The sequence below is a fragment of the Hungatella sp. SB206 genome (assembly GCF_051132295.1).
Taxonomy (GTDB): domain Bacteria; phylum Bacillota; class Clostridia; order Lachnospirales; family Lachnospiraceae; genus Hungatella; species Hungatella effluvii.
In genome coordinates this window covers 6,860,729-7,322,101 of sequence record NZ_CP096603.1, presented here as the reverse complement: position 1 = coordinate 7,322,101, position 461,373 = coordinate 6,860,729, and the positions used below count along the sequence as shown (strand labels likewise).

The window sequence follows — 461,373 nt, the reverse complement described above, 5'->3', positions numbered from 1 at the left end:
AGTACACAAAAAACGCTGCGCCATAGCATCGGATAATAGTGCATAATGACATGAAATAAAGAACGCCTAAAAAAGTACAGTATGGTTACAAGAGTATATTTTCATAGTTTTCAGTTTAGAACCTCTTTTGTCAATTGTAATAAATTTTAAGAAATCGGGTGACTTTTAATTAAGAAAAAAATCACAGAAAGAACATTGACTTTAAACGTTTGGAGTGATAAACTGACTCTCGACTTGAGGGCATAGGACAACCGAAAGTCATGACACAATTCTAAGACATAACAAAAAGACACCTATGTAGTCGCAAGGAGGAGAACAATTATGAAACTGACAGCAAAGAAACTCGTACTTACAGGCATCGCGGTATTAACTATGGCATCAATCTCTGCATGTGGCAGCGGTACAACTGCTGAGACAACTGCAGCAACAGAAGCTGAAGTTACAACAGAAGCAACAACAGAAGCAGTTACAACAGAAGAAGCTGCAGATGAGACTACTGAAGGAGAATCTGCAGACGCAGAGTCTACAGAAGCAGTAGATTCTGAGGATGCTTCCGCAGAAGAGTCTTCTGAAGAAGTTGAAGCTGCATCTCTTGAAGACGCAGAAGCAGTAACAGAAGAAGCTACAACAGCAGCGAACTAATCAGAACTGACATAAGCTGTTACAGCAAAAAAGCAATTTATTTGGGCGGAGACGAGTGTCTCCGCCCTTTCTGATTATAAAAGAAGAAAAAAGTTGACAAACGCTTTCCGTTATAACAGAATAGGGATAACGGGAAAGGAGGCGTCACATGAAGATTACTTATATCCATCACAGCTCTTTTTTAGTGGAGCTGGAATCGGTTTATCTGCTGTTTGATTATACGGAGGGAACGATTCCCGGGATGAAGCGGGAAAAACCACTTCTGGTATTGGCAAGCCACAGGCATGGAGACCACTATTCGCCTGTGATTTTTGATTTGATAAAGGAACATGGAAACGTCAGGTTTGTCCTGTCCAACGATATCTGGAGGAAGCGCCTGCCGGAGGAGGTGCTGCCGCTTACGGATTCCCTAAAGCATGGGGAGACGGTGAAGTACAGGCTGGAGAACGGCATAATCCGGCAGCTCACGGGAGCTTCGGAGAATCAGATAGAAGATGGAGTTATATCTGACGCCTGTTTGACCATCCATACTTATAAATCGACGGATGAAGGTGTGGCGTTTCTGATTGAGGCGGAAGGCAAAACCATCTATCATGCGGGAGACTTAAATAACTGGAGATGGGAGGGCGAACCGGATAACTGGAACGACTCCATGGCTAAAAAATACAGTGCTCAGATTGATAAAATGGCCGGAATGCACCTGGATGTGGCTTTTTTGCCGCTGGATCCGAGGCAGGAGGACGATTTTTATCTGGGAATGGACGAATTCCTGCATAAAGTGGATGTGAAACATGTATTTCCCATGCATTGCTGGGGAGATTATTCTGTGATAGGGAAGATCCGGGCACTCAGCTGTTCGGCCGGTTACAGAGACAGGATTGAAGAGATTACTGGGGATGGGGAGGTCTTTACAGAGGAAGATGAACGTTTCGTGTGAGTTAAGCGGGGAGGAACAGCGGGAGATCCTGGACGCCGCCATGCAGGCGGGCCACATTCTGCTGGAAAATGGAGCCGAGATTTTTCGGGTGGAGGAGACGATCGACAGAATTTGCCACTATTACGGAATCGAGTCGGGGAACGCATTTGTGTTGAGCAATGGGATTTTTATTACCTCGGGAAATGAGAGGGAAGAGATCTTTGCAAAGGTCCAGCATATCCCGGTGAGCGGAGTCCATCTAAACCGGGTGGCCGCGGTGAACCAGCTGTCCAGGGAGATCGTGGAGGGGCGGTATACCATAGGCGAAGTGAGGGAACGGCTTGATGAGATCCGTGTCATGCCCGGAAAGACGAAGACCATGCAGATCCTGGCCTCCGGTGTGGGAAGCGCATGCTTCTGCATGCTGTTCGGGGGCAATTTCATGGACAGCGCGGCGGCTTTTGTGTCGGGCGTGCTCCTGTATTTTTACGTGCTGTATATCAGCGGCCCGCATTTATCGAAGATTGTGGGAAATATCGGAGGCGGTGCACTGGTGACCTTTCTCTGTTCCGTGATGTATCTGCTTTCCGTAGGGCAGCACTTGAATTTCATGATTATCGGTTCCATCATGCCTCTGGTGCCGGGAGTAGCGTTTACCAACGCCATACGGGATATCGCAGATGGGGACTACATCTCCGGATCCGTGCGGATGCTGGATGCTCTGCTGGTATTTTTCTGTATTGCCATGGGCGTTGGACTTGTGTTCAGCCTGTTCCGTGGGCTGACGGGAGGTGTGATGCTGTGACACTGCTTATTTCTGTGGCGGCTGCCGTCGGGGGGACGGTATCATTTTCCCTCCTGTTCGGGGTTCCCACAAAGTATTATCCATACTGTGGACTGATCGGCGGAGCCGGATGGGCCGTTTACTCCATTTTGATTCAGAGCAGCACCGCGCCGGGTGCTGCGCTCTTTGCCACGATCGTGGTGATTCTGCTGTCGCGGCTCTTTGCGGTCAGGGAACGGTGTCCGGTTACCATATTTCTGATTTCCGGCCTCTTTCCGCTGGTACCCGGCGCGGGGGTGTACTGGACCGCCTATTATATCGTGACAAATGAGCTGGACAAGGCGTCCCAGACCGGTTATATGGCCCTTAAGGTGGCGGTGGCTATCGTCCTGGGGATCGTGTTTGTGTTTGAACTGCCGCAGGGGATATTCAGGGTGTTTTCGAAGAAAGAAGAGAAACAGGGCAATCCGCGAAGCCGGTAACAGGCCCGGCGGAGTGCTCATCATAAGGAGGTACGGCATGAGGATGCTGATTAAAAATATCCGGATTGTGAGTCCGGGAAATGGACTCGACAGAACGGGTTCTATCGTAATTTCGGACGGAACTATTCTTCGCGTGGGAGACTGCGCGGAGACGGACGGTGAATTTGACACGGTCATCGACGGCAAAGGGCTCGTCGCGGCGCCGGGACTCGTGGATGTACACGTGCATTTCCGGGATCCGGGGCTTACGTATAAAGAAGATATTCATACCGGCGCTGCCGCTGCGGCAAAAGGCGGTTTCACGACGGTTGTCTGCATGGCGAATACGAAGCCGCCGGTGGATAATGTGGAGACGCTCCGGTACGTTCTCGAGGAGGGAAAGAAGACTGGGATTCATGTGCTTTCAGCCGCCGCGGTGACAGTGGGACTCGCCGGGAAGGAACTGACCGACATGGAGGCGCTGAAGGCCCATGGGGCGGCAGGCTTTACTGACGACGGGATACCGATCATGGATGAGAAGCTTTTAAAGACAGCCATGGAGGAGGCGGCGCGTCTGGATCTTCCTCTAAGCTTCCATGAGGAAGACCCGGCGTTTATTGTCAACAATGGAATTAACCACGGCGCTGTCTCGGACGAGCTGGGGATCTATGGCTCACCGGCACTGGCGGAGGATTCTCTGGTAGCCCGCGACTGCATGATCGCCCTGCACACAGGGGCCGCGGTGGACATTCAGCATATCAGTTCCGAGGGAGCTGTGCGGATGGTGAAGCTGGCGAAGGAGCTGGGAGCGCGGGTATACGCGGAGGTTACGCCGCACCATTTTACACTGACGGAAAACGCGGTTCTGGAGCATGGGACTCTGGCGAAGATGAATCCGCCTCTCCGGACGGAAAGGGACCGCCAGGCCATTATAGAGGGATTAAAGAACGGCAGCATCGATATGATTGCCACGGATCACGCCCCGCACAGTGCGGAAGAGAAGGCCAAACCGCTGACGCAGGCGCCCAGCGGGATCATCGGGCTTGAGACGGCGCTGGGGCTGGCAGTCACGAATCTGGTTCGCCCGGGCCATTTAAGCCTGCTTGAGCTGATGGAGAAGATGAGCCTGAATCCGGCGAAGCTCTACCATCTGGATTCCGGTTCCGTGGAAGAAGGAAAGGCGGCGGACCTGGTGCTGTTTGATCCGGAGGAAGAGTGGACCGTAGGGGAATTTGCGTCGAAATCCTCTAATTCCCCGTTTACCGGAAGCAGACTGTACGGAAAAGTAAAATTCACGATCTGCGGCGGGAAAATCGTATATCGGGACGGAGAATAAAGCCGGAGGGGGAAGATTTGATGAATAAATATACGACTATCCTTTTCGATGTGGACGGAACGCTTCTCGATTTCGATTCCGCGGAGGAAAATGGGCTTGCCAGTGTGTTCAAAGAGTACGAAGAAAGCGGAGCATACCGGACAGCGGATTTAATCGGGACGTACCGCAGGGTGAACCGCGATCTGTGGGACGCCTATGAGAAAGGTCTCATCACGAAGGACTATATTACGGATACCAGATTCGGCGCCGTATTTGAGGCCCACGGCATTACTGCCGACGGGATACAGACCGAGCACAATTATAGGGAAATCCTGAATCATACGGCGATTGTCATGCCGGAGGCCGTGGAGGTGCTGGAGTATTTGCAGGACCGGTATGACCTGTATGTGGTGACAAACGGTTTTACGGAGACTCAGAAGATGCGGATGGCGGATTCCGGTCTGGACCGGTACTTTAAGAAATCCTTTATTTCCGAGGAAGTCGGGTATCAGAAGCCGCAGAAAGAGTATTTTGACCGCTGCTTTGAGGCCATGCCGGGAGCGGAGAGAGAACGGACCCTGATCGTGGGAGACTCCTTAAACTCGGATATAAAAGGTGGAAATACAGCGGGAATTGACACCTGCTGGTTTAATCCGCAGGGGGCTGTTCTTACCGCCGGTGTCAAGGTTGACCGGGAGATCCGGTCGCTTAAGGAGCTGAAGGAATTTTTGTAGTCAGCAGGCGGAACTGCCTGATAGAATGTCTGATTTGTGTAAAGGGAGGGCGTGCATGGGGATAAATGGAGGTGAAAACGGAATGTTTGTGGATTATGACCACAGCATTGTGAGTCTGAGCTGTTCGATACTGAAGCATTATGGGGCAGAATACCTCAATAAGACGTTCGAACCGATGGATGAGCTTCTTCAGCACCCATACAAGCATGTGGTGATTATGCTGTTTGATGGCCTGGGGATGGACGCGCTCCGCCGCCATCTGCCTGAAAACAGTTTTTTAAGAAGCCACGCGCTTGGGGAACTGTCCTCGGTCTTTCCGCCGACCACCACGGCCGCGACGACTTCCATCGAGAGCGGATTAACGCCGGCGGAACACGGATGGCTCGGCTGGAATCTGTATTTTCCTGAACTGGACCATATCGTATCGCTCTTTCCCAACACCCGGAGAGGTACGCAGGAGCAGGCCGCAAAGTTCCATGCGGCGAGACAGTATCTGCGGTACCGAACGGTCTATGAGAAAATAGAGGAGACGGGGAATGCAAAAGCGTATGTCGTCTCTCTGTACGGCTCCGCCAGAATTACCAAATATGAGGAGCTGTTTGACACGGTAAAAGGTCTATGCCGGAAAGAAGAAAGAAATTATATTTATGCCTACTGGGGTGAACCGGATTATACGATGCATGACGTCGGATGCTGTCATGAGTCGATTACTGAAATCATCAGGGACATTGATCAGCGCGTTGAACGGCTCTGCCGTGACCTCGAGGATACGCTTCTCATCGTGACGGCCGATCACGGTCACGGTGATACCGGATATTTCCTGATCCGGGATTATCCCGAACTGGACCGGATGCTGGAGCGCCCGCCGGTGATAGAAGCCAGGGCGGCGTCCTTCTATGTGAAACAGGAATACCTGGCGCAGTTTCCGGATCTGTTTAAACGGCTCTTTGGGGATCAGTTTTTGCTGCTGTCCAAAGAAGCGGTTCTGGGGCAGAATATATTCGGAGGCGGTGTTCCCCATCCGAGATTGCCGGAGCTTATGGGCGACTATCTGGCGGTGGCGGTAAGCGGCATGGGGATCAATTACGAAGACAGCGACAGTAAATGGAAGTCCAATCACTCGGGATTTACGGAACGGGAGATGAAGGTTCCGTTTATTGTGGTGGAAAAAGGTAACGAGTGAAATGAATCAACTTTATGAGCAAATAAGGAGGTACAAAATATGCTGCAGGCAGGAACAAAAGCACCAGATTTTACATTGAACGATAAGGACGGCAATCCCGTTACACTCTCCTCTTTTCTGGGGAAGAAGGTGGTTCTCTATTTTTATCCGAGGGATAACACACCGGGCTGTACCCGTGAGGCGTGTGCCTTTGCCGGCGCATATGCGGGATATCAGCAGAGGGGCGTGGAAGTCATCGGAGTGAGCAAGGACAGTGTAAAGAGCCACAGCAGCTTTGCCCAGAAACATGAACTGCCCTTCATTCTGGTTTCCGATCCGGAGCTGGAGGCCATAAAGGCGTATGACGTCTGGCAGGAGAAAAAGCTTTATGGAAAAGTGTCCATGGGCGTTGTCAGAAGCACCTTTGTGATCGATGAGAACGGTGTGATCGAAAAGGTCTTTGAGAAAGTAAAACCGGATACGAATGCACAGGAGATCCTGGAGTATCTGGATGAAAGGGCAAATGCATAAAGATGGTACGCCGGAAAACCGGGGGCAGTGACAGCCTCCGGTTTTTCGCTGTTTACAGGCTGCGTTCCAAATCAAAGAAATTATAAAAAATCTTCTTTACAGAAATACTTTAGTATGCTACCATGGTAGCACATGAAAATACAGAGGAGGAAACAACAATTATGAAAAAGAGAGTTATGGTAATGGCGGCAGCCCTGGGGCTGATGGCAATGGTATCCGGGTGTTCCGGACAGGCGGCCGGTAATACGGCGGCGGAGACTGCAGAAACGACTGGGAAAGCGGCGAATACGACTGCAGCGGAGGCTGATGCGGATACCAGTGCGGATACGAAGGCACCCGAGACGGAGGCTTCTTTAGCAGGAACCGCAGGCGGTACATTTACAGTAGGATTTGATCAGGAATTTCCGCCTATGGGGTTTGTGGGAGATGATGGAGAGTACACCGGTTTTGACCTGGAGGTGGCAAAGGAGGTCGCCAAACGTCTCGGACTGGAGTTTGTTCCTCAGCCGGTTGACTGGGCGGCAAAGGATATGGAGCTGGAGTCCGGTAATATTGACTGTATCTGGAACGGATTTACCATGACAGGCCGTGAGGACGATTATACATGGACGGAAGCTTATATGGCGAATCAGCAGGTATTTGTGGTGACAGCGGAGTCTGGCATCAAGACTCTGGCGGAATTGGCCGGAAAGGTAGTGGAGGTTCAGGCGGAGTCCTCCGCGGAAGCGGCATTAAAAGATGATCCGGATCTGACGGGAACATTTGGAACGCTTCAGACGACACCGGACTATAATACGGCCTTTATGGATTTACAGATGGGAGCGGTCGATGCCATCGCCATGGACGAGGTAGTGGCTCGTTTCCAGATCGAGCAGAGACAGGTTGATTTTATCGTATTGGATGAGACGCTTGCCGCAGAAAACTATGCGGTTGGATTCAAGAAGGGAAATGACACCTTAAAGGATCAGGTTCAGGAACAGCTGGAAGCACTGGCGGCAGATGGCACCCTGGCGAAGATATCCGAGAAGTGGTTTGATAAAGATATCACAACGATTGGTAAATAGAGACAGAGAGTGGATAAGAGGGGAATACCATGACTTTATCAAAGATTTTTTCACAGCTGGCAGGAGGCATGTGGATCAGCATTCAGATATTTTTTGTGACGCTTATTTTTTCCCTGCCTCTGGGACTTTTCATATCCTTTGGCAGGATGTCGAAAAATCCTGTAATCAGAACCATTGTAAAATTTTATATTTCAGTCATGAGAGGAACCCCTCTGATGCTGCAGCTGATGGTGGTTTATTTTGGCCCATACTATCTGTTTAAGATCAAAGTGGGGAATAATTACCGCCTCTGGGCGGCTTTTATCGGCTTTGTTATCAATTACGCGGCATATTTTGCGGAGATATACCGGAGCGGGATCCAGTCCATGCCGGTTGGCCAGTATGAGGCGGCGAAGCTGCTGGGGTATTCGAAGACGCAGACGTTTTTTCGGATTATATTTCCACAGGTGATGAAACGGATTCTCCCCTCGGTAACGAACGAGGTCATCACGCTGGTTAAGGACACATCCCTGGCATTTACCATCAGCGTCCTGGAGATGTTTGCGGTGGCAAAGGCGCTGGCGTCCTCCCAGACAAGCCTGATTCCGTTTGTGGCGGCGGGCCTGTTCTACTACATATTTAATCTGCTGGTGGCTGTCATCATGGAAACCGTGGAAAAGCGGCTGAATTACTATCAATAAGGGGAGGAGAAACCATATGTATCTGCTGGAAATGAACCATATCAAGAAATCATTTGACGGCCAGGGCGTACTGAAAGACATCTCCTTAGCGGTAGCGGAAGGCGAGATTGTCTCCATCATCGGTCCGTCCGGATCGGGCAAGTCCACGCTGCTTCGCTGTGCGACGATGCTGGAGCGGATGGACAGCGGCGAGCTGCTGTACCTGGGTGAAAAGGCAGCCTGGAACGGCCCCGATGGAACCGCCGTCTATGCAGGAAAGGAAAAACAAAAGGAAATCCAGGGGAATTACGGCCTCGTTTTCCAGAATTTTAACTTATTTCCCCATTACAATGTGCTGAAAAATATCATCGACGCGCCGATCCATGTGCAGAAGCGAAAATCAGAGGAGGTAATCCGCGAGGCGTACGACCTGCTTCGCAAGATGGGACTGGAGGACAAGGCGGAGGCATACCCCTGCCAGCTCTCCGGCGGCCAGTGCCAGCGTGTTGCCATTGCAAGGGCTCTCGCCTTAAACCCCAAGATCCTGTTCTTTGACGAGCCCACCTCTGCGCTGGACCCGGAGCTTACGGGCGAGGTGCTGAAGGTGATCCGTTCTCTGGCCGATTTACAGATCACCATGGTAATAGTGACTCATGAGATGGCATTTGCCAGAGACATCTCGGACCGCGTCATCTTCATGGCAGATGGACTGATCGTGGAGGAGGGGACGCCGGAGGAGGTTTTTGCCTCCAATAATGAGCGCACGCAGAACTTTCTGGGCCGGTACGGGGATGGTTACGGTTCTCTCAAAAATTAAGAAAAAAGCAAAGCAATTTTCACAATCGGATGATATACTATGAGCACTTGATAAAGCTACTTATGGTATATAGCAGAAAGAAGAGGATGCGAATGAAACGAATACTGATTGTGATAATGGCGCTCTGCGCGGCCCTTGCTTTTACGGCCTGCGGAAAATCTTCCAGTAATACAGAGACGACACCGGCACCCACTACAGCGGAACCGGAGACGAAGGAACCGGCGACGACACCGGCCGCGACGCTGGAGGCGCCGGGCAACACCGCGGAGTTTAAGATTTTGACGTGCAACGTGGAATCGGTATCGGATACGCTGGAGGACATGACGGTCAAAAACGGCGATACGGAAGTGAAATTTAACTTAAACGGCGTGGTGATCGAGACCACCTATGAGCTGAAGGAGGGAACCCCTGTCTCTATCATTTACAAGGGAGAGATATCCGGAGACGACGCCGCCAATGCAAAGATTGTGCTGGTACTGGATGCCCAGGAGAACATGGAAGTGAAGACCATGACCGGAAGCGTAACGGATCAGGCCATGAGCAGCTTTACGATCCGGGACGATAAGGGGGAAGAAACAGGCTTCTTAAAAGATAACTGTGAGGGCCTTAATACCGGTGTTCTCGGCCAGGCCACAGATGACAGCAACGGCAGCGGCGCCATGGTAAAAGTAACGTATGTGACAGTGACCTACGATGCGGGCAGCGAGTCCAATTTCCCGCTTAAAGTAGAGTCCGCCAAATAGATTTTAATAGATACAGCTGAAAATCACCGGATTTACAGGCTTTTTTGATAAAAGGCTTGCAAATTCGGGATTTTCATGTAAAATAAGAGAGATGAGAGACGGGGCCTTATGAGCCCTGTTTTGTGTGAGCGGAAACTCCGCAGCGGGTGCCTGCTCACTGGAAATAATGACAGAGCGAGCGGCGGTTATAAGAAAGGAATTTATTGGGAATGATTAGTGCGAATAATGTAACCTTACGTATTGGCAAGAAGGCATTGTTTGAAGATGTAAATATTAAATTTACGGAAGGCAACTGCTACGGCATGATCGGTGCCAATGGTGCAGGAAAATCAACGTTTTTAAGAATTTTATCAGGACAGCTGGAGCCGACGAGCGGCGACATCGTGATGACACCTGGCCAGCGTCTTTCCTTCCTCCAGCAGGACCATTTTAAATATGACGAGTACCAGGTTCTGGACACTGTTATCATGGGAAATGCCAGACTGTATGAGATTATGAAAGAAAAAGATGCCATCTATATGAAGGAAGAATTTACAGATGAAGACGGCATCAAGGCGGCTGAGCTGGAAGGCGAGTTTGCCTCCATGGACGGCTGGGAAGCGGAGTCCGACGCGGCCAACTTATTAAACGGCCTTGGAATCGAGACAGAGTTTCACTACAAATACATGAAGGAATTAAACGGCGCCCAGAAGGTAAAGGTACTGCTTGCCCAGGCGTTATTCGGCAACCCGGATATCCTGCTTCTCGACGAGCCGACGAACCATTTGGACCTCGATGCCATCGCATGGCTGGAGGAGTTCCTGATTAACTTTGAAAATACGGTAATTGTGGTATCCCATGACCGTTATTTCTTAAATAAAGTCTGCACTCAGATCGCGGATATCGATTACGGCAAGATTCAGCTGTATGCCGGTAACTATGATTTCTGGTATGAGTCCAGCCAGCTGATGGTGAAGCAGATGAAAGAGGCGAACCGGAAGAAGGAAGAGAAGATCAAGGAGCTGCAGGAATTTATCCAGCGTTTCTCCGCCAATGCTTCCAAGTCCAAGCAGGCGACCTCCAGAAAACGTGCTCTTGAAAAGATCGAACTGGATGATATCAAGCCATCAAGCCGTAAATATCCGTATATTGATTTCCGCCCGGCCCGTGAGATCGGAAACGAAGTGCTGACCGTACAGAATTTATCTAAGACCATTGACGGCGTGAAGGTGCTCGACAATATCTCCTTTATCTTAAACAGAGAAGATAAGGTAGCCCTGGTTGGCCCCAACGAGCAGGCGAAGACGGTTCTGTTCAAGATTCTTTCCGGCGAGATGGAACCGGATGAAGGCGATTATAAGTGGGGACTGACCACAAGCCAGTGCTATTTCCCGAAGGACAACAGCGCGGAATTCAACAACGATGACACCATTGTGGATTGGCTGACACAGTACTCCCCTGAAAAGGAAGCGACCTATGTCCGCGGATTCCTGGGACGTATGTTGTTTGCGGGAGAGGATGGCGTGAAGAAGGTCCGTGTCTTATCCGGTGGTGAAAAGGTCCGCTGTATGCTTTCCAAGCTGATGATCTCCGGCGCCAACGTGCTGATGCTCGACGAGCCGACCGACCATCTGGACATGGAGTCCATCACGGCGTTAAACAACGGCCTGGTGAAGTTCCAGGGCGTGCTGCTCTTCTCCTCACGTGACCATCAGATCGTGGAGACGACCGCTAACCGTATCATGGAGATCGTGAACGGCCAGCTGATCGATAAGATCACCACGTACGACGAGTACCTGGCCAGCGATGAGATGGCGCGTAAGAGACAGGTATTTACACTGACCGATGAGCAGATGCAGGAGAATGAATAAAGTAAGACTTGCCATAAAGTAAAGAATCGCCTGGGGATTATCTCTCCGGGCGATTCGTCCGTTTGAATGCTATTCCTTGTTACTGCGGACAGCGGGCTGCAAGCAGTAACTATTCCCTGACAATGGCGTTCGGGTAGATCCACTCCATCCTCTTATCCGGAAAATGATCATCCAGGAAGTAGTCGATGGAGTTGGCGGCTTCCCGGCCCGTCTGCCGGTCCGAGTAGCGAGCCAGTGCCATGGCTGAAATCACGATGTTTACCGTCATGAAGACGATCATGCACCAGCTTAATAATTTCCCCGCCTTGACCGGAACCCGTTCAATGAGACCAGAGATGCGCGGATAAAGAATCTTGATCCAGATGACGGCCGCCAGGCCCCAGAAGAAGCAGTACAGCAGGTTGATTCTTCCTCCCAGGTTGAAGGGCAGTTTGCTGTAATCCCAGAATACGGTACCGAAGGCGATCTCCGTGAACACGCTGCAGATGTACTCATAGGCGCCGCCTACCACAGTACCGAACAGGAAAATATACCGGTCGTCACGGTCCTTATACTTGTGAAGCATCATGGTGAGGACCACAACGCCCAGCCCCCACACGACGCTGAAGGGTCCATAGACCACACTGCTTCGGCTCATCAGGATTCCGGAGGTGACGTAGCAGAAGATCGTCTCAGTGATATCTCCCAGGAAAGCTCCGATAAAGAACAGCCATACGAGCTTATGGAACGAACAGCCGTCGGCGAAGACGGCTGGAGCTGCCTCGCAGGAACGTGTTTTTGCGCGGGAGGCGGAGTCGGTCTCAGCCGCAGTGCTTTCCGGCGCCGCTCCGGGATGGGCCTTAGCCATACGTCGTTCGATCCGGGTAAAAATGGCGCGCGCCAGTCGGTTGGAAATCTGCTGCATTCCCTCAGCCAGCTCTTCCACGCGGGTGTTGTATTTCTGCACCTGGAAGACCACACCGAGTACGCTGATAAAATCCATGGCCAGGATGACGAGACCTGCGATGAGGATAATCTGTCCGGCCAGCGCTGGAACCCGGCTGATGACCATATGGATCAGTGGATGAATAAAACGGAGAGTAAGCGCCGCTCCCACGCCCCAAAGGGCTGAAAACGGGATACAGACGTAACCGCCCAGATTGTATTTATAATCAGAATAGTCCCACCACCGCTTCTTAAACAGCTTTTCCATCAGCGCCCCGGTGAAGAACTCCAGGATCGTGGCGATGACGGCGCTTCCGATGGCCAGGAAGACGAGACTTTCTCTCAGAGAACTGAAAAAGGTCAGAATCAGAATCATGCCGATGCCGTAAACCGGGCAGAGAGGGCCATTTAAGACGCCGCGGTTATAGAAATGCTTCTTTTTCAGAGCCGCATAGGCAATTTCCATGCACCAGCCCAGAAATGAATAGATGAAAAAATAAGAGAGCAGTTGAAAAAGTGCTTCATTCATATGTACAGATCCTTTCCGCAAACCAAAGTATGGGGCTTATGGCATATGATACCATAAGCCCCATACCGTTGCAAGGGAAATGAAACCTGTAACCTACTTCTGCATCAAGATTTCAATATAAGCAAGAATGAGCGGTGCGATGCCCTTCGCTTCGTTTTTTACAATAGGCTCCCGCATATAATATTCAAAGGTGCCTTCCCGGTTCTCGGTGTTGCCGAGGCCGGCTACGAGGCAGATGCCATCCAGCTGTAATTCGCCGTTTTCTTCGGAGAGATACTTGTCACAGATGCCCTGAAATGCCTTCTCGCCAAATGGAAGATACGTGTCCGGCAGATAGCCCAGGCGGACGCTCTTCATGATGGCGTATGCGAAGATGGCGGAACCGGAGGTCTCTAAGTAATTGGGGCTGATGCCGCCGCGGTTCACGACCTGATACCACATGCCGGTCGCTTCGTCCTGGTAAGGTAGCATGGCGTCAATCAGTTCCCGGTATATGGTGTTTAATTCGGTGCGCTGTTCCATTAAGGAATCCGGCATGATTTCCATGGTGTCGATGAGCGCCATGGAGAACCAGCCCAGCGCGCGGAGCCAGAAGTTATCGGAGAGTCCGGTTACCCTGTCGCACCAGAACATCTTCCGGGAATCGTCATAGGCGTGGTAGTAAAGACCATTCAGCGGTTCCCGCATCAGCTGCCGGACATTTTTAAACTGATTGATAATGTCCATGCAGTTTTTGCAGCCATTGTATTCCACTTCATACTGCATATAGAAGGGAAGCGCCATGTAGAGCCCGTCCAGCCAGATCTGGTTGGGGTAGATCAGCTTGTGCCAGAAGTTGCCGGTAGAGGTGCGGGGCTGGCCGAGGATCTGGCTGTGCACGGTGTCAATTCCCTTCCGGTATTTCTCTTTTCCGGTCAGCTTATATAAATCGAACAGGGTCTTGCCTGCATTTACATTGTCCAGATTATATTCTTCCGGGTCGTAGGAAACAATGGAGCCGTCCCCGCGGACGAAGTGATCGATGAAGTGATCGGCGAATTCTAAGTATCTGCTGTTTTCAGTAATGTGGTAGAGTTCGAGAATGGCCTTGATCATGCAGCCATCCATATAGTTCCATTTGGCCGGAGCCGATGCATCGCTCTCTTCCTTATACCAGATCGGTGATTCAGGGGTACTCTGATCTAATAATTGATGAATATAGCGGTCCAGTATTTCCATATTGAATACTCCTTTTCTGTATATGAGAAAAATAAAAGATTGAAAATTCAAACGTTTGCAGCTTCTATTATAATATCATATATTTTAAAAAATAAAATTAGTAAATATATATAAAAAGTTGATAAAATGATATGCATAATACACAATTGACATGGGAAAAGAATGGTGATAAGATAAAAACATCAACGAGACAATGTATATTTGCTGGCAAAAAGACACAAACGAGGGGCTGGAATGTAGCAGATATGCATATTTTTAAGAAACGGGTTGCAAACCTTTGCAAAATCAAAGCAATGAGAAAAGCGCCTAAGAAAGAAAGGGAGACTGTCTTATGAGAAAGAACTGGAAAAAAGCTTTAACACTGGTAATGGCGGCTGCGATGGCAGCAGGACTGGCAGGCTGCGGCAACGGAGCAAAGCAGGCAGAGGAGACAACCGCTGCTCAGACAGAGGCTGCAAAAACAGAAGCTGCAAAAACGGAGGCGGAGACTACGGCGGAACCGGCGGAGGCGGAAGGCCTGACAGTGAACACCACAGATCCCATTGAGATTTCCTTCAGCTGGTGGGGCGGCGATTCAAGGCACGAAGCCACTCTGGCTGCAGTCGATGCGTTTATGAAGAAGTATCCGAATATTACGGTAAAGACTTCTTATTCCGCATGGGATGGCTGGGAAGATAAGATGTCCTCACAGTTTGCCACAGGCACAGCACCCGATGTAAACCAGATTAACTGGAACTGGATTACTTCCTTCAGCTCAGACGGAAGTGCGTTCTATGATCTGAATAAGCTATCCGATATTCTCGATCTGTCCCAGTTCTCGGAAGATTACCTGGCACAGTGTACGGTAGCAGACAAACTGCAGGGCGTTCCGATCTCCATGACAGGCAGAATCTTCTACTGGAACAAGACTACATACGATCAGGCCGGAATTGAGACACCGAAGACCTTAGCCGACTTAAGAGCAGCAGGAAAGGTATTCCAGGAAAAGCTTGGCGGCGATTACTATCCGCTGGCTATGAACGAGTATGACAGAACAATCTTCATGGTTTACTACTTAGAGTCCAAGTACGGAAAAGCCTGGGTAGAGAATAATGAGCTTCAGTACTCTGAAGATGAGATCAAGGACGGTCTGGAATTTATCCAGTCTCTGGAAGCGGATCATGTAATTCCGTCCATCGCCACCATCGCAGGCGACGGCGCGGCTTCCTTCGACAAGAACCCGAAGTGGATGGAAGGTAAATACGCAGGCATCTTCGAATGGGATTCCGCAGCTACGAAGCAGCAGGGCGCGTTAAATGAAGGCCAGGAATTCGTAGTAGGCGAGGAATTTGCCGACATGGGCGACTATAAGGGCGGTTTTGCGAAGGTTTCCATGTGCTTTGGAATTTCTGAAAACACAAAGCATCCGGCTGAATGTGCGGCTTTAGTAAACTTCCTGTTAAATGAGGAAGAGGGCGTCAAGATACTCGGTTCCGAGAGAGGAATTCCGTGCTCCGCAGAAGGACTTAAGATCTGTGAAGACAACGGTCTGTTAAATGAATTAGTGGCAGAAGCAAACTCCAAGGTTTTAAGCTATGTCTCTTTCCCACTGGATCCAAAATTTGAGGCGAGTGCGTTAAAGGCAACAAATGAGGGCGTTTACTGGGATGTAATGGCAGGCTTAAGCTACGGCGATTACGATCTTGATGAAGCAACCGAAGTACTGATTGACGGTGTTAATAAAGTTTTAAGCAAATAGTGAGTGACAATCAGCGGCCGCCGGCAACGGGGGCCGCTGCGTAAGAAAGAGGAGGTAACGGTATGAAGCAACCAGCGGCTCAGAGTACAACCGCAGAAAGAAGGAGCTTTAAAAAGATCGTAAAAGAAAACAAAGGCTTTTTCTTCATACTGCCATGGCTGATTGGATTTCTTATCTTTAAGGTATATCCGTTTGGATCATCACTTGTATACAGTTTTACGGACTATCATTTGTTTGACGGAGTTTCCAAAGTTGGCCTGATGAACTATGACGAGATTATCCATACTAAGAAGATTGTAAAAGCCTTTGTGGTTACGATGAAATACGCTTTCATGACCGTACCGCTTAAACTGGTTTTTGCGCTATTTATTGCATATATTCTGAACTTTAAGCTAAAGGGAGTCAATCTCTTCCGTACGGCTTACTATATTCCGTCGATTCTGGGCGGCTCCATCGCGATCGCCGTGCTGTGGAAAGCAGTATTTAAGGATGACGGTATTATCAACATGCTGCTGAGTTACATGGGCATCGAGGGACCGAACTGGCTGGCCAGTCCGTCTCACGCGCTGTTTGTAATCTGCCTGCTGAGAGTCTGGCAGTTTGGTTCTGCCATGGTGATTTTCCTGGCGGCCTTAAAGGGTGTTTCGGAGGATTTATATGAGGCGGCAGCCATCGATGGCGCCGGGAAATGGAGACAGTTCTTCAGCATTACGGTTCCGCTTATTACCCCGGTTATTTTCTACAACCTGGTTACCCAGCTGTGTCAGGCGTTCCAGGAATTCAACGGACCGTTCATCATTACCCAGGGCGGACCGCGTAATTCGACTATGCTGATCTCCATGCTGATTTATAACAATGCGTTCAAGAGCTACGAGATGGGTCTGGCCAGCGCTCAGGCATGGCTGCTGTTCCTGATTGTTATGACGTTTACAGCCATTGCATTCTTCAGCCAGAAGCACTGGGTCTACTATTCAGATGAGGACGGGAGGTAAAAAAGATGACGAGAGAGACAAGAAAGACTGTCAATACGATCGTGCGCTACATAGTGCTGATCGTAGTGGGCTTCATCATGATTTATCCGCTGATCTGGATGGTTGGGGCTACCTTTAAAACGAATAATGAGATATTCAGCGGGATTGGTTTCATACCGAAGAATCCGACGCTGGACGGTTATAAGAACGCGCTGAAAAGCTATGGCGGTGATATTGATATCTTTAAAGCCATGATTAATACGTATTCCATCGTTTTGCCGAAGGTGGTATTCACGATTGTATCCGCCACCATAACGGCATACGGCTTTGCCAGGTTTGAATTCAGGGGAAAAAAGCTGCTCTTTGCAGTTCTGATGTCCACACTGTTCCTTCCCCAGGTCGTGTTAAATGTGCCGCAGTTCGTCCTGTTCAATAAGTTTGGCTGGATCGATTCCCCGATTTATCTGGCGCTGATCGTACCGACAATGTTTGCGACGGATACCTATTTCGTATTCATGCTGATTCAGTTCTTAAGAAATATTCCCAAGGAGCTGGAGGAAGCGGCTACCATCGACGGCTGCGGTTCTGTCAAGACCTTATGGTATGTGATCGTGCCGATGCTAAAGCCATCAATTGTATCGTGTGCATTATTTCAGTTTATGTGGTCTTCCAATGACTTTATGGGACCATTGCTTTATGTCAACACACCGGCCCGCTACCCGGCGTCCATCTTTGTTAAGATGTCCATGGACGCAGATACCGGCTTTGAGTGGAACCGTGTGCTGGCTATGTCCCTGATTTCCATTATACCGTCTCTGATCGTGTTCCTGCTGGCACAGGATCAGTTTATCGACGGTATCGCGGCAGGCGGCGTAAAGGGTTAAGTGAATGGGCGGAGGCTGCTGTACCTCCGTCCTTTTTTGTTTGGTGCAGTTCACAGCCTGGTCGGTCTCTGCTTCCCGGTCGCCCCGGCTGTAACCTCTGCCTCCCTTTAAAGTAAAACTCAGAGAATTAAGGTGTTGCAATCTTCGGACGTCAAAGGTATACTAAATCTATTACGTATTTGTGGCAGGGAGTGTGGGATATGGCAGTTACGATCAAGGATGTGGCAAAAAAAGCGGGAGTGTCTTACTCTACGGTATCCAGAGCCTTAAATGATCCGAATGCGGACAAGTCCGATAAAAAGAAACGTATTTTGAAAATCGCGGAAGAGATGGGATACGTGCCGAATCAGGCGGCGATTCAGCTGAAGATGTCACGGTCCTACGTGATTGGTCTTTACTTCTCCACCATCAGCAAGATGAGTTCCCCCTTCGTTCTGCACGATGTGCTGACCGGGGTCTACAGCGTGGTGGGGAGCAAATATAATGTCATTGTCAAGGGTATTGATATGCATGAGCCGGGAACGTTGAATCCCTCCTTTTTGGATGGAATTATTGTGCTTACGCAGAAGGACGACGATCTGGAATTCATGGATGAAGTCCTGAATAAGGGGATTCCCATGGTAGCCATCTGCCGGACGGTATTTCTGGATGTGCCTAACGTTACCACCGATGAGGCCGGAGCCATGGAAAAAGCCATGGATTGCCTTCTGGAAAACGGACATCGGAGAATCGGCATTATCGAAGGGAATTCGAATCTGGATTCCACCAGGCTGCGTCACCGCGGCTGGCGCGCCTCCATGACAAAACACGGTCTGGATCCCGACAGTCTGCCGGTGGAACACGGTACATACCGCTATGCCAGCGGATATCAGGCGGCCAAGCGGCTTCTGGAACAGGATCTGACGGCAATTTTAAGCTTTAACGATGAGATGGCATTCGGCGCCCGGGAGGCAGTCACCGAGGTCGGCCTAAAGGTGCCGGACGACGTGTCGCTGGTGGGCTTCGACAACTGGGATCTGTCGGGCTATGCGAATATGAAACTGACTACCGTGGAGCGGAACATGGGCGAGATCGCCCGGGAAGGGACGCGGATTCTGCTGCGCCGTCTGGAGGACGGAATTATCGATAACCGGCGGGTCTATCTGGAAAACAGACTGATAATACGGGAAACTGTGAAGAATTTAAATGCTTAGGTGCTTCGCATTGTGTGCGCCTCTCCGGCGCGGGCCTGACTCGCGGGAGAGGCGCTTTCTGTTTGGTAAAAAGGTGTATCTATTATACAAAAGTCCTCCGTACAGAAGCCTTGTAATTGGAAGGAAAAAAAGTTATACTTTTATCATCACTGGTTCGTTTGAATATTGAAAGGGGAGTAATAATGAAGAAGGCACTGCCAATTGGAAATGACGACTTCACAGAAATTCGGGAAAATTGCTTCTACTATGTGGATAAAACCCTCATGATCAGGGATTTTTTGCGAATGAAGGATAAAGTAGCGCTTATTGCAAGGCCGCGCAGATTTGGAAAAACCCTTAATATGACTATGATTCGTGACTTTTTTGATATAACGAAGGAGAGTGAATCTTTATTTTCCGGGCTTGCAATTATGGATACGGAATATGCAGAACAAATGAACTCCCGGCCAGTTATATTCCTGACATTTAAAGATTGTAAGGGCATTACAAGCCGGGAAATGTTTTCCCTGCTGAAAAAAGAGTTATATAATGAATATCTCCGCTATGAAGAAATCCTGCGAAATGACTGGGATACTCTGAATCCCTACAAGAAACAGGATTTTTACCAGATGATTGATATTCTAAGGGATGATACTTCAACATATATTCAGTTTGTTACTGCGTTAAAGGATCTGACGAGTGTGGTGAAATCCCATTACAAAGTTGCGCCCATTTTATTAATTGATGAGTACGATCAGCCCATCATGAGCAGTTATGAATATGGTTATCATGGTGAGACGGCAACGTTTTTCGCAAATTTTTACGGAACGGCGCTTAAAGGAAATCCCTTTTTGGAACAGGCACTTCTTACCGGGATTCAAAGAGTGGCAAAGGAAAGTATATTCTCCCAGCTGAATAATCCTCAGATTTATACTGTGATTGACCAGGACTATGCACCGTATTTCGGCCTTAATACAGAAGAAGTAAGCGAGCTGTTAGACTACTGTGGCCTGGAACTCACAGAAGAAGTAAAAAAAATGTATGATGGATACCACATTGGCGGTATAGAAATGTATAATCCCTGGTCGATATTAAATTATGCGAAACGCGGCCGGCTGGAGAATTACTGGATAAAAACATCGACAAATTTTTTAATCCGCAAGGCGATGTCCGATGCTGATAAAAATTTTTGGGATAGCTTTGATTTACTTGCAAACGGCAGTGAAGCCACAGTATGGCTGACTCTGGATACCTCATACATTGAAAGAGAGAGTAACTATAGTCTATGGGGGCTTCTGGTAAATGCCGGTTATATAACCGTGACAGCGTGGATTGATGGTAATTCAGCAGTTGTCAAAATACCAAATGACGAGGTGATGAGCGAATTCCAGGTGCTGATTACAGAAATTTCCGGAATTAACGGGCAGGATTTAATCCGCATGTTTTCCTGTTTGATGAACAAAGATATGGCTGATTTTTTTATGATATATCAAGATATAGTTATGTCCTGTACCAGTTATATGGATGGAAAAGAAAATGCTTACCATATGTTGTTCCTCGGCATGTGCATTACATTACGCGGTACCTATAAAGTAACAAGTAATATAGAAGCCGGGTACGGGCGAAGCGATATAACGCTGATTCCGCTTTCGGCCAATCACGTTAATGTTATCGTAGAATTTAAACAAGGTGAAAATCTGGAACAGTTAAAAAAGGAAGCCCTGGAGCAGATTCTGGAGCAAAAGTATTACAGTGGCTTAAAGGGAGAAGTCGTTTGTGTAGGACTTGCCCATAATAAGAAACGCTGTGATATGGCATTTAAGACCATATACATGTAACTGCTGATAAACACGCCGTTTGACTGTCGGGTATGAAATGGCAGAAAGCGTGTATGCAATGGAAGAAAACATATTTATACACAGAAATTGGAGCTGTCGCCCCCGGTGATTGAAAAATCATAGCTGCGACAGCTCTTTTTTTAGTTCTGACAGGTCTTTCATTAGCATCTTGATGAATCAATCTTGCACTTGACATTTACCGAAAATGTGTTATAACCTAATAGTTAGGAACCGAACTATATAGATTCCACATTCAGCCAAGCACAGGGGGAAGCACAATGGATACAGGAAAACTGATCAATAAAATTTCCATACGCCTAAGGCGCAGATCGGAAAAGATGGGGAAAAATCTCGGGATTACAGAGGTTCAGGGGCGGATTCTGGATTTTATCCTGGTTGACGGCAAAGACCGGCCGCTGTATCAGAAAGACATTGAGAAAGAGTTCGGGCTGCGGCCATCGACGGCTACGGAGCTGCTGAAGACGCTGGAGAGCAGAAAGATGATACAGCGGGTCAGTAGTGAAGAGGATGGGAGATATAAGAAAATTCAGTTTACGGAGGCGGCGGAGGACATCCGGATGGCGCTGCAGCAGGAGATCCAGAAGACGGAGGGAGTGCTCGTTGAGGGAATCTCCCGGGAAGATTTAAATACATTTATGAAGGTTGCAGAGAAAATGCTGGAGAACCTGGAACGTTAGGAAGGAGAGACGTATGTCAAAGCATAACACATTATCGGACGATTTTACTCAGGGAAGTATCGTGGGGAAGCTTGTCAAATTTATGGTACCGGTGCTGGGAGCGTTGATCCTGCAGGCGATGTACGGGGCGGTGGATTTACTCGTCGTGGGGCAGTTTGGAACTGATGCGGGTATCTCGGCGGTGGCGACGGGGAGCAACATCATCAATCTGGTTACATTTGTGATTACCGCTCTTGTGATGGGCGTGACGGTTTTAATCAGCCGTTACCTCGGAGAGAAGCGGAACGAACGGATCGGCGGCGTAATTGGAGGGACGGTCTGCTTTTTTGTGATTTTTACTGCGGTCATCATGGCCCTGCTTCTGTTTCTGGCTCCTGTCTTTGCATCGCTGCTCAATGCCCCGGAACAGGCCTACGACCTGACGGTGCAGTATGTGAGAATCTGCGGTGTGGGGATTGTATTCGTGGTAGCTTATAATGTGATAAGCGGCATTTTCCGCGGACTGGGAAATTCGAAGCTGCCGCTGATTTTTGTCCTGATTGCCTGTATTGTAAATGTTATTGGAGATCTGCTTTTCGTGGCAGTCTTTCACATGAATGTGGCGGGCGCTGCACTGGCTACGATTCTGGCCCAGGCGGTCAGCGTGGTCCTGTCTCTGCTTATCATCCGCAGGCAGAAGCTGCCTTTTACCATTAAGAAAAGTGATATCCGCTTTAACCGTGAGATTCTGGTGTTTTTAAAGCTGGGAATACCGCTGGCGCTTCAGGAAATGCTGACAAATATATCATTTTTAATTCTCTGCGCGATTGTAAATGGAATCGGTCTTGAGGCGTCCTCCGGGTATGGAATCGCCCAGAAGGTCATTTCCTTTGTCATGCTGATCCCTTCTGCGCTGATGCAGTCCATGTCGGCCTTTGTGGCTCAGAATGTGGGGGCCGGCAAAGAGGAACGGGCCAGGAAGGCGATGCTCACGGGAATGGGCCTCGGCGTCTGCGTCGGCGTGTTTATCTTTGCGGTTACGTTTTTCAGAGGGGATATCCCGGCGTCGCTGTTTACCTCCAATGAGGCTTATATTGTGCGGGGCGCGGAGTACTTAAAGGGATTCAGCCCGGAGGCCATACTTACCTGTATTGTATTCAGTTATATCGGCTACTTTAACGGCCACGGCATGTCGCTTCCCGTTATGCTGCAGGGAATAACGGCGTCGTTTCTCGTGAGGGTGCCGCTGTCGTATGTGTTCAGCCTGAAGGAAGGGGCCAGCCTGTTTGATATCGGACTGGCGGTGCCGCTGGCTTCAGTGTATGGGATTGTGTTCTTTACGGTGTGGTATGGATGGTATCGGAAGCGTAAAGGGAAGAAGGGATAATTTACCATTTTATTTGCCATACGCCTCCTCCCGTTATATAATGGGTCATATCGGCCAATGCCGGTAAATAGATCAAGGGAGGTGAAACCAATTCACAGAGGTCATAAACACGATGCGGCGCATTCGATTGATTTCTATGCCTTTGAGTCGCGGCTCAGAAGCTGGAATGCGGGGCTTAAGATGGCGGTTGGGATGGCGGCGCTCTGTCTGTGCATTGCGGCGGACAAGCTGTCGGTGTCGGTATTTGTAATCTTTACCATGGCCTGCATTACGGTTATGGCGGGAGGCTTATCGCCTGCACGGTATTTAAAGCTGCTTACGATTCCTCTCGCCTTTATTTTTATGGGGACCGTAGCGATTGCCGCAGGTATTTCGCGCAGGCCCTACGGCGACTGGTATATAAGCGTTCCATGGTTTTCGCTTTATGTGACGAAGGCCGGGCTTTTGCAGGCTGTGCTGCTGTTTGCCAGAGCGCTGGGGGCGGTCAGTGCCATGTACATGATGACGCTTGCCACGCCGGCCAGTGAGATGATCGGAGTCTTAAAGCGCATACACGTACCGAAAATGATTGTGGAACTGATGTATCTGATTTACCGCTTTATTTTCGTTTTGAGCGACACCCACAGTCAGATGAAACAGGCCGCTGTTTCCCGGCTGGGAACCTGCGATTTTAGGACATCCTGCCGTACCTTCGGAAGCACCGCCGGCAATCTGCTGGTGGCATCGTTAAAAAGGGCGGACACGTATTATGACTCTCTATTATCCCGGTGCTACGACGGGGATCTCTGTTTCCTGGAGGAAGAGAAGCGGATCAGGGGAAGCCAGGCGGCAGCGGCAGCAGGATACTTACTGCTGATTGCAGCTGTGTGGATTTTTCTGTAGTCCGACATCGGAGTAATACAGAGAAAATGAGAGAAAAGGTGGTGAGTATGTGGACGAGAACAAAGGAGATGTGATTCTGGAGACAGAGCATCTCTGCTATTCCTATGACAGCAGGAAAACGGCCCTGCAGGATGTGAACTTATCGGTCAGAAAGGGTGAGCGGATCGCGGTACTGGGTTCCAACGGAGCAGGAAAATCCACGTGTTTTCTGAATTTGAACGGTGTGCTGTCACCGGATTCCGGGAAAATCTTATACCGGGGTACCGAAATCACAAAAAAGAACCGGAATGAGTTGCGAAAGCACGTTGGAATTGTGTTTCAGGAAGCGGATAATCAGATTATCGCATCAACAGTGGCCGCGGAGGTTTCATTTGGGCCCATGAATTTAAAGCTTCCGGCCGCGGAGGTGAAACGGCGAGTGGATGAGGCCCTTGCTTGTATGAACTTAGTAGAGATGAAAGACAGGCCGCCTCACTATCTCAGCGGCGGTGAGAAGAAACGGGTCTGTATCGCAGATATTGTCGCAATGGAGTCGGAACTCTTCCTGTTTGATGAGCCGACGGCTTCGCTGGACCCTCTGAATACGGCAATATTCGAGGCGGTTCTGGATAAGCTGTGGAATATGGGGAAAACTCTTTTGATTTCAACCCATGATGTGGATTTTGTCTGGAGATGGGCGGACCGGGCGTTGGTATTTGCCGGAGGCCGTCTGATTGCGGATGACTCGCCGCGCCGCATTTTCCAGGATGAAAGCGTGGTATCGCAGGCGAACTTAAGAAAGCCGGTCCTGATGGATGTGTGCAGCCGGCTGGCGGCCCATGGGCTTGTGCCTGACGGTTCATATGCAAAAGATGCAGAGGAACTGGAACGGCTGCTGTGCCGGCAGCAGGAAGCAGGCAGTTTGAAAATGAGAGCCGACGGCGTTAAATGTATTTGACAGCCGGAGCCGTTTTCGTGTACAATACAATAGAATTACGCAAGAGGTGCCTGTGAAATTCTCCGCAGGATAATAGGGAAAAGGGTGAAAATCCCTTACGGTCCCGCCGCTGTAAAAGAGGAGCAGGGCTCGATAAATCACTGGGTAACCGGGAAGATGAGCTGCTGTGATGAACCTTGAGTCAGAAGACCTGCCTGTTGCGATACGATGCGTCCGGTTACGAGCGATGACCGGAGGCCGAAGCCTTTTTTTGCGTCCGGAAAACCGGAGATCTCTGTGAAGACAGGGGATAAGAGCGAAGAAGAGGCTGTCGTCAAAGTACCGGTCTGATGAGTGGGAATCATCGGATGAGGTGCTTATTTTTTTTGAAGGGAGAATAGAGATGACGAAGAAAGAAAAAAGAATCATGACACTTGCAGTCGCATTTGCATTTACGTTCGGCGTTTTGCCTGTCTCGTATGCGATGCACATTATGGAGGGGTATTTGCCTTTGGGCTACTGCCTGGTATGGGGAGCTGTCTGTGTGCCGTTCCTGGCCGCCGGATTTTTTTCCATCCGCCGTACACTGGGTGAAAACAGAAAGAACATCACCGTGCTTGCCATGGCCGGGGCGTTTATTTTTGTGATTTCGTCCCTGAAGATTCCATCTGTTACGGGCAGCTGCTCCCATATGACCGGAACCGGTCTCGGGGCGATCCTGTTTGGGCCGTCGGCAGTGAGCATCCTTGGAATTATCGTATTGATTTTCCAGGCGGTTTTACTGGCACACGGGGGACTCACCACGCTGGGTGCCAATACCTTCTCTATGGCGGTTGCTGGTCCGTTCGTGGCTTTTGGGATCTATAAATTATGCGGAAAGTTAAAGGTAAACCGCTACGTATCCGTATTTCTTGCGGCTGCCCTTGGCGATCTGTTTACATACTGCGTTACCAGCCTTCAGCTGGCGCTGGCCTATCCTGCAGAGCAGGGCGGTGTGGCTCTGTCTGCGGCGAAGTTTTTAGGCGTGTTTGCGCCGACACAGCTGCCGCTGGCCATCATTGAGGGACTTCTCACCACTGTTATCATCATAGCGCTGGAATCCTACGCCGGACCGGAGCTTTCCAGTATCGGATTTGCAAAGGAGGCAAAATAAGATGGATAAGAATAAAAAAATGATTGTAACCGTTTTACTGGCCATTGCCTGCCTGATCGCAATTATTCCGCTGTTCGCGTTAAAAGGCGCAGAATTTGGCGGATCCGACGATGCGGGAAGCCAGATGGTGGCGGAGATCCGTGGAGAAGAGTATGAGCCGTGGTTCACCCCGGTAATGGAAACCCTGATTCAGGGCGAACTCCCGGGCGAGGTGGAAAGCCTGCTGTTCTGCATTCAGACTGGAATCGGCGTCGGCATCATGGCCTTTGTCATGGGACGTTTCGTAGAGCGGAAGAAATGGATGACAAAAAAAGAAAATAAATAAAACAAGCAGTTTTATAGAGCCGGGAAATTCCTTCTGATAGAATTTCCCGGCTTATTTTTGGCCTCCGGCTGCAAGCCTGACAGCCAGAAGGCTTGAACGGGAGATAAAAGGAAGTAGAATGGAAAAAACTGGACTGTCGGAAAGTATGCAGGCAGCAAGAAATGTGACAAAAATGTTCTTGTTTTCTGGTATGATAGAGAAAAGACAGGAGGCGGGGATTATGGCGAGTGAATTGGAGGCTGCGAATTACGATAAGGCGGCCGACAGGAATGGTAAGATGGGGAGCAGAATGGGTGACAAATGGAGTGACAAGATGAATCACACATCAACTAATATAGAAGAAATAGCTGCAGTCATTGACTATATCGAAGAACATCTGATGGAGGAGCGGCTGGATTTAGAAAGTATTGCTGTGACTTTCAACTATTCCAGATACCATTTGCACCGCATGTTTGCATCTGTTACCGGTTTTCCCATGCATACCTATCTTATGAGGCGCAGGCTGACTGAGGCGGCCCGTATGCTGGTGTTTTCGGAACAGCCTGTTTTGGAAATTGCGCTGGCTTCCGGATACGAAACGCAGCGTTCATTTTCGAGGGCGTTTCAGAAGTATTTTAAACACAGTCCATCCCAATACCGGAAGAAGGGTGATTTCTTCCCGCTGCAGCTGAAATACGATGCCTCCCGCCGGGAAAAACTGCGGGGGGACAGGATACTTGAGGTGGCCATGACGGAGGCAAAGACGATATCCATCGTCGGCTGCTGCGGTTCCACAAAGGGCGGTTTCTCTGTAATCGGTAGGTGCTGGAGGCGGCTTCATGCGAAAAAGGACCGGATCTCCGGCCGCACGGACGAGGAATTTCTGATTGGGGTAAATGACTACTCTTATTATCCCTGCCAGGGAATGGATAAGGTGTTCCGGTATATTGCGGGAGCAGAGGTCGCCGAAGAACACACGGTTCCCAGGGGAATGCAGGAATTTACACTCCCGGCCGGCCGTTATGCTGTGTTTTCCTTCCGCGGAAGGAATGAGGACAGCCTTCAGCCGGTGGTGGAATACATCTATGGGGAGTGGTTTCCTGAATCCACCTGTCGGTTTGACGACGGCAGACGGTATGATTTTGCAAGGTATGGGGAACGGTTGGACGAAAAGGGGGAAAGTGATATTCAGTTATGGGTGCCGGTTATCTGAGCACCCATTTTTTCATCCATAGGAAAGTTTGTCCTATGAATGAAATAAACTCCGGGGGACAGCGTGCCCCCGCTCTGTTCCTCCTCAGATCAGTCAGACAAATTGATTCCCGTAATCATCATCGTTCCATTTACATCATTGAACACAACCGCCCCGTTTTCGCCCATCATTACGCCAGCGCCGTAGGAGTCAAGCTGCGATTCCTGTACTGCCGCGATGGTGTCCTTCATCTTCTGGGTAAACAGAGTATCTGAGCCGAGGGCGATCAGGTCATCCCGTGTCTCAAGCTCGCGGCCATCCCCTGATTCCAGGGATATGTAGACCGGATAGCCGCAGAGATCTGCAAAACCTTCCAGATCAGACGATGCAACGGCCTTTTTTATTTTTAAAGCAAATGCGGCCGCTCTCCCGGATTCTGTTTCTGAAGCGTTTTCTTCCTCCGTTTCAATGGACTGCTCCGAAGGCGAAAGGGAAGCTTCCTCGATATCATCAATTGAAGTTTCCTCGCTATCTGCTGATTCGGCGGAGAAGTTTTCTCCGTTATCCGTATCTTTTTCATATGTAGAAGAGACTGTCTCGGAAGAAGCGGATGACGCCGGTGCAAACGCGCAGCCGGAAATACCCATGGATACTGACAGTGCGAGTGCGGCCAGCCTGTTTAAATGCTTCATATAGATAAGCCCTCCTTTTCATGTATTCAGTGGCAGTATATCATTCCGACAGAGCAGAATCAACTTGAGAATGATTCTTATGGATCAGATCTAATGGATTTTTCATCTGAAAATTTCCACCAAGATTAATCTTTTCTATTGTCCTGGAAAATGCTATACTAACATTATCTATTGTCTAAGGAGAGACTGTTAAATGAAAAAATTGATATCATGGAATGTTAATGGCCTTCGCGCCTGCGTAGGTAAAGGTTTTTTAGATTATTTTCACGAAGTGAAGGCGGATATTTTCTGCATACAGGAGAGCAAGCTTTCAGAGGGACAGATTGAACTGGATCTGCCGGGCTACCATCAGTACTGGAATTACGCGGAGAAGAAAGGCTATTCGGGAACTGCCATGTTTACGAAGGAGGCGCCGCTATCTGTTGTGTACGGCATCGGAATAGAGGAACACGATCATGAGGGCCGTGTAATAACGGCGGAATTTCCCGATTATTACGTTGTCACCTGCTACACCCCCAATTCCAAGGACGGGCTGGCGCGCCTGCCATACCGTATGACGTGGGAGGATGCATTTCTTCAGTATCTAAAAGGGCTGGAAGAGAAGAAACCGGTTATTTTCTGCGGTGATTTAAATGTGGCACATAAGGAGATCGACTTGAAGAATCCGAAGACAAACCGGAAGAATGCGGGCTTCACAGACGAAGAGCGCGGCAAGTTTACAGATCTTCTGGAGGCCGGATTTATCGACACCTTCCGCTGGTTCTATCCGGACAGAGAGGAGATTTACTCCTGGTGGTCCTACCGGTTTAGCGCCAGATCCAAGAACGCAGGCTGGAGAATTGACTATTTCTGCGTATCAGAATCGTTAAAGGACAGGCTGGTCAGTGCGGATATCCATACGGAGATACTCGGCTCCGACCATTGCCCGGTGGAACTGGTGATTGAATAGAAGCGTGGATTCTATGGGGCGATGAATAAGGAACGGAGAGACGAATTACAAAGATGAATTTATTAACGATAGAACATTTGACAAAATCATACACCGAGCGGCTGCTCTTTGACGATACCAGCTTCAGCATCAATGAGGGAGAGAAGATCGGCCTTATCGGAATCAATGGAACGGGGAAATCGACGCTTTTGAAGATTGTGGCAGGGCTGGAGGAACCGGACGACGGAAGCGTGGTGCGCGGACGTAATCTGGATATCCGGTTTTTATCTCAAAATCCGAAGTTTCATGACGGCGATACGATCCTGGAAAGCATTGTCCGTGAAAATGAGGGACACGCTCATGTGTGGGACTTAGAGAGCCAGGCAAAGACGATGCTCACAAAGCTGGGATTCACGGATTTTGACGACCGCGTGGAGACCCTTTCGGGAGGCCAGAGAAAACGGGTGGCGCTGGTAAGCGTCCTTCTTTCCACGGCGGATTTACTGGTATTGGACGAGCCGACCAACCATCTGGACAGCGCCATGGCGGACTGGCTGGAGACGTATCTGCGCCGGTTTAACGGAGCGCTCTTAATGGTAACTCATGACCGGTATTTCCTGGACAGTGTGACGAACCGGATCGTGGAGCTGGACAAGGGAAAATTATACAGCTATCAGGCCAATTACGAGGGCTATCTGGAACTGAAGGCCCAGCGCCTCGATATGGAACAGGCCACGGAACGCAAACGCCAGTCCCTCTTAAGGGTGGAGCTGGAATGGATGCAGCGCGGCGCACGGGCCAGATCAACCAAGCAGAAGGCCCATATTGAACGGTTTGAAACACTGAGGGATCAGAAGGGGCCGGAGGCGGATCAGAACGTGGAGCTGGACTCCGTTTCCAGGCGGCTGGGCCGCACGACAGTGGAGCTGGAGGACATCAGCAAGGCCTATGGCGACAAGGTTCTGATGAAAGATTTCACCTATATTTTCCTGAAAAATGACCGCATCGGCATCATCGGTCCCAATGGAAGCGGAAAATCCACGCTGATGAAGATTATAGCCGGATGGCTGGAGCCGGACGCGGGTAATGTGATCGTCGGACAGACCGTCAAGATGGGATATTTCTCCCAGGAAAATGAAGCTATGGACGGAAGCGTCAAGGTAATCGACTATATTCGCGGTGCCGCAGAGTATGTGAAGACAAAGGACGGCAGCATCAGCGCGTCTCAGATGCTGGAGCGCTTTCTCTTCCCCTCCAGTGTGCAGTATACGGTGATCGACAAACTTTCGGGAGGAGAGAAACGGCGGTTATATCTGCTTCGCATCCTGATGGAAGCGCCCAACGTCCTGCTTCTGGACGAGCCGACCAATGACCTGGACATTCAGACGCTGACGATTCTCGAGGATTATTTGGACAGCTTTCAGGGAATTGTTATCACGGTCTCCCATGACCGGTATTTCCTGGACCGTGTGGTACGGCGGATATTTGCTTTTGAGGGCGAGGGCCGGGTGACTCAGTATGAGGGCGGTTACACGGATTATCAGGCGGCTTTTGCGGAGAAGTATCCGGAGGGGATGCAGTCAGCGGGAATGGGGACCGGCAAGAAGTCTTCCGATGGAAAAGAGGGGAAGAAGACCACCGAAAAGCCCAAGGGGGAGAAAAAACTCCGGTTCTCATTTAAAGAACAGAGAGAATGGGACACAATAGAGGATACCATAGCAGCTGTGGAAGAAAAGATCGCCGATCTGGACGCACAGATTGAAAAAAGTGTTAGCAATTATACGAAATTGAATGAATTGATGGAAGAAAAGAGAATACAGGAACAGCTTCTCGAAGAAAAGATGGAACGCTGGATGATTCTTAACGATCTGGCGGAACAGATCGAGAAGCAGTAACTCGTCTTATGGCGGACCGCCGGAACGAGAAATGAAACCACCGGCAGATAGAGGAGATAAGCGGTATGGAAGGATATAGAATTGCTAAGCAGGACAACAGAATTTATTCCATGGGACTTACCGGAGTTGATGGCGGGATTCATGTGTGTGTAGCCGCACAGGGAGAGGTGTGTGATCTTCTATTATACCACAGCGGGGAGGAGACAGAATATGCACGGCTGCATTTTCCGCAGGAGGCAAAGCGCGGGGATGTCTGGAACATGACCGTTTTCGGCGATTTTTCAGGGCTGGAGTACTGTTTTGAGCTTGACGGAAAGCTGTTTGCCGACCCTTACGGAAAACAGTTTACCGGAAGAGAGGTCTGGGGTGATTTATCTGCGGCAGAGCGTCCCATGAGATCGCCGGTCGTTGCGGAGGACTTCGACTGGGAGGGAGATAAGCCTTTAAAGATTCCATATGAAGAGATGATTCTTTACCGGGCGCATGTGAGGGGATTTACTAAAAATCCTGTATCCAGAGTGAAAGACAAGGGGACTTTCCGCGGGTTGATTGAAAAGATTCCGTATCTAAAAGAGCTGGGAGTTACGAGTCTGGAGCTTCTCCCTGTAAATGAATTTTCGGAGCTGATGATGCCGGAGCATGTGGATGGAAATCCTTACGCTGTGGATAAACCCACTGGAAAATTGAATTATTGGGGATATACCACCGGTTATTATTTCGCACCGAAGGCTTCCTATTGTTCAGGAAAGGAAAAACACCCGGTAACGGAGTTCAAAAACCTTGTGAAGACGTTTCATAAAGAGGGCCTGGAACTGATTATAGAGCTTTACTTTACCGGGAAGGAAAATCCTGCGTTTGTCCTCGATGCGGTCCGTTACTGGACGGAGGAATTTCATGTGGATGGGGTTCATCTGGTGGGATTTACTCCCAATGATCTGATCGGACGCGACCCGTATTTAAGCGGCACAAAGCTGTTTGCCACATCCTGGCTCGGTGTTCCGGGCGGGCATGAGAAGCATCTGGCAGAGTATAACGATGGTTTTCTGGTAGACATGCGCCGGGCCTTAAAGGGCGATGAGGATGAGATGAATCATCTGATCTTCCGAAGCAGGCGCAATCCTGCGGAGTTCGGTGTGGTCAATTATATGGCCAATACCAACGGATTTACGCTGATGGACATGGTGTCGTATGATACAAAGCATAATGAGGCTAACGGCGAGGGCAATCAGGACGGCAATCCCTATAATTACTCCTGGAACTGCGGTGTGGAAGGGCACACAAGGCGAAAGAAGATTGTGGAGCTGCGGAAGAAGCAGATCAGGAATGCACTCCTGATGCTGTTCTTAAGCCAGGGAACGCCGCTTCTGCTGGCCGGAGACGAGTTCGGCAATTCCAAGGACGGCAACAACAATTCCTACTGCCAGGATAATGAGGTCTCGTGGCTGAACTGGAATCTTCTGAAAACCAACCGGGATATCTATGAATTTACGAAGGCGGTGATCGCCTTCCGGAAAAGCCATCCGGTATTCCATATGGCCACAGAGCCGAAGGTTATGGATTACTTATCCTGCGGCAGGCCGGATGTCTCCTACCATGGCGTAAAGGCGTGGCGGCCGGAATTTGAGAACTTCCGGAGGCAGATCGGCATTATGTACTGCGGAGAATATGGAAAGAAACCGGATGGGACCGCGGATGACAGCTTCTTTGTCGCATATAATATGCACTGGGAGCCCCATGCGTTTGATTTGCCCAATCTGCCTAAGAAGCAGAAATGGCATATTGTGTTTAATACCGACGAAAAAGACAGCAATGGAATGTATTCGGAGGTTTCAGTGTCTGCGGATGGCGGTGAGCTGGACGGTGGAATGCCGGTGATGGAGACCAGGCAGTTTGAGGTTCCGCCCAGGACGATTGTGGTGTTTGTGGGTAGATGATAGCGGTAAACGCTTAACAAAGAAGAGCAGGCTTAAGTCTGGATAGATATCAATCTGTCAGGATCTCAGCCTGCTCTTCTTTCTGACTTTTTTAGTCTTCCGGATACACAAGATGCTTCTCATCAATGCCATATAAAACCTGATCCAGGTATTTACCCGCGATATACTTCGCCATCCCCAGATTCATATCGAGGTAGTTTCCGCAGTCTCTGGCAGCGGCCCCGGGGACCTCGCCTTCAAAATCGCGGATGAACTCGAAAAGCTCTGTCATGAGCGGGACGATGTCCTTTGACTCATAATCCCCGGACAGGAGCAGGTAGAAACCGGTGCGGCAGCCCATGGGGCCGAAATAGAGGACACGGGAGCTGTACTCCGCGTGATTCCTTAAAAATGTTGCGCCCAAATGTTCTATGGTATGAATTTCAGCGGTATTGATAACCGGCTCATAATTCGGCTGGGTCATACGTAAATCAAAGGTCGTGACGGTATGGCCGCCGACGGTATCTTTCCTCGAGACATAGATGCCCGGAAGAAGTTTTAAATGATTGATGGTAAAGCTCGTTATTTTATCCATAAAACGTCTCCTTTCAGCAGTTCATAAATACTTGCCTGTATCAGTATAACGGATGGAAACGGGAAATGGAAGGGCAGCTGTCCGCTTTTAACAAATTTCATGCATGAAAAGCAATTTTTAACTCATACCATAGTAGGAGAGATGGGGAAGGAGCGTCAGCATGGAAGAATGGTTTCATTTATCAGAAGAAGAAGCACTGGGGCGCTTAGAGGCGGCGAGATCCGGGCTTTCTTCCCGGGAAGCAGCAGTGCGGAAGGAGGAATTTGGGCCGAATGCCCTTCGGGCGGGGGAAAAACGGAGTGCCCTCCAGGTATTTCTGGACCAGTTTAAGGATCTTCTGGTCATCATTTTAATCATAGCGGCAGTCATCTCCATGATATCGGGAGATGTGGAGAGCACCGCAGTCATATTCGCGGTGCTCCTTTTAAATGCGGTTCTGGGCACCGTAGAACACCAGAAAGCAGAAAAGTCTTTAGACAGTTTAAAATCCCTCTCCGCGCCCATGGCGGGGATCCTTCGTGACGGCCGGAGGCAGGAGATTCTGTCCTCCGACGTGGTGCCGGGAGATATTCTCCTGTTGGAGGCCGGGGATATGGTGGCGGCAGACGGGCGTCTCCTGGAGACGTATTCCCTGTTAGTGAACGAGAGTTCCCTGACGGGAGAATCCATCAATGTGGAAAAGAAGACAGGAAAGATCAGGACTGAAAAGGTAGCGCTGGCAGAACAGCACAATATGGTATTTTCCGGCTCTCTGGTGGCAGCGGGGCGCGGCACCGTTCTGGTTACCGGCACCGGCATGAACACAGAGATCGGAAGAATCGCCGCGCTGATGAACAGCACAGGGGAGAAAAAGACGCCGCTTCAGATCAGTCTGGATCAGTTCGGCAGCCATCTGGCGGCGGGAATCCTGATCATCTGCGCTCTTGTATTCGGACTCAGCATTTACCGGAAGATGCCGGTGCTGGATTCGCTGATGTTTGCGGTGGCGCTGGCGGTGGCGGCCATACCGGAGGCGCTCAGCTCCATTGTCACCATCGTGCAGGCCATGGGAACGCAGAAAATGGCGAAGGAACACGCGATTATCAAGGACTTAAAGGCCGTGGAGAGCCTGGGATGCGTCTCGGTTATCTGCTCCGACAAGACGGGAACCCTGACACAGAACAGAATGACGGTGGAGGAAGTTTATGTAAACAACCGCCTCTATCCGCCAGAAAATCTCAGCCTGGAAAATCTGGTTCAGCGGTATCTGCTTTATGATGCGGTCCTGACGAATGATGCTTCCTGCGCGGACGGGAAAATGCTGGGTGATCCAACGGAAGCGGCCCTCGTCGTTATGGGGCGGAAACTCGGAATCCAGGAAACAGAGCTGAGGCATTCCATGCCGAGAATCGGAGAACTTCCGTTTGACTCTGACCGGAAGCTGATGACTACCGTGCACCGCATTGACGGCGTGCGGGTGATGTTTACCAAGGGAGCCCTGGATATTCTGCTTCCTCGCTGTGAATCGATCCTGACAGGAGAAGGCGTCCGCGTGATGCGGGAAAATGACCGCCAGCGGATCAACGCGCAAAATCTCGATTTTTCACGGCAGGGGCTGCGCGTTCTCACCTTTGTATACAAAAAAATGGAAGAAAAAGAGATTCTGACGGAGAAGTCGGAATCCGGATACATATTTTTAGGAATGACAGCGATGATGGACCCGCCTAGACCGGAATCGAAAAATGCAGTCTTAAATGCCAGACGTGCCGGAATCAGGCCGGTCATGATTACGGGGGATCATAAGATCACGGCGGCGGCCATTGCGGAGAAGATCGGAATATTAAACGAAGGCGGAATCGCCGTGAGCGGTCCTGAGCTGGACGACATGGCGGATGAGGAGCTGGACCGGAATCTGGAACGGATCAACGTGTACGCCCGGGTATCCCCGGAGCATAAGATCAGAATCGTCAGCGCATGGCAGCGAAAGGGCCATATTGTGGCCATGACGGGAGATGGCGTCAATGACGCGCCCGCTCTTAAGAAGGCCGACATCGGCGTGGCCATGGGAAAGATGGGAACGGAGGTCTCAAAAGACGCGGCTTCCATGATCCTGACGGATGATAATTTTGCTACTATTATCAAGGCCGTAGCCAACGGCCGAAATGTATACCGCAATATCCGAAATGCAATCAAATTCCTGCTGTCCGGCAACATGGCGGGGATTTTAAGCGTCTTGTATACATCCCTGATGGCGCTGCCGACACCATTTGCGCCGGTGCACCTCCTGTTTATCAATCTGGTGACGGATTCCCTTCCGGCCATTGCCATCGGTATGGAGAAAGCGGAACCGGGGCTTCTGACGAAAAAACCGAGAAATCCGAAGGAAGGAATTCTGACGAAACGGTTCATCCTTCAGATTCTCCTCCAGGGGGCGCTCATAGCAGTCTGCACGATGACCGCCTATCATACCGGCCTGGCCACGGGCAGCGAGGCAGCGGCCAGTACCATGGCGTTTTCCACCCTGACCCTGGCGAGACTGTTCCATGGCTTCAACTGCCGCAGCTCTCACTCCATCTTTAAGATTGGCCTGATGAGCAATTTATACAGTATCATGGCGTTTGAGGCGGGGGTGGTGCTTCTGGCCGCGGTTCTGTTTGTGCCTGGGCTTCAGACCCTGTTCTCCGTAGCTGATCTATCGGTGAGACAGCTGCTCACCATTGTTATATTTGCGGTGGTGCCGACACTGGTGATCCAGGCGTTTAAGACGGTGCGGGAGAGTATGCGGTAAAGTCGGGAATCTGATGTATACTTATTAAGCGGCTGTGCTTTAAAAAATAACAGGCGTTCCGGAAATTGGTTTCGGAACGCCTTTCTGCGGCAAAGTAGTACCAAAATCCGCTGGTTTCCAATGCCAGAAATGCTCATATCACCCTTTTTCGGGAGATAACTGTAAATATTAGAAACTACTTGAGAAAAAACACAAAATGCGATACGATAATACTATTATAGTTTTATTCTGTAACGTGGTTATTCAACCTTCAGGAACGGACAGTCCGGGGGAGGAGAAGGGGCCGTTATGCGCGGTGGTCCCGGTAAAATGAAGATTTCGTGACAGGATTACGAAAGGACAAGAGAAGATGAAGTGGAAATACATAGCAAAACGGCTTCTGATTGCCATACCTACTTTTTTAGGGATTACGGTGCTGGCCTATTTTATTCTGAATCTGGCCCCCGGATCACCTCTGGACGCACTTCTTGCGGATCCCAAGATATCTCCTGCGGAACTGGAACGAAAACGGATCGCCCTCGGGCTTGACAAGCCTGTGGTCATCCAGTATTTCAGCTGGCTGAATCTGCTGCTTCATGGGGACTTGGGCTTCTCCTACAGCACCCAGAGACCGGTGGCAGCCATGATCGGAGAGCGTCTTCCGGCTACGGCATGTCTGGCAGGAGCATCGATTCTGCTGTCTCTGATTGTAGCGATTCCCCTGGGAATTTACGCGGCATCCAAACCGAATTCAAAGAGAGATTACGTTTCGGGCGGTATTTCGCTCTTAATGATGGCGACTCCGAACTTCTTTGTGGGTCTGGTGTTTATCTATCTGTTTGCCATCGTATTCAAGATTCTTCCCTCAGGAGGAATGTACGATTCGGCGGGAGTGAAATCAGGAGCGGCACTGATGCGCCATATGATCATGCCCTGTCTTGTGTTGTCCTTCCAGCAGATCGGCGGGTGGGTCCGCCACATGCGCAGCAGTATGCTGGAGGTCATGCAGGAGGACTATATCAGGACCGCTCGATCTAAGGGTCTGAAAAAATGGGGCGTTATCTACAAACATGGATTGAAAAATGCATTGATTCCGGTAATCACGGTGGTGGGTATGTCCATCCCATCGCTGGTCGGCGGCGCCGTAATTACGGAGCAGGTATTCGGATGGCCAGGTGTCGGGTCTTTGATGGTTACCGCCATTAATGGCCGGGATTATCCGGTTATTATGGGAATCACCGTCATGATTGCGGCGGCGGTTCTGATCGCCAATATCTTAACCGATGTGGCCTACGGGCTTTTAGATCCGCGTATCAGCTATAAATAGGAGGGTAGACGAATGAAAAAAAGAGAGAATGAAAGCTACCTTTCCGAGGTACTTAGCAAACTGACGGAGCACAAGATGGCCATGGTTGGACTTTTTGTCATCACTCTGGAGATTATTCTTGTGGTGGTGCTTCCGTTTATCATGCATTTAAATCCTTACGATTCGGATTATACGGCATTTTCCGCGGCGCCGAGCGGTCTCCATATTCTCGGCACGGATGCCATCGGGCGCGATATCTTTGCCAGACTGGTTTACGGAGGCAGAACCTCCCTTCTGGTAGGCTTATTGTCCACCATTATCAGCTGCGCCATCGGCGTCCCGCTGGGACTGATCGCAGGTTACTTCAGGGGCAAGGCGGAGATCGCCATTATGCGTGTGGCAGATATCTTCATGTCCTTCCCATCAATTGTCTTGATCCTGGTGCTGGTGGCGGTGATCGGACCGTCCATCTGGTCGGTTACCATCGTAATCGGCGTGCTGGGCTGGACCCAGTTTGCCAGGCTGATCTATGCCAATGTGCTTTCCGTCTCGGAAAAGGAATATGTGGAGTCTGCGAGGGCGATCGGTACTTCCAATTATAAGATTATTACGAAGTACATTTTGCCGAACTCCTTTGCTCCGATTCTGATCGCCATCACCTTTCAGATGGCCAGCGCGATCTTAATGGAATCATCTTTAAGCTTCCTTGGAATGGGCGTACAGCCGCCGGGAGCCAGCTGGGGCAATATGCTTTATGACGCCCAGTCGATTACGGTTCTTTCCAAACGGCTCTGGATCTGGATGCCGCCGGGAATTGCGCTGCTTATTACGGTACTCAGCATCAATTTCCTGGGAGACGGAATCCGGGATGCTCTGGATCCGAAGATCAAAATTTAAAAAAGGTAATAATGTTATATCTACACATAAAAGGAGGACTCTATGAGAAAGAGTAAGAGTAAAATAACAAGATTGACAGCCATCGTCATGGCGGGGGCCATGGTATTGGGGCTGAGCGCCTGCGGCGGCAAGAGTGCTGACAACGGTACAACGGCAGCAGGAAATTCCGGAACCACTCAGGCGGCGGGAGAAACCACCGCAGCACAGGGGTCAACAGGTGCGGCAGCGGGTGAGAAGGTGATCACGGCTGCGGTTAGCACCGCATGGGATACCATGATGCCCATGAACACTACCAGCAATTATACCCGTATGATCTGTGACCAGATCTATGACCGTCTGACACAGTCCAGGGCAGATGGAACGTATGAGGGACGTCTGGCAAAATCCTGGACGGTGAATGATGATTCCAGCGCAGTAACCTTTGAATTATATGATAATGCCGTGTGGTCGGATGGAGAACCTGTTACAGCGGCGGATGTAGTCTTCAGCTATCAGATGTATTCCGATCCCAGCGTGGATGCCAAGAGCCGTTACCACCTGCAGTATATTGCCGGTGTTGACGATTCCGGTGCGGAGCTTTCCGAGGATTCCATTGAAGTAACCGCCAATGGTGATCATGAGGTGACCTTTAATTTAAAGAGTTCCATGTTCGTGGATACATTCCTTCAGGACATTGATACGGTATTCATTATTCCGAAGCATATTTTTGAAGGCAAGACCGCACAGGAGATTAACTCCCCTGATTTATGGGCAAAGCCTGTAGGCTCCGGTCCATTTATCTATGACAGCGAGATCAACGGGGAAAGAATGGAATTTGTAAAGAATCCAAACTACCATTTAGGTGCACCTAAGATTGACCGCCTCGTAATCCGTGTGACGGATTCTGCATCCATGCTGGCAGGTCTGATCAATGGAGACTTAGATTTAATTGGCTATGGCTCCATTTTGATCGATGACTGGGATCTGGCCAATGAACAGGAAAACCTGGTTGCGGAGTCCATACCGACGACCTCCTATACCACGTTGATCTTTAATACCCAGAAGCCGTATCTGACACAGGAAGTACGCCAGGCCCTGAGTATGGCGATTAACCGACAGGTTCTTGTGGACGCTCTGTTACAGGGCCAAGGCGAGCAGATTGTAACTCCGATTGCGCCGATGAGTCCGTATTACAACAAGGATGTGACTGTATGGTACGATCCTGACAAGGCAAAGACCATGCTGGAAGAAGCGAAGTTCCCCTTTGATCAGACGCTGACTTTCTATATTGCGGCAGGCAATAGTATTACCGAGCGTACAGCGGCCCTGATCGTACAGGATTTACAGAAGGTTGGAGTTAAGGTTCAGATTGAACAGGTGGACTTCCCGACCCTTATGAGCAACATGTTAGACGGCAAGCACGATATGGGAACCATTGGTTCCGGCGGTACCTTAGACCCGAGCGAGAGCCGTGAGATGATTCATCCGGAAAGTTCCGTCAACTTCTGCCAGTTAAGAGATACCGAGATGACTGACTTGATTGACAAGGGCAATGCAGAGCTGACCTTCGAAGCCAGAAAACCATATTTCGATGAGTATCAGGTGATGGTTAAAGAGCGTTCCGCTATGGCTTATCTGTATACAAAGAATACATTAACTGTTCATAACAAGAGAATCACAGGCATCAACGCAGAGAATTTCGATTCCCTGAACTGGTCGGCCTGGAACTGGGATATACAGTAAAAAATCGCAGAATAAAAGTTAAGAGGGAAAATTTATGGATTCATTGCTTACGGTGGACAATTTATCAGTCCAGTTTAATACAAAAAAAGGAATTAATACAGCGGTTGACGGCATCAGCTTTTCGGTTGGAAAAGGCGAGATACTGGGAATCGTGGGAGAATCGGGCTGCGGTAAGAGCGTAACCAGTTTGTCGATCCTGCGGCTTTTAGGAACGAACGCCCGGATATCCCAGGGAAGTGTTAAGCTGGAAGGCAGGGAACTGCTCTCCCTGTCTGAAGATGATATGTGTAAGATCCGGGGCAATGAAATTGCCATGATTTTCCAGGACCCGATGACGGCGCTCAATCCGACTCTGACCATCGGCGACCAGCTGATCGAGCCTCTGGTGATTCACCAGGGCTTCAACAAAAAGGACGCCAGAAAGGAGGCGGTCGAGGTTCTGAAAAAGGTAGGAATCTCGGCGCCGGAAAAGCGGCTGAAGGAGTATCCTCACCAGCTCTCCGGCGGTATGCGCCAGAGGGTCATGATCGCCATGGCCGTGTCCTGTGCGCCCAAGCTTCTGATCGCGGACGAGCCGACCACGGCGCTTGACGTGACGATTCAGGCTCAGATTCTGGAGCTTATGCTGGATTTAAGGCAGAAGATGGATACGGCGGTCATTCTCATCACCCATGACATGGGCGTAGTGGCCGAGACCGCGGATAACATCCTGGTTCTTTACGCGGGCAAGGTTGTGGAATACGGATCGGTGAAAGAGATATTCAATACCCCCAAGCATCCGTATACAAAGGGGCTTTTAAGCTCCATACCGCCTTTGGAAGAGGATGTGGAGGAACTGAACACCATAGAGGGAACGGTGCCCGGGCCAGGACAGATGCCGGTCGGCTGCCGTTTCAGCCCAAGATGCCCTTATGCGGATGAGCGGTGTGTGAAGGAACAGCCGGGAATCTATGAGGCAGGCGGTGCGAAGGTGAGCTGCTTTAGATATGAGGGTGATAACTATGAGAAGTGAGAATCAGGTTTTACTGGAAACGAAAGATTTGAGAAAATATTTTAGCGGGAAAAAGGGGCTGTTTAACTTAAATCCCCCGGTGGTAAAGGCGGTCGACGATATCAACCTGAAGATTCACAAGGGCGAGACGCTCGGTCTGGTCGGTGAATCCGGCTGCGGAAAATCCACTCTCGGCAGAACGATCTTAAAGCTGATTCCCATGACCTCCGGTCAGGTGATTTACAACGGGGAAGACATTGCCGCCTATGACAAGAAGCAGATGTGGGAGATGCGCAAGCGGATGCAGATCATCTTCCAGGATCCCTACAGCTCGCTGAATCCGCGAATGACGGTGTATGATCTGGTCAGCGCCCCTCTGGAGGTCTACGGGATCGGAAGCGCCGCAGAGCGGAAGGAGATGGTCATATCCATCTTAAACGATGTGGGACTGGACAAACAGTATTTGAACCGTTTTCCTCATGAATTCTCAGGAGGCCAGCGTCAGAGAATCGGCATAGCCAGGGCTCTGATCCTGAATCCGGAGTTCGTGGTCTGCGACGAGGCGGTATCGGCCCTCGACGTGTCTGTGCGGGCGCAGGTGCTGAACCTGATGAAAAAGATGCAGCAGAAGAGGAATCTCACCTATTTATTTATATCCCACGATTTGAGCGTGGTTCGCCACGTCAGCGACCGTGTGGCGGTTATGTATCTGGGAAGTGTGGTTGAGATCGCTGACAAGCAGGATTTATACGGAGCGCCGCTCCATCCCTATACCAGGGCGCTGCTCTCCGCCATACCCATTCCGGACGCCAACAGAAAGCGCAACCGCATTATATTGGAGGGAGACGTTCCCAGCGCCTATAATCCGCCTTCCGGTTGTAAGTTCCACACCCGCTGTCCCTATGCGACAAACCGGTGCCGGGAAGAGGTTCCGGCATTAAGAGATATGGGCGGCGGCCATAGTGTGGCGTGTCACTTTCCGCTGAAAGAAGGTTTTTCTTGACATAAGCCCTAACCCGGTGGTACTATAATCATAGTTTATATAGAAACCTTAGAGATGACAGAGCAGGTTAAACACACGGGGCTGTAAACCCCGTTGTTTTGCCGGCTCTTTCCTTGTTTATCAGGTGCTGCACGCTGTTTGGGTGCTGCATGCTGTTTGGGTGCTGCATGCTCCTTAAACGGGAAAAGCCGCGGGGATATGGCCGTCCGTTATACGGGGACCAGGCGGTCATCTCAGAAACGGCCGTGACGGCTGCCATTTATTATTACAGCAACCTGTGCGCAGAGTGTGCGGGGGCGCGTTACCAGAAGGGAGAAGAAACATGGGGAAGTATGTCATTGCATTGGACCAGGGGACGACAAGCTCCAGATGTATCCTGTTTGATGAGCAGGGAACGATCTGCAGCGTGGCGCAGAAGGAGTTTACACAGATCTTTCCGCAGCCGGGCTGGGTGGAGCATAATCCGATGGAGATCTGGTCATCCCAGTTGTCCGTAACCATGGAGGCGATGGGGAAAATAGGGGCGCATTACAGCGACATTGCAGCCATCGGCATCACGAATCAGCGTGAGACGACCATCGTATGGGATAAGGAGACCGGAGAACCGGTTTACAACGCCATCGTGTGGCAGTGCCGCAGGACGGCGGACCGCATTGAAGAATTGAAAAAAGATGAGCTTGCGAACCGGATTCGGGAGAAGACCGGCCTGATTCCGGATGCCTATTTTTCGGGAAGCAAGATCGAATGGATCTTAGATCACGTGGAAGGCGCCAGGGAACGGGCAGAGCGGGCAGAGCTGCTGTTTGGAACCGTGGATACGTGGCTGATCTGGAACCTGACCAAGGGCTGTATCCATGTGACCGATTATACGAACGCATCGAGAACCATGCTGTTTGACATTCACAGGAGATGCTGGGATGACGAGATTCTGGAGTATTTCGGAATTCCCAGGTGCATGCTTCCGGATGTGAAGCCTTCCAGCTGCGTTTATGGCTATACATCCTCCGATGTGATGGGCGGAAAGATTCCGATCGCCGGAGCGGCCGGAGATCAGCAGGCGGCGCTGTTCGGCCAGTGCTGTTTTGACGAGGGCGAAGTGAAGAATACATATGGAACCGGATGCTTCCTGCTTATGAATACAGGGGAAAAAGCAGTCCACTCACAGAATGGCCTTCTTACCACCATTGCGGCCAGCGACGGGAACGAGGTGCGTTACGCGCTGGAGGGCAGTGTCTTCGTGGCGGGAGCCGCGGTACAGTGGCTGAGAGACGAGATGCGTATGGTGAGAAGCGCGCCGCAGACGGAGGAATACTGTACTGCGGTAGCCGATACGGGCGGCGTCTATGTGGTGCCTGCTTTTGCCGGTCTGGGAGCGCCCTATTGGGACCAGTATGCCAGGGGGACCATCGTAGGGGTGACCCGCGGTACCAGCAAGGAGCAGTTTATCCGTGCCACCGTGGAATCCATGGCATACCAGGTGTACGACTTAATCGAGGCCATGCAGCAGGATTCCGGTATCTGCTTAAGACAGCTTCGGGTAGACGGCGGCGCCTGCGCCAATAACTTCCTGATGCAGTTCCAGGCAGACCTTTTAAATACCGCCATTATCCGTCCGGACTGTATCGAGACCACCGCGCTGGGAGCTGCCTGTCTGGCGGGTCTTGCCGTGGGTTACTGGAAGGACAAGGAAGAGATCAGAAAGAACTGGAAGGTGTCCAGGGCGTTTGAGAGCGGCATGGAGGAGGAACAGCGCCGCCGCCTCGTAAAGGGCTGGAAGCGGGCGATCAAGTGTGCGCTGTGCTGGGCAGAGGAAGAGTAAAGTAAGAAGCATTTGTACTTGACACCGGTCACCGGGTGTGATAGCATGAAACTAAATATGAAACCTTGAGACGACAGAGTAAGGTAGATAGACGGAGGTAATCCGTTTGTTTCCCTTACTCTTTTTGCGTAGAAGGAAAAGGTTCTTACTCCGCAAAACGCTTCGTTTCACAGGAACGAGAGGATCAAACAGGAGGAATGAAAATGGAAAGTTTGAATTACGATGCGGTCATCATTGGCGGCGGGGTAACCGGATGCGCGGTAGCCAGGGAACTGTCCCGCTACGAGCTGTCGGTCTGTGTACTGGAAAAGGAAGAGGATGTGTGCTCGGGAACGTCGAAAGCCAACAGCGCCATCGCTCACGCCGGGCATGATGCCACGCCAGGCTCCTTAAAGGCGAAATTCAATGTACAGGGAAGCCAGATGATGGAACCGCTCTCGAAGGAACTGGATTTTGACTACGTGAGAAATGGTTCTCTCGTTCTCTGCTTCTCAAACGACGATCTCCCGGCGCTTAAAGAGCTCCTGGAAAAGGGAAAACGCAATGGGGTCCAGGGACTGGAGATTATCTCCGGCGATGAAGTCAGAAAGATGGAACCTAACGTGACAGATACCGTGGTGGCGGCACTCTACGCACCGACCGGAGGAATTGTCTGCCCCTTTGGCCTTACCATCGCGCTGGCCGAAAACGCAGCGGACAACGGAGTGGAATTCAAATTTCTGACTGAAGTAAATGAGATTAAGAAAGACGGAGAAGGCTACATCCTGGAGACAGGAAAGGGAGCCATAACGACGAAATATATTATCAATGCCGCAGGCGTTTACGCGGACCGCTTCCACAACATGGTCAGCGGCAATAAGATACATATTACCCCGCGTAAGGGCGACTACTGCCTGCTGGACAAAGAAGCGGGCGGCCATGTGAGCCATACCATTTTCCAGCTTCCGGGTAAATTGGGAAAGGGAGTTCTGGTATCACCGACGGTTCATGGCAACCTGCTTACCGGACCGACCGCTGTGGATATCGAGGATAAGGAAGGCAGCGCCACAACGGCGGAAGAGCTGGCATTTGTCATAGAGAAGTCTTCCATCGGCGTAAAGAACGTTCCGTTCCGTCAGGTCATTACATCTTTCTCCGGTCTCCGGGCCCATGAGGATGGCGATGATTTTATTATCGGTGAAGCGGAGGATGCACCGGGGTTCTTCGACGCGGCAGGCATCGAATCTCCGGGTCTTACCAGTGCACCGGCCATCGGCGTCTATCTGGCAGAGCTTGTAGCCGGCAAGGCGGGAGCCGTTCAGAAGAAGGACTGGAAGCGGGAGCGCAGGGGCATTGTCCGTCCGGAGAAGATGAGCGTGGAAGAGAGGGCGGAGCTGATCCGTCAGAGACCGGAATACGGCACGATCATCTGCCGCTGTGAAGGGGTCAGTGAAGGTGAGATCATTGATTCCATAAGAAGAACGCTGGGAGCGGTGTCGCTGGACGGCGTGAAGCGCAGGGTCAGACAGGGCATGGGAAGATGCCAGGCCGGCTTTTGTACGCCGAGGACCATGGAGATCCTGTCCCGAGAGCTTGGAATTACAATGGAAGAAGTCTGCAAAAATGCGCCCGGATCCAATATGCTGACCGGTCAGAAATAAGGGGGAGAATGATATGACACAACATGATATCGTAATCATCGGAGGCGGCCCGGCCGGGCTGGCGGCAGCGGTTGCCGCAAAACGGGCAGGAGCGGAAGATATCCTGATTCTGGAGAGGGACAGCTGCCTGGGAGGTATCTTAAACCAGTGTATCCACAACGGATTCGGACTTCACACGTTTAAGGAAGAGCTGACCGGACCGGAGTATGCGGCACGCTATATTGACATGGTAAAAGAGGAGAAGATCCCCTACAAATTAAATACCATGGTCATTGATATCAATAAAGAGAAGGAAATCACTGTCATCAACCGGGAAGACGGATTGCATGTAATCAAGGCTAAGGCCATCATCCTGGCCATGGGCTGCCGGGAACGTCCGCGCGGCGCCTTAAACATCCCGGGTTACCGTCCGGCGGGAATCTATTCGGCGGGCACGGCGCAGCGCCTCATGAACATCGAGGGCTTCAGCGTGGGCCGTGAGGTCGTGATTCTGGGTTCCGGCGATATCGGACTCATTATGGCAAGAAGAATGACGCTGGAAGGTGCAAAGGTGAAGGTCGTTGCGGAGCTGATGCCTTATTCCGGCGGTTTAAAGAGAAATATCGTTCAGTGTCTCGACGACTACGGCATCCCGCTGAAGCTCAGCCACACCGTGATTGATATCCAGGGAAAAGAGCGGGTAACCGGAATTACCCTGGCAAAGGTAGACGAGAACCGGAAACCGATTCCGGGGACAGAGGAATACTATAGCTGCGATACCCTTCTTCTCTCCGTGGGACTGATCCCGGAAAATGAGCTTACCAAGGGCATCGGCGCATCCATGAACCGGGTGACTCAGGGGCCGAATGTCAATGATCAGCTGGAGACTGATACCAGCGGCGTGTTTGCCTGCGGCAACGTGCTTCATGTACATGATCTGGTTGATTACGTTTCCGAGGAGGCGACTCTGGCCGGCTCCAATGCCGCAGCGTATGTGGGAGCGGGAAGTGAAAAGCAGACGGGTCATATCGTTCACCTGAAAGCGGAAAACGGGGTTCGTTACACGGTTCCCCAGGCGATTGATATCGATCATATGAATGACAAGGTTACGGTGAGATTCCGTGTGGCCGATGTCTATAAGGACCGCTTTATCAGCGTCTATTACGACGGTGTGCGCGTGTCGAAAAAGAAGAAAAAAGTCCTCGCGCCAGGTGAGATGGAGCAGGTCGTGTTAAAGAAAGACAGCTTTTCCGGCTGCTCCGACTTAAAAAATATTGTGATTTGTACGGAGGTGGAGTAAAATGGAGGTTAGAGAGTTAATCTGTATCGGCTGCCCGCTTGGCTGTCCACTGACGGTTCGTCTGGAAGGAGGCGAGGTGGAGGTCTCCGGCAATACGTGTGTGAGAGGCGCCGATTACGCAAAGAAGGAAGTATTAAGCCCCACCAGGATCGTTACCTCTTCCGTTCACGTGGATGGCGGAACCATCGAGATGGTATCCGTTAAGACGGAACATGATATACCGAAGGGTAAGATCTTCGAATGCATGGATGAGATACGTAAGGTGACGATTCCGGCCCCTGTGAAGATCGGTGATGTGGTGATAGCGGACTGCGCCGGAACGGGAGTATCCATCGTGGCGACGAAGAACGTGGAGGCAGTAATTGCATAAAAGACCTTAAGCAGAAAGGAATCAGAAGACATATGAGATGGAATATCAACAGATTTTTTAATCCGGAGAACCGGTTCTGGGCATTTATGGAGAGGGTGACGGATATCTGTGTTCTCAGTTTCTTCTGGTTCCTTTTCAGCATCCCGGTGGTGACTGCGGGCGCGGCGACCACCGCCCTGTTTCAGTATACGCTTCGTCTGACGGCGGACGAGGAGGGATACGTCTGGAAGACCTTCCGGGAGGGCTTTAAGAAGAATTTTGGCCAGGCCACCATTCTCTGGATCGGCGCAGTCCTCGTGGGGGCATTTCTGGTGTTTGATTTATGGTGCTGCCAGTTTCTCGCCCCGCTGGGGCCGGTTCGCTTCTTTGCATTTTTCCTGTTGATCGGCGCTATTTTTGTCTATTTATTAACAATGATTTATCTGTTTCCCCTGCTCGCTTTCTTTCATGTCGATACCAGAAAGGTGATAAGGGATTCTTTCGTCATGTCCGTCGGAAATCTTCACGTTTCTGTAACAATCCTTGTGATATATGGAATTACAGCAGTTGTAACGTATTTCTTCCCCATGCTTTTTATGTTCTGGTTTGCCCTTGGCAGCTATGTGGCATCATTTTTTTATCGTTTTATTTTCTATAAATACATAAAAGATGACGAAGAGTAAGTGGTAAAAATTGTTAAAAAAAAGTCAATTTTTATGAAAAGAAAATAAAAAGTGAAAAGAAAAAATAAGAAAATTATGCAAAATAGATAAATAATTACTTGCATAATGGAATAATCTATGATACCATAGTTCTATCAGAAAAGAATATGGGTTGCTTGAGAGAGACTGAGATCGGAGCAAGTGTAGGATGCATATGAGCAATATGCTTTCGGCGCATGCACAATCTCTTTTTTATTGCTGTTTTTTCGCCGGGAGGAGTCGTAACCTTCGGGCGGAAGGGTCTCAGAGGGCAACGGAAGGGAGTCGTAAAAGACATGAAAAAAAGGGGTATCGCATTATTAATGGTGGCTGCAATGATGGCAGGAACACTGAGTGGATGCAGCGGCGGAGGTTCCACCGGCAAGGCTTTAGCAGGCGCGCAGACAGAGGCACAGACCGTGGCGGAGGTAGATCCGTCCCTGTATGAGGTGACGGAGCCGATCACCATCAAGTGGTGGCACGCGCTGGAGGAACAGTATTCCGAGACCGTGCAGAAGGTCGTGGACGACTTCAACAAATCACAGGATATGATCACAGTGGAAGCGGAGTACATCGGAAGCTACAAGAAATTAAATGAGGCTCTGGTAGCGGCCCATGCGGCGGGGACCGATCTTCCGGCAATTACGGTTGCCAATACTCCTTACGTGGCGGAATACGGTGCAGGCGGTCTGACTGAGGACTTAACACCCTATATCCAGGCCAGCGGCTATGATTTAAAGGACTTCGGCGAAGGCATGATCACGGCTTCCAGCTACAACGGCAAGCAGGTATCCCTTCCCTTCCTGATCTCCACGCAGATCGTTTACTACAACAAAGATATGGCGGACGAGATGGGTATTGAGATTCCGGAGAAGTGGGATGACATGGATGCGTTCCTTGAGAAGACCTCCAAGGTCAACGCGGACGGAACGACGGCGGTGTACGGAACCATTATGCCGGGTTGGGATCAGTGGTATTATGAGACCTTCTACTTAAATCAGGGTGTGAAGATCATCAATGATGACCAGGTATCCACGGACTTAGGCGATGAGAAGGCGGTGGAGATCGCGGCCAAGATTAAAGAATGGTGCGATAAGGGCTATACATACTGGACAGGAACCGCGGATGACGCGTCCTCCATCATGCGTCAGCACTTTATCGACGGCGAGGCATTTTCCGTTGTACATACAAGCTCCCTGTATACGAACTATTTGAGCCAGTGTAATTTCGAGATCGGTATGGCATGGCTTCCGGGAGGCGAGACGAAGAACCAGGAGATCGGCGGCTGCGTGCTGTTAATCCCATCCAAGAACGATCAGGCGACGAAGAACGCGGCATGGCAGTTTATGCAGTACTTATGCAGCAAGGAAGTAAACTTAACATGGGCAAGAGGAACCGGATATATCCCGACCAGGAAGTCCGTACTCACAACCGATGAAGGCAAGGCATTCTTAGAGGAGAAGCCGGCATTCCAGTGTATTTTCGATAATCTGGACCTGATTCAGCCGAGAATCCAGCACAAGGCATGGTCCCAGATGGCTAATATCTGGAAGAACGACATGGCACAGCTCATGCTGGAGGGCGGAGACGCGCAGGAATCCATGGAAAAGATGGCCGAGGAAATTGATGACGTATTAGGAGATTCCTGATGCAGTCAGGCGGGGGTATCATATGAAAGAGAAAAAACATATCAATCCAAGAAAAGTATCCGCAATGAAGGATTTTGCCTGTGTACTTCCGGTACTGATTTTCCTGGCGGTATTTACCTACTATCCGATCGCGGAGCTGTTCCGGATCAGCTTTACCGACTGGAACATGTTAAATGATACGTGGCATTATGTAGGCTTTAAGAACTGGAAATGGCTGTTCGGGGGTTCCGGAACCAAGTATCTCTGGAACTCCCTGAAGGTCACGATTCTCTATTCGGCCGGCGAGATCTTCATCACGCTGGTGGGGGGCATGATCTTCGCCCTGATCTTTAACCGTATGACGAAGGGGTTCTCCGCCATGAGAGCCATCGTCTTTATGCCGAAATACGTGGCGATGTCCTCCGCAGCCGTTGTGTTCTTATGGATTTTAAATACGGACGGCGGTATCTTAAACTACCTCTTATCCCTGGTTGGAATCAGTAAAGTGGACTGGCTGGGCAACCGCCACACCGCTCTGCTCTCGGTCCTGATGCTGACCGGATGGCGGTGCGTGGGATATGGAATGATGGTGTATTTGTCTGCCATGATGGGTATTTCCACGGACTATTACGAAGCGGCCTCCCTGGATGGGGCCAATGCGATACAGCGGTTCTTTAAGATTACGATTCCGATGCTGTCGCCGACCACGCTGTTTTTATTTGTCACCACCTTCCTTTCTTCCATGAAGGTGTTCCAGTCTGTAGATATCCTGACACAGGGCGGCCCGTACCGTTCGACTGAAGTGTTCGTGTATAACATTTACCGTTATGCGATGGAAGACTTCCGGATGGACCGCGCTTCCACAGTGGCGATCTTCTTCTTCCTGCTTCTGCTGGTGGTGACGGTGGCTACCATGAAGGTATCTAACGGCAACGTGACGTACGATTCATAGGGGGGGACAACATGGAGAAACATACAATGAAGGACGGACGGGATATTAACCGTACCGCCAGGAGAAAAAAGGCGACGATTACGGCAGTCCAGTGGGGTCTTGCCATCATCGTCCTGATTATCATCGTGTTCCCGATCTACTGGATGCTGGTATCCTCCGTGAAATCCCAGGAGGAGATTCTGCTTCCGGTACCGACCTTATGGCCGAAGGAATTCCACTTCGAGAACTATATCAATGTATTAAAAAAAGGCAATTTCGCCAGATACTATTTCAATACGGCTGTCATGACGGCCGGTATCCTGATCGGACAGGTCGTGACCGGTATCTTCGCGGGCTACGGATTTTCCAAGGGCAGATTTAAAGGCCAGAATTTCTGCTTTATCATCGTTCTGGGCGCCCTGATGATTCCGCTTCAGGTTACGTTTATTCCGATCTATATCATGATGGCAAACTGGGGAATGTCAGATACCTTCTTAGGTCTGATTCTTCCGGAAGCCGTGTCGCCGTATTACATCTTCATGCTGCGCCAGACCTTTATGGCAATTGACGACAGCTATATCGAGGCGGCCAGAATCGACGGGCTGGGCCGTGTGGGGATTATCACGAAGATTTTGGCTCCCATGTGCCGCTCCACGTTATTTACGGTTACACTGGTGACCTTCACCAATGGCTGGAACGCTTACTTCTGGCCGAAGATCATCGCCAAGGGTGAGAAGCGCCGTGTGCTTACAGTCGGACTTGCCTATTTAAAGAATACCTTTGCCGGTGCTGAATCCATGAACAACCATGAGATCATGGCCGGCGCGGTGATGGCGGTTGTACCTGTCATCATCCTGTTCTTCATTTTCCAGAAATACATGCTGACCGGATACTCCAAGGCAGCCATGAAATAAGAAACCGGGGGAATCAACATGAAAGTATACGCACACAGAGGTTACAGCGGAAGATATCCGGAGAACACCATGCTGTCGTTTCAGAAGGCGGCAGAGACCGGATGCGACGGAATCGAGCTGGATGTGCAGCTGACCAGGGACGGTACCGTGGTGGTGATCCATGACGAAGCCGTTGACCGGACGACAGATGGAACGGGCCTGGTGAAGGATTATACCTTTGAGGAGTTAAGAAAGCTGGACGCAGGAACAATTAAGGGAGGCCGATACGGCTTCTGCCCGGTTCCCTCCTTTGAGGAGTACTGTGAATGGGCCAGCCAGTACGGGTTTGTGACAAATGTGGAGATTAAGACCGGGGTGTACTATTATGAAGATATTGAGGAAAAGACCCTGGAGATTATTAAGAAGTACCATTTAGAGGACAGAGTCATGTTCTCGTCCTTCAACCACCTGTCTCTGGAGCGGATGAAGGAGCTGGCGCCGGATATTCCGCGCGGAGCCTTACTGGAGCATGCCGGTTTAGGAAATGCGGGGTATTACTGCAGCCGCTGCGGTTATGCCTGTTACCACCCGGGGATCAGGGGACTTACGGAGGAGACCGTCAGAAACTGCAGGGACCATGGAATCGGTGTAAATGTCTGGACCATCAACGACATGGAAAGCCTGGAGAACACTTACGAGTGGGGCTGCAGCGGAATCTTTACGAACTACCCGGAGATCTGCAAGAGCTGGCTGGATCATAAAGGCTGACTGCAGAGACCGGAAGCTGCCGGTTAAAAAATAAAAGAAATAAGGATTTAAGACGATTTAACCGTTTTAAATCCTTATTTGATATGAGAAAGGGACTTTATATGAAACGCGGTATGGAAGTACAGGGCTTTTTGTGCAGGCAATTTTCACAGAAATGACAAAAATTCGGATTCTTACTTGACTCTGTGGAAAAGGATTGCTAAAGTATAAGAAGTTGGGAAAAAATTTCCGGCCGTCTTCGGATGCGCCGCGGACGCGGTTTCGCCGTATACGGGAAAACCGTGGTTCATGTAAGGGAGGAAGTACGTTGAAGTTACTGACATATGAAGTTGACAGAAGAAAAGATATCGGGGTTATGAGCAAGGATGAGATGTGGGTATATCCGCTTCGGGCATTCGGCATGGAATATACGAGTATGATGGAAGTCGTAAAGGGGTTCAGCCAGTCGGAAAAGGATCTGCTGGAGCACGTATCCGGTTTGGAACCGTACGGCATCACAGGGGCGGCTATGCGCTCTGAGGTGAGGATTCTGGCTCCGATCGAGGCGCCGGAACAGGATATTATCTGTCTTGGGCTTAACTACATGGAGCATGCGGAAGAATCTGCCAGATTTAAGAAGGAAGCATTTGACGGAGTGCGGAAGGAAGCGGTCTATTTCTCCAAGAGGGTAAACCGGACGGTTGGCCCGGATGGGGAGATTTCCAGTCACAGCGATATCGTGGACAGTCTCGATTATGAGGCGGAGCTTGGCGTAATCATCGGAAAGGAGGCTTACCGGGTTCCGAAGGAGCAGGTCAGGGACCATATCTTTGGATACACAATTATTAACGATGTGAGCGCGCGCAATGTGCAGAACGCCCACAAGCAGTGGTATTTTGGAAAGAGTCTGGACGGTTTTACACCGATGGGACCGTGTATTCTGACCGCGGACAGCGTGGAATACCCGCCGAAGTTCCCGATCCGATCCCTCGTAAATGGTGAGGTGCGGCAGGAGAGCAATACAGAGCGGATGATTTTTGATATCGATCATATTGTAAGTGAGTTATCCATGGGAATGACGCTGAAGGCGGGTACCATCATTTCCACAGGAACGCCATCCGGAGTCGGAATGGGCTTTACGCCGCCGAAGTTTTTAAAGGCCGGCGATGTGGTGGAGTGTGTGATCGATGGGATCGGTTCTATCAAGAATACGGTTTCTGAGTAGATTAGAGCGTGTCTAAAAAAGAATAGAATAAAAACCTTTGAGAGAAAGAGTAAGGGATAGAAACGAATGAATTTCGTTTTATTTCCTTGCTCTTTTTGACGTTTCCGTGCAGCAATACGCGTGCTGGCGGTCACGGGGGAACAGTTACTATAAATGGGAACAGGGGGCAAAAAAATGCAGGGATATTTAGCAGGGGTAAGTGAAGGCACCAGGGTATTGCTGATTCTGTCAGTGATCCTGTTTGCCGGTTTTATTATGACGCGGCTGACCAATACGCTGAATTTGCCAAAGGTCAGCGGTTACATTATGGCAGGAATCTTAATCGGGCCATGCGGGTTAAATCTAATACCGGTAGAGATTATCGGCCACATGGGGTTTGTCAGCGATCTGGCGCTGGCGTTTATTGCATTCGGGGTCGGAAAGTTTTTTAAGAAGGAAGTGCTGTTAAAGACGGGAAGCCGGATTATCATCATTACGCTTTTCGAGGCCCTGCTGGCCGGCGTGCTGGTAACGCTGTTCTGTGTGGGCGTCTTCAAGATGGAGTGGAATTTTGCGTTGATTCTGGGCGCAATCGCGACGGCGACAGCACCGGCCAGCACGATGATGACAATTAACCAGTATAAGGCAAAGGGAGAATTTGTCAATACGCTGCTGCAGATCGTGGCCCTGGATGATGTGGTCTGCCTGCTGGCGTTCAGTATTGTGGCAGGCATTGCCGGACGAACGGGAAATGAAGAGCTGACCATGTCCACGGTCCTGATGCCGGTGGTCTATAATATCCTGGCTTTGGGACTGGGATTTTTCTGTGGTTACTTCTTGAGCAGGCTTCTGATACCGGCCAGAAGCAAGGACAACAGGCTGATTCTGGCTATTGCCATGCTTCTGGGGATATCTGGTATCTGCGCGTCACTCGATATTTCGCCGCTGCTGTCCTGCATGATCTTCGGCGCGTCGTATATCAATCTTACCAGCGATAAAAAGCTGTACCGGCAGATTAATAACTTTACGCCTCCGGTCATGTCCATATTCTTTATCATGTCGGGCATGAATCTGGATCTGTCTGCGCTGACCACCGTGGGCACGGTGGGTCTGGCATACTTTATCGTGAGGATTATCGGGAAGTATCTGGGAACGTATATCAGCTGCCTGATTACGGGAACCAGCAGGGAAATTCGAAATTATATGGGCCTGGCACTGATCCCTCAGGCCGGTGTCGCCATCGGTCTGGCGTTTCTGGGACAGAGGCTGCTTCCCGAGGAGATGGGGAAACTGCTTCTGACCATTATTCTCTCTTCTTCCGTCCTCTATGAGATGGTAGGGCCGGTCTGCGCCAAGATGTCCCTGTTCCTCTCCGGCAGCATTACCACGGAGAAAATGAAGGAAGTGGCAAAGGAGAGGGAGGATGAGATTCACGAGGAGAACTTGACCGCATCGGAGAATGAGGAACATGAGGAAGACGATGGGAGTTGGGAAGATGGGAGTGAAGATGAGAGTGAAGATGAGAGTGACGGAGAACGTGATACGGTTGGAAAACTCGAATCTGATGTAAATGAAAGCGGCGAAATGGAGGAGGAAGACGGGAACTGTAATGGAGATGGCAGATCCAGTAAAGACGGCATAGAATGCAGCTCAAAGAAATCGCCAAAAAGAAAAAAGGAGTATGGGGAAGAGGATAATTCCAAAGCAGACCTGCATAAAATGACTGACCAGCCGAGTGGTGACAGTAACGGAAAAAAGACTGGAAATGGAAAAGGCCGAAAAAATACGGAAACTCGCAAAAAAAAAGAAATGTCAGACGAGGAACTCCTGCAGCATGAGCTTTTAGAGCAGATTAAGGAACTGGAGGCGGGCGTCGAAGATCAGGAAGAAGACTACGATATTGAACGCGAGATCGAACCGGAAAAAGAGAAAGCACCGAGGAAGGGGAAGGCGAGAAAGAAAAAGAAATAAGAATAGAAGAGAGTAATAAGAATTCTATAAAGAAATTGCAGGAGGGAAACGCAGGCAAGACACATGTCTGCGTTTCCCTTTTCGCTGCCAATTAAGCTTCAGTCGTCGCCTTAATAAACCAGTATTTTACGCTCATCATTCGTCCCCCTCTGCTATTCCTTATAGAAATCTTTGAAAAATTCCTCATAAGTCTCAGGCTCGGGCGTTTCGCTGCGGGCTTCCTGCAGCAGGCTGAATAGTTCCTCCCACAGCTTTTGACTTACCTCCACGTCGGAATAGTCCATTGTAGATATATAGTAGGACTCACTGCTCCCAACATCATCATCCCAGTGGAAGACTGTCTTAAATCCCGCAAAAACCCGGTTGCCATTCCTGTCCTCTGACTCGTAGCTATACATATCCTTGCTGGCGAGACAGGGATTGTGCCAGAATATTTGTCCGGCCCCCATGAAGTAGCAATAACTGCTGTAGACCGACAGAAACAGATAGACCTGGTCCTGTTCCGGATCGTATTTTAACCCGTAGAGTCCCATATTCCGAACGATCAGTTCCGGCAGACCATCGCCGTCATAGTCCGTATAATAGTAGCTGGAGTCCTGTTTCAGCTCCTGTCTTAGAAACTCCTGATCACTTAGATGATCGCTTCGAAGAATATTCTGATACGTATCTTCTTCGTAATCCAGAGACCGGTACGCCCTGCAAAGCACCGGTTTCTGGTTGGTCACAGCCTTGTAAAAGGCCTCCCTGTAGATTTTATCTGTCTCTGTGTCGTACAGAGAATCGTTGATGGGGAACTGCCTGACGTGAAAATCTATCGCGCGGATCTGGTCGCTGGCTGCTTTGATAAGCGCCCTGGAATCGAGTAAATCGCCCGGTTCCGGCACGTCCTTACTATACCAGGTGTTTTCATATTCTTCCCATCGCCCGGAATAGTCCTGATCGTCCTCCTCGTGATCCTCATAGGGCCAGAAGCCGGCTTTCATGATATACATTTGATCCGTGCCGCTGTCCCATTTGAGAAGGGTATACGCGGCTCCCAGTCCATCGGAGCGTCCATAGAGATACGTGTACTGGGCAGTCATGATTTCATAGACACCGTCGCCGTCTGCGTCCACAGGTGTGAAGAGATAGAAATAAGGATCCGCACTCAGCCAGTCCGTTTCATTGTTCTCCCTGCCCTCGTCGGTGAGATTTCCGTCCGCGTCAAAGTAGGGATTTCCTTCCGGGCCTTTGCGTGTGAAAGTAGTGTAAAAACCTGTATAACCGTTTTGTACCGTATGGGTATATCCTTCCGACAGATGAAGGGTAAAATATGTATCGAAATAATTATCGCCATCCCACTCAGGGCTGCCGAATATTTTGGCCGGACTGCCGTCGGATATCCGATAGATGTCGCTCTCATAGGCGCCGGCCCCTCCGGTGATACTGATTAAATGATGCATCAGAAGCTCGTCCTGACCGTCTCCGTCAATATCCGCCAGATACCACTCATCTCCATAGGAGCCGTCACAGAGAACCGTACAGGAGGTGCCGCCATTTCCAATGATGACAAGGACAGGAATCCCATATAATGGGCTATTGCAAAACATGGCACGGTAACATATAAGTGTAAGCTCCGTTCCGTCTGCTGCGTACACCTTTTCGGTCATCGCAGTTCTTATGTAAGGCACGGCAGAATGATCGTATCCCAGAGCATCCGCAGCCAGCGTCTTGAACTGATCGTAACCGGGGAGCTCTTCGGGGAATTCCTTCCGGGATGCGGAATCTTCAAGCGAAAGGGGAAGAGACAGCGACGAAACTATTTTCAGGATCAGATGAAGGTCAGGGCAGATGACTATATAGCTTTCAGAGCCAGGCCGTTTGTAATACTCGGCGTCTGAGGGGATGTCCCATGTAAAACCGGAGGTCTTTAAGTCCTCCCACCAGCCCGGATCAACCTGCTCCGGCAGAATTTTCTTCATGTCCTTTGTCCAGAGGGAGAGATCGTCCGCCTCCACTGTGAAGGCCGCCCTGATATCGTAATCGGAAGGACCCGGGACTCTCCCATTGGAATTATCCTGATAAACAATGTGATAGGCTGCATCGATCATCTCAGAGGGCATTTCCAGATATCTGGAGAGGAAGGCCAGCTTCTTATCTCTGTCTTGAAAAACAGTGCTTCTCGTATCGGTGGTATAATCCTTTGGTAATTCCCCGGAATTCTCTGTATTCGGGGAAATGATCCTGACCTCTGGAGCACCTCTCGTAGTCAGCTCCATCGAGCTTTCGTGATCCACTGCCGTGATTCTTACGGACAGGGTGGTATTGCCCGGAATCTCCATTACGGTACCCGGAAGTTCGCGAAAAGTTCCCTCCTCATCTTCAACATACAGGTGCTCTATATCAAATGTGAAATGTTTTTCAGACAGGAGAAGCTCATAAGTAATCTGAAACGTTACGCTTTGGGACTTAGAAGAGGGGTTTTTAATGGAAAAGGCTGCCTGGGCAGTGTTTCGATTCCCATTGCCGCTGTCCGGCCAGATCATACCGACCGGATTGCTGTCAAGAACAACTGGACGGATGGGGGCTTTATGATTACCTGCTGTGTAATAAAGCAGCAGTAAAATGAGCAGAAACAGCGGGAGTAAAATCAGGATTATGCGTTTTCTTTTGTTACCCTGCTTATGCATTTGGCAGCTCCTCAGTCTTTCTCTTTAGAATATACGTTAAATGGTGAAGTCAGAATATATTCGATATACTGCTTTGGATACTTCTATTGTAGCATACTTTTACTTTTTTGTATCCTCCGAAGGACAGCATAAAGCCTGATGCGCGGAAATCGTGGCAAGCGTATCGCCCAGCTGTGAGAGGATAGACGCGAGAAGTGCTATTTCATCGGCACTTTTTCCTTCGGCAATGCAGCAGGCCAGACTCGATATGGAGATTACTAATTCACAGGATTGCATATGGATCACCTCCTGACAGATTATGCGGTTCAGATCAGGAATAGAATGCAGAATCAGACAGGACGGGCCTTATTGCAGGCAAAAAAATAACTCCCTGTGGAAATGGATCCGTCTATTGCGATCCTTTCCCACAGGGAGTTATTCTCCAAAGATACTGGCTATTCCGCTGCCTGCACAGCGGATTCCGCAGTCGCTTTTATGGATTAAGAATTAATAATTCTCAACTTTTCTTTCAAAATAAGCCTTCGGATGTGCACATGTCGGGCATACTTCAGGAGCTTCCGGTCCTTCATGTACGTATCCGCAGTTGCGGCACTTCCAGCCAAGAGGAGCGTCGCCCTTGAAGGTCTTATCGTTCTTTAAGCTGTCAAGAAGCTTTAAGTAACGTTTCTCATGAGCAGCTTCCACTTTTCCAACAAACTCAAATTTGATGGCTAACTCTTCGAAGCCTTCTTCTCTGGCTTCATCAGCCATTCTCTTGTACATATCGGTCCACTCGTAGTTTTCACCTTCGGCTGCGTCTGCAAGGTTCTCTTCAACGCTGCCGATGCCATGGAATTCTTTGAACCACATTTTAGCGTGCTCTTTTTCCTGATCTGCTGTCTCTAAGTATAAAGCAGCCATCTGCTCGTAGCCAGCTTTTTTCGCTACAGAAGCATAATATGTATATTTATTTCTTGCCTGAGACTCGCCTGCGAAAGCGTCCATTAAGTTCTTTTCTGTTTTTGTTCCTGCATATTTAGACATGTGATAAACCCTCCTGATTACTTTTTCTTTGGTATCCAATGAACCCGACTGTTCAATGAGTGAATTCGTTCCCAATCCGGATCTTCCGATGGAAAACCAGGGAACGGTATAATCAAGCTATGCCGTTCCCTGAAAATGGTGAAGTGAATATTTATGAATTAGCCAAAGTATCTGTCAAGCAGACCCTTGAATGCTTTGCCATGGCGAGCTTCGTCTCTTGCCATCTCATGTACGGTATCATGAATTGCATCAAGGTTTAACTCTTTAGCACGCTTTGCTAAGTCAACTTTACCAGCAGTAGCGCCGTTCTCAGCAGCAACTCTTAATTCAAGGTTTTTCTTTGTGCTTGCAGTTACACACTCGCCAAGTAATTCGGCGAATCTGGAAGCGTGATCAGCCTCTTCGTAAGCAGCCTGCTTGTAGTACATACCAACTTCCGGATAGCCTTCTCTGAAAGCGACTCTGGACATAGCTAAATACATACCAACTTCAGAACATTCACCCTCGAAGTTTGCTCTTAAATCTTTGATGATATCTTCACGAACGCCCTGAGCTACTCCTAATTCATGCTCAGCTGCCCATGACATATCCTCTTCCTGTAATTTGAACTTCTCTGCCGGTACCTTACATACTGGACAAAATTCCGGAGCAGTCTCTCCTTCGTGAACATAACCGCATACTGTACAAACCCATTTCTTCATAATTCATGTCTCCTTTTCATTTTTATATATTTGTTTTTATTGAACTTGTTTTGTTGTAATCAATAACAGTAATGATTACTGATATTAATTTAGCACATCTTTCTGCTTCTGTCAATACTTATTGTAAATTTTTTTTCAAACAATTTTTGCAGGTACCGTAGAAAAAGATTGTATGGCTGTCAACATGGCCGGCCGCATATTCCTGAGCCAGTTGATTGATGTTATCCAGGGTTTTTAAAGGCAGGTCGTAGACCTGGCCGCAGTCCCTGCATACGAAATGATAGTGCGGTGATGTGTCTGCATCAAAATGATCTGCCCCATCTCCACATGTCAGCTTCTGAATTTCCCCCAACTCCACCAGCAGGTTTAAATTGCGGTAGACAGTCCCAAGGCTGATGTTTGGATATTCTTCGCGGATTGATGTGTATAGGGCGTCGGCAGTCGGATGGTCATGCCTGGCCATCAAACAAGATTTGATGGATTCCCGCTGACGGCTATACTTCAATGTCTTCATAGCAGCTCCTTTGCATTAAAATAGTAATAATACTGATAATGGTTACTATTTAATAATACACCACCAAATGGTGATTGTCAATGCTGTGAAGGTCGAAAATACAGGTAAAAACGTAGTTTTTCCTATATTAAATCAGTTTTTATATGTTTTCCCTGGCGATACGGATAAATTCTTCCGTAGCCTGGGACAGATAGCGGCCTTTATGGTAGCCAAAGGCCAGAATTCCGTGTGTGCGCCCTTTGGGAAGGGAATAGAAATTGAGTCCCTTTTTATTCTTTGGCAGATCGGTCATAAGCCCGGTTCCTGACATGAACATCTTGGGATAAAATGTGATTCCCATCCCTTTGCCTGCCAAAGCCAGTACGGTTTCAATATTTTCCGTTTCAAGAACGATGGAGGGCGTGATCTGTGCATCCTCAAAAATTTCGTCGGCAATGGTCCGGACGCGGTTTCCTTTATTAATAAGAAGATATGGACAATCTTTTAACAAACGCACGTCCGCATTTTCTTCCAGCTGACTCTTAATTTCCTCCTGGCGGCCGGGGAAAAAGCTGTCCAGGATCTGATCGGGAACGATGAGAAGAATCTCTTCTTCACAGATCGTGACGGTCTCCACATTTTCCGCTTTAAATGGAAGCAGGTCGATAATCAGGTCGATGTCTCCCCGGATCAGGGAAGTACTTAACTCCGATGAATTGCCTTCTACCAGGTGAAGCTCGATGTTCGGAAACTTTTCACGGTAGACCGGCAGGATAGCGGGAAGGAGAAAACGTCCCCGCGTGTGAGAAACTCCGATGGATATCTGTCCGGTGGTAAAATCCTTAATATCGGCCAGCTGGCGGTAAGTCTCATCCTTTAGTTCCAGCAGCTGTTTGGCGCGCAGCTTCAGCGCTCTTCCGGCATAGGTGAGTGTCAGTGGCGTCGTCCGGTTGAAAAGCTGGACGTCAAACTCCTTTTCCAGATTGGAAATATGATTGCTTAATGACTGCTGGGATATATATAGGCGTTTAGCTGCCCGAGTGATGTTCAGTTCCTCGGCCGCTGCCAGAAAATATTCCAGATTCAGAAAGTTTATCATAAGCACTCCTTCAGCCTGGGGATATACGGAAGCAGACGGTCCAAAGAACCGTTTACAATCAGCTCTTCCGGGAAGCCGGTCTCTTTAATGAGCTCCCAGGCAAGTTTATGATTTCCCACATCAGCCTCGATGTGGGCGTCGCTGTCAATGATGACAGACGCTTTATAGTGTTTACATAAATCCAGCATGATCCGGTAGTTTTCTTTTGCGTGGAGCCGCATGCTTGTCGAATGCAGTGAGCTGCTGTTAAGCTCCAGCAGCGTGTGGTGTTCAGCGGCTGCGGCTACGACCGTGTCGTAATCAATAGGAAACCGTCCGTCATCCGGGTGGCCGATGATTTTAACATAAGGATTTTTGATGGCCCCTAAATAGGCATTTGTATTTTCCGCAACGGTACCGCATTTGTAGCAGGGTTCGTGGATGCTGGCGATAGTGTAATCGAGACGTTCCAGTATGCCTTCCCTTAAATCAATACGGCCGGTATAATCCAGAATGTTTAGTTCAGACCCCATCAGTATCTTTACGCCGAACAGGGTGCGCGGTATGACTTTAAAATTAATAAAATAAAATTCGTGACAGGTTCCCGGCATCTTCGGTGCATGATCTGTCGAACCGAAAAGCGTGAGACCTTTCTCTGAGGCAGAGCGTGCCATCTCATAAAGTGTGTTGTATGCATGACCGCTTGCGGTGGTATGGGTGTGTAAATCCATGATATCTTTCATAAATAACGTTTGGAGGCCTGGGCCTCGTCTCCTTTTTGTTATACAATTTATGTCTGCCTAAAATGTAATCTTTCTAATTACAAATATACCATATTCTGGATAAAAGTAAACAGAATTGTCACCAAAAAAGCAGAGAAATCAAGAGGCAGGTTACAGTTCACTCCCCACCAGGGGCACCGCAGTTCTGTTCGGTCGGGCAGGCTTCCTCAGCCTTTCCAGTTCCGGTTTCGGGCATAAGAAGTTCTAAACGTGCAGAATCTTTCTAAAAACCAGGTAAAATTCCCAAACTCGCTGCGCTCAGACAAGTGGGAATTTCACCTGAACGAAAAATTTTGCGCGTTAAGAACTTCTAATACCCTGCAAAGTCACTGGAAAGGCTGAGGAAGCCTGCCCGGCCGAACAGAACTGCGGTGCCCCTGGTGGGGAGTGAACTGTAACAGAGGCAGCGCGCTGTATACAAGATGTCTGCCTGCTCAGCGAGAGCTCTCACGGCTTATCTTTTCCCAATCATAATAGAAAAAATAATTCATTAAGACATTTGTCCTTTTATAAAATGATTTTTATGGAGTATAATACCAATATCAAACCAATATAAATAGTGTTGCAGACAGAAGGAGAATGATACAATATGGAAAAATATCGCAGAATTTTTACCATTGTGCTGGATTCCCTGGGAATCGGAGCGATGGATAATGCGGCGGACTATGGCGACGTGGGGACGGATACGCTGGGACATATCGATGAGCGGATGGAGAGCTTTCACATACCGAATCTTGCAAAAATGGGAATTGCAAACCTGCATCCCTTAATTCATGCAGAGCCGGCAGAGAAGCCGCTGGCCTATTACACAGAACTGAATGAAGCCAGTACCGGCAAGGACACGATGACCGGACACTGGGAGATGATGGGACTTCATATTACGAAGCCATTTCAGACATTTACCGAGCACGGATTTCCGAAGGAACTGATCGAGGAGTTGGAAAAACGCACGGGACATAAGATCGTGGGCAATAAATCGGCCAGCGGAACAGAGATTCTAGACGAGTATGGCGAGCATGAGATCGCGACCGGAGACATGATCGTCTACACCTCTGCCGATTCTGTACTTCAGATCTGCGGAAACGAGGAGACCTTCGGACTTGACGAGCTGTACCGCTGCTGTGAGATTGCCAGGGAGCTGACGATGAGAGACGAGTGGAAGGTGGGCCGCGTGATTGCCAGACCGTATGTGGGCAGGAAGAAGGGCGAGTTCAAACGGACTCCTAACCGCCATGACTATGCGTTAAAGCCCTACGGACCAACTGCGCTGGATGCCTTAAAGACAGCGGGATACGATGTGATAAGCATTGGCAAGATTAAGGATATCTTTGATGGAGAGGGAATTACGGAGGCTTATAAGTCACAGAGCAGCGTTCATGGAATGGAGCAGACCATTGAAGTCATGGATAAGGATTTTCACGGCCTGTGCTTCGTAAATCTGGTGGATTTTGACGCGCTGTGGGGACACCGCCGCGACCCGATCGGTTACGGAAAAGAGATTGAGCGGTTTGATGAGAAGCTGCAGATCGTTCTGAGCAAGTTAAAAGAAGATGATTTACTGATCTTAACGGCTGATCACGGCAATGATCCGACCTATACCGGTACGGATCATACGAAAGAGAAAGTTCCATTTCTGGCATATTCTCCTTCTATGAGTGGAAGTGGAAGAATCCCGTCAGAAGATACCTTTGCCGTAATCGGAGCTACCATCACAGACAATTTTGGGGTTACAATGCCGGAAGGAACGATTGGAAAATCAATACTTCAGGAATTGAAATAGAAGTGATGCGCCAGGGTTTGTAACCGTCCATGAGAACAAAACTGAATAAAAGCTTTCAAATGAGCGCCGGAAATACGTGAGGAGATGTAATCTCACAAAATTTTCAGCGCTTTTTTTGCGTGTTTAGACATCGATTTCATGCGGTTTTCAAGGTTACGGTTACGCATTACAAATAATTTTAATTTATTTTCAAAAAAACTTAAAATGTAACCAATTTGTAACCGATATGGTATATACTGGTTACAGACACTGGGTAAAACTATATTTAATTGAAGATAATGTAATGAAAATAGATAAACTAAAGCTCTGAACAGAGGGAGAAGGAAAAATTTATGACGATAGCAAAGATGAGTATGAACCGCAACTCTTCCCGCTACTTCAAAATATCGGTAAATGGATTTGAGAATGGCTGTATGAGCGGCATCATATATCACGCAGGCACGGCGCCGGGGATCCGGTTTGAGAATTACCTGGAGATGATGCTTCACATGAACCGGATATTCGACGAGTTGGCGAATCCGAAGAGAACGATGGATTACCGGAGATTTGGCGGAACGAAGCTTCCTGAACCTCCCGTACAGGAATATGATCAGCTGGAAGATGGTACGCTGGCCACATTTAAACTTAACGTAAAGTTCAGATACAACACGAGCTGGCAGGGAGAGATCTCCTGGCTGGAAGGGCAGGAAAAACAGGAATTTGAGAGTTTTCTGCAGATGACCTACTGGATAGAACGGGTGCTGAACGGACCGGGCGAGCGGAGGCAGTCACAAAAGACCTCAAATGTCTGCCAGATCGCCGTAGACTCCTTCGAGGGCGGTCTGCTGGCAGGAAGTGTTCAGAACGCCTTCCTCAATTATCTGGAAGATTTTACAGGAACCATAGCCCTGGCTGATGCCATGGGGCACTTTATCGGACTTGGCAACCTGAGGGAAGACGATTCCGGAGTACAGAACGAAGACATCAGGATTATACCGGATAAGATGTGGTCCGTTTACAGGGAAGGCGGGAAAGAAGCCACCTTTCTGATCAAGATCCTGTTCCGGGAACATTCGACCTGGCAGGGCGTTATACGCTGGAGGGAAACCGGTGAAAAACAGGCCTTCCGAAGTTTCATGGAGCTGGTACTCCTGATGACCTCCGCACTGGAGAGCAGTGACGGATGGATTTTATATGAAGACAGATATGTACATAAAAATAGAGAGAGTGCCCTAATGGAAGGGTAAGAGAGGGGAAGCTATGAAGGGATTAAAGAAAAAGTTAAAAAGAGGTTTGGCGGGATTCCTGTCATTTGTTCTTACCATGACTTCTTTTAACATGGTGTCATGGGCGGATGTGGCTGCTGCTTTTGAGAAAGAGAATGCTACATTTGTGATGAGCGGAGAGGATTTGAGAGACTCTGCACAGGCAGCCATTGATAATGGCGATGAATTTAATTTTGAGGACCTCGGCGTGGATACATCCGACCGAAGCCTTGCAAAGGAATATCAGAGGCTGTTTGAAACAGGTTCTGTATTTGAGTTTGCACCGGCTTACGATATGGACGAAGAGGAATATGCAGACGGAGCAGAGCTTCGTATGTTTATCCGTATTAACGGCGATCCCGAAGGATATCAGATTACAGGCGATGAGGATATCATTTTCCTGTATATCAACGATTCTGATGCGAGAGTGACATTCCGTTCCAGAATTGACGGATATACGACTCAGAAGGTAACGGTAAAGGGGAATTCTACTTTACTGGATGCGGAAGCACCGACTGCACCGGTTGGCGGTGAAGGTAACGGAAACGGAGGCGCTGGCGGTGCAGGTACGAACGGCGCGGCTGGCGGCGAAGTACAGAACCCGGATGAGAATGCAGGCGGGGAAAACGGAACGGTTGACGGAAGCGTGCAGAATCCGGACGGAAATGCGGCTGATGGAAGCGTAGAGAATCCGGACAGCAATGCGGCTGATGGAAATGGTACCACAAGCGGCGAAGTACAGAACCCGGATGCGAATGTGGACGGAGAAGGCGCGGCAAACGGTGAGGTTCAGAATCCGGATGCAGGCTTAGACGGAGAAAATGGAAATGCAGCAGATGGCGTTCAGAATCCAGATGCTAATGTAAGTGATGGAAACGGAATAAATGACGGAACGGTTCAGAACCCGGATGCAAACGCAGATGGGGAAAATACCGATCATTCCAATACGAATACAGGAAAAGAAGAACAAGTTCAGAAGCCGGAAGACCATACCGGAACGAACGGCGGCGCGCAGAATAGCGATACGAACAAGACCGAAGACGGCGGAAAGGCCGAAGCGGGGAATTCTGAGAGTGGAGCTTCCAATGGTGGGGCGGCATCTGATGGCGGAGCATCGAATAGTGGAGTGTCTGATGGTGGGGCTTCGAACGGTGGAGCATCTGATAGTGGATCTTCGAACAGCGGCTCTTCTGACAGCGGTTCCGATCATGGGGACTCTCTGGTATCGGCAGCGACTTTGAAACGTCATTATACTCATATTCTTACAACTGCAGTCAATGGTGATGCGGGAAGTAAGGAGAGCGACAAGGTATCTTCTGATGAAGGTAAGGAAGATGAAGTTGATGCCGCTGATAAAACCGATAAAGCTGATAACACAGATACCAGCGATAAGCATGATAGCGAAGATGTTAATAGCAATACAAATACAGAAGACGGCAGCAACGGCGGCAATGCTGATAAAGATGCAGTAGTGACTCCTGATGGAGAAGAAGGGAACAGCGCTGGTGAGGACAATAAGGCAGATGCTGTGACTCCTGACAATGGAGAAAACCAGGATTCTTCTGATGCTAAGGCAGATGACCAGGGCGAAGTATCCAAACCGGACGACGGCCAGGGCGATGCTGTAATTGATGATAATTCTGATAAGGATAATGCTGATAAAGATAATGCAGACAAAAATGCTGCGGAAGATAATAAGGCAGACGATACAACAGTTGATGGAAAGGATCATGCTGCTAACGGAGAAGACGGAAAGAAGAACGATTCTCTGGTAGTGGATCCTGAAGCTGACGAAAAAGAAGAAGTATCGAAAACAGGGACCACCAGCGGCAAGACCTATGGCCAGGTAGTATTGGATGAGTCCTATTATGCAAAGGCCTATGTTACTACTTTGGATAAGCTGCATATCGACGTGTCTAAAGAAGGCTATGCCGTTACTTATACGGTTACACCAGTTGGTACGGCTGCTGTAAAGGGCGCTAAGAATGTAGAAGAAGGAAAAGATTTAACATTTACCGTAAAACCACAGGTTGGCTATGTTATTGACCATGTAACTGCAAATGGAGAAAGCCTTGAAGCTGTAGAAGATGACGAAGCTACTGTTTCAAATGCAGATACAGGCGTAAAACGGTTTGTTGTTCCGGAGATTGAGGAAGAACAGGAAATCGTTGTGGCGATGGCGGAGATTGGGGAGCATCCGGAATTTAATTTCAGCAAGACTCTGGGCGATGTAGTCGTGAGCCTTCATGCAGAAGAAGGAATTCTGCCAGCAGGAACTGTAGCGAAGGTGACAGAAGTTACGGAGAAGGTTGAGGAGGCTGTTAAGGAAAAGACGGCAGAGGAGACTGGTGAAGATACTTCCGCGAATACGGTTCTGGCTTATGATATTAAGTTATTTGTGGAGAATGAAGCAGGCGAACTGGAGGCTCTGGATAATAGCTGGAGTGATAATGGATATGTAGAAGTTACATTTGCTGGTAAGGCGATTGAAGAGAAGAGTGCGGAAGCTGAAAAGGTAGAGATTACTCATATTGATACCGGTGATGTTGATGCAACATCTGAAAGTGTTGAAAAGGTTAGCGTTGAAGAAGTTGAAAAGGTCGAATCAGTATCTGACGCGGTAGACGTAGCCGATAATAATTCAATCGAGATGATTGCTTTTGATGCAGAACATTTTTCAATCTATGCAATATATTTTACCAACACAAGTATGGCTGCAAAAATTAGAACTATGAGTATTGACGGAAAATCGATTGGTACCAATAATTATGTTGGAGACTGGTGGAACCGTTTTACACTTACAACTTCAGGCTTGATGATTTCCAATATTGCACAAGATATTAAAAATAATGAAAGTGAGGCTTTTAAGTCCTATAAATTTGTGAAGGCAACTATTGGCAACCAATATGACGGTGAATCTGTACTTCGCATTCGTCAACAGGCTAAAAGAAAATATATATTAGAATATTCTCTTAAAGATAAAGGAGATAGTTGGCAGAGTTTCAATAGTAATGAAGATCTCTATTTTTGGTTTGAGCCAATAACAATAACGGTGACCTTTGATCCTAATGAGGATTATGGAGGCACTGGTGAACCATTTACCGTGACAGTAGGTGATGAGGGGAAAATTATAACACCCGATAATCCTTTTACAAATAAAAACGGATATGAGTTTGTTGGTTGGCATGGTGAAAAGTCTGGACATCATAGTGGTACAGAAATGCTTCAACAGACATTTATTGAAGGCGTACAGTATCCGCCGAATATTGATGAAAAAACTAATACTACTATTACCAGTGATATAACACTATATGCTACGTGGCTTAATAAGAAAGGAACAGATGGCCGGGAGGCTAAATTCTTTATTAGAACAGATGGAAAAGCTCCTTTTGAACCTAATGGATATGGACCAGGTGATTATTATCCGTCAACTTCACAGACACAGTTAACTGGTACCTTAAGGAATAAAATAGAAATAAATAATAACCCTGAAATGGTTGCAGCTAATATTTTAAGAGAACCATCTGGTACAGCTATAGCGGCAGCGGCCCAAAAAGCAGGAAAAAGTTTTAATCCAGCTACGCAGAAAGTTTTATGGTACGTAATTAAAGATCAGGGAGATTGGCATGTCGACGGTATTGTAGTGGATAAAAATACTTATTCTGTAAGATATTGGCCAAATGGTGGTAATGAAAATGTTCCGCCTACGCAGAATTATAGCGAGGGAACCACTGTGCGTGTAAATTATAATAATATACCTAGCCGCATAGGATATGAATTCTTAGGCTGGGATACAGATAAAGCATCAACATCACCTCGATATGTATCAAACGGCACAAACAATTCTTTTGTAATTAAAGATGCTAATGTTGATCTGTATGCAATATGGAAACCAAAAGATGGTATTCCATTCACTGTAGAACATTATACACAGCAGTTAGATAAAAGTTATCCACAAAAAGCGACTGAAGTAGCAACCAAATATTCTACTACAGGAACTATTGTAAAGGATGATGATTACAAGAAAACAATTCCAGGATTTACGTATGCTTCCGGGATTGAGGATAATATTACAGAGGCGGAAGTGCAAGGCGATGGTAGTACTGTATTGAAGTTATATTATACCAGGAATACAGATACTCCTTACACAATAGAACACCATCAGCAGTCCGTTGATAATCCTGAGGAATATGAACTGGTAGAGACTGACACAGAGACCGGTTCAGGAGTAACTGGAGAGAAGGCTACGTTTTCTCCTAAAGATTACACAAACGACGGTTTTGAGTATAATGCCGCTTTAACAACGCCTGCAGATAAAACAATTACAGGTGATGGAAAACTGGTTGTTAAATTGTATTATGACAGGAAAAGTTATAGTGTAAAGTATGAATATACAGGAAACGTACCAGATGGTGTTAGTTCTTTGCCTCAGGCAAAAAACATACAGAGTCGGGGAAGATGTAACAATTGCCGCCGATGCAGCTGCCAAAGGATATAGCTTTAGCGGTTGGAAAATTAATGGTAAAGATGCTGAAATGTTTAAGATGCCTGCTCACGATATAAAGATAACTGGAAGCTTTGGCGTTAATAGTTATACAGTAACCTATAAAGTAGACAATTCCACATACGGTGCAGTAGAAACGCATCAATATGGCGAAAATGTTTCTTTAAGAGAAAAACCAGTAAAGGAAGGATACTCTTTTAAAGGCTGGAGTCGTGACAGTGGATTTACAATGCCTGCAGAGAACGTGGTAATCGAAGGACACTTTGAGATCAACAAATATACGGTAAGATATGAAGTAGATGGATCTCTCTACGGGGAAGAAGAATCGTATGACTTTGGCGAAATGGTTGAGATTAGAGATGAACCGACAAAAGACGGGTATACGTTCAGCCATTGGAGTCAAAAAGAAGCATTTACGATGCCTGCAAATGATGTTGTAATTAAGGGAAATTTCAGTATTAACAGCTACAATGTGACATATAAGGTGGACGGAGTCCAGTACGGAGATACCGAGACTCATGAGTATGGAAGCGCAGTAACGCTGAGGGCTGAACCTGAGACGGAAGGTTACACATTTAGTGGCTGGAATCGTGAAAATAACTTTACGATGCCTGCAGAGGATGTTGTAATCGAAGGAAGCTTTAAGATCAACAGTTATACGGTGACGTATAAAGTTGATGGTGAGATAAGCGGTGAAGCAGAAACTTATGAGTATGGAGCAGTAGTAACACTGAGAGAGGAACCTGCAAAAGAAGGTTATACGTTCAGTCACTGGAGCCGAGAGTCAGGATTTACGATGCCTGCAGAAAATATAGTGGTTGAAGGACATTTCGAGATTAACAGCTATACAGTTACCTATAAGGTTGATGACCAGTTATATGGAAAGGTAGATACCTATAAATTTGGAGAAGATGTAACGCTGAGAGATGCGCCAACGAAGGAGGGATATACCTTTAGCGGCTGGAGCGAGACCAGCGGGTTTAAGATGCCTGCAAAAGATGTAGAGATCAAGGGAAACTTCAGCATCAACGATTATACGGTAACCTATAAGGTAGACGGAAAGGTTATTGATGAGAAAAAGCACCAGTATAATGAAGAGGTAACCGTAAGAGCAGACGAAACGAAGGAAGGCTATACCTTCAGCGGCTGGAGCAGTGAAGATGTCAGGCAATCATTTATCCAAAGATTACTGTCTTCTTCTATCGCGGGAAAGACGTTCCGCATGCCGGCGAAGGATGTGGTAATTGAAGGACATTTTGATATTAACAGCTACAAAGTAACCTATCAGGTAGACGGAGTACAGTCCGGAGAAACAGAAACCTATGAGTACGGAACGCTTGTAACAATCAGAGATGATCTGGAAAAAGAAGGACATAAGTTCAGTGGCTGGAATCTGAAGGAAGACTTCGCCATGCCGGCCGAAGATGTAGTGATTGTAGGAAGCTTTACTGCAAACGAGTATACGGTAACGTATCTGGTAGACGGTAAACCTTATGAAACAGCAGAGACGTATTTGTATGGAACTGCTGTGAAGCTGAAAGAGGCCCCGGAGAAGGAAGGCTATACCTTCAGCGGCTGGGACCATAAGGAAGACTTTACGATGCCTGCAGAAAATGTAGTCATTAATGGGTCATTCAGCATTAACAGCTACAAGGTAACGTATGAGGTAGACGGAAGTGCTTATGGTAAGGAAGAAACGTATGAATACGGAAGTGCAGTAACACTTCAGAAAGAGCCGGAGAAGGAAGGATATACCTTCAGCGAATGGGATCATGAAGACGGATTTGCAATGCCGGCACATGATGTAGTGATCAAGGGAAGCTTTAAAATCAACAGCTATAAAGTGACATACAGAGTTGATGGGGAACAGGTAGGAGAAGTGGAAACGTATGAGTTTAATGCACCTGTGACTCTTAGAGAAGCTCCGGAAAAAGAAGGTTATACATTTGGCGGCTGGAGTCGTGATACCGGGTTTGATATGCCCGCAAAGGATGTGGTAATTGAAGGAAGCTTTACGATTAACAATTATACCGTGACGTATCTGGTAGATGGAAAGCAGACCGGAGAAACAGAAACCTACCAGTATAATCAGGAAGTCACTGTAAAAGCGGACGCAGAAAGAGAAGGCTATACCTTTAGCGGCTGGAGCAGTGAAGATGTGAAAGAGAACTTTATTCAGAAGCTGCTTTCAAACTCTATAGCAGGCAGGACGTTTCATATGCCGGCAAAAAATGTTGAGATAGAAGGAAGCTTTGACATCAACAGCTACAAAGTAACGTATAAGGTAGATGGAAAGCCAGTTGGAGAGGTGGAAACGTATAATTACGGAACGTTGGTAACGGTAAGGCAGAGCCCGGAGAAAGAAGGTTATACATTTAGTGGCTGGAGCCGTACGGAAGCATTTGAGATGCCAGCGGAAGACGTAGTAATTGAAGGCTCTTATAAGATCAACAGCTATACTGTAACGTATAAGGTAGACGGAGAGCAGTATGGAGAGAAAGAGACCTACGAGTATGGAGCGGCGGTAACGCTGAGGGAAAAGCCATCCAGGGAAGGCTACACATTCAAGGGCTGGAGTTATGAGAACGGATTTAAGATGCCGGCGGAAGACGTCGTGATTGAAGGTTCTTATGAGATCAACAGCTATACAGTAACGTATAAGGTAGATGGACAGCAGTATGGAGAACCGGAAGTATATAAGTATAATGAATTAGTCCGGTTGAAATCCGAGCCGACAAAGGAAGGGTATACATTTAGCCATTGGAATTACGGTGAAGATTTCCGGATGCCTGCAAAAGATGTTGTGATCGAAGGAAACTTTGGAATTAACAGCTATACCGTAACGTATAAGGTAGATGGAGTCCAGTACGGAGATACCGAGACTCATAAGTATGGAAGCGCAGTAACGCTGAGGGCTGAACCTGAGACGAAAGGTTACACATTTAGTGGCTGGAATCGTGAAAATAACTTTACGATGCCTGCAGAGGATGTTGTAATCGAAGGAAGCTTTAAGATCAACAGCTATACGGTGACGTATAAAGTTGACGGTGAGATAAGCGGTGAAGCAGAAACTTATGAGTATGGAGCAGTAGTAACACTGAGAGAGGAACCTGCAAAAGAAGGTTATACGTTCAGTCACTGGAGCCGAGAGTCAGGATTTACGATGCCTGCAGAAAATATAGTGGTTGAAGGACATTTCGAGATTAACAGCTATACAGTTACCTATAAGGTTGATGACCAGTTATATGGAAAGGTAGATACCTATAAATTTGGAGAAGATGTAACGCTGAGAGATGCGCCAACGAAGGAGGGATATACCTTTAGCGGCTGGAGCGAGACCAGCGGGTTTAAGATGCCTGCAAAAGATGTAGAGATCAAGGGAAACTTCAGCATCAACGATTATACGGTAACCTATAAGGTAGACGGAAAGGTTATTGATGAGAAAAAGCACCAGTATAATGAAGAGGTAACCGTAAGAGCAGACGAAACGAAGGAAGGCTATACCTTCAGCGGCTGGAGCAGTGAAGATGTCAGGCAATCATTTATCCAAAGATTACTGTCTTCTTCTATCGCGGGAAAGACGTTCCGCATGCCGGCGAAGGATGTGGTAATTGAAGGACATTTTGATATTAACAGCTACAAAGTAACCTATCAGGTAGACGGAGTACAGTCCGGAGAAACAGAAACCTATGAGTACGGAACGCTTGTAACAATCAGAGATGATCTGGAAAAAGAAGGACATAAGTTCAGTGGCTGGAATCTGAAGGAAGACTTCGCCATGCCGGCCGAAGATGTAGTGATTGTAGGAAGCTTTACTGCAAACGAGTATACGGTAACGTATCTGGTAGACGGTAAACCTTATGAAACAGCAGAGACGTATTTGTATGGAACTGCTGTGAAGCTGAAAGAGGCCCCGGAGAAGGAAGGCTATACCTTCAGCGGCTGGGACCATAAGGAAGACTTTACGATGCCTGCAGAAAATGTAGTCATTAATGGGTCATTCAGCATTAACAGCTACAAGGTAACGTATGAGGTAGACGGAAGTGCTTATGGTAAGGAAGAAACGTATGAATACGGAAGTGCAGTAACACTTCAGAAAGAGCCGGAGAAGGAAGGATATACCTTCAGCGAATGGGATCATGAAGACGGATTTGCAATGCCGGCACATGATGTAGTGATCAAGGGAAGCTTTAAAATCAACAGCTATAAAGTGACATACAGAGTTGATGGGGAACAGGTAGGAGAAGTGGAAACGTATGAGTTTAATGCACCTGTGACTCTTAGAGAAGCTCCGGAAAAAGAAGGTTATACATTTGGCGGCTGGAGTCGTGATACCGGGTTTGATATGCCCGCAAAGGATGTGGTAATTGAAGGAAGCTTTACGATTAACAATTATACCGTGACGTATCTGGTAGATGGAAAGCAGACCGGAGAAACAGAAACCTACCAGTATAATCAGGAAGTCACTGTAAAAGCGGACGCAGAAAGAGAAGGCTATACCTTTAGCGGCTGGAGCAGTGAAGATGTGAAAGAGAACTTTATTCAGAAGCTGCTTTCAAACTCTATAGCAGGCAGGACGTTTCATATGCCGGCAAAAAATGTTGAGATAGAAGGAAGCTTTGACATCAACAGCTACAAAGTAACGTATAAGGTAGATGGAAAGCCAGTTGGAGAGGTGGAAACGTATAATTACGGAACGTTGGTAACGGTAAGGCAGAGCCCGGAGAAAGAAGGTTATACATTTAGTGGCTGGAGCCGTACGGAAGCATTTGAGATGCCAGCGGAAGACGTAGTAATTGAAGGCTCTTATAAGGTCAACAGCTATACTGTAACGTATAAGGTAGACGGAGAGCAGTATGGAGAGAAAGAGACCTACGAGTATGGAGCGGCGGTAACGCTGAGGGAAAAGCCATCCAGGGAAGGCTACACATTCAAGGGCTGGAGTTATGAGAACGGATTTAAGATGCCGGCGGAAGACGTCGTGATTGAAGGTTCTTATGAGATCAACAGCTATACAGTAACGTATAAGGTAGATGGACAGCAGTATGGAGAACCGGAAGTATATAAGTATAATGAATTAGTCCGGTTGAAATCCGAGCCGACAAAGGAAGGGTATACATTTAGCCATTGGAATTACGGTGAAGATTTCCGGATGCCTGCAAAAGATGTTGTGATCGAAGGAAACTTTGGAATTAACAGCTATACCGTAACGTATAAGGTAGATGGAGTTCAGTATGGCAGTACAGAAACCTATGAATATGGAAGTACAGTAACGCTGAGAGAAGAACCAGGGCGGGAAGGTTACACATTTAATGGCTGGAATCGCAAAGGGAGTTTCACAATGCCTGCAGGGGATATCGTAATCGAAGGAAGCTTTAAAATCAACAGCTATACGGTGACGTATAAAGTCGACGGAGAGATAAGCGGTGAAACAGAGTCCTATGAGTATGGTGCAGATGTATCATTGAGAGAAGAACCGGTAAAAGAAGGCTATACGTTCAGCCACTGGAGTCGGACGACAGGATTTACCATGCCTGCAGAAAATGTAGTGATTGAAGGAAGCTTCAAGATCAACAGTTATACTGTTACCTATATAGTTGATGGTGAAATAACTGGAGAAGTTGAGTCTTACGAGTATGGTACAGAGGTTAAATTGAGATCCGAACCATCAAAAGAGGGTCATGAGTTTGGCGGCTGGAACAGAACAGAAGATTTCACTATGCCGGCTGAAAATGTTGTAATTGAAGGAAACTTCGATGTTAACGAGTATACCGTAACGTATTTAGTAGACGGCAAGGATTATGGAGAAAAAGAAACATACAAATACGGAACTTCTGTAACCCTGAGAAAAGATCCTGAAAAAGAAGGCCATACATTTAGTGGCTGGAATCAAACTGATGGATTTGTAATGCCAGCTAAAAACGTAGTAATTGAAGGCAGCTTCAGCATCAATAGCTATACGGTTGTATATAAAGTTGACGGAGAGGTAGTTGGGGATACAGAAAGCTATGAATTTGGAGCGCCAGTGTCCTTGAGAACAGAACCTCAGAAAGAGGGCTATACATTTAGCGGCTGGGATCGTGAAAGCGGATTTAATATGCCGGCTGAAAATGTGGAAATTGAAGGCCATTACAGTATTAATAGTTATACGGTAACATATAAGGTCGATGGTGAACTTTATGGTGACATCGAGACCTATGAGTACAATGCACCTGTAGAGCTGAGGCAGGAACCTCAAAAAGAGGGCTATACATTTGGCGGTTGGAGTTCTGAAACTGGATTTAATATGCCAGCTGAAAATGTAGTGATTGAAGGAAGCTTTAAGGTGAATGAATATACTGTAACATACTTTGTTGATGATAAGTTTTATGATTCAATAGAAACGTACTCTTATGGATCACAAGTTAAGCTGAAAGAAGCACCTCAGAAGGAGGGCTATACATTTAGCGGTTGGGATCATGATGACAGATTTACAATGCCAGCAGAGGATGTAGTAGTTAAGGGATCATTTAACATTAACAGTTACAAGGTAACTTATGAGGTAGATGGAACGCCATATGGAATGGTAGAGATTTATAAATATGGCGAGTTAGTAACATTACAGAAGAATCCAACGAAGGAAGGATATACTTTCAGTGGTTGGGATCATAGTAATGAATTTGCAATGCCGGCCAGGGATGTTAAAATAAAAGGCAGCTTTATAGTAAACAGTTACACCGTAACGTATAAGGTAGACGGAGCTCAAATTGGTGAACCAGAGACCTATAAGTACGGTGAAGCAGTAACGCTGAGAGAGAAGCCGTCTAAAGAAGGTTATACATTTAATGGCTGGAGTTCTGAGGCTGGATTTAATATGCCGGCTGAAGATGTAGTGATAGAAGGCTCCTATCAGATCAACAGCTACACTGTGACATATAAAGTGGATGGAGAGCAGTTTGGAGAACAGGAGACATATGAGTTTAATGAATTAGTTCAGCTGAGATCCGAACCAACAAAAGAGGGTTATACATTTAGCCACTGGAATCGCAGCAGTGAATTTAATATGCCGGCGAATGATGTTGTAATCGAAGGAAACTTTAAGATTAACAGCTACACAGTAACATATAAGGTGGATGGAAGCCAGTATGGCAGTACAGAAACCTATGAGTATGGAAGTGCAGTAGTACTGAGAGAAGAGCCAAAGAAGGAAGGTTATACATTTAGTGGTTGGGATCATGAAGATAACTTTATGATGCCTGCAGATGATGTAGTTATCGAAGGTACCTATAAGATCAATAGCTATACAGTAACGTATAAAGTTGATGGAGAAGTGAGTGGTGAAGTAGAGACCTATGAATATGGTGCCGAGGTAACACTGAGAGGCGAGCCTGTAAAAGAAGGTTATACGTTCAGCCACTGGAGCCAGGACACTGGATTTACAATGCCTGCAAAGAATATGGTAATTGAAGGAAACTTCCTTATCAACAGTTATACAGTTACCTATAAGGTCGATGGTGAGATATTTGGTGAGGTAGAGACTTACAATTACGGTACAGTTGTTAATTTAAGATCCGAACCAACAAAAGAAGGTCACAAGTTTGGCGGCTGGAACAGAACAGAAGATTTCACTATGCCGGCTGAAAATGTGATAATCGAAGGAAACTTTGATGTTAACGAGTATACCGTAACATATTTAGTAGACGGCAAGGATTATGGAGAAAAAGAAACATATAAATACGGAACACCAGTAATCCTGAGAGACAATCCAGTAAAAGAAGGATACACATTTAGTGGTTGGAATCCCGCAACTGGATTTATAATGCCTGCTAGAAATGTCGTAATTGAAGGCTCTTATAAGATTAACAGCTATACAGTAACATATAAGGTGGATGGAGAACAGTATGGAGAACCAGAAACCCATGCGTATGGCGAATTAGTTCAGCTGAAATCTGAACCGATAAAAGAAGGTTATACGTTCAGCCACTGGAATCAGAATGCAGAGTTCACTATGCCGGCTAAGGATGTAGTAATTGAAGGAAACTTCAGTATTAACAGCTACACAGTAACATATAAGGTCGATGGAACTCAGTATGGAGAGAACGAAACCTATGAGTACGGCAGTACGGTAACTCTGAGAGAAGAGCCGAAAATGGAGGGTTATACATTTAGTGGCTGGAGTCAGACAGCCGAATTTAAGATGCCTGCGGAAGATGTTGTAATTGAAGGCTCTTACAAGATTAACAGCTATACAGTGACATATAAGGTAGATGGAGAACCGTATGGTGAGACAGAGAGCCATGAGTATGGTGAGTTAGTCCAGCTGAAATCCGAACCGACAAAAGAAGGTTATACATTTAGCCACTGGAATCAAAACGCTGAATTTAAGATGCCGGCTAAGGACGTAGTAATTGAAGGAAGCTTTAGCATTAACAGCTACACAGTAACGTATAAGGTAGATGGAAGTCAGTACGGAGAGATCGAAACCTACGAGTACGGAAGCCCGGTTACTATGAGAGAAGTACCAAAAGAGAAAGGCTATACATTCAGCGGTTGGGATCGTGAAGAAGACTTTGCAATGCCAGCAGAGAATGTGGTAATTGAAGGAACCTTTAGTGTTAACAGCTATACGGTGACGTATAAAGTTGACGGAGAAGTAAGCGGGGCAGTAGAGACTTATGAGTATGGCAGAGAAGTAACACTGAGAGAGGAGCCTTTAAAAGAAGGCTATACGTTCAGCCACTGGAATCAGGAAACGGGATTTACAATGCCAGCAGAGAATGTAGTAATTGAAGGAAGCTTCCATGTCAACAGTTATACGGTCACCTATAAAGTTGACGGTGAAATCACTGGAGAGGTTGAAACTTACGAATACGGTACAGCAGTTAAATTGAGATCTGAGCCAATAAAAGAAGGTCATAAGTTTGGTGGCTGGAACAGAACAGAGGATTTCATTATGCCGGCTGAAAACGTAGTAATTGAAGGAAACTTTGATGTTAATGAGTATATCGTGACCTATTTAGTAGATGGTAAGGATTACGGAGAAAAAGAGATGTACAAATATGGAACTCCTGTAACCCTGAGAAAAGAGCCTGAAAAGGATGGCCACACATTTAGTGGTTGGAATCAGACGAATGGATTTACGATGCCAGCTAGAAACGTAGTAATTGAAGGCAGTTTTAATGTCAATAACTATACGGTTGTATACAAAATTGACGGAGAGGTAGTTGGGGATACAGAAAGCTATGAATTTGGAGCGCCAGTATCCTTGAGATCAGAACCCCGAAAAGAAGGATATACATTTAGTGGCTGGAATCGTGAAAGCGGATTTAATATGCCGGCTGAAAATGTAGTGATTGAAGGGCGTTACAGTATTAACAGTTATACGGTAACCTATAAGGTTGATGGAGAACTTTACGGAAGCGTAGAGACCTATGAATACAATTCTCCAGTAACCGTAAAAGTTGATCCGACAAAATCTGGTTACACCTTTAGCGGTTGGGATAAAACAGGCACATTCAGGATGCCGGCTCAGGATATTGAAATAACCGGTACATTTAGTAGAAATTCTAATAATAATGGTGGAAACGGTGGTGGCAGCACCCCAGACAACAACAAACCATACGTCCCGAATGGTCCTGGTACTGATGATGGACCTATCGTTACAATCGATCCGGAAGCGGTACCATTAGCAAATGCACCGGTTGAAGGTAACCCGACAGACAACTTAATCCTGATTGATGATGGCAATGTGCCGTTAGCGGGTCTTCCAAAGACTGGCGATCGTGCAGGTGCGCAGGCAGGATTAGCAGCAATACTTTCCGGCTTCCTGTTAGCGGCGTTTACAATGCTGAACAACAAGAAGAAAGAAGAAAACAAGTAATTCAGGTATCATTTAACAAGTAACAAAGAAATAAATAACAAAGAAACAAACAACAAAGAAACAAGCAACAGACGAAGACCGCCCGGCAGAATGTACACTCTGTCGGGCGGTTTCTCTCTATTTTTGTTCATTCCCCCGTTTCTGAAGAAACCACTGGTAATCGTGGAAAAGTTGTGATAGATTATATACTTGATAAAATTGACTCGTGATCTGCGACAAAACAGGGAGCATGTAAAGATGACAAAGGATATGACACAGGGAAAGCCGCTGAAGCTGATTCTGGCGTTTTCCATTCCGCTGCTGATCGGAAATATTTTTCAGCAGTTTTACAATATGGTGGATTCCATTATTGTGGGACAGTTTATTGGAGAGGAGGCACTGGCGGCCGTGGGTTCCACCGGTTCCATGGTGTTCCTTGTAATCGGTTTCTGTAATGGAATCGCCAGCGGATTTGGGGTTATGATATCTCAGGCCTTTGGAGCGGGTGACAAGAAACGGCTGCGAAATTACGTCGCTGTGGCGCTGATGCTCAGCGCAGCGGTTATGGTGGTTTTAACTGCGGTAACCATGGTAACGACGGAACCGCTTTTAAGGCTTATGAGAACGCCTGACAATATTATGGAAGGCGCCTCCTCATATCTGATGATGATTTATGGTGGTCTGGGGGCAACGCTCTATTATAATGTGCTTTCCTGCATTCTCAGAGGTGTCGGGGATAGCCGTACGCCGCTCTATTTCCTGATTGTGTCATCTCTTTTAAATGTGATACTGGATCTTTTATTTGTCATCACATTCCATATGGGAGTGGCCGGCGCCGGACTGGCTACGGTAATCGCTCAGGGAGTTTCCGCGGTGCTGTGTCTTGTCTATATGTTTAAAAAGTTTCCGATGCTGCGGCTGGAAAAGTCGGATTTCCGGTGCCGGTGGTATACGGTGGTTCAGATGTTCAGTGTGGGACTTCCGATGGCGCTGCAATTTTCGATTACTGCGGTTGGCGTTATGATCCTTCAGAGCGCCATCAATGACTTTGGGTCCACTGTGGTGGCTTCCTATACGGCCGCGTCCAAAGTCGAGAATTTATCTACGCAGATTATGATTACACTGGGGGCAGCCATGGCGACGTATTGCGGACAGAATATGGGCGCTGGCCGGTTCGACCGGGTAAAGGAAGGCGTGCGCCAGTCTTACATGATTGTACTGGGGGCTGTGGCGGTCGCGGTATTCATATCGGCTGTGTGCGGTGAAAGCATTGTTCGGTGGTTCATATCCAATCCATCGGAAGAGGTGTTAGGATATGCGACTACTTATCTGCACACCATATCGTGGTATTTTGTATTTCTGGCATTTTTGTTTCTGTACCGCAACGTCCTTCAGGGCCTGGGAAATGGAATTCTTCCCATGCTGTGTGGTGTGGCGGAGATGGTTGTAAGAACCATTATCGCCTTTACGCTTACCGGCCAATGGGGATATATGGCGATCTGCATGGCGAGCCCGCTGGCATGGATCGCAGCGTGTATTCCGTTATGGCTGTGCTATCAGATTCAGATTCGTGATCCACAGAGATGGTTTTTGAGAAAACGTGTCTATCCCGGGAAGAATTGACTTCCCGGGTTTTTGTTTTAATTTTAATAGGATAAAATGCGTTTGCTGAAGCATCGGACAGAATAATTTAGTAATATTTAAGAAAATTGAAGGAATAGCGGGGCTTCCACGAACCCTTTGTTTATGGTATACTGTAAAGGAAAATTATTAAATTTTACATAAAATAATAACATAAATGGAGGAGAGAAACATGAGTGAAGAAAAAAATGTAACTCTGGAGCAGGACGTGCTCGTAGAGAAAGAGGTGGTAAACGCACCGGCTGAACCAGTAACAGAAGCGGAGTCAGCAGAATCAGCGCCAGCAGAATCAACGCCAACAGAAGCAGCACAACCACAACCGGAAGCCCGCGTAGAAACCATGGAAGACTATGCCAAAGAACTGGAAGCTTCCTTTAAGCGCGTAAAAGAAGGCGATGTCCTGACCGGAACTGTAGCAGGCGTGACGGAAGACCAGGTTTTGGTTGACTTGAAATATTACGCAGGCGGTGTGATCAACAAGGAGAACATCAACGGTGATCCTGATTTCCAGCTTCAGGCGGAGATTCATCCCGGCGATGAGATTACAGCCACGGTCATCAGCACTGACGACGGGGAAGGCAATATCGAGCTTTCCATGAAGGAAGCCAACGAGAACCGGTTATGGGATAAGTTTGCCGCGATGCTGGCCGACCGCACCATCGTAAACGTTAAGATTGCAGAGATCGTAAAGGGCGGAGCCGTTGCGTATCTGGAGGGCGTCAGAGCATTTATTCCGGCTTCCAAGCTGGCGGCGGAATATGTTGAGGACTTAGAGGAATATAATGGAAAGACAATAGAAGCCACCGTTATTACCGCTGATCCGGAAGCAAAGAAACTGGTGCTTTCCGGTAAGGAGCCTGCGCGTGCGAAGCTTCAGGAAGAAAAGAATAAGAAGATCGCCAAGTGTGAAGTGGGAGCCGTCATGGAAGGAACCGTGGATACACTAAAAGAGTATGGCGCCTTTGTAAACCTGGAGAACGGCTTATCCGGACTTCTTCATATTTCACAGATCAGCAACCAGAGAATCAAACATCCGGGCGCTGTCTTAAAGGAAGGCCAGACGGTAAAAGTAAAAATTATCTCCATTAAAGACAACAAGATCAGCTTAAGCATGAAGGCCCTCGAACCGGAAGAGGAAATCGATTTAGAAGGATTCGATTTCAAGGGCGACGGAGAAGTGACTACGGGCCTGGGCGCACTGTTAAAAGGATTAAAATTTTAGAAAGTCAGGAAAAAGAATATAAAATGCCGGGTTTCTATGGTATACTAATTCTAACGGGCAGAGGCGTTTTGTCGCGGTTCTGCCCGGACTGACTAGAATGCGGACACGTGGTGAGGAAGGGAGGAATGAAGATGAATATTCCCAATTCATTTAACCAGGTTGACCAGTGGAAATCTGTGATGTTTTTGTATGACTCGGCATTAAAGGAAATCAATACAAAGATTGAGATACTCAATAATGAGTTCGTGCACATCTACAATTACAATCCGATTGAGCACATCAAGTCCCGTCTTAAGACACCGGACAGTATCGTTAAGAAGCTGAAGCGCTACGGATTTGAAGTGACGATCGACAACATGGTGGAAAAGTTAAGCGATATCGCGGGAATAAGGATTATCTGTTCCTTTACATCAGATATCTATCAGATCGCTGAGATGATAACGAAACAGAGCGATGTTACGGTGCTCTACGTAAAAGATTACATTAAGAATCCAAAGCCCAATGGCTATAAGAGTTATCATATGGTTGTGACGATTCCGATTTATCTGACTGACGGACCTGTCGATACGAAGGTGGAGATTCAGATCAGAACCATTGCCATGGACTTCTGGGCAAGTTTGGAACATAAGATCTATTACAAATTTGAAGGAAATGCCCCGGCGTATTTACAGCAGGAATTGAAGGCCTGCGCGGATGTGGTGAATATGCTGGATGTAAAGATGTTTTCCTTAAATCAGGCTATTTTGGAACTTGCGGAGGCACAGCGGTCGCAGGATCAGGAGATGCCCGATGACGAGGAAGTGGCAGAGGAAGAATTACCGTAGAATGTGGGCAGCCAGAGCGGATTCCATCCGTTCGGGCTGCTTTTTAGCAGATCAGGCGGGGACGGAAACAACGGGATATGGATTGGAATGACAGGCTATGGATTGAAAATAATAACCCTGTAGAAGAAGGTTGTATATGAGGACATTGACGAAGGAAACATGCCAGATTCTTAAATTTAATCAGAAGAATGCATTGCTTTTTGAAGTCCTGTACCGCCTGCTTACCGGGCCGCTTTATCTCTTCCTGCTTAATAAGGGATTAAAGTGGTCTTTAAAGATGGCCGGATACAGCTATTTAACTGCGGGCAATATTGGTTATTTTTTTCTGAAGCCGGGGACGATCGTCATGATTCTTGTGATCGGTATCATTGGCATCCTCTTTCTTGCGCTTGAGACCGGATGTCTCCTGACCCTGTTTCAGGGGGCGGCGTATTTCCGGAAGCTCAGTGTGGGAGAGATCTTTTTAGGCGGATTATCGAAGCTGTCTGATGAGATTAAGAAGAAAAACTGGCGGTTAGGGCTTCTGATTCTGGCCGATTATGGGATTTCCAACCTCTATTTAATCTACCGGGTGTTGACCCATGTCAAGCCGCTGAATTTTGTTATGTCGGAGCTGATGAAGCAGAATGCCGGCCGCCTGGCGGTCTGCGCGGCGGTGGTGCTGGTCATCCTGGCGGTTGTACCGGGGCTGTACACGTTTTACACCTGTATGATCGAACAGAAGAACTTCCGGGACGGTTACAGGCGAAGCCGGAGGCTGTTAAAGGGCCATCTGGCGAATACCGTGTTTTTGCTGGGCGGATATTATGCGGGACTGATCGTTTTGCTTCATGTGATCTATATTTTCTGTATCCTGGTGGCGGCGATCGGTATGAGCCTGTTTACGGATAACCGCCTGGCGCTGGCGATTCTGCCGGCGGTCGGGGACCGGATCGAGCTGGTTCTTATCTTCCTGGCCAGCATGGCCCTGGCTCTGGGGAATTTTGCGGCGCTCAGCGTCCAGTATTATCAGTACAGCAACCGTCTGAGCCGGGAGCCCCGATGGGATTTCTCCTATCCCTCCAGAAAATCGTTCCGCGGACGGATACTGGGAGCGGGCGTGGCTGTGGCGGCGGCGCTCAGCCTCTTTTTTCTCTTCAATCTTGTGAGAAATGGTTCGGCCATAACCGATGATATCCTGACGGAGATCCAGATCACGGCTCACCGCGGAAGCTCTAAATCAGCACCGGAGAACACCATGGCCGCGATGGAACTGGCAGTGGAGAATCTGGCCGATTTTGTGGAGATCGATGTGCAGGAGACGGCCGACGGCGTGGTGGTTCTGGGGCATGATTCCACACTGAAACGGGTGGCGGGAGTGAACCGGACTATCGGCTCCTACACCCTGGAAGATCTCCAGGATCTGGATGTGGGGAAATGGTTTTCCAAGGAGTTCGAAGGAGAGCGGATTCCGACGCTCGCAGAAATTATGGAGTTCTGCAAGGGCCGGGTCAAGATGAATATTGAAATTAAGAACCTGGGAAAGGACAGTCCCCTGCCGGATAAGGTGGTGGAGCTGATCTCGGATTTTCAGATGAAGGAACAGTGTGTGGTAACGTCCACACGCCTCTCCTATCTGTCCAGGGTGAAGGAATTAGATCCGGATATACGAACCGGATATATTATTTCTGCCGCGTACGGCGATTATTACTCTGATGATGATGTGGATTTTATCAGCATACGGTCCAGCTTTGTCAGCGGTAAGCTGGTGGAAGCCGCCCATGAAAAAGGAAAAGCGATCCATGCGTGGACGGTGAACAACAAGAGCGAGATGGAGCGTATGAAAATGCTGGGAGTTGACAACATCATCACAGATTACCCGGTTCTGGCGAGAGAGATCGTCTATCGGGAGCGGGCGACGGAGACGCTGTTTGAATATCTCCGGCTTGTATTAAAGTAGACGTAACAGTCTGAACTGTTACTAATAGACAGGAGTTATTGGCATGAAGGTTGTACTGCAGAGAGTTTCCCGCGCGGCAGTGTCCGTGGACGGGAAAGTAATTGGAGCCATCGGCAAAGGTTTTCTGCTTCTTCTGGGTGTCTCAGACACGGACACGGAGCAGACAGCGGACCGGATGGTGGATAAGATATGCAAACTGCGTATCTTTGAAGATGAGAATGGAAAGACGAATCTTTCGCTGGCTGATGTCGGAGGAGCGCTTCTGGTGGTAAGCCAGTTTACGCTTTACGCGGACTGTAAAAAGGGCAACCGGCCCAGCTTTGTAAAGGCCGGGGGGCCGAAACTGGCGGAAGAACTGTACGAATATGTGATTGCCCGGTGCCGTGAACACATTCAGACGGTAGCGCATGGAAGCTTTGGCGCACATATGAAGATAGATCTGGAAAATGACGGACCGTTCACCCTGGTGCTTGACAGCGGCGAACTTTTCTGAAATAGGATACAGCTGCCCTTTGAGAGATTACCGGGCGCAAATTGAAACAATAAAATAAACAGACAAACATGGAGGTTATTTACACAATGGAAAAGACAAAGGGAGAAATTTTAGCAGAGGAATTAATATGGGAATTCCCGAATATTGCAAAGGAGGCGCCGGAACAGCGTGAAGCTGCGGAAGCCTTCTCGGCAGGATACAAGGCATTTCTGGATAAGGGTAAGACAGAGCGGGAGTGCGTAAAGGAAGCTGTAAAGATCCTGGAAGCCGCAGGCTATACGCCGTTTGAAGCCGGTAAGAAGTATTCTGCAGGCGACAAGGTATATCTGGTAAACCGGAAAAAGTCGGTGATAGCGACAACGTTCGGAAGTAAATCTGTAGAAGAAGGACTTCGCTTAAACGGAGCGCATATCGACTCCCCACGCCTTGATCTGAAACCGAATCCTGTCTATGAGAAAAGTGATCTGGCGTATTTTAAGACTCATTATTATGGTGGAATCCGCAAATATCAGTGGGGGGCCACCCCGTTATCCATGCACGGCGTCATCGTGAAGAAGAGCGGCGAGATTGTAGAGGTGAATATCGGGGAACAGGAAGGCGATCCGGTCTTCTGTGTGACGGATCTGCTTCCGCATCTGGCGGCTGAGCAGAATATGCGCCCCTTAAAGGATGGACTGAAGGGGGAAGAGCTGAATGTAATTATTGGCTCGATTCCATATGTGGACGAAGCAAAGATCAAGGAGCCGGTTAAGCTGCTGGCGCTTCAGCTGTTAAACGAACGTTATGGAATTACTGAGGCTGATTTTTTCCGTGCCGAGATAGAACTGGTTCCGGCTCATAAGGCCAGCGACGTAGGTTTGGACCGCAGTATGATCGGCGCTTACGGACAGGATGACCGAGTGTGTGCATACACAGCGCTGATGGCGGAGATTGAGACAGAGAATCCGGTCTACACCACTGTAACCATTCTTACCGATAAGGAAGAGATCGGCTCTGTGGGAAATACCGGACTAAACTCCGATTATGTACTCCATTATGTAGAAGAACTGGCGGAGACACAGGGCGCAGATGTGAAACGCGCACTGAGGAATTCCATCTGCTTATCATCCGATGTGAATGCGGCTTACGATCCTACATTTCCGAATGTCTATGAGGAGCGGAATTCCTGTTATTTAAATAAGGGATGCGTATTGACTAAATATACAGGAAGCCGTGGGAAGTCCTCATCCAACGATGCCAGCGCCGAAGTGATGGCAAAGGTCATCGCTATGATGGATCAGGAGGGCGTGTACTGGCAGATCGGTGAGCTCGGTGCTGTCGATGTGGGCGGCGGCGGAACAATCGCTCAGTATGTAGCGCATATGAACGTGGACGTAGTCGATCTGGGAGTGCCGATTCTTTCCATGCATTCTCCGTTTGAGCTGGCCTCCAAGCTGGATGTATATAATACATACAAAGCGTTTCTGGCTTTTTACAGGGCATCCTAAGGGGTTGCGGAGCCGTAAACGGCAGCTGCGTATTCTGAAATTTTTGTTAATTTCGGTAAAAAGCTTTTTTTACATGCTCCGATATGGTATAACTGTCAGGAAGCATTTTATATATTTATTATTTTGATTAAAGGAAAAGGAACGTATTATGAGAAAATTTTTAAAAGTTGCTGCCTGTGGTCTTATTATGGCGGCAGTTGTGACAGGCTGCTCCAAGAAGGCGGCAGAAGAGACGACACCTGCGGAAACCACTGCCGAGACTACTACGGAGGCCGGTTCAGAGGCGGGCGCGTCTGAACAGCTGCAGATGATGGATTTATCCGGAATCGATAACGGTACTGTGATACTCGGTGATTATAAGGGAATCGAAGTGACCAAGACACCGGTGGAAGTATCTGACGAAGAAGTGGACGCTGCGATCTTATCAGAGCGCGAGAGCAAAACCACCTATGATGATGTGGACCGTGCTGTTCAGGATACAGATAAGGTAAATATTGACTATGTAGGAACAAAGGATGGCGTGGCGTTTGACGGCGGTACCGCTCAGGGACAGGATCTTGTGATCGGTTCTCACCAGTTTATTGACGGGTTTGAGAGCGGACTGATCGGCGCAAAAAAGGGCGACGAGGTGACGCTCGACTTAACCTTCCCGGAATCCTACGGCAACGCGGATTTAGCCGGCCAGGCAGTTGTATTCAAGGTAACTGTCAACAACGTACAGGAAAAGAACATGCCGGAATTAGACGAGGCGTTCGTTCAGGAAGTATCTGATTTCAAGACGGTTGACGAGTATAAGGAAAGCAAAAAGCAGAGCCTTCTGGAGCAGAAGGAAGGCCAGGCGCAGGCGGCAGTTGAGAATGACATCCTGAAAGCAGTCGTTGAAAACTGTCAGATCGAGACGACGCAGGAAGCCGTTGATGCGAACTTCAATAATTATCTGCTCAACTATACCAATCAGGCAGCGATGTACGGCATTGATTTAAATACATTTACATCCGCGTTCTACGGTGTGGATGAGGAGACCTTTAAAGAGAACTACGTAAAGAATATTGCAAAGTCTGCGGTTGAGCAGAGACTGGTATTCCACGCGATCGCGGATCAGGAAGGTATAACCGTATCTGACGAAGATCGTGATAATCTTGCGACAGAGATGGGATACGAGAGTAAAGATCAGATGATTGAGTCAGCCGGAGCATATAATGTGGACGACTATCTGATTTCTACCAAGACCATGAAATTTTTAGTTGATAATGCAGTAATCAAATAAAAAAATTTTACGAGTAGGGGGAACCTTTATGCAGCTTTTAAAGGACAGGATACGGAAAGACGGAAAGATTAAATCCGGCGATGTATTGAAGGTAGACAGCTTTTTAAACCATCAGATGGATATTAAGCTGTTTGAAGAGATCGGAAAGGAGTTTAAGAGACGTTTTTCCGATGACAGTATCAATAAGATCCTTACAATTGAGGCTTCCGGAATTGGCATCGCGTGTATTGTTGCCCAGTATTTCGATGTTCCGGTAGTTTTTGCGAAGAAGTCCAAGACGAAGAATATCGCCGGGGATGTCTACACCACCAAGGTGGAATCTTTTACACATGGTAAAGTCTATGATATCATGGTTGCCAAAGAATTTTTAGGCGCTGGAGACAAGGTTCTGCTGATCGACGATTTCCTTGCTAACGGCAAGGCTTTAGAGGGCCTGGCAGCTGTTGTGAAGGATTCGGGAGCGGAGTTAGTCGGTGCAGGAATCGTGATTGAGAAGGGCTTTCAGCCTGGAGGAGACCGTCTGCGTGCGGATGGAATCCGTGTCGAATCCCTTGCAATCGTAGAAAGCATGGATGAAAAAACGGGCAGTATCCGTTTTCGGGGTGATGAATGACGAGTAACAGAAAAGCATTATTTTTTGATATAGATGGGACACTTCTTTCTGAAGTGAACCGGAATGTACCGGAGAGTGCCAAGCGTGCGGTTGCGAAAGCGCGGGCCAATGGGCATCTGGTATTTATCAATTCCGGCCGTACATACAGCCTGATCGGTCCGATCAAGGGCCTGGTTGAAGTGGACGGCTACTGCTGCGGATGCGGCACAAGGGTGATTGTGGATGACGAGGTGCTGTTTTCCTTTACCATTCCTCATGAGCGCGGCCTGCAAATTAAGAAGGACATTTTAAAGTATAATATGGAAGGAATTCTGGAAGGCACGGAGCACTGCTATTTCAGAAAAGCCAAAACCAGATTTACCCAGCTGGAACAGATCCGGGAAAATGTCGAGAAAGACGGCCATGGAGCGCCTTATACCTGGGAAGATGACTGCTATGATTTCGATAAGTTCTGCGTATTCGCAGACGAGCAGAGCGATCTGGCCGGATTTTCAAGGGCGCTGGGGCTGGAATATAACATCATAGACCGGGGAGACGGGTTCTATGAATGTGTTCCGGCGGATTATTCCAAGGCGACTGCCATCGATGTGGTTCTGGAGAAGTACGGAATGGCGCTTGAGGACGCTTACGTGTTCGGTGACAGCACCAACGACCTTCCGATGTTTGAACATGCGAAGAACTGTATTCTCATGGGACACCATGATGTGGAGCTGGAGCCATATGCCACGTTCTTTACAAAGAATGTGGAGGATGATGGAATTGAGTATGCCATGAAGAAGCTGAAGCTGATCTAAGCGGCATACAGAGCCAGTGCAGCATTGCACTTTCACTGCGATATTCATGCAATGCAGGAGACTGAAGTGATATGAGAGTAACAGGCGCCACGGCCGTTAATTCGGAGTGGCGCCTGTCTTTGTTTGAAAAGAGGTTGACATTCCCAGGAAAAACAACTAAAGTTAATCGTAGTTTAACAAAGGAATGGGTTAAAGTATGAAAGCAAAAGTGAATGTGATTGTGGCCATGCTGATGTTTGGAAGCATTGGCCTGTTTGTACGGGGGATCGCGCTCCCCTCCAGTGTGATTGCCCTGGTGCGGGGCGTGATTGGCTGCCTCTTTCTGGTCACGGCCGGATGTCTGATGAAACAGCCGGTCAACTGGAGAGCGATTAAGGGCAACTGGCTGGTGCTGGTGCTTTCAGGAGCGGCAATCGGTTTTAACTGGATTTTTCTGTTTGAGGCCTACCGATATACGACGGTGTCGTGTGCGACACTCAGCTACTATTTTGCCCCGGTGTTCGTGATCCTTGTGTCGCCCATTGTGCTGGGGGAGAAGCTGACAAAGAAAAAGCTGGGCTGTGCGGTAGGAGCGGTCATCGGAATGCTCCTGGTATCCAATGTACTCTTTCTGGAAAACGGTGAAAATGGCCTTCTAGGCATATTCTTCGGCCTGATGGCCGCGGTCCTTTATGCCAGTGTCATGATACTCAACAAATTTATGAGGGGCCTGACCGGGCTGGAGACAACTGCTGCACAGCTGGGCGTGGCGGCTGTTATCCTGCTTCCCTATACGGTGCTGACCGCTGCAGAACCGTTCTCTGCGGTCTGGGCGTCCGTTCCGGCGGTATCGTGGGTCCTGCTGGCATTTGTGGGGATTGTCCATACCGGAGTGGGATACCTTCTGTATTTTTCGGCCATGAAGAAGCTGCCGGCGCAGACGGTGGCGGTCCTAAGCTATATCGATCCGGTGACCGCGATTCTCTTATCCGCAGTGATACTCAGGGAGACCATGAGCGTACCGCAGATGGTCGGAGCCGCGCTGATTCTTGGGATGACGTGGATGGGCGGCAGGGGGCCGCAGGACAGATAAATCGTAAGAAAAAGCTATGGAAATATTGCCGGGCAATAATTCCATAGCTTTTTCTTATCCTTATAATTATTCTGCGCTGCTTACCGATTCTGCGGGTTTGCTGCTCTCGGCCTCCGCTGGACCGTTGCTGTCTGGAACGCCGCTGGCGCCTCCAGCCATGCCCCCATCCGGAACCTCACTGCCAGGTGAAGGCGATTTAAGAGGGACATCCGGTTCAGCCGGAGCCGTTGCTTCATCATCGGATATCTGCTTAAACTCCAGATTGTCGAACGCGGTGGCAATACAGATTCCGGTACCACTCGCCATATAGTTGATCTTTACGCGGTCACCCGGCTCTGTGAGGGCCAGTTCATTGCTCAGATCGTAGGAAATGGTAAAGATCTGATCCGGTTTCTCCTTCAGGATCAGCTTGTAGGTGATGCTCTCACCTAATGCCTCACTGGCGATCCGGTAGACCTTTCCTTCGGCTTCCTTTGCATTCTGCCCTGTGATGATGCCGTCATTGCTGCTTCCCATAACCTGCCGGAAATTACGGAGCGCGCTGTCGATAGTTTCCCCGGTTCCGACATTCGTATAGTTGGATACGGAGACGAAAGCGTACTGCTTGATCAGACCGGCTCTGTCCTTCAGTGTCATGAAGTACGTGGCCTTTCCGTCCAGATTGATGATCATCGGGAAGGATGCGGAATAGCCATACTGCTGAACCTTACCCTGGGCGGACTGCTGGGCCGCCATCTCGGTGGCGCCGCTCATCTGGTACATCTTTGGTTCCTTCGTTACCATGTCCACCATGATAAATCCGATGGCGGATTCATCGGAGCCCACGCTGGTGAGTCCTGTGAAGAGGTAGCAGTCTGAGCCGTTGTAGACGATGATGTTGCCCTGGCTGGTTCGGAACTTATCCTGGTTGGAGAAGTTGAAGATACCGTGAACATAGGCGCCCTGATTCTGAATCTGCTGCATGATAAACTCTTCCGGCTGAACGCGGTCTACCCATTCCGGCAGATCATCCACACCGTAGTAATTGGTTTCACCAGTGGAGGCGTTTACAATCGCCACGCCGCTTGCCTCCGGAAGACTGAACAGCCAGCGGTTCTTATAGGTAGTGATTACCCAGTAGGGAACGCCGTCGTCATCCAGCTCGAAGGAGTAATCCGTCATACCCCGGAAGAGGCCGCCCTCAAACAGGCGTACATGGCGGTTTAAGTCGTCCAGCAGGTAGGCATTCTCCTGATACTTGATCTTGTGATCCGTTACCAGATCCACATCGCTTACATCGGTCGCGGATACGACGATGTATCCGGCGGAACCGTCCAGGTTCTTTAACCATTTGAAGAAGCCGGAGTGCTCCAGCGGAACAACCCACACCAGTTTTCCATTGACCTTCTGGATCACGGGAGTTCCCAGCACGACCTGGCTGCCAAGTCCCGGATTCTCGCCGACCTTCTTATCGGCCAGTTCCCTGGCCAGTGCCTTGTCCACGACCGGAAGCTGGTTAAGGGCCAGCGGCTGTACCGTCTCGGTAAACTCCGAAATCTCGGGCTGCCCTAACTGGTCGCGGTAAGCCTTGTAATTAAACAGAGGCATGGAGAGGACCGTGACTGCAAAATACAGCAGCCAGAAAATGATCAGTAGCGTAATTCCAGTTTTAATTCCCTTGACGTTCTTGTCCACGCTGACGGACATGTGGGAGGATTGATCCGTAGTAACACGGATTCCGCCCAGACCAATCAGGAAATTTAAGATGACGTAGGAGCTGACTATAAAACACCAGGCGAATGCGCCATCCGAATACAGCGGATTTAAGTTGGGGCCCTTGACAATGATCATAATCAGGAAAAACAGAGTCAGAGCAAGGTTTAAGAGTAACTTAGTCTTTTTTTTCATGCGAAACTCCCTTTTGAGAAATATTGAATAGTAATAGTACTATTATATTGCAAAATAGAAAAAACACAAGGAAGGTTTCGCATTCTGAGTATAAAGATTTTATAAAGACCGGGAAAGCGGAATCCGGAAGGAAATGCAGGTCCCCATATTCTTTTTGCTCAGTATCCTCAGCCTGGATTCCTCGCCGTACTGCATGACCAGCCTGCTGTTCACATTGGCAAGCCCGATGCTTTCATTTCCAGGGTGGTTGATCTTCTCGTAAAGCGCCGCGGTTTCGGCCGGATTCATCCCCACGCCGGTATCGATGACGGTAACAGTCAGCCACTCTGCTTTTTCCGTGATCTTAAGCTTGATAAAGCCGGAGCCGTAAAGTGGTTTGATGCCGTGATACAGGCTGTTTTCAATGAGGGGCTGAAGGATAAGCCGGATGATCGGCGTGGTTTCCAGTTCCTCGTCATAATCGTAGTACAGAATGTATTTATCCTCGTAGCGGTACCGCTGGATGTGATCGTATTTCTTCAGGTATTCGATCTCGTCCTTCAGTGTGACCATGGAGGCCGTGTTTTGGAGAGAGTATTTGAGAATATCCGACAGTGCCTCGATGATTCTGTTGAGGGCCGTCGGTTTCTGCGTGTATTCCAGAGCCTTGAAATCCAGAGTCTGTAGCGTGTTAAAGAGAAAATGCGGGTTGATCTGCAGCTGCAGGGCCGTCATTTCCGCCAGCTTCTGCTCCTGTTCCTTCAGGGCCAGCTGGTTCTTTAGAAATGTCTGGCGGATGAAGAGCTGTACAATGTTATTCAGAATGAGATCGTACTCATCCTTGATAAACGCCGGCTTTTCATTCTTATAGGTTCCCCGTTCCGCGTCGGAAAATACCGTGACGAAGTAATCAATCTGCTGAAAGTTCTTCTTCGTGATGGTGTATGCGATCCAGACCACGGTGCAGATGATGACGGCCAGCACGATGAAAAGCTGAAAAAGGAGTGTGTAAAGAGCCTGATAATAGCTGGATCGGCTGGTACAGGCGGCGATATAGGTGCCGCAGTCCGCAGGAACGATCCGCACGAAGTATTTGGTGTGGTCAAAGGAGATCCAGTCCTGAAACGGTGTCCCCGAGGCGGCGCGTACCGCGGAAAGGAGGGCGTCCTTCGTTTCCTGGTCCGGCTCCGTGGTCCCTCTGCCCTGAAGAAGGAAGCTGCCATCCGCGTCAATGATAAAAAACTGATCCAGGCTGGAGCCGCCCCCCAGCATCTGCTTTAACTGGTCTTCGTAGATATTTACCATGACGACACCGCGGAACATGCTGAGTTTTTTATAGTAGGTCAGCACCGGAATCGGATTGGTGTAGGAATATAAATGCATATTCCGCTTTTCCACCCACTCGTTCCGCTCCGATTCCACATAGGAAGGAAGCCAGTTCAAATCAGAAAACTGGGACAGCTGGGTGATGCCTCCTGTGTTGGAGGTAAGGAGAGAGTCGTAGCCGTCGAGATAGTAATAGACGGAGGCGATGTAGGAGGCGTGGCTGGTGAGGGAGGCGAAGTTGGAAAGGATACTGTTGGTGAGTATCACATCCAGATAGCCGATCTGTTTATGGGAAATGTAATTGCGCAGGGAGATGGACATCCTGGGATTCCGGGCCAGAAGGTCGTATTGGGTCGCGGCGCTGTCCAGCACGAGAGAGTAGTTGTCCCTCACGGCCTGGGCCGATTTGACGGCCTCGGTCTCGATGTCCTGCTGTTTGCGGTACACGATGACGGCCATGAAGATAAAGAACAGCGTGATAATGGGAATGGTGATAATTCCCGTATAGTATAAAAAACGTTTGATAAAGTTGCGTTTTCTCATGATATCCCCCCGTAATCATGATCTGCACCGTTGCTTTTCCGATACTGCGAAGGCGTCATGTGGAAATACTGGTGAAAGGCCCTGGAAAAGTTTTTGGGATTGTCGTAGCCCACCCGGTCGGCGATCTCATACTGCTTGTAGCCGATGTCCTTCAGCATCCGCGCGGCATTTTCCATGCGGGTCTTTAAGAGGTAGTCGGAAAAATTGACGTCAGAGTGTTCCTTCATAATTCTCGATAAGTAGTTGGGGCTTAAGTTTACAAGCCGTGCTGCCTGTTCGAGAGTGGCGTTCTGATAGTCGGTATCCAGATAATTCTTAACCAGGCTGATTATCTTTTCGTAGTAGCTTAGATTCTCCTCCTCCCGGGCCGGAGCGGCGTGGGTCTCACGGTTTAAGCGGTCCCGGATGCGGGTCAGGCAGTCCACCAGATCATCGTATTTTACAGGCTTTAACAGATAGTCAACGACCCCGGTGCGCAGGGCCCGGCGGACATAGTCGAAGTCCTGGTAGCCGCTGAAGAAGATAATTTTAATGTCCTTTTTTTCCAGAAGCTTTTCGGAAAGCTCCAGGCCATCCATGATGGGCATGCGGATGTCGGACAGAATCAGGTCCACATGGTTGGCAAGCGTGTATTCGTAAGCGGCTTTGCCGTTGGAAAAACAGCCGGCGATCTCAAAGCCCAGCTGGCTCCACGGAAACAGCCCGGCAATGCCATTGCGGATCTTGGCTTCATCGTCGACGATGATTACCTGATACATAGGAAGTGCCCCCTTTCTCTGATTGTATGGTTTCTGATTGTTATTATATAGAAAAGAAAGAGAAAAAGCATCCGTATTTTTTCAACAAAACCATACTTCCATAAAAATGAAGAAATATCATAATAAATGATACTTTTTTCCACATTTTTGTAATAAATGATACGATTCCATATTTGAAGTTTCTTCCCTCTTCCTGAAAAATCCGATATACTATGAGCACTTGGTGAGGTACTTCACAAACCTATGGATAATCAGTCAACGGTACAGTTGACAACAAACGGAGGTAACAGATATGAGAAAAGGAAAGAAACTTGCCTGTCTGTTTATGACAGGACTAATGGCAGCGTCGGCACTGACGGCTTGTACCAATGAACCGGCACCGGCCGCATCGAATGCACCGGAGGGGGAGAAGACGACCGGGAAGGCAGAGGAGAAGACGACGGATAAGGCTTCCGGAGACCAGATCACCCTGCGTTTCATGTGGTGGGGCGGCGATGCCAGAAATGAGGCGACTCTGGCCGTCATCGACCAGTATGAGAAGCTGCATCCGGAGGTTAAGATCGAGGCGGAGATGAACTCCGATCAGGGATATATCGACAAGGTATCCACCATGCTGGCCAACGGCACGGCGCCTGATATCCTCCAGCAGAATGTGGACTCTCTCCCGGATTTCATCTCGAGAGGCGATTTCTTCGTGGATTTCAAGGATTATCCGGAATTATTCGATCCGTCCGGGTTTGATGAGACCTTTATCAGCCAGTTCGGCACATTTGACGGAAAGCTCTTAGCGCTTCCCACCGGTATGTCCTGTCTGGCCACCGTTGCCAATACCGCGGCGGCAGAAGCATGCGGCGTAGATTTAACAAAGCAGATTACCTGGGATTCCATGCTCGAGGAGGGAAAGGCCCTTCACGCTCAGAACCCGGATTATTATTTCATGAATGTGGATACCAAGATTCTGTGTGAGTACGTCTTAAGACCGTATCTGCGCCAGATAACGGGAGAATCCTTTATTATTGACAGTGAAAAGAAGATCAGCTTTACGAAAGAACAGCTGGTGGAAGTGCTTCAGTACATCAAGGACTGCTACGACGGCGGCGTCTTTGAAGCGGCCGAGGACAGTGCGACCTTTAAGGGACAGATTCACACCAATCCGAAGTGGATCGACGGCAAGTTTGTATTTGCCTATGGACCATCCTCCAGCATCAGCCTTTTAACAGATGCGATCCCTGAAATGAAATGCAGCGTGGTTCAGATGCCGATGGCCGAGGACCGGGTAAGCGATGGCTATTTCGCAGATACGCCTCAGTATATGACCGTAAACAAGAATTCCGAGCATGTGGAAGAGGCCGTGAAGTTCATGAATTACTTCTACAACGACGCACAGGCTCAGGAGACGCTGAAGGATGTGAGATCCGTACCTCCTACTAAGACGGCGCGGGCACTCTGCGCGGAGAAGGGCCTGTTAAATGCAACCGTAGTGGAAGCTGTCGATCTGGCCGCGGGATTAAACGGCAGGAGCGATAAGGGATACACCACAAGCGCTGAGGTCTACGCGATTCAGGAAGACATGATCGAGAGCGTCGCCTATGGCCAGAGTACGCCGGAGGAAGCGGCGGACAACGCCATCGATCTGATTAACGATTACTTAAGCGGTTTGAATTAAGACCAGAATAAATTTTCAAACACGCTCTAAACGAGAATGAGACATGCGGCCCGGATATGAAAGATTCCGGGCCGTTTTAAAAGGCAGGAGGAGCTTATTATGGCTAATGTGAGTGTGAAATCGAAACCGAGCCACGGCGGCTGGACCAAGAGGAACCGGATCGGTTTTCTTTATGTATGTATCTGGATTTTTGGTTTTCTGGTATTTCAGCTGTATCCGTTTGTGAGTTCGCTGTTTTACTCTTTTACGAGCTACGATATTTTTCATAAACCCGAGTTTGTAGGCCTGGACAATTACGTGCGGCTGTTTACGAAGGACAAGGAATTCTGGAATTCCTTAACCGTTACCTTAAAATATACGTTTATCACCGTTCCCGGCAAAGTGGTGCTGGCGCTGATCATCGCCATGATCTTAAACCGGGAACTGAAGGGGATTAACTTTATCAGAACCGTATACTATATTCCGTCGCTGTTAAGCGGCTCTGTGGCGGTCGCCATCCTCTGGAAGGTGCTGTTCATGAATGACGGCTTCATCAACAGCCTGCTGGGCGTGATTCATATCGCGCCGGTCAAATGGCTGGGAAAACCGGAAATGGCCCTGACGACCATTTGTATGCTGGAAATCTGGCAGTTCGGCTCTTCTATGGTTCTGTTCTTATCCGCACTTAAGCAGGTTCCGCAGTCGCTCTATGAGGCGGCCAGAATCGACGGCGCTTCCAGGGTAAGAATATTTTTCAAGATCACGCTGCCGATGATCACCTCCATTGCGTTCTTCAATATTATCATGCAGCTGATTACGGCGCTTCAGAACTTTACATCGGCATTTGTCGTGACCAACGGAGGTCCCAACAAGGCCACCTATGTGCTGGGGATGAAGCTGTACACGGATGCGTTTAAATACTTCAAGATGGGATACGCCTGCGCTACGTCGTGGATCCTGTTTGTCATCATCATGATTATGACCCTGATCTTGTTTGCTACTTCCAAGAAATGGGTTTACTATGATAACTAGGAGGAAATCAGGATGAAAAATAAAGAGTTAAAAAAGGTTCTTACCTATCTGTTTCTGGGCATCTTCGGTATTGTCATGCTGTTTCCTGTGATCTGGATGTTCTTCGCCTGTTTTAAGACGAACAATGAGATTTTCGGAAGTTTGCGCATTCTTCCCCAGGGCTGGAGCATGGAAGCTTTCGTCAAGGGCTGGAAGACCACAGGCACCTACACATATGCCAAATACTTTATCAACACCTTTGCGCTGGTGATTCCCACCACGCTGCTCACACTGGCCTCCTGCTCTCTGGTCGCCTATGGATTCGCCAGATTTGATTTTCCGGGAAATCAGTTTCTGTTCATGATCCTGATTGCAACGCTCATGCTTCCCAATGCGGTCATTATCATTCCGCGGTATGCCCTGTTTAACAAGCTGGGATGGCTGGACTCCTATATGACCTTTTTCGCACCGGCTGCGGTTGGCTGCTACCCGTTCTTCGTGTTCATGCTGGTACAGTTTTTAAGAGGGCTTCCGAGGGATTTGGACGAATCGGCCTATATCGACGGCTGCGGACCGTTTCAGTGCTTTATCCAGATTCTGCTTCCGCTCTTGAAGCCGGCTCTCTTCTCCGCCGGGCTGTTCCAGTTTTTGTGGACGTGGAATGACTTCTTCAACACCAACATTTACATCAATACTGTATCCAAATTTCCGCTGTCCCTGGCACTCCGGGTCAGCATCGATGTCACCTCCAACATTCAGTGGAATCAGGTGATGTCCATGGCGCTGGTTTCGATTCTTCCGCTGATTCTTCTGTTCTTTGCGGCGCAGAAATATTTCGTGGAAGGGATTGCCACGACTGGTATGAAGGGATAGGGAGCGGAGATGGAATTTGAACAGGGGCTTCTGTACCATGTGGACGGTCTCCTGCGGGACAAAGCGTGGGGAGATTTTATTATCAGCCGGATTCCGGAGTCTGTCAGGTGTCAGCTGAATGAGAAAGCGCAGAAAAACATGTTGTTTGCAAGCAACAGCGAGCTGCGCTTCGTGATGGAGGAGGAGACGGTGACAATCGTCCTGCGGAGACTGCCGGTGAGCGGGCAGATCCGGTCCGCAGGGGTTCTGGAGGTCTTTTCCGGCGATTATCAGGGCAGCTATGAGATCAGTCCTGGCGTGGTGGGAGTCGGGGAGACAGAGATTACCATTCACAGGCAGGACTGGAGCCATATCAGCCGCTTCCCGCGAAATCCCGGCGGGTTTGCGCCGCAGGTCACACGGGTCCTGTTTCCCTACGACTGGGGCTGCGCCATCCGGGAAATACACGGAAGCTTAAGGCCGCCCAGACCGGAAGAAATGCCGGAAAAGCGCCTGCTCTTTTATGGTTCCTCCATCACCCACGGCGGCAATGCTTCCGTTCCATCCAGAACGTATGCGTTTCAGACAGCCCGGGAACTGGGGTACGACTTAATCAATCTGGGAAGCGCCGGGAGCGCCTTCATGGACCAGGCAATGGCGGAGTATATCGCCGGACTGAAGGACTGGGACGCCGCCGTGTTTGAGCTGGGAGTCAATGTGCTGGAGGAATGGACGGACCGTCAGCTTTACGACCGGGCTTACCATTGGATTGATACGGTAAAACGCGCTCAGCCGGAAAAACCTGTGTTCGTGACAGATTTCTATTACAATCATTATGATTTTGAAGAAAATGGAAAGTCTGACGCATTCAGAAAAAAGATAAAAGAGTGCACGGCTGTACTGGAAAAAAAGTATGATTGGTTGTATTATAGGAATGGAACGCAGATCATGGGAACGTTTCGGGGGCTGTCCTCGGATGGACTGCACCCTTCAGACGCGGGTCACACCATGATCGCACAGAATTTATCAAACTTTATGAGAGCACATGGCCTGTAAGAAAGGGCGTGGCTGAAATGGAGGATTTTATGCAGACTTACAAAAATCCGGTATTGTACGCGGACTATTCGGATCCCGATGTGATTCGGGTCGGAGAAGACTACTATATGGTGGCGTCTTCCTTTACTTATTTTCCCGGGGTACCTCTCCTGCATTCGAAGGATCTGGTGCACTGGGAACTGATCAACTACTGTGTGAAGGAGCTGCCGTATGAAAAATACGCGGTGCCTTCCCATGGATCCGGAACCTGGGCACCGGCGATCCGTTACCACAACGGAACCTTCATCGTGTTTATCCCTCTGGTGGACGAAGGGATTCTGGTGGCCAGAAGCCGCGATCCCTATGGAGAATTCCAGCTGAACATGCTGTGCGAACGAAAGGGCTGGATCGATTCGTGTCCTTTCTGGGATGATGACGGGAAGGCATACATGATCTTTGCCTACGCGGGCAGCAGGGCTGGGGTTAAGCACCGCCTGATGGTGGTGGAGATCGACCCCGACTGCCGGGAACTCATCGGCGAACCGGTCCTGATCTTCGACGGCGAGCAGATCGCCCCGACCACAGAGGGGCCGAAGATGTATAAAAAAGATGGATACTATTACGTTTTAATGCCGTCCGGCGGAGTGGAGAACGGATGGCAGTCCTGCCTTAGATCCACGTCTGTGTACGGCCCTTATGAGTATAAGATCGTCATGCGTCAGGGCAATTCCCCCATCAATGGCCCTCACCAGGGCGGCTGGATAACGGCCCCGGACGGAAGGGACTGGTTCATCCATTTTCAGGATGTCCTGGAACTGGGGAGAATCATCCATCTTCAGCCCATGTGTTTTGTGGACGGATGGCCGTTTATGGGACAGGATACGGACGGAGACGGAATCGGCGAGCCTGTGGCGGAATGGAAAATGCCGGCGGAAGGCATGCCGGAGTATGAGATAGCGCGTGCGGATGATTTCTCTTCGGAGACCCTGGGTCTCCAGTGGCAGTGGCAGGCAAATCCCAATCCGGAAAACTATTCCCTGACCGCCGCACCGGGCCATCTAAGGCTGTACTGCCGCAGAAATCCGGACAGGGACAATCTCCTGTGGTACGCCCCCAATGTGCTGACCCAGATCCCCCAGCAAAAGGAGTTTTCCATGATAGCCAGGCTGGAACTCCACGGAGATAAGAACGGAGATTTCGGCGGCATCGGCATGGTGGGCCATTCCTACGCTTATGCCGGCTTATATCAGGGGCCGGACGGACCGGAGCTTCGCTGCTATGAGGGGACCGTTTCAGAGAAAATGTTCCTCGGTGAAGCGGAGGAGCGCTGTGTCCTTAAGGCACCCGCGGCCGGCAGCAGCCTGTGGCTGAAGCTTTCTGTCTCCGGGGACAAGACATACCAGTTTTCATGGTCCGCCGATGGCACCGTGTTCCAGAAGCTGGAGGCGGTATTTAAGCTGTGCCGGGCCACCTGGACAGGAGCGAAGCTCTGCCTGTGGTCCTGCTCGCGTGAAAATGAGGAATCGGCCGGATACTGCGATTATGAGTGCGTCCTGTTTGAATAAATAGGTGCCAGTGCGTGGGGGAGACCATTTATCTCTGCAACAAATAAAAAGCGTGAGAACACCGAGAAGAATCTGCTCGGCGTTTCCACGCTTTATTTGTTATCCATGATAGATTATATGATGATTCCTAACTCTCCATTTTTTTCAGGATACTTCTCGCCACGCTGATTCCGTTGGCAGATGCCTGCTGAAGCCCGCGTGTAACGGAGGCGCCGTCTCCGATGGCGCGAAGTCCCGTGACACTGGTCTCGAAGTCAGAATTGACTACAACCTTGTTGGAGTAGAATTTTACTTCCACACCGTAAAGCAGTGTCTCGTCGCTGGCGATACCCGGGGTGACCTTGTCTAAGGCCAGCAGCATTTCTTTAATATCGACCATGATGCGGTGCGGGAATACCAGAGATAAATCGCCGGGAACCGCGTCTTTTAAGGTCGGAATTAAGTTGTTGCGGCAGAGGCGCTCTTCCGTGGTACGTCTGCCGCGCTGGAAATCACCGAAGGTCTGAACCAGAATTTTGCCGTCGCAGAGCATATTGCTGAGCTGGGCGATGTGCTTGCCGTATTCGATCGGCGTCTTGAACGGCTTCGTGAAGTTCTTGGAGACAAGAATCGCGAAGTTCGTGTTGTTTGTCTTGTATTCCTTGGATTTATAGGCGTGCCCGTTGACAACGGCCAGTCCGTTTTCGTAGTATTCTGTGGCGACCTCACCGGAAGGATTCGTACAGAAGGTACGCACCTTGTCATCAAAGGTCGGGGTATAGTAGACCAGCTTCGCTTCATAGAGATTCTTGTTTAAGAACTCCATGATCTCGTCGCGGACCTCTACGCGGACTCCGATGTCCACAGTTCCGACGCGGGTCTCGATGCCGTGCGCGTCGCAGATATGGCTGAACCAGTCAGAGCCTTCGCGGCCGATGGCAGATACGATCTCCGGCGCGTAATACGTCTCGCCCTTATCGGTAACGATAGCCTTCGCCTCGTTATCTTCTATAATAATATCCTTTACCATGGTGTTGAATTCCATCTCAACGCCCTGAGCCAGTAAATGCTCCTGAAGGCGGGTATAGATCTTGTAGCCTTCCTCTGTGCCGAGATGGCGGATCGGACATTCGATCAGTTTTAAGTTGGCGTTAATCGCCTTTCTGCGGATCTCCTGAATCTCTTTCTGCTTGTCGATGCCGTATACATTCGTGTCGGCGCCGAACTTCAGATAGATGTTATCGGATTCCTTTAAGAGCTCCACTGTCTTATCATACCCCAGAATCTCCGGGAGATTCCCGCCCACGTCTGGAGAGAGTGACAGCTTGCCGTCGGAAAATGCACCCGCTCCGGCAAAACCGGTGGTAATGGAACATGGCTTGCATCCCACGCAAGTCTTGGTCGTCCTCTTCGGACACGTCCTGTTTTCGATTCTGCGCCCCTTCTCGACCATCAGGATCTTTAAATCCGGTTTCTGCTGAATCAGCTCATAGGCACAGAAAATACCGGAAGGCCCCGCCCCGATGATGATGACATCATAGTTACTTGAATTTGAACTCATGAACAACACTCCTTTTCCCATAAAAATACCAACCAGCCTTATAGTCAACTATTCCGGTAGTTGGTAGAAACGTTCAACCTATTTTGAACCTATATAAGGTGTGATTCAGTGACATTAGCATTTTACCATATTGGGAGGGGCACCGCAAGATGTGCGTTCGGGTAAATTTGGTAATTAAGAGTATAGGTTGAGCCTCCGCCATCTTCCGGGAGCGGGACAGAGGCTCAACTTATACAATTTAAACTGTGATTCAGCAAAGGATCTGATATAATACTTCTATATAATCATTTAATAGATTTCCAATTATCTCGTTAGATGTTCTTATATGCCGGTATAGCCCTTAACTTCGGGCTTTTCCGGCATTTTTCCTATCGGAAGAACCTCACAAACATTCTTATTACCCCTCATGTTTTCGTTCTCAAACGTAGTACAAACAGTAGTACATTCTGCGTATCTTATGCGGCCTTGGATTCCTGGGCGCTCTCTGACGCAGGCTGCGCGTTGACTGCGGCGGCGGTCTGTGACTTGGCTTGCAGCCGTTCCATTTCCTCCTGTGCGGAATGGAACGTGGCGTGGGCGTAATAGTTCAGCGTCATAACGATATTGGAATGCCCCATAATGTACTGCAATGCCTTGGGGTTCATGCCCGCATTTGCCATTCTGGTACAGAATGTATGCCGCATGGTGTGTGGCGTCATGACCTCCGGCAGCGGTTCCGCATGGAACTTGTTGAACTTCTTGGCAAGGCCCTGAAACATGGAATCATAGTTGACAGCCGCTTTCGGCAGTCCGTCCCGATTTAAGAACAGGAATCCCTTATACCCGTCCACCACAACGCCTTTGCCGTCCTTTCGCCTGTGCAACACACGCTGAAATGCTTTGTAGGCCGCTGCGCTCATAGGCACCTGGCGATAACCGCTGTCTGTCTTTGGCGCTTCGATGTAGTAGCCGTCCTCGGTGCTTCTCAAAAGCTGGTGGTCTACATTCACAAACCGCTTGTCAAAATTCAGGTCGGCAGGCGTCAGGCCGCAGAGTTCGGAAACGCGAAGTCCGGTTTCCAGCAGAATCAATACCTCGTCATAATACTTGGCATAAACGGGGTCACTCTGCATGAAGCCCAAAAGCTCCTTTTCCTGTGCAGGGGTAAGCGGCACCTTTGGTACGGTATCGTCGTTGATAACCTCATTGATCTGGAAGTCAAAGGGATTCTTGCGGAGGCAATCGTCCTGTACGGCCATGTGAAAAATGGCTTTCAGGGAACGCTTGCCGTTGCAGATGGTATGATAGGCCACGCCCTTTTCCTGCATACGCAAGGCCCATTCTTTGGCGTCAGACAGCTTCACGCTGTCGATGCTGGCCCCTCCGATTTTATCCTCGGACAGAAGTTTCATTAACTGCTGGCGGCTCTTATGGGTTCCCCGTTTCACATTGCCCCGCTGCCGGATATACTTTTCATATAGCTGGCACACGGTCATTTTCTTACCGATGGTGTCAATCCCATCGTCAAGGTCTTTTTGTATCTGCTTGATTTTCTCACGCAGAGAAATATCCGGGCGTTTTCCGGCAGGGATTTTGTCCGTAGGGACTAACTTCCATGAGTACACAAACTTCGGTTCTCCAAAGGTATCCGTATATTTGTAGGCGTATCTTCCGTCTGTTCGCTGGCTCTCTCCAGATTTCAAAAGGCGGCCTTTGCTGTCCCGCCTTTTTTCATCTCGTTCTTTTTTTGACATTTCGTCATGCTCCTTTCCATGACGGAAAGAGCCTTGACACGCTTTAAGAGTATTATAGCATAGTCAAGGCTCTTTTTCACTAGATTGTGTCAAGAGAATCAATGATTTTTTCAAATTTTTGCCGTTTGATCTGGATGCGGTTGCCGTTCAAAATCACCCAGCCAGCGGATGGGTTTTCCTCGGCAAGCCGACGCAGTTTGTTTTCTCCAATGCGAAAATATTTCGACGCTTCCTCAATGGTAAGCGTATACTTTTCCCAAATAGGCACATCGTTATTACTCATAATATGGCCTCCTTCTGTTCAAAGCAAAGGTTCCTTGTAAATGTGGGCAAAACACGGACGGCTGGCGGCCCAGCTCCACGGGCTTTTCACCCCCGTGTGGTTCTCACACGGCCCTACCCATTGCCTGTGACGCTTTTAACGCTCGGACTGTGGCTGTAAGGGAGTATCATTGTCCTGCCTGCACGTCATCGCCCATAAGCAGCTACGCTTATTTTGCGGCTGGGTGGTTGTCGCTCCGCTGTTTTCGTAGAAACCAGCATCATGGCGCACCCGCCGTCCGGCTCGGTGTAGACAGAATGTGTCCGTATGCCCTATGACGCGCCGCCATTGTCCTGCGGGCGTATTTGTCAAGGTACATACATCAGCCACCGAGCCGGCGGAAATGCGGAAAGAGAGTAATAAGACATTTCCGTTACCGTGGCCGGGTCGTTACTTCAAGGCAACGATGATGGAATGAATGAGCTTGATTTCCAAACGGTGCTTCATATACTCGTCCACGCACACATAGGGGATGCCGTTGCTGTCATACAAGGTGCGGATGCAGAGCTTGTTTATGTAGTCCTCATAGTACCGCAGCACTTGCTCCATAGCCATTGCATCCCCAGCGTGGGCAGCTTCCATCACCGAAAGGGGAAGAAGCTCTCTGCCGTTGAATGTAGGTTCCTTCATCCGCGTTTACCTCCCTCTGGCATGAACGCCATCAATTTCATACGCAACTGTTTCAGGGTCCTTGTCCTGTGACGCTGTACGGCGCTGCGGGACATTCCCATGAGGCTGCCGATTTCTCCGTCTGCCAAATCCAGAACACAGTGCAAAATCAAAATGCTTTGTTCCTGTTCCGGCAGGCTGGCGAACGCCTCGGCTACAAGCTCGTTGTCGATCAGCAGGTCATACCCATACGACGAAAAAACGTAGCTGTCGCTGGGGTAATCATCCACGACTGAGAGCTTGTCCATTTCCTCTTGTGTCAGAGCATCCAGCGACTTTTCACGTTCGTGGCGATGCGCCATCTCCGACCAGTAGCTTTTAGCCTCATTGCGGAGTACCGCTTTGCAGAAAGCATCATAGCGGTGCCGCAGGATAAAATCATTGCGGGGGATCGTTTCCATCTTTTCACCCCCTTTCTGTGGGGGATTTCGGTGGTTTTCTCCCTTTCCGCCAAAGTTACTGTTGAAAGGCCTCCAGCTACCCGCCAAACACCACTTTTTTAAAAAAATTTTGAAAAAGTGTTTGACCGATAGAGCGGGCCGAAGGAAATAACAAAATTCGCCCGGAAGGGCATAAACCCTCCGGGCGAACAAAAAAATAGTATGATATTTTATTGCATACGCAAATTCATGGTTCCGGCCACATTTCCCACGGGCCGGGGGATGTTTTTTTTAACGGTGTTACTCCCATTTCCGTTGGTCGATATCCCGTTCTACACATGACGGCTCCCTCCTGAAACCGCCAATGGGATCAGCGTTAGGGGGAATTGCTCCCATCCAATACCTTACGAACCGCGGTGTGGTTGCTCGGGGCGATCCGGCTGATGTAATGACGGCCTGATTGCGCAACGTTCCTTTGGTTTGATGTTCCATCTTTCACTTTCTCCATTTTTTTAGAAAATAACTTCGATACAAAATCCAAGGACAACAAACAGTAAAATGCTGATAATCGTTCCAACTCTCGTCATGATCTGATACTTTGTAAACTTCTTATTTCGCACAAATGTAATCCCTCGCATTCTCAATAAATGTATCTAATATCAATTCGCAATCTGTAAACTTGTATTGTCTTGCACTTTCTATATCTTGATTTAAGAAAATAAAACCGATGCATTTATCGTAGGTTCCAAGATAATCAAAAACAGATTGTATGTATTCATTGCGAACTTCATCACTGGTGCTATGCTCCGCGATCTCTCCAAAAATAATTGGCTTATTATATGCTTCCAAATAGTCTCTTTGACCTTCATTTTCATAGAATTGCTGAAAACTCTCACGGGAATCCAATGTGTTATTCAATGTCAATCCGACATAATCAACATACTCATCACCTGGATAATATTTCGTTGTGTATTCGTCTGCCCTGTTGGGAGACCATACCCACTTAACATTGGGAGCATATTCCCTACCCAAGTTCACAATGTGAACCCAAGCGTTTACATATGCGTGAGCATCATCTGTTTGCCAACTGTACCAACCAGATTTGTAAGAGGGCCTCATTTCCATTTCATGCGCTAATCGAACAAAAAGTTCTGTATTGGCTCTGTTATCCGAAGAGAGTTTCTTAAAATATTCAATAATTAAATCATCATAATACCCGTCAGAAACCAATTTTAAGTCCCAGTCGGTAGGCTGCAAAGTGATAAACGCTATATATTTATTGTCGTCTAAACATAAAGAAATCTTGTAATCACTTGTCTGATCAAAACGATCAAACCAAGCTAAAGTATTGATGCTGTCAGCTAAAACATCAGTCTCTTCGGGGCCTTGAACATAAACGCCCAAATATCTTTGTCCCTCTGTAATAGGATAATATTCAGACTCGACAACTGAGGATTCTGTTACAATAGATTCCGTAGTTGGTTCTTCCAGTGTAGCTTGACTATTACTCGGAGCCTCAATAGACGCAATGCTGTCAGAGCCATCGGCCTTCTCGGTATCGACAGGCTGTTCGTTGCAACCAACCCATAATATAAATATAGCAGCCGCGAATATACAAATGCAATTAAGGAACTTCCACTTTATCATTGTCCTCCTCCAATTTCCGGGTGCCCCATTCCATATCGTCAGAGCAGAGCATAAGGCCTAGCAATCGGATAGGAACCATGACAACAGTTAAAACAAGGATGAATACTGGAAGCAGTAATGTATAATACCACTTCACACTTCTCATAACCTTAATATTTCGTGAACCAAAACTAATGATACAACCAAGAAGAATAAAGAGAATGATCTGCCACCATGGAGCGGTATATGCCAATGTTGGAATCGCGCAGCCAAGTATATTTAACACCTTGCAAATTATAGTATTGGCATAAACGCTAACCAGCATCATCGGACTAATCATATCTGACCAGTAAATAAAGCACATCAGCTTGGCGTTTTTTAACATCCAAGGAGTCATTCTCAGATTGTTATACTGTGAACCTTCCGACCATCTTAACTGCTGCCTGATAAATTTTTTCCATTCGGTGGGCGCATCTGTATAAATTACTGAGGTGTCTTGCATAACTGTTTTGTACCCCTTTCGGAGCGTCAGGTTTGTGAGGCTTCTGTCATCGGATACTTCTTTGTGAAATCCCATGAATGTCTCATTCATAAAGTCATACATCACATCTTTCAAAATCTGAGTACGGAAAGCAATTGTCCTGCCGGGAAGGCAGCCCACTTTGCCTGTAACGCTCATTGCTTTCATCGTTCCTTCAGCTCTGATCTCTTCAAGCAAATTTGCAAACATGGTTACGAGTTTGCGGTCAGGATCAAGTATTTTCTGTCTGGTTGTAACACCGCCAATTTTTTGATCACAAGCAAAAGGCTTCAGCAACTCGGACAAAGTATCCTCTGTCCATACCGTATCACTATCCACAAGCACTGTTATATCGGAATTCGGATTAATGTGCTCCATTGCCACACGGATCCCATTTCTCTTACCGGCAACAGGTGTATAATAATGCTGAATAGGAGTAAAGCAAATTGGTAAATTCCTGTTGAAATCTACACACAGGTTTTCAAGCCCCTCGTTTTTTGGCCCATTAATGACAACTATAATCTCAGACGGATTCTGGCGTGCTATTTTCATCAGAACACTATAAAATAGATCTAATGGTTCGTCAACGACTGGGAGCAGCACCGATGTAAAATAATTTATTTCTTTATCTTCATAATCATATGGCTTATATCGAATAGCATGGAAAAATACTATTCCCCATCGAATGAAAATGAATGCGAAGAAAAACATAAAGAGGTGAAGGTTATGAGTTTTGATATAATCCTCGACCATCAAGAAAAATGTGTACATTACAATCACCGCCTCGCCGGGTCAATCTCTTCCAAAGATGTCTCTTGTATAAACCTTATACATAACTTCCGAGAGTTCACTGGAAACTCTATTAGCAACAATAACATCACATGAACGCTTAAACTCCGCAAAAGAATGTACAACCTTATAACCCATAAACTCTGCGGCATCGCCTAATAAGGGTTCATATATTACAATTTCTTGTTTTTCTTTGGAAAGCCCCTCCATAACACCCCAAACAGCACTTGAACGGAAATTGTCAGAATTAGACTTTGCCGTTAAGCGGTAAATACCAACTGTGCCAGGATGTTTATTCAGAATTCCCTTTATGACATGGCCTTTTTTGGTGTGGTTTGCCTGACACACAGCGGTAATCAAATTTTCAGGAATATCATGAAAACTTGATTTCAACTGCTTTGTATCTTTCGGGAGGCAATATCCGCCATAGCCAAAAGATGGATTGTTATAATGCTTACCAATTCGAGGATCATGACAAATTGCATCTATGATGTTCTTTGTACTTAACCCATTCATTTCTGCAAAGGTATCCAATTCGTTAAAGAACGCAACACGCATGGCTAAATAAGTATTAGCGAAAAGTTTAGCGGCTTCTGCTTCATCAAGCCCTATAATCAAGACGGGAATATCTTCTTTATTTGCGCACTCTTGCAAGATGGTTGAAAAAACCTGTGCATGGATAACCATAGCAGGGTCTGCAATATCTGTACCAACAACAATTCTGGAAGGGTACAAATTGTCGTATAGGGCTTTCGTTTCTCTTAAAAATTCAGGGGAAAATAGAATGTGGCTGGTGTTATATTTTTTTCGCACACTCCTTGTATACCCAACAGGAACCGTACTTTTGATGATCATAATGCAATGATCATTATTTGCCATACAAATTTCTATGGTGGAATCAACCGCATGAGTATCAAAGCTATTGGTTTCATCCTCATAATTAGTAGGTGTTGTAATAATTACATACTCGGCGTCTTTATATGCTATTGCCGTATCTACAGTGGCTGTCAAATTTAGTTTTCTTTCGGCAAAAAACTTTTCGAGATATACGTCCTGAACGGGAGAAATACGGGAATTAACTTTCGCAACCTTTTCTTCATCAATATCAAGCACTATTACTTCATGCTTTTGGCCTAACAGAGTGGCAAGAGATAACCCCACATAACCTGCGCCTACAACAGTAATTTGCATAGCATTCTAACCACCTTTCTATTCAAATTCATTCTCGGCTCGGATGACGTTGCAAACCGCTACAGTGTTCCGATAGATGCTTCATCAACGTTTCTTTCGCGGCGGATGCATCCGCTTGCTGGGAAAGACCCGTCAGATAAGCCAAGGCGTCATTCCACGTTTTTAGCGAAAAGGCTTCCGAAGGAACATGTAAAAGCTCCCTGGACAGATGGAATTGCTCCCATGGGCTGAGATACCGCAAATCCGACAGATACCCACATCCGGCCTTCTGGGCCAAGCACTCCAACAATTCTACCGACCATCTTTCTTCCACTTTATTCACCTCCTGCCATTTCAAAGGGAATATCCTAACCACAAACTTTCCTTTTCTGAACGATTCAATTACCGCAGAATAATGATTCTGGGGTAATCGTTACTGCTTCTAGGAAGAAAATTATTATTTTAATCAACTAAGGGCGTTCTGACAGGCATAAAAAGCAGACCTGCGCACATATTTCGCGGTGCAGGTCTATTTTTCGTATTTATTTTGCTGTTCTATATGTAATAAATGGTTGAAAATCTGCTCTGATACACTTATAATAGAGCTAATCAGTTCTACTTGTAACTGAGCAAGGGGGCCATGGAACCACAGAATCATTATTCCGTGGTGCTATGAGATCAGATGCATCCGCTGTAAGGTTCGCTCATGTTCCCGTGTGCCCATAGCTACATAGATACGCGTGGTGTCCACGGAGGCGTGTCCTAAAATATCCGCAAGATATGCCAGATTCTTTTTGATGGCATAATAGCATTTTGCAAACAAGTGCCGCAAATTGTGGGGAAAGACCTTTTCAGGATTTACCCGCGCCGCCCGGCACAGCTTTTTCATATCATGACAGATATTGCTTCGATCTAAGGGCTTTCCGGTACGGGTGCAGAACAGATACCCCGTTCGGATGCCTTTTTCTTTGGCATAGGCGTTCAATTTCCGGCACAGCTCTTTTGTCAAGAGAATGGTGCGGATTTTGCCTTTCATGCGGATTTCCGCTTTTCCTTTGTGCAATGCCTCCACAGTCAGAAAGGAAAGCTCACTGACCCGGATTCCGGTGGTGCAAATGGCAAGCATCACATGATACAGGCGGCTGTCCTTTTTCCTTTTGGCAGCGTCTAACAAGCGGTGGTATTCCGCTTCGGTCAAATCTCGGCTGTCATCCACAAATACCGTATGCTGGATTTTCAAAAACCTCACCTTGCAGGCCGCCAGCCCCAGGTAGTCCAGATAGGAATGAATGGCGGACAGCTTGGCATTTACGGTGCGGGCATGGTGGCTCTGTTGCAGTTGCTCTCGATATTCCAGCACCTTTGCTTTTGTAGGTTCTTCCCCCTGTAAAAATGAAAGAAACCAAACCAACTCACGAACATACTTTTGTATGGTTGCGTGAGATTTTTCATGTTCGGTCAAGTAGATGCGGTACTCCCGCAAGATTTCATTGTAATTTTGTTTCATCGTGTTTTACCTCTTCTAAATTGATAGTATGAAAGTAGTATGACAGAATCTTTTATACCGTATTCTCTGCAAAGGTAAAACAAAAGAACGGGTAAGTTTAACGATGTGCTGTAGACACGGACCGTCAAGCGAATGCGTCAAACGGATTCGGCATTTGTTTATCATTTGTTGTATGGAGGCCAAGGGCCTCTTATTTTTTTGCAAATTTTTCTTTCCAAAGCGCTATTTTGCGGGTAGTTTGATGGCTTCTCAGAGTATTAGGAGTGGAGGAAAAGAAAAACAGCAAGCATAGGGAGTGTAGCCACACTCCCGGCAAACGGCTTCCCGTTTGTACCTTGGGGAAGTCCCCAAACCCCTGAATGAAAGAAGGTGAGAAAATGGCAAACCGAACACGGAAGTTTGTGCTGCGCGTCCCCGTGACGCCGGAGGAAAGGGCGCTCATTCAAGAGAAGATGGCCCAGCTCGGCACAATGAATTTTTCTGCCTACGCCCGGAAAATGCTGATTGACGGCTATATTGTCCATGTGGACACCAGCGACATCCGGGCGCAGACTGCGGAGCTTCAAAAGATCGGCGTCAACGTCAACCAGATTGCAAGGCGTATCAACAGTACCGGGGCTGTGTACGCGCAGGACGTGGAGGACATCAAGGGGGCGCTGGCACAGATATGGCAGTTACAAAGATCCATCCTATCAAGGTAAATCTGAAAGCAGCCCTTGACTACATCGAAAACCCGGACAAGACGGACGATAAAATGCTGGTATCGTCCTTTGGCTGTTCCTACGAAACGGCGGACATTGAATTTCAAATGCTGTTAGATCAGGCGTTCAAGAAAGGCAACAATCTGGCTCACCACCTGATACAAGCCTTTGAGCCGGGCGAAAACACGCCGGAGCAGGCCCATGAGATCGGGCGGCAGCTTGCCGATGAAGTGCTGGGCGGGAAATATCCCTATGTAATCACCACCCACATAGATAAGGGGCATCTGCATAATCACATCATTTTTTGCGCCGTGGATATGGTGAACCAGCGCAAGTACATTTCCAATCGCCGCAGCTATGCCTATATCCGGCGAACCAGTGACCGGCTGTGCAGGGAACACGGTCTGTCCGTGGTGAAGCCGGGCAAGGACAAGGGCAAGTCCTACGCCGAATGGGACGCACAGCGCAAGGGAAAGAGCTGGAAAGCCAAACTGAAAATTGCCATCGACGCCGCTATCCCGCAGGCCAAAGACTTTGACGACTTCCTGCGGTTCATGCAGACGCAGGGCTATGAAATCAAACCGGGCAAATTCGTTTCTTTCCGCGCTCCCGGTCAAGACCGCTTCACCCGCTGCAAGACGCTGGGTGAGGACTACACGGAAGAAGCCATTACCCGGCGTATCAAGGGGCTGGCTGTAGACAGAGGGCAGAAGCGGAAAGCGGAACAGAGAATTTCCTTGCGGATTGAGATTGAAAACAATATCAAGGCCCAGCAATCGGCGGGCTATGCGCGGTGGGCGAAGCTCTACAACTTGAAGCAGGCCGCCAAAGCCTTAAACTTCCTGACGGAACACCAGATTGAAAGCTACGAGAGCTTGGAAAGCAGGCTGGACGAGATCAGCACAGCCAATGACGAAGCCGCCGCTGCCCTGAAAGCTGTGGAGCGCCGCCTTGGAGAAATGGCGCTGCTGATAAAAAACCTCTCCGCCTACAAGCAGCTCCGGCCTGTGGCGCTGGAACTGCGAAATGCCAAAGACAAGGCCGCATTCCGGCGGCAGCATGAAAGCCAACTGATCTTGTATGAGGCGGCGGCAAAGGCGCTCAAAGAGGCAGGGGTGAAGAAGTTCCACAATCTGTATGCGCTCAAAGCCGAGTATAAAAAGCTGGACGGAGAACGGGAACGGCTGTCAGAACAGTATAACGAGGTAAAGAAAGAGCTGAAAGAATACGGCATTATCAAGCAGAATGTGGATAGCATTTTGCGGGTGACGCCGGGAAAGGAGCGGATACAGGAGATATGAACATACCGAGAATGAATTACCGCCAGTACCGCAAGGCCCGGCGGCTCACGCATGAGTGTTGTAATTACTGTGACGGAAACTGCCTCCTGCTGGACGATGGCGAGGAATGTGTCTGTGTGCAGAGCATTTCCTATTCCGTGCTGTGCCGATGGTTTCAGGCAGCCGTCCTCCCGTTGGACGCGGCACTTTATGCCGAGCTGATGGAGCGGAGCCGGGCGTTGCGTTGCCGGGAATGCGGGACGCTGTTTTCTCCCAGACGGCCCAACTGTCTATACTGTCCAGACTGTGCCGAGAAACGCAAGCGCCAGAGCAAAAAACGGTGGGCGAGAAAACACAGGGAACATGCATAGAAAAGCGAAGGGACAAGGCCCTGAACATCGGGCCTTGTCCTTTTCACTTGATAATATGTTCCGATTTTATGTCATTTAATTAGCGAAAAGACCCAATGCAAGAAAAAAGAGCAGACCTACAACGCCTATCACACATAATACATTTACCACGATGCGAATGGAATATCGAGGTACTTTCCTTTGATTGGATAGGTGATCCAGTGTTAATACGTCTACTTCTTCAAACGATATTTACTTTTTATTTTAAGTGGCTAATCCTACGACTAACCTATGAAACAAGAAAAATTCATGTTATACTAATTCATGCAATATTGGGTGCGGTAATCATATATTGGCAAGATACGATGCCTTGGTTTTCTTAGAAAGCGGGTGAACACAATGACCTTACAACAGTTACGGTATATAGTAGCAGTGGCAGAAACCGGAACGATTACAGAAGCAGCGGACAAGCTCTTTATTTCACAACCAAGCCTTACCAATGCCATCCGTGAGTTGGAAAAAGAGATGAAGATTCTAATTTTCCACAGAACAAAGAAAGGAATCCGCCTTTCCAAAGAAGGAGAAGATTTCTTAGGTTATGCCCGGCAGGTATTGGAACAGGCGGCGATTCTGGAAGATAAGTATAAAGGACGCGATGGTGGGAAAAAGCAGTTTTGCGTTTCCACACAGCACTACTCCTTTGCGGTGAATGCCTTTGTGGATCTAATTAAGGAATACGGGCAGGATGAATATGATTTTTCTCTTCGGGAAACACAGACCTATGAGATTATTGAGGATGTGGCCCACATGAAGAGTGAAATCGGTATCCTGTTTCTGAATGATTTTAACGAAGCAGTGCTCAGTAAGATTTTGAAATCCCACGATTTGAAATTCCATCTTTTGTTTGTGGCAACCCCGCATGTGTTTATCAGCCGAAACCATCCGTTTGCCGACCGTTCCATCCTAACCAACGAGCAGCTTGCCCCATATCCCTATCTATCCTTCGAGCAGGGGGAGCATAATTCCTTCTATTTTTCCGAAGAAATTTTCTCGGTTTCAGAACGAAAAAAACAGATCCGGGTACGGGACAGGGCAACGTTATTTAATCTTTTAATTGGGTTAAACGGATATACGGTATGCAGCGGTGTGATTGATGAACAGTTGAATGGCAAGGATATTATCGCGGTTCCTCTCGCAGAAGAAAGCCACATGCGCATTGGTTATATTACTCACCAAAAAGGTAGCATCAGTAGGTTGGGAACGACCTACTTGGAGGCATTGAAACACTATGTAGATGCCGAACACAGGGCAGTCCGCAAGTCAAATTATCGTGAAAGCGTCTAATTCTTCCCTCCTCATGGATTGATCATCGGCTATCCATAGTTTAAAACTATGGATAGCCGATGTTTATATCTATTATACAAATCCAGTCCTGTGATTTATACTGATAACAACGATCATATCTGGCGTATAGCCGGTTTGATTTCACAGGTTCCCCATTCTCGTTTGAGTTGGAAGATTCTACTACGAGATAAGGGATAGGACAAAGGAGGAAATGATGCAGACATCAGTAATCGGATTTCCCAGAATCGGAACATTACGGGAATTAAAGTTCGCTTCTGAGAAATATTTCAAAAAGGAAATTTCCGAAGAGGAATTGCTCCAGACAGGAAAAGAGCTACGGGCCAAACACTGGAATACACAGAGACAGGCTGGCATTGACTATATCTCCTGTAATGACTTTTCATATTATGATATGGTGCTGGACACAGCGGTTTTATTCAACCTCATTCCCAAACGCTACAAGGAATTGAACCTGTCGGATTTGGATACCTATTTTGCAATGGCACGAGGATACCAGGGAACTTATGGAGATGTCAAGGCTCTTGCGATGAAAAAATGGTTTAATACCAATTACCATTACATTGTTCCTGAAATCGAGGATGATATGAAAATCACGCTTGCCGGGAACAAGCCGTTTGAAGAATACAAAGAAGCAAAAGCTCTGGGAATTGAAACAAAACCTGTTATAATCGGTGCCTATACCTTACTTAAATTATGCCGATATACAGGCAAAAAAAGCTTGCAGGATATTGCAGGTTCCGTTGCGAAAGCCTATCAGGCCTTTCTTCGCTCGTGTGAAGAAATTGGAATCCCATGGATTCAGTTTGACGAACCGGCTCTTGTGCAGGATATGGCTCAGGAAGATATTGCCCTATTCCGGCAACTGTATGATGCGATTCTTTCCGAAAAAAGAAAGTGCCATGTTCTGTTGCAAACGTATTTCGGAGATGTCAGGGATTTTTATCAGGAGCTGCTTGCCATGCCCTTTGACGGGATTGGCTTGGATTTGATTGAGGGAAAAAAGAACGTTTCCTTGATTGAGGAATATGGTTTTCCGCAGGATAAGCGGTTATTTGCCGGGGTAATTAACGGAAAAAATATTTGGAAGAACCATTATGAGCCAACCTTGCGGATGGTAAAGACATTGCAAGCCAAAAACATCCAATGCGTATTATCAACCTCCTGTTCACTCCTGCATGTTCCCTACACATTAAAGCATGAACATAGGTTATCCAAACACTATACATCGTATTTCGCATTTGCAGAAGAAAAACTGGACGAACTTGCGCAGCTGAAAGAACTTGCCCAATGTGAGGACTATCATGCAGCGTCATCTTATCAGGAAAACAAAAAGCTGTTTGAGCAAGCAAGAGATTGCGTGAATGAAGCGGTGCATAAAAGGCTTTCCCGGATAACCGAAGATGATTATATCAGAAAACCCAGTCGCGGCAAGCGGCAGGTATTGCAAAAACAGAAACTTGCCCTGCCGGAATTTCCAACTACAACCATTGGCTCTTTCCCCCAGACAAACGATGTAAAAGCAAAGCGATCCTCTTACCGCAAAGGCGAAGTATCGGAAACAGAATACAAGGAGTTTACCAAAAAGAAAATTGCGGAGTGCGTCAGATGGCAGGAAGGAATCGGACTGGACGTGCTGGTTCATGGAGAATATGAACGAAACGATATGGTAGAGTATTTTGGCGAAGCATTAGGCGGCTTTCTATTTACAGAAAAAGCATGGGTACAGTCTTATGGTACGAGATGCGTCAAGCCTCCTATTATATGGGGCGATGTCTATCGTGAAAAACCCATTACGATTGAGTGGTCTGTCTATGCGCAGTCCTTGACGAACAAAGCCATAAAGGGAATGCTCACCGGCCCGGTAACCATCCTCAACTGGTCATTTCCACGAGAGGATATTTCTATCAAGGAATCCATTTCCCAAATTGCCCTATCCATCCGGGATGAGGTATTGGATTTGGAGAAGAACGGAATTAAAATCATACAGATTGACGAGGCGGCCCTTCGGGAAAAGCTGCCACTTCGGAAATCAGACTGGAAAAAGGAATATTTGGATTTTGCCATTCCTGCGTTCCGCCTGACACACAGCGGTGTCCGCCCGGAAACACAAATCCATACACATATGTGTTACAGTGAGTTCACAGACATTATTCCAGCGATTGACGATATGGACGCCGATGTGATTACATTTGAAGCATCCCGTTCGGATTTACAAATACTGACTTCGTTGCAGGAACACAACTTTGAAACAGAAGTGGGGCCAGGAGTGTATGATATACATTCCCCAAGGGTTCCCTCGGTGGAGGAAATTGTTGTGGCCCTTCATACCATGCTCACCAAAATCGACCGAACCAAGCTATGGGTCAATCCTGACTGCGGATTAAAGACAAGGGGGATACCGGAAACAGAGGAAAGTCTTACACATATGGTAGAGGCTGCAAAAGTCATCCGGAAAGACGCATAACGAGATGAAGATTTCAGAACTATATCAAACAAAACAGAATCAGGAAACCCCTTCTAAAAAGACCTTGTCCTTTGAAATATTCCCCCCAAAAAAGGACAGTGAATTGAAGAACATTGACAAAACACTGTCTGTGTTATGCGAATTGAATCCCGATTATATCAGCGTAACATTTGGTGCGGGAGGCGGTGCCAACCGCAACCGCACCATAGAACTTGCAAAACGGATCAAGCAGGAATATCATGTGGAGCCGGTGGTTCACTTAACCTGTCTGCACTATGATAAAGCAGAAATCGATGAGTTTGCCAGAGTTCTTACCAACGCCGGTCTGCAAAACGTCCTTGCGCTTCGTGGGGATAAAAACCCGAATATGAGGGAAAAAGAATCGTTTCTCCATGCATCGGATTTGATTGCGTACATGAAAGACAAGTGGGATTTTTGTTTTTTAGGAGCTTGTTACCCGGAGTGTCATCCTGAATCGGAGGATAAGGTCTGTGAGATCAAGCACTTAAAAGCAAAAGTAAACGCAGGCGCGGAGGTGCTGCTGTCACAATTATGTTTTGACAATCATGCGTTCTTTCGCTTTCAGGAGGCTTGCAGGATTGCCGACATTCAGGCTCCGGTAATTCCAGGCATCATGCCCGTGATTAATGCCGCGCAAATAAAGCGAATGATTACCATGTGTGGTGCAACCTTTCCGGTACGATTTCAAAAAATCATTCAGGCATATGAATCAAATAAGGAGGCGCTTTTTGATGCGGGAATGTCCTATGCATTAAGTCAGATCATTGATCTGCTGGTCAGCGATGTTGAAGGGATTCATTTATATACGATGAACAATCCTCTGGTTGCAAGGCGGATATGTGAAGGTATCCGGAATATCATATAAGTTTCTGGGAACGGATACAAGTGGAAGGACTATGTGTATGCGGAAGGTCTCCAAGATATTTCAAACCTGGAAGTGATTTTAAAGCAACTTATTTTAAGATTATAACCTTTTATATGGTACAATTTACAAGTTCCGATACAATCGGTGTTCGTAAACATGACCCAACTGCCTATACTGTCCAGGCTGTGCGGAGAAACGCAAGCGCCAGAGCAAAAAGCGGTGGGCGAGGAAACACCGGGAGCATGCGTCGAAAAGTGAAGGGACAAGGCCCTGAATATCTGGCCTTGTCCCTTGCAATTTAATTGACGGAATTGACTGGAAGGATTCTAATTAACTGAATCGCTCTGCAATGATATTTCCAAACCACTGTACTTATGGTAGAATAAAAAACAATAAATTCAAGGAGCGGTAGAAATGCAAAAGAAAGAACGGAAGCTGTCTCGGAAAGAGCAGCAGAGGAAGAAAAACTTCGATGCGATCTGTGATACAATGATTGCAAACGGATATATCAAGTATGATTTAACCGTGGGGGTCTTGGCCGCGAATGTCCTGGCTATCCTGGTAATGGCTCCTTTTATGGCACTGGCTCTATGGTTGTTCCTCCTGACTGTCCCCAATAGTGCGGCAACATTTACAGCTTGGGATGGTGCTGTAATGCTGCTCATGATTATCGCTTTGATTGTGATTCATGAGTTGATTCACGGCCTGACCTGGGGTTGTTTTGCCAAAAAACGTTTGAAATCCATTGACTTTGGTGTAATTTGGTCAATGCTTACCCCCTACTGCACCTGTGCAGAATCTTTAAGCCGGTGGCAGTATATTTTTGGGGGCCTGATGCCGACACTGGTGTTAGGATTCGGTCTTATGGCGGTCGCCTGCATGTTACATAGTCTATTTTGGTTGGCCCTTGCGGAGCTGATGATTCTGTCCGGTGGTGGTGATTTTCTGATCGTCTATAAAATACTGCTTCACAAATCACGAGGAACAGAAGCATATTATTACGACCACCCCTATGAATGCGGTCTTGTGGTATTTGAGAAGTCAGGGCTTGAGTGATGGTATGGGCATATAACGGAATCTATATGAATCGGTTAAACACTTCCATGGCTTTTGTTAAAGCAAAAAATATTTAGATAAAGACTGCTAAGGAGGTAGGTTGCATGAAAGATTGTGAGCATAACAGGAATCAACCAAATAAAACGCCTATATGTTTAGGCATAGGCATCAGTTTAGGTTTTATTTGGGGCGCTGTTTTAAAGAATATCCCCATCGGTCTGTTAATAGGCGTCTGTGTCGGTGCCTATTATGCAGTGATTACAAAAAGGAAAATAAGCACACAGGAAGATGATGACCATAACGATGGTTGACGCAATCGTTTTCTTTATATAATGCAGGGTTGTATGCGATAAAAGGGCATACGGCCTTTTTTAATGTGAAGCAACCTTCATCTTTCTGGTTGACAAATGGAACCATCTATGATAACATGAAATCAACTTCATACGAAGTTAACTTCATATTTGGGAGGTGCATGAAACGAAAACAAGGGTAAAAGAATTGCGGACACGGGCCAAAATGACGCAACAACAATTAGCTGTGCAGGTGCATGTTTCTGTCCGCACGATTATTTCAATCGAAAAAGAACAGTACGCCCCGTCTCTTATGCTGGCCTATCGGATAGCTGAGACATTTGGTGTAACGATTGAGGACTTATGCTGCTTAAAAGAAAATAAAGCATTGGAGGATGAAAGACGTGAAGATTTATAATCGCAAAAGTTTTCTATCTGGATTATTTCTGGCCCTAATCGGCTTAAGTTTGTTGCTTATAGGGTTCCAATTTGGGAGAAAATGGACAGATTGGGTTTTAATCAGTGTGGATTTATTGATAGCTGGCGGCCTGATCATACGGAGCTTTTCTAAACAAATGTCCGCAGAGGATAAAACGAACGAAATGGACGAACGGAACCAGCTTGTACTTTTGAAAAATTCCAGCCGTGCTTTTCAGCTTGCGAAGTATGGAAACCTTATACTGGCCGGGGGATGTTTTATTGCTGCAAAAGTTGCAAATCTGGAAAGCCTTATTTTTGTCGGTTCTGGCCTTATGTTAGCGTTTGCCTTATCTCTGTTTTCTGATATTCTCACGTTCATTTATTACGACAGGAAAATATAAAGCGTATCACTGTTTTGGGAGAGTGCGTCCACAAGTTCGTGACATTATTCTATGAAGTGTAAGCGGGTATGCGTAGAAAAAGTAAAGGGAAAACACCCTGAAATATCGAGGTGTTTTCCCTTGGTTGGAAGGGTAGCCGAGTGTGAATACTTCTGCCCCTTGAAACGGAATTTACTTTTTCTACAAAGTGATACCGATGTCCCGATCTCATTTCTGCGTGTTCATGCTGTTTTTCCCTATGGATTTTCCAACAATCATATATCCTTGAAAAATCAATAGATTTTTTGGTAGAGTTCCTATATAATAAAATCAGTTAGTGAATGGAAACTCAGTAAGAGAGCAAGGAGGTTATTCCATGGGGATTCTCAAACAGTTTTTTAACAATACCCGAAAGCCGGATGGCTGGATGGGGAAAATGATGGTCAACAGTATGAATCAGGGCCATGCTGCTGTTTCCGATTGGGGACTTTCCTATTTTCCAGATATACCGGTGGCGGCGCATTCTATGGTCGCAGATTTCGGATGTGGTGGAGGACGCAATACCGCAGCGCTTTTAAAGCGGTTTCCGGCGGCAAGAGTGACAGCCCTGGATTATTCCAAGGTCGCTTGCGATAAAACAAAGCAATTCAATCGGAATGAGGTGCAGGCTGGGAGATGTAACGTTGTGCAGGGGGATGTGTCTCGTCTCCCCTTTGAAGCGGCGACATTTGATGTGATCACAGCCTTTGAAACGGTCTATTTCTGGCCGGGGCCGGTGGAGAGCTTTCAAGAAGTCTGGCGGGTACTTAAACCGGGCGGGACATTTATGATCGTGAATGAATCGGACGGGACAAAACAGGCAGACGAAAAATGGACTGACATTATCGATGGAATGCGTATCTTTACACAGGAGCAGTTGATGCAATACTTACAGGATGCAGGCTTTTCCCGGATAGCCGCACATGTAAATCGGAAACAACATTGGCTTTGTCTCCTGGCGGAGAAAGCACGGTGAACAGAAGTGCCGATTCAAAATACGGATTTATAGAGACTGTACTTACAACACATGATGGAGGGATAGGATGACACGCGGAGAGATTTGGAAAGATTTTTTGAAACATACAGTTTTGACCTTGGTAATCGCACTGTTTCTGTTTTTGATCTTCAAGTCTGTTTTTACCAAAAACGGCGAAACGGAATATTTTTATGTCTGGCTCTGTTGCGGGATTCCCTTTGGGATTCGCCGGATGTTTGTCTGGCTGGTTCCCCATGGATATGACTTAGGCGGCACGGTTGGTATTATTGCGGTGAACTTTATAATAGGCGGCCTGATTGGCGGGGTCATCCTGACCTGGCGTCTGGTGGTTGCTGTATGGTATATTCCTCTTACCATTTACCGATTGCTCACAAATTGAGTTGGATTTCTAGTTGAGTTCTAAAATGTCAGGGAATACGTAGAAAAAGCAACGGGGAAAAGCCCTGAAATATGGGGGATTTTTTTCTTAGTCGGGAGTATATCTGCGTGTTATTATCATTCCCCCCGGAATCAGAGGTTACTTTTTCTACAAATGGCAGCGTAGCTTCTTTCTCCTTGTTTGCCTGATTCCGCCGCAGCCTGTATATCGGGAAGGTTGAAACGAAAGAGCAGCCAAAGCGAATAATCCCTGCGCGGCTGCAAACGGTCACGTTTGATGTATCAAAACGGGATGGATTGGTATGACACACGAAAAAATCGCCGGACGCAAGGGCCATATAGCCCCCGCGCCCGGCGCTTTTGCCTGCTTGGGTTATTCGTCTGTGAAATGGAACTGCTGGGCCTCAAAGTCGGCGTCTCTTATAGCGTCCAGTTTATCAAGGGTCTGACGGGCCAGCGCCGCCATATCCTCACTCATATCCGGAAGGGCGGCCCGGATGGCTCCCGATGTCCTGCGCCGGTCACTCTTATGATACATACAAATCAGGTTTTCTTCCTCTACGGTGAAATACATTCCTCATACCTCCAATTCGTTCTTTTTGGTTCTTGCCGGGGTCTTTTTCGTAGCCTTGGCCTGTTTCGTTTCGGAAAGCTGCCTGCGGATGGAGGTACGGGGCCTCCGTACCTCTTTCTCCCGGTTTTCGTCCTTGTGTATCACTGCATACAGACCATGCCGGTCGTTCATGCCCGTAAAGCACAGGGATTTATAAGGCAGCATGGAAAAGAGGCGGTCAGTGTCCTTGCTGGACGCGATTTGCACAAAGTATGGGGACAGCTCCACCATGAAATGTGTCTTGTTTGGACTGTTGGGGGCGGACAGCTCTTTCATTCCTGCCACTATGCGCCGGGCCTCCCTCATAATCCGTCCATCCCGCAGGGCGGCGACGTGGCTTTTGAAGTCGTCGGGGGCAAGCGGCTCCCGGCTTCTCTGCTCCTGCCGCAGCACTTCACGCAGGTTTTCCGGCTCGTTGGGCTTGGCCTCATACCGCAGGAACGCCCCCAACTTGGGGTCAGGGCTGCCGTTAAAATACTGCGCGGCGGGCTGCTCCTTGTCGCCCTTTTCATAATGCAAAATGAGATTGTCCGCTTTTACCGCCTCGGCTATAACGTGCCGGAAATGCTGCTGGTAGTCCAGCTCATAGAGAGTTCCACGGATTTTCCCGCCCACTTTGCCGGTCAACTCCACGGCGTAGGCAAGAACATGGTCGCGGGTCTGCTCCCCATTAAATTTCCATGTGTTGTATTGCCAGGTGTCCTTCAAGAATACGTCACGTTCCCGGAAACAGTACGTCCCGGAGGGGCGCGACATCCACAGCAGGGTTTTATCTTCGGCCTTATCACTGGCGGCGGCCTTACGGAGCATGTCTTTGTCAATCTCAAAATCATCCTGATAAAAGGCGGTATTCTGGCGCATGATCTGTTCCAGCGCGGCCAGAACATCCACATTCTCAAACTTATTCACGGCCTCCCACCTCCATATCCTTTGACTTCTCCCGCGCCGGGGACTGTTTCTTCTGTTCCTTTTTAGCCGCCGCAAGCTGCGCCCGGATGGAGGGCTTTTTCGTGCTATGGTTGGCCTTAGCATTCTTGTGGGCCTGTTTTTCTGTTTGTCTCTCTGCTTTCACTGCCGCAGCGACATCCGAAAGGGAAACCTGTTCTCCGGCTTTTGCTCTGGCTTCCAGTTCTTCCATAGACGGGGCGTTGTTCAGTATACCGTCAATCATGTTGTAGTTCTGCTCGGTGGACATCTCCGCCGTCTTGATATGACTTTCCTGCTGGGCGGGGATAGCAAAGGCCCTTGTGCCGTTTGCCATAATGAGATACCTGCCGTCCTCCGACTGGTGGTGGAATCCATACCCGGCGGCCTCCATCTGTTCCCGGCTCATGGCGGTTACATAGAAAGTCCCCCTCGGCGTTTTAACGGTTTCGCCCGTTTCCAGTTTGTCGGGGGTAAGCGGCTGTCCCTGCTCCTTGAAAAATTCCGGCACCTCCCGATAACCGACGCTATCCACATAGTAGGCAGTCTGTTTCCCGTCCTGCCGGAATACCACAATATCCCCCAGAGAGAGAGAACGTCCCGTGTAATCAGTGGGATGTTCCATATTGAAGCGATGGTAAATCTCGTCCAGAGAGGTGTTCTTATCCAACGGGGCTGTGTAGACAAGCTGGTAATTTTTCCTGTCTACGGAAAGCCCGTCCTCCTGCAAGCCCTCATAGGAACGATATCGGAAGTCGCGCCCCTCCGGGCCGCGCGGCACCTGATAAATGGAAAAGTTGGGCTGCGCTGGGGCATCGGAACCAGAGGCAAGATATTCCTCCACCGTCAATCCGGCATTCTCGGCTTCCTGTGCGACCTCGGCTTGTACCTGTATCTTATAGTCCTGCAAGCTCTTATCAAAGTCGGAAAGCTGCGGCGGCTCCGGCAACTGATACTGGCCTTGATTGAGAAGTGGGCGGCACTCCGTTACATAGCCTACAAGGGCGGTCAAATAGGCGGTCTGCTCTGGCGGGAGGGAATCGCCGGATTGTAAAAGGCGCTGGGCTTCCTGTTCCATATGGGAAAGGGTACAGTGCTGCTTCATGTAAGGGACAAACTCATGGAGAAGCATTTCCCGCTGGGCCTTGTCCGCCTCCCATGCCTCCGGCCCCTCGTGGTGCAGCACATGGTTTTTCCAGCTTTCATCCTGCGCGTAGTATTCGTGATACCCTTGGATATGCTCGATCAGGGAACCGTCGCCGTCGCCAAAATCCTGCCGCCCCTCGTAATTGTCTGGCTGGCCCTGCATCGTAAAATCAATGCGAAACTTGGTTTTATCGTACCAGCTTCCCGCGTGGTCTGGGTGTTCCCGTTCCAAGCGTTTGGAACTGTCCAGCGCCCCGAAAACGGCCTCGGCCTCGTACAACGGCATTTGCTGGCCGTCTTTTAAATGGGGGCTTTCACTCCAAAGAATCGTGACAATCGGCTCCGCTGCCGGGTCATGGGCGATGGTCTGTTCTGCCCTTGCAACGGCAATCTCGCTTTCAATCTGGCTTTTCATAAAATCATCCATGTGGCCGTGCTGCATTTCATATCCCTGTTCACACAGTCGGTTGATAAGACCAATCACCTTTTCGGTATCGTCCACGGCCTCGGCATAGGCCATAATCAACTGCCGTTCTTCGCCGCCCAAACGCGGGGCGTTTTGCTCGGCCACCGCAATCAGGGCAGCGGCTCGGTCCGCCGGGGACGCCTCCGGCATGAACGGTTTTCCATTCAAAAGGCCGTCGATCCCGTTCCATGCCTGCGGCTGGGGAATGGCGTTGGCCTGTTCTGTTGCTTCCAGAAAACCGTCCAGCCTGTCGCCGGTCAGGGGTTCCATTGTCTCAGCCGGTCGCTCATGGATGGCAAGGATTTCTTTTCCAGCTTCCACAAGGGACAGGTCGGGATTGTCAAGCTGGCCTCCGTCCAGTTCTTTGTAGTCGGAGGCATATAGTGTGTAATCATAGCCGGTTTCCGATGTCTGGATATACAGGTAATCGCCGTTTTCCAGATGGTAGGCGGCCTCCTGCGGGACTTCTGCCTGTTCCAGCGTTCCATCCCCGGCAATGGTAAAGCCCTGTGCCTGGGCCGCCTCCTTGGTTCCCTGCGACACTTCGCCGGTGGATTTCAAATCCGCTTCAATGAGGGTTTGCAGCATGGCTTTTACGCTGTCGGTCATTTCCTGCTGTTGCTCCGGGGGCAGCTTGGAAAATACGCTGTCCGGTTCTGGCTGCTCGGCGGCCTGCGGCTGTTCCTGCTGGGCCAGCCGTTCTTTCTGAAGCTGGGCAAGGTGGCCGTCAATGGTGGTAATCAGTTCATGGGAGGTGGCCCGAATGGTTTCAAGGGAGGCTTTCAGCTCTTTCAGGTCTTTGCCGGAACTCCAACCGGCCACATAGCCAAAGGAATAGTCGGAGGTGTCCAGCCCGTAATGTTGGCAGACGGCATAGGCCACGCTTTCCGCCTGCACCTCGCGGGTGCGGCTGTCGGGGTGGTCGGCCTGCTCCATGGCCGGGGCTTCCGGGTCGATGGCGTGGAGCTTGGAATGGGCGATCTCGTGGATAGCCGTCTTTAGGGTCTGTAATTCGCTCATGCCCTCCTGAATGGCGATCCGCTTTTCCGTCAGGTGGTAGTAGCCGTGGGAACCGCCCGGAATGTCCTCAAAACCAATGGGAACCGGGGAGGTCTGTTCCAGCGCCTTGAAAAATTCCCCGTAGCGTTCCACACTGCCGGTCAGTTCTTCCACGCCGATAGAGGGCAGCGGTTCCCCCTCGGTTTGGCTCACATCAAAGACCGACACGATTTTAAATGCCGGAACTTGGATTTCCTGTACCTCAGTGACGGGCTTTCCGTCCTGTCCCATCACCGGCCTTCCCTGGGCGTCCAGCTTCGGCACTTCCTTTTTCGCCTTGAATGGGGCCGGGGCCAGGATTTTGATGGCTTTTTCGCCTTTTTTTACATTGCGGTGAAACTCGTCCCGCCACTTGTTATAGCCTGCGACAAGCTGGCCGCCCTGCATGGCAATCAATAGGGTGTTATTGAAGCTGTAACTATGGAACTTCGCCATGGAGGTGAGATAGGCTTTGTAGCGTTCACTCTCGAAAAGCTCCTGTATGCCGGTTTCCAGCCGGTCGGTGATTTCTTTCATGCGGTCGGCGCTGTTCTGGCTGTTCAGGATAATGGGGGTAACGGGATGCGGGGCTTCGCCCTCCTGGTTCTGGTCTGGCTGGGCTTTTGCTTCCTCCCGCAACACTTCCGGCGCTGGATAGGCAATCACCCGGTATTCCTCCGGCACGGGCTGGCCCTCATGGACGCGCTGCCATTCCTCCCCAGCTCGCAGAAGGTAGCCGTACTCGGTGAATGTGCCTTGTTCCTCCTTGGCGATAAACTGGCCCAACCGTTCGGTATCAATGGCCGGTTTCCATGCATCGGGAATCACCATCAGGCCCGAATGATTCAGGTAGTAATCCCCTAAGGTGCGGTAATCTTTGGCGTCAATGAGGGTAAAACAATCGGTATTTTCGGCATAGTCGATGACCTGTCCGATGGTCTGAAATATCTCTGGGGACTGCATGATGGCGTTTAACTGTGAACGTTCCACATCGTCCAGCTTTTGAATCTGCACGGCAAGGAAGTTCAGTTCGTCCAAACTGGCAGCCTGTATCAATTCCTCAGGCAGTTCCAGCGGTTGCCCATCCGGGGCGGAAAAGCCGCCAATAAACAAGTCCTGCTGGTTGTCGGCGGTAATATGGATTTCCTTTAGGGCTTCCTGTACCTGTTCGGCGGAAGTCGGCAGGGAAAGCCAGTACCCATGCGGCCCGCCGGTCTGCGCTTCGGCGCGGTTATCAAGAAAAATGGAAAATACTTCGTTCACGGGTTTTCTCCTTTCCGGGGTGGTTATGGTCTGCGGCGGTTGCGTGGTTTCCTCCTGTTTGGGAAGCTCTTCGGTTTTTGCCGGTTCCTCTCCCTCGATGGTGTAGCCGGGGAGCAAACAGCCGTTGACCTTGAAATAGTCGGCATACTCCTTGGGGATGGCCGGTGAGATTTCCGTAAAGTAATGGGCATGGGCCTTGATACGGCCATTCAGATATTTGTCCAGTGCTTCCTGGCTGGCAAAGACTTTCCGATCCTGTCCGGCGATCCGAGCCTGCCGATAGGTGCCCGGCGCGTTGGTGCGCAGGCTCCAACTTAATGTCCAGGAATAAGGGACGGAGGTTTGGGCGGCCCTGTCGTACCGGGTGTTCTCGGAAATGGAATAATACATCTGATAAACCATGTTGCTGCGGATATGCCGGTAATTATCCGGCTGCTCCCACTGGTTGGCAGTGTGGGTGACGGGAAGTGTCCGGGCATATTCCAGGGCTTTGTCCAGAAGCAGGGTCTTTCCGGCCTGTTCCTCCCATGCGGTGGCCTGCGTTTTCAAACGGTCAAACACTTCCTGTTCTGCGGCGGCGCTTTCCGCCCGCAGGGAAAGAAGCTCCGCAAGGGGGAGCTTCACAAGCTCGGACAGATCGGACTTGCCGCTTTCAAAGTAAATCCGGCGCTCAATTTTCATGGTGTCGGCCGTTTCTAAGTTGTCGTGATCGTAAGAGCTATAAGACATTTAGTTTCACTCCTTCCTAAAAAATGTCATAAGAAAAGCAGGAAACCTTTGAAAGATTTCCTGCTGGGTGGTGCCGCCCATGGGCGGCTGGTATTTAGTTGTGAATAAGAGTGCCTACACGCCCTTTGTTTTAAATGTGTGCCGATATTTCAAGTCTAAGGTCATACGGACTTTTAAGAATCTGGTAACTCCGTCAGCATGTTTATGGTGCGGTAAATTTCTCCGCAGGCAGGGCACTTCCAATCTATATTACTCTTTTTCGCTTTCTTATGAAGATGCACTAATTCCGCTTGGCGGCATTTGGGACACATGGTTGGAAGCCCTGCCCATAACTGTTTCAGTAATCGTACTTCGTTTTCTCTGCTGTTCGTATACATTATCTCACCTCATTCAGCCTAATCGATCCGGTTTATTTTGACAAGCTGAACGCTTCCAACAAGTAGGACATCCGCATAGAGCAGCCGGACTACCATTCATTGATGGCATATAATAATCCAAACCGGATTTGCTTCAATAGTTCCGCAGACAGTGTTTCATACTCCTGCTCCAATCCTTTTTCGTGCGCTGCCCACGGAGGCGAATCATTCCATGATCCCATCGCTCCAAATACATCCGCTCGGCTGGCTGCCTCAAACACACGCAAGTGATTGTCCGGTAGTGGCGGCAGTGAAAGGCCATATGCTTTATCGGGATATTCCTTGCCGCCGTCCAAAATCGTTCCTGCTTGATAAAAGATGTTTGCAAAGCCTTCAAATCCAAGCCGGTGCGCCAAGTCCTGAATATCGTGCAAGACACTTCGGAACGCTTGCGTATTGTTTTCAAAACGTGGCCATGCTTTCGGCGGGTCATTCCATGGATGTTCTGTATAGAGGACATTCCACTTTCGCTCTTTGGAATCAAACTTCCAATCAGCAATAAAATAGGTCATTCGATTTCCCTTAAAAAAACACACTATACTTGCCTGGGTCGTATTGGAAAAACCTAACAGGCTGCGATCTCTGACAGAAGTAGGGCAATAGAGTTGAATATCTGTCAAATGTTGCTCTTTGAGATGTTCATACCATTGTGATACATCGTGAGCGGTATATGGTGAGCCTCCACTCCCCGTCAAACACAGAAATTGTGAGGGGTTCTCATAGTCTGCGGGTATGTAACAAATCGAGCTGCGGTTTTTTAATGCCCTTCTGGCGGCTGCCACTATGGAGCATATCTGATACATCTGTCCGTTCATAATCATCCACCTACCTTTTCGTTGTCATATTTCCAAAGCCAGCCAATGACGCTCCCATCAAAAGTCCAAGCGGGAGGTTCTCCCATAAAATCCCGAACAGCAGGCCAAGCCCCATCCCAATCGCAGCCATACCATGAAAACGTTGTTTTTTATCTGGTTGTTTCATTGGTGCCTCCCTTGCATGATATGCTCTTTACGCATAGTATAGCAGGGCTATCCGATTTTGAAAAGTAAATCTGAATGAAATTAGTCCTACCAGAGCATCCGTCATACAGGGGATTGGGGCTTCCCCAAAGAGAAAATCCCCGACCCGGCAGAATGGCCGGGACAGGGATTTTTCCGGGTGTGTGGCTACACTCCCTATGCTTGCTGTTTTTTAGTTCTTCGCCCTCCGTTCTATGCGGTAGTTAACGTACTTCCCGCCTGTATCGGCCAAAAGCACCGTGCCGTCGTAGGTCTTTCCCGTTTTCACGGAATGGAGGCCCTTTATCTTGACTTTCCCGCTTTTAAGGAGCGCGGCGGCGATTTTTGGGGTGAACGCTTTCTTTCGTTCCTCAAAAAATCGGTCATTCTTCCACATGACAAACTGGCAGGCCCGGTTTCCGCAGTAGTAGTTCTTCTTGCCCTCGTAGACGGCTTCGCCGCAGCGCGGGCATTTGCCGATAACCACACGCTCGGTCTGAAACAATTTCTGTGCATCCTCGCTGATCTGCGAATAGCCCGCAATCAGCCCCCGCGTCATTTCCTCAATGTCAGCCATGAAGCTGTCCGGGTCAGCCTCGCCCTTGGCAATGGCCGTCAGTTTCGTTTCCCATTCAGCGGTAAGCTGGGGAGAGGTTAGGACATTCGGCAGGACGCAGGCAAGGTTATGGCCGTCCTTGGTGGGAAGTAGCTGCTTGCCTTTGCGTTCCACAAATCCCATCTGCACCAGCTTTTCCAGGATGGAAGCGCGGGTGGCCGGGGTTCCCAAACCTTGGCGCTCGGCGTCCTCCGGCATATCCTCGGCCCCTGCCCGTTCCATAGCCGACAGAAGCGTGTCCTCGGTGTAGGGTTTCGGCGGCGTGGTGAAATGCTCGGTAACGGAAGCCTCCACCTTGTCAAAGGTCTGGCCCTCGGTGATCTCTGGCAGTTCCCGCGCCAGCTCCGGCCCGTCCTCGTCGGCGTCGGCCTTAAAGCAAGCACGGAAACGGCGTTCAATCTCTTTCCAGCCGGGCGTCAGGATGGTTTTGCCCTTGGAGGTAAACTCGTTTCCGGCGCAGGTGAAAGTGGCGGTGACAGCCTCAAACACATGGGGCGCTGCCACGGCACAAAGCAGCTTACAGCACACAAGGGAGAGAAGTTTTTTCTCCCCCTCGGTCAGCCCGTCAAAGCCTTTCTGAACAAATTCCATCGTAGGGATGATAGCGTGGTGGTCGCTCACCTTTTTGCTGTTCAGCACCCGGCCAAACTGCGGGGAAATATCCAGTTCCGCCGCAAAGGGAAGCAGCGGCCAGAGGCCGGAAACGATGCTTTCCGCTGTGGGCTGCATATCATCGGTAAGGTACTGGCTATCTGTTCTCGGATAGGTCAGACACTTCTTTTCATAAAGCTGCTGGGCATAGTCAAGGGTCTGCTTGGCGGTAAAGCCAAAGAGCCGGTTGGCCTCCCGCTGCAAGGTGGTAAGGTCATAGAGGCGGGGCGGCTGCTCTGTCTTTTTCTCCCGTTTCACCGATACACAAACGGCCTGCGCTCGTGCACAGGCTGTCTTGGTGGCATCGGCGTCGTCAGCACTGGAAAAGCGCTCGCTGGCCGCCTCCATGCCGCCTGCCGCGATATGGACAACGTGATATTTCTCTTTCTTGAAATTGTCGATTTTGCTTTCCCGGTCAACCAGCATTTTAAGGGTCGGCGTCTGCACCCGGCCCACGGTCAGGGTCTTGTGGTAGAGGATGGAGAAAAGCCTTGTGGCGTTGATCCCCACCAGCCAATCCGCCCGCGCCCGGCACAGGGCCGATTGATAGAGGGCGTCATAGTCTGCGCCGGGGCGCAAATGCTGAAAGCCCTCCAGGATGGCCGCGTCCTCCATGCTGGAAATCCAAAGACGTTTGAACGGCTTTTTACAGCCCGCCATCTGATAGACGAAACGGAAAATAAGTTCCCCCTCGCGCCCGGCGTCGGTGGCGCATACAAGGCCGTCCACGTCGGGGAGCTCCATCAGGGAACGCAGGACTTCAAACTGCTTTTTCTTCTCGTCCGGGATGATGTACTGCCATTCCTGCGGCAAAATCGGCAGGTCGCCATAGCGCCACTTCTTGAAACGCTCGTCATAGGCCCCGGCGTCGGCAAGGGAAACCAGATGGCCGATACACCAGCTCACCAGATAGCCGTTTCCCTCGAAATAGCCGTCCTGTTTCTTATCCGCGCCGATCACACCCGCAATACTGCGGGCCACGCTCGGTTTCTCTGCAATCACTAACTGAATACTCATTCCTCGTCCTCCTTATCCGTTTCTTCCTCCATCAACAAATCTTCCTCCGGCTCCTGGGCGTCCCCATCGGTGGTGTCGTCCGGCTCCGGGGCTTCTTCCTCGTCGTCCTCGTCCTCGCCAAAGTCGTACTCGTCCAGATCGTCGCCGCCCTTGACATCCGCTTTCGGCTTACGGAACTTAAAGAAGTAAAGGGCCGCGCCGCCGCCTGCCAGCACTACCACAAGGAACACCACAAGGCCGCCCATGCCGCCGCTTTCTTTCTCCGGCGCTGCCGGTTCTTCCTCGTCTGCGGGTTCCGGCTCCGGCCCGGCGCAGGCGGTCAGGTTATTTTTACAAACCGGGCAGGCCGTGTTGACGGCCCCGGCCTCACACTTGGCCGTGCAGGTGCAGGCTTGCGGCTCCTGTTCGCCGTCCTCCAACAACGCTTGCAGGTCGGTGTCGTCCACTTGGTTGAGGAAATGGACGGATGTTTCCTTGTCCTCGTTGGCCCGGTCAATCAGGATATAGAAATAATTCCCGGCCTTGGTGGTGACGGTGATAAGCTGCTTATCCCCGAAAAAATCATCCACCAGCGCCGCATTGCCCTCCGGGGTGACGGGTACGCCCTCCGGCTCCATCTCTATGCCCCCGGTGGTGGGTTCCTCCGTTTCCTCCGGCAAAGGGGCTTCGGTGGTTTCCGGCAGCGGCTCCGGGTCAGGGTCAACGCCTCCGGCATAGGCGGTGACAGAAAAAGCCGCCATGCAAAGCACAGCGGCCAGTGTTGCGGTGAACATGCGAATGGCTTTATTCTTCATCGGCGGTTTCCTCCTGTTCGTCCTGCTCAAAATCCGGCTGCGGGGCCGGGGGTACCTGCAACGCACCATCCCGGACAAAGGCGGTAAATTCCTGGGGCGTCATGTGCAGGCCCCGCACAAGCTGGATGATCTGCAAGTTTTCCTGTTCGGTCTTTGCCGCTTCCAGCTCCCGAAGCTGCTTTTGCAGCGCCGCGATCTTGTCCTTGGTTTTCTCAATGTCTTTTTCAATGCGTTCCAATTTGTTCATTGCCATAGTCAAACACTCCTTTCTGGCGTTTAAGGTAAACGCCCGTAACAATAAAAATGCTGTTGCCAGTAGCTTGAATTTAGGTTCGTGTAACTGATCGGATTTCCGCAGTGCAGCATTACCGAATTGCCCACATACAGCCCCACATGGGACATCCCGGCAGTGTCGTATGTGCCGACGAAAAATACCAGGTCGCCGGGCCTTGCCTGTTCCGGTGAAACGGGGATGCAGAGACTGTAAAGCCCCTGCGCCGTCTGCCGCCCCACATTCCAGCCGGAATGATTGACCACCCAGCTAATAAAGCCGGAACAATCAAAGCTGGTGCTGGGGGAGCTGCCGCCCCAGACATAGGGAAATCCCACATACTTTTCCGCCTCCGCGATCATGGCCGCAAAGGCTTCATCCTTTAGCGCCTCCGGTGGGATTTCATAGTAGGTCGGCTCCTTGACGGTGGAGGCATTGGGGTAGCTGCCGCTTGGAAAGAGGTCTTGCCGGTTGCCCAGCGTCTGCATATAGGCTGCGTACAGGCTCAGTTGTTTCTCGCTCATGAGATAGACTGGCAGGTGGGACAAATCCGCATTTTTCAGTGTCACATAGCAGATGGAATAGCGATACGGCACTTCTTCCTCGTATTCGTTGCCGTCGCTGTCTGTGTGCGTAACCGTTCGATAGCGGATCTCCACCTCCACGCGCTCGGTCAGGGTGTATTGCTGCTCAAAGAGCATGGCAAGGTCGCCCTGTACTTCCTCCAAGGTGAACACGCCGTTATGCAGCGCGGAGAGGATGGAGGTCAGTACATAGGGGTCATGGCCGATCTCGTCCAGCTCGAAACGGTACTCGTCATGGCCGGGATGGAGGGTTTCGTAGTGGTCAAGTTCGTACTGTAAATCAGCTTCCATCCCGGCGTAGGCAGCCTCGGCCCCCAGCATATCGCTGTCCTCGGACAGATAGGAGGTGGCCGCAAGCCCCGTCCCGGCACTGCCGAACATGGCGGTGCAGGATTGCAGGCCGCCCATAATCAGCATGAGAAGCAGGCCCACGCCGCCGATCAGCAGCGCCCCTTTCCAGTGACGGGCCACAAGGGACGCGGCCTGTTTTCCTTTCTCTGCGGCTTTCCTGGCGGCTGATGCGGTGGTCTTTGCACTACCTGCCGCGCTCCGGCCCGCCGCCCGTGCGGCCTTGGCGTATTCCCGTTTGATGTGCTGTTTCTGCCAGAGACGGGAAATGGGATTACTCACCGCCTGCGCCAGTTCCGGGTTGTCCCGCAGGGATTTTTGATACACAAACTCGGCATTGGCGGCCATGGATTTTCGTTCCGCCTTGGCTGCGGCCCGGTAGGGTTTCAGCTTATGCCGCCGTCTGGCGTTTCGCAGCGCCTTGCCCGCTTGGCGCTCGGCCAGTTCTTCCGCCTTATGGCCGCTCTCCACACCCACATTTTCCTGCTCCACCTCATGGATTTTTCCGTGGAGGTATAGCCCCGCCTCCTGCACCGGGCGGCTGGCCGGATTGGGTTTGAGCTTTGGCGGATGTTTCTCCACTTTCTCAAAGTGAAGTTTGCTTCTGGTCTTTCCCTTGGCCTCGTCGTAGACGGTTGCCTTGGCAATCACGCGCTTTTTGGGGAGGGCGCTTTTTGCTGCATCCAGCCGGTCGCGGATGTCCACAGCTCGTTCCAGCGCCTTTTCCGCTGTGCCGCCCGGCTTGGCCGTGTATTCCGGTTCGGCCTCCCGGCTGGAAATGTTGACGCTCTCACCGGTGGTCTGGTTATCCAGTGTAAGCCCAGCGCGGGTCATGCGCTGTGTCACCTTATCACGGGGGTTTAAGGGCTTCATAGTGCGTCACCTCCTTTTGCGGCCCCGCACCTCATACCGTGGCTCCCTCACCTAAGCGGGTGGTCATGATCTGGTAAAGCTGAGTGTGCTTTGGGATAGGATTCTTAAAGGGCAGAACGACATTCTCATAAATCAAAAGCCCCTCGCCGGGTTCGGAATTTTCCACATACCGTAATTGCTGGGGGGATAGGTTCAATCGCTCCGCAAGGATGTGCCGGTCGCCGGACGCCTGGTTGAGCAGGCAGATGAAGTCCGAATTTTCCAAAATATTTTCAATCTCCGGCGACAACAGCAGATCCTTGACGTTTTGCGTGGCACCTGTCGGGATGCCGCCCCATTTCCTGAAACGCTTCCAAATCTCGCAGGAAAAGGCCGCTGTCTGTTCCTCCCGCAACAGCAGGTGAAATTCATCACAAAAGAACCACGTTGCCTTGCCCTGGCTGCGATTTTGCGTCACCCTGCCCCAAATTTGGTCTTGGACGATCAGCATCCCGATTTTCTTTAGCTGCTTGCCCAGCTCCTTGATGTCAAAGGCCACAATCCGGCTTTCAATGTCCACATTGGTACGGTGGTTGAACACGTTTAAGCTGCCGTTCACATACAGGTCAAGGGCCTGGGCCACCCGGTCGGCCTCCGGGATATTCTGGTCTAACAGGGCTTTGTGGAGGTCGGAAAGAATCGGCATATTCTCCGGCTTGGGGTCTGCCAGATAGGGCCGGTAGATCACCTGCACCGCCCGGTCAATGACCGTCTTTTCGATGGCGTCCAGCCCGTTCTTTCCGCCCATCACCAGTTCACAAAACGATAAAACAAAGTCCGATTTTAGGGCCAGCGGGCTTTCATCCTCGCTGTAATTTAAGTTGATGTCCAGTGGGTTCACATAGGATTTGCTGGTGGGTGACAGTTTCACCACCTGTCCATGCAGCCGTTTTACAAGGGGGTAATACTCGGCCTCCGGGTCACATACATACACGTCATCCGGCGTACAGAGGAACACACTCAAAATTTCGGATTTGCAGCTCATGGACTTGCCGCTTCCTGGCGTACCCAGCTTTAAACCGTTTGGGCAGCGCGCCCGCTTTCGGTCAAGCATAATCATGTTGCCGGTCTTGGCATTGACGCCGTAATACATGGCCTCTCCATCCTGAAACAGCTCCTGCGTTACAAAGGGGACGAACACGGCCACGCTGGAAGTGGTCAGAGAACGCTCAATCTGGATGTGGCTGGCCCCTAATGGGAGGCTGCTCATAAGGCCCTGCTCCTGCTGGTAGTCCAGCCGTACAAGGGAACAGTTGTATTTCTGTGCCACGCCTGCGGCCCAAAACACATCGTTTTCCAGCGCCTGCCGGGTGTCGGCGGTATTGAGGACAAGAAAGGTGAGCTGAAACATCCGTTCATTCCGGCTTTGCAGGGTCTTTAGCAGCTCCTTGGCGTCCTGCCCGTAGGTGGCAAGGTCGCTGGGAAGGATGTCCATATCGTAGCCGCTGCGGACAGCCCTCTTTTGCTCCTGAATCTTCATGGCGTCCAGGTCGGTAATCTTGCGCTTCACCGTCTTGATGGCCTCGCTCTGGTCGATGGCCTGCACATGGAGGTTCACCACAATGCCGTTTTCTGTATTGAGAAAGTCGGCCAGCATTTCATCTGACAGCTCCGGGGACAGGATGTTTAAGAAGCTGACAGCCCCGTACTTGCCTCCCAGCCCGAACATCCGGGCGTTCCCGAAACGGAACGACGATGGGGCGATAAAATCCTTGGTGGAGAGGCCGGAGGAAGCCAGCCACTTCCAATCGAAGGAAAACGGCTCCCCGTCCGGGTGGAACATGCGGTGCATGACTTCCAGCCGGGCCGTTGCGTCCAACCCCCACGCCACAGCCCCCATGCTCTTGAAATAGCCCAACAGGTCGGTTTCAATGCGGTGCAGTCTGGCACGGGCCAGTTTGAGGTTATCGGCCTCAATGGTGTAGGTGAGAAACTTCCGCTTGACCAGTCCGTTGTTCCCACTTACGAGCTGGTCTTTTAATATGGCGGAATACTCCGTGCGGATGTCGTCAAAATCATCCCCCTGCGCCCGGATTTCAAGGCTCTTGGCGTACTGCCTGGGGTCAATCTTGTGGTTGAGAAAGGAAAACTGGATGTGGATAGAGGCATCCAGATAGTTGTAAAGGTCGCACAGGTTTTCAAAGATGGCCGCCTTGGTGTCCGCCTGGGCAAGCTGATAGCTGATGTCTGAAAACTCGATGCACTTGGAAAAGGTGCGGGGCGTCAGGCGGCAAACCCCATCTGGATACATGGCCTCGTAGGGGATACTCTCCTGGGCGGAGTGGGGCTTTCCGTCGCCCTTATACCTGCGGATGATGGCCTGAATCTCTTTCTTTTCGGCGCGGGTGAGTTTGACCGGCGCTTTTGCGCTCGTTTCGTTTCTTTGCTTTTTGGACAATGGTGTTGACCTCCTTTTCCATTTGGAATTGCCGCACAAGGGCGGTATAAGCGTTGTTGGTCTGGTAGGGCCTTTCCTTGGGCTGGATAAAGCAGCACTCTACGATCTGGCGCACCACCACTTCAAGGGGCTGGCCGTGGCGTTCATACAGCGCCAGCAGAAAGCCCGGCAGCATGGCAAACACCATAAGGAGCGCCGCCGCACTGGTGGGGATGCGGCCCCGGATCAACAAGAAAAGCGGGACACCGACCAGCAGCGCACCGCCAAAACAAAGGAGCTGGCGTTTCGTCAGCCCGAATACCACCTTGGATTTCACCTTGGTAAAATCCTTGGGGACAGTGACATAAGCCAAATAAAATCACCTCGTTTCTCGTGCGGACAGGGAAAAATCGCTGTCCACTTCGTTGCCCCACACATCCCAGCCAGGGATTTTCTGTCTGGCAAACAGTTCTGCGCGGGGCAGGTCGCCCGCAAGCTCGATGATTTTCTCGCGGGTGATGTCGGGTTTCTTGCTGTGTTCCTCAATGGGGGAAATAATAAACTGATGGACGCTTCGGGAATAGCGTTTGGGGTGTCCCCGCTTGGCAAGCAGGCAGATTTCCGCATTTCCTCTTGTCCAGTGTCCCAGCCCGTAAAACCAGGTGGGGCTTTTCTTGTTTCGTTTGAGCCATACAAAGGCCACGGTCTTGAAGGTGAAGCCCCACGCCTTGATCAGCCGCAGGGCTTCCGGCAGCATGGGGAACGTAGCCCACAAAAACAGCAGGCAGTCCTTGGCGGCCAGGGTTTCCACCGGCAGGGCACACAGCGCGTCGATTCCCATGGTGGGATAGTGGTTTTCCGCTGCCCCCTGTACCGTTTTCTGGTCATATCTCCACGGCGGGTCAGCGTAAATAATGTGATAGGTTTTCTTCTGCGATTCCTTGATAAGTTTTTTCCTCCTGCGTAAAAATTGTAAGGTCAGTGGGCGGTAAATACTGCTTTACTGATACTTCCCGTCTTGAATAGGCAGAAGCACAGCAGCACCGTATATCCCATACAGCCCCAGATCGCGCCGGAAATATCCTCCATCGTGCCGATGTCCTGAATCAGCACCGCATAGATGCCGACAACAACCATAATCAGGAACGCTTGGAAGCCCAGCGCCAACAGGGATTTCAAGTAGTTTTGGCCGACACCGCGCCACTCCGAATTGCCCAGCGTGGCAAGGGGAATCGGCCCCAGCGCGGTCACAGCGTATATTTCAATCATTCTCCCGTAGGTGACAAGGAAAATGCAGATGGATAACGCGTGCATCGTCAGCCCCACAACCAGGGTCTGAAACCACAGGCCCAACAGAGGGCCGATGTCCATGGCTTCCAGCCGGGTTTCTAGAGCCGGAATCAGGGTATCAAAGTCAATGCTGGTTTCCCCGATGATGATACCGGCGCTTTGGTTCACGACGGCCTGGGTGGCGTCAAAGACGCCCATGACGATATTCCATGTGTTCGTCACAATGAGGATGGCAAAGGCGCTCTTAAACATCCAGCGGAAGAACAGGGACGTATCAAAGTCGTGCATGTTGTTCTTTTCCACAATCATTTCAATCAGCTCATAGCACATCACCAGGGCGAGAATCGCCGCCGCAATGGGGACAATGACCGTTTCGGACAGGGTTTGCAGCATGGAAAAAATGCCGCCGTTCCAGTCCTGCGGCGTGCTGCCAACATCCGATGCGATTTCCCCTACCTTGGTATTCACGGTGCTGAAAAGGCCGGACAGGTTTCCCTTGATCCCGTCAATCAGGATGCCTTTGATCCATTCCCCGATTAAATCATCAATCATGTGTGTATCCCTCCTTTCCCGCGCCCTCCAAACAGCAGGAGGGCGCGGCGTATTGCTTGCAGATAAATAAAAGGATTATCCCAGCAGCCCGGACAGCAGCGGGACGAGGGTCATGCCAATGAGGGCCACGCCTCCGCCCGCGACAAGCTGCTTGATTCCCTGGCTCTTGCTGGCGGGGTTGTCGGCCCCGTATCCCTCCAACAGATTGACGCCGCCCCATACACAGAGCGCTCCGCCCAGGCCCACAACGATGGTCTGTAACGTATCCACTGCACTATTGAAAAATTCCATATATGCCTCGCTTTCTGCCGGTTTCCGGCGAACAAATTTGATTGATTACAGAAAAAAAGCCGCTTCACTTTGCGGCCAAATCTTCGTCCGACAGGTCGATATCGTAAAGGTCAAAGGGTTCATCCTCCGACACCACGCGCCGTTTTTTCCGGCGCAGGGATGACAAGTACCTGTCCACATCAAAGGTGTTCTGTTTGTCGGCATCCGAGAGGTATTTGTAGCGGGGGTGGCGTGTAATATCGTACTTCTCACTGAAAAACGGCCTCACCCCGCGTACCTGCAAAATACACTTGCCTCCGTCCATGGTTGCAATTTCGTCCTGGCTCATCAGCTCCTTTCCGAGTTTTTGGTAGTTCAGTCCGTGGGAGGTCTGCGCGCCCCGGTTCTCGCTTTGGTTGTAGCTGTCAATGGTTTCCTTGCCCAGCACATCCGCGATTTCCTTGGCGTTCTTGCCTCTTCCACTCAGGAAAAGCGTACAGTCGCAGTTGTCGGAAATGATTTCCGCTGCATCCTTGTAGATGGCCTTTAACTGTGACTGGCTCTGCAAAATGATAGAAGCCGAGATTTCCCGGCTTCGGATGGTGGCGATCAGCTTGTCAAAGTTGGGAATCTGACCGATGTTGGCAAACTCGTCCAGAATCATCCGCACATGGACGGGCAGCCGCCCGCCGTATTTGTCATCGGCCCGATCGCATAAGAGGTTGATAAGCTGGCTCTGTACCATGGCAAGAATGAAGTTAAAGGTCGTGTCCGTGTCGCTCATAATGAGGAACAGGGCCGTTTTTTCATCCCCGATGGTGTCAAGCTCCAGCTCGTCGTCCTCCATCAGATCCCGCACTTCCCGGATGTCAAATGGCGCTAATCTGGCTCCGCAGCTAATCAAAATGGAACTGCGGGTTTTGCCTGCCGACAGAAGGAATTTTTTGTACTGGCGCACCGCAAAGTGTTCCGGGTCTTTTTCTTCCAGCCGTTCAAACATCTGGTCTACCGGGGATTGAAATTCCGGGTCGTCCTCGCGGGCTTCGCTGGCGTTAATCATTTCAAGTAGCGTTGTGAAATTCATTTCATCGTCCGGCGCTTCGTACCAGATGTAGCCAATGAGAGCCGAATACAACAGACGTTCCGACTTCACCCAAAAATCTTCGGTGCTTTTTTCGCCCTCTCCCTTGGTGTTGCAGATCAGGGTGTTGACCAGTTTTAAGATGTCTTTTTCCGAATGAATGTAGCGGAATGGGTTGTACCGCATACTCTTGGAAAAATTGATGGTATTCAGCACTTTGACCCGGTAGCCACACCGTACAAGGAGTTGCCCCACCTCACCGATCAGGCCCCCTTTCGGATCGGTGACAATGAACGAGGCCGGATAGTCCTTGGACACGCACTGCATCAGGTATGAGGTAGGCACCCTGCGCCTTGCTGACTTTCATCAGTAGGTTTCAGGGAGCCGCCTCCCAAACCGGACGTACACCTCTCAGCGTATCCGGCTTTCCATGAATCACCTTGATTCTTTGGTTTCGTGTAAGAGTTCAAAGCAGTCAGGGCAGAGAGCCAGAGATTTTCTTCTCATTTTCAGTATTTTCTGCTCAAATATATCCCTGCCTTTCAGCGATTTCAGCGTTCTTACGTGGTGCATACATAAATAGTCTGCATGTTCCCCGCAAATCTCGCATACTCCGGCTTTTATGCGGTTTACTATCGTGTGCCTGCTGTCATATTTCCTATAACTCGGCATAACGTCTGCCACATTGTCATAGCCGTCGCTGTGCTTTCTGAATCCATCATGGTAAAATTCGCAGTATTTACGTCCCTTAGTTGTATCGTATGGGATTCTCAGTACTCCGTTTACCATGTGCCGCTTCTTAATAACACTGACATTCGTTCTGTGCTTTCCTGCCAGAGTTTTTAACATGCTGTACCGCACCATGTAGTAATACTTGTGCAATGCGCCTACGTTTTCTGCTATCCGATAGAAGTTATATAACCCTCGAATTTCGGAATTGAAAGTAGACACAATCTCTGCATCGCTGCGGTTCATCAGGTCTTTCCTTGGCATAGGACGCCACATTTCTTTGCCTGTGTCATTGTTGCGTTTCACCTGTATCGCTCCCCGTTCCATCGCTTTTTTAATCCATTTTTCTTTCGGCATATACAGGAATACTTTTCCATACCACACCCGTTTCATGTCGCCGTTTTTACAACGCTTCATGTTCTTGGAATGGATTACTTTGAAATCGTACCCCAGATAGCGTACCGGCTTACTGGAATGGGTGACTTTCGTCTTTTCCTCGGACATTTCCAAATGCAGTTTTTCTTGGAGAAAGATTTTTACATCTTCCTTGATTTTTTCTGCGTCCTTTTTGGAGCCGATAACGCCAATTACAAAATCATCGGCGTAACGGTTGTACTGGATTTTCTTGAAGCCTTCCTCAAACGGATTGTAATAGTGCTGATTCATCTTCTTCCTTCTGGAATCCTTAAATTCTTTTACCAGTTCAGGAGTTGATTTTTCTGCGCCCATTAACGCTTTACGTGCCTTTCTGTATCTCCGGGACGCCCGCTCGTATTCTCTGGTCGTCCTTCTGCGTTCTGGCTCGCAATCATACTTTTCTTTGTATTCCTGCATATAGTTGTCCAGTTCGCTGAGGTAGATGTTTGCACATATCGGACTGATACCGCTGCCCTGCGGAACACCGGAGTAGGTGCAGTTGTACTGCCATTGTTCCATATATCCGGCTTTCAGGAACTTCCAGATTAGACCGATAAAAGCCTCGTCTGAAATCCTTTTCCGCAGTAATTCAACCAACACATGATGGTCGAAGTTATCAAAGCACGCCTTAATGTCTCCCTCGACAATCCATGTAACACCTGTGAAGTTTTTCTTCACTTGCGTAAGTGCCGTGTGACAGCTTCTTTTTGGTCTGAAACCGTGTGAATTGTTGCTGAATGTCGGCTCATAGATTGCTTCAAGAATCATTCTGACCACTTCCTGCACTAACTTATCATCAGTAGAAGTGATTCCCAACGGGCGAAGTTTCCCGTTCTTTTTAGGAATGTACTTTCTTTTTGCAGGCTTTGGCTGATATGTCCTGTTGCGTATGGATTCAATAATCCGGTTAATTCTCGGCAGGCTCATGTTGTCCAGCGTCTGCCCGTCTACCCCCTGCGTCATGCTCCCCTGCGATTTCGCAATGTTCGCATATGCAAGGAGATAGAACTCTGGATTGTATAGGTTGCGATATAATCTTTCATATTTGTTGTTACTTACACTTGCCTTTTCTTCAAGGCTTTTCAAGACATGAATCGGATTTCTCATAGTGTCTCACACACCATCCTTTCTGTTTTGAAAATGATTCACTGTTCCCCTTTGCCATGTAGACGGCTTTCCCGTCCGCAGACTACTATGGGAACTCTGTTGCCATGGTGAATATTCAGAACCCCGCATTTCAGCGTTTTCATAGCCTTTCGGCATTTCACTTTAGGCAATCCCCGTTTAGTACGGTATAAACAAGCGTTCCACGTTGTCGGTATGTGACGTTCGCCTTTTTCCACTTTCCCGTGGCTGAACCTGCTCCGAGTATCAGCAGCCGCATAGCCAAACAATGCGACTGTCAGGAACACTGACGAGTACAACCTCTCTACGTCAGGGGTACGCTCTTGGTCCCGATTTCAGGCTGTCATTCAAGCAGTCTAGCTTCCATCCTCATACGTGGATTTTCATTCCGTCACGCCGGCGCTTCTGAGGCTTCAGCGCCCCGTGTCCTCCGTCATGCTATGGTCGCCCTCCGGTTTCCCTTTTGGGGTAAGACGGGGAATGATAGGTTGCGGCACAATGCCGCTTGATACTTTTACCTACTACTTGCTCAAGGTAGGATTTATACCGCCCTTACGGGCGCACTCGGCTTCACAAAAAATCTTGTCTTGCCGCTGCCGGAACCTCCGATGACCAGCACGTTTTTGTTCCGGGCGGTCTTGGGGTCTTTGGGGCGGTTGTTCATGGTGAGGCGTTCCGTCTGGGTCAGGAGGATGTTGTTATCAAACACCGGGTCGATGTACGGAGCGATATCTTTGGGGCCGCCCCAACGGGCGCTGCCGTACTCTACGCCTTTGCGGTATTTCTTGGCGTTCTTGCTCTTGCAGTACACCATCAGCCGCAGCAGCAGGGCACCGGCCACGCCCACCGCCAGATCGAACAGGTGGAAGCTGGGGGCGGCGCTTGCAAAGGCAAGGGAGAAGCCGTCTGCAAGGTGCAAGAGCTTTTCCGACAAGTCCGCCCCAGCCGCCAGCCGGTAGGTCTGTCCCAGCTTGCCAAACAGGTAAACAAACAGCAGATATGGTGCGTTGGACAGGATTTGTTTTTTTACTTCTGGCTTCACAGCGACAGCCCCCTTTCCTTGACTTTCTCCTTTGCCCGCTGCTTATCTTTGGCCGCGGCCTTTTGTTTCATGGCGGATAGGGCCTTTCGGATGGAGGGGCGTTCCTGCTGTTTGAGCTTCTTGGCCGTAAACTCCTTAAACGCCTGTTCCAGATTGTCCGCCTGCTTGGATTTGAAAATCACGATATACCGGGGCGGATGGGTGGTGCGGTCTTTCCGCAGGGTGAAATCAATTCCGTATTTCTTGGCGCAGGGCCGAAACAGGCCGATGTTGGAATCGGTGATTTCAATGTTGGACAGGGCGCAACCGTCCTTTTTGAGCTGCCGCAAGCTCTGTCTGCCTTGGTGGGGGTTACTCTTGGCTGATTGACGGGCAGCCAGAAATTTCTTCATGGCCGCCTGCAATACCTGGCCGGTGAGCTTGCCTGTCTTAACCGCTAATGCGATGGTTTTCTGTTCGATTTCTTCCTGCAACTGCTATCCCTCCTTTGGAAAGTCAAAGCAGGCAGGCGGCACAGCTTAGATCCGCACCCGCAGGCCGGAGAGGTCGTCGGTGCGGATACCCACCAGATACCAGTTGTCAGCCATTTCTATGCGGGTGGGCCTCCATCTGCCGCCTGCCAATACATCAAAGGTTTCTCCGCAGTGCAGGCCGCCGTAGTAGTCCGCTAGGTCAAAACGGATGTCATAGCGGTCTGCCTGCTCGTCAAAAATCAAAGTTCCCTGTTTCATAGGGCTGTCCTCCTTTTTCAGATTTTGCCGGTGTTCATATCGTGGGCCACCAGCGCCGTGTAATAGCCGTTGATGGTGCTTGGGGCGTTGAACAGAACCGCCAGCAGGTATTTCTTGATATTTCGGATTTCCGAGGTGTTTTTGCTGATACAGTCAAAGACAAATTCAATGTGAGAGCTGTCCAGTTTCATCAGCTTGGATTTCACCAGCTCGGCGGGGTAATCGTCCCCGGCAATGCGGATAGTCTTTCGGGCGCTGCATACGGTTTTCCACCAGCAAGTCCACGATCTCGTCCAGCATATCCCGGTCAATCCCCTTGGCGTACTGGTAAAGGTGTTCATACTCGATGTTGTCCTTGATGATCTCCCGATAAATCTCTACGGCGCTCTGTGATTTCGCTCCCGTTCCTTTCCGTTCCGGCGGCGCAGCCGCTTCTTCCCCCAAAGGAGAGGGAGGGGAAAGGATAGGAATGGAATCGGTATTTGATCCATCTGTAATTGATTTCTCTTTACTTGATCTATCTTTATTTAATTGCGTTGGTTTTTCCTGCGTAGGCTTTTCCTGCGTTGGATTATCCAATGTTGGATTTTCCAATGTAGGTGAATCCGGCACAGGCTGGGGCTGTTCGTAAATGATGTAATCCGCCCCGCGCAGGCGGCCTTGGCTGTCGCGCTCACGGGAACGCACGATATAGCCCGCCTGTTCCAGCTCCCGGACAGCCGCCCGGATCGCGTCGATCTTCTCCCGGTTGATAAGGGACAAGCCTTTCAGCGTAAAGTCCCAATCCTCCGGCAGGGACAGCATTTGCGACAGCAGGCCCTTGGCTTTCAGGGACAAATCCTTGTTCCGCAGGTGGTGGTTGGACATCACCGTATAGCCCCGGTTTTTCTCCACTCGAAAAACTGCCATCTCGTCGTCCACTCCTTTCACTTGAAATTTCACCGCGCCGTCAAGGGCGGTGAGCTTGCCCGGCTGGTAAGGGCATTCTGCGTAAACGCAGAATTGATATTTCCATTGCGGGCGATAAAATCGGCAAGTGCCGCAGTCCTCCGGCGCTCCGGCTTCGCCGTTGTCAAAATGATCCGCACCTGGCCTTGTCTGCATGATCTGTTCAAAGGCCCGGTCGCTGCCGGACGTAAAGTACATAGGCAGTCGCTCCTTCCTCTATTTGGTCGCAAAAAAGCGGCGTCCTGATCTCCCCAAAGGGAAAAGAGAACGCCGCTGTCTGCGGTGTCGTATTCGATTTTTCGATGTGCGCTGTTTGGGATAGCGGGCTTCATGGGAAAAGGCAGCGTGTCAAGGCTCCCTCCGAATGTAGTAAATGGGTAGTAAATTCGGTGTCCCTATCCCGTAATTTGCCCGTATTTCTGGGCTTTTTTGAGATAATCAGAGTTGTTAAAATGAAATAATATAGAAGGTGGGGGTCTTATATTGAAGACATATAAAATCGGAGAAATCTCAAAGATGTTGGGGATTAGCTCGGAAACCATACGAAATTATGAAAAAAAGGGATTAATCCGGCCCTTCAAGGATGAGTATTCGAATTACCGATATTTTGATATTATCCAGATCAATCATCTGCTGAATATCCAGAGGTTTCACAAATATGGATATTCGCTGCAGGAGGTGGGCGATATCATGCAGCAGACTTCCATGGCGAATCTGGAGATGTCCTTGGAAAATAAAGAAGCGGAGCTGATAAATGAGGCTTTTTATATGAATCTGAAGTTAAACAGCATTCATTCTGCTATTTCCAGTATGACACAGGCGCAGAATGCAAAACGGGGATGCTTTTTAGGGATACGGCCGGCTCTGTACCGGATGAATTACCAGAAGCAGTTTGATTTAATCTTGGATAATCAGGTACAGGCAGAACTGGTCAAATGGTTAAAGCATGCAGATCTTCCATTTATGTCAGGTTCTGCCTCGCCGGAGGTCATTAAATCCGGAAAGCACGAGTTTGATTTTGGTTTTTGTCTGGATAAGGCGACGGCGGAGTTTTTGGGTGTTCATGAGAGCGAGATTGTGAAATACTATGAAGCCTGCCCGGCAATCATATTTTATTATGAAGCAACACCGGAAAGCACGATGCCGGAAAAGTCAAAAATGCTGCTGGATTTTGCCGCAGAAAATCATCTGCAAATAAAGGGAGAAAGCATTTCACGGGTGATATTTGCCAGTTGGGAACCTGAGAATTATTATATTTCTCATTTGGTATGGGTCCCTTATGAAACACGTGACGGAAAATAAAATATTTTTTCATTTTACTATTGACTCTCAAGCTGATTGAAGGTTTATGATGTTTGTGTTCAGAAGAACAGTTCAAGTAGAATGGAGAAAAGGTCATGAAATTAACAAAAAATCAATGGATTGTATTTGGTGTAATTTGTTTTATCGGTATCTTTGCAAACCTCGATAAAAGTATGATCGGATTTACAGCAGATAAATTAATTAGTACATATGGGTTCACAAAAACACAGATGGGGAATCTTTCTTCCGTGTTTTATGTCAGCTTTATCCTGGTGACGATTCCCGGCGGCTGGCTGGTGGACCGCTTCGGTTATAAGCAGTTTGTGGTTATTTCATTAGCGCTGCTGACCGTATTTTCATTCCTGTTTGGTAGTGTTACCGGTTTGGGGGCAATCGTGTTGCTGCGTTTCATGGTTGGATTCGGGCAGGCGGGATATACCAATGGCGCGCCGAAGATCATTAGCGAGCATTATCAGAGTGATCAGTGTGCAAAGGTACAGTCCTTCGTTGTTGCAACAGCAGGAATTGGGGGTATCTTGGCGAGTACCGTTGGTGAAAGTATGATTAACAGCAACTGGCATTATGCTTATTATTTCCTTTCAGCAGGCTACCTGGTAGCGCTGTTGGCCGTCATCTTTTTGATGAAGGACAATTTTAAAGATAAGGGAGCCGGAAATGCGGTGGTTAAGGCTCCGCAGCAGAAGGCTGGCTTCTTTGACGCATGGAAGAATAAAAATACATTACTGCTGGCACTCGCGGTATTGTTCAGCAACCTTGTGGGAGTTGCCATGCTGTTCTGGCTGCCCAATGTGCTCCGGATTAATTTTAACGTGGAGAATCAGGGAACTTTATCAAAAATAATGGTTGCTTTTTATATCATCATGACAATTGCGATGGCATCAAGTGGTTCCATTATCACCAAATTTTTTAAAGGAAAAGAATTAAAATTTATTTTCGTATCCTCGATTTTGACAGCTGTATGTTTAGTGGTATTTATAACAACTCCCATTTATATGCTTGCGATTGGAGCTTTGTATGTATCCGTATTCACTATGATGCTGGCATTTTCGGCGCTCTTATCGGTACCTTATCAGCTTGTGCCAAAGCAGATTATCGGAGCCGCATTTGCCGTATTAAATATCGGCGCTTTCGTAGGCGGAATTATTTCACCGCAGTTAGTTAGCTTATTCGCACAGCCGACCAGCTATTTATATTCCTTTATCTGTCTGAGCGTATGCATGATTATCTCAGGCGCTTGCGCCTTGTTTGTGAAAAAACCTGTAGAAATTGTAGGAGGTACTGAAAATGAATGAATGGTTTGATAAAATCCCGGTAGAGGAAATGATAGAATGGAGAAGACATATCCACCAAAATCCGGAATTGTCTTTTAAAGAGTATAACACAGCGGCATACGTAAAAGAAAAACTGCGTTCCTTTGGGCAAATTGAAATTGCAGAGCCGACAGAAACCAGTGTATTGGGTATTTTAAAAGGAGATTTTGGGGGAAAGACTATTTTGCTTCGCGCCGACATGGATGCACTGCCGATGCAGGAAGAAAGTGGGCTGCCTTACCAGTCTGTAGTAGCAAATGCTGCACATACCTGCGGTCACGACACCCATACAGCCATGCTTTTGGCAGCGGCAAAGGTTTTATCAGGAATGAAACACCAGCTTCACGGGACTGTGAAATTCATTTTCCAGCATGCAGAGGAGGTCAATCCCGGCGGGGCAAAGTCAATCGTCGATAGCGGACTCATTGATGATGTAGATGCCGTAATTGGTCTGCATATTATCTCCAACCTGGATGCAGGCACCATAAATGTTCACACAGAAGGTCCTGCGACAACGGCCGCAGATGGTTTTTTCCTAAACATACAGGGAAAAGGAAGCCACGGCTCCATGCCTCAGAAGGGAATTGATCCCATCATTGTGGGAGTACAGATGATCAATGAATTTCAGACCGTCATTTCCCGCTATGTGACGCCGGGAGAGATGGCAGTTCTTACTGTTGGGGAATTTAAAGCAGGGGAAGCGCCGAACATCATCTCGGATAAAGCCTATATGAGTGCATCTGTCCGTACGGTAAACGAAGAGACAAGACAGAGAATCGCGCAGCGCATAAAGGATATCGTGGATAAAACCTGTCAAATATATGGCGCATCCTATGATCTGGATTATCAATTTTCTTATCCGTCGGTTATCAATGATAAGAATCTCTCTGAATTGGTCATGAAAAGTGCGAAAGAAGTGCTTGGCGCGGAGATGGTGAGGGAAGTGCCGATCATCAGCGCAAGCGAGGATTTCGCATATTATCGTCAGATAGCCCCGATTTCATTTGTCCAGCTGGGCGGTGGTACTGCGGCGGACGGGTGTGGCTTTGCCAATCATCATCCAAAGTTTATGATTAAGGAAGATTCGCTTATCTCTGGTGTAAAGACAGAGGTACAGAGTGTGTTAAACTTTTTAAAGTAATTGATCCAAGGGGGCAGCATTACTTATGTTATATATATTTCTCAATATGATAGGAATCGAAGCCGGAGGATTTCTAAGTGGTTTAGTTAAAAAAATCATATCTAAAAAACAGATTGATGCCGTGCTGATTATTGCAAACCTGTGTATTGCGGCAGTCGGAATCCAGGGCGCAATAACGACAGAGAATTCAGCTCTGATGATTATCAGCTGTGTTTTAGGCGCATTGGCCGGCGCCGGCTGCGATCTGGATGGGAAATTCAACCGGTTTGGTGGTTTCCTTAAATCAAAGTTTAAAAAAGCGAATGAAAATTTTGTGAAAGGTTTTATAACAGTCTTCATGATTCAGTGTGTTGGTTCCATGGCAATTGTGGGGCCGCTTGACATTGGTTTAAAGGGCGATGCGTCCATATTGATATTTAAAATAGTCCTGGATACCTGCAGCTCCTTAATTTACGGTGCGATTTATGGCCCCAGTGTTATGCTGTCCGGCCCGTTTGTGTTCTTATATGAGACGGTGATTTTTCTCTTAGCGGGCGCGCTCCATCCGTTTTTAACAGATGCGGTTATCAATGAAATCTCGGCTATAGGTTCTCTTCTTATTTTTGCCATGTCGCTGGATTTATTGGATATCCTGCATTTAAAGGTTGCTAATTACCTGCCCGCACTGCTGGGGCCGGTGGCGTATTATCTGATTCTAATGGTAATTCGTTGATATTGAACCGCAGCATTCTCTTAAATCTTACTGGATAAATTCCTCTCTTCCCCCTTTACATCAAGGTTTCAAACTGTTAAAATGAGTAAACCAGCCAGCGTTAGATACCCCCTACAAGGAAATCTAGCGCTTTTCGGGCGTTCTGAAGTCCAATACCCCGCCGCTGGCAACTAGTACTGCATTGTGCAATTAACTGTGATAAAACACCTGCTATCTACGCCAGAGCCGCGCCTGCAAAGCTAGTCGTAGGGTCCACTACGCCGTCGCTTTGCAGACACGCCTCTGACGCAGATATCAGGCATTTTATTCACAATTAATTACGCAATGCAGTACTAGGCATTGGTTCTCGCGGCAGTCGCCGGCCGGACATGCGGGTATGTTCGCCTGGTTCGCTGCCCGCGTAAATAATTGGCATGAACTCAGAGATAAATTAATATAGAACATAGTAAGGAGCGGAAAATATGTATTTGATCGCAGGACTTGGAAATCCAACAAGGGAATATGAAAAAACGAGACATAATGTAGGCTTTGAAGCCATCGATATTCTGGCGGACAAGGCCGGAACGACGGTGACGGAGAAGAAGCATAAGGCGCTGTATGGAAAGGGATATATCGGCGGTCAGAAGGTGGTCCTGGCGAAGCCCCAGACGTATATGAACTTAAGTGGGGAAAGCGTCCGAGAAATCGCGGACTTTTATAAAATAGAACCGGAGAACATCATCATTCTCTGCGATGATATTAATCTGTCAGAAGGGCAGCTGCGCATACGCTTAAAGGGAAGCGCCGGCGGCCATAACGGCTTAAAAAATATCATCAGCCATCTGGGAACTCAGGAATTTCCGAGAATACGCATCGGGGTAGGCGAGAAACCGCGCGGCATGGATCTGGCGGACTACGTGCTGGGGAGATTCCCGAAGGAGCAGCAGGCAGTTATGGAGGAGGCATACCGCGACGCGGCGGAGGCGGCCTGCATGATGATCGAGGACGGAGCAGATGCGGCGATGAACCATTATAACAGAAAAAATAAGGAGAATTCATGAGCGATGTGTTTGAAAGTCCATTAAGAGAGCTGAAGGAATTTGAAGACTTAGACCGCGATTTAAACCGGAAAAAAGGGCCGGTTCTGGTCAGCGGCTGTATGGATTCCCAGAAGGTCCATTTAATGTACGAGGCGGCGAAGGAGGTGCCCTGGAAGCTGGTGGTCACTTATGACGACACCAGAGCCAGGGAGATTTACGAGGACTTCCGCAATTTCGAACCGGGAGTCTCTCTGTATCCTGCCAGGGACTTACTGTTCTTTAACGCGGACATTCACGGAAATCTTTTAACTAAACAGCGTATGGCCGTATTCCGCAGGCTGATGGAGGAGAAGTCCGGCGTGGTCGTCACTACCTTTGACGGGCTGATGGACCATCTGCTTCCGCTGGCCTTCTTACAGAAGCAGGTTCTCGAGGTGGGAAGCGGACAGACTTTAGATATCGCAGAGTGGAAGGAAAAACTGGTGGAGCTGGGTTACGAGCGCGTAGCCCAGGTGGATGGCATGGGCCAGTTTTCGATCCGGGGCGGAATCATTGATGTATTCCCGCTGACCGAGGAACTGCCGGTGCGTATCGAACTGTGGGATGATGAGGTGGATTCTATCCGTACCTTCGATATCGAGAGCCAGCGGTCCATCGAAGAACTGGAACGTGTCCTGGTCTATCCGGCCACGGAGATGGTGCTGACGAAGCAGCAGATCGCAGACGGACGGGAAGCGATCGAAAAAGAGGCAAAGAAATACGAGAAAGATTTGAGGGCGCAGCTTAAGACGGAGGAGGCAGCCCGGATTCATTCCATTATCTCGGAACTCTCGGATGGCCTTAAAGAAGGCTGGAAACAGCACGGCCTGGACGGTTATATCCATTATTTCTGCCGGGACAGTGTGTCATTTCTCGATTATTTCCCGGAAGAGGACACGGTCATCTATTTAGACGAGCCGGAGCGGTTAAAGGAAAAGGGTGTGACGGTGGAGGAAGAGTTCCGGGAGAGCATGATATCCCGTCTCGAACACGGATATCTGCTTCCGGGACAGACGGGACTGCTTTACCCGGCTAAGGAGATGATGGCCAGGACGCAGAAGAGCCGTACCGCGTATCTGACCGGCCTGGAGCAGAAGCTCTCCGGATTTACAGTAAATGGAAGATACAGCCTTTCCGTGAAAAATGTGAACTCCTATCAAAATGGATTTGAACTGCTGATCAAGGATCTGACCAGGTGGAAACGGGAGGGATACCGAGTAATCCTTCTTTCCGCCTCCAGGACCAGATCCAGCCGTCTTGCCAGCGACTTGAGGGAGTACAATCTGCGGGCGTGGTGCCCGGATGAGAGCCGGGAAGAGGTGGAAGTAAAGCCGGGTGAAATCCTGGTAACCTACGGAAACTTACACCGCGGTTTCGAGTATCCGATGATCAAGTTTATCGTGATTACGGAAGGCGACATGTTCGGCGTCGAGAAAAAGAAGCGGAAGAGGAAGAAGACCACTTACGAAGGGACGAAGATTCAGAGCTTTTCTGATCTGTCGGTGGGGGACTATGTGGTTCATGAGGACCACGGCCTGGGTATCTACCGCGGAATTGAGAAGATCGAACAGGATGGAGTCATCAAGGATTACCTAAAGGTGGAGTATGGAGACGGAGGCAACCTCTATCTGCCTGCCACACGCCTGGATGGAATCCAGAAGTACGCCGGTTCCGAGGCGAAGAAGCCGAAATTAAACCGTCTCGGCGGAGACCAGTGGAACAAGACGAAGACCAGGGTGAAAGGTGCGGTTAAGGAGATCGCCAAGGACCTGGTGCAGCTATATGCAGCCAGACAGGACACCCAGGGCTTCCCGTACGGGCCTGATACGGTATGGCAGAAGGAATTCGAGGAGATGTTCCCTTACGAGGAGACGGAGGACCAGCTGGATGCCATCGATGCCACCAAGGGCGACATGGAGAGCCGGAAGATAATGGACCGCCTGATCTGCGGCGACGTGGGCTACGGAAAGACGGAGATCGCCCTGCGCGCCGCGTTCAAGGCGGTGCAGGACGAAAAGCAGGTGGTGTATCTGGTGCCGACCACGATTCTGGCCCAGCAGCATTACAACACCTTTGTCCAGAGAATGAAGGATTTCCCGGTGCGTGTGGATCTGATGTCCCGGTTCCGCACACCGGGCCAGGTGAAGAAGACGCTGGAGGATTTAAAACGCGGACTGGTGGATATCGTGATCGGCACCCATCGCGTGCTGTCAAAGGATGTCCAGTTTAAGGATTTGGGGCTTCTGATTATCGATGAGGAGCAGCGATTCGGCGTGGCTCACAAGGAGAAGATCAAGAAGCTGAAGGAAAATATTGACGTTCTCACCCTGACTGCGACTCCGATTCCCAGAACGCTGCACATGAGCCTGGTGGGAATCCGCGACATGAGTGTGCTGGAGGAACCTCCTGTAGACCGTATGCCCATCCAGACGTACGTGATGGAGTATAATGACGAGATGGTCCGGGAGGCCATTAACCGGGAGCTTTCCCGGGGCGGCCAGGTGTATTACGTATACAACCGCGTCAGCAACATCGACGAGGTGGCGAACCATATCGCCAGTCTCGTGCCGGAGGCCTCAGTGACCTTCGCCCATGGCCAGATGCATGAGCATGAGTTGGAGCGCATCATGTTTGATTTCGTCAATGGGGAGATCGATGTGCTTGTCTGCACCACCATCATCGAGACGGGACTCGATATTCCCAATGCCAATACGATGATTATACAGGATGCGGACCGCATGGGACTTTCCCAGCTGTACCAGCTGAGGGGGCGCGTGGGCCGGTCGAGCAGGACTTCCTATGCGTTTCTCATGTACAAACGTGACAAGATGCTTCGGGAGGAGGCAGAGAAGCGTCTCCAGGCCATCCGGGAGTTTACGGAGCTGGGCTCCGGCATCAAGATTGCCATGCGTGACCTGGAGATCCGCGGGGCGGGCAATGTTCTGGGCGCGGAACAGCACGGCCATATGGAAGCGGTCGGGTATGACCTTTACTGTAAACTGTTAAATCAGGCGGTATTGGAATTGAAGGGCCAGCGGAGGGAGGAGGACACCTACGAGACTGTGGTGGACTGCGACATCGACGCTTATATCCCTACCTCTTATATTAAGAATGAATATCAGAAGCTGGATATTTACAAGAGGATTTCCAGTATTGAGAATGAGGATGAGCACATGGATATGCAGGATGAGCTGATGGACCGTTTCGGAGATATTCCGAAGCCGGTTGAAAATCTCCTGCACGTGGCGGCCATCAAGGCGCTGGCTCATGGTGCTTACGTGACCGAGGTGAACATCAACAGCCAGGAGATCCGGCTCACCATGTATCAGAAAGCGAAGCTTAACGTGGCGGGCATACCGGCTATGGTGGAGCGGTACCGCGGCGATTTGAAGTTCCATATGGCGGATGAACCGTACTTTACGTTCATCGACAGGCGGAAAAACCAGACCACGGCCGGTATGATGGAACAGGCGGAAGAGCTGCTGAAACAGTTGCGTGAATTGACAGAAAAATAAAGAGTATTCTGAAAAGTGTTTATAAAAATTTAAGCTTACGATGGTTGCTATTAGCCTATTTTATGATATAATAATAGTAGAAGAAGGGATAAAAATCCCCAATGCATGCTATATTTCCATAATCATAAAATATAAGAAAGGTGGTAACCATGGACGTTTTAGGTATGTATCTTCTGCAGAGAGTTTCGAATGAGCTGACCATTCAAAGGAATGAATCATTTGAGAACAGATTTGTAGCTCCGGTTCCTGACAGCACGGCGGCAAGGGTGACGCATGAGGCGTATGTATGCTCCTCAAAGGACGTATCACCAAGGGTCACGAAAGGAGCGTTCTGATTCAGACAATGAAGATTGCGAAAGAGCAGTAGGAGTTTCGTAAGCAGGCGGCTGTTCCGGATTCTGTAAGGAGCATGCTTAAAAGATTTTGAAAGGGAGCTGCTGCACCGGCTGTGTAAGACCAGCGGTGCGCAGCTTCTTTTTATCGGGTAAAATGATAGAAAATACGATTTGGGGAAAGGATAACATTTATGAAGCAGAATTACATCGTATATGCAGGAAGCTATGCAGCGGCAGAGGAGGCCGGAATTCACGGGTACAGGCTGATCCGGGGAGAAGGCGGGGAGCCGCGGCTTACGGAAGTTTTTGCGGCCGCAGGAGTGTCGAATCCGTCGTACCTGGCGGTTTCCTCCGATGGCCGGTTTTTATACTCCGTTATGGAGGACATGACTTATGAAGGAAGGAGCGGAGGCGGTGTGGCTGCGTTCCGGATTCACAGCGATTCGCTGACGCTTCTTAACACACGGGGAACGGAGGGAACGCTGCCGTGTCATCTGCTTCCCGATGAGAAGCGGGGCTTTCTGTACGCAGCCAACTATATGAGCGGCAGCGTATCCATGTTCCGGTTAAATGCGGATGGCTCCATCGGGGAACTGTGTGATTTGAAACAACATTCTGGCCACGGACCCAATGAAGAGAGACAGGAGGGGCCTCATGTTCATTATACAGGGTACTCTGCGGATGAAGAAGGTCTCTGGTGCGTGGATTTAGGGATCGACCGGATCAAATATTACAGGATCGATGAAAAGAATGGGAAGCTGGAGCCAGACGAGAAGCGCGATATTGTATTTCCGGGAGGTACGGGGCCGAGACATTTTGTCTTAAACGGTGAGAAGAGAGAGCTGATGTATGTGGTGAGTGAACTGAGCTCGGAGGTATTTGTGATTCAATGCAGCGGCGGGGAAAACCGTATCCTGCAGAGAGTCTCCACACTGCCGGAGCAGGCGGAGAACAACACGTGTGCGGCCATTCATTTATCCGGCGACGGACGTTTTCTCTGCGCTTCCAACCGCGGGCACGACAGCATCGCGGTGTTTGCGGTGGACGCCGGTACCGGACTTCTCACGTTCACCGGGCGGACCGGGACGAGGGGGAAGACGCCCAGGGATTTCTGCCTCTGCGGGGACGTAATCCTTTCCGCGAATCAGGACAGCGATACGATTACCATGTTTCGATTTGATGAAGAAAATGGAAAAATCGATGACATGGATGAGGAGATCCGCTGCGGATCGCCGGTATGTCTGATCGGCGCAGCGGAACGGTGAGGAGAAGACAGGCAGGAAGAATATAACAGAACAGCCATCAACCACAAAATCTGATCGTATTTGCGCCAGTTCAAAAGAACTGGCGCATTTTCTTACGCCATACTCTGCAGTCATGATACTGCGGAAGCCGCATTCAGAGCGGTCTTCACGGCTGTAAATCAATTTTAAAAACCTCATTCGATGGAAAATGACAGGGATATATTACGAAAAATGGCAGACATGAGTATAAATCTCAGCGTTCGTAGCAAAATAGTATCAGTGATATAAAATTGTACACCATGGAGGAGTTTTATATGAAAGCAACAGGTATTGTAAGGAGAATTGATGACCTTGGCCGTGTGGTAATCCCGAAAGAAATCAGGAGAACCCTTCGTTTGAGAGAGGGTACGCCGTTAGAGATATTCACAGACAGGGAAGGCGAAATCATTTTAAAGAAATATTCACCGATGGTTGAACTGACGGCGTTTGCATCCCAGTATGCGGAAGCCATGGCACAGACGACGGGACTTACCGTCTGCATCAGTGACAGGGACCAGGTGATCGCGGTTGCCGGTGGTTCGAAAAAGGAACTGCTCCAGAAGACGATCAGCAAACAGCTGGAAAATGTAATTAATGAAAGAACCGTATTGCTGGCTGGAAAAGATGATAAGAATTTCACTCCCCTGACTGGAGAAGCCCTGGAAGGGATCACAGCCCAGGTGATCGCGCCGATTATCTGTGAAGGCGATGCGATCGGGGCGGTTGCTTTGTTAAGCCGAGAGCCCAGAGCAAGATTTGGAGATATGGAAACGAAGCTGGCTACGACGGCAGCAGGATTCCTTGGAAGACAGATGGAAGGCTGATAACAGCCGTAAAAAAGGAGGTGACAGAGATGGCAGCGTATGATCCGAAGGAAGATGATTACGGTGATGGAGATATACCCGAAGTGGATACAGAACCCTACAAAGACGGCTTCTATGTGGAGCCGCTTCCCGAGTCCACACGTCCCAGAAGGGACGGCCCCGGCGGGGACTGATGATGAAAAATAAAAACGGCCTGTCAGCTTCATGGCGACAGGCCGTTTTGTTTAATTGATTATCTGATCGCCGTCCTTGATGCAGTAATTGACACGCACGCCCAATTCCTCCATCCACTGACGGGTCTCCAACGTCTTCCAGTCCCCGCTTCCGATACCGCCGCCGTTGTCATTGTCCCAGAGCCACTGCGGGCAGGGCCATAAGGCGATCTGAGGATTGATGGCCGCGTAGACATCGCGGTTTACGCCGTACTGTCCGTGATGGGACATCTGTACGATATCGCTCTTAAGCTCGGCGGGCGTGTGCTCGTTCATTAAGAGCTGTCCGCCTTCCGGTCCCAAGTCGCCCAGAACCAGGATGCTGACGCCGTTTAAGTAAAACTTAAAGACGACGGAACTGTTGTTAACAGAGGTGGCATCCAGGAGGTACGGATCATTCATGACGACGGCCCGGATATCCCCCAGCTGTATTTCCTGGCCCTTGGTGATGTCGCCGTGAAGCTTCTCCGGCGGAAGCTTTGCCAGGGCGTCCCGAAGGCTCACCACGAAGTCGCCGCGTCCGGAACCGTGGGTATCGTACCATTCCTGGTCTGTGAATTTATAGTAGACGTTGTCAATGGTGATCTGGCTGTCCGGATTATTTAAAATCTCAATCAGGGCGCCTGCATGGTCGGAATGGGGATGGGTGATGAACCATCCGGAGACATGGCCTCCCTTGGAGCGGATCACATCGAGTAAATGGGCGGAATCACTGTCCCAGCCGCCGTCAATGACGACGAGAGTGCCATCCTTTGACTGCATGACCATGGACAGCATCTGACGGTTGCCGTGGTCAGCCAGCAGAGACAGGCTTCCGCCGTCAAAGAGCTGGCTTCCCGGCCCGATGGACAGTTTGGAAGAAAACCCCATACGCTGTATGGCCGGCTGTGCTTCCGTTCCTTCTGCGGCCACGGGCTGTCCGATAAAGCCGGTCAGTGCAATATTTAAAAACAGAATTCCCGCGGCTATTTTTTTCCAGATATTAAATGATTTCATGTTTCCCTCCGGTTTCTTTTTTGACTATCCCTTATTATATAAGATCGTCCCCGTTTTTAACAGGTGGAGGCGTGAATTGTCAGGAAATCTTCAGAAATGGCGAAAGCTGCCGCTGTTTTTTTGGAAATTATTTCAAAAAAAGATTGACAGACGGCGCAGCCTCCTGTACAATAACACGCAATACATAGTAAAGAGATATGAATACTATGAATCGAACGTGTTCCGCATGAGGAACGGGGAAAGGATGGATGCATATGTCAGAGAAAAAGAAATTGAGGTTTGAAACATTACAGATCCATGCCGGCCAGGAGGAGCCTGATCCGGCCACAGGGGCCAGGGCGGTTCCGATCTACCAGACCACGTCGTATGTATTTAAGAACTGCAAAGAGGCGGCGGACCGTTTCAGCCTTTCGGCTGCAGGCAATATCTACGGACGCCTGACCAATCCCACAGAGGATGTGCTTGAACAGCGGATCGCGGCTTTAGAGGGCGGCAGCGCGGCGCTTGCCGTGGCCAGCGGAGCGGCGGCTATTGCTTATACCTTTCAGGCGCTTGCCAGGGAAGGCGATCATATTGTGGCGGCTTCCACCATCTATGGAGGCACCTACAATCTGCTTGCGCATACGCTGCCGGAATTCGGCGTGACGGCCACCTTTGTAGATCCCGACGAGCCCGGGGCGTTTGAGCGTGCCATTCGCCCCAATACAAAGGCCGTCTTTATCGAAACGCTGGGAAACCCCAATTCCAGCATCATCGATATGGAAGCTGCGGCCGCTGTGGCCCATGCCCATAAAATTCCCCTGATTGTGGATAATACCTTTGCTACCCCGTATTTGTTCCGCCCGCTGGAGCACGGGGCTGATATTGTGGTACATTCCGCAACCAAATTTATGGGTGGTCACGGTACTGCGCTGGGAGGCGTTATCGTGGAAGGCGGAAGCTTCGACTGGGAGGCATCAGGCAAATTTCCCAGTCTTGTGGAGCCGAATCCCAGCTACCACGGCGTCAGCTTTACGAAAGCGGCCGGACCGGCGGCCCTCGTGACGAAAATCCGCGCAGTACTTCTGCGGGACACGGGTGCTACCCTGGCGCCTCTGCACGCGTTTTTACTGCTTCAGGGACTGGAGACGCTGTCATTGCGTGTGGAGCGCCACGTCTTTAACGCTGTCCGGGTTGTGGAATACTTAAATGCGAATCCCCACGTAAAGAAGGTAAACCATCCATCACTCTCCGACAGCCCGTACCATGAACTCTACAACCGGTATTTTCCGGAGGGAGCCGGTTCCATCTTTACCTTTGAGATAGAGGGCGGGGCGGAGAAGGCAATGGAATTTATCGACCATCTGAAGATATTTTCCCTTCTCGCCAATGTGGCCGACGTAAAATCCCTGGTGATCCACCCGGCCAGCACCACACACGCCCAGATGACAGAGCAGGAACTTGCGGCCAGCGGCATCAGGCCGGAGACCATCCGGCTCTCCATCGGAACCGAGCATATAGAAGACATTATTCAGGATCTGGACCAGGCATTTGCTTGTGTTTTCTGACAAAAAAGCGTATAATTTTCTGGTATAGGAAATCATTTTCGGGCCGGATGGAGCAGCTGCCCATCCGGCCCGGATTATTTACGCCGGCGGCGAGCCAGACGGACGTGTCCGCATGGCCTCCGGCGGCATGCCCCGCTTTATCGGGGACTGTTAATAGAAGGGGGAATACAGATGTATTCATTTGAGGATCTGGTAAGAATTACGGCACAACTCCGCTCGGAGCACGGCTGTCCCTGGGACAGGAAGCAGACTCATGAGAGCCTGAAGCCATGTTTGAAAGAGGAGAGCGAAGAGGTATTTGCGGCCATTGACAATCACGATATGGAGAATCTCTGTGAAGAACTGGGGGACGTGCTGTTCCAGGTGCTGATGCACAGCCGGATTGCAGAGGAAAATGGTGCGTTTACGATGGACGATGTGGTAAACGGCATCTGTGAGAAGATGGTAAGGCGCCATCCTCATGTATTTGGCGACGCGAAAGCGGCCACTCCAGAGGAAAGTCTGGAATTATGGAATGAGATAAAACGCCAAGAGAAGCTGGGGAAGAAATAGAATAATTGTTTCATAAAAAGCCGTTTTTATGCACAAACTATTTTTAAGGGCAAAGCCAATAAAAAGGTAAAAAACCTTGACAAAAACAGGAGAAACAGCTATAAATGATATAGTATCGTATTAACGAGAAAAATCGTAGTTAAATACTACATTCTAGGAGGAAGATATCAATGAACAAAACAGAATTAATCGCAGCAGTAGCAGAGAAGGCAGAACTGTCCAAGAAGGATGCAGAGAAGGCAGTAAAGGCTTTCACAGATGTAGTATCTGAAGAATTAGTAAACGGCGGAAAAATCCAGTTAGTTGGTTTTGGTACATTTGAAGTTTCTGAAAGAGCAGCAAGAGAAGGAAGAAACCCGAAGAGCGGCGAAGTTATGAATATCCCGGCTTCCAAGACACCAAAATTCAAAGCTGGCAAGGCATTAAAGGATATGGTGAACGCATAATTCATGAGACTTGATAAGTTCCTAAAGGTTTCCCGGCTCATCAAGAGAAGAACTGTGGCTAATGAAGCCTGCGACGCAGGCCGCGTGGTCGTGAATGATAAACCGGCGAAGGCTTCCTTAAACGTTAAGGAAGGCGACATCATCGAGATTCATTTCGGGACAAGCTCTGTAAAGGTGGAAGTCCTCGATGTAGCGGAGACTGTAAAAAAGGATGAAGCGAAAGAGCTTTATCGCTATATTTAACAGGAATAAAGAGGCGCGCCTCCTAATATACTTTAGACAGGTATATTAGGAGGTTTTTTAATGGAAGAGAAGATGAATATCCGCCCGCATAAGCTTACACTGGAAAACAGAGGGGCCGGAACCGTTACGGGGATCCGGGAGGTCGTGTCGTTCGATGAGAATCAGGTGGTGCTCGATACCGATTTGGGGCTTCTTACTGTCAAGGGGAAGGACTTGCATGTCAGCAGGCTTACCCTGGAAAAGGGAGAGGTGGACTTAGACGGCACCATCGACAGTTTAAACTATTCCTCCAACGAGGCCTTAAGAAAGTCCGGAGAATCCCTGTTTACCAGATTATTCAAATAAAGAGCCTAAAGGAGTCCTATGAGCGTCCATATTGTATATGAGGTGAGACTTCTGCTCTACAGCTTTGCCACGGGCGCAGGGCTTATGATGACGTATGATTTTTTAAGGATCCTTCGCATCTTCATTCCTCACCTTCCCGTCATCGTGGGCGTGGAGGACATGGTATACTGGGTCTACGCGAGCCTGGTGACATTCTCCCTGCTGTATGAACAGAATGACGGAGGCTTAAGAGGATACGTCATCGCAGGTGTCTTTATCGGAATGTTTTTATACGACCGGCTGATCAGCAGGTTTTTTCTAAAGTTCTTGAAAAATACATGGAAATATCTTAGAATGAAGCTAGACAAGTGTTTCCGCCGCAGAAAGAAACGGCAACGATAGAATAGCTGGTGATAAAGAGAATGAGTAATTTGGGAAAATCGAGGAGAAAACGGAAAGATAAATGGGGCAACCGTATGGCCCTGATCGGAATCACCTTTGTGGTATTCAGCCTGGCAGTCATCGTTACGGTCAAGGGCGCCTCCTTAAAGGACAAGGAACTGGAATACCAGATTCGTGAGGAGAATTTAACCGCTCAGAGGGACAAGGAGCTGGAACGCTCAAAGGAACTGGAAGAGTACCGGATCTATGTCCAGACGAAGCAGTACATAGAAGAGGTGGCGAAACAGAAGCTGGGACTGGTGAATCCTGACGAGATTCTGTTGAAACCGAAAAAAAAAGAATGAATCCTGTCGTAATATTTTTGGGACAGGGTGTTAAGATTTGACAAATATTTCCCTCCAACCTGTATATAATGTGCGTTAGGAACAGTATGCATAAAAACAGGCAGGAGGGAATTTTTGTGTTCAGACGTAAGGCGGAGCATCACGATATGGCTGATGTGAATGTATATACAGCGAAGAGATTAAACGACATGGCAGGCTCCCTCGGAGAGCTGGCCAGAGCATGTACAGATGAATTGTCCGCCGGACAGGGACTTACGAAGGAAGATGGGATTGCGGCGATGCAGACAGCCGCAGCCATGGTATGCGCGGGCTGCAACAAGTGCAATATCTATTCCAGCCAGGAACAGGAAAATAACTACTATCTGTATTATCTGATTCGCTCGTTTGAGCAAAAAGGAAATCTGGATTACGGGGACATGCCCCGCATGTTTCTCGAGACCTGCAAACACCGGGACGAGTACGTGGACCAGTTAAACCGCAGTCTCGGAAAAGCAACGATGAATTTAGCCTGGAAGAACCGGTTCCTGGAGAGCAGGGATGCGGTCATCATCCAGTTTAAGGAGCTTGCCGTTATCCTGGAGGAATTCTCCCACCAGATGGAAAAGGCGGTGGACATTACCCAGGATAAGGCGGACGCGGTGGAGAAGGAATTCAAGCGCCGCCACATTATCATTGAAAAAATGCTGATTCTGGAGTATGAGAACCACCAGAAAGAGGCATTCCTCACCATGCGGACCGGAAATGGGCGCTGCGTGACTGCCAAGGAGGCGGCGGAGCTGCTGGAGGAAGCCATGGACGAAAACGAGTGGTGTGTCGCCCACGACGGCAGAAACTTAATCACGAAGCAGCCGGCCACGATCCGTTTCGTGGAAAAGGGGCGTTACCGCATGGTCTACGGCGCCGCCCGCGCCATAAAGACAGGGGAGGCCGTCTCGGGGGATAACTACAGCTTCAGCCAGATCATGCCCGGCCAGGTGATCATGAGCCTCTCCGACGGCATGGGAAGCGGTGAAATAGCGGAGGAAGAGAGCCGTCAGGTTATAGAGCTGACAGAGAGGCTCCTGGAAACCGGTTTTTCCGCCCGAGCCGCCTTAAAGCTTGTCAACACGGTGCTTCTTCTGACCGGCAACGTGCAGCATCCCGCGACTCTTGACTTAGGATGCATCGACCTACATACCGGAATCCTGGAGGCTATGAAGCTGGGGGCTGCGGCTACCTATATACTGACTCCCAGCGGAGTGGAGCTTCTGGAGGCCGGCGAGGTCCCCATGGGCATCTTAAATCCGGTAGAACCGATTCTTCTCTCAAAAAAACTGTGGGACGACAACCGTATCATCATGGTCAGCGACGGCGTCTTAGACGCCCTGCCCGGTGAGGACAAGGAACTGTCACTCCTGGAATTCATAGCCGGAATGCCCATAAAAAATCCACAGGACATGGCCGACCGCATCCTTCTCTTCGCCCGCTCATTCAACGAGTACGTGGGTGACGACATGACCGTCTTAACTGCCGGTATCTGGGACCGCTGACGGTTTAGGGGATCTGTCTGTGCCATGCGGCAGTCGTTGTCTGCCGGCCCATACGAATTCAGAAGGCATGTACCCTGCGCCTTCTGAATTTGTTACAACCGTCATCCGATCCTCCCATACGCCTCCATACAATCCTCCCGTTTAAAATTTCCAGTCAACATTTCGAGTCGGACTTTCACGATTTTCCTCTTTATGGTATATTTATAATTATACCGGGAAAAATCTACAAAGGCGGTGTTACCATGCACAGAAAAATACTGGAAACCATCAGGGAATTCATCCGGGAGCACGGTATGCTCGTCCCAGGCGACCGCGTAATCATAGGATTGTCCGGCGGCGCGGATTCGGTGAGCCTTCTGATGATCTTAAGCGAACTGAAGAAAGAACTGAACATAGAGCTTTTCGCGGTCCATGTCCACCATGGGTTAAGGGGGAAGGAGGCGGACCGTGACAGCGCATACGCACAGGAACTGTCAGAGAATCTGGGAGTGCCTTTTGTTTGTGTGCACGCGAACGTGGCAGAGTACGCCCGTGTGAACGGAGTCTCAGAGGAGGAAGCGGGAAGGCATCTGCGCTACCAGATTCTGGAGGAACAGCGCCTTTTTTGCCATGCGGCGAAGATCGCCGTGGCTCATCACGCGGATGATCAGGTGGAGACTGTGCTCTATAACCTGTTCCGCGGAAGCGGCTTAAAAGGGCTCGGCGGGATGAGGCCGGTGCGGGATGCCGTCATACGGCCTCTGCTTTCGGTAACGAGAAAAGAGATTCTTGCATATCTGGAAGAAAAAGAGATATCATATTGTGAGGACTCTACAAACAGCGGGACGGATTATATCAGGAACCGCCTGCGCCATGAGATCATTCCCGCTGTCAGGGAACGGATCAACGAGGGGGCGCCATCCAATATCCTGCAGGCGGCAAAGACGGCCGCGGCCGCGGATGCCTGTTTTGAGAGGACCGCAAGGCGGATTCTGGAGAGCGGCGGCATCCGGGAGAGACGGGAGGACGGCGGCGTTATTTCCATTGGAATTTCTGCGGAGATATTAAAACAGGAAGAGTCCATTGTCCGTCAGTACGTGATCCGGCAGATGATCGGAGAGACGTATCTGTCTTTAAAGGATATTGCCTCCGTCCACGTGGAGGAGGCCGAAAAGCTTCTTTTTAAGCCGGTGGGACGGCAGATCCAGCTGCCGGATGGGGGATATGCCCTACGGACCTACGAGGAATTGTGGATAAAAAAAGAGGAAAAAAAGCTTTTTTCCCAGAGCGGCGGCGAAGAAACCGGAATAACGCCCGTTATGACGACATTTCCTTACAAAAAAGGGCAGGAAATTCCCAAAAACAGGTATACGAAATGGTTTGATTATGATAAAATCAATAGTGCGCTCTCTGTGAGGTATCGGGAAACCGGAGACTATATTACGCTCGCCGGCGGCGGCAGAAAGACAGTCAAATCGTTTATGATCGATGAAAAGATTCCGAAGGAAGAACGCGGTAAGATTCTGCTGGCGGCGGACGGATCACACATTCTCTGGATCATCGGATACCGGATCAGTGAATATTATAAAATTACAGACGATACTCATACAGTACTGCAAATACAAATAGACGGAGGAAAAATTGATGAATGATAAGATACGTGTATTGTTATCGGAAGAAGAAGTAGCAAAGAGAATCAAGGAGATGGGGGAGGTAATCAGCAGTGATTACGAAGGCAGACCCCTTCATCTGATCTGCATCTTAAAGGGCGGAGTGTTCTTTACCTGCGAGCTGGCAAAGAGAATCAGCCTGCCGCTGACCCTGGATTTCATGTCTGTATCCAGCTATGGCGCAGGCACCGTATCCAGCGGAATCGTAAAGATCGTAAAGGATTTGGATGAACCGATCGAGGGAAAGGATGTATTGATTGTGGAAGACATCATCGATTCAGGCAATACGCTTTCTTATCTGATTGAAGTCCTGAAGCAGAGAAACCCGAGAAGCATCGAGCTGTGCACCCTGCTTGATAAGCCGGAACGCCGTGTGAAGAAACAGGTTACGGTTAAATACACCTGCTTTACCGTACCGGATCAGTTCATCGTGGGATACGGTCTTGATTATGACCAGAAATACAGGAATTTGCCGTATATCGGAGTAATAGAACAGCAATAAGGAGGCAGCCCGTTGAAACAACAGCAACCATTTAGAGGGTTAGGTCTCGTTCTGATCCTCGTGATCATGCTGATCGTAGCAAGCATGTTTCCGAGACAGAATGAGAAGATCAGTAACCAGGAATATATGAAGGCCATCGAGGATGGCAGCGTAGTCGCAGCGACTATCAAGCAGAACCAGCAGACGCCCACCGGCCAGGTCGTGCTGATTATAAGCGACGGATCGGCGGAACAGGCCAAAGTCGTGAATGTTCCGGACGTCATTGCAGCACAGGAGCTGCTGGACAGGAACGGAATCGTCTATACCACGGAGAACGTACCCCAGGAGAATTATTTCCTGACCATCGTTCTTCCGATTATCCTGACTGCCGTGGTTCTCGTTGGCATGTTCATGCTGATGAACGCCAGAGCGGGATCGGGAGGCGCCAACGCCAAGATGATGAATTTCGGCCGCAGCCGGGCGCATCTGGCCAAGGACGCCAATAAGGTCAACTTTGGAAAGGTCGCCGGTCTAGAAGAAGAGAAGGAAGAACTGGCCGAGGTGGTGGACTTCTTAAAGAATCCACAGAAATACACCAGTGTCGGAGCGCGTATCCCCAAGGGCATTCTGCTTGTGGGCCCTCCGGGAACCGGTAAGACGCTGCTCGCAAAGGCGGTGGCAGGGGAGGCGGGAGTTCCGTTCTTCTCCATTTCGGGTTCCGATTTCGTGGAGATGTTCGTCGGTGTCGGCGCATCGAGAGTCCGCGATTTATTTGAAGAAGGCAAGAAACACGCCCCCTGTATCATCTTTATCGACGAGATCGACGCCGTTGCCCGCCGGAGAGGTACCGGTATGGGAGGCGGCCACGATGAGAGGGAGCAGACCTTAAACCAGCTGCTGGTCGAGATGGATGGATTCGGTGTCAATGAAGGCATCATCGTCATGGCGGCCACCAACCGTGTGGATATTTTAGACCCGGCCATTCTGCGCCCGGGCCGGTTTGACCGGAAGGTCGGAGTGGGGACGCCTGATGTCAAGGGCAGAGAAGAAATCTTAATCGTTCATTCCAAGGAAAAACCTCTGGGAGAGGATGTGGACTTAAAGCGTGTGGCACAGACCACATCAGGGTTTACAGGCGCTGATTTAGAGAATCTGATGAATGAGGCAGCCATCAACGCAGCCCGTGATGACAAGAAGTTTATCAACCAGGCGGATATTAACAAGGCATTTGTAAAGGTTGGAATTGGCGCGGAGAAGAAGAGCAAGGTCATCTCCGAAAAGGAGAAGAAGATCACCGCTTACCACGAGGCCGGCCATGCGATTCTGTTCCATCTGCTTCCGGATGAAGGACCAGTCCATACTATTTCCATCATCCCTACAGGCATCAGTGCGGCGGGTTATACCATGCCTTTGCCGGAGAGCGACCGGATGTTCAACACAAAGGGAAAGATGCTGCAGGATATCATGGTGGATTTAGGCGGCAGAATCGCAGAAGAACTGGTCTTCGGTGATATTACCACCGGCGCATCCCAGGATATTAAGCAGGCGACAGCGACGGCCCGTTCCATGGTGACTCAGTACGGTATGTCTGACCGGGTCGGTATGATTAATTACGACAATGACGGCGACGAGGTCTTCATTGGCCGCGATCTGGCTCACACTAAGAGCTACGGCAACGAGGTTGCCAATGCGATCGACAGCGAAGTGAAGCGCATCATCGATGACTGCTACACCAAGGCGAAGGATATCATCATGAAGCATGAGGATGTACTTCATTCCTGTTCCCAGCTTTTGATTGAGAAAGAGAAGATTGGCCAGCAGGAGTTTGAAAGCCTGTTCCCGGCAGAGATTTAATGGCAGCATAGCTGCTATGTCATTCAATATGCAGATGCCCGGTAAAATGCCTAAGATTGGCGCCGGGTGCCTGCATTTTTTTGTCTGTAAAATGGGGGGGAATCAAAAATGACGGAAAAATAGGAATGAAAAAAATGATGTTTGTGCACACTTATTTCTGAAAGCATGATATATTATTAATCGTAAACCCCCCCAATACATTATATAGTTTTTGCTACACCCCATAAGAAACGAAATACCTTCTCCAAAAAACGGTCAGCTCCCCCGCTGACCGTTTTTTATTTCAGCAGGAAAGTGATCCCGGGGAATACGGAAAAGGTTGGAAGAAAACGAGGGATTGGGCATGAAAAAATGAAGAAACTAAGAGCCCACGGGGTTGTATATTTAGGCCTGATCAGATAAAATAGATACAGGAGTAAATGAGAAAGGGAAGGATAACCGTATGTGCTTCCAGGCAGAGGCGTTAAACAGAGAGGCGTTATTTACCGACGAGACAGAAAATTTCCGGTTTCCCACAGAGCCTTTAGAAGGAGACGACGTATACTTACGTTTCCGAACCGCAAGGGATAATGTGGATTATGTATATTATATAGAAGATGGCAGCAGGAACGAAGCCATTATGGAGAGGTCAGACTCCGACGGTTTATTTGATTACTATGAACATAAGATTACAGTCGGCAGGGAAAGACTCAGCTACAGCTTTAAGGTGGTAAAAGGCAGCGAGACCTGTTACTACAACCGGCTGGGGGCGACGATGGATAATCAGGAGTGTTTTCATTTCCGGATTGCTCCGGGATTTAGCACCCCGGACTGGGCCAAGGGCGCCATCATGTATCAGATCTACGTGGACCGGTTCTGCAATGGCGATCCGTCCAACGATGTCGTAGATAACGAGTATTTTTATATAGACCAGAATGTCATGCATGTGTCGGATTGGAGCAAATATCCCAGTCAGATGGACGTGGGCTGCTTCTACGGCGGTGACCTGCAGGGTGTATGGGATAAGCTGGATTATATTCAGAATCTGGGTGTGGATGTCATCTATTTCAACCCGATTTTCGTGTCACCATCCAACCACAAGTATGACTGCCAGGATTATGACCATATTGATCCGCATTACGGCGTAATTGTAAAGGACGGCGGAGAGCCGCTGAAGAGCGGGTCCGCCGATAACCGCCAGGCGACCAAGTATATGATAAGAAGCACGGCAAAGGAGAATTTGGAGGCCAGTGACGCGTTTTTTGCACGGTTTGTGGCTGAGGTTCACCGCCGGGGGATGAAGGTCATCCTGGACGGAGTGTTTAATCACTGCGGATCCTTTAATAAATGGCTGGACGGAGAACTGCTTTACCAGATGTCCGGCGACTATGAAGCTGGGGCGTATGTCTCGGAGGACAGCCCGTACCATACATTTTTTAAGTTCTATAAGGATGACGCATGGCCCTGCAACGATTCCTACGACGGCTGGTGGGGCCATTCCACGCTGCCGAAGCTAAATTATGAGGAATCACCGAAGCTGTATGAATACATCATGAAGATTGCCCGTAAATGGGTTTCTCCGCCTTACAACGTGGACGGCTGGAGACTTGATGTCGCCGCCGATTTAGGCCACAGCAGCGAGTACAACCACCAGTTCTGGCGGGATTTCCGGAACGCGGTGAAGGAGGCCAACCCAAAGGCGATCGTGCTGGCAGAGCACTACGGCGACCCCTCCAGCTGGCTGGCAGGAGACCAGTGGGACACCGTGATGAACTATGACGCGTTTATGGAGCCTGTAACCTGGTTTCTGACAGGCATGGAGAAGCACAGTGATGAGAGTAATCCCAATCTCTACGGGGATGGGGAGAGCTTTTTCCGCTCCATGAATTACCATATGAGCCGGATGATGACGAATTCCATGATGGTGGCCATGAACGAACTGTCCAACCACGATCACTCCCGTTTCTTAACGAGGACGAACCGAATGGTGGGACGGATCAGCACGAAAGGGGCCAAGGCTGCTTCCGAGGGTGTGAACTACGGCGTGTTCCGTGAGGCCGTATTGATCCAGATGACCTGGCCGGGAGCGCCGACCATCTACTACGGCGATGAGGCCGGAGTCTGCGGCTGGACAGATCCCGATAACCGGAGAACGTATCCGTGGGGCAATGAGAATCTGGAACTGATTGAATTTCATAAATATATGACGGGGCTTCATCACCGGATCGCCGCTTTGAGACGCGGCTCCTTAAAGCAGCTGCTGGCAGGAAGGCAGCTGATCGCATACGGCCGGTTCTGCGGCGACAGCGTCTGTGCCGTGATCGTCAACAACCGGGCGACGGAGCGGGATGTTCAGCTTCCGGTATGGCAGCTGGGCCTTTCGGACGGAGATACGCTGGTACGCCACATGCTGACGTACGAGACAGGATACAATGTGGGCAGAATCAGCTATGAGGTCGCAGACGGTCAGGTATCGGTCTTTATGCCTGCTAACAGCGCGATACTGCTTGCGACAGACCGGGTATAGACCAGGGCAATTTTAAAACACGCTCTAAACTGGTCCGGCAGAGACGAAAAAGGCCGGGCCAGTCAGAGCGGGATGTCCGAATGGAAGAAAGAGGATGAAAAAATAATCGCGCAGCCGATGAAAACTGCTTGATTTTTTATGCTCTCTGTGATAAAATAATCACTGCTTGTCAAAGCATTTTGGATGGTTTCCCGAGTGGCCAAAGGGGACAGACTGTAAATCTGCTGCAAATTGCTTCGGTGGTTCGAATCCACCACCATCCATATGCCGGCGTGGCGGAACTGGCAGACGCACAGGACTTAAAATCCTGCGGGCCTAATCGCCCGTACCGGTTCGATTCCGGTCGCCGGCACTTGAGTAGGATCAGACGAACACGTTTGATCCTCTTTTTTTGCTCTTAACGCATCATCAAGCTGAGCTCTGATTTCCGCACGATGTCCGCTCTCATCATCACAGAAGTTATACACAATGATAGCATAGTCATTGTGAAGATAAATTGAGTTGACAAAGGTATTAATCAGCCGTATCTTAAACTCTGTGCTGTCAACGTCCTGATCCCTAAATTTATTGAGCCAGTACTCTACCATCTCCTCTGTGAGTTTCGGGCGTTTGATTTCTGCCTTGGCGATACAGATTTTGAGTTCTTCCTTACGCTCTTCTAAGGCCATCATACGCTCTTTCGTTGTATCAGTGATAATTCCCATCTCTACAGCATTAACAAGGTTATTTAAGCCTTTCTGTACGTCTGAGAGCTGCTTTCTGAGTGACTGCATCTGTAATTCCTGTGCATCCGAGTTCTGAATTTCGACAACCTTTTTAGCCAGATAATCAATGGTATCCGGATGAAGCACGTTATCAATAGTCTGAGAGACAATAAAATTCTCCAGATCAGTTTTACGGAATGTAGATTTTGCACATTTTACTCCCTTGTTTTTCCTGGAAGAGCACTTATAGTAATAGTGGCTTGCTCCATTCCGGCTTGTCCCAGATTCCCCGATGATCGGCCGCTTGCAATATTCGCAAAAAATCTTTCCAGTGAGAAGGAACTCCTCCGGAGCAGTGCATCGGCTCCTAGATCGGTTGCGGGAATTCATTTCAAGTATCATTTGGACTTTCCCCCACAACTCCATATTTATAATGGGGTGTATCACATCATTAACAACAATATCGCCGTAACGGTATATACCTATATATTTTTCATTCCGCAGAATAAAGTATATGGTATTATTTTTAAAGGGATCTCCCTTGGCATTAACTACACCACGGGTATTAAGGTCGGTAGCTATGGCCTTTGCTGTCTCTCCGGCAGCATACCGCTCAAAAATCTCAACAACGATAGGAGATGTTACTGGATCTACAACATATTTCTTATTAATTATCTTATATCCAAGCATCGGATTACCTCCCAGTGCGTGTCCTTTAAGCATGGACTCTCTCAGCCCACGTCTAACCTTTTGCGACAATTCCGCAGAGTAATATTCAGCCATGCCTTCCAGCAGTGATTCTAGTATAATCCCCTCAGGGCCATCCGGAATATGCTCTTTCGCATAGAGCAGCTTCACGCCATGTTTTTTCATTTTGACTTTGTTCATGGCGATCTCCTCGCGGTTCCTGCCAAAGCGATCCACTTTCCATACAATCACAGCAGAAAACTGATGGCGCTCGCAGTCCTTAATAAGCCGGTTGAACTCGGTGCGGTTTTCAAAGTCTGTACCTGATATATGGCGGTCTATGTAAGTATCTATGATGGTGATATCGTTCTTTTTGGCATAGTCACGGCAGTCTCTTAACTGCCCTTCGATGGATTGTTCATTCTGGCCGGGTCCGGCGCTGTAGCGTGCGTATATTACTGCGTTCACTGTATCATTTCCTCCTTTAAATGTTGTGTATTTCTTTACAGACAAGTCGCGAAATGATACAATAGAAGTGCACTTTTATATCGTATCGGCATCTTGCCGGTATGTCACTTTTTGCCCTCTGTGTTACCAGCACAGGGGGCTTTATGTAATCAGTTATTTTCAATATATTTCAACTCCATAATCAAAAAGATAAGTGCAATAACTGTAAATACCACTGTTAATATAAATAAATAATAAGATATGTAACATAACAAAGTGCTATATACCGAAAATGTTATCATTAAGAGCATATTAAAAAGAGGTTCCTTATCCTTGTTCAAATTATCTGGAGATATTTTTTTTCCATCTGCATCTTCCACAAAGTTTTGACAAATGCAAAAGAAGTCTACACCTAACATCAAAAAATCAGCACCAAATGCAATACCAGCCCATGTCAGATTAATTGGAACGAGGCATAGTCCTACAACTAACATTGCAGCCATGGCAAGGCCTGTCCATACTTTTTCCATGTAAAACCGATGCATGCCTATTATGCCTCCAATTAGGCAGAGAACTCCTGTTTTAAAATGACTTTTTTTACTCACATCATAAGCACTATAATATGACATTATATTTCCCTCCTAAATAATTTATTAATAGAACGAATGTTCTTTTTGGGGTTGATTTTTAGCCTTAATAGTTATATAATTTTTATAGAATAAAAGGAACAAATGTTCGATTGCGTTGTCCCACAATGTATCATGCTTCCTTTCCCGAGTGTTTGATACATGGCACTTTGAATATTTGCGATTTATTTGCAACTAATTGGAAAATAATGGCAATTGCCAGATTTTTCCACATATTATTTTGCATAAAATGCACAAATTTAATGGCTATATGCTATAATATATGTATAGTACATACATACGGCAGATGTTCTCGGAAAGGGAGGTACATATTTATGATTCTTATGGACTATAAAAAAATGTTACATGAATTAGTAGATACACTTGATAATATTTCTGCTAGACGCATATATCAGTTAGCAATGGGGGTATTGGGGAGGAAATTCTAATCCTCCCTAGATTCATTGCTTCCCCTGGCTTCTTTTAAGCAGCCTTCGAACTGATTAAAAATATAATCCCACTTATCATCAGGCACACTATAAACCATTTCAACCAAAGCGGATAACACCGCTTTTTTTTGTGCTGTTCCTTTTCCCATTACATATCCAAAATGATTAAATGCTATGTCTGTAGCATCTAATTCGTTAAACATCTCACCAGTACCGGTTCGTAACCATTCCTCATTAACATTAAATTCTCTACACATGGAAACAATTATTGCATCTATAGGCGTATTGCGTCCTGTTTCATAATTGGCAAACGAGTTTCTCTTTATTCCTATTCTATCAGCAAATTCTTGTTGGGTTAATTCTAACGCTTTTCTTAATTGTTTTATTCTGTCTTTCATTTTCACACCACCTCTCTTCTGTCTTTTATTATAATACAAAAATGTGCTAACGTCAACAAAAAGTGCTAACAACAACAAAAAAAGTATTGACAAGAGTGCTGACAAGACTTATAATGGTGCTAACAACAACAAGAAAGGGGTGAAGCTACATGAAAGATCATAGAGGAGTACCAGAAACTAAGGAGCAAAAACGTCTTGAGCAATTACGCTATATTGCAGATCATTGGGATGAGCTCCCAGAAACATTACAGTGCCGTTTCGATGGACAGGTTCAAACCGTAAGAGATTTTCTTATGCAGAAAATAAACTGACTGGTGCACGTTGATAATCGAGGAGGTGAGAATAGAGATGAAACACAGAATAGTTATAGTACCTGAAAGACCACTATCTAAAGAGCAACGACGAAACTTCAAAAAAGAAAATCCGGGATATAAACTTGACTTTATGTCCAGGTACCCCAGCTTTCCATTATTTGTTTCAGTAATTTCGTTATTGCTTGTAATATGTAAGCCAATTCTGAACGATATGCTCCTGAAGTTTATCCATAGTTAGCCTCCACATTTGTACTTGGCCCTGCATGGCCTGTACTTAGATTATAGGAGATCTGTAACTAAATGGCAATATATGGAGCATGAAAGGATGTGATAACAATGATTAAAGTGAATATAGAACGGATACCGGAAAGCGCTACAAACCCAATGGCAAGATCACTTGGCGAAATTATCAAAGCTTACTTTGAGGTTCCTGAAAATATGAAGGAATTTGAAGAGTGGAAGAAAAGCCAGGAAAAGCAGGCGGCGGGGTGATCGCGGCGCTGGAATCCATTATATTATGTCTGGCAATGAGGTGATGGAATGAGAAAAGGAGATATCGAAAAAGTCATTGACTCGTTGGACAAGCCGTATATGGAGGCACGACGATCAATAAGCTATTTACTTGGCAGGTTTGGACGGGAAGCAGAGATCAATCCACGTATTTACAGTTCGGCTGACCTCGCAAAGTTATTCCAGGAATTAGAAAACCTTTCAAAAAAAGACGAAACCCCGGCTGCGGACACAGCCAGGGAATCAAGTAACTAAAAAGTATATTGACACCTTAATTATAAGAGGTGTCGCAGAAAATATCAAGGAAATTTTATAGGAGTGATGTGGAAGGTGGTTAAAAACCATGAAAAACAGCTTTGTAATGTATACAGACTATATGGAACAGGTATCCATGCTTTCACGTGAGCAGCGTGGCGATTTATTCACAGCCATAATGGCTTATGCCAGTAATACAGAGCTTCCAAATATGGACGGTGTAACAATGATGGCATTTTGTTTTATACGTTCGCAAATGGATCGAGACCGAAGCAAGTATCAGGAAACTATAGAAAAGAGGCGAGAAGCAGGGAAGCAGGGAGGAAGACCAAAAGCAAATGGTTCTGATGAAAAAGCAAAAAAAGCAAATGGTTTTTCCGAAAAGCAAACCGAAGCAAAAAAAGCTGATAATGATAATGTAAATGAGAATGATAATGTAGATGTTAATGTAAATGATAATGAAGATGAGAATGAAAAAGAAAAAAAGAAAGGTACTAACGTACCTAAAGAAAACTCTCGTTTCGTTCCTCCTTCCGTGGAGAATGTGATTGAATATTGCCGCGAGAATGATTACAGATACGTTGATGCAAATCATTTCGTAGATTTTTACATTTCAAAAAACTGGTATGTCGGAAAAAATAAAATGAAGGACTGGAAAGCCGCAGTCAGAAATTGGCAGAGGCAGGAATCAGCAAAACATAAGCCCTATCCTCAATCGGCAGCGACTGAAAAGCAGGAAGCGAGCCGAGGAATGATGTATGACTGGGCTGTGTCGAAAGGAGAGGATTTATGAACGTGAAAGAATTTGCAGTATTTGCCGACAGAATAAAAACGGCTTTCCCGAAAGACTACATACTGTCAACAAAAGAGCAATTAGATTGGTGGTATGAGTTACTGGGAGATATTCCGTTTCCTGCGGCAATGGCGGCACTTAAAAAATATGCACTGTCAAATAAGTTTCCACCAACAATATCGGAATTGCGTACATATGCAGCGGACCTAATGGAAAATAGAATTCCCGATGCAGATGAGGCATGGGGAGAAGTCAATAAAGCAATCAGACGGTATGGGTACATGAATGAGGCGGCCGCTCTCGATAACTTTAGCGATCCAGTCAGAAGAGCCGTAGAAAATATAGGCTGGCAGAATATATGTCAGTCCCCATATGAGCAGGTGAACACGCTGAAAGCACAGTTCCGCGGCGCATATGAGGCAGAATATAGGCGGTCATTAGAAATTCATAAGATGCCGGAACGCCTGAAATTGGAGCAATCAGAAATAGTCACAAAAGCTGCCTTGCCGATGAAGGAGAGAAGCAATGAATGAAGATGTTGCAAGGGTACTCGCCTGGTACCGGGTAGGTGTTGAAAGGCGCCTGGGAAAGGATATGAGTGATGAGCAGATAGCAGAACGTCGGAAGTATATTAGGACTATGCTCCGAAATGTGCCAGGCTGGGATAATATCACCGATGAGCAGGTTGATAACATCCGGATATATCGGTTTGATGACGACTGGTATATTGAGGACACTGATTTCTATGAGTATAAATTCTAGGAGCGTCCAAAATGGATAAACGTGAGTGGGTGGAACATAACGTCTGCCGGTTTTGTCAGGCAAGGGCTTACCACTCCTGCGGTTGGGTAAGCTGCCTTCCGGCAATAGAAGCGGCAGAGACATATTACGATGAGCATAAGAGGGAGATTGAAAATGAAAATGGGATTAAGAAGCATTAATGAAAGTCTTCGGGAGGCAGTGGATATACCAGGGAGTATATGTATTCCTCTGGAGGAATTTGATACCGAAGATTTGAATCGGCTGGCATTAATGGCTCTTGATAATGGGGTAGAAATCAGGATACATAAGGAAGAATCGAACTTTTCACAGAAGGTACTTGTTTCACTCCAACGATTCGAAGATAGATATATTGATCCACAATTAAAAAAGATTAGATATCTGGAATAGGAGGAGAAGATGGGAGAGGAATTTATAAAACTTATTTCTGATGCTTTTAGCAATACAGAAGAGTGGGCAGCAATAGAAGAATCAGAATTCATGACCGAACGGGAAAAAGAAGTTATTTTGATGTATTACAGAGATAAAAAAAGCCCGACAGAAATTGCAGCGGATTTAGAGTTAAGCAGACAAAGAATACATCAGCTTAGAAATTCAGCGTTAGCTGGAGTAAGAACGACGTTATCAATGGTCTGTATGCCGGACGTGATGCAACGGGAATATGTTACCAACGTTACAGAGTTTGATGATCTATCGATAAGAAGCAGAAATGCACTTATGAGAAATAAATTAACAACGCCTTACGAGATTGGTAACTATATAAAAAAACAAAAAGGTATGGCTCCTGAAGAAGCAATTATGAAATTGCGCAACGTAGGAAGAAAATCCGCAGTAGAAATATGTGGCTTTTTAAAATCAAAGAGGTTAATGGTATAGGGAGAAAACTATGAAAGAGCGTCATAAGCAGATTAGAGATTACATAGTCCAGTACACCATAGCCCACGGCTGGCCGCCCTCAATACGGGAAATCGGGGAAGGTGTAGGGCTGGAGAGCAAGAGCAGTGTACACCTGCATCTTAAGCAGATGGCGGACGATGGGATCATCAAGATGGTGCCAGGGCAGCCGCGGTGTGTAACGGTGCCGGGGTTGGAAATCTCATGGAAAGGAGATTTTGAAGATGAAGAAGCCGATTAACTGCGAGGATTGCGACGAGTGCGTATACATTGCAGAGGGAGACTACTACTGCATGTTGGAAGAGCCGCGGCAGGTGTTGGAGGATTTTCTGGTACCGACGGCAGAATATAACTGGTGCCATAGGTCAAAAAATAGTAAGAAGTAATGAAGATACATTAAATTTGAGTTGATTATACAATTGATATACGTTAAATTAACTGTATATAATTGTATAAACCGAGAAAATAACCCGGAAACTTAATAATTTAGGAGGGTGATAGCATTGTGTGACATCTTAGGATATAAAAATTTCTGCTCTGCATGTAAGGGAAGCCGGAAAGAGAATGGCGAACTGATATGCAGAGCAGAAGATGGAAGATTTTACGGACTGCCAGTAAAGCAGGTCTTAATGGCTCCGTGTATGAAACCAAAAATTAAAGGATGTAGCGGTGAGTGCGACTACTGCGAATATGCGGATACATGTGAGCAGAGCGGATACCATGAAAATTAATATTTAGTGAATGAACAGTTTGCAAATAAATAGCCAAAAGTAAACAGAGCATACGGAAAGATGGTGATATGTAAAATGGCAGACTTAAAAAAACTTGCTAAAGAGTTCGATATGAATATAAATAGTTTTGCGGCAGCCATGGGATATACTAGACAGGGGATCTGGAAGATAATAAAAGAAAAACGGGTGCAGCCAATGAGAATGATTGCGGCCTTACATCATATGAAAGTGATTAGCGATTCGATGTTGGAGAATGATATCGAAATGGCGAAAGCAAAAGCATATGATCGGGAAAAAGGACTGATCGATATGGCGGAACTTTGTGGTCTGAATTGGAAGCCTAACAATTGTGTGGATTCGATAGAGGAAAATTAAGTATTAAGAAAAGAGGAATAACATGGGTACAATAAGAAATCGAATGGTAATAGTTCATCATTTCAATCGGAATATTATCGAAATGATGAGAAAGGACGCTATAGAACATTTTCAGAAACTTATAACAGAAGATGATCCGGATACAAATTATAAAGTATCTGAATGCATGGCAAGCCCAGTATTATCAAGTCCTATAAATGGTGAGTTTTCATTTGTTGTAATGGGTGATTGTTCAAAATTAGGTTGGAAAACATCAGAATTATTTGAAAAAGGAAGATCTGAATGGGTGAGACGTTGGAGAGAAAGCGATGATTCGTATTTAGTACTTGTAGCAGACTTCGGAGAAGACTACGATGCTTTTATTGAATCAGAAACTTAAAATTTCCGGGATTATAGGAGAAAGGAACTCAAATGGCAAATTGTAATAACTGTATCAAGAATAATGATTGCTGTAGTATGGGAAAAATGTCTGGATTTTGTGGAGGTTATTCACCAGCAGCGGTAACTAATAGAGAGTATTTTTTTGTGAAAGGCTAATAGCAGACACAATTATGCTGCTGACATATGACAATCACCCGCGCGAGGAATGCAGATTGTTTAAACAGACCCTAAAAGAAATGACTAGCCATGAGATTATAGCGTGGCTTGATGCCGAAAGAGATAGACGTTTTAGCTGGTAAACAGAATTAGCATTTAATGGGCGCCGGGCGTCCAGCATGGTGCAGAAGGGTTCAAGTCCCCGAACTGACGGGTTCGACTCCCGCCAGTGCAAGGCGCAAAACCATGCATATTAAAATTTCCAGAAGGAGGATACCATGAGAAATGCAGATCGAATAAGAGCAATGACAGATGAAGAACTTGCGTGTTTTCTGGCCCGAGTAGATGCAAAACTATATCGGGACGATCTGGACGTTGTAGCGTATCGATCGGATCAGGTAGCGGACTCTTTGGAATGGCTTGAGAGACAGGTATCTTAGCATTTAGTGCAACCGAACGCACTGTAAAAACATAAGGGACGTATTGAGCCTGGTTTCTCTCCTGTTTGCGGTCAGATGAGGGTGTAAAATCAGAAAACCGCTTTTGTAAAAATTAACATTGTGGAGGATAAGGAAAATGAAGAAAACAATAAAAGTAGCAGTAATGATTATAACAATGATGATGGTATTGACTATCGGAGGTTGCAGTGAAGCGAATAGGGTCTCCTCAAATTTAGCATTAGAGGCTGATAATTTTAATATCGTGAGGCAAGTAACGGTAATTAACTGCATACAAGGAGATGTATTGTTCCAATTGACTGGAAAAATATCAATCACGAAAGATAATGCAGATAACCAACTCGAAATTGTCATTGAAGATGATGGCGCATATAAGAAGGGGATTTTTGGATTAGCAGATAACGTCACTTATACAGTGATCGACTTGGAAAATGTTGGTGTTTCTAAATACAAATATACGCTTAATTACAATCCGAATATGTGGATTCCCATCGAATTTAAAAATATTGATTAATCTGAGAATTAATATTTTGCAGAGAAAGGAGACTTATGGTTTCGTCCGAATTTAATAAAAGAAAAGAAATTCTGAGTAATTATTTTCGACATCCTCGCTGGAGTTATCATGGTGAGGACGACTGGGAATTTGAATATTACAAGGGAAAAAGAAATATGCAAGAACTGGAAGCGGCTTTAAAAATTGTATTTGGTGATGAGTATACAGTTTATGATAAGCGGTGGTTCAGAAATAATGATGGTGAAATAGTCGGAGCAACTATTTTGTGTGGTTTCTATGTTGGTGCAGATTTTAATGGATTCAACCAGGGAACCGAAGGATGTGATTGTTATGTTTCTTTTAATCTATGCAGATATGGATTTTTCTATAACCAGAGTAGCAATTTAGAATATTTAAAAAATCAGTTAAACTGATATTTCATCAAGTTAAAAAAATGAAACACGGAGGAATGAAAAAAGCTACCCTGATAAGGGGATATCAGGGTAGCCAAAGGACTATTTCACACGAATAGTCTTGGTGGTTGTTCTGGTACTGTGACCGTTATTCACAGTAGTGCGAACCTGGATATTTCCAGAACTTGTAGTTCTGGCAGTAGAGTTAATACGAACTCTTATTGTTTTACCCATACGCGTACCTCCTTTCATAATCTCGTACCTCCCTGTGGTATGACGAACGGACGTTCACCACAATATATAGTATAGCAGAAGGGGATAAATAAAGTCAATGATAAATTTAGGAAAAGTTTTGCAAAGTGAAAGAAGAAAACAGAAATTGTCACAGCAGAAGCTTGCTGACATGGCCGGAGTAACCAAAAGAGCGATTGCTTACTGGGAAAATGGTACAAAAAGTATGAGTGTAGAAAGTGCAGATAAAGTATTCAAAGCGCTTCATGTTACTGTAAAGATAGGTGAACTATAGTTCACTAATCGATCATTTAGAGGAAAAAGAAGATGGAGAATCTACCGGAGAAAATTAAGCGCATTGATGTGCTTAAGGTGGAATACGGGAAAAGAAAACTATGTGAGTGCAGTAATCCACACTATGAGATTGATTATGTAAATAAAATTGTACAGTGCGAGGACTGCGATGCTATTGTAGAACCCTTTGAAGCTTTGTACAGTATGGCAAAACATTATGAGCGGTTAGGCGACCAGGTAGAGGCATTGCTTGAGCAGAGGCGTGAGATAGCAGCATATAAGCCACATCTGGTAGTCATAAAAAATCTGGAGCGGGAAACCAGAGCAGGAATGATTCCCTATTGCCCGAAGTGTGGGGAAACGTTTTATCTTGACGAAATAACCGCGTGGCATAACAGGAAATTTAAAGGAGAGAAGATATGAAAGATGAATTATTAAAGATTGCACAGGAAGTTTTAACCGAAGAAGAAGTACAGGAAATAGTAAAGGAAAAATTCAAAGAAGCTTTTAAAAACGCAGTAGGGGAGGCTTTCCGCTGGGGAGACGCCGAAAGGGCGCTTAAAAATAAAATTACGGAGGTTATGGTTCCGTACATCGAAAAGTATGATTTTACAGAATTCCTCCCTAAACTGGATACAGTACTTACAGAAATAGTGAATTCTGATGGCTGCATGGCCGAAAAGCGTATTTTGGAGAATTTCAAAGGGCTTATGCTGGAACCGGAACAGAAAGAAATCAAAGTCACTGACTTGTTTAAAGCGTGGATAAAGCAGTGCAATAAGGACATTGAAGTTGACGGGCTAGAGGTATGTCATGACGATGGGGTGTATTATGCGCCAGTAGATTGCGAAATGAGGTTCGAGGAAGAAGAAAAACCGGAATGGAGTTGTTTACAGAGAGCGAAAATTACATTTGAAAACGATTACGATAAAGATCTTAATATACAGATTCAGGTTTCAAAATACATAAGCGATTATGGAAAAGAGCACCCATATTCTATAAGTATTTCAAGTGACATCAAAATTTCATCATTGCGAAGACTGTCTGATTTCGAGGTCCTTCTTCTCAGGCTAGAACGGGCAGGAACCACGATAGTGATTGATGAGGAATGGGACAGCAGCTATATTGAGCCGGAAAAAGAGCCGGAAGCGACATTTGTATAAAAGAAAGAGAGGCATGAAATGTATATATACATAAAGGCATTACCGGGAAAAGAAGTCTTTGCAATCTGGGGATATGAGTATTACAAAACAAAAGTGCAGTCTGTTGAAATCTTAGAAGATGGATCGGTTTGCTATATGATCTATGATCCAGATTCGGAGTCATGTGCCAGTGGCTATACGGACGACGAATTTTATCTGACAGAGGCAGAAGCAAAAGACGCTGTTTCTGAGCAGGCTTAATTCGTTGCAATGGCGAAAACGGCGGCAACATAGGCCGTGCGCGAGTAGCCATGTAAGACCATTTTGGCGACGTCAACAAAATGGTAGAGGAGGATTAGAAATGGAACAACTTATTATCGGTGAAACAGACAGAGGTACATATTATGTTAGGCCCATGAGTTGGGCCGGAATCTGGGACAAAGACGGAAAATTAAGCGGATGTAATACGCTGTATGAATCCGAAAGTGAAGATGATTGCAAATCATATGTTAATCGACGGAAGTTACTTGAAATGGTAGCAGATAATCCAGAACTGCCAGTAATCCCGATGGTATCATATGATTGCGTAGCCGATGACTGCGGCTATTGGCTCTCTCGATTCGGAAATGTGGAAATCGGCGAAATCTATGAAGGTGAAGAAAAAGTATATATTCGAGATAAGGACGATTGGAATGAAATTTTCGAGGACATATCTACCGCTTGGGAAGTGGCTAATCTAAGCGACGAGGAAGCGGAGAAAAAGGTGGATTCTCTCGATTGGAAAAAGGGAATTATCGTCTATATCGAATCTGATGTGGGTTAATCGGCAAAATCGAGATAAAGAATAGTTTGTGGAGTAATACACAGAGAAAGGAGCGGCCGCCATGGCAAGACAGAAGAAAGCAGAAGGAGAGAAATACATACGGCAGGATATAAGCATGGAGCCGGATCAGTTTAGACGGCTGATGGCCTATTGCCAGCGCGAGGAACGCTCTATATCCTGGGTGATCCGCAAAGCGCTTGAAATGTTTTTAGTGTGTAGTGATACGTAACTTTATACACTAAATCGAAATTTAAAGGAAGAGCAAGATATGAACGAACAGATAGTTTTATGCTTGATTATTTGTGTAACAGTTATAGTTTTGTATATATTAAGTATTGTGAAGTCGATAACTGAAAAGAAACGTTTGGAAAAGGAACTTGAATTATTAAGAGAAGAACGGGAAATTCGGCCACCACACAAACCGATTAGGCGAAATTGTTTATAAAAAGGTGAGATGATCCAGATGAAAGACTGCACGAGATACATGAAAGAGGTGGAGGCGCTAAGAACAGAAAATGAGTATCTGAGAATGCGTCTGGCTGAAATACGAGATAAGGTAGATGAGTTGGAACCGCTGGAGGGATTTACGGCAGTATATAACCATGCGTATTATGCCGCAAAAGAAGAAGTAAGAAGAATAATTAAATAAAATAAGCCGGGATTTATTTCCCGGCAATAAAAAACGAAAGTAAAGAACGTATGTGCGAAAATAGAAAAACGCGGTGGACACCCGGGAAGATGCTTACCACCGCTCAATAATAACTGCTTGAGTATATTATAACCAGCTCAGGCAGAGAAAAGCAAGAGGAATAATTTTCCAGTCTGAGAAGGAGGATAATATCATGGCAGAACAGGTTAATTTAGACGAAGTTGTAACCAACATTATGTACGGACTTACAAATGTAATAGCAGAGCAGACACGGCTTAATGATGCGAAAGCAGTTCTTTATATGGCCCTTCATAATATGCAGATATATCGGGAAGAGACCGGATTGTCTACTCAGGTAGATAATACATCTGAATGGGTAAGGCTGTTTTTGGCTTCCATGCTTGTTCGCGGCTGCACGGAAAAGACCGTAGAAACCTATAAACAGGAATATAAGCAGTTTTTACTTCTGTGAACAAATCACTGAACGAGATTACCACGGGAGATATACGTGGATATCTAGCACATTGCAAACTGGTAAGGCATAATACGGATCAGACAATTAATAATAAGACTCGTATGTTACGTGGACTTTTCAAATGGCTTACGGAGGAAGAGTACATTACAAAAAATCCGATGCTTAAAATTAAAGATAATAAGGTTGAGCACCGAGTTAAAGAAGTCTTTACAGATGAACAGATCACGATTGTGAAAGATGTTGCTAAAGAGCACAGTCTCCGCGATATTGCTATAGTTGATTTTCTTCACAGGACTGGGGTTCGTATATCCGAGATGGTAGCACTTAACCGTGATGATATAGATATGCATGGCCGACAATGTATTGTATACGGAAAAGGTCGGAAGGAAAGGCCAGTATATTTTAACGGTGAAGCTGCGGTACATTTGAAAGAGTACCTTGAAAGCCGCATTGACGATAATCCTGCATTATTTGTAGGGAGCCGCGCACCACATAAAAGAATGACCGATGATGCAGTGCGGGTAATGCTGAAGAGTCTCAGCGAGATGGATAAGCGACTTAATGGGATTGCAATTAATCCACACAAATGGCGCCGGCAATTTGTCACAGAACTATTGGAAAAAGATGTTCCTCTTACTTTAGTAGCAGATTTAGTAGGACACAATAATCTAAACACGACGAAAGATAATTACGGGAACTATAGTCGAAGTAAAGCAAAAGAAGCACATAGAAAATATGTGAGTTAAGGAGAAGAATATGCGTGGAAGAATGTATGATATTTATGACGGGGAAAAGCTTATAGGAAAATTAAGCGCTGATGAAGCAGCAAGAATTATAGGAACTACGATCAAGTGCATTTATACAGCGGCATCTGGAGGGTATAGGTTAAAGCGCAGATATAGTATTGTTCCGGCAGATGATGAGTGCATGACTAAAAATGCAACAAAAGAATTCTGCGAAGAGTGGGATAAAACAAGATTAAAAATTTTACATAAAGGAAGAACAACAATATGACTTTTAAAAATAGAGAAGGGTACCCGGACCCGACAGCATATCAGGCAATCAAAGAAGCAGATCGGACGCCGAAGCCAGTAAAGGACGTAATGAATGCATTAAGAATGGTGGCAAGCCTGGCAGGATTTGATATTATAGGTAAAATTATTTTGAAAGATAAGGAGACGGGAAAAGAATGGCGATAACAGCAAAAGAATATTTAAGCCAGTTAGAAGAGTTGGAAAAGAAAGTAAAGCATAAGAAACAACAACTGGCAGAAGCAAAGAGAAATCGCGGAATAGTAACAATATCTAATGATTCAGAAGTGGGAAAAGTACAGACTTCTTTTAGCGGAGGAGATGGAAGAAGGACAGAATCTCAGGCATTACGGGTGGTATCATTGGAAGAAGAAATAGAAAACAAAATTATTGACTATATGGAGTTGCAAAACAAGCTGATCGATCAAATTCATGATCTTAAAGACGGACTGTTTATAGAAATTCTTTATCGTCGATATGTACGAAAGGAGAAAGATTTTACTAAAATGGCGTGCGATATGGGATATTGTTATAAATATGTTATTAATATGCACGGAGAGGCACTTGTGGCATTTGAGAATTCACATCCTGAAATATTCCGGAAAATAGAATCATAGGTTATGGAAAACAGATGGAAAAATTTTTAAGAGAGTGTGTTATAATGGTATTAATCAAATCAGGGCTTCCGGAGACGGGGGCCTTTTCTTATGCCATAAAGGAGAAGACAGGTGAGCGGATGAATACGGTTGAACCTATACGCGATAAGGAGACAGTCATTGACATTGCAGAATACTTGAAAAAAGACAGTGAGCGTAATTATGTTATGTTTCTTTTCGGTATTTACTCAGGGTTACGAATATCAGATATTCTTAAGTTCCGGGTACGTGACGTCAAAAATAAGAGCGATATTGTTCTGAGAGAAAAGAAGACTGGAAAAGAAAAGCGTTTTCCAATCAATCGGGACTTAAAGAAAGCTCTGGAGCAGTACATAATCGGTAAAGATGATTATGAGTTTCTCTTTAAGAATCCGCATGAGAATAAACCAATCACGCGACAGCAGGCATACAACATATTATCAGATGCGGGTAAGAAATTCGGAATCGAAAAGATCGGAACACATACGCTGCGGAAGACATTCGGATATCATGTATATCAGTCTACGAAAGATGCAGCTATGCTGATGGATATTTTTAACCATGCAGACATTCATATAACCTTGCGATACATTGGAGTCAACCAGGACCAAAAGGATAAAGTATACAATAAGCTATCGTATTTTCGATAGTTTCTTTTTATTTTGCCTACAACTTGTCATAAAATGACAGTGTAAAATCAACTGTATAAAAATCGGCGGCATTAATTAGTAGAAACAGGATCACGGCACACTTTACAAAATAGCAGATATGTCAAACGGAAAGAGTACGGAACATAGCTCAGCGGGAGAGCGGCGGCCTTATAAGCCGTGTGTCTTAGGTTCGATTCCTAATGTTCCGATGATCGTTCTCATAATTCAACCGACGCATGAAACCCAGGGCGTCGTTCCTCCTGAAAGAAGGTGAACATATGGCAAAGGAGTACGCACAGGCGTTTTATCATTCGAAAAAATGGAAGGACTGCCGAAGGTCGTACATAAACAATCGAATAATGATTGATGGCGGAATGTGTGAGAAGTGTCACGAGCGATTGGGATACATTGTGCATCATAAGGTTGGGATAACTCCTGACAATATCAATGATCCAGAGATCACATTGAACTGGGACAACTTAAGATGGGAGTGCAAAGTGTGTCACGATGAAGAGGAAGGTCATGGCCTGAATAAGAAGGCGGCGCTGTTGGTTGCCTTTGATGCATCAGGGCAGCCGATACCGCTGCCTCCCCCCCTTAAATAAAGGTGTGGGTGGTTTCTAAATTCACCGTGTCCCTAGATTTATTTAATACACAGGTCGCACGTAAAGGGGGTGTGGTATAAACGTGTACACAGACAAGGAATCTGAAGCGGAAGCAAGGAAAAGAGAAGAGGAAGTTGACAGCATTGGCAACTATTTGGAGAAAGTAAAACGGATTAAGCGGGAGACAAGCAGATTAAAAAAACTCTTTGCAAACATAGATGAGAACAAAAAGAAGCTTGTATTTACCACCATTGAGGACATTGCTTTCATGACAATTACAATGCAGGATCTCCGAGAAACGATCAACCGTGAGGGGACGACCGTGGAGTACAAGAATGGAGAGAATCAGTATGGAACCAAACAGAGCCCAGAGGCACAGTATTATTTGCAGCTCTCGCAAAGACAGACCCAGGCCATGAAAATACTGGTTGATTGTCTTCCGAAAACAGAAAAAACAGTGGTTGTGGAAGACGACGGCTTTGAGGATTTTGTAAACGGGAGGGAGGATGTTTAATGACCGGCAGAAAGAAAGTAGTCTATCCATTAAGCTATAACCCGATCCTGGAATATTGGAACCTGATAGAATCAGGGGAAGAGGTCGTATCAAATAAAATACACGAGTGGTACAAGCACCTCGCCTGGGAAGTCAATAATCCGGGCGAGTATTTTTATAGTCCGGCAAGGGCAAACCATGTCTTGGAGTTTGCGGAGAATTACTGCAAGCTATCCAAAGGGGCCGGCGCTGGTAGTCCGGTGCGATTGGAACTTTGGGAGAAAGCGCACCTGGCTGCGGTGTTTGGCTTTGTGGATATCAATGGTTTTCGTCAATGCAGGGAGTCAGTGTTAATCGTCGGAAAGAAAAACGGGAAGTCCCTTCTGGCTTCCATCGTTGGCCTGTATATGCAGGTTGGAGACGGGGAGTCGGGGCCGGAGGTTTACGCGGTTGCCACGAAGAGAGATCAGGCGAAGATCATCTGGACGGAATCAAAGCGAATGGTGAGGAAATCGCCGGCACTTTTGAAGCGCATTAAGCCATTGGTTGCGGAGCTGTCTTCCGAGTATTTCAATGATGGGATTTTCAAGCCGCTGGCATCTGACAGCGATACGCTGGACGGCCTTAACGTACATTGTGTTTTGATGGACGAAATCCACCAATGGAAGAACGGAAAGGCCCTTTACGATATCATGGCCGACGGCTGTTCGGCCAGAGACCAGCCGCTTGTATATATTACCTCCACGGCCGGAGTAATCCGGGAAGACATCTACGATGCGAAGTACGAAGAGGCTGAAAAAGTTATCAATGGCCTGTTTGACAGTGTGGGGTACAAGGATCCTCATTTCTTCCCGTTTATTTATGAGTTGGACAGCCGGAAAGAATGGACGGATCCGGAATGCTGGAAGAAAGCAAATCCGGGCCTTGGAACCATAAAGAAGCAGTCAACCCTTGCGGCAAAGGTAGAGAAGGCGAAGGATAATCCAAAGCTTGTTAAGAATCTGGTTTGCAAGGAATTCAATATCCGCGAGACTTCTTCCGAGGCTTGGCTGACATTCGAACAGTTGAATAACACGGAGCTGTTCGATCTCGAAGCGCTGAAGCCGCGTTATGGTATCGGGGGAACCGACCTTTCCAGCACCACGGACTTGACGAACGCCACCGTAATATTCATGGTACCGGGAGATGACAGAATCTATGTGCTACAAATGTATTGGCTGCCGGAAGATCTGTTAGAGCAGCGCGTAAGGGAGGATAAGATACCTTATGACTTATGGGCTGAACAGGGATTGTTGAGATTAAGTCCAGGAAATAAGGTACATTACAAATACGTCAAAGAGTGGTTCGAAGAAGTGCAGAACGAACTTGACATCTACCTGTTTAAGTGTGGGTACGACTCGTGGTCAGCATCGTATTTTGTGGAGGATATGAAAAACACCTTCGGACTCGCGACGATGGAACCCGTTATTCAGGGCAAGAAAACGCTGAGCAGTCCGATGAAGTCCCTAGGAGCTGACTTGGCAAAAAAGAGAGTGGTTTATAACAATAATCCGATCCTGAAATGGTGTCTGGCAAATACCTCGGTCGATGTTGATAAAAACGACAATATTCAGCCATGCAAAGGGAATCAGGGTACGCGACGAATTGACGGTATGGCCGGCCTGCTGGACGCATATGTCATACTGGAAAACCATCTGGAAGAATATCTGAGCATAATCTGACGGAAAGGAGGAGAAGAATGCGAATAATAAACTTTTTTCAAAATATCGGGAAAAGCGCTGTTTACAAAATGATCACCGAGCAGGGAAACGGCTTTTTTGCGTGGAATGGAAAACTATATGAATCCGATATTGTCAGATCATGCATACGGCCATATGCGAAGGCGGTCGGGAAGCTGATAGCAAGGCATGTCAGGAATGACGGGAAATCCTTTTCGGTGAATCCTGAGCCGTACATACGCTTTCTACTGGAGGAACCGAACCCATATATGTGCGGCCAGGTGATGCAGGAGAAGGTGGCGACACAGCTTGCACTAAACAACAACGCCTTTATTCTGATCGTACGGGATCCTAATGGAATACCGGAACAGCTGTACCCGATTCCGGCCGCCGGCGTGGAAGCAAAGTATGAAAATCAGGAACTATACCTTAAGTTCTACTACCTGAACGGCAAAACGTCCATGTTCCCATACAGTGAAGTGATTCACCTGCGGAATGATTTCAACGATAATGACTTGTTTGGAGATTCCCCAAAAGAAGCCCTGGCACAGCTCATGGACATCGTATCAACTACAGATCAGGGGATCATAAAAGCAATCAAAAACAGCGGTGTGATCCGATGGCTGTTAAAATTTAACTCGTCTATGCGGCCGGAGGATCTAAAAAGTTCTGTTCAGGAATTTGTGGACAACTATTTAAGCATTTCCAGTTCTACGTTTGGCGCTGCCGGAGTCGATTCCAAAGCGACAGCGGAGCGGATCGAGCCAAAGGATTACGTCCCCAACGCTTTGCAGATGGATAATACCAAAAAGAGGATCTATGCGTTTTTCAATACGAATGAAAAAATCGTCCATGCAAATTACACGGAAGATGAATGGAATAGCTATTTTGAATTGGTGATTGAACCGCTCGCCGGGCAGATGTCAGGAGAGTACACAAGGAAATTATTCAGTCGGAGGGAACGAGGCTGCGGAAACAAAATCTATTTCGATGCAGGAAACCTACATTGTGCCAGCCTGTCAACAAAACTGGCTTTACAGGCCATGGTAGACAGAGGAGCCCTAACACCGAACGAATGGAGAGAAACGCTGAACTTAAGTCCGGTGCCTGATGGAGATAAGCCACTGCGAAGACTTGACACACAGACAGTCAACCAGATCAAGGGCCTCCTGGCCCAAATGAATCTGGATAACGTAAATGAAACGAGGGCCGGAATCACGGCGCTATTAGAAGGGGGTGAGAAGAGTGGCAAAGCGAATTGATGTGAAGGGGCAGATCATTGAATCTGGGAATGAATGGGTATATGACTGGCTTGGGTTAGAGAGCACATCTCCAAAGAAAATCATTAAGGCTTTGCAGGCTGCTGGAGGTGAAGACGTTGAAATCTATATCAACTCCCCTGGTGGGAGCATATTTGCCGGTTCAGAAATCTACACAGAGCTCAGGAATTATTCCGGGAAGAAAATAATTAAGATTACCGGAATAGCCGCAAGCGCCGCGTCAGTAATTGCGCAGGCCGGGGAGTGCGAGATCAGTCCTACCGGAATGTTTATGATCCATAATGTCAAAACGTCGGCGTCAGGTGATTACAGAGACATGGATAACACCGGAGATGCCCTGCGGGCCGCCAACCAGTCAATCATGAATGCGTACATCGACAAGACCGGAATGGATGCGGAGATATTACAGGATTTAATGGACCGCGAAACCTATTTGTCAGCCCAACAGGCTGTAGATCATGGATTTGTCGATAAAATTATGTTTTCCGACAACGCCATCCCAATGCAGAATGCATTCGGAGGAATCCCGCCGGAAACCATCGCAAAATTAAGAAACATGATTAAGGATCCGGGACAGAAAACCCCGGATTTTTTAATGTACAAAGCACAGGCTGAGTTAAGGCTGAAATTGTTAAATCTGAAAGGAGACAGAGGTAATGAATAGAAAAGAGTATGAGACAAAAAGACAGGCACTTATCAACGAAGCGGAGACGCTTATCAACGAAGGAAAGCTGGAGGAGGCCAACAAGAAAATGGAGGCCGTGACGGAGTTGGATAAGAACTTTGAAGCAGCAGCCAAGGCGGAAGCGAACTTAAGGGCACTGTCTATGCCGCCGCTTCCGTTATCCGGAGTTGGTGACGGGGCTTCTTTTGGAAGAGGAGACGACGAAAACGCAGAAGATATGTACGATTCCGTGGAGTATCGTAAAGCGTTCATGAATTACGTCTTGAAAGGGACGGCAATTCCTGAGAAATTCAGGAATGTATCTGCGACAACAAAGACCACGGATGTAGGATCCGTGATTTCTCCGACCATAGTCAACCGGATTGTTGAAAAAATGGAATCAATGGGAATGATTCTGCCGCTTGTCACTAAGACGTCTTATGCGGCTGGAGCCACAGTTCCCACGTCCAGTGTTAAGCCGGAGGCAACATGGGTAGCAGAAGGCGGTACCAGTGATAAGCAGAAGAAGGCAACCGGGCAGATTGACATTAAAGGATACAAATTGAGATGTGCTATTTCCATGACACTGGAAACATCTGTGATGTCTTTACAGATTTTTGAAACTGTGTTTGTTAACAGTGTGTCAGAGGCAATGGTAAAGGCTCAGGAAAAGGCGTTTATCTTCGGAACCGGGTCAGGGCAGCCGAAAGGTGTATTAACAGAAACGGCGGAATCTGGTTGTAATATTGATATTGCGGCGAATTCCGATCCGACTTACCAGACTCTCGTAGAAGCGGAAGCGGCGCTTCCACTAGCATATGAGAACGGCGCAGTATGGAATATGACTAAGAAGACATTTATGAAATTTGTAGGCATGGTGGATACAAATAAACAGCCAATTGCCAGAGTAAATTATGGAATTGACGGAAAGCCTGAGAGAACGCTCCTCGGACGCCGGGTAGTCTTAAACGATTATATGACAAGCCTTGGGGCAGCCATTGAAGCGGATACCGTAGTAGCCTTCCTCTTTGACTGGTCAGACTACATGTTTAACACCAATTACAACATGGTAGTTAAAAGTTATGAGGACAACGACACCGAGGATCAGATCACAAAAGCTGTCATGATCTGTGACGGAAAAGTAATCGATAAAAATTCACTTGTGACTGTGACCAAAAAGAATGCGTAAAAAGAGGTTATAGAATATGATAGAGCAAATAAAACTTTCTATGCGAATATCACATGACAAACTGGATAATGATATCGACGCAAATATAAACGCCTGCCTGCGTGATCTAACACGGGTGGGCGTTGCTACTGACGGGAAAGAAAATGATCCCCTTATTGTTAAGTCCGTAGAGTTATATTGTAAATGGCAGTATAACTATGATGGAAGTTCCGACCGTTACGAAAGAGCTTATACGGCACTGAGAGATTCCCTAAGTCTGTGTGGTGATTATAATGCGTAATGACGTCTGTATGCTGATTACATCAGTTACGGAAGGTGTAAAAATAATTCTTCATGAAACAGAAGTGTTTTGCGAGGTAAAAAGTGTAGTAAGAAATGAATTTTTTGCGGCTTATGGTGTCGGTCTTACACCTAAACTGACAATCAATATTAATCCAGATGACTATAATAAATGTATCATGGAAATCGGTAATCAGAGATATCGGCCTTCACAAATCCGGTATGATGGAGAGCTGTATACCATTATTAGGACATTCCAGAAAAATATTGGGGAAATGGAGATAACGGTGAGGTGATTGAATGGATGTGAAATTCGATTATGAGCAAGGTGTTTTTGAAATTGATCAGATGTTATCAAAAATGCCGAAAGAACTTGAAAGCCAGGAACGCCCATTGCTCCGAAAACTCGGTACTATCGTCAAAGGAAAAATAAAAAAGTATCTACACAACAGTGATATTGAAGCACGCGCAAAAGAAATACCGCCCTCCAACTATGACGGCAGCCGGCCGTATGAACATGTCAGGGATGATGTAACCGCAGATGTACGGAAAGATAAAAATGGGATGCTGTATGCAAGTATCCGCGGTGGGAAAATGACCGGCTATAAGTGGAATAAGATAAATGACGGCCATTTTGCCCGTGACGGCTATACCTGGGTGCCGGGGAATCAATTTATGGATAAGGCCATGAAAGACGCACAGGGAGAAGTAGAAAAGGCGATTGATGATATGGTAAAGAAGGTGACGGAATGACGGTGAAAGAAATCATCGAAACGGAATTGAATATTCCGGTACTGGAAGATCCTGATCCGCTGATTCCAGCATGTGCAACATGCATTGATTATTATACTGATTCTGGAATGAACGGAGATGGTTCCGTTCAGGAATGGGTAAGCAGCTATGAAGTTGATCTATGGTATAGAGAAAGAATGGCACTGAATGATGCGGTGAAAAAATTCCTGAATGCGATTAGGATGCCAGAATACTCCATACCAGTTGTGGAGAAAAGCTGTGATCCGGCAACGAAACTATGGAGAGCAATTATAAAATTCGAGAAAATGGAAGGTGGTATTTATGACTAGCAAAAGTGCAAAATCAAACAGAATCAATGTAAAAAATCTGAAATACTGTCTGCTGATTACAGATAATAACTCTGGTACAACGTATGGAGAAGTAAAAGACTTCGGGAAAGCCATGCAGATCCAGCTTACTCCTAGCGTGTCGAAAGGGGAACTGTATGGAGAAGGATTAAAGCAGGAGGATGTCTCCATTCTTAACGGTATTGCCGTGGTGGCAGACGTGAACAAGGTCTTTGCAGAGGTGAGGGCGGAAATATGCGGAAATCAGTTTAAAGACGGTATAGTAATAGAGTCCGCAGGAGATGAGCCTCCATATATTGCACTTGGGTATGAGGTAGAACAGACTGGAGGAAAAAGCGAGTATGTATGGCTTTTAAAAGGACAGGTACAGCCGATTAATTCCACAAATAAACAGTCTGAAGGTAATATTACTTTTTCGACTGACAGTGTTACCATAAATTTTATTCCTCGTGAAAGTGATAAATGGTTGCGTTTTTTTGGTGATGCAGCTAATCCGGATTTTACAAATGCGCAGGTATCTAAATGGTTTGCAACGGGACCGAGCACATACCCGGCGAAGGGAGATTAATGATGAAAAAAATTGCGGTAGCACCGGCTAATGAGGTTGAGATCGTATTTAACGACAGGTCTTTCATTGCTACGTTTAACATGAGGGCAGTCTGCTATATGCAGGAAGAACTTATAAAACTTAATCAGAGCGTGACTGAAATCCCGATAGAAGAATTTGGAGCAATTGTATTATACTCTGGAATTAAAGTGAACCATACGGATTACACCATAGAGGAAGCTAAAGCCCTAGCGATGTCAATACGTCCTGCTGATTTAAACGAAATTATAACAGATTATCTTGATTCGACTGGTTCTATGGATAAGGAAATGGAGGATGCAATTACAAAAAAAGTGATCGCTCAGATGTTGGTGGGGCTGGCAAAATCCAGTTAAACCAGCTGCTTTTCGATTTTGATTTTATCTTTTATTTATATTGTGTAAAGATGAAAATGTCTGAGCTTGGTTTTTGGAAAAGCAGCCTGGTAAAAATAATAAAACTGATAGACATCTATAATGATGAAAAGAACATGGAAACAGACGATGAATATGAGACGAAATATTTTAAGGCACCCACAATCACATCGATGAAAGAATTGGAGGGGTTCGGAAGTGGCGAGTCAATATAAGCGTTCTATTGTTCTGGGGCTAGATTACTCCGAATTCAGCGGAGGAATTGCAGAATGTAACAGGAAGATGGGACTGTTGGAAGCAGAATTTAAGCTCGCAAAAGAACAGGCGAAAAATTATGGTACGGAAACTGACCAACTAACAATAAAAAAAGAAGTGTTGTCGCAGAAAATAAAGCTTCAGAGTAAAATTGTAGACGAGAATCGGAAGGCATACGATAAGGCAATGACAAGCGGAAATGCAACCGAAAAACAGGTTGATGCCCTAGACAAAAAACTACTGAACGCACGTACGACTCTGGAAAAACTGAACGGGGAATACGGTCAGGCCTGTAAGGAGCTGGATGAGTATTCGAAACAGCAGCACGAAGCAGGAGAAGAGACGGAAGAATCGGAGGAAAAACAACGCTCTTTTGGGGATACGATCCGAGACATAGCCAATACGCTGGGAGTAGAAGTAAATCCAATGGTTGAAGCATTCGCGTCTAAATTTGACGGCGTGGATGAAAAAGTCGGGTTGGCAGTAATCGCGCTCGGTACCCTTGCGACCAAATTGATTGACTGTTCAAAGTCGGCTGCTGAATATTCAGATAATATTCTTACCCTTTCCAGTGTTACAGGTCTGTCAACAGATACTTTACAGGAACTGGATTATGCTGCCGAACTTCTGGACGTCTCCACGGATCAAATTAGTTCATCCATGTCCAAAATGGTGAGGAGTATGGCGGATGCGAGAGACGGCAACAAAGATCTTCAGAAAGAATTTGCTAGACTCGGTGTCAAGTATAAAGAACATAACGGAGAGCTCAGAAGTGCAGAAGCTGTTTTTTATGATACGATAGATGCACTTGGAAAAATGACAAATGAGACAGAGCGTGATTCTATGGCTATGGATTTATTCGGACGCTCAGCAAAAGAATTAAATCCGTTAATAGAAGCTGGAAGTAAACGATTTAAGGAACTGGGAAAGGAAGCCCATACTGTCGGATACGTCATGAGTACAGAAAACTTACAAAAGTTCGGTGAACTGGATGATGCTATGCGGCGGATGGATAATACCAGCAAGAACCTGAAGAATAATTTCGGGCTTGCTCTCGCTCCGATCCTTACCGATCTGTTTGAAGTAATCGCAAAGGTGCCAATCCCTGTGATTCAGGGATTGGTCGGGCTTGTAGGTGCAGCGAGTGGGTTTGTACTGGTATATAAGGGGATCAAGAGTGTTACAGATGCAGGAAAGGGCGTTGTGAAAATGTTTAAAGGCATGGATATTCAGACATTAAAGACCACGGCGATTATTGTCGGAGTTGTGGCCGCCCTGATTGCACTTGCTACAGTCATCGCAGTACTTATTGGTAAGGGGAATGATTTGCAAAATGCAATGAATAGTGTGGGAAACAGTGTGAGCGCAGTGACCAGCACTGTGAATACAGCGCAACAAGTACCTCATTATGCTTCAGGAACCGACTATTCGATGAATGGTGACGCTTGGGTGGGTGAACACGGGCCGGAACTGGTGCGTCTTCCGCGAGGAGCTCGTGTTGTGCCGAGCAATGTTGCTAAGAACGGAGCTGGAACAGTCAACGTATTTTACTGTACCATTGATGCCAGCAATGTTGATGATTTTAACAAAGTCGTAAAACTGGCACAGCAGGAAAGCCAGGCATACCGAACGGGAAGGAGCAAACTATAATGGCAGAACAGACAATTATCTGTACTGGAGATACATTTATCAGTCGTTATTCCGGGAGCGATAATAACTATGGCAGTGCAGAACTTGCAATGTGGAGAGAGATCAGTGCATCAGCCTTTATGGGAATCTTTGTTCAATTCAATTTCCCTGCATTTGATAACAAAGAAATTGTGTCAGCGGTTATAAGACTGCATAACAAAATAAAAGTGAAAAACAGTATCATAGGATGCGCACAATATAATATCCCGGATATCTCTAATCTTACAGGTAATTTGTTTTACAGCAAGTACCTAGACAGTGATATAGCATGGTCCCCAACAGAATATGAAACCAAAGCCACGGTGGAGGATAACAACGAATGGATTGAATGGGATGTAACCAGTATCGTAAAAAATAATGTCGGAAAGAATAACGTTGTTTTGGCAGTTTACAGCATTGATGATAAGGTAGTACCAAACTTATCTTGGAAGTTTACAAGCAAGGAGGGCGGAAGGACCCCATATATCAATGTAGTATACAATAACGCAGTTCCCAGCCTTCCAACGATTCTATATCCTAACGGTGACGTAATTGAGAAAAGTGGAAGTATTACATTTCAGTGGAAATATAATTCGCTCTACGATACAGGACAGGCGAAGTTTGAATTTGGCTGGCGTAAACAGGGAGAAGCTGAATGGACCACAATTTCACAGAATACTTCAGATCAGTCCTATACGATGGAAACGGCTGCAATATCTATCGGTATCGTAGAATGGAGAGTACAGACCTATAACGCCATTAATGCGGCTTCAGGGTATGCATACGGGACATTCGAACTCACCGGGAGGCCGGCTAGTCCGATTATAACGGGAATGAAGAATGAGGCTATTACAGAAATAACCTGGAAATGCAATGAATCAGAAAATGCAGTCTATACTTTGCAGATCATAAAGGACGGAAAAACCATTCATGACAGCGGCGAACGGGCCGGAGGACTGTCTGATTCATATGTGCCTGATATGATGCTGGAAAACGGCCAGTATGTCGTTAAAATGCGGATAGGGAGCGTCTATGGGATCTGGTCAGATGAGAGCGCTCAGGTATTCAGTATTACAGCCCCGGTACCGCCCAAACCGTCTATAAGGGTATCGGCACTTGATGCAGGGGTGAAGATAACTACGGATTCGGCAGCTGGTACAAAATATGTGTATCGTTCGGAAGAAGGCGGAGTGTACAGCCCCATAGGCAGGTTTGCAGGAAACGAATACGAGGATTACACGGTGAAGTCTGGAAGGCTGTACCGTTATATTATCAGGGCGTACGCAGGCGGTTACACCGATAGTACTGAGGCAGATATTATCGTTAAATATAAAGGCGTGCGCCTGGCTGAGGTAAGTAACCTTGCAGAGAGTATCCGGATTATAAAATCTACCAGTGACTGGCATATCGAAATACAACAGAAGAAGAGCAATGAATCGGAATTGGTCAGCTACGAAGGCCGTACGTATAAGGTGAAAGAATCCGGTATTCATAAAGAATCAACGATAAGTACCTCTTTCTACCTTCCGAATAAGGAGGCAGAATTGCTGGAACGGATCCATGGCCTGAATGGGATCTATCTGTTCCGTAACTCGGAAACCTGTATCTGCTGCGAGATTACAGATTTTAGCTTTAAAAATGATCTTTTTGACAGAGGGAAGACTTTCGATTTGTCGTTAAGCCGTATCAATTACGATCTGGGGGTGAGGTTCGGTGACTAATCTGGCACAGGGAGGATATACCCACGAAGAAGTTTTAAAACGGCTGGAAGGTGACAGAATGATTGATTTTCGTTTCGAACTGCTGGACAGAAACGAACGGAAACTGAAAGACCTTGATAATGTATCCGGAAGTATCCGGTTTGACAGCTCCCAGGAGATCATGGGTACTGGAAATTTTATTGTGGAGGAAACCGCAGGGGTGGATTTTAAGGAGACTGATCTTAGAATCCGCCCCGTTTTTATGCTGCTGACAGAGCATGGCTGGCTGAAATATCCACTCGGAATCTATATCATGAGCAGCCCGGAGCGTCAGACACAGAACTGTGGAATATATCAGAATATTGACTGTTATGATTACAGTACAATTCTGCGTGAAGACAAGATCCGGGAACGTCTTTTTATCGCTTCCGGATCAAACTACGTCAGGGAAGTAAGAAACCTCATCAATGGGGCCGGGATTAAAAAAATAAATATTGAGACTTCGGTATTAATGGCCCGCGAAAATATTGAGTTTGAGATCGGTACAAGCAAACTGGAAGTTATTAACGCACTGCTGACAGCGATCAACTATGAGCCGCTGCATTTTAATGGCAACGGGTATGCTGTTAGCCGCCGATATGTGGAGCCAGTAAACCGCAGAACGGAACACTCATACCGTACGGATGACAAAAGCCTTATTAAGGCAGGAGCGAAGCAGAGCCTTGATATGTACAATGTCCCGAATATATTTGTCCGATATACAGACGATCCGGATGGGGAGGAATTGAGAAGCGAATATGTGAACGACAGTGTGGGAAGTAAAATATCAACAGTAAACCGTGGAAGGAATGTTGTTGATATCGAAAGCGTTGATGATATCGCAGATCAGGAAACCCTTGATGCACTTGTCAGAAGAATTGCGATAGAAAAGAGTCAGACTTATGATACCATTACGATTCCTACAGGTCTGATGCCACACCATGAGTACCGCGACTGTATCTTTGTAAATGAAACAACTCTCGGTGTTGGAAATAAGTATATTGAATATGCGTGGGAGATGGAATTGAGCGTTGGGGGAACTATGACCCATACATTAAAACGGGTGGTGAAATTATGATCTATGATAATCCGGGTGAACGTCTCCAGGACATAAAAGATTATGTCGTAGGTGAGAGAAAAACTTATCGAATGGCAACTGTGACGAGTATATCTAACGGGCGTCCATATGTCCGCTTTTATGGGGAGGGAACGGCCAGCCAGAAGCCGTATAAATATATTTCCAGTTATGCGCCATCCATAGGAGATAAAGTTTTGTTGATAAGAGCAGGGGCGTCGTATGTAATCATGGGAAAGGTGGTATAGATGGTAAACTATGATATTGAGTTAAACACGAAATACAGTGATCCGATTGATACCGGTATCTGTCTCACACAGGGAGACTATGGACAGATTCAGTTTACACTCCGGGTAAAAAATGACGGTGTATATGTGACCGATGCAGTTAGCGCAACCATTAATATTAGACTTGAGAACCGTATCCCAGTTGTGGGAAATCTCGTAAAGTCTGGGAATGGCTATGTATATAGGCTTTTAGGGAATGAACTGTCTATACCTGGGAAGGCTGTAGCCGATGTAAAATTTAAATATAGTAATGGGCGTACATCTTCATGCAAGTTCATATACCATGTCAGCGAAGATACCATCAATGAAAGTAGCCTGGATGCGGGTGGATATATCGGAAAACTGGATCAATTGGAAGCAGATGCAGAGGGCCTTATTACTCAATTGGTTCAATATGAAAACATATATCCACGGACCGTTAAGGCTACAGAAGATGCTGAAAAATCCGCTCACGATGCCAATATTTCAGCAGCCAATGCCAATAGAGCAGCAGCCAATGCTGAATCTATTAGAAATGATTTAGTTAGCCGGTTACAGTCTGGAGAATTCAAAGGAGAAAAAGGAGATCCTGGACCACAAGGATTGCAAGGAGCCACAGGGCCAAGGGGGCTACAGGGGGTAAAAGGAGAGACTGGAGAAGCTGGAGTACAAGGCCCTAAAGGAGATGTAGGACCACGGGGGCCGCAAGGAATACAGGGGCCGAAGGGAGAACCGGGGCAGAATGGCGCGCAAGGAAAATCTGGAGTTAATATACCGGCACTGAGCCGTTTATACATCTATACTGATGATGAGGATAACAGTGCTATACACTGTGTGTATGATGATGCTTTTTATGACAGCCCTCCATTTTCATATGATAATGAAAATGGGGCTATTAAATGGAGTTATGACAATGGAAAATAGGAGGTAACTATATGGCAATGGTTGATGTGATTATTGGTTATGCAAAAGGTGCAAAGGGCGATATAGGACCGCAAGGGCCGGCAGGTGCACAGGGACCAAAAGGGGATACTGGAGCGACTGGACCACAAGGCCCTAAAGGTAATGTAGGACCGGCTGGACCGCAAGGAATACAGGGAAATACAGGTGCGACGGGGCCGCAAGGTCCAAAAGGAGACACTGGTAATGTAGGACCGGCTGGACCGCAAGGCCCAAAAGGTGAAAAAGGAGACACAGGACCACTGCCTCCATTAACAAACAATTTCATGGCAACAGTAGCAGGGCAGAGCGCGCTTGATGCCGTTGCAGGAAAGACTTTGAAGGAACAGCTTGATAAACAAAATAGTGATTTAGCCGTGGTAATCGGTGAAACATCAAATATTACGAGTGCCAGCTTCACTGGGAAAATCATTTGGCAGAATTTGGGGAGACTCACTACATTAAGTTTTGAGCTTACGACAAAAAAAGAACTTGCTTCTGGTGCTACATACGAGTTAATTTCGATTGCGGAAGGTATACCCAGTAAAAAGGCCAATTGTGTGCTGACGACATCTGATGGTAAACCGTACTACTGCTATTCGTCGCCTGATGGCAAGTTTTATGTTGCAAACTATACCGGTACAGCTATCCCTGCCAACAAGGTGCTATACGGTCAAATAGCATTTATCGCCGCGTAAAATGATCATTTAAGAACTACTGTAAACTGGCCATAGACATATAAGTCACCTGTCGGCAGGTTATCTAATTGGATAGACATACTACTATCGCCAAAGGCAAAACCGGCATATGTATTGCCATTGCTGCCACGTAATAATATGGCGGTCTTCTGCAACGGGGCATATCCAGGGATCGTAAAAATGATATTACTACCTTGTGTCTGATATTTTAATAAGATACTGCCGATTGTTATTACAGCCATCTTACCATATTTTTGCAGATAACATATAGATGTTGTGCCTACAATGTTTGCCGTTTTGTAAGGAGATATATCAATTTGAGAAACAACTAAATCGGAGTCGTCAAGATACTTATTCCACCCACTCCACGATCCTTCAGTTTTTCGAGCCTTATAAAAATACTTATATCCAGCTCCCGCTGGGATTGCTTCAATAATTCTGTTATTGTCATCGACTCCATTGACTGATAACCAGAAGGCTTGTCCTGTAACCGGTGGCAGATTGGTGCAACTAGGATAGGCATAATATAAGCCACGTCCCAAAGCCAATATATTGCCAGATGGCAAAACTTTATAGCTTAAATCACTATTTAAATGAATAAGAAACTCGTTAATCAGAGCTGAAAGGCTCTTATTTTTATACCCGGAAGGGAGAAAGGAGTCCGTACATGAAGGACACTATGATCTTAAAAAATGGAACTATTATTGAACTGGAGGCAGGCGCAAGCCTGGGAGCCTTACAGGTGGCGGCGGCTGATCGGGCGGCTATGGTGGCAACATGGGAGGCATTGACACCAGATAATCTCACAACCGTACAGATCAAAAACGGAGACGGTACCGTGGTAGGAAATTATACTGATCTCGTGCTTGTGTCTGAGACGTCCGTAATCGCTACTGATGGCGCCGTCCTTACAACGTATAGCCTGCGTGAGAAAACCGCCGAGGAGAAGCGTCTGGACGCGCTGGAGACAGGCATGGCAGTACAGGACGGTGCTATTAATGATCTTGGCGCAGCCGTGGGAACGCTGGCTGAAGGAGGTGCAGTATAATGGGTGCATTTTACGGGCTGCGGATCAGGCGCGGTGTTATTACGATTGATGAGATCCCTAATTTTTGGAGGGCCAAAACAGAAAAATGGTTGAAGGACAATCCGGAGGTGTAAGATGAGAAAAGCATATATTGCGATTCAGGGGGCAATGGCGGCAGCCGTTGCCTTCTTAAGTGACAAGTTGGGAATTCTTTTTCCGGTACTCTGTGCGCTAGCTACAATGATGATTGTGGACTACGTAACCGGCATGTTGGCAAGCAAGCGGGAAGCAATGGATTACCCCGAAGATCCCACTTATGGGTGGAGCAGCAAGAAAGGCGCGAAGGGAATCATTAAAAAGGTTGGATATCTATGCGTGATTGCCGTGGCTATGATAGTTGATTATGTGTTTACTACGGTATCCGGTACACTGGGCATGACTATGCCTGCAAGCACGTTTTTCGGGCTTTTAGTGGCCGTTTGGTATCTGCTTAATGAGTTGCTGTCCATCATCGAAAACGCCGGCAGAATGGGCGCTGACGTGCCTGAATGGCTATTAAAATATATATCTGTACTTAAGGATAAGATCGACAATACAGATTATCAGGGAGGCGGCCGTTAACGCCGGAGATGATCCGCGTATCTACCGGCCGGCAGGGTTAGAGCCGGAGCTGTTGCGATATCGCAACGGTTGTAATATCACAACTTTTTCTGGGCCTGGGATTCCGGGCCCTTTTCTTTTTGAAGGAGGACGATTATGTTACCTATTACGAAACAGATCAAACAGATTAATTGCTATGCAAGTCAGAATCACCCAAAGTACATTGTAATCCATGAGACTGACAATTTTAACCGTGGCGCCGGGGCTGCCGCTCATTCCAGGGCGCATAATAATTGCAATCTGGCTACATCGGTTCATTATTACGTTGATGATGTAGCAATCTACCAGACACTCAACCATACAGACGGAGCATGGGCTGTCGGCAAGCAGTACGGCACGCCGCTGGTGGCTGGAGTCAATAACAACAACACGATCAATATCGAGATCTGCGTTAATCCGGACAGCAACTACGACAAAGCGCGGCTTAACTGTGTAGACCTGGTACGGCACCTGATTCAGGAGACGGGGATCCCCGCCGATCGGGTGATCCGGCATTACGATGCAAAGCGTAAATGGTGTCCGCGTAAGATGATGGACAGCCCGGAGTTATGGACGGACTTCTGCCTGAGGATTCGCGGACAGGCGGACGAGGTGAAGAGCTTCGAGGACGGCACCGGGAACTGGCATTTTACGATTAATGGCGAGTTGCAGAAAAACCGCTGGGTGAAATATAAGAATAAGTGGTTCTACGTGGACGATTACGGGAACATGGTTACTGGATACACTGTGATTGGCGGCCTGGCCTATGTGCTTAACCCATCAAAGGCTGATATGGAGACATATGGGGCGCTGATGGTAACGAATAACCTTGCACAGGGCAATCTTGAGGTGCAGTGGGTGGAATAGCAAACAACAGAATAATGATGTGACTGAAGCTCTGGGAGGAATCCTGGGGCTTTTTAAATTGAAAGGAAGGTATATTTTATGAAACTAAGACTTGTTAAACAGGGAGACTTTTTAGGAACGAAGTGTGATTTTTATGTAAATGAAACCGGTGATATCTTTATGAGCAGAACCCAGATAGGATACGCCTTGAAGTATAAAAATCCGAGCAAAGGTATAGAAGACATACATAACAGACACCATGACCGACTTGACACCATGAGCGTAAAAGTTGACCCCCTCAGTTTGCAGGGGTCAAATCCACATTACAGGAATGGCGAAAGAGCCTATATGTATCCCGAAAAAGGAATATACGAAATCTGTAGGTATTCCAGGCAAAAGGTTGCTGGGGATTTTTATGATTGGGTTTATGATGTTATTCAGTCCATCAAAAAGAACGGTTACTACATCGCTTCCGAGAAAGACGAGAAGTGGCTGGGAATCCGTCGTGAGACCAAAGAGGTACGCAAGGCCGAGACGGATCAGATCAAGTTATTCGTGGAGTATGCGAGGGCACAGGGCAGCCAGCACGCAGACAGATATTATGTGTCGCTGACCAAGCTCATAAACCGCAGATTAGGCATAGAGAGCGGCGGGAGGGACAAGGCATACCAGAGGACGCTGATGCACTTAAAATCACTGGAAACGGTGGTGGAGCTGCATCTGGCTACGCTGATGGAGGAGGGGCTGCCGTACAAGGAGATATATCAGGGCGTGAAAAAGTTTATCGAAGCGCTGTAGGAATCTCACGGCAGAAAATTCCGCTGCCAGTTTGAGTGGTAAGAAAAGGGCGGTCCGCTTGGGCCGCCTGAAAACATGATCTGTATGTTATAAAATTTGTAATTGAAGCCATACTACTACTGTGCTTTGATATATAAATTGTAATCAGTATTTTATGCTTTACTGTAAAAGAGGGAAAATAGTTGAAAAGATATGATCCGATGATGGTGGGAAAAAGAATTAGGAGACAACGGATAATAATGGGATTGACCCAGGAAGAAGTGGCTGAGAAGATTGAACGGTCATATAAGTACTATCAAGATATCGAGCGAGGGACATGTGGAATGTCGATTAATACAATACTTAGTATTGCAGAATGTCTTCATATATCTATAGACTATTTAATCTTCGGAAATAATGAGAAAATTTTCCCCACCTTTAATGGTGAAGAAGAGCAACAAGCGCTTATCGATGCTTTGAGCAAATGCAGTATTCATAAGAAAAAATATGCCTTAGAATTAATAAAAATATTTTTGAAGGCTTGTGATGAACAATAACGGGCGGCAGCTACCCCATGGTTCCGCCCTGCCTCCTCGGCATAATATAGGTGGTCCGCTTGGGCCTCCTTACTTCTAATGGTGCTTCACGACCGTCGATTTTTAAAACACACCTCTTGCCAGAAGGTCACAGAAATGATATAATAAATTCGCTCGTATTATTTCATATATTTTTCTGGCGTATCAGAAGAGTATTCATGTAAAACCGCTCAGTATCCCCATACACTGAGCGGTTTTTGTGTGTAATTCATGTATAGGTGATCAGTAGTAGAGACACCTAAAATGATATGATAGAAGAAAGGCAAGACAATAAAGCCCCAGATTGCTCCGGGGCTATATCAGATTGTTATACACATCCAATCGGCTTAATGCGGTGAATTTTACAAAGGATAAAAATCATAAAATGACAGTTAGCACAGCTTACCACCGTTGTTAAAAAATTAAATTAAGGTATATATCACATCTCCATCTCCACTATCATTATATGTTGATAGAGAAAATGTGATACAATAAATTTCTTCTTTACAAAATGATATACGCGCGCTATAATAATTGTGTTTTTGCTTTTCTAACTTGCGGCTTAGCTGTATTGGCGGCCGCATTTTTTGTATACATAACTGCATAAATTTAGCAGAGTAGAGTAAAAAAGCGTTGATTTATTGAGAAAAAAGTGATATGATTTTTCCAGCAGCTCTTCTTTGCGGTCGTCCAGGTATATTTCCCCTATATACCCGGGCGACTTTTATATGCGTATCTCACTACGTTACATCAGCCATCATTTGGTGTCCGACGTTCGCTGTGTTAAAAACCACATAGCTAATATATCCACATCGATTATCATTTGCGCCATCTCGCGGGTCTCCTGGTATTTTGTATTTTTAGCCATTTGGGCATGACGCTGGTAGGTCTCAATTATCTCAAAAAGCAATTCGCCTGTTCGATTCATCTGTCACCTCCCATATTTTATCGTTAAATACTCTGCCGTATATAATTTTGGCGGAAATTCACTTTTTTCTGTTCTGAATGCGTAAAATAACCGCAAATACAGATAATGTGATCATAATAATGTTCGTCTGTAGTACGGTCGCCGGCATTAAAAAAGCTGCAAAAGTGAACATTCACTTTTGCAGCTTTTTATTATCTATAAAATTCGTGCCAGGGACTCCTTGTTTCTGTGGTCTCCAAAGGACTCGGAGGACTTAGAGGAATTGTTGATGAAGAACAGATAGCGCCGTCCGGCCTCTTCTCCAGGAAGGCTTTGCCTTCCTCGGTCCCCTGCATCGATTTTCTGGTGGGCAGATATCCGGACTCGGAAGCCCGGATCATATTTCCAGATTGGAAAACTGTACGGTCAGTCCACTCCGCTTAAAAAATATAAAAAAAGAGCAAGGCTGTCGTGTAAACACATGCCTTACTCTTCGTCTCATTAGCATCATTAGTTTGTATTTTAGCAAATAAACGACATGAAGTAAATGAATTTTTGATAATTAACGAGTGGAAAACAGTAAAAATATGGTCAAAATTAACAAATATATAACTATAAACATAGAACATCCTACCAATGATGACTTAAATAACTAAAAACTATTGACATATACACAGATAAAATATAATATATAGACAAACAAAGGTAGTACGTTCTACATATAAGAACAGGAGGTAAAAAACGCGAGGAGATTTAAAAGATGATTGAAACTATTAACCGGTATTGAGGAGGCGGTGGAGCCGCATCCGGGGAAAGGGAGAAGAAATGAAGAAGAAAACTTTAAGCATTATGTTATCAATCGCATTAGGTGTGTCCGCGCTAATGACAGGATGTGGTGGATCAGGAACACAGACAGCAGAGAGGGACGGAGGGGATAAGGCTTCAGAAGGAAAAGCTGAAGGTGCTAAAGATGCAGCGGCCTCCGGGAAAGAAGTGGTTAGAGTTGTGGTTCCCGGTATCAGTGAGGAGACAACCGTAGATCCTATATCAGGGATTAAAAAGAAGGGACTGGGAGAATTTGAAGCATTTTTAGAAGCGCAGATTCCGGATTATGACATTGATTTAGTTTCTATTCCGTGGGACGGATGGATTCAGAAAATGGAGACTCTTGTAACCTCTGGTGAGGTCGATGTTGGATTTTATACAAATCAGGAAGCAGTTCCCGGGTGGTATATTGATCTGACGGATTATTTAAAGAAGGATACAGAAGTTAATTTCGACAGTCTGAATCACTTGTTTATCGAACCGGCCGTTTTTTATACGAAGTATAATTCCTTTAACTATCCCGAAAACACAGGACAGGTATTCGGTCTTCCAATGACTATGGCAAGCAATATTATTGTATATGACAAGCAGCTTTTTGAGGATTGGGGAGTAGAGGCACCTACCGAAAGCACAACTTTTACGGAACTGGTAGACATGGCAGAAAAGATGACCGGTAAAAATCCTGCAACAGGGTCCACCAACTACGGTGGATATTTATTCTCAACCTGGATGGAGTGGTATGCGATCAGCTATGATGCGGTAAAGACTTATAAAAGTGATACTATGATGCTGTCAGACATGGATACAGATGAGTATGTGGAGTATGTAAAGAATTCTCCGGAGGTTCTTAATTATTTTTCCGATATGATAAGGTTGGTTAACTGTTGTCCGGAAGGTGTGGCAACCGGAAACGGCAGCGAAAAATTCTTTACTGATGAAAATGACATTGCAATCAATTTCGATACCAATAATGTTGGAACCAATTATATGAAGTATGTGTATGCGGGCGACAGCGCGATTTGTGACAGATATATTCCTTTGCTTATACCGACGGGCAAAAATGGAATGGAAGGTTTCCCTGAATTTTTCCGCTTTTCTATAACCAAATCAGCTAAGAATCCGGACGCTGCATGGGAAGTTATCAAGAAGCTGACCACGACACCTGAGATCGTAGACTTCTATTTAACAAATTACGCTCAGGATAAGGTTACAGCACTTGCAGACACCAGCAAAGTCACCATGATGGATTATGAAATTAACAAGAAGCGTCACGACTATCAGATTAATGCTATGTTTAAGACAGATGATTACTGGTTCTGGAGAACTCCGCTTCAGGCAGTGAATAATCAGATTTTGTCAAAGCAGCTGACGGCAGAAGCCGCCCGTGAGGAGTTCTATAAAGGAGTATCTGACTGGGTTAATAATACAAAAGCACAGTTAGGGCAATAGCACCTGTATCCACGGGATACTGCGGGTGCGGTATCCCGTGAAATGTCGTTAGGAGGAAACGGTGTGAGATGGTCAAAGACTAAAAAAATACTGAGCTGGTACCTATTATTGTTAATTCCGCTGACAGGAACGGTAGTTTTTAACGTGTACCCATTGCTTCGTACGCTTGGAACAAGCCTTGAAAACATAAAAGGTACTTTTATCGGATTTACAAATTATAAAATACTGTTTGGAAATGACGAATTCAAGAAAGATGTAGTAAACACACTGTATATGGCAGTGCTCGGCGTCGGTTTCAATGTGCCTGTCGCATTTATTATTGCTAATATGCTTAACCATGTGCGAAGGGGAAAGAATGTTTTTAAGGTGATTTTCTTGCTGCCAATGATCATGTCAATGGTGACAGTAGCCACATTATTTAAATATCTTCTTATGCCGAATGAATCAGGTATTGTCAATTACTTATTAGGATTTTTAGGAATCAGTCCAAAACTTTGGCTCAATGGTGCGGCTACGGCAAGGGAATCGCTTGTCGCTATGGCGATATGGAAAGGAATCGGTTATAATATTATACTGTTTTTTGCCGGTCTGCAAAGTGTATCAAGAGAACTTTACGAAGCATCAGAGATTGATGGGGCCAATGAGTGGAATAAATGGATTTATATTACAATTCCATGTATAAAAAATACATTTGTTTTTGTGCTGATTACTTCATCTATTTCCGCACTCAAACGCTTTACAGAAGTATATGCGGTGAGTGGTGAAACAGGAAATCCAGCGGGAGCACTTGGAACTATTATGCTTTTTATCTATAAAAATTCTTTTTCAACACTGAATTATAAAGATGAAGGGCAGGCCGCTGCCGCCTCCATCATGCTGTTCGTTATTATTCTTGGTGTAACCCTGATCAACTATCTGGTTACCAATGATAAAGAGGAAAGGCCCCCTCGCAGGCGCTCGGCGAAATGTGACGACGGGACTGGGAAAAAGAGAAGAAGCAGAAGGAGGGCAGGCAGGTGAAAAAGAAATTAGGAATTGCAGATATTATTTATTATAGCGTACTTTCCATTATGGCGCTGGTCATTTTACTGCCATTCATATGGCTGGTCTCTACAAGTTTTGATTATTTCAAATCATATACTTTGCCATATCCACCCAGAATGCTGCCGAAAAAACTAAGTACATTTAATTACGAGATGGCTCTGACCAATGTGCCAATTGTAAGATATTTATTTAATACCGTCATAATTGCTGTTTTGGATGTCATATTTAATGTGTTTATTGCCACTCTTACGGGATTTTGTATTTCAAAAGGAAAATTTCCAGGTAAAAACTTAATTATGATATTTATACTGTCTAATATGATGGTGCCATTTGAGACTAAGCTGATGCCTATGTATCAGATCATCAAAAGATTAGGGCTTTCTAATCAGTTTATGGGGGTCATTCTTCCGGGAGTTATGACAAATGCCATGTTTATGTTCTTTGTTAAGAAATTCTGCGATGATCTTCCGGATGATTTATATGAGGCGGGAGTAATTGACGGAGCCAGCAAGTTCAGAATATATGCGCAGCTGTTTCTGCCGTTGATGCAGCCCATTATAGCAACTATCGTTATTCTTGATGTGGTCAATGTATGGAACGACTTATTGTGGCCAATGATCGTGCTAAATAAGAGTCAGAACTATACCATCCAGATTGGGCTGGTATTGTATAATGCAAGTGCCAATGGCCAGGTTCATGCCGGAATTGCCCTGGCGCTGTCAATTTTAAGTGTAATTCCTCTGGCAATAGTTTTTATATTCGTACAAAAGTATATTGTACAAAGCATTGCTTTTTCCGGACTGAAACAGTAAATGTGGTAAAAAAATTTAATTAGTCCAGTTTGTTGCCCCTATTTGTACAAAATTGTGTTATATTAAAAATAAGTTGATGAAGAGGATGGTACCATTTATGGCGGAATACGATAAAAGAAAGTTAAAACCAATCGGGCAGAAAACAATTGTGGATCAGATTATCAACACAATCATCGACTCTATTATTAAGGGGAACTACAAGGCTGGTACAAAACTGCCCAGTGAATACGAGCTGATAGAAGAAATGCAGGTGAGCCGGAATTCACTCAGAGAGGCTATGAAAATACTGTCTACCATGGGAATTGTGGAAATTAAGCGGGGAGATGGAACCTATGTGTGCTCTCAGGTCAATCCTTCCGTATTTGATAGAGTGGTCTACAGTATGATTTATGATGTCAGCACAAGTACTGAGCTTTTGGAATTGAGACAGATTCTGGATGAAGCAACAGTTCAGCTGGCAGTACAGAAGATAACCTATTCTGAGATGGAAAAACTTCAGGAGAATATTGATCAGATGAAGGCTGCGATTCAGGCTCAGGATATTGAACGCATGCAAAAATATGATATGGAATTTCATATGACGCTGATAGAAAGCTGTAAAAATGTTTTTTTTATCAGAATTATGAAAGGGGTCTATAGTATATTTGAAAATTCCATTGGTGAAAATGTCCGTACTGAGAAAATCGACTCTCTGGCGGCAGTCTATCACCAAAGAATTTTAAACTGTATTAAAGATAAGAATTACGATGATATTCATGCGGCAGTAGAAGATTCTCTTAAAACATGGAGAAACAGGGTCTAGTGTATAATTAAGTAACATACTGAGAACAGGCATCCCTGTTCTTAAAAAAATAGGTAGGACGTTCTACTAATTTGTTTTGACTATTGATAATATACAGACAGGTAAAAGAGATGAGAGAAGAGAAAACGGATTATTTACAAAAAAAAGCAAATGAAATAAGAAAGACGGCACTTAGCATGATTTATCATGCGCAATCCGGCCATCCGGGAGGTTCCATGTCCGCGGCAGATATTGTTACAGCGCTCTATTTTGATGTGATGAATGTAGACCCTGAAAACCCCGGCTGGGAGAATCGGGATCGGTTTGTCCTTTCGAAGGGGCACGTCTGCCCGGTTCTATACTCGGCATTAATTTTAAAGGGCTATATTGGACAGGAAGAAATCTATCAGTTAAGGAAGCAGGGTTCAAGACTGCAGGGACATCCGGATATGAAAAAATGTCCGGGAATTGATATATCCACCGGTTCTCTGGGACAGGGAATATCCTGCGCTGTTGGTATGGCTCTCGCTGCTAAACGAGACAGTAAAAGTTATATGACCTATGTACTGCTTGGCGATGGAGAATGTGACGAGGGGCAGGTCTGGGAGGCGGCGCAGGCGGCCAATAAATATCACTTGGATAATCTTGTAGTATTTGTAGACAATAACAGGCTTCAAAATGATGGATTTGTGGCTGATATTATGCCTTCCATGGATCTAAGAGTAAAATTTGAGGCATTTGGATTCGAAGCTATCCGGATAAATGGCCATGACATGTCTGAAATTCTGACAGGCACCAGGTCAATGCTTGACAGCAAAAATGGAAAACCCAAATGCATCGTATGTGATACCGTGAAGGGAAAAGGTGTGTCATTTATGGAAAATGTTGCATCCTGGCATGGTACGGCGCCGGATACGAATCAGTATAAACAGGCAATGAAAGAGCTGGGAGGTGGTTTTTGTGAGTAAAAGGGCTACCAGAGAGGCGTTAGGGGATGAGGTTTTAAGCCTTGGAGGAGAGTGCGATAAGATCTATGTGATTGACTGTGATGTATCAAAATCCTGTAAGACCCAGTCATTTGCAGCGGCATTTCCAGATCGCCATGTCAATGCAGGGATATCAGAACAGAATGCGGTCGGTATGGCGGCTGGATTGGCAACTACGGGGAAAATTCCTATGGTGGTTACCTATGCCGTGTTCGGAAGCATGAGAGCTTTGGAGCAAATTCGACAGGAAATCTGTTATCCTGAACTCAATGTAAAAATACTCTGTTCCCACGGCGGTCTGACACCTGCTAACGATGGCGCCTCTCATCAGTGTGTAGAGGATATGGGGATTCTCCGTACCATACCAGGGATGACTGTTATTATGCCTGCCGATTACCATTCCGCGAGACGTCTGATTCGCGCGGCTGCAGATTATAAAGGTGCAGTATATTTAAGATTTACCCGAGATGCGGTAGACAATATATATGGGGAAGAAGAGACATTTGAGATAGGCAAAGCCAAATGCCTGAAAACTGGAAAAGATATTACTGTGTTTGCAAATGGAGACACTGTCTCTATTGCCATGAAGGCTGTAAAGGCTCTGGAAGAAGAAGGAATCAGCGCGGGCCTGTACGATATGCACACAATAAAACCATTGGATACAGAGACTGTAAGGCGGGCAGTCCGGGAAACAGGGCGAATTATAACTGTAGAGGATCATAATATTATCAATGGCCTTGGATCTGCAGTCTGCGAGGTCGCAGCTGAGATGGGAAGAGGCATGGTAAAACGAATTGGGGTCAGGGATCATTTTGGAGAATCTGCACCCTATGAGGAGCTGCTTAGAAAGAACGGAATAACGTGGGAGATGATTTGCAGTGAGGCGCGTTGTATGATGGGACGGGGTGTGTAAAATGATTACAGAATCCAGTATGCAGCAGGCAAAAAGAAGAGCAGGAGATATGATCAGAAAAGCCGGAATCAGGTGCTCAGATCAGGAGCTGGATAGTATGGAGGTTGCTGATTTTGGCCTGTCCAACCTGTTTGCAGAAGGGGCAGAAATTTTGCCGCTGGCAGAAACGGAAAAGGTGGCGTGCAGAATTATCGCACTGTTTCCTGGGCAGACAGAACCGGAACACTGGCATGAGGAAAGTAAAGAAATTGGGAAGTCTGGTGTGATACCGGGGAAAGAAGAAACGCTTCGGGTCATAACGGGAACACTTCGGGTTTTCATTGAAGGCGAGCCAAACACCAGCGAATCCGTAATCCCGAAGGGAAAAGAGGCATATTATACATGCAGACATCAGATTGTGCTGGAGCCATGCGAAAATCTGACTCTTTATCCGGGGATGAAACACTGGTTTCAAGCAGGAGAGGAAGGCTGTGTCTTTTATACCATATCCACAACTGCTAAAGACGGCAGTGACCCATTTACCGATCCGTCAGTAGTGAGAAAGACGCAGATAATACGTGAAAAATGAGTTTGGAGGACATATGAGAAAGACAAATTATAAAATCCTGGGCGGCGATTTCTACATTAATGGAATTAAAACATATACAGATATTGAGGGCAGCGATGAGAAGATTCATGGGCTTCTGTTTAATACAAGATTTATCCAGGGAATTTTTGATGATGTAAACCCTGAAAATTCAGGAAAATATGACCGGTTTGGCATTAAATTTAATGCTGAAGAGAATACAGAAAGAATGATAGCGGCTCTGAAGGACTGGTATGAGGCCGGAGTCAGAGCAATCACAATCGGCCTGCAGGGCGGAGGTCCTATTTATACCTACGATGACTGGAGCGTCATAGATACAGGCAGTTTTTCCAGTGATGGAAAACAACTGAATGAAACATATAAAAACAGGCTGTTAAAAGTGCTGCAGGCTTGTGATGAACTGGGAATGCTGGTGATTGTCAGCTTTTTGTATCAGGCTCAGGAGCATCTGTTTCATGATGGTACGGCGATGATGGAAGCAGTGCGCACTGCCAGCGTATTTTTAAGGGATTCCGGATATGAGAATGTCATCATAGAGGTTGCAAACGAACATGATGTGGGAAATTTTAATAAGCATCCGATGATTAGCAGCGGAGAGGGAATCGCCAGCCTGATTAATCTGGCAAGGGAATGGTCCGGCAATAAATTTGCAGTAGGATCCAGTGGCGGAGGCGGAATCTGCAAACAGGAAGTGATTGAGAACAGTGATGTGATACTGATTCATGGTAATGGACTGCGAAGGCAGGAGATGTATGATTTTATCATGAGTGTTCATGAAAAGGCACCGGATAAGCCAATCGTATGTAATGAAGATTCACAGATGTTTGGTCAGCTTAAGGTTTCCTATGCAACACATACTTCCTGGGGATACTACAATGATTTTACAAAGCAGGAGCCGCCTTCTGACTGGGGAATTACTTCAGGAGAGGATGCATTTTTCGCCAGAAGGCTGAAAAATATGATTTCAGGTGTAAAGATGGGTGAAAATGAATTTTATCTGCAAGGATTTGAAAAAGATTACCATATTGAGGGAAAGAGGTATGTGAGACTTTCCAGCCTTTACCCTGAACAGATTGATTATGTGGAGTTTTACCAAGATGATAAGCTGTTGTACACTTCATTTGCTGAGCCATTTATGCTTTATTCTTTAACAACATGGAACCAGGATCCATATGTGATACCGGAAGAGGCCTGTGAGTTTACAGCACGAATTTATTTGCACGACGGAAATGTGAGACAGGAGACAGTAAAACTTACGGATCTACATAAATAAATCTGTCGGTTAAACTGAGTGAGGAGAAAAAATGGAGAGAAAGTATTCAATTATTACAGGGTTCATGGGGACGGTAAAAGACAGATTTATCGATTATCAGCCTGCCCGATCCATGGAAGAAATGGTAAAGATGGCATCAAAAGTGAAGGGCTGTTCAGGATTAGAGGTTGTCTATCCACAAAACTTTACCAATGCTGCAGAACTCAAAAAAATGCTTGATGCTTATGGACTGGGAGTTTCCACTGTAAACTTAAACGTTAAGGGGGACGAAATCTGGCGCTATGGTTCCTTTACCCATCCGGATGCCTCTGTGCGGAGAAAAGCAGTGGATGCTATGAAAGAAGCCATGGACAGAGCGGCACAGCTGGAATGCCCAATCGTAACCTGTGCCCTTTTAAACGACGGTGTTGATTATCCTTTTGAAATTAACTATATGGATGCATTTTCCCATGCGCTTGAGGGAATCAGAGAAGCGGCAGAATACAGAAAGGATGTAAAAATCAGTCTGGAATATAAACAGTCTGAACCAAGAGTACACTGCCTGCTTAATAATGCCGGGAAGATGGCATATTTTGCTCAAATGACGGAACAGGATAATGTAGGTGTGACACTTGATTTTGGCCATGCACTTCAGGCACTGGAGGTTCCGGCTGACTCCGCCAGTTTTCTGGGGCAGACTGGGAAATTATTCTATGTCCATGTAAATGATAACTTCCGCAACTGGGACTGGGATATGGTTCCTGGTACTGTTAATCTTTGGGACTATATTGAATTCGCTCTGGCCTTAAAACAGGTGGGTTATAAAGGCTGGATTACAGCCGATGTCTTCCCACAGCGTCACGACCCCATTAGGATAATGGAGAAAACATTTGAGTGGATGGATTATATTTTCGATGTGGCAGAAAAAATTGACGAGGACAAATTAAAACAGATGCAGAAAGAACTGGATACTTTTGAAATAATGGATTATATCCGGTCGCTTCTGTAGGGAGAGTTCCAATGGATTGTCAATATGTGAAACTTGAAAAAAAGGGCGCCATTAGAAGTATAACCTATCATTCTGATAAAGAGCAGAATCTTCTGACCATTCAGGGAATGCAGGAAATATTGTGGGCAATTGAAGAATGCAGATATGATGAGAACTGCAGAGCTCTTCTTTTTACCGGCTGGGGGGATTGCTTTTGCATGGGCGGATACCTTGGGGATTATAAAAATCAGGGGGCGGAGAAGATTATTCAATTTGCTGATATGCTGACAGAGCTTCATAAGCAGATGAGCCGTTTCCCAAAGCCTACGGTAGCTGCAGTAAATGGGCATACTGGAGGAGGGGGGTTAAGTTTTCTGGAAACCTTTGATATGGCGGTATCTGTTCCCTGGGCTGAGTTTTCGCTTCCTGAACGGCAGAACGGTCTTGCCCCTATGATCTCTCTGATGGGTATGCAAAATTCATTTAGCAGAAAAATATGCATGGAGCTGGCCGGATTGGGAACGAGACTTCATGCAGATCAGGCAATGGGAGCGGGAATTATTAACCGGATTGCAGAAAATGATGTCATGGAGGAAGCAGCAGAATATGCCATGCGTCTTTCTGACTGCAATATCAGGGCGTTTGGTGTGTGCAAACAATTTTATGTGACAGCCTCGGGGCTGTCGTATGAACAACAGCTGGAAATAGGGAAACAGTATCTGGTAACGATGTTAAAGAGTAAGGAGAGGATGCATACGTGAAAATTGTTGTCTTAGATGGATATACGGAAAATCCCGGTGATTTGAGTTGGAAAGGGCTGGAGGATCTGGGAGACTTGAAGGTTTACGACAGGACTCCAAAAGAACTGTGCGCTGAAAGAATTGGAGATGCGGAAGCTGTATTTAGTAATAAAACAGTCATTTCGAAAGAAATTATGGAGCAGTGTCCATCTCTTAAATACATTGGAGTGTTGGCTACCGGCTATAATGTAATTGACGTTTCTGAGGCCGCTAAAAGAGGAATAACGGTTACAAATGTTCCGTCTTATGGGACAAATGCTGTAGCACAGTATACAATGGCTCTTTTGCTTGAACTGTGCCATCATGTGGGAGATCACTCAGATTGTGTAAAAAAGGGCGGGTGGACTTCCTGTGAGGACTGGTGTTTTTGGAACTATCCGCTGATGGAGCTTGCAGGTAAGACTATGGGAATTATCGGATTTGGAAAAATAGGTCAGGCTGTGGCTGGTCTGGCGCTGGCATTTGGAATGCATGTGGTTTTCTATGACGCTTTTCCCTTTGGTCGGGAAAGCCTGCAAAATGGGTGCCGGCAGGTCGCTTTAGATGATTTATTCAGCCAGGCAGATATTATTTCACTTCACTGTCCGCTTTTTGAGTCCACAAAAGGCATTATTAACCGGGAAAATATAGCAAAAATGAAGGATGGAGTTATGATATTAAATGACTCCAGAGGGCCGCTCATTGTTGAAGAAGATCTGCGTGATGCATTAATAGCCGGCAAGGTATCAGCCGCTGCCGTGGATGTGGTTTCCACAGAACCGATTAAGGCAGATAATCCGCTGCTGACAGCACCTAATATAATTATTACACCGCATATTGCATGGGCCTCTAAACAGTCCAGGCAGAGGCTTATGGATATTGCGGTCAATAACTTAAAAGCATATCTGGATGGGAATGTATGTAACCAGGTGTAATACTGGGTGCGGCTGTTATAGCCGCACCTTTTTGTTGTTAATCATCCAATATCTTTTCTTAAAATACCGGGTATGTTCTTTCCTGAAGTTTTGTGATATGATGAAAAAAATAAGGATAACGGCTCTGCCGGAAGGAGAAGAACATCATGAAAAACACAGAAATTAACATCAGAGATCCATTTGTACTTGTGGAGGACGGAACGTATTATATGTACGGAACGAGGGCCGCTACCTGCTGGGGGGCGGCAGACGGTTTCGACTGTTATGTCAGTAAAGACATGGAGGATTGGGACGGACCGTTCGAAGTGTTCCATAAACCCGAGGACTTCTGGGCAGATCGGAACTGCTGGGCTCCGGAAGTGCACAAGTACCAGGAATTTTATTATATGTTTGCAACCTTTAAGGACAGCAGCGTTCATGGGGGAACTGCGATCTTGAAGTCGGAGAGTCCGCTGGGGCCGTTCGTCATGTACAGTGACTGCCAGATCACGCCGAAGGACTGGGAGTGTATCGACGGCACATTCTATGTATCACCTGACGGGACGCCGTATATGGTGTTTGTCCATGAGTGGGTGCAAATATCGGATGGCAGTATCTGCGCCGTGGAGCTGAGCCGCGACTTAAAGGAAGCCGTGTCCGAACCGGTGACCCTGTTCCATGCTTCGGAGGCAGTGGGATGGGTGCAGACGATTACCAATAAAAACCGGCCGGGACTTCATTACGTGACAGACGGCCCGTATCTTTACCGGACAGGCGGCGGACGCCTGATTATGCTCTGGTCCAGCTTTGGAAAAGAGGGCTATACAGAGGCGCTGGCTTACTCGGATAACGGGGACATTACGGGTAAATGGACACAGGATGACCGCCTGCTGTTTTTAAAGGACGGTGGTCACGGCATGATATTTGAGAGCATTTCCGGAGAACTGTATCTGACCCTGCATACGCCGAACGAGCATCTGAAGGAGCATCCGGTATTTTACCGTCTGATTGAGGAGGAGGACACGCTGCGCGTAGTAGAAACTTCATGAAAGAAGTATTTTTCACGGGAAAATGCGACGGAATCGGAATCAGCCACGTCGCCAGGGACTGTGATCTAACGGAGACGATCGGATTTTATAAAAATGAATACCAGATTTATTATATTCTGGATGGGGAACGTTTTTTCTATCAGGGGAGCAAAAGCTACCGGATGGACAGGGGAACGCTTACCTTCATCGACAAACGGCAGATCCCCTTCACCAATGTGATCGGGGGAAAATACCACGAGAGAATATTGATTGAGGTGGATGAGAAATGGCTGGTCAGTATGGGGAAGGCCATGGAGCTGGACCTGATCGGTTTTTTCACAAATTATCACGGCGTTTACCGGCTGGAGGGAAAGCATCTGGCGGCAGTTGAGAAAAAGCTCAAAAAGATGGAAGAGGTGATGGCGCAGAAGAGATCCTGCGCGCCCGCGGAGGTGAAGAATCTTCTGATTTCCGTTATAATATCCATGCTGTATGGCGCGGGCACCAGGTGTGAGGAGTACAACATGCCAAACGGAAAGATGCTCCGTTACGCCAAGGCAAGGGAGATAATTCAGTATATCATGGAGCATTACTCGGAGGTCTACGGACTGGAGGATCTGGCTGGAATCTTCTACATGGACAAAAGCTATTTAAGCCGGATCTTCAAAGAGGTGACGAATTTTACCGTAAACGAATTTATTAACTGCCAGAGAATCGGCCATGCCAGGGATATGCTGCTGGATGAGTCGCTGTCCATGGAGGAAATTTCTCAAAAGCTGGGCTATGAAAGATTATCCTATTTTGACCGTGTTTTTAAGAAATATGTGGGGATGTCTCCGCTGCAGTACCGTAAATCCAAACGAAAAAAGAATGAGGATGAAGAAAACCAGTCAATATAGTGCAAAAACCGGAGATTTTTTGATGGATTGGTGAAAGTGCCCAAATTGGTTGAAAAAATAAGTCTTAAATAGTAAGATGTGTTTACAGAAACGTATCGGATCCGGAAAAGCTTAAGCAGGTAACCCGTGAGAACAAAGACAGCGAAAGGTGTAAAAGGGGATCAATTATGAAATTAAGAAGACTTATGGCACTGACAACAGCAGCTATTATGGCAGCGTCACTGACCGCATGCGGCGGGCAGAAAGCTGAGACAAATACACAGGCAGCGGAGAGCGGAAAAGAATCGGCGGCGGCCGGAGAGCAGGTCACACTTCGCATGGCGTGGTGGGGATCACAGACGAGACATGACGCCACCAACAAAGTAATTGAAATGTATGAGGAACAGAATCCAAACGTACATATTGAGGCGGAGTTTTATGATTTTGACAGCTACTTCACAAAGCTGGACACCCTGGTGGCAGCAGATGATGTATGGGATATCTTCCAGATGGGCGGAAATTTCCCGAAATATATAAACAGCATTGAACCGATGGACGCCTACATCGAAGCGGGAACCATTGATGTAAGCGACACCACAGAAAACTTCCTGGCGACCACAAGAGACAACGACGGTACCCAGGTGGGAATCTCCATCGGAACCAACACCTACGGAATCGCCTATGATCCGGCCATGTTTGCGGAAGCAGGACTGGAAGAGCCGTCCGACAACTGGACATGGGATGAGTGGAAGGCTGACTGCCTGGCGATTACCGGGAAACTGGGAATCTACGGAAGCTCAAAGATGGACAACTTCATCGCCGGTGTAACGCAGAGAGCCTCACAGGCAGAGAAAGACGGCAACTTCTTCAAAAAGACCAACGACGGCCTGGAATTTACGGATACTGCTACCTTTGCATCGTATATGCAGATGATCAAGGATTTAACGGACGCTGGAGCGTATCCTGATGCAGGTGCGGTCAAGGAGATCAAGGACATCGAAGGTGACTATCTGGTAACAGAAGATGCAGCCATGACCTGGGTATCCTCCAACCAGATCGCCTCCATCGTCAACGCAGCCGGCAGAGAAATCAAGATCGCGCCTGTACCGCGTATCACGAAGGACGGCTCATATGGAATGGGCGTACAGTCCTCCCAGCAGTTATGCATGGCCAAGAGTTCCAAAAACAAAGAAGAAGCAGCTAAGTTCATCAATTACTTTGTCAACGACATAGAAGCTAACAAAGTATTAAACGGTGAACGCGGTGTACCGATCATGTCGAAAGTAAGAGATGTAGTCATGGAGCAGGCAGACGACAGCAGCAAGATGATCTACGATTTCGTAGACAAAATCGGCAACTTCCCCAAAGAAGACTGCAATGTCATCAGCCCGGACCCAAAGACGGAGATAGAAGATCAGTATAAGCTGCTGATTGAGAAAGTACAGTACGGAGATGTAACACCAGAAGAAGCGGCTGAGCAGTTAGTCGAATTTGCGGAGAGTAAATTTACGCGCCAGCAATGAGCCATGCGAAAAAGGGCAAATGCAGATATGCGTTGTGCTCGCACATAAGCATATCTGGGTTTGTCCTTTTTCATAGGGCGAAGCCCGTGACCGAGATGGAGCGAAGCGGAATCGAGGTGCATGGCGGACTAACGGGAGGCCCCCACAATCGAGGTGCATGGCGGACTAACGGGAGGTAATGAATACACATGGCTTCCAACACCAACGCCCCATAACACAAATCCAATATCAAAGGCAGGTGGGACCAGCCCCTATAAAAAATCACCTCACCTGCCTTTTCTGCGCAAAAAAATGGAGGAAATGACCAATGGAAGAAAGGAAAGCCAGCAGAAAAAAGTTCTGGTATAACGACAATACGGTGGGCTATATATTCTCGCTCCCGTTCATAATCGGTTTTCTGGCATTCACCCTGATACCGATCGCGGTTTCCATGTACTATTCGGTAACCGACTATAAACTGGGCCAAACACCAGCATTTATCGGAATCAAAAACTATCTGGAACTCTTAAAAGACGAGCGATTTATCAATTCCGTAAAAGTAACCCTTATTTACGTCGTTACATCCGTGCCGACGAAGCTGATTTTTGCTTTATTTGTGGCGTATTTGCTGACCCAGGGAAGGCGCGGCGTGACATTTTACCGTTCCCTGTATTACGTACCGTCCTTGATCGGCGGAAGTATCGCGGTAGCCCTTGTGTGGAAGACCATCTTTTCCAGAAAAGGCCTTGCTAACACGATCCTGGCTTCTTTAGGACTTCAAAAGCTGTCCTGGCTCGGTGATCCGAAGCTATCCATGGGTATTCTGGTCCTAATGTCGGCCTGGCAGTTCGGCTCCTCGATGATCATCTTCGCAGCGGGACTAAAAGAAATCCCGGGCAGTTATTATGAGGCGGCTGAGATTGACGGAGCAAATAAGTGGCAGCGTTTCCTGCGCATCACGCTTCCATGCCTTTCCCCCATCATTCTCTATAACCTGGTGATGCAGACCATCACGGCATTTATGGCATTTACGCAGGCGTTTGTCATCACACAGGGAGGTCCCAACGACGCGACCAACTTCTATGCTCTCTATGTCTACAACCACGCATTCAAGTGGTCCAACATGGGATATGCGAGTGCGATGAGCTGGCTAATGCTGGTTTTAATCAGCGTAATTACACTGATTCTGTTTAAATCCTCGAAGTTCTGGGTATTTTCTGAGGCGGATCAATAAGGAGGGGGAAAAAGATTATGACGAAAAAACACAAAATCGAAGCAGTCCTTTACCATTTGTTTGTGTGCCTGTTCGGACTCCTCATGATATATCCGGTGCTCTGGATGATCAGCGGCTCACTCAAAAATAACACAGAGATATTAAACGGAGGAATGAATTTGATTCCCCCGGCCTGGAGAGTGGAGAACTTTGCCAACGGATGGAAGGGATTCGGCGGTATCAGTTTTGCTACCTTCTTCTCCAACTCATTTTTCGTAGCCTCTGTTTCGACCATTGCAACGGTACTGTCATCGGCCTGCGTGGCTTATGCATTTTCAAGGGTGAAATATAAAGGAAGAAATATCTGGTTCACGGCCATGATCTGTACCATGATGATTCCGACACAGATCATTCTGGTGCCGCAGTACATCATCTACAACAAACTGGGCTTCGTCGGAACGTATCTTCCGTTAATCCTGCCGCATTTTTTCGGCCAGGCCTTCTTCATCTACCAGATGATGCAGTTCGGATCCGGTATTCCGAGAGATTTAGACGAAGCAGCCATCATAGACGGATGCAGTAAATATACGATATTCACAAAGATATTTCTGCCGCTTTTAAAGCCATCCATCGTAACCACGATTATCATTCAGTTCTACTGGAAATGGGACGATTTCATGTCACCGATGATCTACTTGAGCAAGCCGAAGATGTATACCGCCTCCGTGGCGATCAAGAATTTTGCGGATTCCACTTCCACGACCGACTACGGCGCCATGTTCGCCATGTCCACCCTGTCCCTGATTCCGGTATTCCTGATTTTCCTGTTCTTCAACCGGTATCTGGTAGAGGGAATCAGTACGAGCGGTATCAAGGGCTGATCACAGCAATACTGCCAAACAAAAACACTGCCACAGCGATACTATGACACAGAGAGGAAATGAGTGTGAAAAATCAAACGAGTGTATCCTTTCAGACCTCCGACGACCTGCTTCAAAAGCTGGTGGACACGGCTGAAGAAAAGTCCAGAGAGAATCTGAAACGGTTTGAAAACAGACTGGTGCTGATCGAAGGCGGCGGTTACGAGAAAATATGGCTGGAAACGCAGCCCATGGGCGGTGAGATGTACGCCAAACGCAATCTGGAGGCGGGAATCAACAATCAGCTGCTCTTTATGGAAAATCAGAGGGAGGACGGCAGAATTCCCGGAAGCGTAGCCTGTGAAAACGGCAGAATTACTCCGCAGTTCAACAAGTTTCAGGGCTTCTGTTTCCCCTCCGCTGCGCTGAATGTATACTACTTAATGGGAAAGGATCCGGGATATCTAGATCTGCTCTACACCACGCTGGAACGCTTTGACAGCTACTTATGGCGCGTGCGGGATTCCGACGGTGACGGCTGTCTGGAGACCTGGTGCAAATACGACACGGGAGAAGATCACGCCCTCCGGTACGGGGACGCCCCCAACGACTGGAGCGAGGAAGTGCCCCCGGAAGGATGCAGCGTGGTACCCATGGCTTCCATGGATATTATGAGCTTTTCCTACGCATCGAGGGAAACTCTGGCGAAGATCAGCAGAATACGGAAAGACATCAGGCGGGAAGCGTTCTGGAAGGAGAAGGCAGCCTGCGTGCAGGATAAAATCCGGTCCTATCTGTGGGATGACGCCGCAGGCGCCTGCTTCGACCGGGACAAGAAACACCGGGTGCTGCGCACGATGACCCATAACAATCTGCGGGCCATGTACTGGAACAGCTTTACCCAGCCGATGGCCGACCGTTTCGTAAAGGAACATCTGCTGAACCCGGAGGAATTCTGGACGCATATGCCGCTTCCATCGGTCGCGGTAAACGATCCGCTGTTTCGGAATGTGACGACCAACGACTGGAGCGGCCAGGCGGAGGCGCTGACGTACCAGCGGGCCATCCGGGCGCTGGAAAATTACGGGTACGACAGTCTGATCCCGGAACTGGGCGAAAAGCTGTTTCAGGCCATCGGCAGGGACTGTGTCTTTGTCCAGCAGTATGACCCGTTTACGGCGGAGCCGTCCCTTGTCTGCCTGGATGGAGAACAGGATTGTTACGGGCCGGCCCTTCTGTCGGTTCTGGAGTATGCGGCGCGCATGTACGGCGTCCATATCGAGCATGATACGGTCTTCTGGGGAACTGTGGGCGGCCATGAGAGTGTTTATGAACAGATCTGGGGAGACCGTTCCTTTAAACTGGTTCAGAATGGAAATGGGGCGGAAGGCTTTATGAATGGAAGAAAGGTATTTGAAGCCGGACCGGGTATTAAGGTGATTACCGGGCTGGACGGAAATGTGCTGGAAGTAAAGAAAATGTCAAAGAACGGAGATGTGAAAAGCATCCGCCAGTGGTTATAAGAATATAGAAGGAATAAGAATATAAAACGAATAAGAACATAAAAGAAGGATCTGAAAGCTGCAAATGCAAACTTTCAGGGCCTTCCTCCGTTTCTCCTGGGGCGCCGCCACAAAAAATACGCCGGAGGAGCAGCTGTCCTTCATTGTGGCCGCGGCCGAGGATATGATGTACAGCCGAAAACAGGTCAGAGGCGGCAGCCGGTTTAACGGGGCCGTACATTTGATTCTGGAATCGCTGTTTGAACGCAACCGTCAGGTGAGAGACCACAGCCTGAGAATCAGGCAGTTTATCAATGACTTTGGGACTTGGATGGGACTCGGTGAAGAAGAGGTGGCCTGCTTATGCAGCGCCGGACTTCTGCATGATATTGGGATGGCCTCCATTTCCGACGAAATACTCAATAAAAACAGCATGCTGACGGAGACAGAACAGAGAGAAGTTCTGCGCCATCCGGAGGTGGGCGGCCGGATACTCCATGCCAACGGAGACACCGCCGTGTACGCGGAGGCAGTGCTCTACCACCATGAAAACTGGGACGGTACGGGCTATCCCCGCGGCCTGGCCGGTGAACGGATCCCGTTTGAAGCGCGTGTCCTGGCAATCGCAGACGCCTATGACCGTATGAAGTACGGTTTGAATGGAAGAGGGACGAGGTACAAAGATGAGATGATGATACTGGAAGAATTTGAGCGGTGCAAGGGCCGCCAGTTCGATCCGGAGCTTACAGAGAAATTACTTGAATGGAAGACAGAAAAGAAGCATCCCGCGTCCTGAAAACGGTTTGGGATGCTTCTCTGTACAGGTGAGAACCTTGGGGTTTATGCCTCAGTTTTCCAGAAACCGTGAAGGTTACACCAGGCGTAGGCCGCCTTCGGCGTATCGCCGTCCTCCAGTGTAAAGTGGGCGACCGGCTCGCAGGCGGAATCTAAGGGCACCCGCATGGTGACCCCGGCCTTCGTCTGTAAGCAGACCCATCCGATGTTGTGTTCCTCGCTCATGGGATGGAAGATGCTTCCGACCTTTACGGTCACGTGGTTTCCGTCGGTTTCAATAATGGGGAGATGCTTTTCGGAAGCGCCTTCCGAGGTGTTGGGCTCCAGTACCTCAAATGGTTTTAAGCTGTCCGGGACTGCCGCATTAGGCATTCCCGCAATGGCCTCCAGTACCACGAGGCGGTCTCTGTCCGTTAAAAATACAGGCTGTTTATTCATAGAATCCTCCTGTCATAATGATGATTACATAAGGTTGTCTGCTGCGGATACTCCATTATTTTCCCTGAATTGCCTTCCTTTTATACATGAAGCTGAAAGCTTTTTCTGTTCTACGGCGCTGTCCGGAGAATGAATTGCCGCATTTTACCCAATACTATGATGGAAATCTATAAAATATGAAAAGAGGTATTGGATATGAGCGCAGACGCGGAAATGCTTAATTTTATTTATCAAAATTCCCAGATGGGTGTCGAGACCTTAAATCAGCTGATTCCTATGATTGACAATGAGGCATTTAAGAAACGGATCGAGGCACAGCTTAAGGAGTACGAGCAGATTCATGAGGAAGCGAAAAAGCTTTTGAACCGCCATGGCTACGATGAGAAGGGAATCGGCGCCCTGGAAAAAATCATGGCCTACCTGATGATCGATATGAAGACTCTGATGGATAAGTCTTCCTCTCACATTGCGGAAATGCTGATTCAGGGCAGCAATATGGGGATTATTGATGCGGTCAAGCGGATCAATCAGTATGAGAAAGAGGCGGAAAAGGAAGTGACGGCTCTGATGAAGCGGCTTCTTAAATTTGAGGAGAATAATGTGGAACGGTTGAAGGAGGCTCTCTGATGGGGTATAATGGCTTTATCCTGTGAGAAACGGAGTACAGCCATGATACTGAGTGTGAGCAGAAGGACGGATATTCCACAGTATTATTCCGACTGGTTTTTCAATAGAATGAAAGAGGGATTTCTCTATGTGAAGAATCCGATGAACAGCCACCAGGTCAGTAAGATCATGCTTTCTCCCGGCCTGGTGGATTTAGTGGTGTTCTGGACGAAGAATCCTGCCCCCATGATGAGACGAATCGGAGAATTGGGAGAAATCCCGTATTACATACAGTTTACACTGACCGGATACGGCCGTGACATAGAACCGGGGCTTCCGGACAAACACGAGCTGATCCGTATCTTCCGCGAAACTGCGGAAACGGCCGGACGGGACCGCATGGTGTGGCGATACGATCCGGTGCTTTTCAATGAAAGATACCCGGCGGAGTACCATTTCCGTGCGTTTGAAGCGATTGCAGAAGGAATCTGCGGTTGTACGGATAAGGTGGTCATCAGCTTTCTGGACTGCTATGGGAAGACGAAACGCAACATGAGGGGCATCCCTTTGGAGCTGCCGGATGAAGAGACCATGAAACGAATGGGTGAGAGGTTCGTAAAGACGGCGGAGAAGTATGACATGACGGTGGAAAGCTGTGCGGAGACCGTGGATTTAAGCGAAGTGGGAGTCCGCCATGGAAGCTGTGTCGATCCGGTGATGATTGAACACATTCTGGGCGTTCCGGTTCGTGTGAAGAAAGACAAAAACCAGAGGCCGGAATGCGGGTGTGTGGAGAGCGTGGAAACGGGGGCCTATGACACCTGCCTTTGCGGCTGCAAATACTGCTACGCCAATGACAGCGAGGGCGCTGTCATGAGGCGGAGGGAAGAGTATGATGTGGGTTCACCGCTGCTCTGCGGCAGGGTGGAAGAAGGGGACCGGATCACGGTGCGCAGGACGAGCCGGATTCTGACCGGATAATAAAACCTGATCAGGGGGATACCAATGAAAAAACATTTAAGAATACTGTTTCCGCTCCTTTTAGGCCTGCTTGTGGCGATCAGCGCAGTCTCGATCAAGCGGATTTCAGATATTCGGGACTACGGGAAGCTGATTAATTATGTGGGAATCGTGAGAGGAGCTTCCCAGCGGGTGGTGAAGCTGGAGACGAACGGCCGCCCTGACGATGAACTGATCGGGTATGTGGATGATATTCTGGACGAGCTGGTGACCGGCCACGGCATATATGGCCTGGTCTCCACGGACTGCAAGCTGTACCAGATGAATTTAAAGCTGCTGAAGGGGCAGTGGGGCGCCGTGAGGGAAGAGATCGACGCTGTGAGGCAGGGGGTGAGTGCAGATCTTCTGATTGATTCCAGCGAGAGGCTGTTTGAGATAGCCAACAACACGGTTTTTACCATAGAGCAGTATTCCAGCGACGTGGCGGGAAGGACGGTGCGCATGATTTCGGCAACAGCGCTGGTCAGTGCCATCGCGTTCGCGTTTACCATGTATTTTTACATAAAAAAATTTTTTCAATTAAAGGATACCAACGAAAAGCTGGAGGATTTGGCATCCAGAGATGAGCTGACCGGGGCTTACCATACGGAGAAGTTTTACTCCGAGGTAAACCGTATACTGGAACGGAAAAACGATGCCAGATTCGCGGTTCTCTATATTGATTTCGAAAATTTCAAATATGTAAACGACGTATTCGGCTACTCGTACGGGGACGAGCTGCTGAAAGACTACGCACGGCTGATCATGAGCCGACTGAAGGAAGAGGAACTGCTGGGCCGCGACGTGGCGGACCGGTTTGTACTCCTGCGCCGCTATGAGAGCCGGGACGAGCTGCTCGAGACACAGAAACAGGTGGATGAAGAGTTCTTAAATTCCACCCTTGTTATGTCGAACCGCCACATGATGACCATCGCATGCGGAATCTGCTGCGCGGAGGATCTGGTCGAGGAGCCGGAGGCGGTGATGATGGTCAACCGGGCCAATTTCGCCCAGAAGGAAGTCAAGAACAAACCGGGAAAGCACTATGCGTTCTACGGCGATGAGATCCGGCAGAAGCTGATCGCGGAGATGAAGGTGAAGGACCGCATGCAGGAAGGCCTGGATAATGAGGAGTTCGTGGTCTATATGCAGCCCAAGGTGGGCGTGGAGGACGGTGTCGTGAGAGGCGCGGAGGCGCTGGTGAGATGGGCGGTACCGGGCAATGGCCTGCTCTCCCCGGGACTCTTTATTCCGGTGCTTGAAAAGAACCACTTTATCGGCAAAGTGGACCGTTTCGTCTTCGAAAAGGTGTGTATATGGCTGCATGAACGCATGGAGAAAGGGCTGGCCGTGGTGCCGGTCTCCGTCAACGTGTCTAAAATACAGTTTTATAACCCGGATTTCATCCCGGTCTACGCCAGCATCAAGAAGCAGTACGGGATTCCTGACGGGCTGCTGGAGATTGAACTGACGGAATCGGCCGCGTTTGAGCACGAGGAGTATCTGCTGCAGGTGGTGAGAGAGCTGCACGACAACGGATTTCTGTGTTCCCTTGACGATTTTGGCACCGGCTACTCGTCTCTGGGGCTTCTAAAAGATCTTCCTATCGATGTGCTGAAGCTGGATGGAGTTTTTTTCCGTGTGAGCGTGGATGTGAACCGGGAACATACGATCCTGAAATATATAATCGATATGGTGAAAGAGCTGAATATCAGCACGGTAGCCGAGGGCGTGGAGCGTCAGGATCAGATAGAATTCTTAAAATCCGTAGGCTGCGATCTGATTCAGGGCTTCGCATTCTATAGGCCGATGCCGATGGATCAGTTTGAAAAGGTGCTCGACGGAGAACAGTGATATGCGGTTTCACGAAAATGGGTTTCGAGAAAATAAATGAAATTTATATTGACAAATGCAGGGAAATCTTGTAAACTTATTCGTGTTGTGAGTGAGAGGAGCAGCTGCTTCAAACTGATTCCGATTACGCACAGGACATCGCATGTCTGCCCAGATAGCTCAGTTGGTAGAGCAGAGGACTGAAAATCCTCGTGTCGTTGGTTCGATTCCGACTTTGGGCATTGTGCTCGCGAGAGTACATTTGAAATGCTTTTGGAATTTCCTTTGCGGGTGTAGTTCAATGGTAGAACACTAGCCTTCCAAGCTAGATACGTGGGTTCGATTCCCATCACCCGCTTTAGAAAATTTCTGTTGCATTTTCATGAGATGTATGTTATAATGCTTTTACGAAAAAGTTCATACTTTGTTTTATCGTTTATGCGCGAGTGGCTCAGTGGTGGAGTACAACCTTGCCAAGGTTGGGGTCGCGGGTTCGATCCCCGTCTCGCGCTCTTCTAAAAACCTAGTGTTTATGCGGGTTCCCGAGTTTTGGGAACTCGTTTTTTGTTTACATAATGCAACTTGCTTAAAGTTTTTGCTTAAAGTTTTCGTTGTTTCACTTACTATCATAGCACATTTCTGGCCCCCTTTTCTCGTGCCTCCAACTTCCCGGCAGCATACCCGCTAATTAAATCCATCTGCATATCCGTTTCCGCTTGTGCGTAAAACTGCATAAGTGTTTTAGGACTGTTTCCCATAACGGAAGAAATAAGGGCTGCATTTGGACAGCGGCGCATGTTGTTCGTCGCGAAGCTTGTGCGAAGTCCGTACAATGTGATTTCAGGCAACAGGAAGGCTCCTTCTGGCAGTTCTCCGCGCTCTTCCTTGTATTCCTTCATCTGACGGTTATGTGCTGTTAAAAGCCGTTTAAACGCTTCTCCGTACTGATGCGGTTTGATGGGGTTGCCGTTCTGGCTGACAAAAAGAAAATCGTTATTCCCCCACGAGTGATCTATCATATGATTTTTCCGTTTCCAGATCAGGCGCCGGTGAATGATATCATATAAATATTTTGGTATCGGTGGCGTCCGGTGTGATCCGTCATTTTTAAGATCGGTATCCACCGCCCAATTATCATATCCTTTTTCGAAATCGATCATATATGTGGGCTTGTTGCTTATGCCATTTTCTCGCAGGCCACAGACTTCACCTGGCCGCGCTCCCAGGAGCGCAGAAATTACGAACATGGGATAATAATGTGATAACCTGACTTCTGGCAGATCGAGAAAGTAGGTGACAATATCATCGTTCCAAGTGACCTTCTTTTTTCTCGGTACTTTGCAACGCTTAATTCCTTTTACCGGATTCGTGGTAATACATTTCAGCGGCTCCACGGCGAATCCGAATATGTTAGTAAGGATATTGATACATTTGTTTACCACTTCTGGGCTGTATTTCTCTTTCATGACATTAACATATCGCTGTATATGCATACTTTTAATGTTATCAATGGTTTCATCTCCAAAAACCTCTTTGATGTAATCCCCGTAAAACTGGGCGTACACTTCCCATGTGCTATTGGCGTATACCGGCGGTTTCGTGGACTCGTGCCATAATTTGTATACCTCGTCTACCTTTTCGGATTTTTTTTCCTTCGGAGCAGGCGCGCGGCCGGCCTCGATCTCCAGTATGATTCTTGCCTCGTCCTTTTTGGCTTCTGGCTTAGAATCACGCATGGGGCCGGTAATGGCCCGCTTCTCCTCAGCGTACCAGACGTTGGCGAAATACCTCGTTTTTGTTTTCCCAGTCTTTTTAGAGGTATATTTACTTTCCTGAATACTCATTGCATCATCCTTCTTTCTGGCCTTAATGCCTTATTTTAAGCGCAAAAAATACACCATACCGGTTTACAGCAGGTGCACGAAATGATACAATATAAGTGCTCTTTAATATTGTATCGGCAACACGCCGGTATGTCTACTTATGCCCTCTGTGCGACCAACACAGAGGGTTTAATAATTTGTAAGAAATCCACCAGAACAAATGTTCTGAAAAGGGTTGATTTTTAGTCCTAATAGTAATATAATTTTTATAGAACAAAACAGAACGTACGTTCTGATCTGCTATCCCACATAATGTGTCATACTTCCTTTCCCGGTGTTGATGCATGGCATTTTCAGAATATTGTGCTTTTTGAACAAAAATAATGGTAAAAAATGGAAAATACCAGAATTTGCCAATAGCTATTGTACTATAAAATATACAAAATAAACAATTTTGTGTTATAATATATGTATAGCACATACAATTTACAGGTATTCTCGGAAAGGGAGGTACATATTTATGACAACTGATGATATAAAAATCCTAACTATTCAACGTATAGAGGCAAGCGATGATATGGAATATATACTTGCTGTCTATACTTTTGCTAATTCCTATCCAGATAAAAGCAGGTCGGATAAAATTAAATGTCCTCAGAACGCTGCTTTAAATTGTTAAGAAAATCAAGCCCCCATTCTATTAAAACTTTACGGTTAGCAGGGTCCAGTTTTCTATATGTATCAACAAATGCTTCGAAAACTGGATCCTTCTCGCCTAATAATACAGCGGCCTTAGCTATAAGGTCGTTTTTTGGTGGGGCTGTAAACATATCACCTTCTCCAGTGCGGAGCCATTCTTCGTTGACGTTAAATGTTTTACACATATTATTAATTACTGAACTCGATGGATTCCGTCTTCCGGTTTCATAATTTGTAAGAACATTAGCTGTTGTTCCTATTTTTTCTGCAAATGTCTGTTGAGTTAAATCTAAATCTTTTCTAATTTTTTTAATTCTATCTTTCATTTCCATCTTATTATCACCACCTTTTATGTTATAAGTATAAACCATAAATACGTCATTGTCAAGAAAATACGTCAATGACGAAAAAATATATTGACAAATCCGTCAAAGAAGAGTATGATAACGTCATAGACGATAGAAAGCGAGGTGAAAGACATGGCAGACTTAAAAAACATTCCAGTGGAAGACAAAGAATTACAGACTATAGCAGAAATCTATAAGAGTCTTCAGGATACTAATCGGAACTTATGGCTTATGAATGGAAACATATTGCTTGCTAGCCAGAATGCTCATAAGAAGAATCGCTGTAGCAGCAGAAAAACAGACAGATAAGTGCACGTTGACAATTTAATCGGAGGTGAGAGAGATGTGGAAAATATTTATTTGGCTTTTGAACTGTAAGAAACACGATTACGTGAAAGCGGTTAAGCATCAAGGCATGACTTACGTTGTTAAAATTGAAAAATATGAATCTACAGATATGCTTATTAGAAAAATGAAAGAAGCCCTGGAGGCTGAAGCATCCAAGGCTTCTTAAATTAGATTCTGTAATTGTCGAGACCAGATAGCTCAGGATATGCATCACGGAATTTGTCGGCAATAGAATTGTAGAGCTGAATATCCTGATCCAGATTTTCTTTTGAGATTGGACAATCTGGCATAGCTTTTAGTGCTTCAAGTTTGTGGGCCTCTTTACGAAAATGTCCGTAAATGAAAAGAGCATCTGTATTAGATAAATTGACTTCCATAGAAATCTCCTTTCTTTAGTATTTCAGCATGGCAGTGCTGATATTTACATTATAGAGGGAGAAGGAAAATTATACAAGATGTAAGGAGGTGATAACCGTGGGAATCGAAGACCGTCTTAACCGACTGGAGGAAGAAAATGCAGCGTTGAAAGACCGCGTTGCGTACCTGGAAGCCGTAGGGCTGGATGAGTTTCTTCCCCCGAAAGCCATAGCGATTAAAATGCATTGCTCGAAGTCAACCGTACTCAACTATATTAAGAGTGGCAGGATACAGGCCACGCGGAAGTTAGGGGACTGGAGGATACCGACGAGCCAGTTTTACAAAGAGGATTCAGAAGCCGAGAGAACAGGCGCGGAATCTGAATCGATGATCCGGCCGCAAAAGAAAAGAGGGCCTGAGAAAGAAGTAACCATGAAGGATATTGTTTTTGGTGGGAAGGGGTGATACCGATGCGGAACTATTTTGCAGGCTTCAGCGCCCGCTACTGGAACCGCATGTTCCACGAGGCGTACGAGGGCAGGAGAAGTTACCGGACAGCGGCGCAGGCCGAGGCCGTAGTGATCGCGGCGCTGGTAGCTATTATATTATGCCTGGTGAGGGGGTGAGAAAGTGGAAGAATTAATGAAAATAAGCTATGAGGGTGGACAACCTACTGTGTCAGCGAGGGAGTTGCACGAAGGTCTGGATATAAAGACACCATACACCATGTGGTTCGAGAGAATGTCAGAATATGGTTTTGCCGATGGAAAAGACTTTTTTACAAAAATGTTAGAAAGTACAGGCGGCAGACCTTCCGTTGACCATTTAATGACAGTAGATATGGCAAAGCAAATATGTATGATACAGCGTACAGAACAGGGGAGAACATACCGCCAATACCTTTTGGATTTGGAAAAAGCATGGAATACACCAGAACAGGTCTTCGCCCGGGCGTTAAAGATGGCAGATCAGACTATCAACCAGCTACAGAGCGATATCACCCGTATGAGGCCGAAAGAAATATTTGCCGATGCCGTCACTGCGAGTCATACATCAATCCTCGTGGGAGATATGGCAAAGCTATTAAAGCAGAACGGTGTAGATATGGGCGCCCAACGGCTTTTTACATGGCTCCGCGATAACGGATATCTGATCAGGCGTAAAGGCGCAGACTGGAACATGCCAACGCAGAGGTCTATGGAGATGGGGCTGTTTGAAATCAAAGAAAGTACTCATCTGGACGGAAACGGCTGTAATGTAACGACGAGGACGCCAAAAGTTACTGGAAAAGGCCAGCAGTATTTTATCAATAAATTTTTGGGAGGTGAACAGAGTGCATAAAATCATACTCAATATTATTTGCCGGCTTGAAACTTTACGGAATCAGGCACCGGCGTGCGAGAAATCGGCGTACACGAAAGCTATTGCGGAAGTAATGGATATATATGACATAGCCTGCTTTAGCAAGGCAGAAAAGAAGGATAAGAAAAAGAGCCCGGCAGGTGCGAACTGCCATGGCTCAGGTAAATAGAAAACAAATTTTCATCCTCATTATATATGAGGAATCGGAGGAAATCAAGCGTGAGATTAACAAAAATCAAGATCAAGAATCTTTTTGGGATCAAGGAATATGAAGCAAACGGACAGAGTGTCGAATTGTCCGGAAGGAACGGAGCGGGTAAAACTTCTGTAATAGATGCAATCCGTCTGGCGCTGACAAACCGTTCCGACCGCGAGTACATCGTAAGGGACGGAGAGACAGAGGGAGAAATCCTGATCGAAACAGACAATGGGCTTCGGATCGACCGCAAAATCAGAACGAATCAGGCAGATTATAAAAGCGTAAAAAAAGACGGTCATGAAGTCGGAAGCCCTGAAACTTTTTTGAAGGATATCTTCACCCCGTTGCAGCTATCCCCGGTGGAATTTATGGCAATGGACCGGAAAAAGCAGAATGCAATTATCTTGGATATGATTGATTATCCGTGGGATATGAATAAAATCCGGGAATGGTTCGGAGAAATACCTGGTTGGGTATCGTATGACCAGAATATCCTTCAGGTTCTCCATGATATCCAATCTGAAAACGGCGAATACTTCCAGACCCGGCAGGATATTAACCGGGACATCCGGAATAAGAGAGCATTTATCGAAGACATTGCCGATACAATCCCGGCCGGATACGATGCAGAGAAGTGGGATAACGAGAATGTCGGAGAGCTTTACCGGGAGATCGAGAAGATCCGTAAAGAGAACGAGACTATCGAGAAAGCTAAACGGATGCTTGAAAGCCGTAGCAATAAGATGAGAGCCTTTGAAGCGGACAGAGAGATCGAATTGTCTGCCATCGAGAAGGAGTTTACCCGGCGGGAGACTAATCTTAAAGAACAGATTGCCTCTCTTGAGGAGCAGATCAGGTCATGCAAAAAGGAACTGTCAGGGCTCAATGAGAAGAAACAGGACAAGATCAGCCTAGCGGAGCAGACCTATAAAACGAACGTGGCTAAGTATGATGCAGAACTATCCCAATACGAAGAATATGCCAGCAAAGAAGTGAAAAGTACCGCAGAGCTCACCGAGAAGGCCGAATATGCCGAGGAAATGAAGGGCCATTTAAATGAGTACCGCCGCATGGAGAACCTGCAATCAGAGGTTGAGAAACTGGCGGCAGAATCCAAAGCCTTGACCGATAAAATCGAGAAGGCAAGGGAACTTCCGGGGGAAATCCTTCAGGAAGCAACCATTCCGATTGATGGACTTACGGTAAAAGATGGCATTCCTTTAATCCACGGACTTCCAATCAGTAACCTTTCCGATGGTGAGAAACTGGATCTTTGCATCGACGTAGCTATCCAGAAACCGAACGGATTGCAGATCATTCTTATTGATGGCGTAGAGAAGCTGTCATCTGATATGAGGAACGAACTATACCGGAAATGTAAGGAAAAGGGATTACAGTTCATTGCCACAAGAACAACTGATGAACCAGAATTAACCGTAGTCGAATTATAGGAGGAAGCCATGGAAGAGATTATGAATGTTGAAAATACAGCGCTTGCAAACCCATTTAACAACGAATCGAATTTTAAAATGCTGATGAAGATGGCGGAGGCTTTCGCAAGTACGGAAATTATACCGCAGAACTACCAGAATAAGCCGGCCGACTGTATGATTGCGATTGACATGGCAAACCGTATGCATGTAAGCCCCATGTTCGTTATGCAGAACCTTTACGTGGTTAAGGGTAAGCCTTCATGGAGCGGACAAGCCTGTATGTCCCTGATTAAGTCTAATACCGAGTTTAAGGACGTTAAGCCAGTCTACACAGGTGAGACAGGAACTAATACATGGGGGTGCCATATAGAGGCTGTGAGGCGGTCTACGGGCGAACTTGTCCGCGGTCCCGAAGTCACGATAGGGGTGGCAAAGGCAGAAAAATGGTTTTCCAAAATTGACCGATATGGTAACGAAACATCGAAGTGGCAGACGATGCCTGAATTGATGCTTGCATATCGTGCCAGTTCTTTCTTTGCTCGCGTCTACATACCTGATGCTCTTCTGGGGTGTTCCGTCGAGGGAGAAGCTGAGGATATCAGCAGAGAGCGGGAGATTCCGGAAATACCTGATATCTTTGGCGAAAAGGAGAAGGAGGTACAGGCATGATCTTAACAGCAGAAAATTATTTTAGTAAGGAAGCTGACCGGGAATATCTCTCGGTCAGCCAGTACAAGAATTTTATGGGAACAATTGGGCGTCCAGCCTGTGAAGCTGAAGCAATGGCGAAATTAAACGGAGAGTGGGAGACAAAAAAGACACCTGCCCTCATGGTAGGGTCATATGTTGATGCACATTTTGAGGGTAGCTTAAATCTCTTTAAAGCGCAGAATCCGGAAATATTTACGAAACAGGGAGCATTGAAAGCAGATTACAAGAAGGCCGAAGAGATTATAAACCGGATCGAGCGGGATAAAGTTTTTATGCAGTTCATGAGTGGAGAGAAGCAGGTCATTATGACGGCGGACATGTTCGGGAGCCCGTGGAAGATAAAGATTGACAGCTATTTGCCCGGTAAGGCCATCGTTGACTTAAAGGTCATGCGAGAGCTTCACAGAGTCGAGCACGCGAAAGATTATGGATACATGAGCTTTATTGAGTTTTGGGGATATGACATCCAGGCGGCGGTCTATCAGGAAGTAGTATACCGAAATACAGGGGAACGCCTTCCATTCTTTATCGCGGCGGCGTCAAAGGAAGAAGAAACTGATATTGAGCTGCTATGGATTGACGATAACCATCTCCGCGAAAAGATTATTGAGGTGGAGAATAATACGCCGAAGATCGTCGCGCTTAAGAATGGGGACGTGGAGCCTATCAGGTGCGGTCTGTGTGACTATTGTAAGCATACGAAAGTATTAACGGGTCCAATACATTATTCGAAGCTGCTGGGGGAGGTATAGGCGTGAAATCAATCATAACAGATGATATGGATTATTGCTTTTTCTGCGGTCAGCCTGCCGAATGTAAGCATCATTTGATCTTTGGCTCATCTAATCGCCAAAAGGCCGATGAAGATGGCCTGATAGTTCCAGCCTGCAACCGCTGTCACAATATGGGACCAACCACTATGAGAATACATGATAACGTAATGGCTGAAAAAATGTCTAAGATGCTTGGACAGATGGCATGGGAAAAGCAAAGGATATCAGAAGGATACACGCCAGGAGAGGCACACGAGATGTTTTATAAGAGATACAAGAAGCATTATTTAGCCTTGTGATCCCGAAAGGGAATTACATACAAGCATGCGTCACGACATGCCATTGGTATTACCGGTACTGCCTATTTCAGGGGCGGTACCGGGGAAAGGAGCCTATGGAATATAAGTTGGTGATATTTGGCCGCCTCGATGGCCTGAATGACTATACAGCAGCAAACCGGACAAACCCGCATAAGGGTGGGAAGATGAAGAAAGACAACGAGGAAACCGTCATATGGGCGATCAGACAGCAGTTACGGCGGTTACATATAGAAAAGCCCGTGTTCCTTAAATTCTCATGGTATGAGCCAAATAAGCGGAGGGACCATGACAATGTGTCAAGCTTTGGCAGGAAGGTGATCCAGGACGCACTTGTGAAATGCGGTGTGCTGAAAGATGATGGGTGGGACTACGTCATAGGGTTTACGGACCAATTTTTCTGTGATCGAAATGAACCTCGCATCGAAGTACTGATTGAAGAACGGGAGTGATATTTTGGGAGGAGATGGAAACTACATAAAAATAAGCCGGAACATTCTCGAATGGGAGTGGTATCGGAATATCAATACAAAGGTTCTATTCCTTCACATGTTACTGAAAGCAAACTGGAAAGAGGGAAGGTTTGAAGGTACAACGGTTCCGCGTGGTTCTTTTATTTCTTCTTATCCGCGTCTTTGCGAGGAATGCGACCTTACAATTAATGAGTTACGGACTGCTTTAAAACATTTGACGTCAACAGGAGAAATCACAGTCAAAACACAGTCCAAATACAGCGTATTTACGGTAAATAACTACAGCCTGTATCAGGATATTAACAGTCAAACCACAGTCAATCAACAGTCTGATACCAGTCAATGCACAGACAAGGCACACTCTATTAACAGTCTATTAACAACAATAGAAGAAGGAAAGAAAGAAAAAAGGGAAGAACTTGAAGAAGAGAAAGAAGGAAAGAAAAAAGATAATCGTAATTATCAAGAGATAATTACTCTGTATAATTCGCTTTGCAAATCATACCCCCATGTGACAAAGCTGTCAGACAAACGGCGTCGGGCAATTGGGGCAAGGCTTAACAGCGGCTATACGGCAGATGATTTTCGTAAACTCTTTGAACTTGCAGAGCAGAGTGAATTTTTAAAAGGCAAAAATAATAAAAACTGGTCAGCGACATTTGACTGGCTTATCAGTGACGGTAATATGGCTAAGGTGCTTGACGGCAATTACAGTAACAGGACAGAGCCATCATACAGCCCTGTAGGAAAACAACAGGACAAGCAAAACGAGAGCCGGGAAATGATGTATAACTGGGCGATGTCAAGAGGAGGAGAGGAATGAACACAAAGGAATTTGCAGTATTTGCAGATCGGATAAAAACGGCATATCCAAAAGGCAACCTGCTGGCAACGGGAGATCAGATGGACTGGTGGTATGAACTACTGGGAGATATTCCTTTTCCGGTTGCTATAATGGCTCTCAAGAAATATGCACTGTCTAACAAATTTCCACCTACAATATCAGACTTAAGACTGTATGCGGCAGATTTGATGGAAACGCGTATCCCCGATGCTGACGAAGCGTGGGGCGAGGTCAACATGGCTGTAAGGCGCTACGGATATATGAGGGAGGCGGAGGCACTGGGAAGCCTCAGTGGCCCAGTACGTAGGGCTGTAGAGCGTACCGGCTGGCAGAATATATGTCAGTCACCATATGAGCAGGTGAACACGCTGAAAGCACAGTTCCGTGGAGCCTATGAAGCAGAGCAGCGACGAGCTGTCGAGTTTCACAAAATGCCAGAACATTTAAAAATCGAGCAGGCAGGAATACAGCCTGAAGCAGCCCTTCCGATGATGGAGGGCCAGAAATGAATGAAGAAGCGGCAAGAAAGCTGGCAAGGTATCGTGTGGGAGAAGACCAACACATGGGAAAGTCCATGACTGCCGATGAGATTGAACTACGGCGTGGTTATGTACGAAACATGTTGAGAAATGTGCCAGGGTGGAAAGATTTGACTGACGAGCAGCTTGACAGGGTGAGGATTTACCGTACAGGAGAGGACTGGTACGTGGAAGATGCAGATTTCTATGAATACAGATTTTAGGAGGCGGCAGGCCATGAAAGAGCGTCATAAGCAGATCAGAGACTACATAGTCCAGTATACCATAACCCACGGCTGGCCTCCCTCGGTGCGTGAGATCGGGGAAGGCGTAGGGCTGGAGAGCAAGAGCAGTGTACACCTGCATCTCAAGCAGATGGCAGATGCCGGGATTATTAAGCTGGTGCCAGGACAACCGAGGTGTATTGCGGTGCCGGGAGTAAAGATCACATGGGAAGGGGATGCAGAATGCGGAAAAGTAAGTGTCTAAAAATGCATTACCCGGAGTCTATTTGTATGGCAGAAAGAATTGTATTGTTTCACGGAACCAGATTTCGCATTGCTTTGAGTGTTCATGAGTTTTACTGCAAGAAGTGCAAGAAGATTCGGAATTTGTGGTTTATCAATAGATAATTGACGTTTAGGAGGTGCAGAATGAAAGATTATGCGCAATTGTACGATGATGAACTGGATTATGAGAGAGATATCGAGACAGGATTAGAACAGCTTTGCGAGCTGAGGTTAAAAATGTACCGTGAGAAAGACACCGACATTTTGAAAGAGATTACCCCTGTGCTCAACGCGATTATCCACGATGCAGAACGGTACAGGGATTGGATTCAGGCACAGAATTAAGATTGAGGTGATGCAGTGAGAAGGATGAGATTGATTAAGATAGTTGTGCCAGAAATTGTAGCTTATTTCGTACAGGGGACGGAAGCGCCAGAACCAGAATATAATTGCACCTGTGGAATGGGTGTGGCTAAAGAATATAAATGCTGTCCATACTGTGGCGCAGAGCTGGCGTGGGGGCAGGTAAAGAAGCCATCAAAAGAATTCAGCAAAATGCTGGAACGATTGTAAATTAGTATTTTGGAGGGAAATCTATGTGGAAGATAGTTTTTAAATATCCAGAGGGAGGTACTGTAAAACTTACAAATAGCAAACAGCCTATGGATGAAAGATTGGCAAGAAAGTACCATAAGCAATATGGTGTTAATTCCGATGGAGGGACATATCAAAAGTACCCTAAAAAGAAATATCGGCCGATTGCTTTAGCCACCGTGGTAGACATACTTACTGCTGGTGGGGATCTGGAAAATGAGATACTGATTGAGCAGGAGAATTAATATTTTGGAGGGAAATCTATGTGGAAGATAGTTTTTAAATATCCAGAGGGAGGTACTGTAAAACTTACAAATAGCAAACAGCCTATGGATGAAAGATTGGCAAGAAAGTACCATAAGCAATATGGTGTTAATTCCGATGGAGGGACATATCAAAAGTACCCTAAAAAGAAATATCGGCCGATTGCTTTAGCCACCGTGGTAGACATACTTACTGCTGGTGGGGATCTGGAAAATGAGATACTGATTGAGCAGGAGAATTAATATTTTGGAGGTTTGTATGGAAGAAAAGAAAAGTACAGGATTGCATGATATCAACGGGGAAGAAATTTTTGAAGGCGATACACTGGAATATAACAACATTGAAGGGGAAATGTGCCGTTTTACAGTGAAATGGAGTAGCTATTGGAACAAATTTATCGGAGACGCTTATGGAGAAATATATGACTTATCACCTGACTATTTCTGTAAAGCTGAAAAGGTAAACTGATAATTTCCGAACGAAGGGAGAAAGATTGTGAAGCTGAAAAAGGAAAGTCAGGTGATCCGTGTACGTCTTCAGGACGGGCAGTGCGGAACGGTGATCGGGACCCGAGAGGGCTTGATTGGAGTATTGCTAGATAGCGGAGAGTATGCAGACGTGCCGGAAAACACGGTGAGAAAAATCTGATATTAGACAGATTTTTTGTACATTGAAAACCGAATATGGATAGTGGTATAATCAACCCATGGAGGTGATTATATGGAACCGATGACCCATGAGCAGTGTGAAAAATTTATGTTAGAAAAAGGCTTAGATTTAAACTGGACCTATCGCGATTGGCCGGATGTTACTATACCGATAGACGAATTTTATCTAAATCGTAAAAAGAGCGTGTATGAAAAATTATTATATTGTCCTAATTTTGTTATGTATAAGACACGGGATAGGCACGGTATTATAATTCACGGGTGGTTTGATACGCAAAAACCGCTTGTGGGACGTATAGATTACAAAAAGCCGCTTGATGTCATAAACTACACTGACAAGGAAAAGTTTTTAAATTATGCTTGCGAAATATATTTAAAAGAGGGGTATAACGTAGAATTTATAACATTCGACGACGACGTTACAAATGAATTATTAAATCGGCTGAAGCAAATAAGCAATTAGATTATAGCTACTATCCAATATTCGGGTAGTAGCTATTTATTTTATGAGCATAACGGATTTTCCGGATAAAAAAATGAAACACGGAGGAATGAAAAAAGCTACCCTGATAATGGGATATCAGGGTAGCCAAAGGACTATTTTACACGAATAGTCTTGGTGGTTGTTCTGGTACTGTGACCGTTATTCACAGTAGTGCGAACCTGGATATTTCCAGAACTTGTAGTTCTGGCAGTAGAGTTAATACGAACTCTTATTGTTTTACCCATACGCGTACCTCCTTTCATAATCTCGTACCTCCCTGTGGTATGACGAACGGACGTTCACCACAATATATAGTATAGCAGAAGGGGATAAATAAAGTCAATGATAAATTTAGGAAAAGTTTTGCAAAGTGAAAGAAGAAAACAGAAATTGTCACAGCAGAAGCTTGCTGACATGGCCGGAGTAACCAAAAGAGCGATTGCTTACTGGGAAAATGGTACAAAAAGTATGAGTGTAGAAAGTGCAGATAAAGTATTCAAAGCGCTTCATGTTACTGTAAAGATAGGTGAACTATAGTTCACTAATCGATCATTTAGTGAAAGAAGGGGTGAAATGTATATATACATAAAGGCATTACCAGGAAAAGAAGTTTATGCAATATGGGGATATGAGTATTACAGAACAAAAGTGCAGTCTGTTGAAATCTTAGAAGATGGATCGGTTTGTTATATGATTTATGATCCTGATTCAGAATCATGTGCGAGTGGTTATGTAGATGATGAGTTTTATTTAACCGAAGAAGAAGCCAGGAAATACTGCGAAGATAGCGTGGCAATGGCGAAAACGGCGGCAACATAGGCCGTGCGCGAGTAGCCATGTAAGACCATTTTGGCGACGTCAACAATATGGTAGAGGAGGAGTGAATCATGGTTGATAACACAAGCTGCAAGTTAAGAGGTTGCAATAAGTGCGACGAGTATAGGAAGCAATGTGATGATTTAATGCAGGAAAATGAGGCATTGCGGATGATTCTGGCAGAAATACGCGAAGATTTGGAAGATATACAAGCAGACCTGAAAAATATGCGTGACTGGAATAATGCTTTTGAGAGGATCAGGAGGGTATTGGAGTGAGAAGAGACAATATTCCACCGGGATACATAAGCCCGAAGGAAATACAGGCCGCCCAGCGGTACTACCGGATCGGCCGCAACGTAATGGTACATACCTACAAGGCTCAAGGTATAGATGCTATGGGACACACCGGAGAGGCGCACCGAGGGAAAATCGTGGCAAAGTATAAGTACTTTGCGCTGGTGAGGCTGCCGAGTGGCGTGTTGGATAGTGTGCTATTGCCGGACCTGGTTTTACAGATGCGGCAGCGAAAGAATCCGGGGAGCAATCCCCGGAAATAAAAAACCGAAAGAAAGAACATATGTGCGAGAAAATGAAAAAGCGGTGGATATCCGGGAAGATATGCGCCACCGCTTAGCTATTGCCTGAGTATATTATAACCGACTCAGGCGTGATAAATCAACTGGAAAATCATACCATGAGGAGGATTATAATATGCAGACAGCGATTAATACAGATAATTTTGTAATGACAGTAATGGAAACACTAATGGCAAGTATGGACATGTGGGCGGAGCAGGAAAGACTTAACCAGGTTAAGGCGGCGCTCTACATGAATCTGATGGACAAGACAATCCTGGCTGACGATCACGCCGGCCGGCAGCTTCCGACGGAATATATCGACGATACGCCGCGTGTGGTGGAAATGTGGCTCAGGTGTATGCAGTTGGAGAAAAGAACCGCCGGAACGATTGAGAACTACCGCGGGGAACTGAAGAACTTTTTTGAGTGGTCCCGAAAGCATTATGCGGATATTACAACCAATGATGTACGGGCATACCTTTCGTGGCGGCAGATTGTAAAGCATAACAGTGATTCGACGATCAATAATAAGTATCATGCTTTGCAATCCTTCTACCGCTGGATCATGTCAGAGGATTTGATTGAGGACGGCGGGAGCCTGGCAAGGAAGCCAAAAAAGAATCCCATGGACAAGATCAATAAGGTTAAGACGGAGAAGAAGATACGTACCGTACTGACAGACGAGCAGGCGGAGATAATCCGGTGCGATTGTAAGACAGTGCGCGATAGGGCCGTTGTAGAGGTCCTGATAGCCACAGGAATGCGAGTAAGTGAGCTTGTAGGGCTTGACCTTAACGACATTGATATCCGCTCCGGGAAGTGCATCATATATGGCAAAGGACGCAAAGAACGGCCTGCATTCTTTACGCCGCGGGCGCTGGTGCATTTGGAGGCGTATTTGGAGGAACGCAGGCAGATCACAGATTGCGAACCGGCGCTATTTCTTAATTTCCGCCGGAAGGGCGGGATATATACACGGCTCAGTGACGATAGTATAAGGCATATGCTTAACGCTATCGCGGATTCTGATAAGCGCCTTACCGGCCTTAATCTCCACCCACATATGTTCCGGGCATACCTTGCGACATATATGTACAGGCATGGCGCGTCAATTAAGGATATCCAGCGGATTCTCGGCCATAGCAATATTAATACAACGACGGAGTGTTACATTATCGACGATGATGATTCCATGCAACAGGTGCATGAGTTATTCGCAGCATAGGGAGGTATTTATGGATAAGAGCATATTACGGCAGTGTGCAAGCCTTCTCACGGAAATAGAGGGGGAAGAAAAAAGAATACAGGATTTAGAATCCGAAATACAGGCAATGCCACCCAGGCACAGAGAGGTAAGCGACGTTGTCACAAAAGGTAAACGAGGGAGGAAACCTCTGGGGAGGTGTGTTATTCACGGAAATAAAGACAATACACTTATTAACCGAAAGCGAGTTAAGGTACGCGAAAGAAAGGCAAAAAAAGAATTGCATGTGGCAGAACTCGACAGCATGGTGATAGATGCGGAGGAATACATATACTCTCTTCAGGATAGTGAATTGAGGAATATATTATTATTTTATTGCATCGACCGGAAAAGCTGGAAAGAGGTAGCTGATGCCATGGGAGAAGGATACACGGCAGAAACTTGCAGACAAAAATTTTCAAGATTTATGCGTGAAAAGTAAATTGTCACGTTTGTCACACCCAAATGTGTTATAATTTAAAATGAGAAAAGTGTATCAATAAAACACAACCCTGACACGCTTTTTCGGCAAGGTCTAAAAGTACACCCTTAATAGACCTTTCAAAAACAATAAGGGCAATACCGGAGACGATCCGGTATTATGTGGAGCATACCATCAATGGCAGATGGACATTCGCCGACCATAGGAAGGTAATGTGTCCCGGTTCGATTCCGGGTGATCCGCTTTTTCTTTCATTTTTTGTTCCTTCTTGTAAAAGGCATCCGGCGCCAAACGGGTGCCTTTATTTTATACAGAATAGAGGTGACACCATGGCAAGAGCGCCAGATCAGAGAGTGCAACAGGCAGAAGCAATGTTCCTTGCCGGAAAGAAATTAGTGGAGATTTCAAAGCAGCTAGGGATACCGGAAGGGACAGTACGGCGCTGGAAATCAACATATAAGTGGGGAAGCGAACGTTCGGAAAAGAAAAGCGAGCGTTCGGAAAACAAACGCGAACACTCAGAAAAAAAGGCGAACGTTCGGAAAGAAGAAAAGAAAGCTGTTGCTGAAGAAGTGATACAGGTGTTAGAGAATCCTAACCTGACCGACAAGCAGCGGCTTTTCTGCATCCGGTATGTGAGATGCTTCAACGCAACGAGATCATACCAGAAAGCGTATAACAGCAGTTACGAGACGGCAATGGTCGAAGGGTGCAAACTACTAAGAAATCCAAAGGTCAGGGCGGAAATCACGCGGCTTAAGCAGGACCGGCTAAACCGGGAAATGCTTGACGAACACGATATTTTCCAGAAGTACATGGACATTGCATTTTCTGACATTACCGATTATGTGGAGTTTGGCAGAGAGGAAATACAGGCCATGGGAGCGTTCGGCCCCATACAGGTTGAGGACCCGGCAACCGGGAAAAAAGTTCCGCTCATGAAAACTGTTAACAGCGTTCGTTTCCGTGAATCCGATGTGGTTGACGGAACGATCATAACGGAGGTTAAGCAGGGGCGGGACGGAGCCAGTATAAAGCTAGCGGACCGTATGAAGGCTCTGGAATGGCTTGCTGACCACATGGACCTTGCGACGCCAGAACAGCGGGCAAGGATTGACCATATACAGGCTCAAACTGGAAAGATTATGAGGGAGAGCGCAAGCGGAGATGGCGACGGCGTGGAGGTGATAAACGATGCACCGCAAGCAGATCAGGATATCAGAGACGATCATACCGAAATATCTTCCGCTGTTTAACGATAAGACACACCGCCATATCATTTTAACATCCGGAAGAGCCGGTACGAAATCAAGTTACGCGGGCGTTCGGAGTATTTTCCAGTTAATCAACGACCCGAACGGTTCCGTAGTAGTGCTCAGAAAGCATCATAACAAGCTGCGGAAGACGGTGTACAAGGAGATGCTGAGAGGTATCAACCGGCTGGGAATCGACAAGAGGGCGTTCCGGATCGGGAAATCACCCATGGAAATCACGTACCGTAAATATGGCACTACGATGTATTTCGCCGGTTCTGATGGTATCGACGATACAAAAGGTATCATTGATGAGAGCAAGCCTATTAAGCTGGTTATCCTCGATGAACTTACCGAATTCTTTGATGATGGCGAGGGAGAAGACGAACTACAGAATATCGAGGCTACGTTTATCCGTGGCAACAGCAGCGGATTCCAGATGATATATCTATACAACCCGCCAAAGAATCCGAACGCACCAATCAACAAGTGGTGCAAGAAGATGGAGAAGCGGGCGGACTGTATCCATATTCACACGGACTATAGAGACGTTCCGGAGGACTGGCTTGGAAAAGACCTGATAGAGTCTGCGGAGATCATGAAGGCGGCAGATGAGCGACAATACAGGTGGGTATGGCTGGGGCAGAGCATAGGGGTAGATGAGGTAATCTACTACATGTTTTCTGACAAGCATAAGGAGAGGCCGGAAAATAGGCGGTATCGGATTATTGGTATTGGAGTAGATTACGGACAGCAGAACGCGACCGTTTATGAAGCGGCCGGCCTTGATGAATACCAGAAACGATTAACCGGGCTTGCAGAGTATTATTACTCAGGCAGGGAAACGGGAAAGCAGAAAAGCCCGTCTGATTATGCGAAAGACTTTATTTCTTTCACAGACGCGTTGCATGAAGAGTATGAGTGCAGTTACTTTTATGTTTTTATCGATCCTTCCGCGCAAGGGCTGGCGGAGGAGATAAAAAGAGCAACGAGGGATTGCGATTATACGGTGTTGATCCGCGGCGCCGAGAATGAGGTAGAACTCGGAATATCGAGGGTACAGAAGCTTCTGACCTACGGGATTATGACGATTTCCCCATTGCAGGAATATGCAGTAGATGAATTCGGAACCTATGAATACGACAAGAAATCTATCGAGCGCGGGAAAGAAATTCCGGTAAAGGTGGATGATCATTGCATGGACGCTATCCGGTATCTCGTCATGGGATTCTGGAAAAAAATGAAACATTGGCTCCCGGTGAAGGAATACGAAAAAGAATACCGGAACCCGCTTGACGAGGAGGTGGAAGATGAATATATTTAGCTATTTCAAGAAGAAAGGGATTGACACGGTTGACAGTTCTTTCTATGCCAAAATTTCGGAATGGTATAGCTGGTACAGAAGCAATGTGCGTAAGTTCCACTTCTACCGTATATATGGCGGACAAGGAACCTGGACCAAATGCCACCGTCACAGCCTCGGAATGCCGAAAAAGGTATGCGAAGATATGGCGAACCTGCTTCTTAATGAGCGGGTAAAGGTAACTCTATCCGATGAGACAACGAACACATTCGTTGAAGAGGTGTTGCAGAAAAACGATTTCTGGAATATCGGTAATGAGTACCAGGAGCGCAAGGCGGCAACCGGGACAGTGGCCTATATTCCGTATCTCGACAATATGGAGGTTGACGAGGCCGGAAATGTGTACGGAGGAGAAATAAGAATCAACTATCTGGAAGCCCCCAACATTTTTCCGCTGTCATGGAACAACCGTGAAATCACGGAATGTGCTTTCTTATTCCCGCACACGTACAACCGAAAGAAGTACGTACAGATACAGTTTCACAGAACTGAGAAGGCCGGAGAAGCGGCAGGAAACTATATTATCGAGAATGTGGTGGTTGAATGCACGAACGGAGCCGGTAAGGAGTTGACGCCTGAACAGTGGAATGCATTACCACCGTTTAAGGGGCTGGCTGACAGGATAGAGACCGGATCGAAAGAACCACAGTACGTAATTGACCGGTTGAATCTGGTGAATAATGCAGGGGAGGATGACAATAACCCGATGGGTATGTCACTCTTGGCGAATTCCATTGATGTATTCCGGAAGATAGACCTGGAATATGACTCATACGCGAATGAGTTTGACCTTGGACGGAAGAGGATATTTGTGGCGCCGGAGATGCTGACGGATAAGGATGGGAATCCAACCTTTGATACTGGTGACACGGTATTCTATCGTCTTCCGGAAGATTATTTAAGCGCCTCGAAAGACCCGATTAAAGAAATTGATATGACGCTGAGAGTAGAGCAGCACAGCAAGGCTATTAACGATGATCTCAATTACCTGTCAATGAAATGCGGGTTTGGTACGCAGCGTTACCGCTTTGAGCAGGGCGGAGTAACAACAGCCACGGAAGTGATCTCGGAAAATTCCGATATGTACCGGACTTTGCAGAAGCACGAGATTGTACTTGATGCTGTGATCAAAAGGCTGATTAAAATTATCATACGGTTAGGGATTGTGGCGAAAGTCCCTGGCCTATCTGAAGAGACAGAGATAACAATCGACTTTGATGATTCAATCATTGAGGATAAGCAGACGGAGCGCAAAGAGGACCGGCAGGACGTAGCTATGGGGGTTATGAGCCTAGCAGAATACCGGGCGAAGTGGTACGGGGAAACAGAGGAGCAGGCAGCGAAGAAAATCCCTGAACAGACGGGAGTGATTCCGTAATGAACAAAAGCTATGAAAGTTATCTGGCTACGGGAATCGAGAAGAAGTATCGGAACCTCGAAACTCGAATTATGGAAGATGTGATACGCCGGATTAAGAAGACCGGAACGATCACGTCAACCGCCGATTATCAACTCCTTAGATACTACATACTGGGAAACAGTACAAAGGATATCGAGGATATCATTAAAAAAGCAGTAGGAGATTCCTTCCCGGAAACGTTCGAGCTGTACGACGAAGTGATCGAGAAATATTATACGAGAGCGAAGCAGCTATATGAACAGGTGAATGAGAATTTTGTCCCTTATGAAGCGAATCAGGAATTACAGCAACTTACCAACGCTCTTGTTCAGCAATCCAACGATGAACTGTATAATATCACTCGATCCCTGGGGTTTAAGGTTGATATGGGCGGCGGCCGGCTGGTTTTTTCGCCGCTGGCAGACTATTACAATGAGTATCTTGATAATGCCATTGTTGAGATCACTTCCGGGGCATTCGATTATAACACCGTGATCCGACGTGTGGTAACACAAATGACGAATTCGGGCTTGCGTACCGTCGATTATGCGAGTGGATATACAAGCCGTTGTGATGTAGCTGCCAGAAGGGCAGTTATGACGGGGATTTCACAGCTTACCGGGAAGATTTCGGAAATGAACGCCAAGAAGCTGCATACAGACTATTTCGAGATTGACTGGCACGAGGGAGCCAGACCGACACACAGAGTGTGGCAAGGCAAAGTTTGGAGCCGTGAAGAATTGCGGACCGTATGCGGCCTTGGAACTGTAACCGGGCTTAACGGCGCGAATTGCTACCATAGCTATTATCCGTTTATTCCTGGTATTTCTGAGCGGCAATTCAGCGATAAGTGGCTTTCCGAACAGAATGCGAAGGAAGATAAGCCTAAGCGTTTTAAAGGCCGGGAATACACAAAATACGAGGCCACACAGCGCCAGCGATACCTTGAAACGAATATGAGAGCGCAGCGTGAGAAGGTAAGGTTATTACAGAAGGCCGGAGCAGATGAAGACATGGTTATGCTTGCGAGATGCAAGTATCAGGCGCAGCTTGATGAGTACAAGGCATTTTGCAGGAAAATGGAACTCGTAGAGCAGCGTGAGAGAATCTACTACGATATGAGAGGGCGTGTAGCGCCGTAGTGAAAGGAGGGGGATTATGATACAGGTAATGGTAAGAGAGAATGAGATATCTGTAAAAGGACATGCCGGATTTGCGCCGCCTGGGCGTGATCTGGTATGTGCTGCGGTATCTGCGCTTACCCTGACGCTTGCCGAAAGCCTGAATGCTTTGGCTGAAGGAGATTTTAAAACCGTCATGGATACAGGAAACATATCCGTCAGATGGCAGCGGATCAATGATAAGGGGAAGACGATTATTGACGCCTGGTTTCTTGGGATATGCTTAATTAATCAGGAATATGGTTGCATCACATACGTTTAAAAATCATGCCCGAAACGTGAAGGCTTAAAAAGCATCGGAATAGTTAACGTACTTAAAACGGAGGTATTAAGATGAAAAAGAGAATCAATTTACAGCTTTTCGCAGACGGCGGCGAAGGCGGCACAGCAGCGGGCGCAGCAACAAACGCGACAGCCGGAAATAGTAACGGCGGCCAGAACGCCGGTGGTTCAGCAACTTACACATTCGAGCAGGCGGAGGAGATCGCCACAGCGCGAGCACAGAGAGCAGAGGCAGCGGCCTTGAAATCTTACTTTGAGCAGCACGGACTTAGCGAGGACGAAGTAAAACGGGCCATGGAAGATTACAAGACGAATAAGGAAAAGAATAAGCCTAACATTTCTGCGGTTGAACTCGAACGGGATAAATATAAAACAGAACTCGAACAGCTTAAGAATAGCGGGATTCTGCGGGACAAGGGCGTAAAACCAGAGGATCTCGATTATGTGCTGTTTAAGGTAAATCAGAAGGTTACAGATAAGCTTCCATTTGACAAGGCGGCAGCGGAATTCCTTAAAGAAAATCCGAGGTTTACAGGCCAGACGTCATACAAGGTGACAACCTCGACACACACAGGCGGCGCCGGAGCTTCTGAGGACACGAACGACTATATTAACAATGCCATTAGAATGGCAGCCAGACGATAAGGAGGTCAAATATGAGACATAAGTTCGATTTACAGATTTTTTCAAATGATGCATTGATTATCGACAGAAACGGATCAGATTCTCTGATTCCAGAAGAGAAGGCCAGGGAAATTATTCAGGGTGTAGTTACTCAGTCTACAGTACTTGCAAGGAGCCGTAAGCTTCCCAACATGTCCACAAAAACCTATAAGATGCCGGTGCTTGACATGCTTCCGATTGCCTACTTTGTGGACGGTGATACCGGATCCAAAAAGACCACGAAACAGCAGTGGGATAAGAAGGTCATTACAGCGGAAGAAATCGCCGTTATCGTCCCGATTCCGGAAGCTGTGCTCGATGATTCGGATTATGACATTTGGGGAGAGGTGAAACCGCGGATCGTTGAAGCGTTCGGTAAGTTGATCGATGAAGCAATCCTTTTCAATGTTAACAAGCCCACCTCTTGGAGAGATGGCCTTGTTGCTACAGCAACAAAAGCGAATGCAGTTGTAACGCTTGCCGAAGGTGATTCCCTGTATGATAAGATTATGGCCGAGAACGGCGTAATTGCGAAGGTAGAGGATTCCGGATACTTTGTAAGCGGCCATATGGCTGATATTTCCATGAGGGCGAAGCTGAGAGGTTTGCGGGATTCGACGGGAAATCCAATTTTTAAGTCTGATATGCAGAGCGGTACTACATATTCTCTGGACGGCAGCCCGATGAACTTCCCGAACAACGGAGCGTTCGATAAGTCCAAAGCGTTGATGATCTCGGGAGACTTCAATCAGATGGTATATGCAATCCGTCAGGATATTACCTTTAAGCTGTTTACTGAGGGTATTGTACAGAACACGGATGGCTCGATTGCTTATAACCTGATGCAGAATGACATGGTGGCTCTTAGGGCGGTCATGAGGCTGGGATGGGAAATTCCCAACCCAATCAACTCGGTCCAGACTGATAAAAACAAGAGATGCCCGTTTGCTATCCTGAAGAACGCATAGGAGGATTGTGTATGCAGATTACAGATGCATTAAAAAATCTCTATAAGAAGGTTACAGGGAAATCATCTGCCCCTACTGACGGGCAGATTGCTGAATTAGTACAGAAATTGGCGGATAACTGGCCTAGTGGGGAAGGATATACGTTGCCTGCGGCGAAAACAGATGCTATCGGTGGAGTCAAGAAGGCACCTGCTGTGACATTTAACGTTTCAGGAGCAACAGCAGAAACATGCGCATCTGCAATAAAGTCAATCATTGATGGGCTGAAAGCAAGCGGCGCCATGGAATAGGGGGATTCAGGATGTATGTGGATTATGAATATTATCGGGCCGAGTATGGTGGAAAAATGCCGGAAGAAGCATTCCCGGCAGCTAAACGCAAGGCAGAAGCGTACATCCGATACCTTACCCATTTGAATGGTGACATATTTTCCATACCGAATGACATGGTAAAGGATGCGGTCTGTGCAGCGGCAGATGTGTATTATGTGGCCGAACAGGAGCAGGAGCAGAGAAAGGCGGACGGAAAGGCTGGCCCTGTTCGGTCTGAGAACAATGACGGCTATTCTGTGTCTTATGTAGTGGAACAGACAGACGGCCAGACGGCGGAAGAAGCGGTTAGACGGAAGGCTTATGATGCTGTGTATATGTATCTGCTGCCTACTGGCTGGCTGAATCGAAAGGTGAGGTGTCACAATGACCACAAATGCGGATATTACGGTCTATAACTCTTTCCTGAATCCTGATACACGGTTGAAAGAATGGCGCAGGACAGTGATAAAAAAGGCGTGGTTCTATGTTGATAATAAAGTCAGCGTAACAGACGGCGGCCTTGCTTCTGCGGATTCCTTTAAAGTTAGGATACCAGTAGATGCGGAGTTTTCCGGATCACATTATGTTGCGCCGGAAGAGTACACAGGCAAGGAAAATACATGGACCTTAAAGAACGATGACTATATAGCGCGTGGAGCCATAGCGAAGGAAATAGAAAAGCCTTCTGATTTGCAGAAGGAACTGTATCAGGTGTTTAAAATCACATCATGGTCTGATAATCGTTTTGGCAGCTTGCAGCACTGGAGAGTGGGTGGTATTTAATGGCACAGAAAAGGGTTTTTCAGATATCCACGCCACGCGGAGAGTTGTATCAGAAGAAGAGCAGCAACGGCAGTGTAACCGCGCACTTGGAATGGGCGCCGGGATTCGGTCAGCAGAAATCAAAAGGATTTGCAAAGGCACAGGAGTTTGTCGATTCTGAGTGCCTGCGGTACATGGACCCGATGACGCCACGAAGAACCGGGTACATGATTAAGTCCGCGCAGCTTGGAACCGTAATTGGCAGTGCAGAAATAGAGTACTTGGCCCCGTATGCGCGGCGGCAGTATTATGAGAACCACGGAGACAACGGAAACCGCGGTAAACTATGGTTTGAGCGTATGAAGACCGCGAAAGGCGAGACGATTCGGAAGGGGGCGGAAAAGATCATTGCGAACAATTAACAATGAGTCTATTATAGGCGCACTCAGGAAATATTTCATGCAGTGTCCATTCTTGCACGACGGGGAATTTAATATTGATTATCTCCCCAACAGTCGAGCGTACAGCCTGGACCCAATACCGGCTGATCCGGTATACAAAGAATACGTGGACGGAGGGAAGGTATATCAATTCCAATACTCTTTCACGTCAAAAGAAGCTTACGACGGAGACGCCCGTACCATGATAGACAATTCATATTTTTATCAGAATTTGTCTAATTGGGTAGAAGATCAAAACGATAATGATATTCTTCCGGAACTGGAAGGATATTCAGCTATTTCGAATGTCATGATATCGAGCTATTATCTTTTCGACTCGGACGGGGACCTTGCAAGATATCAGATACAATTAAGATTACTCTATGAATAGGAGGAAACAACATGGCAACAGTTGACAAAATTAATGAAGCAAAGTTGGTAAAGCGGTCTAAGAGAGTCGCTTTCATGAACGTCGGAACCGGGGAAGAACCTAAGTTTGTGCGCATGCAGGGCTTTTCATCTATGTCTGAATCCAAAAGCCCGAAACAGTACACAAGAACGTACGTAGATGAGGATTCCGAGCGGTCTGATGTGGTTGGATATGCAACACAGATCGGTTATAGTTTTGACCGTCACAGCCCGCTTTCAACGCATGAAAAGATTGCAGAGATTACCGATGGTGAATATACCGGATCAGATGCTTATGTCGAGATCGTAACGGTAGATCTTTTTGCCGAGGGGGAAACGAAGGTCGCACGAAAGCGTACCTATGCGGTTATTCCGGATACTACCGGTGATGGAAATGACGCATTAATCTATTCTGGTAATTTTCGGGCGATCGGAGAAATGATACTGGGAACTGCAACTTCTTCCGATAAGTGGCAGACAGTAACATTTGTAGAAGGTCAGGCTCATGAATTGGGGGAATTAACTGTGCACAGCGTAGCGGGTTCTGGTTCTGGGACTACTAAATTAACGGTTACCCCAGCAAAGCAGCCAGATAATACATACCGATATAAGACAGGAACAAATGTTTCCCTTCCTGCTTATGATACGGATTGCAGCGAAATGCAGACTTGGGATGGATCAGCAGATATTACGGCTGCAAATGGGCAAAAAATCCTTGTTGTAGAATGCACAGGGAATAAGGCCAGAAAAGCCGGTATTGCAACCGTCACATCTAAACAATAACAAAGAGGAGTGAGCCTATGAGCCAGAAGTGGAGTTATAACAATCTTGAGTTTGAGGTGGATTTACAGGATGCGGATTTTGCAGAACGTTACGAAAATGCGTTTAAGCAGATGGAAGAGGAAGAAAAACGAGTGCAGAAGGCGGGCACAACAAGCGAGGTAATACGCGGATACTGTGGGCTGTTTTTTAACCTGTTTGATTGTATTTATGGAAAAGGGACATCTGGAAAGATGTTTGAGGGAAAAGTAAATGCTGGTATGTGTGACGCAGCCTATTCGGCTTTTATTGATGCCGCACGGCGCAGTAATCAGGAGGCCATGCAGCGCAGAGGCCAGATGCTTAATAAGTATGCACCGCATCAGAACAGGCAGCAGAGACGGCATAACCGGAATGGTGGCGGTAATAAGTGAACCTCATCTATGACAGATATCCCAATTCGGTGATGCTAAACGGTAAGCATCGTGAGATTGTAACGGATTTTAAGGACTGGCTAAGGTTTGTTGACCTTTTGAAAGATGATGAGTATGGGCCGGAAGAAAAATTCGAGTCCATACTCTTGTTCTATTGTGATCCTCTTCCCTTTGTGGATCAGGCAAATGCCTGTAAACCGCTGATAGACTTCTTTAAGATGACTGAAGCAGAAGATGAGAGTTATCAGGCTGATTATGAGGAAGAGGAAGAGGAAGAAACGGCGAATATAAAACCGTTGTATGATTTTCGATATGACGCGCGCTGCATTATCGCGGGTTTCTGGCACGATTACCGGATTGATTTAACGAAAGCACACATGCACTGGTGGAAGTTCCGGATACTATTAGACGGCCTCTCATCCGACACGGAGTTTAAGCAGCGTGTCATGTACCGGAATACCGATGCATCACGGATTAAGGATGTGGAAGAACGGAACCGGATATTGAGGATACAGAGAAAAATTGCGCTTCCGCAGCCGGTCCCATCTGATGATGAGATTGGAGGTATGTTCTGGTAATGAAAAAGATCATTAAGCCGCCTATCATGCGGAAATGGTATACTTGCCCTTATTGTGGCAAGAATGCGGTCCTGTACGATAATACAGCACGATGCACGGGACTGTACATGAAATGCAAAGAGTGCAAAAAAGAATTCGAGATCAAGATATAGCATATGTGAGCCTGTGAGCCGTGCTACTGCGAAAGGAGTAGTATGGCTCATTTGAATTTACAATTATTTGCTTCTGATGGTCATTTGAATTTTAACACCAGAATAGATGAAAAAGGATTTTCAAGCGGAATCAAAAAGCTTGGGGGCATTGCAAAAGGCGGCCTTGCGGTTCTTGGTGCCTCGATTGGAGGTATCACCGCCGCTTTCGGAGGTATGTCTAAGGCTGCTTTAAGTTCCGTAGCTAGTTTGGAACAGAATGTGGGCGGCGTGGAAACGCTGTTTAAAGAAAATGCTAAGACAGTCATAGAAAACGCTAATAATGCTTATAAGACTGCCGGCTTATCTGCTAATGAGTATATGCAGAGTGTTACCAGTTTCTCCGCCTCCTTATTACAGAGTGTGGCCGGGGACACAGCAGAAGCGGCAAAGATTGCAGATATGGCAATGGTAGATATGTCTGATAACGCCAACAAGATGGGAACGGACATGTCCTCTATCCAGAATGCATATCAGGGATTCGCGAAGCAGAATTACACGATGCTGGATAATCTGAAGCTGGGGTATGGCGGAACAAAGGAGGAAATGAACCGCCTACTTAAAGATGCCAGCAAAATATCGGGCATAAAATATGATATTAGTAACCTGAACGATGTGTATTCAGCTATCCATGTAATTCAGGGAGAACTTGATATAACCGGAACCACCGCAAAGGAAGCATCTACTACCATAGAAGGATCAATGAATGCTGCAAAAGCAGCCTTTGACAATTTCTTGAATGGTTCAGGAAGCGCCCAGGAATTGGCGGATGCAATTGCCACTTTCGCACGCAATGTAGGAAAGAATTTAGGCGAAATTGTTCCGAGACTGGCCGAAACATTACCTCTGGTAGTAGCGGAATTATGGCAGGAATTTGAGGGCAGTGCGGATCAGTTCATGCAGATGGGGTCAAGCCTATTAACCGATATCGCAACCGGGATTATAGAACAGCTTCCGGCCTTCATTGAACTTGCGGTCTCGTTCATCGACTTGCTGATACAAGGCTTGGACGATAATATGTCCCAGCTTATGGAGGCAGGGGCAAAGCTGCTTATGGCGATTTTGCGGGGAATCATTTCGTTGATTCCATCAGTGGCCTCCCTTGGTTGGTCGATCATAACCGGAATAATCGATGGGTTAAAGTCAAATTCTGGACAGCTACAGGCGCAGGGGAAGACACTCCTTGACAATGTGCTTTCCGGAATTTCCACTGGATTCCCAAACGTTGTAAGCAAGGGACTGGAGGCGTGCGGGAAATTTGTAGAGGGGTTATTAAAAAATATCCCTTCCGTTATATCGGCGGCCGGCAATATCTTAAACCGACTGGTTGATGCGATTATGACAGCACTTCCGAAGCTTCTTGAATCGGGTGTAAAACTGATTGGACAGCTTGCGCGAGGGCTTGTTGATAATTTACCCGCGATTATCACCTCTATCGCTTCTATACTTGCTCAACTACTTGCCACAATAGCCTCCCACCTGCCGGAATTATTACAGAAAGGTATAGAGTTAATCGGTGAACTGGCGGTAGGACTTATACGGGGAATACCGGAAGTACTGAGTAAAATACCGGAAATATTTGATTCGATCAAAAAAGCATTTTCCGAGTTTGACTGGAAAAAGATCGGAAAAGATATTGTGGACGGCATTGCAAACGGTCTGAAAAACGCGGTGGGAGCCGTTGTTGATGCAGCAAAAGAAGTAGGCGAGTCAGCACTTAACGGACTTAAAAATCTGCTTGGAATCCATTCCCCATCCAGAGTATTTCGTGACGAGGTTGGGCGTAATATTGCACTAGGTATCGCAGATGGAATTGTAAGGAATAAGAAGTATGCGAAGAGCAGCGCGGCCGAGATCGGGCAGGCCATTCTTGAGGCGGCTAAAAAGAAGCTGGATAACTACAAGGTATACAATGGTCTTACACTTGCGGAAGAAGCGGCATACTGGGATGAGGCCAGAAAACAGGTAAAAGATGGGACACAAGCAAGGATTGACGCGGATAAGGAATATTTCGCGGCGAAGAAAGAGCTTGAAAACCAGATGCTTCAGGCGGAAGAGAAGTACACCGATAATGTCGCAAAAGCATACGAGGACTTAAACGATAAGATTCTCGATCTGAACAAACAGTATGAAGATGCGGTGAGCCAGAGAGCGGACGAAATAAAATCGGCGTTTGGACTCTTTGACGAATTTTCCGCAGATACAGAATTATCATCCGATGATCTCCTGAACAATCTCCGGTCACAGGTTGACGGGCTAGAGCAGTGGAGAAACAACTTAGACGATTTAAGCGGCCGCGGAATTGGGAAGGAACTTCTGGCAGAATTGCAGAACCTTGGCCCGCAGGCGGCGGCAGAAATCCAGTTGCTTACTGAAATGAGTGACGATGAGTTAGATGAGTATGTTGATCTTTTCAGATCGAAAAATCGCCTTGCCAGAAGACAGGCCGTAGAAGAGTTGGAGCCGATGCGGCAGGATATTGCAGCGCAGATTACAAAGATGCAACAAGAAACTTCTGCGGAGCTTGCGAAGTACCAACAGGAATACACGAATTCTATGCTGGAGCTGGGGGTATCGCTGAACCAGCCGCTTGAGGTAATGAAGCTTACCGCGGTTCAAAATGCGGTTGAATTGGTCTCCGCCATGGCCGGATCAGTAAAGGAAGCTTCCGGAACAACCGAGAATATGGACAAATTCAAGGCAATTGCACAGAATGTGTTAGGAGCGGTCCAGACGCTTCCTACGGACATGAAGGAACTGGGGAAAACCGCGATCACTGAAATGATCGAAGGTATTAATTCTATGGCCGGGAATCTATACACAGCCATGTCAGAAGTCGTTGGTAATGCCATGAGAAGCGCCATAGACGCGGTAACGGCAGGGAATGCAGTAGATGCAGCACTTGCCGGAACTGGATACGTTACGGGAACAGCGGCAATACCTGCGGCCAGCTACGGAAACGAGGGGTACGGCCCTGGCTATGCGATTGACTACAAGCGTATGGGCCGCGAGATGGGCCAGGCCATGGAGAAAACCGGTGTGTATATGGATAACAAAAAGGTCGGAAATATCGTTTCCGAACCTGTAAATGAAAGTCTTGGTAATGCGGCGAAGACTGGGGAGAGAGGTGCTATGTAATGCCTATAGGGATCACGTTTAATGACGAAAAGCATTCTTACCGAGATTTCGGGCTACGTATTATTTCGGTCAATATAGGCCTTCCGGAAGTGAAAAAGAGCCTTATTGACATACCGGGCGCCGATGGTTACGTTGATATGACGGACTATTTCGGAACCCGGTATGAGAACCGGAAAATAAAGGTGGAATGTGATTTTGAGGATAAGGGATATAGTAACTGGGCCGCGAGAATCAGTGATATCAGTAATTACCTTCATGGTAAGCCTGTGAAGTTGATTTTCGATTTTGATGAGGGATATTACTATGATGGCCGGGGAGAGTGCGAATATGAAAAGAGTAATCGCAGATATGGTAAGATTACTCTTACGTTTGACTGCAAGCCGTACAAATTGGACCTGCTTGCATCGGATGAAGATTGGCTATGGGACCCATTCGATTTCGAAACCGGAGTGATCCGGGAGTATGGGAGCATAGCGGTGAATGGTACATACGATCTCGTGGTTGATGGCAGCCCAATGCCGGTTATCCCTAAAATAGAATGCTCTGCCGCTATGAAAGTACTGTTTGAAGGCGTTGAATATGCCTTAAGCGCCGGATTGAATTATATCACCGACATTTTGATTGGAAGTGGAGAATATAGAATGCAGTTTTCCGGGAACGGGACTGTGACGGTAATATACCGTGGAGGTAGCTTATAATGTATCTGATACAGAATATCGTAGACGGTCATATATACCACATACATGACCAAAAAAGTGATGTTTTAAGAGTGCTGGAGCCACGCCTTGTATTAACCATTAATAAGACGGGGCAATTAGAATTTATGATCCCCCCAACGCATGAGTATTATAATACGATTAAGAAACTGAAATCTATTATACGAGTGATTGAAGACGGGGAGATACTTTATGAGGGCCGCGCTATATCGGACGAGGCAGACTTTTACAACGTGAAAAAGATTGTGTGTGAGGGAAGCATGGGGTACTTGATTGACAGTATCCAACGCCCATTTTCCCATACTGGTAATATCCGTGATTTCCTGGCCTACCTGATTGATAACCATAATCGTCAGGTGGAGGAAAGAAAACAGTTCTTGCTTGGAACCGTGAATGTGATCGATGATGAATCCAACATTAAGCGGGAAAGCACAAAACTGGAAAACACATGGAACACGGTTAATACCTATCTGATAAGCAAGTATGGGGGCTGCCTGTACGTGGAGTATAAGGATGGTAAGAAGTATCTTAATTACACCTATGACCATGGCGGATACAATGAGCAGAAGATACGTTTCGGAGTGAATCTGCTTGATCTGACGAAATACCAAGACGCAACGCAAATCGCTACGCGGTTAATACCTTATGGCGCGGAAGTGGAGTACCAAGACGAGAACGGGGAAGTGCAGACAAAAACCGTTGATATCACGTCTGTGAATGACGGAAGCGATTATATTACGGCAGATCAGAGCGTGGTTGATGAATATGGAATCATAACAGTCACCTATCAATGGGCTGATGTAACGGAGCCTTCCGTACTACTTGAAAAGGCGAAAGCACTGATTAAGGAACTGACCAACATACCGGATACACTAACCGTTAAGGCTCTTGATCTTAATTATGCAGGGGTAGATATCCGTAGGTTTAAGGTTGGCCGGTGGACAACCGCGGAGAGCAAGCCCCACGGGGTTAAGAAAGATATGCTGCTTGCGAGGCTTGACCTATATCTTGACGATCCGAAAAAAGGGAGTATATCCCTTGGATCAACCGTAAAGACATTCACAGCTGCAAATGTAAGTAAGCAGGTGGAACTATCAAATTCCATAAAGAAGGTAGGGGAATCTGCCTCGAGCGAGATCAGGCGTAAGGTGGAGAATGCCACCTCATTGATTACTGGCGGACTTGGTGGGTATGTGGTTCTGGACGTCGAGGACCCCGTTACCGGTAAGAAAATCCACCCATGGCGAATCCTGGTGATGAACACGCCGGATAAGAACACGGCTACCCATGTGATTCAGCTTAATCAGAACGGCCTTGGCTTTTCTACAACCGGCATAAATGGACCATACCGGAATGCCTGGACGATTGATGGTAATCTTGTGGCTGATTTCATAACATCCGGTACGATGCTGGCGGACAGAATTCGCGGCGGCATTCTCGAGGTGGGCGGCGCTGGCCTGGCGAAAGATGGGAGCATTACCGTTAAGAATGCACAGGGCGAGGTGATCGGTACATGGGATAAGACCGGCTTGCATGTGCTTCTTGGCATTATTGAGGGTAGTACCATCAAAGGATCATCAATTATAGGCGGCAGGATTAATATCGGTAATGGTACATTTGAGGTGGACAGCGACGGATCAGTGATTATAAATTCTGGTGAGATCAATATAGGGAATGTGCTGATTACTGAAAATTATGCATGGATTAATGGGTTTGGCATTTCTGACATGACTATATATAGTAAAGATGCAGGTAATTCTATTGTATTATCTACTCAAGAATTTGATGGAACAGGGCCAGCACTTGAATTAAAAAGAGATGGAATGATAACCCGTGTTGGTTATAGTGGTATTGTCACAGGAGATATAATTTTCGATGATCCTTGGACGGAAAATATGTCTGCACTAGATATGTTTAAGGATTTGTATGGCAGAGTAAGAGATTTGAGGGATAGAATAGATGGATTGGAGGGTTGAACCGAAGGTATATAGATGATATAATATAGTCAGAAAGGGGTGAAATATAAAATGTTTAAAAAAATGTCTTTACTGACTATTGTTTTAACATTTAGTTTGCTTTTTGGTTCGTTTGCTATGGCTGATGTAGTTAATGGTGATTTCATACGTAAATCTCCGCTGAATGAAGAGGAAAATTCATCATATGAATGGACGTGGCTTAATGACGAGCATTGTGTACAGTTTACAACTAAGGATGATAAACTAAAGAGAGAACATATTGAGAGAAAATTCAATATGGGACTGCTTCCACAGTGGGCGGTAAATGGGGATGATGGAACCGGTGTTGTAAAAAAGAGGGACACATATTCTGGGAAGTGGACTCAGAGCGAAAAAGGAATATGGTCATTCGAGTTTGATGATAAGACCATCCCGCTGGGAGTAACGAAAATAGATGATGTTTTATACGCCTTTAATGGATATGGAGAATTAATGGAGGGCTACGAATATTACGATGGCCTGACAACCGGAGCTGATGGAGTAGTCAACTCAGACAATCCCGAATTTCTGGCATGGCTGGATACTCAGTACGTGCCGGCGTGCACAAGCCATGAATAATAAAAATTACAGAGAGCGAGGATAATTTCCCCGCTCTTTTTCTGTGTCAAGTAAATTGTCACGTTTGTCACACCCAAATGTGCTACAATTTAAAATAGGAAAACCAGCAAAAGAGCGCTTGAAAATAGGCGTTCTTTTTTGCATGCCTGAAAGGAAGTGAAGACATGGCAGATATAAGTAAGGAGATACAAGATTTCAGAATCGCACGAAAAGGTAAGGACGTACGAAATTCCATGATATCCTTAGCTGAAAAGGTAAATAAGGATGGAGAAGATGCTATTGCAAACGTAGCGGCTCAGGTTGTTAAAATTAACGGTGCAATTACTACGGCGAATAATGCTGTAACCAATGCTAACGCTGCCACAGCAAGAGCGAACGAAGCGCTAAATCATGCTGACGATATTCTTGACAGTGCCACAGATCAGGCAACAAACTCCACCAGAAGCGCCACAACCGCAAAGAGCTGGGCGGTCGGAGGTACTGGAAGCAGAGAGGGAGAGAATACCAATAACAGTGAGTATTACAGCAGACAGGCCGGGACCCATGCGAATAATGCTAAAAATGACGCAGACAGAGCCGCGCAGTATTCACAGATTATAGCACCTGGTTTTTATTTTGATCCAGAAACATCAACCCTGTATATGAAGGCTGGTATTGGTGTTGATTTTAAGGTTGTTGATTCTATCCTGTATTGGAAAATAACGGCATAAGGAGGGAGTGAATCGAAAGATGATTGTAGCAAAATTCTCGGGCTACTGTACTACATCTGCATACGGGCTTACACAGTGGGATTATGGTCAGGAACTTGCGATTGAATGCGCTGAACTTGAGATTCCTGACGACACGGAAATCAATTACTATCAGGGGAAGCTGTCCAGTATTGCATATCTGAAAAGCAATCATGCAATGATTCCCGATATTATGCTCCAGAATCCGGAGGAGATTATCGCGTATGTATATGTGAGGTCGGCGGCAAGCGGTGAGACAATCCTGTCTATTAAAATGACTGTAGATAGCAGACCGCAGCCGGACAACTATGTATTACCAGAGTATAAGGATTACAGCCGGTTACTTCCAAAGGGAGGGGAATCCGGTCAGACCTTAGTGAAAGCAAGTGAAAACGATTATGATACGGAGTGGGCCACAATGGAATCTAATCTTGAGCCATTAACCGACGAAGAGATCGATAATATTTGTGTATGAGAGGAGTATAAAAATGGGAAAACGTGTAACCGCTGAAAATATAGCAAGACTCTGGATCAATATGAAAAACCATGTAAAAGATGGTTATGTTGCTAAGGTATCTGGAAAAGGATTATCTACAGAGGATTATACAACTGCGGAGAAACAAAAACTGAATGAACTGCATAACACGACTGTAGACAGCGCATTATCCAGTTCATCCACAAATCCGGTACAAAATAAGGTTGTTAATACAGCTTTAAGCGGAAAGGTACCGACGACGCGCAAGGTTAATAATAAGGCACTGTCAGCAGATATAACGCTTGCGGCTGGAGACGTTGGTGCAATTCCATCGGCACAGAAGGGAGTAGCTGGAGGCGTGGCAGAATTAGACGATTCCGGCCATGTTCCGGCGGCTCAGTTGCCATCTTATGTGGATGATGTAATCGATTCATATATTGTAACTGGAGCTACAGCGTTTTCATCAGGGTGGTTGTCACTTACTTCAGAAGGGGCGGCGCTGACTCCGGAAAGCGGAAAGATTTATATTGTGCTGACCACTGGAAATTACAACATGAGAGAATACCGGTGGAGTGGTACAGCGTATGCGCAAGTCAATGAGGGGATCGCGTTAGGTGAGACGGCCAGTACTGCTTTCCGTGGAGATCGTGGGAAAACTGCATATGACCACAGCCAGACAGCTCACGCTCCAGCAAATGCAGAACAGAATGTACAGTCTGACTGGAATGTGACGGATACTGCATCCGACGCATTTGTTAAAAATAAACCTACGTCGATGCCCGCAAACGGTGGTAATGCGGCAACGGTTGGAGGGCATACAGTTGAGAAAGATGTGCCAGCAAATGCAGTATTTACAGATACGAAACCCATTGTCATGAAGGGCGCGACCGCCTCAGCCGCTGGTGCCGCTGGCTATGTTCCTGCTCCGCCAGCAGGATCACAGACAAAGTTTTTGAGGGCTGACGGAACATATCAAACACCCGCTAATACAACTTATTCCGCATTTAAAGGCGCTACAGCATCCGCAGCTGGCGGAACTGGATTAGTCCCGGCTCCTGCATCTGGAAAGCAAGATGCGGTATTATGTGCGGACGGAACGTGGGCGGACCCGATGACTGATGCAGAGATAGACGCAATATGCGTATAATGGGGGTGCCCCTATGCAAAAGCCTTTAACAGCGCGGGGAGTATCCCGGCTATGGGAAAATATTAAAACGTATATTACAGAAAATACGTATCCACGAGGTGATCCGCCGGACCTGTATTTTGATCCAGAAACATCAACATTATATATAGGAAAGCCGAATGTGTTGTACGATTTTGTAGTTTCGGATGGAAGATTATATTACAAAGACAGAGGAGGTAATACTTAAATGGCAGCACCAGCAGGATATACAGAGTTAGGGCGCATAGGTTTCGTAGATCGCGGTACGTATGCGTCAGGTACCACATATCGAATAGGTGATGTGGTATACTACAACGGGAGTACATGGAGTGCTCTTAAAGATAATTTACAAGGCGTAACACCAGCCGCAGGCGCGAACTGGAAATATATGGCGAGAGGATTCGCCGCTGAGGCGCTTTCCGCGATTACTGCAAATGATACGAGCGGAGTACTGGGGACCGCAGGAGCAAGTGTGACATCTCAGGAACTAATTGACGCGATCGCCGATAAGGTCATGACAAAACTCATTGAGAAAAGTAAGATCGTAAATAATCTTCTTGCGACGGACGCCACAACCGTATTAAGCGGTCCGATGGGGAAGTCCCTCGATGAAAAGATTACTAAGTTAAATAGTGATTTAGCGGGTAAACTTGACAGCAGTGTTATCACAGCTCAGTACAACAAGCTCCAGATCGGAAATGTTAAAATCCAATTTGGTGCATTGGAATGTGGTGTCAATTTTAATGGACAGGCAAGCCTTGTATTTCCAGAAGGATACAGCGGAGAAAGCCTTTATCGTTGCATGGCAGTGCCTATGTCCGGATCATATGCAGTACGATCAATCACTAATAGCGGTAATAATAACTCGTTGGCTCTTTTGTTCGACAGCAACGATATTAAGCCTGAATATCAAAGCAAAATCTGGATGCAGTATATTGTGATTGGAACATAAATGATTATTTTTAAATGAATAAGAAACTCGTTAATCAGAGCTGAAAGGCTCTTATTTTTATACCCGAAAAGGGAGAAAGGAGTCCGTATATGAAGGACACTATGATCTTAAAAAATGGAACTATTATTGAACTGGAGGCAGGCGCAAGCCTGGGAGCCTTACAGGTGGCGGCGGCTGATCGGGCGGCTATGGTGGCAACATGGGAGGCATTGACACCAGATAATCTCACAACCGTACAGATCAAAAACGGAGACGGTACCGTGGTAGGAAATTATACTGATCTCGTGCTTGTGTCTGAGACGTCCGTAATCGCTACTGATGGCGCCGTCCTTACAACGTATAGCCTGCGTGAGAAAACCGCCGAGGAGAAGCGTCTGGACGCGCTGGAGACAGGCATGGCAGTACAGGACGGTGCTATTAATGATCTTGGCGCAGCCGTGGGAACGCTGGCTGAAGGAGGTGCAGTATAATGGGTGCATTTTACGGGCTGCGGATCAGGCGCGGTGTTATTACGATTGATGAGATCCCTAATTTTTGGAGGGCCAAAACAGAAAAATGGTTGAAGGACAATCCGGAGGTGTAAGATGAGAAAAGCATATATTGCGATTCAGGGGGCAATGGCGGCAGCCGTTGCCTTCTTAAGTGACAAGTTGGGAATTCTTTTTCCGGTACTCTGTGCGCTAGCTACAATGATGATTGTGGACTACGTAACCGGCATGTTGGCAAGCAAGCGGGAAGCAATGGATTACCCCGAAGATCCCACTTATGGGTGGAGCAGCAAGAAAGGCGCGAAGGGAATCATTAAAAAGGTTGGATATCTATGCGTGATTGCCGTGGCTATGATAGTTGATTATGTGTTTACTACGGTATCCGGTACACTGGGCATGACTATGCCTGCAAGCACGTTTTTCGGGCTTTTAGTGGCCGTTTGGTATCTGCTTAATGAGTTGCTGTCCATCATCGAAAACGCCGGCAGAATGGGCGCTGACGTGCCTGAATGGCTATTAAAATATATATCTGTACTTAAGGATAAGATCGACAATACAGATTATCAGGGAGGCGGCCGTTAACGCCGGAGATGATCCGCGTATCTACCGGCCGGCAGGGTTAGAGCCGGAGCTGTTGCGATATCGCAACGGTTGTAATATCACAACTTGTGATGTCACAAGATTTTGGGCCTGGGGATTCCCAGGCCTTTTTTAATGAAAGGACAGGTAAGATTATGAGAGACATTACATTATGCCATCCACGGCTTCAGGCGCTTGCGGGGAAATTGGTCGAAGAATGCAATAAGCAGGGGCTTAAGATTAAGATCGGTGAGACGCTGCGGACTGTAGCGGAGCAGGACGCATTATATGCACAGGGCCGCACGAAGCCGGGGCCGATTGTGACCAATGCACCGGGTAGCAGTTACAGTTCCTATCACCAGTGGGGAACTGCCTTCGATTTCTTCCGGAATGATGGCCGCGGCGCATACTATGATAACGACGGATTTTTCACTAAGGTGGGTAAGATCGGCGTCTCCCTGGGGCTTGAATGGGGCGGTAACTGGAAAAGCCCGGTAGACAAGCCGCATTTCCAGCTCGCAGACTGGGGCAGCACTACGGCCGGTATTAAGCGGTTGTATCGCAATCCGGATGAGTTTATGCGCACCTGGGAGCCGGTGGAGGAGCGGACGGGCTGGATTAACACCTCTAACGGCTGGTGGTATCGCAGGCCAGATGGAACGTATCCGGCGAATAAGTGGGAGGTTATCAATCATCACTGGTACTTGTTTAATGGAGACGGTTACATGTGCACGAGTTGGCACCGGTGGAACGGCAGCGTATGCGATCCTGAAGACGGTTCCGGGGATTGGTATTATTTTGACCCGACGGCGGGCGGACCGTATGAGGGCGCGTGCTGGCATAGTCGAGAGAATGGAGCTATGGAAGTGTGGTACACGGAGCTGCCGGATACGGTGTAATAGCTTAATTTACCAGCGAAAAAGGCGCCCTTTAAAGAACGTCTTTTCGTTGGTAAAGTTATATTTGACCGTTACTGGTATTGACCATATAATTTCCCATTGTGTTGTTTTAGGATCATACCTTACCAGATTGACACCATTATTATAAAATTCCAGTGACGATTTTGATCCATCGTTATGTTTAAAAACAAAATATCTTTTTTCGCCGTCAGTGCCGAATTCCATACCATTAACGTTTCCAACGATAGCTAAATCACTATTTTCGCTATTAAAAAATGCTTAAAGTTTTGCTTAAAGTTGATATGTGTTTGAAATGGTATTATACGCTACATACTTTTTGAAAAACCTCGATTTTAAGCCACTTTTTGCGTGTGTTACTTCCTATTAAATGCAGTAAATAACCTTGCCAAGGTTGGGGTCGCGGGTTCGATCCCCGTCTCGCGCTCTTTTTATTTGATGGCCGGAGGTCTGCAGTTTTGCAGGAGTCCGGTCTTTTTGTTTTACAAGTAAGTCGTCTGTGTTATCAAAGAGTCCTCCTGTGATATCGAAAAGTCCTTCCGGCAGGAGTGGTCTGCCGGCGGTATTTTCTTTTCCATTTCTTAAAAATCCGAAACTTTCCATTGAAATTTCACATAAAACCAATCATAATATGCAATAAAATTTCATAACAATCCCGTATAATTGACACAATTATTTCATATACTATGATGAAGGAGAGGTAGGAAATATGGCAGCAAAAGGATTGCTGCTGCGTCTGAAAGACTATCAGGTCAAGGCAAGCGCAGCGGAAAAGAATGCAGTAACAATCATCTTGAATCATCCGGATATGGTGATTGGAAAGAGTATACACGAGTTTGCAGATTTGGCCTATGCGTCGCCGGCGACCATTATCAGACTCTGCAGAAAACTGGGCTGCGCGGGATACCGCGATTTCCAGCATGCGCTTGTATACGAAAATGCTCTGTTTAAGGACAGCAGGGAGATATCTGTTCAGGAGATCATCCCTACGCCGTCGACAGAGGACATTATTCAAAAGGTTACACGAAAAAACATCGAGTCTCTTGAGACGTCAAGAAAGCTGGTAGAACCGGAGATTATTGACACCTGCGTCAAAATGATCGAAGAGAGCAGGATTATCCAGCTGTTTGGACTCGGTTCCTCCTTACTTGTTGCACGAGACCTGTATTTAAAATTGATACGTGTGGAGAAACTGTGTAATATCTGCGACGACTGGCACGCTCAGCTGCTGGCCGCAAGAACCATGAAAAGGGGCGATCTCGGTATCGTGATCAGCTATTCCGGACTGACGGAGGAGATGATCACCTGTGCCAAGGCTGCAAAAGCCAACGGCGCCAGAGTTATCGTGCTCACGAGGGCCGCTGATTCCAAGCTGGCGGCCGAGGCGGACTGCGTGCTGGCCGTGGCCGCTACGGAACTGATTCTGCGCAGCGGAGCCATGTCGTCCAGAATTTCACAATTAAACATGGTAGATATCCTCTATGTAGCCTATGTAAATAAACATTATGAGAGCTGCATGAGGAGTTTTCCGAAAACACATATTCAAAAACCATTGGAGGAATATTAGAATGCTTGATTTGACAAAGCTGACAACAGAGACAAGAAATGATAAAACCATGAATTTAGATCAGATGACTCCTGCTGAACTGGCGGCCGTGATGAATGAGGAAGACGGCAATGTCGTCATAGCCGTAAAAGAGGTTATCCCGGAGATCGCAACAGCGATCGAATGGGCGACCGAAAGCTTAAATCGCGGCGGAAGAATCATTTACATGGGAGCAGGAACCAGCGGCAGGCTGGGAGTTCTGGATGCCGTTGAGTGCCCGCCCACCTTTGGAGTGTCTCCCGATCTGGTAGTTGGTCTGATTGCCGGCGGTGAAGGGGCGTTCGTAAAGGCGGTGGAAGGCGCGGAGGACAGTGAGACCCTGGGGGTACAGGAGTTAAGGGATTTGGCTCTCAACAAAAATGACATCGTGATCGGTCTCGCCGCAAGCGGAAGGACTCCCTATGTGATCCATGGTCTCGCATACGCTGATTCCATCGGATGCAAAACGGTCGCAATCGCATGCAACCGGCAGTCAGAAGTAGGAAGGGCCGCGAAGCTTGCTATCGAGCCGGTAACAGGCCCGGAAGTTCTGACCGGTTCTACAAGACTGAAGGCCGGTACTGCCCAGAAAATGATTCTGAATATGATATCAACCGGCAGTATGGTGGGATTCGGAAAGGTATATCAGAATCTCATGGTGGACGTTCAGCAGACCAACGAGAAGCTGGTCGTAAGGGCTCAAAATATCACCATGGCTGCCACGGACTGTACGAGAGAAGAGGCGAAAGCCGCTCTTTCAGAGGCTGACGGTCATGTTAAAACGGCCATAGTCATGATCCTGCTGGGCTGCGGTGCGAAGGAAGCGAAGACGCATCTGGATGCGGCCGGCGGTCATGTAAGGAATGCTTTATAACACATAATTGACAATCGGACAGAACGTCTGATCTTTGAAACAGGAGGGACTATATGAACTACAGGGAATTGAGTGAAAAGCTCCTCTCGCTGCTTGGCGGAAAAGACAATATTCTGGGCAATGCCGCGTGCATGACCCGTCTGCGTATCAGCGTGAGAGATTTAAGCATTGTAGATATTGAAGCAATTAAAAAAGTGGAAGGCGTGCTCGGCGTCGTGGAATCGGAAACGCTTCAGATTATCCTGGGGCCGGGAAAGGTTAATAAGGCGCTGGAGGAGTTCTCCAAGCTGACAGGGCTGCCCAAGGGTGCAGTCTCAGACGCCCCGGCTTCCGCCGGCGGAAACGTGGAGGACCTGGCTAAGGAAAACAAAGCCGCGCAGAAGGCCAAATACGATAAACCGCTCCAGAACTTTTTGAAGAAGATTGCCAATATTTTCGTAGCGCTTCTTCCGGGCATCATCGCAGCGGGTTTAATCAACGGAATCAGCAATGTTGTTAATGTTTCCACAGGCGGCGCGCTCAGCGGAATCTGGTGGTATGAATGCATCCGCACCATGGGCTGGGCTCTGTTTGCCTATTTGCCAATTCTGGTCGGCTACAACGCCGCAAGAGAATTCGGCGGTTCCGCATCTCTGGGAGGAATTGCGGGCGCTATGTGTATCGCCAATACTGCGATGCCGCTTTTAGCCAAATATAACGACGCGCAGATCCTTCTGCCGATCACCGGTAATGTGTTCAACCCGGCCGCAGGCGGTATGCTTGCCGCTCTGATCGCAGGCGTATTTTTCGCATTCTTAGAGAAACACATCCGTAAGATTATGCCTGATCTGATCGATACGTTTATCAGTCCTCTGCTCGTATTAATCATCGGCGGCCTTGTGATCCTTCTGATCATACAGCCGGTCGGCGCGGCTCTGACATCTGGTATTTATACTGTGCTGACATTTGTATATGAAAAACTCGGTGTTGTGGGCGGATATATCCTCTCGGCAGGCTTCCTTCCGCTGGTTGCGGTCGGGCTTCATCAGGCGCTGACGCCGATCCATGCCATGTTAAATGACCCCGCCGGCGCGACGCAGGGCATCAACTACCTTCTTCCCATTCTGATGATGGCGGGCGGCGGACAGGTAGGCGCAGGTCTGGCTCTCTACTTTAAGACAAAGAACAAAAAGCTGAAAGGCTATATCCGCGATTCGATCCCGGTAGGTATCCTGGGCGTGGGCGAGCCGCTCATGTATGCAGTAACGCTTCCGCTTGGTAAGTCCTTTATTACCGCCTGTTTAGGCGCCGGTGTCGGCGGTGTTCTCTCCGCACTGTTTCATTTGGGAACCGTATCCCAGGGGGTATCGGGGCTGTTCGGCCTGCTGATCGTAAAGCCGGGACAGCAGATTCCATATATTATCGCTATGGCTGCGGCTTACGCCGGAGGTTTCATTCTGACCTGGTTCTTTGGTGTGGATGAGAAGCGGATCAACGAAGTCTATGGGGAATAAATTTATGAAAACAGGAATATCACTCTATTTCAGCAATGGCGTGGAAAAGAACGAGGCGATAATCAGGAAAGCCCGGAAAGCCGGCATCAGATACGCGTTTACCTCCATGCATATCCCGGAGGAGACGGGCATCGATTATAGAAGAGATGCCAGAAAGCTTTTGGAGCAGTGCAGAGATGCAGGAATCAATCTGATTGTCGATGTCAGCCCGGTTACTTTAGAAAAGCTGGGCTGCGCCTCCTTCGATGAACTGCTGTCACTGGGGATTACCTATATCCGTCTCGACTTTGGATTTACGGCAGAGGAAACGGTCGCGCTTTCGGAAAAATTTCATATCGTTTTCAACGCCTCTACAATTTCACAGGAAGATATTCAGAACTGGGCGGCGGCAGGGGCAGATTTTACCCGCTTTGCCGCCTGCCACAATTACTACCCGAAACCATATACCGGTTTGTCACTTGACCGTGTAAAGGAGATGAATCAAAGGCTCAAAATCCTTGGCTTTACCACGATGGCATTTGTTCCGGGGAATTCCGAGCTGCGCGGCCCTCTCTGTGAAGGCCTTCCCACGGTGGAGGAACATCGGTTTTCCAGGGATAAGGTGCTTCTTCATATGCTGGAGCTGTACCAGTCGGATTCCGATATTGTTCTGGTGGGCGACAACGATGTGACGGAGGAGGTATGGACGCAGCTGGCTGCGCTGAGCAAAGGATACGTGGCCCTGCATGCGGATATACTGCCCGGTTATGAATTCGAAAGAGCGATAATCCATCATGACCGGCCGGATTCCAGCGAATATGTGATCCGATCCAAGGAATCCCGTTTTAACTGCAGGGACCGGGTCATTGCGGCAGACACAGCGGGAGAGCTTTCCGGCCAGAGGCTGGCTGGAAAGATATGTATTGCCAATGAAGCGTATTTGCGGTACATGGGAGAGCTTGAAATTTGCAGGGTTGACATGCCTTCTGATCCGCGCGTGAATGTGATTGGACAGGTGGCCGGGAAGGACAGAAAATACCTTCCGTATATCAGGGAAGGGATGGGATTTTATCTCTGCCCGGCTGACGGACAGTGATGAGAATCAGGAAGAAATCTTGTTTGACGGATTTCTTCCTGATTTTTTTTGATTCCATAATTTCTTACCTGTTGCAATTCCCCTCTGCCCTGTGATAAACTTTCCTCATAAACAGCCGCCGCCAAAACGGCAGCGGAAACGGAAAGAAGGAGTGCCTGTTATGAATACGAAACTGGTTCGTTTTACAAAATATATGCTGGATGCCATGTTTTATATCGGGATTGTGCTGACGGCGGCCATCCCGGTCCTGTTTTATTTTTTTGGGAATTACATCGAGAGCTTCCGGAAATACTATGTGTTTCAATGCGTGATCTATATGGCTTCCGGTGTGATGGCACTGTTTATCATAAAGGAGCTGCGGAGGATGTTTCTCACTGTCCTGACGGATAATCCGTTTGTCATGGAAAATGCCGGTTCGCTTAAAAAGATGGGTAAATGCAGTTTCATGATTGCGCTTCTCTCCATCGTCCGCCTGCCGGTGTCACTCACCCCGGCGACGGCTGTCATCATCATCGTGTTTGCCATTGCCGGACTCTTTTCCATTGTGCTCTGCCAGGTGTTTGAGAAGGCGGTGCAGTACAAGCTGGAAAACGACTTGACAATATAGGAGGGATAGAATGGCGATTGTAGTAAATCTTGATGTCATGATGGCAAAGAGGAAAAAGGGATTGACGGAGCTTGCGGGCGAAGTGGATATCACTATGGCCAACTTATCCATTCTGAAGAATAATAAGGCGAAAGCCGTCCGTTTTACCACGCTGGAGGCGATCTGCAGGGCGCTGGACTGCCAGCCGGGAGACATTCTGGAATACGTTCCGGATGATCCGGCCGAGTAAACCGCTGCCGCTCACGGCTCCGTCTGCCCTGCGCTGTCCGGTCTGGCCCTGCCGGTTGACGCGGCCTTTCCGGTTCCGGTTTCGGGGATAAGCACTTCTAAACGTGCAGAATTTTTCTAAAAACCAGGGGAAATCCCCAAACTCGCTGCCGCTCAAACAGGTGGAGATTTCCCCTGAACGAAAAACTCTGCGCGTTAAGAATTGCTAATCCCCTGCAAAGTCACCGGAAAGTCCGCGTCAACCGGCAGGGCCAGACCGGACAGCGCAGGGCAGACGGGGCCGTGAATGGAAACAAATAAATTAAAAAACTTTTCGAAAGTACTTGACAATATTAACTGTAACTTTTATAATAACAGTACAAACTGAAACAAATAAAATTACAGTTAATAACACTTTCAGGAGGCGATATGGGATTTTCAGTTGAAGTCGGAATACCGGCAATTACAGTATTTATTCAGGGACTTTTAAGCTTTTTTTCACCCTGCGTGCTGCCACTTGTACCGCTTTACATCGGATATCTGGCAGGAGGAACGAGGACCGTCGATGAAGAGGGACGCGTCCGGTATTCGAGAAAAAAAGTTATGATCAATACGCTGTTTTTCGTAATCGGCGTCAGCTTTGCATTTTTCCTGCTGGGCTTTGGATTTACGGCAGCAGGCCGGTTCTTTGGCAGCAACAGAACCCTGTTCGCACGGATCGGCGGCATTATCGTCGTCCTGTTCGGATTATTCCAGCTGGGTGTGTTCGGAAGCTCCGTGCTGGGGCAGGAACACAGGCTTCCTTTCCGGCTGAATCAGCTGGCGATGAACCCGCTCCTGGCATTAGTGCTCGGCTTTACCTTCAGCTTCGCATGGACTCCCTGTGTGGGACCTGCGCTTGCAAGCGTTCTTTTGATGGCTTCCTCGGCAACCTCCCAGGGGACCGGATTTTTACTGATCGGCGTCTATACGCTGGGCTTCGTCATTCCGTTTCTGGCAGTGGGACTGTTTACCGGATCGGTGCTCGATTTCTTTAAGAAGCATCAGAATGTGGTGAAGTACACGACAAAGGCCGGCGGTGTGCTGATGATCGCCATGGGCGTTATGATGTTTACCGGCTGGATGAACGGAATTACCGGATACTTATCGAGCTTTGGCGTGGGCGGCCAGACCGTAACCGAGTCACAGGCGCCTTCCGGCGGCGGGGACGGTACTCCTGACAGCGGAGAGACGGCGCCGCAGACCGAGACGCAGAGTCCGGCTGATAACGGACAGAATCCGGATCAAAGCGCGGGACAGAGCGGGGATAACGGACAGGATAGCGAAAGCGCGGCTGCTGGCGAGACAGAGAGCAGTCTTCCGGATACATCGGACCGTGTGGAAGCGCCCGATTTCACTCTGGTGGATCAGTACGGAGAAGAACATAAACTCTCGGATTATAAGGGGAAAGTCGTATTTTTAAATTTCTGGGCGACCTGGTGCCCGCCATGCCGCGAGGAGATGCCTGATATCGAGGCTCTTTATAAGGAATACGGGGAGAATTCAGAGGATCTTGTCATTTTAAGCGTGGCAAATCCAAAAACGAAGGATAATCCGAACAATAATGACAAAACTATAGAAGAAGTGACAAAGTTTATGGAGGATAACGGATATTCTTATCCCACACTTATGGACACGACGGGTGATGTTCTGTTACAATACTATATAACAGCATTCCCAACCACGTTCATGATTGACCGTGAAGGACGCGTCATCGGCTATGCAAGCGGCGCGCTGACAAAAGACATTATGAAAAATATAATTACGCAGGCGCTTTCAGAAAGCGCAGAATAAGGAGGAACCATATTATGGCAGTAGTAACATTTACACAGGAAAATTTTGATCAGGAAGTATTAAAGAGCAGTGACATAGCGATCGTCGATTTCTGGGCGACCTGGTGCGGACCGTGCAAGATGTTTTCACCGATTATTGATGAGATCGCGGAGGAGAATCATCCGGGACTGAAGGTTGGCAAGGTGAACGTCGATGAGCAGCCGGATTTAGCCGGACAGTACCGCGTTATGAGCATCCCGACCCTGCTTGTATTCAAGGGCGGCAAGGTCGTAGCGACCAGCGTCGGTGTACAGAGCAAGAAGGCCGTTCTGGATATGGTGGAAAAGGCCAGATAGCCGAAAAAGGACTGCGTTAAGAATATGGACTATGGACCGCCGGTTGAGTGTCCGGTTCGGAAGAGATTCCGGGCCGGGTGCTTACCCAGGCGGTTTTTTGCACTTTTAAACATATGGATTTCCGGCAGACGCTGTGGTAAAATTTTCAGTATACATACAGAAAGCCGAAGTGAGGCGGCTGCAGGAAAGGAGGAGGCATCATGGTGTTAAAACGGGAGGCGGCAGCATACAGGGCCTGGAAGGAGGGCGTGGTACATACGACTCTGAACCCAAAAGGGCCGGGCGCGGTGCGGATTCATCTCATTCCCCCGAAATATCGCCCCTTTGGAAAAAATCCTTATGCGATGATTTTAAATGGATATTACATCCTTCCGCTGGGATACTCCTGGGCGGTTCTCCTGGGGAATTTTATCCGTGAGGTGAACCGGTATGACGGCCGTCCCATGGACGAAAAAGATATGGAAAAGGTCGTGACGGCGGCCGTGGAGAGGACGGGGAAGTCGTACCGGGTACCTGAGGAACAGCTGCGCGGCGATCTGGAGGAAATGCTGGCCATGCTTTACGGTGCCGCCTGCGGAGAAGAACCCTCCGGGGAGATCGAACCGCTGTCCCTGCGGGAGTATGCGCCACACATGACGGCGCCTTACCGGATGGATCTGATGGTGAGTGCCATGACGAAGGCGGACGGAGGCTGGAACTGTAATTTACAGTGCCGCCACTGCTACGCCGCCGGACAGCCGGAGGCAGAGGGAAAAGAGCTTAATACGGAGCAATGGAAGAAAATTATCGACAGGCTGAAAAGCGCCGGTGTGCCCCAGGTTACCTTTACGGGCGGGGAACCGACGCAGCGCAGGGACTTAGTGGAGCTGGTCGCGTACTCGCGGTGGTTTGTGACGCGCCTCAATACCAATGGAATCCTGCTTACGCCGGATTTATGCAGGGAGCTTTACGAGGCCAGCCTGGACAGCGTACAGATCACGCTTTATTCCTGGGACAGCGGGATTCACGATTCCCTTGTCGGCCGGAAAGGCGGCTTTCACAAAACCACAGAAGGAATCCGGAACGCATTAAACGCAGGACTTAATGTCAGCGTGAATACGCCGCTGTGCAGGGATAACCAGGATTATGGGAAGACGCTGGCGTTTTTAGACGGACTGGGGGTCCGGTATGTCACCTGCTCCGGGCTGATCGAGACGGGCAACGCCTCCTCCGGCGGCTCAGTCTCCAGCCAGCTGTCCGTCAGGGAGATGGGAGAGATTCTGACAGCAGCGGCGGAAATCTGCCGGGAAACGGGGATGGAGATCGGTTTTACGTCACCCGGCCGGGCGGAGGTGAAGCTCTTAAAGCGGCTGGGAATACCGGTGCCCATGTGCGGCGCCTGTCTGTCCAACATGGCCGTGACACCCGACGGGCTGGCCGTTCCGTGTCAGAGCTGGCTGGGCGGTGTGGTTCTGGGGGATATGAAAAAAGATTCCTGGAAAAGCATCTGGAACCATGCGATGTGCAAAAAAATCCGGGCCATGGGGGAAGAGGAAAGCCTGTTCTGCCCGCTCCGAACCGGGAAATCCGAAAAGGGTGGTGAAACGTAATGGCCAAATCGAGGGCAAAAGCAGAGGAAGAGGAAAAGAAAAAACTGAAAAAAGAGAGAATCCGGAAAGCCCTGATCCTGGCGGCCATCGGTCTGGCCGTACTGATCATTTATCTGATTATCGCCTGTATGCCGTTAGATGAGATGACGGACTACCGCGTTCACGTGACGCCCCAGGACGATGGAAGCCTGGAGATTACATACAGCTATGAGTGGAAGGTCTTAAATGATTCAAAGGAGGGACCTTTCAGCTGGGTGAAGCTGGGCATGGCGAATCCTAACTATGTGGTGAAGGAGTTTGGCGGAGCAGCCGGTGGAATTCGTTACCAGCCGTCAGAATCTTCTGAGAATCCCATGCTGGAGCTGTATCTGGACCGGTCCTATTACAAGGGGGAGACAGCCACCTTCTGGTTTACGGTACATCAGAGAAACATGCTGTGTGAGAACAGCGCCGACCCGGAAGGGCCATTTTACGATTTCACACCGGGCTGGTTTGATGAAATGCGTGTGAAGCACTACGTGTTTACCTGGGAGCAGAGGCGGAATATCCTGACCCATAACGCGGACCGGACGGAAGACGGAGACCTGGTGTGGGAGGGGGCCCTGAAAAAAGGGGAGAGCAGACAGATGAAGCTGACCTGCGCCCTGGAGGGTTTCCGGCGGCCGGAGCTGGTTGTCTGGAAGGAGTACCGCAATGGCGTGGAGGGGGACAACCCCATCGTTGGAGCCATTACCATCGTCCTGTTTTTCGGTGCGCTGTGCGCCGTATTCGGCTTCCTGGGGGATTCCGACCAGAGCCATTACAACGGAGGCCGCGGCTATCACGGCTATCACGGGCCGCGAAGCGGGGGAGGCAGCTGTGCGTGTGCGTGTGCCTGTGCGGGCTGCGCGTGTGCCTGCGCCTGCGCGGGAGGCGGAAGAGCCGGATGCAGTAAGAAGGATTTCTATCATACGGCAGATAAAAAAGAAGAGAAATAGTGGAAAAAGCCTAAAAAATTTTTAGAATTTGAATAAAAAAGTGGGAATCGGGGTAAGATATAGCAAACCGGCTCCCCTTTTTTTGTACTAAAAAATGTACAAAAACCCGCAATTTGTATACCATCCAATATTATCCAGTAAAATTTACGTACATAATAGACAAAATCAAAATTTTTAGGTATAATACCATGTATATGTGCAAAATGCAGAAAGCAGGTGGATTCATGCGCCATAAAAAGAGCGTAATGAGGAATATGATGATGGTTACCCAACTGGGTCTCAGCGTCATGGTGCCTGTGTTTGTCTGTATTCTTGCCGGCAGCTGGATTGACCGGCATGCCGGGACGAACCTGACGATCTTTCTGATGTTTCTGGGATTTCTGGCAGGCGGATGGAACGGCTACAAGGTAGCCATGACGACGCTTCGGATGAATGAACAGGAAGAGAAAAAAGAGGATCAGGAGGCACGTCGGGAGCAAATGGGAGAGCCGCGTCCGCCGGTGCATAAGCCGAAGCAGAAGAGCCGCGTAAGGAGACATGAGGATGATGAAAAGCTTTAGAAAACAGGAGGATTTGTGAATTGGGGAAGGAAACAAAGAATCTGGTGCTTGAGGTTTCATCAGGAATCGTGATTTTTACCGTGGCAGCCATGCTGGTTGCGCTTATTGTGTATCCGAAGCCGTCGGTTTTTGCCGGGCTCCTGCTGGGGATGGTCCTGGCTCTTGCCATGTTTTTTTCCATGGCGGAGGTGCTGGACCGCTCCATGAAGACGGAAGATTCGAAGACTGTCCAGAAAAGGACGGTGATCAGTTCGGTCATCCGTTATGTCGTGCTTTTTGCTGTTCTGGTTATCGTCTTGGTCTGGTTTCCGGATCAGGTCAATGCGGTTGCCCTAGTAATCGGAGTCCTCGGACTCAAGGCTGGTGCATATCTGCAGCCGGTTATACACAGGATCGTGTCACGTGGGAAAAAAGAGGAGTAATTTTCGTGTACAGGAGCCGGTGTGATCAAGTAAGAAAGGAGGCTTAAGCGTATGGGCATAGCTAGTGCCAATAATGTGGACTTTATGATCAAGGGCGTTTTCAAGTTTCAGGCATTCGGCCAGGAACTCTGGGTAACAACGACTGAGATCGGTTTAAGTATCGTGACCATTGTCATATTGCTGATCGCAATTGTAACCAATGTTAAGATGAAAAAAGCGACGGAAGTACCGGGCACATTCCAGAATATCATGGAATTCGCAGTAGAGACGCTTGATAACATGGTAAACGGCACAATGGGTCATAATGCGAAAAAGTTCGTTAACTATATCGGAACTATATTTATTTTCATATTGTTCTGCAATATTGGCGGCTTATTTGGACTCAGAACACCAACAGGAGACTTTGGTGTAACGTTTATGCTGGGTATCTTCACATTCTGCATTACACAGTATCAGGGTATTAAAAACCACGGAATCGGTCATCTGACGAGCATGTTCAAACCGTTTCCGATCCTATTCCCGATTAACTTGATCGGAGAGATTACAAATCCACTGTCTCAGGCGCTTCGTCTGTTCGGTAATATGATGTCAGGCGTTGTAATCATGGGATTGTGGTACGGCATGATGCCAATTTTTGTAAAAATTGGTATCCCGTCATTTTTACATGTATATTGTGACCTGTTCTCGGGATGTATACAGACATATGTATTCTGTATGCTGACCATGGTATATGTCAATGATAAGATGGATTAACAAGGATTGTTTTCACAATCAAAAAGCGCAGGAGCGCGTAATACAAAATTGATTTCAGGAGGAAGTTATCTATGAACGGAATTTCAGGACAGGATTTTATCTTAGGTTGTTCAGCAATCGGTGCGGGCCTTGCGATGATCGCAGGTATCGGACCTGGTATTGGACAGGGTATCGCAGCAGGACACGCAGCAGCAGCAGTAGGCCGCAATCCGGGCGCGAAGTCTGATATCACATCTACCATGCTTTTAGGCCAGGCCGTTGCCGAGACAACAGGTCTTTACGGTTTCGCTGTCGCTGCTATCCTTATGTTCTTAAAGCCATTCAGCTAAAGAGAAGAACGGATAAGAATAGAGAGCGAGAGGAGGCGAAACCTTGGAACGATTATTGGGATTTGACCCACAGCTGCTTTTCGATGCGTTTGTGACGGGCATTAACGTCTTTATCCTGTTTTTCGCGTTATCCTATCTGCTGTTCAACACCGTGCGTGACGTCCTGGAGAGAAGAAGACAGAAGATCGCCGGAGAACTGAAGTCCGCTGCTGATGACAAAGAAGCTGCAAGAGCCATGAAGGAAGAGTACCAGACACGGCTTACCAGCGTCAATAAAGAAGCGGAACAGATATTAGAGGATGCGAGAAAGAGAGCAAAACAGCGCGAAGCAGAAATACTTACAGAAGCCAGGGAAGAAGCGAACCGCATTATTGAGAGGGGTAACCGCGAAGTAGAGCTGGAGAGAAAGAAAGCGCTTGACGATATGAAGGAACAGATCATATCCATCGCTTCTGTCATGGCCGGCAAGGTTGTGGCTGCGTCCATTGATACAACGGTATCGGATGCCCTGATTGAGGAAACTTTGAAAGAGATGGGTGAGAGCACATGGCAAAGCTAGTATCAAAAGTATACGGCGATGCATTGTTTGAAGAGTCCATCGAAAAGCAGAGTGTTGACACCCTGTTTCATGAGGTGAAGGCGCTGCTTGCCATTTGGCGGGAGAACCGGGAACTGGCGGAACTTCTGGATAATCCAAAGATTGTGAAGGAAGAGAAGATCGGTATCATAACGAATATCTTCGCCGGCCGGGTGTCAGACGATCTGATGGGTTTTCTGGCAGTCATTGTCGACAAGGGCAGACAGAAGGACATTCCTGCAATCTGCACGTATTTTATCGATACGGTCAAAGAATATAAGAAAATCGGCGTGGCCCATGTGGCGAGCGCCGTGGAATTAAAGAGTGAACAGAAAGCCATGATCGAACAGAGGCTTTTAGAAATCACGGAGTACGTGGAATTTGAGATGGAGTATTCGGTGGACCCGTCCTTAATCGGCGGTCTGGTTATCCGGATCGGAGACCGCGTCGTGGACTCCAGCATTAAAACGCAGATTAACGAGCTGCACCGCAGCTTGTCAAAACTGCAGTTATCGTAACAAATAGAAAGATAGAAGGAAGGTGCAAACCTTAATGAATTTAAGACCAGAAGAGATCAGTTCTGTCATCAAGGAACAGATTGAAAGATATTCTACAAAGCTGGAAGTCTCTGATGTTGGTACAGTCATTCAGGTAGCGGACGGAATTGCACGTATCCACGGTCTTGAGAACGCCATGCAGGGTGAACTTTTAGAGTTCCCGGGAGATATCTACGGCATGGTACTCAACCTGGAAGAGGATAACGTGGGCGCCGTTTTACTCGGTGCTGGAGACATCAGCGAGGGCGATACCGTTAAGACGACCGGCCGCGTGGTGGAAGTTCCTGTCGGCGATGCGATGACCGGCCGCGTGGTGAACGCGCTGGGACAGCCGGTAGATGGCAAGGGACCGGTCCAGACAGACAAATTCCGTCAGATCGAGCGAGTTGCTCACGGCGTAATTGACAGAAAATCAGTAGACACGCCGCTTCAGACCGGTATCAAGGCGATCGACGCCATGATCCCCATCGGAAGAGGACAGCGTGAATTAATTATCGGCGACCGTCAGACAGGTAAGACGGCGATTGCCATCGATACCATCATCAACCAGAGGGGCCAGGGCGTTCACTGTATCTATGTGGCCATCGGCCAGAAGGCTTCTACGGTTGCTACCATTGTTAAGACTCTTGAGGAGTACGGCGCTATGGATTACACCACCATCGTGGTATCCACGGCTTCCGACTTGGCTCCTCTTCAGTATATTGCTCCATACTCCGGATGCGCCATCGGCGAGGAGTGGATGGAGAACGGCGAGGACGTGCTGGTTGTTTACGATGACTTAAGTAAACATGCGGCGGCTTACCGTACCCTGTCCTTACTGCTCAAGAGACCACCGGGACGTGAGGCATATCCGGGCGATGTATTCTATCTCCATTCAAGACTTTTAGAGAGAGCAAGTAAGTTATCCGACGCTTTAGGCGGCGGCTCCTTAACGGCTCTTCCGATTATTGAGACTCAGGCAGGTGACGTTTCGGCATATATTCCGACAAACGTTATCTCTATTACTGACGGCCAGATTTATCTGGAGACAGAGATGTTCAACTCCGGCTTCCGTCCGGCTATCAACGCAGGTCTGTCCGTATCCCGTGTAGGCGGCGCGGCTCAGATCAAGGCGATGAAGAAGATTGCCGCTCCCATCCGTGTGGAGCTGGCTCAGTACCGCGAGCTTGCAAGCTTTGCCCAGTTCGGCTCAGAGCTTGACAAGGAGACCACGGAACAGCTGGCACAGGGCGAGAGAATCAAGGAAGTGTTAAAGCAGGGCCAGTATCAGCCGATGCCGGTAGAATATCAGGTCATGATTATTTTCGCGGCAACCAGAAAACTGCTGCTTGACATTCCGACTCACCGCATTCTTGATTTTGAAAGGGCATTATTCAGCTTTATCGACGGCAAATATCCGCAGATCCCGGCTTCCATCCGTGAGACGAAGCAGATTACCGAGGAGACGGATGCACTGCTGACGAAGGCGATTAACGAGTGTAAAGCGGAGGCTTATTAAAGGCAGGTGAAGAATCATGGCATCCATGAGGGATATCAAACATAGAAAAGAAAGTATTCAAAGCACCGAGCAGATTACGAAAGCCATGAAGCTTGTATCCACCGTGAAGCTGCAGAAGTCCAGAGCGAAGGCGGAAGAATCAAAACCGTATTACGACCTGATGTACGATACCATCTGTTCCATGCTGCGCAAATCCGGCAGTATTGAGCACAAGTATTTAAAGGCGGGAGACTCGAAGAAGAAGGCGGTAATCGCCATCACTTCCAACCGAGGACTGGCGGGCGGTTATAACAACAACATCGTCAAGCTGGTAACGGGTACGGAGGGAGTTACTCCGGAGAATACTGTCATTTATGCAATCGGCCGTAAGGGAAAGGATTCCTTTGTGAGAAAAGGCTATGCGATCGCCGAGGACTATTCCGAGGTTATCAATGAGCCGATCTACCGCGACGCGGCGGATGTGACTGCGGAACTTCTGGATGCGTTTGGTCAGAACCAGATCGGTGAAATCTATCTGGCCTACACTTCATTCAAAAATACGGTGACCCATATTCCGACGCTGAAAAAGCTGCTTCCCGTGGAAGCCGGCAAAGACAGTGAAAAGACGGACCTGGTGCTTATGAACTACGAACCGAATGAAGATCAGGTGCTGGATTCCATCATTCCGAAATATATGAGCAGCTTGATTTATGGCGCGCTATTAGAGGCTGTGGCAAGTGAGAACGGCGCTCGAATGACAGCCATGGATTCTGCGACGAATAACGCGGAAGAGATGATTGAAGAACTTGGTTTGGCATACAACCGTGCAAGACAGGGCTCCATTACGCAGGAGCTTACTGAGATCATTGCAGGTGCCAATGCGATATCATAGGTATAGCGGGTTCGGGGAGCGCGAAGGCGAACCGGACTTCATTATAAAATAAAGGAGAAACAAGATGGCAGAACAAAATATTGGTAAGATCACCCAGATCATCGGTGCCGTACTGGATATCAAGTTCAGCCAGGGCAGGCTTCCGAGCATCAATGATGCAATCGACATCACGATGAAAAACGGAAACCGCCTGGTTGTGGAAGTATCCCAGCACCTTGGCGATGATACCGTAAGATGTATCGCCATGGGTTCGACCGATGGACTGGTGCGTGGTATGGAAGCCGTCGCAACGGGTGCACCGATCACGATACCAGTCGGTGAAGAAACCCTGGGACGTATCTTTAACGTACTGGGTGATCCCATCGATAATAAACCAAAGCCGGTAGTGAAAGAGTACTTACCGATCCACAGACCGGCTCCTACATTTGAAGAGCAGTCCACAGAGACCGAGATTCTGGAGACAGGTATCAAGGTAGTCGATCTTCTCTGCCCCTATCAGAAGGGCGGTAAGATCGGTCTGTTCGGCGGCGCCGGTGTAGGTAAAACCGTATTAATTCAGGAGCTGATTCGTAACATCGCCACAGAGCACGGCGGATATTCCGTATTCACCGGCGTTGGTGAGCGTACCCGTGAGGGCAACGATTTATACTATGAGATGCAGGAATCAGGCGTTATCAATAAGACGACCATGGTGTTCGGACAGATGAACGAGCCGCCGGGAGCCCGTATGAGAGTCGGACTGACCGGACTGACCATGGCAGAGTATTTCCGTGACCAGGCAGGAAAGGACGTCCTTTTGTTCATCGACAACATCTTCCGTTTCACGCAGGCAGGTTCCGAGGTTTCCGCTCTGCTTGGCCGTATGCCATCCGCGGTTGGATACCAGCCGACCCTGCAGACGGAGATGGGCGCTCTCCAGGAGCGTATTACATCGACAAAGAACGGTTCCATCACATCCGTACAGGCTGTTTACGTGCCGGCCGATGACTTGACTGACCCGGCTCCGGCAAACACATTTGCCCATCTGGATGCGACCACCGTTTTAAGCCGTGCGATCGTAGAGCTTGGTATCTATCCGGCTGTAGATCCGCTGGAGTCCACCTCCCGTATCTTAGATCCGCGTATCGTGGGTGAAGAACACTACAAGGTAGCCCGCGGCGTGCAGGAAGTACTTCAGAAGTATAAAGAGTTACAGGATATCATCGCCATGCTGGGTATGGATGAGCTTTCAGAAGAGGATAAGCTTACCGTTTCCCGTGCGAGAAAGATTCAGAGATTCTTATCCCAGCCGTTCTTCGTGGCAGGACAGTTTACCGGTCTGGAAGGCCGTTACGTTCCGCTTGCTGATACGATTCAGGGCTTCAAGGAGATTCTGGAAGGCAAACATGACGATATTCCTGAAAGCTATTTCTTAAATGCAGGTAGTATGGATGATGTTCTTGCCCGTGTGAAATAGGGGGTGGGAATATGGCTGATTTATTCAAACTGCATGTGATTACTCCCGAGCGGAGATTTTACGATGGAGAAGCTTCCATGGTGGAACTTACGACAACGGAGGGGGACATCGGTGTATACAGAAATCATATCCCGCTGACCGCTATCGTGGCTCCCGGAGTCTTAAAGATTCATGAGGAGGGCCAGGTTAAGGAGGCGGCTCTGATGTCCGGATTTATTGAGATTCTTCCGGAGAGAATCACCATTATGGCCGAAGTGGCCGAGTGGCCGGACGAGATCGATAGTAACCGTGCGGAGGAAGCGAGAATCCGTGCGGAGCGCCGCCTGAAAGAAGAGAGCGGCGAAATTGATACCATGAGGGCGGAACTGGCGCTCAGAAGAGCGCTTGTAAGGCTTTCCCTCAGAAAATAGGATTGGTGCGAATGGACTGGTGTCCGATACGTGATGTGTCGGATGCCGGTCTTTTTATTTTACTGTTGCAGGTTACAGAATTTGGAATATTTTAGTAATTTATTCTTAATTTGAAATTATTCCCCAGCTATGGTACACTGATATCAGCAAACGGTTACACCGTTTATTATTATGATATGAGTCAGGGGATTACAAATGATGGGGCATCAGAAACCGGTTCAGTACTGCCGTTTTCTTTTTTATGCAGCCGCAGCGGTCTGCCTGGGGCAGATGCTTTCGTTTGCTTCGGCGGCCTCTCCCGTATCCGAAGCGGAGCGTCAGAAAAAAGAAGCGGAGGAGAGGTACGAGGCTGTAAATAGGGAAGCGGAGGAACTGGAGAAGAAAAAAGGGGACGCCGCGGCGCAGGCTGGCCAACTGGATCTGGAGCTGACAGATTTGCTGACTGATATGGACTTACTGGAGACAGATATGTCCGATATGACGCGGCAGATTGAGAAAGAGGACGTGGAATACCAGAAGGCGGAGGAAAAGCGAAAGCGTCAGTACGAGATACTGAAGAAGCGATTCCAGTATATTTATGAAGAAGGCGATGTCACCTATCTGGACATCCTTCTGAAAGCGAAAACTATCGGCGATGTGATCAATGGGAATGAGTATTTTCAGCAGCTCTATGAGTATGACAGGAAGCTGATTACAGAGTATGAGAAGACGAAGAACGATGCGCTGGGCCGGAAGGAAGTTCTGGAGGAGCGGCAGTCGGAGCTTCAGAGCTTAAAACAGGAATATGGAGTCCGGGAAAAGACGCTTCGGACCATGATTACGAAAAAAAGGGCGGAAGAGTCTGATTTCGACCGCAGACTCAGGGCGGCAAAGGCGGAAGCGGGCAGCCAGGCCGAGATTATAAGGAAGAGGACGGAGGAGATCCGGCTCCTTCAGAAGGAAGAGGAAAGAAAGCGGGAAGAGGAACGCAGGTCGGAAGAACTTCGGAGGAATGCCGAGGCGGCGCAAAACAGCGGCCCCGGAATGATCAAGAGCACGGGCGGTTCGGAATTCGGACGGAATGTTGCGGACTATGCACTGCAGTTTATAGGGAATCCTTATGTGTGGGGCGGCACCAGCCTGACTTCAGGAGCGGACTGCTCCGGGTTCGTCCAGTCGGTCTACCGCCACTTCGGTGTTTCTATCCCGAGAACGTCCGCCGAGCAGGCTGGTTTTGGCAGAGAAATTGCGTATGAAAAGATGGAACCGGGAGATTTGGTCTGTTATCCGGGCCATGTAGCCATGTATATCGGAGGCGGAAGAATTGTCCACGCGCGCTCAGCAAAAGCGGGAATCCGGGTGGATGACAATCCGGCGTACCGCACGATCGTGTCGATACGGAGGCCATGGTAGGCGGCCCGCGGAGAGCGGATTAACGGAGAGTATAAAAAAGAGAAGATTTTAAATAAATGAAATGAACAGGGGGAAAACAAGATGAGATATAAGAACAAATCCGGCAGACTGTGGCTGCTTCTTGCCGCTATAACGATCATGGCAGCCGGTTTTTCCATGGTTACATACGCAGAAGAGGCAATCAGGACCGTGTCGGTAACAGTCACTTCTTCGGTGGAAGCGGAAGCTGATGAGGGAACAGTCTCGGCCACATCAAACAGCTCAAAATACCGGGTGGTATCGTGTGATTTCGCAAATTCCAGGGGAAGTTGGAAGGCGGGGGAGACTCCAAAGGTAAACATCAGGCTGGAGGCAGAGGAAGGATACTATTTCAACTCCATTAACGCAGGAAAGACCACCGTAAAGGGAGCTGTCTATTCGTCAGCAAAGAAGGAGACGGATAACCATTCCCTGATACTGTCCGTAAAACTGAAGGGTGTGAAAGGGACGCTGGGAACCGTGGAGAGCGCATACTGGGAGTCGACACCACTGGGTAAGGCGAGATGGAGTAAGGTGGAAAACGCGCCGGCCTATGAAGTAAAGCTTTACTGCGGAGACCGCATGGTGTACCGGGTGGAAAAGACGTCCTCCACCAATTATGATTTCTTCTCTCATATGACGACGCGGGGCGATTACTATTTCAAAGTGAGAGCCGTGGCGAAGACGGAGTCGGAAGCGGAATATTTAAAAGCCGGAGAGTGGACGGAATCCGATAATCAGGAGATTACAAAACGGGATGCCGAGGCGGCGGAGACACGGAAGTCCTCAGGAAACGGCAGTTCCGGCGGCAGCTCGGGCAGCGGCAGCCAGGGACCCGGGCAGGGAGACGGTCCCGGTTCACAGAATCCTGGTTGGGAACAGGACAGGAATGGCTGGTGGTACCGGAATGCGGACGGAACGTACCCGGTAAACAGCTGGCAGTTAATCAATGATAAATGGTATTTATTTGACATGGGCGGCTACATGCTGACCGGATGGCAGACGAAGAACGGCCGGGAATATTACCTGACGACCAACGGCGACATGGTGACCGGATGGTTCCAGTACAACCGGGTATGGTATTATCTGGACCCGCAGGTGGGGAAAGTGTCCGGCGGATGGCTTCAGCAGGGCGACGACTGGTATTACATGAATCCGGACGGCAGCATGGCAGTTGGCTGGATTCGCTATAAGGACAACTGGTACTATCTGGATCCGGACAGCGGACGGATGGTGAAGGACAGAGTCGTTGAAAAGTATTACATTAATCCGGAGGGTATCTGGATACCGTAGCAGACAGGAGGACAAGATATGTTACGCAGGTTAAGACAGGCTGCCGCAGCTGTTCTGGCGTGTGGCTTGCTGACGGCAGCGATGCCGGGCGCTTCAGGCACAGCTCTGGCAGCGGTGAAAAATGAGACGAGAACACCGATCACTTCCGTGTCGATCAAGGTGCGTTCCGATGTGAAGGCCGACTACGATCTGGATGCGGCTACGGTCTATGTGACGACTGACAGTAATCTCTATACCATCGGAGCTTACACGTGGGTCAACGGCAATAAGGAATACTGGGAACCGGGCGACGTGCCAAAGGTACAGATCGAGATCCATGCCAGAAGCGGCTGTTATTTCGAGAAGACCACAGGAGCGGGGAAGTTCCAGATATTGGGAGCGACCTATGGCTCGGTAAAACGCCAGAATAATAATGAGACACTCCTTCTGACTGTAAAACTGACACCGGCCTCCGGCACGCTGGATATTACGAACTCTGCGGAATGGGTAGGCTATCCGCTGGGAAAAGGCACATGGGAAGAGGTTCCCTACGCCGGAGCGTATGAACTGAAGCTGTACCGCGATGGCCAGATGATTCAGGGTGTGGCAAAGGTCAACGCCACTACCTATGATTTTTATCCCTTTATGACCCAGGCGGGCCGCTACCAGTTCCGTGTCCGTGCAATCCCGAAGGATACGGAGGAGCAGGGGTACATAACCAGCGGTGACTGGGTATATTCTGATGAACAGGATATCGATGACGACCAGACATACAGCCTGGGAGCGGGCAGGCAGAATGCAAATCTGACACCGGCTAACATCGGATGGGTGAAGAATTCCGATGGATGGTGGTACCGCAACGCGGACGGAAGCTATCCTGCAAATACGTGGCAGAACATCGGAGGCTTATGGTATCTGTTCGATTACGATGGTTACATTTTAACCGGATGGCAGATGAAAAACGGCAAATATTATTACATGGACAGCAACGGGGCGATGCAGACCGGATGGTTTCAGGATAACCGGAAGTGGTATTACCTGGCGGCTGACGGAAGCATGCAGACCGGCTGGCTGACGCTGGGCGGCAATACTTACTACTTCGACAGCGACGGAAGCATGCACACCGGATGGCTCCTGGACAACGGAAAATGGTATTATTTTGCACCGGATACCGGAATGATGGTGCGTGGGACAAGCGTCGGCGGCTACTACCTGAACTCTGACGGAGTCTGGGTTCATTAAGAAATGATCACAAACCACTGTATTTTATGGCTGAAACAGGAAACAGCCATAAAATATGGTGGTATTTTTGTTTGTTTATATGGGTGCAATAGATGTCTGACAATATTTTTTTGGGGATAAAAATTTGCATTTTCATTTTGGCAGCAGGTGGAAAGTTATGGAAAAACGTAAGAATTATTACAAAAACCGACTATTTTCTTAAGTTTTAAGTTGACGTAACGATTTTAAAAAGTTATACTGAAAATAACCAAATTTTGTAACCAAAAGCAAAATAAGAGGGGTGCTTGGAGGAGAAATATGTTTATAGTACCAATTACGAGGCTGGAAGGAATTTCATCTTTGGAGGAGATGAAAAAACTTGACAAGACCCCGCAGAAACAGGTGAATAAAAGTTTTCAGAATATATTGACGGACGCGGTAAAGGAAGCGGATCAGGCGGTAAAAGACACCAGAGAAATGGACGTGAAGCTTGCTGCCGGACAGATCGATAATTTACATACAGCCTTGATTCAGGCAGAACAATCCGCTGCTGCAATTGAGTTTACGACCCAGCTGACCAGTAAGGCAGTCAGTGCGTACACTCAGATTATGGGAATGCAGATATAAAATAACAGAAAGATAGCAGTGGTGGAACTATGGGTATGAAAGAAAAAGTGAAAACGGCAGTCGATGGCAATGATACGATCGGCCGTCTTTTGGGTAGCAAAAAAAAGAAAGCTGCGGCAGCGGGGATACTGGCAGCTGTTATTATCGCACTGGCAGCGGCAATCCTGTTAAATACAAATAAAGATGGGGAATACGTAGTGCTCTTCCCCGGTATTTCAAGAGAAGAGAATAACGAGATACTTGCAGTGCTGAACGGTCGAGGAGTCGGCGCGAAGAGAAATGCAGAAGGAGAAGTGACGGTTCCGGAGAACCAGGTCGGTGACATTATGCTTGATATGTCAGAACTTGGATATCCGAAAACGGCACTTCCTTTTGACATTTTTTCGGATAATATGGGCTTTACAACGACAGAGTTTGAAAAGCGCCAGTACCTTCTGTTAAACCTTCAGGACAGAATTGAGCGGACACTGAAGGACATGAACGGCATCAAGAACGCCATAGTGACATTAAATGTATCCGACGACAGCAACTACGTGTGGGACGATCAGGGGGCTGACAGTACAGGCGCCGTCTCCCTGACGCTGATGCCCTCCTGTGAGCTGTCACCGGAGAAGGTGGGTGCGATCAAGAACCTGATTGCCAACAGCGTTCCCAGGCTTCTGCCGGAGAACGTGACTGTAGTCAACGCCGAGACCATGCAGGAGATGGTATCCGACGATGTGGGAGGTCTGACCAGCTACGGTCTGGGCCGTCTGGATTTTGAGGCAAAGGTGGAGAAGCGGCTTCAGGATAAGATTATGAACGTTCTGACTCTTGCGTATTCTCCGGGACAGATCCGCGTATCTGCTACCGTAGTCATCGATTACGATAAGATGATCACCGAGGATCTGCAGTATGAGCCACAGGACAACGGTCAGGGTGTGGTGGATCACTATAAGTCTGGCCAGTCGGTAAATGGCCAGGGCGGAGGCGCCGGTGGTGTAGCCGGGGAAGAAAATAATACGGATATTCCGACTTACGGTGCGGCAGGAACCGGTGGGGCCAATGGGGCTGACGGCGATTACTACCGTGATGTGGATTATCTGGTGGGCTATATTAAGAAACAGATCGAGAAAGACAATGTGAAACTGCAGAAGGCCACCGTGGCTATCACAGTGAATGACAATAATCTGACGGAGTCGAAGAAGCAGCAGCTGATCGATGCGGCGTCGAAGGCTGCCAATATCGCACAGGAAGACATTGTGGTATCCAGCTTCCAGCAGATTGCGTCAGAGAAAACTTCGGAACCGGAAAAGCCGGTGATCCCGGTGACGGCTCCGGGCGTCGGGGGAATCGATCCGCGTGTGCTGGTGGCGGGAGCCGCGGCCGGTGTTTTCTTATTCCTCGTGCTTCTGTTCCTCATTTTACGCCACAGAAGAAAGAAACAGAGAAAAGAAGACCAGGAGCTTTTCGGACCGTTTGAGGGAGATGTCTTTGATCTGGACAGCGACATTGCAGAACGCGCCGAAGAGCGCGCAGTGGAGAATCAGATTGCCGATGTTCCGGTCAAACCCCAGGATCCGGTGAATCAGGTTCGTTCCTTCGCAGAGGACAATCCCGAGATTATCGCATCCATGATAAGTACCTGGCTGAAGGAGGAGAAGAAGTAATATGCCGGCAGAAGAAAGAAGACCAGCAGAAAAAGCTGCGGCCGTCATATCCATGCTCGGTACGGAACGGGCCTCCGAGGTGTTCCGGTATCTGACAGAGAATGAAGTGGAGCAGCTGTCCATGGAGATTACGAGACTCCCTCACCTGGCACCGGATGAGATGGAGGACATAGCCAAGGACTTTTATAATTGCTGTGTGACAGAAAAGGTGATTACAGAGGGCGGAAAAGACTACGCCAAGGAAGTGCTTGAAAAAGCGTTTGGCCAGCAGCAGGCCAGAAATTTGATGGACCGGGTCAGCAAGGCGCTTAAGACCAAGGCATTCAGTTTTATCAGAAAAGTGGATTATAAGACTCTGATGACTGCTATACAGAACGAGCATCCGCAGACGCTGGCGCTTATACTTTCATACGCCACGCCGGAGCAGGCGTCCAAGATCATCGCCAATCTGCCTCAGGAGACACGGGTGGATGTGGTGGAGCGCATTGCAGCTATGGACCGGGCTCTGCCGATGGCAATCAAGATTGCGGAAGAGGTGCTGGAGAAGAAGATCGGCTCCTCATCTTCGGAGGAGACTATGGAGGTGGGCGGACTCAACTACATCGCCGACATTATGAACCATGTGGACCGCAGCACGGAGAGAGATATTTTTGACGAACTGAACTTAAAGAATCCCCAGCTTGCCGAGGATGTGCGCAAGCTGATGTTTGTATTTGAAGATATTGCATACCTGGATCCGCTGTCTATCCAACGCTTCTTAAGAGAGACAGATTCCAAGGATCTGGCGGTTGCGTTAAAGGTGTCCAACAAGGATGTGATGAGTGCAATTTTTGCCAATATGTCCAACCGTATGAGAGAATCCATACAGAGCGACATGGAGTACCTGCATAATATTCGTATGAGCGACGTGGAAGAGGCGCAGCAGAGAATCGTGGCTGTGATCCGCCGTCTGGAGGAAGAGGGCGAGATCGTAATCTCCAAGGATGGAAAGGATGAGATCATTGTATAGGGTAATCAAGTCCGGACAGACGGTGCTGGGGGAAGGAAGAGTTCCGGCCTATCAGATGACCGGCCCCGAGACCGCCCAGGCGGAGGAGATAAGCGGGGAACCGGGGAACGGGGCCAGAGAAGCCGCGGATGGAGCGGTGCCCCGTTATGCACTGATATCCGAAGAAAAGAGAAAGATTCTGGAACATGCCAGAAACCAGGCAGAACAGTCTGCCGCCCGGATTTTAGAGGACGCTTATGCCCAGCGGGATAAGATTGTGAATACGGCCCTGACGGAAGCGGAGCGGCTGAAGCAGCAGGCAGAGGAACACGGCTATGAAGACGGAATAAACCGGGCCGAAGCGGACATATCCGAGGGGCTAAAAAAGATTGGATGGTCTGTGGAACAGGCGGGACGCCAGCTGGAAGAGTACTCGGAGGAGATAAAAGCCAGAATTACAGAGATGGCCCTTGTAATCGCGGAAAAAATTCTGCAGAGAGAAGTAGGTGCCGGTGCAGAGGGACTGGCAGATTTAGTGGAGCAGGCCGTGATGTCGGAGCGGGATAAGAATGAGATCACCGTGCATTTATCGGACGACTCCATCGCTCTGGTGGAGGAACTGGAGAGACGTCTGGAACCATTAAGAGACAGAAACAGCGGATACGTCCGCATCAGACCGGAACAGCAGCAGCCTGGCTATGTGCAGATTGAGACGGAGGAAGGAATCGTGGACGCTTCCGTGTTTGTGCAATTGGAGAATTTAAAGCGGCAGCTGGCGGAATTGTTGAAATAGTGTGACAGGCGGCGCATAAGATGATAGAGAATGTTAGACAGGCGGTTCAGAACGCCAATTTGTATACATATCTGGGGAAAATAGACAAGATCGTAGGAACCACGGTGGAAGCCATGGGGCCTGCGTGCAGGATCGGGGATGTCTGTACCATCGATGTCCCGGGAGACAATCCTCCGGTGAAGGCGGAGGTCGTGGGATTTCGTGAAAACAGGGTACTCCTGATGCCCTACGAGGAGACAGAAGGCATTGGATACGGAAGCGCGGTCCGCAATACGGGGGAGCGCCTTCTCATACCGGTCTCCAATGAGCTGGTCGGCCGTACCGTAGATGCCATGGGAATACCCATCGACGGGCAGGGGCCTTTGAGAGAAGTCGCTTATTATCCCATAACGGGAAAACGTTCCAACCCCATGGAACGGCCCAGAATCGACACCGTGATCCAGATGGGAGTCAAGGCCATCGACGGCCTCTTAACTATTGGCAAGGGGCAGAGGATGGGAATCTTCGCCGGAAGCGGCGTGGGAAAGAGTACATTGATGGGCATGATCGCCAAGAATGTGAAGGCGGATGTCAATGTCATCGCGCTGGTTGGTGAGAGAAGCCGCGAGGTTGTGGAATTCATCAACCGGGATCTGGGAGAAGAAGGCTTAAAGCGCTCGGTCCTGGTAGTGGCCACCTCCAACCAGTCCGCGATGATGCGTTCCAAATGCACCATGACGGCTACTACAATCGCCGAGTATTTCAAAGATCAGGGCATGGATGTGCTTCTGATGATGGATTCCCTCACCCGATTCGCCATGGCACAGCGGGAAGTAGGACTAAGTATCGGAGAACCGCCGGTAGCGAGGGGCTACACGCCTTCCATTTACTCGGAGCTCCCGAAGCTGCTGGAGCGCTCAGGCAATTTTGAGACAGGCTCCATTACCGGAATCTATACGGTTCTGGTGGAAGGCGACGACGCCAATGAACCGGTGTCCGATACGGTGCGCGGCATTATCGACGGGCATATCATGCTGTCGAGAAAGGTGGCGACGCAGAACCGGTATCCGGCCATTGACATCTTATCCAGCGTCAGCCGTCTGATGAGCGACATTGTGATGCCGGAGCACAAAGCGGCGGCCGGAAAGATCCGAAAGCTCCTCTCGGTCTATGAGAGCAACATCGATCTCGTTTCCATCGGAGCGTATAAGAAGGGGACCAATAAGGAACTGGACGACGCGCTGATGAGAATTGATAAAATATATGAGTTTTTGCAGCAGAAGACGGATGAGAGCTTCTCCCTTGATGAGGCCGTCATCCGTATGATCCAACTGACCGAATAGAGAGGTTCTTATGAAAAAGTTTGCATTTTCACTGGAGCGTATGCTGAATTTCCAGAGTCAGAATCTGGAAAAGGAGATGGGAATCTTAGGCAGGCTGACCGCAGAGCGGGATGCACTGGAAGCCCAAAAACGGGATATGGCCGAGAAAGCCGCCGGCGTGCAGGCGGATATAGCCAGGCGGGAAGCGGAGGGAACGACGATATTTGTATTGAAGGCCTGCTTCTCTATACTGGAAAGTGCAAGGAACCAACTGGAGGAGATGGAGGAGGAACTGAAGCTTTTACAGGCAGGGCTGGAACGGCAGCGTCAGATCGTGACAGAGGCATCCAGAGAGGTAAAGAAGCTGGAAAAGCTGAAGGAAAAACAGTTAGAGGAATACCACCGCGGCGAAGCGAAGGAGCAGCAGGAGACCATAGCGGAACATGTTGCGGGTAATTTTGTGCGGCGTGGTGCTTCCCAATAAATATGTCACAGAGAGAAAGGCGGTGAGAAGAGAATGAATATGGGAACAGCCATGAAGGCTGTAGGAACCGGCTGGAAACAGTCTGGAACCACAGATAATGGAAAAGGCAGAGATGCGGGAAAAGCCGATTTTGCCGATACCTTCAGCCAGATGTTAAAGGCGGGTAAAAAGACGTCAGAAAGTAGAAAACAGACACAGAATTCGCAGAAGACAGCGGAGGCGCAGAAGATCACAGACGCGCAGAAGATCACAGATGCGCAGGCGGATCAGAAGGCGGCCGACACCGGAAATGATGCGGTGAAGGCGGAAACCTCCGGACAGGATGACACGGCAGTAAAGAAAACGCCGGAAAAGAAGCAGGAGCCGGAAAAAGCCGATGACAGAACCGTACAGGCTGAAGCCGCGGCAGCGGCAGCCGTTCTGGAAGGTATGGCAGAGCAGCCGGCAGTTATGGCGGAAGACCCGGCCGAAGCAATGGTGCATGGCATGGAAGCAGAAGATGGCGGACTGCTGGCGGTAACAGAGACTGGAGGGATACTGGATCAAACAGCATCCACAACAGAGGCCGGAGCGGGACAGCGCACCGGAAATGCGGAGATTCAGCAGGCAGCAACTGTAAATGCGGACACATCGGAAGCACTTAAGAATCAGCGGACGACTTACCGGGCAGCGGCCCAGAAACCGGGAGAAACAGGAAACAGCCGAAAGGCAGAAGCTATGGAGCCTGCAGCAGCGGAAACCCAGGTTACTGCCGATGATATGGCAGTGCAGGCGAAGAACGGCACAGGCAGAGATGAGGGAACATTTTCCGATCTGCTGAAGAACCAGTCGGACCAGATGAAGACCATGGGAGCCGGAAAACGAGTTCAGACAGAAGAAGAGACCTGTGGTGATGAGGCACTGGACAACCAGATGCTGGAGGAGCTGAAGAAGAATTCAGACGCAAAAGGCGTGACGTATCTGGATAAGATAAACGCGCCGAGGCAGGGCGGATTCCGAGGTGTGCCGACGGTGGACAATACTGCTTCCGATATCCACACACCTGTGGCGGAACAGCTGAAAGCAGGCGTGGAGCAGGGCATGAAACGGGAACTGTCGGAATTTACCATCAAGCTGAAGCCCGAGGGTTTGGGAGAGATCATCGTACATATGGCCAGTGCAAACGGCAGAACGTCAGTCAGCATCGGAGTATCCAACCCGGAGACTGAGAAGCTGGTGAACAGCCAGATGATGAGCTTAAAAGAGATGCTGCAGCCGCTTCACGCGGAGGTGGAAGAGGTATATCACAACAGCCAGGGCGGAATGGATTTTGCAGGATTTGGCCAGGAGCTTTACCAGAATCAGGGGCAGCAGGCCCGGAGACATTACCACCACGGTATGAATCAGGGACTGACGGCCGATGACGGCGTGTTTGCACAGGAGACAGAGCGGATGGCGGCGGAAAGCCTGGTACGCAGACTGTATGCATACGTGTAAAAAATCCATGAGGATAGGGACGATAAGGACAGAAATAATAAGGACAGGAACGATAAGAAAAGGAACGATAAGAAAAGGAGAGACATGTCAGTACAGATACCAGACTATACGAATCCGTACTTAAGGACTGCATCTTCCGGCAGCAGCGGACCAGGAGCACTGGGAGACAACACACCGGCAAAGGCATCGAACGACAGCGATAAAGACACGGAAGGCACCGATGGCACTTCTGGGAGCAATGATGTCATAGACGCAGTGTTTGGAGACGCATCCGATAAGGCCGTCAGTATGGACGATTTCCTGACGCTGATGGTAGCCCAGCTAAAAAACCAGGATTTTATGAATCCGGTGGACGATACCCAGTATGTAACGCAGCTGGCCCAGATATCGACCATGCAGCAGATGGAGGAGATGGCGTATAACGCCAAGAGTACCTATGTGACCTCGCTTGTCGGCAAGACGGTTACGGCTGCAAAATTCACGGTGGCCGGGGACTTAAAGAAGACGGAGGGCATCGTAAACAAGGTTTCTCTTCTGGACGGGAAATTCGTGATCTATGTGGAGGGAGAATCCTACAGCATGGATGAGATTATGGAGATCAGGTCAGAGGAAGCAAAGAAGGATGACGGCAAGGACCCGGATGCAGGCAGCGACGGGGACAAGGACGGAAGCGATCCGGGAGACAAGGATCCAAAGGTATGAGAGACTGTGAAGTAAGGAGGTAAGAAAATGGATTCCATGATATACAACAAAATGCTTCATACCCCCATATGTACAGGAAAACCGTGGGAAGCCGCGAGAAACAAGCCGGCGGAGGGCACGGAGGAAAGCAGTGCATTCAAGGAACTGCTGGAACAGAAATTAAAGGAAGAAAGCCAGGTTACGTTCTCCAGGCACGCGGTAGAGCGGGTGATGGAGCGGAGCGTGGATGTGTCTTCTGATAAGCTGGAACGATTGAATGAGGGCGTGAAACTGGCTGGAGAAAAGGGGCTTAAGGCTCCGTTAATCCTGATGGATTCCACGGCATTTGTTGTAAATGTAAAGAATAACAGAGTAGTGACAGTTGTGAACGAGGAGAGCTTAAAAGGCACTGTCTTCACAAACATTGACGGAACCGTTATGGTATAGCCGGTCCTTTTGGAGGCTATTCTTACCCCGATTGACGGACGGGTAAGGCGGTTAGAAAAGGAGATATAAACTATGTTAAGATCATTATATTCCGCAGTGTCCGGTATGAAAGCACACCAGACGAAGCTGGATGTTATCGGCAATAATATTGCCAACGTAAACACGTACGGATTTAAATCCAGCCGTGCGCGTTTCCAGGATGTATTTTATCAGACATTACAGAGCGCCGCAGGCGGCGACAACAATAAAGGCGGAACCAATGCCAGCCAGGTTGGCTACGGTTCCCAGTTAGGCGGTATCGATCTGGATATGAGCCGTTCGGCGCTGCAGTCCACCGGCAGACCTATGGACGTGGCGATCACAGGCGAGGGCTTCTTCCAGGTTATGGATGCGGACGGAAATATCTTTTATACGAGAGCGGGAAACTTAATGCTGGATTCCAACAGCGGCAACCTGGTGGACTCCAACGGTTACACGGTTCTCGGCGTGTCCGGTGATCCGCTCGGAAAGGCGCCATCCTCCGACAAGATCCATTTAAACATTCCGACCAAGTCCAGCGGACTGGCATCCAAGACGCTGAATATCAACGGAACCCAGTTTACGATCACTTCGGAGAAGGCGACGACGGACGCCAACGTATCCATTACCTTCAAGGCGGAGGATAATCTGCCTTCCGGTTCCGATATCGTCGTAAATTCTTCCGATATCAACGATTCCAGCATTACCGTACATGTGAATAAAAATGCCATATTTACAAGTCTTTCAGACTTTAACAGCAAGATGAACAGCGCCATCACCCGTGGATGCGGCGGAAAGGCCCATCCGGGCGGAAACTTTACCATCACCGCGACACCGGCAGAGAATGTGTTCCAGAAGCCGCTGACCGGCGCGGAGCTGTTGGGCGACCATTTTGGAATCAATGAAGGAACCTTCGAATTTGCCACCTCCACGGATGCGGCGGATGGTATCTTCGGCGGACTGAAGTTTTCCGGCATGAGCACGAGCCCGGCCTTTGACGCGGCGGGACCGGTGGACTTTAAATCAGAATTGAAGCCTGGCACCGGCGGTAAGATGGCCTGGGTGGTGACGGCGACGGTAGGCGGACGGGAGTTTGTCGGCGAAATAAATGAGAACACCACAACCGCAGGCAAGATGTGGCTGAAGGAATCCGGTACGGGACAGTACATCGAGATGAGCCATCCGGGTTACACCGCAATTACATCTTCTTTTAACGGCGGATCAGGAAATACGGCTCAGTCCTTTCACAATGTGACGATGCCTGCGGCAGCGGGAACCGGATTCTTCAATAAGAGCGTGAGTCTCAAGGACTATGGTACTTCGGGAATCAACCCTGGCGATAACATCGAATACAGCGCGGTAAAGATTCCTGCCAGCGCAGGCAACAAGGCAAAATGGCATGTGACCGCAGTAAGCGGCGGCAAGACGTACTCCGGTGATATCAGCGAAGGTGACGCTGCCGGAGATCTGGTGCTTACGGAAGAGGGCGGCGCCACCCTGACAATCGACCACAAGGGCTATTCAGGCATTAATACCGCATTTTTAAATGCGGATGAGTCGGATAAAACATACGCTTCTTTCATACCCAAGGACAACGCGGGTACCATTACGGCGGCGACACAGTCCAACGATGTAGGTCTCGGAAGCGGTACCTTTACGCTGGAAAACGGTACGGAAGGCGGCGCGATCTCCCTCTCCGGCGCATCGATCGCCATTCTTGGAAACGGCATCATCGAAGCGACCCATCCGGACAAGGGAAAAATTCAGATCGGACGTATCGATCTCGTTACCTTTGAAAATCCGTACGGCCTGGAAGAGAACGGCAACTCTTATTTCCGTGCAACCTCCAACTCCGGCGAGGCCAAGGCATGCCAGGCTGGTGAGGATGGAACGGGAGCGTTAAAGACGTCTTCACTGGAGATGTCCAACGTGGATATATCCACAGAGTTTTCCGACATGATCGTAACACAGAGAGGTTTCCAGGCCAACTCCCGTATTATTACGGTGTCGGACTCGATTCTGGAGGAACTTGTAAATCTGAAACGATAACAGGAGGTGGTATCGGTGATTCCCTTAAGTAAGTTAAATGGCGAGGAGTTCATCCTCAACTGTGATTTAATCGAGATGATTATGGAAAATCCCGATACCACGATTCTTCTGACCAACGGCAAACACTTGATTGTGCGGGAATCAAAGGAAGAGGTAGTCGAACGGGTAGCGGCATTCCGGAGAAAGACGTTCAGCGATCTGATTGAACAGATAAAAGGATAGCCGCGGCGGAAATACAACAAGAAAAGTTTAGAAAAGGATGTAGCAGATATGGATATCATGTCAATTCTGGGGTTTATTTTGGCGGTAGCGCTGGTACTGTTCGGTATGACCTTTGATCAGGAGGCCATGAAACTGGTCTTACACAATTTAAGGGCGTTTATCGATATTCCAAGTATGGCCATTACCTTAGGAGGCACCATCGGAGTTATGATGCTGTCCTTCCCCTCTGGGGCGTTTAAAAAGATAGGGAAACATTTAAAGATCATTATAAAACCGTATAAGTTCGATCCGGAGCAGTCCATTGAACAGATCGTGGAGCTGGCGACAGAGGCCCGAATGAAGGGACTCCTCTCCCTGGAGGACAAATTAAATGAGATTGACGAGCCATTTATGCACAACAGCCTCTTACTGGTGGTGGACTCCGTGGATTCGGAAAAGGTCCGCCAGGTCATGGAGACGGAGCTGGATCAGTTAGATGAGCGCCATGCGCTGGACCGAGGATTTTATGAGAAAGCGGCCAGCTTTGCGCCGGCGTTCGGTATGATCGGTACGCTGGTCGGCTTAATCCTGATGCTGGGAAACATGCAGGACGTCAACGCCCTGGCAAAGGGCATGGCGACCGCACTGATCACCACCCTGTATGGCTCTCTTCTTGCCAATATTGTGTGTCTGCCGGTGGCGAGCAAGCTGAAGGCGAGACATGATGAAGAGTTTTTATGTAAACAACTGGTTCTGGAAGGCGTTCTGGCAATCCAGGAAGGGGAAAATCCGAAATTCATAGAAGAAAAACTTTATAAACTGCTTCCGGCCAGCCGCAAGAAGACGGACGAAGAAAAGGATCCTGTGAAGGAAGAGGGAAAGCAGAAGAAAAAGAGCAGACGGAAGAACAGAAAGAATGAGGAATAAAAGGAGCTTCTGGCGATGGTGAAGGAAGTAGAAAACCAGGGGATCATAAATATGACGGACCAGCAGGTGTTTGATGAACTGATTAATCTGCACGCGAAGGCGGCGGGGGAGTCCCTGTCATCGATTCTGAAGGCGGATATAGAGATCAGCAGCCCGGAGATTACGGAGATAACGGTGAAGGAAGTGGAATATGGGATTCTGGAACCGGCCATTTTCGTGAAGAGCTGTCTGACCTCCGGAGCCGCCGGCAATATGGTCATTATCCTGCGCCAGCGGGATATGCAGGCGTTCCTAAATGAGCTGATGGGGATCGATGATCTGCCCGACCCGGATTTCGAGTTCGACGAGGTCGCCATGAGCGCGGCCACGGAGCTGATGAACCAGATGGTTCACGCGTCCGTGGAGGTCATGGCTGAATACCTGGGCAATACCATGGAGTCATCGGACTGCCAGCTGATTTTATCGGACGGCAGGCAGAACCTGTCCCCGGCCGTCGGAGAAGCTCCCGATTCAAAGACGATCGTGATTCATTACCGTGTGAAGATCAAGGACATGGTGGAATCTGAGTTTATGGAATGCATATCCACCACGGCGGCAGACTGTATGTATCAGGAGATAGAGGCCAGGAGGGAAGCGGATAAGACGGCTGAGGCTGAGGCGAAAGCCTTGGAGGAAAGTCTTCTCGTGAAGCCGATACAGCCAGGCGCTGTTCCGGCGTCGGCCGGGAGAGAGCACTTACAGTCTGCAGCTGAGAGCCGCACGGTGAATTCTGCGGCGGTGAACGGCGGGCGGACTGTATTCCAGGCTTCTCCGCCGATAAACGGCAATCTGGGCCTCATCATGGATGTCCCCTTAAACGTCTCCGTTGAGATCGGAAAGACCAGACGAAGGCTGAAGGACGTGCTGAACTTTAACAACGGCACGGTGGTGGAGCTTGACAAGCAGGCGGATGCGCCGGTGGATATCATCGTAAATGGACAGCTGATCGCCCGCGGGGAGGTCGTCGTGATCGACGATAATTTCGGGGTCCGTATCAGTGAAATCGTAAATACAAGAAGTATTATTGGAAATGGTGAATAAATTTGAAACGGTTTAATATCCTTGTGACAGCGGGAATCATCGGAATCATTTTCCTGATTCTGATCCCCCTGCCGACGCCCATACTGGATTTTTTATTTATACTGAATATCACGTTGTCACTGCTGATCCTTGTTATGACGATGTATATCCGGGAAACGCTGGAGTTCTCTGTGTTCCCGTCCCTTTTGCTGATCACAACGCTGTTCCGGCTGGGACTCAACATCTCTTCGACGAGAAAGATCCTGTTTGATAACGGCTACGCGGGGCAGGTGGTTAAAACCTTCGGGCAGTTCGTAATCCGGGGGAATGCGGTCATCGGTTTTATCATATTCCTGATCATCGTGCTGGTACAGTTTATCGTTATCACCAAGGGTTCGGAACGTGTGGCCGAGGTTGCGGCCAGATTCACGCTGGACGCCATGCCCGGTAAGCAGATGGCTATCGACGCCGATCTAAACAGCGGTCTGATTGATGAACAGCAGGCCAGGGAGCGGCGCTCGAAAATCCAGAGGGAAGCTGATTTCTTCGGTTCCATGGATGGTGCTACCAAATTCGTAAAAGGTGATGCGATCATATCCATCATCATCACACTGATCAACTTCGTGGGCGGCATTGTCGTCGGTATGATGAACGGCCAGGGGAGTATCTCCGAGATCATGCAGATCTACACCACGTCAACAATCGGAGACGGTCTGGTATCCCAGATCCCGGCGCTTCTGATTTCTGTGGCAACCGGTATGGTGGTGACGCGATCCGCATCGGAGAACAGCTTAAGCGAGGACTTGACGAGCCAGTTTCTGGCGCAGCCCAAGGTGCTTATGACGGCCGGCGGCGCGGCAGCCTGCCTGTGTCTGATTCCTGGATTCCCGGTGCCTCAGATTCTCATGATATCAGCAATGATGATCGGAGGCGGATACGTGCTTTTGAAACGGCAGAAGACCATCGTGGCAGAAGCGGCGGAAGGATATGCGGAAGCGGAGGTTACCAGTGAAGCTTCCTTCTATAAGAATATTGAAAATGTATACGGTCTTTTGACTGTGGAACAGATTGAGATGGAATTCGGTTACAGCCTGATACCGCTGGCGGATGAGAGCAACGGCGGCAACTTCATTGACCGTGTCGTCATGTTCCGTAAGCAGATGGCTCTGGATATGGGCTTCGTAATCCCGTCGGTCCGGATTAAGGATAGCGGGCAGCTCAATCCCAACCAGTACAGCATTCTGCTGAAGGGCGAGGAGGTGGCCAGAGGAGATATCCTGATGGATCACTATCTGGCGCTGCCGCCGGGAGGGGATGCGGATGACATTCCGGGCATCGACACTATTGACCCCGCATTTCACATTCCGGCCAAATGGATCAGCGAAGATAAGAAGATTCAGGCGGAACTGGCAGGCTATACGCTGATTGATCCCACTTCGGTGGTTATCACCCATTTATCCGAGGTGGTGAAGGAGCATTTACATGAGCTTTTAAACCGCCAGGAAGTCAACAATCTGTTGGAAACACTGAAAAAAACAAACGCCAGCATTATCGAGGACACGATTCCCGCTGTGATTACGGTGGGAGAGCTTCAGAAGGTGCTTTCCAATCTGCTGCGCGAAGGAATACCGATCCGCGACATGGAGACGATCGTGGAGACACTGGGAGACTATGGAACCCAGATAAAGGATACGGATATGCTGACGGAATATGTGCGTCAGGCTCTGAAGAGGACCATTTCCCATCGTTTCTCCGAAGCTGGGCAGATGAAGGTCTTAAGCCTGGACGACAAGATCGAGAACATGATCATGTCATCCGTAAAGAAGGTGGACACGGGATCCTATCTGGCGCTGGAGCCATCAGCTATTCAGAATATCGTGGCGTCGGCCACCGGAGAGATCAATAAGATCAAGGATCTGGTCAATGTGCCGATCGTGCTTACGTCTCCGGTTGTGCGGATTTATTTTAAGAAACTGATTGACCAGTTTTACCCCAATGTGACGGTGGTGTCGTTCAGTGAGATTGATAATAACATACAGATACAGGCTTTGGGGAATATCGCCCTGGGCCAGAGGTAACGGTTTATGCAGATGGAACAGATGAGCAGAGAAGAAGGGAAGGCGGTGCTTTCGGTATACTTAAAGAACGGAAGCCAGGAGCTGCGGAATAAGCTTATCGTCCACTTCCTCCCCATCGTCCGTTCCGCGGCGGCACAGCTTCGCGGCATGGCGGGCAGCTTTACGGAAGAGGAGGATTTGATCGATCAGGGAGTGCTGGCGCTGATGGAGTGTCTCGACCGGTATGACGCGTCAAAAGGAGCCCAGTTTGAAACGTACGCATTTATCCGCGTGCGGGGGGCCATGATCGACTATATCAGGAGCCAGGACTGGGTGCCTCACAGGGCCCGCAGTTTCCAGAAAAAGGTGGATGAGGCATATTCTATGCTGTCCCATGAGAAAATGCGGGAACCAGACGCGGATGAAGTCGCGGGTTTTCTGGATATTCCGGTGGAAAAGGTGGAGAAGCACTTAAAGTACATGAACCACGCAGCAATTCTTTCTTTTGAAGCGGTGCTGCAGGACATGACAGGCGTGATTGCAAAAGGGGAACTGGAAGCGACAGACGTCGATACGAAGCCAGAGGAAAGCCTGTTTTATAAAGAGCTTCAGAGAACGCTGGCGGAGGCGGTAGAGGCGCTGGGCGATAAAGAACGGCTCGTCGTGTCGCTGTACTACTATGAGGAACTGAAATATTCGGAGATTGCTGAGGTCATGGGCATCGGCCAGTCCCGGGTGTGCCAGATTCACACGAAGGCAATAAAAAAACTAAAGAACAGTCTGGAAGAATATGTGAGAGGATAGGAAACCATATGTTTTCAGGATTTTATACAGCCGCCTCGGGCGTGCTGATGAACCAGAGGGCGCTTAACATTTCGGCCAACAATATTGCAAATGTGAAGACCAGTGGATACCAGAGCAAACGTCTGGTAAAGACCACCTTTGACGAGCAGCTGGTGCGTCAGATGAACGGACAGACCACAGGCATCGGCGGCGGTTCCACCATATCCGTGGCAGAACGCGAGATGACGACCCACAGACAGGGCGCGCTGGTGGATACCGGTAAGAATTTTGACATGGCGATCAGCGGCGACGGTCTCTTCGTTATTCAGGGCGAAGACCGGCAGTATCTGACACGCAACGGCCATTTTACCAAGGATGAGGACGGTTATCTCGTTCTCAAAGGAATCGGTCGTGTCATGGGAGACGGTGGTCCGATTCAGGTGGAAGAGGGCGGTTTCCGCGTGGGTGAAAATGGAATCATCTACGATAACGAGGACGGTGAGCTGGAGCAGATCCAGATCATGGTCCCGGATAATTACGATAACCTGGCATTTTACGACAACGGTACGTACGGCGCCGAAAACGGTGTGGTTCTGACGCAGGTGTATCCGGAGGTGTATCAGGGGAAGCTGGAAGAATCGGGCGTGAATTTAAATTCCGAGATGACGCGGGCCATGGAGGTTCAGCGTGCGTTCCAGTCGTGCAGCAGGGCTCTGACAATCGTGGATCAGATGAACCAGAAATCAGCTTCGGAGATCGGGAAGCTGTAGGAGGAAATAACGGATGAATATATCATACTATACAGCGATTTCGGCCATGAACGCGTTTCAGTCGGAGCTTGATGTGACTGCCAATAACATGGCAAATGTCAGCACCCCGGGCTACAAGGTGCTGCGAAGCTCCTTTGACGACCTGCTCTATACGCAGATGGATACGAGAAACGCAGACCAGAAGGTGGGCCACGGCGTGAAAACCAACGGTGCGGAGACCGTGTTTGAGCAGGGAATCTTCGAAAAAACGGAGCGGGATCTGGATTTTGCCATTCTCGGAAAAGCGTATTTTGCGGTGGAATCCGAGGATGAAGACGCGGAGGAGCCATATTATACAAGAGACGGGGCGTTTCAGATATCGGCCACAGATGAAGGAAACTATCTAACGACACGGGACGGCCATTACGTGCTCAGTCGTGATGGAGACCGCATCGAGCTGGAATACAAGACGGTGGAGGGCAGCAACGGAAAGAAGCAGTCTACCAATGAGCTGAATTTAAGCGGGCTCAGCGAGGTGATCGGCTTATATACGTGTGAGAATCCGGATGGACTGATTCCAGTGGGAAAGAACTTATACGGGACAGGCGCCGTTTCCGGAGAATGGGTCCCGATAGATGACATGGACGAGAATGAGGCGGGAAGCCGTCTGTTAAGGGGTACACTGGAGCTTTCCAGTACATATGTCCCCACGGAAATGATTAATCTGCTCCAGGCCCAGAGGGCATTCCAGTTAAACAGCCGGATTGTCAGCGCGGCGGATCAGATGGAGGAAATGATCAACAATCTCCGCTAATCGAAACTTGAAGTATCTACATAAAAAGGGGGAATCCCATGAGCGATAAGAGCCTGATTTTTAGCATGTTTTCTAAATTACTCGACAATGGCGGGGAAGATGAACAGAACGAGCGCGAAGTTCGGCCCCAGACCGAAGACAGTAAAATGACGGAGAGCAGAGATCAGCGCATAGAGACAGTCGAAGACTGGAATGATGCCGAACGAACGCGAAGAGAACGGCTGGAAAGAGAACTGACAGGCGAAAACGGCTCTGAGGAGACAGAGTATACGGCAGGCACAGAGGCGGAAGCAGATGGTTTGGGCGTAAAGGATTCTGGTGGTTCGGATTACATCGGTTCAAACTATGGAAGCTCTGGCAGCCAGGGCGGCAGAATGAGCCGTAGTAATCTGGAAAATGAGAGTACGGCTGAGAGCCGGAAAGCTTCCGGCGAGGAAGAATATCGGGACGCAGGTGTCGAGCTGACGGTGTCAGACGACCGAATGGCGGTGTCTCTGATGCTTATAGAACCTTCAGGCGGCGGCAGCGATATTACCCGGGAACAGATCGAACAGGAGCTGGAAGCACACCGAATCATACACGGAATCGACGTAGAAAAGGTAAACACCATAGCGGCAGAAAAATTATACCGCCAGATGTTTCTCATAGCCAGGGGAACCCCGGCGATTGATGGAAATGACGGCCGCATTAAGGACTATTTTCCCCGTGAAGCGAAAATAAAGTATGCTTCAAAAGGAAACGGCGGCATCGATTTTAAGAGCATGAACCTGATCCATAATGTGCAGAAGGGGGAACTGGTCTGCGAACTGACCATGCCCACCGAGCCGCAGGATGGAATGGATGTCTTCGGACAGCCGGTCAGGGGGAAGAATGGTACCATGCCCCCGATTCCACAGGGAAAAAATGTTGTCTACTCCCAGGAGCGCGATAAGCTCCTGACCGCCTGCGAAGGCAACTTAACCTTTCGCAACGGCAGGTTTCAGGTGGAAAATGTCTTCGTCGTGCCGGGAAATGTAGATAATTCCATAGGAAATATTGATTTTACAGGGAGTGTCACCATTCACGGTGACGTCTTTGAAGGATATACCGTTAAGGCTAAGGGTGACATCACGGTCATGGGAATCGTGGAAGGCGCGGTTCTGCAGGCGGGCGGAAGTATCTTACTCCATAAGGGGATGCGGGGAATGAAGAGCGGCGTTTTGGAAGCTGGAGCGGACATTACTGCTAAGTTCCTGGAGGATTGTACCATTTATGCGCAGCACAATATTCAGGCTGAGTATATCATCAGCTCGGAAGTATCCTGTGGCCATGATCTGACTCTGATTGGAAAACGGGGGGCATTTATAGCCGGAAGCTGTGCGGTTCATAACTGCATGAATGTGAAGACTGTGGGAGCTTCCAGCCATGTATCCACAATAGTAACGCTGGGCGTAACGCCGCAGCTGATGGAGGAAGTGGAGAAGATCAGCGTTGATCTGGTGGCTGTCTCCAGAAAACAGGCGGAGACGGCTAAGGACATCAGCTACCTGAACGGAAAGCTGAAGGATGGCAGCATTACACCGAGGCAGAAGGAGCGCCTGGCAAAGCTCAAGTTAGAGGCGCCGATCCACAATCTAAAGGAGAAACGGTTAAAGACGCAGGCGGCCGATCTGTCACGCCAGCTTCGTGAGGTGGGTAAATGCCGGCTGACAGCGGCCGAGGTCCATCCGGGAACCGTGATCAATATCGGGGACTGTAAGATGACCATTGTAAAGCGGGAAGAGAGCTGTTCCTTCTATTATCTTGACGGAGAAATCAGGAAAGGAATCAGGTAATGGCAGATATTTTACGGGTGACGTCCCCTGTGATTAACAAGAATATCATTCAGCCCGACAGGGCGCAGAAAGACCCATCCGTGCCATTCGATATGCAGGAAATCCGGCATATCACGAAGAACCCGTCGGGAAGTGCACTGCTGGGCCAGCACAACGTGTTCCAGAAGGAGGCCGGGGCGGCGACGCTCATGAACCTTTTGAAGGATCCGGCTGTGACTGTCAACTATTTAAAGAATATCTATATGCTGGAGGAGATTATCAGCCTCCTTCCAGTGAACAACAACACCATGACGCAGGAAATCAGACAGCTGTTTCATTCGCTGCTCATCAACCCCGATGATATCGTTGGAGAACTGGTGGATCAGGAATATGCGTCCACGCTGTTTAAGGGACCGCTGTTCGATTTCCTGAGAAACCTGTTGTATGAAAAGCCGGAACTGCGGCTGGAGATGGCCGATTTCCTGAAGGCGGTAAATGGAAGCGTGTCGAGAAATGATGTTCTCGATTCCGTGGCCAACAGCCTGGAGTACTTATCCAGTCAGCTGGCGGGAAGCCGGAATTTATCCGGGATTTTTGGAATGCTGTCGGACCGGGTCCGCGCCATGATCGAGGGGGCCGGAGGACAAGGGGATATGGAAGGCAGTGAGACTGGCGAGGCCGGGGCGCGGCAGGCCGGCGGATTGTGGCAGAGCAGCGGCGTGGATGGACGTGGTTCAGAGAAAGAAAATAGTCTAACGGAATGGGAAGCAGTCAAAGCGGATATTTTAGATGCTCTGAAGGAGTTGGAGAACAGCGTTTTATTCTCCCCTCAGACGGAACGGATGATACCGAATCTTCTCTATAATATGTCTCGGTATCAGGATAATGAGTCCTATTTGCAGGAGGCGTTACTGAATCTCCTGATTCATGTAAACAGCCGGGAGGACAAGGACCAGCTGAAAAGCCTTATTAGAGATTATGTAAACCAGTTTGGCAGCCCGGAATACCGGGAGAACCGTTCCCGAATCATGGATACGTTGGCGGAGATCATCAGGAAGCAGGACAGGGAGACTCCCATGAACAGCTTAAACGGTGAGAAGATCGAGAAAATTATCACAAGCCTTCTGTCTTCACCATGCAACTATACGCCGCTGCTTCATTTTGTCATACCAGTGGAATACCAGGGGATGAAGGCATTTTCAGAACTTTGGATCGATCCAAAAGATGAAGGCGGCAGCGGGCAGGAGCGCGATGGAGAAGACCACGTCCATGTGCTGATCACTTTCGATATTCCGGGAATCGGCCAGATGGAGGCGGAATTTCAGGTGGCCGGCAGGGAGATGGAGTTTTATCTGTACTGTCCGGAATCATACGCAGCCGTGTTTGGGCGGCTTACGCCTGATTTCAGAAAGATTATGGAGGAGTATGGATACCATGCGGCGGAAGTGGAAGTCAGCGGACTGGACCATGTGCGTTCACTGATGGATGTATTTAAAAATCTTCCGTACAGGAGGACAGGCGTCGATGTCAAAATATAAGAAAAACAAGGCGGTTGCCTTAAAATATAACGCGGAAGAAGACGCTTCCCCGGTTGTCATCGCCTCTGGCTATGGAACCGTGGCGGAGCATATCATAGATATTGCAGAGAAAAAGGGGATTCCGGTATTCAAGGACGACAGCGCTGCTTCACTTCTCTGCATGCTGGAGGTTGGGAGTAACATACCGGTGGAGTTGTACGAGGTGGTGGCGGCTATTTACTGCAAGCTGATCGAAACCTCGGCGTCAATCCGGGGAGTGGAAGCGGCCGCAGCCGCAGCGGCTACGCCGGCTCGCGGCAAAGAGAACGCAGCGAGCGGAAGGATCCGAAGAAATCTGGCCTCTGGAAAGAAAAAAGAGGAACCTGCAAAATAGTGCAATAGAGAAACTGAATGGTAACGATAAGAATGAGATGACAGAAAAACGGGGGTACGCGACATGGTTGATTTGTCAGACGGATATGTTGGATCTTCCTGTGTGATAAAGGCCAAAAACAATGATTTAATCACCATGGGGGTCATGCACCGGATTGGAAAGAATTTTATTGATATCGGCAGTTCGAGAAATGAACTTCCTTCCATACCGTATAATCTACTGGTCAAGATCGAGATTTATAACACACAGATCGGTTTTAAAGTGCTGATTGGGCGTGTTTATTTATCATCTCCAAAGCTGGCCCGTGTGATCGATTTGAACGAGGCGACAAATGATGAGCGCCGGGAGTATTTCCGTATCAGTACCAGGGACACGGGTGTCATCTATAACTGCATGCGAGGGGATGATATCCTTGATATGGAAGAGGAATCCACAGACTATAACGGTTTAAAAGTACATCTGGTGGACATCAGCCTGGGCGGGCTCATGTTCCGCAGCCGGGAGGCGTTTAAGGTGAATGACCGTTTTAATATTGTGATACCTGCCATGGGTGACTCTATGCTCTTTACCTGTGAGGTGCGCAGAAGCGTGGACCGTCCGGATGGGGAATTTGGGTATGGCTGTGAGTTTATGGAGATGGCCACGAAGCAGGAGGATTTGCTTTACCGGTATATTTTGAAACGGCAGAGTGATCAGTTGAGACGGATTCGGTAGATAATAGGACGCAGTGCGGGAAACGATAGGGCTGGCTGATTACGGACCTGTTAAAAAGGTGTGGCGGCTATGATAAATGGGCGTTAGTCTGGCAGGCAGGAGGAAGCGTAATAGATGGGAAAGAAGAAGCCGGAGGACCGGAAGGTGGTTAGAAACCGGCGGGTTATGATATATACATTTTTACTGATTTTTATGCTTCTGTATATTTCTGCGCATTTTACTGTGCAGGAGCGGAAGGCAGCGGAGGCGAAAAAGAGCACAGAAATTGTGGTTGAAGCAGCGGTGGTTGATGGTGATAAAATGCTGGCGGCGCGTCCTGAAGAGGTTGTTACCGGAGATAATGCTGTAAGAAATGATATCAGGGAAGATGGTACCAGAGGTAACGAGATAGAGGAATCTGTGAAATCGGCAGATTATGAAATGGAACGGCAGGAAGAATTGGTAATTAAACCGGAAGATATGTGGTGTCTGATCCTGACTAATGCTGAATACCCGGTTCCGGAGGATTATGTGGTAACACTGAGAGATGTGCCGGGAACGGATCAGAAGGTAGATGAAAGGATTTATGAACCGCTGATGAATATGTTAGAGGCCATGAAGGCAGAAGGCCTGTCACCCGTGGTATGTTCTGGTTACCGGACGCTGGATAAACAGGAGAAGCTGTTTAACAGGAAAGTTTCCGCTTATGTGAAAAAGGGCCGTTCGAAGGAAGAATCGTATACGCTGGCACGCCAGACCCTGTCAATACCCGGATCAGGAGAACACTGTCTCGGGTTGGCAGTTGACTTCTATACCCGGTCCTATCACCAGTTGGAACGGGCATTTGAGAAGACTCCGGAAGGAAAATGGCTTCGGGAACACGCGCAGGATTATGGGTTTACTCTGCGATATGATGAGGGAAAAGAAGAAATAACAGGGATTGGATATGAGCCGTGGCATTTCCGCTATGTGGGAATTGATGTGGCTCGGTATTTGAAGGAGCATAATCTTTCACTGGAAGAATTTTATATTGAAGAGAGCCTTTATGGATAGAGTGCACAAAAATCAAATTGATTTTTGTGCACTTTTACGATGAAGGGAAAGGTAAAATCGTCCGATATATATTACAGAGTGGAAAAGATGGTATGTTTTAGAAGCTCGGTCCGGTGTCAGACAGGGCCCGTCCGACATTGGAGATACTTATTTATTATGAGGGACAGGGAAGTCCCAATATAAAATTACATGGAGGTAATATTATGAGGATTCAGCACAACATTATGGCACTCAATTCCAACAGACAGTTGGGGATCAACAACAGTGCAGTAGCAAGATCATTAGAGAAGTTGTCATCTGGCTACAGGATTAACCGAGCAGGAGATGATGCTGCTGGTTTAGCTATTTCTGAAAAGATGAGAGCACAGATTAAGGGGCTGGAAGCAGCTACAGATAACTCTCAGGATGCGATTTCTTTAGTACAGACGGCTGAAGGCGGATTACAGGAAGTGCATTCTATGTTAAACCGTATGACAGAGTTGGCTACAAAGTCTGCAAATGGTACTTATACGGATGATGTTGACAGAAAAGCTTTACAGGACGAAATCTCGGCTTTGAAGGATGAGATTAATCGTATTGCTGATGGAACGGATTTTAATGGGATTAAGTTGTTGGATGGCACGATGGGAGTCGGATCATCAGGGGCAACTGCGGATGCAGTTGCAGCTGGAATAGCGGAAACAGGAGTCAATTTTACAATTACAGCACCGGATGGCTATAAAGTACATATTGCAACAAATGACGGTGTTACTGCTTCTAAGGCAGAATGGGGAACCGGGGCTGCCAGCCATACACTTACAATTACGTTGGCAGAGAATACAAAAATTACACAGAGTGATTTAGATGCGTTGATTAATGGTGTGAGCGGAACTCCATCAGAAGCTGTGGGAAAAATTAATGTCAAAGTAAATAAAGATTTTACTACAAAAGATGTGGGTGCAGCAACGGATGTTATGGCTGAAACCGAAGCAAAGGCGGCAAAGCAAGCTGCGCTTACATGGAATAATATTACTGTTACAGCCAATAAAGCTGGTGCAGAATATAATAAAACATTAACAATCACAGGTGCTGTTGGAACCGATACTAATCCAATAGGTGGAAAATTAAATGCTGATGGCACATCGTCTTTAAATCTTTTGAGTACAGCTACTTATACGGCAAATGATATTAATAAAATGCTTGCTGATGCAGGAATAGATTCAAAGATTTCTTTTGAAGGCTCTAAACTTGGCTCAGATTTAGCTCATGCATATGCCTTGGTAGATGGAGCTGGACTTTCAGCAGGTGGCGGATTAAAGTTGCAGATCGGAGACACGAGCGAATCATATAATCAGCTGGATTTAAGTATTGCTGATATGCATGTTAGCGCTTTAGACTTAAACAGCGTAGACATTAGTACAAGAGACGGTGCATCTGCAGCCATGAGCAAGATCAAAACCGCCATCAACACCGTATCCACCAGCCGTGGTAAACTCGGTGCTATTCAGAACCGTCTTGAGCATACCATCAACAACTTAGGTGTTACCACAGAGAACATCACTTCCGCAGAGTCCCGTATCCGTGATGTAGATATGGCAAAGGAAATGATGAATTATACCAAGAACAGCGTACTGGTTCAGTCTGCACAGGCGATGCTTGCACAGGCCAATCAACAGCCGCAGTCCGTATTACAGTTATTACAGTAATTATATTAATATTCATATTCCTTAAGGGGGGCGGTTTGTTTCAGACAGACCGCTCCTTTCAAACAATATAATGTGGGTTAAGATATCACATATTAAAGTTAATTAATATTTCTATGAATCATTTATAGCCTATCCCTATGTCTGTGTCGTTTATCTTAAAAGTTATCATGCATTATCAGCATTTCCCCTATCTGCAAGTCTGTCCAGTCCGGATGCTCATGAATCAAGTCTACCACTTCTTTTACATAGGAGAAATCCAGTTCCAGTTCATCAGAGATAATTTGTAAATTTTTCTTCTTAATATATTTTTTCCTGATTATAGCTACAATCTTAGCTTCTCCGTGAGTCCGTCCCTCCACTCTTCCCGCCTCAATCATTCCCAGTATTGCCTCACACATATTGATTTTCCCCCTTTCATCCCTATATTCATTCTTCATAAGTTCCAGTTCTTTCGAACCGGTTACCGTTGTTATGACGTCAAAGGCCTCCTCGTCCAATTTCTGAAACCTTTCTTTGTTCTCAAATGTAAATTTTTGTTCTTCAGCAGGGTCGCCGGAGCGTTGAATAAATCCGAATACTTCACGTAAATCGGTTTTAAAACGATCGATATCATGAAAACTTCTGATTTCGAGGACGTGTATTTTGTAATTGTTTAAGAAAACTTTCAGTTTATCCGGTAAGGTTTCGTATTCCAGGATTTGATATAGTTCTTTCGCTCCATCATAAGGTTTGTCACCGTAATAAATGCAGATGGTGATGACTGGGTATACCTTATCGCGGATAGAGAAGCCTCCCAGAAATTCATCGCCATGTAAATCTTTTCTGTTCCGGTGATGCTTCTGGATTCGACGCATCTGTTTATCGTAACCGGCTGCGTCTTCCAGCATAATCCGAATGGGCATGGCGTGATGCACTCGATCCTGATTTTCAAGGCCAATGATGGCAAATCCCAGACCCAATACTACTTTTCTTACAGAATCCCGGTATTTCTGAATCTTAAATCCGTCTTTGATCTTTGATAAAAATCCTGTTATACGGGAATCCAGCTCCTGGATATCAGCGCCCGAAACAACCCGTTCTCCGCCAAATATAAAGCCATTAATTAAATCCGCATAGCGGTCCTCGTCTTCAAAGTAACGAACCAGAGAAATATCCTTTTGCCCCATAGAATTCCCCTTTCCTGTTTGGCAGGGAAATAGATCGGCAGACTCCTGGCACATGGCAGGTAAAATAAAAACATTTTCTGGTTTTGTTTTATAAAATACCGTAAAATGCAGCTGTCAGCGGGCCTTTTCCCAGTAACCATTTTTGAAAATACCCGGCGATACTGCCGGTATATGAAATATCATGATTTGCGTATTTGGCAGATGAAATGCCAAAGATAATGTAAATACAAGTGGATTATACCATAAATGAGAGTAAAATGCAATGACTTTTGTTATTGTTTTAAACGTAATTTTATAGGACATTTTATTTTTTACCTATATTTAGAGTGAAAATATTATCGCGCTATATTTCAAATTTCCGGAATTATCTATCATTTCTCATCTGCCTATCTGCCCATTAGCGCATCTCTCCTCTCAACATTTAATTTTTCTATTCCTGCAGGCCGCCGCCGCTATAACTGGACTGGTCATTTTCATATGCTCTGGGTATTTATGACCAGTCCAATATTTGTTATACTTCACTGTAATAAGTATACATATAAGGAGGATTTGATAAATGAAACGAATTATTACTCTACAGGATATATCCTGTGTTGGCTGCTGTTCTATTACCGTTGCGCTTCCTGTTATTTCTGCTATGGGAGTGGAATGCGGTATCCTTCCAACGGCGGTGTTGTCCACGCATACGATGTTTAAGAATTTTACCTGTAAGGACTTATCCGATCAGATTGCGCCGATCTCCGAGGCATGGAAGACGGAGCAGATTTCATTTGATGGTATTTATACCGGTTACCTTGCATCGGCGGAACAGTGCGGGCAGATTTGCGATTTCTTTGATCAGTTTGCCACTGGGGATAATCTGGTGCTGGTTGATCCGGCTATGGCGGACAATGGGAAGCTATATCCTGCATTTGATGAGAAGTTTCCAGCGGCTATGGCGAAGGTTTGTGCGAAGGCGGAAGTGATTCTGCCCAATATTACGGAGGCCAGTCTGCTTACTGGTATGCCTTACCGTACGGATTATGATGAGGCTTATATCCGGGAAATGCTGGAGCGGCTGTTGGAGCTGGGATGTAAAACGGCTGTTCTGACCGGTGTCAGCTTTGAACCTGAAAAATTGGGAGTGGCCTATCTGAATCGTGACGGAGAGAGCTTTTCCTACTTTACTCATCGTTGTCCTCAAAGTTACCATGGAACTGGTGATCTCTACTCCTCGGTGGTATTGGGCGGTGTAATGCGTGGATTGAGCCTGGCGAGCGCGTTGACATTGGCTGCGGATTTTGTCGTTCTCTGTATTGAGGCAACCGCTGCTTCCGGCAGCTCCAGATGGTATGGCGTGGAGTTTGAGTCTCAGATTCCGAGGTTGTGCGAAATGCTGGAGAAACACCTGAAGGAAGTATAAGTGTGCCAAAACAAGCAGTAAATGCCTCTAACCGGAAGAAAAATCCAATTGTATGTTTTCCTGTTTCTTGCTATAATAACAATAATGTCATATTGTGTGGAAAATTGTAAGTTATGGGGGAATTCTCATGGCAGCTACCATTGCGTTGTCAAATCAAAAGGGCGGTGTCGGAAAGACGACATCGGCGTATGTGCTTGCCTCGGTATTTAAGTCAAAAGGTTACCGGGTACTGGCGGTGGATATGGATCCACAGGGGAATTTAAGTTTCAGTATGGGCGCTGAAACAGATGGCTGTGCAACGATTTACGATGTTTTGAAGGGAGAATTAAAGCCTAAGTATGCGGTTCAGAAATCGTCTTTGGTGGACCTGATTCCTTCCAATATTTTGCTCAGCAGTATTGAACTTGAATTTACAGGGGCAAGAAGAGAGTTCCTTTTGAAGATGGCCCTGGATTCGCTGAAGCCCTATTACGATTACATATTTATTGATTCTCCTCCGGCATTGGGAATTCTGACGGTAAATGCATTTACAGCGGCTGATTATATTTTGATGCCGATGCTGTCGGACATTTTCAGCCTGCAGGGAATTATGCAGTTAAACGAGACAATTGAACGGGTGAAAAGCTACTGTAATCCCGATATAAAGGTTTTAGGGGCTTTTTTAACGAAGCATAACCCGAGAACCCGGTTCAGCAGAGAAGTGGAAGGCACGCTTAATATGGTGGCTGCTGATTTGGATTTCCCGGTCATGAACGCCTACATCCGGGAAAGCGTGGCACTTCGTGAAGCCCAGTCGCTGCAGAAATCAGTGCTGGAATATGCTCCTGCCTGCAATGCAGTAAAGGACTATGAGAAACTGGCGGACGAACTCTTCCAAAGGGGGCTTGAAGCAAATGGCTAAGAGCAGATCAGAAATAGATAAAGAGATGATGTACCGGAAGATTATGCCTTCTGCCGCGAAAAAGGGAGGAAATGTCGTTCCCGGGGTGGATGAAAGCGCCGTCACCATGGAAGCGGGAGCTGCCGGACTTATGGGAAATATATCTCCTGTTCCGACTGCCGCCAGTATGGCGAAGGCTATTCGCCGGCCGGCGGTTTCCATGCCAGTAAAGGAAGAACAGAATATGGTTCTGGTCAACCTGATGGAGGAACTGGTTATATCGAAGCTGGATGCAACACTCGACCGCTTTAACTGCTGCAAATGCGATAAGTGTAAAAAAGATATTGCTGCGCTGGCATTGAACCGCCTGAAGCCGCACTATGTGGTTATGAATGAACAGGATGACGAACGCAGAAGAAAGAATGAGGAGATGTTCGCCTCAGAGGTGACCAGCGCACTGATTCAGGCAATCCTGATGGTGAAAAAGGAACCTCGTCATTGAACCACTTCAAAATAAATTATCCTATAAAACTTACTAAACCAAACTATCCCCAAAACGAACCAGTCAAGCGGCGCCGGCCTCAGAATTCATTTTCTGAGCCCTTCCGCCGCCGCAGGTTCGTTTTTTTATCCATAAAAGTACATCACTCCCCCAAAATAAATTCAAAAAAACTAAAAAATATCCCTCAAACTATAAAGTTTCCAGGATACTGTCCGATAAATATTATAGAGTTAGCAGAACAATCAGTGAGAGAAAGGAAGTCGGGGATATGGATGTGAAAGTTACGAGGAATTATTCCGTTTATCAAAACGCGGTAAACAGTGGCAGGCATGCAGAAAAATCCGTTTCTGTCCCGGCATCGGCCGATAAAAAAATGCGTGGTGACGCCATCTGCATCAGCAGTGACGGCGCGAAAAAGAGCGAAGCATCGTCATTTGCGGCGACGCTTAGGAAGTCCATGGACGAGGGCGCCCCGGCGGATAAGATCGCGGCGTTAAAACAGCAGGTGTCCGAAGGCACGTACCAGGTGTCGGCGGAACAGATTGCGAAAAGGCTGATGAGCGGTTTATAGAGAGGGAAAAAAATTGGAAGAGATAATTCGTTTTCTGACGGAATATACAGAAATGCTTGAAAAAATGGAACAGAAGCAGGTGGAAAAACTGGGGCTTCTGATGACAAAGGAACTTGACAAGATCGAGGAATCCATCATGATGCAGCAGGCCATGGATAAACAGCTTCAGAATATGGAGCAGAGACGTCAGGAACTGTTTGGGAGAATGGGGCTTACTGGAAAGACGCTTCAGGAGGTCGCGGAGTCGTGCGGCGGAGAGGAACGGAAACAGCTGACAGACTTATACCGGCGTTTGGATGGGGCGATCGGTAATATCCGTTTTTATAATGAAAAGGCGGAAAGCCTGGCTAAGTCGGAACTGGAGAAGATGGGACTGGATGCGCGGCTGGTGGGAAATCCAACCGGCATCTACGGGAAGACGGTGGGACCCAAAGGCCAGCGGTTTGAGAAAAAGGTCTGATGGGGGACCGGTATAGGAGAGTGAAGAATTGAGACCGACATTTATGGGGCTGGAAACGGCCAAACGCGGGCTGATGGTGAACCAGAAGGCTCTCGATATCATCGGCAACAACATCAGCAATATTAATACAAAGGGCTATACGAGACAACGCCTCGATACCGTTTCCGTACAGGTTTACGGAAGCGACAGGTTCCAGTACAGCTCCATACCGCTGGCTGGCCAGGGCGTGGACGCAAGCGGTGTGAGCCAGATCAGAAATCCCTATCTGGATACGAAATTCCGGGAGCAGTATTCGGACGTGGGTTATTTCGACCAGAAGGCAGCTGTCATGGAGCAGATGGAAGGTATCTTGAGTGATCCCGAGGTGGAAGGGACCGGTATCAAGGATGCGCTTACCGTACTTTCTCAGGCACTGGCGGATTTCAGCCAGCATCCGTACCAGGAGACCAACGCCAATATTGTGCTGAATGCATTTAAGGGCATTACCCAGGTGCTGAATGAATACGATACCAACTTAAAGAGTCTGGAGGAACAGACGAAAAATGATCTGTCTATCGCTGTGGATGACATTAACACGAAGTTAAAACAGCTCAGCGATTTGAATAAGTCCATCGCCCACGAGATATTTGTCAACGATGATTATGACGGCGTGAACTACGGACCGAATGACCTTCTGGATCAGAGAAATACCATTCTCGACGATTTGTCACGATACGGGAAGCTGGAAGTCATTTCACTGGATCAGGGAAGAATTCAGGTGAAGCTGGGCGGGAAGCTGGTGGTCGACGCCAACGGCGGAAATTACAGCAACGATGCGGTGAGAATCGGACTGGATGGAACCACGCTTTCCTGGGGAGACGGGACGACGGCCAATCTGGGGGCCGGAGCAATCAAGGGATTCGAAGATATGCTGACCGGCAATAATTCATTGAACGCAGGAATTCCCTACTATGAGCGAAAACTGGACGATTTCGCGCAGACCATGGCAAATGTATTTAACAGCATGGTTCACGAGGATGATCCGAATAAGCCGGGACCGTTTAAGACTCTGATTCAGGGAGATTTTAATGGAAAGGTCAGCGCCGGCAATATCCGGATCAGTGATATGTGGACAAAGGATTCCGCCTATATTATCCGAAAAAAGAATCCGGATGGAGATCTCGATAATGAGGATATTCTTGCCATGAAAGCGGCTCTGGAGAAGGATTTTGAATTCGGGGAAGGCAGTGACAAATTTACTGGGACCTTCAGTGAGTTCATCACGGGATACACCAATACACTGGGAACCGATAAAAAGACCAATGACTCCAGGCTCAAGGCGTCTCTCGCAATTGCGGAGAGCGTGGAATCGGACCGCATGGGCGTGTCGGGAGTGTCACTTAACGAAGAAGGTATTAACATGATGACCTATAACAAGGCATACTCGGCACTGGGAAGACTGATGACAACCATGGATGAACAGCTGGATATGATTATCAACCAGATGGGGTTGGTAGGAAGGTAAAGAGGGGCATATGAGAATTACAGAAAATATGATGACGGCAATGTATAACAGGAACCTCCAGAGAAATGTAGCGAATCTGGCGTCCTCAAACCTGAAGCTGACTTCTCAGAGGCAGTATAATCATGTTTCCGAGGATCCGGCGGCGGCTGCCAAGGCATTTACCGTGCGTGATCAGATCGCCAGGAGCGAGGAACATATCAATACAGTGAAAAATGCAGTGGGAGAGCTGGACACGGCAGATTCCAATATTGCAACGATTAATTCTATACTGGAGACCGTTTTCGAGAAGGCAACCAGGGCGGGCGGCGCCAGCAGCCAGGACATTCTGGATGCGATTGCCGAGGAGCTGGGAGGACTGAAGGAAGAGATTCTACAGACCATGAATGCCAGATATGGAGATAAATTCCTGTTTTCCGGTTCGGCAAACGGGGAGGCGCCATTTACGCTGGACGCGGATGGAAACCTGCTGTTTAACGGCAAGGCGGTAGACGCTTATGACCCGGATGATCCGGCTACCCATTTCAATGAAAATAAACCGGTTTATCTGGATATTGGCTTTGGAACCTACGCCAGCGGCACGAACACGGCAGGAACCGGAATCCGGATTTCCACATCGGGTGTTGATGTGCTGGGCTATGGTACCGATGATCAGGGACTCCCCAATAACCTGTACAGCCTGATTGGGAAGATAGAAGGCCAGTTAAAGGATGGAGATAAGAGCGGCGCCATGGACACGCTTACACAGCTTAAGAAGAAGCAGAGCAATATTTCGATAGCAACCTCTGAGATCGGTACAAGGGAGAAGCTTTTAGACCGCACGAAGGATCGTCTGGAGAGCGGCCTTGTCAATCTCAAGGAGACCCAGAAGAATCTGGAGGCGGTAAGCGTGGAGACGGAGGCCGTCAATAACAAGTCTTATGAAACAGCCTGGATGGTAACCCTGCAGCTTGGATCCAGCATTATACCACCCTCGATTTTTGATTTCATGAAATAATATCAGGAGAAGAGGTGTCATGACATGAATGTATTGAAAATTACGACAACGCCCATCAGGTTGTCTATGACGTCGCAGCGGGCCAGGCTGGACAGCGAGATCCCGGACCCGGAGATCGGCATCATACAGAACCCGGGGCACCTGAATATGAAATCTGAAAATATTAAAGTAAATATTGATAGCTCACGCTCCAGAGACAGCATGGGATTTAAGACGGCCAGGGGATTGATGAGTGATGCGGCCCAGGCGGGGCTGAAAGCCGCCGCCGATGCAACAGCCCAGTATTCGAGAGTCGGCAACCAGATGATGCAGATTCAGGATGGAGTCACGGTGGCGGATATCATGAAAAATCAGATGCTCGCGCAGACGAATGTGACGACAGGAATCGGATTTATCCCTTCCGTGGGAGCGGATATTTCCTGGACTCCGGCGGATCTGGCCATTGATTTCGCACCGGCCTCCGTGAATTTTGAGCCGAAGGTACAGAAGACGGAATCGGTTTACGTGCCGGGCGAGCTGAATGTAAATGTGGAGCAGTATCCAAGAGTGGATATCGAGTACATAGGTGAGCCCATGTACGTTCCGCCGAGTGCAAATCCGGCTTATGAAGAATAACATGGTGAAAGATGCGGAGGGAAAAACTTGAAGATAGAGACAAGAGATTTTGGAATCCTCGAAATAGAAGAGAAAAATATCATAACGTTTAAGCAGCCGATCTTTGGCTTTGAGGAGTTCACCCAGTTCGTTCTGGTCAATGATTCCAACATGGGAAATGGAATCTGCTGGCTGCAGTCGATTGAACAGAAGAATGTCTGCTTTATCATGTTGAATCCCCTGGAGGTAAGGCGGGATTACGCACCGGTGGTCATGCAGGACGTTCTGATCATGCTTCAGGCAGTGCCCGAGGACGATTTAGACTGCTGGGTCCTCATGGTCATAGGGGATACCTTCCGCAAATCTACAGTCAATTTAAAGAGCCCGATTATCATCAACCACAAGACGAATCTGGCGGTACAGGTGATCCTGGAACAGGATTACGCCATACGACAGCCTATTTTCGATGAGGAAGCGGGGGATGACGAATGCTGATACTATCCAGAAAGAAGGGCGAATCAATCAAAATCGGCGACGATATCGAGATATTCGTTACCGAGGTAAAGGGAGACAAGGTGCGTCTGGGAATATCGGCTCCTGAGGATATGAAGATCTGCCGTACAGAGCTGTATTTGACGGTTGAGAATAATAAAGAGGCATCGGATAAGGTCGACTTATTAAAGGTATTCCAGTTGTCCAGAAATTTACGGGCAATGACGGCCGAAGAAGAGGAAGAGAAGCAGGAGGAAAATCATGGAGATGCTTGATGAGATGCGGAAACTTCTCCATGAGAAGAAAGCCTGCTTTCTTCAGTATGAGGAGGAGACCAGCCGCATCGCCTCGCAGGAATACAGGGAGGCGGAAGAGTTTGAGGCCGGGATCGCGGCCAGGCAGCGCCTGATCGAAGAGATAGACGGAATTGATGAGCGGATGAAGGCGATGAAGCATTTTTCACCGGAGGGCAGGCGGCTCTATGAGATTTCGAAGAACAGGTGGGATTTCAGGACGTTAAATGAAGAGGAACAGGCACTTTTTTCTGAGGGTCAGGAAATCTTCCGTGTGATATCGAGAATACAGGAACTGGAGCCCGGCGCGCGGGCCGAGATGGAACGGGTCAGGGATCTTCTGCAGGAGAAAATCAGGAAGAACAACACAAATACGAAATTTACAGGATATTTAAAACAGATGGACCAGGGAGCGAAGGGCATGCTCTATAATCAGAAAAGATAGGGGGAAGCGCGATGTCATCGACGTCATCGATTAATACCGTCAGCAACAGCGGCAATAAAAACTATATAGCGGGGCTTGCCTCTGGCATGGATACGGAAAGCATGGTACAGAGCATGCTGTCTGGAACCCAGTCCAAGATCGACAAGCAGACCGGACTAAAACAGCAGCTGGAGTGGAAGCAGGATATCTACCGCAGCCTCATAACGAAGATCAATACCTTCAGCGATAAGTATTTCTCTTATTATGGAAGCGGCGACACGAACCTGATGAGCAGCAGCTTATACAATACCATGACCGGTGTCAGCAGTTCGTCGAATATCAAGGTCACATCGGTGTCAGGAAATGCGGTCAGCAGCATGAAGATTGACTCGATTGACCGTCTCGCCACGGCCTGTACTGTGAAAACGGCGGGAAATGTGACCGGAACACCGGTTGGCAGCGGCGCGGAATTAAGGCAGTTTACAAATGGCAGTACATATTCGTTCTCGGCTACGCTGGATGGGGTGAATCGTACAATCACATTTACGGCAGGTGCAGATGATACGGACACGTTAAAGAATATTAACCAGGCGCTGTATCGGAATTTCGGTACTGCGGTTGGTATGAAATATACACCGGCATCGGGAAGCAATAGCGGAACCATGGAATTAGTGCAGTTGGATGCAGCGGGAAATCCAACCTCCAATTCTGTGGACTCTTCGAGAAGAGTGATTATTCAATCCTCAGGAGATGCGGATACCGTGAAAAATCTTGGATTTGGGACTGGATTCTCCAATAAGCTCGATTACGGAACTTCCCTGAAAAATATGAACTTTGCCAATAAACCCCAGGGCGGAAGATATGAGTTTGAGATTAACGGTGTGTCAATCAAGGGGCTGACGGATAATTCCACGCTGAGCGATGTCATCAGTGCCATTAATAACAGCGATGCGGGAGTGAAAGTGTCGTATTCTTCAGCGGCGGATAAGTTTATTATGGAATCGACTTCGACTGGTGCGATATCAAACATTACGATGAAGCAGACCTATGGAACTCTGCTTACTTCAATGTTTGGCGTGGAAGCTACCGGAGTTCAGTCCTCTCTTTTTTCAAAGGAGCTGACGGGAAGCACTGCAATCGGTTTAGACGAGGTCAGGAGAGTATTAAACAGCGGAAATGATGAGAAGCTGGTGTTTCAGGTCGATGGAAAAGATGTAGAGATTACGCTGGAGGGGAAAACCGGAAACAGTAAATATGAGACCTCACAGAGCGTTTTAGATGCGATTAATTCACAGCTGGACCGGAAATTTGGGACAGAGGCGGTACGATTTAGTTCAAGAGAAAATCCTGCTGTGCCTGGAACCGATATGGTGGTGTTGACGTCTGCGGAACATAAGGTTGGTTTTACTGCGGATAATTTGACCAAAGGATTTGCGGCCAGTCTCGGATTCGGCGCGGGTGATAACCTGTTATCCGGGTCTGATCCGGTAGGACTGCGGGGCAAAATTACGGTAAAAGGAACCGCAGGAGACGTAACAATTGATTTAAACAGAAGTATTGATTCGCTGGTTCAGAAACTGAATGCAGTGGCAGGAGTCAGTGCCTCCTTCCAGGATGGAAGGCTTAATATTACCGGAACTTCAGGTCCTCTGGAAATTAAGGCAGGCACAGATTCCACGGGAACGGACAGTGAGGGAAAAAAATCGCTTAAAGCGCTGTTTGGTTCAGAAAATATTTCTTTGGTGCAAACGGCTCGTACCGTTCAGTCCAATGTAGTGTCACCCAGGCCCAATTCTGGATCCATTCAGATTACTTCACCGGATGGCACATTGCAGGTCATTGATCTGTCAGGTTCGAACGCGGATACGGAAATTGTGAATGCGATTCAAGCTGCATCCGGAGCCAGTGTGACATTTTCGAATGGAAAACTGGAAATTTCAGGCGGAGGAGGCAGTGTCTCCATATCCGGCATGGATGATGCCACAGACCAGTACATCAAAGATTTATTTGGTACGTCTGTTTATACTTACGACCCCAAAATGACCGCCCAAATCACCGCTGGTCAAAACGCTAAAATCACCGTCGACGGCGTTACCATGGAGAGAAATACCAATACTTTTGAATTGGATGGAATTACCATAGAATTAACAGGCACAACCAGTGCCGGTGCCCCCCCAATTAGCTTGACTACGTCTCGGGATACTGATAAAATAATAGATAGTTTAAAGAGTTTTGTAGAAGATTATAACACTCTGATTGAAGAGCTGAACAGCTATGTGGCGGAGGAGGCAACCTACAAGAAGTACGCCCCGCTGACAGACGCCCAGAAGAAAGAGATGAGTGACCGGGAGATCGAACTCTGGGAGGAAAAATCGAAGAAGGGGCTCCTTCATAACGATTCCAACGTCTCCAGCTTTTTAAGTGATATGAGAATGGTGCTTTACAGCAGTGTAGAGGACGCGGGGCTTGCGCTTTACGATATCGGGATCGAGACCTCCGATAACTGGCGCGACAATGGCAAGCTGATCATCGACGAGGAGACGTTAAAGTCCATGGTGGCGACGAATGCTGACAATATCCGGAAGCTTTTTACGGATAAGGAGCAGGGCGTCGCGGTAAAGCTGCAGGCGGCGATCAAGGAAGCAGCCAATGTCAGCAGCGGAAGTCCGGGAAGCATGGTTCGCTACGCGGGTACCAAGGATGTGCTGATTACCAGCAACACGATCTATGATGAGATGAAGCGCATATCCGAGACACTGTCGAAGTTAAATACCAAGTATGAACTGGAGAGGACCCGTTACTGGAAGCAGTTTAACGCTATGGAGCAGGCCATTTCCAACATGAACAGCCAGAGTTCCTGGCTGACCCAGCAGTTCTCATCATGATAAAGGAGTAATCATTATGCAAAACCCATATGCAAGATATAAAGAACAGTCTGTCATGACCATGACACAGGGCGACATGATCAATCTGCTGTTTGACGAGGTGATCAACCGCTTGAACAAGGGGCTCGTGAGCCTGGAACAGAACGATTATGAAGGAAGCAACGCCCATTTTAAGAAGGCGCAGGCTATCGTCACCCACTTATCAACCACACTGGATCACCAGTATGAGGTGTCGGGAGGGCTGGCTTCCCTTTATGAATATTTTAACTATCAGATCCTTCAGGCGAACATTAAGAAGAGTCCGGAACCGGTGGAGGAAGTTCTCCCCATGATTACCGAACTGAAGGAGGCGTTTTCCCAGGCGGATAAGCAGGTTCGGATGGGACATACCGGATGAGATAAGGAGCGTACATATGCCATTATTTGAGGACGCAGCGTTTCGGGCGCTGCAGAGCGGGCTGGATGCGATGTGGCTGAAGCAGCAGGTCGCCAGCCATAACATCGCTAACGTGGAGACACCGGATTTTAAGGCGAAAAAGGTGGAGTTTAAGCAGGTCTTAAAAGAGGCGGCAGATGGGAACGGTCCTGTGTACCAGGCGGTTGTCGGTACAGATAACGACACGGAGGCCAGGCCGGACGGGAATAACGTACAGGTGGAAAAAGAGGAACTGGACTTATGGAAGGCGTACACTGAGTATTCAGCGATGACGTCCCGGATGTCGGGAAAGCTTTCCACGCTCAGATATGTGATTAACAATACGGGTAAATAAAAGGAGCGGCTTATGGGGTATTTGGATTCTCTCAATATAACGGGTTCGGCCTTGACGGCAGAACGGTTCCGCACGGATATCATCCTGCAGAACCTGGCGAACCAGAATACGACAAGAACGGCAGAGGGAGGCCCCTACCGTAGGAAACAGGTGGTGCTGCGGGAAAATCAGCTGGATTTTAAGTCCGAGCTGGGCAGGGCTATGACGAAGGCGGACCGCGGCGGAGTCTATGTGGAGGAAGTGGTGGAGAGCCAGAATCCTCTCGTTCCGGTGTACGATCCGGATCATCCAGACGCCAATGAGGACGGGTATGTCATGATGCCGAACGTAAACAGCGCCGAGGAGATGGTGGATTTGATGGCCGCCACCCGCGCCTATGAGGCCAATGTGACAGCGCTGAATATTGCAAAGAGCATGGCATTAAAAGCCCTGGAGATTGGTAAATAACATGAAGAAACGAAGAGAAGAAGGAGGCGGTCAGGAGTGGTTAAATACCTACGCGGATATGATAACCCTTGTCCTGACCTTCTTTGTACTGCTATACAGTATTTCCAATGTAAATATCAGCAAGCTGGAAGAGATCGCGGCGGCGATGCAGCGTCAGCTGGGAATTGAGACAACCAGCGACTTAGAGGATGTACCGCAGGATCTGAAGTATCCCAGCATCAGTGAGGGAGCCAATGCCCCGGAGGGAGAAGGTTCTCAGTTTAACACCGGCAGCGGAGCGGGGGCGCAGTCTGCCTCATCTCTGGCTATGGCCGATATGGCGAAGGACATCCAGTCGTATTTCCAGATGGAGAATCTGGATGCCGTTGTCTCCGACAGCGAGAATGCGGTCTACATACGGTTTAAGAATGATCTGCTGTTCGCCCCGGACAGTGCGGTCTTACAGGAGAACAGCAAATCCATGCTGGAGGCTCTGGGAATTATGCTGAAGGACAGGCAGGATGAGATTATGGCCATCTATATTAACGGGCACACGGCTCAGGCGGCTAATTCTCTGATCAACGACCGGCTGCTTTCCTCTGAACGCGCCGATAACGTGGCGATCTACTTAGAGGAGAATGTCGGGATGGAACCGAAGAAGCTGATCTGCCGCGGTTACGGCAAATACTACCCCATCGCGGACAACAGCACGAAGGAAGGGCGGGAGATGAACCGCCGGGTGGACATGATCATATTGGGAAATGAATATAAGATATCTGAGGATAACATAGACGGTATGGAGACGATGGATCCGCTGTTTCCGGTCGACATGCCGGCGGATATGAGCGGGGGACAGGAAGGTACAGCACAGTGATAAAGACATACGATTTTAAATCGCCCAAGAAATTTACGAAAGAGCGCATGAGTACGGTGGAGAACTTATATGACAGTTTTGCACGTGCTCTTGCACCGTATCTGACGGGACTGATGCAGTCCTACTGCGAAATAAGCGTAACGGGTATTGTGGAGAGACGGTATCAGGAATTCAGCAATTCAGTTCCTGACCGGTCTCTTTTTGGCATGATTACCCTAATCCCTGACAACAAGGATTATAATGAGGCTCCTCTGGTGCTCGAGGTGGACACCAGACTGGCCTTTTTCATGATTGAACGCCTTCTCGGCGGCGCAGGCACGGAGTATGAGCTGAGCCGTGATTTTACAGACATTGAAAAGGCGATTCTCCAGTATTTACTGGGAAAGATCACGGAATTTATCGGTGACTCCTGGAAGGAATATCTGGACGTGGATGCGGCGCTGGCCGGCCTTCAGACGAATCCTCACCTGCTTCAGGTGAGCGCGCCCGAGGACGTGGTGATACAGGTGGAGCTGGAGGTGCTGATCGACAAGCTTTCGGCGGTATTAAATCTGGTGATGCCGGCACCTAATGTGGAGGAGCTGACTTCGAAGTTTGGGTATTCCTACGCGGTCAGCCAGAAGAAGGACGAGGCGAAGCAGCTGGCCAAGAGAGGCTATATCGAGCAGCATCTGCTGGAATCGGAAGTGGAGCTGCGGGCGATTTTCCACGAATTTTCTCTGGATGCCCAGGATATTCTCCAGCTTCAGCCGGGGGACGTAGTGCCTCTCAATAAAAAAGTGGACAGCAGCATTGATATTTACGTGGAAGACGTGGCCTGCTTCGAGGCGAAGCTTGGTCATACGAAGCTGCGCAAGGCGGTCGAGATTAATAAGGTATTATAGCCGGGAGGAAGAGTATGGGATATTTGGATCAGGAAGCGTTGACAGAGCTTTTGGAAATGGAATCGGTGCCTGTCTGCAATACGCTGGCTTCTCTTCTTGGCAGGAATGCCAGGGCGACGGTGACAGAGCTTGGCGAGACGGATATGGAGGCCCTGGTGGAATATCTGCCCCATTTCAATGTGGTGATCGAGGCAGAACGAACGGCTGAGGGGCTGCGTGTTCCGCAGCTGTACGTATTTGACAGGGCGGATATGGTGAAGATCTCCAATTTTATTATGGGACTGCCGGTAAATACGGAGAGTCCGCTTGACGAGATCGCTTTAAGTACATTAAAAGAGGTGGCGTCCCAGTGTATGGGAGCGGCCATGGATGATCTGGGTGATTTCCTGGGGCGTGAGATGGGCGAGATACTGACCCGTGTCACGGCATTTGACAGTGCGGAACGGATTCTGGATACGATCCGCCGGTGGGACAGGGAGCAGCAGCTGGTGCTGATCCGCCTCCATCTGGAGATCGACGGTGTTCTGGCGGCCGAGGTCATTGGAATCGCCACGGAGGAGCTTCAGGAAATCTTCGGAATTCCGGTCATGGGACAGGAGACGGCAGCAGAGGAGCCGGTGCAGGCGGAGGATCTGGCTTTTAAGAAAAAAGAGAAGACTGTTTCGTTCCGGGAAGTGTCATTTCCGGAATTTAAGTATGTGCCTGTGGACAATCAGGTGGAAAACATCGGTGAGGAGAGGAAAAAACTCCGGGATATTACGCTTGACGTGTCTGTCCGAATCGGCGGCACGGTCTGCAGCGTAAAGGACATTCTGGCCCTGCAGAAGGGGCAGATTCTGACACTGGATAAGCAGGCGGGTTCGCCGGCTGATGTGGTGGTCAATGGTAAACTGATAGGAAAAGGCGACGTTTTAGTGACAGATGAGAAGTTTGCCGCAAGAATTATTGAGATAGTCGGCAAGAGGGATTAATATGGCGGTTCTTAAAGTGTTATTTTATCTGATTGTACTGATACTGGTTCTCGTTCTGGCATACATCACCACAAGGATGCTGGGGAGAGGGATGAACGGAAGGCAGCAGTCCGGCGATATGAAGATTCTGGACCGCCTGGCGGTGGGACGGGACAGCTACTTAATGATTGTCGATGTTCAGGGACGGATTCTGCTTGTGGGAGTATCTCCGGCCGGTATCACCAGACTGGAGGAACTGGAGACTTATGAGAAAAAGAGTCCGGCGGAGGTTTCGCCGGACTTTGCGTCTGTATTTACGGAGCAGCTCAAAACGCTGGTCAAAAAAGACGGACGGCAGCAGGACGGAAGACAGAAGAGAAACGGGAGAGACTTATGATGAAGGGGAAAAGGAAAATTGCCAGGGGGCTTATCAGTCTGGCGGCATTTATCAGGGTGTCCGCGGCATGCGGACAGATCGCATATGCGTCGGATATCTCTCTGACGCTGGAGGGAAGCTCCGGAAGCGGAAAGCCCATGGATATGCTGGATATTATGTTCCTGTTTCTGTTTCTGGCTGTGGTGCCGTCTCTGCTGATTATGATGACGAGTTTTACCCGGATTATCATTGTTCTCTCATTTTTGCGCAATGCTCTGGGCACACAGCAGTCTCCGCCTAACCAGGTGATGATCGGACTGGCTCTGTTTCTGACTCTGTTCATCATGAGCCCCGTGTTTGCCAAGGTGAATACGCAGGCTTACGAGCCTTATAAGGCAGGGGATATCACGAGGGAAGAGGCGTTTACCCGGGCACAGGAGCCGATGAAGGAATTTATGTTAAAGCAGACGGAGAAGAAGAGTCTGGATCTGTTTCTCTCCATCTCAAAGTCTGAGGTGCCGGATGTGTCGGGAGGACCGGAAGCTTACATGAAACTGGGGCTGACGGTGCTGGTTCCGTCCTTTATTTTGAGTGAGTTAAATAAAGCGTTCACCATGGGATTTCTGATCTATATCCCATTTTTGATTATCGATCTGGTGGTGTCCAGCACCCTGATGTCTATGGGTATGGTGATGCTGCCGCCTACCATGATCGCACTGCCATTTAAGATTATGATGTTTGTTCTGGTAGACGGCTGGAGTCTTGTAATCAAGACGCTGGTTGCCGGATTCCGATGATGAGGGGGTACATAGTATGACTGCGGACCAGGTGATGGAAGTGATGAAGGAAGCCATGATGGTTGCATTTGAAATAGCAGGGCCGCTGTTAATCGTCAGCATTGTCGTGGGTTTGATCGTCGCTATTTTTCAGGCGGCGACGCAGATTCATGAGCAGACGCTTACATTTGTCCCAAAGCTTTTGGTGATTGCGCTGGTGCTTCTGGCTCTGGGGTCCTGGATGTTTAAGGTGATGGACGAGTTTGTGGTGGAGCTGTTTGCGATCATGGCGTCGCTTTAACGCGGGGAATAGGCTATGGACAACGGCGTTTTAGAGTATTTCGATGTGTTTTTGCTGGTATTTGCGCGTATGGGCGGACTGATCTTTGTCCATCCGGTGTTTGCTAGGAGGGGGATTCCTGCCATGGTGAAGACCGGCCTGGTGCTGACGCTCAGCCTGGTGATCGCGCCGGCGGCGGCTCAGGGAGTTACCGCCATACAGGCCTACAGCACCTTTCAGATGGCGGAGGCTCTGATCCGCGAGGTGATCATGGGGCTGGTGATCGGAAGCGTGTTCCAGCTGTTTTTCTATATGGTTTACGTGGCAGGAGATTTGATGGATACGGTGTTCGGACTATCCATGGGCAAGGTCATGGATCCGGCGGGAGGTGTCCAGACCGCTATCTTAGGACAGTTTATCAATGTGTTCTTTTTTCTGTATTTCTTTGCGACCGGCTGCCATCTTTTGACGGTGAAGCTGTTTGCCTATACGTATGAGGTGATACCCGTGGGGGCGGCCAGACTGGTGACTCAGGATATTGCCTGGTATCTAGTGAGTATATTTGGCAGTGTTTTTCTGATGGTAATCAAGCTGGCCCTGCCTTTTGTGGCAGCGGAGTTCGTGCTGGAGGTGTCCATGGGCGTGCTCATGAAGCTGATTCCCCAGATTCACGTGTTTGTTATTAATATCCAGTCAAAGATTCTGCTGGGTATTTTATTAATGATGCTGTTCGCGCGTCCGATCGGGGCGTTTATTGACTCCTATTACGGGATGATGATGAGTGAGGTACAGAAGGTCATGATGATGTTCGCATCTTAGGGCGTACCAGGTTTTATTCTGTATACAGAAGGGAGTGATGAACGTGGCGGCAGACGAAAAGACTGAGAAAGCCACCCCGAAACGGCGGCAGGACGAACGAAAAAAAGGAAATGTATTTCAGAGCAACGACGTCATCGCCGTCTGTTCTCTGCTGGTGCTGTTTAATTCCCTGAATGCGCTGGCCCCCAAGATTTACCGCACGCTGAAGACGGCTATGGAGTTGTTCTTTTCTTATGCTGCATCCACGACGCCCCTGGCGGCGGACGATTTGTCCGACAAGCTGTTAAAGGCCATGCTCCTGTTCGGACAGGCGGCGCTTCCCTTGCTTTTTATCGGAGTGGCAGTCGCAGTGGTCACGACGTTCTTTCAGACCAGGATGTCATTCTCCACGGATGTCATGAAGTTTAAGATGGACCGGATCAGCCTTTTAAAAGGCTTTAAACGGATGTTTTCCATCCGCTCGGTGGTGGAGCTTTTAAAGGCGCTGATTAAGATTACCATCCTGGCCTGGGTGATTTACAGTTATATAGAGGGGAGAATCCACGAGTTTGCACGTCTGATGGACGGTACGGTACAGGCGGCTTTCGTGTACGTTGGGGACACTGCGGTGTCGCTGGTGAACACGGTGGGGGTCGCCTTTATTTTTCTGGCCGCCTTTGATTACTTATACCAGTGGTGGGAGTATGAGAAGAATCTGCACATGAGCAAGCAGGAAATTAAGGAAGAGTACAAGCAGACGGAGGGTGATCCACAGATCAAGGGACGGATTCGGGAGAAACAGCGCCAGATGGCGTCCATGCGTATGATGCAGAATGTCCCGAAGGCGGATGTGATCATCAGGAACCCGACCCATTTCGCGGTAGCGCTGGGATACGATTCCAATGCGAACCGGGCTCCCGTGGTACTGGCGAAAGGCGCGGATCATCTGGCGCTCAAGATTGTGGAGGTCGGTGAGGCCAACGGAGTTTATATTATGGAAGACAAGCCTCTGGCAAGGGGGCTGTATGCCAGTGTTGAGGTGGATATGGAAATTCCTGAGGAATTCTACCAGACCGTAGCGAAGGTGCTGGCATTTGTTTATAAGCTGAAGAAGAAAGACATCTGATCCCGGAGACAGGTATTGATATTCGGGGAAAGGTATTTGATTTCGTGGATAACCGTGATGGAAAAGAGGAGTACTGTGGATAACACCATGATTTTATTCGACAGAGTGACAAAGACATATGGAACGGGGCAAAAAGCCCTTGACGATGTGAGCCTTCAGATTGAAAAGGGGGAATTCGTCTTTCTGGTGGGCAACAGCGGAGCCGGAAAGACGACGCTTCTGGAGCTGATCCTGAGGGAGACGGAGGCGGACCAGGGAAATATCGTGGTGAACGGCATCGATTTGAGGCAGCTGAAGGAGCGGCAGGTGTGCCGTTACCGGCGGTATATCGGCATGGTATTTCAGGATTTCTGCCTGTTTCCGGATTTTACAGTCTACGAAAATGTGGCATTTGCCCAGCGTGTCGTCGAGGCGGACCATAAACGTATGCGAAACCGGGTCATGGAGGTCTTAAGCCAGGTGGGCCTGGAGAAAAAGGCCGGATGTTATCCGGGACAGCTCTCCGGCGGGGAAAAACAGCGGACGGCCCTGGCGCGGGCGGTGGTAAACCAGCCGGTCCTTCTTCTGGCCGATGAGCCTACGGGAAATCTGGATCAGAAGAACGCGGAAGAGATTATGCGCCTGCTGGAGAAAATTAACCGTCAGGGTACGACTGTGCTGGTGGTATCCCATAACCAGGAGCTGGTGAAATACATGCACAAGCGTCAGATCGCGCTGCGGTATGGCAAGGTGATCAGGGATAACAGCAGGGGAGGTCTGATGTATGGCTTTTAGGACATGGCTGTATTTATGCCGGCTGGGCTTTAAAAATCTATGGCATAACAAGGTTTACACGGCGGCCTCTGTTCTTACTATGGCGGCGTGTATTTTTCTCTTTGGCATCTTTTATATCGCAGTCTTAAATCTGGACGGCGTGCTGCAGAAGACGGAAGAAGAGGTCTATGTGGCCGTGTTCTTTGAGGAGACGGTAGCACCCGAACGGGTGGAGGAGATCGGGGGGGTAATCCGTGAGAGACCGGAGGTCGTGAGAACGGTCTATACTTCCGCGGATGACGCCTGGGAGGGCTTTCGAAATGATTACTTCAAGGATGGCGAGCTGCTGGATGGAATCTTTGATGGGGATAACCCGTTGGCGGCGTCCAATCACTATCAGGTTTATATCGGAGGGATAGAACAGCAGGAGGGCTTCGTGGAGTATGTGAAGAGTCTGGAGGGAGTCCGCAAGGTGACCCACTCGGCGGATACGGTGCGTGCGCTGCTGCGTATCAAGACGGTCATATCAAGGCTGATTGCTGGGAGCGCGGCGATTCTTCTCCTGATCTCCATCTTGCTGATTCACAATACCCTTTCCGTCGGTATTGAGTCTCAGAAAGGGAAGACCAGGGTCATGCGGCTGATGGGGGCCAGGGAAGAGTTTATCAGTGTGCCGTTTCTGGTGGAGGGGCTCGTTATGGGGCTGGCAGGAATGTGCATCCCTCTTTTCCTGCTGTTTGCAGGGTACCGCTGGGGGGTGGAGCTGGTGGCGGCCGGACTCAATCTGTATGGCGGAGCCGTGAGTCTTCTGCCGCCGTCGGAGGTGTTTCCGAAACTGACGCTGGCGTCTGTGTTTCTGGGGCTGGCGACGGGAGTTGCGGGGGGCTGTTCGGTAATGGGAAAATTGAAGAAGTGAGTAAATCAGCGGCAGGATAACCGGATCAGGTTCCCTGCCGCTTAAAATGTGATTGACGCCGGAGTATATATGTAGTATGCTGAATCTATCGTTTCGCACGGACATTCTGTCCGCGAAAATCTGATAATCTATGTTTTAACAAGTCAAAAAATTATCCAAATGCAGTGAAAAAATTGAATAGAGGCGGGTGATGCGGTTTGGTGAATTAAGATGGATACACTTGAATCTGTTGTCATATTAAAATATAATAAAAGGAGAACGGTATGAGTGAAATCGCATATCAGAATAAGGACGTTACAGCGAAAGTGATGGCCGAAACCCTGAAAGGAAAAAGCCTGGCGGCGTTCGGACTTCCGCACTTGAAGATCATGGATATTCTGCCGACGAATCTGCCTGCCATTGAGAGCAATGAATTAAGGCTGGATAATTTATTTTTGCTCAGTGATGGGTCACTGGCGATTATCGATTATGAGTCGTCATTTGACAGAGAAAATTTCGTCAAGTACTTAAATTATATTGCCCGGGTGATTAAAAGGTTTGCAGTCCGCGGAGAACTTAATCAATTAAAACGGGTGAAGATGGTGGTTATCTACACTGCAGATGTGGAATGTGCAGAAGAAATATATGATCTGGAGGGGCTGATTCTGCTGGTAGAGTCGGCGTATCTTGTGAATCGAGACAGTGATGAGATATACAGGCGGCTGAAAGGAAAAATAGAATGGGGACAGCGGCTGACTGAAGAAGAAATGATGGAATTGATGATTTTGCCTCTGACAGTAAAAGGGAGGACTGGTAAGCAGGAGGCTATTGAAAAGGCAGTGGGGCTGGCGAGAAATTTGCCGGAGAAGGAGGAGCAGTTAAAGGTTCTGGCGGGAATTTTAACCTTTACAGATAAAGTGATTGATAAAATGTATGCCAAACGGCTGAAGGAGGAGATGCAGATGACACTGGTTGGACAAATGCTTATGGATGAGGGAATTCAGAAGGGCAGAGAGGAAGGCAGAGAGGAAGTCCTCCGGGCTTTGATTCAGGATAATATTGAGACCGGGATTTCCAGAGAGCAGATCCTTGAGAAACTGCAGAAAAGGTTTCAATTGAGTGAAGCTCAGGCAGAAGAGTATTACAACCGATTTTCAGAAGAGTCATGAATGGCAGGGACTTCCATGATAGAAAGTAAATAGAAGGAAGGCGGTATTTTTGGCGTTTGTTGAACTTAAGGACGTGAGAAAAAGCTATCATATGGGCGAGATCACCATCCACGCGGTGGACGGAATCAGTTTTACTATAGAGAAGGGTGAATTCGTGGTAATCGTGGGTCCCAGCGGTGCGGGAAAGACCACAGTATTAAATATTCTCGGAGGGATGGACACCGCCACCTCGGGGGAAATCCGGGTGGACGGCGTCAACATTGCATCATACTCGGAGAAGAAGCTGACGGGTTACCGGAGGAATGATATCGGCTTTGTATTTCAGTTTTATAATCTGCTTCAGAATCTGACAGCTCTGGAAAATGTGGAGCTGGCGCTTCAGATCTGCAAAAATCCCCTCGACGCGGAGCGGGTTCTGATTGATGTAGGACTGGGGGAGCGGCTTAATAACTTCCCGGCGCAGCTATCCGGAGGGGAGCAGCAGCGGGTGTCCATTGCCAGGGCGCTGGCAAAGAATCCCAAGCTTCTGCTCTGTGATGAGCCAACGGGGGCGCTGGATTATCAAACCGGAAAGGCTATCCTTAAGCTGCTTCAGGATACCTGCAGGGAGAAAAAGATGACGGTGATTGTTATCACCCATAATTCGGCGCTGGCGCCGATGGCTGACAGGGTGATACAGATAAAGAACGGGAAGACGGGGAGTATTGTGCTGAACGAAAGGCCGCTTTCTGTGGAAAAGATCGAGTGGTAGGGGAATATGGTGTTTAAATGAAGAACGCAAAACGCAAGGACTTTATGGTTGAAATAGGGCGCAGCATGAACCGGTTTTTATCGATTCTTTTTATTGTTGCGCTCGGAGTTGCGTTTTTTGCGGGAATCCGCTCCACAAGACCAGACATGGAGCTGTCCGCCGATGCCTATTATGATGAAACGAATTTGATGGATATCCGCATAGTCGGCACCCTGGGCCTGACGGAGGATGACGTGGAGGCGGTGCGCCAGCTCCCGGAGACGGAGTACGCGGAAGGCGCCTATACCACAGATGTGCTCTGCGAAGGCGCGGACCGGGAGAAGACTGTGCGGATTTTTTCGATGAGCAGATCGATCAACCAGTTTACACTGCTGGAGGGCCGGATGCCGGAGCGGGCCGGCGAATGCATGATGGACAGGGGAAAGGCGTATCAGGGACAGTTCGCACTGGGGGACACGGTAAAAGTCTATTCCGGCACGGATGATGCGCTTTCCGACACGCTGAAATACGATTCGTTTACGATCGTGGGTATCGGCATGTCTTCCCGGTACCTGTCTCTGGAACGGGGGACGACGACCATCGGAGATGGAAGTCTCGATACTTTTATGGCTGTAATACCTGATAATTTCAGCATGGAGGTATTTACCGACATTTATGTCCAGACGAAGGAGGGAAAAGCTTTTCTGTCCTATTCGGATGAGTACCAGGACTATATGGACCGCGTAACGAAAGAGATTGAGGATACGCTCTCAGAACCGCGTTCTGCCGTACGGTACCGAGAGGTGACAGACGAGGCGAACCGAAAGCTGAATGACGCCAGAAGAGAGCTGACGGAAAAGACGGCGGAGACGGACCGGAAGCTCGACGACGCGGCCCGGCAGATCGCAGACGCGCAGAAGAAGATTGACGAGGGAAAGACAGACATTTTAAAAGGACGGGCGGATCTGGAAAAGGGAAAAAATGATTTAGAAAATGCAAAAAACGATCTGGAAGACGGAAAGCGGACGCTGGCGGAAAAGGAGCAGGAGTTAGAAGACGCCAAAGTGACACTGGCGGAGAAAGAACAGGAATTGGAAGACGGGAAAGTGACGCTGGCGGAAAAGGAACAGGAGCTGGAGGACGCCAGGAAGGAAGTTGCCGACAAGGAACAGGAGCTGGAGGACGCCCGCAGGAAATTCGACGAGGAGCTGCCGGGAGCCCGTATGGAACTGGATGACGGATGGCTGGATTACGAGATCGGGTTGGAAGAATATGAAGAGGGAAAGGAAGAGCTGGAGGAACAGCAGGAAACCCTGAAGGAGGGCTGGAAAGAGTACCGGAAGAACGCGCCGGAGGTGGAACGAAATTTAAAGAAAGCCTTAAATGGGCTTCTGTCCATGGGCATTCCCCTGGATATAACGCCTTCTGAGATCGGCCGCATCCAGGTGGAGGACTTTTTAATTGATGCGTATGCGCCTTATCTGGAGATGATACCAGGCGGTGAGGGGGCGCTTCTGGTGGAAGGAGTACATACGATACAGGCCTCCTATCAGGAACTGACTTACGGTGACGCGGCCGTGAAAGAAGGAAAAAAGGAGCTGGCGAAGGCGAAGAGGGAGCTGGCAAAGGGGAAAAAGAAGCTGGATCAGGGCGAGATGAAGCTGAAAAACGCCCGGCGCAAGCTGGATGAGGGAGAAGAACAGCTGGCGGATGCCCGACAGAAGATTATAGACGGCGAGCAGAAGGTGACGGATGCAAAACAGGATATTGCCGATGGTGAGGGAAAGATTGCGGACGCTCACCGGGACATTGCCGATGGAGAAGTGAAGATCGCGGATGCCCACCGGGACATAGCAGACGGAGAGTCAAAGATTCCAAAGGCGGAAAAGGATATCGCAAAGGGTGAGGCGAATATTGAGGAGGCGCAGAAGAAGCTGGACGACGGCGAGGCGGATTTGGCGGAGGCGAAGGTCAAGTACGAGGATTCCAGGCAGGAGGCGGAGGAAAAGATCGCGGATGCGGGTAAGAAGATTGACGACGCCCAGAAGGACATTGACGATATCAAGGAGCCGGAGTGGTACGTACTGGACAGAAACGCGATCCAGACGTATGTGGAGTTTGGCAGCGACGCGGAACGGATCGGGGCGATCGGGAAGGTATTCCCCTTTATCTTCTTCCTGGTGGCGGCTCTCGTCAGCCTGACCACTATGACCCGTATGGTGGAGGAACAGCGGCTGCAGATCGGAACGCTAAAAGCGCTGGGATACGGGAAATGGAGCATTGCCTCCAAGTATATCGGCTACGCCCTGGCGGCCACGCTGGCCGGAAGCATTCTGGGTGCGGCGGCGGGAGAGAAGCTGCTTCCCTACGTCATTATGACGGCGTATTTTATCCTGTATGAGAATCTTCCGGTTATGCTGACTCCGTTTAACCTCTATTATGCGTTTCTGGCCTCCGGTCTGGCTCTGGCGTGTACGGTTCTGGCAACCGTATTTTCCAGTTACAAGGAACTGCTGTCGTCGCCGGCGGCGCTGATGCGGCCGGTACCGCCGAAGCAGGGAAAACGGGTGCTGCTGGAATACGTGACACCGCTGTGGAAACGGCTTAAGTTCATACAAAAGGCCACAGTGCGCAATTTGTTCCGCTATAAAAAACGGTGTCTGATGACAATCTTCGGAACCGGCGGATGCATGGCGCTGCTCCTGGTGGGGTTTGGTTTAAATGACTCCATTTCCACACTGGGCGAGAAGCAGTATAACGATATCTGGACGTACGATGTGCTGGTACAGACAGACGACGAGGCGGATGAAGCGGAGCAGAAGGCGCTCCGGTCCTTTGTCTCCCAGGGAGATGTGGACGCGTGGCTCCGGGTGGAGGAAACCATCCTCGATGTCTCGGCAGGCGATGTGACAAAGGAAGCCTATTTATTTGTTCCGGAGGACTTGGAGGAGGTGGACCGGTTCGTCCACCTGCGCAGCAGGGAGAGCCGGGAGGCGTATGCTCTGGATGACGACCACGTGCTGATTACGGAGAAAATGGCGGGGCTGTTGAATGTAAAGAAAGGCGATACCATTTATCTGAAGGAGGATGAGGGGGTGCTTTATCCTGTGGTGGTGGGAGGAATTGCAGAAAATTATCTTCATCATTACGTGTATATGACACCGGCTCTGTATGAGAAGGTCTATGGAAAGGCGCCTGAGTATAACACCATGTTTCTTGATATAAAGGATTTGAATGAGGAGACGCAGAACCGGCTGGGGACGGAGCTTCTGTCTTTCGATTCCGTGATGACGGTGACCTTTATCGGCACGATGCGGGGGCAGATCAGCGATATGCTGGACAGTCTGAATGTGGTAATCTGGGTACTCATTATATCGGCGGGGCTTCTGGCCTTTGTAGTGCTCTATAACCTGAATAATATCAATATCAACGAACGCCAGCGGGAACTTGCGACAATGAAGGTGCTGGGATTTTACAATCCGGAGCTGGCGGCCTACGTATACCGGGAAAATATTATGCTTACCATACTCGGGAGCATGGTTGGCATCGTGATGGGATATTTCCTGCACCGCTACGTGATGACCACGGTGGAGGTGGATATGCTGATGTTCGGGAGGCAGATCAGACCTATAAGCTACGCATATAGTGTTTTGATGACTTATGCGTTTTCCGCGTTCGTAAATCTCGTCATGTATTATAAGCTGAAGGGAATTGATATGGTGGAATCGCTCAAGAGTGTGGAATAATCACGTTTTTTGTGTTATACTAAGGGCACTTAATAAAAAAACAGACGGGAACACCCCGGCAGGATGCGTCCGGCCCGAGGTGTTCCGGTCTGTGAAAGAACAAAAACAGAGGAGAAGCATTATGAAAAATACGGCATTAGTGATTATGGCGGCAGGCATCGGAAGCCGGTTCGGCGGCGGAATCAAGCAGTTGGAGCCGGTAGGACCCAGTGGCGAGATTATCATGGACTATTCGATTCATGACGCGCTGGAGGCCGGATTTAACAAGATCGTGTTCATCATCCGGAAGGACCTGGAGGAGGACTTTAAGGAGATCATAGGGAGACGGATCGAGAGGATTGCCCCTGTAGAGTACGCGTATCAGGAACTTACCGATCTTCCGGCTGGATATGAGAAGCCCGCAGACAGGACGAAACCATGGGGAACGGGCCAGGCGATTCTGTGCGCGAAGCAGGTGATCCATGAGCCGTTTATCGTCATCAATGCGGACGATTATTATGGAAAAGAGGGATTTAAGAAGATCCACGAGTACATGGTGAATCAGATGGATACGGAATCAGAGGTATTCGATATCTGCATGGGCGGATTTATCCTGGGAAACACATTGAGTGAGAACGGCGGAGTTACCCGCGGAGTATGCCAGGTGGACGATAACGGTGTGCTGGTCGACGTAACTGAGACGTATGAGCTTCAGAAGGACGGAGATGTGGCGAGAGGCCGTGACGATGACGGCAATCCGGTGGAAGTGCCGATCGGCCAGCATGTGTCCATGAATATGTGGGGACTCGCCCCGGCATTTTTAGAGGAACTGGAGCGCGGATTCCCTGTGTTTTTAGACGGCCTGAAGGAAGGCGACATCAAGACGGAGTATCTGCTTCCGAGGATTATCGACCGTCTTGTACGTGCGGGACGTGCCCGCGTGACGGTTCTGGAGACACCGGATAAGTGGTTTGGAGTTACTTACCGGGAAGACAAGCCGACGGTAGCGGCGGCGATTAAGGAACTGGTAGCAGACGGCGTTTATCCGGAGAAGCTGTTTGCTCGTTAGGTATGGGGATTCTTTTTTGGGGGGAGTTACGCCGAAAAATCGGGGAGCGGTCAGGGGCGGGGGAACCATGTTTGTTTCGTGTCCGTCTTGCTTCCTACTCGCCATAAGAAAGTCCGAGCCTGGCGTACACACCAAAGGAAGGTGTGTTCGCCAGGCTCGGACTTTCTTATGACTCGTATCCAGATGCCGGCACACTGAAACAAACATGGTTCCCCCGCCCCTGACCGCTCCCCGATTTTTCGGCTGTGTACTGGCTTCGCTGCAGAAAAGAATATATCTAAACTCGCTGTTTGGGAGATTGGCGATTACTGTATGGTGGCTCTGTAAGTGAAGGCGGCGATGGGATTAACGGTTCAGTTCCGTATTGTTCAGGATACTTCCCAGCAGCTTTCGGTCGGATTCGGTGGTGATGATTTCTGAGATTTTCTTCTTATTGAACTTCTTTAAGATGCTGTGTACCTGGGACTTTACTGTGCTCATCTCCACGCAGCGCATTTCGCAGATTTGACGTTTGTTATAGCCGGTGGAGAGCAGATATAAGGTGTCCAGTTCCTTTGGCGTCAGGGTGGAAAGGATGTTGAGCATGAAGAGAAAGCTGCTTTCATAGGTCTTGACCCGGCGGAATTCGCTGCGTATTTTGTCCGCGATCTCCGGGCGGATGGGGGACTGGCCTTTGTAGGCGGAGGTGACCGCGTTTACGATCTCCTCATTGGAGGCGTTTTTTAAGATGTAGTCGCAGGCGCCTAAGCGGAATGCGGAAAAGACCAGTTCATCCTCCTCGTAGACTGTCAGGATAATGATCTTGATATCTGGCATCTCGGCCAGGATTTCTCCTGTGGCGCGGATTCCAGCGTCTTTGGCTTCCATCTCGATGTCCATGAGAATGACGTCGGGATTCAGTTTTCTGGCGGCTTTGCATGCCTCCTCTCCCGTTCCCACGTCGGCCACGACCTCGATCGCGGGACACTTCTTTAAGACCGCCGCATACCGTTTGCGGATGGGGGCCACATCTTCTGCAATAAGTACTTTTATCTTTTCTTCCATGAATGAAACCTCTTTTCCTGTTTGGGGCGGATCTGTCCGCAGATTGTCAGTGAATTTCAGACGCGCTCCGGTGTAATGTTCGGAAGCAGGACCTCCACGGTAGTGCCGGCGCCCAGGGTGCTGTTAACGACGATCTTTCCCTCGTGCGCGTGAATGACCTTATAGGTCAGAGTCAGTCCGATTCCCCAGTGTTTGGAATAGGGATGGGAGGAATAGAAGGGGAGAAAGATGCTTTCTAAATTCTCCTTCGATATGCCCTTTCCCGTGTCCCTGATGTCAATCGCAATCCATTGTCTGGAGCTGCCGAGCGTAACGGCCAGCTCCTTTTTATCGTCCGGTGTGTCCTCCATGGCATCGATGGAGTTCTTGATGATGTTGTGAAGCGCCTGTTCCATGTAGACCGGATCCACCATGGCCAGAATTGGCTGGGGCGGAAGGTTCAGCTGGACATTTATGGACTCCAGCTCATGGGAGAAGATGGCGAGCGTCTCCCGGATCAGAGTCTGGAGAGAGTACTGCTTTAAGCTCAGCTCGCTGGTCTTGGTGCTCCGATGAATTTCGTCGATCCTTCCATAGAGCGTTTGACAGCGCTTCAGGATGCTGTCCGTCGTCTCCTTTACCTCATTCCCATCCTCTGCGTTTAAGGCCAGCGTCTCCACCTCGGACTGGATGGCCAGAATCTCATTTTTAATGTAGTGGCAGAAGATCTTGGATGTCGTCTCGGAGGAACTGATTTCTTTGGAGATACTTAGCTCCTTGAGACTGGCCTGGCCGGAAAGCCGTGTCAGCATGTAGGCGCAGTAGGTTATGACGGCCGCGGCCGGTACCAGAATATAGGGCAGCGCCCGGTAAATAAAGGCATTGCTTCCGAGCTGCAGGGAACGGTAGGAATAAGTTCCTGCGATTCTGGAAACCTTTAAATAAAAGTCCGGCGAGGAAGAGATAAAGTAAATGTATACAAACGCCAGGGTGGCGTAGCTGATGGCCAGAAACAGGTGGTTATAGCGGAACAGCTTCAGCTTTGGTGCCTTGATAAACGCAGCCAGGAGCCCCAGGAAGCACAGGAGAATGACCGCAGTATTGATAGTGTGGGTGACCGCATATATTCTGTCCTCTAAATAAAGGTACTGCTGCACCGTCAGACGGGCCGGGTATAAGAAGTAGTAGGCCTTTAAATTCGTATAGGGATCATAGAGAATGAACTGCAGCAGGCAGTAGATCCATACAACCCGTTTAACCGCCTTTTGAACCCGCAGGGAAAAAGGCTCGTAAAAATGGAAGACGAGATAAACGCTGATGATTAAGATGCTTAAGCTGGAGGCATTCATAATCCGAATGATGTTGCTCTTGCCAATATCGATGAAGAACAGCCATCTCCACAGGAAGTCGGGAAGGTAAAAATAATCCTTAATAAGATTATAATAGTAGGTATCTTTTGAAACGTAGAGAATGATGCTGCAGAGCGCTGCAAAGTACGGCAGAATCAGAATCATGAGAAAATCATGATTACCTTTCAGCCTCTGAACCAGTGTAAACAGGATCAGAATGAACAGTAATAACAGCAGATAGAACATAGTTTACCCCTCCCTTCCATGGCTAAATAGTAACACAAATCATTCCCGGTGAAAAGGAGGATAAAATTTCAACCTGTCCGGGGGTGAGAATACGTGATATCGTATGGGTATCAGAAAACAGGAGGGGATTTGAAATGAAGTTAAGAAGATTGAGCGCGGTACTACTGGCAGCGGCACTGGCAGCGGGAACACTGGCCGGATGCAGCGGGGGAAAAGAAGCGGCCACAGAGGCGGCTTCCGGTGAGAAAGTGAATTTAAAGTTCTATATCTGGAGCGATGGAGAAAACTACACGAAAGAGATTGTGGACAACTACAACAAGAGCCAGGACAGTGTCAATGTGGAAGTGATCAGTATGCCGAACGAGACGTACGACGACAAGCTGAAGGTCATGCTGTCCGCGGGAAGCGACGCAGATTTAGTCAATGTCCGTTCTTTGGACCAGGTTATGCAGTTTAAGGAAGCGGGCGCCATGCTGGATATCACGGATCTGGTGAAGAACAGTGACCTGGATATCAGCAAGTTTGGTTCCATGTGGGATACCTGCTATCCGGATGGCGTGATCACCGCACTTCCCATGAGATCCAGCTGCTGGATGCTGTTCTATAACGCAGATATTATGAAAGAGGCCGGCATTGACATGTCGAAACAGATGACGTGGTCCCAGTATGGGGATATTGCAAAACAGCTGACAAGCGGAGACGGTACGAAGTACGGCGGATGCTGGGTGGACTGGAATATCTACCAGTGTATCGGAACCCAGAAGGGCGTTTACTTAAATGACGACGACATCTCTGCGGTAAAGGACGGGCTGGCTACCCTGGGCAGATTCTTCCTGGAAGATAAGTCCCACGTACCGTTAGCAGAGGTAAAGGCCAACGACAGCCAGTATTTATCCGACTTTGAAAACGGCAGAGTGGCCATGCTTCCCAACGGCGAGTGGCTGATCAATATGCTGATGACAGACGAAAAAGACGGCAAGACGGATGTCAACTGGGAAGTTGCTCCGCTTCCGGTTCCGGAGGGCGCGGACCCCGGCGCTACCTGGGGGGCATTCCAGTTCGCGGCGATTCCAAAGGATGCCAAACACCCGCAGGAGAGCTATGATTTCTTAAAATATTTATGCGGTGAGGGCGGTTCCGAGGTTCTTCCGAAATACGGCATGCTCCCGGCGTACGGCGGCGATGCGGCCAAGGATGCATTTGACGAGGTGGTCGGCAAGGAAAGCGTATCTTCTGTAGCTTTTAATTCCAAGAAGATTCCGGAGGCGCCTTCTTATGAGAAATACAATGATTTAAAGGTTGCATTTGCAGAGAATGCGGAATTGTATCTGTATGGGGAAAAGACGCTGGAAGAGACCATGGATAAATTTGAGCAGCAGAGACAGGACATCATGAGTAAATAATCTGTTGGGGAAGCAATCGAAGATATGATTGTTTCCCCATATGTGTTCAACCGACACGCGCTAGAGAGGATATGGATATGGAAAAGAATAATAAGATTAGGAAATACATAAAAGGATATCTCTTCATCCTTCCGAATTTCATCGGCTTTTTCGTCTTTATGGCACTCCCCATCATCATGGGGCTGGTGATTTCCTTTACGGATTACAACGGATTCAGCCAGTTTAATTTTGTGGGGCTGAAAAACTATATCGACATGTTCCACGATGAATATTTCACGGTATCGCTGAAGAACAATCTGGTCTACACTCTGGTGACGGTGCCGGGAACCATCGTGTTCGCGCTGCTTTTGGCCGTGGGTGTCAATAAGGGGATTAAGGGAAGCAGTCTCTTTAAGACCATGTTCTTCCTCCCCAACATCAGCTCCATGGTTGCGGTCGGTATAGTCTGGGCCATGATCTTCAACCCGACCCAGGGACCTTTAAACCAGGTGCTGATGGCTCTCGGCGTGGCAAATCCGCCGCAGTGGCTGTCCGCGACGAAGACGGCGCTGGGCTCTGTCATGGTGGTCGCCATCTGGAAACAGGCGGGGTACTACATGATCATCATACTGGCCGGCCTGCAGTCCATACCGAGCCAGCTCTATGAGGCAGCCTCCATCGACGGTGCAAACAGCGTGGAAAAGTTCTTCAAAATCACGCTGCCCATGCTGTCCCCGACCATGTTCATGGTCACCATTTTAAGCATCATCAACTCCTTCCAGGTGTTCGATCTGGTCAATATCATGACGCAGGGAGGACCGGGGCGCTCCACCAATGTTCTGGTTTACCGCATCTATCAGGAGGGCTTCCAGAAGCTGCAGTTTGGATATGCGTCCGCAATGGCATATTTCCTGTTCATCATCATCATGGTTATAACCCTGATTCAGTTCCGAGGACAGAAGAAATGGGTTAATTACATGTAAACCGGGGAGGGAAAAGAAATGATGACAAAATCGTATAAAACAAAGACGAAGGTATCAAACGGCATTCTGTTTGTGGTCATGCTGCTTTTGGGAATCTGCATGATTATCCCGTTTGTTTGGACCCTTTCGTCTTCCTTTAAAAATAACAATGAAATTTTCGCCTACCCCATCAAATGGATTCCGGAGGTATTCCGGTGGTCCAATTACGCGGAGGTATGCGAGCGCATTCCGTTCGTTACATACTATTTAAATACTTTAAAACTGGCGGTGATCGTCACCGCCGGCCAGGTGATCACCTGTTCCCTGGCAGCCTACTCCTTCAGCAAGATGCAGTATCCTGGCCGGGATAAGATATTTCTGTGCTATCTGGCAACGCTGATGGTTCCGTGGCACGCAATCATGATACCGCAGTTCTTAATCATCAAGACCCTGGGACTGAACGATTCTCACTGGTCCCTGATCCTGATAAATATATTCAGCGCGTTCGGTGTGTTTTTACTCCGTCAGTTCATGATGGGAATTCCGGAGGAACTGTCCGAGGCGGCCAGAATCGACGGGGCCGGAGAACTGAAGATATATTCTCAGATCGTATTTCCCATGTGTAAGCCGGGGCTGGCGACGCTGGTTGTGTTTACATTTAACTTTATGTGGAACGACTATATGGCTCCGATGATTTACCTGACATCCGATAAGCTGAGAACCATTCAGATCGGCCTGGCATCCTTCCGTACCCAGTACGGCTCGGAGTACGGCCTGATTATGGCAGGCACGGTGTGTGCCCTGATTCCGATGCTGCTGATCTTCATTGTGGGGCAGAAATATCTGGTGGAAGGAATAGCATTCTCCGGTTTGAAGGGGTAAAACGTATGGCATTTTCTGATAAGGTATCGAAGATTTTATATGGCGGAGATTACAATCCGGAGCAGTGGACGCCGGATATATGGGAACAGGACATGGAACTCCTTGAGCAGGCCGGAATCGATGTGGTGACGTTGAATGTCTTCAACTGGGCGTCACTCCAGCCGTCAGAGGAGGCGTATAACTTCGCGGAGCTGGATGCGGCGGTGAAGCGGGTGACGGAACAGGGGATGGCTATCTGTATGGCCACCTCCACCGGGGCTCATCCGGCGTGGATGGCCAAACGGTATCCCGAGGTCCTGAGAACGGATTTTGAAGGCCGCAGGAGAAAATTCGGAGGCCGCCACAATTCCTGTCCCAACAGCCCTGTATTTAAGCAGTATGCAAAGCGGCTGGCCGGGAAGCTGGCGGAGCGCTACCGGGAACAGAAGAATATCGTGCTCTGGCATGTGAGCAATGAATATGAAGGCGCGTGCTACTGTGAAAACTGCGAGAAGGCGTTCCGTGTCTGGCTGAAAAAGCGTTACGGAACCATTGAAAATCTGAACCGGCTGTGGAACACGAGATTCTGGGGGCATACCTTCTATGATTGGGATGAGATCGTGGCTCCCAGCATGGTGAGTGAACATTTCGAGGAAGCCAGAAGCATGTATCAGGCCATAACACTGGACTACAAACGGTTTAATTCGGACAGCATGCTGGCCAATTACCGGGCGGAGGCGGAAGCCATCCGGGCGCAGATCCCGGATGCCTGCATCACCACCAACTTCATGGGCGCGTATAAGCCGCTGGATTATAAGAAATGGGCGGCCAGTCTGGATGTCATTTCCTGGGACAACTATCCGGCGGAGGGGGCCGATCCTGCCGCTATTGCCATGAACCATGATCTGATGCGCGGGCTGAAACATGGCCAGCCCTTCCTCCTGATGGAGCAGACGCCCAGTACCTGCAACTGGCTGAACGACAACCGCCTGAAACGCCCCGGCGTCATGCGGCTCCTCAGCTATCAGGCCGTGGCCCATGGGGCGGACACGGTGATGTTTTTCCAGATGAGGCGCTCCAGAGCGGGCTGTGAGAAGTTTCATGGGGCCGTCATCGACCATGCAGGCCATGGAAATACCCGTGTGTTTAAAGAGTGTCAGGCTCTTGGAATGGAACTGAAGGAACTGGGCAAAGAGGTGGTCGGAGCCCGTGTTCCGGCAAAGGCGGCGCTGATCTTTGACTGGGATACGTGGTGGGCGCTGGAGTGCTCGGCAGGTCCCAGCGTGAGGCTTAAATATCTGGAGGAGCTTCAGAATTACTATCGGGCTCTTTCAAAGCTTCATATTCCGGTGGATATAATCGGAATGGAGGACGGCTTTTGTGGATATGAACTGATTGCCGCTCCGCTTCTGTATATGGTGAAGGACGGCGTCTCCGGGCGGCTGGAGGAATTCGTTGGAGCCGGAGGAACAGCGGTTTTTTCTTATTTAAGCGGATATGTGGATGAGAATGACCGGATTACTCTGGGTGGTTACCCGGGAAAACTCAGAAAACTCACTGGAATCTGGGTGGAAGAGACCGACTCCCTGCCGGAAACGGAGCGGAATTCCTTCTGCTATGAAGGGAAAACCTATCCGGCCGGACTGCTGTGCGACATTATGCACACGGAGGGGGCGGAGGTGCTTGCCCGTTACCGGGAGGACTTTTATGCAGGCACGCCCGTTATCACCAGGAACCGGTACGGAGACGGTCTGGCATATTACGTTGGAACAAGGTCCGGAGAGGAATTCTATCTCAGGTTATTCACGGATGTGTGTAAGGAAAAGGGGATGCGAACAGCCTCCCATGATACGGTGGAAACGGCGGCCGCCTTATCCGAAAAGGGAATCGAGATGGCGGTGCGGAAAAAAGACGGCGTGGAATACCTGTTTCTATTGAACCATTCCGGGAAGAAACAGGAGCTGGCGATCTCTGTCAGCGGAAAGGATTTGCTGAGCGGGAGGGATATCTGTCGAGGAGAGGTGTTTGCGGTTGATGCGGCGGGGGTTATGCTGGTGAAAGTATTTGTATAATACAGGCGAGGACAGGAAAATGGAGCAGAGACAGCTAATAGATTTGTTAAATGATATGAGCCTGGAGGAGAAAGCAGGACAGCTCTTTCAGGTAACCGGCGACTGGTTTGACGGCACGGAAGTGTTGGAACAGACAGGGCCGGAGGCGGAGGAGAATGCCAGGATCAGGAAAAGCTACGGCCATCTGGCCGGTTCTGTGCTGGGGGTCTATGGAGCAGCCAATATAAAAAGAATTCAAAGCGCGTATATGGAACGACAGCCGCACCATATTCCCCTGCTCTTTATGCTGGATATCATCAATGGGTATAAGACTATCTATCCGATTCCGCTGGCACAGGGCGCCATGTTCGATCCGGAATTTGCAGGCGACTGTGCGGCCATGGCGGCAAAAGAGGGGGCGGCGGGCGGGCTCCATGTGACATTTTCTCCTATGGTGGATCTGGTGCGCGATGCCAGATGGGGGCGCGTGATGGAATCCACGGGTGAGGACGTGTATCTAAACAGTCTGTACGCGAAGGCAATGGTGGAAGGCTATCAGAGACAGCAGGGCGGAACGGATTTTCTGGCCGCCTGCGTCAAGCATTTCGCGGGATACGGTGCGCCGGAAGGCGGGCGGGAATATCAGACGATGGAGCTCTCCAATGGGACATTTCATGAATTCTATCTGCCGCCCTATGAGAGCGCCGTAAAGGCCGGAAGCAGAATGGCTATGACCGCCCTTCAGACGGTGAACGGGATACCCGCAACCGTAAACAGAGCGCTGCTCCGGGAAATTCTGCGCGGTGAAATGGGATTTGACGGCGTACTGATCTCGGATTACGCGGCGATCGGAGAGACGGTGGTTCACGGTGTCTCCAAAGACGGGGCGGATGCCGCGCGCCGCGCGCTGGAAGCGGGAGTCGATATCGATATGATGTCCGGTGTATATCCGGAGTATCTGGTCGGACTGGTTAAAGACGGAATACTGGATGAGGCGCTTCTCGACGAAAGTGTCCTGAGAGTTCTGGAGCTTAAAAACTGGCTGGGACTGTTTGAGGATCCCTTCCACGGAGCCGACGAGGCGAGGGAAGCCCGCACGTCTCTCTGTGAAGAACACCGGAAGCTGGCATATGAAGCGGCGGTGAAATCCTTCGTACTGCTTAAAAATGAGGCTGCCATCCTGCCTCTTTTCCCGAATCAAAAGATCGCATTTATCGGTCCCTACACCAATTCTCAGGATATGCTGGGCAGTTGGTCCTTTACGGGAGGCGCCGAGACCGGGGCGGTAAAGACCATACGGGCGGCAGCGGAAGAGGCACTGGCCGGCTGGTCCGTGACGTACCATACCGGCTGTCCCGTGCTGGATCCGGGGACGGTGCTGGAGGGCTTTGACCGGTATAAGCCCTCCGGTGCGACGCAGGAAGAGACAGACCGCTGGAGGGAGGAAGCGCGAAAGGCCGCAGAGGAAGCCGATGTGGTGGTCATGCCCCTCGGTGAACACTGCTTTCAGTCAGGGGAAGCCGCAAGCCGGGCATTTATTGAGATTCCAAAGATCCAGCAGGACTTATTCCGCGCAGTTTCCGAAGTAAATCCCAATGTAGTGGCAGTGGTATTTAGTGGCCGGCCTCTCGATCTGCGCTTTATTTCTGAGCGGGCCAGAGCCGTGCTTTCTGTGTGGATGCCAGGTATGGAAGGCGGCCGGGCAATTATCGATGTGCTGACCGGAACGAGAACGCCATCGGGAAAGCTTCCTATGAGCTTTCCTTACTGTGTGGGGCAGGTACCGGTCCATTATGACAGCCTGATGACGGGACGGCCTTACCGAAAGGGAAAGCCGGAACGGTACGTCTCCAGGTATCAGGACATACCCGCCGATCCGCTGTATTCCTTTGGGTATGGACTGACCTATACGAGCATGGAGCTTTCTGAGGTCCGTCTGAGCAAAAACGAGCTGATGCCGGGAGAAGAGATCGAGGCGTCTGTGACCATAAAAAATACAGGGAAGCGGGAAGGAACCGAGACGGTTCAGCTCTATCTCCGCGATGTAACCGGCAGCACAGCAAGGCCGGTGAAGCAGCTGAAGGGCTTGAAGCGCGTCACACTGCAGCCGGGAGAGGAGGCAAAAGTGGCTTTCTCCATCGGGGAAGACCATCTGAAATTCTTTCAGAAACCGGGCTTATGGGACAGCGAGGCGGGGGCATTTCTCGTCTTCATCGGAACGGACAGCAGGACGGAGCATTCTGCGCCACTCCGGCTGAAAAAACAGGAAGCATCAGAAAATACTTGAGAGGCAGGAGGCAGCGGAAAACCATGAGAACCGTATTGATCCTTATGGATACATTAAACAGAAGATTTTTAAAATCCTATGATGAAAATGCGGTGGGAATCACGCCGTGCATGGATGCATTTGTAAAGGAGGCAGTCCGGTTTGATAATCATTTTATTGCCTCCGCCCCCTGCATGCCTGCCAGGCGGGATATTTTTACCGGCCGCATGAATTTCCTGGAACGCGGGTGGGGAGGAATGGAGCCCTTCGACCGGACGCTTCAGGGGGAACTGCGGAAACATGGAGTCTACACCCACATTACCACGGACCATGCCCATTACTTTGAACTGGGTGGGGAAAACTACTGTTCCCTGTTCGATACCTGGGACTACCACCGCGGCCAGGAGAATGATCCCTGGATTTCGAGGGTTAATCCCCCATTCGGAGAGCCGCAGGCATACGGCCGCAAATCGGTCCAGCATATTTTAAACCGGCAGGAATATGCGCGGGGGGAGGAGACGTATCCGACTCCGGCCACCTTCCTGTCCGCCTGCCGCTGGGCCGAAGAGAACCGGGGAGCGGATGATTTTTTTCTGATGGTTGAGGCGTTTGACCCTCATGAACCGTTTGATGCACCGGACGCCTACCATGAACTGTATGGGGATGATTACAGCGGAAAGGAGTTCAACTGGCCGGGGTATGCACCTGTCACAGAACCGGAGGAGGCAGTATGCCATCTGCGGAAATGCTATCTGGCCACCATGACCATGGCGGACCGGTGGCTGGGCCGTTTCCTCGATGCCCTGAAGGAAAATGGGCTGTATGAGGATACCCAGGTGATCCTGACCACGGATCACGGTCATATGCTGGGAGAACACGGATTTACTGGAAAAAATTATATGCACGCGTATAATGAGATGGCCCACATCCCCCTCTTCGTGAAAATGCCTCACGGAGAATGTGCCGGAGAGTATAGAAAACAGTTGACCCAGAACATCGATCTGATGCCGACAATATTGAAGCACCACGCTGTTCCTGTTCCGGAGACCGTAAAGGGTTGGGATTTGTCAGAGATGATTCTCAGGCATACACCTTCCAGGGAAGCGGTAATCTATGGCTGGTTCGGCCGTGCGGTCAATGTATACGACGGCCGCTATACGTATTTCCGGGCGCCTGCGGCGCCGGACAATAAGCCGTGTTACCAGTACTGTGCCATGCCGACGACGCTGTGCCGGTTCTTCGGTGAGGAGTATGCTCTGGAAATGGAAATGGGGCGTTTTCTCCCCTATACGAGATACCCGGTTTACCGGATACCGGTTCACAATGAAACGGACTGTATGGGGGATTTAAGCTTTATTAAAGACTCCTGCCTCTTCGATCTTGAGCAGGACTACGCCCAGGAGCATCCCATAGAGGACGAAGAGCTGGAGGCGGCCATGTGCAGGAAGCTGGCCGCGGGAATGAAAGAGGCCCAGGCACCGTTGGAACAGTATGAGCGCCTCGGGCTGTCGGAAAGGGGATTTACAGAACGGCTGCTGGAAGAGATGGAGAAGCTGGAATTTGGCTGGAGACAGGAAATAGGTGAGTAAAAACCGAGGAGGAACTATGGAATTTGTAAGAGTAAAGGGAAATGAATTTATTTATCAGGGACAGAGCATCCGGTTCGCCGGGCTGGGCATCGGGAGCTGGCTGAATCTGGAACACTTTATGCTTGGAATCCCAACGCCGGAAAAACAGATGAAGGAAGCTTTTACAGAGGTTTTCGGACCGGAACAGTCGGCCCGGTTCTTTGATGATTTCGTCTGTTCCTTCTGTACGGAGGAGGACTTTAAGCTTTTGAAGGATACCGGCATCAACCTGATTCGCGTGCCGTTTAACTATAGACTGTTTCTGGATGATCAGAATATGGAGCTGCGGAAAGAAGAGGGATTCCGCTATTTTGACCGTCTGCTGGGATTCTGCCGCAAGTATGAGATCTATCTTCTCCCGGATCTGCACAGCGTTCCGGGCGGGCAGAATCCGGACTGGCATTCTGATAATCAGACGGGAACGCCTGCGTTCTGGCATTACGATGTATTTCAGGAGCAGATCATATCCCTGTGGCGGGATATTGCCGCCCGTTACAGGGATGAGCCGTATCTGCTGGGATACGACCTTTTAAACGAGCCGTTTCTCATGCCGGCGGCGGACGGAAAGCTTCAGCAGTTTTATGAGAAGGTGACGGCTGCGGTCCGCGAGGTGGATGAGAACCATATTATATTCCTGGAGGGGGATTCCTTTGCCATGGATTTCTCCTGTTTAAAGGAAATCAGAGATGAGCAGACTGCGCTGACCTTCCATTTTTATCCCACCGTTTGGGAGGCAGACTTATGTGATCCGGGTTATCCGCGGGGCGAAAGGCAAAAGGTGTTTGAACAGCGCTTCCGTACCATGCTTGACGGCCTGCTGCCCTTTAACCGTCCGCTGCTCTGCGGCGAGGCCGGGTACGACATTGCGGGGCACAGCCTGGAGCATGTGATGGAGATGGTGGAGGACACGCTGGGCTTATTCTGCCGGTATGGCGTATCCTGGACCTTATGGTGCTATAAGGATGCGCAGTTTATGGGGCTGGTATATCCGCGGGATGACTCTGAATGGATGAGCTTTGCAGGGGAAATGCGGAGAAAATGGACCCATTACAGGGAAATGGAGATGGGGAAGTCTCTGGTGGAGACCATGTGTGCTCTCTTTCCGGGGGAGGTCGATGAGGCGCTGAAATACAGGCTCCAGTTCCGCCAGCGCGCGCTTCTGTATACGCTTCAGAAGGAACAGCTGTTAAAACCGCAGCTTCAGGCCTGGGGCTGGGAGAGAATCCGTCGTATGCCGGAATCTTTTCTGCTTGAAAACTGCGGTTATTATAAAGAGTATCAGAAGCTTTTGGCTGTTTACGCCAAAGCACTTAAGGAGAGCGGGAGGGAGACCAGGGGTGACGGCCGGGCGGTTTCTTGTTTCTCCAATGGAAGAAACTAAAGCAGAAAGACGAAAAAAGAGGCGGACCGCGGAAAAAGAAAACCGTTGGTCCGCCGCATACATGTCCTTTGGTTTCAGCGGTGGTATTTATCGCTGGCGGATTCTGTATTTGCGGGCGAAGTCTACGGGGCAGTAGGACAGCTTTGCCTGCCTCAGACCGGGATCACCCAGATCATCCTCGCGGTTTATCAGGACAGCGTCGGGAAATTCGTGGATGAGAAACTGTTGGTTGATGAACTGGTACAGCCCTTTTATCTCAGGATTGGCTTTCTCAATGTGTATGACAGCCATCTGCTCCAGGGGATTGTAGCTGCCGATGGTAAAAGCCTCCAGGGTACCGTCTATATAGACTCCAGCCATCGTGATATCGAGGAGAGAGCAGCAGCGAAGAATCTCATGGATGCCCAGAATCTCATGCTCCAGCTGGCCTTCCATGCGTTCTTCCCTGGCGACACCCCAACGTGCGAGAAAACTCTTGATCTCGGAGCCTTCCGCACAGGTCAGCCTGCGGTACTCGAAGCGTCCCTCCCAGGTCCTGACGAAGGAGTTAACCAGATTTTTCTTCTTGTGCAGCTTTCGGCCGGCGAGAGAACGAAGGGCATCTCCGGAATATAAGTAGTCACGGGCATCCTCCAGTTCTTCGACATCGAATTCGTCCTCCGGCAGTTTCAGGAGGCGGACAGCGGCCTCGTCGGCCAGGAAGATATTTAGCTTTAATCCCAGGGTTTGGTTAAAATAGTCCTTCAGCACGCCGAAGGATTGGGACAGGCCGGCCGCTTTACAGATGGGAAGGGCAGCGTACTCCTTTCCATCCGCGGCAATACGAAGGAAGATTGTATTATCATCTCCGACCGCGTAACGTACCTGATAGTAATCTTTCCAGAGGAAAAGGCCTAAGAATACGCTGTCGCAGGTCTTGTTTTCTCTGAAGGTAAAAAGGGGGGCCAGCGTTTTCAGCGCGCTGGAGTCCAGATCTTTAAATTGCAGTTCCATATATTTCCTCACTTTATCGTTCAATGTTCTTGCTATTCTCCTATCATTTCCAGATAAGACATTTGCCATTCTGTAATTATGTGGACAGCCTGATTTTCCAAAAGGCCATTATAAGATAAAAGTGCGATGAAATCCAGTACTTTTTTATGGCAGATCATTCAGAACGGCAGACCGGCCTGTCCCTGGAGGCGTTGGGGCGAAAATACTGGCAAACAGAGAAGCAACAGGAAAAAATTCGTTTTTTCCATCACATCTCGATAAAATGCGCATAAGATGGTTATGTATAGAAAGAAGCAGGGAGTGATAACCGCTGTGCAGGATAATTTAGAGCATACTTATGGGAATAACTTCCAGGTGCTGGAGCCGTATATGTTGTACGGAGACAGAAGCGCTATGGAGAATCTGCCGAAGATGCAGAGGGAACATATGTTACAGGATTTAGAGTATCTGCAGGGAATGTATCCGGGACATATGAAGCGGATTCAGGAATATGTGATGGCAGCCTGCGATCGTCTGGATTATAAAAACAGTCCGCTGTATGATGAATTTCCGGACCGCCTGATGGTGAATCAGGTGTGCGATTCCGTATGCCGCCAGATTCTGGAGGACGGAGTTATAAACGGAGCAGAGCTTGGACTGCAAAATACATCGGAACAGCCGGGAGAAGAGACTGCGGAAACGGTAGAAGAGGTGGAAGAAGTAGAAGTGTACGAGGTAAACAGCGTGAACACCCAGGATGCAGATTGGAGAATGCAGCAGGTAGTACCGCAGACTCCGATGACATGGGGCCCGCCGTCAGGCCAGCGCCCACCGTCAGGCCAGCGCCCGCCGCAGGGACCACCGCCGTGGGGCCCGCCACCCGGCCCGCAGCCACCGCGTCCGCCGCAGCCACCACGTCCGCCGCAGCCACCGCGTCCGCCGCAGCCACCGCGCCCGCCGCAGCCACCGCGCCCGCCGCAGCCACCGCAGCCGCCACGTCCGCCGCAGCCACCGCGTCCGCCACGTCCGCCGCAGCCACCGCGCCCGCCGCAGCCACCGCAGCCGCCACGTCCGCCGCAGCCACCGCGTCCGCCGCAGCCGCCGCGCCCGCCGCAGCCACCGCAGCCGCCGCGCCCGCCTCAGCCACCGTGGGGCCTGCCGCCATGGGGACCGCCGCCGCGCCCGCCTCAGCCACCGTGGGGCCCGCCGCCATGGGGACCGCCGCCGCGCCCGCCTCAGAATCCGGGAAATAATTGGCTGAATGATATTGTAAAGATTCTGCTTTTGAATGAGATGCATCGCAGACGGTGCCGTACAGGGTTCTGTTTTTAAAGCTTTGCTTTTCTGAAAGAGTCACATCCTGGACTGACCTTGGATAACGGACCAGGGATTATGGCAGCAGGATATGGGATAAGGCCCGGGATTTCCTTTTATTACAGGATATCCCGGGCCTTATTCCGTTTCACGTCTGGGAAGCTGGCCGCAGATCTGCTGCGCCGTCGTTGTCACTGTCACGTCTCTGGCGGAAAGCATTATTCAAACATGCTCTAAGTATGAAACAGGTGCGGGAAGGTGAGCTGCCTTCCCTTCCATATATTCTCTTTTCCTTTCAGCAAAAAGAGCGTGTCCCCCTCTTCTTCTGCGGGAACGCAGGTGTCCCCGGATACTGGCGAAAAGTCCAGATCTGCAAATGCAGTGTCTTCTTTTGCCGCCGCGGAGAGAATGGCATCCAGTTCCTGATGGGGATCGCAGAAGATATCGTAACACGTCATTACCATATCCTTATACTCCGCTATTATAACCGCATCAAATTTTTTCAAATAAAATATACAGTTTTTCATAAAACTGATAGAATAAAACATTAGAAGCTCAAAATTATTTACGACTGTCAGCTGTGAAAACGGATTGGATTTCAAATAGCAGGAACGAAGCAGTTCCCTGTCGGCACTGCATTCCATATCCAGCCTTCTCATGCCGCCGGGGGTGGGAATCACCGGCCGGCGGAACTGGTACGTGGATTCCCTGATAAAGCCAAATCTCGGATAGAAGTCCAGAACGGAGTCATTGGCAAAGAGAAGCATGGCATCGCACCGGTCCTTCCAGTCTTTTAAAATCTCACTGATCAGAAAACGCGCCAGCCCTCTGCCACGGTATTCCGGATCCGTCATGACAGTCCCCAGCTGCACATACCTCCGCATTTCCCCATTCCACAGGATATCCATGGGGTTGACGGATACATTTGATATCACTTTCGTCCCGTCGCGCAGCGTGTAAGGGACGTTTTTATCAGTCCAGAACCCCTGGCGGTACCATTCTTCAAACGTAAATCCGAATGTTTTCGCCGTCAGTTCATTGTAGGACGCCCGAACCGCATCGTTTGTCCTCACAGACTTGTCCAGTACATAACGGTCAGTCATTATCCCATCCTTTCCGCGCAGTGCAGCACAATGGCACATGCGCCGGATTAACTCGTTGTTATCAACCGCGCTTCAGAAACCAGAGTCAGTTTTTTGCTGCGGCTTTCAGACTTATAGTATAGAATCCGGATCATGTGATGTCAAATATTTTATGTAGTTGGAATGTAAAATGGCCATCCGCTGCAGAATTCACTATTTTCCAAATCTTTTTCTTAATTCCTCCCTGATTTGTGGAACAATGTTCCTTTTTTTCATCTCTTCAATTATTTTTTCGAATTCACCTTTTGGAGCAGGCGGTATCACTGAGTCACAATACCTGTCCACACGTTCAAATTCCTGCAGCAGCTCCCTTTCTTCTTTTGGTGTGAGTTCCCCCGTGTTTTTTCTTATCATGCCGTATCAATCCTTTCTATATCACTAATATATTACATAAACGGACAAAATATGACTGGATTAAAATAGTAAATGAATAATGCTCCGTATATAGAGCAATTATAGAACCTGGATAAGATAGAATCAATTGAAAATGTTCGTTATAAGGAGCAAAATGAGATGGAGCAGAAGATTAAGCAGGATATTGTAATCGGTTATAATATCAGAAAATTACGGAAACGGGCGGGGCTTACACAGGAACAGACTGTGGCGCGGATGCAGCTGATGGAGTGCAATATAACAAGGGGAAGCTATGCGAAAATCGAAGTCGGCCTGGCAAATATCCGGGCCACAGAAATGATGGCGTTAAAACGAATATTCGGAGCTGACTACAGTGAGTTCTTTGTACCGATTCCGGATCAAAGAAAATCCTGATATTTTCGGAGAATGCCGGCTTTATCTCCCTTCCCGGCTGCAGGTTAATAAACTTTTAAGTTGTAGTTTTGTTGGATATTGTATAGAATAAAAGGGAAACATAGGGAAAATAGAGGAAGTCTGACATGAAACGATTAGGAAAAAAGATAGGAATACTATTTATTATATTTATTGCGGCGATCGCAATCTACTTTGTGTGGAATCAGAAAAGAACGGAAAAACCTGACTCCATTGTTTACACTGCCATGGATGAGGCGGCTCTTCCGGTGGTCTCGGCTACCATGTTCGGGAGAGACGTTAATTTTCTGCACGGTTATACACAGGATATGAAGCAGGCGGTGGCGAGAGATTCGCTTACCGTCCTTCCGTCTGACCGCGCGTTAAATATCAGGATCGCGGACTTTGGCGGCAGCATACGCGGGATCAGTTATGAGGTGAGAAGCTTAAATCTGGAGCGCCTTGTGGAACGCACCAGCCTGACTGAATGGGATACGGCGGATGGGAAGACGACGGCTGTGCTTCCTATTCAGAATCTTCTGTCCAAGGACAGGGAATATTTGCTGATCCTCTCTCTGGACACGGCGGAACAGGGCGAGGTCCGCTATTACACCCGTATCCTGTGGACGGACAATGAGAATGTTAAGGATATGATAGATTTCGCCGTAAACTTCACCACGAAGACCTTTGACTACGATCAGGCGAGAGAGCTGACGACGTATCTGGAGACAAATGCGACGGAGGACAACAGCTCTCTGGGTCACGTGACCATACGATCCAGCTTTTCCCAGCTTACCTGGGCCGGCCTGGACGTAAAGCCTGTTGGGGATATCCGTGTGACGCTGAAAGATTTAGACGGAATTATGTGTACTGTCCGCCTGGATTACCAGATAACGAGGACTGCGGAAAATGGAATCAACGAGCTTTACGAGGTGGAAGATGATTTCACTATGAAGTGGGACAGCAAGCGCATTTATCTGATGGATTTTGAGCGAAATACCAACCAGATTTTTTCCGGACAGCGCGATCTGTTTTCCGGCAAGCGTATTATGCTGGGGATCATGAATGACAGTGAAGTCCGGACGGAAGCGAGCCCGGATGGACGCCATATCGCATATGTGGTCAATAGAGACTTGTGGTCCTATGACCAGTCCTCCGAGAAGGCAGTCAAGATATTCTCCTTCCGCAGCGGCGACGAAGATGAGATCCGTAACGGCTACGACCAGCACGATATCAGGATTCTCTCCATCGGCGATGACGGCGATGTGAATTTTATCGTTTACGGATATATGAACCGGGGGATTCATGAGGGGGCCATGGGAATCGCCATGTACCAGTACAGCAGCGACGAGAACGCCATCAAAGAGAAATTCTTTACGCCCGTGACCCAGTCCTTTGAGATGCTGAAAGGTGATATCGATAAGCTGGCTCATCTGGGAAGCAACGGTATGCTGTATATGATGGCGGACCACGCCGTCTACGGCATCGATTTAAACAGCAACGAATACATGGTTCTGGCAGATTCCCTGACGGATGGAAGCTTCGCGGTGAGCAGAAGCGAACGGCGTTTCGCATGGCAGGAGGGCAGTGATCCCTACGGCTCCAGGGTGATCCATCTGATGGACTTAGATACGGGAAGCAAGAAGGAGATTACCGGGGAAGACGGCAGTCTCTGCCGGCCTCTGGGCTTCGTGGGCGATGATTTCATCTATGGCCTGGCGAGGGAAGGCGATATGTGGATTGAAAACGGACGCGTAAAGGATGCCCCCATGTACCGCCTGGAGATCATGGACGATACGGGAGCGATCGTCAACCAGTACGAGTATCCCGATACGTATATTGCCGATGTGGAGGTAGAGGAGAACCGGATTCGTCTGACGAAGATCGCGGGGACCGGAGACCAGTCCTATACGAAATTAAAAGATGATATTATTGTCTGTAATGAGGAGCTGAAGGAAGATCCGTTAAAGGGGATCGGCTGGTATGCATCTGAAGACCGGAGAAAGCTGTATTTTGTGCAGCTCGATAAGGAGGCTGCATCTCACGATGTGAAGGTTTCTGTACCGAAAAAGATGGCGTATGAGTCCGCCGAGGTAGTGGAGTTAAAATCAAATGCGGGGCCATCGGAAAGCCTGTTTTACGCCTATGGCGCCGGCCATTATCTGGGAAGCAGCCGGAGCTTTACGGAGGCGCTGAATCTGGCATACGATAAGATGGGCGTGGTGACGGACAAAAACCAGGAGATCGTCTGGAACCGTGTAAACCGTTCGCCAGCCCGCAGCATCAAGGATCCGGAGAACAAGGGAGCCCTGCTGATCCGCCATATGGACGAATTCAGCGGAAGCATGCATTACGATGATGGAATCCTGATGCTGGATGCCCGCGGCTGTATTTTAAATCAGGTTCTGTACTTTATCAGCAGGGGCTGTCCGGTGGCCGTCTATACGGAAAACGGCGGTTACGAGCTGATCAGCGGATACGATCAGTATAATGTAACCATTTACAGCCCAACGACAAAGGAAGCCCGTAAAATGGGCTTAAACGACGCCTCTCAGTATTTTTCAAATGTCGGAAATGACTTCGTCTGCGGCGTTTTTACGGAATAAGAAAGTGCGTTCTCTTTACAAATCCGCAGGATATGTTATAATCATTAAAGACACAAAAGAAAAACTTAATAAATTTGTAATAGATTAGATCATAATCAGAGGTGTGGAATGGAACAATATATTATGAAAGGCGGCAATCCGCTGGCTGGAGAAGTAACCATCGGCGGAGCCAAGAATGCTGCCCTGGGTATTCTTGCTGCTTCCATCATGACGGACGAAGACGTTGTTATCGAGAATCTTCCTGACGTCAGGGATATCAATGTATTACTGGAAGCCATCGAGGAAATCGGAGCTGATGTTGAGCGTATTGACAGACATACCGTCCGTATTAATGGGAAGTACATCCACGAAGTTTCCGTGGATGACGAATATATCCGTAAAATCAGAGCCTCTTATTATTTTATTGGGGCTATGCTGGGCAAGTATAAGAGCGCTCAGGTGCCGCTTCCGGGCGGCTGCAACATTGGCAGCAGGCCGATCGACCAGCATTTAAAGGGCTTTCGCGCGTTAGGTGCGGAAGTGAAGATCGAGCGCGGTGCGGTGATTGCGCATGCCATTGATTTAGTTGCCAGCCATATCTATCTGGATGTGGTCTCTGTGGGTGCGACCATTAATATCATGATGGCGGCAACCCTTGCAGAAGGACAGACCATATTGGAGAATGTGGCTAAGGAACCCCATGTGGTTGACGTGGCGAACTTCTTAAACAGTATGGGCGCCAACATCAAGGGAGCCGGTACGGATACCATCCGTATTAAGGGTGTAAGAAAGCTTCACGGCACGGAGTATTCCATTATTCCGGACCAGATCGAGGCGGGCACCTTTATGTGCGCTGCGGCGATTACCCGCGGTGACGTTACCGTAAAGAATGTGATACCGAAGCATTTGGAGGCTATTTCAGCCAAGCTTCTTGAGATGGGCTGTGAAGTGGTGGAATTTGACGACGCGGTGCGCGTGGTAGGCAAGACCCTTCAGAGACATACCGATATCAAGACACTGCCGTATCCTGGATTTCCGACCGATATGCAGCCGCAGATGACGGTGACACTTGCGCTTGCGGAAGGCGCCAGTGTTGTAACCGAAAGTATTTTTGAGAATCGTTTCCGCTACGTAGATGAGCTGTCCCGTATGGGCGGCAACGTAAAAGTAGAAGGCAACGTAGCCGTTATCGACGGCGTCAGGAAGCTTACCGGAGCATCTGTGAACGCGCCTGACCTGCGTGCGGGAGCGGCGCTTGTGATCGCGGGGCTCGCGGCGGAAGGCTATACGATTGTGGAAGAGATCGGATATATACAGCGTGGTTACGAGTGCTTTGAAGAGAAGCTTCAGGGGCTCGGCGCCATGATTGAAAAAGTGGATTCCGAAAAAGATGCGAAGAAATTCAAATTGAAGGTCGGATGAGTGAGTTAGAACAGCAGTAAGGGAAAAAGGGAGGAGCGCTGTGTTGAAAACAGGTCATTTGATTTTCAATACGGCCGCTCTTGTTATGAATCGATATAAAAATCGTGCAGAAACAGGATTGCAAAATTTGGATAATCGTGCTATACTGTGCAAGGTAAGGGGCATTGGCGCAGCTGGGAGCGCGTTCGCTTCGCATGTGAAAGGTCGTGGGTTCGAATCCCATATGCTCCACGGTAAAGGTCTGGTAGATACCAGGCCTTTTATTTTTGTGCTGAACTTTTAACAGCAGGTTCGGATTTTGCTTTTTCTGCTTTACGTGAAAGGGTCCGATTTTTCTTGCCTGTGCAGAAATCTGTACGTGGAAATGCTTTTCTGTGCGTTGCAATAAAGAGAGTGTCACATCAGCCGATATTGTTGGTGTGACACTCTCTTTTTTGCCTATTTCACTCTGTCAAGCAGGGCCAGTGCGCCCTGATAGTCGGCCTGTTTCTCCAGCAGTCCCCGGAAGAGTCCGGCTGCTTTTTCCTTTTCACCCAGTCCCAGAGCTCCGAGCGCCCGCAGATAATTGCAGTACTGTGTGCTGCGCAGCTGGATATCATCCTGGAAAACCTCAATTTCAGGAAGGGATACGGCAAAAAAGTCATAGGCTGCCTCATCAAATAAATGTTTTTCTCCATAAAAGATCAGCTGATGGAATGCCTTTCTGGCGGCTTCGGGCCGTCCCAGCTCCAGATTTGCCAGACCCTGATAGAAAATAAAGTCTGAAGGCTGATCGTTATAGTATAGTACGCTTCCCGGTTCTGAAGGACCCGAGGCGGCCAGGAGAAAATACTCAGTGGCTTTTTCTTCTTCTTTCATTTGACGGTAAGCGATTCCCATGTAATAGTGGGCTTCATTGTCAGGCACGTTGGGCAGCTTTCCCTCACCCAGGTTTTCCGGATAGGAGAGCGTCGCCGTCAAACAGGTCAGGGCATCGTGAGGGCGTCCTGCCTCCAGCTCCCGGTGAGCCAGCCGGATCAGTGCATAACGGTACTGGGCGCTAGCCTTGCCTTCTCCGCCTTCCCATGGATGGAAACGGTGGGTACAGAGCGCATCCAGGGCAGCTTCCCATTTCCCGGTGCAGTTCAGTAGGGTAATATAGCGCAGATACAAATCGTCCCGGTCATGGACCAGATCAAGGTGGGACTCCAGCCGTTCCAGCCTCTCTGTGTTTGACTGGTTCAGTCTGGCCGCCAGCTGGTCATATTCCAACAGAAAACGAGGATAATCAGGATCAATGGCGCAGGCCGTTTTCATCTCCTTTTCAGCCCTGGCCCCATCCTGCAGCTTGTTATAGCAGGCAATGGCCAGATTCCGGTGGGCTAAGGCTAAACCGTCTTTCTGTTCTACGGCTTTCTCCCAGTGTGCGATCGCGGATTCATACTGTTTCTTATCGTATAACAGGTTTCCAAGGTAGTAGTGAGCCATGGGCGCCTCAGGCAGTAACCCGACCGCTGTTTCCAGAATACGTATTTCCTCCACACGATTGGGGAAACAGTAGTCCGGCGAGGCCGCTTCCGCCTGGGTGAAGCAGGATATGGCTTTATCCGGATCGTTCAGTCTGGTATGGATATAGCCCTGATAGTACTGACACATGGGATTGCTGTCTTTGCAGGCATTGAGAACACAGAGCGCATCCTCATAGAAGCCGGCATTTACATAGTCCAGGGAGACCTCCAGGTAATTGTGGGATTCTCCGCGCATCTTTTCTTTCCAGTAGTCAAAACGGCCGTCATATACAGCCTGTTCATAAAGACAGCTCATATAAAGCGGATCGATCTCAAGACTTTCCTTTAACAGGGCGGAGGGATCCAGTCCGAGCTTACGGAGGAGAGCCGCTTTTAAGGATCGGGCCTTCATATTATGCCAGTTTCTGAGCATGGACTTAGAGGCAAAATCCAGTGCATCCTCGTACGCCCCCTTCTCTGAGGCCAGACAGGCCAGCCAGTAAAAGGCGGAGCTTTGTGTTTCCGCGCTCCAGGTGGCCTTATAGAAGGCATCGTAAGCCTCTTCCTTCTGTCCGTCGGCCATCAGGGCCAGACCCAGGTTAAACCAGCACTCTCCCGAATAGGGATTCGGATTCTTCCACGTCTGCTTTTTAATGGCAGCCCGGAAATAAGGGATACTGTCTTTGATACGTCCTCTCTTATAGAGCAGAAGACCGTAGCTGTTGTTCAGACGGATATCCGTGGAATCCCTTTTCAGCCCCTCCAGATAATAATCCGCAGGTTCAAAGGTGGCGTGGCGGTACTGCTCCAAATGAGTCCCGGCCAGATACAGTTCTTCCGTGGACTTCATTTCCTCCGGGGATTTCATCGGTTCCGCTGGCTCTGGTATCGGCTCGGGCTGTTTCTCATAGACGGTGTATTCCACTAATACTTTATTCCCACAGGAAACCGTCACGGTGCAGCCGCTCAGCCTGTCCGGCGCGGGGAAGGAAGCTGCGTAGCTTGTTTCCGGGCTTAAGTCCACGGTGTTCTCATAAAGAAGGGCCCGGGGATTTTTCTGTGTAACCTGGATTTTTGCCTGTTCATATACACCAGTCGTGTAAACTTTTAGAACGGCAGTCCCATCCGTGCCTTCAGACAGGCTTACGGCTGCCTCTCTGGTGGCGTTTCCTACCCGTCCCACCCCTTTATAGGGCATGAAATACTGTACAAAAGTCTTTTCCTCGTGAGGCTTCAGCCATGTAAAATCAGGCTGATTGTCGGTGAATACGCCGGTCATCAGCTCAATATAGGGTCCGTCGGTTTCCGTTAAATTCCTGTCCCAGGTACGGCCGAAGTCGCCGTTTCCCCAGGTCCACTGTTTTTTGCCCGGAGAGACATGGTGATCCGCGACGTGGAGCAGTCCCGCTTCCAGATTCTCATCGTAATTTCCGATAAAATCATAATCGGAGTGAGCGGCCATATAGGATGTCGGAACCTTTACATTCTTATAGCGGGAGATGTCCACGCCTGCGGAATAGTCGCATTTGTAATACTCACCGGTGGCGATGGGAAATGTGGAAACAGCCCGTTTTCCATGGTCCATGACGGCATGAACATCCGGAGGAAAGACAGAAAACGTATCATCATTAACCGGAACCGCGGGATTTGCCCACCACAAAAAGGTCTGGGGAAGATCCGTATGATTATAAAGCTGGCCTTTGATTTCAATATAGGCCTTTCCCGGATAAAGAGAGATAGCGGCCATCCCTTTTGTGCCATACATCTTGTCCGTCTCACCGACATATATGGTGCAGGAACCGTCGTCATTGGAGGTAAATGTATAATCGACTGGAGAGTAGGTGGATGGCCTGTGATGCTGGGGCCAGTTAAATTCGATTCCGCCGGAGATCCATGGTCCGGTGAGCCCGACGAGGGCGGGTTTGATCACATGATTGTAATAGACAAAATCGTATCCGTTCGTCTTATCGTAGGCCCTTTGGATCCTGCCGCCCAGTTCAGGAAGCACACAGACCTTTAGATATTCGTTTTCCAGATATACGGCACGATAGGATACATCCTTTTTATCGTCCAATACCTTTTCAGTGACAGGAAGGGGATATACCTTGCCCGTGCTTCCCTGATAAGCTCTTTTTTCAATAAATAAAGGACTTTTTTCCGGAGGAGCCATCGAATAGGTAGGGATGATACAATCCTCCTCCCAGATTCTTACATGTTTTGCCATAATAAATCCCTCTTTCTACTTTAATTATAACGCTATTTTATCATGGCAAAAATAGAAATAGAAATGCCTTATCATGAATAAAGATGGACAATATTCCGCAAATATGATATTCTCCATTCATGGATAATTTTATGGGATGGAAAAGAGACGGGTTTAAGGGAGAGCGGATGTTTGTGCTTCCTACGGAATCCTTCCGGGATTATGTGGAGCATCCTCAGGTAAGAAGGATGTATCTGACCGATGTGGGATTTTTCCCCTGTGCGGCGCACCATTACCGGGAGAGAAGAGATGGAATTGAAGAATTTATCTTCATTTACTGCATGGAGGGCAGTGGTACCATTGAAGCAGCAGGCAGCAAATATGTGCTCCATGAAAATGAGGCGTTCTGTATTCCGCAGTTTACGGGACACCGTTACTATGCGTGTGAGGAAGATCCATGGAGTATATTGTGGGTGCATTTTAAGGGAGAGGACGTCCGGTATTTCCCCCTTATGGAGTATCGTGTGGTAAAACTGAACTCTCAGAATGCCACCAACCGTATGCTGTTTCTGTTTGAGCTGCTGTTCCGGGTTCTGGAGGCGAACTATACTCTGGGCAATTTCATCTATATTTCACAGGTTCTGTCCCTGATTCTGGCGGAGACCTACGACCGTGAAAAGCACAATTCGACCCAGGAGCAGAACCGGCACGTGACCAATGTGATCCGGTATATGTACAAGCATTTAAATGAAAATCTTACGCTTAAGATGATCGTGGATGAATTTGAGCTGTCCAGGAGTTACCTGAATTCTATTTTTCAGAAATATACCCGCCATGCGCCTCTGGACTTCTTTATACATCTGAAGATGAAAAAGGCGTGCGCCATGCTGCGCACCACCGACATGTACATCTATGAAGTGGCTCAGAATCTGGGGTACTCAGACCAGTATTATTTTTCCCGTGTATTTAAAAATGTGGTGGGGATGTCGCCGAAGGAATATAAAAACAGCGACTATTTTCATTATAAAGAATGACGGGCCTGGAGGGAGGAATGCTGCGTGAAAGTAAACGAAAACCGGATCGCGCCGGAATCGGAATATTTTGTTTATTCTCCCAGTGCGGTGGCACGAAATACATTTTTCTATCCAATATGCACCGGACACTTTATTTATGACCCCCATTATGAGCTGCGCAGGACCTCTTACGACAGCTATTTGCTGATGTACGTACAAAAAGGGCAGTTTATACTGGAATGTGAGGGGAAAAAGCAGACGGCCGGTATGGGCAGCTTTGTCCTCCTGGACTGTTACCGCCCTCATGCCTATTACTCAGACACGGGATGGGAGAGCATCTGGTGTCATTTTGACGGGCAAATGGCCAGGGCGTATTACGACCTGACGGTATCTTATCTGGGCAATATTTTTACGCTTGTCGATGATTATCCTGTGCTGAATAAGATGACAGCCATTTATCAGACCTTTGCAGAGGGAAGGCCCATACGTGAGGCGCTGTTGTCCAAGCAGCTGACCGACATCTGGACCGCCCTTCTCCTGGATCAGGCGGAGCGGCCCGGATCCAGGAAGATCGGGAGAGTCTCCGTGTGGGACGGGGATTCCATTGGAATGGAAAATGTAATTTCTTATATTAATGAGCATTTTACCGGAAAAATTACGATTCAGACGCTGGCAGAACAGGCGATGCTCAGCCAGTACCACTTTATCCGCATGTTTAAGAGCTATACCAGTTTTACGCCTCACGAATACATCGTAAATATCAGAATCAGCGCGGCAAAGTATATGCTGAAGAACACCGGCCTTTCGGTAAAGGATATTAGCCTGGACGCGGGATTTCCCAGTGAGAGCGCGTTCTGCACGGCTTTTAAGAAAAAAATGGGGATTACACCTACGGAGTACCGCAACAGCATGGCGTAGGGAATAACCGCATTTTTTTGAAACAAATTCCGCAACATTAGGAAATACTTCTGTTTTTGTTTATAGTATAGTAAAAACAGTTGCAGCAGTTACAGAAAAAGGCTTAAGTATTTCAGCAGAAGGAGCGGGACATGTATTATTCATTAGAGGGGAATTGGAAAGCGGTTTTAAGTGACGGAACAGAGGGGGATATCAGACTGCCGGGAACGTTGGATGAAAACAGGCTGGGGCATAAGGATCTGGGGCTGAATCAGTGGCATTCTGACGCAGAGAATGGAGGCGAAGGGTTTAATCCCGATGCGCCCATAGCCACGCGTTTTACCAGAAAGTATACGTATGAAGGAGAGGCGCTTTTTTCCCGCAGAATATCCTTTAAACAGGAGGAGGGGGAACGGGTCTTTCTGGAGGCGGAGCGCTCACGCTGCCTGAAATTGCTGGTGGATGGCAATGAGGTGCCTCATTTTATTCCGGCCTCCATCAATACGCCTCAGGTGTTTGAGGTGACGGGAATGCTGGGTGAGGATACAGAGCTGACCCTTGTTTCGGATAACAGCTATCCCGGACTGCCCCATGATGCCATTGTATTTTCCTCGGCGGCCACGGACGAGACACAGACAAACTGGAACGGAGTTCTGGGATACGTGAGGCTCCGCACAGAAAAAGAGGTCTTTTTATCGTCGCTGCGGGTATACCCTGTGCAGCAGACCCTTACGGTGGCAGCTGATCTGTCTGTGAGCGGAAAGGGGCTGAGGGCTGGCACGGGAATGGAGGAGGGTTCCGGTACGGCAGACTGCTCGGGAATGGCGGACTGTTCCAGCACGGCGAACGGTGCCGGTATGCCGGAGGCGGACGGTGCATGGCATGGGACACTGACGATTCGTTCGGAAGCTCTGGCCGAGACGTGTATTACCACTCCCGTCACGCTATCGGAGGGCATGAATGAGATCAGAATAGAGGGACTTCCCCTCGCTGAACATGTAAAACGCTGGGATGAATATGAAGGAAACTTATATGAACTGTCGGCACTGCTGACCGGAGATGAAGAAAAAAGGGTGACCTTTGGTGTGCGGGATTTTGGAGATAATGGAAAGGGAAGACTCGCTCTGAATGGGAGAACCATTTTCCTGCGAAGCGAGGCAAACTGCGCGGAATTCCCGGAAACCGGATATACGCCTATGACGGAAAATGAATGGACGGACATTCTGAATACTTACAAGGCTTATGGAATTAACTGCGTCCGTTTCCACTCTCACTGCCCATCGGAAGCCGCGTTTGCGGCGGCTGACCGGCTCGGTATGATGATGCAGCCGGAACTGTCCCACTGGAATCCCAATGACGCCTTTGAGTCCGGGGAGAGCTTTTCCTATTACCAGCAGGAGCTTGCCCTTACGATCCGATGGCTGGCCAATCATCCCTCTTTTGTCATGCTTACCTTTGGCAATGAGCTTTGTACCGGCGAGACGGGACGTGAGCGGATGAGCCATATGCTGGAGCAGGCGCGCGCTCTGGACAGCACGCGGCTGTACGCGAACGGATCCAACGTACATTATGGAAGAATTGGCTGTGATCCGGACAGCGGCTTCTATACATCCCAGTCCTATTTTGAGGCGCCTCTGCGCGGAACCTTTGCAGGAGAAGCAGAGCCGCAGAAGAAGACCGGGCGTATCCGCGGATATATTAATAATCAGTACCCCAATACCAGAACTAATTATGACGCTTCGATGGAGAAACTGCGGCAGACATTCCAAAAGCCTGTATTCAGCTTTGAGGTGGGACAGTTTGAGGTCCTTCCGGATTTTGAGGAGCTGACTGCTTTCCAGGGAATTTCTGATCCGGCAAATTTCCGTATAATCCAGGAAAAAGCGGACATGCTGGGGCTTTCCCCTGTGTGGAAACGGTACGTGGAGGCATCGGGAGAGCTTTCCCGCATTGGATACCGGGAGGAGATAGAAGCAGCCATGCGCACGAAAGAGCTGTCCGGGATTTCGCTCCTGGGGCTTCAGGACTTCCCGGGACAGGGGACGGCGCTTGTAGGCATGATGAATTCCCATATGCAGCCCAAGCCATATCCCTTTGCCAGACCGGAGCTGTTCCAGTCCTTCTTCAGAGACCAGCTTCCTCTGGTACAGATGGAAAAATATACATACTGCGCGGACGAAGTGCTGAAGGCGGACATTCTGGCGGCAAATTTCGGCAAAAAGGATGTCTGTGAAAGACCGGTGTATGAGTTAAAAGGAAGCGGAATCTCAGTAGAAGGGACTTTGCCCGAGGCTGACTGCCGGATGGGAGAGCTGAGCCATGCCGGGACATTGGAAATTCCGCTGAATATGGTTAAAAAAGCAGCCCGCCTCGATTTGACCGTAAGAATCGGAGAGATGAGCAATACATATCCGGTATGGGTTTATCCTGCCGAAAATCCAGTGTGTCCTGAATCCGTCTATGAGACAGAGCGTCTGGACAGCAGGGCGAAAGAAGTTCTGGAGGCAGGCGGGCGTGTGTACTTAACACCGCCTTCCAGAGAAGAGAATCTACCCCACTCCATTCGGGCTCAGTTTACTACAGACTTCTGGTCTGTCGGTAATTTCGCCGCTCAGGAGGGCGGCATGGGGCAGCTTATAGATGAGAAACACCCTCTATTTGAGGAATTTCCTACGGAATTTCATACAAACTGGCAGTGGTGGCCGATGGCCGGCCAGCGGGCGGTCATTCTGCCTCAGCCGATGAAGGCGATTATCACGGAGATGGACAGCTATGCCTATATGCGTCCCATGATCCAGCTGATGGAATGCCGCTGCGGGAACGGAAAACTGATGCTTTCTTCTCTGGGACTGCAGGAGCTGCAGCAGTACCCTGAAGCGAGGGCGCTTCTGTCTGCCATTTACCATTATATGGACTCAGAAAGATTTGATCCTGAACAGAGTATGGAGGCGGAGATCATTGAGAAACTGGTAAGATAAATATAGTACGCGGTATTTAGAGGAAAAGGGCTGTCTCCCGTATTATGGGAGATGGCCCTTTTCTGAGTGTGGTGACTCGTGCAAAGAGGGGGAACGTGATCATTTACAATGCTGAAATAGTAAGAAAAAATATCTTGTAAATAAGCAGAATGACGAACAAATGACACTTTTAAAAAACGGAGCAGTGTAAAATAATCCATCAAAAGGAAATATACATCATTTCTGTTGTGCATAAATGATGATATACTTGTTTTATTAAAAGCAGGCAGGAACCTTCAGGGGTTCAGCAAAAATTTAAAAAAAATGGTAACTGTTGACAGGCTTTACAAGCCGCTGCACTAAGCGTCCAAAGGACGCCTGAAGAGTGACAGTGGCATGTATCGCACGTAAGAGACCAGAATGCGGCCTCTAAGTGCTCGTAACGAGGAGAAGGAAAGGAGTAATTGTTATGAAGAAAAGAATGTTTGCTATTTTGCTTACAGCGGCCATGGTGATGACGTCTCTCAGCGGCTGCAAAAGCTCTGACAGTGGTGACAGTAAAAAAACGACGGCTGCGGAAGAAAGTACATTATCTGATACCGGGGGCGGAGACGGGGAGGAAGTGACTCTGACTATCTGGGACTGGGACGAAGCTCATCTGACTCATATGACGGAGTGGTATCATGAGCGCCATCCGAATGTAAATTTTGATACACTGGTAGTCTCGACAGACGATTACTTCCAGAAACTGCAGAGCGCTCTGGCCAGCGGAAGCGGCGCCCCCGACATTATATTGAGTGAGATCGGTTACAGAGGCAAAGTGTTCGATTTAGGTATTCTGGAGGACCTCTATAAAGAACCGTACAATGTAAAAGCGGATGAGATGTTTGACTTTGTCACCCAGCTGGGAGCAGGGCCAAACGGTGAACTGTACGGCGTGGAACAGCAGATATGCCCGAGCGGTTTTGCATACCGCAGGGATCTGGCCAAAGAATATTTGGGAACGGATGATCCGGACGAAATAAGCGCCATGATTTCCGACTGGGACAAGGTATTTGAAGTTGGTGAGCAGATCAGGGAAAAGAGCGGCGGCAAGGTAACGATATTCCCTGGAATGACGATTTTTCTGAATGGTATTTTAGTGAATCAGAATGTAAGCAATTATATTGATGGAGATACGGTGGACCTTACAGGACGGTATCAATCCGTTCTGGAAACGGCAGCCCGGTTTAACCAGGCGGGACTTCTGGGAAAGCAGGAGGATAATACACCGGCATACAATAACAGCTATTCATCGGGAGAGATTATGTTCTACCCCTGTGCTCCATGGAGTGTAAAATGGGGAATTGCCAGCAACGATCCCAATGGTTCCGGCAACTGGGGACTGACCAAGGCTCCGGGAAATGGATATACATACGGCGGCACATCGGTAAGTATTTATTCAGGAAGTAAAAATAAAGAAGCTGCATGGGAGTATATCCAGGAAGTCTACTGTACGGGAGACGGTGTGAAGGAAGCATACGAGCAGTATGGCTTCATGACAGGCTTTAAGGCGCCATATGAAGATGAGAATTCCTATTTCTTCTCAGAAAAAGGACAGTATGATGAGTTCTTCGGCGGTCAGAAGCTGGCTGATTACTTTATCAATACAATCGCCGTTACGACTCAGGGCCAGGTTCAGACCAGGCATGAGGCGAATGTGAAGACCGCTCTGAGAAGTGTGGCTGCCCAGATGACTGCCAATTCATCCATGACAGCGGATCAGGCTCTGGAAATACTGAAAACAGAGACCCAGACACTGATTCCGGGCGCGACCTTAAAATAGAACGATTAAGGGAAAGCTGCCGGTAATGGCAGCTTTCCTGATTATCACGGCGACTCATACCAGTACTGCTTTGCATGAATCCTACAGTAACGGCACTCGCTATTCACGTCTGCAAAGCTGTACTGGCAATCGTTCGAACAGGAGCAAGATGTAAAATGCACAGATTGGAGCCAATCATGAATAAAAAGAAAAAAAGCGCCCTGCATAAAGCGGGTAAATGGCCTTATCTATTTTGCCTTCCCTTTCTGTCTGCCTATTTTCTGTTTAGCATGTTTCCCATGCTGTATTCTCTGAAAATCAGCTTTTATGACTGGAATGGTTTCGGGGCAAAGACCTTTGTGGGAATAAAGAATTACCTGGATCTGTTTACGAAAGACCCTCTGTTTCTCAAATCTCTTGGAAATACGATTATTTTAATGGCGTTTTCCACTCCCATTACCGTGCTGCTTGGTTTAGGCGTTGCCTATCTGCTCTTTGATATTGGGCGGGGCAAGAGAATCTATCAAACCGTAAACTTTTTCCCGTATATTACAACGCCTGTGGCAATCGGCTTCATCTTTTCTTACTTATTCGACTGGCAGTCGGGATACGTAAATAAGCTGTTGATCTGGCTGGGGGCTTTAAACGAACCGTTTTTCTGGCTTGGAAGTGAGATCGCTTCTAAAGTAATTATAGTGATCATGATTGTGTGGCGGTATCTGGGATACTACATGACCATTTATCTGGCGGCGATGACGTCCATTTCGTCAGAGGTATACGAGGCCGCGGCTGTAGACGGAGCCAGTAATTTTAAGATATTTACGAAGATTACCGTGCCCATGCTGCGCAATACGACCAGATTCTTAATTATCACATCCCTGATCGGCGGTCTGCAGATGTTTGAGGAACCAAAGCTTTTATTCAGCGGCTGGGCTTCTCTGGGGAACGGGCAGACCGGAGGCCCTGGCCACACGGCTCTTACTACCGTATGGAAATTCTTTAACGATGCATTCAGTCAGGATTCCAGACTGGGTTACGGTTCCGCCATGGCCTACACACTGTTTGTCATAATCATGCTGTTTTCTGTGGTTGGCTTCAGACTCAGCAGGGGAAAGGATGGAAAAGGTGAATAATAAAGCAAGAAGACGTATAGGTTCCGTTGTAAAACAGCTCCTTCTGATTTTTATGACACTGATCATGTTTTTCCCGCTCTACATCGTATTTATCATGGGTACCTATTACAGTGAAGATATATTTAAGGCAATGCCGATCCTGCCGAGCAGCTATCTGTTGAATAATCTTCGCATGGTCATCTCGAAGGGGTATTTTCAGGCGTATTTAAACTCTATCATCGTTTCTGTCTGTTCGGTAGCGATCAGTGTGCTCATCTCCACGATGATTGGCTTCGCCCTCGCAAAGTATAATTTCAAAGGGAAAAAAATCATCTTTGGGTTTGTCATGGCTATTATGATGATACCAGGACAGATTTCACTGATCGGCTACATGCTGGAAATGAGAACGCTGCGGCTTTCCAGTACGCTGCTTCCTCTGATCTTCGCATGGGCGGCTCATCCGCTGGGCGTGTTTCTCATGACTCAGTTTATCAGTGATGGAGTACCTGATGAACTTCTGGAATCGGGACGGCTGGACGGCTGTTCAGAGCCGGGCATCTTTTTCAGGCTCGTTGTTCCCTGTGTGAAGCCGGGGATTCTTACACTCTCCACACTGGTATTTCTATGGTCTTGGAACAATTACGTGCTGCCGGTTATTATGATTAACAAACAGGAACTCTTCACGATTCCGCTGATGGTAAATAACCTGTCCAATTCTTTCAGAAGCGACTATGGCGCCATCATGTGCGCTCTGGCGCTGTCTGTTCTGCCTATGATCGTGATCTTCAGTCTCTGTTCCAAAACATTTATCAAAGGAATAGCGGCAGGCGCGGTAAAAGGGTAGGCGTGTCCAGAACATTATAATATAAGGAGCAAAAATTATGGCATTGGAAAGAATAAGCTTGAACAACTGGAAATTCAATCTGGGAGAAGAAATGATCTGTCCGGAACAGGCGGCAGAAGTGTCGGTTCCCCATACGTGGAATGTGGAGGAAGGGACAGAGGATTACTGGGGGACAGGGTGGTATGGTTATACCTTTATCCCGGAAGAAGACTGGAAGAATAAGAGAGTACAGATTCTGTTTCACGCGGTCTATCATGACGCCTGTGCCTGGCTGAACGGCGAGGAAGTGGTCTGTCACCAGAACTCCGGTTATACGCCGTTTGCGGCAGAGCTTACGGATTATCTGAAGTTTGGGGAGGAGAATCTGCTTTCGGTGAAGGCGGACAATCGTTTCTCTCCTGACATGCTCCCTTATGAGAGGAGCTTCGACTGGGCAAATGACGGAGGTCTGATCCGGCCGGTGGAACTGCTGGTTACGGGCGGAAGTTTTCTGACCACTCCCCAGGTGACGGCCAGGCCTGTGATTACGGTAAGTGACGGCCGCCAGGACGGAGGCAGCGCCGTATTGGGCTTAAAGGCCGGAATCAATGGGAGTACGTCTGAGCAGCATACTCTGGAATGGAAGCTGTACGAGGGCTGCGATGGTGCAGAGACCCTGAAGACCGAAGGCTGCGAGGTATGCAGGGGAAGCCAGGCAGAGATTTCCGGGCGACTTCTGGATTCTATAAGATTTTGGCATTTCGACAGTCCCAGCCTCTATACGCTGAAGCTGGTGCTGAAGGCGGAGGGCACTGTTACAGACCGGCAGTCCATTGTCTTCGGTTTCCGGGACATTCATGTGAGGGGCAGCCAGATTATACTGAATGGAGAGCCGGTCCGTCTCACCGGTACAGAGTGGATGCCGGGCTCAGATCCGGAATGCGGAATGGCAGAATCCAAAGAAGCGCTTGAAAAAATGCTGCTCTGTCTGAAGGAATCCAACAGTATACTTACCCGTTTTCACTGGCAGCAGGATGATTGGGTGTATGACTGGTGTGACCGGCATGGTATGCTGGTGCAGGAGGAGGTTCCCTTCTGGGGGGCGACCCCTTCCGTAGCAGGGGAGCAGCAGTGGAAAATATTTAAGGAACAGCTTCAGGAAATGGTAAGTGCTCACCGGAATCATCCCTCTGTTTTTGCGTGGGGTGTCGGAAATGAGCTGGATGGCCAGGCGGAGGAAACGATCCAGTACATCAAGGATGCAGTGGCTTATACCCACCGTATGGATCCGGACAGGCCGGCAAACTACGTCTCTAACTCGATTTTCAAAGCTCCCGCGCTGGACGGAACTGCACACGGGGATATCATGATGGTCAATGATTACATCGGAACCTGGCACGGAGATCTGGATCAGTATGGAGAATGGGACCGTATTGCTGCTGCCAATCCGGATAAACCGGTCATACCGTCTGAGTTTGGCCTGTGCGAACCAGCCTTTTCGGGGGGAGACAAACGAAGAGAAGAGATTTTCCTGGAAAAATTAAAGTGCTATAGGAGCTATCCGAATATTGCAGGAACCATTTATTTCTGCCTGAATGACTACCGGACCCAGATGGGGGAAGACGGTGAAGGAAAATGGAAGAAGCGGGTTCATGGTTCCACCGGGCTTAAGGGAGAGGCGAAGCCTTCCTATTACGCGGTGCAAAGAGAGTATGCTCCGGTAGAGGTATCCGTCCAGGAGGGTGAGATTACTCTGACATGCCGGGATACTCTTCCCTGCTATGAGGTAAAAGGATGCCGGATGAGAATCGGGACAGAGATGCTTGATATTCCGGATCTGAAGCCGGGAGACCGGTGGTGTGTGCCTTCGAAAGGGATCGGGGCAGAAGAAAGAATTGAAATATTCCGGCCAAATGGCGAACGGGTTATGTAAGGGGAAATGGAGAAAGAGGCCATCTGATGGCTTCTTTCTCCATTTCTTCTTTTGTGAACTGTACCATGGCACTCCTTATTCCAGCCAGTGGTGGCCAAAGGTGTTTAAGAGCGTTTCCGCCTCCCTGGGGCCGCGGGTTCCGGGAAGATAGGGGTGCAGCGGCAGATTCCGGGAGGCCGCAAGCAGTTTTAACTGTTCAATGTAGTTCCAGCTGATCTCGATCTGATCCCACTGGGAAAACCAGGAACGCTCGCCTTCGATGCAGGCGGTGAGGAGCCGTTCGTAGGCCTCAGGTGTATTGACCTGATTTTCTAAAATACAGTTCTGACAGAAGTCCATGCTGGCGGTCACCACCTCTTCCGAATCGCCCGGACGTTTGATGTTAAAACGGAGATAGATGCCTTCCGTCGGCTGAATCTTGATCAGAAGAATATCGGGCTCTGTTTCGGGATCGGGGCGGCGGAAGATGACTGACACCTCGGTTTCACGCAGGCCGGTCCTCTTGCCGGTGCGGATATAGAAGGGCGTCCCGTTCCAGCGGTCATTGTCGATAAAGAGACGCATACAGGCATAGGTTTCCGTACCGGATTCCGGGGATACCAGAGGTTCGCTTCGGTAGCCGTCGTACTGTCCCAGGATGAGGGACTGCTCCAGATCTTCCGGCGTCACCGGCTTAAGTGCCCTTAAGACCTCCAGCTGGCGTGCGTGCATCTCCTCGCTTGTAAATGCGCCGGGCCGTTCCATTGCCAGGATGGACAGTATCTGAAACAGATGGTTCTGCACCATGTCCTTGAGGGCCCCGCTGGCATCGTAATAGCCGCCGCGGTTTTCTACCCCCACGTCCTCCAGTGCGGAGATTTCCACTGCCTCGATCATTTCCCCGTTCCAGGCATTTGCGAAGACCGGGTTGGAAAAACGGATTGTCTGTATGTTTCGTATCATTTCTTTGCCGAGATAATGGTCGATGCGGTAGATGTTTTCCGGGCCAAAGCACGATTCCAACTGCCGGTTTAACTCTTTTGCTGAGGAAAGCGTTTCTCCGAACGGCTTTTCAATGATGATTTTTCCTTCTTTTAAATTGGAAATCGTCTTCAGACCCGCCGCAATGACGGAAAAAAAGCGGGGGGCGACGGCAAGATAGAAGATATGGGACGCAGCCTGCAGTGCCTCATACGCTTGTCCCAGTCCTTCATAGGCTGTCCCGTCGGAAAAATCCATACGGTAATACTCCAGATGCCCGGCAAAGTCTGCAAAGGACTCCTCCGAATAGGGGAGGCGGGAGAATCTGCGGATCCAGTCCCGGGCCAGGGCGGTATAGGAGGCGGTATCGTAATCACGGCGGCCGATCAGAAGGATTTTGCTGCGGGCGGGCAGCTTTCTGGTCCGGCTCATGGTATACAGAGCCGGAAGCAGCTTGCGAAAGGTCAAATCGCCGGTTCCGCCGAAGATGGTAATGCAGGTGTCATACTTCATGGCCGGCCCTCCATTCGTGATGGAATATGCCTTTCCTGTCAGTGCGCTCAAATGTATGTGCGCCGAAGAAGTCGCGCTGCGCCTGAATCAAATTGGCTCCGGACGCTTTCGCGCGGAAGCTGTCTAAATACGAAACTGCGTTAAAGAATGCCGGAACAGGCAGACCCGAGGAGACAGCCAGGCCTGTGGTCTTCCTTAAATTCTCCTGGTACCGGTTGATGCGGGATAAGAAGAAATCGTCAAAGATCAGACTCTCCAGCTCCGGATACTTTAAAAAGGCTTTGGTAATGTCGTTTAAAAACTCGGCCTGAATAATGCAGCCGGCGCGGAAGATGGAAGCGATGGTGCCGAGATCTAAATTCCAGCCAAAACGGTGGGAGGCATCCTGCATCAGCGAGAATCCCTGGGCGTATGCGATGATTTTACCCGTATAGAGCGCCTCGCGGACCATTTCTGCAAAAGCCTGCTTGTCTTCGACGGCCGTGACTGCCGGTGCATGGATGAGGGAAGATGCCTTTTGGCGCCGCTCCAGATGGTTTGACATGACGCGGGCATTGCAGGCAGCGGTGATCATGGAGATATCGACGCCCTGTTTCAGGGATTCGATGCTGGCCCAGCGGCCCGTTCCCTTCTGTCCCGCACTGTCGAGAATATGATCGATGATATCCCCGTCAGCCATGTCGTCGGCTTCGAGGAAAATGTCGGCGGTGATTCCGATGAGATAGCTGTGCAGTTCTCCCTTGTTCCAGGTGCGGTATATGTCCGCCAGCTCCCGGTTGGTAAAGCCGCCGGCGTACTTGAGCAGGAGGCAGGATTCGGCGATCAGCTGCATGTCGGCATATTCGATGCCGTTATGAACCATTTTTACGTAATGTCCGGCGCCCTCAGGGCCGATATAGGCGCAGCAGGGTTCATTTTTTGTCTTAGCTGCAATGGTTTCAAGGATCTGCTGAACCGATTCATAGGCTTCACGGGAACCGCCGGGCATGATGGAAGGGCCGAACCGCGCGCCTTCCTCCCCTCCGGATATACCGACGCCGAGGTAGCGCAGCCCCTTTTCTTTCAGCAGCGCCGCGCGGCGGTTCGTGTCTCCAAAGTAGGAATTACCGCCGTCCATGATAAAATCACCTTCATCCAGAAGCGGAATCAGCTGATCGATCACGGCATCCACGGGCGCGCCGGCCTGAATCATCAGCATGATCTTTCGGGGCCTTCGAAGGGCGGAAACCAGTTCGGGCAGACTGAAAAATGGGATCAGATTATGATGCGGATGTTCTTCCATGACCTTCTGCGTGACTTCAGTACTGCGGTTATAGCCCGCCACCTGGAAGCCGTGATCAGCCATGTTCAGGGCGAGGCTGCGCCCCATGACGGACAGGCCGATCAGGCCGATATCCAAAAGCTCGGGAGTGGGTTCTGTCTTCTTTAAATTTTCTTTCATAGGTTGTACGTTCCTTTCTTTAAAAGCTGTCAACAATGGGTGAGCGATTCGTTTAGACCGCCAGGGCCTCGACCTCAGGAGCCGGGACTACGGCCGGGGGAGAACCTAGGCCTCAGGAGCCAGGACCACGGACACGGCCTCGGGAGCCGGGACTCTGGAACACAGTTCGGTAAGCATGCCGGTGTCAGGATCCAGCCGGAAGCTTACCAGGCCGCCTTCATAGCGGTTGACTGCGAGCAGAAATTTACTGTCACCGGTGATTATGAAATCTCTGGGATAGCTGCCGCCGCTTTCCGTCTGCTGAATCATTTCCGCCTCAAAGCCATGCAGCCGGTAAACGGTGATGAGGTCCGCGTGCCGGGTTGACAGATAGAGAAAGCGTTCATCGGGAGAGAGGCGGATGGCCGCGGATATGGCGGCCGGAGACCAGACTCTGCCCTCCGGAAGCAGCTTTTGTACGCTCTTTAATGTGAACTGGGGGCCGTCTCCGGCCTCGTACAGGAACAATTCATTGGAGAGTTCGCTGACGAGGAAAAAACGTTTGTGGGCCTGGTCGAAGACGCCGTGTCTTGGGCCGGTGCCCTTCGGGAACGTGATGGAACCGGCTTCTGCAAAGTCGCGGTCCATATCGAACAGCAGGATCCGGTCACGAAGAAGGCAGGGAACCATCATAATGCGGCCATGAAACAGAATCTGGTGACAGCCGGCTTTATATCCGGTCTCTATGCGTTTGTAAAGGGGGATGCCGCCAGGTTCTTTCCGGTAAATGAGGATGCTGCCCTCATGGTAATTAGCCGTATAGATAAATGCGTCATCCTGAATGACGTAACAGGCGCTTCCTGTCTCCTCGAATAATTCGCCTGTCAGCCGCGGGCGCTCTCCTGCGGTATCAATAAGGCAGACACCAGCTTTCCCGTCTTTTACGATGGGGGAGGCGAGCTGCCCGTGATATAGGGACAGGTATTTGGAATCGGGTGCTGTATAATACAATTCCGGTCCGGTTATGATACCCGTATCAGAATCAAACTGAAAACGGTAAATACCGTCACTTTGCGCAGAGAAGTATGTTCCGAGATAACCATTTTGTACTTGCAAACTTTTGCCTCCTGACTTATAATAAAATATGTAATAAAAATAGTTACAGTTTCTGACTGTTATTATAATGATTACAGTTAAGGATGTCAATGGTTTTTCCTATAATATCTATAGGAAAGGAGGAGATTAATACGATATCACTCATTTGGGAGTATTTTGGCAGTCATATGGGAGACTATCTTACCGTGCTCCGGGAGCACGTGGTGATCAGTCTCATGGCGCTGGCCATATCCGTGCTTCTGGGAATATCCATAGGATATGTCTGTGTCCGCACTCCAAAGCTGGAAAAATGGCTGGTTGGGACATTTCAGACCCTGCGTATCGTTCCCAGCCTGGCGATCCTGATTCTGCTGATTCCATTGCTGGGAACAGGAGTGAAACCGGCTCTGGCAGCTTTGGTATTGCTGGCGGTTCCGCCCATACTGCTCAATACAGTTACAGGGTTGACGGAAGTGCCGGATTTTATGCTGGAAACGGCGAGAGGATTGGGAATGACAGAAAAGCAGGTGATGTTCCGCGTGAAGTTTCCGATGGCATTTCCCCTCATCATGACCGGTGTGAAGACCGCCATGATCGAGATCGTGGCCAGTGCCGCCCTTGCGGCTAAGATCGGAGCGGGCGGGCTTGGCGGCCTGATATTTACCGGCCTGGGCTTAAACCGCCTGGATCTGCTTCTGGTGGGAGGCATCTCCGTGGCTCTGCTGTCCCTTGCATCGGGAGCGATTCTGGATGGAATCGAAAAAATGCTGACGCCGTATCTTAGGACGGCGCCGCGCAGAAGGAATATAAGAGAGAGAAAGAGAGGAATCATATGAAAACACAGAATAGAATCAAGAAAATAGCTGCCCTGGCTCTTGCCGGCGTGATGGCGGCAGGACTGACCGCGTGCGGGGGATCCGCTTCCGGAGGGGAGACCATCCGGGTGGGCTCCAAAGATTTCACTGAGAGCCTGGTGGTCTCGGAAATCTATGCGCTGGCCCTGGAGAATGCCGGTTATAAGGTGGAAAGAAAACAGGATATCGCGGGATCGGTCGTTCATACATCTCTGATTAATAATGAGATTGATCTGTATCCGGAGTACACGGGAACTGGTCTGCTTTCGATTTTACAGATGGACATGATAACGGATCCGGAGGAAGTATACCGGACGGTTAAGGATGAATATGAGAAGCGTTTCAGCGTGACATGGCTGGATTATTCGAAGGCGAACGACGGACAGGGACTGGTGATCCGGACGGATGTGGCAAAACAGCTGGGGATCAGCACCATTTCTGATTTACAGGAGCATGCTCCGGAACTGCGCTTCGCCTCTCAGGGTGAATTTGATGCGAGAGAGGATGGCCTCCCGGCGCTGGAAAATAAGTACGGCACTTTTGACTGGAAATCCAGCCGTGTATATGACGGCGGCTTGAAGTATGAGGTGCTTTTAAATGGAGAAGCCGATGTGGCGCCTGCCTATACGACCGAAGGGCAGCTGGCAGAGAAGGACAAGTTTATGCTTTTGGAAGACGACAAACAGGTGTGGCCTCCGTATAATCTGGCTCCGGTGGTCCGTGACGACATACTCGCAAAGAATCCCGAGATTGCGGATATCTTAAATAAGATCAGCGCATCTCTGGACACGGATACGGTTACCGCGCTGAATGCAGAGGTAGATGTGGACAAACGGGAGTATGAGGAAGTCGCCCGGGAATATTACGATACGATTAAGTAAGGAGAGGAGGGACTCATGTCTCAGACTGCCATTGAATTTCAGAATGTAACGAAACAATTTGACAATGCCGCTCTTCCTTCGGTGGATCAGGTCAGCCTGACCATCAAAGAGGGCGAGTTTATAACGATTCTCGGATCATCTGGAAGCGGAAAAACCACTCTTCTGAAGATGGTAAACCGCTTATATGAGCCGACAGGCGGAAAGATATTTCTGTTTGGCGAGGACATATCCACGGTGGATGTGGTAAAGGTGCGCAGACGGATCGGTTACGTCATACAGCAGATCGGTCTTTTTCCTCACATGACCATAGCGGATAACATCTCCGTGGTTCCCAAACTGCTCAACTGGGATAAGAAACAGACCGACGAGCGGGTGGATGAGCTCCTTAACCTGGTGGGACTCCTTCCGGAGGAGTTCAAACACCGGTATCCATCCCAGCTGTCCGGCGGCCAGCAGCAGCGTGTGGGGCTGGCCCGGGCGCTGGCGGTGAATCCGAAGATTATGCTTCTGGATGAGCCGTTTGGAGCGATCGACGCGATCACGCGCATGAAGCTGCAGGATGAGCTTCTTCGAATCCACGGAGGGCTTAAGAGGACCTTCCTGTTCGTGACTCACGATATCAACGAGGCGTTCAAGCTGGGAAGCCGCGTGATTGTGATGAATGAGGGAACGGTCAGGCAGTTCGATACTCCCGCCCGTATCGTGAAGAATCCGGCGGATGACTTTGTGGCCTCCCTGATCCGATCGGCCAGGGAGCAGGAAGAATTCTGGAGGATGACCATTGATTGAATATGCGTTAAAATATCCCGAGAAACTGTATGGGGCGCTGGGCCAGCATCTGGTACTGGTCGGCGTCACGCTGGTGCTTTCTCTGGTGCTGGCGGCCGTGCTGACCGTCTGCGCCATGTATTATAAGACCGTGTCGAATGCCCTGGTCCATCTGTTTTCCGTAGTCTATTCGATCCCGAGTCTGGCCATGTTCGCCATGCTGATTCCCGTGACAGGGCTGGGAACAAAAACGGCTTTGATTGTACTTACGCTTTATAACCAGTACCTGCTCCTGCGCAATTTTACGGCAGGCTTAAACGGCGTCGATTCCGCCATCATCGAGGCGGCCGCAGGAATGGGGATGACGACCATGCAGATCCTGTTAAAGATCCGCCTGCCTCTGGCAAAACGGTCCATCTTTACAGGAATCCGCCTCGCCATTGTCTCGACTACCGGAATCGCCACGATCGCGGCTACCATCAACGCCGGCGGCCTGGGCACAATCCTTTTTGACGGCCTCCGGACGCTGAACGTGGTGAAAATACTCTGGGGAACCGTGCTGTCCGCAGGGCTGGCCATCGCGCTAAATGCAGGGCTGGAGCGGATTGAGAGGAGACTTTAGACGGCGGCGTGCGGTCAGCTGTTCACGCCGTCATCCGGTTGGCTCCGGCTCCCGAACGAACTGTATTCCGACAGGCGTCGTATGGAGGTGGCGTACTCGGAAGGCGTCATCCCCGTCAGCTTCTTAAACTGTCTGGAAAAGTAGTGTACCGAGGTATAGCCGAGCCGGTCTGATATCTCAGTAAAATTCAAGTGATTGTCGCGGATCAGCTGTTTGGCTGTTTCGATCTTCATGGAAGAGAAATAGTCGATCACCCCGCACCCGTGCGCCTCCCGGAAAATCTTCTGGAGCTGGGAACGCCCTGTCAGCGTATCGTGGCAGATGGTATCGATGGAGAGACGCTCTCCGATGTGTTCCTCCATGTAGCGCACGATCCGGCTGTAGGCGTCGCTCTTAATGCGGACCTCCGGCTGCCGCCGGGGCCCGAACTGTCCCGGATTCTCAAAATATCTGCGGTAGAGATGAATGATCAGTTCCTCCAGATAATTGGCGATCATCTGCTCCGCCCCGAATGCCGGAGGGGCGGACTGCCGTACCAGTTCTTCCTGATAAGGGTCGTCCATCCGGCCGGAAAATGCGTTGCGGGCTTCTATAATAATTCTCGCCAGCAGTTCCCGTTCCGTCTCTGAAACGGTGAGCATTTTCCCTTCAAACGCCTTCATGCAGGGGGAATGACACTCAAATCCAATAACCACCAGGTTCGGCGCCACTTCTCCGTTAGTAATGATGTTATGGAATTCACCCGGTTTGTGGAAGATAATATTTCCACGTTTCAGAGGGACTCTTTTTTCTCCGGCCATTACGTCAATCACGCCCTTGTCCACACAGACAAATTCCCAAAAATCATGACTCTCACCCGGAAATGAGAAATTACTCATATATTCGAAATAGTGTATGGAAATGACTTTGCGCACAACGGCGCTGGTCCGGAGCACCGTACTCTTGTATTCCATGAACGCCTCCTTTCAGACTGTACGTACCATTCACAGCCCGCGCCACCCCCTGTTTCCCGCCCTGTCCCGGACTGTGAACGGCAACGGCTGTACCTGTGTGAAATGTGAAACGACTCCGTTTCGTGTTTACAGTATATCATATTCTGTGGTAAAATAGTAAAATGTGTACGATAATGCAAATAAAATAGCAGATAGTGCAAATATATTTTCCTGTGTATTCACTATACTGGAGTTAGTAAAACGTGTTCGGCAATCAAGTCACTACGGACTGCCGGGGCGAGTTGAAAATAAGGAGGTAGTTGCGATGACTAAGAAACCAGTTCTGGTAATTATGGCAGCAGGGATGGGGAGCCGTTACGGCGGTCTTAAGCAGATTGACCCGGTAGACCCATACGGTAACAAGATCATTGACTTTTCTATTTACGATGCGGTGGAAGCCGGATTCGAGAAGGTGGTATTCATTATTAAGAAGGCCATCGAAAAAGAGTTTAAGGAGCAGATCGGAGACCGCATGGCGAAATACGTGCAGGTGGAATACGTGTTCCAGGAGCTTGATAAGCTGCCGGAGGGCTACAGCGTACCGGAAGGCCGTGTGAAGCCATGGGGAACGGCTCATGCGATCCTGTGCTGCAAGGATGCGGTAGACGGACCGTTTGCAGTGATCAATGCCGATGATTACTATGGCAAGAGCGCATTTAAATCCATTTATGACCAGCTGGTTGAATATTCAGACAACGAAAAGTATCAGTACACAATGGTGGGCTACAAGCTTTATAACACTCTGACAGAGAACGGACATGTGGCGCGCGGCGTCTGCACCACGGACGAGAGCAGCCATCTGGTGGATATCCACGAGAGAACCAGAATTGAAAAGCACGGTGACATCGCGGAATTTACAGAGGATGACGGTGCGACCTGGACGGAACTTCCGGAGGAGACCATCGTTTCCATGAATATGTGGGGCTTTACGGCCAGTGTCTTAAAGGAGATCGATGCCAGATTTGCCGCCTTCTTGGATCGTGAACTGCCAAAGAATCCGATTAAATGCGAATATTTCCTGCCATTTGTGGTAGATGAACTGTTAAAAGAGGGGAAAGCCGACGTGACGGTGCTGAAGAGCATTGACCGCTGGTATGGAGTTACTTATAAAGAGGACAAGGAAACGGTTGTAAACGCCATAAAGGGGCTCAAGGAAGCCGGATTCTATCCAGAAAAATTATGGGAGGAAGCGTGATGGGAGACGCACAGTGTGGTAAAATCAGAGAGGCCATCGGCCTTTTAAGCTTTGAAGGGGAACCGATTTCCTGGGAACGCTACGGAAGCGGTCACATCAATGACACGTTTCGGCTGGTATGCAGAGACGGGGAGAAGGAGCATTTATACATACTCCAGAGAATCAACCATGAAATCTTTACCGATCCGGTGTCTCTGATGAGAAACATCGCCGGCGTCACTTCCTTCCTGCGTGAGAAAATCATCGCACAGGGCGGTGATCCGTACCGTGAGACATTAAACATCGTAAAGTCCAGAGACGGCAAAGATTACGTGACAGACAGCGACGGAAATTACTGGAGAGGTTACTTATTTATCTCTGGCGCCACCTGCTTTGACAAGGTGCGCAATCCAGACGACTTCTACCAGAGCGGTAAGGCGTTCGGCCATTTCCAGCGTCAGCTGGCCGAATATCCGGCAGAAGAGCTGACGGAGACAATTGTAAACTTCCATAACACACCGGTCCGTCTGGAGACATTTAAGAAGGCGGTGGAAGAGGATGTGTGCGGACGCGCTCATCTGGTGGAAGAGGAGATCAAGTTTGTCATGGATCGCGCCGATGAGGCCGGAGCTGCCATGAACATGCTGAAGGAGGGAACGCTTCCGCTCCGCGTAACCCATAACGATACGAAGTTAAACAATATCATGATTGACGATGTTACGGGTGAGGCCCTGTGCATCATCGATCTGGATACCATTATGCCGGGACTGTCCATTTTCGATTTCGGGGACTCCATCCGTTTCGGCGCCAATACAGCCGATGAGGATGAGCCGGATGTCAGTCTTGTTTCGCTGTCCCTTCCGCTGTATGAAATCTATACAAAGGGATTCCTGGAGGGATGCCAGGGCAGCTTAACCCAGGCGGAGCGCAATATGCTCCCTATGGGTGCAAAACTCATGACCTTTGAATGCGGTGTGCGTTTCCTGACTGATTTCCTGCAGGGTGACACGTATTTCCGTATCAGCCGTGAGAATCATAACCTGGACAGAACCAGAACCCAGTTCGCTCTCGTCGCCGACATGGAGAAGAAGTGGGCCGATATGGAAGCGATCGTGTGTAAATATTAAGGATATCAGGAGGAAAATAAATGAGAATTTTAGTGACCGGAGGCGCCGGATATATCGGAAGCCATACATGTGTGGAACTGCTGAATCAGGGACAGGAAGTCGTTGTTGTCGATAATTTATGCAACTCTTCAGAGGAATCCTTAAACCGGGTAAAACAGATTACAGGAAAAGATGTGACCTTTTATAAGGCAGATTTACTTGATAAGGCTGCTATGGAGGAGATCTTCAGCAAAGAGACAATCGATGCGGTGATCCATTTCGCCGGCTTAAAGGCAGTAGGCGAATCCGTGGCAAAGCCGCTGGAATATTACCATAACAATATTACCGGCACGCTCGTTCTGTGTGACGTGATGAGAAACCATGGCGTGAAGAAGATCATTTTCAGCTCCTCAGCTACCGTATACGGAGACCCGGCGTTCGTTCCGATTACCGAGGACTGCCCGAAGGGAAAGATTACCAATCCATACGGCCAGACGAAGAGTATGCTGGAGCAGATTTTGACTGATTTACATACCGCGGATCCGGAATGGAGCGTGATTTTACTCCGTTACTTCAATCCGGTGGGAGCTCATAAGAGCGGTTTGATCGGAGAAGATCCGGCAGGTATTCCGAACAATTTAACTCCATACATCACCCAGGTTGCCGTAGGCAAACTGAAGGAAGTGGGCGTATTCGGCAATGACTACGATACACCGGATGGAACGGGTGTCCGTGACTACATTCACGTCGTGGATCTGGCCATCGGCCACGTAAAAGCAGTCGATAAACTGGCTCAGTCCGAGCCGGACGTACGCATCTACAATCTGGGAACCGGCAAGGGCTTCAGCGTGCTTCAGATGATCGAGGCATTCTCCAAAGCCTGCGGAAAACAGATTCCATACGCAATCAAGCCAAGAAGACCTGGCGATATCGCCGAGTGCTACGCGGATGCGGCGCTTGCTAAGAAGGAACTGGGCTGGGAAGCAGAAAGAGGAATTGACGAGATGTGCGAGGATTCCTGGAGATGGCAGTCCAATAATCCGAACGGATACAGATAAGATTGATCCCGGGAAGAAGAGATTCTTCCCGGGATATTTATTTCCGCGAGGGTCACGGTGACTCGTGGGCAGAGCTTGCGGGTGATCGTGACGGATTTTTCAGGCTGTCATACCACGCCTCCACTTCTCCCGGCGTTTTGCTGTTGATAAACACGGTGTATTCCGGCAGATAAATGGCCAGTATAGGCCGGACATTCCTGTATATATACAGCCGGCATTCACCGGTTTGATTCCCGTAGAATTTGCCGAGAAGATAGCCGCCTGTGGCGGCGCCGTTGGTCCTGCGTAGCGGTTCTTCCGGGAGGCTGTCGAGGAGCTCCGCCTCCAGAATGTCGTCTCTGGAAAAGGAGATATCATACATTCCCGCGGTCACCTCCACGTTGGCGCCGCGGAGGGAAAGCTGCGGCTGCACAAAATCCATCCGCACAAAGACGGCGCAGATCCAGACGAGGAGAAGGACGGTCCCCGCTGTTATGGTGCCGGTTATGGCTTTTGCAGCCGGTTTTGCCATGTTCATGCTGAAGTTGGCGCTGCACATCCGGTCCTGAACGAAGAAACGTTTATCGTCAGGATTACTGTACCAGCCATTTTTCCAGTACAGGTCATCGTCTACCAGGAGCGGTGAGCGGTCGGCGGACAGGATATCATTCCGTTTATTTTCCAGCCATAGGATGGAGGCAGTAATCAATACGATCACAGTGATCTGAATGGCCAGGAAGAGGAATAATTCCAGTGTAGTTGTCGAACCGCGTACGGCCAGCGGAATCAGCAGAATGGCCATGGAGAGAAGCATAAGGTAATTGGAGGCGATCCACATCCCGGACCAGACACGCTTCGTTAAACGGTTGACTGCCAGATTGATCTTACTGTCATTGCTGTATACCACATTTTCCCGGTGACTGTACCAGACGTGTACGAACCAGAATATCGCTTCCATAAGAAGAACAGCGCCTGGCAAAAGAAAGCGCAGATAGCTGTCTCCGAAATATTCCCGGAGATGAGGAAGGAAAAACAGCGCCAGGATGCTGGCCAGAATTACCGGTAAGTGCCACCAGTGGGAAAACGGCAGCTTTTCAGACACGGAGGAGACTGAGGTATCCACGATCACCGTCCGGACGGGCTCGCCTACTATCCATTTCTTAGAAACTTTCAGGCTATACATGCGGCGGTGGGCAAAAATTAGGAGCCCCATGGACACGATGCAGAATTCCAGGAGCCAGAGTGTCCAAACGATCATAAAGATGGAAAGATGTCCCAGGGAGAGAAGCGCAGCTCCCGTTCCTGCCACCAGATTGATGACGTAAAAATTCCGGTTTACTTTCCTGTAATGAGCGGTTAATGAAGCGGTGTCTTCATCCAGAACCGCCGATTCCGGGACATGGACACCAAATATCATGCCTTCCCGGTAGCGGTGTTTGCCGCCGTATACTGCGGCAGAGATTCCTACGATGCTCCAATCTGTGATTAAGAAAATGACAAATAGTGCAAAATCCATGTCTGTCCCTCCGTTGTTTCTGTCAGTGCTCTTATAAATGTGTCCTTATGAGCGTGTCCTTATGAATGTGTCCTTATAAACGTGTCCTTATGATGGCTCGATCGCCGGTTCCATATGCGCAAAAATTTCTTCGCAGATCGTCAGAAATTCCTTCTTATCCATTCCCTTTAAGCAGGCTTCCGCTCCAATCAGCTCCAGCTCTTCCTTTAGTTTTTCACGGTACTGTAAAGTCGTGTCCTTCATCGGACGCACGGTCGCGCCGTTTCTCCGGTCTATCTCGATAAAGCCCTCCGCACGGAGAATCTGATAAGTCTTGTTTACCGTCATGGTATTGACACCCGCATCGAGGGCCAGCTGACGTACCGTGGGAAGTTTTTCACCAACTTTCAGTTCCCCTCTTCCAATTCCGGTAACAATCTGGTTCCGCAGCTGGACGTATATGGGGACAGTGCAGGCCGTATTCAGACGAATAATCATGGAATAACCCCCTTTCTGAAATAAGTATTATTTGTATTATATATAGTAATACAAATAATACTTATTGTCAATAGAAATAGAAACGGCCGCCGGACAATTCCGACGGCCATTCGTATGACTGTTACAGGGTTGGATAAACCAGTTCATGCAGAAGTTTAGGAAGCTGCTCTTCCATGGTTTCATCGCCAAACTGGCAGGTGCCGACGTTCTTGTGACCGCCGCCGCCGTATTTTAACATCAGGCTTCCGACATCGAGAGATGCGGTGCGGTTTAAGATGCTGTAACCGACTGCGACAGAGCAGCCGATGCCGCCCTTTCCATTGACGATCCATGCGGAAATATTCTGCTCCGGATACATGCTGTAGATCAGGAAACGGTTGCCCGTATAGATGGGATCGACTCCCCGCAGGTCTGAGATGATCACATCCTGTTCCACTCTGGTATGTTCGGAAATCATGGCCATGAATTTCTCTGTCTGCTCAAAATAGACCTCGATCCGCTCCTGTACATCCGGAAGATTTAAGATTTCCTCGGTGTTCATGGTGCGGCAGGCGTCGATCAAACGCTCCATTAACTGGTAGTTGGAGATTGTAAAATTTCTCCAGCGTCCCAGGCCGGTTCTCGGGTCCATGAGAAAGCCGATCAGTATCCAGCCCTTCGGATTCTGGATTTCATCGATGGTGAGGTGACCGGAGTCCACCTTGTCCACGGCCTCCATCATCTCATTAAAATGAGAGAAACGCTCATTTCCGCCGTAGTATTCGTAGATAATCCTGGCACAGGAAGGGGCCAGACGGCTCTCTCCTTTGTATTTACCTTCCAGCTCGAGTCTCTCGAACTCGCTGGAATGATGGTCGAACCAAAGGCCGCAGCCTTCTACAAAGGGGACATTTGCCAGACAGTCATCCTCTGTGATCTCGACGAGACCGTCCTGTAAGTCCTTCGGATGAGCAAATTTCCAATGGTCGATGACGCCTGCCTCTTTTAGAAGAGCGCCGCAGACGAGACCATCAAAGTCAGAACGTGTTACTAATCTCATGGTTTCATTTCCTCCTGCTTTTGACATTTTCGTACATTTTATGTAATTACTGTCTCTATCATATCACTTTTGAGGGCGGATGAACAGTAAATAAAAAAGTTTGCATCCTATGAAAAATGCTTGACAAGGCTTCCTTCATACGATAATATTAATATCGCAACAGAAGTAACAGGAAACAGAATAACAATTGAAAAGTACGTAATATCCCTTATTCAGAGTGATGGAGATAAAAGGATCTGTGAAGTCACGGCAACCCCGGCCTGAATGGCGCACATTGGTGTGCAGTCAGGAGAGGGCGGAAGGTGCCAACCTGAGCGAGAAATCGAGCAATAAGAGGATTTGATACATGATTTATCAAGTCCGCATTGCTGCGGGCTTTTCTTTTTGTTATTCCCGCGGACAACGAGCCAAAGTCAATCTTGTTTGAATTTGGCGACTGCCGTGAGGGTTGGAAAACCGGCAGCTGGCTGCAGGCTATCTGACTCCCCCATGTACATAAGGAGGAAATGACAACATGGAGAAATTATTATTTACATCCGAGTCCGTGACGGAAGGCCATCCGGACAAAATGTGCGACCAGATTTCCGATGCGATTCTGGACGAGATGTTAAAGCAGGACCCGATGAGCCGTGTGGCCTGTGAGACTTGCTGTACCACAGGTCTTGTACTGGTTATGGGTGAGGTGACCACTCACGCATACGTGGATATCCAGAAGGTAGTCCGCGAGACGATTCGCCAGATCGGCTATGACCGCGCGAAATACGGCTTTGACTGCGATACCTGCGGTGTGGTCGTATCCCTGGATGAACAGTCCCCGGATATCGCTATGGGCGTAAACAAGGCTCTGGAAGCGAAGGAACACACGATGTCTGAGGCTGAGCTGGATGCAATCGGCGCCGGCGACCAGGGCATGATGTTCGGTTTTGCCAGCAATGAGACGGAAGAGTATATGCCTTATCCGATCGCCCTGGCTCACAAACTGGCGCTGCAGCTGACGAAGGTGCGCAAAGACGGCACATTAAAGTACCTGCGTCCGGATGGAAAGACTCAGGTTACGGTGGAATACGATCAGAATGGCCGTCCGATCCGTCTGGAAGCAGTGGTTTTATCGACCCAGCACGACGAGGCCGTTACTCAGGAACAGATTCACAAGGATATCAAAGAGTATGTATTTGACGCTATTATCCCGGCTGATATGATCGATGAGGAGACCAAGTTCTTCATCAACCCGACAGGACGTTTCGTTATCGGCGGACCGCAGGGAGACAGCGGACTGACAGGAAGAAAGATCATCGTAGACAGCTACGGCGGATATGCGCGCCACGGCGGCGGCGCCTTCTCCGGTAAGGACTGCACCAAGGTAGACCGTTCAGCGGCTTACGCGGCCCGCTACGTGGCTAAAAACATGGTGGCGGCAGGTCTGGCGGATAAATGCGAGATTCAGCTGTCCTATGCCATTGGTGTGGCACATCCGACTTCCATCATGGTGGATACGTTCGGAACAGGTAAGTTAAGCAATGATAAACTGGTTGAGATCATCCGTGAAAACTTTGACCTCCGTCCGGCGGGAATTATCCGCATGCTCGATCTTCGCAGACCACTTTATAAGCAGACTGCCGCATACGGACATTTCGGAAGAAATGATCTGGATCTGCCGTGGGAGAAGCTGGATAAGGTGGAGCTTTTGAAAAAGTATTTATAAATGGAATAACGCGATCATTCCGGTGTCCGGCCGGGGTGGGAAATTAGTGAGAAAAGACAGGTGAGAAAGAATTGGCAAAGCGTTTCAAAGCGCTTGAAAGATTCTTTTTCACCTGTTTTTGTGTGATAATCCGCCAGGGACTGACAAGTGACTATCCTCTGGAGCGCCGCCGCGTGACTTTCCGCCATGAATATGTTATAGTCAGCTCAACAGATTATTAGAGGAAAATAAGGGATACATGAGCGTACAAGGACGTATGGTATCCATGAGAATGGAGGAATCGCAATGGGCTGTGACATACATCTCTTTGCAGAAGGGTATACCGCCGATGTTCGTGGCAACACGCTCTGGAACAGGGAGCCCGGTAACCGGCGCTGGAAGAACATTGAACACTGGTATCGGGACGATGTGTGGGCGGATTTAAGGATTCAGGGCGATGGCGGCTTCAGCCGTCGTGATTTGATCGATGGGCACCGCGATTATGGGTTGTTTTATCTGCTGGCCGGAGTCCGGGGAGAAGAGGAGGAAAGCTCCTGGCCCCCGATTGCGAAGCCGCGAGGCCTGCCGGAGCAGATGGACGACCTGGTTTTTCGCTATGAAACAGACGAGATGGAGATCGGAAGCATTGACTGCCACGATCTCTCCTGGCTGACGCTGCGAGAACTGAAGGAAAGCGGCTACGGAGGACGGATGCCGTTAAAAGGCTGGGTCAGGGAAGAGGACTACGAGAAAATGCTGGAGTTTGATGCGGCCGGGAAACCTTACCAGCTGGCGTTCATTGATGAAAAGAGCAAGGAGACACCGGATGCCGGGCTGGTCTACCGGGAATGGCTGGGGTACTTAAATCTGAACCTGACCATGCTGATCAGCCGGCTGGAGGCGCTGAAAGAGGAGTGGAGAATCAAAAGTGACGATGAGGTACGCATCGTGTTCTGGTTTGACAATTAGAGAGAGGCGGTGAGACCGGTTATGCCGGCATACTTTAGTGTGGTTTTTCAGTTTCGGAGAAAAGATCTGTATCCAGGTTTTGTATCAGATTTTTACCGTGATCTGGGGCAGGCTGGCTTTGCATTTCAGAGCGGATGCTATGAGGCGGAAAATATGAGTTTTGAAGAGATTGTCCGCTATAATCAGGCGCGCCTGGACGATAATTTTGAGTTGGGATACGAGGAGGATGGCAGGAATGATTATAAGCAGGTCTATTTCAGCCATCTGGAATATGAGGAGGTCCGGGGCTTTTGGATGAATTTCCGCGGAATCCGGGAAATCCGTTTTTGTCTCCTTATTCCGGAGTGGGAGATGATGGAGTGCGAAACGCTCTGGTATTTTAAAATGAAAAAACTCGCTCCGGTACAGCGCATGGCAGTATTGATGTGGTCCCGGGGCAGTGCGGCCGCAATTCAGACGGAACTGGAGCTGGATGACGGAGCCGTGAGAATGAGCGCACTCCAGAGCGGCGCAGAACCGTCAGTCAGACCATTTGCAGTGATTCCGGCCGCATGCGGCGGACATGCATACGTAAATCAGTACACGGTTCGGAATCTGGAGGCAAACGGCCTTCTGCTGACCGATGAAATGATTACAGAAGGGAACGGCAGTTTATAAAGGGACAGGCAAATTTTATAATAGTTTTATAAATGCGGTCTTCATTCTGTGTTATAATATTTTTGTATAAAATGGAATACTATAAGCAGAGGAGAGACGCACGTTGTGAAACTAAAATTAAGAACACGTCTGGCGGTCGCTTTTGTGATCATTACCGTGGTGCCGCTGGCGCTGATTTACGCGGTTGTGGCGGGACTCAGCAATTATCAGATGAAATCGTTCCGCAAGGCGTATAATTTAACGGAGCAGGTAAATCTCTTTTCCGGCAATTCCCTTCAGATTTTTAACCGGATGACGCAGGTTGAACAGAAAGAAATCGAGAAGATTTTAGACAGCAGCCCGGAGAAGTTTAGTGATATGGAATATATGCAGAAGCTGAATGAAAAGCTGTCGAATAAATATGCATATATGATTGTACGAAAAGACGACCAGATCGTATTTGACGGAAACAGTCATGTGACTCAGGAGCTCCTCGATCAGCTGCCCAAGTATGAAGACGTGGACAGCAGCATCGACGGAGCCATCTATCTGGATGGGGATACGCAGCATCTGGTCAAGCAGATGGATTTCCTTTACCCGGATGAGGGAAAGGGCAGTGTGTTCATTGTATCCAATGTAGACGGACTTCTTCCGGAGATCAAGGCCATGATGGCGGAGATGCTTCTGGCGGTAATACTGATCATCGTGTTTACGGACGCGATCCTGATGATGTGGGTCTACAGTTCTGTGGTACACCCGCTGGGGCGGCTCCAGGAGGCCACGAAGAAGATCAGGGACGGCAATCTGGATTTTGCACTGGAAGTGGAGAATGACGACGAGATCGGCCAGCTGTGCCAGGATTTCGAAGAGATGCGCATGAGGCTGAAGGAGAACGCGGAAGAGAAGATCCAGTATGACAAGGAAAATAAAGAGTTAATCAGCAATATTTCTCACGATTTAAAGACCCCGATCACAGCCATCAAGGGCTATGTGGAAGGGATCATGGACGGAGTGGCGTCCTCACCGGAGAAGTTAGACCGGTATATACGGACCATTTATAATAAGGCGAATGACATGGATAAGCTGATCGATGAGCTGACGTTCTACTCAAAGATCGATACGAACAAGATCCCGTATACATTTTCCAAGATCAATGTGGCAAGCTACTTCAGAGACTGTATCGACGAGGTGGGGCTGGAGATGGAAGCGAGAAATATCGAACTGGGATATTTCAACTATGTGGACGAGGACGTGATGGTCATCGCCGACGCGGAGCAGATGAGACGTGTCATCAACAATATTGTCAGCAATTCAGTGAAGTATATTGACAAGAAGAGCGGAATTATCAATATCCGCATCAAGGATGTGGGAGATTTTATCCAGATTGAGATTGAGGATAATGGAAAAGGCATTGCGGCCAAAGATCTGCCCAACATTTTCGACCGGTTCTACCGGACAGACTCTTCCAGGAACTCCTCTCAGGGTGGAAGCGGTATCGGGCTTTCTATCGTAAAGAAGATTATCGAGGACCACGGCGGAAGGATCTGGGCGACCAGCAAGGAAGGGATAGGCACAGAGATACACTTTGTGCTGAGAAAATATCAGGAGGTTATTGCAGAATGAGCAGGATACTGATTATTGAAGACGAAGAGAGTATTGCAGAGCTCGAGAAGGATTATCTGGAACTGAGCGGCTTTGAGGTGGAGATTGAGAATGATGGAGAAGCCGGACTTACGAAGGCTCTTCATGAAGACTTCGATCTGCTGATTCTGGATCTGATGCTTCCGGGCGTGGATGGATTCGAGATATGCCGTAAGGTCCGGGAAGTGAAGAATACCCCGATTATCATGGTATCTGCGAAAAAAGAGGATATCGATAAGATCCGCGGCCTGGGACTGGGCGCCGACGATTACATCACGAAGCCATTCAGCCCAAGTGAGATGGTGGCCCGTGTCAAGGCTCATCTGGCCAGATACGAAAGACTGATCGGAAGCGGAACTCCGGATAATGAGATTGTCGAGATCCGCGGCCTGAAGATTGACAAGACCGCGAGACGCGTGTGGGTCAACGGAGAGGAAAAGAGCTTTACGACAAAGGAATTTGATTTGCTGACCTTCCTGGCACAGAATCCGAACCACGTGTTTACCAAGGAAGAGCTGTTCAGCAAAATCTGGGACATGGAATCCATCGGAGATATCGCCACAGTCACGGTTCATATTAAGAAGATCCGCGAGAAGATCGAGTTTAATACGGCGAAGCCGCAGTATATCGAGACGATCTGGGGCGTGGGATACCGGTTCAAGGTGTAAGACGGGGCGATAACAATGAAGGAAAAACTATATGAAATACCAATGAATGACGCGATGGATGCGGATGACGAATGTCCATTCTGTTACGTGGAACGGAAAACGGAGCAGGAGTTAATGGACTTTGTCCTGGGTTCCTGTGCCTCGTATATGGAGAGTGATACGAGGGAAGCGACGGACAAGGCGGGATTCTGCCGGGTCCATCAGAAGAAGATGTTTGATTATGGCAATGCATTGGGGAACGGATGGATTTTAAAGACGTATTATAAGAAACTGATTCAGGAGATGAAGTCCGAGTTTAAGGATTATGCGCCGGGAAAAACCTCCATGATGGACCGGATTACGGGAAAGGCTGGAAAACGGGACAGCGTGAATGGGAATCCCATTGAAAAATGGGTGAACGAAAAGGAACGGACCTGCTATATCTGTGATCGTTTTAATCAGGTCTATGAGCGATATATCGCCACATTTTTTCATCTGTACAAAAAGGACGCGGCCTTTCGGGAAAAGGTTAAGAACGGGAAGGGCGTCTGTCTCCATCATTTTGCGGAGCTGTGCGCAGGGGCGGACCGGTATTTAAACGACGCCGAACGCAGAGACTTTTATCCCATGATTTTTGATGTGATGCAGCGCAACATGGAGCGCCTGTCCGCGGATGTGGACTGGTTTATTGAAAAATACGATTACTTAAACCGTGATGCAGACTGGAAGCAGTCTAAGGATGCCATTCAGCGGGGCATGCAGAAGATCCGCGGCGGATATCCGGCGGATCCGGTTTACCGTATGAAATAGGATATAGGTTGTGCCGAATCATATAGGAAATAGAATACAGGATATGCCTGTCAGAGATGGACATATTAAACAAAAAGCGGCCTGCCTATCGGAATGATAAACAGGCAGCTTTTTTACGTATAAAGACAGGGAAAAATAGTCGAAAATTATACGATATAAACGAAAAAAATATAGTTATTTCACTTTAATTGACACTAATTACTAAAGGTGCTATGTTAAAAACAAAGCTGACCGTCAGATTTTTAAACCAGGAGGAACGGGTATGGAAAATGAAATGTACCGCTATCAGAAAGTGAAGCAGGATCTTCTGCAGGAGATCAGGCGCATGGCCCCGGATTCCAGACTGAAGTCCAGGCCGCAGCTGGTAAAACAGTATGATGTGACCAGGACTACCATAGACAAAGCCATTTCAGAGCTGATTGGGGAGGGATACTTATACGCAAAAAATGGAAGCGGTACCTTTGTTTCCTCAGGCCGGATGCAGGAACCAGAAAATATGTTTCCGTCTGCCAGCTGGGGGGTAATCATTCCTGATATTCGAAAGGATGTTTACCCGGGCATGGTGAGAGGTATCGAGGATGTGGCAAATCGTTACAATATCAATGTGATAATAGGAAATACGGATTATGAGATGGATAAGCAGGATGAGTATATCAGCAAATTCATCAGGTCCGGTATCGGAGGGCTTATTATCGTTCCCACCATCCATGAATCCGGGCGTATTACCATGTTTTCTGAGGCCAGAGCGGCGGGAGTCCCCATTGTCTTCTGCAACAGAGGGGTATCCGGCTTCGAGGCGCCGCTGGTGCTGTCCAATGATTTTTATGGTGCGTATATTGCCACAAAGCACGCAATTGGCAGCGGGTATCAAAAGATTGCATTTTTAGCCCGGTATTGGTATTCCACCTCCAGGGCGCGCCTTCAGGGATATTTAAGCGCGATGACGGAACACGGGTTGATACCGGAGGAAATATATTACAGTTACAACGGGCAGAACAAGATTGATGTGGAAAAGGCAGCGGAGGAACTGCTGGCGAAACCGGGACGTCCCGATGCGATCATGTGCTTTAACGACAATATTGCAGAAATTGTATACCGGGCTGCAGAGCGGATGAGACTTTCCGTGGGATGCGATTTAGGCCTGATCGGCTATGATAACACGGCTGTATGCGAACAACTGCCCGTCAAGCTGACTTCGGTCAGCTTCAAGACTTATGAGATAGGAGAAAATGCAGCAAATCTTCTGCTGGACATTACCAATGGACGTCAGATATCCGAGAAAAAGATGGTAGTACTGCAGCCGGAACTTGTGGTTCGTCAGAGCTGCTCGGGCAGATGCCGCCGGTCAGGAGAGGAGCCAGCCAGATTGGAGGAGTTTATATGAGAAGGAGTATTTCAATTATAGTGGCGATGAGTATGGTTTTGTCGCTGTGTGCATGCGGCAAAGCAGATGTGAAGGCAACAACTGCCGGGACGGCGGCGGAGACAAAGACGGAGGCCGCAGTAAAGGAGAAAGCATCGGAGACTGCGGCGGAGGCAGCCCCGGAAGAAGAGTCAGGGCTTCCTGAAGGACCGGTGGAAATCCAGATGTGGACAGATTTTAACGTCAGCGAAGAGGTTCTGCAGGGAGTGATTGAACGGTTCGAAGAAGCCTATAAGGACCTGAATTACACTGTCGTTCTGGATAAGTTCGCGGGTTCCGACCGGGCGACGAAGCTGTCACTGGCAAAGGAATCAAAGACTTTGCCGGCCCTGTTCCTGTCTGCATGGTTTACCACCGCAGATGAAGTACATCAGGGAAACATTCTCGATATCGATGAGATTGCACAGACAGCAAAGAGCGACATCTATCCATCCGCTTACGATGCGACATGCATCAACGGGAAGAGTTATATGATTGGATTATACCAGTCGTATTTCGGGCTGCTTTATAATGCAGATTATTTCAAAGCGGCCGGCCTTGAGGAATTTGTTCCTGAGGACGAGCTGGAAATCGCGGCGTGGAAGCTTTCTGATTTCCAGGATAAGATTCTGCCGGCGTTAGGAGAGCAGTTTAAGGGGACGGAAAAATATCCGCTGGGGCTGTTTGCGGCTTCCGTACAGGCAGATACCCACATGATGAACTGGCTCAGTATGTATGGCGGCCAGATGTGGAAGGATGGGAGAAGCAATTCCGGTTCCGATGAAAATGTAATAAAAGCCCTGGATACCATGAAGGCATGGACGGACGCGGGATATACCAATACGGATGTCGCCACCAAGGATGGCACCGAAGTAATGCCGGATTTCCAGAACCAGCTCTGTGCCATTTCCCATGGACAGTATACCAACTATGTGGCCACCAAAGGAAAGATCGATTCCGGAGAGATCGGAAAGTTCGATGTCAGACTGGCTTCCGTACCTGTGGAAGACAATGGAACCGACAGAAATATTATGGCCAGTTACATATACGGAGCCTGTATTATGAATAACGGGAAAGAGGATGAAATCGAGGTGGCAAAGGAATTTTTGCGCTGGCTCCTTCAGGATAAAGAAAGCCTGAAGGCAATCAATACTGCCGGTACACCGTGTTTCCCGTCCATTGCAAAGGCCACAGAGGCGGAGCATCCAATTTACGCGTCTTATGAAAAAATGTCAGGAAATCTCTGGGATTTCACAGGAAACGTTCCAGGCTTTGTAGAGACGAGGAAGGATTTATTTCCTGCGATTCAGTCCGTATATTCGGGGGAGAAGACGGCGGCCGATGCTTTGGCAGAGTATTCTGAGAAGGCAAACAGAGTAATTGATGAATACGCACAGAATTCTCTGGTATTGAATCCATAAGCAGATTGAAAGGGGGACTGCCATGAAACGGAAAAAACTGATGGCAAATTTGCAGGCGTACCTCTTTGTGGGGCCGTTTGTGATCTTGTCGGTTGTATTTATGATTTATCCCATAATCAGCGGATTTATCAGCAGCTTTTATACCACGAGGTTCAGCCGCAATGCATTTGTGGGCCTGGAGAATTACGTAAAGATATTTACGGATGATATTTATATAATTGGAATCCGCAACAGCGTGTTGTTCGTGGTTACCGTGGTGCCGCTGCTCATTATTATGGGAATCTGGATAGCGGGGGCCATTTTCGACAAGATGCCGTCCTATATTTCGGCAGTGAGAGTCTGTCTTTATATTCCGGTGATCGCCTCCATGGTGGTTATGTCCATTATCTGGCGTTTTATTCTGGATTCACAGTCCGGCCTTGTAAAATATTTCAGCATGGTGTTCGGGTTCGAGGCGGTTAACGTCCTGGCGGACAGGACGTGGACCCTCGTGCTCCTGATCTTTATCCTGTTTACCATGAATATCGGCCAGAGTGTGATCCTTTATGTGGCCGATATGATCGGGATCTCAAAGGATCTGATTGAAGCCTGTAAAATTGACGGCGGTTCCAGACTGGATATGTACCGCTGCGTGCTGGTGCCGCTGACGAGGCCTACGACCATATTTATCTTTATCACACAGACGGCCGCGGTGATCCGGGTATTCGTGGTGATCCAGCTGCTCACACGCGGCGGCCCCAGCTATCAGTCCACTACGATGATGTACCTGATGTACCAGCAGGCATTTGAACAGGGCAACACAGGAGTGGGATCGGCGATCGGAGTACTGTTGTTTCTCTTTACACTGGTGCTTGTACTTTTGCAGCAGCTGGTTGCAGGAAAGAGAAAGGGGGACTGATGATGAATGGAAAGCTGTCCGTAAAGCTGAGACACGCGTCTAAATTTGATCTGGCGTCCAATGTGCTGATAATTTTGTTTTGTGTCTTTTCCCTGTTCCCTGTCTACTGGCTGCTCACCGGGTCTTTCAAGTACTCTTCGGATATTGTAAAGATTCCGCCGGATTGGATTCCCTCCAGGATAACGGTGCAGAATTTTCTCCACGTATTTGAGAAGAACCCGGCGTGGCGGTGGATGGGGAACAGCGTGGCAATCACCGTGATTACGGTGGCTCTTCTGGTGCTGGTATCTTCGGCAGCGGGATATGGACTGTCAAAAATGGAGTTTGCAGGCAGAAAGATTATTTTCGCCTTCATCATAGCGGCGCTACTGATTCCAAAAGAGATTTATATCATACCCTTATATAAGCTGATGGTGAAGCTTCAATGGGTGGGGACTTATCGGGCGATTATACTGCCCGATGTGGCAATGCCGTTTGGTGTTTACCTGCTGAAGAATTTTTATGATTCTATTCCAAATGAGATTATGGAGGCCACCGAGGTAGATGGCTGCAGTAAAATGCGGTTTTTTCTGGAATTTGGTCTTCCGCTGTCCAAGCCTGGTATCGGGGCACTGGCGATTCTGTCGGCGGTCCGTGTCTGGAACGGATACTTATGGCAGCTGGTAAATGCAACCGATAAATACTCCTATACGCTGCCGGTCGGTGTGGCCAAGCTGTTTGACACTACGGGAGGCGATGTGGATTACGGACTGAAATTCGCTGGTGCGGTCCTGACGGCGCTTCCGCTGTTTATTATTTTCTTTTCTTTCCAGAAATTTTTTACGGAAGGTGTATCGGCTGGAGCAGTTAAAGGTTGACATAAAATAAAGAACAATGAGGTATCAGTATGAAAAAGAATTTTAAAGGGATTTATGCAGCCCTGTTGACTCCATTCGACCAGTATGGCCAGGTAAACTTAAAAGAAATGAAAAAGCTGGTACGGTATCTGATCGGAAAAGGGATTGACGGGTTCTATGTGGCAGGGAGCAGCGGCGAGACATTCCTGCTCTCCCTGGACGAGCGGAAACGGGTTCTGGAGGCAGTGCTGGAGGAGAACAACGGGGAAAAGACGGTATTTGCCCATGTGGGGCACATCTCTACAGAGTTTGCCAGGGATTGTGCCGTTCATGCCAGACAGGCTGGAGCGGACGCGGTCTCTGCCATCAGCCCATTTTATTATAAATTCACTACCGAAGAGGTTAAACAGTATTATTTTGATATTATGGATGCTGGGGATCTTCCCATGTTTATATACAATTTTCCGAGCCAGTCAGGTTTCTCACTGACGTCTGATCTGCTGGATGAACTGTGCGCTAACGGTCATGTGGCGGGGGTGAAGTTTACTTCCAATGAGTTTTTCCAGATGGAACGCATGAAGGCAAGCCATCCGGAGCTGACTCTGTTTAACGGATTTGACCAGATGCTTTTATCGGGGCTGGCAGCCGGAGCCGACGGCGGTATCGGAAGTACCTATAATGTCCTGGCGCCGGTTATACGGGAAATATATGACGGTTTCTTAAACGGGGACATGGATACAGCCAGACGGAGCCAGGCACGCGTCAATGAGGTGATTTCAATCACCAGAAAATACGGTACCCTGAAATGCCTGAAAGCGATTCTTCAGATGGAAGGTATTGAAATGGGGGAAATGAGGCGGCCATTTTTGCCTCTGCCGCAGGAGGCCATGGCGGAGATGCGGCAGATTTATGAGGAGTATGTCATGCATCCTTAAAAACAGAACGGAGGTGTGGTATGGAACTGAGTAGAATGCCATTTGTACTGAAACGGAATAGAGTTGCCTATCTTATAAAAGGAGGAACCTTATTAAAAGAGTTTTTCAGGTACGAGGACCCGGATAACCGGTATTCCCAGGTATGGCTGGCCTCTACGGTTACATCCTCACTTCGGGAGGGGACGGAGGGTCTGTCTGTGCTTCGGGAAGATTACGGAGGGGGATATTTGAAGGAACTGCTGGAGAGGGAGCCGGTAGCATTTCTCGGAAGAGAACATACGGAAGTGTACGGCGCATCACCGGCAGTGCTGGTCAAGCTGCTGAATTCGGGAACACGTCTGCTGGTGCAGACTCACCCGACAAAGGAGAAGGCAAAGCGGTATTTCGGCCTGCCTTTTGGAAAAACAGAATGTTGGTATGTTCTGGCTGTGGAAAAGAACCGTCCGGCTTACATTTATGCAGGATTTCGTCCAGGGGTGACGCGTGAATGCTTTTGTTCTTATTATAGAAGCGCAGGATACAGAGAAAATACTGAACTGCCTCCACTGTTTTGCTGTCGTGCCTGGAGACGTAGTCTATATCCCGGCGGGTACGCCACATGCGCTGGAGGCTGGCAGCCTGGTGGCGGAGATTCAGGAACCGGTTGACATAACGCTAAGGGCGGAGCGAATCCGCCCGGATGGCAGTGTGCTGCCGGAAGAATCACTTCACGGAGGAAAGGGCATGGATATTCTGCTGGACTGTTTTGATTTTACCTGCATGGAACGGGAACGGGCCAGGGAACGGTTCTTTGTAAAGCCACAGCCTTTGGTTTCTGATGGTGATGCAAGAGCTGTTCGTTTGATCGGACGCGGCACCACAGACCGTTTTTCCATGAACCGGATTTCTCTGTCGGACGGGGGTGGATACAATGCGGAAAATTACCATTTTGTCATTGCCTTTATCGCTGACGGTTCAGGGGAACTGCTGGCGGGTGATCAGTCCTTGAAACTGGAAAGAGGGATGGAAGTCTTTATCCCTCATGGAGTCAGGCAATATCAGTACCGGACGGAGCAGACCCTGGAGGTACTGGAATGCTTTCCGCCTGGGTGATATAGACAGACAGGGGAAGCGGGCGTCCGGTCAGAACACCAACGCCGCATTGAACCTGTCTTTTCTATACGGATCGTAAAAACCGTCGCTGATATCCCAGCCCTCGAATTCCTCCGGAGTAAACAGCAAATGCTCCGTTCTGTGGGAACGGATGGGAAGCTCACCGATCAGTACCCCCTTTTTTGCCACCCGTAAAAGTTCCTCCGCAGCCCTCTGAGCGTATTCCTTATCATCAAAATAAAGAAATACGCCGTAGCAGATGACCTTGTCAAAGGTCTTATCTTTAAACGGCAGATTGGCGGCCTCGCCGACCAAAACCGGATTGTGCAGCAGCTCGATGTGGCGTCTGACAAGTGTAGGGGAATAGTCGATGCCCGTATAATCGCAGTCCAGGTACTGGGCCAGGGCTCCGGCGCCGCATCCGACCTCCAGTACCTTATCTTCCTTCTGAATATTGAGGCGGCGGCTGATCTCAGCAGCCACCTCTTCCATATCAACCTGAGTGCTCTCGTATCCGTCGAAGGCCAGAAGATCCTCTATGCCGCCCTCAGCCCTTCCCTTGCGCGTCCAGATCTGCTTCCAGGTTTCTTCTTCTGCGGGTATGATCTGCCCTGCCTCCGTTTGTATGATGGTGTGATCTGTCTCTGATTTCTTGCTGATGTTCTCCAATCCGTTCATGATTTGTCCTCCTTAAGGTATGCATTGGAATAAAGAAGTTGTTCAAAAATATAATGATTTATAAATTATTGAACATCCTAACAGCAAAAAAGCAGTTTGTCAATAGCATTTTACATTAAAATATTTTTACGCCTTTTTCTTTTCCTTCATAATCAAAAAGATACTGATACACATAGCCGCCAGCTGTGAGACTGGTACTGAGAGCCATGTTCCGCCGATCCCTGTCATTTGCGGCAATATGAGCAGAAGCAGGAATAGGATTATTACTTCCCCATAGATCATAATGTAGGCCTGCATGTCTTTGTCCGTAGCGTAGAAATAGGCCGTCGTCACCCTGGATATGCTGACAAATAAGTAACCGCTCAGGAATACATGGAGAATATCTGCAACGCGCGCTGTAATCTGGGGAGAGGCACCGAACAGCGCGGCCGCCTGTCCTGGAAGGAGAAACAGCACTCCCATACACAGGAGTGAGACCGCGGCGGCAAAGCTATACGCCAGGTTGCGGAACTGCTTTGTACGGTCGTGATGGCCCTCACCGTAGGAGAGACTGATCAGCGGCTGACAGCCGTCACTGACACCATGAAGCAGGAGGATAATGATGGCGGAAATATAGCTGACCGGCGCATAGCAGGTGACGGCCGCCGCACCGCCTGCCCAATAACCGTCGCAACGGCGGCTCCCATCATACCGAAGGGAAGATGCCATACGAACAGGTAATCGAGAAATATGTTCGTTAAAAAACCTGCGATCATAGCGGCCATGGCCGAAAACGCGCCTCCCATATTGCGAATGAAGGGGACGAGCCCCGTTCCCAGAACCTGAAAAATGGCTCCAAAAGCAATATAAAGAATGTACTCCCGCGCCAGCTCCCCGATTGTGCCAGACACTCCAAAAAAGCGGAGGACCACAGGGGCGCTTAACAGCAGAAGAATGGATAAAAGAATTCCGGAAACGGTTAACATAATAAGAGACATACCGAAATACTGGCGGCCCCTTTTATGATTTTCCGTGCCGACGCTGATGGCGTACTGAATCGCGCCGCCCATGCCGATTCCGGTGCCGACGGCCTGCTAAAAAGCTGTCAGCGGGTATGCAATATTGACTGCGGCCAGGGCGCTGTCGCCCAGGGCGTTGCCAACGAAAAAACCATCGGCGATGGCATAGACGCCTGACAGCGCAAAGGCCAGCATGGAGGGAATGATGTAGTGGAAAAATTCTTTATGCAGTTTCATTTGAGTCTGTCTCCTTAAATAGTTTGTTATAGAGCGCGGTGCTCTCTAACAGTGCTCTGGCATTCTCCTGGCCCATCTTTTGCCAGACGGACCTTTCATGGGACTGAAGATCGGAAGCCGTGGCCTCCATAAATAACCTGCCCGCGTCAGTCAGCAGAATGACCTTGCCCCGCCGGTCTTCCTCCGAAGGCACAAGTGTAATCCAGGCGCGCCCGGCAAAGTTTTTCAGGATGGTGTTGACCGTCTGTTTCGGAAGCTGCCAGTGGGTGCAGATGTCTTTCTGAAGACAAGGGCCGTCCGGCTCCATGATGGAAAGGATAACCAGGAGTTCATAATAGGACAGACCGCGTTTTTTGGCCCATTCTTCGTACAGGGCGCTGGTTTCCCGCCAGAGTACGGTGTAGTGTTTTAGCTGTTCTGTCAGAATATCGTACATGATTGAGTTGACCTCCGTTTTATAAATAAATAGTCTGGTAACGGACTAATCGCAACATGCAGAAAGAATTTTTGTCAAGGAAATATTTTCTGAATTTTTTTGTTTAGATGGTTCTGGATTTTGTTTGTCGGGCAAAGGTAAAGCAGGGGATTTTCAGAGTTGGGGTTTGTGACTTGCGGTAGTTTCTTCTATGATATATAATGGGGAGGAATAGGTGCTATGAAATGGAAGAGATATTTTGAAGAGGAAGAGATAGGACGATAGGAGAGAAATACATAAAGTACTGTGATAATAGAAAGGATAGGGGGGATCGCCAATGCGTGAACTCGAAGTTCAGCTTTCAAAAAAGGATATTCTGCGCATGATGTCGGATATGAGGCTTAAGAAGGACGGGATGAAGGAGTCAAAGATCCAGGCTGTCATGCTTATTATTGCCGGAATATCCCTGATCTACACCGTGGGTGTTGTGGCGATCGGCGGTCATGACCCATCCATTCTCTGGTGGATAACCGATCTGTGTGCCGGAATCGGGCTGTGGCTTGGCTTTGCCGTGATAATCACGGTTCTTATTAAAACGGTTCAATACTTCAGAATCATAAAAGGTCCGCTTATGCACCGGCAGTTGGTACGGTTTAGAGAACATCGGATTGAGATGTATACGGCGGAAGGCGTAAGCTGTTATCCTTACGCTTCCATTTTATATGCAGAAAAGACGAGGCATCAGATCCTGGTTTATATGAAACGGATTGGGACGGTAAAGACTCTGCTGACACTTCCGGATTCTGCGTTCACCGGCGAAGCCGAAATGGACTGCTGCCTCGCCTTTCTGCAGGAAAAGCAGCAGCAGGAGGCCTTTATGGATCCTCTGGACCAGCAGGCGGAGATCATATGCCCTGAAGAACAGGTATATTCCTTTGCATTTATTCAGGAGGAGGCAGAATGGCTGGAGGTGCTGACTGCAGGCAAGTATTATATGATGCGGACGAGGTATGCACTTAAAATACCAGAAAGCATGACTATGATACTGTCGTTGTTACTGCTTACAGGCGTTGGAATCTTTTCATTTATACGGGACAGAGATCCGGTGGCTGCTGCGGTTTATGGTATTTTTATTATTCTGTTTATTGGTATGGCTTATCAGATATTTTACAGCAGGAAATGGATTTACCGCGGCGTAAAACGAGCCTTAAAACGCCGAAAAACGGTGCCGGACAGGACTGGCCGTCAGGTGATTTCCTTCGATCGGTCGGGAATCAGCCTCTGTACGGATACGGAACAGTGGAATCTGACTTATCCCACAATTTACAAGGTGGTGGAGAGCAAAAAAGAGGTATTTATTTTTACGAAAGGTCCGTATTTTTTGAATATTCCAGTTTGGGCATTTCAGACAGAGAGGGAAAAGCTGGAGGTCCTGAACTACTTAAGGGCGCGCGGAATTTGTGTGTTACAGAAAAATATATAGTCGGGATATCATGGATATAAAGAAAACTCCTTGACATGAAAAAATATTTCTGTTATAGTTTAAACTTGTGAAACGAGAGGATGAAGGTCTGAAACGTATACCTGACACCTCTCGTTTTCTTTGCGAAAAGTGTGTGTGCGGCCGTCGGCAACAGTTGAACCCGGCAGGCCTAGAAAGGACTTATTTATTTATGGAGACAATGAGATTTGATGAATTACAGCTAGACGAAAGAATTCTGCGGGCAGTTGCGGACATGGGATTTGAGGAGGCTTCGCCGATTCAGACGCAGGCGATTCCGGTACAGATGGAGGGCAGGGACATTATTGGCCAGGCTCAGACAGGAACCGGTAAGACGGCCGCATTTGGTATTCCGCTGTTACAGAAAGTGGATCCGAAATCCAAGAAACTCCAGGCGATCGCCCTGTGTCCCACCAGAGAGCTTGCAATTCAGGTGGCTGACGAAATCCGTAGATTAGCAAAATATATGCACGGTGTCAAGGTTCTTCCAATTTATGGCGGCCAGGACATTGTAAAACAGATTCGCTCCTTAAAGGATGGTACCCAGATTATCATCGGAACACCGGGCCGTGTGATGGATCATATGCGCCGCAAGACGGTGAAATTTGACCATATCCATACCGTAGTTATGGATGAGGCCGACGAGATGCTGAACATGGGCTTTTTAGAGGATATGGAGACTATTTTAAGCCAGCTTCCGGAGGAGCGCCAGACTGTGATGTTTTCCGCTACCATGCCTCAGGCGATCGCGGACATTGCGCACAAGTTCCAGAAGGAACCGGTGACTGTGAAGGTGGTTAAGAAAGAACTGACTGTTCCGAAGGTAACCCAGTATTATTATGAAGTAAAGCCGAAGACAAAGGTAGAGGTTATGTGCCGTCTGTTAGATATGTACGCACCAAAGCTTTCCGTTGTGTTCTGTAATACGAAGAAGGGCGTGGATGAACTGGTACAGGCACTTCAGGGACGTGGCTATTTCGCGGAAGGTCTGCACGGTGATTTGAAGCAGATTCAGCGTGACCGCGTTATGAACAGCTTCCGTAACGGCAGAACCGATATTCTGGTGGCCACCGATGTAGCGGCCCGCGGAATTGACGTAGATGACGTAGAAGCCGTATTTAACTACGATCTCCCGCAGGATGACGAGTACTACGTACACCGGATCGGCCGTACCGGTCGTGCCGGCCGCGAGGGTATTGCATTCAGCTTTGTGGTTGGAAAAGAAGTTTATAAGCTTCGCGATATTCAGCGTTACTGCAAGACCAAGATCATTCCTCAGGCGATTCCTTCCCTGAATGACGTGACAGGCATTAAAGTCGATAAGATTTTAGAGAATGTGGCGGACACCATCGAAGAATCTGATTTAAGCGAAATGATCAATATTCTTGAAAAGAAGCTGTTGGAAGAAGATTATACTTCCCTGGATCTGGCAGCCGCTCTGTTAAAGATGATGATGGGCGAAGAGAGTGAGGATATTGTCGACACAAGAGAACCACGCTCTCTCGATGATTTAGACAGCTATTACAGCGGAGGAAGCCGTAATGGCAACGGACGCGGAAGAAGCAGAAGCGGCGGAGGCCGTGACCGTGACAGCCGGTATGACAGCGGCCGTGAAGATATGGCCCGTCTGTTCATCAACATCGGAAAGAACCAGAACGTGAAGCCGGGTGACATCCTGGGAGCCATCGCAGGCGAGTCAGGCATGCCGGGTAAAATGGTCGGAAGCATTGATATGTATGACAAGTATACATTTGTAGAAGTGCCGAGAGAAAACGCCGATGCAGTGTTAAATGCCATGAAGGATGTAAAGATCAAGGGTAAGAATATTCATATGGAAAAGGCGAACGGCGGCAAGAGCAAATAAGAAGCCGGGGACGAATTGGCGATAGTAGGCTGGTGAAGTCTGGATGGCGGATAGATAGAGCAGTTGATGAAGAACTGATAATTAGAATCGTAAGAGACGGTTGTGTAAGGGCGTAATGAAATGCGCTCGTATACAGCCGTTTTTGATATGAATCAGTGGTTTGGAGGTCTGGCTTGGAGGTCTGATCTGGAAGAATGCTGCTGCTGTGTAGTTTCGATACTTGGCAGGGACGGAGATATTTCTTGCGTATTGAAAGGAAAGAGGATAGAATAAAACTTAGCAAAAAGAAATTCATATATGCTGGATTTAAATCGAATCGTATAGAAGAATCGGGGAGAACGATTAATATGGAATGGAAAAAGAATGACAGGATTCAGGTGACAATAGAGGATATGGGAGATACAGGTGAAGGAATCGGCAAGACCGATGGTTACACCTGGTTTGTGAAGGATGCGGTGATTGGTGACGAGGTGGAAGCCAAGGTAATGAAGACAAAAAAGTCTTATGGCTTCGCCCGCTTAGAGAAAATTATCAATGCGTCGCCAAACCGTGTGACGCCGCGGTGCCCGGTGGCCCGCCAGTGCGGCGGCTGTCAGCTCCAGGCAATGGACTACAAAGAACAGTTAGCTTACAAAGAACGGAAAATCTATAATAATATTACACGAATCGGCGGATTTGATGAGGTTCCGATGCTGCCCATCATGGGAATGAACGAGCCATGGAGATACCGCAATAAGGCACAGTTTCCCTGGGGACTTGATAAGGACGGTAAGATTATAACCGGATTTTATGCAGGCCGGACCCATGCCATTATTGAAAACGGGGATTGCCTGCTGGGGATTGAAGAAAACAGAGAGATACTGAAGATAATCAAAAATCATCTGGAACGCTGCCATATAAGACCATACGATGAGGCATCACATTCAGGCTTAATCCGCCATACCCTGATTCGAAAGGGATTTCATACCGGCGAACTGATGGTATGTCAGGTGATCAATGGAAAAAGCCTGCCCCATCAGGATGAGCTGACTGAGCAGCTGTTAAAGATACCGGGAATGACGAGTATTTCGGTTAACATAAATCGTGATCAGACCAATGTGATACTTGGAAATGAAGTCATCAACCTTTATGGGCCGGGTTATATTACGGATTCGATCGGCGGCGTGAAATACCGCATTTCCCCGCTGTCATTTTACCAGGTAAATCCGGTGCAGACGGAGAAACTCTACTCCACAGCCCTGGAATATGCGGGACTGACTGGCGGAGAAACCGTGTGGGATTTATATTGTGGGATCGGCACCATATCATTATTTCTTGCACAGAAGGCGAAGAAGGTGTATGGCGTGGAGATCGTGCCGCAGGCTATCGATGATGCCCGGGAGAATGCCAGGATTAATGGGATAGAGAACGTGGAGTTCTTCGTCGGAAAAGCGGAGGAGGTACTGCCCCGGGAGTATGAGAAAAATCAGGTATATGCCGATGTGATCGTCGTGGACCCGCCGAGAAAAGGCTGTGATGAGGTCTGCCTGGATACGATCGTGAAGATGGGACCGAAACGGGTGGTCTATGTCAGCTGTGACTCGGCTACGCTCGCGCGGGATATGAAGTATCTGGCGGAGAGAGGGTATGAGGTGGTGAAGGTGAGAGGGTGTGATATGTTTCCGCATGCGGGGCATGTCGAGACTTGTGTGTTGCTACAAAGACGAACTATGTAGAAATCCTTAATTTTAGGCACTTTTTCAAGCATATCGTCTTTACGAGCGAGGGCGATAAAATCAGAAATAAAGAGATAAAGAACTATATCAATGTATCGGTAGTAGTTGATATAGAGTGTGGGAACACAACAAATTAAATATTGAATTTAAGGGGTACTTGTTAAAAAAGTATCCCTTTTCAATGTAAGACGTTCAGAAATGAGCGTCTATTTTTTTACCCAAAATGAAATGAGCATTAGATTTATGAAAAAGATATTAAAACGATTGTGTACGGGCTTCTTAGCTCTTGCAACTGTCGTTACTGCTTTACGGAGTACACCCGTTCATGCAGAAAGCAAGCAATACTGGACGGAAAGTGCAGAGCGTGTCGGTATCATTGAAAAAGTAATGAATGACGGTTCTATCGGTTCTACATTCAATGAGGGCATGATGAAAGTTGAGGGCGAAACTGCCTATTGTATTGACATCAATACAGATTTTAAGAATGGCTACAAGACCAGAGCTGACGCAAGCACACGCATGAGTGCCGACCAGATTTCGGATGTGGCGTTATCCTTAGAGTATGTCAAACAGTATAGCGAAGCTCACAAGGAACTGAACTACAAACAAGTCTATCTGTTGGAACAATGCGTCGTCTGGCAGAGATTGAGCGTACATCTTGGCTGGCAATGTGATAACGTGCGAGCTTCTTATGATGAAATTCCAAAGGCAACGCAGGACGAAGTTTTCGCTGGTGCAAAAGCCTTTGTCAAAGAGAATAAAGGACGCTATGAATGTGGCGGTTATATCTACTCTGGCGAAGGGCAGGAATTGGGGCAATTCTGGGCGAAACTCAATGTTGGAAATGCGAAACTGCAAAAGACTTCCAGTAATGCCAGCATTACGGACGGTAACGGGAATTACTCTATCGCTGGTGCAACATACGGTGTCTTTTCTGATAAGGACTGCACGAAACAGCTTGCCACCCTTACAACTGATGATAACGGAAATACAGATGTTGTAGAGGTAAAAGCAGGTACAGTCTATATCAAAGAATTATCCGCACCAGCAGGATATAAAGTGGATAAAAGAATCTATCCATTGACAATCAAAGCTGGCGAAACAGCGACCTTGAAAGTATCTGATACGCCAAAAGTAACGGACACTTTGATTGAGCTTTTCAAGATTGATATGGAAACACAGAAAGACAATCCGCAAGGGAACGCTTCTCTGGCAGGTGCGGAATTTACATGGAAGTATTATGCTGGTTTCTACAATACAGGAAATCTCCCTGCCGAAGCTACTCGTACATGGGTTACAAAGACAATCGCTGAAACTGACAGCGACGGGACAACCCATTACATCACAAAATTAGCAGACGCATACAAGGTATCTGGCGACAGCTTCTATATGCAGGACGGTAAGTCGGTTCTTCCACTTGGGACGCTAACCGTTGAAGAAACAAAAGCTCCAAACGGCTACTTGTTAGACGGTGCGTATATGCAGGCTGGCGATAAGTCCGAACAGATTAAGGGCTTATATGTAACACAGATTACCGAGGACGGCGACCTTGCCGTACTATCTGGAAGTAACCAGTTTTCCGTATCAGATAAGGTTATCCGTGGCGGTGTGAAAATTCAGAAACGAGATTTAGAAACGGGCGATACCAAACCACAAGGAAGTGCCACTTTGAAAGATACTGCTTTTGACATCATTTCCTTAAATGATAATTCTGTTTTGGTTGAGGGCAAGCTATACAAGAAAAATGAAGTGGTAAAGACAATTCGTACAGATATTGAGGGTATCGCTTCTACTTCTGCCGACCTTTTACCTTATGGAAATTTCCGTATCGTTGAGAGTGAAGCTCCAAACGGTTACTTGACAGACGGTGCAAAGCCGATTGATTTTACAATCACAGAAAATGGAAAAATCGTGGACTTAACCGACGAAGCCCATTCTATCTATAATCAGATTAAGCGTGGAGATATTGAGGGCGTGAAAATTGGTGCAGGCACACACAAGCGTCTTGCTGATGTTCCCTTTAGGATCACAAGCAAGACGACGGGCGAAAGTCATGTTGTGGTAACTGATGATAACGGGCAATTCTCTACTTCTGCTGACTGGGCTTCACATAAGCACAATACCAACGCAGGAAAAACCAGCGAGGACGGTGTGTGGTTTGGAACTTCTGAACCAGACGACAGCAAAGGTGCGTTGCCTTATGATACTTACATCATTGAAGAATTACGCTCTGACAGCAACAAAGGTTTTGAACTTATCCCACCTTTTGAAATCGTGGTATCAAGAAATAACCTTGTGATTGATTTAGGGACTTTGACTGATGAATACGAAAAAGAAATCTCTATCCATACCACAGCGACCAGCAAGGACGGCGAAAAGACTATCCTTGCAGGAAAAGAGGTTACGATTGTTGATACCGTTAAATTGGACGGACTTACAAAAGGCACAAAGTATCAGCTCAAAGGCTGGCAGATGTTAAAGGAAGAAAACGCCGAGCTTATCATTGACGGGAAACGTGTAGAAAATGACTATATCTTTATCGCTGATGATGAAGCTATGAAAGTGGAAATTTCCTATACATTCAATGCGTCTGCTTTAGGTGGCAAGAACCTTGTTACCTTTGAGGAATTATATGATTTAAGCAATCCAGACGAACCCGTAAAAGTTGCGGAACACAAGGACATTGAGGACGACGGGCAGACGGTACTTATCACAGAGCGTATCATCAAAATTCATACGACTGCTACTGATAAGGACGGCAACAAAGAGCTTGAAGCTGGAAAAGACGTTACAATCATTGATACCGTAACCTTAGAGGGCTTGGAAGTCGGTACACAGTATAAACTTGTAGGCTGGCAGATGTTGAAAGAAGAAAATGCCGAGCTTCTTATCAATGGAAAACGTGTGGAAAGTGATTATACGTTTACTGCTGACAGCGAAACTATGAAAGTGGAAGTTGCCTTTACCTTTGACGCTACTTCTCTTGACGGAAAACAGCTTGTAACTTTTGAAGAATTGTACGATTTAAGCAATCCAGACGAGCCGAAGAAAGTTACCGAGCATAAGGACATTGAGGACGAGGGACAGACAATTACCTTTAAGGAAAAGCCAGAAGTCCCAGAAGAACCAGAGAAACCCGAAACACCACAGACACCAGAAAAGCCTAGCAGACCTAGCGACAGTCCCAAAACGGGCGACACCACAAATGTCATGGCGTTTCTTGTGATGTTGCTTACATCTGCTGGTGGACTGGCTGGAACATATCTTTACAAACGCCGTAAAATGAAGAAATCATAAGGCGGTAACGATATGAGAAAAGGAAAATCACGCTCTCCGCCGAAGCTGGCAAACAGCAGACTTCCGCTTATTCTGGCTTGTCTGCCACCCACCTGCAAGAACACGGATAGTCAAGGGAGCGTAAGCATACATTTTACCCTTTACTATCTGTGGGATTGCTGGTACTTCCCGAACCGCCAGAATAAGAAATCACAATCAATCAACTAATCAAAAATAGAAAGAAATGAGGTAAAACAATATGGAAATGAAATATGTCGTGCCAGATATGGCACAGTCTTTTGGAACTCTTGAATTTGCAGGCGAAAGTGAGCCTATCTTTGAAAGGGATAAAAACAACCGCAAGGTCATAGCTAGACGAAGCTATAACCTTTATTCTGACGTACAGAAAGGCGAAAATGTTGTCGTGGAAATTCCCGTGCAGGCTGGCGAAAAGAAGTTCAAGTATGAACAGAAAGTAAAACTTGTCAATCCGAAGTTATACGGCAGAGGTTACGCAATCGGGGATATGGGACATACCGATTATGTGTTAGTTGCTGATGATATTGTAGCAGTTGAAGAAAAGTAAAGGAGTGAAGAAATTATGAGATTATCAAACGGTTTTGTCATTGACAAAGAGAAAACATTTGGAGAATTAAAATTTACAGCGGTGCGTGATGTGTTCTTGCAGAATGAGGACGGGACACCGAGTACCCAGCTTAAAAAGCGTATCTATGATTTGAAGTGCAGTCTGCATGGTGGAATTATCCCCGTATCTGTACCGCCAGAAGTACCGTTAAGGGAATTTCCTTACAATGCAGTTGTGGAGCTTGTCAATCCAGTAGCTGATACGGTATCACGAAAGACCTATACGGGTGCAGATGTGGACTGGTATGTAAAAGCAGAGGATATTGTATTGAAGAATAAAAGTAACCAGAATGCAGGAAATCCACAGAACAACAATCCGCAGGGACAACCGAAAAAATAGACTTGCTAACTAGATTTTCATTGTAGCGGATATATGGAACTGTTATAATATAGATATTAAGAAACGGACAAATTAGAATTTGAGAGGGAATTGAATATGAATAAGGTATGGTCTGAACTTAATAAAACAATGCAGGCACAAATAAAAAAGAAAGATACTTATAAGATGGGTATTGATACTTTATTTAGTTTACGAAGTCAGTTAATGCAAACATTAGTATCTTTCAAAGAGGAATTATGCAGAGAATCTTTTAACTCAATCCCCTTCATAAACGCTGATGGTTACCATAGTAAGACGATTGCTTATTCTATTTGGCATATTTTCCGCATTGAAGATATAGTTGTGCATACAGTGATAAATGAAGATGAACAAGTATTTTTTGCAGGCAATTATCAAGAGCGTATCAATTCACCCATCATTACAACAGGAAATGAACTCATTAAACAGCAGATTGCAGACTTTTCAAAACAGCTTAATCTGGAAGAATTATATTCATATATCTTTGAAGTACGGGAAAGTACTGAGAAAATGCTTGAACGGTTATCTTATGATGAATTGAAAAGAAAAATACCGGAAGAAAGAAAAGGATACTTAGAATCGTTGAATGTAGTAAACGACAATGAAAAAGCAATTTGGCTGATTGATTATTGGTGTAATAAAGATATTTGTGAACTAATTCAAATGCCGTTTTCAAGACATTGGATTATGCACACAGAAGCTTGTTTGCGTATAAAGAACAAGATACATTCATAAGCAAAAATTGGAATTTAGCGAGGTGCTTTGTATGGAAATTAAAAAAATAGATGAAACCCAATTTGATTTTGCCATTGACCTGATTTGGTCAACATTTCTACGATTTGAAGCTCCCGATTATTCAGAGGAAGGTATTCAGTCATTCAAAGATTTTATAGATAATAAAGAAATAATTAAAACTTTAGAATTTTGGGGAGCATACGATAATAAAGAATTAAAAGGTGTTATTGCTACAAATGATAACCGAAAACATATTTGTTGTTTCTTCGTTAAAGCCCAGTACCATAGACAAGGTATTGGTAGAAAACTTTGGGAATATCTTTGTGAAAATAGTCAAAGTAAAGCCATTACTGTTAATTCTTCTCCGTATGCAGTTCCTGTCTATCATAAGTTGGGCTTTGTGGATTTGGACATTGAACAAGTATCTGATGGTATGAGATACACACCTATGAAATATGAGCGTTAAATTAGAACTTGTGGAGGTAATGTAAATGAAATTGAAAAATCCTATGCTGGTAGTAACAGATATAGACAAATCAGTCGAGTTTTACAAAAAGGTTTTTGGGCTTCATGTGATTATGGATTTTGGAGCAAATAAAACTTTAACTGGCGGTTTGGCTTTGCAGACAGTTGAAACATATAAAGACTTTATCGGGAAAAGCGATATTTCTTTTGGTGGCAATAACTTTGAAATTTACTTTGAAGAAGATAATTTTGATGAATTTGCGGATAAGCTGAAAGAATGTGATGTTGAATATGTCCACCCTATTGTAGAACATTCATGGGGACAGCGTGTTGTTCGTTTCTATGACCCGGATAAACATATTATCGAAGTTGGCGAAAACATGAAAATAGTATGCAAGCGTTTCTTAAATAGTGGAATGACACCAGAACAAGTAGCAGAACGCATGGACGTACCTATGAAATTTGTCAATGCCTGTATGCGATAAATTTCAGTTTGACAACTTCATCCCCATATACACAAAGCAGTTAGTCTATACGATTGACTGCTTTTTTCATACCCAGAAAGGAGTGATTGATTTATGAGAATGATTTTAAACAAAGGACACCGTATCAGAGCCAGCGATAAGAACCTTGTCTATCGCTTTTCAATGGGGACACTCCTGTTTGTGTTCGTAGCGGTTATCCTGCTATTAAATACAAAACAGCTCATGCGTACCGACTGGGAACATTTCAGCTTATTAGACAATGGCTTTACGCTTTCCCTTTACAACTTCATAACCATACTGATAGCGACTGGTGTTTGTGCATTGGTCGCTTTTCTGTATTACCGCTTCTGTTACGACAGTTTCAAAAAGCTACTGCACCGTCAAAAGCTGGCACGAATGATACTGGAAAACAAGTGGTATGAAGCTGATACCGTACAAGACAGCGGTTTTTTTACTGACCTGCAAAGCAGATCAAGGGAAAAAATCGTCTGGTTTCCGAAGATTTACTATCAAATGGAAAAGGGACTGCTTCATATCCGCTGTGAAATTACGCTGGGGAAATATCAAGACCAGCTTTTACGGTTAGAGGACAAATTGGAAAGTGGCTTATATTGTGAGCTAACCGACAAGACCCTGCATGACGGCTATATTGAATATACCCTGCTTTATGATATGATAGCGAACCGCATTACCATTGATGAAGTACGGGCAGAAAACGGCTGTCTTAGATTGATGAAAAATCTTGTCTGGGAATATGACGCACTCCCTCACGCTCTGATTGCTGGTGGGACGGGTGGCGGTAAAACTTATTTCCTGCTGACACTCATTGAAGCCTTACTGCATACCAACGCTGTCCTTTACGTCTTAGACCCGAAAAATGCGGACTTAGCAGACTTGGGAACAGTCATGGGAAACGTGTATCACACCAAAGAAGAAATGATAGACTGTGTCAATGCTTTTTATGAGGGCATGGTACAGCGAAGCGAGCAAATGAAACGACACCCGAACTATAAGACGGGCGAAAATTACGCCTATCTGGGACTGCCACCCTGCTTTCTTATCTTTGATGAATATGTGGCGTTTTTTGAAATGCTGGGGACAAAAGAAAGTGTGGGCTTACTTAGCCAGTTAAAGAAAATCGTCATGTTAGGACGACAAGCAGGTTATTTCCTTATCGTTGCCTGCCAGCGACCAGACGCAAAGTATTTCTCGGACGGTATCAGAGATAATTTTAACTTCCGTGTGGGATTGGGGCGTATCAGCGAATTAGGCTACGGTATGCTGTTCGGTTCAGATGTGAAAAAGCAGTTTTTCCAGAAGCGTATCAAGGGGCGTGGCTATTGTGATGTAGGAACAAGCGTTATCAGCGAATTTTACACGCCTTTAGTCCCGAAAGGACATGATTTTTTGCAGACAATCGGTTTTCTTGCACAAGCAAGGCAGGACGGGACGGCGACGTGCGAAGCGAAAGGCGACGGCACGGACTAGCCGTTGCTGGTGTGGCGTAAGCCACGCCAGCAGGTAAAACCCCTCGGTATCTAACAGAGGGGTACGTTTGCAAATAGACAATAGACGAAAAATATAGGAAACATAAGGCTTCTGGCATGATTTTCTAGCAAAAATCAGTTGTGAAGTCGCCTTAAAAAACTTCACACATGACAGATTGGGGGTATGGTTCTGAATGAAGAACAATGGATAAAAGAATTACGGGAGAAGCGGATTGCTTACGGTATCTCACAAGGCAGGCTGGCGGTAGCTTCTGGTATCACAAGGGAATATCTCAACAAGATAGAAAGCGGAAAAATGAAGCCGTCAAAGGAACTTCTTAATACTCTGCATAAAGAACTGGCAAGGTTCAATCCAGAAGCACCGCTTACCATGCTGTTTGACTATGTGAAAATTCGTTTTCCCACGCTGGATATACAGCACATCATCAAAGATATATTAAAACTTAATATCAATTATATGCTCCATGAAGATTACGGACATTACAGTTATACGGAGCATTATTCATTAGGGGACATCTTTATCTATACGTCGGCTGACGAAGAAAAAGGTGTCCTTTTAGAGTTAAAGGGGCGTGGTTGCCGACAGTTTGAAAGTTATCTGCTGGCACAACAAAGAAGCTGGTATGACTTTCTCATGGACGCATTAGTAGACGATGGCGTGATGAAGCGTATCGACCTTGCTATCAACGACCATACGGGCATTTTGGATATTCCAGAGCTTGCGGAAAAATGTAGGAAACGGGAATATATCGGAAAGTCCAGAAGTTATAAGTTTTACCAGTCGGGCGAGCTTATCAAGCACAGAGAGGACGACAGAGAATATATGGGTCGTACCCTTTATCTTGGTTCGCTGAAATCAGATGTGTATTTCTGTATCTATGAAAAGGACTATGAGCAGTACGTCAAGTTAGGGACACCGCTTGATGAAGCCGACATTATCAATCGGTTTGAGATACGGCTTCGTAATGAACGAGCCTACTATGCAGTAAGAGATTTGCTGACCTATTATGACGCAGAACAGACCGCCTTTTCTATCATCAACCAGTATGTGCGGTTTGTTGATGAAGAACCAGATAAGCGAAAAAATGATTGGAAACTCAACGATCGCTGGGCTTGGTTTATTGGCGATAATCGGCAAAGTCTAAAACTGACGACAAAGCCAGAGCCTTACACCTTAGACCGTACATTGCGTTGGGTGCAAAGGCAGGTAGCACCGACTTTGAAAATGCTGAAAAGGATTGACTATGGTAATGGTACGGACTATCTAAAAACTATCGAACAGCAGGCAAAGCTCACAGAAAAGCATGAAACGATAATCAAACAGCAGACGACCCCTGCAAAAGATTTAGTAGAAAGTTAGGAGTGATGAAGAAATGTGGGAATTATTGAAAGAGTTCCTGCTGGTATCTGTTGGAACGGGTATCGGCGTAGCCTTGATGTGTATTTTAAGTGTTGGCAAAGAAGCTGACTGTGAAATGAAGAAATTAAAAGAAAGCGAGGACAAATAACATGAATTTCGGGCAAAATTTGTATCAATGGTTTTTATCAAACGCCCAGAGCTTAGTGCTTATGTCGATTGTGGTTATCGGGATCTACTTGGGATTCAAGCGTGAGTTTTCAAAGCTCATCGGCTTCTTGGTAGTTGCCTTGATTGCTGTCGGTTTGGTGTTCAATGCTGGCGGTGTGAAAGATGTACTGTTAGAACTGTTCAACAAGATTATCGGTGCATAAATTTTTATTGTGGTGCTGATATGTGAATGTTATAATATGGATATATAAAATTTTGATTTATGGAGGGATTCTTTTGAAGAAAGCAATGATATATGTTCATGGTAAAGGTGGAAGTTATCTTGAAGCCGAACAGTTCAAAAATATTTGTTTAGATTTTGATGTTTTTGGAGTAGATTATAATGACTATTTCCCGTGGATTGTAAAAAATGAAATTATGGAAGTCTACGATAAGATATCTGAAAAATATGACTATATATATGTACTTGCTAATAGTATCGGAGCTTATTTTACAATGCACACATTACAGAATTTCAAGATTGAAAAAGCATTGTTCATATCGCCTATACTTGATATGGAACAACTTATAGTAGATATGATGAGCTGGGCGAATGTGTCTGAAAAGGAACTTTCTGAAAGAAAAGAAATACCAACTGATTTTGGCGAAACATTATCGTGGGAATATTTATGTTTTGTTCGGGAAAACCCGATAAATTGGAAAACGCCTACCGAAATTTTGTATGCTGAACATGATAATCTTACATCACGTCAAACGGTAGATAAATTTATTGATAGACATTGTGCAAATCTTACCGTTATGAATGACGGAGAACATTGGTTTCATACTAACGAACAGATTTTCTTTAGAGATAATTGGCTAAGAAAAGTTATACAATAGAATTTAGATTTTATATCCATACACACAAAGCAGTTAGTCTTAGGATTGACTGCTTTTTTCTTACCTAAAATCAGATTGGAGTGATGAAATGAGCGATATTTTTAAGGATATGCAGGCAAACGTCGGCTGTGATTATATTTCTAACCTGCCCTCTTACAAGCGTAAAGTGTGGCATGAAATGAAGCGATTACCGCTTACGAATTATGATATAAAACAGTTAGAAGATTTTTCAAAGTATGTGTTTGGTATGTCGTACCAGAGCTTAAAAGATGTGATGAAACAACAGAAAGGACGTGAGGAACAATGCAGGAAACAAGGGTGCTGGTGGAAACGAGAGGAACAACTGGCAAAGAAACAACATCATACTGGTTCGACCTGCCGATAGATGTTGCCGAGTTTGAAGAAAAGTTAGGTGTCGGTGCAGAAAGTCAAGATTACCGCATTATCGAAAAGGTGTTGCCTTATGCTGATGAAGTCCACGAACAAACAAGCGTGTACCAGCTCAACGAATTAGATTATATGTACCGCCAGCTTTCAAGCGATATGCAGGAAGAATATATTGCACTTCTTACCGTGTTTGAGAATTTAGAAGCACTTTATATTTGCAGGAACGTGATTACCGTTTATCCCGACTGCAAAAGCATGATAGATGTTGCAAGGCAAAAGCTGATGAACGACCCGACATTCAAGCATTTATCCGAGGACTGTCAAGCATACTATTTTGATTTTGAAGCCTATGCTTCTCACTTGCAGGAACACGGGAAATTCTTAGTCACAGAACATGGTATCATTGAACTGCCACAGTAGGAAATGAGGTGGTGCTTATGATTGATGATATGGCGGTTTATATTGCTAATCTTGGCAAATACAATGAGGGCTATTTAGTGGGGGCTTGGTTCACTTTCCCTATTGACGAGGAAGATGTAAAAGAAAAAATCGGCTTGAATGAGCGGTATGAGGAATACGCAATCCATGATACCGACAACTTCCCCATTGCGATTGGCGAGTATGTTTCCATTGATGAACTCAATGAGATGTATGAAATGATAGAGGAACTTCCCGACTATATCGTAGATTGTCTGGACGAATTTATCAGCCACTATGGGACGCTGGAAGAAGTCGTGGAACACAAGGACGATATTTATTATTATCCCGACTGTGAAACCATGACAGACGTTGCCTACTACTACATAGACGAATTGCAGGCACTTGGCGATATTCCACCCAGCTTACAGAACTACATTGACTATGAAGCCTACGGGCGAGATTTGGATATGGGCGGTTGCTTCATTGAAACAAGTCGAGGTATGTGCGAGATACCATATTAACGCTGGAAGATCAGCAACAAGCATGGTTGCTACTGACAGCGTATTTCTCTTTTAAGGGAGGGTCTGAAATGGCTGTCCTTTTCTTTTTGAAGAACTTACGAAAGGAGCTGAAAGAACTTGAAAAAGATTAAATCTTATACGGGTATCTGGAACGTGGAAAAAGTCTTGTATGCAATCAATGACTTTAACTTACCCTTTCCCGTTACTTTTACACAGATTACATGGTTTGTGATTACGGAATTTATCATCATTCTGTTTGGGGATATTCCCCCATTTTCCATGATTGAGGGAGCATTTCTCAAATACTTCGGTATTCCCGTAGCTCTCACTTGGTTTATGTCGCAGAAAACCTTTGACGGAAAGAAGCCGTACAGCTTTTTGAAATCACAGATAACCTATGCCCTGCGACCTAAAATCACTTATGCAGGAAAAGCCGTAAAACTGCATAAGCAGATATTGAATGAAACAATCACGGCAGTAAGGAGTGTGAACTATGTTCCCGATAAAATATATTGACAACAACATTGTCTGGAACAAGGACAATGAGGTGTTCGCTTACTATGAGCTGATACCCTACAACTATTCTTTTCTATCCGCAGAGCAGAAATTTATCGTGCATGACAGTTTTCGACAGCTAATCGCACAGTCCCGTGAGGGAAAAATTCATGCGTTGCAGATTGCCACAGAAAGCTCAATTAGAAGTATGCAGGAGCAGTCAAAGAAGCTGGTAACGGGAAAATTAAAGGAAGTTGCTTACCAGAAGATAGACGAGCAGACCGAAGCGTTAGTATCTATGATTGGGGACAATCAAGTGGACTACCGCTTTTTTCTTGGCTTTAAGCTCATGGTTACGGAAGAACAGCTCAATCTGAAGAACATCAAAAAATCGGCATGGCTGACGTTCAAGGAATTTCTCCATGAAGTGAACCACACACTGATGAATGACTTTGTTTCCATGCCGAATGATGAAATCAACCGTTATATGAAAATGGAAAAGCTATTGGAAAATAAAATCTCCCGTCGCTTTAAGGTGCGTCGCTTGGAAATCCATGATTTTGGGTATCTCATGGAACATCTTTACGGCAGGGACGGTGTCGCTTATGAAGATTATGAGTACCAGCTACCAAAGAAGAACTACAAAAAAGAAACGCTGATAAAATACTACGACCTTATCCGTCCGACAAGGTGTGTGATTGAGGAAAGCCAGCGGTATTTACGCTTGGAACATGAGGACAAGGAAAGCTATGTGTCCTATTTTACCGTCAATGCGATTGTCGGGGAGCTTGATTTTCCGTCAAGTGAAATCTTCTATTTCCAGCAACAACAATTCATATTCCCCGTTGATACTTCTATGAATGTAGAAATCGTGGAGAACAGAAAGGCTCTTACCACAGTACGAAACAAGAAAAAAGAATTGAAAGATTTGGATAATCACGCCTATCAAGCAGGAAATGAAACCAGCTCAAATGTGGTAGACGCTTTAGACAGCGTGGACGAGCTGGAAACTGATTTAGACCAGACAAAAGAAAGTATGTATAAGCTCTCTTATGTGGTGCGTGTCTGTGCTGATGATTTGGACGAACTGAAACGCCGTTGTGATGAAGTCAAAGATTTTTATGACGATTTGAATGTGAAGTTAGTGCGTCCTGCTGGGGATATGCTGGGGCTTCATTCTGAATTTTTACCTGCAAGCAAGCGATATATCAATGACTATGTGCAGTATGTAAAATCAGACTTCTTGGCAGGACTTGGCTTCGGGGCAACCCAGCAGTTAGGGGAAAACACGGGTATCTACATGGGGTATTCCGTTGATACGGGAAGAAATGTGTACCTGCAACCGTCTTTAGCTTCGCAGGGCGTAAAAGGAACAGTTACAAATGCCCTTGCTTCTGCTTTTGTCGGTTCGCTTGGCGGTGGAAAGTCATTCTGCAACAATCTACTTGTATATTATGCGGTGCTGTTTGGCGGTCAAGCACTTCTGTTAGACCCTAAAAGTGAGCGTGGAAACTGGAAAGAAACACTTCCAGAAATCGCCCATGAAATCAATATCGTAAACCTAACAAGCGATAAAGATAATGCAGGACTTCTTGACCCGTTTGTGATTATGAAGAATGTAAAAGACGCTGAAAGTCTGGCAATCGACATCTTGACATTCCTTACGGGTATTTCCTCTAGGGACGGCGAAAAATTCCCCGTACTTCGTAAGGCGGTTCGTTCCGTTACCCAGAGTGAAAATAGAGGACTGTTACACGTTATTGAGGAATTGCGAAAGGAAGATACTGCTATCTCACGCAATATCGCAGACCATATCGACAGCTTCACGGACTACGACTTTGCACACCTGCTGTTTTCAGACGGTACGGTGGAAAATGCTATCAGCCTTGATAACCAGCTCAATATCATTCAAGTAGCGGACTTAGTATTGCCAGATAAAGATACCACCTTTGAGGAATACACGACCATTGAATTGTTGTCGGTGTCTATGCTGATTGTCATTAGTACCTTTGCCCTTGATTTTATTCATTCGGACAGAAGCATTTTTAAGATTGTAGATTTGGACGAGGCGTGGGCGTTCTTAAATGTGGCACAAGGAGAAACCTTATCAAATAAGCTGGTTCGTGCTGGACGAGCTATGCAGGCAGGCGTTTATTTCGTTACACAATCATCTGGCGACGTATCAAAAGAAAGTCTGAAAAACAATATCGGCTTGAAGTTTGCATTTCGTAGTACCGACATCAACGAGATAAAGCAGACTTTAGAATTTTTCGGTATCGACAAGGACGACGAGAACAACCAGAAACGGCTTCGTGATTTGGAGAACGGACAATGCTTATTGCAGGACTTATACGGGCGTGTCGGGGTGGTACAGATACACCCAGTCTTTGAAGAACTGTTACACGCCTTTGATACCAGACCGCCCGTACAAAGAAATGAGGTGGAGTGATGAAAGAAAGGCTAAAGGGGCTTCTGACAAAACGGAAGCTCTTTCATTTTGTCAAAGTGGCTGTGCTGGCAATCTTTATCAGCATAGTGTTTCTCTCTCTGCTTGGGACGGTGGCTCATGCGACGGGGCTTGTGGACGACACTGTCAATACAGAAAATCTGTACTCAAAATATCCGCTTTCCAATTACCAGCTTGATTTCTATGTGGATAATAGCTGGGGCTGGCTACCGTGGAACTGGCTGGACGGGATTGGAAAATCGGTGCAGTACGGGCTTTACTGTATTACCAACTTTGTCTGGACGATAAGCCTTTATTTGAGCAATGCAACGGGCTATGTGGTGCAGGAAGCCTATAAACTGGACTTCATCAACGATATGGCAGACAGTATCGGACAGAGCATACAGACCCTTGCAGGCGTTACCGAGAACGGCTTTTCTTCCACGGGCTTTTATGTCGGTTTCCTGCTTCTCATTATCTTAGTAGTGGGAATGTATGTTGCCTATACGGGACTGATAAAACGGGAAACCAGCAAGGCACTTCACGCTGTTATTAACTTTGTTGTGGTATTTGTGCTGTCGGCTTCCTTTATTGCCTATGCTCCCGACTACATCAAAAAAATAAATGAATTTTCAAGTGATATTAGTACCGCTTCTTTGGATTTGGGAACAAAAATCATGCTCCCCAACTCTGACAGCGAGGGCAAGGACAGCGTGGACTTAATAAGGGACAGCCTATTTTCTATTCAAGTGGAACAGCCGTGGCTACTTCTGCAATTCGGGAACAGCAACGCAGAGGAAATCGGGACAGACCGTGTAGAAGCTCTTGTATCGGCAAGCCCAGAGGACGAGGACGGGAAAACCAGAGAGGAAGTCGTGAAAACAGAAATCGAGGATAACGACAACAACAATTTAACGATACCGCAGGTAGTAAACCGTTTAGGTATGGTGTTCTTCCTGCTGTTCTTCAACTTAGGTATCACGATATTTGTATTCTTGCTTACGGGCATGATGTTATTTAGCCAGATACTTTTTATTATCTTCGCTATGTTCCTGCCTATTAGTTTCTTGCTCTCTATGATACCGAGCTATGAAAGCATGGCAAAGCAGGCAATCGTAAGGGTATTTAATACCATAATGACACGGGCAGGAATAACGCTCATTGTAACGGTGGCGTTCAGCATTTCCAGTATGTTTTATAACATCTCCACAGATTATCCGTTCTTTATGGTGACGTTCTTGCAGATAGTATGTTTCGCTGGTATCTACATGAAGCTGGGCGACTTAATGAGTATGTTCTCTTTGAACGCTAATGACAGTCAAAGCATGGGACGAAGAATTTTCCGCAGACCGTATCTGTTCATGCGACGTAGGGCTAGACGTATGGAACACCGTATTGCAAGGGCTGTAAGTGCTGGCGGTATTTCGGGCGGTGTGGCTGGTGCGGTGGCTGGAAGTGCCGTTTCTGGCAAACGGGCTGAAAGAAAAAATACTGCTTCTAAAGAAAATCGGGGCAATACCATTTCCAGCATGGGACAGCGTGCAGGCTCAAAAGTAGGTGCTGTCTTAGATACGAAAAATAAAGTGAAAGACAAGGCAAATGGTGTCAAAGAGAATATCAAAGATATGCCGACACAGACCGCTTATGCGGTGTATTCCGCAAAGGAAAAGGCAAAGTCCAGCGTGTCCGACTTCAAGCGTGGTATGGTGCAGGAGCAACAGTCCAGACAGACGGGACGATTGGAAAAGCAGGTACAGCATAGACAGAATATTGCTGACAAGCGTATGGAGCTTCAAAAAGTACAAGAAGCAAGGCAGACACAGCGAAAGGCTGACGGATCAGCGACAACGGGAGCTATCCGTCATCATGAGCGACCAGCCACAGCTTCGACCATTCCAAAGCCGAGTGCGGAGAAAATGCAGGAAATCAAACGCCCTGCCACAGCGACCACTTCAAAAGCAAGTGAGCCAGTCAAAGCAAATGTTATCAAAGAGCGTCCGTTATCTTCTGGTACTTTTAATAAGAAAGCAACCCAGCCTACACAGACAGTACATAGGCAGAATGTAGAAAAAGTGGTATCGCAGGAAACACACCAGAATTACACCAAAGACCGCAGGACAAAGGTTCAGCAGACGCAGAGCGTCCAGAAGAACCAACAGACCACAGAGAAAAACCGTAACCTTGTAACGAAGAAAGGACAGAAGAAAAAATGAAACTGAAACATATCGCTCTTATCGGCAGTCTGTTTCCTGTCCTCTTTTCCATAGTTCTTTTCTTTGGGGTACTGATTAGTGCGGACAGCGACGACGAGAACAGCAACTTTTCTTCTGGCATTACGGGTATGAACTTATCCGCAGAAGTTTTGAAACATCAGCCTATGGTGGAAAAATACGCCAGAGAAAACGGTATCTCCGAGTATGTCAATGTGCTACTTGCTATCATTCAAGTAGAAAGTGGCGGTACGGCAGAAGATGTTATGCAAAGTTCGGAAAGTTTGGGACTACCGCCCAACTCTTTAGATACGGAAAGCTCAATCAAGCAGGGGTGTAAGTATTTTGCGTCCCTGCTTTCTTCCTGCAAAAATCAAGGTATCGACGATTTGAATGTAGCGATACAGTCCTATAACTATGGCGGTGGTTATGTGGGATATGTGGCAGGAAAAGGAAAGAAACATACATACAATCTTGCAGAGAGCTTCGCCCGTGAGAAATCGGGCGGAAAGAAAGTAACCTACACCAACCCGATAGCCGTTGCGAAGAACGGGGGCTGGCGGTATCAGTATGGCAATCAATTTTACGTCGAATTAGTCAATCAGTATTTAACTGTTCCGCAGGTATCGGGAGAGCTGGCACAAAAGGTAATGAATGAAGCATTGAAGTATCAAGGCTGGAAATATGTGTATGGCGGTTCTTCTCCTACGACTTCCTTTGACTGTTCGGGACTAACGCAATGGTGCTATGGAAAAGCTGGTATTGCCCTGCCGAGAACGGCACAAGCACAGTATGACGCAACCCAACATCTGCCACTTTCGCAGGCAAAGGCTGGGGACTTGGTATTCTTCCATTCCACTTATAACGCTGGAAGTTATGTAACACACGTCGGTATCTATGTAGGAAATAATCAGATGTACCATGCAGGCGACCCGATAGGATATGCAGACCTAAGTAGTAGTTACTGGCAACAGCACTTAATCGGTGCAGGACGAGTAAAACAATAGAAAGGACTTGAAAATATGTTTAAGAAGAATAAGAAACAGACAGAAACTATCAAAGAACCAAAAGAAAAAAAGGTGCGTACCGTCAAGGTAGGCACACATCAGAAAACCGTGATTGCGTTGTGGGTGGTGCTTATCGCAAGCGTGAGCTTTGGGGTGTATAAGAATTTTACGGCTATCGACCAGCACACCACCCATGAAAAAGAAATCATAGAGCTTCGCTTGCAGGACACCAACGGGATAGAAAATTTCGTGAAGAACTTTGCGAAGTCCTATTACACATGGAATAACAGCAAAGAAGCGATTGAAGCAAGGACGCAGGCAATCAGCGGTTATCTGACAAAGGAATTGCAGGACTTGAATGTGGATACCATTAGAACCGATATACCGACCAGCTCCACGGTTACAGATGTGATTGTATGGCATATCGAGCAATCGAGAACGGACACCTTTTCTGCTACCTACGAAGTAGATCAGCAGATAAAAGACGGAGAACAGACAAACAATGTGAAAGCAACCTATACGGTAAAAGTCCATGTGGACGCTGACGGGGATATGGTAATCGTTCAGAACCCTACCCTTGCACCAGCAATCGAAAAATCAGACTATGAGCCAAAGACACCAGAAACAGACGCAAGTGTAGACGCTGATACTGTCAATGACGCTACCGCATTTCTGGAAACATTCTTTAAGCTGTACCCGACAGCGACAGAAAAAGAGCTTGCCTACTATGTATCGGGAAATGTGCTTGAGCCTATCGGCAGGGACTACTTTTATTCTGAATTGGTAAACCCTATCTTTACAAAGGACGGGGACAATGTAAAAGTCAAGGTTGCCGTGAAGTTCCTTGATAATCAGACAAAAGCGACGCAGGTATCGCAGTATGAACTTGTGCTACATAAGGATAATAACTGGAAGATTGTAGGATAAGCAAATATGGCGTGCATTTCTATAAGAGATTTGCACGCTACCCATGTTATAAGGAATTGACAATTCTTATTTTTCGCATTATACTATTTATGTAAATATGAAAAATATGATTCGTAAATAAATATGATAAGAAGGAGAAAAATGATGAAAAAAGGACAACATATTTTTGGAACGGCAAAAGTTGGAGAACGGGGACAAATAGTTATCCCAAAAGAAGCCCGTGAAATTTTTGATATTAACGCTGGCGATACACTTTTAGTTCTTGGCGACGAAGAACAAGGAATAGCGATTGTCAAGGCGGATGTGATGAAAGAACTGGCAGTAAAAATTTTAAAAGGGCTTGGTAGTTTGAGTGGTGGGTTTAATGATGAAAAATAGCATTTCTCTATTCTTACCATTAGCCTTATTGCTGGATTTAACTATCCCTTTTTTCCTCGCTCCGTTTTATAAAGGTTATAGTCATTCTATGCAGGTAATGAGCGTGCTTGGAAATAACAAATCTCCACTACATTTTATATACAACTTATGGCTAGTTTTATGCGGTATCATTCTTTTAATGAGCGGTTTTAAGGTTTATGAAATTGTTTCGCAGAAATCAAAAAACATAGCTGTTATTTTGTTTATAGTCATATTGATATATGCGATAGGTGGCTGTATTCTCTCAGGGATTTTTTCGGTAGGAGAAACAAAATCTCTCAATACTATCCCTGAAAAAATACATGGTTACGGGGCGGTTCTTGGATTTATATGTTTAACTTTTGCTCCGCTTTTGATTAGCTTATATTGGTTTCGGATTGAGGAAATACCACTTGCACTATTTTCAATGATTTGTTTTCTTCTAGCATTTATCTTTTTTACGATTTTTGTTATGGCAGATAAACCAAACTACAAAGATACAATCATAGCTTTTGAGGGCTTATGGCAACGATTATCACTACTGTTTATGTATTTACCTTTGGGGTGTTTAATATTACTGGAAAAATAAATTATTAGGAGTGAACTCTATGATAGGACTAAAAAAACGAGATATTAAAAAAGCCTTGAAAGCTGGTGCAAAAGCTGGCGGTATGTCATTGGCTGATGTTCGGGCGGATATTGAAGCGACAATTGATGAAGCTATGAACAGCACCGACCCAGAGGTGCAGGCAAATTTCAAAAAATATTTTGGAAATAAACGCCCTGCACCAGAAGAATATATTTATATAATTACAAAGAAAACAGTTAAAGGGCTGAAAGTATGAAAATAGAACGTCTGATAGGAATAATCTTTTATTTAATAAATAGAGAGTGTGTAACAACAAATGAATTAGCACAAAAGTTTGAAGTATCTCGCAGAACGATTTTACGAGATATTGATACACTAACTCTTGCTGGTATACCGATTTATTCTGAGTTAGGTGTAAATGGTGGCTATATAATAAATAAAGATTTTGAGGTTGATGAAAAAATTATTGACAGCAACAATAAAGAATATATTTTGCTTGCTTTAAATAGTCTAAGAACTGTTTACGGAAATAAAAAGATCATTGAAACTTACGAAAAAATGAAACATCTTTATAATGATGTCAATATTAATGCACTTCCAGATGTTGATTTCTCTGTTGTAACTGAAAGTCCACAAATTATGAGGTGCGTAGACTTAATCAATAAAGCAACAAAAGAACAGCGAACTATAAAATTTATATATACTAATTCAGCAGGACATACAAAAAAAGTTTTTCTAAACCCATTACATACATATTATAGGTGGTACTCCTGGTATGTTTTTGGATATGACACCTCTAAAAATGATTATCGCATGTTCAAAGTGGTAAGAATGAAAAATATTTCTTTAACAAAAGAACTTTTTCAAACCAAAGATAATATAGCTGACCTTTTATCTGATTTTGAAAAAAGACGCAACCAGACAAATATTACGGTTACTCTATCTTATAAACAAGAAATAGACACCTTAGTTAATGAATACTTTAAAGGAAAAATTGTTGAAACTGTCAATGACTGTTTTATAAGAGAAATTGAGATTAAAGAAAATGATTTTATGACATTCTCAATCCTTTTAGGACTTTGCGATAAAGTAAAAATATTATCCCCTCAAAAATACAAAGAAAAGGTATTAACTCATATCAGAAAAATAAAGAAAAATTTCACTTAATAGTGACATACATTTGTCACTATTCCTGCTATATAATTTTCTTATATCGAAAATATGAGGAGATGTGAAAATGAAAAAAGTATATGTATATTTATTAGACGACATGGCAGAATGCGAAATTGGTTATATTTTACAAGCATTCAGTATGGAAAAATTATTAAAAAATGGAACTAAAGAATTTGAAGTAAAGACAGTTGGTTTTAATAAAGAACCCGTCTTAACTTTAGGAGGATTAACAATTGTTCCAGATTATAGTATATCAGAAGTTGACTTCAATGCTAGTACAGCTCTGCTTTTACCGGGTTCTTCCACTTGGGGAAGTAAAGAAAATCAAGAAATATTGGAAAAAGCACAAGAATGTTTAAACAAAAATATTTTAGTAGGTGCTATTTGTGGGGCAACACTCGCACTTGCTGATTATGGTATATTAGATAAATTTAAACACACAAGTAATTCTCTAGAATATCTAAATTTCTTTTCAAGAAACTATGCAGGACAGAGCTTGTACGTTTGTTCTAATTCCGTTTTAGACAGAAATTTAGTAACAGCAAATTCAGCAGGTTCATTAGAATGGACGAAAAATATTCTAAATTACCTTAATGTGTATTCTGACAATAAAATTACTGCTTTTTACAATTATTACTCGACAGGAAACGCAAAATACTATGATGAACTTTTAAAATAAAGGTGGTGTTTCTGTAATGAAACAATCATGGGTATTATGCCCATCTGCAATAACAAGACACGAACAAAAATACGGGTAGATACGGAACTGATAAGTTTCCCTTTGTTCTGCCCAAAGTGCAAGCATGAAACTTTAATCAATATAAAGCATGGAAATGTAACGACTATTAAAGAGCCAGACGCTAAGACGCAGAGCCGATAATTTATAGGTTATTGTAACTTATAGATTGTTGGCTCTTATTTGTTACCTGCGGAGCGGATCAGCAAATAAGTTTTGGAAAACATTTATAAAAGAAAAGAAGAAACATGAAAATATTAGTAAGTGCCTGCCTTTTACAATATAAATATACTAAAAAAATCGTAAAAAGATCCTCAATAATTCATATATTTTTACTAATGAAAGATCAATATGACATACCAAAGCGTTATTTGCTTCTATTCAAAAGAGTGTCAATTTCTTCTTCTGATAATTTTTGTTTGAAATTAAACACATTATCTACAGCTGTTCCTAAAAGTCTTGCCAAAGGGCTTAGTAATGAAATATCAGGATATGTATTGTTTGTTTCCCATTTTGACACCGAAGAAGTAGTTATTCCAAGAGCATTTGCAACTTGTTCTTGTGTTAGACCTTTTATTTTTCTTAGTTTCTGAATAATATCACCGATAAATAATTTCATTTTGTGACATCTCCTTTACTTAATGAAAATATTATCAGATAAAAACTTTTTTTAACAATGCAGGTATCGCAGTATGAACTTGTGTTACATAAGGATAGTAACTGGAAGATTGTAGGATAAATCAAAAAATGCCGTAGCTTTATTTTGCATTTATTGCAAGTTACACGCTACGGCTAGATTAAAATATAATATTTTGAAATCTTCATAAAATCTTTAATTTTGCTTTTTATACTTTAACTAAAAAATAAGGAAAGGGTATGAACAATTATGAAAGCAATTTTAAAAACAAATAACCTATGTAAAGATTTCAAAAAGCAAAAGGCAGTGAATAATGTATCTATAACTGTCCGTGAAAATTCAATATATGGGCTACTCGGTCCAAATGGTGCTGGAAAATCTACCACTTTGAAAATGATTACGGGTATGCTCCGTCCTACTAGCGGTAAAGTTCTTTTTAATGGACATGAATGGAACAGAAAAGATTTAGAACAGATAGGAGCTTTGATTGAAACTCCTCCACTTTATGAAAATCTTTCCGCAGTAGAAAATTTAGAAGTCCGTGCAAAATTACTAAATATTCCTAAAACCCGAATAGATAAAGTTTTAAAAATGGTAGATTTGCAAAATACAGGAAGGAAAAAAGCTGGACAATTTTCAATGGGAATGAAACAACGTTTGGGAATAGCTATCGCTTTGTTGAATAGTCCCAAATTGTTGATTTTAGATGAGCCGACAAATGGATTAGACCCTATCGGCATACAAGAATTACGTTCTCTTATTCGTTCTTTTCCCTCTAAAGGGATTACTGTTATTCTATCCAGTCATATTCTATCAGAGGTTCAGCTTATCGCTGATGATATTGGTATCATTTCAAATGGTATTTTAGGATATGAAGGACAGATGAATAAAGATGAAAATTTAGAAAATCTGTTTGTAGAAGTTGTAAGGAAATCACAGGAGGAACGATAAAATGAAAAATTATATATCTTCTGAATATTTAAAACATAAAAATACATTCGCAAAAAAATTAGTATGGTTAGCTCCTATACTAACTTTATGTCTGAATGTACTTACTCCTATGTGGTATCAACAAAATTCGTATAACTGGTGGTATGTATTCTTATATCCTGGTTGTTTAACGCTATTATCTATTTTGATAATTCAAAGAGATAACGGCAAATTAAAATTTAGAGCAATTTTGTCATTGCCTGTTGACTTAAAAAAAGTATGGTATGCAAAAATAATCACTTGTATAATATACATTGTACTTGCAAATACAATTTTGATGTTATGCAATGTTGCAGGTGGTTTTATCATTCAACACATTTTTGATATACCTATGACAATTAGCCCAATGCAGGCATTGTTCGGAACACTTTGCATTATTCTGGCAAGTATATGGAATATTCCATTATGCTTGTGGTTTACAAAAAAAGTGGGTGTATTTGCCACTCTCATATTAAATGTCGGAATGAGCTTTATGTTGGGAACATTAGGGGCAAATACAAGTTTTTGGTTCATATGTCCTTATAGCTGGGTTACTCGCCTTATGGTTCCCACATTAGGAATATTACCGAATGGAGAATCAGTAACAGGAAGTGCTTTATCAACTCCTTTACCGTTGGTTATTATGACAATCTGCTTGTCATTGCTTTTACTATATACAATTTCAAAGTCAACGGCAAAATCTTTTATAAAGCAGGAGGTTCTTTAATGTTTAGTATTATCAGATGTTTTCAAGCAGAATGGCTTAAAAGCAGACATACACCATTACTTTTAGTCCATGTGCTTTTTCCGTTAATAGGAGCTGGTGTTTTTGCAGGATATTTTCATATATCCGGTTGGAGTGAGATGACAAATGTAACGACCTTTTTAGAGGTGTTAGCAATTATTTTTCCATTTGTTATTGGTATCGTTGTAGGTATGATAGTCGAACTAGAAAATGGAGCAGGTCATTTTCAGTTAATCTTAGGTACGATCCGTTCACGTATAGCGGTATATATCGGAAAATTAGTATATCTTATCGTTTTAGCAACCTTTGCAACAATACTTTGTATTTTCTTGTTTGCCGTACTCTATCCAGTTATGCCATTTTCGTTTTATATAAAACCTCTTATTATGTTGATATTGTCTGTAATACCACTTTATCTTATTTCCATACCTGTTGGTTTCAGTTTAGGCAAAAGTGTATCTATGGGCATAGGTATTGTAGGAAGTTTATTATCTGCATTGCTAGTTACAGGACTTGGAGATTTTATCTGGAAATTCCTGCCGTGGGGCTGGGGTGTACGATTTATGGATTATTGTGTTTTAAGATATGTTAATGAGGGGCAGTTTCATTCTAACTTACCCGAATTTCAACTAGGTTTTATACTCATGCTGGTTTTTACAGTAGTGCTGTTTATCATAAGCTTAGTGTGGTTTCAGAGATGGGAAGGAGCAAAAGAAAATGAGTAAAAAAATGATGATATTGCTGTTTGCTGTTATTATATGTTTATCTCTTGCAGGCTGTTCTTTACAGGACAAAATCGGGGACTATTCCAGAGAGCAATGCTATCTGAATAAGGAAAATGTGACGCAATTTTCCTATAAGGGAAATGACTACACGATTTTAGCGGATACTGTCTCTAATAGTGGACTCGGGGAATGGATTGGGTATATCCGACAACTTGCGGCTGTAGACGAATCAGGAAAAATATTACTTCAAGAAAATCTCAAAACTGCTACCTTTCAGACGTTGGCAGATTTAGCAGATTTAGTGGATAAAGCCCCTAATGACGCCTATATTATTCCATTCTTAAATGTGTATGCAGCTCCTAACGCTGACGACTATCTGATTGTAGATATAAATGGAGGGTATCACAAAGCTGTTATAGATGAAAATATCAAAGGCACAGATACAGTTTTTGACTTTAAGGATATAGAGCAATCTATGAGTGGCAAGTTTGAAATCAATCCTCAAAATGCAACGCAGCTTCTTTGTGATGGGACGGTTTATCAAGTAACTTCTGATACTGTATCAAATAATGAATTGGGAAGTTACATTGGTATTCTTGCGGAAAATGTCATATTTAATGCAGAAACAAAAATTCCTTTGTCAAAGGAGGAACTAAGAAAAATTGACTGGTATGGGGAAAACGCCGGACAACATCGGGAACAATGGATTTACAAAGATATTTATGAAATTCATGGTACAGAAAAGACCGAAGCCGTTGCAGTACAGATAAATGACCGCTACTATATTGCAAAGCGTCAATGACCGATTTTTGTTTTTCTGCCTTTATGGATTATGATATACTAAAAAAGCTAGGAGGCGATACTATGGCAACAATCCTTATGATTGATGATGAACGACCTATTTTAGAACTTGTGAAAAATGGACTGCAAAAGGACGGACATTTAGTTACAGTCTATACGTCCGCCGCACAGGTTCCTCTTGATAAACTGAACAGATATGACTTGATTATACTGGACATTATGATGCCGGATATAGACGGGTTTTCTTATTGTGATAAAATCCGTTCATTAGTGGACTGTCCTATCCTATTTCTGACTGCTAAGACAATGGAAAATGATATTACATTCGGTCTTGGATTAGGAGCAGATGACTATTTGACAAAACCATTCCGTATTACAGAATTACGGGCAAGAGTAAATGCCCACTTACGCCGCGAACACCGAGAACGACATATAGCTCTTACATTTGACCGGATAAAAATTGATTTATCTGCAAAAGAATTACGGGTAGATAATATACCAGTGCCTTTAACGAAAAGTGAATATCTGATTTGTGAGTATCTTGCTAGTAACAAAGGACAGGTTTTTTCAAAGGAACAAATATACGAAGCTACATTTTCCCTTTATGGAGAAAGCGATAGTTCTACAATCTCGACACATATAAAAAATATAAGGTCAAAGTTTGAGAAAACGGGTGTTCAGCCAATCGTAACAGTTTGGGGGATAGGTTATAGATGGGAATAAAAATGAAAACATCACTTACAAGAACTTTTTATAAATTTCTTGTTTGTCTACTTGGCGGACTATGCTTGTCCGTTGTCGTCCCTTTTGCCTGTATGATGTTTGCTTCCAGTATAGGGCTTGTAACACTTGCAGATAATAACGAACGGCAAACGAAAGCTTTAGTACCGATACTAACTGCAACACCAAATGTATCAGATATACATTTTCCTACTGGAACTAAATTTCTTCGATTAACTAAAAACTATGGATACATAGATACGAATATGAGTGAAGAAGAAAAAGAAAAGGCTTTAATGTTTGCTAAAACGGGGTTCATGGATACAAGTGGTAAAACACAGTTTATTTTCATTACTCGAGATGATGAATATATTGTTTTACAGTATGTTATAGGTTCTCAATATTTAAATGCACAATTTAATCAGTATTTACCGTCCCCAGAAATTATGATGATTTCTTTAATCACTATAAGCAGCTTAGGGGTATGTGTTTATCTGACTGTTCATTTTGCTAAAGAGCTGAGAAAAGAATTGACACCTATTTTAGAAGCTACCAAAGAAATTGAGAATAACAACTTAGATTTTACTATCGGACATTCTAAAATATTGGAATTTGAAAACGTGATTATATCCTTTGATAGTATGCGAAATAGTTTAAAAGGGTCATTAGAAAAACAGTGGCGAAGTGAAAAAGCACAAAGAGAACAGATTGCATCTTTAGCTCATGATTTGAAAACTCCATTAACTGTTATGCAGGGGAACATTGACCTATTAGATGAAACAGAACTTGACGAAGAACAAAAGCTATATTTATCGTATGCAATGAGTAGCTCTGAGCAGATGAAACAGTATATAAAAATTTTGATTGATATATCTAAAGCATCTGCTGGCTATCAATTACAAATGGAAGATGTAAATTTTCCAGAGTTTTGGAAACATATCTTATCTCAAACTGAAATCATCTGCAAAGATAAAGGTATTGTTATTCAGCAGACACAGCATAATTTCCCACAGAATATAACTGGGGATAGAATGTTACTGGAACGAGCATTGATGAATTTGGTTTCAAATTCTTTAGAGTACTCGCCTGAAAACTCTACATTATATATAGATGTAGATAGCAAGGACAATTACTTGAATATCTGTATTACAGACTGTGGCTGTGGCTTTTCGCAAGAGGCATTGGATCACGCAAAAGAACGTTTCTATATGGCAGACCAAAGTAGGAGCTCTAAACTGCATTATGGAATGGGTTTATATATTGTTGATATCATTATAAAACAGCATAAAGGAAAACTTCTGCTAGATAATTCCACAGAAACCAAAGGTGCCAAAGTTACTATAAAGTTACCATTATAAGAGAACGGCTTATTTGTCGTTCTTTTTTCATATCTTTAAGAAATCTTCAAAATTAGGTTGTATTCTTTGTTTGAAGGTAATGGTTATATGCTATTATACGGGGGATTGTGTATGAAGTGTTTTAAGCAATTTACCAAAAACTCAAGAACAACTTAACAGCAATCCATGCGCTAATACAACTGAATATTTTAATATCTTAGCTCGTACAGACTATATGTTTTGTGCGGGCTTTTTTTGTACCCGAAAAAATTTTTTAACTTTTTTCGGCTTCAGCTTAGCAAATCACACCTTGCTGTACAGATATGGTGCGGAAAGAGGGATAAACACTTTTCAAGTCATAGCTGGAAAGGGGGTGAGATTATGAAGCCGTCTGATTTCCAGAAAACAATACAATGTCAATTTGAATGTAAGTTAAAGAAAGTTACAAAAGGCATTGTAAGAAATTATCAGAAAGAATTAAAACGGAGAAAAAATAAGGAAATTCCTTTTTGTGAACTTCCAGAACTAGTGATTGAAAAATTATCCGTTTTAGACGATTACGACAGCGACTATACATTATTCAATGTATGTGGCGACGATATTAGTATTCTTGATGATGAATTGGCAGAAGCCTTGAAAAAGCTGTCTGACCGTAACCGTGAGAACTTACTCATGTACTACTTCTTAGAAATGAGCGATACCGAGATTGCTAAATTGCAGAATATTTCCAGAAGTGGAGTATTTCAAAATCGGTATAACTCATTGGAACTTATGAAAAAAATACTAAAAGGAGAAAAGTAAGAAATGAAGCACATTTTTAAGAAACCGTCATTTTATCTGATTTCGTCAGCTACGGACGGAGACGAAAAAGCGATTGAAAAGATACTGGCAATTTATGACCCGTACATATCAAAATGTTGTTTGCGTTCACTCTATGATGAATACGGTAATGTTTATATTGCCGTGGATATGGAATTAAAAGGATGTATCAGAGAAGCCCTTATCAAAATGATTTTGGACTTTGATATACCTTTAGAAACCGAGGAAGAATAACAAGCAGTAATAGTAACCGCAGAGCATGATTTGTTCAATCCCCCTCTTTCCTGCTCTGCACTCTGCTTTTACATGAAAGCAATATGCTTTCGCCACAGCTCTTTGACAACTGAATAAAGCAGACAGATACGTTTGTGAGATAGTGAGCCACGGGACTGTACGCCATGACCTTTCCAAAAGAAAGCGAGCGACCCACGCAGTGATCCGAGAGCGACTGTTGGAAAAGTCGCTTTGCCACGACCTATCCTCACAGAATAATGATACGTCCGCATGGTGCGGTTCTGCCCACAAGAATGGGAATAGTTGAGATACTAATGGAGCTTTCCAAAGCCGTCTGCCTGCTTAGAAATTACAAGCAAGGGGGAATTTATATGGAGAAAAAACTAATACGATATAGTATGCAAATTGCTATGTTGAACCAACTTCTTGCCCGTAAAATGATTTCTGAAAAAGAATATGCTTTAGTAAAATCAAAACTTATGCAAGATTATAAAATTGTTTCAGATATAACCGCTTGAATTGTATATTTAGATATTGTATAATAACACTACAAAAGGAATACAAAATGCAAATATAAAAGGAGTGGTTCTGTGAAAGAAGTAAAAGTAATCAAAGCAAGGAATGATTTGCAAACTCGTACAAGAGGAAAAACGATTGAACTTATGCGTGTTGGTGCATATTGCAGGGTTAGTACAGATAGTGCAGACCAGCTAAACAGTTATAAGTCGCAGGTAGCCTATTATACAGATATGATTAAGAAAAATAAAGAATGGGTACTTGCGGACATATATGCTGATGAAGCAATCACAGGTACACAAGTGGCTAAAAGAGAAGATTTCCAGCGTATGATAAATGATTGTATGAATGGAGAAATTGATATGGTTATTACGAAATCCATTTCCAGATTTGCAAGAAATACGCTAGATACCTTAAAATATGTTCGTATGCTAAAGGAACGTAATATAGCAGTATATTTTGAAGATGAGAAAATCAATACTTTAACTATGGACGGAGAATTGCTTTTAGTTGTACTTAGTTCTGTGGCACAGCAGGAAGTTGAAAATATATCCGCTAATGTGAAAAAAGGTTTGAAGATGAAAATGAAACGGGGAGAACTGGTTGGCTTTCAAGGTTGTCTTGGATATGATTATCACAAAGATACAAAAACAATTACTGTGAATGAAGAAGAAGCAGAAATTGTACGTTATATTTTTAATCGGTATATTGAGGGTGCTGGTGGTTCTGTTATTGCACATGAGCTTGAAAATTTGGGATATAAAACAAAGTACGGAAGTTCTACATGGGTACAATCAACAGTCATTGGCATTATCAAGAATGAAAAATATAAAGGCGATTTATTGCTAGGAAAAACCTTTACAGTAGACCCGATTTCAAAGAGGAGATTGGAGAACTTCGGAGAAGAAGATAAATTTTATATTCGTAATCATCACGAACCGATTATTAGCGAAGAAGTTTTTGAAAAGGCACAAGAAATTCTTGCCAGAAGAAATGTAAATAGAGGAAAGATTGGAGAGGGTAACACAAAGAGAGAAAAATATAGTAGAAAATATGCTTTCAGTTGTATGCTGGAATGTGGTTTCTGTGGTGGTACTTTGACAAGGCGTAATTGGCACAGTAGTTCACAGTATAGCAAGGTTATATGGCAATGTGTAACAGCTACGAAGAAAGGCAAGAAATTTTGTAAACATAGCAAAGGTATTCCAGAAACAGCCATTGAAGAAGCCTTTGTAGAAAGTTATCGTTTATTGTGTGATGATAATAAAGATGTTCTGGAAGAATTTTTGCAGAGAATGGACGATACACTTAGTAGTAGTGTGGTGTCAAAACAACTTGCAAAAGCAGAAAAAGAGATAGACGCATTAGAGAAGAAAAAAAGTAAACTTGTGGATATGCGTCTGGAAGAAATTATTGATAAGGAAACCTATGAAAGCAAATATGCTGACTTAGTAAGCAAACAAGAACAGCTTGTCGAGGAAAGAAAAAAATTACAAGAAACGTCTGATAATGAAAAAGACATAAAAAAACGTCTGAAAGAGTTTAAGAAAACTTTGGAGCAGAATGAGGTTCTTGATAAATTTGACCGCTATGTGTTTGAAAGCATTGTTGAGAAAGTAATTGTAGGTGGACTTGATGAAAACGGAAATGTTGACCCTGCACAGTTGACTTTTGTTTATAAAACGGGCTTGAAGAATAGCGTAGATGGTGCTAAATTTAAACCACAAAGAAAAAATGCAAGAGGACGACATAGGACTGACGAATTGTGTTCACATGACAGCAACGAGGTTGATAAAATGTGTTCCGATAGTAGTAACGACACATGTGGAAACAGTTTGCTTGTTGGAACTGAGCATGTTTCCTGTTACCGTGGCGGGGGAAGGAAAATGAATGTTTTAGTTAAATTGTAGAAAGTAATATAATTCCGATGTATTTGGTTTTGTTTTGATATAATACGGGGATAGTATTTATATAGTTACATTAGATAAAAAATAGAAGTCAATTGATGTTTGAATGTGGTTGAAGAAAGTGGTATTAATAATATGAGTAATTACATCAGAAAAACGCCAAGGAAAGAACAGAATTCCGATAAAAATTGGAGTAAAAAAGAAGATCATTTCTTAATAGAAAACTATCACACCCTTGGTTCTAAAGCTGTAGCTGAATTATTACACCGTGTTCCGGCAGCATGTCGAAATCGAGCATATCACTTAAACATAACCCGGGTTTTAGGCTGGTCTTTGGAGGAAGAGCAGATTCTTGTGCAAAACTACGCAAACAAAGGTGCTGGCTGGGTAGCCAAACAACTGGGGCGCTCCAAAAGCTGTTGCATTGCCCGGGCAGGGAAACTGGGTATAAAGCGGGATTACCATTGGACAAAAACACAAACGGATTATCTGAAGAAATATTATCCTATGGTAGGAGCGGTGGGGGTTGCTTCTTTTTTGAAGCGTTCGCCCAACACTTGTCAGGTAAAGGCATCAAGTCTTGGCATTCAGTATGTTGATCAGTTGAAATGGAGTAAGGAAGATGAGCAGTTACTAACGGAGCATTACCCTAGGGAAGGGGTAATCGCAGTGGCAAAACTTATTGGTAAGTCAGAGTCCGCTTGCCGCAGTCATGCAGCTACAATGGGATTGATTTTTGATAATTCATGGACGAAAGAGGAAGAGAATATTATAAAAGAATACTATCCAAGGTTTGGCCCTTCTGGTACTTCAGTACTTTTAAATCGCACCCACAGCGCCTGTGTAAGCCGGGCCAGTAAGCTTGGTATTATCTTTGAAAATACCTTAAAATGGACGAAGGAGGAAATAGGCATCCTTCGGCAGTATTACCCGTTAGAAGGAGCTAAAGTGGCTGAGCGCATCGATGGGAGAAGTGCAAGTGCTTGTATGAATTGTGCAGGTCGCCTTGGTATTAGTTATAAGCAAACAGAATCTATGGGGGTTCATGTAATAAAAAAGTTTCTGGACTACAAAGGAATTCGATATCAGCAGGAAGTTGTCTTTGAAAATTGCAAATATAAAAACAAACTGCGGTTTGATTTTGCCATCTTCCTGATGGAACAGGATTTCCCTGATAAGCCTACGGGATTAATAGAATTTGACGGCCTGCAACATTTTAGGCCAGTACATTTCTTTGATTTTCAGGAATATAAGTATGAGTCGGCGTTGCAGAATCTAAGACTGCGAGATGAAATTAAAAATAATTTTTGTCAACAATTTTGCATCCCGTTGTTGCGTATTCGTTATAATCAAGGAGAACAAATTAATGAAATACTATCCGACTTTATTGCTCATGTGGAAACGTATCTTATCTCTTTTAATCCTTTTTTATCAAATGAAGAGTATTATGGAGGAGATGAGGATGCGAGCACCGCGATAGTCCAACACGAAAATGCTAAGAATATATCTAAATTGCAAACCAAAGGTGCATTTTACAGTTTTAGATGGACAAAAGATGAGTGTACATTTTTGAGGGATAATTATTCATATAAAGATGCCGTGTGGATTGCAAATCGTTTAGGAAGGACTTGTAGTGCATGTGAGAATAAAGCTCGTAAGTTAAAATTGAAACGGAGAAGTCCAAACTGCTATCATCATCGTTGCGCTTGGAGTGTAGATGAAGATAATTTATTAAAAGTGTATTATGAGGAGAAAGGTGCTCAGTGGGTTGCTGATCAAATTGGGCGTACTGTCAGCGCTTGTCAACATCGTGCCAGTAGAATGCAGGTTAAAAAGAAAAAGCACTTTACACATTGGACTAAGGAAGAAGACGATATCTTAATAAAATTCCATAAAAAGAAAACACATCAGGATATAGCACAAGTGCTGATGCGCACAAAACAGGCCTGCGATAATCGGGTGAGGATACTTAAAATAAAAAAGAAAATAAGCTAGAAGTTTTGAGAAGGGAATGATAAGATTGGGAGAGCCCTAAAGTCCCCTTACCCAACATCAACCCCATGAAACCCCAGAAAATTCCGTGCCGCCCGAGACAGCGGATACTCCTTATTAACAATAAATGCGCTGGTAATAAACAGATTGTCATCAGAAAAATGTTTCACTGCCAAATCCTTAATATGCTGAAAGTCGGCGGTTGTCAGTGAGGCCAGCGCGACGGTTCCGAAGGATCTGGCCCACTCGATGGCGGTCGCATTGGAGGAGGTAATGATAGAGATATTCGGCGCAAGCAGGCGGTGGCCAAAGGAAGAGCGGACCAGGTCCAGGCAGTCAAAGGGAACCGCCAGAGGGTAATCTGCCAGTTGAGCGATATCGAGAATATCACCTTTTTGCATCAGAGGATGATCCGGTTTACAGATAGCGACGATCTCCTCTTTTTCATAGGGGTAGACGGCCAGGGAGGCATAGCCGGGGAGGCTGGAACGTATGAGGCCGATCTCCGTTACGTGGTTTAAGACATTGGGAATCGCAAAATCACTGGGAATTTCATAAAAATCAAAATTGACATTAGGGTATGCCGCCCGGAAATCATCGAAGAGATGGTGCAGAAAATAGGCGGAGTTTCCCGCAGGGATTGACAGCTTTAGCAGTTCGGAAAAAGCTGTCTTTTTGTTGTGAATCTCGTTGTGAAGTTTCTCCTCGGCCTGGCAGATCTCTTTGGCATGCAGATAAAAGACTCGCCCCGCATCGGTCAGTTCCAGTTTGTGTCGGTTTCGGATCAGCAGCTTCGCCCCATAATAGGCTTCTATATTTTTTAGCTGATTGCTCAAAGATGGCTGAGCGATCAGCAATTGATTCGCCGCGGCCAAAATACTTCCGCATTCCACAATCGTAATAAAATTTCGGTAAGACTCTAAAGTCATAGAGCAAACCTCCTTACTAATATAATAAAAATATTATATAAAATATGTAAAAATGATAGTTTTATTATATTAAAAAATATGCTACAATGCAAATTGTTTTTAAAAATACATGCTTATAAAAGATACAATATTTATAAGTATAACTAATTAATGAAAATAAGGGGGACTAAAGATTATGATGAATGCTTTACTTACAGATTTACTTGCCGTATTTGGTGTTGTTTTGAACGCGCTTCCTCAGGGACTTTTGGCGCTGTCATTTGGATTTGCAGCTGTCCCGACGGCGATGGCGTTTTTTATTGGAGCAGCAGGGAATGTAATAACGGGAAATGTGGCGCCTATTTCATTTCAGGCGGAGACCATAACCTATGCGGGAACCAGCGGCAGGAACCGCTCGGAGCGGTGTACCATGATCTTTATAGGTGCGGTCATTCTTGCGGTGGTCGGCGCTTGTGGGATGCTCACAAAAATTGTGGATTTTATTGGGACAGATATTGCGAACGGAATGATGGCCGGCGTGGGACTGATCTTGACGAAAGCGGCTGTCAATATGGTGAAGGAGGATCACATTGCCGGCGGAGTGTCGCTGGCTGCGGCTGTCATCACCTATCTTTTGACCAGATCCAGTGCCAATACGCTGGTTTATACAATTGTTATTTCGGTTATCGCTTCCAGCATTGCTTCTGCGGTTTTGAATAAAGAAAAGAAGAATATTGTTATTGCCGACGATAAATTTAAGCGGCAGAAATTTACGATAAACGGAACAGTTATTTTTGGAGCACTCGGTATGGTATGCTTAAATATCGGGTCCAACATTTCCTTCGGGGCGATTACTGCCAGCATGGCGGGGGCAGATACTTTTAATGTGGATCATTTAACCCTGATCTCGTCCCTTGCGGACATCGGTTCCTCCTTCTTCGGCGGCGCACCGGTTGAGTCAATTATTTCCGCTACCGCAAATGCGCCCCACCCGGTATGGGCCGGCGTTGCGATGATGGTAGTGGTAGGCGTGATTCTTTTAAGCGGCCTGCTTCCGAAAATCGGCAATTACGTTCCGTCCTCGTCCATTGCAGGCTTTCTGTTTGTGCTGGGCCTGTTCAAGACATTTGTGCTGGATGCGCCTGCGGCGCTTGCGGTTAATCCGGCAGTGGGCGGAAGTGCACTCGTTGTCACGGCAATCTCCAATCCGTTTCTCGGAATGCTTGCCGGAATTGCAGCCAGAATTCTTGGCATGTAAAGGAGGAAATCATTGATGAAAAACTATGAACTAAATCTATTTGGTGTAAAACGGGAACTGCCTTTTATTGATCTGGAGGATAATCTGGCATTTGCAAGTTTTGTCATTATGGGGGATACGGAGCTTATTATGGCCTGCGCGCCTAAGCTTGCCGAGAAGATCGGGGATGTGGATGTCATTATAACCGCGGAAGCCAAAGGAATTGCGCTGACCTATGAAATCAGCAGAATTCTTGGAAAAAAAGAATTTATCGTTGCAAGGAAAAGCATCAAATCCTATATGAGCGGAGTCGTGTCGGTGTCGGTACACTCTATTACAACTTCAGGAGAGCAGCACTTGTACCTGGACGGCCATGATGCAGAGAGTCTCAAGGGGAAAAAGGTTTGTATTGTGGATGACGTCATTTCCACCGGAGAATCGCTTTACGCGCTGGAGGCACTGGTGGAGAGTGCCGGGGGAATCGTCACCAAAAAGGCAGCAGTGCTCGCAGAGGGAAATGCGGCGGAGCGGGATGATATTATCTTTTTGCAGAAACTTCCGCTGTTTCAGAAAACGGATGATGGCGGATATGAAATCAAGGAGTTATAAGGACAGAAGAAGCTTTAAATAAAAGCAGATATCATATCATTCCAAAGGGAATGGATCATATCTGCTTTTTATTATCAAAACAATTCATAAAAGCGTGTTTTGAAGGAATCGAAGGAATCTCTTTACAACAGCAATCCAGGCAGTATAGAAGTAACAAAAATATACATTGATTATAAGCAAAAACGCTTTATAATAGAACTTAAGACGATTCAAAACCAATAACAGGAGGTATTCTTGTGACAGACAGATTGGAAACAGACCGATTGATTCTCAGACCATGGGATGAGGCGGACGCGGAGTACTTATACAACTATGCAAAGGATGACAGAGTAGGCCCCATCGCAGGATGGCCAGTACATACAAGCGTGGAGAACAGCCGGGAGATCATTAAGAATGTCCTGTCGAAGGAGGGAACGTATGCGGTTGTCTTAAAGGAGACCATGCTCCCTGTGGGAAGTATTGGATTGATGGCTGGCAAAGACAGCAATCTCAATATTCCCGATACAGAAGCGGAAATCGGATACTGGATCGGAGTTCCTTATTGGGGCCAGGGGCTGATTCCGGAAGCGGCACGCGAACTGATTCGGTACAGTTTCGAGGAACTGCATATGGAAAAGCTGTGGTGCGGATATTTTGATGGAAATGAGAAATCCCGCCGTTCTCAGGAAAAGTGCGGCTTCCTTTATCACCATACCAATGAAAATATTCACTGGGAACTGATGAAGGATACCCGCACAGAACATATCACCTGTATGACAAAGGAACAGTGGGAAAAGACAAATACACAGAGAGGTCAGGTAAAATCATGATATTTCAGCTGATGGGATTAATGGCGCTGCTCCTCTTTTATGGGGTTTATTTTGGAAAAATGGCAGCGCAGAGGAAGCAGGGCATACAAACCGATCACATTGCCAAAGGCGGAAAAAAGGGACGTCTGTTCTGGGTGGAAATGACCATGAAGGCGGCGACTTATGCGGTCCCTGCTGTGGAAATCATAAGCCTGCTCTCCGGAACCAGCCGGATGCCTGCTTTGATCAGATATTTGGGGGCGTTGGCAGCATTTGCCGGAGCGGCGTGTTTTGCAGCTTCTGTTTATACGATGCGGGACAGCTGGCGGGCCGGGATACCGGAAGGTGATAAAACGGAGATTGTGACGACTGGAATCTACAGTATGAGCCGCAATCCTGCATTTCTGGGATTCGATCTGGTGTATATCGGCTTGCTGCTCATGTTCTTTAATCCGGTGTTACTGGTGTTTTCGATTTTCGCAATGTTGATGCTGCACATGCAGATTTTGCAGGAAGAAAAATATATGGCAGATACATTTGGCGGCGAGTACGAGAAATACAGAGAACACGTTTACCGGTATATAGGGTCGAAAGGAAGATATGGAGGAAATACAAATGAAACGTGAAATGGGTATAGCGAGATGCGGGCTTGCCTGCTGTCTGTGTTCTGGGAATGAAACGTGCGCAGGCTGTAATTCCGGTGAATGTCCGGGCCGGGACTGGTGCGAGAATCGGAACTGTTCCATGGAAAAAGGAATTGAAGGCTGTTACACCTGTGGCGAATCCTGTTCCAAAGGGCTGCTGGGCAAAATAAAACCGCTTGGATTCCGCACATTTATTCAGCGGTACGGCGTGGAAGCGCTGCTGGACTGCCTGGAACGCAATGAAAAGAATGGAGTCCTTTACCACAGGGAAGGCATTAACGGGGATTACGATGATTTTGAAGATGTGGAAGCACTGATTTCCTTTATCCAGTCTGGAAATAAAGCGTAACAATGGTATACAGGGAGAATCAGAGAGGAACTGCGGTACGAGTCTGAACAGTGCCCGGACTGACAGCGTATAATTTATGGCTGTCAGGGAGAAAATAACAGGGTAACAATCAATTTCAGATCATTCATAGGGGGTGTATTTGCAGCTGCAAATATATCCTCTTTTTACAGAAAGGAGGTGGTCCTGTGGACAATCATAAAAATATACCCAATAGGTTAATCAATGAAAAATCGCCTTATCTGCTGCAGCACGCTTACAATCCCGTGCAGTGGTATCCCTGGGGCGGGGAAGCGTTTGAGAAAGCAGTGCTTGAGGATAAGCCTGTTTTCCTATCTATTGGGTACAGCTGACTTTTCTGCATGGAAGTACATGTCACTGGTGCCATGTGATGGAACACGAATCATTTGAAAACAATACAATCGCGAAGCTTTTAAACAGGGAGTATATCTGTGTAAAGGTGGATCGGGAGGAACGGCCGGATGTGGATGCTGTATACATGTCAGTCTGCCAGGCCATGAATGGACAGGGCGGATGGCCGCTCACGATTATTATGACGCCTGCGTGCAAACCGTTTTTTTCGGGCACGTATTTACCGCCTAAAGCACGGTACGGCCGGGTTGGGCTGGAAGAGCTGCTGACTGCGGTGGCAGGGCAGTGGAAAACAAACAGGGAAAAACTCTTAGACAGTGCAGGACGGATCGAAGCGTACTTGAAAGAACAGGAGCGGGCGACAGTGTCGGCGGAGCCAGGAATGGATCTGGTACATCAGGCATTTCGGCAGTTTGCAGGCAATTTTGATAAGAAGAATGGCGGCTTTGGCGGCGCACCTAAATTTCCGACACCCCATAATCTGATGTTTCTGATGGAATATGGAACGAGAGAGAAGAAGCGGGAAGCTTTGACTATGGCGGAAACAACGCTGGTACAGATGTACCGGGGTGGAATTTTTGACCATATTGGCGGCGGATTCTCCAGATATTCCACGGACGAAAGGTGGCTGGTGCCGCACTTTGAAAAAATGCTTTATGATAATGCGCTGTTGGCGCTGGCTTATGTGGAAGCCTTCGGCCTGACCGGCCGTGAGTTATATGGAGGCGTGGCGCGTAAGATTCTTGCATATGTGGGGGCGGAACTGACGGATGCACAGGGCGGATTCTATTGCGGACAGGATGCGGACAGCGACGGCGTAGAAGGAAAGTATTATGTTTTCACTCCAAAGGAAATATGCAGAGTCTTGGGCGAAAACGCAGGGACGGCATTTTGTGACCGTTATGGGATTACGGAGCATGGAAATTTCGAAGGAAAAAGCATACCGAATCTGTTGGGAAATGAAGCGTATGAGGAAGATGTAAAAGCAAACACAAAAGCGGAATACACAAAAGCGGAACAGGCAGAAAACGATCTGAAAATAGCTGACCTTCAAAAACTATATGAATACCGTATCCAGCGGACCCGGCTTCACAAGGATGATAAAATTCTGGTTTCCTGGAATGGCTGGATGATCTGCGCGTGTGCGAAGGCCGGAGCTGTGCTGGGTGAGACGGAGTATGTGGATCTGGCTGTGCGGGCGGAAGCATTTATCCGTAAAAACCTTGCGAGGAACGGTCGGCTGATGGTGCGCTATCGTGATGGCGATGCTGCGGGAGAGGGAAAGCTGGACGATTATGCCTGCTATATTCTCGCATTGCTGGAGCTTTACAGGGTGACCTTCCAGGAAGATTATCTCGCGCGTGCGTCTGCTTGGGCGGAAACGATGATTGAGCAGTTTTTTGACTGGGAACGGGGCGGATTCTATCTTACAGCAAAAGATGGAGAACAGCTTATCGTGAGGACAAAGGAGACTTATGACGGTGCAATGCCTTCCGGGAATTCGACTGCTGCCCGGGGACTTCAGCAGCTGGCACAGATTACGGGGGAGTCAAAATGGCAGGAAATACTGGATCAACAGTTGCATTACCTGGCCGGCGCCATGGAGGGATATCCCTCCGGGCACAGCTATGCGCTGCTGACAATGATGAATGTTCTGTATCCGTCAAAGGAACTGGTTTGTACGATTTCACCTGCTGTCCGCGATACAGAGCAGAAGACACTGCTTAACCGTCTGGCGTATCTGTCAGAAACGGTGCCGGGACTGGCCGTCGTGGTGAAGACTGCGGACAATGAAATGGAACTGGCAAAGCTGGCGCCATATACCAGAGATTATCTGGTGCCGGAAGACGGTATGCTGTTCTATCTCTGCAGCGGAAGCAGATGTTTGCCTCCAGTAGAAAAACTGGAGCAGTTGACGGAGAAAGGGTTATGAGCTTAAAAGACAGAAATGAAAAAGAGATATACAGGGAAGAGCAATACAGAAAAATAGAATCACATCTCCTTCTGGACGACCGTCCATCCGAGTATCTGGAGAAAGTAGGAGAAACGGAAGAATTTAATCATTTCCCCTTCGATCTTCTGAAACGAATGAAACAGACAGAGCAATCGCCGAAATACCATCCGGAAGGCAGCGTATGGATCCATACAATGATGGTAGTAGACGAGGCGGCTAAGCACCGGGAACAAAGCAAGAATCCGCAGGTATTTATGTGGGCTGCCCTTCTTCATGATATTGGAAAACCATCCGTTACCAGATTCCGGAATGGTAAGATCACCTCCTACAATCATGATAGGGAGGGGGCGGAACTGGCGCGTGAGTTCCTTCTGGTCTTTACAGAAGATGAGGCGTTTATTGATGCAGTCTGCGGGCTGGTGCGATACCATATGCAAATCCTATTTGTGACAAAAGGGACAGCACGCGCACAGCTGAAGGAGATGAAGCGTTCCGTGGACATCCGGGAGGCGGCGCTTCTGGGACTTTGCGACAGGCTGGGACGCGCCGGTGTGGATGTGGAGAAGGAGAAAGAGAGTGTCATGGCTTTTCTTCAGGTATGCGGCGTTCTAGGAAAGGATTTTGATTTCATCTAATAACCGGTCTGAAGATAATACCTCTTATAAAAACAGCAAATTAAGCGGCATAGGCTATATTGGCTATGCCGCTTTGTTTGCTGCGGTATATCGGACTTGAGATTTAAACCGTGATCTGATATAGTGTAACTATTTAGAAAAATGAATTTTAGAAAACTGTTATGAAACAAAAGATAAGCAGGATACCGCCTAAGCCGGATATGCAGGGCTCTTTCCGGCAGTTCTGTGGAAAAAAAGAAGGGGATAATGAAAATGGACGCTGTAAATATCAATATTGAGGAGCTGGAGCACTTTCTCCGGCAGGCAGGAAATCTGTTTCAGGATAGAACGGCCGCCGGACAGATTCAAACAAAGGGTATTGCGGATTACGTAACAGCAGTGGACTACGCGGTACAGCAGTATATTCAGGAGCATTTAGAGGCCTCTTATCCTTATATTCAGTTCTTGAGTGAGGAAAAGGCAAACCAGGAAATCGATCAATCTGGTCTCGTGTGGGTGCTCGATCCGGTGGATGGAACCACCAATCTGATTCACGATTACCATACCAGTTGTATTTCCCTGGCTCTGATGGGCGGGGGAGAGGTGGTGCTTGGTATGATCTACAATCCCTATAGTAAGGAACTATTTCAGGCGAAAAAGGGCTGCGGCAGCTATTTGAATGGGGAACGGATTAAGGTAAGCGGTGCCACGCAGATGGAGGAAAGTCTGATTGCCATAGGTACCTCGCCTTATCACAAAGAGAAGGCAGATGAAAACTTTGAGCTGTTTAAACGCCTGTTCCTGGACTGCCAGGATATCAGAAGGAGCGGTTCCGCAGCTCTCGATCTCGCGCATGTAGCCTGCGGAAGGCTGGAAGGCTATTTTGAGATCGGCCTGAAGATCTGGGATTTTGCGGCAGGTATGCTTTTGGTGCGGGAGGCTGGCGGAAGCGTCCTTGATTACAGCGGAGCCCAGGCAGATACCAGCATGGTTAATAACATTGTGGCGGGCAATTCTGAGGTATCCCGTCTCTTGGCGTCTAAATACCTATAAAATCGAAAGCGTACCGCAGATGTAACTATCGAAAATGAACGAAGCATTTGTAACAGTTCAGCTTTCGCCATAAAGGATATGCAGGAACGCTGTTAGCAGAGTGTGAAGACTGGTCGAAGTCAAAGGGAGGTAAAGAGAGACCGGTCGTGTTACCGAACCAGCAGGAGATTGACTCTGGGCCCGATGGTACAGTTTAGACGGCGAGCGATCATACCCACAAGGACAGCGGCCACAATGGTCCCTTCTCTCACTCCGGCCAGTTCCCTGTAAAGGACGATGCCAATGATGGCGGCGGCAGCGGTGACTGAGGTATCGAAAGCCACCTTGGTTCTGCCAAAATCGGTATGGAATGTCCTGGAAATGGCATTGACGAAGCATTCGCCAGGCAGCATCACCACGCCTGCGGCCATTTCCATAAAGACTCCGAACCCCAGAATGGCACAACCCAGCAGCAGGCATATGACCTTGGCCGGGTAAGCAGCAGGTGAAAGGAATCCCAACAGTTCCATGGTCATGTCAATGAACCAGGAAAACAGAAAGGAAACGGGAATCTGCAGCAGATACTGGCGGGGAAAATCTTTGCGCAGCAGAATCATCTGAATCAGGATCAGCACAATACTCATATACAGGGTAAACATACCCAGGGTAGGGGAAAAACCAAGACTTAACGTATAGGGGACACTGGATATTGGCGAAGTCCCTAAAGCGGCCTTGGTTATAAAACTGACGCCGAATGAGTTAATAAAAAGTCCGGCGAGAAAAAACAGATATCGTTTGCACCATTCTCTGCGGGTCATTGCAGTACCTCCAAATCAGTCATATTGCGGCATAGGGCCGTCAGTGTTTCTTTGAGCGTTTCCGTCTGTGGAACGCTTAGCCCGCCGCAGATTTCTTCTTCACATTTTTGAAAAACTTCCATTACCTCCCGCTGCTTTTTCCAGCCAAGCGGTGTTAAATAGACGTGAAAAGAACGGCGGTCACCGCCTTCGGTCCGGCGTTCAATCAGCTGCTTTTCCTCCATGCGGGTAAGAAGACCGGTCAGTGTGGCCGGATCGATCTGGCAGCCCTGAGCGATCCGGCGCTGCACACTTCCATCATGAAGCCCGAGATAGTCCAGAATCTTCGGCTGCCCGGGACCCAAATCGCTGAGCCCGCTGAATACCTTTTTTTGAAATAGTGAGTGGGTTGCCATCAGTAAATAGTGAAGACTTTTATCCATAAGACCTCCATATGATTTATTCAGATAAAATAGTTTGCATATGAAAAGTTTGTATACAAACTATTGGGAGCCAGATATTAGTCTACCACAAATATCGGAATTGTCAAGAAAGGCTTTTGAGGCGTTAATAGGGCACATGAAAAAGCGACCGGTTATACGGCCGTCTCAGACTGTAGACAAAGTTCATTTGATTGTATAGCAGTGTATTTTCAAAAATAAGTATGCGCCGCTGTATTTCTGGTCTGAACTATTGTATAATTAAGATAAATGGAAATTATCTGACGTCTCTATATATAGAATTAAAACCAATGCAGCTGGCCACATGGAACGTAGAGGCAGCTCAGAAGGGAGTTATAATGGAAATAAATAATAAGAAAAATCATTTGTTCCGTATTTTAATCTTTTTCATTATGATTTTTTTTGCTATGGGCTTAACTATGAATGTGCTCTTTTGTAGTAATTATAATCTTTATGAATTATTAGCTAAGCCAGCTGTAATTGAGTCGATGGCGATTTCTGAAGGTATCGTTACCAGTGAAGACGGTGATGATACTACCCATTTTAAAGCATCATTTTTGAACAAAAATAATTCTCATACGGAAATGATAACAGCAGCTGTTCCAAAAGGATTCGGCCCGCTTCTTTTTCTTATCATAGTTTTTCTGTTTTACTTTTCGGCCTTATTCATATTATTGCCTGATGAGTGGACATTAATTAATCAAAAGGTACGTCTGAACGATTGAATCAAATCTTTTTCCAAGCATTGCAAGTGTGCTGGTGGTTGTAAGCCATTTTTAAAATCAAACAATGGCTTTCTTTTTGTATGCAAACAGATAGTGAGTATAAGCCGCATACTTATTATGAGAGTAAAGAAAAGAAGAGATTTAATTGGAGGAAGGAATGAAAGAAAAGATATATAAATTATTTCTCATCTTAATGGTGAGTCTGTCCTTGGGTTCAGGTTCCCTGGCCCAAAATGAGATACGCAAGCTGCTTGAAGCTCTTTCGGGAACAGGTGATATACAGGTGGTTCAAGAACTCGATGAAGAAGAAAAACATAAAGAGTCCGAAGAAATAAGAAAAAAGAAGAACTTTCTAAATTATTTTCAAGATATTCTATGATAGATATTGTTTGATTCCAGTTTAATGAATAGTATAAAGGACACCAGATAGCTTGAATTATCTGGTGCCCTTTCGTTTTATACATTATAAATATTATACATTTATCAAAAAATTATAAAAACTGTGTTTGTCTGCAGTCTGCAGCGACCGATTATACGGCCCCCATGGATACCTCTGCCTCCGATACTCCCGCCTCCGATACCTCCCAGTTCGATATCTTCCAATCCGATACCTCTCTCCACTACACTTCCCGCCGGTCGAACACCGACGGTTTATTTATGCGTCCCAGAGACACAGCCCTCGAATCTCGGCCAGCGGCCGCAGGGAGCTTCGCGGCTGTAACCCGGCTGTTATCGTAAGTCCTAAAAAAGTATTCCTGCGTGGAAAGATTCATAAATGCAGTATACTGCGTATAATCAGGTGTACCGCGGGAGGTCATGACGGCGCCCTTCGGAATGGTAACGCTGTTCATGATATGAAAACAGGTATTGACGGCTTCCTGTTTGTTTTCCGGAATCGGAGTATGGCTCTTCATCCAGGCCGCCCTCACAAATCTCGAAGGAGGCGTGAAGTCACCCGGAAGTCCAAAGGTGCCGCCGCCCTGTCCGAACGGCGTAAGGCTGACAGAATTCCACTCTTTTTCAGGAGTCTGAACAGAAGTCACGTTCATAAAGTTGCGCAGATTCGTCAGGTGCCATGGGAGGCCGGGGCTGTTAGACAGTACCCCCATGGGATTATCCATTAAATGAAGGCCGGAGGCTGTCTTCTCCGCAACCATACATTTCCCGCTCTTATCCGTCAAAATCCAGTGGAGCGGGGCGATGGAATGCGTAATGGAGTCTTCTACCCCCACGATTCGGATGGTCCGGAGCAGGGAGGCGGCATGATCCACGGAAGCACACAGGCCCAGCAGAAATCCGACAAGCTCGATGGCGGCCACAGAGATTCCCTTCGAATCCGGGGCGGCGATGGGATCATACGCGGCATAATCCGGGAAATATAGAACTGCGGCCGCAAATCCCATTTCATTCACTCCGTCCGCAAAGAAGACCCTGGAAATATCCTGGCCAATCCCCATAAAACTATATTGGTTCCGGATTTTGTGCGTATTCAGAAGATTCTTCCACTCATATCCTTTCGGAATAAAATACAGTTCCGGATCCAGTGGATAAGAAAAATCCATGGTACGGCCAAAATAAACTTCTCTTTGCGGTGTCTGAACAGCGATTGCAGTGCACATATCTCTCCTCCATATTTTGTCCCAACAGATATGGTTAAATATATTCCTGCATCTCTGCAAATATTCAGTCAGCGGGGGAGTATGGATTATCTGCCCGTAACAGTATGGTAGATCGTGATAAATCCCGTGATAGTAACGATCGCCACCATCACCGGCGTAATAAACTTAATCAGGAAAATCCAGGCTTTAGCCAGCTTAAACCGCACTCCGCCGTGTTCGATTTCCTCGACCAGCTTTCCCGGATTCCATTTCCATGCGACGTAGTAGCACATGAAGATGCCGCCCAGAGGCAGGAAGATATTATCCGTCAGCATGCAGACGAAATCGAAAATGTTATAGTTCAGTATGGAGATATCCGCCAGCGGCCCAAAGGACAGGGAGCTGGGAATTCCAAGAAGGAAGATCGCCGTGGTTAAGAGAAGCACGGCTTTTTTTCTGCTCCAGTGCCAGGTTCCCATGACGAAGGAGGCGCATACCTCCAGGAGTGCGACAGCACTCGTCACGGCCGCAAAAAATACCAGCAGGAAGAAAAGGGTTGCGAAAACGGATCCGCCCTTCAGCGCATCAAATACTTTTGGAAGTGTGACAAAGATCAGGCTGGGACCGGAGGCCGGCTCCAATCCGCTGGCAAATACAGCAGGAAAAATGGCGATTCCCGCGAGAACCGCGATTACGGTATCCAGGGCCGCGATGTTGATGCAGCTTTTAGGGATGCTGATATCTCTGTCCAGATAGCTTCCGTAGGTGATGGTGATTCCCATACAGAGGCTTAATGAGTAGAAAACCTGTCCCAGCGCCGCGCTGACGGACGTAATGTTAAATGCATCGAAACGCGGAGAGAAGATAAACGCAAGCCCTTCCCCGGCTCCTGGCAGAGTAACGCCGCGGACAATAATAATTATCAGGATGATAAACAGCGCAGGCATCATGAATTTACTGGCCTTTTCGATTCCACTGACACCGAAATAACAGATCAGGCCGGTAATCAGCATGAATAAGAAAAACCAGACCAGCGGTTCCACAGGCTTCGCCGTAAACGCACCAAAATCGGCCGGCGGCTGAAAGGTGGTGGCATAGCTGGCAAAGTATTTGATGATCCAGCCGCCGATAATGGCGTAATAGGATAAGATGACGAAGGCGGCAAGCACGCCGAAGCAGCCGACGATCCGGGCATGCGGCTGAATCGTATCATACGCGAGAACGGGATTCTTCCCGGTCTTTCTTCCCAGGGACATCTCCGTAATCATAACGGGAACACCCAGGATGCAGATAAAAAACAGATAAGCGATCAGGAACGGAAATCCGCCGTTGCGCCCCATTAGATACGGAAATTTCCAGAGATTCCCAAGGCCGATGGCCGCGCCGGCGGTAGCCAGGATAAAGCCCATCTTGCTGGCCCATTTGTTGTTTGTTTTCATAAGTAGATCTCCCCCAATAATATGTTCTTTTCTCGTGTGTACACGCCGAAGGCCGGAGCCTGGAAAAGGGCGTACGGATACACAGCTTTTCTATTATACTGAATATTGGGGGAAATATCAATTCTTAAGACCTTTTTTTCACTGGAGGCCGGTCGCAGCTTTCCCTGACAGCCAGGTAGAATGGCAAGTAGAGCTTCAAGGGAATGGTGTGCTCTCCCTCAATCCTGTCGATCAGGATTTTTGCGACCATCTGCCCCATCTCATCCACAGGCACATGGACGGTTGTGAGCATCGGCGATAAATACTGTACGGTCTCAATATCATCGATGCTGATCAGGGACAGATCATCGGGAATCCGGATCTTCGCTTCCTTTGCTGCCTTCATGGCGCCGATAGCTGTGATGTCATTTCCGCAGAAGAGCGCTGTCATATTGGGATTCTTTTCGAAGAGAGACTGGGCGCCTAAGTACCCGCTCTCTCCGGAGAGATGCCTGACTGTGTTTACAAGCTTCTTTGATATCAGCAGATGGTGTTTGGTCAGACTGTCCTCATACGCACGGTATAAATTTTCATTTTCCCGGTCTCCGATATAGCCAATGCTGGTGTGCCCCAGAGACAGCAGATGTTCCATGGCACAGCAGCCCGCGCCGTAGGCGTCACAGATAATCTGGTCATAGTTGGCATCTACCGGATTCAGCCCGGTATAGGCTACACAGCGAAAATGTTTCTTTAAAAATTGAAAGAGTTTCTTATCGCCGCGCCCGAGCACTACCACTCCGTCGACCTGATTATCCTCGATCATACTCAGCGTACTGGTGTTGTCGATGTCAAAGGCGCTGAAAGAGTATTTTATGATGTATCCCCGTTTAAATACCTCCTGCTCAATGCTGCGGGCCAGTGACGAAAAAAATATATCGGTAAAGGCGCTTGTACGCGCAAACAGACAGGCGATGTTCCCATTTTTCTTAAGAGGGGCGTCGTCCTGATTTTTTTTGCGCAGATTTCTTGCTGAATCGTTAGGGACATATCCGTATTTTCTGACGACCGTCCAGATTCGTTCCTGGACCTCCTTGCTGGCGGCATTGGTGTGCTTGTCATTGAGAACACGCGATACCGTAGATATGGATACTCCGGCCTCCTGAGCAATGTCTTTCAGTTTCATATTTCCTCACACTCCATTCTTCCGCCCTGCAGCGGTATCTTTCATACTATCTTATTTTAGTATAACAAATGTCTGGAAAAACGCAATATGATTGAGAAAATTAACGAAAAAATGTAAAGAAAATAAAACGAAAACAAAAATAAAATACAAAAACGTTTGCGTAATTCGCTAATGACTTGTGCAAAAATATGTGTTATCATAAAAAATATAAAGAGAGATAATTTTAATATTTTAACGAGTTTTTAACGAAAATTATGCTGGTATAAAATGGAAAATCTTGAAACTAAGGGAAAATATTGCTTAAACGCAAAAGAAGTACCTATTTATTAAAATAAAAAAGGAGGAAGCAACATGAGAAAAATGCATCAACGCAATCTTGCAATGGGTCTTTGTGCAATGCTGCTGTTAGGCAGCACCGGATGCAGCAATCAGGGGGGGAATACGGAGACTAAGCAGGTACCCCAGACGGAAAAGGAGCAGGCGGCAGAAAACACCGTCGCCGGAGAGGAGAGCCGCTTTGACTGGAAACAGTTTGACGGTACCACCATAGTTGCCAGTGTCCCCAACAACGTGCACTGGAATTCCGTCAAGGAGTACATACCGGAATTTACGGAATTGACGGGAATAAATGTAGAGCTGGATGTGCTGGCTAATAACAATCTGCATGATAAACAGCTTCTCGAATTCAGCAAACCGGAGTCCGATTTTGACATAGTGGCTTATATTGTTTCCTGGAAGTCGGAATACAACCGTGCCGGTGGACTGGAAGTACTCGATCCCTATTTTGAAGATCCCTCTATTACATATCCTGAATACGATATTGAGGATTTCGCTCCTGCCTTTTTTGAACTGGCCGGAAAAGTGGACGGTGTTAAGGACTATTTAGATGGTCCGGATGCAAAACTGGTAGGACTTCCGTTTGGAACGGAGACATCAATTATGGCATATCGAAAGGATCTGTTCGAAAAATATGACATAAAGGTCCCGGAGACTTATGGGGAAGTGATGGAAGCGGCTCGTATCATTCATGAGAAGGAACCAAATATGTATGGGCTGTCCATGCGTACCTCCAGCGGTGCGGATTCCTGCCACAGTTGGTTTACACTGGGGAAATCGCTGGGAGCAGAGATGTTTGATGATAACTGGGAACCGGCTTTTGATAATGAAGGTTCTCTGGCGACTCTGGATTTCATGAAAGAAATGCTGGTCTACTCGCCGCCAGGAGCTGAGAGCTTTGACCTGGGAGCCTCTGACAATGCATTCCTTCAGGGGCTGACCTCCATGATTATTGACCGGGACAAGCTTATAGGAATGTGTCAGGACCCGGAGAAGTCGAAGGTGGCCGATACGGTTGGATTTGCGCTCCAGCCAAAGGCGGATGATGGCTATCTTGAGACTGAGGCTGGTGGATTTGCCGTGGGAATTCCGGCTAATTCCCAGAATAAGAAGGCAGCTTTCCTCTTCCTTCAGTGGCTGACAAGCAAGGATACAGACAAAAAACTGGCGCTTAAGGCGGTGACGCCTTCCAGACTCTCCACCTTCAGTGATCCGGACGTATTAGAAGCGCAGCCTGCGTTTGTAGTGGTAAAAGAAGCGGTCAGCCATGCGAATCCGGACTGGCGTCCGGGTATTCCGGAAATCACAAGGATTCAGTCACAGCTTCTCGGTGTTGCGATCAATCAGGTGATGACAGGCGCAAAGGACGCGAAAGCGGCTATGGAAGAGATCAAAGAGCCAGTGAGAAAGATTATGGTTGAAGGCGGATATATAAAATAGGCTAAATGGAGGAGGATACTCAATGAAAAAAGGCATATCGAAAAGACTTGCTCCATACATTTTTTCGGCGCCTACTGTGATTGTAATGACCATTTTTATGGGATTTCCCATCCTGTACGGGTTAATTCTCGGATTTTTCCAGTGGTCTCTGGTTGATTTAAAAAATGCCCCTGCCTTTGTAGGGCTGCATAATTTCAAAACACTCTTTCAAAATCCGCAGTTCTGGTCAAGTATGAAGACTACGCTGATCTTCGTGGTATCTGTTATCTTTGTGCAGCTCCTTCTGGGAATGGTCATAGCGCTTCTTCTGGAGAAGAACCTGCCGGGCATCCGCTTCTTCCGCAGTATTTTCATGCTTCCAGTCATGATCTCCCCTGTGGTGGTAGGCGTTATCTGGAAGTATATCTACGATGCTAACTTCGGGATGCTGAACTATCTGCTTGGCCTTATTGGCGTGCCGGCGGGAACGTGGCTGTCCAGTGAGGGAACGGCTTTGCTGTCTGTAATCATCACGGAGATTTGGCAGTGGACCCCTTTTGTATTTTTAATTCTTCTATCGGGCCTGCAGAGCGTTCCCAGTGATTTGATGGAGGCGGCAGTAGTTGACGGGGCTTCTTATTTCCAGACGCTTGTCCATGTAAAACTTCCATGTATGAAGAATATCATACGCCTGGTACTGACTCTTCGTATGATTGAATCCATGAGAAGCATGGTGGTCATATTTATCATGACGGGCGGTGGACCCGGGATATCGACGATGACGCTTCCGATGTCTATTTACAAGGACGCATTTGTAAATCAGGACCTTGGGTCTGCGTCTGCAA

The 461,373-nt window shown here is 47.7% G+C and carries 464 protein-coding genes, 8 tRNA genes, 6 pseudogenes and 3 riboswitches (1 of these 481 running past the window's edge); of the genes and pseudogenes, 397 read left to right on the top strand and 81 right to left on the bottom strand.

The window, feature by feature from the left end; translation table 11 throughout:
- Positions 1-321 precede the first annotated feature (321 nt).
- The 13 genes from M1L66_RS32900 (at position 322) to M1L66_RS32840 (ending at position 11,678) form a co-directional block, all read left to right on the top strand.
- Complete coding sequence (locus M1L66_RS32900; RefSeq protein WP_002605286.1) at positions 322-642, top strand: hypothetical protein; 321 nt, start codon at positions 322-324, stop codon at positions 640-642.
- A 148-nt stretch (positions 643-790) separates the two neighbouring features.
- Positions 791-1,579, top strand: a complete 789-nt coding sequence (locus M1L66_RS32895; RefSeq protein WP_434689912.1) for an MBL fold metallo-hydrolase — start codon at positions 791-793, stop codon at positions 1,577-1,579.
- Entirely contained in the window at positions 1,563-2,363 is an 801-nt protein-coding gene (locus M1L66_RS32890; RefSeq protein ID WP_025529767.1) for a threonine/serine exporter family protein, read from the top strand. The genes M1L66_RS32895 and M1L66_RS32890 overlap by 17 nt, the downstream gene beginning before the upstream one ends.
- Before the next feature lie 2 nt (positions 2,364-2,365).
- Positions 2,366-2,824, top strand: coding sequence for a threonine/serine exporter family protein (locus tag M1L66_RS32885; RefSeq protein WP_110322863.1), 459 nt, complete (start codon positions 2,366-2,368; stop codon positions 2,822-2,824).
- A 43-nt stretch (positions 2,825-2,867) separates the two neighbouring features.
- The gene (locus tag M1L66_RS32880; RefSeq protein WP_187024400.1) at positions 2,868-4,139 is read left to right on the top strand and encodes a dihydroorotase; all 1,272 of its coding nucleotides are present in this window, start codon (positions 2,868-2,870) and stop codon (positions 4,137-4,139) included.
- Between the two features lie 20 nt (positions 4,140-4,159).
- Positions 4,160-4,852 carry a YjjG family noncanonical pyrimidine nucleotidase gene (locus M1L66_RS32875; RefSeq protein ID WP_434689910.1) on the top strand — a complete coding sequence of 231 codons (693 nt, stop codon included), beginning with the start codon at positions 4,160-4,162 and terminating at the stop codon, positions 4,850-4,852.
- A gap of 55 nt (positions 4,853-4,907) precedes the next feature.
- Positions 4,908-6,035: an alkaline phosphatase family protein gene (locus M1L66_RS32870; RefSeq protein ID WP_434689908.1), complete on the top strand. Its 1,128-nt coding sequence runs from the start codon at positions 4,908-4,910 to the stop codon at positions 6,033-6,035.
- Positions 6,036-6,074: 39 nt separating this feature from the next.
- Entirely contained in the window at positions 6,075-6,545 is a 471-nt protein-coding gene (gene bcp, locus M1L66_RS32865; RefSeq protein ID WP_055660106.1) for a thioredoxin-dependent thiol peroxidase, read from the top strand.
- A 161-nt stretch (positions 6,546-6,706) separates the two neighbouring features.
- Complete coding sequence (locus M1L66_RS32860) at positions 6,707-7,609, top strand: amino acid ABC transporter substrate-binding protein (protein ID WP_187024374.1); 903 nt, start codon at positions 6,707-6,709, stop codon at positions 7,607-7,609.
- Between the two features lie 29 nt (positions 7,610-7,638).
- Positions 7,639-8,289: an amino acid ABC transporter permease gene (locus M1L66_RS32855; protein ID WP_187024373.1), complete on the top strand. Its 651-nt coding sequence runs from the start codon at positions 7,639-7,641 to the stop codon at positions 8,287-8,289.
- A gap of 16 nt (positions 8,290-8,305) precedes the next feature.
- Positions 8,306-9,085 carry an amino acid ABC transporter ATP-binding protein gene (locus M1L66_RS32850; protein ID WP_002605276.1) on the top strand — a complete coding sequence of 260 codons (780 nt, stop codon included), beginning with the start codon at positions 8,306-8,308 and terminating at the stop codon, positions 9,083-9,085.
- 92 nt (positions 9,086-9,177) lie between these two features.
- On the top strand, positions 9,178-9,828 hold the full coding sequence (locus M1L66_RS32845) for a hypothetical protein (RefSeq protein WP_187024372.1): 651 nt from the start codon (positions 9,178-9,180) through the stop codon (positions 9,826-9,828).
- 209 nt (positions 9,829-10,037) lie between these two features.
- A complete protein-coding gene (locus tag M1L66_RS32840; protein WP_002605274.1) occupies positions 10,038-11,678 on the top strand; it encodes an ABC-F family ATP-binding cassette domain-containing protein in 1,641 nt (546 codons plus the stop codon).
- Positions 11,679-11,787: 109 nt separating this feature from the next.
- Here the strand turns inward: M1L66_RS32840 and M1L66_RS32835 are convergent, their stop codons facing one another.
- Complete coding sequence (locus M1L66_RS32835) at positions 11,788-13,131, bottom strand: putative ABC transporter permease (RefSeq protein ID WP_187024371.1); 1,344 nt, start codon at positions 13,129-13,131, stop codon at positions 11,788-11,790.
- Positions 13,132-13,224: 93 nt separating this feature from the next.
- Positions 13,225-14,349 (bottom strand): glycoside hydrolase family 88/105 protein, encoded by a 1,125-nt coding sequence (locus M1L66_RS32830; RefSeq protein WP_434689902.1) that lies wholly within the window; start codon positions 14,347-14,349, stop codon positions 13,225-13,227.
- Positions 14,350-14,680: 331 nt separating this feature from the next.
- On the opposite strand from M1L66_RS32830, the gene M1L66_RS32825 reads away from it, so the two are divergent.
- From M1L66_RS32825 to M1L66_RS32770, 12 genes are all read left to right on the top strand, one after another.
- Positions 14,681-16,087 carry an ABC transporter substrate-binding protein gene (locus tag M1L66_RS32825; RefSeq protein WP_187024369.1) on the top strand — a complete coding sequence of 469 codons (1,407 nt, stop codon included), beginning with the start codon at positions 14,681-14,683 and terminating at the stop codon, positions 16,085-16,087.
- 62 nt (positions 16,088-16,149) lie between these two features.
- Positions 16,150-17,079, top strand: coding sequence for a carbohydrate ABC transporter permease (locus tag M1L66_RS32820; protein ID WP_243270500.1), 930 nt, complete (start codon positions 16,150-16,152; stop codon positions 17,077-17,079).
- Positions 17,080-17,084: 5 nt separating this feature from the next.
- Positions 17,085-17,942 carry a carbohydrate ABC transporter permease gene (locus M1L66_RS32815; RefSeq protein ID WP_187024368.1) on the top strand — a complete coding sequence of 286 codons (858 nt, stop codon included), beginning with the start codon at positions 17,085-17,087 and terminating at the stop codon, positions 17,940-17,942.
- A gap of 200 nt (positions 17,943-18,142) precedes the next feature.
- On the top strand, positions 18,143-19,135 hold the full coding sequence (locus tag M1L66_RS32810) for a LacI family DNA-binding transcriptional regulator (RefSeq protein ID WP_002605266.1): 993 nt from the start codon (positions 18,143-18,145) through the stop codon (positions 19,133-19,135).
- Positions 19,136-19,317: 182 nt separating this feature from the next.
- Positions 19,318-20,952: an AAA family ATPase gene (locus M1L66_RS32805; RefSeq protein ID WP_187024367.1), complete on the top strand. Its 1,635-nt coding sequence runs from the start codon at positions 19,318-19,320 to the stop codon at positions 20,950-20,952.
- A 278-nt stretch (positions 20,953-21,230) separates the two neighbouring features.
- The gene (locus tag M1L66_RS32800; RefSeq protein ID WP_434689897.1) at positions 21,231-21,650 is read left to right on the top strand and encodes a MarR family winged helix-turn-helix transcriptional regulator; all 420 of its coding nucleotides are present in this window, start codon (positions 21,231-21,233) and stop codon (positions 21,648-21,650) included.
- Positions 21,651-21,663: 13 nt separating this feature from the next.
- Positions 21,664-23,016, top strand: coding sequence for an MATE family efflux transporter (locus tag M1L66_RS32795; RefSeq protein WP_434689895.1), 1,353 nt, complete (start codon positions 21,664-21,666; stop codon positions 23,014-23,016).
- 57 nt (positions 23,017-23,073) lie between these two features.
- Positions 23,074-23,898, top strand: a complete 825-nt coding sequence (gene cbiQ / locus M1L66_RS32790; RefSeq protein WP_434689892.1) for a cobalt ECF transporter T component CbiQ — start codon at positions 23,074-23,076, stop codon at positions 23,896-23,898.
- Between the two features lie 49 nt (positions 23,899-23,947).
- Complete coding sequence (locus M1L66_RS32785) at positions 23,948-24,835, top strand: energy-coupling factor ABC transporter ATP-binding protein (protein WP_187024363.1); 888 nt, start codon at positions 23,948-23,950, stop codon at positions 24,833-24,835.
- 27 nt (positions 24,836-24,862) lie between these two features.
- A riboswitch (cobalamin riboswitch) is annotated at positions 24,863-25,047 on the top strand.
- 170 nt (positions 25,048-25,217) lie between these two features.
- Positions 25,218-25,967, top strand: coding sequence for an energy-coupling factor ABC transporter permease (locus M1L66_RS32780; protein WP_187024362.1), 750 nt, complete (start codon positions 25,218-25,220; stop codon positions 25,965-25,967).
- Between the two features lies 1 nt (position 25,968).
- On the top strand, positions 25,969-26,292 hold the full coding sequence (locus M1L66_RS32775) for an energy-coupling factor ABC transporter substrate-binding protein (protein ID WP_187024361.1): 324 nt from the start codon (positions 25,969-25,971) through the stop codon (positions 26,290-26,292).
- A 220-nt stretch (positions 26,293-26,512) separates the two neighbouring features.
- Complete coding sequence (locus M1L66_RS32770; RefSeq protein ID WP_434689888.1) at positions 26,513-27,484, top strand: AraC family transcriptional regulator; 972 nt, start codon at positions 26,513-26,515, stop codon at positions 27,482-27,484.
- Between the two features lie 89 nt (positions 27,485-27,573).
- Here M1L66_RS32770 and M1L66_RS32765 read toward each other — a convergent pair whose 3' ends face one another.
- Positions 27,574-28,155 carry a hypothetical protein gene (locus M1L66_RS32765; RefSeq protein ID WP_434689885.1) on the bottom strand — a complete coding sequence of 194 codons (582 nt, stop codon included), beginning with the start codon at positions 28,153-28,155 and terminating at the stop codon, positions 27,574-27,576.
- 193 nt (positions 28,156-28,348) lie between these two features.
- Between M1L66_RS32765 and M1L66_RS32760 the strand changes: the two genes are divergently transcribed.
- From M1L66_RS32760 to M1L66_RS32750, 3 genes are all read left to right on the top strand, one after another.
- Positions 28,349-29,104 (top strand): exodeoxyribonuclease III, encoded by a 756-nt coding sequence (locus M1L66_RS32760; RefSeq protein ID WP_434689883.1) that lies wholly within the window; start codon positions 28,349-28,351, stop codon positions 29,102-29,104.
- Between the two features lie 53 nt (positions 29,105-29,157).
- Positions 29,158-30,978 (top strand): ABC-F family ATP-binding cassette domain-containing protein, encoded by a 1,821-nt coding sequence (locus M1L66_RS32755; RefSeq protein ID WP_434689880.1) that lies wholly within the window; start codon positions 29,158-29,160, stop codon positions 30,976-30,978.
- 65 nt (positions 30,979-31,043) lie between these two features.
- Positions 31,044-32,912 (top strand): alpha amylase C-terminal domain-containing protein, encoded by a 1,869-nt coding sequence (locus tag M1L66_RS32750; protein WP_434689877.1) that lies wholly within the window; start codon positions 31,044-31,046, stop codon positions 32,910-32,912.
- Between the two features lie 91 nt (positions 32,913-33,003).
- On the opposite strand, the gene M1L66_RS32745 is transcribed toward M1L66_RS32750, so the two are convergent.
- Positions 33,004-33,486 carry an S-ribosylhomocysteine lyase gene (locus M1L66_RS32745; protein ID WP_187024356.1) on the bottom strand — a complete coding sequence of 161 codons (483 nt, stop codon included), beginning with the start codon at positions 33,484-33,486 and terminating at the stop codon, positions 33,004-33,006.
- A 160-nt stretch (positions 33,487-33,646) separates the two neighbouring features.
- Here M1L66_RS32745 and M1L66_RS32740 point away from each other — a divergent pair, with 160 nt between their 5' ends.
- From M1L66_RS32740 to M1L66_RS32660, 17 genes are all read left to right on the top strand, one after another.
- A complete protein-coding gene (locus M1L66_RS32740; protein ID WP_434689874.1) occupies positions 33,647-36,253 on the top strand; it encodes a cation-translocating P-type ATPase in 2,607 nt (868 codons plus the stop codon).
- A 349-nt stretch (positions 36,254-36,602) separates the two neighbouring features.
- A complete protein-coding gene (locus M1L66_RS32735) occupies positions 36,603-37,559 on the top strand; it encodes an ABC transporter permease (protein WP_002605251.1) in 957 nt (318 codons plus the stop codon).
- A gap of 12 nt (positions 37,560-37,571) precedes the next feature.
- Positions 37,572-38,435: an ABC transporter permease gene (locus M1L66_RS32730; protein ID WP_055660142.1), complete on the top strand. Its 864-nt coding sequence runs from the start codon at positions 37,572-37,574 to the stop codon at positions 38,433-38,435.
- Between the two features lie 42 nt (positions 38,436-38,477).
- Entirely contained in the window at positions 38,478-40,157 is a 1,680-nt protein-coding gene (locus M1L66_RS32725) for an ABC transporter substrate-binding protein (RefSeq protein WP_187024354.1), read from the top strand.
- A gap of 34 nt (positions 40,158-40,191) precedes the next feature.
- The gene (locus M1L66_RS32720) at positions 40,192-41,169 is read left to right on the top strand and encodes an ABC transporter ATP-binding protein (RefSeq protein WP_187024353.1); all 978 of its coding nucleotides are present in this window, start codon (positions 40,192-40,194) and stop codon (positions 41,167-41,169) included.
- Positions 41,159-42,151 carry an ABC transporter ATP-binding protein gene (locus tag M1L66_RS32715; protein WP_434689869.1) on the top strand — a complete coding sequence of 331 codons (993 nt, stop codon included), beginning with the start codon at positions 41,159-41,161 and terminating at the stop codon, positions 42,149-42,151. The genes M1L66_RS32720 and M1L66_RS32715 overlap by 11 nt, the downstream gene beginning before the upstream one ends.
- 322 nt (positions 42,152-42,473) lie before the next feature.
- On the top strand, positions 42,474-43,970 hold the full coding sequence (glpK, locus tag M1L66_RS32710; RefSeq protein WP_434689867.1) for a glycerol kinase GlpK: 1,497 nt from the start codon (positions 42,474-42,476) through the stop codon (positions 43,968-43,970).
- Between the two features lie 203 nt (positions 43,971-44,173).
- The gene (locus M1L66_RS32705) at positions 44,174-45,610 is read left to right on the top strand and encodes an NAD(P)/FAD-dependent oxidoreductase (protein ID WP_187024350.1); all 1,437 of its coding nucleotides are present in this window, start codon (positions 44,174-44,176) and stop codon (positions 45,608-45,610) included.
- A 13-nt stretch (positions 45,611-45,623) separates the two neighbouring features.
- A complete protein-coding gene (locus M1L66_RS32700; RefSeq protein ID WP_187024349.1) occupies positions 45,624-46,889 on the top strand; it encodes an NAD(P)/FAD-dependent oxidoreductase in 1,266 nt (421 codons plus the stop codon).
- Position 46,890: 1 nt separating this feature from the next.
- The gene (locus tag M1L66_RS32695; RefSeq protein WP_055660154.1) at positions 46,891-47,259 is read left to right on the top strand and encodes a DUF1667 domain-containing protein; all 369 of its coding nucleotides are present in this window, start codon (positions 46,891-46,893) and stop codon (positions 47,257-47,259) included.
- Between the two features lie 32 nt (positions 47,260-47,291).
- On the top strand, positions 47,292-47,921 hold the full coding sequence (locus tag M1L66_RS32690; RefSeq protein ID WP_434689863.1) for a YesL family protein: 630 nt from the start codon (positions 47,292-47,294) through the stop codon (positions 47,919-47,921).
- 314 nt (positions 47,922-48,235) lie between these two features.
- Positions 48,236-49,588, top strand: a complete 1,353-nt coding sequence (locus M1L66_RS32685) for an ABC transporter substrate-binding protein (RefSeq protein WP_434689860.1) — start codon at positions 48,236-48,238, stop codon at positions 49,586-49,588.
- A gap of 22 nt (positions 49,589-49,610) precedes the next feature.
- Positions 49,611-50,519, top strand: coding sequence for a carbohydrate ABC transporter permease (locus M1L66_RS32680; protein ID WP_002605240.1), 909 nt, complete (start codon positions 49,611-49,613; stop codon positions 50,517-50,519).
- An 11-nt stretch (positions 50,520-50,530) separates the two neighbouring features.
- Positions 50,531-51,412, top strand: coding sequence for a carbohydrate ABC transporter permease (locus tag M1L66_RS32675; RefSeq protein WP_187024346.1), 882 nt, complete (start codon positions 50,531-50,533; stop codon positions 51,410-51,412).
- 18 nt (positions 51,413-51,430) lie between these two features.
- Complete coding sequence (locus M1L66_RS32670) at positions 51,431-52,159, top strand: glycerophosphodiester phosphodiesterase (protein ID WP_187024345.1); 729 nt, start codon at positions 51,431-51,433, stop codon at positions 52,157-52,159.
- Positions 52,160-52,466: 307 nt separating this feature from the next.
- Positions 52,467-53,363 (top strand): fumarylacetoacetate hydrolase family protein, encoded by an 897-nt coding sequence (locus M1L66_RS32665; RefSeq protein WP_187024344.1) that lies wholly within the window; start codon positions 52,467-52,469, stop codon positions 53,361-53,363.
- A gap of 174 nt (positions 53,364-53,537) precedes the next feature.
- A complete protein-coding gene (locus tag M1L66_RS32660; protein ID WP_434689855.1) occupies positions 53,538-55,313 on the top strand; it encodes a cation:proton antiporter in 1,776 nt (591 codons plus the stop codon).
- A gap of 152 nt (positions 55,314-55,465) precedes the next feature.
- Here M1L66_RS32660 and M1L66_RS32655 read toward each other — a convergent pair whose 3' ends face one another.
- The 7 genes from M1L66_RS32655 to M1L66_RS32625 all read right to left on the bottom strand — a co-directional run bounded on the left by M1L66_RS32655 (position 55,466) and on the right by M1L66_RS32625 (position 62,020).
- The gene (locus tag M1L66_RS32655) at positions 55,466-57,982 is read right to left on the bottom strand and encodes a PSP family protein (protein WP_434689852.1); all 2,517 of its coding nucleotides are present in this window, start codon (positions 57,980-57,982) and stop codon (positions 55,466-55,468) included.
- Positions 57,983-58,081: 99 nt separating this feature from the next.
- Positions 58,082-58,258 carry a DUF6774 domain-containing protein gene (locus M1L66_RS32650; protein WP_187024342.1) on the bottom strand — a complete coding sequence of 59 codons (177 nt, stop codon included), beginning with the start codon at positions 58,256-58,258 and terminating at the stop codon, positions 58,082-58,084.
- A gap of 210 nt (positions 58,259-58,468) precedes the next feature.
- Complete coding sequence (rbr, locus tag M1L66_RS32645) at positions 58,469-59,005, bottom strand: rubrerythrin (protein WP_187024398.1); 537 nt, start codon at positions 59,003-59,005, stop codon at positions 58,469-58,471.
- Between the two features lie 158 nt (positions 59,006-59,163).
- Positions 59,164-59,706, bottom strand: a complete 543-nt coding sequence (locus M1L66_RS32640; RefSeq protein ID WP_002605222.1) for an NADH peroxidase — start codon at positions 59,704-59,706, stop codon at positions 59,164-59,166.
- Positions 59,707-59,824: 118 nt separating this feature from the next.
- Entirely contained in the window at positions 59,825-60,220 is a 396-nt protein-coding gene (locus M1L66_RS32635; protein ID WP_187024341.1) for a Fur family transcriptional regulator, read from the bottom strand.
- Positions 60,221-60,359: 139 nt separating this feature from the next.
- Entirely contained in the window at positions 60,360-61,298 is a 939-nt protein-coding gene (locus tag M1L66_RS32630; RefSeq protein WP_002605220.1) for a LysR family transcriptional regulator, read from the bottom strand.
- Positions 61,295-62,020, bottom strand: a complete 726-nt coding sequence (locus M1L66_RS32625) for a phosphatase (protein WP_187024340.1) — start codon at positions 62,018-62,020, stop codon at positions 61,295-61,297. Before M1L66_RS32625 ends, M1L66_RS32630 begins: the two co-directional genes overlap by 4 nt.
- A 628-nt stretch (positions 62,021-62,648) precedes the next feature.
- Here M1L66_RS32625 and M1L66_RS32620 point away from each other — a divergent pair.
- From M1L66_RS32620 to M1L66_RS32550, 15 genes are all read left to right on the top strand, one after another.
- Positions 62,649-63,839: a phosphopentomutase gene (locus M1L66_RS32620; protein ID WP_187024339.1), complete on the top strand. Its 1,191-nt coding sequence runs from the start codon at positions 62,649-62,651 to the stop codon at positions 63,837-63,839.
- Between the two features lie 332 nt (positions 63,840-64,171).
- Positions 64,172-65,065, top strand: coding sequence for a hypothetical protein (locus M1L66_RS32615; RefSeq protein ID WP_434689849.1), 894 nt, complete (start codon positions 64,172-64,174; stop codon positions 65,063-65,065).
- Positions 65,066-65,078: 13 nt separating this feature from the next.
- Entirely contained in the window at positions 65,079-69,581 is a 4,503-nt protein-coding gene (locus M1L66_RS32610; protein ID WP_434689847.1) for an InlB B-repeat-containing protein, read from the top strand.
- Positions 69,469-79,446 (top strand): doubled motif LPXTG anchor domain-containing protein, encoded by a 9,978-nt coding sequence (locus tag M1L66_RS32605; RefSeq protein WP_434689846.1) that lies wholly within the window; start codon positions 69,469-69,471, stop codon positions 79,444-79,446. The genes M1L66_RS32610 and M1L66_RS32605 overlap by 113 nt, the downstream gene beginning before the upstream one ends.
- 237 nt (positions 79,447-79,683) lie before the next feature.
- Positions 79,684-81,048: an MATE family efflux transporter gene (locus M1L66_RS32600; protein ID WP_434689844.1), complete on the top strand. Its 1,365-nt coding sequence runs from the start codon at positions 79,684-79,686 to the stop codon at positions 81,046-81,048.
- Between the two features lie 190 nt (positions 81,049-81,238).
- Positions 81,239-82,288 carry a S1 RNA-binding domain-containing protein gene (locus M1L66_RS32595; protein WP_434689841.1) on the top strand — a complete coding sequence of 350 codons (1,050 nt, stop codon included), beginning with the start codon at positions 81,239-81,241 and terminating at the stop codon, positions 82,286-82,288.
- A 131-nt stretch (positions 82,289-82,419) separates the two neighbouring features.
- Positions 82,420-83,112, top strand: coding sequence for a GTP pyrophosphokinase (locus tag M1L66_RS32590; protein ID WP_187023817.1), 693 nt, complete (start codon positions 82,420-82,422; stop codon positions 83,110-83,112).
- On the top strand, positions 83,078-83,203 hold the full coding sequence (locus tag M1L66_RS32585; RefSeq protein WP_434694370.1) for a hypothetical protein: 126 nt from the start codon (positions 83,078-83,080) through the stop codon (positions 83,201-83,203). Before M1L66_RS32590 ends, M1L66_RS32585 begins: the two co-directional genes overlap by 35 nt.
- A gap of 45 nt (positions 83,204-83,248) precedes the next feature.
- The gene (locus M1L66_RS32580) at positions 83,249-85,051 is read left to right on the top strand and encodes a glycerophosphodiester phosphodiesterase (protein WP_187023720.1); all 1,803 of its coding nucleotides are present in this window, start codon (positions 83,249-83,251) and stop codon (positions 85,049-85,051) included.
- A gap of 43 nt (positions 85,052-85,094) precedes the next feature.
- Positions 85,095-85,544, top strand: a complete 450-nt coding sequence (gene dtd / locus M1L66_RS32575; RefSeq protein ID WP_187023721.1) for a D-aminoacyl-tRNA deacylase — start codon at positions 85,095-85,097, stop codon at positions 85,542-85,544.
- Between the two features lie 86 nt (positions 85,545-85,630).
- Positions 85,631-87,031: an aminopeptidase gene (locus tag M1L66_RS32570; RefSeq protein WP_002605209.1), complete on the top strand. Its 1,401-nt coding sequence runs from the start codon at positions 85,631-85,633 to the stop codon at positions 87,029-87,031.
- 148 nt (positions 87,032-87,179) lie between these two features.
- The gene (gene tig, locus M1L66_RS32565) at positions 87,180-88,298 is read left to right on the top strand and encodes a trigger factor (RefSeq protein WP_434689838.1); all 1,119 of its coding nucleotides are present in this window, start codon (positions 87,180-87,182) and stop codon (positions 88,296-88,298) included.
- Between the two features lie 28 nt (positions 88,299-88,326).
- Positions 88,327-88,911 carry a xanthine phosphoribosyltransferase gene (locus M1L66_RS32560; protein WP_187023724.1) on the top strand — a complete coding sequence of 195 codons (585 nt, stop codon included), beginning with the start codon at positions 88,327-88,329 and terminating at the stop codon, positions 88,909-88,911.
- Positions 88,908-89,705, top strand: a complete 798-nt coding sequence (locus tag M1L66_RS32555) for an HAD hydrolase family protein (protein ID WP_187023725.1) — start codon at positions 88,908-88,910, stop codon at positions 89,703-89,705. Before M1L66_RS32560 ends, M1L66_RS32555 begins: the two co-directional genes overlap by 4 nt.
- Before the next feature lie 196 nt (positions 89,706-89,901).
- Entirely contained in the window at positions 89,902-90,777 is an 876-nt protein-coding gene (locus tag M1L66_RS32550) for a DMT family transporter (RefSeq protein WP_434689834.1), read from the top strand.
- Positions 90,778-90,843: 66 nt separating this feature from the next.
- On the opposite strand, the gene M1L66_RS32545 is transcribed toward M1L66_RS32550, so the two are convergent.
- The 3 genes from M1L66_RS32545 to M1L66_RS32535 form a co-directional block, all read right to left on the bottom strand.
- On the bottom strand, positions 90,844-92,664 hold the full coding sequence (locus tag M1L66_RS32545; protein WP_434689832.1) for a hypothetical protein: 1,821 nt from the start codon (positions 92,662-92,664) through the stop codon (positions 90,844-90,846).
- A 99-nt stretch (positions 92,665-92,763) separates the two neighbouring features.
- Positions 92,764-94,512: a sensor histidine kinase gene (locus tag M1L66_RS32540; RefSeq protein ID WP_434689830.1), complete on the bottom strand. Its 1,749-nt coding sequence runs from the start codon at positions 94,510-94,512 to the stop codon at positions 92,764-92,766.
- Positions 94,509-95,270 carry a response regulator transcription factor gene (locus tag M1L66_RS32535; RefSeq protein ID WP_320931770.1) on the bottom strand — a complete coding sequence of 254 codons (762 nt, stop codon included), beginning with the start codon at positions 95,268-95,270 and terminating at the stop codon, positions 94,509-94,511. The genes M1L66_RS32540 and M1L66_RS32535 overlap by 4 nt, the downstream gene beginning before the upstream one ends.
- A 292-nt stretch (positions 95,271-95,562) precedes the next feature.
- Here M1L66_RS32535 and M1L66_RS32530 point away from each other — a divergent pair, with 292 nt between their 5' ends.
- The 5 genes from M1L66_RS32530 to M1L66_RS32510 all read left to right on the top strand — a co-directional run bounded on the left by M1L66_RS32530 (position 95,563) and on the right by M1L66_RS32510 (position 101,378).
- Positions 95,563-96,936 carry an ABC transporter substrate-binding protein gene (locus tag M1L66_RS32530; RefSeq protein ID WP_434689827.1) on the top strand — a complete coding sequence of 458 codons (1,374 nt, stop codon included), beginning with the start codon at positions 95,563-95,565 and terminating at the stop codon, positions 96,934-96,936.
- A gap of 99 nt (positions 96,937-97,035) precedes the next feature.
- Entirely contained in the window at positions 97,036-97,947 is a 912-nt protein-coding gene (locus M1L66_RS32525) for a carbohydrate ABC transporter permease (protein ID WP_320931768.1), read from the top strand.
- A 12-nt stretch (positions 97,948-97,959) separates the two neighbouring features.
- The gene (locus tag M1L66_RS32520) at positions 97,960-98,799 is read left to right on the top strand and encodes a carbohydrate ABC transporter permease (protein WP_002605199.1); all 840 of its coding nucleotides are present in this window, start codon (positions 97,960-97,962) and stop codon (positions 98,797-98,799) included.
- Between the two features lie 9 nt (positions 98,800-98,808).
- Positions 98,809-99,834 carry an SGNH/GDSL hydrolase family protein gene (locus M1L66_RS32515; RefSeq protein ID WP_434689823.1) on the top strand — a complete coding sequence of 342 codons (1,026 nt, stop codon included), beginning with the start codon at positions 98,809-98,811 and terminating at the stop codon, positions 99,832-99,834.
- A gap of 29 nt (positions 99,835-99,863) precedes the next feature.
- Positions 99,864-101,378 carry a glycoside hydrolase family 43 protein gene (locus tag M1L66_RS32510; protein ID WP_434689820.1) on the top strand — a complete coding sequence of 505 codons (1,515 nt, stop codon included), beginning with the start codon at positions 99,864-99,866 and terminating at the stop codon, positions 101,376-101,378.
- Between the two features lie 127 nt (positions 101,379-101,505).
- Here M1L66_RS32510 and M1L66_RS32505 read toward each other — a convergent pair whose 3' ends face one another.
- The 10 genes from M1L66_RS32505 to M1L66_RS32460 form a co-directional block, all read right to left on the bottom strand.
- Positions 101,506-102,918: an NAD(P)/FAD-dependent oxidoreductase gene (locus M1L66_RS32505; RefSeq protein ID WP_110322868.1), complete on the bottom strand. Its 1,413-nt coding sequence runs from the start codon at positions 102,916-102,918 to the stop codon at positions 101,506-101,508.
- 21 nt (positions 102,919-102,939) lie between these two features.
- Positions 102,940-103,035, bottom strand: a riboswitch (purine riboswitch).
- Positions 103,036-103,373: 338 nt separating this feature from the next.
- Positions 103,374-104,651: a site-specific integrase gene (locus tag M1L66_RS32500; RefSeq protein WP_002566647.1), complete on the bottom strand. Its 1,278-nt coding sequence runs from the start codon at positions 104,649-104,651 to the stop codon at positions 103,374-103,376.
- A gap of 79 nt (positions 104,652-104,730) precedes the next feature.
- Positions 104,731-104,934 (bottom strand): excisionase, encoded by a 204-nt coding sequence (locus tag M1L66_RS32495; protein WP_002566648.1) that lies wholly within the window; start codon positions 104,932-104,934, stop codon positions 104,731-104,733.
- A 429-nt stretch (positions 104,935-105,363) separates the two neighbouring features.
- Entirely contained in the window at positions 105,364-105,603 is a 240-nt protein-coding gene (locus M1L66_RS32490) for a helix-turn-helix domain-containing protein (protein WP_002566649.1), read from the bottom strand.
- A complete protein-coding gene (locus M1L66_RS32485; protein WP_039890738.1) occupies positions 105,600-106,043 on the bottom strand; it encodes an RNA polymerase sigma factor in 444 nt (147 codons plus the stop codon). The genes M1L66_RS32490 and M1L66_RS32485 overlap by 4 nt, the downstream gene beginning before the upstream one ends.
- 588 nt (positions 106,044-106,631) lie before the next feature.
- Complete coding sequence (locus M1L66_RS32480; RefSeq protein ID WP_002566652.1) at positions 106,632-107,669, bottom strand: glycosyl hydrolase; 1,038 nt, start codon at positions 107,667-107,669, stop codon at positions 106,632-106,634.
- Positions 107,647-108,939 (bottom strand): glycosyltransferase family 2 protein, encoded by a 1,293-nt coding sequence (locus M1L66_RS32475; protein ID WP_006771510.1) that lies wholly within the window; start codon positions 108,937-108,939, stop codon positions 107,647-107,649. Before M1L66_RS32475 ends, M1L66_RS32480 begins: the two co-directional genes overlap by 23 nt.
- Before the next feature lie 21 nt (positions 108,940-108,960).
- Complete coding sequence (locus M1L66_RS32470; protein WP_002566654.1) at positions 108,961-110,148, bottom strand: nucleotide sugar dehydrogenase; 1,188 nt, start codon at positions 110,146-110,148, stop codon at positions 108,961-108,963.
- Between the two features lie 28 nt (positions 110,149-110,176).
- On the bottom strand, positions 110,177-110,461 hold the full coding sequence (locus M1L66_RS32465) for a hypothetical protein (RefSeq protein WP_018595755.1): 285 nt from the start codon (positions 110,459-110,461) through the stop codon (positions 110,177-110,179).
- 336 nt (positions 110,462-110,797) lie between these two features.
- On the bottom strand, positions 110,798-111,634 hold the full coding sequence (locus M1L66_RS32460) for a tyrosine-type recombinase/integrase (protein ID WP_002573990.1): 837 nt from the start codon (positions 111,632-111,634) through the stop codon (positions 110,798-110,800).
- A 377-nt stretch (positions 111,635-112,011) separates the two neighbouring features.
- Between M1L66_RS32460 and M1L66_RS32455 the strand changes: the two genes are divergently transcribed.
- The 12 genes from M1L66_RS32455 to M1L66_RS32400 all read left to right on the top strand — a co-directional run bounded on the left by M1L66_RS32455 (position 112,012) and on the right by M1L66_RS32400 (position 122,241).
- Positions 112,012-112,335: a plasmid mobilization protein gene (locus tag M1L66_RS32455; protein WP_039890696.1), complete on the top strand. Its 324-nt coding sequence runs from the start codon at positions 112,012-112,014 to the stop codon at positions 112,333-112,335.
- Positions 112,302-113,636, top strand: a complete 1,335-nt coding sequence (locus tag M1L66_RS32450; RefSeq protein WP_006771514.1) for a relaxase/mobilization nuclease domain-containing protein — start codon at positions 112,302-112,304, stop codon at positions 113,634-113,636. Before M1L66_RS32455 ends, M1L66_RS32450 begins: the two co-directional genes overlap by 34 nt.
- On the top strand, positions 113,633-113,986 hold the full coding sequence (locus M1L66_RS32445; protein WP_006771515.1) for a cysteine-rich VLP domain-containing protein: 354 nt from the start codon (positions 113,633-113,635) through the stop codon (positions 113,984-113,986). The genes M1L66_RS32450 and M1L66_RS32445 overlap by 4 nt, the downstream gene beginning before the upstream one ends.
- A 378-nt stretch (positions 113,987-114,364) precedes the next feature.
- On the top strand, positions 114,365-115,309 hold the full coding sequence (locus M1L66_RS32440; RefSeq protein WP_006771516.1) for a LysR family transcriptional regulator: 945 nt from the start codon (positions 114,365-114,367) through the stop codon (positions 115,307-115,309).
- 214 nt (positions 115,310-115,523) lie between these two features.
- A complete protein-coding gene (gene metE, locus M1L66_RS32435) occupies positions 115,524-117,794 on the top strand; it encodes a 5-methyltetrahydropteroyltriglutamate--homocysteine S-methyltransferase (protein ID WP_039890700.1) in 2,271 nt (756 codons plus the stop codon).
- 103 nt (positions 117,795-117,897) lie between these two features.
- A complete protein-coding gene (locus tag M1L66_RS32430; protein ID WP_434689812.1) occupies positions 117,898-118,680 on the top strand; it encodes a methylenetetrahydrofolate reductase in 783 nt (260 codons plus the stop codon).
- A gap of 414 nt (positions 118,681-119,094) precedes the next feature.
- Positions 119,095-119,736, top strand: coding sequence for a DUF3267 domain-containing protein (locus M1L66_RS32425; protein ID WP_006771519.1), 642 nt, complete (start codon positions 119,095-119,097; stop codon positions 119,734-119,736).
- Between the two features lie 104 nt (positions 119,737-119,840).
- Positions 119,841-120,047: a hypothetical protein gene (locus M1L66_RS32420; RefSeq protein ID WP_006771520.1), complete on the top strand. Its 207-nt coding sequence runs from the start codon at positions 119,841-119,843 to the stop codon at positions 120,045-120,047.
- 205 nt (positions 120,048-120,252) lie between these two features.
- Complete coding sequence (locus M1L66_RS32415) at positions 120,253-120,444, top strand: helix-turn-helix transcriptional regulator (protein WP_006771521.1); 192 nt, start codon at positions 120,253-120,255, stop codon at positions 120,442-120,444.
- Positions 120,431-120,847, top strand: coding sequence for a DUF2178 domain-containing protein (locus M1L66_RS32410; RefSeq protein WP_039890705.1), 417 nt, complete (start codon positions 120,431-120,433; stop codon positions 120,845-120,847). Before M1L66_RS32415 ends, M1L66_RS32410 begins: the two co-directional genes overlap by 14 nt.
- A 355-nt stretch (positions 120,848-121,202) precedes the next feature.
- Positions 121,203-121,841 carry a class I SAM-dependent methyltransferase gene (locus M1L66_RS32405; RefSeq protein ID WP_117622444.1) on the top strand — a complete coding sequence of 213 codons (639 nt, stop codon included), beginning with the start codon at positions 121,203-121,205 and terminating at the stop codon, positions 121,839-121,841.
- Between the two features lie 97 nt (positions 121,842-121,938).
- Positions 121,939-122,241 carry a DUF6050 family protein gene (locus M1L66_RS32400; RefSeq protein WP_434689808.1) on the top strand — a complete coding sequence of 101 codons (303 nt, stop codon included), beginning with the start codon at positions 121,939-121,941 and terminating at the stop codon, positions 122,239-122,241.
- 372 nt (positions 122,242-122,613) lie between these two features.
- On the opposite strand, the gene M1L66_RS32395 is transcribed toward M1L66_RS32400, so the two are convergent.
- The 20 genes and pseudogenes from M1L66_RS32395 to M1L66_RS32300 form a co-directional block, all read right to left on the bottom strand.
- Positions 122,614-122,814, bottom strand: coding sequence for a transposon-transfer assisting family protein (locus M1L66_RS32395; RefSeq protein ID WP_006771526.1), 201 nt, complete (start codon positions 122,812-122,814; stop codon positions 122,614-122,616).
- 3 nt (positions 122,815-122,817) lie between these two features.
- Positions 122,818-123,714, bottom strand: coding sequence for a hypothetical protein (locus M1L66_RS32390; RefSeq protein WP_050797747.1), 897 nt, complete (start codon positions 123,712-123,714; stop codon positions 122,818-122,820).
- A gap of 40 nt (positions 123,715-123,754) precedes the next feature.
- Positions 123,755-128,419 carry an LPD25 domain-containing protein gene (locus M1L66_RS32385; RefSeq protein WP_006771528.1) on the bottom strand — a complete coding sequence of 1,555 codons (4,665 nt, stop codon included), beginning with the start codon at positions 128,417-128,419 and terminating at the stop codon, positions 123,755-123,757.
- Between the two features lie 466 nt (positions 128,420-128,885).
- Positions 128,886-129,650 (bottom strand): hypothetical protein, encoded by a 765-nt coding sequence (locus tag M1L66_RS32380; RefSeq protein ID WP_187383028.1) that lies wholly within the window; start codon positions 129,648-129,650, stop codon positions 128,886-128,888.
- A 10-nt stretch (positions 129,651-129,660) separates the two neighbouring features.
- Complete coding sequence (locus M1L66_RS32375; RefSeq protein WP_006771531.1) at positions 129,661-129,816, bottom strand: hypothetical protein; 156 nt, start codon at positions 129,814-129,816, stop codon at positions 129,661-129,663.
- 210 nt (positions 129,817-130,026) lie between these two features.
- Positions 130,027-132,117 carry a DNA topoisomerase 3 gene (locus M1L66_RS32370; protein ID WP_117622446.1) on the bottom strand — a complete coding sequence of 697 codons (2,091 nt, stop codon included), beginning with the start codon at positions 132,115-132,117 and terminating at the stop codon, positions 130,027-130,029.
- Positions 132,114-132,911 carry a DUF4366 domain-containing protein gene (locus M1L66_RS32365; RefSeq protein ID WP_069159487.1) on the bottom strand — a complete coding sequence of 266 codons (798 nt, stop codon included), beginning with the start codon at positions 132,909-132,911 and terminating at the stop codon, positions 132,114-132,116. The genes M1L66_RS32370 and M1L66_RS32365 overlap by 4 nt, the downstream gene beginning before the upstream one ends.
- Positions 132,901-133,164 (bottom strand): DUF4315 family protein, encoded by a 264-nt coding sequence (locus tag M1L66_RS32360; RefSeq protein ID WP_006771534.1) that lies wholly within the window; start codon positions 133,162-133,164, stop codon positions 132,901-132,903. Before M1L66_RS32360 ends, M1L66_RS32365 begins: the two co-directional genes overlap by 11 nt.
- Before the next feature lie 23 nt (positions 133,165-133,187).
- A complete protein-coding gene (locus M1L66_RS32355; protein ID WP_006771535.1) occupies positions 133,188-134,987 on the bottom strand; it encodes a C40 family peptidase in 1,800 nt (599 codons plus the stop codon).
- Between the two features lie 31 nt (positions 134,988-135,018).
- Complete coding sequence (locus M1L66_RS32350) at positions 135,019-137,424, bottom strand: VirB4-like conjugal transfer ATPase, CD1110 family (protein ID WP_117622447.1); 2,406 nt, start codon at positions 137,422-137,424, stop codon at positions 135,019-135,021.
- Positions 137,327-137,776 carry a PrgI family protein gene (locus M1L66_RS32345; protein WP_039890717.1) on the bottom strand — a complete coding sequence of 150 codons (450 nt, stop codon included), beginning with the start codon at positions 137,774-137,776 and terminating at the stop codon, positions 137,327-137,329. Before M1L66_RS32345 ends, M1L66_RS32350 begins: the two co-directional genes overlap by 98 nt.
- Before the next feature lie 6 nt (positions 137,777-137,782).
- The gene (locus tag M1L66_RS32340) at positions 137,783-138,349 is read right to left on the bottom strand and encodes an MT-A70 family methyltransferase (protein ID WP_080552239.1); all 567 of its coding nucleotides are present in this window, start codon (positions 138,347-138,349) and stop codon (positions 137,783-137,785) included.
- 32 nt (positions 138,350-138,381) lie between these two features.
- On the bottom strand, positions 138,382-139,245 hold the full coding sequence (locus M1L66_RS32335; RefSeq protein ID WP_006771540.1) for a VirB6/TrbL-like conjugal transfer protein, CD1112 family: 864 nt from the start codon (positions 139,243-139,245) through the stop codon (positions 138,382-138,384).
- A 75-nt stretch (positions 139,246-139,320) separates the two neighbouring features.
- Positions 139,321-139,536, bottom strand: coding sequence for a Maff2 family mobile element protein (locus M1L66_RS32330; RefSeq protein WP_002566673.1), 216 nt, complete (start codon positions 139,534-139,536; stop codon positions 139,321-139,323).
- A gap of 64 nt (positions 139,537-139,600) precedes the next feature.
- Positions 139,601-140,926: pseudogene (locus M1L66_RS32325) on the bottom strand (VirD4-like conjugal transfer protein, CD1115 family); the annotation flags it as partial.
- Between the two features lie 105 nt (positions 140,927-141,031).
- Positions 141,032-142,849, bottom strand: a complete 1,818-nt coding sequence (locus tag M1L66_RS32320) for a reverse transcriptase domain-containing protein (protein WP_002589063.1) — start codon at positions 142,847-142,849, stop codon at positions 141,032-141,034.
- Between the two features lie 580 nt (positions 142,850-143,429).
- A pseudogene (locus tag M1L66_RS32315) lies at positions 143,430-143,909 on the bottom strand (VirD4-like conjugal transfer protein, CD1115 family); the annotation flags it as partial.
- Complete coding sequence (locus M1L66_RS32310) at positions 143,906-144,382, bottom strand: PcfB family protein (RefSeq protein ID WP_006775545.1); 477 nt, start codon at positions 144,380-144,382, stop codon at positions 143,906-143,908. The gene M1L66_RS32310 and the pseudogene M1L66_RS32315, both read right to left, overlap by 4 nt.
- 45 nt (positions 144,383-144,427) lie before the next feature.
- Positions 144,428-144,640: a DUF5348 domain-containing protein gene (locus tag M1L66_RS32305; RefSeq protein WP_006775544.1), complete on the bottom strand. Its 213-nt coding sequence runs from the start codon at positions 144,638-144,640 to the stop codon at positions 144,428-144,430.
- Between the two features lie 17 nt (positions 144,641-144,657).
- Positions 144,658-145,549 (bottom strand): annotated as a pseudogene (locus M1L66_RS32300) (DUF6017 domain-containing protein).
- Between the two features lie 522 nt (positions 145,550-146,071).
- Between M1L66_RS32300 and M1L66_RS32295 the strand changes: the two are divergent.
- From M1L66_RS32295 to M1L66_RS32250, 10 genes are all read left to right on the top strand, one after another.
- Complete coding sequence (locus M1L66_RS32295; RefSeq protein ID WP_434689798.1) at positions 146,072-146,890, top strand: MerR family transcriptional regulator; 819 nt, start codon at positions 146,072-146,074, stop codon at positions 146,888-146,890.
- Positions 146,891-146,985: 95 nt separating this feature from the next.
- Positions 146,986-148,203, top strand: a complete 1,218-nt coding sequence (locus tag M1L66_RS32290; RefSeq protein WP_434689795.1) for an MFS transporter — start codon at positions 146,986-146,988, stop codon at positions 148,201-148,203.
- On the top strand, positions 148,196-149,362 hold the full coding sequence (locus M1L66_RS32285; protein ID WP_434689792.1) for a M20 metallopeptidase family protein: 1,167 nt from the start codon (positions 148,196-148,198) through the stop codon (positions 149,360-149,362). The genes M1L66_RS32290 and M1L66_RS32285 overlap by 8 nt, the downstream gene beginning before the upstream one ends.
- A gap of 25 nt (positions 149,363-149,387) precedes the next feature.
- Positions 149,388-150,074, top strand: coding sequence for a DUF554 domain-containing protein (locus M1L66_RS32280; protein ID WP_434689791.1), 687 nt, complete (start codon positions 149,388-149,390; stop codon positions 150,072-150,074).
- A gap of 461 nt (positions 150,075-150,535) precedes the next feature.
- Positions 150,536-151,114, top strand: a complete 579-nt coding sequence (gene pth, locus M1L66_RS32275; RefSeq protein ID WP_434689788.1) for an aminoacyl-tRNA hydrolase — start codon at positions 150,536-150,538, stop codon at positions 151,112-151,114.
- A complete protein-coding gene (gene mfd / locus M1L66_RS32270) occupies positions 151,111-154,647 on the top strand; it encodes a transcription-repair coupling factor (RefSeq protein ID WP_434689785.1) in 3,537 nt (1,178 codons plus the stop codon). The genes pth and mfd overlap by 4 nt, the downstream gene beginning before the upstream one ends.
- Before the next feature lie 149 nt (positions 154,648-154,796).
- Positions 154,797-154,982 (top strand): hypothetical protein, encoded by a 186-nt coding sequence (locus M1L66_RS32265; RefSeq protein WP_002605189.1) that lies wholly within the window; start codon positions 154,797-154,799, stop codon positions 154,980-154,982.
- Positions 154,983-155,173: 191 nt separating this feature from the next.
- Entirely contained in the window at positions 155,174-156,247 is a 1,074-nt protein-coding gene (locus tag M1L66_RS32260; RefSeq protein WP_434689782.1) for a lactonase family protein, read from the top strand.
- Positions 156,248-156,540: 293 nt separating this feature from the next.
- Complete coding sequence (gene spoVT / locus M1L66_RS32255; protein WP_002605187.1) at positions 156,541-157,089, top strand: stage V sporulation protein T; 549 nt, start codon at positions 156,541-156,543, stop codon at positions 157,087-157,089.
- A gap of 29 nt (positions 157,090-157,118) precedes the next feature.
- The gene (locus M1L66_RS32250; RefSeq protein ID WP_002605186.1) at positions 157,119-157,262 is read left to right on the top strand and encodes a hypothetical protein; all 144 of its coding nucleotides are present in this window, start codon (positions 157,119-157,121) and stop codon (positions 157,260-157,262) included.
- A gap of 51 nt (positions 157,263-157,313) precedes the next feature.
- Here the strand turns inward: M1L66_RS32250 and M1L66_RS32245 are convergent, their stop codons facing one another.
- Positions 157,314-158,297: a ComEC/Rec2 family competence protein gene (locus M1L66_RS32245; protein WP_187023736.1), complete on the bottom strand. Its 984-nt coding sequence runs from the start codon at positions 158,295-158,297 to the stop codon at positions 157,314-157,316.
- 254 nt (positions 158,298-158,551) lie between these two features.
- Here M1L66_RS32245 and M1L66_RS32240 point away from each other — a divergent pair, with 254 nt between their 5' ends.
- From M1L66_RS32240 to M1L66_RS32175, 14 genes are all read left to right on the top strand, one after another.
- A complete protein-coding gene (locus tag M1L66_RS32240; protein WP_187023737.1) occupies positions 158,552-159,844 on the top strand; it encodes an O-acetylhomoserine aminocarboxypropyltransferase/cysteine synthase family protein in 1,293 nt (430 codons plus the stop codon).
- 171 nt (positions 159,845-160,015) lie between these two features.
- The gene (locus tag M1L66_RS32235) at positions 160,016-160,396 is read left to right on the top strand and encodes a MazG family protein (RefSeq protein WP_187023738.1); all 381 of its coding nucleotides are present in this window, start codon (positions 160,016-160,018) and stop codon (positions 160,394-160,396) included.
- 170 nt (positions 160,397-160,566) lie between these two features.
- A complete protein-coding gene (locus tag M1L66_RS32230) occupies positions 160,567-160,842 on the top strand; it encodes an HU family DNA-binding protein (RefSeq protein ID WP_002605179.1) in 276 nt (91 codons plus the stop codon).
- A 3-nt stretch (positions 160,843-160,845) separates the two neighbouring features.
- Entirely contained in the window at positions 160,846-161,085 is a 240-nt protein-coding gene (locus M1L66_RS32225) for an RNA-binding S4 domain-containing protein (protein WP_002605178.1), read from the top strand.
- Between the two features lie 60 nt (positions 161,086-161,145).
- Positions 161,146-161,430 carry a sporulation protein YabP gene (gene yabP / locus M1L66_RS32220; RefSeq protein ID WP_002605177.1) on the top strand — a complete coding sequence of 95 codons (285 nt, stop codon included), beginning with the start codon at positions 161,146-161,148 and terminating at the stop codon, positions 161,428-161,430.
- A gap of 18 nt (positions 161,431-161,448) precedes the next feature.
- A complete protein-coding gene (yabQ, locus tag M1L66_RS32215) occupies positions 161,449-161,811 on the top strand; it encodes a spore cortex biosynthesis protein YabQ (RefSeq protein WP_187023740.1) in 363 nt (120 codons plus the stop codon).
- A gap of 20 nt (positions 161,812-161,831) precedes the next feature.
- Positions 161,832-162,155, top strand: a complete 324-nt coding sequence (locus M1L66_RS32210) for a septum formation initiator (protein WP_055659179.1) — start codon at positions 161,832-161,834, stop codon at positions 162,153-162,155.
- Between the two features lie 116 nt (positions 162,156-162,271).
- Entirely contained in the window at positions 162,272-163,684 is a 1,413-nt protein-coding gene (locus M1L66_RS32205; protein ID WP_055659177.1) for a SpoIIE family protein phosphatase, read from the top strand.
- A 242-nt stretch (positions 163,685-163,926) separates the two neighbouring features.
- The gene (tilS, locus tag M1L66_RS32200; protein ID WP_434689775.1) at positions 163,927-165,315 is read left to right on the top strand and encodes a tRNA lysidine(34) synthetase TilS; all 1,389 of its coding nucleotides are present in this window, start codon (positions 163,927-163,929) and stop codon (positions 165,313-165,315) included.
- Positions 165,308-165,835 carry a hypoxanthine phosphoribosyltransferase gene (hpt, locus tag M1L66_RS32195; RefSeq protein ID WP_055659174.1) on the top strand — a complete coding sequence of 176 codons (528 nt, stop codon included), beginning with the start codon at positions 165,308-165,310 and terminating at the stop codon, positions 165,833-165,835. Before tilS ends, hpt begins: the two co-directional genes overlap by 8 nt.
- Before the next feature lie 12 nt (positions 165,836-165,847).
- On the top strand, positions 165,848-167,668 hold the full coding sequence (gene ftsH / locus M1L66_RS32190) for an ATP-dependent zinc metalloprotease FtsH (RefSeq protein ID WP_187023742.1): 1,821 nt from the start codon (positions 165,848-165,850) through the stop codon (positions 167,666-167,668).
- Between the two features lie 442 nt (positions 167,669-168,110).
- On the top strand, positions 168,111-170,174 hold the full coding sequence (locus M1L66_RS32185) for a glycoside hydrolase family 13 protein (RefSeq protein WP_187023743.1): 2,064 nt from the start codon (positions 168,111-168,113) through the stop codon (positions 170,172-170,174).
- Between the two features lie 181 nt (positions 170,175-170,355).
- Positions 170,356-170,437, top strand: a tRNA-Tyr gene (locus tag M1L66_RS32180).
- Positions 170,438-170,440: 3 nt separating this feature from the next.
- Positions 170,441-170,526, top strand: a tRNA-Leu gene (locus M1L66_RS32175).
- A gap of 574 nt (positions 170,527-171,100) precedes the next feature.
- On the opposite strand, the pseudogene M1L66_RS32170 reads toward M1L66_RS32175, so the two are convergent.
- The 3 genes and pseudogenes from M1L66_RS32170 to M1L66_RS32160 form a co-directional block, all read right to left on the bottom strand.
- Positions 171,101-172,033 (bottom strand): annotated as a pseudogene (locus M1L66_RS32170) (recombinase family protein); the annotation flags it as partial.
- Positions 172,034-172,182: 149 nt separating this feature from the next.
- Positions 172,183-172,641 (bottom strand): NINE protein, encoded by a 459-nt coding sequence (locus M1L66_RS32165; protein ID WP_434689770.1) that lies wholly within the window; start codon positions 172,639-172,641, stop codon positions 172,183-172,185.
- A gap of 442 nt (positions 172,642-173,083) precedes the next feature.
- Positions 173,084-173,485: a helix-turn-helix domain-containing protein gene (locus M1L66_RS32160; RefSeq protein WP_434689768.1), complete on the bottom strand. Its 402-nt coding sequence runs from the start codon at positions 173,483-173,485 to the stop codon at positions 173,084-173,086.
- Between the two features lie 149 nt (positions 173,486-173,634).
- On the opposite strand from M1L66_RS32160, the gene M1L66_RS32155 reads away from it, so the two are divergent.
- The 48 genes from M1L66_RS32155 (at position 173,635) to M1L66_RS31920 (ending at position 200,896) form a co-directional block, all read left to right on the top strand.
- Positions 173,635-173,796, top strand: coding sequence for a hypothetical protein (locus M1L66_RS32155; RefSeq protein WP_434689765.1), 162 nt, complete (start codon positions 173,635-173,637; stop codon positions 173,794-173,796).
- A gap of 339 nt (positions 173,797-174,135) precedes the next feature.
- On the top strand, positions 174,136-174,291 hold the full coding sequence (locus tag M1L66_RS32150; RefSeq protein ID WP_320954270.1) for a hypothetical protein: 156 nt from the start codon (positions 174,136-174,138) through the stop codon (positions 174,289-174,291).
- 48 nt (positions 174,292-174,339) lie between these two features.
- A complete protein-coding gene (locus tag M1L66_RS32145) occupies positions 174,340-174,564 on the top strand; it encodes a hypothetical protein (protein WP_320954271.1) in 225 nt (74 codons plus the stop codon).
- An 88-nt stretch (positions 174,565-174,652) separates the two neighbouring features.
- Positions 174,653-175,357 (top strand): DUF6291 domain-containing protein, encoded by a 705-nt coding sequence (locus M1L66_RS32140; protein ID WP_434689762.1) that lies wholly within the window; start codon positions 174,653-174,655, stop codon positions 175,355-175,357.
- Positions 175,354-175,890, top strand: coding sequence for a replicative helicase loader/inhibitor (locus tag M1L66_RS32135; RefSeq protein WP_434689760.1), 537 nt, complete (start codon positions 175,354-175,356; stop codon positions 175,888-175,890). The genes M1L66_RS32140 and M1L66_RS32135 overlap by 4 nt, the downstream gene beginning before the upstream one ends.
- Positions 175,883-176,119, top strand: a complete 237-nt coding sequence (locus tag M1L66_RS32130) for a hypothetical protein (RefSeq protein WP_434689757.1) — start codon at positions 175,883-175,885, stop codon at positions 176,117-176,119. Before M1L66_RS32135 ends, M1L66_RS32130 begins: the two co-directional genes overlap by 8 nt.
- Before the next feature lie 11 nt (positions 176,120-176,130).
- On the top strand, positions 176,131-176,298 hold the full coding sequence (locus M1L66_RS32125; RefSeq protein ID WP_434689754.1) for a hypothetical protein: 168 nt from the start codon (positions 176,131-176,133) through the stop codon (positions 176,296-176,298).
- Entirely contained in the window at positions 176,273-176,527 is a 255-nt protein-coding gene (locus M1L66_RS32120) for a hypothetical protein (RefSeq protein ID WP_434689753.1), read from the top strand. The genes M1L66_RS32125 and M1L66_RS32120 overlap by 26 nt, the downstream gene beginning before the upstream one ends.
- Positions 176,528-176,536: 9 nt before the next feature.
- The gene (locus M1L66_RS32115) at positions 176,537-177,013 is read left to right on the top strand and encodes a sigma factor-like helix-turn-helix DNA-binding protein (RefSeq protein ID WP_434689750.1); all 477 of its coding nucleotides are present in this window, start codon (positions 176,537-176,539) and stop codon (positions 177,011-177,013) included.
- A 10-nt stretch (positions 177,014-177,023) separates the two neighbouring features.
- Positions 177,024-177,272 (top strand): hypothetical protein, encoded by a 249-nt coding sequence (locus M1L66_RS32110; protein WP_434689748.1) that lies wholly within the window; start codon positions 177,024-177,026, stop codon positions 177,270-177,272.
- Positions 177,256-177,417, top strand: a complete 162-nt coding sequence (locus M1L66_RS32105; RefSeq protein ID WP_434689745.1) for a hypothetical protein — start codon at positions 177,256-177,258, stop codon at positions 177,415-177,417. Before M1L66_RS32110 ends, M1L66_RS32105 begins: the two co-directional genes overlap by 17 nt.
- Before the next feature lie 420 nt (positions 177,418-177,837).
- Entirely contained in the window at positions 177,838-178,137 is a 300-nt protein-coding gene (locus M1L66_RS32100; protein WP_434689742.1) for a hypothetical protein, read from the top strand.
- Between the two features lie 22 nt (positions 178,138-178,159).
- Positions 178,160-178,516 carry a hypothetical protein gene (locus M1L66_RS32095; RefSeq protein ID WP_434689740.1) on the top strand — a complete coding sequence of 119 codons (357 nt, stop codon included), beginning with the start codon at positions 178,160-178,162 and terminating at the stop codon, positions 178,514-178,516.
- A 436-nt stretch (positions 178,517-178,952) separates the two neighbouring features.
- A complete protein-coding gene (locus M1L66_RS32090; protein ID WP_434689738.1) occupies positions 178,953-179,114 on the top strand; it encodes a hypothetical protein in 162 nt (53 codons plus the stop codon).
- A gap of 136 nt (positions 179,115-179,250) precedes the next feature.
- The gene (locus tag M1L66_RS32085; protein WP_434689736.1) at positions 179,251-179,646 is read left to right on the top strand and encodes a hypothetical protein; all 396 of its coding nucleotides are present in this window, start codon (positions 179,251-179,253) and stop codon (positions 179,644-179,646) included.
- A 35-nt stretch (positions 179,647-179,681) separates the two neighbouring features.
- Positions 179,682-180,059 carry a hypothetical protein gene (locus M1L66_RS32080; protein ID WP_117630692.1) on the top strand — a complete coding sequence of 126 codons (378 nt, stop codon included), beginning with the start codon at positions 179,682-179,684 and terminating at the stop codon, positions 180,057-180,059.
- Positions 180,060-180,369: 310 nt separating this feature from the next.
- On the top strand, positions 180,370-180,564 hold the full coding sequence (locus M1L66_RS32075; protein ID WP_207749196.1) for a helix-turn-helix domain-containing protein: 195 nt from the start codon (positions 180,370-180,372) through the stop codon (positions 180,562-180,564).
- Positions 180,565-180,596: 32 nt separating this feature from the next.
- The gene (locus M1L66_RS32070; protein ID WP_434689734.1) at positions 180,597-180,986 is read left to right on the top strand and encodes a hypothetical protein; all 390 of its coding nucleotides are present in this window, start codon (positions 180,597-180,599) and stop codon (positions 180,984-180,986) included.
- Complete coding sequence (locus tag M1L66_RS32065) at positions 180,983-181,726, top strand: hypothetical protein (protein WP_434689732.1); 744 nt, start codon at positions 180,983-180,985, stop codon at positions 181,724-181,726. The genes M1L66_RS32070 and M1L66_RS32065 overlap by 4 nt, the downstream gene beginning before the upstream one ends.
- 18 nt (positions 181,727-181,744) lie before the next feature.
- Entirely contained in the window at positions 181,745-181,966 is a 222-nt protein-coding gene (locus M1L66_RS32060; RefSeq protein WP_434689730.1) for a hypothetical protein, read from the top strand.
- Positions 181,967-182,066: 100 nt separating this feature from the next.
- Entirely contained in the window at positions 182,067-182,528 is a 462-nt protein-coding gene (locus M1L66_RS32055; RefSeq protein WP_055651908.1) for a hypothetical protein, read from the top strand.
- A gap of 61 nt (positions 182,529-182,589) precedes the next feature.
- The gene (locus M1L66_RS32050; protein WP_434689728.1) at positions 182,590-182,757 is read left to right on the top strand and encodes a ribbon-helix-helix protein, CopG family; all 168 of its coding nucleotides are present in this window, start codon (positions 182,590-182,592) and stop codon (positions 182,755-182,757) included.
- Positions 182,758-182,982: 225 nt separating this feature from the next.
- Positions 182,983-183,177: a hypothetical protein gene (locus tag M1L66_RS32045; RefSeq protein ID WP_434689727.1), complete on the top strand. Its 195-nt coding sequence runs from the start codon at positions 182,983-182,985 to the stop codon at positions 183,175-183,177.
- Between the two features lie 193 nt (positions 183,178-183,370).
- Entirely contained in the window at positions 183,371-183,649 is a 279-nt protein-coding gene (locus M1L66_RS32040) for a hypothetical protein (RefSeq protein WP_434689725.1), read from the top strand.
- Entirely contained in the window at positions 183,646-184,398 is a 753-nt protein-coding gene (locus M1L66_RS32035) for a tyrosine-type recombinase/integrase (RefSeq protein WP_434689723.1), read from the top strand. The genes M1L66_RS32040 and M1L66_RS32035 overlap by 4 nt, the downstream gene beginning before the upstream one ends.
- A gap of 10 nt (positions 184,399-184,408) precedes the next feature.
- Positions 184,409-184,666, top strand: a complete 258-nt coding sequence (locus M1L66_RS32030; RefSeq protein ID WP_434689721.1) for a hypothetical protein — start codon at positions 184,409-184,411, stop codon at positions 184,664-184,666.
- The gene (locus tag M1L66_RS32025) at positions 184,663-184,851 is read left to right on the top strand and encodes a hypothetical protein (RefSeq protein ID WP_434689719.1); all 189 of its coding nucleotides are present in this window, start codon (positions 184,663-184,665) and stop codon (positions 184,849-184,851) included. Before M1L66_RS32030 ends, M1L66_RS32025 begins: the two co-directional genes overlap by 4 nt.
- The gene (locus M1L66_RS32020; protein ID WP_434689717.1) at positions 184,842-185,300 is read left to right on the top strand and encodes a hypothetical protein; all 459 of its coding nucleotides are present in this window, start codon (positions 184,842-184,844) and stop codon (positions 185,298-185,300) included. The genes M1L66_RS32025 and M1L66_RS32020 overlap by 10 nt, the downstream gene beginning before the upstream one ends.
- A gap of 44 nt (positions 185,301-185,344) precedes the next feature.
- On the top strand, positions 185,345-185,968 hold the full coding sequence (locus M1L66_RS32015) for a site-specific integrase (protein ID WP_434689715.1): 624 nt from the start codon (positions 185,345-185,347) through the stop codon (positions 185,966-185,968).
- A gap of 137 nt (positions 185,969-186,105) precedes the next feature.
- Positions 186,106-186,177, top strand: a tRNA-Ile gene (locus M1L66_RS32010).
- Between the two features lie 69 nt (positions 186,178-186,246).
- On the top strand, positions 186,247-186,573 hold the full coding sequence (locus M1L66_RS32005) for a hypothetical protein (RefSeq protein ID WP_320954355.1): 327 nt from the start codon (positions 186,247-186,249) through the stop codon (positions 186,571-186,573).
- An 82-nt stretch (positions 186,574-186,655) separates the two neighbouring features.
- On the top strand, positions 186,656-187,087 hold the full coding sequence (locus M1L66_RS32000) for a hypothetical protein (RefSeq protein ID WP_434689713.1): 432 nt from the start codon (positions 186,656-186,658) through the stop codon (positions 187,085-187,087).
- Positions 187,087-188,787, top strand: a complete 1,701-nt coding sequence (locus M1L66_RS31995) for a terminase large subunit (RefSeq protein ID WP_434689711.1) — start codon at positions 187,087-187,089, stop codon at positions 188,785-188,787. The genes M1L66_RS32000 and M1L66_RS31995 overlap by 1 nt, the downstream gene beginning before the upstream one ends.
- Before the next feature lie 17 nt (positions 188,788-188,804).
- The gene (locus M1L66_RS31990; RefSeq protein ID WP_434689709.1) at positions 188,805-190,046 is read left to right on the top strand and encodes a phage portal protein; all 1,242 of its coding nucleotides are present in this window, start codon (positions 188,805-188,807) and stop codon (positions 190,044-190,046) included.
- A 1-nt stretch (position 190,047) separates the two neighbouring features.
- A complete protein-coding gene (locus M1L66_RS31985) occupies positions 190,048-190,728 on the top strand; it encodes a head maturation protease, ClpP-related (RefSeq protein ID WP_434689707.1) in 681 nt (226 codons plus the stop codon).
- Entirely contained in the window at positions 190,721-191,917 is a 1,197-nt protein-coding gene (locus tag M1L66_RS31980) for a phage major capsid protein (protein ID WP_434689705.1), read from the top strand. Before M1L66_RS31985 ends, M1L66_RS31980 begins: the two co-directional genes overlap by 8 nt.
- Before the next feature lie 16 nt (positions 191,918-191,933).
- Positions 191,934-192,197, top strand: a complete 264-nt coding sequence (locus tag M1L66_RS31975; RefSeq protein ID WP_434689703.1) for a phage head-tail connector protein — start codon at positions 191,934-191,936, stop codon at positions 192,195-192,197.
- A gap of 10 nt (positions 192,198-192,207) precedes the next feature.
- Positions 192,208-192,492 (top strand): hypothetical protein, encoded by a 285-nt coding sequence (locus tag M1L66_RS31970; protein ID WP_434689702.1) that lies wholly within the window; start codon positions 192,208-192,210, stop codon positions 192,490-192,492.
- A gap of 4 nt (positions 192,493-192,496) precedes the next feature.
- Positions 192,497-192,949, top strand: coding sequence for a hypothetical protein (locus M1L66_RS31965; protein ID WP_434689701.1), 453 nt, complete (start codon positions 192,497-192,499; stop codon positions 192,947-192,949).
- The gene (locus M1L66_RS31960) at positions 192,946-193,278 is read left to right on the top strand and encodes a hypothetical protein (RefSeq protein WP_434689699.1); all 333 of its coding nucleotides are present in this window, start codon (positions 192,946-192,948) and stop codon (positions 193,276-193,278) included. Before M1L66_RS31965 ends, M1L66_RS31960 begins: the two co-directional genes overlap by 4 nt.
- Positions 193,271-193,864 (top strand): major tail protein, encoded by a 594-nt coding sequence (locus tag M1L66_RS31955; protein WP_434689697.1) that lies wholly within the window; start codon positions 193,271-193,273, stop codon positions 193,862-193,864. Before M1L66_RS31960 ends, M1L66_RS31955 begins: the two co-directional genes overlap by 8 nt.
- Positions 193,864-194,238 carry a hypothetical protein gene (locus tag M1L66_RS31950; protein ID WP_434689695.1) on the top strand — a complete coding sequence of 125 codons (375 nt, stop codon included), beginning with the start codon at positions 193,864-193,866 and terminating at the stop codon, positions 194,236-194,238. The genes M1L66_RS31955 and M1L66_RS31950 overlap by 1 nt, the downstream gene beginning before the upstream one ends.
- Before the next feature lie 216 nt (positions 194,239-194,454).
- Positions 194,455-196,161, top strand: a complete 1,707-nt coding sequence (locus tag M1L66_RS31945) for a hypothetical protein (protein WP_434689693.1) — start codon at positions 194,455-194,457, stop codon at positions 196,159-196,161.
- The gene (locus M1L66_RS31940; protein ID WP_434689691.1) at positions 196,161-197,900 is read left to right on the top strand and encodes a DNRLRE domain-containing protein; all 1,740 of its coding nucleotides are present in this window, start codon (positions 196,161-196,163) and stop codon (positions 197,898-197,900) included. Before M1L66_RS31945 ends, M1L66_RS31940 begins: the two co-directional genes overlap by 1 nt.
- Positions 197,893-198,996, top strand: coding sequence for a hypothetical protein (locus M1L66_RS31935; protein ID WP_434689689.1), 1,104 nt, complete (start codon positions 197,893-197,895; stop codon positions 198,994-198,996). Before M1L66_RS31940 ends, M1L66_RS31935 begins: the two co-directional genes overlap by 8 nt.
- Positions 198,993-199,241, top strand: coding sequence for a hypothetical protein (locus tag M1L66_RS31930; RefSeq protein WP_412951005.1), 249 nt, complete (start codon positions 198,993-198,995; stop codon positions 199,239-199,241). The genes M1L66_RS31935 and M1L66_RS31930 overlap by 4 nt, the downstream gene beginning before the upstream one ends.
- The gene (locus M1L66_RS31925; RefSeq protein WP_434689686.1) at positions 199,242-200,183 is read left to right on the top strand and encodes a BppU family phage baseplate upper protein; all 942 of its coding nucleotides are present in this window, start codon (positions 199,242-199,244) and stop codon (positions 200,181-200,183) included.
- A gap of 11 nt (positions 200,184-200,194) precedes the next feature.
- Positions 200,195-200,896 (top strand): hypothetical protein, encoded by a 702-nt coding sequence (locus tag M1L66_RS31920; RefSeq protein WP_434689684.1) that lies wholly within the window; start codon positions 200,195-200,197, stop codon positions 200,894-200,896.
- Positions 200,897-200,901: 5 nt separating this feature from the next.
- Here the strand turns inward: M1L66_RS31920 and M1L66_RS31915 are convergent, their stop codons facing one another.
- Entirely contained in the window at positions 200,902-201,438 is a 537-nt protein-coding gene (locus tag M1L66_RS31915; protein ID WP_412950771.1) for a hypothetical protein, read from the bottom strand.
- Positions 201,439-201,563: 125 nt separating this feature from the next.
- Between M1L66_RS31915 and M1L66_RS31910 the strand changes: the two genes are divergently transcribed.
- From M1L66_RS31910 to M1L66_RS31890, 5 genes are all read left to right on the top strand, one after another.
- A complete protein-coding gene (locus M1L66_RS31910) occupies positions 201,564-201,944 on the top strand; it encodes a hypothetical protein (protein ID WP_434689607.1) in 381 nt (126 codons plus the stop codon).
- Positions 201,945-202,058: 114 nt separating this feature from the next.
- The gene (locus tag M1L66_RS31905) at positions 202,059-202,544 is read left to right on the top strand and encodes a phage holin family protein (protein ID WP_187023822.1); all 486 of its coding nucleotides are present in this window, start codon (positions 202,059-202,061) and stop codon (positions 202,542-202,544) included.
- A 135-nt stretch (positions 202,545-202,679) separates the two neighbouring features.
- Complete coding sequence (locus M1L66_RS31900; protein WP_187023823.1) at positions 202,680-203,429, top strand: peptidoglycan recognition protein family protein; 750 nt, start codon at positions 202,680-202,682, stop codon at positions 203,427-203,429.
- Between the two features lie 78 nt (positions 203,430-203,507).
- On the top strand, positions 203,508-204,206 hold the full coding sequence (locus M1L66_RS31895) for a hypothetical protein (RefSeq protein ID WP_434689682.1): 699 nt from the start codon (positions 203,508-203,510) through the stop codon (positions 204,204-204,206).
- Between the two features lie 182 nt (positions 204,207-204,388).
- The gene (locus tag M1L66_RS31890) at positions 204,389-204,742 is read left to right on the top strand and encodes a helix-turn-helix domain-containing protein (RefSeq protein WP_243270501.1); all 354 of its coding nucleotides are present in this window, start codon (positions 204,389-204,391) and stop codon (positions 204,740-204,742) included.
- Between the two features lie 775 nt (positions 204,743-205,517).
- On the opposite strand, the gene M1L66_RS31885 is transcribed toward M1L66_RS31890, so the two are convergent.
- On the bottom strand, positions 205,518-205,688 hold the full coding sequence (locus tag M1L66_RS31885) for a GNAT family acetyltransferase (RefSeq protein WP_320954693.1): 171 nt from the start codon (positions 205,686-205,688) through the stop codon (positions 205,518-205,520).
- An 804-nt stretch (positions 205,689-206,492) separates the two neighbouring features.
- On the opposite strand from M1L66_RS31885, the gene M1L66_RS31880 reads away from it, so the two are divergent.
- The 18 genes from M1L66_RS31880 to M1L66_RS31795 all read left to right on the top strand — a co-directional run bounded on the left by M1L66_RS31880 (position 206,493) and on the right by M1L66_RS31795 (position 224,775).
- Complete coding sequence (locus tag M1L66_RS31880) at positions 206,493-207,941, top strand: ABC transporter substrate-binding protein (RefSeq protein WP_434689679.1); 1,449 nt, start codon at positions 206,493-206,495, stop codon at positions 207,939-207,941.
- A 63-nt stretch (positions 207,942-208,004) separates the two neighbouring features.
- Positions 208,005-208,961: a carbohydrate ABC transporter permease gene (locus tag M1L66_RS31875; protein ID WP_187023745.1), complete on the top strand. Its 957-nt coding sequence runs from the start codon at positions 208,005-208,007 to the stop codon at positions 208,959-208,961.
- Positions 208,958-209,797: a carbohydrate ABC transporter permease gene (locus M1L66_RS31870; RefSeq protein ID WP_117624523.1), complete on the top strand. Its 840-nt coding sequence runs from the start codon at positions 208,958-208,960 to the stop codon at positions 209,795-209,797. The genes M1L66_RS31875 and M1L66_RS31870 overlap by 4 nt, the downstream gene beginning before the upstream one ends.
- 97 nt (positions 209,798-209,894) lie before the next feature.
- Positions 209,895-210,599 carry a FadR/GntR family transcriptional regulator gene (locus M1L66_RS31865; RefSeq protein WP_167437758.1) on the top strand — a complete coding sequence of 235 codons (705 nt, stop codon included), beginning with the start codon at positions 209,895-209,897 and terminating at the stop codon, positions 210,597-210,599.
- A gap of 110 nt (positions 210,600-210,709) precedes the next feature.
- Complete coding sequence (locus M1L66_RS31860) at positions 210,710-211,546, top strand: transketolase (protein WP_434689676.1); 837 nt, start codon at positions 210,710-210,712, stop codon at positions 211,544-211,546.
- Complete coding sequence (locus M1L66_RS31855) at positions 211,539-212,477, top strand: transketolase family protein (RefSeq protein ID WP_187023747.1); 939 nt, start codon at positions 211,539-211,541, stop codon at positions 212,475-212,477. The genes M1L66_RS31860 and M1L66_RS31855 overlap by 8 nt, the downstream gene beginning before the upstream one ends.
- Before the next feature lies 1 nt (position 212,478).
- Positions 212,479-213,045: a D-lyxose/D-mannose family sugar isomerase gene (locus M1L66_RS31850; protein WP_434689674.1), complete on the top strand. Its 567-nt coding sequence runs from the start codon at positions 212,479-212,481 to the stop codon at positions 213,043-213,045.
- A gap of 13 nt (positions 213,046-213,058) precedes the next feature.
- Entirely contained in the window at positions 213,059-214,336 is a 1,278-nt protein-coding gene (locus M1L66_RS31845; protein WP_434689672.1) for a hypothetical protein, read from the top strand.
- Between the two features lie 31 nt (positions 214,337-214,367).
- Positions 214,368-215,324: a sugar phosphate isomerase/epimerase family protein gene (locus M1L66_RS31840; RefSeq protein WP_187023750.1), complete on the top strand. Its 957-nt coding sequence runs from the start codon at positions 214,368-214,370 to the stop codon at positions 215,322-215,324.
- An 11-nt stretch (positions 215,325-215,335) separates the two neighbouring features.
- Positions 215,336-216,064, top strand: a complete 729-nt coding sequence (locus M1L66_RS31835; RefSeq protein ID WP_187023751.1) for an enoyl-CoA hydratase/isomerase family protein — start codon at positions 215,336-215,338, stop codon at positions 216,062-216,064.
- Positions 216,061-217,017, top strand: coding sequence for a D-2-hydroxyacid dehydrogenase (locus M1L66_RS31830; RefSeq protein ID WP_434689670.1), 957 nt, complete (start codon positions 216,061-216,063; stop codon positions 217,015-217,017). The genes M1L66_RS31835 and M1L66_RS31830 overlap by 4 nt, the downstream gene beginning before the upstream one ends.
- 146 nt (positions 217,018-217,163) lie before the next feature.
- The gene (locus M1L66_RS31825; protein WP_434689668.1) at positions 217,164-218,045 is read left to right on the top strand and encodes a glycoside hydrolase family 43 protein; all 882 of its coding nucleotides are present in this window, start codon (positions 217,164-217,166) and stop codon (positions 218,043-218,045) included.
- A complete protein-coding gene (locus M1L66_RS31820; RefSeq protein WP_187023753.1) occupies positions 218,042-218,923 on the top strand; it encodes a helix-turn-helix domain-containing protein in 882 nt (293 codons plus the stop codon). The genes M1L66_RS31825 and M1L66_RS31820 overlap by 4 nt, the downstream gene beginning before the upstream one ends.
- A 167-nt stretch (positions 218,924-219,090) precedes the next feature.
- Positions 219,091-220,425, top strand: coding sequence for an ABC transporter substrate-binding protein (locus tag M1L66_RS31815; protein WP_434689666.1), 1,335 nt, complete (start codon positions 219,091-219,093; stop codon positions 220,423-220,425).
- Positions 220,426-220,732: 307 nt separating this feature from the next.
- Positions 220,733-221,638 (top strand): carbohydrate ABC transporter permease, encoded by a 906-nt coding sequence (locus M1L66_RS31810; RefSeq protein WP_187023755.1) that lies wholly within the window; start codon positions 220,733-220,735, stop codon positions 221,636-221,638.
- A 17-nt stretch (positions 221,639-221,655) separates the two neighbouring features.
- The gene (locus M1L66_RS31805; protein ID WP_055659165.1) at positions 221,656-222,498 is read left to right on the top strand and encodes a carbohydrate ABC transporter permease; all 843 of its coding nucleotides are present in this window, start codon (positions 221,656-221,658) and stop codon (positions 222,496-222,498) included.
- A 59-nt stretch (positions 222,499-222,557) separates the two neighbouring features.
- Positions 222,558-224,000: an MGH1-like glycoside hydrolase domain-containing protein gene (locus tag M1L66_RS31800; RefSeq protein ID WP_434689663.1), complete on the top strand. Its 1,443-nt coding sequence runs from the start codon at positions 222,558-222,560 to the stop codon at positions 223,998-224,000.
- A 64-nt stretch (positions 224,001-224,064) separates the two neighbouring features.
- A complete protein-coding gene (locus tag M1L66_RS31795; protein ID WP_434689661.1) occupies positions 224,065-224,775 on the top strand; it encodes an HD-GYP domain-containing protein in 711 nt (236 codons plus the stop codon).
- Positions 224,776-224,819: 44 nt separating this feature from the next.
- Here M1L66_RS31795 and M1L66_RS31790 read toward each other — a convergent pair whose 3' ends face one another.
- Positions 224,820-225,212 (bottom strand): desulfoferrodoxin family protein, encoded by a 393-nt coding sequence (locus M1L66_RS31790; RefSeq protein ID WP_055659154.1) that lies wholly within the window; start codon positions 225,210-225,212, stop codon positions 224,820-224,822.
- A gap of 195 nt (positions 225,213-225,407) precedes the next feature.
- Here M1L66_RS31790 and M1L66_RS31785 point away from each other — a divergent pair, with 195 nt between their 5' ends.
- The 6 genes from M1L66_RS31785 to M1L66_RS31760 all read left to right on the top strand — a co-directional run bounded on the left by M1L66_RS31785 (position 225,408) and on the right by M1L66_RS31760 (position 229,162).
- Complete coding sequence (locus M1L66_RS31785) at positions 225,408-225,839, top strand: hypothetical protein (RefSeq protein WP_002605144.1); 432 nt, start codon at positions 225,408-225,410, stop codon at positions 225,837-225,839.
- 42 nt (positions 225,840-225,881) lie between these two features.
- Complete coding sequence (locus M1L66_RS31780; RefSeq protein ID WP_434689658.1) at positions 225,882-226,799, top strand: DUF1848 domain-containing protein; 918 nt, start codon at positions 225,882-225,884, stop codon at positions 226,797-226,799.
- Positions 226,800-226,823: 24 nt separating this feature from the next.
- A complete protein-coding gene (locus tag M1L66_RS31775) occupies positions 226,824-228,671 on the top strand; it encodes a putative bifunctional diguanylate cyclase/phosphodiesterase (protein WP_434689656.1) in 1,848 nt (615 codons plus the stop codon).
- 148 nt (positions 228,672-228,819) lie between these two features.
- Positions 228,820-228,892 (top strand) — tRNA-Phe (locus M1L66_RS31770).
- 45 nt (positions 228,893-228,937) lie between these two features.
- Positions 228,938-229,008, top strand: a tRNA-Gly gene (locus M1L66_RS31765).
- Positions 229,009-229,090: 82 nt separating this feature from the next.
- A tRNA-Gly gene (locus M1L66_RS31760) sits at positions 229,091-229,162 on the top strand.
- Positions 229,163-229,276: 114 nt separating this feature from the next.
- Here the strand turns inward: M1L66_RS31760 and M1L66_RS31755 are convergent.
- Positions 229,277-230,494 (bottom strand): tyrosine-type recombinase/integrase, encoded by a 1,218-nt coding sequence (locus tag M1L66_RS31755; RefSeq protein ID WP_434689654.1) that lies wholly within the window; start codon positions 230,492-230,494, stop codon positions 229,277-229,279.
- A gap of 623 nt (positions 230,495-231,117) precedes the next feature.
- Positions 231,118-231,504, bottom strand: a complete 387-nt coding sequence (locus M1L66_RS31750; RefSeq protein WP_434689652.1) for a helix-turn-helix domain-containing protein — start codon at positions 231,502-231,504, stop codon at positions 231,118-231,120.
- 358 nt (positions 231,505-231,862) lie between these two features.
- Here M1L66_RS31750 and M1L66_RS31745 point away from each other — a divergent pair, with 358 nt between their 5' ends.
- The gene (locus M1L66_RS31745; protein ID WP_182464898.1) at positions 231,863-232,033 is read left to right on the top strand and encodes a hypothetical protein; all 171 of its coding nucleotides are present in this window, start codon (positions 231,863-231,865) and stop codon (positions 232,031-232,033) included.
- Position 232,034: 1 nt separating this feature from the next.
- Here the strand turns inward: M1L66_RS31745 and M1L66_RS31740 are convergent, their stop codons facing one another.
- Positions 232,035-232,244: a hypothetical protein gene (locus M1L66_RS31740; RefSeq protein ID WP_118042837.1), complete on the bottom strand. Its 210-nt coding sequence runs from the start codon at positions 232,242-232,244 to the stop codon at positions 232,035-232,037.
- A gap of 97 nt (positions 232,245-232,341) precedes the next feature.
- On the opposite strand from M1L66_RS31740, the gene M1L66_RS31735 reads away from it, so the two are divergent.
- The 98 genes from M1L66_RS31735 to M1L66_RS31250 all read left to right on the top strand — a co-directional run bounded on the left by M1L66_RS31735 (position 232,342) and on the right by M1L66_RS31250 (position 313,323).
- On the top strand, positions 232,342-232,689 hold the full coding sequence (locus M1L66_RS31735) for a hypothetical protein (protein WP_418549703.1): 348 nt from the start codon (positions 232,342-232,344) through the stop codon (positions 232,687-232,689).
- A gap of 5 nt (positions 232,690-232,694) precedes the next feature.
- The gene (locus M1L66_RS31730) at positions 232,695-232,850 is read left to right on the top strand and encodes a hypothetical protein (RefSeq protein WP_215629763.1); all 156 of its coding nucleotides are present in this window, start codon (positions 232,695-232,697) and stop codon (positions 232,848-232,850) included.
- A 4-nt stretch (positions 232,851-232,854) separates the two neighbouring features.
- A complete protein-coding gene (locus M1L66_RS31725) occupies positions 232,855-233,565 on the top strand; it encodes a phage antirepressor KilAC domain-containing protein (RefSeq protein ID WP_434689649.1) in 711 nt (236 codons plus the stop codon).
- Between the two features lie 240 nt (positions 233,566-233,805).
- Positions 233,806-235,236, top strand: a complete 1,431-nt coding sequence (locus M1L66_RS31720; RefSeq protein WP_434689647.1) for an AAA family ATPase — start codon at positions 233,806-233,808, stop codon at positions 235,234-235,236.
- 9 nt (positions 235,237-235,245) lie between these two features.
- Positions 235,246-235,887: a hypothetical protein gene (locus M1L66_RS31715; RefSeq protein WP_434689645.1), complete on the top strand. Its 642-nt coding sequence runs from the start codon at positions 235,246-235,248 to the stop codon at positions 235,885-235,887.
- Positions 235,884-236,681, top strand: coding sequence for a PD-(D/E)XK nuclease-like domain-containing protein (locus M1L66_RS31710; protein WP_434689643.1), 798 nt, complete (start codon positions 235,884-235,886; stop codon positions 236,679-236,681). The genes M1L66_RS31715 and M1L66_RS31710 overlap by 4 nt, the downstream gene beginning before the upstream one ends.
- Before the next feature lie 2 nt (positions 236,682-236,683).
- A complete protein-coding gene (locus tag M1L66_RS31705; RefSeq protein WP_434689641.1) occupies positions 236,684-237,001 on the top strand; it encodes a hypothetical protein in 318 nt (105 codons plus the stop codon).
- 95 nt (positions 237,002-237,096) lie between these two features.
- Positions 237,097-237,471 (top strand): endodeoxyribonuclease RusA, encoded by a 375-nt coding sequence (locus M1L66_RS31700; protein ID WP_039890426.1) that lies wholly within the window; start codon positions 237,097-237,099, stop codon positions 237,469-237,471.
- Between the two features lie 4 nt (positions 237,472-237,475).
- The gene (locus M1L66_RS31695; protein ID WP_434689639.1) at positions 237,476-238,315 is read left to right on the top strand and encodes a hypothetical protein; all 840 of its coding nucleotides are present in this window, start codon (positions 237,476-237,478) and stop codon (positions 238,313-238,315) included.
- Entirely contained in the window at positions 238,312-238,845 is a 534-nt protein-coding gene (locus tag M1L66_RS31690) for a replicative helicase loader/inhibitor (protein ID WP_434689637.1), read from the top strand. The genes M1L66_RS31695 and M1L66_RS31690 overlap by 4 nt, the downstream gene beginning before the upstream one ends.
- Positions 238,842-239,078 (top strand): hypothetical protein, encoded by a 237-nt coding sequence (locus M1L66_RS31685; RefSeq protein ID WP_006771077.1) that lies wholly within the window; start codon positions 238,842-238,844, stop codon positions 239,076-239,078. The genes M1L66_RS31690 and M1L66_RS31685 overlap by 4 nt, the downstream gene beginning before the upstream one ends.
- 13 nt (positions 239,079-239,091) lie before the next feature.
- Positions 239,092-239,343 carry a hypothetical protein gene (locus M1L66_RS31680; protein WP_321015899.1) on the top strand — a complete coding sequence of 84 codons (252 nt, stop codon included), beginning with the start codon at positions 239,092-239,094 and terminating at the stop codon, positions 239,341-239,343.
- Complete coding sequence (locus M1L66_RS31675) at positions 239,336-239,431, top strand: hypothetical protein (protein WP_432765201.1); 96 nt, start codon at positions 239,336-239,338, stop codon at positions 239,429-239,431. The genes M1L66_RS31680 and M1L66_RS31675 overlap by 8 nt, the downstream gene beginning before the upstream one ends.
- 76 nt (positions 239,432-239,507) lie before the next feature.
- Positions 239,508-239,708, top strand: coding sequence for an ATP--guanido phosphotransferase (locus M1L66_RS31670; protein ID WP_006771079.1), 201 nt, complete (start codon positions 239,508-239,510; stop codon positions 239,706-239,708).
- A gap of 30 nt (positions 239,709-239,738) precedes the next feature.
- Positions 239,739-239,936: a hypothetical protein gene (locus M1L66_RS31665; RefSeq protein WP_039890430.1), complete on the top strand. Its 198-nt coding sequence runs from the start codon at positions 239,739-239,741 to the stop codon at positions 239,934-239,936.
- Positions 239,937-239,959: 23 nt separating this feature from the next.
- Complete coding sequence (locus M1L66_RS31660) at positions 239,960-240,202, top strand: hypothetical protein (RefSeq protein ID WP_006775548.1); 243 nt, start codon at positions 239,960-239,962, stop codon at positions 240,200-240,202.
- Between the two features lie 18 nt (positions 240,203-240,220).
- On the top strand, positions 240,221-240,463 hold the full coding sequence (locus tag M1L66_RS31655) for a hypothetical protein (protein WP_006775548.1): 243 nt from the start codon (positions 240,221-240,223) through the stop codon (positions 240,461-240,463).
- A gap of 16 nt (positions 240,464-240,479) precedes the next feature.
- On the top strand, positions 240,480-240,689 hold the full coding sequence (locus M1L66_RS31650; protein WP_434689633.1) for a YopX family protein: 210 nt from the start codon (positions 240,480-240,482) through the stop codon (positions 240,687-240,689).
- Between the two features lie 27 nt (positions 240,690-240,716).
- Positions 240,717-240,869 carry a hypothetical protein gene (locus M1L66_RS31645; protein WP_434689631.1) on the top strand — a complete coding sequence of 51 codons (153 nt, stop codon included), beginning with the start codon at positions 240,717-240,719 and terminating at the stop codon, positions 240,867-240,869.
- Positions 240,870-240,941: 72 nt separating this feature from the next.
- Positions 240,942-241,352, top strand: a complete 411-nt coding sequence (locus tag M1L66_RS31640) for a hypothetical protein (RefSeq protein ID WP_434689629.1) — start codon at positions 240,942-240,944, stop codon at positions 241,350-241,352.
- Between the two features lie 363 nt (positions 241,353-241,715).
- Positions 241,716-241,910 carry a helix-turn-helix domain-containing protein gene (locus tag M1L66_RS31635; RefSeq protein WP_207749196.1) on the top strand — a complete coding sequence of 65 codons (195 nt, stop codon included), beginning with the start codon at positions 241,716-241,718 and terminating at the stop codon, positions 241,908-241,910.
- A 36-nt stretch (positions 241,911-241,946) separates the two neighbouring features.
- A complete protein-coding gene (locus M1L66_RS31630) occupies positions 241,947-242,192 on the top strand; it encodes a hypothetical protein (protein WP_434689627.1) in 246 nt (81 codons plus the stop codon).
- 68 nt (positions 242,193-242,260) lie between these two features.
- Complete coding sequence (locus M1L66_RS31625) at positions 242,261-242,467, top strand: hypothetical protein (RefSeq protein WP_434689625.1); 207 nt, start codon at positions 242,261-242,263, stop codon at positions 242,465-242,467.
- Positions 242,464-242,748: a hypothetical protein gene (locus tag M1L66_RS31620; RefSeq protein WP_434689623.1), complete on the top strand. Its 285-nt coding sequence runs from the start codon at positions 242,464-242,466 to the stop codon at positions 242,746-242,748. The genes M1L66_RS31625 and M1L66_RS31620 overlap by 4 nt, the downstream gene beginning before the upstream one ends.
- 154 nt (positions 242,749-242,902) lie before the next feature.
- On the top strand, positions 242,903-243,994 hold the full coding sequence (locus M1L66_RS31615; RefSeq protein ID WP_434689621.1) for a tyrosine-type recombinase/integrase: 1,092 nt from the start codon (positions 242,903-242,905) through the stop codon (positions 243,992-243,994).
- Positions 243,995-244,004: 10 nt separating this feature from the next.
- Positions 244,005-244,454, top strand: a complete 450-nt coding sequence (locus tag M1L66_RS31610; RefSeq protein ID WP_434689619.1) for a hypothetical protein — start codon at positions 244,005-244,007, stop codon at positions 244,452-244,454.
- A 329-nt stretch (positions 244,455-244,783) separates the two neighbouring features.
- Positions 244,784-245,710, top strand: a complete 927-nt coding sequence (locus M1L66_RS31605; protein WP_412300191.1) for a terminase small subunit — start codon at positions 244,784-244,786, stop codon at positions 245,708-245,710.
- Positions 245,649-247,031, top strand: a complete 1,383-nt coding sequence (locus M1L66_RS31600) for a PBSX family phage terminase large subunit (protein ID WP_412300192.1) — start codon at positions 245,649-245,651, stop codon at positions 247,029-247,031. The genes M1L66_RS31605 and M1L66_RS31600 overlap by 62 nt, the downstream gene beginning before the upstream one ends.
- Entirely contained in the window at positions 247,018-248,448 is a 1,431-nt protein-coding gene (locus M1L66_RS31595; RefSeq protein ID WP_412300194.1) for a phage portal protein, read from the top strand. Before M1L66_RS31600 ends, M1L66_RS31595 begins: the two co-directional genes overlap by 14 nt.
- Positions 248,448-249,611, top strand: a complete 1,164-nt coding sequence (locus M1L66_RS31590; protein WP_118042818.1) for a phage minor capsid protein — start codon at positions 248,448-248,450, stop codon at positions 249,609-249,611. Before M1L66_RS31595 ends, M1L66_RS31590 begins: the two co-directional genes overlap by 1 nt.
- Before the next feature lie 16 nt (positions 249,612-249,627).
- On the top strand, positions 249,628-249,912 hold the full coding sequence (locus M1L66_RS31585) for a ribosomal-processing cysteine protease Prp (protein WP_118042817.1): 285 nt from the start codon (positions 249,628-249,630) through the stop codon (positions 249,910-249,912).
- A gap of 71 nt (positions 249,913-249,983) precedes the next feature.
- A complete protein-coding gene (locus M1L66_RS31580) occupies positions 249,984-250,577 on the top strand; it encodes a hypothetical protein (RefSeq protein WP_412300197.1) in 594 nt (197 codons plus the stop codon).
- A gap of 11 nt (positions 250,578-250,588) precedes the next feature.
- On the top strand, positions 250,589-251,563 hold the full coding sequence (locus tag M1L66_RS31575) for a phage major capsid protein (protein WP_412300199.1): 975 nt from the start codon (positions 250,589-250,591) through the stop codon (positions 251,561-251,563).
- Between the two features lie 11 nt (positions 251,564-251,574).
- Positions 251,575-251,853 carry a head fiber protein gene (locus M1L66_RS31570; protein ID WP_182284262.1) on the top strand — a complete coding sequence of 93 codons (279 nt, stop codon included), beginning with the start codon at positions 251,575-251,577 and terminating at the stop codon, positions 251,851-251,853.
- A gap of 11 nt (positions 251,854-251,864) precedes the next feature.
- Positions 251,865-252,290: a hypothetical protein gene (locus M1L66_RS31565; protein WP_118042813.1), complete on the top strand. Its 426-nt coding sequence runs from the start codon at positions 251,865-251,867 to the stop codon at positions 252,288-252,290.
- Positions 252,259-252,657, top strand: coding sequence for a DUF6751 family protein (locus M1L66_RS31560; protein ID WP_118042812.1), 399 nt, complete (start codon positions 252,259-252,261; stop codon positions 252,655-252,657). Before M1L66_RS31565 ends, M1L66_RS31560 begins: the two co-directional genes overlap by 32 nt.
- On the top strand, positions 252,657-253,058 hold the full coding sequence (locus tag M1L66_RS31555; protein WP_412300202.1) for a hypothetical protein: 402 nt from the start codon (positions 252,657-252,659) through the stop codon (positions 253,056-253,058). Before M1L66_RS31560 ends, M1L66_RS31555 begins: the two co-directional genes overlap by 1 nt.
- Before the next feature lie 420 nt (positions 253,059-253,478).
- Positions 253,479-254,267, top strand: a complete 789-nt coding sequence (locus M1L66_RS31550) for a hypothetical protein (protein WP_182284260.1) — start codon at positions 253,479-253,481, stop codon at positions 254,265-254,267.
- Positions 254,268-254,284: 17 nt separating this feature from the next.
- Positions 254,285-254,677, top strand: coding sequence for a DUF6673 family protein (locus M1L66_RS31545; RefSeq protein ID WP_118042809.1), 393 nt, complete (start codon positions 254,285-254,287; stop codon positions 254,675-254,677).
- Positions 254,674-255,255: a Gp15 family bacteriophage protein gene (locus M1L66_RS31540; protein WP_412300205.1), complete on the top strand. Its 582-nt coding sequence runs from the start codon at positions 254,674-254,676 to the stop codon at positions 255,253-255,255. Before M1L66_RS31545 ends, M1L66_RS31540 begins: the two co-directional genes overlap by 4 nt.
- A 203-nt stretch (positions 255,256-255,458) precedes the next feature.
- Positions 255,459-258,581, top strand: a complete 3,123-nt coding sequence (locus M1L66_RS31535) for a hypothetical protein (RefSeq protein ID WP_412300207.1) — start codon at positions 255,459-255,461, stop codon at positions 258,579-258,581.
- On the top strand, positions 258,581-259,279 hold the full coding sequence (locus M1L66_RS31530) for a distal tail protein Dit (RefSeq protein ID WP_302819170.1): 699 nt from the start codon (positions 258,581-258,583) through the stop codon (positions 259,277-259,279). The genes M1L66_RS31535 and M1L66_RS31530 overlap by 1 nt, the downstream gene beginning before the upstream one ends.
- Positions 259,279-261,273, top strand: a complete 1,995-nt coding sequence (locus M1L66_RS31525) for a phage tail protein (RefSeq protein WP_412300211.1) — start codon at positions 259,279-259,281, stop codon at positions 261,271-261,273. The genes M1L66_RS31530 and M1L66_RS31525 overlap by 1 nt, the downstream gene beginning before the upstream one ends.
- Positions 261,274-261,324: 51 nt before the next feature.
- Complete coding sequence (locus tag M1L66_RS31520) at positions 261,325-261,870, top strand: hypothetical protein (RefSeq protein ID WP_118042803.1); 546 nt, start codon at positions 261,325-261,327, stop codon at positions 261,868-261,870.
- A 164-nt stretch (positions 261,871-262,034) separates the two neighbouring features.
- The gene (locus M1L66_RS31515) at positions 262,035-262,580 is read left to right on the top strand and encodes a hypothetical protein (RefSeq protein WP_412300212.1); all 546 of its coding nucleotides are present in this window, start codon (positions 262,035-262,037) and stop codon (positions 262,578-262,580) included.
- 19 nt (positions 262,581-262,599) lie between these two features.
- Entirely contained in the window at positions 262,600-263,073 is a 474-nt protein-coding gene (locus M1L66_RS31510; RefSeq protein ID WP_412300214.1) for a hypothetical protein, read from the top strand.
- A gap of 13 nt (positions 263,074-263,086) precedes the next feature.
- A complete protein-coding gene (locus M1L66_RS31505; protein WP_434689610.1) occupies positions 263,087-264,220 on the top strand; it encodes a hypothetical protein in 1,134 nt (377 codons plus the stop codon).
- A 226-nt stretch (positions 264,221-264,446) separates the two neighbouring features.
- Positions 264,447-265,190, top strand: a complete 744-nt coding sequence (locus M1L66_RS31500; protein WP_434689609.1) for a hypothetical protein — start codon at positions 264,447-264,449, stop codon at positions 265,188-265,190.
- An 89-nt stretch (positions 265,191-265,279) separates the two neighbouring features.
- The gene (locus M1L66_RS31495; RefSeq protein ID WP_434689607.1) at positions 265,280-265,660 is read left to right on the top strand and encodes a hypothetical protein; all 381 of its coding nucleotides are present in this window, start codon (positions 265,280-265,282) and stop codon (positions 265,658-265,660) included.
- 114 nt (positions 265,661-265,774) lie between these two features.
- Positions 265,775-266,260 carry a phage holin family protein gene (locus tag M1L66_RS31490; protein ID WP_187023822.1) on the top strand — a complete coding sequence of 162 codons (486 nt, stop codon included), beginning with the start codon at positions 265,775-265,777 and terminating at the stop codon, positions 266,258-266,260.
- 152 nt (positions 266,261-266,412) lie between these two features.
- Complete coding sequence (locus M1L66_RS31485) at positions 266,413-267,156, top strand: M15 family metallopeptidase (protein ID WP_434689605.1); 744 nt, start codon at positions 266,413-266,415, stop codon at positions 267,154-267,156.
- A gap of 367 nt (positions 267,157-267,523) precedes the next feature.
- A tRNA-Ser gene (locus M1L66_RS31480) sits at positions 267,524-267,601 on the top strand.
- Between the two features lie 282 nt (positions 267,602-267,883).
- Positions 267,884-268,741, top strand: coding sequence for a MurR/RpiR family transcriptional regulator (locus tag M1L66_RS31475; RefSeq protein WP_055659149.1), 858 nt, complete (start codon positions 267,884-267,886; stop codon positions 268,739-268,741).
- 1 nt (position 268,742) lies between these two features.
- Complete coding sequence (gene murQ, locus M1L66_RS31470; RefSeq protein ID WP_434689603.1) at positions 268,743-269,633, top strand: N-acetylmuramic acid 6-phosphate etherase; 891 nt, start codon at positions 268,743-268,745, stop codon at positions 269,631-269,633.
- Between the two features lie 53 nt (positions 269,634-269,686).
- Complete coding sequence (locus M1L66_RS31465) at positions 269,687-271,126, top strand: PTS transporter subunit EIIC (RefSeq protein WP_055659146.1); 1,440 nt, start codon at positions 269,687-269,689, stop codon at positions 271,124-271,126.
- Between the two features lie 4 nt (positions 271,127-271,130).
- Positions 271,131-272,201: a MupG family TIM beta-alpha barrel fold protein gene (locus tag M1L66_RS31460; protein ID WP_434689602.1), complete on the top strand. Its 1,071-nt coding sequence runs from the start codon at positions 271,131-271,133 to the stop codon at positions 272,199-272,201.
- A 160-nt stretch (positions 272,202-272,361) separates the two neighbouring features.
- Complete coding sequence (locus M1L66_RS31455) at positions 272,362-272,808, top strand: DUF2975 domain-containing protein (protein ID WP_187023764.1); 447 nt, start codon at positions 272,362-272,364, stop codon at positions 272,806-272,808.
- Positions 272,809-272,818: 10 nt separating this feature from the next.
- Positions 272,819-273,037: a helix-turn-helix domain-containing protein gene (locus M1L66_RS31450; RefSeq protein ID WP_025530931.1), complete on the top strand. Its 219-nt coding sequence runs from the start codon at positions 272,819-272,821 to the stop codon at positions 273,035-273,037.
- A 407-nt stretch (positions 273,038-273,444) separates the two neighbouring features.
- Positions 273,445-274,848 carry a redoxin family protein gene (locus tag M1L66_RS31445; protein ID WP_187023765.1) on the top strand — a complete coding sequence of 468 codons (1,404 nt, stop codon included), beginning with the start codon at positions 273,445-273,447 and terminating at the stop codon, positions 274,846-274,848.
- A 14-nt stretch (positions 274,849-274,862) separates the two neighbouring features.
- Positions 274,863-275,183, top strand: a complete 321-nt coding sequence (trxA, locus tag M1L66_RS31440; protein ID WP_002605134.1) for a thioredoxin — start codon at positions 274,863-274,865, stop codon at positions 275,181-275,183.
- Between the two features lie 200 nt (positions 275,184-275,383).
- Positions 275,384-276,772, top strand: a complete 1,389-nt coding sequence (locus M1L66_RS31435; RefSeq protein ID WP_434689598.1) for a radical SAM/SPASM domain-containing protein — start codon at positions 275,384-275,386, stop codon at positions 276,770-276,772.
- Positions 276,772-277,749 carry a hypothetical protein gene (locus tag M1L66_RS31430; RefSeq protein WP_434689596.1) on the top strand — a complete coding sequence of 326 codons (978 nt, stop codon included), beginning with the start codon at positions 276,772-276,774 and terminating at the stop codon, positions 277,747-277,749. Before M1L66_RS31435 ends, M1L66_RS31430 begins: the two co-directional genes overlap by 1 nt.
- Positions 277,750-277,973: 224 nt before the next feature.
- Positions 277,974-278,309 carry an AtpZ/AtpI family protein gene (locus M1L66_RS31425; protein WP_055659138.1) on the top strand — a complete coding sequence of 112 codons (336 nt, stop codon included), beginning with the start codon at positions 277,974-277,976 and terminating at the stop codon, positions 278,307-278,309.
- A gap of 20 nt (positions 278,310-278,329) precedes the next feature.
- Positions 278,330-278,731, top strand: a complete 402-nt coding sequence (locus tag M1L66_RS31420; protein ID WP_434689594.1) for an ATP synthase subunit I — start codon at positions 278,330-278,332, stop codon at positions 278,729-278,731.
- A 51-nt stretch (positions 278,732-278,782) separates the two neighbouring features.
- Positions 278,783-279,484 carry a F0F1 ATP synthase subunit A gene (atpB, locus tag M1L66_RS31415; RefSeq protein WP_055659136.1) on the top strand — a complete coding sequence of 234 codons (702 nt, stop codon included), beginning with the start codon at positions 278,783-278,785 and terminating at the stop codon, positions 279,482-279,484.
- A 71-nt stretch (positions 279,485-279,555) separates the two neighbouring features.
- Positions 279,556-279,813 carry an ATP synthase F0 subunit C gene (gene atpE, locus M1L66_RS31410; protein ID WP_002605128.1) on the top strand — a complete coding sequence of 86 codons (258 nt, stop codon included), beginning with the start codon at positions 279,556-279,558 and terminating at the stop codon, positions 279,811-279,813.
- A gap of 43 nt (positions 279,814-279,856) precedes the next feature.
- On the top strand, positions 279,857-280,372 hold the full coding sequence (atpF, locus tag M1L66_RS31405; protein ID WP_002605127.1) for a F0F1 ATP synthase subunit B: 516 nt from the start codon (positions 279,857-279,859) through the stop codon (positions 280,370-280,372).
- Entirely contained in the window at positions 280,360-280,908 is a 549-nt protein-coding gene (gene atpH, locus M1L66_RS31400; RefSeq protein ID WP_002605126.1) for an ATP synthase F1 subunit delta, read from the top strand. Before atpF ends, atpH begins: the two co-directional genes overlap by 13 nt.
- A 34-nt stretch (positions 280,909-280,942) precedes the next feature.
- The gene (gene atpA / locus M1L66_RS31395) at positions 280,943-282,445 is read left to right on the top strand and encodes a F0F1 ATP synthase subunit alpha (RefSeq protein WP_117633036.1); all 1,503 of its coding nucleotides are present in this window, start codon (positions 280,943-280,945) and stop codon (positions 282,443-282,445) included.
- A gap of 16 nt (positions 282,446-282,461) precedes the next feature.
- Positions 282,462-283,316 carry an ATP synthase F1 subunit gamma gene (gene atpG, locus M1L66_RS31390; protein ID WP_434689590.1) on the top strand — a complete coding sequence of 285 codons (855 nt, stop codon included), beginning with the start codon at positions 282,462-282,464 and terminating at the stop codon, positions 283,314-283,316.
- A gap of 64 nt (positions 283,317-283,380) precedes the next feature.
- The gene (gene atpD, locus M1L66_RS31385; RefSeq protein WP_055659131.1) at positions 283,381-284,772 is read left to right on the top strand and encodes a F0F1 ATP synthase subunit beta; all 1,392 of its coding nucleotides are present in this window, start codon (positions 283,381-283,383) and stop codon (positions 284,770-284,772) included.
- Positions 284,773-284,783: 11 nt separating this feature from the next.
- Positions 284,784-285,182 carry an ATP synthase F1 subunit epsilon gene (atpC, locus tag M1L66_RS31380; RefSeq protein ID WP_187023768.1) on the top strand — a complete coding sequence of 133 codons (399 nt, stop codon included), beginning with the start codon at positions 284,784-284,786 and terminating at the stop codon, positions 285,180-285,182.
- 195 nt (positions 285,183-285,377) lie between these two features.
- Complete coding sequence (locus tag M1L66_RS31375; protein ID WP_434689587.1) at positions 285,378-286,574, top strand: NlpC/P60 family protein; 1,197 nt, start codon at positions 285,378-285,380, stop codon at positions 286,572-286,574.
- An 81-nt stretch (positions 286,575-286,655) separates the two neighbouring features.
- Positions 286,656-287,885, top strand: a complete 1,230-nt coding sequence (locus M1L66_RS31370; protein WP_187023770.1) for an N-acetylmuramoyl-L-alanine amidase family protein — start codon at positions 286,656-286,658, stop codon at positions 287,883-287,885.
- An 18-nt stretch (positions 287,886-287,903) separates the two neighbouring features.
- Positions 287,904-289,106 carry an N-acetylmuramoyl-L-alanine amidase family protein gene (locus M1L66_RS31365; protein WP_187023771.1) on the top strand — a complete coding sequence of 401 codons (1,203 nt, stop codon included), beginning with the start codon at positions 287,904-287,906 and terminating at the stop codon, positions 289,104-289,106.
- Positions 289,107-289,403: 297 nt separating this feature from the next.
- A complete protein-coding gene (locus M1L66_RS31360; RefSeq protein WP_187023772.1) occupies positions 289,404-289,712 on the top strand; it encodes a flagellar hook-basal body complex protein FliE in 309 nt (102 codons plus the stop codon).
- Positions 289,713-289,741: 29 nt separating this feature from the next.
- Entirely contained in the window at positions 289,742-291,361 is a 1,620-nt protein-coding gene (gene fliF, locus M1L66_RS31355) for a flagellar basal-body MS-ring/collar protein FliF (RefSeq protein WP_434689584.1), read from the top strand.
- 1 nt (position 291,362) lies between these two features.
- Entirely contained in the window at positions 291,363-292,370 is a 1,008-nt protein-coding gene (fliG, locus tag M1L66_RS31350; protein ID WP_187023774.1) for a flagellar motor switch protein FliG, read from the top strand.
- Complete coding sequence (locus M1L66_RS31345) at positions 292,354-293,142, top strand: FliH/SctL family protein (protein ID WP_187023775.1); 789 nt, start codon at positions 292,354-292,356, stop codon at positions 293,140-293,142. The genes fliG and M1L66_RS31345 overlap by 17 nt, the downstream gene beginning before the upstream one ends.
- Before the next feature lie 20 nt (positions 293,143-293,162).
- A complete protein-coding gene (locus tag M1L66_RS31340; protein ID WP_187023776.1) occupies positions 293,163-294,464 on the top strand; it encodes a FliI/YscN family ATPase in 1,302 nt (433 codons plus the stop codon).
- A gap of 10 nt (positions 294,465-294,474) precedes the next feature.
- The gene (locus M1L66_RS31335) at positions 294,475-294,927 is read left to right on the top strand and encodes a flagellar export protein FliJ (RefSeq protein WP_434689581.1); all 453 of its coding nucleotides are present in this window, start codon (positions 294,475-294,477) and stop codon (positions 294,925-294,927) included.
- Between the two features lie 33 nt (positions 294,928-294,960).
- Positions 294,961-296,403 carry a flagellar hook-length control protein FliK gene (locus M1L66_RS31330; protein WP_434689579.1) on the top strand — a complete coding sequence of 481 codons (1,443 nt, stop codon included), beginning with the start codon at positions 294,961-294,963 and terminating at the stop codon, positions 296,401-296,403.
- A gap of 84 nt (positions 296,404-296,487) precedes the next feature.
- Entirely contained in the window at positions 296,488-297,105 is a 618-nt protein-coding gene (locus M1L66_RS31325) for a flagellar hook assembly protein FlgD (protein WP_187023779.1), read from the top strand.
- 27 nt (positions 297,106-297,132) lie between these two features.
- On the top strand, positions 297,133-297,531 hold the full coding sequence (locus tag M1L66_RS31320; protein ID WP_110326013.1) for a TIGR02530 family flagellar biosynthesis protein: 399 nt from the start codon (positions 297,133-297,135) through the stop codon (positions 297,529-297,531).
- 72 nt (positions 297,532-297,603) lie between these two features.
- Complete coding sequence (locus M1L66_RS31315) at positions 297,604-299,598, top strand: flagellar hook-basal body complex protein (RefSeq protein ID WP_434689576.1); 1,995 nt, start codon at positions 297,604-297,606, stop codon at positions 299,596-299,598.
- Positions 299,599-299,613: 15 nt separating this feature from the next.
- Complete coding sequence (locus tag M1L66_RS31310) at positions 299,614-299,820, top strand: flagellar FlbD family protein (protein WP_002605108.1); 207 nt, start codon at positions 299,614-299,616, stop codon at positions 299,818-299,820.
- A 48-nt stretch (positions 299,821-299,868) separates the two neighbouring features.
- The gene (locus tag M1L66_RS31305) at positions 299,869-300,726 is read left to right on the top strand and encodes a motility protein A (protein ID WP_187023781.1); all 858 of its coding nucleotides are present in this window, start codon (positions 299,869-299,871) and stop codon (positions 300,724-300,726) included.
- 15 nt (positions 300,727-300,741) lie between these two features.
- Entirely contained in the window at positions 300,742-301,806 is a 1,065-nt protein-coding gene (gene fliN, locus M1L66_RS31300; RefSeq protein WP_434689573.1) for a flagellar motor switch protein FliN, read from the top strand.
- Between the two features lie 2 nt (positions 301,807-301,808).
- Positions 301,809-303,863, top strand: coding sequence for a flagellar biosynthesis protein FlhA (gene flhA, locus M1L66_RS31295; RefSeq protein ID WP_434689571.1), 2,055 nt, complete (start codon positions 301,809-301,811; stop codon positions 303,861-303,863).
- A gap of 6 nt (positions 303,864-303,869) precedes the next feature.
- Positions 303,870-304,646 (top strand): sigma-70 family RNA polymerase sigma factor, encoded by a 777-nt coding sequence (locus M1L66_RS31290; protein ID WP_434689569.1) that lies wholly within the window; start codon positions 303,870-303,872, stop codon positions 304,644-304,646.
- Positions 304,647-304,654: 8 nt separating this feature from the next.
- Complete coding sequence (locus M1L66_RS31285) at positions 304,655-305,395, top strand: flagellar hook-basal body protein (RefSeq protein WP_434689567.1); 741 nt, start codon at positions 304,655-304,657, stop codon at positions 305,393-305,395.
- A 13-nt stretch (positions 305,396-305,408) separates the two neighbouring features.
- The gene (locus M1L66_RS31280; protein WP_434689565.1) at positions 305,409-306,188 is read left to right on the top strand and encodes a flagellar hook-basal body protein; all 780 of its coding nucleotides are present in this window, start codon (positions 305,409-305,411) and stop codon (positions 306,186-306,188) included.
- 38 nt (positions 306,189-306,226) lie between these two features.
- Entirely contained in the window at positions 306,227-308,002 is a 1,776-nt protein-coding gene (locus M1L66_RS31275; protein ID WP_434689563.1) for a DUF342 domain-containing protein, read from the top strand.
- Complete coding sequence (locus M1L66_RS31270) at positions 308,002-309,519, top strand: antitoxin (RefSeq protein ID WP_187023787.1); 1,518 nt, start codon at positions 308,002-308,004, stop codon at positions 309,517-309,519. Before M1L66_RS31275 ends, M1L66_RS31270 begins: the two co-directional genes overlap by 1 nt.
- Positions 309,506-309,892 (top strand): EscU/YscU/HrcU family type III secretion system export apparatus switch protein, encoded by a 387-nt coding sequence (locus tag M1L66_RS31265; RefSeq protein ID WP_434689561.1) that lies wholly within the window; start codon positions 309,506-309,508, stop codon positions 309,890-309,892. Before M1L66_RS31270 ends, M1L66_RS31265 begins: the two co-directional genes overlap by 14 nt.
- A 63-nt stretch (positions 309,893-309,955) precedes the next feature.
- Positions 309,956-310,606, top strand: coding sequence for a flagellar brake protein (locus M1L66_RS31260; RefSeq protein ID WP_110325994.1), 651 nt, complete (start codon positions 309,956-309,958; stop codon positions 310,604-310,606).
- Between the two features lie 114 nt (positions 310,607-310,720).
- Positions 310,721-311,638 (top strand): M15 family metallopeptidase, encoded by a 918-nt coding sequence (locus tag M1L66_RS31255; protein ID WP_434689559.1) that lies wholly within the window; start codon positions 310,721-310,723, stop codon positions 311,636-311,638.
- A gap of 203 nt (positions 311,639-311,841) precedes the next feature.
- The gene (locus tag M1L66_RS31250; protein ID WP_434689557.1) at positions 311,842-313,323 is read left to right on the top strand and encodes a flagellin; all 1,482 of its coding nucleotides are present in this window, start codon (positions 311,842-311,844) and stop codon (positions 313,321-313,323) included.
- Positions 313,324-313,478: 155 nt separating this feature from the next.
- Here the strand turns inward: M1L66_RS31250 and M1L66_RS31245 are convergent, their stop codons facing one another.
- On the bottom strand, positions 313,479-314,489 hold the full coding sequence (locus tag M1L66_RS31245; RefSeq protein ID WP_434689555.1) for a transposase: 1,011 nt from the start codon (positions 314,487-314,489) through the stop codon (positions 313,479-313,481).
- A gap of 556 nt (positions 314,490-315,045) precedes the next feature.
- Between M1L66_RS31245 and M1L66_RS31240 the strand changes: the two genes are divergently transcribed.
- The 29 genes from M1L66_RS31240 (at position 315,046) to M1L66_RS31100 (ending at position 341,091) form a co-directional block, all read left to right on the top strand.
- On the top strand, positions 315,046-315,891 hold the full coding sequence (locus M1L66_RS31240; protein ID WP_434689553.1) for a pyridoxamine kinase: 846 nt from the start codon (positions 315,046-315,048) through the stop codon (positions 315,889-315,891).
- Positions 315,892-316,018: 127 nt separating this feature from the next.
- A complete protein-coding gene (locus tag M1L66_RS31235; protein WP_187023793.1) occupies positions 316,019-316,792 on the top strand; it encodes a ParA family protein in 774 nt (257 codons plus the stop codon).
- On the top strand, positions 316,785-317,273 hold the full coding sequence (locus M1L66_RS31230) for a late competence development ComFB family protein (protein ID WP_187023794.1): 489 nt from the start codon (positions 316,785-316,787) through the stop codon (positions 317,271-317,273). Before M1L66_RS31235 ends, M1L66_RS31230 begins: the two co-directional genes overlap by 8 nt.
- A 268-nt stretch (positions 317,274-317,541) precedes the next feature.
- Positions 317,542-317,844 (top strand): flagellar biosynthesis anti-sigma factor FlgM, encoded by a 303-nt coding sequence (locus tag M1L66_RS31225; RefSeq protein ID WP_002605091.1) that lies wholly within the window; start codon positions 317,542-317,544, stop codon positions 317,842-317,844.
- Positions 317,845-317,857: 13 nt separating this feature from the next.
- On the top strand, positions 317,858-318,304 hold the full coding sequence (gene flgN, locus M1L66_RS31220; protein ID WP_187023795.1) for a flagellar export chaperone FlgN: 447 nt from the start codon (positions 317,858-317,860) through the stop codon (positions 318,302-318,304).
- Between the two features lie 28 nt (positions 318,305-318,332).
- Positions 318,333-319,808, top strand: coding sequence for a flagellar hook-associated protein FlgK (gene flgK / locus M1L66_RS31215; RefSeq protein WP_187023796.1), 1,476 nt, complete (start codon positions 318,333-318,335; stop codon positions 319,806-319,808).
- A 10-nt stretch (positions 319,809-319,818) separates the two neighbouring features.
- Positions 319,819-320,802, top strand: coding sequence for an FgL, flagellar protein (locus M1L66_RS31210; protein ID WP_434689549.1), 984 nt, complete (start codon positions 319,819-319,821; stop codon positions 320,800-320,802).
- 24 nt (positions 320,803-320,826) lie between these two features.
- Positions 320,827-321,417 carry a DUF6470 family protein gene (locus M1L66_RS31205; RefSeq protein ID WP_055659071.1) on the top strand — a complete coding sequence of 197 codons (591 nt, stop codon included), beginning with the start codon at positions 320,827-320,829 and terminating at the stop codon, positions 321,415-321,417.
- 27 nt (positions 321,418-321,444) lie between these two features.
- On the top strand, positions 321,445-321,891 hold the full coding sequence (fliW, locus tag M1L66_RS31200; protein ID WP_187023797.1) for a flagellar assembly protein FliW: 447 nt from the start codon (positions 321,445-321,447) through the stop codon (positions 321,889-321,891).
- Positions 321,885-322,163: a carbon storage regulator CsrA gene (gene csrA, locus M1L66_RS31195; RefSeq protein ID WP_025531624.1), complete on the top strand. Its 279-nt coding sequence runs from the start codon at positions 321,885-321,887 to the stop codon at positions 322,161-322,163. The genes fliW and csrA overlap by 7 nt, the downstream gene beginning before the upstream one ends.
- Entirely contained in the window at positions 322,150-322,626 is a 477-nt protein-coding gene (locus M1L66_RS31190) for a hypothetical protein (protein ID WP_002605084.1), read from the top strand. The genes csrA and M1L66_RS31190 overlap by 14 nt, the downstream gene beginning before the upstream one ends.
- An 11-nt stretch (positions 322,627-322,637) precedes the next feature.
- Entirely contained in the window at positions 322,638-325,490 is a 2,853-nt protein-coding gene (fliD, locus tag M1L66_RS31185; RefSeq protein ID WP_434689546.1) for a flagellar filament capping protein FliD, read from the top strand.
- A 16-nt stretch (positions 325,491-325,506) separates the two neighbouring features.
- Positions 325,507-325,887, top strand: coding sequence for a flagellar export chaperone FliS (gene fliS / locus M1L66_RS31180; RefSeq protein WP_002605082.1), 381 nt, complete (start codon positions 325,507-325,509; stop codon positions 325,885-325,887).
- A 16-nt stretch (positions 325,888-325,903) separates the two neighbouring features.
- A complete protein-coding gene (locus M1L66_RS31175) occupies positions 325,904-326,260 on the top strand; it encodes a flagellar basal body rod protein FlgB (RefSeq protein ID WP_002605081.1) in 357 nt (118 codons plus the stop codon).
- A 12-nt stretch (positions 326,261-326,272) separates the two neighbouring features.
- Entirely contained in the window at positions 326,273-326,707 is a 435-nt protein-coding gene (gene flgC / locus M1L66_RS31170) for a flagellar basal body rod protein FlgC (protein WP_434689543.1), read from the top strand.
- Between the two features lies 1 nt (position 326,708).
- Positions 326,709-327,560 (top strand): OmpA/MotB family protein, encoded by an 852-nt coding sequence (locus M1L66_RS31165; RefSeq protein WP_187023800.1) that lies wholly within the window; start codon positions 326,709-326,711, stop codon positions 327,558-327,560.
- Entirely contained in the window at positions 327,557-328,444 is an 888-nt protein-coding gene (locus tag M1L66_RS31160; RefSeq protein ID WP_434689541.1) for a flagellar motor switch protein FliM, read from the top strand. Before M1L66_RS31165 ends, M1L66_RS31160 begins: the two co-directional genes overlap by 4 nt.
- Positions 328,445-328,458: 14 nt before the next feature.
- Positions 328,459-329,415 (top strand): FliM/FliN family flagellar motor switch protein, encoded by a 957-nt coding sequence (locus M1L66_RS31155; protein WP_434689539.1) that lies wholly within the window; start codon positions 328,459-328,461, stop codon positions 329,413-329,415.
- A 1-nt stretch (position 329,416) separates the two neighbouring features.
- Complete coding sequence (gene fliO, locus M1L66_RS31150) at positions 329,417-329,791, top strand: flagellar biosynthetic protein FliO (protein ID WP_002605076.1); 375 nt, start codon at positions 329,417-329,419, stop codon at positions 329,789-329,791.
- Positions 329,792-329,928: 137 nt separating this feature from the next.
- Positions 329,929-330,567 carry a flagellar type III secretion system pore protein FliP gene (gene fliP, locus M1L66_RS31145; protein ID WP_434694360.1) on the top strand — a complete coding sequence of 213 codons (639 nt, stop codon included), beginning with the start codon at positions 329,929-329,931 and terminating at the stop codon, positions 330,565-330,567.
- Positions 330,568-330,583: 16 nt separating this feature from the next.
- Positions 330,584-330,847 carry a flagellar biosynthesis protein FliQ gene (fliQ, locus tag M1L66_RS31140; protein WP_025532318.1) on the top strand — a complete coding sequence of 88 codons (264 nt, stop codon included), beginning with the start codon at positions 330,584-330,586 and terminating at the stop codon, positions 330,845-330,847.
- 15 nt (positions 330,848-330,862) lie between these two features.
- Entirely contained in the window at positions 330,863-331,645 is a 783-nt protein-coding gene (locus M1L66_RS31135; RefSeq protein WP_187023804.1) for a flagellar biosynthetic protein FliR, read from the top strand.
- 43 nt (positions 331,646-331,688) lie between these two features.
- A complete protein-coding gene (gene flhB, locus M1L66_RS31130; protein WP_434694358.1) occupies positions 331,689-332,750 on the top strand; it encodes a flagellar biosynthesis protein FlhB in 1,062 nt (353 codons plus the stop codon).
- 57 nt (positions 332,751-332,807) lie between these two features.
- A complete protein-coding gene (ftsE, locus tag M1L66_RS31125; protein ID WP_187023805.1) occupies positions 332,808-333,524 on the top strand; it encodes a cell division ATP-binding protein FtsE in 717 nt (238 codons plus the stop codon).
- On the top strand, positions 333,514-334,419 hold the full coding sequence (locus M1L66_RS31120) for a cell division protein FtsX (RefSeq protein ID WP_434689535.1): 906 nt from the start codon (positions 333,514-333,516) through the stop codon (positions 334,417-334,419). Before ftsE ends, M1L66_RS31120 begins: the two co-directional genes overlap by 11 nt.
- A 263-nt stretch (positions 334,420-334,682) precedes the next feature.
- Complete coding sequence (locus tag M1L66_RS31115) at positions 334,683-335,567, top strand: hypothetical protein (RefSeq protein ID WP_434689533.1); 885 nt, start codon at positions 334,683-334,685, stop codon at positions 335,565-335,567.
- Positions 335,568-335,658: 91 nt separating this feature from the next.
- Positions 335,659-336,318: an ABC transporter ATP-binding protein gene (locus tag M1L66_RS31110; protein WP_051079379.1), complete on the top strand. Its 660-nt coding sequence runs from the start codon at positions 335,659-335,661 to the stop codon at positions 336,316-336,318.
- 17 nt (positions 336,319-336,335) lie between these two features.
- Complete coding sequence (locus M1L66_RS31105) at positions 336,336-340,043, top strand: FtsX-like permease family protein (protein ID WP_434689532.1); 3,708 nt, start codon at positions 336,336-336,338, stop codon at positions 340,041-340,043.
- 121 nt (positions 340,044-340,164) lie between these two features.
- A complete protein-coding gene (locus M1L66_RS31100) occupies positions 340,165-341,091 on the top strand; it encodes a nucleotidyltransferase family protein (protein WP_434689531.1) in 927 nt (308 codons plus the stop codon).
- 345 nt (positions 341,092-341,436) lie between these two features.
- Here the strand turns inward: M1L66_RS31100 and M1L66_RS31095 are convergent, their stop codons facing one another.
- Positions 341,437-342,135: a response regulator transcription factor gene (locus M1L66_RS31095; RefSeq protein ID WP_187023810.1), complete on the bottom strand. Its 699-nt coding sequence runs from the start codon at positions 342,133-342,135 to the stop codon at positions 341,437-341,439.
- A gap of 56 nt (positions 342,136-342,191) precedes the next feature.
- Entirely contained in the window at positions 342,192-343,709 is a 1,518-nt protein-coding gene (locus tag M1L66_RS31090) for a sensor histidine kinase (RefSeq protein WP_187023811.1), read from the bottom strand.
- A 134-nt stretch (positions 343,710-343,843) separates the two neighbouring features.
- On the opposite strand from M1L66_RS31090, the gene M1L66_RS31085 reads away from it, so the two are divergent.
- From M1L66_RS31085 to M1L66_RS31055, 7 genes are all read left to right on the top strand, one after another.
- Entirely contained in the window at positions 343,844-345,112 is a 1,269-nt protein-coding gene (locus M1L66_RS31085; protein ID WP_055659043.1) for an ABC transporter substrate-binding protein, read from the top strand.
- A gap of 77 nt (positions 345,113-345,189) precedes the next feature.
- On the top strand, positions 345,190-346,074 hold the full coding sequence (locus tag M1L66_RS31080) for a carbohydrate ABC transporter permease (protein ID WP_002605062.1): 885 nt from the start codon (positions 345,190-345,192) through the stop codon (positions 346,072-346,074).
- Between the two features lie 18 nt (positions 346,075-346,092).
- Positions 346,093-346,935: a carbohydrate ABC transporter permease gene (locus M1L66_RS31075; protein ID WP_117633008.1), complete on the top strand. Its 843-nt coding sequence runs from the start codon at positions 346,093-346,095 to the stop codon at positions 346,933-346,935.
- Between the two features lie 5 nt (positions 346,936-346,940).
- On the top strand, positions 346,941-348,986 hold the full coding sequence (locus M1L66_RS31070; protein WP_434689527.1) for a beta-galactosidase: 2,046 nt from the start codon (positions 346,941-346,943) through the stop codon (positions 348,984-348,986).
- Between the two features lie 19 nt (positions 348,987-349,005).
- Positions 349,006-351,252, top strand: coding sequence for a beta-glucosidase BglX (gene bglX / locus M1L66_RS31065; RefSeq protein WP_434689525.1), 2,247 nt, complete (start codon positions 349,006-349,008; stop codon positions 351,250-351,252).
- A gap of 23 nt (positions 351,253-351,275) precedes the next feature.
- A complete protein-coding gene (locus tag M1L66_RS31060; protein WP_434689523.1) occupies positions 351,276-352,820 on the top strand; it encodes a sulfatase in 1,545 nt (514 codons plus the stop codon).
- A 16-nt stretch (positions 352,821-352,836) separates the two neighbouring features.
- The gene (locus tag M1L66_RS31055) at positions 352,837-354,240 is read left to right on the top strand and encodes a glycoside hydrolase family 5 protein (protein WP_187023815.1); all 1,404 of its coding nucleotides are present in this window, start codon (positions 352,837-352,839) and stop codon (positions 354,238-354,240) included.
- A gap of 87 nt (positions 354,241-354,327) precedes the next feature.
- On the opposite strand, the gene M1L66_RS31050 is transcribed toward M1L66_RS31055, so the two are convergent.
- From M1L66_RS31050 to M1L66_RS31035, 4 genes are all read right to left on the bottom strand, one after another.
- Positions 354,328-355,233, bottom strand: a complete 906-nt coding sequence (locus M1L66_RS31050) for a DUF2156 domain-containing protein (protein WP_434689520.1) — start codon at positions 355,231-355,233, stop codon at positions 354,328-354,330.
- Positions 355,234-355,846: 613 nt separating this feature from the next.
- Positions 355,847-356,569: a hypothetical protein gene (locus M1L66_RS31045; protein ID WP_434689518.1), complete on the bottom strand. Its 723-nt coding sequence runs from the start codon at positions 356,567-356,569 to the stop codon at positions 355,847-355,849.
- A 190-nt stretch (positions 356,570-356,759) separates the two neighbouring features.
- Entirely contained in the window at positions 356,760-357,629 is an 870-nt protein-coding gene (locus M1L66_RS31040; protein ID WP_434689516.1) for a GNAT family N-acetyltransferase, read from the bottom strand.
- 192 nt (positions 357,630-357,821) lie between these two features.
- Positions 357,822-358,022, bottom strand: a complete 201-nt coding sequence (locus M1L66_RS31035) for an N-acetyl-gamma-glutamyl-phosphate reductase (RefSeq protein ID WP_187020584.1) — start codon at positions 358,020-358,022, stop codon at positions 357,822-357,824.
- Positions 358,023-358,181: 159 nt separating this feature from the next.
- Between M1L66_RS31035 and M1L66_RS31030 the strand changes: the two genes are divergently transcribed.
- From M1L66_RS31030 to M1L66_RS31015, 4 genes are all read left to right on the top strand, one after another.
- A complete protein-coding gene (locus tag M1L66_RS31030) occupies positions 358,182-358,436 on the top strand; it encodes a helix-turn-helix domain-containing protein (RefSeq protein WP_055653166.1) in 255 nt (84 codons plus the stop codon).
- Between the two features lie 125 nt (positions 358,437-358,561).
- On the top strand, positions 358,562-361,039 hold the full coding sequence (locus M1L66_RS31025; protein WP_187020583.1) for a hypothetical protein: 2,478 nt from the start codon (positions 358,562-358,564) through the stop codon (positions 361,037-361,039).
- A 108-nt stretch (positions 361,040-361,147) separates the two neighbouring features.
- Positions 361,148-362,440: a UDP-N-acetylglucosamine 1-carboxyvinyltransferase gene (locus tag M1L66_RS31020; RefSeq protein ID WP_434689513.1), complete on the top strand. Its 1,293-nt coding sequence runs from the start codon at positions 361,148-361,150 to the stop codon at positions 362,438-362,440.
- 158 nt (positions 362,441-362,598) lie between these two features.
- Positions 362,599-362,671: transfer RNA gene (locus M1L66_RS31015), tRNA-Ala, on the top strand.
- Positions 362,672-362,878: 207 nt separating this feature from the next.
- Here M1L66_RS31015 and M1L66_RS31010 read toward each other — a convergent pair.
- Positions 362,879-366,151: a DUF5107 domain-containing protein gene (locus tag M1L66_RS31010; protein WP_434689511.1), complete on the bottom strand. Its 3,273-nt coding sequence runs from the start codon at positions 366,149-366,151 to the stop codon at positions 362,879-362,881.
- 131 nt (positions 366,152-366,282) lie between these two features.
- Here M1L66_RS31010 and M1L66_RS31005 point away from each other — a divergent pair, with 131 nt between their 5' ends.
- The 7 genes from M1L66_RS31005 (at position 366,283) to M1L66_RS30975 (ending at position 376,669) form a co-directional block, all read left to right on the top strand.
- Positions 366,283-367,164, top strand: coding sequence for an AraC family transcriptional regulator (locus M1L66_RS31005; protein WP_243270199.1), 882 nt, complete (start codon positions 366,283-366,285; stop codon positions 367,162-367,164).
- Positions 367,165-367,188: 24 nt separating this feature from the next.
- A complete protein-coding gene (locus M1L66_RS31000) occupies positions 367,189-368,061 on the top strand; it encodes an AraC family transcriptional regulator (protein ID WP_434689508.1) in 873 nt (290 codons plus the stop codon).
- A 131-nt stretch (positions 368,062-368,192) separates the two neighbouring features.
- Positions 368,193-371,018 (top strand): glycoside hydrolase family 2 TIM barrel-domain containing protein, encoded by a 2,826-nt coding sequence (locus M1L66_RS30995; protein ID WP_434689506.1) that lies wholly within the window; start codon positions 368,193-368,195, stop codon positions 371,016-371,018.
- A 448-nt stretch (positions 371,019-371,466) separates the two neighbouring features.
- Entirely contained in the window at positions 371,467-372,822 is a 1,356-nt protein-coding gene (locus tag M1L66_RS30990; protein WP_187020558.1) for an ABC transporter substrate-binding protein, read from the top strand.
- A 176-nt stretch (positions 372,823-372,998) separates the two neighbouring features.
- A complete protein-coding gene (locus M1L66_RS30985) occupies positions 372,999-373,934 on the top strand; it encodes a carbohydrate ABC transporter permease (protein ID WP_002605041.1) in 936 nt (311 codons plus the stop codon).
- Positions 373,918-374,757 carry a carbohydrate ABC transporter permease gene (locus M1L66_RS30980; RefSeq protein ID WP_187020556.1) on the top strand — a complete coding sequence of 280 codons (840 nt, stop codon included), beginning with the start codon at positions 373,918-373,920 and terminating at the stop codon, positions 374,755-374,757. The genes M1L66_RS30985 and M1L66_RS30980 overlap by 17 nt, the downstream gene beginning before the upstream one ends.
- Positions 374,758-374,794: 37 nt before the next feature.
- Positions 374,795-376,669: a glycoside hydrolase family 2 protein gene (locus M1L66_RS30975; RefSeq protein WP_434689503.1), complete on the top strand. Its 1,875-nt coding sequence runs from the start codon at positions 374,795-374,797 to the stop codon at positions 376,667-376,669.
- A gap of 75 nt (positions 376,670-376,744) precedes the next feature.
- Here the strand turns inward: M1L66_RS30975 and zwf are convergent, their stop codons facing one another.
- From zwf to M1L66_RS30960, 3 genes are all read right to left on the bottom strand, one after another.
- Positions 376,745-378,142 (bottom strand): glucose-6-phosphate dehydrogenase, encoded by a 1,398-nt coding sequence (gene zwf, locus M1L66_RS30970; RefSeq protein ID WP_434689501.1) that lies wholly within the window; start codon positions 378,140-378,142, stop codon positions 376,745-376,747.
- A complete protein-coding gene (gene gndA / locus M1L66_RS30965) occupies positions 378,132-379,583 on the bottom strand; it encodes an NADP-dependent phosphogluconate dehydrogenase (RefSeq protein WP_434689499.1) in 1,452 nt (483 codons plus the stop codon). Before gndA ends, zwf begins: the two co-directional genes overlap by 11 nt.
- Before the next feature lie 105 nt (positions 379,584-379,688).
- The gene (locus M1L66_RS30960) at positions 379,689-380,678 is read right to left on the bottom strand and encodes a lactonase family protein (RefSeq protein ID WP_434689497.1); all 990 of its coding nucleotides are present in this window, start codon (positions 380,676-380,678) and stop codon (positions 379,689-379,691) included.
- A 167-nt stretch (positions 380,679-380,845) separates the two neighbouring features.
- Between M1L66_RS30960 and M1L66_RS30955 the strand changes: the two genes are divergently transcribed.
- From M1L66_RS30955 to M1L66_RS30940, 4 genes are read left to right on the top strand one after another with little or no spacing between them, the layout of a single operon-like run.
- The gene (locus tag M1L66_RS30955) at positions 380,846-381,493 is read left to right on the top strand and encodes an ABC transporter permease (protein ID WP_117502830.1); all 648 of its coding nucleotides are present in this window, start codon (positions 380,846-380,848) and stop codon (positions 381,491-381,493) included.
- Positions 381,490-382,392, top strand: coding sequence for a glycine betaine ABC transporter substrate-binding protein (locus tag M1L66_RS30950; protein ID WP_434689494.1), 903 nt, complete (start codon positions 381,490-381,492; stop codon positions 382,390-382,392). Before M1L66_RS30955 ends, M1L66_RS30950 begins: the two co-directional genes overlap by 4 nt.
- A gap of 15 nt (positions 382,393-382,407) precedes the next feature.
- Positions 382,408-383,181: an ABC transporter ATP-binding protein gene (locus M1L66_RS30945; RefSeq protein WP_434689492.1), complete on the top strand. Its 774-nt coding sequence runs from the start codon at positions 382,408-382,410 to the stop codon at positions 383,179-383,181.
- A complete protein-coding gene (locus M1L66_RS30940) occupies positions 383,174-383,782 on the top strand; it encodes an ABC transporter permease (RefSeq protein ID WP_002605032.1) in 609 nt (202 codons plus the stop codon). The genes M1L66_RS30945 and M1L66_RS30940 overlap by 8 nt, the downstream gene beginning before the upstream one ends.
- Before the next feature lie 14 nt (positions 383,783-383,796).
- Here M1L66_RS30940 and M1L66_RS30935 read toward each other — a convergent pair whose 3' ends face one another.
- Complete coding sequence (locus M1L66_RS30935) at positions 383,797-384,735, bottom strand: AraC family transcriptional regulator (protein ID WP_002605031.1); 939 nt, start codon at positions 384,733-384,735, stop codon at positions 383,797-383,799.
- Between the two features lie 304 nt (positions 384,736-385,039).
- Between M1L66_RS30935 and M1L66_RS30930 the strand changes: the two genes are divergently transcribed.
- Genes M1L66_RS30930 through galE form a run of 3 tightly spaced genes read left to right on the top strand, consistent with a single transcriptional unit; the run spans position 385,040 to position 388,112 of the window.
- On the top strand, positions 385,040-385,969 hold the full coding sequence (locus M1L66_RS30930) for a nucleotidyltransferase family protein (protein ID WP_055653181.1): 930 nt from the start codon (positions 385,040-385,042) through the stop codon (positions 385,967-385,969).
- Positions 385,969-387,075 (top strand): phosphotransferase enzyme family protein, encoded by a 1,107-nt coding sequence (locus M1L66_RS30925; RefSeq protein WP_187020546.1) that lies wholly within the window; start codon positions 385,969-385,971, stop codon positions 387,073-387,075. The genes M1L66_RS30930 and M1L66_RS30925 overlap by 1 nt, the downstream gene beginning before the upstream one ends.
- Before the next feature lie 20 nt (positions 387,076-387,095).
- Positions 387,096-388,112, top strand: a complete 1,017-nt coding sequence (gene galE, locus M1L66_RS30920; RefSeq protein WP_055653183.1) for a UDP-glucose 4-epimerase GalE — start codon at positions 387,096-387,098, stop codon at positions 388,110-388,112.
- Positions 388,113-388,164: 52 nt separating this feature from the next.
- Here galE and M1L66_RS30915 read toward each other — a convergent pair whose 3' ends face one another.
- The 3 genes from M1L66_RS30915 to M1L66_RS30905 all read right to left on the bottom strand — a co-directional run bounded on the left by M1L66_RS30915 (position 388,165) and on the right by M1L66_RS30905 (position 391,123).
- Positions 388,165-389,607, bottom strand: coding sequence for a hypothetical protein (locus M1L66_RS30915; RefSeq protein WP_434689488.1), 1,443 nt, complete (start codon positions 389,605-389,607; stop codon positions 388,165-388,167).
- 87 nt (positions 389,608-389,694) lie between these two features.
- A complete protein-coding gene (locus M1L66_RS30910) occupies positions 389,695-390,084 on the bottom strand; it encodes a GntR family transcriptional regulator (RefSeq protein WP_187020543.1) in 390 nt (129 codons plus the stop codon).
- A gap of 121 nt (positions 390,085-390,205) precedes the next feature.
- Positions 390,206-391,123, bottom strand: a complete 918-nt coding sequence (locus M1L66_RS30905; RefSeq protein ID WP_117633496.1) for an exopolyphosphatase — start codon at positions 391,121-391,123, stop codon at positions 390,206-390,208.
- 205 nt (positions 391,124-391,328) lie between these two features.
- A riboswitch (SAM riboswitch) is annotated at positions 391,329-391,459 on the top strand.
- A gap of 178 nt (positions 391,460-391,637) precedes the next feature.
- On the opposite strand from M1L66_RS30905, the gene metK reads away from it, so the two are divergent.
- The 13 genes from metK to M1L66_RS30840 all read left to right on the top strand — a co-directional run bounded on the left by metK (position 391,638) and on the right by M1L66_RS30840 (position 404,091).
- A complete protein-coding gene (metK, locus tag M1L66_RS30900) occupies positions 391,638-392,825 on the top strand; it encodes a methionine adenosyltransferase (protein WP_187020541.1) in 1,188 nt (395 codons plus the stop codon).
- 285 nt (positions 392,826-393,110) lie between these two features.
- Entirely contained in the window at positions 393,111-393,773 is a 663-nt protein-coding gene (locus M1L66_RS30895; RefSeq protein WP_187020540.1) for a hypothetical protein, read from the top strand.
- 21 nt (positions 393,774-393,794) lie between these two features.
- The gene (locus M1L66_RS30890; protein ID WP_187020538.1) at positions 393,795-394,430 is read left to right on the top strand and encodes a hypothetical protein; all 636 of its coding nucleotides are present in this window, start codon (positions 393,795-393,797) and stop codon (positions 394,428-394,430) included.
- A 105-nt stretch (positions 394,431-394,535) separates the two neighbouring features.
- Positions 394,536-396,032 carry a sensor histidine kinase gene (locus tag M1L66_RS30885; RefSeq protein WP_187020537.1) on the top strand — a complete coding sequence of 499 codons (1,497 nt, stop codon included), beginning with the start codon at positions 394,536-394,538 and terminating at the stop codon, positions 396,030-396,032.
- On the top strand, positions 396,029-396,718 hold the full coding sequence (locus M1L66_RS30880; protein WP_002605020.1) for a response regulator transcription factor: 690 nt from the start codon (positions 396,029-396,031) through the stop codon (positions 396,716-396,718). Before M1L66_RS30885 ends, M1L66_RS30880 begins: the two co-directional genes overlap by 4 nt.
- Before the next feature lie 15 nt (positions 396,719-396,733).
- Positions 396,734-397,507, top strand: coding sequence for a DUF6062 family protein (locus M1L66_RS30875; protein WP_187020535.1), 774 nt, complete (start codon positions 396,734-396,736; stop codon positions 397,505-397,507).
- A 262-nt stretch (positions 397,508-397,769) separates the two neighbouring features.
- Positions 397,770-398,891, top strand: coding sequence for a GntR family transcriptional regulator (locus M1L66_RS30870; RefSeq protein WP_434689483.1), 1,122 nt, complete (start codon positions 397,770-397,772; stop codon positions 398,889-398,891).
- Positions 398,888-400,330 carry an ABC transporter substrate-binding protein gene (locus M1L66_RS30865; RefSeq protein ID WP_434689481.1) on the top strand — a complete coding sequence of 481 codons (1,443 nt, stop codon included), beginning with the start codon at positions 398,888-398,890 and terminating at the stop codon, positions 400,328-400,330. The genes M1L66_RS30870 and M1L66_RS30865 overlap by 4 nt, the downstream gene beginning before the upstream one ends.
- A 22-nt stretch (positions 400,331-400,352) precedes the next feature.
- Positions 400,353-401,228, top strand: coding sequence for a carbohydrate ABC transporter permease (locus tag M1L66_RS30860; RefSeq protein WP_187020530.1), 876 nt, complete (start codon positions 400,353-400,355; stop codon positions 401,226-401,228).
- Positions 401,228-402,085, top strand: a complete 858-nt coding sequence (locus M1L66_RS30855) for a carbohydrate ABC transporter permease (protein ID WP_187020528.1) — start codon at positions 401,228-401,230, stop codon at positions 402,083-402,085. Before M1L66_RS30860 ends, M1L66_RS30855 begins: the two co-directional genes overlap by 1 nt.
- A gap of 29 nt (positions 402,086-402,114) precedes the next feature.
- Positions 402,115-402,999 carry an N-acetylneuraminate lyase gene (locus M1L66_RS30850; RefSeq protein ID WP_434689479.1) on the top strand — a complete coding sequence of 295 codons (885 nt, stop codon included), beginning with the start codon at positions 402,115-402,117 and terminating at the stop codon, positions 402,997-402,999.
- 20 nt (positions 403,000-403,019) lie between these two features.
- Positions 403,020-403,646, top strand: coding sequence for a hypothetical protein (locus tag M1L66_RS30845; RefSeq protein ID WP_434689477.1), 627 nt, complete (start codon positions 403,020-403,022; stop codon positions 403,644-403,646).
- Positions 403,621-404,091 (top strand): hypothetical protein, encoded by a 471-nt coding sequence (locus M1L66_RS30840; RefSeq protein WP_434689475.1) that lies wholly within the window; start codon positions 403,621-403,623, stop codon positions 404,089-404,091. The genes M1L66_RS30845 and M1L66_RS30840 overlap by 26 nt, the downstream gene beginning before the upstream one ends.
- 30 nt (positions 404,092-404,121) lie before the next feature.
- Here the strand turns inward: M1L66_RS30840 and M1L66_RS30835 are convergent, their stop codons facing one another.
- The 5 genes and pseudogenes from M1L66_RS30835 to M1L66_RS30815 all read right to left on the bottom strand — a co-directional run bounded on the left by M1L66_RS30835 (position 404,122) and on the right by M1L66_RS30815 (position 406,440).
- Positions 404,122-404,769 (bottom strand): class I SAM-dependent methyltransferase, encoded by a 648-nt coding sequence (locus tag M1L66_RS30835; RefSeq protein ID WP_434689473.1) that lies wholly within the window; start codon positions 404,767-404,769, stop codon positions 404,122-404,124.
- Between the two features lie 126 nt (positions 404,770-404,895).
- The gene (locus M1L66_RS30830) at positions 404,896-405,477 is read right to left on the bottom strand and encodes an MATE family efflux transporter (protein WP_434689471.1); all 582 of its coding nucleotides are present in this window, start codon (positions 405,475-405,477) and stop codon (positions 404,896-404,898) included.
- A gap of 65 nt (positions 405,478-405,542) precedes the next feature.
- Positions 405,543-405,818, bottom strand: a pseudogene (locus M1L66_RS30825) (MATE family efflux transporter); the annotation flags it as partial.
- A gap of 24 nt (positions 405,819-405,842) precedes the next feature.
- The gene (locus tag M1L66_RS30820; RefSeq protein WP_434689469.1) at positions 405,843-406,004 is read right to left on the bottom strand and encodes a hypothetical protein; all 162 of its coding nucleotides are present in this window, start codon (positions 406,002-406,004) and stop codon (positions 405,843-405,845) included.
- On the bottom strand, positions 405,991-406,440 hold the full coding sequence (locus M1L66_RS30815) for a MarR family winged helix-turn-helix transcriptional regulator (RefSeq protein ID WP_434689467.1): 450 nt from the start codon (positions 406,438-406,440) through the stop codon (positions 405,991-405,993). Before M1L66_RS30815 ends, M1L66_RS30820 begins: the two co-directional genes overlap by 14 nt.
- 316 nt (positions 406,441-406,756) lie before the next feature.
- Here M1L66_RS30815 and M1L66_RS30810 point away from each other — a divergent pair, with 316 nt between their 5' ends.
- The 29 genes and pseudogenes from M1L66_RS30810 to M1L66_RS30670 all read left to right on the top strand — a co-directional run bounded on the left by M1L66_RS30810 (position 406,757) and on the right by M1L66_RS30670 (position 432,829).
- The gene (locus tag M1L66_RS30810) at positions 406,757-407,902 is read left to right on the top strand and encodes a YcxB family protein (protein WP_434689465.1); all 1,146 of its coding nucleotides are present in this window, start codon (positions 406,757-406,759) and stop codon (positions 407,900-407,902) included.
- Between the two features lie 190 nt (positions 407,903-408,092).
- Positions 408,093-409,784: a DEAD/DEAH box helicase gene (locus tag M1L66_RS30805; RefSeq protein ID WP_434689464.1), complete on the top strand. Its 1,692-nt coding sequence runs from the start codon at positions 408,093-408,095 to the stop codon at positions 409,782-409,784.
- A gap of 347 nt (positions 409,785-410,131) precedes the next feature.
- Positions 410,132-411,499: a 23S rRNA (uracil(1939)-C(5))-methyltransferase RlmD gene (gene rlmD / locus M1L66_RS30800; protein WP_434689462.1), complete on the top strand. Its 1,368-nt coding sequence runs from the start codon at positions 410,132-410,134 to the stop codon at positions 411,497-411,499.
- 243 nt (positions 411,500-411,742) lie between these two features.
- Entirely contained in the window at positions 411,743-414,796 is a 3,054-nt protein-coding gene (locus tag M1L66_RS30795; RefSeq protein WP_434689460.1) for an SrtB-anchored collagen-binding adhesin, read from the top strand.
- 12 nt (positions 414,797-414,808) lie between these two features.
- On the top strand, positions 414,809-415,003 hold the full coding sequence (locus M1L66_RS30790) for a hypothetical protein (protein WP_434689458.1): 195 nt from the start codon (positions 414,809-414,811) through the stop codon (positions 415,001-415,003).
- Positions 415,004-415,034: 31 nt separating this feature from the next.
- Positions 415,035-415,361 (top strand): YdcP family protein, encoded by a 327-nt coding sequence (locus M1L66_RS30785; RefSeq protein WP_021376968.1) that lies wholly within the window; start codon positions 415,035-415,037, stop codon positions 415,359-415,361.
- A gap of 15 nt (positions 415,362-415,376) precedes the next feature.
- Positions 415,377-415,760 carry a YdcP family protein gene (locus M1L66_RS30780; protein ID WP_434689456.1) on the top strand — a complete coding sequence of 128 codons (384 nt, stop codon included), beginning with the start codon at positions 415,377-415,379 and terminating at the stop codon, positions 415,758-415,760.
- A 96-nt stretch (positions 415,761-415,856) separates the two neighbouring features.
- On the top strand, positions 415,857-416,513 hold the full coding sequence (locus M1L66_RS30775) for a phage head-tail adapter protein (protein WP_434689454.1): 657 nt from the start codon (positions 415,857-415,859) through the stop codon (positions 416,511-416,513).
- A 31-nt stretch (positions 416,514-416,544) separates the two neighbouring features.
- A complete protein-coding gene (locus tag M1L66_RS30770) occupies positions 416,545-416,979 on the top strand; it encodes a GNAT family N-acetyltransferase (protein WP_095905708.1) in 435 nt (144 codons plus the stop codon).
- 25 nt (positions 416,980-417,004) lie between these two features.
- Positions 417,005-417,463 carry a VOC family protein gene (locus tag M1L66_RS30765; protein ID WP_095905707.1) on the top strand — a complete coding sequence of 153 codons (459 nt, stop codon included), beginning with the start codon at positions 417,005-417,007 and terminating at the stop codon, positions 417,461-417,463.
- 93 nt (positions 417,464-417,556) lie between these two features.
- The gene (locus M1L66_RS30760) at positions 417,557-418,951 is read left to right on the top strand and encodes an FtsK/SpoIIIE domain-containing protein (RefSeq protein WP_434689451.1); all 1,395 of its coding nucleotides are present in this window, start codon (positions 417,557-417,559) and stop codon (positions 418,949-418,951) included.
- Between the two features lie 183 nt (positions 418,952-419,134).
- Positions 419,135-420,331 carry a MobT family relaxase gene (gene mobT, locus M1L66_RS30755; RefSeq protein ID WP_434689449.1) on the top strand — a complete coding sequence of 399 codons (1,197 nt, stop codon included), beginning with the start codon at positions 419,135-419,137 and terminating at the stop codon, positions 420,329-420,331.
- Between the two features lie 13 nt (positions 420,332-420,344).
- Positions 420,345-420,479, top strand: coding sequence for a DUF3789 domain-containing protein (locus tag M1L66_RS30750; RefSeq protein WP_434689447.1), 135 nt, complete (start codon positions 420,345-420,347; stop codon positions 420,477-420,479).
- 1 nt (position 420,480) lies between these two features.
- Positions 420,481-420,702 carry a hypothetical protein gene (locus M1L66_RS30745; RefSeq protein WP_003060793.1) on the top strand — a complete coding sequence of 74 codons (222 nt, stop codon included), beginning with the start codon at positions 420,481-420,483 and terminating at the stop codon, positions 420,700-420,702.
- A gap of 34 nt (positions 420,703-420,736) precedes the next feature.
- A complete protein-coding gene (locus M1L66_RS30740) occupies positions 420,737-421,378 on the top strand; it encodes an alpha/beta hydrolase (protein ID WP_032544560.1) in 642 nt (213 codons plus the stop codon).
- An 88-nt stretch (positions 421,379-421,466) separates the two neighbouring features.
- Positions 421,467-421,763 carry a hypothetical protein gene (locus tag M1L66_RS30735; protein ID WP_032544559.1) on the top strand — a complete coding sequence of 99 codons (297 nt, stop codon included), beginning with the start codon at positions 421,467-421,469 and terminating at the stop codon, positions 421,761-421,763.
- Positions 421,682-422,185 carry an antirestriction protein ArdA gene (locus M1L66_RS30730; RefSeq protein WP_434689442.1) on the top strand — a complete coding sequence of 168 codons (504 nt, stop codon included), beginning with the start codon at positions 421,682-421,684 and terminating at the stop codon, positions 422,183-422,185. The genes M1L66_RS30735 and M1L66_RS30730 overlap by 82 nt, the downstream gene beginning before the upstream one ends.
- Before the next feature lie 17 nt (positions 422,186-422,202).
- Entirely contained in the window at positions 422,203-422,706 is a 504-nt protein-coding gene (locus tag M1L66_RS30725; RefSeq protein WP_434689440.1) for an antirestriction protein ArdA, read from the top strand.
- Positions 422,707-422,823: 117 nt separating this feature from the next.
- Positions 422,824-423,222: a conjugal transfer protein gene (locus M1L66_RS30720; protein ID WP_434689438.1), complete on the top strand. Its 399-nt coding sequence runs from the start codon at positions 422,824-422,826 to the stop codon at positions 423,220-423,222.
- The gene (locus tag M1L66_RS30715; RefSeq protein WP_434689436.1) at positions 423,200-425,650 is read left to right on the top strand and encodes an ATP-binding protein; all 2,451 of its coding nucleotides are present in this window, start codon (positions 423,200-423,202) and stop codon (positions 425,648-425,650) included. Before M1L66_RS30720 ends, M1L66_RS30715 begins: the two co-directional genes overlap by 23 nt.
- Positions 425,650-427,860, top strand: coding sequence for a CD3337/EF1877 family mobilome membrane protein (locus M1L66_RS30710; protein ID WP_434689434.1), 2,211 nt, complete (start codon positions 425,650-425,652; stop codon positions 427,858-427,860). Before M1L66_RS30715 ends, M1L66_RS30710 begins: the two co-directional genes overlap by 1 nt.
- On the top strand, positions 427,857-428,864 hold the full coding sequence (locus M1L66_RS30705; RefSeq protein ID WP_434689432.1) for a lysozyme family protein: 1,008 nt from the start codon (positions 427,857-427,859) through the stop codon (positions 428,862-428,864). Before M1L66_RS30710 ends, M1L66_RS30705 begins: the two co-directional genes overlap by 4 nt.
- A gap of 15 nt (positions 428,865-428,879) precedes the next feature.
- Positions 428,880-429,791, top strand: a complete 912-nt coding sequence (locus M1L66_RS30700; RefSeq protein WP_434689430.1) for a conjugal transfer protein — start codon at positions 428,880-428,882, stop codon at positions 429,789-429,791.
- Between the two features lie 141 nt (positions 429,792-429,932).
- Entirely contained in the window at positions 429,933-430,169 is a 237-nt protein-coding gene (locus tag M1L66_RS30695; RefSeq protein ID WP_434689428.1) for an AbrB/MazE/SpoVT family DNA-binding domain-containing protein, read from the top strand.
- Positions 430,156-430,776, top strand: a complete 621-nt coding sequence (locus M1L66_RS30690; protein WP_222846649.1) for a DUF998 domain-containing protein — start codon at positions 430,156-430,158, stop codon at positions 430,774-430,776. The genes M1L66_RS30695 and M1L66_RS30690 overlap by 14 nt, the downstream gene beginning before the upstream one ends.
- A gap of 19 nt (positions 430,777-430,795) precedes the next feature.
- On the top strand, positions 430,796-431,032 hold the full coding sequence (locus tag M1L66_RS30685; protein WP_074048956.1) for a hypothetical protein: 237 nt from the start codon (positions 430,796-430,798) through the stop codon (positions 431,030-431,032).
- Positions 431,029-431,943 carry a helix-turn-helix transcriptional regulator gene (locus tag M1L66_RS30680; protein ID WP_434689425.1) on the top strand — a complete coding sequence of 305 codons (915 nt, stop codon included), beginning with the start codon at positions 431,029-431,031 and terminating at the stop codon, positions 431,941-431,943. Before M1L66_RS30685 ends, M1L66_RS30680 begins: the two co-directional genes overlap by 4 nt.
- A 70-nt stretch (positions 431,944-432,013) precedes the next feature.
- Complete coding sequence (locus M1L66_RS30675) at positions 432,014-432,628, top strand: DJ-1/PfpI family protein (RefSeq protein ID WP_021404742.1); 615 nt, start codon at positions 432,014-432,016, stop codon at positions 432,626-432,628.
- Between the two features lie 16 nt (positions 432,629-432,644).
- Positions 432,645-432,829 (top strand): annotated as a pseudogene (locus tag M1L66_RS30670) (cysteine-rich KTR domain-containing protein).
- Positions 432,830-433,052: 223 nt separating this feature from the next.
- On the opposite strand, the gene M1L66_RS30665 reads toward M1L66_RS30670, so the two are convergent.
- Positions 433,053-433,304: a helix-turn-helix transcriptional regulator gene (locus M1L66_RS30665; protein ID WP_021404760.1), complete on the bottom strand. Its 252-nt coding sequence runs from the start codon at positions 433,302-433,304 to the stop codon at positions 433,053-433,055.
- A gap of 267 nt (positions 433,305-433,571) precedes the next feature.
- On the opposite strand from M1L66_RS30665, the gene M1L66_RS30660 reads away from it, so the two are divergent.
- From M1L66_RS30660 to M1L66_RS30610, 11 genes are all read left to right on the top strand, one after another.
- Positions 433,572-434,273 carry a lantibiotic protection ABC transporter ATP-binding protein gene (locus tag M1L66_RS30660; protein WP_022617696.1) on the top strand — a complete coding sequence of 234 codons (702 nt, stop codon included), beginning with the start codon at positions 433,572-433,574 and terminating at the stop codon, positions 434,271-434,273.
- Position 434,274: 1 nt separating this feature from the next.
- Positions 434,275-435,018, top strand: a complete 744-nt coding sequence (locus M1L66_RS30655) for a lantibiotic immunity ABC transporter MutE/EpiE family permease subunit (protein WP_077718111.1) — start codon at positions 434,275-434,277, stop codon at positions 435,016-435,018.
- The gene (locus M1L66_RS30650) at positions 435,018-435,761 is read left to right on the top strand and encodes a lantibiotic immunity ABC transporter MutG family permease subunit (RefSeq protein ID WP_074048952.1); all 744 of its coding nucleotides are present in this window, start codon (positions 435,018-435,020) and stop codon (positions 435,759-435,761) included. Before M1L66_RS30655 ends, M1L66_RS30650 begins: the two co-directional genes overlap by 1 nt.
- The gene (locus M1L66_RS30645) at positions 435,754-436,563 is read left to right on the top strand and encodes a NisI/SpaI family lantibiotic immunity lipoprotein (protein WP_021404755.1); all 810 of its coding nucleotides are present in this window, start codon (positions 435,754-435,756) and stop codon (positions 436,561-436,563) included. Before M1L66_RS30650 ends, M1L66_RS30645 begins: the two co-directional genes overlap by 8 nt.
- 62 nt (positions 436,564-436,625) lie before the next feature.
- Positions 436,626-437,285, top strand: coding sequence for a response regulator transcription factor (locus M1L66_RS30640; RefSeq protein ID WP_021404737.1), 660 nt, complete (start codon positions 436,626-436,628; stop codon positions 437,283-437,285).
- A complete protein-coding gene (locus M1L66_RS30635) occupies positions 437,276-438,640 on the top strand; it encodes a sensor histidine kinase (RefSeq protein ID WP_434689420.1) in 1,365 nt (454 codons plus the stop codon). Before M1L66_RS30640 ends, M1L66_RS30635 begins: the two co-directional genes overlap by 10 nt.
- Before the next feature lie 360 nt (positions 438,641-439,000).
- On the top strand, positions 439,001-439,420 hold the full coding sequence (locus M1L66_RS30630; RefSeq protein ID WP_434689418.1) for an RNA polymerase sigma factor: 420 nt from the start codon (positions 439,001-439,003) through the stop codon (positions 439,418-439,420).
- 3 nt (positions 439,421-439,423) lie between these two features.
- The gene (locus M1L66_RS30625) at positions 439,424-439,672 is read left to right on the top strand and encodes a helix-turn-helix domain-containing protein (protein WP_434689416.1); all 249 of its coding nucleotides are present in this window, start codon (positions 439,424-439,426) and stop codon (positions 439,670-439,672) included.
- Between the two features lie 371 nt (positions 439,673-440,043).
- Complete coding sequence (locus tag M1L66_RS30620; protein WP_005339673.1) at positions 440,044-440,190, top strand: SHOCT domain-containing protein; 147 nt, start codon at positions 440,044-440,046, stop codon at positions 440,188-440,190.
- 72 nt (positions 440,191-440,262) lie between these two features.
- Positions 440,263-442,098 carry a recombinase family protein gene (locus M1L66_RS30615; RefSeq protein ID WP_434689413.1) on the top strand — a complete coding sequence of 612 codons (1,836 nt, stop codon included), beginning with the start codon at positions 440,263-440,265 and terminating at the stop codon, positions 442,096-442,098.
- 99 nt (positions 442,099-442,197) lie between these two features.
- Entirely contained in the window at positions 442,198-444,090 is a 1,893-nt protein-coding gene (locus M1L66_RS30610) for an SANT/Myb-like DNA-binding domain-containing protein (RefSeq protein ID WP_434689411.1), read from the top strand.
- Between the two features lie 47 nt (positions 444,091-444,137).
- Here M1L66_RS30610 and M1L66_RS30605 read toward each other — a convergent pair whose 3' ends face one another.
- Positions 444,138-445,016, bottom strand: a complete 879-nt coding sequence (locus tag M1L66_RS30605) for a LysR family transcriptional regulator (RefSeq protein WP_187020515.1) — start codon at positions 445,014-445,016, stop codon at positions 444,138-444,140.
- 175 nt (positions 445,017-445,191) lie between these two features.
- Between M1L66_RS30605 and M1L66_RS30600 the strand changes: the two genes are divergently transcribed.
- The 9 genes from M1L66_RS30600 to M1L66_RS30560 all read left to right on the top strand — a co-directional run bounded on the left by M1L66_RS30600 (position 445,192) and on the right by M1L66_RS30560 (position 452,612).
- On the top strand, positions 445,192-446,253 hold the full coding sequence (locus tag M1L66_RS30600; protein WP_434689409.1) for an NCS2 family permease: 1,062 nt from the start codon (positions 445,192-445,194) through the stop codon (positions 446,251-446,253).
- A gap of 15 nt (positions 446,254-446,268) precedes the next feature.
- On the top strand, positions 446,269-446,841 hold the full coding sequence (locus M1L66_RS30595) for a phosphoribosyltransferase family protein (RefSeq protein ID WP_187020514.1): 573 nt from the start codon (positions 446,269-446,271) through the stop codon (positions 446,839-446,841).
- Between the two features lie 236 nt (positions 446,842-447,077).
- Entirely contained in the window at positions 447,078-447,650 is a 573-nt protein-coding gene (locus M1L66_RS30590; RefSeq protein WP_187020512.1) for a GNAT family N-acetyltransferase, read from the top strand.
- Positions 447,647-448,255, top strand: coding sequence for a methyltransferase family protein (locus M1L66_RS30585; protein WP_187020511.1), 609 nt, complete (start codon positions 447,647-447,649; stop codon positions 448,253-448,255). The genes M1L66_RS30590 and M1L66_RS30585 overlap by 4 nt, the downstream gene beginning before the upstream one ends.
- Positions 448,245-448,622 (top strand): DUF3795 domain-containing protein, encoded by a 378-nt coding sequence (locus M1L66_RS30580; RefSeq protein WP_434689406.1) that lies wholly within the window; start codon positions 448,245-448,247, stop codon positions 448,620-448,622. The genes M1L66_RS30585 and M1L66_RS30580 overlap by 11 nt, the downstream gene beginning before the upstream one ends.
- Positions 448,623-448,807: 185 nt before the next feature.
- Positions 448,808-448,972, top strand: a complete 165-nt coding sequence (locus M1L66_RS30575; protein WP_080633338.1) for a DUF255 domain-containing protein — start codon at positions 448,808-448,810, stop codon at positions 448,970-448,972.
- Between the two features lie 38 nt (positions 448,973-449,010).
- Entirely contained in the window at positions 449,011-450,924 is a 1,914-nt protein-coding gene (locus M1L66_RS30570) for a thioredoxin domain-containing protein (protein WP_434689404.1), read from the top strand.
- Complete coding sequence (locus tag M1L66_RS30565; RefSeq protein WP_434689402.1) at positions 450,921-451,580, top strand: HDIG domain-containing metalloprotein; 660 nt, start codon at positions 450,921-450,923, stop codon at positions 451,578-451,580. The genes M1L66_RS30570 and M1L66_RS30565 overlap by 4 nt, the downstream gene beginning before the upstream one ends.
- Positions 451,581-451,832: 252 nt before the next feature.
- Entirely contained in the window at positions 451,833-452,612 is a 780-nt protein-coding gene (locus tag M1L66_RS30560) for an inositol monophosphatase family protein (RefSeq protein WP_187020504.1), read from the top strand.
- 149 nt (positions 452,613-452,761) lie between these two features.
- Here M1L66_RS30560 and M1L66_RS30555 read toward each other — a convergent pair whose 3' ends face one another.
- Both M1L66_RS30555 and M1L66_RS30550 read right to left on the bottom strand, forming a co-directional pair.
- The gene (locus M1L66_RS30555; RefSeq protein WP_187020502.1) at positions 452,762-453,409 is read right to left on the bottom strand and encodes a YczE/YyaS/YitT family protein; all 648 of its coding nucleotides are present in this window, start codon (positions 453,407-453,409) and stop codon (positions 452,762-452,764) included.
- Entirely contained in the window at positions 453,406-453,831 is a 426-nt protein-coding gene (locus M1L66_RS30550; protein ID WP_187020501.1) for a MarR family winged helix-turn-helix transcriptional regulator, read from the bottom strand. The genes M1L66_RS30555 and M1L66_RS30550 overlap by 4 nt, the downstream gene beginning before the upstream one ends.
- A gap of 356 nt (positions 453,832-454,187) precedes the next feature.
- Between M1L66_RS30550 and M1L66_RS30545 the strand changes: the two genes are divergently transcribed.
- Both M1L66_RS30545 and M1L66_RS30540 read left to right on the top strand, forming a co-directional pair.
- Positions 454,188-454,574, top strand: a complete 387-nt coding sequence (locus tag M1L66_RS30545) for a hypothetical protein (RefSeq protein WP_434689399.1) — start codon at positions 454,188-454,190, stop codon at positions 454,572-454,574.
- A 157-nt stretch (positions 454,575-454,731) separates the two neighbouring features.
- The gene (locus M1L66_RS30540) at positions 454,732-454,953 is read left to right on the top strand and encodes a hypothetical protein (RefSeq protein ID WP_187020497.1); all 222 of its coding nucleotides are present in this window, start codon (positions 454,732-454,734) and stop codon (positions 454,951-454,953) included.
- Positions 454,954-455,194: 241 nt separating this feature from the next.
- On the opposite strand, the gene M1L66_RS30535 is transcribed toward M1L66_RS30540, so the two are convergent.
- From M1L66_RS30535 to M1L66_RS30525, 3 genes are all read right to left on the bottom strand, one after another.
- A complete protein-coding gene (locus tag M1L66_RS30535; RefSeq protein ID WP_187020496.1) occupies positions 455,195-456,193 on the bottom strand; it encodes a choloylglycine hydrolase family protein in 999 nt (332 codons plus the stop codon).
- A gap of 86 nt (positions 456,194-456,279) precedes the next feature.
- Positions 456,280-457,611, bottom strand: coding sequence for a sodium-dependent transporter (locus tag M1L66_RS30530; protein WP_434689397.1), 1,332 nt, complete (start codon positions 457,609-457,611; stop codon positions 456,280-456,282).
- A 124-nt stretch (positions 457,612-457,735) separates the two neighbouring features.
- On the bottom strand, positions 457,736-458,773 hold the full coding sequence (locus M1L66_RS30525) for a LacI family DNA-binding transcriptional regulator (RefSeq protein WP_117630534.1): 1,038 nt from the start codon (positions 458,771-458,773) through the stop codon (positions 457,736-457,738).
- A gap of 351 nt (positions 458,774-459,124) precedes the next feature.
- On the opposite strand from M1L66_RS30525, the gene M1L66_RS30520 reads away from it, so the two are divergent.
- Positions 459,125-460,549: an extracellular solute-binding protein gene (locus M1L66_RS30520; RefSeq protein WP_187020491.1), complete on the top strand. Its 1,425-nt coding sequence runs from the start codon at positions 459,125-459,127 to the stop codon at positions 460,547-460,549.
- A gap of 22 nt (positions 460,550-460,571) precedes the next feature.
- A protein-coding gene (locus M1L66_RS30515) for a carbohydrate ABC transporter permease (RefSeq protein ID WP_187020489.1) crosses the window boundary here: on the top strand, positions 460,572-461,373 show its 5' portion. Its footprint extends 80 nt past the window's final position; the window shows 802 of its 882 coding nt (coding positions 1-802); the start codon lies at positions 460,572-460,574; its stop codon lies beyond the right edge, outside the window.

Coding starts and splice junctions, on each gene's coding strand:
- M1L66_RS32320 (WP_002589063.1), bottom strand. CDS start 142,849: ATGAGAAATCCGATTCATGTCTTGAAAAGCCTTGAAGAAAAGGCAAGT.
- M1L66_RS31340 (WP_187023776.1), top strand. CDS start 293,163: ATGATAGAGAATGTTAGACAGGCGGTTCAGAACGCCAATTTGTATACA.
- M1L66_RS30765 (WP_095905707.1), top strand. CDS start 417,005: ATGAAATTGAAAAATCCTATGCTGGTAGTAACAGATATAGACAAATCA.
- M1L66_RS31650 (WP_434689633.1), top strand. CDS start 240,480: ATGGAAGAAAAGAAAAGTACAGGATTGCATGATATCAACGGGGAAGAA.
- M1L66_RS32550 (WP_434689834.1), top strand. CDS start 89,902: ATGAAAGCAAAAGTGAATGTGATTGTGGCCATGCTGATGTTTGGAAGC.
- M1L66_RS32355 (WP_006771535.1), bottom strand. CDS start 134,987: ATGAAGCCCTTAAACCCCCGTGATAAGGTGACACAGCGCATGACCCGC.
- M1L66_RS30745 (WP_003060793.1), top strand. CDS start 420,481: ATGAATTTCGGGCAAAATTTGTATCAATGGTTTTTATCAAACGCCCAG.
- M1L66_RS32650 (WP_187024342.1), bottom strand. CDS start 58,258: ATGCAATCCTGTGAATTAGTAATCTCCATATCGAGTCTGGCCTGCTGC.
- M1L66_RS31775 (WP_434689656.1), top strand. CDS start 226,824: ATGAAAAAACATTTAAGAATACTGTTTCCGCTCCTTTTAGGCCTGCTT.
- rlmD (WP_434689462.1), top strand. CDS start 410,132: ATGGAATGGAAAAAGAATGACAGGATTCAGGTGACAATAGAGGATATG.
- fliS (WP_002605082.1), top strand. CDS start 325,507: ATGCAAAACCCATATGCAAGATATAAAGAACAGTCTGTCATGACCATG.
- fliG (WP_187023774.1), top strand. CDS start 291,363: ATGCCGGCAGAAGAAAGAAGACCAGCAGAAAAAGCTGCGGCCGTCATA.
- flgC (WP_434689543.1), top strand. CDS start 326,273: ATGGGGTATTTGGATTCTCTCAATATAACGGGTTCGGCCTTGACGGCA.
- zwf (WP_434689501.1), bottom strand. CDS start 378,142: ATGAAGTATGACACCTGCATTACCATCTTCGGCGGAACCGGCGATTTG.
- M1L66_RS32090 (WP_434689738.1), top strand. CDS start 178,953: ATGAGAAATGCAGATCGAATAAGAGCAATGACAGATGAAGAACTTGCG.
- M1L66_RS31850 (WP_434689674.1), top strand. CDS start 212,479: ATGATTACAGAATCCAGTATGCAGCAGGCAAAAAGAAGAGCAGGAGAT.
- M1L66_RS31895 (WP_434689682.1), top strand. CDS start 203,508: ATGAAACTAAGACTTGTTAAACAGGGAGACTTTTTAGGAACGAAGTGT.
- M1L66_RS30630 (WP_434689418.1), top strand. CDS start 439,001: ATGAAGCCGTCTGATTTCCAGAAAACAATACAATGTCAATTTGAATGT.
- yabP (WP_002605177.1), top strand. CDS start 161,146: ATGGAAGAGAAGATGAATATCCGCCCGCATAAGCTTACACTGGAAAAC.
- M1L66_RS30780 (WP_434689456.1), top strand. CDS start 415,377: ATGAGATTATCAAACGGTTTTGTCATTGACAAAGAGAAAACATTTGGA.
- M1L66_RS32475 (WP_006771510.1), bottom strand. CDS start 108,939: ATGTACACATTTTTCTTGATGGTCGAGGATTATATCAAAACTCATAAC.
- rbr (WP_187024398.1), bottom strand. CDS start 59,005: ATGTCTAAATATGCAGGAACAAAAACAGAAAAGAACTTAATGGACGCT.
- M1L66_RS30870 (WP_434689483.1), top strand. CDS start 397,770: ATGGAAAATGAAATGTACCGCTATCAGAAAGTGAAGCAGGATCTTCTG.
- dtd (WP_187023721.1), top strand. CDS start 85,095: ATGAAGGTTGTACTGCAGAGAGTTTCCCGCGCGGCAGTGTCCGTGGAC.
- M1L66_RS31230 (WP_187023794.1), top strand. CDS start 316,785: ATGGCTAAGAGCAGATCAGAAATAGATAAAGAGATGATGTACCGGAAG.
- M1L66_RS32005 (WP_320954355.1), top strand. CDS start 186,247: ATGGCAAAGGAGTACGCACAGGCGTTTTATCATTCGAAAAAATGGAAG.
- M1L66_RS31290 (WP_434689569.1), top strand. CDS start 303,870: ATGCAGATGGAACAGATGAGCAGAGAAGAAGGGAAGGCGGTGCTTTCG.
- M1L66_RS30650 (WP_074048952.1), top strand. CDS start 435,018: ATGTTTAGTATTATCAGATGTTTTCAAGCAGAATGGCTTAAAAGCAGA.
- M1L66_RS31545 (WP_118042809.1), top strand. CDS start 254,285: ATGAGCCAGAAGTGGAGTTATAACAATCTTGAGTTTGAGGTGGATTTA.
- fliO (WP_002605076.1), top strand. CDS start 329,417: ATGGCGGTTCTTAAAGTGTTATTTTATCTGATTGTACTGATACTGGTT.
- M1L66_RS30975 (WP_434689503.1), top strand. CDS start 374,795: ATGGCATTGGAAAGAATAAGCTTGAACAACTGGAAATTCAATCTGGGA.
- M1L66_RS32725 (WP_187024354.1), top strand. CDS start 38,478: ATGAGAAAGAGTAAGAGTAAAATAACAAGATTGACAGCCATCGTCATG.
- M1L66_RS32125 (WP_434689754.1), top strand. CDS start 176,131: ATGGATAAACGTGAGTGGGTGGAACATAACGTCTGCCGGTTTTGTCAG.
- M1L66_RS32150 (WP_320954270.1), top strand. CDS start 174,136: ATGATTAAAGTGAATATAGAACGGATACCGGAAAGCGCTACAAACCCA.
- M1L66_RS32770 (WP_434689888.1), top strand. CDS start 26,513: ATGGCGAGTGAATTGGAGGCTGCGAATTACGATAAGGCGGCCGACAGG.
- M1L66_RS32700 (WP_187024349.1), top strand. CDS start 45,624: ATGACACAACATGATATCGTAATCATCGGAGGCGGCCCGGCCGGGCTG.
- M1L66_RS31660 (WP_006775548.1), top strand. CDS start 239,960: ATGTGGAAGATAGTTTTTAAATATCCAGAGGGAGGTACTGTAAAACTT.
- M1L66_RS32595 (WP_434689841.1), top strand. CDS start 81,239: ATGAGTGAAGAAAAAAATGTAACTCTGGAGCAGGACGTGCTCGTAGAG.
- M1L66_RS32460 (WP_002573990.1), bottom strand. CDS start 111,634: ATGAAACAAAATTACAATGAAATCTTGCGGGAGTACCGCATCTACTTG.
- M1L66_RS31075 (WP_117633008.1), top strand. CDS start 346,093: ATGATGACAAAATCGTATAAAACAAAGACGAAGGTATCAAACGGCATT.
- M1L66_RS32750 (WP_434689877.1), top strand. CDS start 31,044: ATGGAAGGATATAGAATTGCTAAGCAGGACAACAGAATTTATTCCATG.
- M1L66_RS32480 (WP_002566652.1), bottom strand. CDS start 107,669: ATGATAAAGTGGAAGTTCCTTAATTGCATTTGTATATTCGCGGCTGCT.
- M1L66_RS32230 (WP_002605179.1), top strand. CDS start 160,567: ATGAACAAAACAGAATTAATCGCAGCAGTAGCAGAGAAGGCAGAACTG.
- M1L66_RS30595 (WP_187020514.1), top strand. CDS start 446,269: ATGAAAAACTATGAACTAAATCTATTTGGTGTAAAACGGGAACTGCCT.
- M1L66_RS31630 (WP_434689627.1), top strand. CDS start 241,947: ATGTATATATACATAAAGGCATTACCAGGAAAAGAAGTTTATGCAATA.
- M1L66_RS31655 (WP_006775548.1), top strand. CDS start 240,221: ATGTGGAAGATAGTTTTTAAATATCCAGAGGGAGGTACTGTAAAACTT.
- M1L66_RS32290 (WP_434689795.1), top strand. CDS start 146,986: ATGAAATTAACAAAAAATCAATGGATTGTATTTGGTGTAATTTGTTTT.
- M1L66_RS30655 (WP_077718111.1), top strand. CDS start 434,275: ATGAAAAATTATATATCTTCTGAATATTTAAAACATAAAAATACATTC.
- atpE (WP_002605128.1), top strand. CDS start 279,556: ATGAACGGAATTTCAGGACAGGATTTTATCTTAGGTTGTTCAGCAATC.
- M1L66_RS32470 (WP_002566654.1), bottom strand. CDS start 110,148: ATGCAAATTACTGTTGTAGGCGCAGGTTATGTGGGGTTATCTCTTGCC.
- galE (WP_055653183.1), top strand. CDS start 387,096: ATGAGAATTTTAGTGACCGGAGGCGCCGGATATATCGGAAGCCATACA.
- M1L66_RS32055 (WP_055651908.1), top strand. CDS start 182,067: ATGGAACAACTTATTATCGGTGAAACAGACAGAGGTACATATTATGTT.
- M1L66_RS32070 (WP_434689734.1), top strand. CDS start 180,597: ATGGAGAATCTACCGGAGAAAATTAAGCGCATTGATGTGCTTAAGGTG.
- M1L66_RS30770 (WP_095905708.1), top strand. CDS start 416,545: ATGGAAATTAAAAAAATAGATGAAACCCAATTTGATTTTGCCATTGAC.
- M1L66_RS30820 (WP_434689469.1), bottom strand. CDS start 406,004: ATGAAACTGCATAAAGAATTTTTCCACTACATCATTCCCTCCATGCTG.
- M1L66_RS32715 (WP_434689869.1), top strand. CDS start 41,159: ATGAGAAGTGAGAATCAGGTTTTACTGGAAACGAAAGATTTGAGAAAA.
- M1L66_RS30750 (WP_434689447.1), top strand. CDS start 420,345: ATGTGGGAATTATTGAAAGAGTTCCTGCTGGTATCTGTTGGAACGGGT.
- M1L66_RS32735 (WP_002605251.1), top strand. CDS start 36,603: ATGAAGTGGAAATACATAGCAAAACGGCTTCTGATTGCCATACCTACT.
- M1L66_RS31240 (WP_434689553.1), top strand. CDS start 315,046: ATGAAACGAATTATTACTCTACAGGATATATCCTGTGTTGGCTGCTGT.
- M1L66_RS31810 (WP_187023755.1), top strand. CDS start 220,733: ATGGAAGAAAGGAAAGCCAGCAGAAAAAAGTTCTGGTATAACGACAAT.
- M1L66_RS32560 (WP_187023724.1), top strand. CDS start 88,327: ATGCAGCTTTTAAAGGACAGGATACGGAAAGACGGAAAGATTAAATCC.
- M1L66_RS32370 (WP_117622446.1), bottom strand. CDS start 132,117: ATGAGTATTCAGTTAGTGATTGCAGAGAAACCGAGCGTGGCCCGCAGT.
- M1L66_RS32860 (WP_187024374.1), top strand. CDS start 6,707: ATGAAAAAGAGAGTTATGGTAATGGCGGCAGCCCTGGGGCTGATGGCA.
- spoVT (WP_002605187.1), top strand. CDS start 156,541: ATGAAAGCAACAGGTATTGTAAGGAGAATTGATGACCTTGGCCGTGTG.
- M1L66_RS31710 (WP_434689643.1), top strand. CDS start 235,884: ATGATCTTAACAGCAGAAAATTATTTTAGTAAGGAAGCTGACCGGGAA.
- M1L66_RS32335 (WP_006771540.1), bottom strand. CDS start 139,245: ATGATTGATGATTTAATCGGGGAATGGATCAAAGGCATCCTGATTGAC.
- M1L66_RS30830 (WP_434689471.1), bottom strand. CDS start 405,477: ATGGCATCTTCCCTTCGGTATGATGGGAGCCGCCGTTGCGACGGTTAT.
- M1L66_RS31450 (WP_025530931.1), top strand. CDS start 272,819: ATGGCGATTGTAGTAAATCTTGATGTCATGATGGCAAAGAGGAAAAAG.
- M1L66_RS31425 (WP_055659138.1), top strand. CDS start 277,974: ATGCGCCATAAAAAGAGCGTAATGAGGAATATGATGATGGTTACCCAA.
- M1L66_RS32515 (WP_434689823.1), top strand. CDS start 98,809: ATGGAATTTGAACAGGGGCTTCTGTACCATGTGGACGGTCTCCTGCGG.
- M1L66_RS32675 (WP_187024346.1), top strand. CDS start 50,531: ATGGAGAAACATACAATGAAGGACGGACGGGATATTAACCGTACCGCC.
- M1L66_RS32105 (WP_434689745.1), top strand. CDS start 177,256: ATGAAGAAGCCGATTAACTGCGAGGATTGCGACGAGTGCGTATACATT.
- M1L66_RS31610 (WP_434689619.1), top strand. CDS start 244,005: ATGGATAAGAGCATATTACGGCAGTGTGCAAGCCTTCTCACGGAAATA.
- M1L66_RS32235 (WP_187023738.1), top strand. CDS start 160,016: ATGTATTCATTTGAGGATCTGGTAAGAATTACGGCACAACTCCGCTCG.
- hpt (WP_055659174.1), top strand. CDS start 165,308: ATGAATGATAAGATACGTGTATTGTTATCGGAAGAAGAAGTAGCAAAG.
- fliF (WP_434689584.1), top strand. CDS start 289,742: ATGGGTATGAAAGAAAAAGTGAAAACGGCAGTCGATGGCAATGATACG.
- M1L66_RS32065 (WP_434689732.1), top strand. CDS start 180,983: ATGAAAGATGAATTATTAAAGATTGCACAGGAAGTTTTAACCGAAGAA.
- M1L66_RS32390 (WP_050797747.1), bottom strand. CDS start 123,714: ATGCGCCAGAATACCGCCTTTTATCAGGATGATTTTGAGATTGACAAA.
- M1L66_RS32625 (WP_187024340.1), bottom strand. CDS start 62,020: ATGAAAGATATCATGGATTTACACACCCATACCACCGCAAGCGGTCAT.
- M1L66_RS31325 (WP_187023779.1), top strand. CDS start 296,488: ATGTCAGTACAGATACCAGACTATACGAATCCGTACTTAAGGACTGCA.
- M1L66_RS31550 (WP_182284260.1), top strand. CDS start 253,479: ATGGCAACAGTTGACAAAATTAATGAAGCAAAGTTGGTAAAGCGGTCT.
- M1L66_RS32640 (WP_002605222.1), bottom strand. CDS start 59,706: ATGAAGAAATGGGTTTGTACAGTATGCGGTTATGTTCACGAAGGAGAG.
- metE (WP_039890700.1), top strand. CDS start 115,524: ATGCAGACATCAGTAATCGGATTTCCCAGAATCGGAACATTACGGGAA.
- M1L66_RS30775 (WP_434689454.1), top strand. CDS start 415,857: ATGAATAAGGTATGGTCTGAACTTAATAAAACAATGCAGGCACAAATA.
- M1L66_RS31175 (WP_002605081.1), top strand. CDS start 325,904: ATGCCATTATTTGAGGACGCAGCGTTTCGGGCGCTGCAGAGCGGGCTG.
- csrA (WP_025531624.1), top strand. CDS start 321,885: ATGCTGATACTATCCAGAAAGAAGGGCGAATCAATCAAAATCGGCGAC.
- M1L66_RS31055 (WP_187023815.1), top strand. CDS start 352,837: ATGGAATTTGTAAGAGTAAAGGGAAATGAATTTATTTATCAGGGACAG.
- M1L66_RS31805 (WP_055659165.1), top strand. CDS start 221,656: ATGACGAAAAAACACAAAATCGAAGCAGTCCTTTACCATTTGTTTGTG.
- M1L66_RS31715 (WP_434689645.1), top strand. CDS start 235,246: ATGGAAGAGATTATGAATGTTGAAAATACAGCGCTTGCAAACCCATTT.
- M1L66_RS31940 (WP_434689691.1), top strand. CDS start 196,161: ATGGCAGAACAGACAATTATCTGTACTGGAGATACATTTATCAGTCGT.
- M1L66_RS31320 (WP_110326013.1), top strand. CDS start 297,133: ATGGATTCCATGATATACAACAAAATGCTTCATACCCCCATATGTACA.
- M1L66_RS31690 (WP_434689637.1), top strand. CDS start 238,312: ATGAACACAAAGGAATTTGCAGTATTTGCAGATCGGATAAAAACGGCA.
- M1L66_RS31435 (WP_434689598.1), top strand. CDS start 275,384: ATGGTGTTAAAACGGGAGGCGGCAGCATACAGGGCCTGGAAGGAGGGC.
- mobT (WP_434689449.1), top strand. CDS start 419,135: ATGGTTCTGAATGAAGAACAATGGATAAAAGAATTACGGGAGAAGCGG.
- M1L66_RS31465 (WP_055659146.1), top strand. CDS start 269,687: ATGAACTACAGGGAATTGAGTGAAAAGCTCCTCTCGCTGCTTGGCGGA.
- M1L66_RS31115 (WP_434689533.1), top strand. CDS start 334,683: ATGAGTGAAATCGCATATCAGAATAAGGACGTTACAGCGAAAGTGATG.
- yabQ (WP_187023740.1), top strand. CDS start 161,449: ATGAGCGTCCATATTGTATATGAGGTGAGACTTCTGCTCTACAGCTTT.
- M1L66_RS32100 (WP_434689742.1), top strand. CDS start 177,838: ATGGCAGACTTAAAAAAACTTGCTAAAGAGTTCGATATGAATATAAAT.
- M1L66_RS30555 (WP_187020502.1), bottom strand. CDS start 453,409: ATGACCCGCAGAGAATGGTGCAAACGATATCTGTTTTTTCTCGCCGGA.
- M1L66_RS32245 (WP_187023736.1), bottom strand. CDS start 158,297: ATGAAATCATTTAATATCTGGAAAAAAATAGCCGCGGGAATTCTGTTT.
- M1L66_RS31345 (WP_187023775.1), top strand. CDS start 292,354: ATGAGATCATTGTATAGGGTAATCAAGTCCGGACAGACGGTGCTGGGG.
- M1L66_RS32240 (WP_187023737.1), top strand. CDS start 158,552: ATGTCAGAGAAAAAGAAATTGAGGTTTGAAACATTACAGATCCATGCC.
- M1L66_RS30950 (WP_434689494.1), top strand. CDS start 381,490: ATGAAAACACAGAATAGAATCAAGAAAATAGCTGCCCTGGCTCTTGCC.
- M1L66_RS31750 (WP_434689652.1), bottom strand. CDS start 231,504: ATGGAAATGAAAGATAGAATTAAAAAAATTAGAAAAGATTTAGATTTA.
- M1L66_RS32610 (WP_434689847.1), top strand. CDS start 65,079: ATGAAGGGATTAAAGAAAAAGTTAAAAAGAGGTTTGGCGGGATTCCTG.
- M1L66_RS31265 (WP_434689561.1), top strand. CDS start 309,506: ATGTCAAAATATAAGAAAAACAAGGCGGTTGCCTTAAAATATAACGCG.
- M1L66_RS32600 (WP_434689844.1), top strand. CDS start 79,684: ATGACAAAGGATATGACACAGGGAAAGCCGCTGAAGCTGATTCTGGCG.
- M1L66_RS31975 (WP_434689703.1), top strand. CDS start 191,934: ATGATAGAGCAAATAAAACTTTCTATGCGAATATCACATGACAAACTG.
- M1L66_RS30955 (WP_117502830.1), top strand. CDS start 380,846: ATGGGAGACTATCTTACCGTGCTCCGGGAGCACGTGGTGATCAGTCTC.
- M1L66_RS30560 (WP_187020504.1), top strand. CDS start 451,833: ATGGACGCTGTAAATATCAATATTGAGGAGCTGGAGCACTTTCTCCGG.
- M1L66_RS32880 (WP_187024400.1), top strand. CDS start 2,868: ATGCTGATTAAAAATATCCGGATTGTGAGTCCGGGAAATGGACTCGAC.
- M1L66_RS32690 (WP_434689863.1), top strand. CDS start 47,292: ATGAGATGGAATATCAACAGATTTTTTAATCCGGAGAACCGGTTCTGG.
- M1L66_RS30815 (WP_434689467.1), bottom strand. CDS start 406,440: ATGTACGATATTCTGACAGAACAGCTAAAACACTACACCGTACTCTGG.
- tig (WP_434689838.1), top strand. CDS start 87,180: ATGAGAAAATTTTTAAAAGTTGCTGCCTGTGGTCTTATTATGGCGGCA.
- M1L66_RS30930 (WP_055653181.1), top strand. CDS start 385,040: ATGACTAAGAAACCAGTTCTGGTAATTATGGCAGCAGGGATGGGGAGC.
- M1L66_RS31430 (WP_434689596.1), top strand. CDS start 276,772: ATGGCCAAATCGAGGGCAAAAGCAGAGGAAGAGGAAAAGAAAAAACTG.
- M1L66_RS31040 (WP_434689516.1), bottom strand. CDS start 357,629: ATGACTGACCGTTATGTACTGGACAAGTCTGTGAGGACAAACGATGCG.
- M1L66_RS31900 (WP_187023823.1), top strand. CDS start 202,680: ATGTTACCTATTACGAAACAGATCAAACAGATTAATTGCTATGCAAGT.
- M1L66_RS30935 (WP_002605031.1), bottom strand. CDS start 384,735: ATGGAATACAAGAGTACGGTGCTCCGGACCAGCGCCGTTGTGCGCAAA.
- M1L66_RS30680 (WP_434689425.1), top strand. CDS start 431,029: ATGAAAATAGAACGTCTGATAGGAATAATCTTTTATTTAATAAATAGA.
- M1L66_RS31530 (WP_302819170.1), top strand. CDS start 258,581: ATGCCTATAGGGATCACGTTTAATGACGAAAAGCATTCTTACCGAGAT.
- M1L66_RS30705 (WP_434689432.1), top strand. CDS start 427,857: ATGAAACTGAAACATATCGCTCTTATCGGCAGTCTGTTTCCTGTCCTC.
- M1L66_RS32420 (WP_006771520.1), top strand. CDS start 119,841: ATGAAAGATTGTGAGCATAACAGGAATCAACCAAATAAAACGCCTATA.
- M1L66_RS31105 (WP_434689532.1), top strand. CDS start 336,336: ATGAAGAACGCAAAACGCAAGGACTTTATGGTTGAAATAGGGCGCAGC.
- M1L66_RS31255 (WP_434689559.1), top strand. CDS start 310,721: ATGGGAAAGAAGAAGCCGGAGGACCGGAAGGTGGTTAGAAACCGGCGG.
- M1L66_RS32630 (WP_002605220.1), bottom strand. CDS start 61,298: ATGATAAACTTTCTGAATCTGGAATATTTTCTGGCAGCGGCCGAGGAA.
- M1L66_RS31365 (WP_187023771.1), top strand. CDS start 287,904: ATGTTACGCAGGTTAAGACAGGCTGCCGCAGCTGTTCTGGCGTGTGGC.
- M1L66_RS31585 (WP_118042817.1), top strand. CDS start 249,628: ATGATACAGGTAATGGTAAGAGAGAATGAGATATCTGTAAAAGGACAT.
- M1L66_RS30520 (WP_187020491.1), top strand. CDS start 459,125: ATGAGAAAAATGCATCAACGCAATCTTGCAATGGGTCTTTGTGCAATG.
- M1L66_RS30620 (WP_005339673.1), top strand. CDS start 440,044: ATGGAGAAAAAACTAATACGATATAGTATGCAAATTGCTATGTTGAAC.
- mfd (WP_434689785.1), top strand. CDS start 151,111: ATGAGCGATGTGTTTGAAAGTCCATTAAGAGAGCTGAAGGAATTTGAA.
- M1L66_RS30895 (WP_187020540.1), top strand. CDS start 393,111: ATGGGCTGTGACATACATCTCTTTGCAGAAGGGTATACCGCCGATGTT.
- M1L66_RS31280 (WP_434689565.1), top strand. CDS start 305,409: ATGAATATATCATACTATACAGCGATTTCGGCCATGAACGCGTTTCAG.
- M1L66_RS31995 (WP_434689711.1), top strand. CDS start 187,087: ATGACCGGCAGAAAGAAAGTAGTCTATCCATTAAGCTATAACCCGATC.
- M1L66_RS32900 (WP_002605286.1), top strand. CDS start 322: ATGAAACTGACAGCAAAGAAACTCGTACTTACAGGCATCGCGGTATTA.
- M1L66_RS30760 (WP_434689451.1), top strand. CDS start 417,557: ATGAGAATGATTTTAAACAAAGGACACCGTATCAGAGCCAGCGATAAG.
- M1L66_RS32075 (WP_207749196.1), top strand. CDS start 180,370: ATGATAAATTTAGGAAAAGTTTTGCAAAGTGAAAGAAGAAAACAGAAA.
- M1L66_RS32450 (WP_006771514.1), top strand. CDS start 112,302: ATGGCAGTTACAAAGATCCATCCTATCAAGGTAAATCTGAAAGCAGCC.
- gndA (WP_434689499.1), bottom strand. CDS start 379,583: ATGAAAGAAAATTTAAAGAAGACAGAACCCACTCCCGAGCTTTTGGAT.
- M1L66_RS31615 (WP_434689621.1), top strand. CDS start 242,903: ATGCAGACAGCGATTAATACAGATAATTTTGTAATGACAGTAATGGAA.
- M1L66_RS30525 (WP_117630534.1), bottom strand. CDS start 458,773: ATGAAACTGAAAGACATTGCTCAGGAGGCCGGAGTATCCATATCTACG.
- M1L66_RS32060 (WP_434689730.1), top strand. CDS start 181,745: ATGTATATATACATAAAGGCATTACCGGGAAAAGAAGTCTTTGCAATC.
- M1L66_RS32830 (WP_434689902.1), bottom strand. CDS start 14,349: ATGGAAATACTGGACCGCTATATTCATCAATTATTAGATCAGAGTACC.
- M1L66_RS32385 (WP_006771528.1), bottom strand. CDS start 128,419: ATGTCTTATAGCTCTTACGATCACGACAACTTAGAAACGGCCGACACC.
- M1L66_RS30685 (WP_074048956.1), top strand. CDS start 430,796: ATGATAGGACTAAAAAAACGAGATATTAAAAAAGCCTTGAAAGCTGGT.
- M1L66_RS32045 (WP_434689727.1), top strand. CDS start 182,983: ATGATCCAGATGAAAGACTGCACGAGATACATGAAAGAGGTGGAGGCG.
- M1L66_RS32265 (WP_002605189.1), top strand. CDS start 154,797: ATGGACGTTTTAGGTATGTATCTTCTGCAGAGAGTTTCGAATGAGCTG.
- M1L66_RS30565 (WP_434689402.1), top strand. CDS start 450,921: ATGAGCTTAAAAGACAGAAATGAAAAAGAGATATACAGGGAAGAGCAA.
- fliP (WP_434694360.1), top strand. CDS start 329,929: ATGGATATGCTGGATATTATGTTCCTGTTTCTGTTTCTGGCTGTGGTG.
- M1L66_RS32380 (WP_187383028.1), bottom strand. CDS start 129,650: ATGAACGGACAGATGTATCAGATATGCTCCATAGTGGCAGCCGCCAGA.
- atpD (WP_055659131.1), top strand. CDS start 283,381: ATGGCAGAACAAAATATTGGTAAGATCACCCAGATCATCGGTGCCGTA.
- M1L66_RS31285 (WP_434689567.1), top strand. CDS start 304,655: ATGTTTTCAGGATTTTATACAGCCGCCTCGGGCGTGCTGATGAACCAG.
- M1L66_RS32120 (WP_434689753.1), top strand. CDS start 176,273: ATGAAAATGGGATTAAGAAGCATTAATGAAAGTCTTCGGGAGGCAGTG.
- M1L66_RS30690 (WP_222846649.1), top strand. CDS start 430,156: ATGATGAAAAATAGCATTTCTCTATTCTTACCATTAGCCTTATTGCTG.
- M1L66_RS31460 (WP_434689602.1), top strand. CDS start 271,131: ATGAAAACAGGAATATCACTCTATTTCAGCAATGGCGTGGAAAAGAAC.
- M1L66_RS31375 (WP_434689587.1), top strand. CDS start 285,378: ATGATGGGGCATCAGAAACCGGTTCAGTACTGCCGTTTTCTTTTTTAT.
- M1L66_RS31700 (WP_039890426.1), top strand. CDS start 237,097: ATGGAATATAAGTTGGTGATATTTGGCCGCCTCGATGGCCTGAATGAC.
- M1L66_RS31595 (WP_412300194.1), top strand. CDS start 247,018: ATGAATATATTTAGCTATTTCAAGAAGAAAGGGATTGACACGGTTGAC.
- M1L66_RS31330 (WP_434689579.1), top strand. CDS start 294,961: ATGAATATGGGAACAGCCATGAAGGCTGTAGGAACCGGCTGGAAACAG.
- M1L66_RS31500 (WP_434689609.1), top strand. CDS start 264,447: ATGGCAGCACCAGCAGGATATACAGAGTTAGGGCGCATAGGTTTCGTA.
- M1L66_RS32870 (WP_434689908.1), top strand. CDS start 4,908: ATGGGGATAAATGGAGGTGAAAACGGAATGTTTGTGGATTATGACCAC.
- M1L66_RS31260 (WP_110325994.1), top strand. CDS start 309,956: ATGGTTGATTTGTCAGACGGATATGTTGGATCTTCCTGTGTGATAAAG.
- M1L66_RS31600 (WP_412300192.1), top strand. CDS start 245,649: ATGCACCGCAAGCAGATCAGGATATCAGAGACGATCATACCGAAATAT.
- M1L66_RS30580 (WP_434689406.1), top strand. CDS start 448,245: ATGAAACGTGAAATGGGTATAGCGAGATGCGGGCTTGCCTGCTGTCTG.
- M1L66_RS30545 (WP_434689399.1), top strand. CDS start 454,188: ATGGAAATAAATAATAAGAAAAATCATTTGTTCCGTATTTTAATCTTT.
- M1L66_RS31800 (WP_434689663.1), top strand. CDS start 222,558: ATGAGTGTGAAAAATCAAACGAGTGTATCCTTTCAGACCTCCGACGAC.
- M1L66_RS32490 (WP_002566649.1), bottom strand. CDS start 105,603: ATGAAGGAACCTACATTCAACGGCAGAGAGCTTCTTCCCCTTTCGGTG.
- M1L66_RS31820 (WP_187023753.1), top strand. CDS start 218,042: ATGAAAGAAGTATTTTTCACGGGAAAATGCGACGGAATCGGAATCAGC.
- M1L66_RS32505 (WP_110322868.1), bottom strand. CDS start 102,918: ATGAGTTCAAATTCAAGTAACTATGATGTCATCATCATCGGGGCGGGG.
- M1L66_RS32760 (WP_434689883.1), top strand. CDS start 28,349: ATGAAAAAATTGATATCATGGAATGTTAATGGCCTTCGCGCCTGCGTA.
- M1L66_RS32025 (WP_434689719.1), top strand. CDS start 184,663: ATGACTTTTAAAAATAGAGAAGGGTACCCGGACCCGACAGCATATCAG.
- M1L66_RS31475 (WP_055659149.1), top strand. CDS start 267,884: ATGGCAGCAAAAGGATTGCTGCTGCGTCTGAAAGACTATCAGGTCAAG.
- M1L66_RS30810 (WP_434689465.1), top strand. CDS start 406,757: ATGCGTGAACTCGAAGTTCAGCTTTCAAAAAAGGATATTCTGCGCATG.
- M1L66_RS31950 (WP_434689695.1), top strand. CDS start 193,864: ATGATGAAAAAAATTGCGGTAGCACCGGCTAATGAGGTTGAGATCGTA.
- M1L66_RS30570 (WP_434689404.1), top strand. CDS start 449,011: ATGGAACACGAATCATTTGAAAACAATACAATCGCGAAGCTTTTAAAC.
- M1L66_RS31525 (WP_412300211.1), top strand. CDS start 259,279: ATGTATCTGATACAGAATATCGTAGACGGTCATATATACCACATACAT.
- ftsE (WP_187023805.1), top strand. CDS start 332,808: ATGGAAAAGAGGAGTACTGTGGATAACACCATGATTTTATTCGACAGA.
- M1L66_RS31080 (WP_002605062.1), top strand. CDS start 345,190: ATGGAAAAGAATAATAAGATTAGGAAATACATAAAAGGATATCTCTTC.
- metK (WP_187020541.1), top strand. CDS start 391,638: ATGGAGAAATTATTATTTACATCCGAGTCCGTGACGGAAGGCCATCCG.
- M1L66_RS32365 (WP_069159487.1), bottom strand. CDS start 132,911: ATGAAGAATAAAGCCATTCGCATGTTCACCGCAACACTGGCCGCTGTG.
- M1L66_RS31060 (WP_434689523.1), top strand. CDS start 351,276: ATGAGAACCGTATTGATCCTTATGGATACATTAAACAGAAGATTTTTA.
- M1L66_RS32555 (WP_187023725.1), top strand. CDS start 88,908: ATGACGAGTAACAGAAAAGCATTATTTTTTGATATAGATGGGACACTT.
- M1L66_RS32755 (WP_434689880.1), top strand. CDS start 29,158: ATGAATTTATTAACGATAGAACATTTGACAAAATCATACACCGAGCGG.
- M1L66_RS30665 (WP_021404760.1), bottom strand. CDS start 433,304: ATGAAATTATTTATCGGTGATATTATTCAGAAACTAAGAAAAATAAAA.
- M1L66_RS31570 (WP_182284262.1), top strand. CDS start 251,575: ATGCAGATTACAGATGCATTAAAAAATCTCTATAAGAAGGTTACAGGG.
- M1L66_RS31445 (WP_187023765.1), top strand. CDS start 273,445: ATGGGATTTTCAGTTGAAGTCGGAATACCGGCAATTACAGTATTTATT.
- M1L66_RS32455 (WP_039890696.1), top strand. CDS start 112,012: ATGGCAAACCGAACACGGAAGTTTGTGCTGCGCGTCCCCGTGACGCCG.
- M1L66_RS30995 (WP_434689506.1), top strand. CDS start 368,193: ATGTATTATTCATTAGAGGGGAATTGGAAAGCGGTTTTAAGTGACGGA.
- fliN (WP_434689573.1), top strand. CDS start 300,742: ATGGTGAAGGAAGTAGAAAACCAGGGGATCATAAATATGACGGACCAG.
- M1L66_RS32160 (WP_434689768.1), bottom strand. CDS start 173,485: ATGAAAGACAGAATAAAACAATTAAGAAAAGCGTTAGAATTAACCCAA.
- M1L66_RS30925 (WP_187020546.1), top strand. CDS start 385,969: ATGGGAGACGCACAGTGTGGTAAAATCAGAGAGGCCATCGGCCTTTTA.
- M1L66_RS31880 (WP_434689679.1), top strand. CDS start 206,493: ATGAAGAAGAAAACTTTAAGCATTATGTTATCAATCGCATTAGGTGTG.
- M1L66_RS32165 (WP_434689770.1), bottom strand. CDS start 172,641: ATGTCATATTATAGTGCTTATGATGTGAGTAAAAAAAGTCATTTTAAA.
- M1L66_RS32680 (WP_002605240.1), top strand. CDS start 49,611: ATGAAAGAGAAAAAACATATCAATCCAAGAAAAGTATCCGCAATGAAG.
- M1L66_RS31490 (WP_187023822.1), top strand. CDS start 265,775: ATGAGAAAAGCATATATTGCGATTCAGGGGGCAATGGCGGCAGCCGTT.
- M1L66_RS32440 (WP_006771516.1), top strand. CDS start 114,365: ATGACCTTACAACAGTTACGGTATATAGTAGCAGTGGCAGAAACCGGA.
- M1L66_RS31840 (WP_187023750.1), top strand. CDS start 214,368: ATGGAGAGAAAGTATTCAATTATTACAGGGTTCATGGGGACGGTAAAA.
- M1L66_RS31930 (WP_412951005.1), top strand. CDS start 198,993: ATGATCTATGATAATCCGGGTGAACGTCTCCAGGACATAAAAGATTAT.
- M1L66_RS32510 (WP_434689820.1), top strand. CDS start 99,864: ATGCAGACTTACAAAAATCCGGTATTGTACGCGGACTATTCGGATCCC.
- M1L66_RS32805 (WP_187024367.1), top strand. CDS start 19,318: ATGAAGAAGGCACTGCCAATTGGAAATGACGACTTCACAGAAATTCGG.
- M1L66_RS32040 (WP_434689725.1), top strand. CDS start 183,371: ATGGCAGAACAGGTTAATTTAGACGAAGTTGTAACCAACATTATGTAC.
- M1L66_RS31755 (WP_434689654.1), bottom strand. CDS start 230,494: ATGAGTATTCAGGAAAGTAAATATACCTCTAAAAAGACTGGGAAAACA.
- M1L66_RS32810 (WP_002605266.1), top strand. CDS start 18,143: ATGGCAGTTACGATCAAGGATGTGGCAAAAAAAGCGGGAGTGTCTTAC.
- M1L66_RS31825 (WP_434689668.1), top strand. CDS start 217,164: ATGAAAAACACAGAAATTAACATCAGAGATCCATTTGTACTTGTGGAG.
- bglX (WP_434689525.1), top strand. CDS start 349,006: ATGGAGCAGAGACAGCTAATAGATTTGTTAAATGATATGAGCCTGGAG.
- atpG (WP_434689590.1), top strand. CDS start 282,462: ATGGCATCCATGAGGGATATCAAACATAGAAAAGAAAGTATTCAAAGC.
- M1L66_RS32670 (WP_187024345.1), top strand. CDS start 51,431: ATGAAAGTATACGCACACAGAGGTTACAGCGGAAGATATCCGGAGAAC.
- M1L66_RS31020 (WP_434689513.1), top strand. CDS start 361,148: ATGGAACAATATATTATGAAAGGCGGCAATCCGCTGGCTGGAGAAGTA.
- M1L66_RS32720 (WP_187024353.1), top strand. CDS start 40,192: ATGGATTCATTGCTTACGGTGGACAATTTATCAGTCCAGTTTAATACA.
- M1L66_RS30855 (WP_187020528.1), top strand. CDS start 401,228: ATGATGAATGGAAAGCTGTCCGTAAAGCTGAGACACGCGTCTAAATTT.
- M1L66_RS31790 (WP_055659154.1), bottom strand. CDS start 225,212: ATGAATAAACAGCCTGTATTTTTAACGGACAGAGACCGCCTCGTGGTA.
- pth (WP_434689788.1), top strand. CDS start 150,536: ATGTATTTGATCGCAGGACTTGGAAATCCAACAAGGGAATATGAAAAA.
- M1L66_RS32635 (WP_187024341.1), bottom strand. CDS start 60,220: ATGAAGACATTGAAGTATAGCCGTCAGCGGGAATCCATCAAATCTTGT.
- M1L66_RS31560 (WP_118042812.1), top strand. CDS start 252,259: ATGACCACAAATGCGGATATTACGGTCTATAACTCTTTCCTGAATCCT.
- M1L66_RS32145 (WP_320954271.1), top strand. CDS start 174,340: ATGAGAAAAGGAGATATCGAAAAAGTCATTGACTCGTTGGACAAGCCG.
- M1L66_RS31155 (WP_434689539.1), top strand. CDS start 328,459: ATGGGATATTTGGATCAGGAAGCGTTGACAGAGCTTTTGGAAATGGAA.
- M1L66_RS32280 (WP_434689791.1), top strand. CDS start 149,388: ATGTTATATATATTTCTCAATATGATAGGAATCGAAGCCGGAGGATTT.
- M1L66_RS31640 (WP_434689629.1), top strand. CDS start 240,942: ATGGAACCGATGACCCATGAGCAGTGTGAAAAATTTATGTTAGAAAAA.
- M1L66_RS32540 (WP_434689830.1), bottom strand. CDS start 94,512: ATGAGAAAACGCAACTTTATCAAACGTTTTTTATACTATACGGGAATT.
- M1L66_RS32845 (WP_187024372.1), top strand. CDS start 9,178: ATGAAACGAATACTGATTGTGATAATGGCGCTCTGCGCGGCCCTTGCT.
- M1L66_RS32050 (WP_434689728.1), top strand. CDS start 182,590: ATGGCAAGACAGAAGAAAGCAGAAGGAGAGAAATACATACGGCAGGAT.
- M1L66_RS30710 (WP_434689434.1), top strand. CDS start 425,650: ATGAAAGAAAGGCTAAAGGGGCTTCTGACAAAACGGAAGCTCTTTCAT.
- M1L66_RS32840 (WP_002605274.1), top strand. CDS start 10,038: ATGATTAGTGCGAATAATGTAACCTTACGTATTGGCAAGAAGGCATTG.
- M1L66_RS30835 (WP_434689473.1), bottom strand. CDS start 404,769: ATGAACGGATTGGAGAACATCAGCAAGAAATCAGAGACAGATCACACC.
- M1L66_RS31575 (WP_412300199.1), top strand. CDS start 250,589: ATGAGACATAAGTTCGATTTACAGATTTTTTCAAATGATGCATTGATT.
- M1L66_RS30795 (WP_434689460.1), top strand. CDS start 411,743: ATGAAAAAGATATTAAAACGATTGTGTACGGGCTTCTTAGCTCTTGCA.
- M1L66_RS32495 (WP_002566648.1), bottom strand. CDS start 104,934: ATGAGTAATAACGATGTGCCTATTTGGGAAAAGTATACGCTTACCATT.
- M1L66_RS30880 (WP_002605020.1), top strand. CDS start 396,029: ATGAGCAGGATACTGATTATTGAAGACGAAGAGAGTATTGCAGAGCTC.
- M1L66_RS30850 (WP_434689479.1), top strand. CDS start 402,115: ATGAAAAAGAATTTTAAAGGGATTTATGCAGCCCTGTTGACTCCATTC.
- M1L66_RS32360 (WP_006771534.1), bottom strand. CDS start 133,164: ATGGCAATGAACAAATTGGAACGCATTGAAAAAGACATTGAGAAAACC.
- M1L66_RS32590 (WP_187023817.1), top strand. CDS start 82,420: ATGAATATTCCCAATTCATTTAACCAGGTTGACCAGTGGAAATCTGTG.
- fliQ (WP_025532318.1), top strand. CDS start 330,584: ATGACTGCGGACCAGGTGATGGAAGTGATGAAGGAAGCCATGATGGTT.
- M1L66_RS31955 (WP_434689697.1), top strand. CDS start 193,271: ATGACTAGCAAAAGTGCAAAATCAAACAGAATCAATGTAAAAAATCTG.
- M1L66_RS30865 (WP_434689481.1), top strand. CDS start 398,888: ATGAGAAGGAGTATTTCAATTATAGTGGCGATGAGTATGGTTTTGTCG.
- M1L66_RS32155 (WP_434689765.1), top strand. CDS start 173,635: ATGAAAGATCATAGAGGAGTACCAGAAACTAAGGAGCAAAAACGTCTT.
- M1L66_RS31685 (WP_006771077.1), top strand. CDS start 238,842: ATGAATGAAGAAGCGGCAAGAAAGCTGGCAAGGTATCGTGTGGGAGAA.
- glpK (WP_434689867.1), top strand. CDS start 42,474: ATGGGGAAGTATGTCATTGCATTGGACCAGGGGACGACAAGCTCCAGA.
- M1L66_RS32615 (WP_434689849.1), top strand. CDS start 64,172: ATGACGATAGCAAAGATGAGTATGAACCGCAACTCTTCCCGCTACTTC.
- M1L66_RS32405 (WP_117622444.1), top strand. CDS start 121,203: ATGGGGATTCTCAAACAGTTTTTTAACAATACCCGAAAGCCGGATGGC.
- M1L66_RS31835 (WP_187023751.1), top strand. CDS start 215,336: ATGGATTGTCAATATGTGAAACTTGAAAAAAAGGGCGCCATTAGAAGT.
- M1L66_RS30985 (WP_002605041.1), top strand. CDS start 372,999: ATGAATAAAAAGAAAAAAAGCGCCCTGCATAAAGCGGGTAAATGGCCT.
- M1L66_RS31210 (WP_434689549.1), top strand. CDS start 319,819: ATGAGAATTACAGAAAATATGATGACGGCAATGTATAACAGGAACCTC.
- M1L66_RS31925 (WP_434689686.1), top strand. CDS start 199,242: ATGGTAAACTATGATATTGAGTTAAACACGAAATACAGTGATCCGATT.
- atpC (WP_187023768.1), top strand. CDS start 284,784: ATGGCTGATTTATTCAAACTGCATGTGATTACTCCCGAGCGGAGATTT.
- M1L66_RS32250 (WP_002605186.1), top strand. CDS start 157,119: ATGGCAGCGTATGATCCGAAGGAAGATGATTACGGTGATGGAGATATA.
- M1L66_RS32095 (WP_434689740.1), top strand. CDS start 178,160: ATGGGTACAATAAGAAATCGAATGGTAATAGTTCATCATTTCAATCGG.
- M1L66_RS31495 (WP_434689607.1), top strand. CDS start 265,280: ATGAAGGACACTATGATCTTAAAAAATGGAACTATTATTGAACTGGAG.
- M1L66_RS30790 (WP_434689458.1), top strand. CDS start 414,809: ATGAGAAAAGGAAAATCACGCTCTCCGCCGAAGCTGGCAAACAGCAGA.
- M1L66_RS32445 (WP_006771515.1), top strand. CDS start 113,633: ATGAACATACCGAGAATGAATTACCGCCAGTACCGCAAGGCCCGGCGG.
- M1L66_RS30585 (WP_187020511.1), top strand. CDS start 447,647: ATGATATTTCAGCTGATGGGATTAATGGCGCTGCTCCTCTTTTATGGG.
- M1L66_RS32775 (WP_187024361.1), top strand. CDS start 25,969: ATGGATAAGAATAAAAAAATGATTGTAACCGTTTTACTGGCCATTGCC.
- M1L66_RS31970 (WP_434689702.1), top strand. CDS start 192,208: ATGCTGATTACATCAGTTACGGAAGGTGTAAAAATAATTCTTCATGAA.
- M1L66_RS31455 (WP_187023764.1), top strand. CDS start 272,362: ATGAATACGAAACTGGTTCGTTTTACAAAATATATGCTGGATGCCATG.
- atpA (WP_117633036.1), top strand. CDS start 280,943: ATGAATTTAAGACCAGAAGAGATCAGTTCTGTCATCAAGGAACAGATT.
- M1L66_RS32375 (WP_006771531.1), bottom strand. CDS start 129,816: ATGAAACAACCAGATAAAAAACAACGTTTTCATGGTATGGCTGCGATT.
- M1L66_RS32875 (WP_434689910.1), top strand. CDS start 4,160: ATGAATAAATATACGACTATCCTTTTCGATGTGGACGGAACGCTTCTC.
- M1L66_RS32020 (WP_434689717.1), top strand. CDS start 184,842: ATGGCGATAACAGCAAAAGAATATTTAAGCCAGTTAGAAGAGTTGGAA.
- M1L66_RS31980 (WP_434689705.1), top strand. CDS start 190,721: ATGAATAGAAAAGAGTATGAGACAAAAAGACAGGCACTTATCAACGAA.
- M1L66_RS32655 (WP_434689852.1), bottom strand. CDS start 57,982: ATGCATAAGCAGGGTAACAAAAGAAAACGCATAATCCTGATTTTACTC.
- M1L66_RS32855 (WP_187024373.1), top strand. CDS start 7,639: ATGACTTTATCAAAGATTTTTTCACAGCTGGCAGGAGGCATGTGGATC.
- M1L66_RS30640 (WP_021404737.1), top strand. CDS start 436,626: ATGGCAACAATCCTTATGATTGATGATGAACGACCTATTTTAGAACTT.
- M1L66_RS31100 (WP_434689531.1), top strand. CDS start 340,165: ATGAAAAATACGGCATTAGTGATTATGGCGGCAGGCATCGGAAGCCGG.
- M1L66_RS31555 (WP_412300202.1), top strand. CDS start 252,657: ATGGCACAGAAAAGGGTTTTTCAGATATCCACGCCACGCGGAGAGTTG.
- M1L66_RS32620 (WP_187024339.1), top strand. CDS start 62,649: ATGGAAAAATATCGCAGAATTTTTACCATTGTGCTGGATTCCCTGGGA.
- M1L66_RS31120 (WP_434689535.1), top strand. CDS start 333,514: ATGGCTTTTAGGACATGGCTGTATTTATGCCGGCTGGGCTTTAAAAAT.
- M1L66_RS32140 (WP_434689762.1), top strand. CDS start 174,653: ATGAAAAACAGCTTTGTAATGTATACAGACTATATGGAACAGGTATCC.
- M1L66_RS32745 (WP_187024356.1), bottom strand. CDS start 33,486: ATGGATAAAATAACGAGCTTTACCATCAATCATTTAAAACTTCTTCCG.
- M1L66_RS31670 (WP_006771079.1), top strand. CDS start 239,508: ATGAAAGATTATGCGCAATTGTACGATGATGAACTGGATTATGAGAGA.
- M1L66_RS30735 (WP_032544559.1), top strand. CDS start 421,467: ATGAGCGATATTTTTAAGGATATGCAGGCAAACGTCGGCTGTGATTAT.
- M1L66_RS31785 (WP_002605144.1), top strand. CDS start 225,408: ATGAGCGCAGACGCGGAAATGCTTAATTTTATTTATCAAAATTCCCAG.
- murQ (WP_434689603.1), top strand. CDS start 268,743: ATGCTTGATTTGACAAAGCTGACAACAGAGACAAGAAATGATAAAACC.
- M1L66_RS31845 (WP_434689672.1), top strand. CDS start 213,059: ATGAGAAAGACAAATTATAAAATCCTGGGCGGCGATTTCTACATTAAT.
- M1L66_RS30725 (WP_434689440.1), top strand. CDS start 422,203: ATGATTGATGATATGGCGGTTTATATTGCTAATCTTGGCAAATACAAT.
- M1L66_RS30715 (WP_434689436.1), top strand. CDS start 423,200: ATGTTCCCGATAAAATATATTGACAACAACATTGTCTGGAACAAGGAC.
- M1L66_RS32545 (WP_434689832.1), bottom strand. CDS start 92,664: ATGAAAAAAAAGACTAAGTTACTCTTAAACCTTGCTCTGACTCTGTTT.
- M1L66_RS30945 (WP_434689492.1), top strand. CDS start 382,408: ATGTCTCAGACTGCCATTGAATTTCAGAATGTAACGAAACAATTTGAC.
- M1L66_RS31680 (WP_321015899.1), top strand. CDS start 239,092: ATGAAAGAGCGTCATAAGCAGATCAGAGACTACATAGTCCAGTATACC.
- M1L66_RS32425 (WP_006771519.1), top strand. CDS start 119,095: ATGCAAAAGAAAGAACGGAAGCTGTCTCGGAAAGAGCAGCAGAGGAAG.
- M1L66_RS31860 (WP_434689676.1), top strand. CDS start 210,710: ATGAGAGAAGAGAAAACGGATTATTTACAAAAAAAAGCAAATGAAATA.
- M1L66_RS31580 (WP_412300197.1), top strand. CDS start 249,984: ATGAAAAAGAGAATCAATTTACAGCTTTTCGCAGACGGCGGCGAAGGC.
- M1L66_RS31990 (WP_434689709.1), top strand. CDS start 188,805: ATGCGAATAATAAACTTTTTTCAAAATATCGGGAAAAGCGCTGTTTAC.
- M1L66_RS31510 (WP_412300214.1), top strand. CDS start 262,600: ATGATTGTAGCAAAATTCTCGGGCTACTGTACTACATCTGCATACGGG.
- M1L66_RS32820 (WP_243270500.1), top strand. CDS start 16,150: ATGAAGCAACCAGCGGCTCAGAGTACAACCGCAGAAAGAAGGAGCTTT.
- M1L66_RS31275 (WP_434689563.1), top strand. CDS start 306,227: ATGAGCGATAAGAGCCTGATTTTTAGCATGTTTTCTAAATTACTCGAC.
- M1L66_RS31245 (WP_434689555.1), bottom strand. CDS start 314,489: ATGGGGCAAAAGGATATTTCTCTGGTTCGTTACTTTGAAGACGAGGAC.
- M1L66_RS31905 (WP_187023822.1), top strand. CDS start 202,059: ATGAGAAAAGCATATATTGCGATTCAGGGGGCAATGGCGGCAGCCGTT.
- M1L66_RS31030 (WP_055653166.1), top strand. CDS start 358,182: ATGGAGCAGAAGATTAAGCAGGATATTGTAATCGGTTATAATATCAGA.
- M1L66_RS31035 (WP_187020584.1), bottom strand. CDS start 358,022: ATGATAAGAAAAAACACGGGGGAACTCACACCAAAAGAAGAAAGGGAG.
- M1L66_RS30695 (WP_434689428.1), top strand. CDS start 429,933: ATGATGAAAAAAGGACAACATATTTTTGGAACGGCAAAAGTTGGAGAA.
- M1L66_RS30910 (WP_187020543.1), bottom strand. CDS start 390,084: ATGATTATTCGTCTGAATACGGCCTGCACTGTCCCCATATACGTCCAG.
- M1L66_RS32115 (WP_434689750.1), top strand. CDS start 176,537: ATGGGAGAGGAATTTATAAAACTTATTTCTGATGCTTTTAGCAATACA.
- M1L66_RS32260 (WP_434689782.1), top strand. CDS start 155,174: ATGAAGCAGAATTACATCGTATATGCAGGAAGCTATGCAGCGGCAGAG.
- M1L66_RS30675 (WP_021404742.1), top strand. CDS start 432,014: ATGAAAAAAGTATATGTATATTTATTAGACGACATGGCAGAATGCGAA.
- M1L66_RS31740 (WP_118042837.1), bottom strand. CDS start 232,244: ATGGAAGTCAATTTATCTAATACAGATGCTCTTTTCATTTACGGACAT.
- M1L66_RS31590 (WP_118042818.1), top strand. CDS start 248,448: ATGAACAAAAGCTATGAAAGTTATCTGGCTACGGGAATCGAGAAGAAG.
- M1L66_RS32330 (WP_002566673.1), bottom strand. CDS start 139,536: ATGGAATTTTTCAATAGTGCAGTGGATACGTTACAGACCATCGTTGTG.
- M1L66_RS31815 (WP_434689666.1), top strand. CDS start 219,091: ATGAAATTAAGAAGACTTATGGCACTGACAACAGCAGCTATTATGGCA.
- M1L66_RS32835 (WP_187024371.1), bottom strand. CDS start 13,131: ATGAATGAAGCACTTTTTCAACTGCTCTCTTATTTTTTCATCTATTCA.
- M1L66_RS31110 (WP_051079379.1), top strand. CDS start 335,659: ATGGGCGAGATCACCATCCACGCGGTGGACGGAATCAGTTTTACTATA.
- fliD (WP_434689546.1), top strand. CDS start 322,638: ATGTCATCGACGTCATCGATTAATACCGTCAGCAACAGCGGCAATAAA.
- M1L66_RS32085 (WP_434689736.1), top strand. CDS start 179,251: ATGAAGAAAACAATAAAAGTAGCAGTAATGATTATAACAATGATGATG.
- trxA (WP_002605134.1), top strand. CDS start 274,863: ATGGCAGTAGTAACATTTACACAGGAAAATTTTGATCAGGAAGTATTA.
- M1L66_RS32730 (WP_055660142.1), top strand. CDS start 37,572: ATGAAAAAAAGAGAGAATGAAAGCTACCTTTCCGAGGTACTTAGCAAA.
- M1L66_RS31920 (WP_434689684.1), top strand. CDS start 200,195: ATGGCAATGGTTGATGTGATTATTGGTTATGCAAAAGGTGCAAAGGGC.
- M1L66_RS31910 (WP_434689607.1), top strand. CDS start 201,564: ATGAAGGACACTATGATCTTAAAAAATGGAACTATTATTGAACTGGAG.
- M1L66_RS31250 (WP_434689557.1), top strand. CDS start 311,842: ATGAGGATTCAGCACAACATTATGGCACTCAATTCCAACAGACAGTTG.
- M1L66_RS32415 (WP_006771521.1), top strand. CDS start 120,253: ATGACGCAACAACAATTAGCTGTGCAGGTGCATGTTTCTGTCCGCACG.
- M1L66_RS30845 (WP_434689477.1), top strand. CDS start 403,020: ATGGAACTGAGTAGAATGCCATTTGTACTGAAACGGAATAGAGTTGCC.
- M1L66_RS32110 (WP_434689748.1), top strand. CDS start 177,024: ATGAAAGAGCGTCATAAGCAGATTAGAGATTACATAGTCCAGTACACC.
- M1L66_RS32395 (WP_006771526.1), bottom strand. CDS start 122,814: ATGTATTTCACCGTAGAGGAAGAAAACCTGATTTGTATGTATCATAAG.
- M1L66_RS31010 (WP_434689511.1), bottom strand. CDS start 366,151: ATGGCAAAACATGTAAGAATCTGGGAGGAGGATTGTATCATCCCTACC.
- M1L66_RS31190 (WP_002605084.1), top strand. CDS start 322,150: ATGGAGATGCTTGATGAGATGCGGAAACTTCTCCATGAGAAGAAAGCC.
- atpB (WP_055659136.1), top strand. CDS start 278,783: ATGGGCATAGCTAGTGCCAATAATGTGGACTTTATGATCAAGGGCGTT.
- M1L66_RS32825 (WP_187024369.1), top strand. CDS start 14,681: ATGAGAAAGAACTGGAAAAAAGCTTTAACACTGGTAATGGCGGCTGCG.
- tilS (WP_434689775.1), top strand. CDS start 163,927: ATGCACAGAAAAATACTGGAAACCATCAGGGAATTCATCCGGGAGCAC.
- M1L66_RS31085 (WP_055659043.1), top strand. CDS start 343,844: ATGAAGTTAAGAAGATTGAGCGCGGTACTACTGGCAGCGGCACTGGCA.
- M1L66_RS31005 (WP_243270199.1), top strand. CDS start 366,283: ATGGGATGGAAAAGAGACGGGTTTAAGGGAGAGCGGATGTTTGTGCTT.
- M1L66_RS32795 (WP_434689895.1), top strand. CDS start 21,664: ATGTCAAAGCATAACACATTATCGGACGATTTTACTCAGGGAAGTATC.
- M1L66_RS31960 (WP_434689699.1), top strand. CDS start 192,946: ATGACGGTGAAAGAAATCATCGAAACGGAATTGAATATTCCGGTACTG.
- M1L66_RS31515 (WP_412300212.1), top strand. CDS start 262,035: ATGGCAGATATAAGTAAGGAGATACAAGATTTCAGAATCGCACGAAAA.
- bcp (WP_055660106.1), top strand. CDS start 6,075: ATGCTGCAGGCAGGAACAAAAGCACCAGATTTTACATTGAACGATAAG.
- M1L66_RS31050 (WP_434689520.1), bottom strand. CDS start 355,233: ATGGAACTGCAATTTAAAGATCTGGACTCCAGCGCGCTGAAAACGCTG.
- M1L66_RS32535 (WP_320931770.1), bottom strand. CDS start 95,270: ATGTATCAGGTAATCATCGTCGACGATGAAGCCAAGATCCGCAATGGC.
- M1L66_RS32800 (WP_434689897.1), top strand. CDS start 21,231: ATGGATACAGGAAAACTGATCAATAAAATTTCCATACGCCTAAGGCGC.
- M1L66_RS31225 (WP_002605091.1), top strand. CDS start 317,542: ATGGATGTGAAAGTTACGAGGAATTATTCCGTTTATCAAAACGCGGTA.
- M1L66_RS30990 (WP_187020558.1), top strand. CDS start 371,467: ATGAAGAAAAGAATGTTTGCTATTTTGCTTACAGCGGCCATGGTGATG.
- M1L66_RS31795 (WP_434689661.1), top strand. CDS start 224,065: ATGCAAACTTTCAGGGCCTTCCTCCGTTTCTCCTGGGGCGCCGCCACA.
- M1L66_RS32890 (WP_025529767.1), top strand. CDS start 1,563: ATGAACGTTTCGTGTGAGTTAAGCGGGGAGGAACAGCGGGAGATCCTG.
- M1L66_RS30530 (WP_434689397.1), bottom strand. CDS start 457,611: ATGAAAACAAACAACAAATGGGCCAGCAAGATGGGCTTTATCCTGGCT.
- M1L66_RS30875 (WP_187020535.1), top strand. CDS start 396,734: ATGAAGGAAAAACTATATGAAATACCAATGAATGACGCGATGGATGCG.
- M1L66_RS31865 (WP_167437758.1), top strand. CDS start 209,895: ATGGCGGAATACGATAAAAGAAAGTTAAAACCAATCGGGCAGAAAACA.
- M1L66_RS30535 (WP_187020496.1), bottom strand. CDS start 456,193: ATGTGCACTGCAATCGCTGTTCAGACACCGCAAAGAGAAGTTTATTTT.
- M1L66_RS31070 (WP_434689527.1), top strand. CDS start 346,941: ATGGCATTTTCTGATAAGGTATCGAAGATTTTATATGGCGGAGATTAC.
- M1L66_RS30540 (WP_187020497.1), top strand. CDS start 454,732: ATGAAAGAAAAGATATATAAATTATTTCTCATCTTAATGGTGAGTCTG.
- M1L66_RS32695 (WP_055660154.1), top strand. CDS start 46,891: ATGGAGGTTAGAGAGTTAATCTGTATCGGCTGCCCGCTTGGCTGTCCA.
- M1L66_RS32605 (WP_434689846.1), top strand. CDS start 69,469: ATGAATATACAGGAAACGTACCAGATGGTGTTAGTTCTTTGCCTCAGG.
- M1L66_RS32530 (WP_434689827.1), top strand. CDS start 95,563: ATGAGAAAAGGAAAGAAACTTGCCTGTCTGTTTATGACAGGACTAATG.
- M1L66_RS31505 (WP_434689610.1), top strand. CDS start 263,087: ATGGGAAAACGTGTAACCGCTGAAAATATAGCAAGACTCTGGATCAAT.
- M1L66_RS30635 (WP_434689420.1), top strand. CDS start 437,276: ATGGGAATAAAAATGAAAACATCACTTACAAGAACTTTTTATAAATTT.
- M1L66_RS31360 (WP_187023772.1), top strand. CDS start 289,404: ATGTTTATAGTACCAATTACGAGGCTGGAAGGAATTTCATCTTTGGAG.
- M1L66_RS31625 (WP_434689625.1), top strand. CDS start 242,261: ATGGTTGATAACACAAGCTGCAAGTTAAGAGGTTGCAATAAGTGCGAC.
- atpH (WP_002605126.1), top strand. CDS start 280,360: ATGGCAAAGCTAGTATCAAAAGTATACGGCGATGCATTGTTTGAAGAG.
- M1L66_RS30730 (WP_434689442.1), top strand. CDS start 421,682: ATGCAGGAAACAAGGGTGCTGGTGGAAACGAGAGGAACAACTGGCAAA.
- M1L66_RS32705 (WP_187024350.1), top strand. CDS start 44,174: ATGGAAAGTTTGAATTACGATGCGGTCATCATTGGCGGCGGGGTAACC.
- M1L66_RS30915 (WP_434689488.1), bottom strand. CDS start 389,607: ATGGATTTTGCACTATTTGTCATTTTCTTAATCACAGATTGGAGCATC.
- M1L66_RS32660 (WP_434689855.1), top strand. CDS start 53,538: ATGCAGGGATATTTAGCAGGGGTAAGTGAAGGCACCAGGGTATTGCTG.
- M1L66_RS32740 (WP_434689874.1), top strand. CDS start 33,647: ATGGAAGAATGGTTTCATTTATCAGAAGAAGAAGCACTGGGGCGCTTA.
- M1L66_RS30700 (WP_434689430.1), top strand. CDS start 428,880: ATGTTTAAGAAGAATAAGAAACAGACAGAAACTATCAAAGAACCAAAA.
- M1L66_RS31780 (WP_434689658.1), top strand. CDS start 225,882: ATGATACTGAGTGTGAGCAGAAGGACGGATATTCCACAGTATTATTCC.
- M1L66_RS30905 (WP_117633496.1), bottom strand. CDS start 391,123: ATGAGATTAGTAACACGTTCTGACTTTGATGGTCTCGTCTGCGGCGCT.
- M1L66_RS31135 (WP_187023804.1), top strand. CDS start 330,863: ATGGACAACGGCGTTTTAGAGTATTTCGATGTGTTTTTGCTGGTATTT.
- M1L66_RS30660 (WP_022617696.1), top strand. CDS start 433,572: ATGAAAGCAATTTTAAAAACAAATAACCTATGTAAAGATTTCAAAAAG.
- M1L66_RS32765 (WP_434689885.1), bottom strand. CDS start 28,155: ATGAAGCATTTAAACAGGCTGGCCGCACTCGCACTGTCAGTATCCATG.
- M1L66_RS32305 (WP_006775544.1), bottom strand. CDS start 144,640: ATGAAACAGGGAACTTTGATTTTTGACGAGCAGGCAGACCGCTATGAC.
- M1L66_RS32210 (WP_055659179.1), top strand. CDS start 161,832: ATGAGTAATTTGGGAAAATCGAGGAGAAAACGGAAAGATAAATGGGGC.
- M1L66_RS32485 (WP_039890738.1), bottom strand. CDS start 106,043: ATGGAAACGATCCCCCGCAATGATTTTATCCTGCGGCACCGCTATGAT.
- M1L66_RS31520 (WP_118042803.1), top strand. CDS start 261,325: ATGTTTAAAAAAATGTCTTTACTGACTATTGTTTTAACATTTAGTTTG.
- M1L66_RS31270 (WP_187023787.1), top strand. CDS start 308,002: ATGGCAGATATTTTACGGGTGACGTCCCCTGTGATTAACAAGAATATC.
- M1L66_RS32130 (WP_434689757.1), top strand. CDS start 175,883: ATGAATGAAGATGTTGCAAGGGTACTCGCCTGGTACCGGGTAGGTGTT.
- M1L66_RS30890 (WP_187020538.1), top strand. CDS start 393,795: ATGCCGGCATACTTTAGTGTGGTTTTTCAGTTTCGGAGAAAAGATCTG.
- M1L66_RS32815 (WP_187024368.1), top strand. CDS start 17,085: ATGACGAGAGAGACAAGAAAGACTGTCAATACGATCGTGCGCTACATA.
- M1L66_RS31370 (WP_187023770.1), top strand. CDS start 286,656: ATGAGATATAAGAACAAATCCGGCAGACTGTGGCTGCTTCTTGCCGCT.
- M1L66_RS30805 (WP_434689464.1), top strand. CDS start 408,093: ATGGAGACAATGAGATTTGATGAATTACAGCTAGACGAAAGAATTCTG.
- M1L66_RS31025 (WP_187020583.1), top strand. CDS start 358,562: ATGAAACGATTAGGAAAAAAGATAGGAATACTATTTATTATATTTATT.
- M1L66_RS30860 (WP_187020530.1), top strand. CDS start 400,353: ATGAAACGGAAAAAACTGATGGCAAATTTGCAGGCGTACCTCTTTGTG.
- M1L66_RS32525 (WP_320931768.1), top strand. CDS start 97,036: ATGGCTAATGTGAGTGTGAAATCGAAACCGAGCCACGGCGGCTGGACC.
- M1L66_RS32580 (WP_187023720.1), top strand. CDS start 83,249: ATGAGGACATTGACGAAGGAAACATGCCAGATTCTTAAATTTAATCAG.
- M1L66_RS32185 (WP_187023743.1), top strand. CDS start 168,111: ATGTGCTTCCAGGCAGAGGCGTTAAACAGAGAGGCGTTATTTACCGAC.
- M1L66_RS31885 (WP_320954693.1), bottom strand. CDS start 205,688: ATGAATCGAACAGGCGAATTGCTTTTTGAGATAATTGAGACCTACCAG.
- M1L66_RS32570 (WP_002605209.1), top strand. CDS start 85,631: ATGGAAAAGACAAAGGGAGAAATTTTAGCAGAGGAATTAATATGGGAA.
- M1L66_RS31305 (WP_187023781.1), top strand. CDS start 299,869: ATGGATATCATGTCAATTCTGGGGTTTATTTTGGCGGTAGCGCTGGTA.
- M1L66_RS32520 (WP_002605199.1), top strand. CDS start 97,960: ATGAAAAATAAAGAGTTAAAAAAGGTTCTTACCTATCTGTTTCTGGGC.
- M1L66_RS32285 (WP_434689792.1), top strand. CDS start 148,196: ATGAATGAATGGTTTGATAAAATCCCGGTAGAGGAAATGATAGAATGG.
- M1L66_RS31965 (WP_434689701.1), top strand. CDS start 192,497: ATGGATGTGAAATTCGATTATGAGCAAGGTGTTTTTGAAATTGATCAG.
- M1L66_RS31090 (WP_187023811.1), bottom strand. CDS start 343,709: ATGTTCTATCTGCTGTTATTACTGTTCATTCTGATCCTGTTTACACTG.
- M1L66_RS31205 (WP_055659071.1), top strand. CDS start 320,827: ATGAATGTATTGAAAATTACGACAACGCCCATCAGGTTGTCTATGACG.
- M1L66_RS31605 (WP_412300191.1), top strand. CDS start 244,784: ATGGCAAGAGCGCCAGATCAGAGAGTGCAACAGGCAGAAGCAATGTTC.
- M1L66_RS30645 (WP_021404755.1), top strand. CDS start 435,754: ATGAGTAAAAAAATGATGATATTGCTGTTTGCTGTTATTATATGTTTA.
- M1L66_RS32685 (WP_434689860.1), top strand. CDS start 48,236: ATGAAAAAAAGGGGTATCGCATTATTAATGGTGGCTGCAATGATGGCA.
- M1L66_RS31730 (WP_215629763.1), top strand. CDS start 232,695: ATGCGGAACTATTTTGCAGGCTTCAGCGCCCGCTACTGGAACCGCATG.
- M1L66_RS30980 (WP_187020556.1), top strand. CDS start 373,918: ATGGAAAAGGTGAATAATAAAGCAAGAAGACGTATAGGTTCCGTTGTA.
- M1L66_RS30625 (WP_434689416.1), top strand. CDS start 439,424: ATGAAGCACATTTTTAAGAAACCGTCATTTTATCTGATTTCGTCAGCT.
- M1L66_RS31335 (WP_434689581.1), top strand. CDS start 294,475: ATGAAAAAGTTTGCATTTTCACTGGAGCGTATGCTGAATTTCCAGAGT.
- M1L66_RS32135 (WP_434689760.1), top strand. CDS start 175,354: ATGAACGTGAAAGAATTTGCAGTATTTGCCGACAGAATAAAAACGGCT.
- M1L66_RS32015 (WP_434689715.1), top strand. CDS start 185,345: ATGGTATTAATCAAATCAGGGCTTCCGGAGACGGGGGCCTTTTCTTAT.
- M1L66_RS31565 (WP_118042813.1), top strand. CDS start 251,865: ATGTATGTGGATTATGAATATTATCGGGCCGAGTATGGTGGAAAAATG.
- M1L66_RS31165 (WP_187023800.1), top strand. CDS start 326,709: ATGAAGAAACGAAGAGAAGAAGGAGGCGGTCAGGAGTGGTTAAATACC.
- M1L66_RS31095 (WP_187023810.1), bottom strand. CDS start 342,135: ATGGAAGAAAAGATAAAAGTACTTATTGCAGAAGATGTGGCCCCCATC.
- M1L66_RS31235 (WP_187023793.1), top strand. CDS start 316,019: ATGGCAGCTACCATTGCGTTGTCAAATCAAAAGGGCGGTGTCGGAAAG.
- M1L66_RS31635 (WP_207749196.1), top strand. CDS start 241,716: ATGATAAATTTAGGAAAAGTTTTGCAAAGTGAAAGAAGAAAACAGAAA.
- M1L66_RS32895 (WP_434689912.1), top strand. CDS start 791: ATGAAGATTACTTATATCCATCACAGCTCTTTTTTAGTGGAGCTGGAA.
- M1L66_RS32080 (WP_117630692.1), top strand. CDS start 179,682: ATGGTTTCGTCCGAATTTAATAAAAGAAAAGAAATTCTGAGTAATTAT.
- M1L66_RS31745 (WP_182464898.1), top strand. CDS start 231,863: ATGTGGAAAATATTTATTTGGCTTTTGAACTGTAAGAAACACGATTAC.
- M1L66_RS30605 (WP_187020515.1), bottom strand. CDS start 445,016: ATGACTTTAGAGTCTTACCGAAATTTTATTACGATTGTGGAATGCGGA.
- M1L66_RS32780 (WP_187024362.1), top strand. CDS start 25,218: ATGACGAAGAAAGAAAAAAGAATCATGACACTTGCAGTCGCATTTGCA.
- M1L66_RS32225 (WP_002605178.1), top strand. CDS start 160,846: ATGAGACTTGATAAGTTCCTAAAGGTTTCCCGGCTCATCAAGAGAAGA.
- M1L66_RS32030 (WP_434689721.1), top strand. CDS start 184,409: ATGCGTGGAAGAATGTATGATATTTATGACGGGGAAAAGCTTATAGGA.
- M1L66_RS30785 (WP_021376968.1), top strand. CDS start 415,035: ATGGAAATGAAATATGTCGTGCCAGATATGGCACAGTCTTTTGGAACT.
- M1L66_RS32850 (WP_002605276.1), top strand. CDS start 8,306: ATGTATCTGCTGGAAATGAACCATATCAAGAAATCATTTGACGGCCAG.
- M1L66_RS31485 (WP_434689605.1), top strand. CDS start 266,413: ATGAGAGACATTACATTATGCCATCCACGGCTTCAGGCGCTTGCGGGG.
- cbiQ (WP_434689892.1), top strand. CDS start 23,074: ATGCCGGTAAATAGATCAAGGGAGGTGAAACCAATTCACAGAGGTCAT.
- M1L66_RS31315 (WP_434689576.1), top strand. CDS start 297,604: ATGTTAAGATCATTATATTCCGCAGTGTCCGGTATGAAAGCACACCAG.
- M1L66_RS30550 (WP_187020501.1), bottom strand. CDS start 453,831: ATGGATAAAAGTCTTCACTATTTACTGATGGCAACCCACTCACTATTT.
- M1L66_RS32500 (WP_002566647.1), bottom strand. CDS start 104,651: ATGTCAAAAAAAGAACGAGATGAAAAAAGGCGGGACAGCAAAGGCCGC.
- M1L66_RS30600 (WP_434689409.1), top strand. CDS start 445,192: ATGATGAATGCTTTACTTACAGATTTACTTGCCGTATTTGGTGTTGTT.
- M1L66_RS32585 (WP_434694370.1), top strand. CDS start 83,078: ATGACGAGGAAGTGGCAGAGGAAGAATTACCGTAGAATGTGGGCAGCC.